The sequence below is a fragment of the Seohaeicola saemankumensis genome (genome assembly GCF_042678485.1).
GTDB lineage: Bacteria > Pseudomonadota > Alphaproteobacteria > Rhodobacterales > Rhodobacteraceae > Seohaeicola > Seohaeicola saemankumensis.
On record NZ_JBHTKR010000002.1, the window covers coordinates 281,819 to 620,400 of the forward strand.

General features: G+C 63.8%; 318 protein-coding genes, 5 tRNA genes, 1 pseudogene and 1 riboswitch (1 of these 325 cut by a window edge). Of the genes and pseudogenes, 180 read left to right on the forward strand and 144 right to left on the reverse strand.

Annotated features, from left to right (window positions below; translation table 11 throughout):
• From ACFQ3C_RS05195 to ACFQ3C_RS05245, 11 genes are all read right to left on the reverse strand, one after another.
• Positions 1 to 1,178, reverse strand: the 5' portion of a protein-coding gene (locus ACFQ3C_RS05195) for a glutamine synthetase family protein (protein WP_380789421.1). It extends 181 nt beyond the left edge of the window; only the first 1,178 of its 1,359 coding nucleotides appear in the window; its start codon is at positions 1,176 to 1,178; the stop codon falls past the left edge of the window.
• A complete protein-coding gene (locus ACFQ3C_RS05200; RefSeq protein WP_380789423.1) occupies positions 1,175 to 1,858 on the reverse strand; it encodes a type 1 glutamine amidotransferase in 684 nt (227 codons plus the stop codon). Before ACFQ3C_RS05200 ends, ACFQ3C_RS05195 begins: the two co-directional genes overlap by 4 nt.
• Positions 1,859 to 1,951: 93 nt before the next feature.
• Positions 1,952 to 3,286 (reverse strand): glutamine synthetase family protein, encoded by a 1,335-nt coding sequence (locus tag ACFQ3C_RS05205; RefSeq protein ID WP_380789424.1) that lies wholly within the window; start codon positions 3,284 to 3,286, stop codon positions 1,952 to 1,954.
• Between the two features lie 191 nt (positions 3,287 to 3,477).
• The gene (locus ACFQ3C_RS05210) at positions 3,478 to 4,284 is read right to left on the reverse strand and encodes an ABC transporter permease (RefSeq protein ID WP_380789425.1); all 807 of its coding nucleotides are present in this window, start codon (positions 4,282 to 4,284) and stop codon (positions 3,478 to 3,480) included.
• On the reverse strand, positions 4,281 to 5,165 hold the full coding sequence (locus ACFQ3C_RS05215) for an ABC transporter permease (protein ID WP_380789426.1): 885 nt from the start codon (positions 5,163 to 5,165) through the stop codon (positions 4,281 to 4,283). Before ACFQ3C_RS05215 ends, ACFQ3C_RS05210 begins: the two co-directional genes overlap by 4 nt.
• 87 nt (positions 5,166 to 5,252) lie before the next feature.
• The gene (locus tag ACFQ3C_RS05220; protein ID WP_380789427.1) at positions 5,253 to 5,975 is read right to left on the reverse strand and encodes a transporter substrate-binding domain-containing protein; all 723 of its coding nucleotides are present in this window, start codon (positions 5,973 to 5,975) and stop codon (positions 5,253 to 5,255) included.
• A gap of 70 nt (positions 5,976 to 6,045) precedes the next feature.
• Positions 6,046 to 6,822, reverse strand: coding sequence for an ABC transporter ATP-binding protein (locus ACFQ3C_RS05225; protein WP_380789810.1), 777 nt, complete (start codon positions 6,820 to 6,822; stop codon positions 6,046 to 6,048).
• A gap of 182 nt (positions 6,823 to 7,004) precedes the next feature.
• Positions 7,005 to 7,748 (reverse strand): phosphate/phosphite/phosphonate ABC transporter substrate-binding protein, encoded by a 744-nt coding sequence (locus ACFQ3C_RS05230; protein WP_380789428.1) that lies wholly within the window; start codon positions 7,746 to 7,748, stop codon positions 7,005 to 7,007.
• Complete coding sequence (locus tag ACFQ3C_RS05235) at positions 7,745 to 8,188, reverse strand: tellurite resistance TerB family protein (protein ID WP_380789429.1); 444 nt, start codon at positions 8,186 to 8,188, stop codon at positions 7,745 to 7,747. The genes ACFQ3C_RS05230 and ACFQ3C_RS05235 overlap by 4 nt, the downstream gene beginning before the upstream one ends.
• A gap of 51 nt (positions 8,189 to 8,239) precedes the next feature.
• Positions 8,240 to 8,683 carry a tellurite resistance TerB family protein gene (locus ACFQ3C_RS05240; RefSeq protein ID WP_380789430.1) on the reverse strand — a complete coding sequence of 148 codons (444 nt, stop codon included), beginning with the start codon at positions 8,681 to 8,683 and terminating at the stop codon, positions 8,240 to 8,242.
• Positions 8,677 to 9,399 carry a hypothetical protein gene (locus ACFQ3C_RS05245; protein ID WP_380789431.1) on the reverse strand — a complete coding sequence of 241 codons (723 nt, stop codon included), beginning with the start codon at positions 9,397 to 9,399 and terminating at the stop codon, positions 8,677 to 8,679. Before ACFQ3C_RS05245 ends, ACFQ3C_RS05240 begins: the two co-directional genes overlap by 7 nt.
• Before the next feature lie 204 nt (positions 9,400 to 9,603).
• On the opposite strand from ACFQ3C_RS05245, the gene ACFQ3C_RS05250 reads away from it, so the two are divergent.
• Positions 9,604 to 10,176 (forward strand): hypothetical protein, encoded by a 573-nt coding sequence (locus tag ACFQ3C_RS05250; protein ID WP_380789432.1) that lies wholly within the window; start codon positions 9,604 to 9,606, stop codon positions 10,174 to 10,176.
• 59 nt (positions 10,177 to 10,235) lie between these two features.
• Here the strand turns inward: ACFQ3C_RS05250 and ACFQ3C_RS05255 are convergent, their stop codons facing one another.
• Entirely contained in the window at positions 10,236 to 11,879 is a 1,644-nt protein-coding gene (locus ACFQ3C_RS05255) for a CTP synthase (protein ID WP_380789433.1), read from the reverse strand.
• A gap of 171 nt (positions 11,880 to 12,050) precedes the next feature.
• Positions 12,051 to 12,407: a preprotein translocase subunit SecG gene (gene secG / locus ACFQ3C_RS05260; protein WP_380789434.1), complete on the reverse strand. Its 357-nt coding sequence runs from the start codon at positions 12,405 to 12,407 to the stop codon at positions 12,051 to 12,053.
• 236 nt (positions 12,408 to 12,643) lie between these two features.
• Between secG and ACFQ3C_RS05265 the strand changes: the two genes are divergently transcribed.
• Together ACFQ3C_RS05265 and ACFQ3C_RS05270 are read left to right on the forward strand one after the other, a co-directional pair.
• Positions 12,644 to 13,936: an adenylosuccinate synthase gene (locus ACFQ3C_RS05265; protein ID WP_380789435.1), complete on the forward strand. Its 1,293-nt coding sequence runs from the start codon at positions 12,644 to 12,646 to the stop codon at positions 13,934 to 13,936.
• A 36-nt stretch (positions 13,937 to 13,972) separates the two neighbouring features.
• Positions 13,973 to 14,215 carry a DUF2842 domain-containing protein gene (locus ACFQ3C_RS05270; RefSeq protein ID WP_380789436.1) on the forward strand — a complete coding sequence of 81 codons (243 nt, stop codon included), beginning with the start codon at positions 13,973 to 13,975 and terminating at the stop codon, positions 14,213 to 14,215.
• Between the two features lie 63 nt (positions 14,216 to 14,278).
• On the opposite strand, the gene ACFQ3C_RS05275 is transcribed toward ACFQ3C_RS05270, so the two are convergent.
• Positions 14,279 to 16,321 carry a hypothetical protein gene (locus ACFQ3C_RS05275; RefSeq protein ID WP_380789438.1) on the reverse strand — a complete coding sequence of 681 codons (2,043 nt, stop codon included), beginning with the start codon at positions 16,319 to 16,321 and terminating at the stop codon, positions 14,279 to 14,281.
• A 223-nt stretch (positions 16,322 to 16,544) separates the two neighbouring features.
• Here ACFQ3C_RS05275 and ACFQ3C_RS05280 point away from each other — a divergent pair, with 223 nt between their 5' ends.
• On the forward strand, positions 16,545 to 17,222 hold the full coding sequence (locus ACFQ3C_RS05280; protein WP_380789439.1) for a thiamine diphosphokinase: 678 nt from the start codon (positions 16,545 to 16,547) through the stop codon (positions 17,220 to 17,222).
• Here the strand turns inward: ACFQ3C_RS05280 and ACFQ3C_RS05285 are convergent.
• The 4 genes from ACFQ3C_RS05285 to ACFQ3C_RS05300 form a co-directional block, all read right to left on the reverse strand.
• Complete coding sequence (locus ACFQ3C_RS05285; RefSeq protein ID WP_380789441.1) at positions 17,207 to 18,154, reverse strand: DMT family transporter; 948 nt, start codon at positions 18,152 to 18,154, stop codon at positions 17,207 to 17,209. The genes ACFQ3C_RS05280 and ACFQ3C_RS05285 overlap by 16 nt on opposite strands.
• 56 nt (positions 18,155 to 18,210) lie before the next feature.
• Positions 18,211 to 19,149, reverse strand: coding sequence for a DMT family transporter (locus ACFQ3C_RS05290; RefSeq protein ID WP_380789442.1), 939 nt, complete (start codon positions 19,147 to 19,149; stop codon positions 18,211 to 18,213).
• Between the two features lie 99 nt (positions 19,150 to 19,248).
• Positions 19,249 to 20,622, reverse strand: coding sequence for an L-serine ammonia-lyase (locus ACFQ3C_RS05295; protein ID WP_380789443.1), 1,374 nt, complete (start codon positions 20,620 to 20,622; stop codon positions 19,249 to 19,251).
• Entirely contained in the window at positions 20,622 to 21,338 is a 717-nt protein-coding gene (locus ACFQ3C_RS05300) for a glutathione S-transferase family protein (RefSeq protein ID WP_380789444.1), read from the reverse strand. Before ACFQ3C_RS05300 ends, ACFQ3C_RS05295 begins: the two co-directional genes overlap by 1 nt.
• A 156-nt stretch (positions 21,339 to 21,494) precedes the next feature.
• Between ACFQ3C_RS05300 and rpiA the strand changes: the two genes are divergently transcribed.
• The 6 genes from rpiA (at position 21,495) to ACFQ3C_RS05330 (ending at position 27,667) form a co-directional block, all read left to right on the forward strand.
• Entirely contained in the window at positions 21,495 to 22,283 is a 789-nt protein-coding gene (gene rpiA, locus ACFQ3C_RS05305; RefSeq protein WP_380789445.1) for a ribose-5-phosphate isomerase RpiA, read from the forward strand.
• 92 nt (positions 22,284 to 22,375) lie between these two features.
• Positions 22,376 to 23,734 carry a glutathione-disulfide reductase gene (gor, locus tag ACFQ3C_RS05310; protein ID WP_380789446.1) on the forward strand — a complete coding sequence of 453 codons (1,359 nt, stop codon included), beginning with the start codon at positions 22,376 to 22,378 and terminating at the stop codon, positions 23,732 to 23,734.
• Positions 23,735 to 23,812: 78 nt separating this feature from the next.
• Positions 23,813 to 24,970: an FtsH protease activity modulator HflK gene (gene hflK / locus ACFQ3C_RS05315; protein ID WP_380789447.1), complete on the forward strand. Its 1,158-nt coding sequence runs from the start codon at positions 23,813 to 23,815 to the stop codon at positions 24,968 to 24,970.
• A 4-nt stretch (positions 24,971 to 24,974) separates the two neighbouring features.
• Positions 24,975 to 25,862, forward strand: coding sequence for a protease modulator HflC (gene hflC / locus ACFQ3C_RS05320; RefSeq protein ID WP_380789448.1), 888 nt, complete (start codon positions 24,975 to 24,977; stop codon positions 25,860 to 25,862).
• The gene (locus ACFQ3C_RS05325; RefSeq protein WP_380789449.1) at positions 25,862 to 26,059 is read left to right on the forward strand and encodes a DUF2065 domain-containing protein; all 198 of its coding nucleotides are present in this window, start codon (positions 25,862 to 25,864) and stop codon (positions 26,057 to 26,059) included. The genes hflC and ACFQ3C_RS05325 overlap by 1 nt, the downstream gene beginning before the upstream one ends.
• 210 nt (positions 26,060 to 26,269) lie before the next feature.
• A complete protein-coding gene (locus ACFQ3C_RS05330; protein ID WP_380789811.1) occupies positions 26,270 to 27,667 on the forward strand; it encodes a Do family serine endopeptidase in 1,398 nt (465 codons plus the stop codon).
• 95 nt (positions 27,668 to 27,762) lie between these two features.
• Here the strand turns inward: ACFQ3C_RS05330 and ACFQ3C_RS05335 are convergent, their stop codons facing one another.
• Both ACFQ3C_RS05335 and ACFQ3C_RS05340 read right to left on the reverse strand, forming a co-directional pair.
• On the reverse strand, positions 27,763 to 28,308 hold the full coding sequence (locus ACFQ3C_RS05335; RefSeq protein ID WP_380789450.1) for a peptidoglycan-binding domain-containing protein: 546 nt from the start codon (positions 28,306 to 28,308) through the stop codon (positions 27,763 to 27,765).
• A 149-nt stretch (positions 28,309 to 28,457) separates the two neighbouring features.
• Positions 28,458 to 28,853 carry an OB-fold nucleic acid binding domain-containing protein gene (locus tag ACFQ3C_RS05340; RefSeq protein ID WP_380789451.1) on the reverse strand — a complete coding sequence of 132 codons (396 nt, stop codon included), beginning with the start codon at positions 28,851 to 28,853 and terminating at the stop codon, positions 28,458 to 28,460.
• Positions 28,854 to 29,015: 162 nt separating this feature from the next.
• Here ACFQ3C_RS05340 and ACFQ3C_RS05345 point away from each other — a divergent pair, with 162 nt between their 5' ends.
• Positions 29,016 to 29,339 carry a 2Fe-2S iron-sulfur cluster-binding protein gene (locus tag ACFQ3C_RS05345; protein ID WP_068290732.1) on the forward strand — a complete coding sequence of 108 codons (324 nt, stop codon included), beginning with the start codon at positions 29,016 to 29,018 and terminating at the stop codon, positions 29,337 to 29,339.
• Positions 29,340 to 29,423: 84 nt separating this feature from the next.
• Here ACFQ3C_RS05345 and ACFQ3C_RS05350 read toward each other — a convergent pair whose 3' ends face one another.
• On the reverse strand, positions 29,424 to 30,014 hold the full coding sequence (locus tag ACFQ3C_RS05350) for a hypothetical protein (protein ID WP_380789452.1): 591 nt from the start codon (positions 30,012 to 30,014) through the stop codon (positions 29,424 to 29,426).
• A complete protein-coding gene (gene purD / locus ACFQ3C_RS05355; protein WP_380789453.1) occupies positions 30,011 to 31,273 on the reverse strand; it encodes a phosphoribosylamine--glycine ligase in 1,263 nt (420 codons plus the stop codon). Before purD ends, ACFQ3C_RS05350 begins: the two co-directional genes overlap by 4 nt.
• Positions 31,274 to 31,379: 106 nt before the next feature.
• On the opposite strand from purD, the gene xseA reads away from it, so the two are divergent.
• Complete coding sequence (xseA, locus tag ACFQ3C_RS05360) at positions 31,380 to 32,879, forward strand: exodeoxyribonuclease VII large subunit (protein WP_380789454.1); 1,500 nt, start codon at positions 31,380 to 31,382, stop codon at positions 32,877 to 32,879.
• Here the strand turns inward: xseA and ACFQ3C_RS05365 are convergent.
• Entirely contained in the window at positions 32,876 to 33,898 is a 1,023-nt protein-coding gene (locus ACFQ3C_RS05365) for an alkane 1-monooxygenase (RefSeq protein ID WP_380789455.1), read from the reverse strand. The two genes, xseA and ACFQ3C_RS05365, sit on opposite strands and share 4 nt — an antisense overlap.
• Positions 33,899 to 33,980: 82 nt before the next feature.
• Positions 33,981 to 34,421: a hypothetical protein gene (locus ACFQ3C_RS05370; RefSeq protein ID WP_380789456.1), complete on the reverse strand. Its 441-nt coding sequence runs from the start codon at positions 34,419 to 34,421 to the stop codon at positions 33,981 to 33,983.
• Between the two features lie 178 nt (positions 34,422 to 34,599).
• Between ACFQ3C_RS05370 and ftsY the strand changes: the two genes are divergently transcribed.
• From ftsY to metZ, 5 genes are all read left to right on the forward strand, one after another.
• Positions 34,600 to 36,096 (forward strand): signal recognition particle-docking protein FtsY, encoded by a 1,497-nt coding sequence (gene ftsY, locus ACFQ3C_RS05375; protein ID WP_380789457.1) that lies wholly within the window; start codon positions 34,600 to 34,602, stop codon positions 36,094 to 36,096.
• Positions 36,097 to 36,108: 12 nt separating this feature from the next.
• Positions 36,109 to 36,525, forward strand: coding sequence for a hypothetical protein (locus tag ACFQ3C_RS05380; protein WP_380789458.1), 417 nt, complete (start codon positions 36,109 to 36,111; stop codon positions 36,523 to 36,525).
• Positions 36,522 to 37,430, forward strand: coding sequence for an EamA family transporter (locus ACFQ3C_RS05385; protein WP_380789459.1), 909 nt, complete (start codon positions 36,522 to 36,524; stop codon positions 37,428 to 37,430). Before ACFQ3C_RS05380 ends, ACFQ3C_RS05385 begins: the two co-directional genes overlap by 4 nt.
• A gap of 11 nt (positions 37,431 to 37,441) precedes the next feature.
• A complete protein-coding gene (locus ACFQ3C_RS05390; RefSeq protein ID WP_380789460.1) occupies positions 37,442 to 38,059 on the forward strand; it encodes an inner membrane-spanning protein YciB in 618 nt (205 codons plus the stop codon).
• 126 nt (positions 38,060 to 38,185) lie between these two features.
• A riboswitch (SAM riboswitch) is annotated at positions 38,186 to 38,263 on the forward strand.
• 63 nt (positions 38,264 to 38,326) lie between these two features.
• Entirely contained in the window at positions 38,327 to 39,508 is a 1,182-nt protein-coding gene (gene metZ / locus ACFQ3C_RS05395; RefSeq protein WP_380789461.1) for an O-succinylhomoserine sulfhydrylase, read from the forward strand.
• 10 nt (positions 39,509 to 39,518) lie between these two features.
• Here the strand turns inward: metZ and ACFQ3C_RS05400 are convergent, their stop codons facing one another.
• Positions 39,519 to 40,073: an NYN domain-containing protein gene (locus ACFQ3C_RS05400; RefSeq protein WP_380789462.1), complete on the reverse strand. Its 555-nt coding sequence runs from the start codon at positions 40,071 to 40,073 to the stop codon at positions 39,519 to 39,521.
• A gap of 223 nt (positions 40,074 to 40,296) precedes the next feature.
• Between ACFQ3C_RS05400 and ACFQ3C_RS05405 the strand changes: the two genes are divergently transcribed.
• The 5 genes from ACFQ3C_RS05405 (at position 40,297) to ACFQ3C_RS05425 (ending at position 44,455) form a co-directional block, all read left to right on the forward strand.
• Entirely contained in the window at positions 40,297 to 40,719 is a 423-nt protein-coding gene (locus ACFQ3C_RS05405; protein WP_380789463.1) for a hypothetical protein, read from the forward strand.
• 185 nt (positions 40,720 to 40,904) lie between these two features.
• On the forward strand, positions 40,905 to 42,005 hold the full coding sequence (gene folE2 / locus ACFQ3C_RS05410) for a GTP cyclohydrolase FolE2 (RefSeq protein WP_380789464.1): 1,101 nt from the start codon (positions 40,905 to 40,907) through the stop codon (positions 42,003 to 42,005).
• 248 nt (positions 42,006 to 42,253) lie between these two features.
• On the forward strand, positions 42,254 to 42,472 hold the full coding sequence (locus ACFQ3C_RS05415; RefSeq protein ID WP_380789465.1) for a hypothetical protein: 219 nt from the start codon (positions 42,254 to 42,256) through the stop codon (positions 42,470 to 42,472).
• A 231-nt stretch (positions 42,473 to 42,703) separates the two neighbouring features.
• Entirely contained in the window at positions 42,704 to 42,931 is a 228-nt protein-coding gene (locus ACFQ3C_RS05420) for a DUF1127 domain-containing protein (protein ID WP_380789466.1), read from the forward strand.
• A 75-nt stretch (positions 42,932 to 43,006) separates the two neighbouring features.
• Entirely contained in the window at positions 43,007 to 44,455 is a 1,449-nt protein-coding gene (locus ACFQ3C_RS05425) for a TrkH family potassium uptake protein (RefSeq protein WP_380789467.1), read from the forward strand.
• 11 nt (positions 44,456 to 44,466) lie between these two features.
• Here ACFQ3C_RS05425 and ACFQ3C_RS05430 read toward each other — a convergent pair whose 3' ends face one another.
• The gene (locus ACFQ3C_RS05430) at positions 44,467 to 46,227 is read right to left on the reverse strand and encodes a serine protease (RefSeq protein ID WP_380789468.1); all 1,761 of its coding nucleotides are present in this window, start codon (positions 46,225 to 46,227) and stop codon (positions 44,467 to 44,469) included.
• Between the two features lie 212 nt (positions 46,228 to 46,439).
• Here ACFQ3C_RS05430 and ACFQ3C_RS05435 point away from each other — a divergent pair, with 212 nt between their 5' ends.
• The 8 genes from ACFQ3C_RS05435 to glmM all read left to right on the forward strand — a co-directional run bounded on the left by ACFQ3C_RS05435 (position 46,440) and on the right by glmM (position 56,917).
• Positions 46,440 to 47,369 (forward strand): glycine--tRNA ligase subunit alpha, encoded by a 930-nt coding sequence (locus ACFQ3C_RS05435; RefSeq protein ID WP_380789813.1) that lies wholly within the window; start codon positions 46,440 to 46,442, stop codon positions 47,367 to 47,369.
• The gene (locus ACFQ3C_RS05440) at positions 47,369 to 47,893 is read left to right on the forward strand and encodes a DUF6446 family protein (protein ID WP_380789469.1); all 525 of its coding nucleotides are present in this window, start codon (positions 47,369 to 47,371) and stop codon (positions 47,891 to 47,893) included. Before ACFQ3C_RS05435 ends, ACFQ3C_RS05440 begins: the two co-directional genes overlap by 1 nt.
• A gap of 72 nt (positions 47,894 to 47,965) precedes the next feature.
• Positions 47,966 to 50,020 (forward strand): glycine--tRNA ligase subunit beta, encoded by a 2,055-nt coding sequence (gene glyS / locus ACFQ3C_RS05445; RefSeq protein ID WP_380789814.1) that lies wholly within the window; start codon positions 47,966 to 47,968, stop codon positions 50,018 to 50,020.
• A 98-nt stretch (positions 50,021 to 50,118) separates the two neighbouring features.
• Entirely contained in the window at positions 50,119 to 52,659 is a 2,541-nt protein-coding gene (gene ppdK, locus ACFQ3C_RS05450) for a pyruvate, phosphate dikinase (protein WP_380789470.1), read from the forward strand.
• Between the two features lie 208 nt (positions 52,660 to 52,867).
• Positions 52,868 to 53,491, forward strand: a complete 624-nt coding sequence (locus ACFQ3C_RS05455) for a cell wall hydrolase (RefSeq protein WP_380789471.1) — start codon at positions 52,868 to 52,870, stop codon at positions 53,489 to 53,491.
• 92 nt (positions 53,492 to 53,583) lie between these two features.
• Entirely contained in the window at positions 53,584 to 54,516 is a 933-nt protein-coding gene (locus ACFQ3C_RS05460) for a dihydroneopterin aldolase (protein ID WP_380789472.1), read from the forward strand.
• Positions 54,517 to 54,558: 42 nt separating this feature from the next.
• Entirely contained in the window at positions 54,559 to 55,581 is a 1,023-nt protein-coding gene (folP, locus tag ACFQ3C_RS05465; RefSeq protein WP_380789473.1) for a dihydropteroate synthase, read from the forward strand.
• Entirely contained in the window at positions 55,571 to 56,917 is a 1,347-nt protein-coding gene (glmM, locus tag ACFQ3C_RS05470; RefSeq protein ID WP_380789474.1) for a phosphoglucosamine mutase, read from the forward strand. Before folP ends, glmM begins: the two co-directional genes overlap by 11 nt.
• A gap of 81 nt (positions 56,918 to 56,998) precedes the next feature.
• Here glmM and ACFQ3C_RS05475 read toward each other — a convergent pair whose 3' ends face one another.
• Both ACFQ3C_RS05475 and ilvC read right to left on the reverse strand, forming a co-directional pair.
• Positions 56,999 to 57,901, reverse strand: coding sequence for a DMT family transporter (locus tag ACFQ3C_RS05475; protein ID WP_380789475.1), 903 nt, complete (start codon positions 57,899 to 57,901; stop codon positions 56,999 to 57,001).
• Positions 57,902 to 58,023: 122 nt separating this feature from the next.
• Entirely contained in the window at positions 58,024 to 59,046 is a 1,023-nt protein-coding gene (gene ilvC / locus ACFQ3C_RS05480) for a ketol-acid reductoisomerase (protein ID WP_068290687.1), read from the reverse strand.
• A 143-nt stretch (positions 59,047 to 59,189) separates the two neighbouring features.
• Here ilvC and ACFQ3C_RS05485 point away from each other — a divergent pair, with 143 nt between their 5' ends.
• From ACFQ3C_RS05485 to ACFQ3C_RS05495, 3 genes are all read left to right on the forward strand, one after another.
• Entirely contained in the window at positions 59,190 to 59,645 is a 456-nt protein-coding gene (locus ACFQ3C_RS05485) for an Lrp/AsnC family transcriptional regulator (protein ID WP_380789476.1), read from the forward strand.
• Entirely contained in the window at positions 59,642 to 60,112 is a 471-nt protein-coding gene (locus tag ACFQ3C_RS05490) for an Lrp/AsnC family transcriptional regulator (protein WP_380789477.1), read from the forward strand. The genes ACFQ3C_RS05485 and ACFQ3C_RS05490 overlap by 4 nt, the downstream gene beginning before the upstream one ends.
• 75 nt (positions 60,113 to 60,187) lie before the next feature.
• On the forward strand, positions 60,188 to 61,315 hold the full coding sequence (locus tag ACFQ3C_RS05495; RefSeq protein ID WP_380789478.1) for an aminotransferase class V-fold PLP-dependent enzyme: 1,128 nt from the start codon (positions 60,188 to 60,190) through the stop codon (positions 61,313 to 61,315).
• A 132-nt stretch (positions 61,316 to 61,447) separates the two neighbouring features.
• On the opposite strand, the gene ACFQ3C_RS05500 is transcribed toward ACFQ3C_RS05495, so the two are convergent.
• From ACFQ3C_RS05500 to ACFQ3C_RS05510, 3 genes are all read right to left on the reverse strand, one after another.
• Positions 61,448 to 62,650: a UbiH/UbiF family hydroxylase gene (locus ACFQ3C_RS05500; protein WP_380789479.1), complete on the reverse strand. Its 1,203-nt coding sequence runs from the start codon at positions 62,648 to 62,650 to the stop codon at positions 61,448 to 61,450.
• 60 nt (positions 62,651 to 62,710) lie between these two features.
• Positions 62,711 to 62,950 carry a hypothetical protein gene (locus tag ACFQ3C_RS05505; RefSeq protein ID WP_380789480.1) on the reverse strand — a complete coding sequence of 80 codons (240 nt, stop codon included), beginning with the start codon at positions 62,948 to 62,950 and terminating at the stop codon, positions 62,711 to 62,713.
• Between the two features lie 123 nt (positions 62,951 to 63,073).
• Positions 63,074 to 63,718, reverse strand: a complete 645-nt coding sequence (locus ACFQ3C_RS05510; protein ID WP_380789481.1) for a pyrimidine 5'-nucleotidase — start codon at positions 63,716 to 63,718, stop codon at positions 63,074 to 63,076.
• An 81-nt stretch (positions 63,719 to 63,799) separates the two neighbouring features.
• On the opposite strand from ACFQ3C_RS05510, the gene ACFQ3C_RS05515 reads away from it, so the two are divergent.
• Positions 63,800 to 64,474: a GntR family transcriptional regulator gene (locus ACFQ3C_RS05515; RefSeq protein WP_380789482.1), complete on the forward strand. Its 675-nt coding sequence runs from the start codon at positions 63,800 to 63,802 to the stop codon at positions 64,472 to 64,474.
• Here ACFQ3C_RS05515 and ACFQ3C_RS05520 read toward each other — a convergent pair.
• Positions 64,458 to 66,470 (reverse strand): glycosyltransferase family 2 protein, encoded by a 2,013-nt coding sequence (locus tag ACFQ3C_RS05520; RefSeq protein ID WP_380789483.1) that lies wholly within the window; start codon positions 66,468 to 66,470, stop codon positions 64,458 to 64,460. The two genes, ACFQ3C_RS05515 and ACFQ3C_RS05520, sit on opposite strands and share 17 nt — an antisense overlap.
• 96 nt (positions 66,471 to 66,566) lie before the next feature.
• Positions 66,567 to 67,736 (reverse strand): glutamine-hydrolyzing carbamoyl-phosphate synthase small subunit, encoded by a 1,170-nt coding sequence (gene carA, locus ACFQ3C_RS05525; protein ID WP_380789484.1) that lies wholly within the window; start codon positions 67,734 to 67,736, stop codon positions 66,567 to 66,569.
• 286 nt (positions 67,737 to 68,022) lie between these two features.
• Between carA and ACFQ3C_RS05530 the strand changes: the two genes are divergently transcribed.
• Complete coding sequence (locus tag ACFQ3C_RS05530; protein ID WP_380789816.1) at positions 68,023 to 68,481, forward strand: GatB/YqeY domain-containing protein; 459 nt, start codon at positions 68,023 to 68,025, stop codon at positions 68,479 to 68,481.
• A gap of 61 nt (positions 68,482 to 68,542) precedes the next feature.
• Here ACFQ3C_RS05530 and ACFQ3C_RS05535 read toward each other — a convergent pair whose 3' ends face one another.
• From ACFQ3C_RS05535 to lipB, 4 genes are all read right to left on the reverse strand, one after another.
• Entirely contained in the window at positions 68,543 to 69,043 is a 501-nt protein-coding gene (locus ACFQ3C_RS05535) for a DUF2244 domain-containing protein (protein ID WP_380789485.1), read from the reverse strand.
• Between the two features lie 154 nt (positions 69,044 to 69,197).
• On the reverse strand, positions 69,198 to 70,868 hold the full coding sequence (gene ctaD, locus ACFQ3C_RS05540; RefSeq protein WP_380789486.1) for a cytochrome c oxidase subunit I: 1,671 nt from the start codon (positions 70,866 to 70,868) through the stop codon (positions 69,198 to 69,200).
• A gap of 243 nt (positions 70,869 to 71,111) precedes the next feature.
• Positions 71,112 to 71,534, reverse strand: a complete 423-nt coding sequence (locus ACFQ3C_RS05545) for a c-type cytochrome (protein ID WP_380789487.1) — start codon at positions 71,532 to 71,534, stop codon at positions 71,112 to 71,114.
• Between the two features lie 108 nt (positions 71,535 to 71,642).
• Entirely contained in the window at positions 71,643 to 72,293 is a 651-nt protein-coding gene (gene lipB, locus ACFQ3C_RS05550; RefSeq protein WP_380789488.1) for a lipoyl(octanoyl) transferase LipB, read from the reverse strand.
• A 254-nt stretch (positions 72,294 to 72,547) separates the two neighbouring features.
• Between lipB and ACFQ3C_RS05555 the strand changes: the two genes are divergently transcribed.
• Both ACFQ3C_RS05555 and ACFQ3C_RS05560 read left to right on the forward strand, forming a co-directional pair.
• A tRNA-Leu gene (locus tag ACFQ3C_RS05555) sits at positions 72,548 to 72,633 on the forward strand.
• Between the two features lie 146 nt (positions 72,634 to 72,779).
• Positions 72,780 to 74,015 carry an acyl-CoA dehydrogenase family protein gene (locus ACFQ3C_RS05560; RefSeq protein WP_380789489.1) on the forward strand — a complete coding sequence of 412 codons (1,236 nt, stop codon included), beginning with the start codon at positions 72,780 to 72,782 and terminating at the stop codon, positions 74,013 to 74,015.
• Positions 74,016 to 74,102: 87 nt separating this feature from the next.
• On the opposite strand, the gene ACFQ3C_RS05565 is transcribed toward ACFQ3C_RS05560, so the two are convergent.
• The 3 genes from ACFQ3C_RS05565 to ACFQ3C_RS05575 form a co-directional block, all read right to left on the reverse strand.
• The gene (locus ACFQ3C_RS05565; protein ID WP_380789492.1) at positions 74,103 to 75,164 is read right to left on the reverse strand and encodes a YeeE/YedE family protein; all 1,062 of its coding nucleotides are present in this window, start codon (positions 75,162 to 75,164) and stop codon (positions 74,103 to 74,105) included.
• A 27-nt stretch (positions 75,165 to 75,191) separates the two neighbouring features.
• A complete protein-coding gene (locus ACFQ3C_RS05570; protein WP_380789817.1) occupies positions 75,192 to 75,500 on the reverse strand; it encodes an ArsR/SmtB family transcription factor in 309 nt (102 codons plus the stop codon).
• A 190-nt stretch (positions 75,501 to 75,690) separates the two neighbouring features.
• Positions 75,691 to 76,083, reverse strand: coding sequence for a thioredoxin family protein (locus ACFQ3C_RS05575; RefSeq protein WP_380789493.1), 393 nt, complete (start codon positions 76,081 to 76,083; stop codon positions 75,691 to 75,693).
• Between the two features lie 117 nt (positions 76,084 to 76,200).
• On the opposite strand from ACFQ3C_RS05575, the gene ACFQ3C_RS05580 reads away from it, so the two are divergent.
• The 11 genes from ACFQ3C_RS05580 (at position 76,201) to ACFQ3C_RS05630 (ending at position 86,715) form a co-directional block, all read left to right on the forward strand.
• The gene (locus ACFQ3C_RS05580) at positions 76,201 to 76,938 is read left to right on the forward strand and encodes a cytochrome c biogenesis CcdA family protein (protein ID WP_380789494.1); all 738 of its coding nucleotides are present in this window, start codon (positions 76,201 to 76,203) and stop codon (positions 76,936 to 76,938) included.
• A 22-nt stretch (positions 76,939 to 76,960) separates the two neighbouring features.
• Complete coding sequence (locus ACFQ3C_RS05585; RefSeq protein WP_380789495.1) at positions 76,961 to 77,527, forward strand: SoxW family protein; 567 nt, start codon at positions 76,961 to 76,963, stop codon at positions 77,525 to 77,527.
• Between the two features lie 169 nt (positions 77,528 to 77,696).
• Positions 77,697 to 78,167 carry a sulfur oxidation c-type cytochrome SoxX gene (gene soxX, locus ACFQ3C_RS05590; RefSeq protein WP_380789496.1) on the forward strand — a complete coding sequence of 157 codons (471 nt, stop codon included), beginning with the start codon at positions 77,697 to 77,699 and terminating at the stop codon, positions 78,165 to 78,167.
• Between the two features lie 33 nt (positions 78,168 to 78,200).
• Positions 78,201 to 78,617 carry a thiosulfate oxidation carrier protein SoxY gene (gene soxY / locus ACFQ3C_RS05595; RefSeq protein ID WP_380789498.1) on the forward strand — a complete coding sequence of 139 codons (417 nt, stop codon included), beginning with the start codon at positions 78,201 to 78,203 and terminating at the stop codon, positions 78,615 to 78,617.
• Between the two features lie 70 nt (positions 78,618 to 78,687).
• Positions 78,688 to 79,017, forward strand: coding sequence for a thiosulfate oxidation carrier complex protein SoxZ (gene soxZ, locus ACFQ3C_RS05600; RefSeq protein ID WP_380789499.1), 330 nt, complete (start codon positions 78,688 to 78,690; stop codon positions 79,015 to 79,017).
• A gap of 78 nt (positions 79,018 to 79,095) precedes the next feature.
• Positions 79,096 to 79,950, forward strand: a complete 855-nt coding sequence (gene soxA / locus ACFQ3C_RS05605; RefSeq protein WP_380789500.1) for a sulfur oxidation c-type cytochrome SoxA — start codon at positions 79,096 to 79,098, stop codon at positions 79,948 to 79,950.
• A 137-nt stretch (positions 79,951 to 80,087) separates the two neighbouring features.
• Positions 80,088 to 81,785: a thiosulfohydrolase SoxB gene (gene soxB / locus ACFQ3C_RS05610; RefSeq protein ID WP_380789502.1), complete on the forward strand. Its 1,698-nt coding sequence runs from the start codon at positions 80,088 to 80,090 to the stop codon at positions 81,783 to 81,785.
• Between the two features lie 109 nt (positions 81,786 to 81,894).
• Positions 81,895 to 83,178, forward strand: coding sequence for a sulfite dehydrogenase (gene soxC, locus ACFQ3C_RS05615; RefSeq protein ID WP_380789503.1), 1,284 nt, complete (start codon positions 81,895 to 81,897; stop codon positions 83,176 to 83,178).
• Complete coding sequence (locus ACFQ3C_RS05620) at positions 83,162 to 84,406, forward strand: c-type cytochrome (RefSeq protein WP_380789504.1); 1,245 nt, start codon at positions 83,162 to 83,164, stop codon at positions 84,404 to 84,406. The genes soxC and ACFQ3C_RS05620 overlap by 17 nt, the downstream gene beginning before the upstream one ends.
• Before the next feature lie 317 nt (positions 84,407 to 84,723).
• Positions 84,724 to 85,422, forward strand: a complete 699-nt coding sequence (locus tag ACFQ3C_RS05625) for a c-type cytochrome (RefSeq protein ID WP_380789505.1) — start codon at positions 84,724 to 84,726, stop codon at positions 85,420 to 85,422.
• A gap of 30 nt (positions 85,423 to 85,452) precedes the next feature.
• Positions 85,453 to 86,715 (forward strand): FCSD flavin-binding domain-containing protein, encoded by a 1,263-nt coding sequence (locus tag ACFQ3C_RS05630; protein ID WP_380789506.1) that lies wholly within the window; start codon positions 85,453 to 85,455, stop codon positions 86,713 to 86,715.
• Between the two features lie 133 nt (positions 86,716 to 86,848).
• On the opposite strand, the gene ACFQ3C_RS05635 is transcribed toward ACFQ3C_RS05630, so the two are convergent.
• Positions 86,849 to 88,078, reverse strand: a complete 1,230-nt coding sequence (locus tag ACFQ3C_RS05635; protein ID WP_380789507.1) for an FAD-binding domain-containing protein — start codon at positions 88,076 to 88,078, stop codon at positions 86,849 to 86,851.
• Between the two features lie 200 nt (positions 88,079 to 88,278).
• Here ACFQ3C_RS05635 and ACFQ3C_RS05640 point away from each other — a divergent pair, with 200 nt between their 5' ends.
• The 5 genes from ACFQ3C_RS05640 (at position 88,279) to ACFQ3C_RS05660 (ending at position 91,705) form a co-directional block, all read left to right on the forward strand.
• Positions 88,279 to 88,911 (forward strand): ATP-dependent Clp protease proteolytic subunit, encoded by a 633-nt coding sequence (locus ACFQ3C_RS05640; RefSeq protein ID WP_380789508.1) that lies wholly within the window; start codon positions 88,279 to 88,281, stop codon positions 88,909 to 88,911.
• Between the two features lie 142 nt (positions 88,912 to 89,053).
• A complete protein-coding gene (gene clpX, locus ACFQ3C_RS05645; RefSeq protein WP_380789509.1) occupies positions 89,054 to 90,319 on the forward strand; it encodes an ATP-dependent Clp protease ATP-binding subunit ClpX in 1,266 nt (421 codons plus the stop codon).
• Between the two features lie 163 nt (positions 90,320 to 90,482).
• Positions 90,483 to 90,866, forward strand: a complete 384-nt coding sequence (locus ACFQ3C_RS05650; RefSeq protein WP_380789510.1) for an NADH:ubiquinone oxidoreductase subunit NDUFA12 — start codon at positions 90,483 to 90,485, stop codon at positions 90,864 to 90,866.
• 21 nt (positions 90,867 to 90,887) lie between these two features.
• Positions 90,888 to 91,334, forward strand: a complete 447-nt coding sequence (gene mlaD / locus ACFQ3C_RS05655) for an outer membrane lipid asymmetry maintenance protein MlaD (RefSeq protein WP_380789511.1) — start codon at positions 90,888 to 90,890, stop codon at positions 91,332 to 91,334.
• A gap of 2 nt (positions 91,335 to 91,336) precedes the next feature.
• Positions 91,337 to 91,705, forward strand: a complete 369-nt coding sequence (locus ACFQ3C_RS05660) for a DUF2155 domain-containing protein (protein WP_380789513.1) — start codon at positions 91,337 to 91,339, stop codon at positions 91,703 to 91,705.
• Here ACFQ3C_RS05660 and aat read toward each other — a convergent pair.
• The 3 genes from aat to accB are packed head-to-tail and all read right to left on the reverse strand — an operon-like array spanning position 91,669 to position 94,202.
• Entirely contained in the window at positions 91,669 to 92,313 is a 645-nt protein-coding gene (aat, locus tag ACFQ3C_RS05665) for a leucyl/phenylalanyl-tRNA--protein transferase (RefSeq protein ID WP_380789514.1), read from the reverse strand. The two genes, ACFQ3C_RS05660 and aat, sit on opposite strands and share 37 nt — an antisense overlap.
• 34 nt (positions 92,314 to 92,347) lie before the next feature.
• Positions 92,348 to 93,697: an acetyl-CoA carboxylase biotin carboxylase subunit gene (gene accC / locus ACFQ3C_RS05670; protein WP_380789515.1), complete on the reverse strand. Its 1,350-nt coding sequence runs from the start codon at positions 93,695 to 93,697 to the stop codon at positions 92,348 to 92,350.
• Positions 93,698 to 93,707: 10 nt separating this feature from the next.
• The gene (gene accB, locus ACFQ3C_RS05675; protein ID WP_380789516.1) at positions 93,708 to 94,202 is read right to left on the reverse strand and encodes an acetyl-CoA carboxylase biotin carboxyl carrier protein; all 495 of its coding nucleotides are present in this window, start codon (positions 94,200 to 94,202) and stop codon (positions 93,708 to 93,710) included.
• Positions 94,203 to 94,422: 220 nt separating this feature from the next.
• Between accB and ACFQ3C_RS05680 the strand changes: the two genes are divergently transcribed.
• The 6 genes from ACFQ3C_RS05680 to ACFQ3C_RS05705 all read left to right on the forward strand — a co-directional run bounded on the left by ACFQ3C_RS05680 (position 94,423) and on the right by ACFQ3C_RS05705 (position 102,183).
• Positions 94,423 to 95,970 carry a class I adenylate-forming enzyme family protein gene (locus ACFQ3C_RS05680; protein ID WP_380789517.1) on the forward strand — a complete coding sequence of 516 codons (1,548 nt, stop codon included), beginning with the start codon at positions 94,423 to 94,425 and terminating at the stop codon, positions 95,968 to 95,970.
• A 130-nt stretch (positions 95,971 to 96,100) separates the two neighbouring features.
• Positions 96,101 to 97,474, forward strand: a complete 1,374-nt coding sequence (locus ACFQ3C_RS05685) for a helix-turn-helix domain-containing protein (RefSeq protein ID WP_380789518.1) — start codon at positions 96,101 to 96,103, stop codon at positions 97,472 to 97,474.
• Positions 97,475 to 97,584: 110 nt separating this feature from the next.
• The gene (locus tag ACFQ3C_RS05690; RefSeq protein WP_380789519.1) at positions 97,585 to 97,953 is read left to right on the forward strand and encodes a response regulator transcription factor; all 369 of its coding nucleotides are present in this window, start codon (positions 97,585 to 97,587) and stop codon (positions 97,951 to 97,953) included.
• Positions 97,950 to 98,234, forward strand: coding sequence for a hypothetical protein (locus tag ACFQ3C_RS05695; RefSeq protein WP_380789521.1), 285 nt, complete (start codon positions 97,950 to 97,952; stop codon positions 98,232 to 98,234). Before ACFQ3C_RS05690 ends, ACFQ3C_RS05695 begins: the two co-directional genes overlap by 4 nt.
• Positions 98,235 to 98,243: 9 nt before the next feature.
• Positions 98,244 to 100,925 (forward strand): ATP-binding protein, encoded by a 2,682-nt coding sequence (locus ACFQ3C_RS05700; RefSeq protein ID WP_380789522.1) that lies wholly within the window; start codon positions 98,244 to 98,246, stop codon positions 100,923 to 100,925.
• A 160-nt stretch (positions 100,926 to 101,085) separates the two neighbouring features.
• A complete protein-coding gene (locus ACFQ3C_RS05705; protein ID WP_380789523.1) occupies positions 101,086 to 102,183 on the forward strand; it encodes a FliM/FliN family flagellar motor switch protein in 1,098 nt (365 codons plus the stop codon).
• A 22-nt stretch (positions 102,184 to 102,205) separates the two neighbouring features.
• On the opposite strand, the gene ACFQ3C_RS05710 is transcribed toward ACFQ3C_RS05705, so the two are convergent.
• From ACFQ3C_RS05710 to ACFQ3C_RS05725, 4 genes are all read right to left on the reverse strand, one after another.
• Positions 102,206 to 102,640, reverse strand: a complete 435-nt coding sequence (locus ACFQ3C_RS05710) for a TIGR01244 family sulfur transferase (protein ID WP_380789524.1) — start codon at positions 102,638 to 102,640, stop codon at positions 102,206 to 102,208.
• 9 nt (positions 102,641 to 102,649) lie between these two features.
• A complete protein-coding gene (locus ACFQ3C_RS05715) occupies positions 102,650 to 103,081 on the reverse strand; it encodes a DUF6691 family protein (protein WP_380789525.1) in 432 nt (143 codons plus the stop codon).
• Entirely contained in the window at positions 103,081 to 103,506 is a 426-nt protein-coding gene (locus ACFQ3C_RS05720) for a YeeE/YedE family protein (protein ID WP_380789526.1), read from the reverse strand. Before ACFQ3C_RS05720 ends, ACFQ3C_RS05715 begins: the two co-directional genes overlap by 1 nt.
• A 70-nt stretch (positions 103,507 to 103,576) precedes the next feature.
• Positions 103,577 to 104,440, reverse strand: a complete 864-nt coding sequence (locus ACFQ3C_RS05725) for an MBL fold metallo-hydrolase (protein ID WP_380789527.1) — start codon at positions 104,438 to 104,440, stop codon at positions 103,577 to 103,579.
• A 199-nt stretch (positions 104,441 to 104,639) separates the two neighbouring features.
• On the opposite strand from ACFQ3C_RS05725, the gene ACFQ3C_RS05730 reads away from it, so the two are divergent.
• The 3 genes from ACFQ3C_RS05730 (at position 104,640) to ACFQ3C_RS05740 (ending at position 107,571) form a co-directional block, all read left to right on the forward strand.
• A complete protein-coding gene (locus ACFQ3C_RS05730; RefSeq protein WP_380789528.1) occupies positions 104,640 to 104,963 on the forward strand; it encodes a TraR/DksA family transcriptional regulator in 324 nt (107 codons plus the stop codon).
• Positions 104,964 to 104,987: 24 nt separating this feature from the next.
• A complete protein-coding gene (locus ACFQ3C_RS05735) occupies positions 104,988 to 105,212 on the forward strand; it encodes a hypothetical protein (protein ID WP_380789529.1) in 225 nt (74 codons plus the stop codon).
• A 166-nt stretch (positions 105,213 to 105,378) separates the two neighbouring features.
• Complete coding sequence (locus ACFQ3C_RS05740; RefSeq protein WP_380789530.1) at positions 105,379 to 107,571, forward strand: 3-hydroxyacyl-CoA dehydrogenase NAD-binding domain-containing protein; 2,193 nt, start codon at positions 105,379 to 105,381, stop codon at positions 107,569 to 107,571.
• 75 nt (positions 107,572 to 107,646) lie between these two features.
• Here the strand turns inward: ACFQ3C_RS05740 and ACFQ3C_RS05745 are convergent, their stop codons facing one another.
• Positions 107,647 to 107,862, reverse strand: coding sequence for a hypothetical protein (locus ACFQ3C_RS05745; RefSeq protein ID WP_380789531.1), 216 nt, complete (start codon positions 107,860 to 107,862; stop codon positions 107,647 to 107,649).
• A 137-nt stretch (positions 107,863 to 107,999) separates the two neighbouring features.
• Between ACFQ3C_RS05745 and ACFQ3C_RS05750 the strand changes: the two genes are divergently transcribed.
• A complete protein-coding gene (locus ACFQ3C_RS05750) occupies positions 108,000 to 108,260 on the forward strand; it encodes a DUF2312 domain-containing protein (protein WP_068291618.1) in 261 nt (86 codons plus the stop codon).
• 180 nt (positions 108,261 to 108,440) lie between these two features.
• On the opposite strand, the gene ACFQ3C_RS05755 is transcribed toward ACFQ3C_RS05750, so the two are convergent.
• Complete coding sequence (locus tag ACFQ3C_RS05755) at positions 108,441 to 109,316, reverse strand: hypothetical protein (RefSeq protein WP_380789532.1); 876 nt, start codon at positions 109,314 to 109,316, stop codon at positions 108,441 to 108,443.
• A 123-nt stretch (positions 109,317 to 109,439) separates the two neighbouring features.
• On the opposite strand from ACFQ3C_RS05755, the gene ACFQ3C_RS05760 reads away from it, so the two are divergent.
• Complete coding sequence (locus tag ACFQ3C_RS05760) at positions 109,440 to 111,110, forward strand: ABC transporter permease (protein WP_380789533.1); 1,671 nt, start codon at positions 109,440 to 109,442, stop codon at positions 111,108 to 111,110.
• Between the two features lie 52 nt (positions 111,111 to 111,162).
• Positions 111,163 to 111,238: transfer RNA gene (locus ACFQ3C_RS05765), tRNA-Thr, on the forward strand.
• A gap of 444 nt (positions 111,239 to 111,682) precedes the next feature.
• Here ACFQ3C_RS05765 and ACFQ3C_RS05770 read toward each other — a convergent pair.
• Both ACFQ3C_RS05770 and ACFQ3C_RS05775 read right to left on the reverse strand, forming a co-directional pair.
• Complete coding sequence (locus tag ACFQ3C_RS05770; protein WP_380789534.1) at positions 111,683 to 112,444, reverse strand: DUF2182 domain-containing protein; 762 nt, start codon at positions 112,442 to 112,444, stop codon at positions 111,683 to 111,685.
• Between the two features lie 10 nt (positions 112,445 to 112,454).
• Positions 112,455 to 113,057, reverse strand: a complete 603-nt coding sequence (locus tag ACFQ3C_RS05775) for a DUF1326 domain-containing protein (protein ID WP_380789535.1) — start codon at positions 113,055 to 113,057, stop codon at positions 112,455 to 112,457.
• 406 nt (positions 113,058 to 113,463) lie between these two features.
• On the opposite strand from ACFQ3C_RS05775, the gene ACFQ3C_RS05780 reads away from it, so the two are divergent.
• The 3 genes from ACFQ3C_RS05780 to ACFQ3C_RS05790 all read left to right on the forward strand — a co-directional run bounded on the left by ACFQ3C_RS05780 (position 113,464) and on the right by ACFQ3C_RS05790 (position 116,443).
• Positions 113,464 to 114,399 carry a homocysteine S-methyltransferase family protein gene (locus tag ACFQ3C_RS05780; RefSeq protein ID WP_380789537.1) on the forward strand — a complete coding sequence of 312 codons (936 nt, stop codon included), beginning with the start codon at positions 113,464 to 113,466 and terminating at the stop codon, positions 114,397 to 114,399.
• Positions 114,400 to 114,914: 515 nt separating this feature from the next.
• A complete protein-coding gene (locus ACFQ3C_RS05785; protein WP_380789818.1) occupies positions 114,915 to 115,826 on the forward strand; it encodes a polysaccharide deacetylase family protein in 912 nt (303 codons plus the stop codon).
• 230 nt (positions 115,827 to 116,056) lie between these two features.
• Complete coding sequence (locus ACFQ3C_RS05790; protein WP_380789538.1) at positions 116,057 to 116,443, forward strand: lysozyme inhibitor LprI family protein; 387 nt, start codon at positions 116,057 to 116,059, stop codon at positions 116,441 to 116,443.
• A gap of 190 nt (positions 116,444 to 116,633) precedes the next feature.
• Here the strand turns inward: ACFQ3C_RS05790 and ACFQ3C_RS05795 are convergent, their stop codons facing one another.
• The gene (locus tag ACFQ3C_RS05795; protein WP_380789539.1) at positions 116,634 to 118,511 is read right to left on the reverse strand and encodes a cation:proton antiporter domain-containing protein; all 1,878 of its coding nucleotides are present in this window, start codon (positions 118,509 to 118,511) and stop codon (positions 116,634 to 116,636) included.
• Positions 118,512 to 118,545: 34 nt separating this feature from the next.
• On the reverse strand, positions 118,546 to 119,424 hold the full coding sequence (locus ACFQ3C_RS05800) for an AraC family transcriptional regulator (protein WP_380789540.1): 879 nt from the start codon (positions 119,422 to 119,424) through the stop codon (positions 118,546 to 118,548).
• A 207-nt stretch (positions 119,425 to 119,631) separates the two neighbouring features.
• Here ACFQ3C_RS05800 and ACFQ3C_RS05805 point away from each other — a divergent pair, with 207 nt between their 5' ends.
• From ACFQ3C_RS05805 to ACFQ3C_RS05820, 4 genes are all read left to right on the forward strand, one after another.
• Positions 119,632 to 120,501: an aldo/keto reductase gene (locus ACFQ3C_RS05805; RefSeq protein WP_380789542.1), complete on the forward strand. Its 870-nt coding sequence runs from the start codon at positions 119,632 to 119,634 to the stop codon at positions 120,499 to 120,501.
• A 155-nt stretch (positions 120,502 to 120,656) separates the two neighbouring features.
• Positions 120,657 to 121,613, forward strand: a complete 957-nt coding sequence (locus tag ACFQ3C_RS05810) for a TAXI family TRAP transporter solute-binding subunit (protein WP_380789543.1) — start codon at positions 120,657 to 120,659, stop codon at positions 121,611 to 121,613.
• 83 nt (positions 121,614 to 121,696) lie between these two features.
• Entirely contained in the window at positions 121,697 to 123,481 is a 1,785-nt protein-coding gene (locus ACFQ3C_RS05815; protein WP_380789545.1) for a TRAP transporter permease, read from the forward strand.
• Positions 123,482 to 123,916: 435 nt separating this feature from the next.
• A complete protein-coding gene (locus ACFQ3C_RS05820) occupies positions 123,917 to 125,188 on the forward strand; it encodes a methyltransferase family protein (protein WP_380789546.1) in 1,272 nt (423 codons plus the stop codon).
• 34 nt (positions 125,189 to 125,222) lie between these two features.
• Here the strand turns inward: ACFQ3C_RS05820 and ACFQ3C_RS05825 are convergent, their stop codons facing one another.
• Positions 125,223 to 125,681, reverse strand: coding sequence for an Lrp/AsnC family transcriptional regulator (locus ACFQ3C_RS05825; protein ID WP_380789547.1), 459 nt, complete (start codon positions 125,679 to 125,681; stop codon positions 125,223 to 125,225).
• A gap of 168 nt (positions 125,682 to 125,849) precedes the next feature.
• Here ACFQ3C_RS05825 and ACFQ3C_RS05830 point away from each other — a divergent pair, with 168 nt between their 5' ends.
• The 4 genes from ACFQ3C_RS05830 (at position 125,850) to ACFQ3C_RS05845 (ending at position 129,820) form a co-directional block, all read left to right on the forward strand.
• Positions 125,850 to 126,908 (forward strand): pyridoxal-phosphate dependent enzyme, encoded by a 1,059-nt coding sequence (locus tag ACFQ3C_RS05830; protein WP_380789548.1) that lies wholly within the window; start codon positions 125,850 to 125,852, stop codon positions 126,906 to 126,908.
• Positions 126,901 to 128,064 carry a M24 family metallopeptidase gene (locus tag ACFQ3C_RS05835; protein WP_380789549.1) on the forward strand — a complete coding sequence of 388 codons (1,164 nt, stop codon included), beginning with the start codon at positions 126,901 to 126,903 and terminating at the stop codon, positions 128,062 to 128,064. The genes ACFQ3C_RS05830 and ACFQ3C_RS05835 overlap by 8 nt, the downstream gene beginning before the upstream one ends.
• A complete protein-coding gene (locus tag ACFQ3C_RS05840) occupies positions 128,064 to 128,810 on the forward strand; it encodes a maleate cis-trans isomerase family protein (RefSeq protein WP_380789550.1) in 747 nt (248 codons plus the stop codon). The genes ACFQ3C_RS05835 and ACFQ3C_RS05840 overlap by 1 nt, the downstream gene beginning before the upstream one ends.
• Positions 128,811 to 129,205: 395 nt before the next feature.
• Positions 129,206 to 129,820, forward strand: coding sequence for a transglutaminase-like cysteine peptidase (locus ACFQ3C_RS05845; protein WP_380789551.1), 615 nt, complete (start codon positions 129,206 to 129,208; stop codon positions 129,818 to 129,820).
• 43 nt (positions 129,821 to 129,863) lie between these two features.
• On the opposite strand, the gene ACFQ3C_RS05850 is transcribed toward ACFQ3C_RS05845, so the two are convergent.
• From ACFQ3C_RS05850 to ACFQ3C_RS05875, 6 genes are all read right to left on the reverse strand, one after another.
• Positions 129,864 to 130,202, reverse strand: coding sequence for a hypothetical protein (locus ACFQ3C_RS05850; protein WP_380789553.1), 339 nt, complete (start codon positions 130,200 to 130,202; stop codon positions 129,864 to 129,866).
• A gap of 154 nt (positions 130,203 to 130,356) precedes the next feature.
• Complete coding sequence (locus tag ACFQ3C_RS05855; RefSeq protein ID WP_380789555.1) at positions 130,357 to 131,247, reverse strand: hypothetical protein; 891 nt, start codon at positions 131,245 to 131,247, stop codon at positions 130,357 to 130,359.
• Positions 131,248 to 131,926: 679 nt separating this feature from the next.
• Positions 131,927 to 132,277 (reverse strand): Hpt domain-containing protein, encoded by a 351-nt coding sequence (locus ACFQ3C_RS05860; RefSeq protein ID WP_380789557.1) that lies wholly within the window; start codon positions 132,275 to 132,277, stop codon positions 131,927 to 131,929.
• Between the two features lie 4 nt (positions 132,278 to 132,281).
• On the reverse strand, positions 132,282 to 133,247 hold the full coding sequence (locus ACFQ3C_RS05865; protein ID WP_380789558.1) for a response regulator: 966 nt from the start codon (positions 133,245 to 133,247) through the stop codon (positions 132,282 to 132,284).
• A gap of 82 nt (positions 133,248 to 133,329) precedes the next feature.
• The gene (locus tag ACFQ3C_RS05870; RefSeq protein ID WP_380789559.1) at positions 133,330 to 133,749 is read right to left on the reverse strand and encodes a response regulator; all 420 of its coding nucleotides are present in this window, start codon (positions 133,747 to 133,749) and stop codon (positions 133,330 to 133,332) included.
• Positions 133,750 to 133,914: 165 nt separating this feature from the next.
• Complete coding sequence (locus ACFQ3C_RS05875) at positions 133,915 to 138,396, reverse strand: PAS domain S-box protein (RefSeq protein WP_380789560.1); 4,482 nt, start codon at positions 138,394 to 138,396, stop codon at positions 133,915 to 133,917.
• 518 nt (positions 138,397 to 138,914) lie between these two features.
• Between ACFQ3C_RS05875 and ACFQ3C_RS05880 the strand changes: the two genes are divergently transcribed.
• Positions 138,915 to 140,042 (forward strand): CaiB/BaiF CoA transferase family protein, encoded by a 1,128-nt coding sequence (locus tag ACFQ3C_RS05880; RefSeq protein WP_380789561.1) that lies wholly within the window; start codon positions 138,915 to 138,917, stop codon positions 140,040 to 140,042.
• A gap of 7 nt (positions 140,043 to 140,049) precedes the next feature.
• On the opposite strand, the gene ACFQ3C_RS05885 is transcribed toward ACFQ3C_RS05880, so the two are convergent.
• Entirely contained in the window at positions 140,050 to 140,520 is a 471-nt protein-coding gene (locus tag ACFQ3C_RS05885; protein ID WP_380789563.1) for an Lrp/AsnC family transcriptional regulator, read from the reverse strand.
• Between the two features lie 132 nt (positions 140,521 to 140,652).
• On the opposite strand from ACFQ3C_RS05885, the gene putA reads away from it, so the two are divergent.
• The 3 genes from putA to mnmH all read left to right on the forward strand — a co-directional run bounded on the left by putA (position 140,653) and on the right by mnmH (position 147,871).
• Positions 140,653 to 144,168: a bifunctional proline dehydrogenase/L-glutamate gamma-semialdehyde dehydrogenase PutA gene (gene putA, locus ACFQ3C_RS05890; RefSeq protein WP_380789565.1), complete on the forward strand. Its 3,516-nt coding sequence runs from the start codon at positions 140,653 to 140,655 to the stop codon at positions 144,166 to 144,168.
• Between the two features lie 89 nt (positions 144,169 to 144,257).
• Complete coding sequence (locus ACFQ3C_RS05895) at positions 144,258 to 146,693, forward strand: heavy metal translocating P-type ATPase (RefSeq protein ID WP_380789566.1); 2,436 nt, start codon at positions 144,258 to 144,260, stop codon at positions 146,691 to 146,693.
• Between the two features lie 128 nt (positions 146,694 to 146,821).
• Positions 146,822 to 147,871, forward strand: coding sequence for a tRNA 2-selenouridine(34) synthase MnmH (mnmH, locus tag ACFQ3C_RS05900; protein WP_380789567.1), 1,050 nt, complete (start codon positions 146,822 to 146,824; stop codon positions 147,869 to 147,871).
• 6 nt (positions 147,872 to 147,877) lie between these two features.
• Here the strand turns inward: mnmH and selD are convergent, their stop codons facing one another.
• The 3 genes from selD to ACFQ3C_RS05915 all read right to left on the reverse strand — a co-directional run bounded on the left by selD (position 147,878) and on the right by ACFQ3C_RS05915 (position 152,212).
• Positions 147,878 to 150,058: a selenide, water dikinase SelD gene (gene selD / locus ACFQ3C_RS05905; RefSeq protein ID WP_380789568.1), complete on the reverse strand. Its 2,181-nt coding sequence runs from the start codon at positions 150,056 to 150,058 to the stop codon at positions 147,878 to 147,880.
• A gap of 88 nt (positions 150,059 to 150,146) precedes the next feature.
• The gene (locus ACFQ3C_RS05910) at positions 150,147 to 150,848 is read right to left on the reverse strand and encodes a GntR family transcriptional regulator (protein WP_380789569.1); all 702 of its coding nucleotides are present in this window, start codon (positions 150,846 to 150,848) and stop codon (positions 150,147 to 150,149) included.
• Positions 150,845 to 152,212 (reverse strand): formimidoylglutamate deiminase, encoded by a 1,368-nt coding sequence (locus tag ACFQ3C_RS05915; protein ID WP_380789570.1) that lies wholly within the window; start codon positions 152,210 to 152,212, stop codon positions 150,845 to 150,847. Before ACFQ3C_RS05915 ends, ACFQ3C_RS05910 begins: the two co-directional genes overlap by 4 nt.
• A gap of 72 nt (positions 152,213 to 152,284) precedes the next feature.
• Here ACFQ3C_RS05915 and hutI point away from each other — a divergent pair, with 72 nt between their 5' ends.
• The 11 genes from hutI (at position 152,285) to ACFQ3C_RS05970 (ending at position 165,046) form a co-directional block, all read left to right on the forward strand.
• The gene (gene hutI / locus ACFQ3C_RS05920; RefSeq protein ID WP_380789572.1) at positions 152,285 to 153,487 is read left to right on the forward strand and encodes an imidazolonepropionase; all 1,203 of its coding nucleotides are present in this window, start codon (positions 152,285 to 152,287) and stop codon (positions 153,485 to 153,487) included.
• A complete protein-coding gene (hutH, locus tag ACFQ3C_RS05925; RefSeq protein WP_380789573.1) occupies positions 153,484 to 155,010 on the forward strand; it encodes a histidine ammonia-lyase in 1,527 nt (508 codons plus the stop codon). Before hutI ends, hutH begins: the two co-directional genes overlap by 4 nt.
• Before the next feature lie 2 nt (positions 155,011 to 155,012).
• Positions 155,013 to 155,795 (forward strand): N-formylglutamate deformylase, encoded by a 783-nt coding sequence (gene hutG, locus ACFQ3C_RS05930; protein ID WP_380789819.1) that lies wholly within the window; start codon positions 155,013 to 155,015, stop codon positions 155,793 to 155,795.
• Positions 155,792 to 157,462, forward strand: a complete 1,671-nt coding sequence (hutU, locus tag ACFQ3C_RS05935) for a urocanate hydratase (protein WP_380789574.1) — start codon at positions 155,792 to 155,794, stop codon at positions 157,460 to 157,462. Before hutG ends, hutU begins: the two co-directional genes overlap by 4 nt.
• Before the next feature lie 70 nt (positions 157,463 to 157,532).
• Positions 157,533 to 158,618 (forward strand): TRAP transporter substrate-binding protein, encoded by a 1,086-nt coding sequence (locus ACFQ3C_RS05940; protein ID WP_380789575.1) that lies wholly within the window; start codon positions 157,533 to 157,535, stop codon positions 158,616 to 158,618.
• A gap of 59 nt (positions 158,619 to 158,677) precedes the next feature.
• On the forward strand, positions 158,678 to 159,175 hold the full coding sequence (locus ACFQ3C_RS05945; RefSeq protein ID WP_380789576.1) for a TRAP transporter small permease subunit: 498 nt from the start codon (positions 158,678 to 158,680) through the stop codon (positions 159,173 to 159,175).
• Entirely contained in the window at positions 159,172 to 160,722 is a 1,551-nt protein-coding gene (locus ACFQ3C_RS05950) for a TRAP transporter large permease (RefSeq protein ID WP_380789577.1), read from the forward strand. Before ACFQ3C_RS05945 ends, ACFQ3C_RS05950 begins: the two co-directional genes overlap by 4 nt.
• Positions 160,723 to 161,188: 466 nt before the next feature.
• Positions 161,189 to 162,187: a tRNA dihydrouridine(20/20a) synthase DusA gene (dusA, locus tag ACFQ3C_RS05955; protein ID WP_380789578.1), complete on the forward strand. Its 999-nt coding sequence runs from the start codon at positions 161,189 to 161,191 to the stop codon at positions 162,185 to 162,187.
• Between the two features lie 83 nt (positions 162,188 to 162,270).
• Positions 162,271 to 163,095: a sulfite exporter TauE/SafE family protein gene (locus ACFQ3C_RS05960; protein ID WP_380789579.1), complete on the forward strand. Its 825-nt coding sequence runs from the start codon at positions 162,271 to 162,273 to the stop codon at positions 163,093 to 163,095.
• A gap of 1 nt (position 163,096) precedes the next feature.
• Complete coding sequence (locus tag ACFQ3C_RS05965) at positions 163,097 to 163,879, forward strand: hypothetical protein (protein WP_380789580.1); 783 nt, start codon at positions 163,097 to 163,099, stop codon at positions 163,877 to 163,879.
• Between the two features lie 138 nt (positions 163,880 to 164,017).
• The gene (locus ACFQ3C_RS05970; protein WP_380789581.1) at positions 164,018 to 165,046 is read left to right on the forward strand and encodes a calcium-binding protein; all 1,029 of its coding nucleotides are present in this window, start codon (positions 164,018 to 164,020) and stop codon (positions 165,044 to 165,046) included.
• Here ACFQ3C_RS05970 and ACFQ3C_RS05975 read toward each other — a convergent pair whose 3' ends face one another.
• From ACFQ3C_RS05975 to ccmI, 3 genes are read right to left on the reverse strand one after another with little or no spacing between them, the layout of a single operon-like run.
• Positions 165,047 to 165,286 (reverse strand): DUF1289 domain-containing protein, encoded by a 240-nt coding sequence (locus tag ACFQ3C_RS05975; protein ID WP_380789582.1) that lies wholly within the window; start codon positions 165,284 to 165,286, stop codon positions 165,047 to 165,049.
• A complete protein-coding gene (gene ruvX, locus ACFQ3C_RS05980; RefSeq protein WP_380789583.1) occupies positions 165,279 to 165,761 on the reverse strand; it encodes a Holliday junction resolvase RuvX in 483 nt (160 codons plus the stop codon). The genes ACFQ3C_RS05975 and ruvX overlap by 8 nt, the downstream gene beginning before the upstream one ends.
• A complete protein-coding gene (gene ccmI, locus ACFQ3C_RS05985; RefSeq protein ID WP_380789584.1) occupies positions 165,758 to 167,002 on the reverse strand; it encodes a c-type cytochrome biogenesis protein CcmI in 1,245 nt (414 codons plus the stop codon). Before ccmI ends, ruvX begins: the two co-directional genes overlap by 4 nt.
• 188 nt (positions 167,003 to 167,190) lie before the next feature.
• Here ccmI and ACFQ3C_RS05990 point away from each other — a divergent pair, with 188 nt between their 5' ends.
• The 6 genes from ACFQ3C_RS05990 (at position 167,191) to ACFQ3C_RS06015 (ending at position 173,700) form a co-directional block, all read left to right on the forward strand.
• Complete coding sequence (locus ACFQ3C_RS05990; protein WP_380789586.1) at positions 167,191 to 168,435, forward strand: sarcosine oxidase subunit beta family protein; 1,245 nt, start codon at positions 167,191 to 167,193, stop codon at positions 168,433 to 168,435.
• A gap of 52 nt (positions 168,436 to 168,487) precedes the next feature.
• Positions 168,488 to 168,817, forward strand: coding sequence for a sarcosine oxidase subunit delta (locus tag ACFQ3C_RS05995; protein ID WP_375570507.1), 330 nt, complete (start codon positions 168,488 to 168,490; stop codon positions 168,815 to 168,817).
• Positions 168,814 to 171,825 (forward strand): sarcosine oxidase subunit alpha family protein, encoded by a 3,012-nt coding sequence (locus ACFQ3C_RS06000; RefSeq protein ID WP_380789587.1) that lies wholly within the window; start codon positions 168,814 to 168,816, stop codon positions 171,823 to 171,825. Before ACFQ3C_RS05995 ends, ACFQ3C_RS06000 begins: the two co-directional genes overlap by 4 nt.
• On the forward strand, positions 171,818 to 172,402 hold the full coding sequence (locus ACFQ3C_RS06005) for a sarcosine oxidase subunit gamma (RefSeq protein WP_380789589.1): 585 nt from the start codon (positions 171,818 to 171,820) through the stop codon (positions 172,400 to 172,402). The genes ACFQ3C_RS06000 and ACFQ3C_RS06005 overlap by 8 nt, the downstream gene beginning before the upstream one ends.
• Positions 172,403 to 172,494: 92 nt before the next feature.
• Complete coding sequence (locus ACFQ3C_RS06010; protein WP_380789590.1) at positions 172,495 to 173,094, forward strand: superoxide dismutase; 600 nt, start codon at positions 172,495 to 172,497, stop codon at positions 173,092 to 173,094.
• Positions 173,095 to 173,244: 150 nt separating this feature from the next.
• The gene (locus tag ACFQ3C_RS06015; RefSeq protein ID WP_380789591.1) at positions 173,245 to 173,700 is read left to right on the forward strand and encodes a host attachment family protein; all 456 of its coding nucleotides are present in this window, start codon (positions 173,245 to 173,247) and stop codon (positions 173,698 to 173,700) included.
• A gap of 227 nt (positions 173,701 to 173,927) precedes the next feature.
• Here the strand turns inward: ACFQ3C_RS06015 and ACFQ3C_RS06020 are convergent, their stop codons facing one another.
• The gene (locus tag ACFQ3C_RS06020) at positions 173,928 to 174,503 is read right to left on the reverse strand and encodes an LOG family protein (protein ID WP_380789593.1); all 576 of its coding nucleotides are present in this window, start codon (positions 174,501 to 174,503) and stop codon (positions 173,928 to 173,930) included.
• A 104-nt stretch (positions 174,504 to 174,607) separates the two neighbouring features.
• Between ACFQ3C_RS06020 and ACFQ3C_RS06025 the strand changes: the two genes are divergently transcribed.
• The 3 genes from ACFQ3C_RS06025 to ACFQ3C_RS06035 all read left to right on the forward strand — a co-directional run bounded on the left by ACFQ3C_RS06025 (position 174,608) and on the right by ACFQ3C_RS06035 (position 179,161).
• Positions 174,608 to 176,104 carry a LysM peptidoglycan-binding domain-containing protein gene (locus ACFQ3C_RS06025; RefSeq protein WP_380789595.1) on the forward strand — a complete coding sequence of 499 codons (1,497 nt, stop codon included), beginning with the start codon at positions 174,608 to 174,610 and terminating at the stop codon, positions 176,102 to 176,104.
• A gap of 92 nt (positions 176,105 to 176,196) precedes the next feature.
• Positions 176,197 to 177,273, forward strand: a complete 1,077-nt coding sequence (locus tag ACFQ3C_RS06030) for a DUF2855 family protein (RefSeq protein ID WP_380789597.1) — start codon at positions 176,197 to 176,199, stop codon at positions 177,271 to 177,273.
• Positions 177,274 to 177,343: 70 nt separating this feature from the next.
• Positions 177,344 to 179,161: an ABCB family ABC transporter ATP-binding protein/permease gene (locus ACFQ3C_RS06035; RefSeq protein ID WP_380789598.1), complete on the forward strand. Its 1,818-nt coding sequence runs from the start codon at positions 177,344 to 177,346 to the stop codon at positions 179,159 to 179,161.
• A 117-nt stretch (positions 179,162 to 179,278) separates the two neighbouring features.
• Here the strand turns inward: ACFQ3C_RS06035 and ACFQ3C_RS06040 are convergent, their stop codons facing one another.
• Both ACFQ3C_RS06040 and ACFQ3C_RS06045 read right to left on the reverse strand, forming a co-directional pair.
• The gene (locus ACFQ3C_RS06040; protein WP_380789599.1) at positions 179,279 to 182,884 is read right to left on the reverse strand and encodes an efflux RND transporter permease subunit; all 3,606 of its coding nucleotides are present in this window, start codon (positions 182,882 to 182,884) and stop codon (positions 179,279 to 179,281) included.
• Positions 182,881 to 183,984, reverse strand: a complete 1,104-nt coding sequence (locus ACFQ3C_RS06045; protein WP_380789600.1) for an efflux RND transporter periplasmic adaptor subunit — start codon at positions 183,982 to 183,984, stop codon at positions 182,881 to 182,883. Before ACFQ3C_RS06045 ends, ACFQ3C_RS06040 begins: the two co-directional genes overlap by 4 nt.
• 218 nt (positions 183,985 to 184,202) lie before the next feature.
• Between ACFQ3C_RS06045 and ACFQ3C_RS06050 the strand changes: the two genes are divergently transcribed.
• Genes ACFQ3C_RS06050 through der form a run of 3 tightly spaced genes read left to right on the forward strand, consistent with a single transcriptional unit; the run spans position 184,203 to position 187,830 of the window.
• Positions 184,203 to 184,874 (forward strand): tetratricopeptide repeat protein, encoded by a 672-nt coding sequence (locus ACFQ3C_RS06050; protein WP_380789601.1) that lies wholly within the window; start codon positions 184,203 to 184,205, stop codon positions 184,872 to 184,874.
• Between the two features lie 49 nt (positions 184,875 to 184,923).
• Positions 184,924 to 186,282, forward strand: a complete 1,359-nt coding sequence (locus ACFQ3C_RS06055; protein WP_380789602.1) for a PQQ-like beta-propeller repeat protein — start codon at positions 184,924 to 184,926, stop codon at positions 186,280 to 186,282.
• A gap of 51 nt (positions 186,283 to 186,333) precedes the next feature.
• Entirely contained in the window at positions 186,334 to 187,830 is a 1,497-nt protein-coding gene (der, locus tag ACFQ3C_RS06060; protein WP_380789604.1) for a ribosome biogenesis GTPase Der, read from the forward strand.
• 10 nt (positions 187,831 to 187,840) lie between these two features.
• Here the strand turns inward: der and ACFQ3C_RS06065 are convergent, their stop codons facing one another.
• Together ACFQ3C_RS06065 and serS are read right to left on the reverse strand one after the other, a co-directional pair.
• Entirely contained in the window at positions 187,841 to 188,545 is a 705-nt protein-coding gene (locus ACFQ3C_RS06065) for a hypothetical protein (protein WP_380789606.1), read from the reverse strand.
• 155 nt (positions 188,546 to 188,700) lie between these two features.
• On the reverse strand, positions 188,701 to 189,993 hold the full coding sequence (gene serS, locus ACFQ3C_RS06070) for a serine--tRNA ligase (protein WP_380789608.1): 1,293 nt from the start codon (positions 189,991 to 189,993) through the stop codon (positions 188,701 to 188,703).
• A gap of 221 nt (positions 189,994 to 190,214) precedes the next feature.
• Here serS and yajC point away from each other — a divergent pair, with 221 nt between their 5' ends.
• The 10 genes from yajC to ACFQ3C_RS06120 all read left to right on the forward strand — a co-directional run bounded on the left by yajC (position 190,215) and on the right by ACFQ3C_RS06120 (position 197,171).
• Complete coding sequence (gene yajC, locus ACFQ3C_RS06075; protein ID WP_068292936.1) at positions 190,215 to 190,496, forward strand: preprotein translocase subunit YajC; 282 nt, start codon at positions 190,215 to 190,217, stop codon at positions 190,494 to 190,496.
• A gap of 114 nt (positions 190,497 to 190,610) precedes the next feature.
• Entirely contained in the window at positions 190,611 to 192,275 is a 1,665-nt protein-coding gene (secD, locus tag ACFQ3C_RS06080) for a protein translocase subunit SecD (protein WP_380789609.1), read from the forward strand.
• Between the two features lies 1 nt (position 192,276).
• Positions 192,277 to 193,245 (forward strand): protein translocase subunit SecF, encoded by a 969-nt coding sequence (gene secF, locus ACFQ3C_RS06085; RefSeq protein WP_380789610.1) that lies wholly within the window; start codon positions 192,277 to 192,279, stop codon positions 193,243 to 193,245.
• A complete protein-coding gene (locus ACFQ3C_RS06090; protein WP_380789612.1) occupies positions 193,238 to 193,990 on the forward strand; it encodes a sulfite exporter TauE/SafE family protein in 753 nt (250 codons plus the stop codon). Before secF ends, ACFQ3C_RS06090 begins: the two co-directional genes overlap by 8 nt.
• A 27-nt stretch (positions 193,991 to 194,017) precedes the next feature.
• A complete protein-coding gene (locus tag ACFQ3C_RS06095; RefSeq protein ID WP_380789613.1) occupies positions 194,018 to 194,386 on the forward strand; it encodes an Mth938-like domain-containing protein in 369 nt (122 codons plus the stop codon).
• Between the two features lie 43 nt (positions 194,387 to 194,429).
• Positions 194,430 to 195,047, forward strand: coding sequence for a heme ABC exporter ATP-binding protein CcmA (gene ccmA, locus ACFQ3C_RS06100; RefSeq protein WP_380789614.1), 618 nt, complete (start codon positions 194,430 to 194,432; stop codon positions 195,045 to 195,047).
• A complete protein-coding gene (gene ccmB / locus ACFQ3C_RS06105) occupies positions 195,044 to 195,700 on the forward strand; it encodes a heme exporter protein CcmB (RefSeq protein ID WP_380789615.1) in 657 nt (218 codons plus the stop codon). The genes ccmA and ccmB overlap by 4 nt, the downstream gene beginning before the upstream one ends.
• A gap of 46 nt (positions 195,701 to 195,746) precedes the next feature.
• Complete coding sequence (locus ACFQ3C_RS06110) at positions 195,747 to 196,478, forward strand: heme ABC transporter permease (protein WP_380789617.1); 732 nt, start codon at positions 195,747 to 195,749, stop codon at positions 196,476 to 196,478.
• The gene (ccmD, locus tag ACFQ3C_RS06115) at positions 196,475 to 196,633 is read left to right on the forward strand and encodes a heme exporter protein CcmD (RefSeq protein WP_380789619.1); all 159 of its coding nucleotides are present in this window, start codon (positions 196,475 to 196,477) and stop codon (positions 196,631 to 196,633) included. The genes ACFQ3C_RS06110 and ccmD overlap by 4 nt, the downstream gene beginning before the upstream one ends.
• A complete protein-coding gene (locus tag ACFQ3C_RS06120; protein ID WP_380789620.1) occupies positions 196,626 to 197,171 on the forward strand; it encodes a DsbE family thiol:disulfide interchange protein in 546 nt (181 codons plus the stop codon). Before ccmD ends, ACFQ3C_RS06120 begins: the two co-directional genes overlap by 8 nt.
• A gap of 70 nt (positions 197,172 to 197,241) precedes the next feature.
• Here the strand turns inward: ACFQ3C_RS06120 and acnA are convergent, their stop codons facing one another.
• Complete coding sequence (acnA, locus tag ACFQ3C_RS06125; protein WP_380789621.1) at positions 197,242 to 200,016, reverse strand: aconitate hydratase AcnA; 2,775 nt, start codon at positions 200,014 to 200,016, stop codon at positions 197,242 to 197,244.
• A gap of 221 nt (positions 200,017 to 200,237) precedes the next feature.
• Here acnA and ACFQ3C_RS06130 point away from each other — a divergent pair, with 221 nt between their 5' ends.
• Positions 200,238 to 200,957 (forward strand): DUF1223 domain-containing protein, encoded by a 720-nt coding sequence (locus ACFQ3C_RS06130; RefSeq protein WP_380789622.1) that lies wholly within the window; start codon positions 200,238 to 200,240, stop codon positions 200,955 to 200,957.
• A 10-nt stretch (positions 200,958 to 200,967) separates the two neighbouring features.
• On the opposite strand, the gene ACFQ3C_RS06135 is transcribed toward ACFQ3C_RS06130, so the two are convergent.
• From ACFQ3C_RS06135 to purB, 7 genes are all read right to left on the reverse strand, one after another.
• A complete protein-coding gene (locus ACFQ3C_RS06135; protein WP_380789623.1) occupies positions 200,968 to 201,846 on the reverse strand; it encodes a DMT family transporter in 879 nt (292 codons plus the stop codon).
• Positions 201,843 to 202,523: a nitrile hydratase subunit alpha gene (gene nthA, locus ACFQ3C_RS06140; RefSeq protein WP_380789624.1), complete on the reverse strand. Its 681-nt coding sequence runs from the start codon at positions 202,521 to 202,523 to the stop codon at positions 201,843 to 201,845. The genes ACFQ3C_RS06135 and nthA overlap by 4 nt, the downstream gene beginning before the upstream one ends.
• Positions 202,513 to 202,791 carry an SH3-like domain-containing protein gene (locus ACFQ3C_RS06145; RefSeq protein ID WP_380789625.1) on the reverse strand — a complete coding sequence of 93 codons (279 nt, stop codon included), beginning with the start codon at positions 202,789 to 202,791 and terminating at the stop codon, positions 202,513 to 202,515. The genes nthA and ACFQ3C_RS06145 overlap by 11 nt, the downstream gene beginning before the upstream one ends.
• The gene (locus ACFQ3C_RS06150) at positions 202,784 to 203,122 is read right to left on the reverse strand and encodes a ScnB-like protein (RefSeq protein WP_380789626.1); all 339 of its coding nucleotides are present in this window, start codon (positions 203,120 to 203,122) and stop codon (positions 202,784 to 202,786) included. The genes ACFQ3C_RS06145 and ACFQ3C_RS06150 overlap by 8 nt, the downstream gene beginning before the upstream one ends.
• A gap of 72 nt (positions 203,123 to 203,194) precedes the next feature.
• Positions 203,195 to 204,298, reverse strand: coding sequence for a flagellar motor switch protein FliG (locus ACFQ3C_RS06155; protein ID WP_380789628.1), 1,104 nt, complete (start codon positions 204,296 to 204,298; stop codon positions 203,195 to 203,197).
• 161 nt (positions 204,299 to 204,459) lie between these two features.
• Positions 204,460 to 204,615, reverse strand: coding sequence for a hypothetical protein (locus ACFQ3C_RS06160; protein ID WP_380789629.1), 156 nt, complete (start codon positions 204,613 to 204,615; stop codon positions 204,460 to 204,462).
• Positions 204,616 to 204,684: 69 nt separating this feature from the next.
• Positions 204,685 to 205,992, reverse strand: a complete 1,308-nt coding sequence (gene purB, locus ACFQ3C_RS06165) for an adenylosuccinate lyase (protein ID WP_380789630.1) — start codon at positions 205,990 to 205,992, stop codon at positions 204,685 to 204,687.
• A 74-nt stretch (positions 205,993 to 206,066) separates the two neighbouring features.
• On the opposite strand from purB, the gene ACFQ3C_RS06170 reads away from it, so the two are divergent.
• The 5 genes from ACFQ3C_RS06170 (at position 206,067) to ACFQ3C_RS06190 (ending at position 210,930) form a co-directional block, all read left to right on the forward strand.
• Positions 206,067 to 206,516, forward strand: coding sequence for a DUF6314 family protein (locus ACFQ3C_RS06170; protein ID WP_380789632.1), 450 nt, complete (start codon positions 206,067 to 206,069; stop codon positions 206,514 to 206,516).
• 74 nt (positions 206,517 to 206,590) lie between these two features.
• Entirely contained in the window at positions 206,591 to 207,190 is a 600-nt protein-coding gene (locus tag ACFQ3C_RS06175) for a biotin transporter BioY (protein WP_380789634.1), read from the forward strand.
• 602 nt (positions 207,191 to 207,792) lie between these two features.
• A complete protein-coding gene (locus tag ACFQ3C_RS06180; protein ID WP_380789635.1) occupies positions 207,793 to 208,467 on the forward strand; it encodes an acyl-homoserine-lactone synthase in 675 nt (224 codons plus the stop codon).
• A 451-nt stretch (positions 208,468 to 208,918) separates the two neighbouring features.
• A complete protein-coding gene (locus ACFQ3C_RS06185; protein WP_380789636.1) occupies positions 208,919 to 210,337 on the forward strand; it encodes a sensor histidine kinase in 1,419 nt (472 codons plus the stop codon).
• 188 nt (positions 210,338 to 210,525) lie between these two features.
• Complete coding sequence (locus tag ACFQ3C_RS06190) at positions 210,526 to 210,930, forward strand: response regulator (protein ID WP_380789637.1); 405 nt, start codon at positions 210,526 to 210,528, stop codon at positions 210,928 to 210,930.
• Between the two features lie 10 nt (positions 210,931 to 210,940).
• Here ACFQ3C_RS06190 and ACFQ3C_RS06195 read toward each other — a convergent pair whose 3' ends face one another.
• Both ACFQ3C_RS06195 and dddP read right to left on the reverse strand, forming a co-directional pair.
• Positions 210,941 to 212,155 carry a bifunctional alpha/beta hydrolase/OsmC family protein gene (locus tag ACFQ3C_RS06195; RefSeq protein WP_380789638.1) on the reverse strand — a complete coding sequence of 405 codons (1,215 nt, stop codon included), beginning with the start codon at positions 212,153 to 212,155 and terminating at the stop codon, positions 210,941 to 210,943.
• A 115-nt stretch (positions 212,156 to 212,270) separates the two neighbouring features.
• Positions 212,271 to 213,611: a dimethylsulfonioproprionate lyase DddP gene (gene dddP, locus ACFQ3C_RS06200; protein WP_380789639.1), complete on the reverse strand. Its 1,341-nt coding sequence runs from the start codon at positions 213,609 to 213,611 to the stop codon at positions 212,271 to 212,273.
• Between the two features lie 101 nt (positions 213,612 to 213,712).
• Between dddP and ACFQ3C_RS06205 the strand changes: the two genes are divergently transcribed.
• Positions 213,713 to 214,474, forward strand: coding sequence for a heme-dependent oxidative N-demethylase family protein (locus ACFQ3C_RS06205; RefSeq protein WP_380789640.1), 762 nt, complete (start codon positions 213,713 to 213,715; stop codon positions 214,472 to 214,474).
• Here ACFQ3C_RS06205 and ACFQ3C_RS06210 read toward each other — a convergent pair whose 3' ends face one another.
• From ACFQ3C_RS06210 to ACFQ3C_RS06225, 4 genes are all read right to left on the reverse strand, one after another.
• Positions 214,475 to 215,242: a lytic murein transglycosylase gene (locus ACFQ3C_RS06210; RefSeq protein ID WP_380789641.1), complete on the reverse strand. Its 768-nt coding sequence runs from the start codon at positions 215,240 to 215,242 to the stop codon at positions 214,475 to 214,477.
• A gap of 142 nt (positions 215,243 to 215,384) precedes the next feature.
• A complete protein-coding gene (locus tag ACFQ3C_RS06215) occupies positions 215,385 to 216,422 on the reverse strand; it encodes a hypothetical protein (RefSeq protein WP_380789643.1) in 1,038 nt (345 codons plus the stop codon).
• 294 nt (positions 216,423 to 216,716) lie between these two features.
• Positions 216,717 to 218,123 carry a type I glutamate--ammonia ligase gene (gene glnA, locus ACFQ3C_RS06220; protein WP_068292864.1) on the reverse strand — a complete coding sequence of 469 codons (1,407 nt, stop codon included), beginning with the start codon at positions 218,121 to 218,123 and terminating at the stop codon, positions 216,717 to 216,719.
• A gap of 30 nt (positions 218,124 to 218,153) precedes the next feature.
• On the reverse strand, positions 218,154 to 218,492 hold the full coding sequence (locus ACFQ3C_RS06225; RefSeq protein ID WP_068292860.1) for a P-II family nitrogen regulator: 339 nt from the start codon (positions 218,490 to 218,492) through the stop codon (positions 218,154 to 218,156).
• 195 nt (positions 218,493 to 218,687) lie between these two features.
• Between ACFQ3C_RS06225 and ACFQ3C_RS06230 the strand changes: the two genes are divergently transcribed.
• Positions 218,688 to 219,338, forward strand: coding sequence for an NAD(P)H-hydrate epimerase (locus tag ACFQ3C_RS06230; RefSeq protein WP_380789644.1), 651 nt, complete (start codon positions 218,688 to 218,690; stop codon positions 219,336 to 219,338).
• Positions 219,339 to 219,380: 42 nt separating this feature from the next.
• Complete coding sequence (locus tag ACFQ3C_RS06235) at positions 219,381 to 220,241, forward strand: NAD(P)H-hydrate dehydratase (RefSeq protein WP_380789646.1); 861 nt, start codon at positions 219,381 to 219,383, stop codon at positions 220,239 to 220,241.
• Between the two features lie 34 nt (positions 220,242 to 220,275).
• Here ACFQ3C_RS06235 and ACFQ3C_RS06240 read toward each other — a convergent pair whose 3' ends face one another.
• Positions 220,276 to 220,749, reverse strand: a complete 474-nt coding sequence (locus ACFQ3C_RS06240) for a Hint domain-containing protein (RefSeq protein ID WP_380789648.1) — start codon at positions 220,747 to 220,749, stop codon at positions 220,276 to 220,278.
• A 351-nt stretch (positions 220,750 to 221,100) separates the two neighbouring features.
• On the opposite strand from ACFQ3C_RS06240, the gene ACFQ3C_RS06245 reads away from it, so the two are divergent.
• The 3 genes from ACFQ3C_RS06245 to ACFQ3C_RS06255 all read left to right on the forward strand — a co-directional run bounded on the left by ACFQ3C_RS06245 (position 221,101) and on the right by ACFQ3C_RS06255 (position 223,122).
• Positions 221,101 to 221,185, forward strand: a tRNA-Leu gene (locus ACFQ3C_RS06245).
• A gap of 24 nt (positions 221,186 to 221,209) precedes the next feature.
• The gene (gene tig / locus ACFQ3C_RS06250; protein ID WP_380789650.1) at positions 221,210 to 222,544 is read left to right on the forward strand and encodes a trigger factor; all 1,335 of its coding nucleotides are present in this window, start codon (positions 221,210 to 221,212) and stop codon (positions 222,542 to 222,544) included.
• A gap of 161 nt (positions 222,545 to 222,705) precedes the next feature.
• Positions 222,706 to 223,122 (forward strand): DUF1330 domain-containing protein, encoded by a 417-nt coding sequence (locus tag ACFQ3C_RS06255; protein ID WP_380789653.1) that lies wholly within the window; start codon positions 222,706 to 222,708, stop codon positions 223,120 to 223,122.
• A gap of 90 nt (positions 223,123 to 223,212) precedes the next feature.
• Here ACFQ3C_RS06255 and rplI read toward each other — a convergent pair whose 3' ends face one another.
• Genes rplI through rpsF form a run of 3 tightly spaced genes read right to left on the reverse strand, consistent with a single transcriptional unit; the run spans position 223,213 to position 224,498 of the window.
• The gene (gene rplI, locus ACFQ3C_RS06260) at positions 223,213 to 223,797 is read right to left on the reverse strand and encodes a 50S ribosomal protein L9 (RefSeq protein WP_380789655.1); all 585 of its coding nucleotides are present in this window, start codon (positions 223,795 to 223,797) and stop codon (positions 223,213 to 223,215) included.
• Between the two features lie 12 nt (positions 223,798 to 223,809).
• A complete protein-coding gene (gene rpsR / locus ACFQ3C_RS06265) occupies positions 223,810 to 224,037 on the reverse strand; it encodes a 30S ribosomal protein S18 (RefSeq protein WP_068292848.1) in 228 nt (75 codons plus the stop codon).
• A gap of 29 nt (positions 224,038 to 224,066) precedes the next feature.
• Positions 224,067 to 224,498, reverse strand: a complete 432-nt coding sequence (gene rpsF, locus ACFQ3C_RS06270) for a 30S ribosomal protein S6 (protein ID WP_380789660.1) — start codon at positions 224,496 to 224,498, stop codon at positions 224,067 to 224,069.
• A 326-nt stretch (positions 224,499 to 224,824) separates the two neighbouring features.
• Between rpsF and ACFQ3C_RS06275 the strand changes: the two genes are divergently transcribed.
• Positions 224,825 to 225,313: a hypothetical protein gene (locus ACFQ3C_RS06275; protein WP_380789663.1), complete on the forward strand. Its 489-nt coding sequence runs from the start codon at positions 224,825 to 224,827 to the stop codon at positions 225,311 to 225,313.
• Between the two features lie 144 nt (positions 225,314 to 225,457).
• Entirely contained in the window at positions 225,458 to 226,039 is a 582-nt protein-coding gene (locus ACFQ3C_RS06280; protein WP_380789666.1) for a YceI family protein, read from the forward strand.
• A gap of 80 nt (positions 226,040 to 226,119) precedes the next feature.
• Here ACFQ3C_RS06280 and ACFQ3C_RS06285 read toward each other — a convergent pair whose 3' ends face one another.
• A complete protein-coding gene (locus ACFQ3C_RS06285; RefSeq protein ID WP_380789669.1) occupies positions 226,120 to 227,340 on the reverse strand; it encodes a cytochrome b/b6 domain-containing protein in 1,221 nt (406 codons plus the stop codon).
• Positions 227,341 to 227,553: 213 nt separating this feature from the next.
• Between ACFQ3C_RS06285 and fabD the strand changes: the two genes are divergently transcribed.
• The 9 genes and pseudogenes from fabD (at position 227,554) to cysE (ending at position 236,476) form a co-directional block, all read left to right on the forward strand.
• The gene (gene fabD / locus ACFQ3C_RS06290; RefSeq protein ID WP_380789673.1) at positions 227,554 to 228,492 is read left to right on the forward strand and encodes an ACP S-malonyltransferase; all 939 of its coding nucleotides are present in this window, start codon (positions 227,554 to 227,556) and stop codon (positions 228,490 to 228,492) included.
• A 9-nt stretch (positions 228,493 to 228,501) separates the two neighbouring features.
• A complete protein-coding gene (fabG, locus tag ACFQ3C_RS06295) occupies positions 228,502 to 229,239 on the forward strand; it encodes a 3-oxoacyl-[acyl-carrier-protein] reductase (protein WP_380789676.1) in 738 nt (245 codons plus the stop codon).
• Between the two features lie 227 nt (positions 229,240 to 229,466).
• Positions 229,467 to 229,700, forward strand: coding sequence for an acyl carrier protein (locus ACFQ3C_RS06300; RefSeq protein ID WP_068293114.1), 234 nt, complete (start codon positions 229,467 to 229,469; stop codon positions 229,698 to 229,700).
• Between the two features lie 219 nt (positions 229,701 to 229,919).
• Entirely contained in the window at positions 229,920 to 231,179 is a 1,260-nt protein-coding gene (gene fabF, locus ACFQ3C_RS06305; RefSeq protein ID WP_380789680.1) for a beta-ketoacyl-ACP synthase II, read from the forward strand.
• Positions 231,179 to 232,345, forward strand: coding sequence for an endolytic transglycosylase MltG (gene mltG / locus ACFQ3C_RS06310; protein ID WP_380789682.1), 1,167 nt, complete (start codon positions 231,179 to 231,181; stop codon positions 232,343 to 232,345). Before fabF ends, mltG begins: the two co-directional genes overlap by 1 nt.
• A gap of 279 nt (positions 232,346 to 232,624) precedes the next feature.
• Positions 232,625 to 232,927 (forward strand): hypothetical protein, encoded by a 303-nt coding sequence (locus tag ACFQ3C_RS06315; protein WP_380789684.1) that lies wholly within the window; start codon positions 232,625 to 232,627, stop codon positions 232,925 to 232,927.
• A complete protein-coding gene (locus ACFQ3C_RS06320; RefSeq protein ID WP_380789686.1) occupies positions 232,833 to 235,298 on the forward strand; it encodes a baseplate megatron protein TIM-barrel domain-containing protein in 2,466 nt (821 codons plus the stop codon). The genes ACFQ3C_RS06315 and ACFQ3C_RS06320 overlap by 95 nt, the downstream gene beginning before the upstream one ends.
• 11 nt (positions 235,299 to 235,309) lie before the next feature.
• Positions 235,310 to 235,546, forward strand: a pseudogene (locus ACFQ3C_RS18900) (DUF7742 family protein); the annotation flags it as partial.
• Between the two features lie 120 nt (positions 235,547 to 235,666).
• Positions 235,667 to 236,476, forward strand: a complete 810-nt coding sequence (gene cysE, locus ACFQ3C_RS06325) for a serine O-acetyltransferase (RefSeq protein ID WP_380789821.1) — start codon at positions 235,667 to 235,669, stop codon at positions 236,474 to 236,476.
• A gap of 76 nt (positions 236,477 to 236,552) precedes the next feature.
• On the opposite strand, the gene ACFQ3C_RS06330 is transcribed toward cysE, so the two are convergent.
• The 5 genes from ACFQ3C_RS06330 to ACFQ3C_RS06350 form a co-directional block, all read right to left on the reverse strand.
• Positions 236,553 to 237,875: a pyruvate dehydrogenase complex dihydrolipoamide acetyltransferase gene (locus ACFQ3C_RS06330; protein ID WP_380789688.1), complete on the reverse strand. Its 1,323-nt coding sequence runs from the start codon at positions 237,873 to 237,875 to the stop codon at positions 236,553 to 236,555.
• An 11-nt stretch (positions 237,876 to 237,886) separates the two neighbouring features.
• Positions 237,887 to 239,257, reverse strand: a complete 1,371-nt coding sequence (locus tag ACFQ3C_RS06335) for a pyruvate dehydrogenase complex E1 component subunit beta (protein ID WP_380789690.1) — start codon at positions 239,255 to 239,257, stop codon at positions 237,887 to 237,889.
• A gap of 14 nt (positions 239,258 to 239,271) precedes the next feature.
• Positions 239,272 to 240,282 (reverse strand): pyruvate dehydrogenase (acetyl-transferring) E1 component subunit alpha, encoded by a 1,011-nt coding sequence (gene pdhA / locus ACFQ3C_RS06340; RefSeq protein ID WP_380789692.1) that lies wholly within the window; start codon positions 240,280 to 240,282, stop codon positions 239,272 to 239,274.
• Positions 240,283 to 240,428: 146 nt separating this feature from the next.
• On the reverse strand, positions 240,429 to 240,728 hold the full coding sequence (locus tag ACFQ3C_RS06345) for an FtsB family cell division protein (protein WP_380789694.1): 300 nt from the start codon (positions 240,726 to 240,728) through the stop codon (positions 240,429 to 240,431).
• A 180-nt stretch (positions 240,729 to 240,908) separates the two neighbouring features.
• Positions 240,909 to 242,093, reverse strand: coding sequence for a phosphoglycerate kinase (locus ACFQ3C_RS06350; protein ID WP_380789696.1), 1,185 nt, complete (start codon positions 242,091 to 242,093; stop codon positions 240,909 to 240,911).
• Between the two features lie 126 nt (positions 242,094 to 242,219).
• Here ACFQ3C_RS06350 and ACFQ3C_RS06355 point away from each other — a divergent pair, with 126 nt between their 5' ends.
• A complete protein-coding gene (locus tag ACFQ3C_RS06355; RefSeq protein WP_380789698.1) occupies positions 242,220 to 242,726 on the forward strand; it encodes a peptidylprolyl isomerase in 507 nt (168 codons plus the stop codon).
• Entirely contained in the window at positions 242,719 to 243,267 is a 549-nt protein-coding gene (locus tag ACFQ3C_RS06360; RefSeq protein WP_380789700.1) for a peptidylprolyl isomerase, read from the forward strand. The genes ACFQ3C_RS06355 and ACFQ3C_RS06360 overlap by 8 nt, the downstream gene beginning before the upstream one ends.
• Before the next feature lie 57 nt (positions 243,268 to 243,324).
• On the opposite strand, the gene ACFQ3C_RS06365 is transcribed toward ACFQ3C_RS06360, so the two are convergent.
• Positions 243,325 to 244,515: a pyridoxal phosphate-dependent aminotransferase gene (locus tag ACFQ3C_RS06365; RefSeq protein ID WP_380789702.1), complete on the reverse strand. Its 1,191-nt coding sequence runs from the start codon at positions 244,513 to 244,515 to the stop codon at positions 243,325 to 243,327.
• Positions 244,516 to 244,740: 225 nt separating this feature from the next.
• Here ACFQ3C_RS06365 and cysS point away from each other — a divergent pair, with 225 nt between their 5' ends.
• The 3 genes from cysS (at position 244,741) to ACFQ3C_RS06380 (ending at position 248,610) form a co-directional block, all read left to right on the forward strand.
• Positions 244,741 to 246,111, forward strand: coding sequence for a cysteine--tRNA ligase (cysS, locus tag ACFQ3C_RS06370; protein WP_380789703.1), 1,371 nt, complete (start codon positions 244,741 to 244,743; stop codon positions 246,109 to 246,111).
• Positions 246,112 to 246,220: 109 nt separating this feature from the next.
• Positions 246,221 to 247,855, forward strand: a complete 1,635-nt coding sequence (cimA, locus tag ACFQ3C_RS06375) for a citramalate synthase (protein ID WP_380789704.1) — start codon at positions 246,221 to 246,223, stop codon at positions 247,853 to 247,855.
• Positions 247,852 to 248,610 carry a squalene/phytoene synthase family protein gene (locus ACFQ3C_RS06380; RefSeq protein WP_380789705.1) on the forward strand — a complete coding sequence of 253 codons (759 nt, stop codon included), beginning with the start codon at positions 247,852 to 247,854 and terminating at the stop codon, positions 248,608 to 248,610. Before cimA ends, ACFQ3C_RS06380 begins: the two co-directional genes overlap by 4 nt.
• 4 nt (positions 248,611 to 248,614) lie before the next feature.
• Here the strand turns inward: ACFQ3C_RS06380 and ACFQ3C_RS06385 are convergent, their stop codons facing one another.
• Both ACFQ3C_RS06385 and cobA read right to left on the reverse strand, forming a co-directional pair.
• Positions 248,615 to 249,832 (reverse strand): MFS transporter, encoded by a 1,218-nt coding sequence (locus tag ACFQ3C_RS06385; protein WP_380789706.1) that lies wholly within the window; start codon positions 249,830 to 249,832, stop codon positions 248,615 to 248,617.
• A 61-nt stretch (positions 249,833 to 249,893) separates the two neighbouring features.
• The gene (gene cobA / locus ACFQ3C_RS06390; RefSeq protein ID WP_380789707.1) at positions 249,894 to 250,727 is read right to left on the reverse strand and encodes a uroporphyrinogen-III C-methyltransferase; all 834 of its coding nucleotides are present in this window, start codon (positions 250,725 to 250,727) and stop codon (positions 249,894 to 249,896) included.
• 308 nt (positions 250,728 to 251,035) lie between these two features.
• Between cobA and ACFQ3C_RS06395 the strand changes: the two genes are divergently transcribed.
• The 3 genes from ACFQ3C_RS06395 (at position 251,036) to ACFQ3C_RS06405 (ending at position 253,090) form a co-directional block, all read left to right on the forward strand.
• Positions 251,036 to 251,665, forward strand: coding sequence for a DNA-3-methyladenine glycosylase family protein (locus ACFQ3C_RS06395; RefSeq protein ID WP_380789708.1), 630 nt, complete (start codon positions 251,036 to 251,038; stop codon positions 251,663 to 251,665).
• Complete coding sequence (locus tag ACFQ3C_RS06400) at positions 251,662 to 252,327, forward strand: alpha/beta hydrolase (RefSeq protein WP_380789709.1); 666 nt, start codon at positions 251,662 to 251,664, stop codon at positions 252,325 to 252,327. Before ACFQ3C_RS06395 ends, ACFQ3C_RS06400 begins: the two co-directional genes overlap by 4 nt.
• A 178-nt stretch (positions 252,328 to 252,505) precedes the next feature.
• Entirely contained in the window at positions 252,506 to 253,090 is a 585-nt protein-coding gene (locus ACFQ3C_RS06405; protein ID WP_380789710.1) for an HNH endonuclease, read from the forward strand.
• A gap of 79 nt (positions 253,091 to 253,169) precedes the next feature.
• Here ACFQ3C_RS06405 and ACFQ3C_RS06410 read toward each other — a convergent pair whose 3' ends face one another.
• The 4 genes from ACFQ3C_RS06410 to ACFQ3C_RS06425 form a co-directional block, all read right to left on the reverse strand.
• Complete coding sequence (locus ACFQ3C_RS06410) at positions 253,170 to 253,664, reverse strand: bactofilin family protein (protein WP_380789712.1); 495 nt, start codon at positions 253,662 to 253,664, stop codon at positions 253,170 to 253,172.
• A complete protein-coding gene (locus tag ACFQ3C_RS06415) occupies positions 253,654 to 254,997 on the reverse strand; it encodes a DUF5930 domain-containing protein (protein ID WP_380789713.1) in 1,344 nt (447 codons plus the stop codon). Before ACFQ3C_RS06415 ends, ACFQ3C_RS06410 begins: the two co-directional genes overlap by 11 nt.
• A 167-nt stretch (positions 254,998 to 255,164) precedes the next feature.
• Positions 255,165 to 255,989: a ferritin-like domain-containing protein gene (locus tag ACFQ3C_RS06420; protein ID WP_380789714.1), complete on the reverse strand. Its 825-nt coding sequence runs from the start codon at positions 255,987 to 255,989 to the stop codon at positions 255,165 to 255,167.
• A gap of 41 nt (positions 255,990 to 256,030) precedes the next feature.
• The gene (locus ACFQ3C_RS06425; RefSeq protein ID WP_380789715.1) at positions 256,031 to 256,492 is read right to left on the reverse strand and encodes a peroxiredoxin; all 462 of its coding nucleotides are present in this window, start codon (positions 256,490 to 256,492) and stop codon (positions 256,031 to 256,033) included.
• A 248-nt stretch (positions 256,493 to 256,740) separates the two neighbouring features.
• Between ACFQ3C_RS06425 and ACFQ3C_RS06430 the strand changes: the two genes are divergently transcribed.
• From ACFQ3C_RS06430 to lpdA, 5 genes are all read left to right on the forward strand, one after another.
• Positions 256,741 to 260,091: a YhdP family protein gene (locus ACFQ3C_RS06430; RefSeq protein ID WP_380789716.1), complete on the forward strand. Its 3,351-nt coding sequence runs from the start codon at positions 256,741 to 256,743 to the stop codon at positions 260,089 to 260,091.
• A 100-nt stretch (positions 260,092 to 260,191) separates the two neighbouring features.
• Positions 260,192 to 261,268, forward strand: a complete 1,077-nt coding sequence (gene queA, locus ACFQ3C_RS06435; RefSeq protein WP_380789717.1) for a tRNA preQ1(34) S-adenosylmethionine ribosyltransferase-isomerase QueA — start codon at positions 260,192 to 260,194, stop codon at positions 261,266 to 261,268.
• Positions 261,269 to 261,385: 117 nt separating this feature from the next.
• A complete protein-coding gene (locus tag ACFQ3C_RS06440) occupies positions 261,386 to 262,651 on the forward strand; it encodes an MFS transporter (RefSeq protein ID WP_380789718.1) in 1,266 nt (421 codons plus the stop codon).
• Positions 262,652 to 262,769: 118 nt separating this feature from the next.
• A complete protein-coding gene (locus ACFQ3C_RS06445) occupies positions 262,770 to 263,345 on the forward strand; it encodes a DUF924 family protein (protein WP_380789719.1) in 576 nt (191 codons plus the stop codon).
• Between the two features lie 147 nt (positions 263,346 to 263,492).
• Positions 263,493 to 264,887, forward strand: coding sequence for a dihydrolipoyl dehydrogenase (gene lpdA / locus ACFQ3C_RS06450; RefSeq protein ID WP_380789720.1), 1,395 nt, complete (start codon positions 263,493 to 263,495; stop codon positions 264,885 to 264,887).
• Between the two features lie 79 nt (positions 264,888 to 264,966).
• On the opposite strand, the gene ACFQ3C_RS06455 is transcribed toward lpdA, so the two are convergent.
• Positions 264,967 to 265,323 (reverse strand): rhodanese-like domain-containing protein, encoded by a 357-nt coding sequence (locus ACFQ3C_RS06455; RefSeq protein WP_380789721.1) that lies wholly within the window; start codon positions 265,321 to 265,323, stop codon positions 264,967 to 264,969.
• A 276-nt stretch (positions 265,324 to 265,599) separates the two neighbouring features.
• Between ACFQ3C_RS06455 and uvrA the strand changes: the two genes are divergently transcribed.
• Together uvrA and ACFQ3C_RS06465 are read left to right on the forward strand one after the other, a co-directional pair.
• Complete coding sequence (gene uvrA / locus ACFQ3C_RS06460) at positions 265,600 to 268,482, forward strand: excinuclease ABC subunit UvrA (RefSeq protein ID WP_380789722.1); 2,883 nt, start codon at positions 265,600 to 265,602, stop codon at positions 268,480 to 268,482.
• Between the two features lie 8 nt (positions 268,483 to 268,490).
• The gene (locus ACFQ3C_RS06465; protein ID WP_380789723.1) at positions 268,491 to 269,396 is read left to right on the forward strand and encodes a patatin-like phospholipase family protein; all 906 of its coding nucleotides are present in this window, start codon (positions 268,491 to 268,493) and stop codon (positions 269,394 to 269,396) included.
• An 8-nt stretch (positions 269,397 to 269,404) separates the two neighbouring features.
• On the opposite strand, the gene ACFQ3C_RS06470 is transcribed toward ACFQ3C_RS06465, so the two are convergent.
• From ACFQ3C_RS06470 to ACFQ3C_RS06500, 7 genes are all read right to left on the reverse strand, one after another.
• Complete coding sequence (locus tag ACFQ3C_RS06470; RefSeq protein WP_380789724.1) at positions 269,405 to 269,770, reverse strand: excinuclease ABC subunit A; 366 nt, start codon at positions 269,768 to 269,770, stop codon at positions 269,405 to 269,407.
• A gap of 104 nt (positions 269,771 to 269,874) precedes the next feature.
• Positions 269,875 to 270,075 carry a YgaP family membrane protein gene (locus ACFQ3C_RS06475; RefSeq protein ID WP_380789725.1) on the reverse strand — a complete coding sequence of 67 codons (201 nt, stop codon included), beginning with the start codon at positions 270,073 to 270,075 and terminating at the stop codon, positions 269,875 to 269,877.
• Between the two features lie 67 nt (positions 270,076 to 270,142).
• Positions 270,143 to 270,796, reverse strand: coding sequence for a Crp/Fnr family transcriptional regulator (locus ACFQ3C_RS06480; RefSeq protein ID WP_380789726.1), 654 nt, complete (start codon positions 270,794 to 270,796; stop codon positions 270,143 to 270,145).
• Entirely contained in the window at positions 270,793 to 271,665 is an 873-nt protein-coding gene (mmsB, locus tag ACFQ3C_RS06485) for a 3-hydroxyisobutyrate dehydrogenase (RefSeq protein ID WP_380789727.1), read from the reverse strand. Before mmsB ends, ACFQ3C_RS06480 begins: the two co-directional genes overlap by 4 nt.
• A 12-nt stretch (positions 271,666 to 271,677) precedes the next feature.
• A complete protein-coding gene (locus tag ACFQ3C_RS06490) occupies positions 271,678 to 272,709 on the reverse strand; it encodes an enoyl-CoA hydratase/isomerase family protein (RefSeq protein WP_380789728.1) in 1,032 nt (343 codons plus the stop codon).
• Positions 272,706 to 273,848, reverse strand: coding sequence for an acyl-CoA dehydrogenase family protein (locus tag ACFQ3C_RS06495; RefSeq protein WP_380789729.1), 1,143 nt, complete (start codon positions 273,846 to 273,848; stop codon positions 272,706 to 272,708). The genes ACFQ3C_RS06490 and ACFQ3C_RS06495 overlap by 4 nt, the downstream gene beginning before the upstream one ends.
• 186 nt (positions 273,849 to 274,034) lie before the next feature.
• Positions 274,035 to 275,534, reverse strand: coding sequence for a CoA-acylating methylmalonate-semialdehyde dehydrogenase (locus tag ACFQ3C_RS06500; protein ID WP_380789730.1), 1,500 nt, complete (start codon positions 275,532 to 275,534; stop codon positions 274,035 to 274,037).
• Positions 275,535 to 275,645: 111 nt separating this feature from the next.
• On the opposite strand from ACFQ3C_RS06500, the gene ACFQ3C_RS06505 reads away from it, so the two are divergent.
• From ACFQ3C_RS06505 to coaD, 3 genes are all read left to right on the forward strand, one after another.
• Positions 275,646 to 276,536, forward strand: coding sequence for a LysR family transcriptional regulator (locus tag ACFQ3C_RS06505; RefSeq protein ID WP_380789822.1), 891 nt, complete (start codon positions 275,646 to 275,648; stop codon positions 276,534 to 276,536).
• A gap of 90 nt (positions 276,537 to 276,626) precedes the next feature.
• A complete protein-coding gene (locus ACFQ3C_RS06510; RefSeq protein WP_380789731.1) occupies positions 276,627 to 277,061 on the forward strand; it encodes a CBS domain-containing protein in 435 nt (144 codons plus the stop codon).
• Between the two features lie 142 nt (positions 277,062 to 277,203).
• Positions 277,204 to 277,713: a pantetheine-phosphate adenylyltransferase gene (gene coaD, locus ACFQ3C_RS06515; RefSeq protein WP_380789732.1), complete on the forward strand. Its 510-nt coding sequence runs from the start codon at positions 277,204 to 277,206 to the stop codon at positions 277,711 to 277,713.
• Between the two features lie 4 nt (positions 277,714 to 277,717).
• On the opposite strand, the gene ACFQ3C_RS06520 is transcribed toward coaD, so the two are convergent.
• The 3 genes from ACFQ3C_RS06520 to gap form a co-directional block, all read right to left on the reverse strand.
• Complete coding sequence (locus tag ACFQ3C_RS06520) at positions 277,718 to 278,677, reverse strand: alpha/beta fold hydrolase (RefSeq protein WP_380789733.1); 960 nt, start codon at positions 278,675 to 278,677, stop codon at positions 277,718 to 277,720.
• Positions 278,678 to 278,749: 72 nt separating this feature from the next.
• Complete coding sequence (locus ACFQ3C_RS06525; RefSeq protein ID WP_380789734.1) at positions 278,750 to 278,893, reverse strand: hypothetical protein; 144 nt, start codon at positions 278,891 to 278,893, stop codon at positions 278,750 to 278,752.
• A 79-nt stretch (positions 278,894 to 278,972) separates the two neighbouring features.
• Positions 278,973 to 279,974 (reverse strand): type I glyceraldehyde-3-phosphate dehydrogenase, encoded by a 1,002-nt coding sequence (gap, locus tag ACFQ3C_RS06530; RefSeq protein ID WP_380789735.1) that lies wholly within the window; start codon positions 279,972 to 279,974, stop codon positions 278,973 to 278,975.
• Between the two features lie 223 nt (positions 279,975 to 280,197).
• Here gap and ACFQ3C_RS06535 point away from each other — a divergent pair, with 223 nt between their 5' ends.
• Positions 280,198 to 281,166 carry a DUF808 domain-containing protein gene (locus tag ACFQ3C_RS06535; RefSeq protein ID WP_380789736.1) on the forward strand — a complete coding sequence of 323 codons (969 nt, stop codon included), beginning with the start codon at positions 280,198 to 280,200 and terminating at the stop codon, positions 281,164 to 281,166.
• A gap of 67 nt (positions 281,167 to 281,233) precedes the next feature.
• Here the strand turns inward: ACFQ3C_RS06535 and tkt are convergent, their stop codons facing one another.
• On the reverse strand, positions 281,234 to 283,252 hold the full coding sequence (gene tkt / locus ACFQ3C_RS06540; RefSeq protein WP_380789737.1) for a transketolase: 2,019 nt from the start codon (positions 283,250 to 283,252) through the stop codon (positions 281,234 to 281,236).
• 213 nt (positions 283,253 to 283,465) lie between these two features.
• Here tkt and ACFQ3C_RS06545 point away from each other — a divergent pair, with 213 nt between their 5' ends.
• Together ACFQ3C_RS06545 and ACFQ3C_RS06550 are read left to right on the forward strand one after the other, a co-directional pair.
• Positions 283,466 to 283,981 carry a hypothetical protein gene (locus tag ACFQ3C_RS06545; RefSeq protein WP_380789738.1) on the forward strand — a complete coding sequence of 172 codons (516 nt, stop codon included), beginning with the start codon at positions 283,466 to 283,468 and terminating at the stop codon, positions 283,979 to 283,981.
• Positions 283,981 to 284,373 carry a cell division protein ZapA gene (locus ACFQ3C_RS06550; RefSeq protein ID WP_380789740.1) on the forward strand — a complete coding sequence of 131 codons (393 nt, stop codon included), beginning with the start codon at positions 283,981 to 283,983 and terminating at the stop codon, positions 284,371 to 284,373. The genes ACFQ3C_RS06545 and ACFQ3C_RS06550 overlap by 1 nt, the downstream gene beginning before the upstream one ends.
• 109 nt (positions 284,374 to 284,482) lie before the next feature.
• Here ACFQ3C_RS06550 and grxD read toward each other — a convergent pair whose 3' ends face one another.
• Entirely contained in the window at positions 284,483 to 284,845 is a 363-nt protein-coding gene (grxD, locus tag ACFQ3C_RS06555; RefSeq protein WP_380789741.1) for a Grx4 family monothiol glutaredoxin, read from the reverse strand.
• Between the two features lie 55 nt (positions 284,846 to 284,900).
• Entirely contained in the window at positions 284,901 to 285,143 is a 243-nt protein-coding gene (locus tag ACFQ3C_RS06560; RefSeq protein ID WP_068292687.1) for a BolA/IbaG family iron-sulfur metabolism protein, read from the reverse strand.
• A gap of 136 nt (positions 285,144 to 285,279) precedes the next feature.
• On the opposite strand from ACFQ3C_RS06560, the gene ACFQ3C_RS06565 reads away from it, so the two are divergent.
• Entirely contained in the window at positions 285,280 to 285,696 is a 417-nt protein-coding gene (locus tag ACFQ3C_RS06565; protein ID WP_380789742.1) for an OsmC family protein, read from the forward strand.
• A gap of 98 nt (positions 285,697 to 285,794) precedes the next feature.
• Here ACFQ3C_RS06565 and purL read toward each other — a convergent pair whose 3' ends face one another.
• Positions 285,795 to 287,954: a phosphoribosylformylglycinamidine synthase subunit PurL gene (purL, locus tag ACFQ3C_RS06570; RefSeq protein ID WP_380789823.1), complete on the reverse strand. Its 2,160-nt coding sequence runs from the start codon at positions 287,952 to 287,954 to the stop codon at positions 285,795 to 285,797.
• Between the two features lie 193 nt (positions 287,955 to 288,147).
• Between purL and ACFQ3C_RS06575 the strand changes: the two genes are divergently transcribed.
• Complete coding sequence (locus ACFQ3C_RS06575) at positions 288,148 to 288,894, forward strand: hypothetical protein (RefSeq protein WP_380789743.1); 747 nt, start codon at positions 288,148 to 288,150, stop codon at positions 288,892 to 288,894.
• A 250-nt stretch (positions 288,895 to 289,144) separates the two neighbouring features.
• On the opposite strand, the gene ACFQ3C_RS06580 is transcribed toward ACFQ3C_RS06575, so the two are convergent.
• On the reverse strand, positions 289,145 to 290,050 hold the full coding sequence (locus ACFQ3C_RS06580; protein WP_380789745.1) for a LysR family transcriptional regulator: 906 nt from the start codon (positions 290,048 to 290,050) through the stop codon (positions 289,145 to 289,147).
• A 180-nt stretch (positions 290,051 to 290,230) separates the two neighbouring features.
• Here ACFQ3C_RS06580 and ACFQ3C_RS06585 point away from each other — a divergent pair, with 180 nt between their 5' ends.
• The 10 genes from ACFQ3C_RS06585 to ACFQ3C_RS06630 all read left to right on the forward strand — a co-directional run bounded on the left by ACFQ3C_RS06585 (position 290,231) and on the right by ACFQ3C_RS06630 (position 301,879).
• Complete coding sequence (locus ACFQ3C_RS06585; protein WP_380789746.1) at positions 290,231 to 293,653, forward strand: indolepyruvate ferredoxin oxidoreductase family protein; 3,423 nt, start codon at positions 290,231 to 290,233, stop codon at positions 293,651 to 293,653.
• 129 nt (positions 293,654 to 293,782) lie between these two features.
• Positions 293,783 to 294,661: a lysophospholipid acyltransferase family protein gene (locus ACFQ3C_RS06590; protein ID WP_380789747.1), complete on the forward strand. Its 879-nt coding sequence runs from the start codon at positions 293,783 to 293,785 to the stop codon at positions 294,659 to 294,661.
• Between the two features lie 28 nt (positions 294,662 to 294,689).
• Complete coding sequence (gene murI / locus ACFQ3C_RS06595; RefSeq protein ID WP_380789748.1) at positions 294,690 to 295,505, forward strand: glutamate racemase; 816 nt, start codon at positions 294,690 to 294,692, stop codon at positions 295,503 to 295,505.
• Positions 295,506 to 295,589: 84 nt separating this feature from the next.
• Complete coding sequence (gene argC, locus ACFQ3C_RS06600) at positions 295,590 to 296,618, forward strand: N-acetyl-gamma-glutamyl-phosphate reductase (protein WP_380789750.1); 1,029 nt, start codon at positions 295,590 to 295,592, stop codon at positions 296,616 to 296,618.
• A 34-nt stretch (positions 296,619 to 296,652) separates the two neighbouring features.
• Positions 296,653 to 297,111, forward strand: a complete 459-nt coding sequence (gene ccmE, locus ACFQ3C_RS06605) for a cytochrome c maturation protein CcmE (protein WP_380789824.1) — start codon at positions 296,653 to 296,655, stop codon at positions 297,109 to 297,111.
• Between the two features lie 88 nt (positions 297,112 to 297,199).
• Positions 297,200 to 297,811: a holin-associated N-acetylmuramidase gene (locus ACFQ3C_RS06610; RefSeq protein WP_380789752.1), complete on the forward strand. Its 612-nt coding sequence runs from the start codon at positions 297,200 to 297,202 to the stop codon at positions 297,809 to 297,811.
• Entirely contained in the window at positions 297,802 to 298,443 is a 642-nt protein-coding gene (locus ACFQ3C_RS06615; RefSeq protein ID WP_380789753.1) for a holin family protein, read from the forward strand. Before ACFQ3C_RS06610 ends, ACFQ3C_RS06615 begins: the two co-directional genes overlap by 10 nt.
• A gap of 122 nt (positions 298,444 to 298,565) precedes the next feature.
• Positions 298,566 to 300,542 carry a heme lyase CcmF/NrfE family subunit gene (locus ACFQ3C_RS06620; protein ID WP_380789755.1) on the forward strand — a complete coding sequence of 659 codons (1,977 nt, stop codon included), beginning with the start codon at positions 298,566 to 298,568 and terminating at the stop codon, positions 300,540 to 300,542.
• Positions 300,539 to 301,024: a cytochrome c-type biogenesis protein gene (locus ACFQ3C_RS06625; RefSeq protein WP_380789756.1), complete on the forward strand. Its 486-nt coding sequence runs from the start codon at positions 300,539 to 300,541 to the stop codon at positions 301,022 to 301,024. Before ACFQ3C_RS06620 ends, ACFQ3C_RS06625 begins: the two co-directional genes overlap by 4 nt.
• A gap of 78 nt (positions 301,025 to 301,102) precedes the next feature.
• Positions 301,103 to 301,879, forward strand: coding sequence for an enoyl-CoA hydratase-related protein (locus ACFQ3C_RS06630; protein WP_380789757.1), 777 nt, complete (start codon positions 301,103 to 301,105; stop codon positions 301,877 to 301,879).
• 76 nt (positions 301,880 to 301,955) lie between these two features.
• On the opposite strand, the gene ACFQ3C_RS06635 is transcribed toward ACFQ3C_RS06630, so the two are convergent.
• Both ACFQ3C_RS06635 and gltX read right to left on the reverse strand, forming a co-directional pair.
• Positions 301,956 to 303,251 (reverse strand): citrate synthase, encoded by a 1,296-nt coding sequence (locus ACFQ3C_RS06635; RefSeq protein WP_380789758.1) that lies wholly within the window; start codon positions 303,249 to 303,251, stop codon positions 301,956 to 301,958.
• A gap of 81 nt (positions 303,252 to 303,332) precedes the next feature.
• Positions 303,333 to 304,736 carry a glutamate--tRNA ligase gene (gene gltX / locus ACFQ3C_RS06640; RefSeq protein ID WP_380789760.1) on the reverse strand — a complete coding sequence of 468 codons (1,404 nt, stop codon included), beginning with the start codon at positions 304,734 to 304,736 and terminating at the stop codon, positions 303,333 to 303,335.
• Between the two features lie 46 nt (positions 304,737 to 304,782).
• On the opposite strand from gltX, the gene ACFQ3C_RS06645 reads away from it, so the two are divergent.
• A complete protein-coding gene (locus tag ACFQ3C_RS06645; protein WP_380789761.1) occupies positions 304,783 to 306,870 on the forward strand; it encodes a ComEC/Rec2 family competence protein in 2,088 nt (695 codons plus the stop codon).
• Here the strand turns inward: ACFQ3C_RS06645 and lexA are convergent.
• The 6 genes from lexA to ACFQ3C_RS06675 form a co-directional block, all read right to left on the reverse strand.
• Complete coding sequence (lexA, locus tag ACFQ3C_RS06650; RefSeq protein ID WP_380789762.1) at positions 306,864 to 307,598, reverse strand: transcriptional repressor LexA; 735 nt, start codon at positions 307,596 to 307,598, stop codon at positions 306,864 to 306,866. The genes ACFQ3C_RS06645 and lexA overlap by 7 nt on opposite strands.
• Positions 307,599 to 307,714: 116 nt before the next feature.
• Entirely contained in the window at positions 307,715 to 308,908 is a 1,194-nt protein-coding gene (locus ACFQ3C_RS06655; protein ID WP_380789763.1) for a molybdopterin molybdotransferase MoeA, read from the reverse strand.
• Complete coding sequence (moaC, locus tag ACFQ3C_RS06660) at positions 308,905 to 309,387, reverse strand: cyclic pyranopterin monophosphate synthase MoaC (protein ID WP_380789764.1); 483 nt, start codon at positions 309,385 to 309,387, stop codon at positions 308,905 to 308,907. The genes ACFQ3C_RS06655 and moaC overlap by 4 nt, the downstream gene beginning before the upstream one ends.
• Positions 309,387 to 310,199, reverse strand: coding sequence for an indole-3-glycerol phosphate synthase TrpC (gene trpC / locus ACFQ3C_RS06665; RefSeq protein ID WP_380789765.1), 813 nt, complete (start codon positions 310,197 to 310,199; stop codon positions 309,387 to 309,389). Before trpC ends, moaC begins: the two co-directional genes overlap by 1 nt.
• Positions 310,199 to 311,218 (reverse strand): anthranilate phosphoribosyltransferase, encoded by a 1,020-nt coding sequence (gene trpD, locus ACFQ3C_RS06670; RefSeq protein ID WP_380789766.1) that lies wholly within the window; start codon positions 311,216 to 311,218, stop codon positions 310,199 to 310,201. Before trpD ends, trpC begins: the two co-directional genes overlap by 1 nt.
• Positions 311,215 to 311,796: an anthranilate synthase component II gene (locus tag ACFQ3C_RS06675; RefSeq protein WP_380789767.1), complete on the reverse strand. Its 582-nt coding sequence runs from the start codon at positions 311,794 to 311,796 to the stop codon at positions 311,215 to 311,217. The genes trpD and ACFQ3C_RS06675 overlap by 4 nt, the downstream gene beginning before the upstream one ends.
• A gap of 281 nt (positions 311,797 to 312,077) precedes the next feature.
• On the opposite strand from ACFQ3C_RS06675, the gene ACFQ3C_RS06680 reads away from it, so the two are divergent.
• A complete protein-coding gene (locus ACFQ3C_RS06680) occupies positions 312,078 to 313,829 on the forward strand; it encodes a divergent polysaccharide deacetylase family protein (protein WP_380789769.1) in 1,752 nt (583 codons plus the stop codon).
• A gap of 20 nt (positions 313,830 to 313,849) precedes the next feature.
• Here ACFQ3C_RS06680 and ACFQ3C_RS06685 read toward each other — a convergent pair whose 3' ends face one another.
• The 6 genes from ACFQ3C_RS06685 to fabI form a co-directional block, all read right to left on the reverse strand.
• Positions 313,850 to 314,407 (reverse strand): rRNA large subunit pseudouridine synthase E, encoded by a 558-nt coding sequence (locus ACFQ3C_RS06685; RefSeq protein WP_380789770.1) that lies wholly within the window; start codon positions 314,405 to 314,407, stop codon positions 313,850 to 313,852.
• Between the two features lie 18 nt (positions 314,408 to 314,425).
• Positions 314,426 to 315,934 carry an anthranilate synthase component I gene (gene trpE, locus ACFQ3C_RS06690; protein ID WP_380789771.1) on the reverse strand — a complete coding sequence of 503 codons (1,509 nt, stop codon included), beginning with the start codon at positions 315,932 to 315,934 and terminating at the stop codon, positions 314,426 to 314,428.
• Between the two features lie 12 nt (positions 315,935 to 315,946).
• Positions 315,947 to 317,803 (reverse strand): peptidylprolyl isomerase, encoded by a 1,857-nt coding sequence (locus ACFQ3C_RS06695; RefSeq protein WP_380789773.1) that lies wholly within the window; start codon positions 317,801 to 317,803, stop codon positions 315,947 to 315,949.
• An 81-nt stretch (positions 317,804 to 317,884) separates the two neighbouring features.
• Positions 317,885 to 319,060: an aminotransferase gene (locus ACFQ3C_RS06700; protein WP_380789775.1), complete on the reverse strand. Its 1,176-nt coding sequence runs from the start codon at positions 319,058 to 319,060 to the stop codon at positions 317,885 to 317,887.
• Between the two features lie 90 nt (positions 319,061 to 319,150).
• Positions 319,151 to 319,654, reverse strand: coding sequence for a xanthine phosphoribosyltransferase (gene gpt, locus ACFQ3C_RS06705; protein ID WP_380789777.1), 504 nt, complete (start codon positions 319,652 to 319,654; stop codon positions 319,151 to 319,153).
• A gap of 42 nt (positions 319,655 to 319,696) precedes the next feature.
• Positions 319,697 to 320,521: an enoyl-ACP reductase FabI gene (fabI, locus tag ACFQ3C_RS06710; RefSeq protein ID WP_380789779.1), complete on the reverse strand. Its 825-nt coding sequence runs from the start codon at positions 320,519 to 320,521 to the stop codon at positions 319,697 to 319,699.
• A gap of 281 nt (positions 320,522 to 320,802) precedes the next feature.
• Here fabI and pdxH point away from each other — a divergent pair, with 281 nt between their 5' ends.
• From pdxH to ACFQ3C_RS06730, 4 genes are all read left to right on the forward strand, one after another.
• Positions 320,803 to 321,408, forward strand: a complete 606-nt coding sequence (gene pdxH, locus ACFQ3C_RS06715) for a pyridoxamine 5'-phosphate oxidase (protein ID WP_380789781.1) — start codon at positions 320,803 to 320,805, stop codon at positions 321,406 to 321,408.
• Between the two features lie 108 nt (positions 321,409 to 321,516).
• The gene (locus ACFQ3C_RS06720; RefSeq protein ID WP_380789783.1) at positions 321,517 to 322,086 is read left to right on the forward strand and encodes a cold-shock protein; all 570 of its coding nucleotides are present in this window, start codon (positions 321,517 to 321,519) and stop codon (positions 322,084 to 322,086) included.
• On the forward strand, positions 322,083 to 322,568 hold the full coding sequence (locus tag ACFQ3C_RS06725) for a DUF192 domain-containing protein (protein WP_380789785.1): 486 nt from the start codon (positions 322,083 to 322,085) through the stop codon (positions 322,566 to 322,568). Before ACFQ3C_RS06720 ends, ACFQ3C_RS06725 begins: the two co-directional genes overlap by 4 nt.
• Before the next feature lie 86 nt (positions 322,569 to 322,654).
• A tRNA-Pro gene (locus tag ACFQ3C_RS06730) sits at positions 322,655 to 322,731 on the forward strand.
• A 57-nt stretch (positions 322,732 to 322,788) separates the two neighbouring features.
• On the opposite strand, the gene ACFQ3C_RS06735 is transcribed toward ACFQ3C_RS06730, so the two are convergent.
• Positions 322,789 to 323,199, reverse strand: coding sequence for a hypothetical protein (locus tag ACFQ3C_RS06735; RefSeq protein WP_380789786.1), 411 nt, complete (start codon positions 323,197 to 323,199; stop codon positions 322,789 to 322,791).
• A 621-nt stretch (positions 323,200 to 323,820) separates the two neighbouring features.
• Between ACFQ3C_RS06735 and ACFQ3C_RS06740 the strand changes: the two genes are divergently transcribed.
• A complete protein-coding gene (locus ACFQ3C_RS06740) occupies positions 323,821 to 327,498 on the forward strand; it encodes a vitamin B12-dependent ribonucleotide reductase (RefSeq protein WP_380789787.1) in 3,678 nt (1,225 codons plus the stop codon).
• 262 nt (positions 327,499 to 327,760) lie between these two features.
• Here ACFQ3C_RS06740 and ACFQ3C_RS06745 read toward each other — a convergent pair whose 3' ends face one another.
• Together ACFQ3C_RS06745 and rocF are read right to left on the reverse strand one after the other, a co-directional pair.
• Positions 327,761 to 328,819 carry an ornithine cyclodeaminase gene (locus ACFQ3C_RS06745; RefSeq protein WP_380789788.1) on the reverse strand — a complete coding sequence of 353 codons (1,059 nt, stop codon included), beginning with the start codon at positions 328,817 to 328,819 and terminating at the stop codon, positions 327,761 to 327,763.
• Between the two features lie 49 nt (positions 328,820 to 328,868).
• The gene (gene rocF / locus ACFQ3C_RS06750) at positions 328,869 to 329,798 is read right to left on the reverse strand and encodes an arginase (protein WP_380789789.1); all 930 of its coding nucleotides are present in this window, start codon (positions 329,796 to 329,798) and stop codon (positions 328,869 to 328,871) included.
• Between the two features lie 112 nt (positions 329,799 to 329,910).
• Between rocF and ACFQ3C_RS06755 the strand changes: the two genes are divergently transcribed.
• A complete protein-coding gene (locus ACFQ3C_RS06755) occupies positions 329,911 to 330,339 on the forward strand; it encodes an Lrp/AsnC family transcriptional regulator (RefSeq protein WP_380789790.1) in 429 nt (142 codons plus the stop codon).
• Positions 330,340 to 330,356: 17 nt separating this feature from the next.
• On the opposite strand, the gene ACFQ3C_RS06760 is transcribed toward ACFQ3C_RS06755, so the two are convergent.
• Entirely contained in the window at positions 330,357 to 330,806 is a 450-nt protein-coding gene (locus ACFQ3C_RS06760; protein ID WP_380789825.1) for a disulfide bond formation protein B, read from the reverse strand.
• Between the two features lie 20 nt (positions 330,807 to 330,826).
• Positions 330,827 to 331,405 carry a YqaA family protein gene (locus tag ACFQ3C_RS06765; protein ID WP_380789791.1) on the reverse strand — a complete coding sequence of 193 codons (579 nt, stop codon included), beginning with the start codon at positions 331,403 to 331,405 and terminating at the stop codon, positions 330,827 to 330,829.
• A 183-nt stretch (positions 331,406 to 331,588) separates the two neighbouring features.
• Between ACFQ3C_RS06765 and ACFQ3C_RS06770 the strand changes: the two genes are divergently transcribed.
• Positions 331,589 to 331,672, forward strand: a tRNA-Leu gene (locus tag ACFQ3C_RS06770).
• A 116-nt stretch (positions 331,673 to 331,788) separates the two neighbouring features.
• On the opposite strand, the gene ACFQ3C_RS06775 is transcribed toward ACFQ3C_RS06770, so the two are convergent.
• From ACFQ3C_RS06775 to ACFQ3C_RS06785, 3 genes are all read right to left on the reverse strand, one after another.
• Positions 331,789 to 332,709 carry a hypothetical protein gene (locus ACFQ3C_RS06775; RefSeq protein ID WP_380789793.1) on the reverse strand — a complete coding sequence of 307 codons (921 nt, stop codon included), beginning with the start codon at positions 332,707 to 332,709 and terminating at the stop codon, positions 331,789 to 331,791.
• Between the two features lie 846 nt (positions 332,710 to 333,555).
• On the reverse strand, positions 333,556 to 334,281 hold the full coding sequence (locus ACFQ3C_RS06780; protein WP_380789794.1) for a hypothetical protein: 726 nt from the start codon (positions 334,279 to 334,281) through the stop codon (positions 333,556 to 333,558).
• 165 nt (positions 334,282 to 334,446) lie between these two features.
• Positions 334,447 to 334,596: a hypothetical protein gene (locus tag ACFQ3C_RS06785; RefSeq protein WP_380789796.1), complete on the reverse strand. Its 150-nt coding sequence runs from the start codon at positions 334,594 to 334,596 to the stop codon at positions 334,447 to 334,449.
• 11 nt (positions 334,597 to 334,607) lie between these two features.
• Between ACFQ3C_RS06785 and ACFQ3C_RS06790 the strand changes: the two genes are divergently transcribed.
• A complete protein-coding gene (locus ACFQ3C_RS06790; RefSeq protein ID WP_380789797.1) occupies positions 334,608 to 334,961 on the forward strand; it encodes a phasin family protein in 354 nt (117 codons plus the stop codon).
• 1,047 nt (positions 334,962 to 336,008) lie between these two features.
• Here ACFQ3C_RS06790 and ACFQ3C_RS06795 read toward each other — a convergent pair.
• Positions 336,009 to 336,725, reverse strand: a complete 717-nt coding sequence (locus ACFQ3C_RS06795; RefSeq protein WP_380789798.1) for a phytochelatin synthase family protein — start codon at positions 336,723 to 336,725, stop codon at positions 336,009 to 336,011.
• 180 nt (positions 336,726 to 336,905) lie between these two features.
• A complete protein-coding gene (locus ACFQ3C_RS06800) occupies positions 336,906 to 337,616 on the reverse strand; it encodes a 2-hydroxychromene-2-carboxylate isomerase (protein WP_380789799.1) in 711 nt (236 codons plus the stop codon).
• Between the two features lie 142 nt (positions 337,617 to 337,758).
• Here ACFQ3C_RS06800 and ACFQ3C_RS06805 point away from each other — a divergent pair, with 142 nt between their 5' ends.
• Positions 337,759 to 338,046: an SH3 domain-containing protein gene (locus ACFQ3C_RS06805; RefSeq protein ID WP_380789801.1), complete on the forward strand. Its 288-nt coding sequence runs from the start codon at positions 337,759 to 337,761 to the stop codon at positions 338,044 to 338,046.
• Positions 338,047 to 338,582 lie beyond the last annotated feature (536 nt).

The following is a 338,582-nucleotide window of genomic DNA, read 5'->3' on the forward strand; positions in this document are numbered from 1 at the left end:
TCGCCCTCGTAGGCATCGCCCTTGAACTGCTTGTCGGGCCAGCATTCCTGCATCATCCCCAGATAGCCACAGGCCAGGCTGACGGCGATCCCCAGATAGGGGTTGCAATCCATGCCCGCCAGCCGGTTCTCGACCCGTCGCGCGGCGGGGCTGGACAGCGGCACCCGGATGCCGGTGGTGCGGTTATCGCGCCCCCAGGCCAGGTTGATCGGGGCCGCGTGATCCTTGACGTAGCGGCGGTAGCTGTTGACGTAGGGCGCCAGCACCGCGATGGCCGAGGGCAGGTGCTTCTGCATGCCGCCGATGAAATGAAAGAACGCATCCGTCTCGCCGCCCTGCGGCCCCGAGAACAGGTTCTGCCCGGTCTCGATATCCAGCACCGAATGATGCACATGCATCGCGCTGCCGGGTTCGTCGGCGATCGGCTTGGCCATGAAGGTGGCAAAGCAGTCATGCCGCAGCGCCGCTTCGCGGATCAGCCGCTTGAAATAGAACACCTCGTCCGCCAGCTTGATCGGATCGCCATGCAGCAGGTTGATTTCCAGCTGACCGGCGCCGCCTTCCTGGGTGATGCCGTCGATTTCGAACCCCTGGGCCTCGGCGAAGTCGTAGATGTCGTCGATCACGGGGCCGAATTCGTCCACGGCCGACATCGAATAGGCCTGGCGCGCGGCCGCCGGCCGACCAGAGCGGCCCATCATCGGCTCGATCCCCTTGGCGGGGTCAAGGTTGCGCGCGACAAGGTAGAATTCCATCTCGGGTGCGACGACAGGCTCCCATCCCTGTTTGCGGTAAAGATCGACCACACGCTTGAGCACGTTGCGCGGAGCGTAGGGAATGGGTTTGCCCTTGCGGTCATAGGCGTCATGGATCACCTGCAACGTCCAGTCGCCGGTCCAGGGCGCGGCAGTCGCCGTCGCCATGTCCGGGCGCAGGATCATGTCACGCTCGATGAAGCCTTCGGCGCCCGCGGCCTCGCCCCAGTCGCCGGTGATTGTCTGGTAGAAGATCGAATCCGGCAGGTGGAAATAATCCTGCCGTGCAAATTTGCTGGCGGGCACGGCCTTGCCGCGCGCAATTCCGGGCAGATCCGAAATGATGCATTCCACCTCGTCCAGACGGCGGTTTTCCAGGAATTGGCGGGCGGCTTCGGGCAGTTCTTCGGTCCAGTCTTTCATCTCATGCGGTCCTTTTTGAGGAAGGCCGCCATGCGGTCAGCAAAGCGGGTGGCGTCAAGCGGCGTGTCCAGATTGTCGCGCGCCTGCGCGATCTGGTCTGCGGGAACAACGCCGGGGGCGCGGTAGGTGATCAGGGCCGAAAGCATCCTGGCGTCATATTCGGGATGGGCTTGCAGGGTCAGGATGGTATCGCCATAAGCGACGGCCGCATTGGCGCAAAAATCATTCGATGCCAGAACCCTGGCGCCTTCGGGCAGGGCTGTGACCTGGTCCTGGTGCCAGGCGTTCAAGATCAGTGTCTCGCCGTCAAAGTCATATGCGGTGGGGCCCACGGCCCAGCCGCCGCTGAATTTTTCCACGCGACCGCCAAGCGCCTGCGCGATGATCTGATGTCCGAAACAGACCCCGATCAGCGGCTTGCCCGCATCGCGAATGGCGCGGATCAGCGCCTCGAGCTTGGGTATCCAGGGGTGATCTTCATACGCGCCATGCCTTGATCCGGTGATCAGCCAGCCATCGGCCGTCTCGGGCCCGTCGGGAAACTCCCCGTCCACCACGTTGAAGGTCACGAAGTCAAAGCCATGACCGCCCAGGATACTGGCGAACATGTCTGAATAATCGCCAAGATCGCCCCTGACCTCGTCAGGGGAATGGCCGGTTTGCAGGATACCGATTTTCATGGATCACCAATGTTTGGATAGCGCGGATGGTAGCCAAGCCCCCACGCAACGGCAAGGGGGGCTTGGCTGGGTCAGGGGGCGCAAGACCCCGGATCAGACCGTGTCGAGATAGATCTCGACACGCTCTTCCGGGGTCAGATCGCCCATGTAATGCAGCTCTTGCCGCTTGGTCAGCACGAAGTTGCGGACCAGCTCGGGCGCAAAGATGCGCGCGATTTCAGGGCAGGCTTCGAAGGCGTCGATCGCGTCTGCCCAGGTGGTGGGCACCTGTGGCAGACCCAGCGCATAGGCGTTGCCGGTGATCGGGGCCGGCGGTTCGGCCTTGTCCTCGATCCCGTTCAGGGCGGCGCCCAGGATCGCGGCCAGCATCAGATAGGGGTTCACGTCACCCCCCGCCACGCGATGTTCGATCCGCCGGGCCGCGTTGCTGCCCGAAGGGATCCGCACCGCCGCCGTGCGGTTCTCATAGCCCCAGCAGATGCCGGTCGGCGCATGCGCGTCGGGCACCAGCCGGTCATAGCTGTTCCAGTGCGGTGCAAAGATCAGCGTTGATCCGGCCATGGCATTCAGACATCCGGCCACGGCTTGACGCAACAAATCTGTGCCCAGAGGCCCGCCATCATCAAAAATATTGCGCCCATCGGCGTCCAGAACCGAGAAATGTGTGTGCAAACCGGATCCGGCGTAATCCTCATAGGGTTTGGCCATGAAGGACGCGGCAAAACCGTGCCGCCGCGCCAGACCCTTGACCAGCATCTTGAACAGCCACGCATCGTCGGCCGCGCGCAAGGCATCGTCGCAATGCATCAGGTTCACTTCGAACTGGCCCAGCCCCGCCTCGGAAATCGCGGTATCTGCGGGAATGTCCATCTCTTCGCAGGCCTCGTAGAGGTCCGTAAAGAAGGTGTCGAAGGCATCCAGGGCGCGAATCGACAGGGTTTCGGCCGCCTTGCGCCGCTTGCCGGAGCGCGGGCTGACCGGCACCTGCAGTTTGCGGCCCGAGTCGTCGATCAGGAAGAACTCCAGCTCGACCGCAACCACAGGGGTCAGGCCCATCGCCTTGTAGCGGTCCACCACCGCGCGCAGCGCATGGCGCGGGTCGCCCTCATAGGGGCGGCCATCCTCGCGGAACATCCAGATCGGCAGCAGGGCGGTGGGCGCTTCCAGCCAGGGCATCGGCATGAAGCCACGTTCCGTGGGCTTCAGCACGCCATCGGCATCGCCCGTCTCGAAGACCAGCGGGCTGTCGTCGATATCTTCGCCCCAGATATCGAGGTTGAGGACCGAGAGAGGAAAGCGGGTGCCATCCTCGACGACCTTGTCCGCATAGCGGGTGGGAACACGTTTGCCGCGTGCCTGGGCATTGAGATCCGCGGCAGCCACGCGGATCGTGCGCACCTCGGGGTGCTTCCTGAGCCAGTTCTTCATCGTCTCACCTGACGGGTTGAGGGCTGGCGCATGCCGCGCAGGCCACGCATCATGCGCGACCGGCGGAGGGTAAGGTCCATGCCCTTGGTCCTTGCTTATGATCAAATCTTGCGAAAAAGGTTGTAGCTGCCCGATACTCTGAAAAAATCAGGAAGGGATCACACCCGAAAAATTTGATCAAAATAGTGATACTACCGGATCAGATTGGGACGCAAGCGAATTTTGCGACGCTGTTCGGGCGGAAGATGCCGGTTCAGGCGACGGTTGATCAGCCCGAAGATGCCGGTGATCGCCAGGGTCAGCAGCACGAAATAGAAGGCCAGGATCGGATAGGGGATGAACGGATTGAAGGTCTTGTCCGCGAAATAGCTGGCATAATAAAGCGCGTCGCCCTTCTGCTGCTGGGCCGGAAAGCCCGAAAAGAACACCAGCGTGGTCGCGTGAAACAGAAAGATCGCCTCGTTCGTGTAGCCGGGCCAGGCCAGGCGCAGCATGGTCGGCCAGATGATCCGGCGAAACCGGGGCCAGCCGGACATGCCATAGGCATCCGCCGCCTCGACATCGCCGCGGGGGATGGATTTCAGCGCGCCATGGAAGATCTCGGCCGAATAGGCGGCGGTGTTGAAGAACAGCACGACCAGCGCCCCCAGCCAGGCAGAGCTGAAGGGATCGAAGATCGGGCTGACCCCCTTGAGGCTGAGAAACAGGAAATAGGCAAAAAAGAACTGGATGAAGAGGGGCGAGCCGCGGAACACGAAGATGAACCATTCCGCAGGCTTGCGGATCCAGGCCGGGCCTGCGCCCTTGCCAAGCGCCAGCGCGGTGGCCAGAAAGAACCCCGCGATCAGCGCAAGCGCGCCGAAATAGATGTTCCAGATCAGCCCTGATCCGATCAGCGTGAATTGCTGGCAAAGGGTGAAATCCGACCGCGGCAGCAGGCGTTCGCCATAGCCCAGGCTACGCAGCCCGTAATCCATGATGGTCTGGGTGCAGCTCATGCCTTGGCCTTTCGCTGCGCGTCGCCGCCGGTGGTGGCCTGGCCCAGGGTCAGCCGGGCCATGACGCGGTCAAGCACCACTTCGGATAGGCGGGTGAAGGCCAGATAGAAGACCAGCAGCACAAGGAAATACCACATGCGCCAGTCGCCATGCGGATAATCGGTGAAGCGCGGTGTCTTGGTGCCGCCCAATTCGCGCGCCCAGTAGACGATATCCTCGACGCCCAGCAGGAACAGCAGGGGGGTGGACTTGATCAGCACCATCCACAGGTTCGACAGGCCAGGCAGGGCATAGACCCACATCTGCGGCACGGTGATGCGCCAGAATGTCTGCCGGTGGGTCATGCCGTAGGCTTCGGCGGTTTCAAGCTGCGCGCGCGGCACGGCGCGCATGGCGCCATAAAGCACATTGGCCGCGAAGGCGCCAAAGACGATGGCGAAAGTGAAGACCGCCACGAAGAAACTGTAGGTCTTGTGCACCCATTGCGGCGAGTTGCCCAAGGGCACCTTGGCCGCCTGGCAGACCAGGAAATCATTGCCCTGCCGGATCGGCTGATCCCAGTCGGGGCAGACCCATTGGTGTTTCAGAAATTCCAGACCCTGGTCGAGCGCGATGACGAAGAACAGGAAAAAGGCGATATCGGGCACGCCGCGCACGATCGCGATATAGCCCTTGCCGATCAGGCTGAGCGGCAGGACGCGCGACCGCGCCGCCGAGGCGCCGGCAAAGCCGAACGCCAGCGCCGTCGGCGCGGTGATCGCCAGCAGCACCAGAACCGTACCGAAGGCATAGTAGAAATTCAGATGTTTGCCGGTCGTCAGATAGCAGGCCATCCAGGCCAGATCGGACAGCGTGTCGGGATCTGTGCAGAAACTGAACATGGCTTTCCCTGACGCAGGCGTGGCGGATGAGTATTTGTGGAACGATGAAGCGGGGGGCCTCGGTGCGAAGCCCCCCGCTGGGGTTTATCAGAAGGTTGCGGCGTCTTCGCCGAACCATTTGGTGATCAGCGTATTCAGCGTGCCGTCATCCTTCATCGACTGGATCGCCGCGTCGAATTTGGTGCGCAGCTCGGTGTCGCTTTCGCGCAGGCCCATGCCGACGCCGCCGCCCAGCTGGACGTCTTCGCCCACGAACATCAGCGCGCCGCCGGATTCCTCGACGATCGGCGCCAGGTAATCCTTGTCGGCGAAGACGGCATCGGCCTCGCCGTTGCGGACGGAGGCGACGGTTTCCTCAGGCGTTGCGAATTCCAGCAGGGTCGCGCCGCTTTCGGCCACATGGCCGGCCTGGATCGTGGCGGCCTGGGCCGACACCACCGCGGTCGCCACGTCGATATCAGCGGAGGCGCCGACATAGGCCGAGGATGCGGGCGGGATGTAGTTCTGGGTGAAATCAATGACTTCGTCACGCTCGGCGGTGATGCTCATGCCGGCGATGATCGTGTCATAGTTGCCCGATACCAGGTTGGGGATGATCCCGTCCCAGTCGGTTGTGACCCATTCGCAGGTCAGTGCGGCGCGCTTGCACAGCTCGTCGCCCAGCTCGCGTTCGAAACCGTCAACCTCGCCCTTGTCATTCAGGAAGTTGTACGGAGGGTAGGCGCCTTCAGTGCCCATGCGCACCGTCTGGGCCATGCCCATGCTGGCGGTCAGTGCGAGTGCGGCGGTCGTCAGGATCAGTCTTTTCATGTCTGTCTGTTTTCCTTGGTTGGAGGATGTGATGCGGGTTGGCCCCGCTGATTTTCGCCCCTCGCAGCCCTCAGGCCGGGACGGAAGCGGAAAGGAATTGTTGCAGGCGTTCGGTCTTGGGCGCGCCGAAAAGGGTCGCGGGCGGGCCCTGTTCCTCGATCCGGCCCAGATGCAGAAAGACCACGTGATCGGACACATCGGCGGCCATCCGCATGTCATGGGTCACGATCATCATCGTGCGCCCCTCGGCGGCCAGGTCCTTGATCACCTTGACGACTTCCTGCTCAAGTTCGGGGTCCAGCGCCGATGTCGGCTCGTCGAACAGCAGCGCCTCGGGCTCCATGCACAGCGCACGTGCGATCGCGGCGCGCTGTTGCTGTCCGCCCGACAACTGGGCGGGGAATACATCGCATTTGTCACCGATGCCCACCTTGTCCAGGTAGCGGCGCGCGGCCTCTTCCACCTCGGCGCGGTCGCGCCTGAGCACGGTGACCGGCGCCTCCATCACGTTTTGCAGGATCGTCATGTGGGACCACAGGTTGAACTGCTGGAACACCATGCTGAGGTTGGTGCGGATCCGCAGCACCTGTTTGGGATCGGCCGGGTGCCGGTTCATGCCGGTGCCACGCCAGCGCACAGGTTCGCCCTTGAACAGGATCTCGCCCTGCTGGCTGTCTTCCAGAAGATTGGCGCAGCGCAGAAGCGTGGACTTGCCCGATCCCGAGGACCCGATGAGCGAGACCACATCGCCGCGACGGGCCGAAATATCGACGCCCTTCAGCACCTCCAGGGCGCCGTAAGCCTTGTGCAGGTTGCGGATCTCGATGACGGGCGGGCTGTCGGTCACGGGGGCGTCCATCTGTCGGGGCGGTTGATCGTCATGTTCGCGACACAATAGGGCGGAAAAAATGGGGCATTGCAACTTCCAAAACGGAGGATTCCCCTGCGTATCAACCGAATTGACCCTTGGTAAACATCGCTTCGGCGCGGGCTTTCACCCAAATGCCGCGCGGTGCGGCCGGCAGCCCGTCAGGCGTCGGGCGCGGCGGGTGTGGGCACCTTCAGATAGGCGTCATCGGTGATCTGGCACAGTCCCCGCAGCATCAGGGCCGCGCGGGTGTCCGCGGGCAGGCTGTCGATGGCGCTGGCGATGGCGCGCACCAGGGGGGCGGGATCGCGACCAAGGGCCGTAATATAGGGCAAGCCCGGTGTCGGATCCGTGCGCGCCAGAACCTTCAACCGTGCGGTGGCGGGTTCGTGGCGCAAGGCCAGTTCCCATGTCACGGCATCAATGGCAGCCAGGGCCGCGGTCCCCTCGGCCACCGCGCGGATCGAGGCGCGATGCGCCCCCGTGGAAAGCAGGCGGTCAAACCGCAGGCCAAGCCGGGCGGCATGAGCCATCGGGGCGGCCCATCCCGACTGTGATCCGCCTTCGTTATAGGCGAAAATTTCGTTCGTAAAATCAGAGAGTTGCGTCCGGCTGTCCTGGGCCTTCACAACCAGCACGCTGCAATAGTGACCCGCAGGGCAATCGGGCAGCCCGTAATCGGGCGTACCGATCCGCGTCACCTTGCCCAGCAGCCGTGTTCTGTAGGGCATCCCGCAGGTCTGCGACAACAGCAGATCGGTGTGCAGCCAATGGGCATGCATGTCATCGTGATTACGCGTCAGATCCGCCGGGCCTGATCCAAGGGCTGTGCGTATCGCCTGCCAATAGCTTTCCGTATGCGCCCGCACCTCGGGCCAGTCATACATCGGCAGGCTGGCGATCATCCGCGCGCCTGCATCCGCTGCCGGGCCATGGCGCTATCCTGATCGCTGATCCCCAGCATGGAGGAGACCATCCGCACCAGCGCGTCCTCGGCCCCGTCACGGGACCCGTCCGCAAGCGCCACCTGCCACAGCGACTCGATCACGCTGACGCGCTCCTCGTAGGGGACGGCGTCCTTGATCGCGCGGGTAAAGCGCACCGTGTCCGGCGCCTCGCTTTCCAGCACTTCTGCCTCTTTTCTCAGCGCAATGACACCGTGGGGCGACAAGCCGTAGCGCGCCATCAGGATGCGGTCGATTCGATGCACCTCTTCGGTGGCGTAATCGCCATCCGCACGCGCGATCCGCACCAGCAGGGCGCTGAGGGCAAGGCGCGCGTCCTCGGCGGGCAGGGTGCTGTCGGGGCCGGGTTGGATCAGGCGTTTCAGAAGGTCAGCAAACATCGGGTTGGGTCTCCGTTCTGGCGGACAAGTGTGGTGCGGAATCGGATGTCATCAACCGATGGCGGTGCGGGCGCGCGCCAGCGCGTCGCGCAGGTCGTCCTCGTCCAGGCCCAGAATCACGCGGGTGGCATGGATTTCTTCGATTTCCTCGACATGGGGCATGCCGTCGATCAGCATCACCTCGCACAGCGCCTCGAGCGCCGACAGGCGGTGTTCGTGGTCCAGTTCGGTCCGGATCAGGGCTGCGAACGTATCCGTGTTAGGCGCGCGGGCATCCAGCTTTTCGCAGGTTGCGCGCATTTTCGCCGCCTCGACCGGGTTCAGGTCGAACAACCGCGCCAGCAGCCGGTCGATCCGCTGGATTTCGGCCAGATGATAGCTGTGATCGGATTTCGCCACGCGCACCATCAGCACGCCCAGCGCCATTTGCGGGTCGGGCTGGGGCAGGGGCGCATCGTGATGGGCGCGAAAGGAACTGAGCAACTTGCCTAACATGCGCCGACATTAGCGCGGGCGCTGCGGACTGCCAAGACGGGCGCGGACGCCCGCCCTGCGGGTGTGGCCGCGCGGCCCATCAGGGCGGCGCGCGCAAACAGGATGTCATCCACCGCGATCCCACCCGGATCGGTGTTCAGGATCACCACCCCGGCGATCATCGGCAGGCCGCTGGTGGTCTGAAAGCCGAGCGGCGTGACGCCTTGGCCCAACGCCGAGACGATCCGCCCCAGAACCTGCCCGTCGCGCGCCAGAAAGATCACCTCGACCGTGCCGCGCGGGGCAGGGCGGCTGCCCAAAGGGTCCGGATAGTCGGAATGGATCAACAGCCCTGTCGCGCGCTGATCCTGATCGAACAGGATGGCCAGCGACCCCTCGCCACGGCCCGAAAGTTGCGCGAACCCGTCCGGCCCGATGGGAAAGGCCGCGTTCGAACCGAAGCCGCGATGCTGCGCCACGGCCAGACCCTGCCCGTCCGGTCCTGCTGCAAGGCGCAGCGGGGGCTCGGCTGTGGTGGTGGTCAGGCTGTCGTGCCGCCCGCCGTCCCGCCGTGTCAGGATCGCGGGCGTCTGGCCTTCGAAATGGCTGGCGATGGCCAGTCCGGGTGCATGATGTGGCGCGCGCAGCAGATGGCCGGGTTCCGGACGCCGGGGCCAGGCCTCAAATCCCTCGCGGCTGTCCAGCTCCTGCAGAAGCGCGGCATAGGGCCGGGTCATGATGCCTTCGGCCCGGGTCGCTGTGGCGAGCACGCAACATATTGAGGCCGATAGCAGTAAAACCACAACAGCTGCACCTGTCCGGCTTGAGAGCCAAGAGGTATAAAACCGCCGATTGCACAGCCTTGTCACATTCGCTCCTCAAAATAACCGCAGTGAACCTCAATCCTGCGTGGATAGTAATCTGCAAGGGAATCATGTGCCATGGTCAGTCTGGACCTGACGGATGTTCAAGCGGCGGAAAGCCGGGAAAGACCTGACGCGGATCACGCGTCATCCGCGTCAGCGATCCATCAAGCCTTGTTCTTTGACTGGGATGGCGATGATCTGGAGCTGCTGCGCCTGATGATGACCCGCAAGGGTGTTGATCTGGAAACCGCGGCGCAGGTCTTTTTCAACGGTACGCCAGAGCGTTTCAACATGATCGCAAAGGCCGATCTGCCGGTTGCGGCGCAGGCACGCTGCAATCTTCTGGATTCGATTCATCGCCGGATCGTCTGTGGCTTCTACCTGCCCGATCCCGAGAGGGGCCTGGGCCTTGCGCGCGCCAGCATGCAGGACTGGATCAATCGACAGGACATGGACGGCGCGGCAGGCCGGTCGGGGCGATGGGTCTTCGACCGCGAGGTGCTGGATCTGCAAATGACCGGGCCGGGCCGGGCGATCATCCGGCCGCGCAGCGAAGACCTGGTCGCCGCCCCCCCGCTGTGGGAGCGGCTGACCCGCATCGTGCGGCGCGACAAACACGCCATGCAGCCGTCCGACCTGCCGGACTGATCCGGCGGGGGAACAATCCCCCGCCTGACATCAGGCGAAAACGGACAAAAGCCCCGAACCTATACCAGGCGCGACGTTTCGACCGCGGCGCGCACGAAATCGGCGAACAGGGGATGCGGCGCAAAGGGCTTCGACTTCAGTTCAGGATGGAACTGCACGCCGATGAACCACGGATGGTCCTTCCATTCCACGATTTCGGGCAGGCGGCCATCGGGCGACATCCCCGAGAACATCAGCCCGCAGCCTTCCAGCTTTTCACGGTAGCGGATATCCACCTCGTAGCGGTGGCGGTGGCGTTCCTCGATGGAGGTCGCGCCATAGACCCGCGACACCAGTGATCCCGGCGCCAGCGTGGCGTCATAGGCGCCAAGCCGCATGGTGCCGCCCTTGTCGTCACCGACCTTGCGTTCGACCTTGTGATTGCCCTGCACCCATTCCTTGAGGTGATAGACCACGGGTTCGAACCGTTTCTTGCCGGCCTCATGGTCGAATTCTTCCGATCCCGCCGTGGTCAGGCCAGCAACATTGCGCGCGGCCTCGATCACGGCCATCTGCATGCCAAGGCAGATGCCCAGATAGGGGATCTTGCGGCTGCGCGCGAAAGCAGCGGCCTTGATCTTGCCTTCGGTGCCACGCTCGCCAAAACCGCCGGGCACCAGGATGGCGTGGAAGCCTTCCAGATAGGGGGCGGGGTCCTCGGTATCGAAGATCTCGGCATCGACCCATTCGACATTGACCTTCACGCGATTGGCCATGCCACCGTGGGTCAGCGCCTCCTTGATCGACTTGTAGGCGTCTTCAAGCTGCGTGTATTTGCCGACGATCGCCACATTGACCGCGCCATCGGTGTTGTGGATGCGGTCCACCACATCTTCCCACACGGTCAGGTCGGGGCGCGGGGCCGGGCTGATCTGGAAGGCGTCGAGCACGGCCTGGTCCAGACCTTCGCGGTGATAGGCCAGCGGCGCCTCGTAGATGGAATTCAGGTCATAAGCGGCCACGACCGCTTCCTTGCGGACATTGCAGAACAGCGCGATCTTCTCGCGTTCCTTTTCCGGGATCGGATGTTCCGACCGGCAGACCAGGATATCGGGCGCAATGCCGATGCTTTGCAATTCCTTGACGCTGTGCTGCGTCGGCTTTGTCTTCAACTCGCCCGATGCCGCCAGATAGGGCAGCAGGGTCAGATGCATGAAGATGCATTGCCCGCGCGGGCGGTCATGGGAAAACTGGCGGATCGCCTCGAAGAAGGGCAGACCTTCGATGTCACCCACCGTGCCGCCGATCTCGCAGAGCATGAAATCGACCTCGTCCGACCCGACGGCCAGGAAATCCTTGATCTCGTTGGTGACGTGCGGGATCACCTGGATCGTCTTGCCCAGGTAGTCGCCGCGCCGTTCCTTTTCCAGCACGTTGGAATAGATGCGCCCCGAGCTGACAGAGTCGGTCTTGCGCGCGGCCACGCCGGTGAAACGCTCGTAATGGCCCAGGTCCAGGTCGGTTTCGGCGCCATCGTCGGTCACGAAGACCTCGCCATGCTCAAAAGGCGACATGGTGCCGGGATCGACGTTCAGATAGGGGTCCAGCTTGCGCAGCCGCACCGAAAATCCGCGTGCCTGCAACAATGCGCCAAGTGCTGCGGACGCCAGGCCCTTGCCCAGCGAGGAGACAACCCCACCCGTGATGAAAATGTAACGTGCCATCGGTTGGCATCCCCCGTCGTTCAGGCTGCGTTTCTCAGCGAATAAGCGCCTTTTGCGGACATAGAAAACCGCAGCACCACGGGATTCGACCCATAGAGGATTCGCGGACAAAAGGCAAGCTGGCCGCAACATGATGTTGCGGCGAAGCGTGGTTTCTCAATCCCTTGTGGATCAGTCGGCGCGCGGAACCAGCGGTGCGTTGTCCCCCGCGGGCGGCGGCAACAGATCGCCCGCCGGTGCCACAGGATCGGCCGCAGGCGCGCGGCGTTCGCCGCCGACGCGGTCAAGCACCGACGATCCTGCGGATTTCTGCGCCGCGATGATGGTCAGCGTGATCGAGGTGCAGATGAAGGCAATCGCCAGCACCCATGTCACCTTGCCCAGGGCCGTCGCCGCGGCCCGACCGCTCATCGCGCCGCCACCGCCGCCGCCCATGCCCAGGCCGCCACCCTCGGACCGCTGCATCAGCACGACGCCGATCAGCGCAAGCGCCAGAAGAAGGTGAATGATGAGGATGACGTTTTCCATGGACGATCGCCTGACTGGTCTGGTTGGGCCGCGTACGTGAGCCGTGTTCTGCCGTGCTATCTAGGCAATTTGATCACGCGGGGCAACCCGCGAAACGGGGGCTTGCCGGGGCCTTTGACGGAAAGCGCGCACAGAAAGCACCATCATTGCATGCGCGCGCTCGAATTTCCGGTTTCATGTGGCCGCATGGGTCGATATGACGGGCGCGGGTTTGATCCAGCAAAGAAGGACAGGCAATGGCGAACGTGGTGGTCGTGGGGGCCCAGTGGGGCGATGAAGGCAAGGGCAAGATCGTCGACTGGCTGTCCGAGCGCGCCGATGTGATCGCGCGCTTCCAGGGCGGGCACAATGCGGGCCATACGCTGGTGATCGACGGCAAGGTGTTCAAGCTGTCGCTGCTGCCCTCCGGGATCGTGCGCGGCGGCAAGCTGAGCGTGATCGGCAATGGCGTGGTGCTGGACCCCTGGCATCTGGTCAAGGAGATCGCGGGCCTGCGCGCCCAGGGCGTGACCATCACACCCGAGACGCTGATGATCGCCGAGAATACCCCGCTGATCCTGCCCTTCCACGGCGAATTGGACCGCGCCCGCGAAGAAGCGGTGGGCGTGGCCAAGATCGGCACGACCGGGCGCGGCATCGGCCCCGCCTATGAGGACAAGGTCGGACGCCGCGCGATCCGTGTCGCCGATCTGGCCGATCCCGAAACGCTGGAGGCGCGGGTCGACCGCGCGCTGGTGCATCATGATGCGTTGCGCCGTGGCCTGGGGATGGACCCGGTGGACCGCGCCGCGCTGATTGCCGCCCTGACCGAGATCGCCCCCGCCGTGCTGGAATATGCCGCCCCCGTCTGGAAGGTGCTGAACGAAAAGCGCAAGGCGGGCAAGCGCATCCTGTTCGAAGGGGCGCAAGGCGCGCTGCTGGATATTGATTTCGGGACCTATCCCTTTGTCACCTCGTCCAATGTGATCGCCGGGCAGGCGGCGACAGGCGTCGGCCTTGGGCCGGGCGCGATTGATTTCGTGCTGGGCATCGTCAAGGCCTATACCACCCGCGTGGGCGAAGGCCCGTTCCCGGCCGAGCTGCATGATGCGGACGGTCAGCGCCTGGGCGAGCGGGGCCATGAGTTCGGCACCGTGACCGGGCGCAAGCGCCGCTGCGGCTGGTTCGATGCCGTTCTGGTGCGCCAGACCTGCGCCACCTCGGGCGTGTCGGGCATCGCACTGACCAAGCTTGACGTGCTGGACGGGTTCGAGACGCTGAAGATCTGCGTCGGCTACGAACTGGACGGAGAGCGGATCGATTACCTGCCCACCGCCGCGAACCATCAGGCGCGCTGCAAGCCGATCTACGAGGAAATGCCGGGCTGGACCGAATCGACCGAAGGCGCGCGCAGCTGGGCCGACCTGCCTGCGGCGGCGATCAAATATGTGCGCCGCGTCGAGGAGTTGATCGATTGCCCTGTCGCACTACTTTCCACATCACCCGAGCGGGAGGACACGATCCTTGTGACCGATCCGTTCGAGGATTGAGGCATAACACGTTGGTCCAAGGAGGGCGCAGCTGTCATGGCGCTGAGTTACAAGGCCCGCAAGCGCTGGTCGCTGGTCATTCTGCTGGTCGGCCTGCCGCTCTATATCATGGCGGCGGTCACGGTGGTCAGCCTGATCGAGCGGCCGACGATCTGGGTCGAATTGCTGGTCTATGTCGGCCTGGGCTTTCTGTGGATCATGCCGTTCAAATTCGTGTTTCGCGGGATCGGTCAGGCCGATCCCGATGCGCCACAGAACGGCGACCGGACCGGCGACTGATCCGGATGTGAAAAGGGGCGGCCAATGGCCGCCCCTTTCCGTATTCGGTGTCGTCGGTGCGGATCAGCCTGCGCGGCGCTCTGCCGGCTTGAAGCCGATGCTGGCCGATGCCGTGAAGCGCCCGGAACGGATCTTTTCGATCTTGCCCTGGCGCAGCAGTTGACCGAAGGCGCGCAAACCATCTTCGCGGCTCAGGGCGTCAGGTGATCCCTGGCGGGCCTTCTTCATCAGCTGCGGCCGCGAAAACGCGTCGCAAGCTTCGACATGCACCAGGTAGGCGGCGGCAGCTTCCAGAAGATCCGGCAGCGAGGTGGCGCCCATCTTGCGGGCGAACTCGGCAAATCCGTCTTCATCGGTCATCGTGCCCGTCACCGGGGCCTCGTCGAGATCAGCCTCCTCGGACAGCGGAGCCAGCGACACGCGGCGCGGACGCACCGGGGCGCTGGCGCGCACATCAGGCAGGTCAACCCGCTGTTCCGCCACCAGTTTCAGCGGGGCCGGGCGCATTTCCGACGGGCGCGGGGTGGCGCTGCTCTGCTCTGCGACGGGGCGGCGCGGGCGCATCACGCTGGCCAGATCCTCGCGAAAGACATTCGCTGCCGGATCCCGGCTGGGCATCACACCGGCCGACTGATCCGCCTTGGTGGCGGCGACGGCTGCGCGCAGATGCGCGATCGCATTGCGGCGGTTCGCGCCTTCCGGTTCGGTCAGTTCATTCTCGGTCTTGGCCATCAGGCGGGACATGTCATCCTCGGCGCTGACCTTTCCCAGGCGGTCGCGCGGATCACGCAGAACTAGGGGCGCGCTGTCTTCAGCCAGATCTTCGTCAAGGTCTTCGTCCGCATCGTCTTCATCGAAGATCGAGGCGATCTCGTCATCCTCGTCGTCATCATCCAGACCGGTCAGGCTGGCGCCCGTGGCGGCGGGTGCGGCGTGGTCATCGGTGTCGCGGTAGAGGTCCATCAGCTCTGCCTCGACGGCTGCCAGTTCGCGGCGCAGCTCTTCTTCTTTCTCGGGGCTCAACGCCGAGAAGGGCGCGCGGGCCGTCCCGGCGGCGGCGTCGTCGGCAAGCGCCGCGGGATCCGCATCGGCGGTCTCGTCCTCATCGTGGTCCTCATCGTCTTCGGCGACCAGTTCGCCACGGGCGATCGCGGCCTCCAGTTCGTCGCGCTTGATCTTCATGACGCGCACAGGGCCGGGGGTATAGGCGGTTGCCGCATCGTCCTCGGCAACGTCGATCTCGACCATCTCGTCTTCGGCGGTTTCGCCGTCCGGGGCAGTGTCTGCCGCCTCGGCGACGTCGACATCCTCGTCTTCCGGGGCTTCAAGGGATTCGGCTGCCTCGATGGCTTCGCCCGTATCGGCCTCGTCATCGTGATGTTCATCCTGATCGGCGAGGGCCGCAGGCTGTGTGCGGGCAGCGTCATCACCGGCCAGGCGGCTCAGAAGCGCGTCGATCTCGTCGGTTTCTGCCGCAGAGGGGGCCTCCATGGCCTGATCGTCCAGGGACAGGGCCGATTCGATATGCGACGTCGCTTCGGCCAGGAACTCCTCGGCGAAGTTCTCGGCATGCTCATCCTCGGAATAGGCATCGGCCACCGGGGCGGACCGCGTCACCACGTCGCGGATGCGCTGCAACTTGGCGGCCACGCTGTCAGGGTCGGGATGGGGCACGGGCGTCGGGCGCTGCTGCGCGGGTGCCATCGGTGCGGCAGGAACCGTTGGCTGCGCTTGCATCGCGGGGGCGGCAGGCGGAAGGTCGGGCGCTTTCGCGACCTCGGGTTGCGGGGCCGGATGTTGAACAGGCGCCGGTGCGGGGGCGGCAGGCTGCGCCGCAGCTGCGGCCGGTGCTATCGGTGCGGCGGCCTCCGGCGCGGCGGGCTGAGGCTGCGGCGCGGCCGGCTGCGGGGTCAGCGGGGCCGCGACAGCACCATAGGGCGTCGCACGCAGAACGATGTTGCCGCGCTCTTCGCGGGCGTCAACCCGGCGGGCAATCTCGCGTTCGGCGATCCGGGCCAGCATCTCGGCATCCGGAACCGGCGGTTCAGCCCCGAAGTAACGATCCTCGGAGGCCAGATCCCGAAAATACTCTGCAATTGCCTTCATGGTTTCGAAGGAATCGTCGAAACCTTCCAAAGTGCATGAAAATGTCCCATAGGAGACCGTGAGAATCTTACTGGTGCTCACCATTGGTCACTCGCTTTCTTTTGCCCGTCGAGATTGTGTTTACCATCGGATAGGCGTCGAAACGGGAACGATTCTTCGATTTTTAACGTATCATTTTGTGTTTACATTGTGATCTGTTTCCTGATTGGACGATAATCAGCCAATGCAAGACGTCATTGTTCATTCCCTGGCGCCTGTCACCCTGATCGGTGGAGGCCAGTCCGATCCGGAAACGCTGCAAGATGCGCTTGCCCTGGGTCCGAAACTCGTGGCCGCCGACGGTGGGGCGGGCATCGCGATGGCGGCGGGGCATCTTCCGGATGCGGTGATCGGCGATATGGACTCGTTGCAGCCCGCAGATCGCGCCCGTCTGCCCGAAAACCGTATCCACCCCGTCAGCGAACAGGATACGACCGATTTCGAGAAATGTCTCCTGGCGATCCGGGCGCCGTTGGTGCTGGGGCTTGGCTTCACCGGGCCGCGTGTCGATCACCAGATGGCCGCGTTCAACACCCTTGTGCGTCATCATGGGCAGCGTTGCATCCTGATCGGCCGCTCCGAACTGGTGATGCTGGCGCCACCCTCGCTGCGCCTGAACCTTCGGGCGGGCGATGTCGTCTCGCTTTTTCCCATGGGCGCGGTCGAGGCGAAATCCGAAGGGCTGCACTGGCCCGTCGGCGGGCTGAGCTTTGCGCCCGATGGCCGGGTCGGCACCTCGAACCGGGCCACGGGCCCGATCTGGTTGGCGGTGACCGCGCCCAAGATGCTGCTGATGCTGCCGCGCACCGCGCTGGGCCACCTGGTCGAGACCATGCTGGCCCGGCCCTATGGCTGGGACTGAGCGGCGCGCGCCCCCCCTGAGCCGGTGCGGCTGAGGGTGCGCTCGCGCAGCACGATGTAAAGGCCCGACGCCACCGTGATCGTGATGCCCAGTGCCGCAAGACCGTCGGGCAGGTCGCGCCAGATCAGCCAGCCGATCAGCGTGGCAAAGGGGATTTCCAGGTATTGCATGGGGGCCAGCGTGGCCGAGGGCGCGAAGCGCAGCGACCACGTCATCAGAAGATGACCCAGCGTGCCCAGCACACCCACCCCGATCAGCAGCGCCCAATCCTGCCCCGATGGCATCACCAAGCGCAGCGCCGCGGGGCCGTCATCGGTCGCGCCGAAGATCAGCAGCACGGGCAACAGCACAGCACTGGCCATGACGCCGCTGACCGCCTGCAATCCGATCGGATCGGTATCGCGCGCCACAAGACGGGTCACCAGGATGAAGGCCGCAAAGACGACAGCCACCCCCAGCGGCAGCAAGGCGGGCCAGCCGACCTCGGCAAAGCTGGGCTGGATCACCAGCAGCGTGCCGATGAAGCCCACGACACAGGCGATCAGGCGGCGCGGGCCGACCTCTTCGCCCAGGATGGTATGACCCAGCAACAGCAGCACGAAAGGCATGACGAAGGCGATGGCGATGGCATCGGCCAGCGGCAGATATTTCAGCGCGCTGAACATCAGCGTGATCCCCGCGATATGCAGCGCGGTGCGCAGGATCACCAGCCGCAGCATGCGCCCGCGCAGGCGCCACAAGCGCCCGGTGGCGGCCACCAGCGGCACCAGCACAAGCGCCTGCACCGCGAAACGGGCAAGCACCGCCATCAGCAGCGGCACGGTCTCGCCCAGGATCTTGGCCAGCGCATCGGCCAGCGGCGCCAGGGCGCAAAAGCCCAGCATCAGCACAATGCCCAGCATGGGCCTGTCGGGGGGGTGGATCACGCTCATGCGCGGCAGGCTAGGAGCGGGCAGAGAGAATGGCAATCGCCCTTGGCGGTGATGGCTCAGCTTCCCGTCCTGGCCTCGCGTTCCAGCACGCGCTCGCGGTGGAATATATAAAGCCCGGATGCGGTGATCACGGCCATGCCCGCGAATGTCAGCGCATTCGGCAGGTCGGAAAAGAACAGCCATCCAAAGACCACGGCGCTGAGGATTTCAAGATAGTGCAGCGGCGCCACCGTGGCCGAGGGCGCATAGCGCAGCGCATAGCTGATCATCAGATGCGCCAGTGCGGATGCCGCCCCGACGCCCGCCAGCCAGGTCCATTCAACGCCTTGCGGCCAGACCGGGCTGATCGTGGGAATCGTGATCCCCGTTCCCAGCAGCATGACGGGCAGGCAGATCGCTGCCGCCACTGTCGAGGTGTGGAACTGCATCGGCACCGGATGCATCTGCCGCGACAGGCTGCGCGTCACCAGCATGTAGAACGCAAAGAACAACGCCGTGCCCAGCGGGAACAGGGCCACAAGCCCGAAAGCCGCAAGGCTGGGCTGGATCACCAGAAGCGCGCCCGCGAAGCCCACGACACTGGCCCAGAGTCGGCGCGGGCCGACCTCTTCGCCGAACAGGTATTTCCCCAGCAACAGCAGGATGAAGGGCTCGACGAAGACGATCACCAGCGCGTCGGCGATGGGCATGACCTTGACGGCGGCGACAAAGAAATAGGTCGACAGGATCAGGAACAGCGCCCTCAGCACCAACCGCGTCAGCACGCCTGGCGGCAGACGCAGACCATGCCCCAGCATCAGGCACAGCGGCAGCATCAGCAGACCCTGCACGATGAAACGCGCGGTGGTGACCTGTCCCACCGGAATCGTCTGCGCCGCCAGTTTCGAGGCCACGTCGATCAGCGGCGCCGTCAGGCAAAATCCCAGCATCAGCACCACGCCCAGCACGATGCGGTCATTCAGATAGGGCAGGGCGGGGCTGCGGACATCACTCATGACACGGCCTTAACCCGCCTTCCGCGCCTCTGCCATTCCAAATGCGACGCGCCTTTCATCGTTCCCCAAATACTCGGGGAACCCGGCCCGCGTCGCGGATCAGCAATTGGGGACATTCACGGCCAACCCGCCAAGCGAGGTTTCCTTGTACTTCTCGCTCATGTCCGCGCCGGTCTGGCGCATGGTCTCGATGCAGACATCCAGCGACACCAGGTGCTGCCCGTCGCCGCGCATCGCCAGCGACGCCGCCGACACCGCCTTGATCGCGCCCAGCCCGTTGCGCTCGATGCAAGGCACCTGGACCAGCCCCTTGACCGGGTCGCAGGTCATGCCCAGGTGATGTTCCAGCGCGATCTCGGCCGCGTTCTCGATCTGCTCGGGGCTGCCGCCCAGCACGGCGCAAAGCCCGGCGGCGGCCATGGCGGCGGCACTGCCGACCTCGGCCTGGCACCCCGCTTCGGCGCCAGAGATCGAAGCGTTGTATTTCACCAGCCCCCCGATGGCGGCGGCGGTCAGCAGGAATTCATCCACCCGCGCGGGGTTCGCCCCCGGCACATGGTCCAGCCAGTAGCGGATCACCGAGGGCATGACCCCCGCCGCGCCATTCGTGGGCGCCGTCACGACCTGCCCGCCGGCCGCGTTTTCCTCGTTCACGGCCATGGCATAGGTGCTCATCCAGTCATTGATGACATGGGGCGCCGTCAGGTTCAGGCCACGTTCGGCCATCAGCGCCTGGTGGATGCCGCGCGCGCGGCGCCGCACTTTCAACCCGCCCGGCAGGATGCCGTCATGTTCCAGCCCGCGGTCGATGCAATCGCTCATCACCTGCCAGATACGGCTGATCCCCTTGTCCAGTGCCGCGCGTGGGCGGCGTGACAGCTCGTTGGCGCGCTTCATCTCGGCGATGCTCAGGCCGGATGCTTTTGCCATCTCCAGCATCTCGGCGGCGGATTTGAACGGATAGGGCACAGGCGGGCCGTCGTCGGTATCCTTGCCCGCGGCCAGTTCGGCTTCCGTCATCACAAAACCGCCGCCGATGGAATAATAGGTCTCGCGCAGGATCACGTCGCCCTGGGCATCGGTGGCCATCAGCTTCATCCCGTTGGCATGGCCGGACAGGGCGGGGCCGAAATCAAAGACCAGATCGGCCAGCGGATCGAAATGCAGCGGCGGCAGGCCCTCGACTTCTATCGTCTTGGTGTCGCGGATGCTGACCATCAGCCTTTCGGCCTGTGCGTGATCATATGTGTCGGGGCGCAGCCCGGCCAGGCCCAGGATCGTCGCGCGGTCCGTCGCATGGCCCACGCCGGTGAAGGCCAGGCTGCCATGCAGCGAGGCGCGCAGGCCATGGGCGGTGAAGGGTTGGCTGCGTAAAAGATCCAGAAACCGCGCAGCGGCGACCATCGGCCCCATGGTATGTGAGGACGAGGGGCCGATGCCGACCTTGAACATCTCGAAGACGGACAGGAACATTACAGGGCACTTCCTTCGGGTGGGGTGGGATAATCGGGTGCGGTAAAGGGATGCAGGCCCAGCCCTTCGGCCTGGGCGCAGGCAAGCGCGGCGGGGCGTGCCTCGATCCGGGCGCAGAGGGCGCGCAGATGTGGCGCGCTGTCGCTGTCCCACCAGCCGGGCATATCCACGGGATAAAGCGCGATCCAGCGCAGGCAGGCGACAAGGTAGAGATCAAGGATGCTGGGGTTTTCCCCGTTCAGCCAGGGATGACCCGCCCCGGCCGCCTCATCCAGCAGGCGCAGATGTCCGGCAAGTGACAGGTGCAGGCCCGCGCGCAGCGCGGCCTGATGCGCGCGATCGGGGCCTGTGTAGTTTTGCGGATAGAACAGCATCCGCATTTCCGCATGCAGCGTGTTGGACAGGAAAAACAGCCATTTCAACGCATCCCCCCGGTCGGGATGGTCGGGGGCGGGCATCAGGCTGCATGCGTCCGTCCTGTGCCGGTCGGCCAGCCACAGCAGGATCGCACCCGTCTCGAAGATCGCGCCATCGGGTGTTTCCAGAACCGGGATGCGCCCATGCGGGTTCAGCGCCAGATAGGCCGCGCCCTTGTGCGCCTGGGTGCCGCGGTCCACCAGAACCGTCTCATGGGGCAGGCGCATCTCTTCCAGCGCCAGCCGGATGATCACCGAGGCGTTGTCGGGCGCGTAATGCAGGCGGTAGCGATGCGTCATGCCCGCAATCTGCCGTCAAAACCCCGCACATGCACCATCGGAAAACGACCCCTGCCGCAGCTTTCGCGCAAATCGGCGCGATTGCCCCCTCGCACCGGGGGCGCAACTTTCCTATAACCGGCCCCAACCGCCATTCAACCAGACGGAGTCGCTGCCATGCCCGGAGAACTGTCACCGATCGACAAGGCCAAGTTTGTCGCCGCCAAGCGCGCGGTCGATTATGTCGAAGACGGGATGCGCGTGGGCCTTGGCACCGGATCGACCGCCGCCTGGATGGTGCGCTGCCTGGGAGAGCTGGTGCGCGACGACGGGCTCAAGATCAAGGGCGTGCCCACATCGACCCGCACGGCGGCGCTGGCGCGCGACGTGGGCATCGAGGTCATCAGCCTGGACGAGGCGAAATGGCTGGATCTGACGATCGACGGGGCGGATGAATTCGATGGTGATCTGAACCTGATCAAGGGCGGAGGTGGCGCGCTGTTGCAGGAAAAGATCGTGGCGACCGCATCGGACCAGATGATCGTGATCGCCGATGTCGGCAAGGAAGTGGAAACGCTTGGCGCCTTCCCGCTGCCCGTCGAGGTGATCCCCTTTGGCTGGCAGACCACCCGCGCCCTGGTGGAAGAGATGCTGATCTCGATGGACGTTCTGGGCCGCGACGTGACGCTGCGGATGAACGGCGACCGCCCCTTCATCACCGACGAGGGCAATCACATCCTGGATCTGCACCTGAACCGCATCGGCAACCCGCGCCAGCTGGCGATGGTGCTGAACCAGGTGCCGGGCGTGGTGGAAAACGGCCTTTTCATCGACATCTGCGATATCGTGATCGTGGGCTATGGCGATGGCCGGGTAGAGACCCGCGACATCAACCAGGGCACGATCGAACAGGACCGGCTGGATTTCGTCGAGAATGACAACCTGTTCACCGATCTGGCGGATTGAGCCGGGCCTGATGCCTCCGCGCCGCCCGCTTTCTCTGGTCCTTGGGCGAGCGATGTGAAATACCTGTGACCGATCAAGGCACGGGGTAGACAATGAGCGCATTCGACTATGATCTTTTCGTCATCGGTGGCGGTTCGGGTGGCGTGCGCGCCGCGCGGGTTGCGGCGCAACGCGGTGTGCGGGTCGGTCTGGCCGAGGAGGATCGCTACGGCGGCACCTGTGTGATCCGTGGGTGCGTGCCCAAGAAACTGATGGTTTTTGCCAGCGAATACGGCGGCATGGCCGAGGAGGCCCGCGCCTATGGCTGGGACATCGCGCTGGGCGATTTCGACTGGTCCGCCTTCCGCACCCGCCTTCATGCCGAACTGGACAGGCTGGAAGGCATTTATCGCAACATCCTGACATCCAACGGGGTCGAGACATTCGACGCCCGCGCCACGCTGGTCGATCCGCATACGGTGGAACTGTCCGACGGCACCCGCAAGAGCGCGAAACACATCCTGCTGGCGATGGGCGGGCGCCCCGTCAAGCCCGACATGCCGGGGGCAGAGCTGGCGATCACCTCGAACGACATCTTCCATCTGGACAAGTTGCCCGGTTCCATCCTCATCATCGGGGGGGGCTATATCGCCTGCGAATTTGCCTGCATCCTCAACGGTCTGGGCGTCAAGGTCACGCAATACTATCGCGGCGCGCAGGTCTTGCGCGGTTTTGACGACGAGGCGCGCGGGCTGGTGGCGGAAGAAATGCGCCAGGACGGGATCGACCTGCACCTGGGCACCAACATCCTGTCGCTGGAGCGTAGCGGCAGCGGCATCCGCGCCAAGGCCACCAATGGCGATGAACGCGTGTTCGATCAGGTCATGTTCGCCACCGGCCGCGCGCCCAATACCGACGGCATGGGCCTCGAGGCGCTGGGCGTGCATCTGGGCCGCGCCGGTCAGGTGATCGTGGATCAGTTTTCGCAATCGGCCATCCCCTCGATCTATGCGGTGGGCGATGTGACCGACAGGGTGAACCTGACCCCGGTGGCCATCCGCGAAGGCATGGCCTTTGTCGAAACGGTCTTTGGCGGCAATCCGACGCCGGTGGATCACGATCTGATCCCGACCGCGATCTTCACCCAGCCCGAGATGGGCACGGTGGGCCTGTCGGAAGAGGCCGCGCGCGAGATCGAGCCGGTCGAGATCTACTGCACCTCGTTCAAGCCAATGCAGAGCGGCTTTGCCGGAAATCCGCGCCGCGTGCTGATGAAACTGGTTGTCAGCAAGGCCACGCGGCGGGTATTGGGCTGTCATATCGTCGCGCCCGGCGCGGGCGAGATGATCCAGCTTGCGGGCATCGCGATCAAGATGGGTGCGACGAAAGAGGATTTTGATCGCACCGTGGCGGTGCATCCAACCATGTCGGAAGAGATCGTGACGATGAAATCGCCGGTCCGTACCGCTTGAAATTTCGCGCCGGCCTCACAGTTTAGGGGCAGGTGGCTAGAACCATTCAAAAGAAGACAACAAGGGGAACTCAGGTCAATGGCTGGAAATTCGGGCGGCCCATGGGGCGGCGGCGGCGGCAACAAGGGCGGTGATGACGACCGCCGCAACAACGGTGGCGGGCGACGTCCCGGTGACGAAAGCGGGCCGCAGATCCCGGAAATCGACGAGCTGATGCGGAAGGGCCAGGAACAGCTGCGCGTGCTGATGGGCGGTCGCGGTGGTCGCGGCGGACAGGGTGGCGGCACCGGTGACGGTGGCCCGCGCGGCCCGATCTTCACCCGCTCCACCGTGGGGCTGGGCGTTCTGGCGGCGGTGGGCCTGTGGGCCTTCAGCAGCTTCTATACAGTGCGGCCCGAAGAACAGTCGGTCGAACTGTTTCTGGGCGAATTCTACAAGATCGGAAATCCCGGTCTGAACTTCGCGCCCTGGCCGCTGGTCACGGCGGAAATCGTCAATGTCACCTCGGAACGGACCGAGGATGTCGGCCAGGCGCGCGGCAATCAGGACATGGGCCTGATGCTGACCACGGATGCTAATATCGTCGATATCGATTTCCAGGTGGTCTGGAACATCAATGATCCGGCCAAGCTGCTGTTCAACCTGCGCGATCCGCGCCAGACCGTGCAGTCGGTGTCGGAATCCGTGATGCGCGAGATCATCGCGGCCTCGAACCTGTCGCCGATCCTCAACCGGGACCGTGGTCTGATCGCCAATACGGCAATGGAAAACATCCAGGCCACGATGGACGAATATGACAGCGGCATCACCATCGTCCGTGTCAACCTCGACAAGGCGGACCCGCCGCGCGAAGTGATCGACAGCTTCCGCGAAGTGCAGGCCGCCGAACAGGAACGTGACCGTCTGCAGCGTCAGGCCGATGCCTATGCCAACCGTGTTCTGGCCGAAGCCCGCGGTGAAGCGGCGCAGATCCTCGAACAAGCCGAAGGTTATCGCGCCCAGGTCGTCAACCAGGCGCTGGGTGAGGCAAGTCGCTTCACCTCGGTTCTGACCGAATATGAAAAAGCCGAGGATGTGACCCGCAACCGTCTCTACCTCGAAACGATGGAGCGTGTTCTGGGACAGATCGACAAGACCATCCTCGACAACTCCCTGGTCGGTGGCGAAGGCGGGCAGGGCGTCGTGCCTTATCTGCCCTTGAACGAATTGCGGCGTCCCGCAGAGCAGGGGAACTGAGATCATGCGCAAGACAACTTATCTTCTCCCGATCCTTGTCGTCGTGGTAGCAACCGCGCTGTCATCGATCTTCGTGGTGGACGAGCGTGAAAAGGCGCTGGTCCTGCAATTCGGCCAGATCAAGGCCGTCAAGGAAGAGCCGGGCCTGGCGTTCAAGATCCCGCTCATCCAGGAGGTCGTGCGCTATGACGACCGTATCCTGTCGCTGGACACCGATACGATCGAAGTCACGCCTTCGGATGATCGCCGTCTGGTGGTCGATGCCTTCGCGCGCTACCGCATCGCAGATGTGGTGCAGTTCCGCCAGGCTGTCGGCGTCGGTGGATTGCGCGCGGCCGAGGATCGTCTGTCCTCGATCCTGAACGCGCAGATCCGCGAGGTTCTGGGTGCGGATCAGGTCACATCCGACACGATCCTGTCGCAGGATCGCCGGGTCCTGATGAACCGTATCCGTGACCAGGCGCAGATCTCTGCGCGTGGTCTGGGTCTGGACGTGGTCGATGTGCGTCTGAAGCAGACGAACCTGCCCGCACAGAACCTTGATGCGACCTTTGCCCGGATGCGCGCCGAACGCGAGCGTGAAGCCGCGGACGAAATCGCACGCGGTAACGAAGCGGCACAGCGCGTCCGCGCCCTTGCAGACCGGACCGTGGTGGAAACGCTGTCGGACTCCGAACGTGAGGCGCAGATCACCCGCGGTGAGGCCGACGCCGAGCGTAACGCGATCCTGGCAGAAGCATTCGGCGCAAACCCCGAGTTCTTCACCTTCTACCGCTCGATGCAGGCCTATGAAAACGCCCTGCAAGGCAGCAACTCTTCGATGGTGTTGACGCCGGACAGCCAGTTCTTCGACTACCTGCGTTCCGACCGTCCGACGAGGGACCAGAACTGATGATCGAAACGGCATTTCTGGCCCTCGGGCTGGTGCTGATCGTGGAGGGGCTGGCCTATGCGCTGGCCCCTTCGCTTGTGGAGACCCTGCTGGCGGCCCTGCGTGAACTGCCCGAACCCGCCCGGCGCACCCTTGGTCTGCTGGCGATTGTCTCGGGGCTGGCCTTTGTCTGGCTGGCCAATGTCCTGGCGGGCTGATCGCGGCGTGATCACACCGTGTTGAGCGAAAGCGACGGCTCTTGGTGTTGCAAGAGGCGCGCACTAGATAAATGATGTACATGCTGCGCCATGTGTCGACGTGATGCCGACCCCGCGGCCGCAGTGATCAAGGACAAAGGAGTTACGGGTGTGAGCAACAAAGCGGTTTCCATCCCCGACCATCAACCCGGCCTGATCCGCGCCTTCTGGATGGGCCTGATTGCCAGCGCGCTGGTTCTGGCCGCGTCGATGCAGGCGCAGGCGCGCCCTGACAGTTTCGCCGATCTGGCTGACAAGATCAGCCCCTCGGTCGTGAACATCACGACATCGACCACTGTGGCGGGCAATGCCGGGCCCAATCCGATCGTGCCCGAAGGCAGCCCGTTCGAGGATTTCTTTCGCGAATTCCAGGACCGCAACCGCACACCGGGTGATCGGCCGCGGCGGTCCTCGGCGCTGGGGTCCGGTTTCGTGATCTCGGAAGATGGCTATATCGTCACGAACAACCACGTGATCGAAAGCGCGGACGAGATCACCATCGAATTCTTCTCGGGCGAGGAACTGGTGGCCAAGGTCATCGGCACCGACCCCAACACCGATATCGCCCTGCTGAAGGTCGAGGCCGACAAGCCCTTGCCCTATGTCAGCTTCGGCGACAGCGACACCGCCCGTGTGGGCGATTGGGTCGTCGCGATGGGCAACCCGCTTGGTCAGGGTTTTTCGGTCAGTGCGGGGATCGTTTCTGCGCGCAACCGGGCCCTGTCGGGCAGCTATGACGATTACATCCAGACCGATGCCGCCATCAACCGGGGCAACTCGGGCGGGCCGCTGTTCAACATGGATGGGCAAGTGATCGGTGTGAACACCGCGATTCTGTCACCCAATGGCGGCTCGATCGGGATCGGCTTTTCCATGGCCTCGAACGTGGTGACCCGCGTTGTCGACCAGCTGCGCCAATTCGGCGAGACGCGGCGCGGCTGGCTGGGCGTGCGTATCCAGGATGTGACCGATGACGTGGCCGAGGCGATGGGTCTGGAAAAGACCGCAGGCGCCCTGGTGACCGACGTGCCCGAAGGCCCCGGCAAGGAAGCGGGCATCCAGCAGGGCGACGTGATCCTGAACTTCGATGGCCGGGACGTGGAAGACACCCGTGGCCTGGTGCGTCAGGTCGGCAATACAGAGGTGGGCAAGGCTGTCCGCGTGATGGTCTGGCGCGACGGCAAGACCCAGACCCTCATGGTGACCCTTGGTCGCCGCGAAGAGGCCGAAAGCGCGGTTCCCGCCGCACAAGAGGCCCCGGCGCCGGATGAACCTGTCGAGATGATGGGCCTGACCCTCAGCCCCGTGACCGAAACGCTGCGTAGCGAGCTTGATCTGGCCGCGGGGGCCGTGGGGCTTGTCGTGGTCGATGTCGATCAGACCAGCGAAGCCTATGAGAAGGGTCTGCGCGCCGGTGATCTGATCACCGAGGCCGGTCAGCAGAAGGTCGAAAAGGTCAGCGACCTGACCGACCGCATCGACGAGGCCCGCGAGGCCGGGCGCAAGTCGCTGCTGCTGCTGGTGCGTCGCGCAGGCGATCCACGGTTCGTGGCGCTGTCGCTGGACTGATCCGCGCGTCACGGAAACGCACAGACCAAAGGGGGCGCCGCAGGGCGCCCCCTTTTGCATGATGCAGGCCGATGGCTGGGGATGGCGTGGGGGCGTCAGCCCTCGTCCAGCCGATCAAGCGGGGTGGCCAACAGGCCCAGCGCACGGGCCGCCGCCAGGGACAGCACCGGGCTGTCCAGCCCGGTCGCGGACTGGTAGCGGCGCACGCCCTGGGCGGTGGGGCCGTCGATCCGCCCTGTCACCGGCCCGGTGTAAAGGCCGCGTACCTGAAGCGCACGCTGCAGCGATGCGATCACATCCGGTGGCAGATCGGCCGGGCAGGGGGTTTCGAACCAGGTCACCTGGCGTTCGGTCACGATGCTCTGGCGGGTTTCCGTGCGAAAGATCGCCGGCGTCTCGACCGCGCCCGAGGCGGTCAGGCGTTCGGGCTGTACCAGAACCTGTTCGGTCACGGTTTCGATCAGGGCGGGGCTGACGATCTTGCTCCAGCAGGTGCCGGGTGGTGCGTCGGCGGGCGTATCCAGCATCGACCCCAGCAACGCCTCGGCAGGATTGTCCGCCACGGGCGGGGTGCAGGCGGACAACGCCGTCAGCGCCACAAGCGGCAGCGCCAGGCATAGGGCGGTTCTGGATCGGATCATGCGCGCGTCATCTGGCCTGCTGGACCCTGGTTATGCCAGGGCTGTCATCCCGGCCTGGCCGGTTCACGGGCAACCTAACGGGTTTTGTGCAGGTCGCAAAGCGTCTTTGCAGGCAGACGGCGCCGTTCTGCGGATCAGTGACCTGCGGATCAGCCCGCAAGCCCGTCCTGCTGCAAGAGCAGGTCCAGCATCGGGGATATGTCCTCGATATGTTCGGCGATCAGATGGGTGACGCCGCCCTCATGCTGCAACCGACCCGTCACGCGCAACAGCCGGCCCGCGATGATCGCGCGGCGGAACTGCTCGTAAAGCTTGCGCCAGACGATCACGTTGATCACCCCGGTTTCATCCTCCAGCGTCAGGAAGATCACGCCCTTGGCGGTGCCTGGCCGCTGGCGCAGGATCACCAGCCCCGCGACCGTGACGCGGTGGCCGGTGCTGACGCGCCCCAGATGCGCCGCCGGGGTGCAGGCGGGTGCGGGCGTGCGGCGTGGCAGGGCAGGGTTGGCGGGTGCGGGCATGAGAACGTTGGCGGGTGCGGGCATGAGAACATTATAGGAACATAGGATGTCTGCCGCAAGCCGGGATCGCCAATCTGCGCTTTCTGCCGCAGAGCCGCGCGGAAAACCGGACAAAAGGGGCTGGAACGCCCTGCGATGCTTGTCTAGGTAGGGGGGAACTGGATACCAACCGGAGTCTGCACAGACATGGCGAAAATCACCTATATCGAGCATAACGGAACCGAACATGTGGTGGACGTGCCCAACGGCCTGACCGTGATGGAAGGCGCGCGCGACAACAACATCCCCGGCATCGAGGCCGATTGCGGCGGTGCCTGCGCCTGCTCGACCTGCCATGTCTACATTCATCCCGACTGGGTCGAAAAGCTGCCCGCCAAGGATGACATGGAAGAAGACATGCTGGACTTCGCCTATCAGCCCGACACCGCCCGTTCGCGCCTGACCTGCCAGATCAAGGTCACCGATGCGCTGGACGGTCTTGTCGTGCAGATGCCGGAAAAGCAGATCTGATCCGACGAAGGCTTGCCTTCCGCCATTCCGCGCCGCCCGCTTTGGGTCCGCGCGGAATTGACGGGGCGATCGTCGCGGACAGGCCTAAACCTGTTCAAGCTCCGCGATCAGTTCCGCCGGGGTGCGCGTTGCCATCCGGCGACCCGCCGCATAGGTTCGCATCAGCGCCAGCCCCAGCAGGCCGATCAGCGTGACGGGAATCGCCCAGTTCACAAAGGCCATCAGGTCCTGCCCGGTCGCCAATGCCAGAAACGGCGCGGCGCAAGCCCCTGCAAGAAGCACCACGCCCAGTACCCGCAGCCCCACCGAGGTGACGGCCGATGGTCCGCTTTGCACATCCAGCCCCGGCTGCGCGGCCATCAATGCGCGCAGCACATCGGTGATGCAGGCGCGAAACGCCATGTCGTCAGGCCCGCCCAGCAGCGCGCGGCGGTAAAGATGCTGCCGGATCGCGCGAGCCTGCGTGCCGTCGTCCAGCCGCAAGATCCGCGTCAGGCTTTGCCCGGCGCGCGACGCGGTCCAATGGGCATGATGCACGGCGGCCATCTCGATCCGCCAGAGCGTGTTACCCGATGCATCCTCGCAGATCACCGCGCCATCTGCCACGACATAGGTCAGCGGCGACTTGATCAGCGCGGGCTTGACCCTGTGGGCGTGACGGCGATGTTTCTTCATAGCGCGCGCCAGCCGATGTCGCGGCGGCAGAACCCGCCGGGCCAGTCGATACGGTCCACCATCGCATAGGCGCGGGCCTGTGCCTCGGCCAGGGTCGTACCGCGCGCGGTCACGTTCAGCACGCGGCCCCCATTGGCCACGATCTGGCCGTCCTTCAGCGCCGTGCCTGCGTGAAAGCACATGTTGAAACTGTCCTCGGGCAGGGCGTCCAGCCCGCTGATCACGCTGCCCTTGGCGTAATCACCCGGATAGCCATTGGCGGCCATCACCACGGTCAGGGCGTGGTCATCGGCCCAATGCACCTGTGCGTCCGCCAGCCGCCCTTCGGCGCAGGCCAGCATCAGGTCCAGCGCCTGCGCGCCCAGCCGCATCATCAGCACCTGGCATTCGGGATCGCCGAAGCGGACGTTGTATTCCACAAGGCGGGGCTGACCGTCCTTGATCATCAGCCCGGCATAAAGCACGCCCTGATAGGGCATGCCGCGCCGCGCCATCTCGGCCATGCAGGGTTTGACGATCTCTTCCATCGCAAGGCGCGCCACCGCATCCGACAGCACGGGCGCGGGGCTGTAGGCCCCCATGCCGCCGGTATTGGGCCCGGTGTCGCCATCGCCGACGCGCTTGTGATCCTGCGCTGTCCCGATCGCCAGCACATCCTTGCCATCGCAGAGCACGAAGAACGACGCCTCCTCGCCCTCCATGAATTCCTCGATCACCACCTCGGCGCCTGCGGCCCCGAACTCGCCGCCGAACATGTCATCGACCGCGGCCAAAGCCTCGGCCTCGGTCATGGCCACGATCACGCCCTTGCCGGCGGCCAGACCATCGGCCTTGACCACGATGGGCGCGCCATGCGCCGTGATATGGGCGCGCGCCGCAGCGGCATCAGTGAAATGGCCGTAGCCAGCCGTGGGCGCGTCGCAGGCGGCGCAGATGTCCTTGGTAAAGGCCTTCGACGCCTCAAGCTGGGCGGCGGCCTTCGACGGGCCGAACACCAGAAAACCCGCTTCGCGCAGGCGGTCGCTGATCCCCGCGGCCAAGGGGGCCTCGGGCCCTACGATGATGAAATCGATCGCGTTCTCGTCGCAGAAATTCACCACGGCCGCGCCGTCCAGAATATCCAGGCTCGCGCATTCCGCGATCTGCGCGATGCCCGCATTGCCCGGCGCCACGATCAGCTTGTCGCATTTGGGGTTTTGCATCACCGCCCAAGCCAGCGCATGTTCGCGCCCGCCGCTGCCGAGGATCAGGATATTCATGGCGCTCTCCCGCTTGGCCTTCGTCGGTCACCGCTTTAAGGTGCCTCAACCGCAGAGACAAGCCTGTGAAAAGCCTGTGATACGCCAGACAGAAGGCCCGCCCCGCATGTCCGATCTTCTTGACGATGACACCCCGGCGCCACAAGGCGGCCAGAACAACCCTGAATATACCGTCTCCGAGATTTCGGGCGCGGTCAAACGGGTGCTGGAGGGTGAATTTTCCCATGTCCGCATCCGGGGCGAGTTGGGCCGTGTGACCATGCCGCGGTCGGGGCATATCTATCTTGACCTCAAGGATGACCGCTCGGTTCTGGCCGCCGTGATCTGGAAAGGTGTCGCCGCCCGGCTGAGCACCCAGCCCGAAGAGGGGATGGAGGTGATCGCCACCGGCCGCATCACCACCTTTGGCGGGCAGTCGAAATACCAGCTGATCATCGAGGATATCGAACCCGCGGGCGCGGGCGCCCTGATGGCGATGCTGGACAAGCGCCGCCGCGCGCTGGCCGCCGAAGGTCTGTTCGACGAGGCGCGCAAGCAGCCGATCCCCTATCTGCCCGAGGTGATCGGCGTCGTCACATCCCCCACCGGGGCCGTGATCCGCGACATCCTGCATCGCCTGCGCGACCGGTTCCCGCGCAAGGTGCTGATCTGGCCCGTCGCCGTGCAGGGCGCCAATTGCGCGCCCGAGGTGGCGCGGGCCATTGCGGGTTTCAACGCCCTGACGCCGGGTGGCGCGCTGCCGCGCCCCGACCTGATCATCGTGGCGCGCGGTGGCGGCAGTCTTGAGGATCTGTGGGGCTTCAATGAAGAAATCGTGGTGCGCGCCGCCGCCGCGTCCCGTATCCCGCTGATTTCAGCCGTGGGGCATGAGACCGACACGACCCTGATCGACTTTGCCGCCGACAAGCGCGCCCCCACGCCCACGGCGGCCGCCGAAATGGCCGTGCCTGTGCGGCTGGACCTGCTGGCCTGGCTTGACGGGCAATCGGGCCGCCTGACCCGCGCCCTGACCGGCGGCGTCAGTCTGCGCGCGCAACGCCTGCGCGACCTGTCGCGCGCGCTGCCACGGGCGGACACGCTGCTGGATGGTCCGCGCCAGCGCCTTGACGTGCTGGCAGACCGTTTGCCGGCCGCCCTGATCCGGTCCGTGCAGTTGCGCCGGGTGGCTTTGTCCGATCACGCGGGCGCGCTGCGCCCCGCGCTTTTGCGCCGCGCGATCCAGGCCGAGCGGCGCAATCTGGCCGTGGCCTCGGACCGGCTCAGCCTTGACCGGTTCCGCGCCGATCTGGAGCGCAAGAACCGCGACCTTGCCAGCCTCTCGCGCCGCCTGTCGGACGCCGGGCAACGCCAGGTCAAGACCTGGCGCCAGCGTATCGAAGAACAGGACCGCCTGCGCCTGACGCTGGGCTATGAGGCGACGTTGCTGCGCGGCTATGCCGTGGTGCGGGGCGAGGGGGGCGAGGTGCTGACGACCAAGGCCCAAGCCGCCAAGGCCCGCGCGCTGGAGATCCAGTTCGCCGACGGGCGGCTGGCCGTGGGGGGCAAGCCCGCGCCGAAAGCCGGCGCAAAGCCCCAGACCCCGCCGGAACAGGGCAGCCTGCTTTAATCCGCCGACCAGGTCTTTGCGCGCCGGTCCATCATCCGCCGCCAGAGCGGCGGGATCAGCGCGGCCACCGCCATCACCGGCACGGCGCGCGGCAGGACGGGCATGTTCTGCTCCAGCCGCAGGGCAGGAAAGGGGCGCGCCGGGTGTGCGTGATGGTCCGAATGGCGCGGCGCGTTCAGCATCATCGCACTCGACCAGGCTTGCGGCGCATTCCACGAATGCTGCGGGCCAACCGGCTCCAGACGCCCATCCGGCCGGCGCGCGCGGCGTAGCCCGTAATGCTGGATATAATCCGACAGCAGGATCTGCACCTGTGCATAGGCGGCGATCCCGATCAGCGCGGCAATCCCGCCCATACCCGCCAGACCAAAAGCGACGACAAGGGCCAGACCCGCGCCAAGGGCATGAGCGATATAGGGATGGCTCCACCAGGACGGGGGCACCGAGGCCCGCGCGCGCAGCGCGCTTTCCGCCCGCAGCCCCGCCATGAACGACCCACCCCAGGCCCGTACCGCGTAGCGCCAGAACCCCATGCCCAGCGGGGCCGAGGCCGGATCGTCGTCGGTGCCCACATGCACATGATGCACCCGCAGATGGCTTGAGCCGTGATGCCCCATCAGCACGGCGGCATAGACCGCGCCTCCCAGCCCGCGCATCCAGACCGGGCGGCGATGGATCAGCTCATGCGCGACCGGATGGCCGATCTGCCCGAAGGCCAGCCCCCAGCCGATCAGCAGGCCCGCACGTTCGGCTGTCGAAAACCCCTCCTGTCCGAAGGCGCGCACCGCCAGCGCCAGACCCGCCAGCAGGATCACCGCAAGGGCAACGGCCAGCGCGTCGCCTGTCGGAAATTCATCCGCGCGGCCTGTCGCTGCGGCTGCCCGGCGCATCAGGTGATCGGCGGCCCAGGTGAACAGCGTGATCATCGCCACCGCCCCCGCGATCCACCACCCGCCCGTCAGACTGCCCGCGATCAGCAGGGCAAGGGGGGCAAGCGTGGCGAACTGGAACAGGAACATGGCACAGGATCCGTTGGCTATCAGCGCGGCACACATAGCGCGCAGGCGCGCGCTGTCACACTTTGCGCGCAGGCGCGCGCTGTCACGTGCCCACCTCCGGGCCAAGGCACATCATCGGTTCCGGGCTGCGGGTGATTTCATATAGCGTGGTCTGGCTTGGGTCGTCCTCGAACCGGGCGACGATGCCGCCGGGGGTGCGGTAGAAGCTCCAGCATTGCGGGTCGGGATTGTCGTCATAGACAAAGCAGATCATGCCATTGTCCTCGTACCATTCCCCCTCCTGGCAGCGGCCGTCCAGAAAGGACCAGCGCACCCGGCGATTGTCCATGTATTCCTCGGCGCCGTAGGGCGCCAGCCCGGTGCCATAGGTAAAGGTTTGCCCGCGCGTGTAGGCGTCGAACGCCGCGCCCGTCATCGGTGGGCCGGATTGGGCCCGCAGCGGCGCAGCCGCGAGTGTCAGGACCAGCATCAGAGCGGCGGCCAGAAGGCCGGACGGGAAACGGGGCATGTGCAATCGTGTCATCGGGGCAGTTTGCCCTGCCGCGCCCTGATTTGGCCAGTGATCAAACCGTCGCGGATGCCCCTGTCAGCGGAAATCCTCCGGTCATGCGCGGCCTTGGGTGAAGGCAGAACTTGCCCCCGGGGGCTTTCAAAACCCTCCAAGAGGGTCTAGGTGAAAGCAAACATCCCCGGAGGCAGAAATGTCATTCTTCGGCAAACTCAAGCAGCGACTGTTCACTTCCTCGTCCCGTCTGGACAAGGGGCTGGATGAGATCGTCTCGCAGGGTGGGGAACCAGAGGCAGAAGACGATCAGCGTCTGGCGGCCCAGACCCTCGCGCCAGAGCCTGCGCCAGAGCCTGCCCCGGAACCGGGGCCTTTGCCCGAACCGGCGCCCGAACCTGAGCCTGTACCGGCGCCCGAACCCGAGGAACCCATCGAGCCTGAGCCCAGGCCTGTCCCGCAACCCGAAGAGCCGGAACAGCCCGAAGACCCCGAGGAACTGCCCGACGAACCCGAGGAGTTGCCCGAGGAGCTTCCGGGCGAACAGCCCGTCGAGATGCCGCGCGACTGGCCGTTGGAAGCGCCGCAGCCGCAGGGCGATAGCCTGCCGGAACCTGCGCCGATGGAAATTCCTGTCGGAAACCCGAGTGAAATCCCGCTTGGGTCTGCCTCTGCCGCCACCTCTGCCGCTGACGCGGCCGGGGTCAGTGTCAGTCAGGGCGCCGCGAAAGTCGGTTTTCTGGGCCGTCTGCTGGGCCGGTCCTCCGCCCCCGCATCGGCCGAGGCGGCTGCCGCGGCAAAGACACCCGCGGCAAGGATACCGGCAGCCAAGACATCGGCAGCACCCGCCGGTCCGGTCATCCGGCGCGCGCTGGATGATGACATGCTGGAGCAGCTGGAAGAGCTGCTGATCGCCTCGGACATGGGGGTGGATACCGCGCTGCGCGTCACCGCCAACCTGGCCGAGGGGCGCTATGGCCGCAAGCTGTCGGTCACGGATATCAAGCGCGCGCTGGCCGACGAGATCGCGCGCATCATGGAACCCGTGGCCCGTCCCATGCCGATCTATACCAGGACCCCGCAGGTCGTGCTTGTGGTGGGGGTCAACGGATCGGGCAAGACCACGACCATCGGCAAGCTGGCCAGCCAGTTCCGCGCCGCGGGCAAGTCGGTGATCATCGCGGCTGGCGACACTTTCCGCGCAGCCGCCGTGGAACAGTTGCAGGTCTGGGGCGAACGCGCGGGCGTGCCCGTGCTGACCGCGCCTGAAGGATCGGACCCCGCCAGCCTGGCCTTCGACGCCATGACGAAAGCCGAGGCAGAGGGCGCCGACCTGCTGCTGATCGACACCGCGGGCCGTTTGCAGAACCGCGCCGACCTGATGGAGGAGCTTGCCAAGATCGTGCGCGTGATCCGCAAGAAAGACCCGACCGCGCCGCATAACACCCTGCTGGTCCTGGATGCGACCACGGGCCAGAACGCGCTGAGCCAGGTCGAGATCTTCCGCAAGCTGGCCGATGTCTCGGGCCTGGTGATGACCAAGCTTGATGGCACCGCCAAGGGCGGCGTGCTGGTGGCGCTGGCCGACAAGTTCGGCCTGCCGATCCATGCCATCGGGGTGGGCGAGCAGATCGACGACCTGGCCCCTTTCGATCCGCAGGAGTTCGCCCGCGCGCTGACGGGGCTGGATGCTTGAGAATTGGCACTGATGCTTGAGATTAGACGTACCACCGATTTCCAGCCGGATATCACCGCCCTCGAGACGGTAATCGACACGGCGCGGCTGCGGGCCGCTGACGAGGTCGAGGATTGGCCCGATGACCGGCTGGTGATGAGCGAATGTGTCGTGCTGGACGCGGGGCGCGTCGTGGGTTTTGGCCGGCTGATCTGGGACGCGCATCTGGATGCGGCGCCGCGCGTCTTCGATCTGTGCCTGCTGGCCGAACACAGGAACAGCTTCGTTCTGGATACGCTGGAGCAGGAGCTGATCGACGAATATGCCTTTGCCGCCGAAGGGGGCGACATCGTGATCGGCCGTGACGGGGCCGAGATCGACATATCGCGCAGGGCCCGCGAACTGCATGACGAAAGCCTTGGGCGCAGCCCCGGACGGCTGCGCGCATGAGCGCCTGGATCGTCTCGCTGGAGGGGACTCCGGCGGGCAGTCAGGCGGCGATGCTGCTGGCGCTGCTGGCGGCGATCCTGCATGCCATTTTCGGCGCGATGCAGAAGGGGCGGCATGATCCCTGGCTGATGCGGGGGGCGATCGACATCAATTATGCCGTGATCGCGGCGCCTTTCGCCCTGTTCGTGGTGCCCTTTCCCGAACCCCACATGTGGCCGATCTTTGCAGGGGCCTTCCTGATCCATACCGCCTACAAGTTTCTGCAGGCGATGGCCTATACGCGTGGCGCCTATACCGTGGTCTATCCTGTGGTGCGCGGCACCGGGCCGCTGTTCGCGGTCATCGGCGCCTGGCTGATCTTCGGCGAGGTGTTCACCCCGACCCAGTGGATGGGCGTGGCCGTGCTGCTGACGGGCATCTTCGGGCTGGCGGTCTATAACCTGATCCACGTCACGCTGAACCGCGACACGCTGAACATGGCGCTGGGCCTGGCTGTGCTGACGGGCCTGTTCGTGGCACTTTACACCACATTTGACGCCTATGGCATTCGCGCGACCGCAGACCCCTTCACCTTTCTGATGTGGTTCTTCATGATCGACGGGCTGGTGATGCCGGTGGTGGCAAGTCTGCGGTGGCGGGCGATGTCGGCGCATCTGCGTCCCCCCGTGACGCCCCTGATGAAACGCGGGCTGGTGGGCGCGGTCATCGCCTTTTTCAGCTTCGGGTCGATCATGATGGCGACGCGGCTGGACAAGGTCGGAGAGGCGGCCGTGCTGCGCGAGACCTCGACGGTCTTTGCCGCGCTGATCGGCTGGCTGGTGCTGAAGGAAACCGTGGGCCCGCGGCGCATCGCGCTGATGTGCCTGATCGCGCTGGGCGCGGTGATTGTGCAATTCGGAAGCTAGGAGGCTCGTCCATGGCAGACAAGGATATCAACCCGATGACCAAGACCGCACTGGAACTGGGGCCGGTGATTGCCTTTTTCGCGGCCTATCTCTGGCTGAAGGACCGGATCTTCACCATCGGCGGCACCGAATACGGCGGCTTCATCCTGGTGACGGCGGGCTTCATCCCGCTGATGATCCTGTCCACGGCCCTGTTGTGGAAACTGACAGGCAAGCTGTCGAAGATGCAGGTCATGACACTGGTGCTGGTGGTGGTGTTCGGCGGCCTGTCGGTCTGGCTGAACGACGACCGCTTCTTCAAGATGAAACCCACGATCATCTACCTGGTCTTCGCGGGTATCCTGGGCTTCGGTCTGATGCGCGGTCAGTCATACCTCAGGCATGTGATGGAGGAGATGATGCCGCTGGCCGAGGAGGGCTGGATGATCCTGACCCGGCGCCTGGCGCTGTTCTTTTTCGCCCTCGCCGTGCTGAACGAGGCGATCTGGCGCAGCATGAGCACCGAGATCTGGGTCTATTTCAAGACCTTCGGCCTGACGGCGGCAATCTTTGCCTTCTTCATCACGCAAGGAAAGCTGTTCGAGACCTATGGCACCAAACCCGATGATGACAGTGGCAGCGAAGGCTGATCGCGCGATGCGTCCGGTCTTGCGGGCGGATGCCTGCGGCGCGGATATTTGCGGCAAGAAGAAACGGCCGCCGGGCCGGAACAGGCGGGCCGTGCTGCCTGTTGACGCTGAAGCATGACAGGCGTATCAGGCGGGCGTGGCGATTTGTTACCGGATTGCGGGCCACGTTAAACACACCGCTAAAGAGGTCAGGATGAGGGAACCCCCTTTCGCTTGACCGCGACGGGGGTTTTTTTATTCGGGCGCACGGGCCCCATGGAGAGCGAGATGAGCAAGGACTGGAACAAGCGGACCACCCTGGTACATGGCGGTATCCGCCGGTCGCAGTATAACGAAGTCTCGGAGGCGATCTTTCTGACGCAGGGCTTCGTCTATGACAGCGCCGAACAGGCCGAGGCGCGATTTCTCAAGGCGGGTCCGGACGAGTTCATCTATGCCCGTTACGGCAACCCCACGGTGGCGATGTTCGAGGATCGGATCGCGGCCTTGGAAGGGGCCGAGGATGCCTTTGCCACAGCCTCCGGCATGGCGGCTGTGTCGGGCGCCCTGACGGCGATGTTGCGCGCGGGCGATCATGTGGTTGCCGCGCGGGCGCTGTTCGGCTCCTGTCTTTATATCCTGGAAGAGATCCTGACCCGCTACGGGGTCGAGGTGACGCTGGTCGATGGGACAGACCTTGACCAGTGGCGCGCGGCGATGCGTCCCGGCACCAGGGTGGCCTTCTTCGAATCGATCTCGAACCCGACGCTGGAGGTGATCGACATCGCCGCCGTGGCCGAGATCGCCCATGCGGTCGGCGCGACCGTCGTGGTCGACAATGTCTTTGCCACGCCCGTCTTCTCGCGGGCCATGGCGCAGGGTGCCGATGTGGTGATCTATTCGGCGACCAAGCATATCGACGGGCAGGGCCGCGCCCTGGGCGGCGTGATCCTGGGCCGCCGCGACTATATCCGCGGTGTGGTCGAGCCCTATATGAAGCACACAGGCGGCGCGATGAGCCCTTTCACCGCCTGGATCATGCTGAAAGGTCTGGAGACGATGGACCTGCGCGTGCGCGCCCAGGCCCAGACGGCCCTGACCGTGGCCGAGGCGCTGCAAGGCCATCCCAAGCTGGCGCGCGTCATCTATCCGGGCCACCCCAGCCATCCCCAGCAGGCGCTGACGCTGGCGCAGATGGACAGCGGCGGCACGGTGATCGCGCTGGATCTGAAAGCCGGGCAGGAAGCCGCGTTCCGGTTTCTGAACGCGCTGGAGATCATCATCATCTCGAACAACCTCGGTGATGCGAAATCCATCGCGACCCATCCTGCCACGACCACGCATCAGCGTCTTCCGGCGGAACAGAAGGTGCATCTTGGCATAACCCCGGGCCTTGTCCGCCTGAGCCTGGGGCTGGAGGATTCGCGCGATTTGGTGGCCGATATCCTGCAGGCGCTGGACAAGGCCTGAGGTTTTCGCGTCACAGCTCCAGCCAGAGCGCCCCGTTCCGGTAGCCGCCCCGGATCAGGGCGCCGGCCTGCGTGATTTCGGGAAATTCCGCGATCCAGTCGCGGAAGCGGTCATTGGTGACGACCCTGGCGCCATGATCGCGTGCCGCACGCAGGATTTTCGGATCGGCCGGTTCGCCCTTGTTCACGATCATCACCCGGCTGCGCGGCAGCCCCAGAACGCGGCTGAGCGTGTCGTCATGCAGAGAGCGGCCTATCAGCTTGTAGCCGGCATTGGCATCGAAGACGACGCCGGGGGCAAACCCCGCGCGTTCCAGTGCGACGATCACCTCGCGCAGGGTTTCGATCTGGGGGGTGTTGTCGCGCCAGTGCATGACGTTCGATCCGTCCAGGATGACCGTTGGCAAGGCCGGCGCCTTCGGCCGGACCATGGCCCGGAGGATCAGGATCCCGCTTGCGATGGCCGCAGGCCCTGTCACCAGCAGCCAGTCCCCCGCGTCAGGCAGGACCAGCGCGCAGAGAATGCCCGCAAGCGACAGAAGGAATAGAACAACCGGAGCGATCATTGCGCCACGCTAGACGATCATGGCGGTTTTGCAATCGGTTGGTGGGTTGCCCTTGCGGCCGTGCTGGTCCGACCCCTCGGCGGGACCCGGGCGGCGCGTTGATTTTCCGGACCTATTTCGATAACATACCAGCGCGCAGTTTGCGTGCCGTCGGTGAACCTGTGTTTCGGAGTGGTGTGGTATGAGTAGACTGGCAAGGCTTGTTGCGGCAATTTTCATGGCAATGTCCGCACCCGTAGTCGCGCAAACAGCAACACCCGAAGTGCCGACCCCCGGTCTGAGCGATATCGCCATGGTCGTGGCAAACCCGAATTCGCCGACTGGCGCGGTCATTCTTTTCAATCCGGCCCTCTGTCAGCAGATCGGATTGGCCTGTCGCTTTTTCGCGGTGCATGAACATTGCCACGTCATGCTTGGCCACCACCTGCAGCCGCGTGGCAACAAGATGATCGCCGAGCGGGACGCCGACAATTGCGCCGCCCGAAGCGCGCCGCAACAAGCGGTCCTTGCGGCATGGTCCCTGTTCATGAGCGGGGCAAGCAGTGCGGACTGGCATACCTATGGCCCGCCGCAGGATCGTGCGCGCAGGCTGTGTCTTTTCGCGGCCCAGTTCGGCAACTGGGGTGGGCCTTATCCCTGTCCATGACGTGACGGACCGCAACGCCGCGCATCAAGAACCAGGACAAAACGCGCGGCGCGGGCGTTTTTCACCGATTTGGCCAAAGTTGCTTTGATCCGATCTGTCGCGTCCGACGTAAATATCTTCGTAAGTGGTAATTAACGAGCAACCGTCCTATTTTAGGATGGCATCATGACGCGAAGGGGCCCCTCATGAACATTCACACGCCCGATCTTGATCGCCAGCCCAGCCGCGAGGACGCGGCGCAGGCGCTGGAGCGTTTGCGCCAATGGGCCGCCCGCGCGTCCGAGGCCGAGATTGCCGATCTCGACCCCTCGCTTGCGCGTCTTTTGCCGGGGCGGGAGCCGTCCAGCTACCCGGTGCTGTCGCGGGCCTATCCCTATGGGTTCGAGGTCGATGCGACCTACAAGGACAGCCTGCCCGACCTGCAGAACGGCCCGTCCAGCCTGATCCGTGGCGCGCGCCAGCAGATCCAGCATGTCGGGATTTCCAATTTCCGCCTGCCGATCCGTTTTCACACGCGTGACAACGGCGATCTGACGCTTGAGACCAGCGTGACAGGCACCGTCAGCCTTGAGGCGGACAAGAAGGGCATCAACATGTCCCGGATCATGCGGTCTTTCTACAAACATTCGGAAAAGACCTTCAGCTTCGAGGTGATCGAGGCCGCGCTTGAGGATTACATGACCGATCTGGACAGCTTCGACGCGCGGATCCAGATGCGGTTTTCCTATCCGGTCAAGATCACGTCGCTGCGTTCGGGACTGGAAGGCTACCAGTATTATGACATCGCACTGGAGCTGATCGAAAAGGCGGGTGCACGCAAGAAGATCATCCATATCGACTATGTCTATTCCTCGACCTGCCCCTGCTCGCTGGAACTCAGCGAACATGCGCGTCAGACGCGCGGGCAGCTGGCCACGCCGCATTCGCAGCGTTCCGTCGCCCGCATCTCTGCCGAGGTTCTGGATGGCGCCTGCCTGTGGTTCGAGGATGTGATCGACATGGCCCGGAATGCCGTGCCGACCGAAACCCAGGTCATGGTCAAGCGCGAGGATGAACAGGCATTTGCCGAATTGAACGCGGCCAACCCGATCTTCGTCGAGGATGCGGCGCGCCTGTTCTGCGAACAGTTGCAGGCCGATGAGCGTGTCGGTGATTTCCGGGTCGTGGCCAGCCATCAGGAAAGCCTGCATAGCCATGATGCGGTCAGCATCCTGACGGATGGGGCCACTTTCGCCAGCGAAAGCGTGGATCCGAAATTGTTCAACACCCTGTTCCACGTCGGCTGAGGCCGCGGGCCGGTACGCCTGCCGGCCTGCGAACCCGCCCGCGTTGCCGCCGCCCGGTCGAGACCCGGCGGCGGCCTTTTCATGTCCGCAGATCGAGCCATGAAATGCTGCATTGCAGAAAGTGCAAGGCGGGGTTGCTGATTTGGCGGTAGTCGCCAGGGCAGGTGGTGCCTATCTGATCCCTGATCCCGGACATGGGCCCCGGAAAAGGGCCCCGGAAAAGGGCGACAATACAAGGACCAAAAGACATGAGCAGCAACACCACGAATACCCCCGTTTTTCACGGCATCGACGCAACAAGCCTGCGCGCATGGTTCGCCCGCAGCTTTGAAGCTTATGCCCGGCGTCGCAGCCGTCTTGACCGTATCGAGGCGCTGCAAGCCATGAGCGACGTGCAACTGGCGGCGATCGGGATCCGGCGCGAACAGATCGTACACTACGTCTTTCGCGATCTCTGCTGGGCGTGACTCCGGGCGGTGCGACAGCACCATGACCCTGGCAATTGAAAAAAGGCTGTCCGACCGGGCAGCCTTTTTGCGTGTCGTCCCCCAGGACCGGGCAGGGAAGGATCGCCTGCCTTGCTGTCAGCGCAATGCCGCATTGCGGCATTGTCGGTGGTAAAGTCATCAATGCTGACCTACTTTGATGGCAAGGGAGACAACGAACCAACGAAATCGAGGTTTATTATGGCTACCCACATGACCAATCTGCACGATACGGCAATCGACACGCGCGCCCGCCTGATGGCGCGGATCGACGCCTTCTTTGCCAGCCTGGGCCAGGGCATCAATGCCTACATGCACCGCAAATCCCGCATGGACCAGATCGAGGCCCTGAATGCCCTGTCCGACAGCGAACTGGCGGATATCGGCATCACGCGTGACGACATCCCGCGCCATGTCTTCCGCGACACCTTCTATATCTGACGGTGACGCGGCGAACCGGCGGCCGTGGCGGTGTGACGCTTGACAGCGTCGCGCGCTACGGCCAAGCCTTGCCCCATGTTGGACCTGCGACCCGTCGGATATGTGATCGGCCTTCTGGTCGCGGCCCTTGGCCTGACCATGATCCCCCCGCTTGCTGTGGACCTTGCCGAGGGCAGGGGCCACTGGCCTGTTTTCTTTGAAAGCGCGGTTCTGACCTTCCTGACCGGCGGGCTGATTTCACTGGCCTGCAGCAATGGCGCGAAAGAAGGGTTGACGCTGCAGCAGACCTTCATCCTGACCAGCGGCGTCTGGCTGGTTCTTCCGTTTTTCGGGTCCTTGCCCTTCATGCTGGGCGCGACCGAGGCACGCTTTGTCGATGCTTTCTTCGAAGCGATGTCGGGCATGACCACGACCGGTTCCACCGTGTTCGTCGGGCTTGACGATCTGCCCAAGGGCCTGCTGCTGTGGCGCGGCATCCTGCAATGGCTGGGCGGAATCGGCATCATCGTTGTCGCCATGGTCTTTCTGCCCGAACTGCGCGTGGGTGGCATGCAGATCTTCAAATCCGAAGCTTTCGAGACGATGGGAAAGATCCTGCCGCGCGCCAGCGCCATCGCATCGCAGATCTCGATCATCTACGTGGGCCTGACCGTGGCCTGCATGTTCACCTATCTGCTGATGGGGATGAATGCCTTTGACGCCACTGTGCATGCGCTGACGACCATTTCGACGGGTGGGTTTTCAACCTATGACGCGTCATTCGGGGCGTTTTCGGGCAATATGGAATATGCCGCGTCGATCTACATGATCCTCGCGGCGCTGCCTTTCGTGCGCTATGTCCAGCTGCTGAACGGCACGGCGCGCCCGCTTTGGCGTGACAGCCAGGTGCGCTGGTTCATCGGCATCATTACGGGTCTGAGCATCGGTACAGCCGCGATTCTGACCACGATCTTCCCGCACCATCCTGAACAGGCCTTCCGCGAGGCGCTGTTCAACATCACCTCGATCATGTCGGGCACGGGCTATGCCAGCGTGGATTACATGGCCTGGGGCAGTCTGCTGGTGGGGATGTTCTTTTTCATCGGCTTGATCGGCGGCTGTGCCGGATCGACGGCCTGTTCTGTCAAGATCTTCCGCTATCAGATCCTGTTTTCGTCGATCCGGGCGCAGATCCGCAAGACGCAGTCACCAAACGGCATCTTCATTCCCCGTTTCGAAGGTGCGCCGATCACCGATGACGTGATGGATTCGGTGATTTCGTTCTTCGGCTTCTTCGTCCTCACGCTGGGGATCGTCGCCGTGGCGCTGTCGCTGACCGGCCTTGATTTCATCACCTCCGTTTCGGGGGCGGCGACGGCCATGGCCAATATCGGCCCCGGCCTGGGTGATCAGATCGGCCCGGCGGGCAATTTCGCCGGGCTGAACGATGCGGCCAAATGGATCCTCAGCTTTGCCATGTTCGTGGGCCGGCTTGAGGTTCTGGTGGTCTTCGCGGTCTTCACGGTCAGTTTCTGGCGCGCCTGACCGGGCTGGTGTCAGTCCCAGCAGCCGACCAGAACCGTCATCGCACTGGCCTGACGGGTCAGGTCCACGGGATGCAGCGCGCTGGTGGCGACCGAGAGTGACGAGGTCACGCCGATACTGTCCAGAAGGGCGCGGATCGCGCTGGCGTCCACGCTGAAGCTGACGTTTTGCGGCAATTGGCGCCCGGCCAGGGTTGGCGCGCTCAACATGCCGACCACGGCGCCGCTGATATCCAGAACGGGACCGCCCACATCACCGGGCAGGGCGTCCATCTCCAACCGCTTCAGGTTCTCTTCCCCGTTCAGACCACGCAGATCGGCCAGGCGACCGAAGGTCAGGGTCGGCGCGCTGAGAATGCCACCATAGGAAAACCCCGCGACCGACACTTCGGACTGCAATCTTGGCGTGACGGTCTGAAAGGCCGCCGTTGTCATTGGCGCCAGCGGCAGATCAGGTCTGAGAACGGCGATGCCCAGGGTTTCATCCGTTCCGATCACGCTGGCCTCGGTGTCGTTGTCCAGCGTCACCCGCGCGCAGCCCGCAACCGCATCGGTCGAGGTCACGACAGTCCCTTGCCCATCGACATAGAAACCTGACCGGGTCAGGCGCGGCTTGCGAATTTCCAGACCGGCCACAAGATCAATGCCCTGCGCGCCCGGTGCATCGGCGATGACATCCAGTACCCCGTCGATCCGGGTGAAGCTTTTCTGCATTTCGCCCAGCAGACGCTGGCGGCGGTCCTCGTCGCCGGCGGGCCAGACAAGGGTAAAGCCCTTGATCCGCCCGTTCGCCAGCGTGACCTCGGTATGTGACACGAAATCGCCGCCCTGGCCGATCAGGACGAACCCGTCCTCGCGCCGTTCGCGCGGGCCCTCGGTGGGTACGATCCGCAGGGTCTGCATGATGTCATAAAGGCCGAACATCGTGGCCCGGTCGCCTTCCTGGCTGATCAGCAGAACCCGCGCATCAATATCGCCGCTGGCCTCGTAATGCACGAAAGGCGGCTCGATCCGGTCGAAACTGACAACCCCCAGCGGCAGCAGCATCTGGATTCCGGCGGTTTCGTCGCGCACCATTTGCAGGTCAAGCCCGGACAGAACGGCGTTATATTGACCCAGCAGCGTCTGGCGCTGAAGCGTTGTCAGAATGCCGGTAGGCTGGAAATTGTTGGCCGATTGCCATGCGGACATGGATGCGCGCGTGCCGCGACCGAAGGCGCCATCAATCGGGCCGTCATAGAAACCGGCCCATTTCAGCGCAACCTGCAAGGCCTCGCGCCCCTCGCGGGACAATTGCGCCTCGCTGCTGCGCGCCTCGTTGGGGGATTCGTCCGGCAGGGGCGGTTGCGGAATGCCGGCCTGGTCGGTGACGACAGGCTGTGCGTCGGGGTCCTGCGCCGGGGCCCCCTCGGGCGGGGTGGTCGCTTGCGGCAGGCTGAGAAGGTTCGCGCCAATCGGCCAGAACTGCTGTCGGAAACTGTTGGTGAAGGCAATGAAACTGTCGTTCGGTATCGTGCCTTCGGCGCGGTAGACGCGCAGGACCTGATCGGCATCGCCCCGTGTGTAGGGGCCAAGCGCCAGCGCATACCAGCCGCTGGGCAGGACAAACCCGTTCACGTCGGGCAGTTCCGCGGCATATGTCCGCGCGCGATCCTGCGCCTCGGCCAGGGTGGGGCGGGCCTCGATCTGGACCCACACGACCTCTTCCTGCGCCCAGGCGCCGCGCACCAGCAACAGACCAATAACGAATACCGCGAAAACCTGCCTCAACATCAAATCAAACGCCTCTGCCTTTGTCATCTGACCCCGTTCGGGCCTTAGCGGCCCTGTTTTAACAAATCCCGACCGGCATGCATCCGAATAATGCATGATCGCGCAATTGACCCCATCCGGTGCGGGCAATAGGTAGAGCGCGCGATCTGTTGCCCGATATCCGGGCGACCAGGGCGCCGGGACAACCGATCAGGAGCGTTGGACGCATGAGCATGGCAGGAACAGGCGGTACGCCGCGCAGTTTCCAGGAAATCATCCTGAGGCTTCAGGCCTATTGGGCCGGCAAGGGCTGCGCCGTGATGCAGCCCTATGACATGGAAGTGGGCGCGGGCACGTTTCACCCGGCCACCACGTTGCGTAGCCTTGGCAGCCGTGCCTGGGCTGCCGCCTATGTGCAGCCCTCGCGCCGCCCGACCGATGGCCGTTACGGCGAAAACCCCAACCGCTTGCAGCATTACTACCAGTACCAGGTGCTGATCAAACCCAGCCCCCCCGATCTTCAGGCGCTGTATCTGGGCAGCCTCGAGGCCATCGGCATCGACATGGCCATGCATGACATCCGCTTTGTCGAGGATGACTGGGAAAGCCCCACGCTGGGCGCCTGGGGCCTGGGCTGGGAGGTCTGGTGCGACGGGATGGAAGTGTCGCAATTCACCTATTTCCAGCAGGTTGGCGGGCATGACTGCCACCCTGTCTCGGGCGAGCTGACCTACGGGCTGGAGCGTCTGGCGATGTATGTGCTGGGCGTCGAACACGTGATGGACATGCCCTATAACGATCCTGATGCGCCGATCCCGCTGACCTATGGCGATGTGTTCCGTCAGACCGAACAGGAATACAGCCGCCACAACTTCGACGCCGCCACCACCGAGATGCTGCTGCGCCATTTCGAGGATGCCGAGGCCGAATGTGCCCGCCTTCTGGCAGAGCCCGCCGAGGACCCCAAGACCGGCAAGCGCATCATCATGGCGCATCCCGCCTATGACCAATGCATCAAGGCCAGCCATCTGTTCAACCTGCTGGACGCGCGCGGCGTGATTTCGGTCACCGAACGCCAGGCCTATATCGGGCGGGTGCGGGCGCTGGCCAAGCAATGCGCCGATGCCTTCGTGCAGACGGACGCTGGCGGGTGGGCCGCGTGATGGGTAAATTCCTGGCGATCCTGATCCTTGTCAGCGCCCTGGTCGGCGGCGTGGCGATGTATTACCTGCAGGTCTACGGCTTCTACGACGAGATCACGGCCTCTGGCCCCGATGATGTGCAGATCGTCGCGCTGGCCACGGGTCAGTCCGAAGCTCTGCCCCATGTCGCGTTCCAGGCGATCGATTCCGACAGCAGCCCGATCCGCTACCGCGCCTGTTTCCGCACCGATCTGTCGCTGGAACAGATGCGCGCGACCTATGAACCCTATGCGCGGGCCGTGCCGTTGGTGGCGCCCAAGTGGTTCGATTGTTTCGATGCCCGCGCGCTGGGCGCCGAGCTGGAACAGGGCACTGCGCTGGCCTTCATGGGCACCGAGAATGTCCACTATGGTATCGACCGCATCGTTGCCGTCACGACCGACGGGCGCGGCTTTGTCTGGCAGCAGATCAACCGCTGCGGCGAGGTGGTCTTTGACGGACAACCCGCCCCCGCAGATTGCCCCACGCCCCCGCTGGAAAACTGATCCCCGCGCCAAGGAAACCGATCCATGCCCGATCTTCTGATTGAACTCTTCTCCGAGGAAATCCCCGCGCGCATGCAGGCGCGGGCGGCGGATGACCTGAAGAAACTGGTCACCAACGGTCTGGTCGAGGCTGGTCTGACCTATGCGGGGGCGGCCGCCTTTTCGACGCCGCGCCGCCTGACGCTGGCCATCGAGGGGCTTCTGGCCAACTCGCCCACCCTGCGCGAGGAACGCAAGGGCCCCCGGGTGGATGCGCCCGAACAGGCGATCGAAGGGTTCCTGCGCGGCGCGGGCCTGACCCGCGACCAGCTAGAGGAACGTGACGCCGGCAAGGTGCGTGTCTTCTTCGCCGTGGTCGAAAAGCCGGGCCGCCCCGCCGCCGATATCGTGGCCGAGGTGCTGGAAGCTGCGATCCGCAACTTCCCCTGGCCCAAGTCGATGCGCTGGGGCGCGGGGTCTTTGCGCTGGGTGCGCCCGCTGCAATCCATCCTGTGCATCCTGACCACCGAAGCCGGGGCCGAGGTGGTGCCGATGTCCGTGGACGGGATCACCGCCGGCAACACCACCGAAGGCCACCGTTTCATGGGCAAGGGGCGGTTTTCGGTCACCTCGTTCGAGGATTACGCCGCAAAGCTCAAGCAGAATCGCGTGATCCTGGACCCGACCGAGCGCGCCGATGCGATTTGGGCCGAGGCAACAAGCCAGGCCTTCGCCAATGGGCTTGAGCTGGTCGCTGACCCCGGCCTGCTGGCCGAGGTGGCGGGGCTGGTGGAATGGCCCGTGGTGCTGATGGGCGCGATTGACCAGGCGTTTCTGGGCCTGCCCCCCGAGGTGCTGCAAACCAGCATGCGCGAACACCAGAAGTTCTTCAGCGTCCGCAATCCCAAGACGGGCCGGATCGAGCGTTTCATCACGGTCGCCAATATCGAAACCCGCGACCATGGCGCGACGATCCTTGCGGGCAACCAGAAGGTGCTGTCGGCCCGCCTGTCGGATGCGCGCTTCTTCTGGGAAAACGACCTGCGTACGGTCAAGACCAAGGGGCTTGAGGGGATGGCCGCAGGCCTCGCCTCGGTCACTTTCCATAACAAGCTGGGCAGTCAGGCCGCCCGCGTCACCCGGATCGAGGCGCTGGCGCGCGAGATCGCGCCCCTGGTGGGTGCCAAACCCGACCTGGCCGGCGAGGCTGCACGCGTCGCCAAGGCCGATCTGCAATCCGAGATGGTCGGCGAATTTCCCGAACTTCAAGGGCTTATGGGCCGCTATTACGCCGCCGCCGCAGGCCATGATGACGGCGTGCCCGAGGCCTGCGAGATGCATTACAAACCGCTGGGCCCATCGGACGAAGTGCCCACGCACCCCGTCTCCGTCGCCGTGGCGCTGGCCGACAAGATCGACACGCTGACAGGTTTCTGGGCGATCGACGAAAAGCCCACCGGCTCCAAGGACCCCTACGCCCTGCGCCGCGCCGCACTGGGTGTGATCCGTCTGGTGCTGGGCAACGGGGTGCGCATGGGACTGAACTCTCCGACTGGCCCATTCGTTGCAGCCTTCACCATGCTGACAACTTCCTTTCAGCTAGGCGGAATGCAAAAGAACCGCACCGACCTTCTGTCCTTCTTCCACGACCGTCTGAAGGTCTACCTCAAGGATCAGGGCATCCGCCACGACGTGATCGACGCCTGTCTTCAGATGCCCGGCAATGACGATCTGACCCTGCTGGTCAAACGGGCCGAAGCCCTCGCCGCATTCCTGAAAACCGATGACGGCGAAAACCTGCTGCAAGGGTTCAAGCGCGCCGCCAATATCCTGTCCCAGGCGGAAGAAAAGGACGGCGTCGAATACTCCTATGGCGCGGATGTGAAATTCGCCGAAACTGATGCCGAACGCGCGCTGTTCGCCGCCCTCGACACAGCCGAGGCCGCGATAGCCCCTGCCATGAAAGCCGAGGATTTCGCGACAGCCATGACCGCCATGGCATCCCTGCGCGCGCCTATCGACGCCTTCTTCGAGGCGGTTCAGGTGAATACCGACAACGCGGTGATCCGGCGCAATCGTCTGAACCTGCTGTCGCGCATCCGCAGCACCTGCCTTGCGGTCGCGGACCTGACCCGGCTGGATGGCTGAACGGCCCAGGTGTCAAATAAATCTGACACTTCCTGAACGCCGCGCTTGCTTTGGGGCTGATCGGGCGTATTCTGCACCTGAATACGAAAGGCGCCGCAGTGCAGCATAACGACCCTGACCTTACTCTCGTCACGCCCACAGCCCCGATCAGCACCGCCACCCATGGCGGGCGGGCGAAATGCCTGCAGCGGCTGGCGCGGCTGGATCTGCCTGTGCCGCTGACTGTCGCGCTCAGCTTCGAGGCGGTGCAGCGGATCGCGGCGGGCGAGATGCCTGACATGCATGCGCTGATGGAGCCCTTTGGCGCGACACCCCTGGTCTGCGTGCGCCCATCCTCGGAAGACCCGGACTGGGGCGGGCCGGGTGCGGTTCTGAACATCGGCATGAACGACGAGGTCTACAAGGGCCTGCGCGAAAAGCTGGGCGAGGATGCGGCCGCCGCGATCTATCTTCGCTTCGTGCAGGCTTATGCGCTGCATGTGGCGCGTCTTGACCCGGACATGTTCGACGACGTGTCGCTGGAGGGGCCCGACGGGCTGGCCGATGTGCTGCGCGCCTATGAGGACGAGACCGAGGAACCCTTTCCCCAGGACCCGGCCGTCCAACTGGCCGAAGTACTGCGGTCCATGGCGCGCGCTTGGAGCGGGACGACCGCGCGGCTGCTGCGGCAGGCCAAGGGCGCGCCCGTTGATGCGGGTCTGGGCCTGGTGGTGCAGGCCATGGCCCTGGGTCTGGGGCAGGGGGAATGCGGATCGGGCGTGATCCAGCTGGTCAATTCCCAGACCGGGCACAAGCAGATCACCGGGCGTTACCTGTCCCAAAGCCAGGGGCGCGACGCGCTGCAACGTGGCACCAACGCCCTCTATCTGGAACGTGACAGCCGCGGCCCCTCGCTTGAGGAACTGGCGCCCGAGGCCTTTGAAGCGCTCAAGGCGCATACCGCGCTGATGCGCCAGCGCCTGCGTGAAGAGATGCAGGCGGAATTCACGATCCAGAATGGCCAGGTGCATATTCTGGATGGCGTGCGCGTGCAGCGCAGCGCGCGTGCCGCCGTGCGTATCGCCGTCGCCCTGGCCGAAGAGGGGATCATTCCGCGCGACGAGGCGCTTCTGCGGATCGAACCGCGCGCGCTGAACGAACTTCTGCATCGCCAGATCGATCCGTCCGCGCCGCGCGACCGTCTGGCACGCGGGATTGCCGCCAGCCCCGGTGCGGCCAGCGGGCGGCTGGTGTTCACCGCCGCCGAGGCCCAGGCCAGCGCCGCAAGGGGCGAGCCCTGCATCCTGGTGCGCCGCGAGACCAGCCCCGAGGATATTCGCGGCATGCATGCCGCCGTTGCAGTGCTGACCGAAAGGGGCGGCATGACCAGCCATGCCGCCGTGATCGGTCGCGGGCTTGGCCTGCCCTGCGTGGTGGGCGCCAGCGATATCAAGTTCAACCTGCGCAAGAATGCCCTGACGGCGCCGGACGGGCGCGAATTCCGTGCGGGCGACATCCTGACCATCGACGGGACCAATGGCGATGTTCTGGTCGGCGAACCTGCCATGCTGGAGGCAACGCAGGACGATGCCTTTCAGACCCTGATGCAATGGGCCGACGATGTGCGCGACATCGGGGTGCGGGCCAATGCCGACACCCCCGCAGACGCCCAGACCGCCCGCAATTTCAAGGCGCAGGGGATCGGCCTGTGCCGCACCGAACACATGTTCTTCGAGGCCGACCGCCTGACCGTGATGCGCGAGATGATCTTTGCCGATGCCAGCAAGGATCGCCGGGCCGCGCTGGATCGGCTTTTGCCGATGCAACGTGCCGATTTCGCGGAACTTTTCCGCATCATGCAGGGCCAGCCCGTGTGCATCCGGCTGTTCGATCCGCCCTTGCACGAATTCCTGCCCCACGACCGCGCCGGCCATCGCGAACTGGCCGAGGCGCTGGATCTGCCGCTGTCGGATGTCACGCGCCGCTGCGAGGCGCTGGCCGAATACAACCCCATGCTGGGGATGCGCGGTGTCCGTTTGGGGATCACCGTGCCCGAAATCTATGACATGCAGGCGCGCGCCATCTTCGAGGCGACGATCCTGGCCAGCCGTGACGGCGACCCGGTGGTGCCCGAGATCATGATCCCGCTGGTCTCGGCCAAGCGCGAGGTGGAGCTGGTCAAGACCCGCGTCGACGCGGTGGCCGCGGCCGTGCGGAACGAATCGGGGGTGAGTTTCACCTATCGTCTGGGGGTCATGGTCGAGACGCCGCGCGCGGCGCTCAGGGCAGGCGAGATCGCGCCATATACCTCGTTTCTCAGCTTCGGGACCAACGACCTGACCCAGATGACCTATGGCCTGTCGCGCGACGATGCGGGTCGCTTCATGTCGACCTATGTGCAGCAGGGCGTCTTTCCCGAGGATCCGTTTCACACGCTGGATCAGGACGGGGTGGGCGAGCTGTTGCAGATTGCGGCAAAAAGGGGGCGCGATGCCAGCCCCAACCTGGTCCTGTCGATCTGCGGCGAACATGGCGGCAGCCCCGAATCAATCGCCTTCTGCAGGGATGCCGGATTCAACTATGTGTCCTGTTCTCCCTTCCGCGTACCCGTCGCAAGACTGGCCGCGGCGCAATTGGCGGTCAGGGACAAGACAGGGTAGGTTTAGGCCAGACTGCCTACCATATTTGCCAAAAATGCATGGGTCCGATGCAAAAATTGATCTTGCGCTTTTGAGCGGTATCCCGCCTGTTCGGCGCTCGAATCGTCCGTGGGTGGACGGCCAGTCGATTTTTGGCTAAGGACACGTCTGATTTTGCAGGATGGGCCGGGATCTGCTCCCCGTGCATTCTGACAAGGAGATGACGAAAATGCGCCTTTTTGCTGCCATTGCACTGGCCACTCTTGTGGCCCTTCCTGCGGTGGGCGAGACGCCCATTCACGATGTTCTCAAGGAAGAGCGTCGCGGTTTGAACCGGATTTCAGCCTCTCATCTGGACGGTTTCCTGCAGAAGTCGGCCCCCGCATCGGGGCAGCTCAGCTACAGCCGGGACTGGCTGGACCAGTTGCCGCGCCCGAAACTGACCGATGAGGAAACGCGCTGTCTGTCCGAGGCGCTGTATTTCGAGGCGCGCGGCGAGACCCTGCGCGGTCAGTTCGCCGTCGCAGAGGTGATCCTGAACCGGGTCGACAGCGTGCTTTATCCCGACACGATCTGTGGTGTGATCCATCAGGGCACGGGCCGGAAATACCAGTGCCAGTTCACCTATACCTGTGACGGTATCCCGGATGTGATCGCCGAAAAGGCCGCCTTCGACATTTCGGCCAAGGTGGCCAGCGTCATGGCCAGCGGGGCCCCCCGCGCCCTTACCGAAGGGGCCACGCATTACCATACGACCGCTGTCGCACCGAACTGGTCGCGCAAATTCCCCCGCACCACCACGATCGGCATGCATCACTTCTATCGCCACCCGATGGAAACAGCGCAGAACTGAACACGCCGTTTCCAGCCGCCGCTGTGCCGCAGCCGGCCTTGCAGCCGGGGCGTGGCGCGTTACTCTGCGCGCGCAAGGCAGGGGGAAACACCATGAGCAGCGAAATCAAATGGGCCTTCGGCCATCCGTCCGAACGTGCGGAAGGCACCGCCAGTCAAGAGATGCTGGATCGCATTTCCCTGCGTGATCACGTGGTCACCGTGGAAATCGGCGCCTTTCAGGCCGAACGCGGCACCACGCAGCGGATCTGCTTCAACGTGGTGGTCGAGGTCGAACCCCAGGACCGGCTGGATGATGATGTCGACCGTATCCTGTCCTATGACAAGGTGACCGAGGCGATTGCCCATGAACTTGGCGCAGAGCGTCTGAACCTGCTGGAAACGCTGGCGCAGCGCGTCGCAGACCGCATCTTGCTGGAGCCGCAGGCGCGGCGCGTCTTCGTGCGGATCGAAAAGCTGGATCGCGGCCCCGGTGCTCTTGGGGTCGAGATCATGCGCGCCCGTTCCACGACCAGCCCCGCCAGCGCCCCCCCCCAGCGCCACGGTGACGACCGTCCCCACCCCGAGGTGATCTATCTGTCCAACGCGGCCATTGCTTCGCCGCATCTGAAGGGCTGGATCGACCAGCTGTCATCCGGGCACCGCCCGACGATCCTGTGCGTGGGCGCGCCGGACCTGCCGGCCCCGGCCGCGGGCCACCCGATGGCACAGCGCCGCATCGACCTGCTGGCGATCGAACAGAACGCCTGGGTTCTGGCGGCCCGCGATCCGCGATGCGTGGTGGTGAATTCCCGCACGGAACTGGACTGGTCCATGCGGCAAGGCCAGATCAGTGTCTGGGCCCCCTCCAAGATCGTGCTGGACGCGGTGGACGGCCCTTCGGCGCAGCCGCGCGATGCCTTGGCTTTGGTGTTGTGGTTCGCCCGGCACATGCAGGCAGCTGATGTCGTGGTCATCGGCGAGACCCCGCCAAAAGACGCGGATCTGCCGATCCGTGCCCTTGGTGCCGATCAACCCGATCTGTGAGGGCGCTTGCCAACGGCCCTGCAATCGCCCATTCACGCAGTCATGACGCCCTATGTTCGCCCTCTTGTCCTGACCGGGCCGGAACGTCCCGCTGATGCCCTGCCGCTGGCCGGGGGGGCGCTGCTGTTCGACCGGGTCGAGATCCTGTCGCGCAACGCAGCCCCGCGGGTGATCCGGGCGCAGGATGCCCCGGCCGAGGTGCTGGCGCGCCTGACCGCACCCCGCGCGCCCGTTGCGGGTCTGGACATGGGGCGCGTGAACATCATGGGCATCCTGAACGTGACGCCCGACAGTTTCACCGATGGCGGACAGCACGACGCGCCAGAGGCAGCACTGGCCCATGCCCGCGTGATGCAGGGGCAGGGGGCCGATATCATCGACGTGGGCGGCGAATCCACCCGCCCCGGCGCCCTGACCGTGGCCCCCGAAGATGAGATCGCGCGCACCGCCCCGGTGATCGCCGCCCTGCGCGCGGCCGGTCTGGGCCTGCCCATCTCGATTGACACGCGCAAGACCGCCGTGGCCCGCGCGGCCATTGCCGCCGGGGCGGATCTGGTCAACGATGTCTCGGGCTTCACCTTTGATCCGGCGCTGGCAGGCTATTGCGCCGCTGATGGCCTGCCCGTCTGCGTCATGCATGCACAGGGCGATCCGCAGACCATGCAAGCCAATCCGCGTTATGATGACGTGCTGCTGGATGTCTATGATTTTCTGGAAGGCCGCATCGCGGCACTTGCGGGGCAGGGCATCCCGCGGGGGTGCATCATCGTCGATCCGGGCATCGGATTTGGCAAGACGCAGGCCCATAACCTTGCCCTGCTGGCGCGGATCGGCCTGTTTCATGCCCTGGGCTGTCCGGTCCTGCTGGGGGCGTCGCGCAAGAAATTCATCGCGACCCTGGGGCAGGCCCCCGATGTGGCGGACCGTGTGCATGGGTCGGTCGCCGTGGCCCTTGCCGCCGCGGCGCAAGGGGTCCAGATTCTGCGCGTGCATGACGTCTTCGCCACGCGATCGGCCCTGACCCTGTGGCAGGCCGCAACAAGAGGAACCACTGATGACGCGTAAGCTGTTCGGGACCGATGGGGTGCGCGGCACCGCCAATGTCCATCCGATGACCGCCGAGATGGCGCTGCGTATCGGGGCCGCCGTGGGCCGGTATTTCCGCCGTGACGGTGGCAGCACCGTGCACCGGGTCGTGATCGGCAAGGATACGCGCCTGTCGGGCTACATGTTCGAGAACGCGCTGACGGCGGGTCTGACCTCGACCGGCATGAACGTGTTGTTGCTGGGGCCGGTGCCGACGCCTGCGGTGGGTCTGCTGACGCCGTCGATGCGCGCGGATCTGGGTGTCATGATTTCGGCCAGCCACAATCCCGCGTCAGACAATGGGATCAAGTTCTTCGGACCCGATGGGTTCAAGCTGTCGGATGAGGCCGAGGCCGAGATCGAGCAACTGATCGAACAGGGGGTGGAACCGGCCAAGGCGCAGAATATCGGGCGCGCCAAGCGGATCGACGATGGCCGGTTTCGCTATGTCGAACGGGTGAAATCCACCTTTCCGGCCGGAATGCGGCTGGATGGGATCAAGGTGGTGATTGACTGCGCCAACGGGGCCGCCTACCGCGCCGCCCCCGAGGTTCTGTGGGAACTGGGCGCCGATGTGATCCCTGTGGGGGTCACCCCTGACGGGCGCAACATCAACCTGGATTGCGGCTCGACCAAGCCGCGTGTGGCGGCTGAAACCGTGGTGGCCCATGGCGCCGATCTGGGCATTTGTCTGGACGGTGATGCCGACCGGGTGATCCTGATCGACGAAAAGGGCCATGTGGCCGATGGCGACCAGATCATGGCGCTGCTGGCGGCCCGCTGGGCCGATGAGGGGCGCCTGAAAGGCAATGCGCTGGTGGCCACCGTGATGTCGAACCTCGGGCTGGAGCGGTTTCTGACGGCGCGTGGCCTGCGGTTGGAACGTACCGGCGTGGGTGACCGCTACGTGGTCGAACGGATGCGCGCGGGCGGCTTCAACCTTGGCGGTGAACAGTCGGGCCATATCGTGATGACGGATTATGCCACCACGGGCGACGGGTTGATGGCGGGCCTGCAGTTTCTGGCCGAAATGGTGCGTACCGGGCAACCGGCCTCTGCCCTGACCGGCAGCTTCGAAAAAGTGCCCCAGCTATTGCAGAATGTCCGTTACGCAGAAGGGCAAACCCCGCTTGAGGCGGCATCCGTGCAAAAGGCCATCGCTGCGGCCGAGGCCGCGCTGATCGGCAAGGGCCGCCTGCTGATCCGCAAATCAGGTACCGAACCCCTGGTGCGCGTCATGGCCGAATGCGAGGATGAAGCGCTTCTTTTGCAGGTGGTCGAAGGGATCGTCGCCGAGGTCAAGGCGGCGGTCTGATCCTGCAAGTTCGGTGAATTGCGGCGCACAAGTCATTGAAAAGGCTTGTGAGTGGCAAGTCACATCGGGGGGCACGCGGCCTCAACCCCGTCCGAACATCCGCATCAGGGCGCCCCATTGGCTCAGCGCCAGGCCCGTCAGGATGAGCGCCAGCGCCACGAAGAAACGCAACGGCAGCGCTTCGGACAAAACCAGCGCGCCGAAGGCCATGGACCATAGCGGCACCTGGTAATTGACCAGCGTCATGAAAACCGGCCCCGCGCTGCGGATCACCTGCACCCGCAGCAGCGCCGCCAGCGCCGTGGGCATCAGCCCCAGGAACAGGATCGCAAGCCCGCTTGTCTGCCCGGCCCAGCCCGGCACGCCCTCGATCGTCAGCATGGCCGGGATCAGCACCACGGCCCCCACGACCAGCGTGATCGTGGATAGCACCACCGGGTCGATCGGGGGGCAACGCCGCGTCAGGATCGCGGCCACCGCATAGGACAGGGCCGCGCCGACGCAGGACAATTGCCCCCATGCGGCCATGTCCCCGTTTTCCGCAAAGACACCCGGACCGATCAGCACCGCAGCCCCGATAAAGCCGACAATGACCCCGGCAGTGCGCCGCAGCGTCAGCGGCTCGTCCGCGAAGACATGCGCCAACGGCAGCACGAACAGGGGCAGGGCCGCCATTGAAATGCCCGCAAAGGCCGAAGGCACATGCTGCTGGCCCCAGCTGAGCAGGAAGAAGGGCAGCGCGGTCGACAACAGGCCGATCGCCGCCAGATACCCCCAGAGCCGCAGATCGCCGGTCGGCCAGCGCCGTCCCATGACCCGCATCAGCAGGATCAGCACCATGGCGCCAAGCGTGGTGCGGGCACAGGCCACCGTCAGCGGGCCATAGTCGCGCAAGGCGACGGAGACCACCATGAAGGTGCCGCCCCAGACAAGGCCCAGAAGGCCGATCGAAGCCCAGTTCGCAGCGGTGGGATGTTGTGCCATGCGGCGGCACTAACCATGCCGCGCGCGCAATGTCCACCGCCCCCATGGAAAAGGGGCGCCCCGTATCGGAACGCCCCTGATTTCAGCGGCTTGCGCCGCGAATCCGATTCTCTGCGTGAGGATCAGTTCTTCGACTTGTCGACCATCTTGCCGGCCGAGATCCAGGGCATCATGGCGCGCAGCTGCTCGCCGACCTTTTCGATCTGGTGCTCGTCGTTCAGGCGGCGTGTCGCTTTGAAGGACGGCTGGCCCACGGCGTTTTCCAGCATGAAGTCACGCACGAACTTGCCGTTCTGGATGTCGGTCAGAACCGCCTTCATCTTTGCCTTGGTCTCGTCATAGGGCAGGATGCGCGGGCCGCTGACATATTCGCCATACTCGGCCGTGTTCGAGATCGAGTAGTTCATGTTGGCGATGCCGCCCTCATAGATCAGGTCGACGATCAGCTTGACCTCGTGCAGACACTCGAAATAGGCCATTTCAGGCGCATAGCCGGCTTCGACCAGGGTCTCGAAGCCCATCCGGATCAGTTCGACCAGGCCACCGCACAGCACGGCCTGTTCGCCGAAGAGGTCGGTTTCGCATTCTTCGCGGAAGTTCGTCTCGATGATGCCGGAGCGGCCGCCACCGATGGCCGAGCAATAGGACAGCCCGATTTCCAGCGCCTTGCCCGATGCGTCATTATGCACCGCGACCAGGCAGGGCACGCCGCCGCCTTTGGTGTATTCGCCGCGCACGGTGTGGCCGGGGCCCTTGGGGGCCATCATGATGACGTCGACGCCGGGCTTCGGCTCGATCAGGCCGAAATGCACGTTCAGGCCATGGGCAAAGGCAATCGCGGCGCCTTCGCGGATATTGTCATGCACATACTGCTTGTAGGTTGCGGCCTGCAGTTCGTCGGGCATGGTGAACATGATCAGGTCAGCCCAGGCGGCGGCTTCGGCGATGCCCATGACCTTCAGGCCCTCGCCTTCGGCTTTCTTGGCCGAGGGCGAGCCCTCGCGCAGGGCGACGACCAGGTTCTTGGCGCCGGAATCGCGCAGGTTCAGCGCATGGGCATGGCCCTGGCTGCCGTAGCCCAGGATGGCCACTTTCTTGTCCTTGATCAGGTTGATGTCGCAATCACGGTCATAATACACGCGCATGAGATGATCCTTTCATATTGATCCGTCGAGTCTTGCTCTGGCCGCGACATTAGCGATCCCTTGCTCATTGTGTTTTCGTTTTTTATGAGTATTTGAAGGAACGGTGAAAGATCATTCGTATTTTGGAAAATGGTGCATAAATCATGCTTGATGACACTGACCGGCGCATCCTGCGCCATTTCCAGGCCGATCCGGAACTGGGTACGGCCGAACTGGCCGAACGGGCCGGGGTCACGCAGGCGACGTGCTGGCGGCGGCTGGAACGGCTGGCCGCGCGCGGCATCCTCAAGGGGCAACAGGCGGTGATCGACTGGCAGGCGCTTGGCTATGCGGTCGAAGTCAGTTTGCGCATCACCCTAGACAAGACGGTGACGCGGGCCTTCGACGACTTCCTTGCCGGCGCGCGCGAGATCCCCGAGGTGCTGGAGATCCAGACCTTTCTGGGCCGCGTCGATCTGCGGCTCTCGGTGATCGCGCGGGACATGCCCCATTATCAGCAGCTCTATCGCAGCCGTATCCTGACCCTGCCGCATATCGCGGATATCGAGGCGCTGATGCATGTCGCGCGCATCAAGTCGGATGAGGTGCTGCCGGTATGACCACCCTGTCCCTCACCGATCTGGACGAGACCGATCGCGCGATCCTGCGGGCGCTGGCGGCGGATGCGACCCTGAGCGCGGGCGCGCTGGGGCGGCGGCTTGGCCTGTCGCAGCCCGCAGCCTGGCGGCGCATCAAGCGCTTGCAGGAGGCGGGCGTGATCAAGGGCCGCCGGCTTGTGCTGGATCATGAACGGCTGGGCTTTGGCGTAACCGTTTTCCTTGGCGTGAAACTGGCCACAAAGGGCCGCGTCAGTCTTGAGGATTTCGAACGCGCCGTGACCGCCATCCCCGAGGTGCAGACGGTCGAACATATCCTGGGGCTTTATGACTACCGCTTGCGAGTCGTGGCGCGCGACATTTCCGACTTTGAACGCGTGCTGCGCCGCAGGATCATGACCCTTCCGGGGGTGGGCGATGTCGAGGCGAATGTGCTTTTGTCCGAGGAACGCCGCCCCGGCCCTCTGTGAGGGCGCGACGAATGGGGCTTTGCCTTTGGCGCCGCGCCGCGCTACCCCTTGGAAAACCTGTCGGAGGAAAGCCCCATGAATGCCCTGTTGAACACCGTGGACCCGGACGGGTTGCTGGAATTCTCGGTCGTCTTCACCGACCGGTCGCTCAACCACATGAGCGCAAGCTTCCAGCAGGTGATGCGCGATATCTCGGGCATGCTGAAAGACGTCTATAACGCCGATGGCGTGGCGCTGGTGCCCGGCGGCGGCACCTACGCGATGGAGGCTGTGGCGCGCCAGTTCGCCCATGACGCCCACGCGCTTGTGGTGAGAAACGGCTGGTTCTCCTACCGCTGGAGCCAGATTTTCGATGCGGGCCGGTTCACGGCACAGACAACCGTGTTCAAGGCGCGCCAGACCGGCAATGGCGTGACCGCCCCCTTCGCGCCCGCCCCCATCGACGAGGTGACGGCCGCCATTCGCGAGGCAAAACCCGATGTGGTCTTTGCGCCCCATGTGGAAACATCCGCGGGTCTGATCCTGCCGGATGATTACATCACCGCGCTGGCCGGCGCCGCGCATGAGGTGGGCGCGCTGATGGTGCTGGATTGCATCGCCAGCGGTTGCGCCTGGGTCGATATGAAGGCAACGGGTGTCGATGTGCTGATCTCGGCCCCGCAAAAGGGATGGTCGGCCTCGCCGTCCGCGGGCCTTGTAATGCTGTCGCAGCGCGCCATCGACCGGTTGGAGCATACGCAAAGCGATAGTTTCGCGGTGGATCTGAAGAAATGGTACACCATCATGCAGACCTACGAGGGTGGCGGTCATGCCTATCACGCCACCATGCCCACGGACGCCCTGCGCGCCTTCCGCGACACGATGCTGGAAACCCGTGACTACGGGTTCGAAAGGCTGCGCCAGGCGCAATGGGACCTGGGCAATGGCGTGCGCAAGATGCTGGCCGACAAGGGCGTGGTTTCCGTGGCCGCCGCAGGTTTCGGCGCGCCCGGCGTCGTGGTCAGCTATACCGATGATCCCGACATCCAGAACGGCAAGAAATTCGCGGCGCTTGGCATGCAGATCGCGGCCGGTGTGCCGCTGCAATGCGACGAGCCTGCAGGCTTCCGCACGTTCCGGCTGGGGCTTTTCGGGTTGGACAAGCTCTACGATGTGCCCGCCACGCTGGCGCGATTGAAGGCCGTGATCGACAAGGTTCTGTAGGCCCCCGGCTTCCGGATGCTCGCAACCGCCGATCGACACAGCCTGGCAGCTTTTGCCGAAATGGATCCGGCGGCTTCTTCTTGCTTAAAATATCCCCGCCGGAGGCATCCGACGGGGCGTCTGGCGCGGATGTCAGACTTTCGCGCCCAGGCCCATCTGCATCATCGTGCGCCGCACCGGGGCCATGGAATAGATCGCGTTCAACCCGGTGGCGCGCAGATCACGCAGGGGCTGTGCGGCCATCATCGAGGCGCGGTTGAGCAGGTCGATTCCCGCAACGCGGGCGCGCACCTCCGCGTGCCGGCGCTTGTGAAACGTCTCCAGCATGGCGGTATCGCCCAGACGTTCGGGGGCCGCCTCGGCCAGTTCCAGCAGCACGCGCATGTCGCCAAGGCTCATGTTCAGACCCTGTGCGCCGATGGGGGGCACCACATGGGCGGCCTCGGCCACAAGGGCCACGCGTTCGGCATACATCCGTTCCGCCAGCTGGCTGATGATCGGCCAGACCGTACGGCGCGAGGCCAGCGTCAGCGGACCATAGAGAAAACACGAGCGGGCGTTCATCTCGGCCTCGAAAGCCTCCTGCGGAAGGGCGGCCAGGCGCAGCACCTCTGGCCCCTGTTCCATCCAGACCACGGCGGACGAGGGCATGCCGTTGTAATCGGGCAGGGGCACCAGCGTGAAAGGTCCGCCTGAACGGTGGATCTCGGTCGAGACATTGTCATGCGGGATGGGATGGGTCACGGCGAAGGCCAATGCCTTCTGCCCGTAGCGGGTCGTTTTCACCGGCACACCCATCGCCTCGCGCACGGGTGAGGTCCGCCCGTCAGCCGCAATGACAAGCCGCACACGTGCGGTCGCGCCATCGCTCAGACCCACGCGCGCTTCGGCTTGGCGGGTGAAAACCGATGCGACCCCGACACCCGGTCTGAACGTGACCCTCGGCAGGTCGGCAAGGCGCGCCACCATTTCGCGGCGCAGCAGCCAGTTCGGCAGATTCCAGCCAAAGGGCTTGTCCGAGATGTCGGCGGCGTTGAAGTCCCGGGTCAGGCGCGGCTCGGCCACGGGTCCGCCCGCATCCACGATCCGCATGATCTGCAGGTCGGTCGCATGCGGGGCAAGCCGCGTCCAAAGCCCCGCGCGGTCCAGCAGCGCCTGTGCCGGTTGCAGAAAGGCGGTCGTCCGCAGATCTGCGCCGGTCGCATCGCGGTCGGTGATCGGCGGCGCGGGATCGACGCAGAGCACCGAGAAACCTGCGCTGCCAAAGACCGCCGCCGCGGTAAGACCGGCGACACCGCCGCCGGACACAAGGATATCGTAGTCGAACTGCCGCATGCTCTGGCCTCCTGCCAATCTATCTAGGCGGGTCGGGGCAAAGGTCCAAGCGGCATTCCGTCATCCCCGGGTGATCAGGATCAAGATCGTCCAGATCACCGGCACAGCGGCCAGCGCCGGGATGTAGAGGCCCGGAATGCCAAAGGCCGCTACGGACAGACCCCACAGGATGACACCGAAAAGCGTGATCATCAGGATCAGCCTGTCCGGGCTTGTCGCGGCTTTGTCCTGATCTGCATGGCCGGGCTGCGCCAGCATGACGCCGGTGTCGGCAACGAGTGTGGGGTCGATCTTGCTCATGAACTGGGGTCCTGTCTTCTCTGCATCATGGGAGGGCGCGGATAGCCGCCTGCTGCACAGATAGGAACGCGGCGAGAGGATCAAAGCTGCCTATTGCCGCAGCGCGGCGAGGTGACGCAGGCTTCAGGTCAGGCGGCCCAGAAAACCGGTCAGATCGTCGGTGTGATGGTGGATGTGGTCGCCCACATGCGGGTCGGGCGCCACATGGACCGTACGCATGCCCATGGCATGCGGGGCGGCCAGGTTGCGCTGATCATCCTCGAACATGGCTGCCCGTCCGGGATCCAGCCCGTCGCGCGAAAAGATGGTGGCAAAGGCCTTGGCTTCCGGTTTGGGCAGGAAATCCGCATGTTCGACCCCGTAGACCGCATCGAACAGCCCCGACAGGCCACGGGCGGCAATCACCCGCTCCGCATAGGGGCCGCAACCATTTGTGTAGACGATCTTGCGCCCCGGAAGGGCGCGGATATGCGCGGCCAGATCGTGATCCACCTCCAGGTGATCCAGCGAGATGTCGTGCACATGGGTCAGGTACGGCCCCGGATCCACGTCATGTTCGCGCATCAAACCCGCCAGCGTGGTGCCATAGGTTTTCCAGTAATGGCTACGCAGGTGGTTGGCGCGGGCCTGGTCCACACCCAGCGCATCCATGACGAATTGGGTCATGCGCACCTCGATCTGGTCGAAAAGGCGCGCCTGCGGCGGGTAGAGCGTGTTGTCCAGGTCGAAGACCCAGGCGGTGACATGGGTGAAATGCTGCTTTGCCATGGCGCGACGCTACCCCTCTGATCAGTCGGCTGCAACAGTTGCGCCTTGCCTGTCGGGGTGGCAGGGCGATAGTCTGGCGCCATGAACAAGGAGACGCCACGGATGAAGGACCTCAAGCCGGTGCAGAAAGACGCCTATACCCTGATCCTGGAAGCGATCGACACCGGTATCTACCGCCCCGGTGACCGCCTTGTGGAAAGCGAACTGGCCGAACGCTTCGGCGTGTCGCGCACACCGATCCGCGAAGCGTTGCAACGGCTGGAAACGCAGTCGCTGCTGACGCGGGACGGGCGCAGCCTGATCGTGGCCTCGCTGGATCACAACCAGCTGAGCGAACTTTACGTGGTGCGCGCCGAACTGGAAGGGCTGGCCGCGCGTCTGGCTGCCCGCCATGCCACCGCCGAGGAGGCCCGCGTGCTGCGCGACATGGTCGAGGCGGATCAGGCCCTGCTGGGCAATCCCAAGGGTCTGGCCCGCGCGAACCGGCGCTTTCACAAGCAGATCCACCTGGCCTCGCATAACCGCTACCTTGTTCAGCAGCTGGACCTTGTCCATCGGTCGATGGCCCTGATGGCCACCACTTCGCTGGCGGCCGAGGGGCGGGGCGAAGTCGCCCTGGCCGAGCACAGCGCCATCGTGACCGCGATCGAGAACCGCGATGAAATGGCGGCCTACCAGGCGCTGAAGGACCATATCTCCAAGGCCTTCGTGACCCGGCTCAAGCTGGATAGCGGCACCCTCAAGAGCGTCGAGTGAACGCCCGCGCCAGCAGGCTGCGACGCGGACGGGCCTGCAACGAATGGCCATGCATGGTCTTGTCCCAGAAAAAGGGCGCAAAGATCAGCTCATAGAGCGCCTTGTAGGCCGCCAGCACGCCCAGCGGAAAATAGAAATGCAGCGTCGGCACCCAGAACAGCAGGTGCCGATGGGCCGGGCCGGACACTGCCAGCAATCCGGTCGCAATGGTCAGAAGCTCGACCATCAGGAAAAGCCGCGCCATCGCGATCAGCGGCCCTTCGGGGATCAGCCCGTCCAGCGGATGCGGCAGGCCCAGCAGCACCAGCCAGAAAGACCACAAGACCGGCGCCAGCAGGAATTGCGAGAGCGCCGTGATGAAATGGGTCTGGTAGCCCAGGAAACGCCAGGCCCCCAGCTGCCGGAAAAGCAACACGGGCCTTCGCATATGCACCAAGTAGGTGACCATATATCCCTTCAGCCAGCGCGAGCGTTGCTTGACCCAGGGCAGGGGGTGGCAATTGGCCTCCTCTCCGGTGGTGGTGGCGATCATTTCGGTCCGGTAGCCGTGTCGCGCCAGACGAAACCCCAGATCGGCATCTTCGGTCACGTTATGGGCGTCCCAGCCCCCCAACCGGTCCAGCGCGTCACGTCGGAAGAACAGGGTTGTCCCGCCCAGCGGTATCGCAAAGCCAAGCCGCGCCATGCCGGGCATCATCACCCGGAACCAGGCCGCGTATTCGATAGTAAAGCAGCGCGCCAGCCAGTTCTGGCGCGGATTATAGTAATCCAGCACGCCCTGCAGGCAGACCAGATCCGGTGGCGCCGATGCAAAGCGAGCGACAACCCGGTCGATCTGGTCGGGATCGGGCGCGTCTTCGGCATCATAGATCCCGATGATCTGGCCGCGCGCAAAATCCAGCGCATAGTTCATCGCACGCGGTTTCGTCCGGGGCTGGCCATCCGGCACGGGGATGACCCGCATCCAATGCGGCAAGGCGACCTGCGCCAGCGCAGTGGATGTCACGTGATCGTTTTCCTCAAGGATCAGAAGAACGTCCAGCAGGGCCTTGGGATATTGCAGCCTTTCCAGCCGCCGGATCAGGATGTCGGCGACTTCGGGTTCACGGTAAAGCGGCACCAGGATCGTGACGACAGGGCGGCTGGCCTGATGGGCGGACAAGGGCTGCATATCCGGCACGGCGGGGCCGGGATGGGGCGCGATGTCCTGCAAGGGGCCGCGCGCGGTCAAAAAGGCCAGCACGGCGGCAGCCTTGTGCAGGGCCGCCACGGCCAGTGTCGCCATCGCCCAGGCTGCAAGCACGGCAAAGACCGCCACAGGATAGACCAGGACCAGCATCAGCAGGCTCAACACGGCGGTCCCCATCGCCAGTTTGCGCCAGGGTGATCGCACCGCCCATCCCCGGCAGCTTTCATCGGCGGGCACCCGCGTCAATGCGGCTTGCCTCATCTCGTCCCGCCACTGCTGGGCGATTGCCGCCTCAAGGTTGGCAGGATCGACCAGAACCGGGCTGGCGCAATGGAAGGGGGCGGGCAGGTCCGGCGCCTGATCGGCAAAATCCTCGGGGCGGGCCGTCGCCATCAGGATGATGCCAGTTTCGGTTTCGCGCCATGGCATCATGCCCAGCCGCAGGCAGGTCGCCGGATCAAGTTCGCGCGCCAGGGCGGGGTCGGGCGGTTGCTGCATCAGGTCCACCTGCCTTAGAGCGAAGCAATCGGCCCGCGCCTGCAGCAGTTGATCAGCCGTCAGCCAGCCCTCGTTCAGCGCGATTGCCGCAAGGCTGCTGTTGTCGCGGCGCATCTGCGCCCTGACGCTTAGCATCTGGCCCACGCTGACCAGTCTGCGGTCCACCAGGTAGCGCCCAAGGTCGGGCCGGACGCGGCCGCGCGGCAAGACGGATGGTCCGGCAGGCCTTGTGGCCGCGCGCAGCATCTCGTCGCGCGGCAGCGCCTCCTGCGCCGTGGCGGGTGGGTCCCCGCTGGTCCAGAACAACATGAGCGTTCCCCAAGCCATCTGTGGCACGGACCAGACATGTCACGTGCTTCTGGCGAAAGGATCGCAAGTATTAGTTAATCCTGCCTTAACAGGCGATTAACCGACGCGGTTTTCCGCTCGCTCTGCCATATGGGCCGCGAAACGCTCGAACAGGTAGAAACTGTCCTGCGGGCCGGGGCTGGCCTCGGGGTGGTATTGCACCGAGAAAACCGGCCGGTCCGCCATGCGAATCCCGCAGTTCGACCCGTCGAACAACGACACATGGGTTTCCAGCACGCCCTTGGGCAGGGTCTGGCTGTCAACGGCGAACCCGTGGTTCATCGAGGTGATCTCCACCTTGCCTGTCTCGAGGTCCTTGACCGGATGGTTGGCGCCGTGATGCCCGTGGTTCATCTTTATGGTCTCTGCCCCCAGCGCCAGTGCCAGCATCTGGTGCCCCAGGCAGATGCCGAAGACCGGCAGATCATGCTGCAATACACCCTGGATCATCGGCACGGCATAGGCCCCTGTCGCGGCCGGATCGCCCGGACCGTTGGACAGGAATACACCATCGGGATTATGGGCCATGACGTCTTCTGCGGTCGCCGTCGCGGGCAGCACGGTCACATCGCAACCGACCGAGGCCAGGCAGCGCAGGATATTGCGCTTGGCGCCGTAATCCACGGCCACGACCTTGAATTTCGGGTCCGCCAGGCGCGTGTAGCCCTGTGGCCAGGCCCAACGCATCTCGTCCCAGCGATAGGATTGCGCGCAGGTCACGTCCTTGGCCAGGTCCAGCCCCTTGAGGCCGGGAAAGGCGCGCGCGCGAGCGACCAGGGCCGCGATGTCGAAGACGCCATCCGGGTTATGGGCCAGCGCCACATGCGGTGCGCCCTGCTGGCGGATCGCGCGGGTCAGGCGGCGCGTATCGACGCCGCCGATCGCGATGCGGCCGCGCTTTTCCAGCCATGTGGTCAGATGTTCGGCCGCGCGCCAGTTGCTGGGTTCGGTCGGGTCCCATTTCACGACCATGCCCGCCGCCACGGGATCGGCGGTTTCGTCATCATCCGGGTTCACGCCGACATTGCCGACATGGGGGAAGGTGAATGTCACGACCTGCCCGGCATAGGACGGGTCTGTCATGATTTCCTGGTAGCCGGTCATGGCGGTGTTGAAGCACAGTTCCGCCTGGGTTTCGCCGGTGGCGCCGAAGCCGCGACCGTAGAACAGCGTCCCGTCTGCAAGCGCAAGGCAGGCCGTGGGGCGGGGGGCGTTGGTGTGGGGCATCTGGCGTCTCCGGTTCGGCTAAACGGCTATGGGCAGCGGTCGCGACATGCGCGGCGGGTCAGGCGGCATCGGATGCGGACAGGCAGCCCCCCGGAACCGCCCGGGCTGGGCACGGGCAAATTGGCGGAGGTGTACGGCCAGCACCCCTGATGGTCAAGGGCCAGCGTGCCGCAAAGTCATCCCCGGCCGCCTGTGAAAACAGACCCGCCCGGAAGGGCAGGACGGTTGCCCCTTTTGGCGGGACATACTATGTGTCTGCTCTGTGACAAAGCTTGGGATGAGCAGAATGGATATGCGCGACAGGGTCAACGCGGCCCTCAAACAAGCCATGAAGGACAAGGCGGTTGACCGTCTGTCCACGCTGCGACTGATCAACGCCGCCATCAAGGACCGCGACATCGCGGTGCGCGGTGACAGTGATTCCGCAGGTGTCGGGGATGCAGAGGTTCTGGCGATCCTTGGCAAGATGTCCAAGCAACGCATGGAAAGCGTGCGCGCCTATGAAGAAGGCGGACGTGTCGACCTGGCAGAGCGCGAGCGCGCCGAGATCGCCGTGATCGAGGAATTCCTGCCGCGGCAGCTGTCCCCCGCCGAGATCGAGGAGGCCGTGTCGGACGCAATCGCCACAACCGGCGCCACGTCGATCCGCGACATGGGCAAGGTCATGGGCGAGCTGAAGGGCAAGTATACGGGCCAGATGGATTTCGGCACCGTTGGCCCGATGATCAAGACACGTCTGAGCTAAGGCACGGTCGGCTGCCTGTGCGCCCGAACCGGGGTCAGGCGCCGGTTTTCCTGTGCCGGTTTCAGGCGGGCGCCTCTGATTTGTAGCGGCGCAACGCCTCGCAGAGTTCGGTGAACAGGTCCTTGCGCTCATCCTCTGACAGGAAGGCGCCGATTTCGACCGTGCGGCCGTTGCCCGTAAGGGTGACGTAATTCGGCACAGGTCCACCCAGCGGATGCAGTTCAGCCCGTGCCCAGTAGCAGTTGCAGTCCCATTCCTGCCGGTCGCCCTTCGGGTTGGTCCGGGTCAGATGGATATGGCCGGGATCCAGCGTCAGCTCCTCGATGATATTGGCGTCGCGATAGCTGCGCTCCAATCCCCACCAGACCGCCCCGACCGCCGCCATCAGGAAGGGCAGCAACCCCCAGAGCACCGCCGTGCCGATCACGGCGAAAAGCGGAAGCAGGATCATGACGAAGGTCGCCAGGATGAAGGCGGCCATCCCGCGCCGGGGCAGGGACCGGTGCGGCCAGAGTGTCAGGGTGCGGTGGCTGTCTTGGGGGTCGGTCCAGGTATAGGGCATTGGTCAGGCGTGTCTTTAAATGCGGTTACCCGAAAGGTAACGCGTTTACCGCCGTCGTAAAGCCCCAGGTCACTGTGCGCCGGTGTCGCAGTGCGACATATGAAAAGGGCCCCCGAAACGGAGGCCCTTTTGCTGTGTCTCGTGGTTCCACGCCTTAGTGGGCGTGGCCCTTGTCCCAGTCTTCGCGCTTGGGCAGCTGCTCGAACGTGTGCTCGGGCGGCGGGCTGGGCAGGGTCCATTCCAGCGTATCGGCATATTCGTTCCAGTAGTTGTTCTGGGTGACGCGTGCGCCACGGAACAGCGAGTAGAAGATGATGCCGAAGAAGAACAGGAACGAGGCGAAGGAGATGAAAGCGCCGACCGACGACCAGTAGTTCCACAGGGCGAATGCCTCGGGGTAGTCGATGTAGCGGCGGGGCATCCCCTGGCGGCCCAGGAAGTGCTGCGGGAAGAAGGTCAGGTTCGAACCGATGAACATCATCCAGAAGTGCAGCTTGCCTGCCCATTCAGGATAGTGACGGCCGGTCATCTTGCCGAAGTAGAAGTACACCCCGGCAAAGATCGCAAAGACCGCCCCCAGCGACATCACGTAGTGGAAGTGCGCCACGACATAGTAGGTGTCATGATAGGCACGGTCCACGCCTGCCTGGCTGAGCACCACGCCGGTCACGCCGCCAACGGTGAACAGGAACAGGAAGCCGAAGGCCCAGAGCATCGGGGTCTCGAAGCTGACGGAACCGCCCCACATGGTGGCGATCCAGCTGAACACTTTCACGCCGGTGGGAACCGCGATGACCATTGTGGCCATCATGAAGTAGGACTGCTGCGTCAGCGACATGCCCACGGTGTACATGTGGTGCGCCCAGACGACGAAGCCCAGTGCGCCGATCGCGATGATCGCCCAGACCATCGGCAGGTAGCCGAAAACGGGCTTGCGCGAGAAGGTCGCGATCACGTGGCTGATGATGCCGAAGCCCGGCAGGATGATGATGTAGACCTCGGGGTGACCGAAGAACCACAGGATGTGCTGATAGAGAATCGGGTCACCACCGCCTGCGGGGTCGAAGAAGGTCGTGCCGAAGTTGCGGTCGGTCAGCAGCATGGTGATGGCGCCAGCAAGAACCGGCAGCGACAGCAGGATCAGCCAGGATGTCACGAAGATCGACCAGGCGAACAGCGGCACCTTGAACAGGGTCATGCCGGGGGCACGCATGTTCAGGAAGGTGGTGATCATGTTGATCGCGCCCAGGATCGACGAGGCACCCGACACGTGGACCGCGAAGATCGCCAGGTCCATCGAGATGCCGCCTTCGTTGGTGGACAGCGGCGGGTAAAGCACCCAGCCCACGCCCGAACCCAGCTGGTCATTGCCGCCCGGCGCCAGCAGCGAGGCGACGCCAAGCGCGGTACCGGCCACATACATCCAGTAGGACAGGTTGTTCATCCGCGGGAAGGCCATGTCCGGCGCACCGATCTGCAGCGGCATAAAATAGTTGCCGAAGCCGCCGAACAGCGCGGGAATCACCACGAAGAACATCATCAGGACGCCGTGATAGGTGATCATCACGTTCCACAGATGTCCGTTGGGCGTGCATTCCGCAGAGGAGGCAATGAACCGTGCGCCTTCAAGGCACATGTACTGCACACCCGGTTCCATCAGCTCCAACCGCATGTAGATGGTGAAGGTGACAGAGATAAACCCGACCAGGGCCGAGGTGATCAGGTAAAGGATACCGATATCCTTGTGGTTCGTGGACATGAACCAACGGGTGAAGAACCCGCGCTGGTCCTCGTGTCCGTGGCTGTGAATGGCTGCGTCGGCCATGCGGTTGCCTCCTGTAGTGATGTTTGACGCGAAGAAGACTCTCCACGCGGTGTTCCGGCCCTGTTTAGAATGGCTTGGCCGCAACGGCAATCCGCGAATTTGATCTGGGTCAATGTATATTGTCGCACCTGTGTCGCTGTAAGCTTGGCGCGACACCTGCTGCAAGTAGTTGTTTAAAATGAAAAAGCCCGGCGAAATGCCGGGCTTTCCAGATCAGGTGGCGCGGCTGGCGCGCCGGGCCGCTTAGTTGCTGGCCGGTGCCACCGACGCCAGGTAGGCGGCCACATCCTCGGCGCCCTTCGCCAGCTTGAAGCTCATCGAGGAGCGCGCCTTGGCGTCGCCGGTGAATTCCACCAGGAAAGCCTTGGGGTCCTGCACATAGGTGGCCAGGTTCTCTTCGTCCCACACCAGGCCGGCTTCGCCCGCAGCGGCAAGGCTGGGGCCGTAGCGGAAACCGTCCTGCGCGCCGGCGGCGCGGCCGATGACGCCGTAAAGGTTCGGGCCGGTCTTGCCGCCCTTCACGATGTCGGTGCCGTCAGCCGCCTGGATCATGTGGCAGGCCTTGCATTTGTTGAACTCGCGCTCGCCTTTGGCAGCGTCGCCCGCGGCAAAGGCAGGAACGGACAGGGCCAGCAGGGCGGCGGAAGCGGTAATCAGGAATTTCATCGTCAGACCTCTTGGGTTTGGTATGTGGTCGGGCAGTCACTGGCCACCAGTGATACGCCTACAGTTAATGCGCGCAACAGTCATTTCAACTTTGCGGTACTTCTGCGGCTATTCGCCGAAGACGGTGCGAAAGCTCCGCGCGAGTGCGGCGTCCAGTTCGGCCATCGTCACCGCATGTCCCAGGTCATGCAGGCTGGTGACGCCGTGCTGGGTTATCCCGCAGGGCACGATTCCGGAAAAATGATCCAGATCGGGGTTCAGATTGATCGAGATGCCGTGAAAGCTGATCCATTTCCGCAGGCGGATGCCAATGGCCGCGATCTTGTCCTCTGCCACCGCGCCGGACGGTGTGCGCGGCTTGTCGGGGCGTTCCACCCAGACGCCCACACGTCCCTCGCGGATATGCCCCGCGACGCCGAAGCCGGCCAGCGTCTCGATCACCCAGGCCTCGAGCTGCTGCACGAAGCGGCGCACGTCATGGCCGCGCTTGCCCACGTCCAGCATGACGTAGACCACGCGCTGTCCGGGCCCGTGATAGGTATATTGGCCGCCGCGCTTACTGGAATAGACCGGAAAGCGATCCGGGTCGGTCAGATCCTCGATCCGCGCGCTGGTACCCGCCGTGTAGAGCGGCGCATGTTCCAGCAGCCATATCGCCTCGGGGGCGGTGCCGGCCGCGATGCCGGCCGCGCGCTGCTCCATCAGGGTTTCGGCCGCGCGATAATCGGTCAGGCCGGGGGTCGTGATCCAGTCCACCATGCGGCAGATGCCTCGTTCGGTTAGGGGGCGGCCGCGCGCCGCACCGCTTTTTCGCGCCATGCCTTTTTCGCGCCATGCCGCTTTCCTCACGTATTTCGCGGAAAAAGGCAAATCCCCATCCTGGAATCACCGATAGCCGCCGGGGCGGTGCAGCCGGGGCAGGGGCTGCCGGCAGGCTTTGCGAAGGGGCGGCATTTATCCCCTTCACAAGGGGGCGGGCTTTGTCTATACGGCCCCTCGTCACCTGATCACGTGCGGTCGTGGCGGAATGGTAGACGCGCAGCGTTGAGGTCGCTGTGGGGTAACTCCCGTGGAAGTTCGAGTCTTCTCGACCGCACCAATCAGGCCGATGGCCTCCTCTCGATCGTCGCAGTCTGACCCGTCGCCCCGGCGACGCCGCGTCTTTTGCGCGTTTCCCGGCTTTCCATCCCGCAAAGGACGTGGTGTTATCTGCGTGGAATTGATTTTCGCAGGGAGGAAATAGGCATGGACATGAACTTCGGGATGCGACCCGAGAATCGGCGCCTGCTGGACCGTGTGGCCGCCATGATCCGCGATGAGGTCATGCCGCTGGAGGACGAATATCACGCCGAGATCGCCAAGGAAGACCGCTGGCAGTTCACCGCGCGCCAGACCGAGATCCTGGAAGGGTTGAAGGCAAAGGCGAAGGCCGAGGGCCTGTGGAACTTCTGGCTGACCGACAGCGAGAAGGGCTTTGGCCTGAGCACGGTGGAATACGCCTATTTCGCCGAAGAGATGGGCAAGACACCCCTGGGCGCCGAGGTTTTCAACTGCTCGGCCCCCGATACCGGCAACATGGAAGTCTTCGAACGCTACGGCACCCCCGCCATGAAAAAGCAGTGGTTGGCCCCGCTGCTGGAAGGGCAGATCCGGTCGGCCTATCTGATGACCGAACCCGATGTCGCAAGTTCGGACGCCACGAATGTGTCGATGTCCTGTGTGCGCGACGGGGATGAATATGTGCTGAACGGGCAGAAATGGTGGGCCTCGGGGGCGGGTGATCCGCGCTGCAAGGTCTATATCGTGATGGTCAAGACCGGCGGCGAGGATCAACCCAAGCACGCGCGCCATTCGATGATCGTGGTGCCCGCCGCAACCAAGGGCATCGAGGTGCTGCGCCCGATGGAAGTCTACGGCAATGACGATGCGCCGCATGGCCACATGCATATCCGCTTTACCGATGTGCGCGTGCCTGCGGAAAACCTGCTGCTAGGCGAGGGGCGCGGTTTCGAGATCAGCCAGGGCCGCCTTGGGCCGGGCCGCATCCATCACTGCATGCGCGCCATCGGCCAGGCCGAATCCGCGCTGGAACTGATGTGCAAGCGGTCGCTGGCGCGCGAGGCTTTCGGCAAGAAGCTGGCGCAGCTGGGTGCGAATTTCGACATCATCGCCGAGTGCCGGATGGAGATCGAGATGGCCCGCCTGCTGTGCCTCAAGGCCGCCTGGTACATGGACCAGGGCGACAAGCGCGCCGCGGCCCCCTGGATCAGCCAGATCAAGGTGATCGCCCCGCGTGTCGCGCTCAAGGTCATCGACGAAGCCGTGCAGATGTTCGGCGGTCAGGGGGTCAGCCAGGATACGCCGCTGGCCCATAAATGGACCCATGTCCGCACCCTGCGGCTGGCCGATGGCCCCGACGCCGTGCATCGCCGCCAGGTGGCCCGCGCCGAGTTGAAGAAATACACGCAGGAAAAGGTCTGACCTTTCCGCACCCGTGCAAAAACAAAGAGGCCCCGGCGGGGCCTCTTTTTTTCATGTCGGACTGTCATCTCGGATGCCTGTCCTGGATCATTCGGCCGGCTGGAAACCTTCGATCAGCTGGCGCAGGCCAAAGGCCGCGCCGGCCAGGATTGCCACGAAAGTCACGGGGGCCGAGAAGGCCAGCACCGAAAACGCCGAGACGCCTTGTCCGATGGTGCACCCCAGGGCCAGGACCGCGCCCACACCCATCAGCGCGGCGCCGGTGATCTGGCGGCGCAATTCGCGCGGATCCTCGCAGGCTTCCCAGCGGAAATGCCCCTTGAACAGGGATCCGATGAAGGCGCCAAGGATGACTCCGGCAACCGATCCCACCGCGAAGGACGGCGCGCGCGCCGATCCGGTCATGGCATAAAGCAAGGTCTCGCCGACGGGGGCGGAAAAGCTGTGCGACACGACCGGCATCTCGGTATAGCCCGTGGTGGCGACCCAATAGCTGCCCGCCCAGCCGGACACGATGCCCAGGGCGACCACCGCTGACCAGAAGATCGCGCGGCCATTGGTCAGGAACCGGCGCGAGGACAATGTCCCCAGCACGATCAGCGCACCGATGGCCATGCCGATGAAGGCCACCGATCCGCCGGTCAAGTCGGACAGCAGATGCGCCAGGCCCGGCGGCATCTCGCCCGGCACCACATCCTGCTGGTTGATCAGCAAGGCGCGCAGGGGGGCAAGCGGGCCGGACATCACGAAATAGGCCGACAGCCCCATCACCAGAACGATGACAAAGGCGCGCATATCGCCGCCGCCCAGTCGCGCGATCGACCCGAAGCCGCAATTGCCGGCCAGCGCCATGCCATAGCCGAACATCAGCCCGCCGATGATCGACACTACGGGCATCCAGCGAATCGACAGGTAGAAAGAGCGTTCAGGCTCCAGCAGGCCCGTCGCCATCAGGCCGAATGTGCCGATCACGGACAGGCCGATCGCCAGCACCCACATCCGCATGCGCGTGTCGTTCTGCCCGTAAAGCATGTCCTCGATCGCGCCCATGGTGCAGAAGCGGCCCAGACGCGCCGCCAGTCCCAGCAGCAGCCCGCTGGCCATGCCGATCAGCGCCACCAGGGCGCTGTCGCTGATCCCCTCGAACATCGCCTGATCCTCCCCGATCCGCTGTGTTCAGATTTTCTTGCCGAACTCGTCCACGCAGAACAGCTCATACACCAGTTCAAGTATACGTTTCGGGCGTTCATCCGCCAAACGATAATAGATGGCCTTGCCGTCGCGGCGCGGGATCACCAGGCCTTCAAGGCGCAGGCGCGACAATTGCTGGCTGACTGCGGCCTGGCGGGCCGACAGAAGCTCTTCCAGTTCGGTCACGGATTTCTCGCCCGAGACCAGGTGACACAGGATCAGCAGCCGGCCCTCATGGCTGAGCGCCTTGAGGAAATTGCTGGCCGTCGTCGCATTGTCGACGAAGCTGTCCATCTCGGCATCCGAGATATTTTCTGTGAAAACTGGAAGCGGCACTTACCCTGTCCCTTGCCTTCTTGCGGTCACGCGCGCCTATTCTGTGCAGGCATTCCCGATCCTTGTCATCATCCGTGTCAGTCGGACGGATTCCTCTGGCCCGCTATCAATGGCCCACCTGCACAAAAGGCAGGCCCTGCATCGGATCTCAGCTTGATCCGATGAAATCCGTCTTCTCCCTTAGCATCTTTTCCAGCAAGCCCCAGAAGAAATCCTCGCCGGGGTAGCCCTCGATCCGGCCCAGTTCCTTGCCGTTGTCGACAAGGATGAATGTCGGTGTGAATACAACGGGGCGATCAAGGCTGAGGCCCGCAGGTGTGCCCTCGCGGACATTCACCACGCGCAGCGGCGCGAACTGGCCCAGGTTGGTGTTCGGGTAGGCCGGGCCGATCTGCTTTTTCCAGGCAATGCAATACCCGCAGCCGTCGCGGTCGATCATCACAAGCTCTGCCGCATGTGAGCCCTGCGGCGTCATCAGCAGGCCGAACAGGACCAGTGCGGCTACCGCAAGCGGGCGACCTATGGCTTTCAGAAGAAACATGGAACAACCCTGTGCTGGACAAAACCCGTTAGAATATCTGTTGACGTGCGAGAAATTTGACGACAACGGTACACAAAATATAATCTGAATATATGAATAATTCAAGGAGTCCCGCGCATGCTGGACATCTCCTATGCGGGGGCCGCGCTGGCGGGGCTGCTGTCCTTTTTCACGCCCTGCATCCTGCCCATGGTGCCGTTCTATCTGTGCTACATGGCGGGTATTTCCATGTCCGAATTGCGCGATGACGGCGGCATCGCACCTGGCGCACAGCGCCGGCTGGTGATCTCGGCCGTCTTCTTTGCGCTGGGGGTCAGCACGATCTTCGTGCTGCTGGGCATGGGGGCCACGGCGCTGGGCCAGACCTTCGTGCAATGGCGCCAGCCGCTGTCCTATGTGGCCGCCGCCATTCTGCTGCTGTTCGGGCTGCATTTCCTGGGCATTCTGCGGATCGGGCTGCTTTACCGGGAGGCGCGGCTTGAAAGCAAGGCAGAGCCGACAACCGTGATCGGCGCCTATGTCATGGGCCTGGCTTTCGGTTTTGGCTGGACACCCTGCGTCGGCCCTGCGCTGGCGGCGATCCTGATGGTCGCCAGCGGCATGGGCGACATATGGCAGGGCGGCAGCCTGCTTCTGGTCTACGGGCTTGCGATGACGGCACCCTTCGTGGTGGCGGCGCTTTTTGCCAGGCCATTCCTGGGCTGGATGCAGCGGAACAGGAAATACCTGGGCCATGTTGAAAAGGTCATGGGCGTCATGCTGATCATCTTTGCGATTCTGATCGCCACCAATGCGGTCAACATGATCGCGGATGCGATGATCCGCTGGTTCCCGGGGTTCATGTCGCTCGGATAGGGCGCAATCAGGGGAGGAAGTCATGAGACGAGTGATGTTCACGGTCGCGGCGGCGGCAACGGCGATGGTGCTTGCCGTCATGCCGCTTGCAGCGGCGGAACTGGGTGATGACGGTCTGCACAAGACCGCATGGATGCGCGATACCTTCAAGGACCTGCGCGAGGATCTGGCCGAGGCCAATGCGGACGGAAAGCGCCTGGCGATCATCTTCGAACAACGCGGCTGCATCTACTGCAAGCAGATGCACGAGGAGGTCTTTCCCGATCTGGAAGTCGATTCGTTCATCCACGAGAATTACTTCGTGCTTCAGATGAACATGTTCGGCGATGTCGAGGTCACGGATTTCGACGGCGAGGTGCTGCCGGAAAAGGAGATGGCGCGCAAATGGGGGCTGATGTTCACCCCCACCATGATGTTCTTCCCCGAGGAGGTGCCCGAGGGCGTCGCGGCCCCCCAGGCGGCGGTTGCCGTCATGCCGGGCGCGTTCAAGAAAGGTACTACTCTGGCGATGTTACGCTGGGTTGTTGAGAAGGGTTACGAGACTGACGAGCCGTTCCAGAAATACCTCGCGCGGCAATTGTCGCAGTAGCGGCGCAGGGCAGGGGCGATCCGGCGGATGCCGTTCAGGGCAGGGGTCTGCGTGCGTTTCAGATAAGCAAATTCGTTTTTATGAATTTGTTGTTGCACAATGCCTAACGCGTGGACTACGGTATACAAAGCTAACTCAGCCAGAAGACCTGGTAGCTAAGGGAGGGAACATGAGGCTTTCAACTTTGACACTGGCGGCGACGCTCGTGGCATCCGGCGCGTTCGCGGCGGAGCCCGTGGCACCGGCCGATGTGGTCTACACCGATGGTGCCATCGAGGCGTCGCTGTCCGGGACACCCGGCAACCCCGAAGAAGGCGCAAAGGCATTTGCCAGCCGCTCGATCGGCAACTGCGTGGCCTGCCACGAGGTGACCGGGCTTGGCGCGGCTTTCCCCGGCAACGTGGGCCCGATGCTGGATGGCGTCGGCAGCCGCTGGAGCGAGGCGGAGCTGCGCGGCATCGTCGCGAATGCAAAGCTGATGTACGAGGGCACGGTGATGCCGTCTTTCTACAAGGTGGACGGGTTCATCCGTCCCGGCAACGGTTACACGGGCAAGGCGGCCGAGACGATCGAGCCGATTCTGTCCGCACAGCAGATCGAAGATGTGGTGGCCTTCCTGATGACTCTGAAAGACGAGTGATCGGGTAGCGCTTGATATAAGGAGACAACAGATATGGATTTCACAAGACGTGATACTCTGGCGCTTGGCATGGGTGCCGTTGCGCTGACCGTACTGCCCTTCCGGGCGAATGCGGCAGCCGATGACGCGATTGCGGCGTTCACGGGTGGGGCCGCGATGGCCGACACCGGTGTGACCCTGACGGCACCGGAAATCGCAGAGAACGGCAACACGGTTCCGATTTCGGTCGAATCCGAAGGTGCGGTGGCGATCATGGTTCTGGCTGCGGGCAACCCGACGCCTGGCGTGGCGACCTTCACCTTTGGTGAACTGGCCGGCGCGCATGCCGCATCGACCCGTATTCGTCTGGCCGGCACCCAGGACGTGATCGCAATCGCTCAGATGGCCGATGGCAGCTTTGCCAAGGCCAGCTCGAACGTGAAGGTCACCATCGGCGGCTGCGGCGGCTGATCCGCGTCATCGCTCGCCGGCCCGAGGGGCCGGCATCCGTTAACGCATAGAGAGACTTAGGAGAGACAAAATGGCAGAAGGCGTAAAACCCCGCGTCAAGGCCCCCAGCAAGGCAGCAGCCGGCGAGGCGGTCGTTCTGAAGACCCTGATCAGCCACCAGATGGAATCGGGCCAGCGCAAGAACGCGGACGGCACCCCGATCCCGCGCTCGATCATCAACCGCTTCACCTGCGAGTTCAACGGCAAGTCCGTGATCGACGTCAAGATGGAGCCGGCGATCTCGACCAACCCGTACTTCGAATTCGAAGCCGTGATTCCCGAAGCAGGCGACCTGAAGTTCACCTGGTACGATGATGACGGCTCGGTCTACGAAGACACCAAATCCGTGGCGATCGGCTAAGCCGCACGGTCCAGCGATATCCCGGGGCGCGGACGATAACGGATCCGCGCCCTGGGCAGCCAAAAGGGAGGGCACTACATGAAATTCAAGGCAATGACGGCAGTAGCCGCACTGCTTCTCTCGGTTCCGGCAGTGACGCTGGCAGATCCCGACGGGGACTCGCTTGTGATCAATGGCGAAATCGAAATGATCACCGAGACCGCCGCACCCGCGCATCTGTCGGATGCGATGGACACGATCTATTCCGGCTGGCGCTTCCGCGAGGATGAGACCCAGGCGTTGCAGCTGGACGACTTCGACAACCCCGGCATGATCTTCGCCGATCTTGGTCTGGATCAGTGGAACAAGGTCGAGGGCGAGGCGGGCAAATCCTGCGCGTCCTGCCATGATGATGTTGCCGAAAGCATGAAGGGTGTGCGCGCCACTTATCCGAAGTGGAACGAGACGGCTGGCGAAGTCCGTACTCTTGCGATGCAGATCAACGGCTGCCGCACAGAGAACATGAAGGCCGAGCCCTACAAGTACACCAGCGGCGAGATGACGAACATGGAAGCGCTGATTTCCGTTCAGTCGCGCGGCATGCCGGTGGATGTGGCGATCGACGGTCCCGTTCAGGCGACCTGGGAAGCGGGCAAGGAAATGTACTATACCCGTTTCGGTCAGCTGGAACTGTCCTGCGCCAACTGCCACGAGCAGAACTATGGCAACATGATCCGCGCGGATCACCTGAGCCAGGGCCAGATCAACGGCTTCCCGACCTATCGTCTGAAGAACGCCAAGCTGAACCAGGTGCATGACCGCTTCAAGGGCTGCATCCGCGACACCCGCGGGCACACCTTCGATCCCGGCAGCCCCGAATTCGTGGCGCTTGAACTCTATGTCGCAAGCCGCGGCAATGGCCTTTCGGTCGAGGGCCCTTCAGTCCGCAACTGAACCATACGTCGGGGGCGGCGTGACCGCCCCCGACCTTTTCATTCGCAAAACTTTCAAACGACAGGCCACCCAGGCCAAACCGCTGGCCTGTACGGACAGCGGTCACGAAACACTCTAACTTATCGGAGCCAGGGCTCATGATCTCTCGCCGTGATTTTCTTCAGGTCGGCATGGCCGCATCCGCGCTGGTCGGCGCCTCGGGTTTCGGCAACTGGGCGCGGCTGGCCGCGCAGCAGAGCCTGACCCAGGATCAGCTGTTGCAGTTCGACACGTTCGGCAACGTGTCGCTGATCCACATCACCGACATTCATGCACAACTGAAGCCGATCTTTTTCCGCGAGCCCGAGATCAACCTGGGCGTCGGTGACAACAAGGGGCATGTGCCGCACATCACGGGCGCCGATTTCCGCAAGCTGTACGGGATCGACGATGGCTCCGCCTCGGCCTATGCGCTGACCTACAACGATTTCACCGCGCTGGCGAAAACCTATGGCCGCATGGGCGGCATGGACCGTGTCGCCACGGTCGTGAATGCGATTCGCGCCGAGCGTCCCGATGCGCTGCTGCTGGATGGTGGCGACACCTGGCATGGTTCCTACACCTGTTATCACACGCAGGGGCAGGACGTGGTCAACGTCATGAACGCGCTGAAGCCCGATGCGATGACCTTCCACTGGGAATTCACCCTTGGCACCGAACGCGTGCGCGAACTGGTCGAGGGCCTGCCCTTTGCCGCCCTGGGCGCGAACATCTTCGACGCCGAATGGGATGAACCGTCCGAGGATTTCAAACCCTATCAGTTCTTCGAACGCGGCGGCGTCAAGATTGCCGTGATCGGCCAGGCATTCCCCTACATGCCGATTGCCAACCCCGGCTGGATGTTCCCCGAATACAGCTTTGGCATCCGCGACCAGCGCATGCAGGAAGTCGTGGATGAAGTGCGCGCGGAAGGGGCTGAACTGGTGGTCTGCCTCAGCCATAACGGCTTTGACGTCGACAAGAAGATGGCGTCCCGCGTCACCGGCATCGACGTGATTCTCACGGGCCACACCCATGACGCGCTGCCCGAACCCGTCCTGGTCGGCGAGACGATCCTGATCGCCTCCGGCTCCAACGGCAAATTCGTCAGCCGCGTCGATCTGGACGTGCGCGAGGGCCGACTGATGGGCTTCCGCCACAAGCTGATCCCGATCTTTTCGGATGTGATCACCCCGGATGCCGAGGTGGCCGCCCTGATCGACGAACAGCGTGCACCCTTCGCCGACAAGCTGTCCGAGGTGATCGGCCAGGCCGATACGCTGCTTTATCGGCGCGGCAACTTCAACGGAACCTGGGATGACCTGATCTGCGACGCGCTGATTTCCGAGCGCGAGGCAGACATCGCCATGTCGCCGGGCGTGCGCTGGGGCCCGTCGATCCTGCCGGGTCAGGACATCACCCGCGAGGATATCCACAACGTCACCTCGATGACCTACGGCAAAGCCTATCGCACCGAAATGACAGGGGAATTCCTGAACGTCATCCTGGAAGACGTAGGCGACAACCTGTTCAACCCCGATCCCTATTACCAACAGGGCGGCGATATGGTGCGCGTGGGTGGCCTGGGCTACCGGATCGACGTGTCCAAGCCGATGGGCCAGCGGATCAGCGACATGACCCTTCTCAAGACGGGCGAGGCGATTGATCCCGCGAAAACCTATGTGGTGGCCGGCTGGGCCTCGGTGAACGAGGGCACGGAAGGACCGCAGATCTGGGATGTGGTCGAGGATTACATCCGCAAGCAGGGCACCGTGAAGGTCGCGCCGAACACAAGTGTGCAGGTGGTGGGGGCATAAGCCCCCATGACGGCAGGGTAGGGGCTTTGGCCCCATTGCCAAGGACATATTTTGACTCTATCAAATTCATAAAAGCGAATTTGATGATCTGAAAAGGAGGCAAGGACAGATGACAGCCAGCTCCAATGACATGAAATCCTCGCGTCGGGCGTTCCTTCGGGGCGCGCTGGCCGCAGGTGGCGCGGTGGCAGGGGCCACGGCAGCCAAGGCAGCGGGTCCCGATCCGCTGATCACCGAGGTTCAGCCCTGGGCCAGCGGCCTGGGCGACGGTGTGGACGCGACGCCCTATGGCATGCCCATCAAGTTTGAATCCGACGTGGTGCGCCGCAATGTCGGATGGCTGACCGCCGACGTGATCAGCTCGATCAACTTCACGCCGATCCATGCGCTGGACGGCACCATCACCCCGCAGGGCTGCGCCTTTGAACGGCACCATTCGGGCGCGATCGAGCTGTCGAAAAAGGACTACCGGCTGATGATCAACGGGCTGGTCGACCGCCCGCTGGTCTTCACCTATGCTGATCTGGAACGGTTCCCGCGCGAGCAGCACGTCTACTTCTGCGAATGCGCGGCCAACACGGGCATGGAATGGGCCGGCGCACAGCTGAACGGCGCGCAATTCACCCATGGCATGATCCACAACATGGAATACACCGGCGTTCCCCTGCGTACCCTTCTGGCCGAGGCCGGGCTGGACATGGCGGGCGATCTGTCGGGCAAGTGGGTTTACGTGGAAGGGGCTGATGCCTCGTCCAACGGGCGTTCGATCCCGATGGAAAAGGCGCTGGACGATGTGCTGGTGGCCTTCAAGGCCAATGGCGAGGCGCTGCGGATGGAACATGGCTACCCTGTGCGCCTGGTCGTGCCGGGCTGGGAAGGCAATATGTGGGTCAAGTGGCTGCGCCGAATCGAGGTGATGGACGGCCCCGTGGAAAGCCGCGAGGAGACCTCGAAATATACCGATACGCTGGCGGATGGCACTTCGCGCAAGTGGACCTGGGTGATGGATGCGAAATCCGTGATCACCAGTCCCAGCCCGCAGTCACCGATCCATCACGGCAAGGGCCCACTGGTGATTACCGGGCTGGCATGGTCCGGTCGCGGGGCAATCACCCGTGTCGATGTGACCACCGATGGCGGCAAGACATGGCAGCAGGCGCGTCTGGCGGCACCCGGCCAGGCCAAGGCGCTGACCCGTTTCTATTTCGATCACAACTGGGACGGCGAGGAGATGCTTCTGCAAGCCCGCGCCCATGACGAGACAGGCTATGTCCAGCCGACCAAGACGCAGCTGCGTGACATTCGCGGCCTGAACTCCGTCTATCACAACAACTGTATCCAGACCTGGTGGGTAAAACCGAACGGGGAGGCTGAAAATGTCGAAATCTCTTAATCTCTACGGCGGTCTTGGCCTGGGCGCTGTCGCCATCCTGACCGGCGCCTACAATTTCGCCGATCGCAACGTGACACCCATGCCGACAGATGTGCGGGTGATGGGCGAGGCGCCGGGCAACCCCGATATCGGCTTCATGCTGCGCCCCGCCGTGGCCAGCACCATGCCCAGCGACGGCCCGATGGGCATTGGCCGCACGGCGCTGCCCGAAGAAATCGCCGCATGGGATATGGACGTGAGCCCCAACGGCACCGGCCTGCCGGTCGGATCCGGCAACGTCGAGGATGGCGATGCCCTGTTCCAGGATTACTGCGCGGTCTGCCATGGCGTCTTCGCCGAAGGCGTTGACAACTGGCCCAAGCTGGCCGGTGGCGCCGATACGCTGGACCGGGAAGATCCGCTCAAGACGGTCGGGTCTTACTGGCCCTATCTGTCGACCGTGTGGGATTACGTTCACCGCTCGATGCCTTTCGGCAACGCGCAAAGCCTGTCTGCGGATGAGGTCTATGCCATCACGGCCTATATCCTTTATTCCAACGATCTGGTTGAGGATGATTTCGTCCTGTCGAACGAGAACTTCACCGAGATCGAATTGCCCAACGCGAACGGTTTCATCATCGACGATCGCGATCAGACCGAACTGCCCGTCTTCTCGCAGGAACCCTGCATGGAGAACTGCAAGGACACGGTCGAGATCACGATGCGGGCCACGGTTCTGGATGTGACGCCGGATCAGACCGCAGCGCGCGAGGCTTTCGAGGCCGAGCAGGCAGCCGCGGCCGCCTCCGAAGCAACCCCGGCGGCACCCGAGACCGCTGCCGCGGCAACCGAAACCGCAGCGGCAACCGAAACCGCAGCAGCCCCTGCAGCAGAAGCCGCCGCACCGGCCGCCGCGGGCGGTCTGAACATGGAACTGGTCGCCGCAGGCGAGAAGGTCTTCAAGAAATGCGCGGCCTGCCACCAGGTGGGCGAGGGCGCGCAGAACAAGGCCGGCCCGATGCTGAATGGCGTGATGGGGCGGCCCCTTGGTGGCCTGGAAGGCTTCGGTTATTCCAAGGCGATGGCCGAGATGGGCGCTGCGGGCACCGTCTGGAACGAGGAAACCATGTCCGAATTCCTGGCCAAGCCGCGCGACTATGTGAAGGGCACCAAGATGTCCTTTGCCGGTCTCAAGAAAGACGACGAGATCGCAGCGATCAACGAATATCTCAAGTCGTTCTCGCAGTAAGTGACACCAACGGGGCAGGCCGGATATCCGGCCTGTCCCGCACCGCGTTCCGGGACGGGGTGCACACTACCAGGCAAGATCTGGACGAGGTTCCGGAAAAGACGGATCCATGCGTTCAGACGGACCTTGCGAGACATCCGTTTCGTATTGCAAGCCGCTGAACATAACCGCGTTCCTGCTTTTCCGGCATATCCTTGTGATCCGTTCTCAAGCGCATCGTGTTGATGTGCCTGACCCAGTTTCCAGTTGTTTTTTTCGGCCCTTTCAGGCTTGCTTGAGGGGTGAAAGAAAGGGGTGTTGCGACGATGTTCCGCAGGATGACGCGCTATATTGTGGTCGGATTTCTGATCGGGGGCGCGGGCGCCGCACAGGCAGAGCTTCTGGGTGACGCCGCGCGCGGCGAGGCGCTGTTTCGCGACTGCGCCGCCTGTCACCAGGTGGGTCCGGGGGCTGAGAACCGCATCGGTCCGCAACTCAACAACATCTTCGGACGCCGGGCCGCCAGTGCGGGCGATGACTATCGCTATTCCAAGGGTCTGACGCGGATGGGGGCGGATGGGCTGGTCTGGACCTTCGACACGCTCAACGCCTATGTCGAAAACCCAAAGGCCCTGGTCAGCGATACACGCATGGCCTATCGCGGCATGAAGGACGAAACCGATCGCGCCGACCTGCTGGCCTATCTGCGCGGCTTTTCCGCAAGCCCCGCAAATATTCCCGAAAGCGAACCGACCGCCCGCCCGCGCGAGGTCGATCTGTCGCCAGAGACGCTGGCCATCGTGGGTGACCGCGCCTACGGCGAATATCTGTCCAGCGAATGCCTGACCTGTCACCAGCGCAGCGGCACGAACGAGGGGATCCCCGGTATCGTGGGCTGGCCGGCCGAGGATTTCGTGATCGCCATGCATGCCTACAAACGCCAGATCCGCCCGCATCCCGTCATGCAGATGATGGCCGGGCGGCTGTCTGACGAAGAGATTGCGGCTTTGGCCGCATATTTTGCGGATCTGGAATGATCCGCGTCTGGTTCTAGGGAGGAACTGTAAATGACTTTGAACAGAAGAGCATTCATCGGCACGGGTGTAGCCGCAGCCGCCGCATTGCGCGCCCCTATGGTCTGGTCGCAGGGGCGTCCGCGTGTCGTGGTCGTGGGCGGCGGCGCAGGCGGCGCCACTGTGGCGCGCTATCTTGCCAAGGACAGCCAGGGGCAGATCGACGTGACCCTGGTGGAACCGACACGGCATTACTACACCTGCTTTTTCTCGAACCTCTATATCGGCGGGTTCCGCGACATCGCCAGCATTGGCCATTCCTATGGCAAGCTGGCGGCCGAATACGGCATCAACGTGGTCCATGACTGGGCCGTTGGCGTGGATCGTGACGCCAAGACCGTGACGCTGGCGGGCGGTGCGGTGCTGCCTTATGACCGGCTGGTCCTCAGCCCCGGTATCGATTTCGTCGACGGATCAGTTCCCGGCTGGGATGTCACCGTGCAGAACAAGATGCCCCATGCCTACAAGGCCGGATCGCAATCCGAGCTGCTGAAGGCGCAGATCGAGGCGATGCCCCAGGGCGGGCGCTTTGCGATGGTTGCGCCGCCAAACCCCTATCGCTGCCCTCCGGGACCCTATGAGCGGATCAGCATGGTCGCCCATCTGCTGACCCAGGTGAACCCGACCGCCAAGATCCTGCTGGTCGATCCGAAGGACAAATACAGCAAGCAGGCCCTGTTCGAAGAAGGCTGGGCCAAGCATTATCCCGGCATGGTCGAACGGATCGGCCCCGATTTCGGCGGCGACAAGGTCGAGGTGCGGGCCGATGCGATGGAAGTCGTGATCGACGGCACGGTCGAGAAGGTCGATGTCTGCAACGTCATTCCCGGCCAGAAGGCAGGCCGCATCTGCGAGATGGCAGGCATCACCGATGGCAATTGGGCCCCGGTCACCGGCTACACGATGCAAAGCCGCATTGATGGCACTATCTACGTGCTGGGCGATGCGACCGCGCAAGGCGACATGCCGAAATCGGGCTATTCGGCCAATAGCCAGGCCAAGGTCGCGGCCATGGCGATCCGGGGCGAATTGCTGGGCAGCTCGGTCTTCCCGGCCAAGTTCTCGAACACCTGCTGGTCGCTGATCGCGCCAGAGGACGGGGTCAAGGTCGGCGCGGCCTATGAGCCGACGGATGAGAAGATCGCAAGCGTGTCCAGCTTCGTCAGCCAGACCGGCGAGGATGCCGCCCTGCGCAAGCAGACCTATGAGGAAAGCCTCGGCTGGTACGCGGGTATCACCAGTGACATGTTCGGCTGATTGCAAAATCTGCTGTTGACAGGCTGCCTCTCTGACTGGCCGCCCCTCGTGTCAGCGGGGGGCGGTTCGCGTTTGGGCGATGTCACGGGCCATGATGGAATGGGCCGCGACCGGATGGGCCACAAGGCAAGGTTTACGCCACCCCGATGCCCTTCAACGCACCCAGAAGGGCCGGTATCTTTTCCTTGAACTTGAAAAACCCATGCGTCGCATGCGGCCAGGCGGCGCTGTCGAAAGCGCGGCGCAGGCGCACCAGGCGGATGCCATCCGGCGCCAGCAGCCCTTCCAGCGCCTGCAGGGCAAGGGCGTTCGGGCCGACCGGGGCATAGGGCGTCACGATCTGTCGCGCCCCTGTCTCGCGCGCCCACAGGGCCAGCGCCTCGACCTCTTGCCGGGGCGGGGACAGATCGCCCAGCCGGTCCTTCCAGCGGGTTGCCACATCCGTCATCGCATCCGATGCGAAACCCTCCGGCAGCGGCGCGACATGCAGGGGGCTGCGATCCTTCACGGTTGACAGGAAACCCGTGCCCAGCGGATTGGCGACATGGTCCAGCAGGTAGGCGGGGCTCAGGTCATCGTCATGCAGCAGCAGGATCGTGGGCAAGGCCGGGTCCATCTGCCCGGCCGGGGGCAGCGGCAGGCGCGGCGCCTCGGGCCCGTCCAGCGGCAGGGCGACGCTGGCCAGACCCCTTGGGCGGAAACGCCCGCCGGTATAGGTTTCGATATTGTCGGGCCGCGCCAGATAGGTCTTGCCGCGCGTCTGCAATCCCGCGACCCAGCGCCAGCCAAGTGTATTTGACGCGGGATCGCCATCAAGCAGGTGCCGCAGGAAGAAATCGGCCCCCAGTTCCCAGGGCAGGCGCAGCGTGAAGACCCAGATCGAGGCGAACCACATCCGTGCGTGATTGTGCAGATATCCCGTCTGCCGCAACTCCCGCGCCCAGTGATCAAAGGCGTCGATCCCGGTCTGCCCGCCGCAGGCATCGGCCCAGGCCTGGCGCAAGCCGGATTGCGTCTGCACCTGGTCCAGCGCCGCGTTCAACCCGCGGCGATACATCTCCCAGACTGCGGGGCGCTGCTCCAGCCAGCCCTTCCAGTAGCTGCGCCAATAGACCTCCTGCACGAATTTCTCGGCGGCCTGGGGCGAATGGCGGCCCAGCACGGCCTGCAGCACCTCGGCCTCGGTCAGCAGGCGGTGCCGGATATAGGGCGACAGGGTCGAGACGTGGCGATGCCCGCCCGCGCCGAAATCATGGTTGCGCATCCGGGCATAATCAGCCCCCGCATGGGGCACGAAACGCGCCAGACGTTCTAGTGCCGCGGTGCGCGTGGCGGGAAAATCGGTGGGGATGCTCTGGGTCATTGTCGGTGGTCCTGTGGCGCCTCGCGCGGATACTTCTGGCGACACCTAGCGCCCGGCCTGCGGGCTTCAACGCCCCGTTACGGGCGGGTGACGGGGCGATAAATCCCCCGCGCCCCTTGCAGCCCGATGGGCGCAAGACTAAGACTCCGGTAACACCTCGGGACTATGGATGAACAACAGCAGCAGCAGGCAGGCGGATTATGAAAGACCCTATTGACGTTTACATGAACACCCTCGTGCCCATGGTGGTCGAACAGACCAGCCGCGGCGAACGTGCCTATGACATCTTTTCGCGCCTGCTGAAGGAACGGATCATCTTTCTGTCGGGGCCGGTACATGACGGCATGTCCAGCCTGATCGTGGCGCAGCTTCTGCATCTTGAGGCGGAAAACCCGTCGAAAGAGATCAGCATGTACATCAACAGCCCCGGTGGCGTGGTGACATCGGGCCTGTCGATCTATGACACGATGCAGTACATCAAGCCGAAAGTCTCGACCCTGGTGGTGGGGCAGGCGGCCTCGATGGGGTCGCTTCTGCTGACCGCGGGCGAAAAGGGGATGCGCTTCTCGCTGCCCAACAGCCGCGTCATGGTGCACCAGCCCTCGGGCGGCTACCAGGGTCAGGCGACGGATATCATGATCCACGCCGCCGAAACCCAGAAGCTGAAGAACCGCCTGAACGAGATTTACGTCAAGCATACCGGCCAGACCCTCAAGAAGGTCGAGGCGGCGCTAGAGCGCGACAATTTCATGTCGGCCGAAGATGCCAAGGAATGGGGCCTGATCGACGAAATCGTCGAAAGCCGCGGCAAGGCGGAAGACGTGAAGGCATAACACGAACTTGTCCCACCCACCTGCGGGTGGGACAATTTTGACATTGTGGTGGCCGGGGGGCTGGCCTAAGCTTGGTCCCAAGCGTGCAAGTCGCGGCAGCGCGGGCTGACAGCACCACAGGACAAGGCCTGAAAGGGACGACATGGCGAGCAATTCCGGCAGCGACAGCAAGAACACCCTTTACTGCAGCTTTTGCGGAAAAAGCCAGCATGAGGTGCGCAAACTGATCGCAGGCCCTACGGTCTTCATCTGCGACGAATGCGTCGAACTGTGCATGGACATCATCCGCGAGGAGACGAAAAGCGCAGGGTTGAAGGCGACCGACGGCGTGCCCACGCCCAAGGACATCTGCGCGGTGCTGGATGATTATGTCATCGGCCAGCAGAAGGCGAAAAAGGTGCTCTCGGTTGCGGTGCACAACCATTACAAGCGCCTGAATCATTCGTCCAAGACCAATGACATCGAACTGTCGAAATCGAACATCCTGCTGATCGGCCCGACCGGGTGCGGCAAGACGCTGCTGGCGCAGACGCTGGCGCGGATCCTTGATGTTCCTTTCACCATGGCCGATGCCACCACCCTGACCGAAGCGGGTTACGTGGGCGAGGATGTCGAGAACATCATCCTCAAGCTGCTGCAGTCCAGCGAATACAATGTGGAACGCGCGCAGCGCGGCATCGTCTATATCGACGAGGTCGACAAGATCACCCGCAAGTCCGAAAACCCGTCGATCACCCGTGACGTGTCGGGCGAGGGCGTGCAGCAGGCGCTGCTGAAGCTGATGGAGGGCACCGTCGCATCCGTGCCGCCGCAGGGCGGGCGCAAGCATCCGCAGCAGGAATTCCTGCAGGTGGACACGACCAACATCCTGTTCATCTGTGGCGGCGCCTTTGCCGGCCTTGACCGGATCATCGCGCAGCGCGGCAAGGGCAGCGCCATGGGCTTTGGTGCCGATGTGAAGGATCCCGACACGCGCCGTGTGGGCGAGACCTTCAAGGATCTGGAGCCGGAAGATCTGCTGAAATTCGGTCTGATCCCGGAATTCGTGGGTCGTCTGCCGGTGATCGCGACGCTGGAAGACCTGGACGAGGACGCGCTGGTCACGATCCTGACGCAGCCCAAGAACGCCCTGGTCAAACAGTATCAGCGTCTGTTCGAGCTGGAAAACGTCAAGCTGACCTTCACCGAGGATGCGCTGACCGCCATCGCCAAACGCGCCATCGAGCGCAAGACCGGCGCACGTGGCCTGCGCTCGATCCTCGAAGATATTCTGCTGAACACCATGTTCGAACTGCCCGGCATGCCCAATGTCGACGAAGTTCTGGTGAACGAGGAAGCGGCGATCTCGGCGGCGCAGCCCCTAATGATCTATGCCGAAGCCAAGAAGGAAGGCGCCTCGGCCAGCTGACCCCCGCGGCCTTGTGCCGGTGGAACGGGCGGAATGGATATTTGAGGCAAGAAGAAACAGGGGCCGTGCCGAAAGGCGCGGCCCTTTGCCATTCGGCGCGCTTGTGACTGGACCTTGGCGCGCGCAGGTGGCATAGCAGGAACGACGAATAGCGGAGGCTTCGATGGGCATTCTGAACACGCTCTTGCGCGCGGTGACCTGGTGGAACGGCCAGACCCTGAACACGCAGATCCATACCTGGCGCAAGGGCGTCAAGGTGGGCGAAGATGCACAGGGCAACGCCTTTTACACCACGCGCGACGGCAAGCGGCGCTGGGTGATCTTCAACGGCGAAGTCGAGGCCAGCAGGGTCAGCCCCGATTGGCACGGATGGCTGCACCATACCTACAAGGAAGCCCCGACGGACCGGCCCCTGGCGCACAAGCCCTGGGAAAAGCCCCATCAGGAAAACCTGTCCGGCACGCCGCTGGCCTATGCGCCGGCCGGGTCGATCCGCCGCGCGGAACCGGCGCCGCGCAAGGATTACGAAGCCTGGACCCCCGAGTGATGCGCGGCTGAGGAGCGACCGATGTCCGAGACAAAGACGGAAGTGGCGGTTGGCGCCGCAGTTCTCGCCGTGGCGGCGGGTTTCCTGATCTATGCGGGTCAGGTGACGGGCCTTTCGGCGCCGACTGCGGGCTATCCGCTGACCGCCTCGTTCCGCTCGCTGGAGGGCGTCAGCGTGGGCACCGATGTGCGCCTTGCCGGCGTCAAGGTGGGCAGCGTCACCGCGGTCAGCCTGAACCCCGATACATTCCGCGCCGACACGACGATCACCGTGCTGGACGGGATCGTCCTGCCTGATGACACGTCAATCCTGATTTCTTCGGAAGGGTTGCTGGGCGGCAATTTCGTGGAACTGATGCCGGGCGGATCGCCCTTCAACCTGAGCCCCGGCGACGAGATCATCGATACGCAGGGCGCGGTCAGCCTTGTGTCCCTGCTGATGAAATTCGTCGGCGGCGAGGGGCAGTGACCATGCGCGCCATCCTCTTGGCCGCGGGGGTGGTGCTGGGCGCCGCCGGACATGGGGTCGCGCAAGACACCCAGACGGCCACCGGGACCGGCGCGGTGCTGCGTGTGCTGGACAAGATCAACGGCGAGGTGCAGGACATCACCTTGGTGAACGGCACGGCTGGCGCTGTCTGGCGGATGCAGGTCGAACTTGGGGAATGCCGTTACCCGGCGGGCAACCCTGCAGGCGACGGAATTGCCTTTGTCACCCTGCGTCAGCAAGGCCAGGCGGATTCGTTGTTTCGCGGCTGGATGTTTGCCTCGGCGCCGGCGCTGAACGCGCTGGATCATCCGCGCTATGATGTCTGGGTGATCCGCTGCACCACGTCCTGAGGGCTGTCGGGCAGGGCAGGTCCGGTGAAATCGCCATGGCCTGCAAGAGCCGTCTCCAATTGACGATGATATTCGCCGCGTGTCACCTCGACCGCCCCCAGTGACGCCAGATGCGGTGTCAGAAACTGTGCGTCGAACAGTGTGAACCCGCCCTGCCGCAGGCGGTCCACAAGATAGGCCAACGCGATCTTGGATGCATCCTTGCGGCGTGAAAACATGCTTTCCCCAAAGAACGCGGCCCCCAAAGTGACCCCGTAGACCCCGCCGACAAGCGCGTCCCCTTCCCAGACTTCAAGGGAATGGGCCTGTCCCATCTTGTGCAGGGCCAGGTAGAGACGGCGGATTTCGTCGTTGATCCATGTCTCGTCGCGGTCGGCGCAGGCGTCGACCACTTCGGCGAAGGCGCTGTCGATCGTGACGCGGTGCTGCCAGCGGCGCATGCGCCGTGCAAGGCTGCGCGAGACATGAAACCCGTCCAGCGGAAAGATGCCGCGACGGCGTGGATCGACCCAGAAAACATCCGGGTCGTCGCGCGTCTCGGCCATCGGAAAAATGCCCGCGGCATAGGCGTTCAACAGCAGTTCGGGCGTGATGACCGGGTCCGTCATGCGCGGACCCGGAGCGTTTCCGGAGGCGGCACCCTCAGGCCGGAAGATGCGTCTTCAGCCAATGTTCCAGCCAGTGGATGTTGTAATTGCCGGTCTGCACATCCTCTTCCTGCAAAAGCGCGTGAAAGAGCGGAATGGTCGTATCGACACCGTCCACGATCAACTCGCCCAGGGCACGCGCCAGGCGGGCCAGCGCCTCGGGGCGGTCACGGCCGTGCACGATCAGCTTGCCGATCAGGCTGTCGTAATAGGGTGGGATCCGATAGCCGTCATAGAGGGCGGAATCGATACGCACGCCAAGCCCGCCGGGGGCGTGATACTGCGTGATCCGTCCGGGGCAGGGCGCGAAATTCGGCAGCTTCTCGGCGTTGATGCGCACTTCGATCGCGTGGCCATTGATCGTCAGATCCTCTTGCGTGAAGGACATCGGCAGCCCTTCGGCCACACGGATCTGTTCGCGCACAAGGTCCACGCCAAAGATCGCCTCGGTCACGGGGTGTTCCACCTGCAACCGCGTGTTCATCTCGATGAAATAGAACTCGCCTTTCTCGTAGAGAAACTCGATCGTGCCTGCGCCGATATAGTTGATCTTTGCCACGGCATCCGCGCAGACCTTGCCGATGCGGGCGCGTTCTTCGGCCGTGATCACAGGGCCGGGGGCTTCTTCGAAGACCTTCTGGTGGCGGCGCTGCAGCGAGCAGTCACGTTCGCCCAGATGCACGGCGCGGCCCTTGCCGTCACCGAAGACCTGGATCTCGATGTGGCGCGGCGTGGTCAGGTATTTTTCGATATAGACCTCGTCATTGCCGAAGGCGGCCTTGGATTCCGACCGTGCGGTCATGAAGGCGCTTTCCATGTCGGCAGCGGTCATCGCCACTTTCATCCCGCGCCCGCCACCGCCGGCCGTCGCCTTGACGATCACCGGATAGCCGATTTCGGCGCCGACGCGCTTGGCATCCGCCAGGGTGGGCACGCCACCATCCGATCCGGGCACGCAAGGCACGCCAAGCGCCTTCATCGTATCCTTCGCGGTGATCTTGTCACCCATGATGCGGATATGTTCGGCCGTGGGGCCGATGAAGGTGATGCCATGGTCCTCGACGATCTGCACGAAATTGGCGTTCTCGGACAGAAAGCCGTAGCCGGGATGGATCGCCTGTGCGCCCGTGATCTCGCAGGCCGAGATGATGGCCGGGATCGACAGATAACTGTCGGTCGACGGGGGCGGCCCGATGCAGATGGCTTCGTCCGCCATGCGGACATGCATCGCGTCGGCATCGGCGGTCGAATGCACGGCCACGGATTTGATGCCCATTTCACGGGCGGCACGGATCACGCGCAAGGCAATCTCGCCGCGGTTCGCAATCAGGATCTTCTCGAACATTGCCAAGGCCTTATTCGATGATCATCAAGGGGGCGCCATATTCCACGGCGGCACCGTCTTCGACAAGGATCCGCTTGACCGTGCCCGACTTGGGGGCCGGGATGTGGTTCATCGTCTTCATCGCCTCGATGATCAGCAGGGTATCACCCTCGTTGACCTGCGCGCCAACGCTGACGAAGGCGGGCGAGCCGGGTTCGGCCTGCATGTAGACGGTCCCGACCATGGGCGAGGTGACAGCGCCCGGCAGCGTCGCGGGGTCCTGCGCGGCAGCGGCGGCGGGGGCGGCTGCGGCGGGGGCCAGGGCGGCGGGGGCGGCCGCATACTGGACCGGTGCGGCCGGCGCGGCATAGGTCACATTCGGCGCGGCGCGGCTGACACGCACGTTCAGGCTGTCATCCTCGCCATATTCGCGCATCACTTCCAGCTCGGTCAGGTCATTCTCGCGCAGCAGTTCCGCAAGGGCCTGAATGAAGGCAACGTCGCTGTCATGGTTCTTCTTCGTCATAGTGTCCTCGACCGGTTTTGACAGGGCTGCAAGGGGTTCGGCCAGCGACCGACCCTGCGCTATTCTGACCCGCTTATAGGTCATCGTGCCGTCAGGGAAAAGCGGCCAATTCACAAGTCGTGCCGCTGACACGACCTTCGTGGGCAAACGGTCTTGCGTTCTGCGCGATTGCACAGGGCGCCAGGTGGTGCTTTTCTGCGACTGTCAGGGGAGGGCGGACATGAATATTTCCAACTGGTTGCTGCGGCAGGCACAGGTGCATGGGGATCGCCCCGCCCTGTTTCTGGGGCGCGAATGCCTGGCTGATTATGGCCAGTTCCATGCCGAGGCGAGCGCCGTGGCAGGCTGGCTGGGGGCGCAGGGCCTTCGGCAGGGTGATCGCGTGGCCCTGTTCATGAAGAACCGGCCGGAATTTCTGGTGCTGCTTTACGGTATCTGGATGGCTGGGGCCGTGGCCGTGCCGATCAACGCCAAGCTGCACGGGCGCGAGGCGGCCTGGATCCTGGGGGATGCCGACGCCGCGCTGGTCTTTGCCTCGCCTGGCCTGGCCGAGGATCTGGGGCAGGCCATCGCGCAGGATGGGCGGGCCGTGCGCGTGATTGCAGCCGATCCCGCAGGGTTGGCGGATGTGCAGGCCCATGCGGGTCGGGCTGCGCCATGCCCGCTGGCGCCACAGGATCTGGCCTGGCTATTCTACACGTCGGGAACGACAGGGCGGCCCAAGGGCGTGATGATCACCCATGGCATGCTGTCTGCGGTGTGCCTGTCCTACCTGGCCGATGTGGACCATGTCAGCGCAGAGGATGGGGCGCTTTATGCCGCCCCCCTCAGCCATGGCGCGGGGCTTTATGCGATGGTGCATGTGCTGATGGGGGCGCGCCACATCTGCCCGGTGTCCGGCGGGTTCGATCCGGCCGAGATTTTCGATCTGGCGGCTTTTCACGGGCGCACCCACATGTTCGCCGCGCCCACGATGATCAAGCGGATGACGGCCCATGCCCAGGCGCATGGCTTGACCGGGCAGGGGCTGCGGACCGTCGTTTATGGCGGCGGGCCGATGTATGTGGCCGATATCGTCGAGGCGGTCGATACCTTCGGCCCGGTCTTCGTGCAGATCTACGGGCAGGGCGAATGCCCCATGAGCATCACGGCCCTGTCCCGCGCAGACGTGACGGATCGCAGCCACAAGGCATGGCGCGCGCGGCTGGGGTCGGTCGGGCGGGCCCAATCCGTGGTCGAGGTGAAGATCGGCGATGACAGCGGCGCGCCCCTTGCACCGGGGCAGATCGGCGAGATCATGGTCCGTGGCGCGACCGTCATGCCCGGCTATTGGCGCAATCCGCAGGCCACGCAGAAAACCCTCCAGGACGGCTGGCTGCGTACCGGCGACATGGGGGTTCTGGACCCCGCGGGATACCTCACGCTGCACGATCGCAGCAAGGACATGATCATCTCGGGGGGCACCAACATCTACCCGCGGGAGGTCGAGGAAGCCTTGCTGACCCATCCCGACCTGCACGAGGTATCCGTCGTGGGCCAGACCGACCCGGAATGGGGCGAGGTTGTCGTGGCTTTCGTGGTGCCTCGCACGGGGGCGGTTCTGACCCATGCCGCGCTGGACGCGCATTGCCTTGCACAGATCGCGCGTTTCAAGCGCCCCAAGCTCTACGCCGTGCTGCCCGAGCTGCCCAAGAACAACTATGGCAAGGTTCTGAAAACCGCGTTGCGGGACCTTCTGGCAGGGAACACGCTGGATATCCTGCACTGACCGACAAGGGGCCGATCCTGTAAATTCTGCTTCGCGGGCTTTGAAAACAGTGTAAAGTTGACGCGTTTGCAGATGCTTGGAAGGTCATTCTTCCACAATCTGCAAGGATCGCAACAAAGGTGCCCAGGTCATGCCGCAGCGACAGTTGACAGGTGGTCGGATCCGCGAGCGGCGGATCGCACTGGGGGTACGGCAGGCGGATCTGGCGCGCGATGTCGGCATCTCGGCCTCTTATCTGAACCTGATCGAACACAACCGTCGCCGGATCGGTGGCAAGCTGCTGCTGGACCTGTCTGCGGCCCTTGGGGTTGAACCTTCGGCGCTGACGGAAGGGGCCGAGGCTGCCCTGACCGCGACGCTGCGCGATGCGGCCAGCGACACTGCCGCGGCACGGCCCGAGATCGCCGCGATCGAAGATTTCGCCGCCCGCTTTCCCGGCTGGGCCGAAGTGCTGGCAGACCGGCACCGCCGTGTCCTGTCGCTGGAGCATACGGTCGAACAGCTGGCGGATCGGCTGACCCATGACCCCTATCTGGCGGCCGCGATGCATGAGGTGCTGTCGACCGTGACCGCCATCCGGTCCACCGCAGCCATCCTGGTGGACCCCCGCGATATCGAACCTGAATGGCGCGACCGCTTCCATCGCAACATCAACGAGGATGCGGCCCGCCTGGCCCAGAGCGCGCAGGCCCTTGTGGGCTATCTGGACGGTGCGGGAAAGGCTGATGCGGCCCTCAGTTCGCCACAGGATGAAATGGAACGTTTCCTGACCGCGCGCGCGCATCATTTCGCAGAGCTGGAGGTCGAAGGCCCCTTGCCCGATGGCGTCATCACCACCCTGATCGACGCGGCCGACGTTTTGCAATCGACGTCGGCAAGGGCCCAGGCGCGCAGCTATCTGGAACGCTACCGCAGCGATGCCGAACGTCTGCCGCTGGCGCGTCTGCGCGCGGCGCTTGCACAGGTCGGATCCGATGATGCGCCTCTGGACCCGCTCTATCTTGCCGCGCGCCTGTCGGTCGATCCGGCCATCGTGATGCGCCGCCTGGCCAGCCTGCCGCAAGACGCCGAGGCCGCCGGCCCGGTCTCGGCGGTCGGGCTGGCCAGCTGCGACGCCTCCGGAACGCTGCTGCTGCGCCGCCCGATCGACGGCTTCGCCCTGCCGCGCTTTGGCTCTGCCTGTCCGCGTTGGCCGCTGTTCGCGGCGCTCAATCGCCCGATGACACCGATTCGCCAGATATTGCGGCAGAGCGGGCAACACAGGCGCCGGTTCCGCGCCTTTGCCATCGCGCAGCCTGTCGGACAGGCCGATTACAACGCCGAGCCGCTGTTCGAGGCGCATATGCTGATCCTGCCACTGGAGCAAAACAGCCTGCCGGTACGCAGCCCAGCCCCTGCCGAAGGGCCGGATGCGCCGCGCGAAGTGGGCGTCAGTTGCCGGATCTGCCCGGCAGAGGCCTGTCCGGGGCGGCGCGAACCCTCGATCCTGACAGATGGGTTTTGACAGGATGTTCCGCAGCGACGATAGTCGACCATGGTGATGCCGCATCACCCTTGTTGATCAAAGGTGACCTGCGTGCCGAACCGCTACATTCCAGGGGAGGGGAAAGTGGCATGTCCAAACGAGTGCTGATCATCGAGGATGAGCCGAACATCATCGAGGCGATAAGTTTCATCCTGGCGCGTGACGGCTGGCATGTGGACAGCCATTCCAACGGGCATGACGCGGTCTCGGTGGTGCAGGCGCGCGCGCCTGATCTGGTGATCCTTGACGTGATGCTGCCGGGGCGAAGCGGCTATGAGATCCTGACTGATCTGCGCGCCCAGCCCGAAACCCGGGATCTGCCGGTTCTGATGCTGACCGCGCGCGGCCAGGCCCGCGACCGGGAACTGGCCGAACGCGCCGGGGCCAGCCGGTTCATGACCAAGCCCTTTTCGAATGCCGACGTGATCGAGGCCCTCAACGCGCTGGTGGTGCGATGAAGGAAAAGTCGACCCCGGTGTTCCTTGAGCGGCGCAGCTATCGGCAGCGCCGTCTGACCGATGCCGCGCGCCTGCTGCCGGTGCTTGGCGCGCTGTTATGGCTGGTGCCGCTGCTATGGCCCAGATCGCAGCCTGCTGCGACGCCGGATGTGGCCGCGGTCTCCACCTCCAGCGCGATTCTTTACATGTTCGGGGTCTGGACCTTTCTGGCCCTGATGGCCTTGTTCCTGTCGGTGATGCTTGATGCCAACGCCGAAGCGCAGGACGTCGGGGACGACTAGGGCAGGCGGATGGCAACGCTCAATACCCTGATCGCAGTCTGCCTTGTCTATGTGGCAATGCTGTTCGCGGTGGCCTTCATGGCCGAACGCGCTGCGCTCAGGGGGCAGGGCAACTGGTTGCGCTCGCCCTGGATCTATACGCTGTCCCTGTCGATCTACTGTACCGCCTGGACCTTTTATGGCGCGGTTGGCTATGCTGCGCGGTCAGGGCTTGAATACCTGACGATCTACATGGGCCCCACGCTTGTCATGGTCGGCTGGTGGTGGGCCCTGCGCAAGATGGTGCGGATCGGTCGCACGCAGCGCATCACCTCGGTCGCGGATCTGATTTCGTCGCGCTATGGCAAGTCCGGCGTGCTGGCGGTCTGTGTGACGCTGTTGGCCGTAGCCGGGATCACGCCCTATATTTCATTGCAACTGCAATCCGTTACGCTGTCCTTCTCAAGCTTTGCGGTAAGTGATGCGGAAGGTGCGGCCTTGTTTGCCACCTATGACACGGCCTTGTGGGTGGCGGTGGGGCTGGCGCTGTTCACCATCCTGTTCGGCACCCGCAACCTTGATGCGAACGAGCGTCATCACGGGGTGGTCATGGCCATCGCCGTCGAGGCGGTGGTCAAGCTGTTCGCGCTGATCGCGGTCGGTGTGTTCGTGGTCTGGGGACTGGCCGGGGGGATCGCCCCGATGATGGAGCGTATCGACGCCTCCGAGATCGGCCAGTGGCAGGTGCATGGCGGGCGCTGGGTGGGGCTGACCCTGCTGTCGGCGGCGGCTTTCCTGACCTTGCCCCGCATGTTCCAGGTTCTGGTCGTCGAGAACGAGGACGAAAGACATCTGTGTACGGCCGCATGGGCCTTTCCGACCTATCTGATGCTGATGAGCCTGTTTGTCGTGCCGATCGCCGTGATGGGGCTGGAACTCATGCCGCCGGGATCGAACCCAGACCAGTTCGTGCTGACGGTGCCGCTGTCACAGGGGCGCGACGGTCTGGCGATGCTGTCTTTCCTTGGCGGGTTTTCCTCGGCCACCTCGATGGTGATCGTGGCGGCCATCGCGCTGGCCACGATGGTATCCAACCATATCGTGATGCCGATCTTCCTGCGCCTGACGCAGGGCGGGGCCAGCGGGCCATCGGATGTGCGCCATGTGGTGATCCTGGCGCGGCGGCTGTCCATCGGGGTCGTGCTGGGGCTGGGCTATCTTTACTACAAGGTATCGGGCGGCGGCACGGCGCTGGCGGCGATCGGCCTTGTGTCCTTCGCCGGGCTGGCGCAGCTTCTGCCGGCAATGATGGGTGGCATCTTCTGGCGGGGGGCCACGCGCAACGGGGCCCTGGCCGGACTGCTGGTAGGGTTCGCGATCTGGGCCTGGTGCCTGCTTTTGCCGCAATTCGGTGGTGGCGCGCTGTCAGCCACGCTGATGGAGCAGGGGCCCTGGGGGCTGGGCTGGCTGCGGCCCGAAGCCTTGTTCGGCATCGAGGGGGTAGACCCGCTGCTGCATGCGGCGATGTGGTCCTTGTCGCTGAACACGGTGGTTTTCGTGGCGGTTTCGCTGATCAGTTTCCCATCGCCGCTGGAACGGCTGCAGGGCGCGCAATTCGTCAATATCTTCGAGCATTCCAGCAATCCGCAAAGCTGGTCCGGCGGCATCGCGCAATCCGAGGATCTGATGATCATGGCGCAGCGAATCCTTGGCCCGGCCGAGGCGCAGACCTTCTTTCAGACCGAAGCCGCGCGACAGGGGCTGGTCGGGTATCTGCCTGAACCCACACCGGATTTTCTGGCGCGGCTGGAGCGTGAACTGTCCGGTGCGGTGGGCGGCGCCACCGCCCATGCGATGGTGGCGCAGATCATGGGGGCCGCGACCGTCTCGGTCGAGGATCTGCTGGCCGTCGCCGATGAGACCGCGCAGATGATGGAATATTCCAGCCAGCTCGAGGCGAAATCCAGCGAACTGACCCGCACCGCGCGGCAATTGCGCGCCGCCAACGAAAAGCTGACCCAGCTTTCGGTGCAAAAGGATGCGTTTCTCAGCCAGATCAGCCATGAATTACGCACGCCCATGACGTCGATCCGGGCCTTTTCCGAAATCCTGCGCGATGCCGAAGGCTTGCAGCCGAAGGATCTGACCCGCTATGCCTCGATCATCCATGCCGAGGCGATCCGCCTCACGCGTCTGCTGGATGACCTGCTCGATCTGAGCGTTCTGGAAAACGGGCAGGTCAATCTGAACATCCGCGACGGAATGCTGTCTGACGTGATCAGCCACTCCATCGCCGCCACCGGGGCGGACATGCATGCGCTGCGCGTGCGGCGGGTCGGTCCCGCCTCGGAGGTGATGCTGAGCACCGATCTGGACCGGCTGGCGCAGGTCTTCATCAACCTGATCGCCAATGCACAGAAATATTGCGACGCGGAGCGGCCCGAACTGACGATCGAGGTCAATCGGCGTGGCGGGCGGATCATCATCGATTTCATCGACAACGGGTCGGGTATTCCACCCGAATCCCAGAGCATGGTGTTCGAAAAATTCTACCGCGTCGCCGATCGGCAAGCCGGAGGGGCAGGGCTGGGGCTGGCCATCTGCCGCGAGATCATGTCGCGCTTGGGGGGCACCCTTGGGTATCTGCCGGGGCAGGGCGGCGGCGCCTTCCGCGTCAGCCTGCCGGCGGGGCAGCGAATGGCCGCCCGATAGGCTGAAAACATGCCGTGGTTCAGCAAATCGTAACCTTCTGACCGCTATGACAGGGCATGGACCCGCAGAAGCGGTGGCGGAGGCGATGATCGGAACAGCAACAAATGCAGGTTTGCGCCGCAAGGCCAGGATCGCCCGGGATGAGCACCAGGCGCGCGCGATGTCACCGCAGCGTGCCCTGCGGCTGGCCCTCGAAAAGACGGCGGATGAAGATCTGTCGCTGGCGCTGACTGTGTCCTCTTCGGAACGGACAAAGGCGGATCATGCCGGGCTGATCGCCTTGATCCCGGATGCGATGATGCTGATCCTGATTGATGGCCCGGATGGCGCGACCGGGATGGTGGCGCTGGACGCGGCGATACTGGCCTCGCTGATCGAGGTGCAGACCATGGGGCAGGTGCTGTCCCGCCCGACCCCGGTGCGGGCGCTGACGCGGACGGATGCGGCGCTTGCCACGCCCCTGGTGGACGGGGTGCTGACACGGGTCACGGGCCACCTGTCGGATCATCCGGATCGCCACTGGGTCTGCGGCTATCGGTTCGGCGCGATGATCGAGGATCGGCGCAGCCTTGGCCTGGCGCTGACGGCCCCGGATTATCACGTGTTCCGCCTGCCGCTGGATATCGGGCCGGGCATACGCATGGGGGAAATGGTTCTGGCGCTTCCCGTACGGCCCGACCCGGCCGTGGTGGCAGGCGTGGCCGAACAGGCCGATCCCTCGCGCCAGCTTCAGGACAGGGTGCTGGCCGCCCCTGCCAGGCTGGACGCGATCCTGTGCCGTTTGCACCTGCCGCTGTCAGAGATCGGCGCGCTGTCCGTGGGCGATGTGCTGGCCGTGCCGCAGGACGCGATTCGCGAGATTTCGATCGAAGTTGCCGGGGCGCGGCGGCTGGCGACGGCGCGGCTGGGAAAACTGGACGGCTTGCGTGCCCTGCGCCTGAACTTGCCCGACACGTTACCCGATCATGGGCTTGGGACAGATGCGGCGGTGCATGGGGAACAATCCGCCCCCCAGGCGCCGCCAATGCCCGCCGCATCGCTTGCGGATGCGGTGCCGGAACCGGCCGCGCCCGGCCCGCGCGCCCGGCCCGCCGACGGGGGCCCCGACGGGGGCGCAGAGGATGCGGAAGGATCGCGCGCCGTGGCCACGGCCACAATGGATGCGTTTCAGGCGGAACTGACAGGCATGGGGCGTCTTGACGGCGACCCGATGGATGATTTTGCCCTGTCGATGGGCACTGGCCCCGCCGCTGCCTGAACGGCGGGACCCGCCGCTGATGTCAAAGACCGCCGCGCTGCGCGATCGCGTCAAGCTGCGGGCGCAGCCCTGCCAGATCATAACCGGCCTGCGCGGTGGCCTGCATGATCTGGTCAACCGGCAGATGCCCGGCCTGGCCCAGCGACCAGACAACGGAACAGCGTGTTCCTGATGCACAATAGGCAAGCACCGGCCCTGATGCCTCCTCGATCAGGCTGCGCTGTTGCGCGACCCGGTCCGGGGTCATGGTCTGATGCGTCAGGGGCAGGGCGTGAAAGGTCAGGCCCGCGGCCTGGGCCGCCTCGGCCATGACCGCCGCCTGATGCGAGGGGGGAACCTCCTCGTCCGGGCGGTTGCAGATGAGGGTGGTGAATCCCGCAGCCTTGATCGCCGCGATATCCTCGGGGTCGATCTGCGGCGAGACGGCGTAGCGGGGTGTGATCTGACGAATATCCATGATCTCGCTTTATTCCGCCGGAACTGCCCTGTCCAGCTTGACGCGCAGCATTGGCGCAAGCGCCATGCCGGCCAGCATTGCCACGGCAAAGACCCAGTGCCAGACCCCGCCATAAGACAGCGACGCGATCGAGGGGCCGGGGCACAGGCCCGCCAGCCCCCAGCCAGCACCGAACATGGTCGATCCCAAGACCAGGTTGCGGCTGACCTTTGGGTCTTGCGGCGCGGGGAACGCCCCGCCCACCAGCGGCCTGCGCCCCGGCACCAGCCGCCAGGCAATCGCCATCGGGATGATCGCGCCGCCCATGACGAAGGCCAGCGTCGGGTCCCAGTCGCCGAAAACATCCAGCCAGCCCTGGACCTTGGCGGTGTCGGTCATGCCCGACACGAACAGACCCGCGCCAAACAGACCGCCCGCGATGAATGCATAAAGCAGGCGCATCAGATCACCCCCAGCAGATGACGGAAAAAGACCACCGTCAGGCCGCCTGCCAGAATATAGAAGACGGTGGCGACGATGCCGCGCAGGCTGAAGCGCGAGATGCCGCAGACCCCGTGCCCCGAGGTGCAGCCATTGGCCAGCCGCGTCCCCGCACCGACCAGCAGACCGGCCGTGACGATCACCAGCGGGTTGGTCGACACATGGGTATCGACATGGCCGTAAAGCGGATAGAGCAGTATCGGCAGCAGGATCACGCCCGCCAGGAACATCAGCCTTTCGGATGCCGTGTCGCGCCCGCTGCCATCGACCAGGCCGCCAATGATGCCGCTGGCCCCCATGATGCGGCCATTGGCCAGCAGATATACGGCCCCTCCGGTCCCGATGAGCAAGCCGCCCACAAGGCCCCAAATCCAATCCTGTTCCATAGTCGTCCTGTCCTGTTGGTTCGCGAAAAAACGCCCGGGCCGCGATCTTGCGCCGCGCCCGGACGGGGGGTCAGAGCTTGTTGACCGGTACTTTCAGAAACACATCGCCCTGTTCATCGGCGGGCGGCATCTGGCCTGCGCGCATGTTGACCTGAAGCGAGGGGATGATCAGCCTGGGCATGGCCAGCTGGGCATCGCGCGCATCGCGCATCTTGACGAAACTGTCGCGGTCCTTGCCGGCGCCGACATGGATATTGCCAGCCTTCTGCGCCGCCACCGTGGTTTCCCAGGCATATTCATCCCGGCCCGGCGCCTTGTAGTCGTGGCACACGAAGATCCGCGTCTCGTCCGGCAGGGCCAGGATCTTCTGGATCGAATTGAACAGCACCTCGGAAGAGCCACCCGGAAAATCGCAACGCGCCGTGCCGAAATCGGGCATGAACAGCGTATCGCCCACGAAGGCCGCATCCCCGATCACATAGGTCAGGCAGGCCGGCGTATGGCCCGGTGTATGCAGCACATCACCGCGCATCTGCCCGATCATGATACTGTCGCCCTCCTCGAAAAGGCGGTCGAACTGGCTGCCGTCGCGCTGGAACTCGGTGCCCTCGTTGAAGACTTTGCCGAACGTGTCCTGCACGATCTTGATGCGGTCGCCGATGCCGATCTTGCCGCCCACGCGTTGCTGGATATAGGGCGCGGCGGACAGGTGGTCGGCATGCACATGGGTTTCCAGCAGCCACTGCACGTCCAGCTTGTTGTCGCGCACATGGTCAATCACCGCATCGGCGGAACGCGTATCGGTCCGCCCTGACGCATAGTCGAAATCCAGAACGGAATCGATGATGGCACAGGCGCTGCCGGACGGGTCCTTGACCACGTAAGAGACGGTATTTGTGGCTTCGTCGAAAAAGGCCGTGACCTCGGGTCTCATGAACATGTCCTCCATTTTCACGAACATATATTGTGATCTGCATGTGTATCAAGGCCTATGTCGGTCGGATCGCCGGTCTTGCCTTGCATGTGTGAACCTTTGCGGTCTTGCCGCCCCCGTGGCGCAAAGGGTTTGACCTGCATCAAGGTTGATGTGGTCGCCGGATGCCACAGTAACAGAGGAAAAGGGAGACTCGCGAATGAAAACAACTCAAGACCGCCGTGCCACGCTGCTCAAGCGCCTGTCCGAACTGGACACCCGCCTTCACGCGATCGAGGCAGAACTGGACCAGCCCCATACCAAGGACTGGGACGACATGGCCATCGAGACCGAGGGTGATCAGGTGCTGGAACGCCTAGGGCGCAGCGGTATGGACGAGATCGGGCGCATCATGGCAGCGCTGCAGCGGATAAAGGCGGGCACTTACGGCGTCTGCACCATCTGCGGCAACCAGATCTCGGAGGAACGGCTGGATGTTCTGCCGGCGACCCCGTTTTGCAAGGCCTGCGCGGCCGATCACTGACCCCATGTCCAACAGGAGGACCCCATGACCGAACAGCTGCCAGAGGAACTGCAACACCCGATCAATGAGCTTGAAGCCCGTGTGCGCGTCACCCCCGAAAAGGACAGGGCGAAGCTGCAGGGCGATCTCCACAGTCTTTGCCAGAAACTGGAACGCGCGGGCTATGCCATCCCGGACCGTCTGCGTGAACTTGACGAGATGCTGACAGATAGCCAGGTCGAGGCGCAGTTTGACAACCTTCCCGTGTGAAAGGGGGGAAATAACTCGCGTCTTTCTGCCCGTCCGCCCGAACAGGTCTTGCCAGACAGGCATCTGATTTTGCACAGTTGGCCAAGGCTTTGCGGGCGGGTATGCCTGCGGGCCGCCCGCCGGGCCATGACCCGGCGGCAGGGCGACATGGAAAGGGGCTGACGGCGTGGGCAGGACGATCCGGCAGGAGCAATGCGACGGGGTTGCAGTTCTCAGGCTGGCAGACGCGCCATCCAACTTGCTGACGCAGGCCCTGCGCGCCGATCTGGACGACGCGTTGTCACAGGCGATCGCGGATCCTGAAACCAGGGCCATCGTGCTGACGGGGCTGGGCGATGACCCGACCCGGGGCCCGACCCGGGGGTTTTCCGCGGGCCTTGATCTGCGCGAAGCCGAAACCGGCTTTGCCGCGCCCGACCCGGCCGCGCTGTGTCGAAAGATCGAAGACAGCCCCAAGCCCGTCGTTGCGCTGCTGCACGGTCTGACCACGGGCGCTGGCGTGGAACTTGCCTTGGCGTGTCATGCAAGGCTGGCCACTGCGGATGCCTCTATCGGATTTCCCGATGTGATGATGGGCCTGTCCCCCTGCGCGGGGGCGACCCAGATCCTGCCCCGCATCCTGGGGGCACAAGGGGCGCTGGACCTGCTGCTGACCCAACAGCCGCGCCGGTTGCGCGCCCGCGCGCTGCGGCCGCTGGTGGAGTGGCTGATCGGTGAAGACGAAGACGCGCTTGCCGCCGCGCTGGGCGTGGCGCGGGAACTGGGCAAAGACCGGGCCGCCGGCGACCCCCTGCGCCGCAGCGGTGAACGCGCCGAGGGGCTTGCCGATTTCGCGGCCAATGCCGCCGCCGTGGCCGCGCGGCGGGAACAGGTGGCGCAAAGCCCCAACATCGCCGGGCGCAGGATTGTGGATTGTGTCGAGGCGGCATGCCTTCTGCCCTATGAGGCGGGCCTGTCCTATGAGGCGGTGGCCTTTCAGGACCTTCTTGAGTCCGATCTGTCAAAGGCGCTGCGACATGCCATATTCGCTGAACGGCGTGCCCCCAACATGCCCGAACTGGCACGTGCGGCATCTGCGGCGGCGGCGGCGCCGCCGCTGCGGCAGGCCGGGATTGTCGGTGGCGGGGCGCAAGCCGCCGGTATGGCCGTGGCCTGTCTGGAAGGCGGCGTGCCGGTGGTGCATTTCGAACGTGACGAGGTCGCTCTGACTGCACTTGAGGGCCGGATGGACGCGATGCTGGCCCAGGCCGCCAAGGCCGGGCGCATCCCCGAGGCTGAACTGCCCCGCCGCCGTGCGCTTTGGCGTGGCACGACCCGGTTGGCGGATATGGCCGGGGCCGATCTTCTGATCGAGGTTGTGGCCGATAACCCGACCACAAAGACGCAGGTCATGGCCGCGCTGGACCGTGTCGCAAGTCAGGGCGCGGTGCTGGTCACGACCTCGACCCGGTACCCGATCGATCAGATGGCGGCCGCAACCACGCGACCCGCGCAGGTGCTTGGGCTGCGCTTGCCCGTGCCGGGGCATCTGACGCGCCTGGCCGAGGTGATCCCCGGACGCGCCACATCCGATCAGACCGTGACGCGCATCGTCACCTTGCTGCGCGACCGGCTGCGGCGCATCGTGGTGCGGTGCGGCACCGGGGTCGGGGGGCTGGGCGAGCCGATCATGGCCGCGTTGCACCAGGCGGGCGCCAGCATGTTGCGCCTTGGCGCCACCCCGGACGAGATCGACAGCGCCCTGATTGACCATGGATTTGCCCAGGGCCTGTTCCGGCAGATGGACATGATGGGCCTTGAGAACTGCCTTGCCCGGGGGCGGGCGCTTGCCGGACAAGGGAGGGCGGCGCAGGATTCGGCGCATGTGCCGGCCTATCTGGACGATCTCGACCGTCTGGTGATGGCAGGCCGGACAGGGCAGGGCGCAGGGCGCGGCTATTTTCTGTGGCAGGACGGTCAGGCCCATGCCGATCCGGCGGTTCTGGCGATCCTTGATCTTGCCGCCGCCCGCCGGGCCGACAATGCGCCCCCCCTGGCCCCCGAGGCCATCGTGTTGCGGGCCGTGGCTGCCATGGCCAATGCTGGCGCGCGGGCCTTGCGGGCGGGCGTCGCCCTCAGGCCGTCGGACATTGATGCGGTAATGATCAACGCCCACGGGTTTCCGCGCTGGCATGGCGGGCCGATGAAGGCCGCCGACCTGGTCGGCCTGTTCGATATCCTGCAAGCGCTGAAACGATTTACCGCCGAGGATCCCGCGCTCTATACACCCGATCCGGGCTTCGCGGCTCTGGTCAAGGAAGGCGAGAGTTTCGACGCGCTCAACCTGATCGGCCGCAAAAGGCGCACCATTCCAGGCTGACGCGCTGTCTTGCCGGAGCACCGTCCCAGACCGCTGCGAACGCGCGGGCCCAGTCGCTGGCCCATTTGCTGGTGATCAGTTCAGGAAGACCCCGATCACGACCATCATCAGGCCGATCACCGACAGGAACAGCGCCCCCAGGTTGATGGGAACAACACCCTGGATCACGGCGCGCAGGTCGTCGTCTGACAACTCGGCGCGTTTCGCGGCAGCAACCTTGAAGATACACCAGACCAACCCGCACAGACCGGCGACGGACACGATCGCACCACCCCAAATCAATCCTTGCATGTTTCCGCTCCTGTTTCGCCCCTGTGCCATAGCGCATCGCATCGAGTGTCGCAACGCGGCGCCTTTTCGCATCATCGGTCTTGCAGGGCGCCGGGGCGGGCGATAGGGAAGGGCATCCAACCGGAGGTCTGATACCCATGAGCGACACCAGCACCGATGCCACCTACAGCGTTGCCGCCGAAGAACTGCGCGCTTTCATCGAACGCTACGAGCGCCTGGAGGCCGAAAAGAAGGATATCGTCGACGCCCAGAAGGAAGTGATGGCCGAGGCCAAGGGCCGTGGCTATGACACCAAGGTGCTGCGCAAGGTCATCTCGCTGCGCAAACGCGACAAGGACGACATCGCCGAGGAAGAAGCGGTCCTGGAAATGTACAAGGCCGCACTCGGGATGATCTGATCCGCGCAAGATCTGATCTGCGGCCCATTTTGCCGCCCATTTTGCCACCCGGTCAGCTGCCGGTCTTCATCGGCTGTTTCCACCGCCGCGGTTCGCGGCGTCGCACGTGCATTCGGGCCGATATTTCGATCCTGCATGACGGACGCCGTTCCTGCATGACGGACGCGCGTCTTGCCCGGATCAGGGGACGATCATCTCAACCCCGGGCATGCGCTGGATCGCAAAGATGTCTTCTTCGTAAAGCTCGGTCATCTGCGTGATCAGCTCTGCGGTCCAGCCCGGCAGGTCGACCTCTTCCACGATTTCCTCGTCGAGGGCGTATTTGTCCAGAAACGCCGCGATCACCCGCCGTTTCTGGATCTCGGTCATGACCGGATGCGTCTTGAGATAGGCGCGAAACCGTTTCATCCCATCGGCGGACATGATCTCGGACAACAGGTCGAAGCCGCCGATGATCTTGGTATTGGGTTCCAGCCCGGCCATCTCGCGGATCAGATAGGCCCAGATCAGCGGCGTATCTTCGTTGCACCAGACCGTGACGTCGACATCCGGTACGGCCTGGCGAATCCGCGTCAGCAATTCCGACCAACGCAGAATCAGCGGCTCGGATCCGTTCATGAATTCCAACAGATCGGTGTCCGGGGCCTGGGCGAAGACGGCGGGCAGAAAGGTCGCGGGATTGCGCAGCGCAAGGCACAGCTGGATCCGGTCACGCGGGAACAGTTCACGCATGCGGGCCAGTTTCACCTCGGCGCCGGGATAGAACACGCCCTTGCCGACGGCCAGTTTCGGCACTGAAAAGAAATTGTCGTTCGACAGGATCATGCGATCGGGAAGATCGCCTTCCAGGATTTCATCAAGCAGCATTTCGCGGGCATGCTGCGCGGGGTCCCCCTGGCTCATCGCATGCAGCGTGTCGCGCAACAGCCGCCGATAGCGCGAGGGGCCGGGCACGGCCACACCCAGCTGGCCGAAAGCCTCCTTGTTCTTGAGCATGCATTTGATCAGCCGATCCTCGTCGGTGGCATGAACGCCCGCGTGCAGAACGATGTGCATCCTGTCTTTCTCTCGCCTTGCTGGACAGTTATCCTGCGGACTATAAGCTCTTTTCTGGACAGTTGAACCGTATTCGGGCATTCAACGCGCTGCAATGCGACGCGCGGGAGACGCGAGACACCCATGAGCGATATCACCCTGACCCACAGGACCCAGCCGGGTTGGCGCCGTCTGATCGCGCCCCTGCTCAGCCCCTGGTCCCTTGGGGCCCTGGTGATCGCGGCCATCGTGGTGCTGCCGATCCTGTCCGTGGTCTGGATTGCATTGACCCCGGGTGAGAACATCTGGCCGCACCTGATCTCGACCACCTTGCCGCGTTATCTGAAGAACACGGCGGTCCTGATGCTGAGCGTGGGTATTCTGGCGGGGCTTGTCGGCACAGGTGCCGCCTGGCTGGTGTCGCGTTACCGCTTTCCGCTGTCGGGCTGGCTGGAATGGCTGCTGTTGCTGCCACTGGCGATCCCGGCCTATGTCGGGGCCTATGCGCTGGTTGACCTTTTCGAATATGCGGGTCCGGTGCAGACATGGTTGCGCCATGTGATGGGCTGGACCACGTCGCGCGATTACTGGTTCCCGCCGATCCGGTCGATGGGCTCTGCCATTTTCGTGCTGACAGCGGCGCTTTATCCTTATGTCTACCTGCTGGCGCGCGCCGCCTTCCGCGAACAATCCGCCGCCGCCGAAGAGGTGGCCCGCTCGCTGGGGGCAGGGCCATGGGGCCGTTTCGTCCGCGTGGGCCTGCCACTGGCGCGCCCCGCGATTGCGGCGGGCATGGCCATCGTGATGATGGAGACAGTCAACGATTTCGGCGCCGTCGATTATTTCGCGGTGCAGACCCTGACGACGGGGATCTTCAGCGTCTGGCTTGAGGCCGGGAATGCGGCCGGGGCCGCACAGATCGCATCTGTGGTGCTGGTGCTGGTGATCCTGCTTGTCGGGCTTGAGAAATCCAGCCGCCGCCGCATCCGTTTCTTCAATCTGTCCACCCGCCACCGCGCGGTCGAACGCGTGGCATTGCACGGTCCGGCCGGCTGGGCCGCCACGCTGCTGTGTCTTGTTCCCTTTGTCGTGGGCTTCGTGCTGCCCGCCGGCGTGATCCTTTACCATGCGCTGAACAATGCGGATCGCTGGGCTGATCCCGCATTGCTGCGCGCGCTGTTCAACACCCTGACCGTCGGCGGGATGGCCGCGGTCGTGACCGTCCTGGCGGGGGTTTTCATGGTCTATGGCGTGCGCCTGTCGGGCCACCGACTGCCTCGTTTGCTGCTGCCACTGACGACGATCGGCTATGCGGCGCCGGGTGCGGTGCTGGGGGTGGGCTTGCTGATCCCGCTGGCGGCGCTGGATCATCGGATCGCCGACACGGTCGAGGCAGTGACGGGCATTGATGTGGGCTTGCTGTTGACCGGATCGGCCACCGCCTTGGTGCTGGCCTATACTGTGCGCTTCTTCGCCATAGCCCAAGGGGCGGCCGATGCGGCGATGGGGCGCGTGTCGCCCAGCCTGCCGATGGCCGCGCGGTCGCTGGGTCGCAGCCAGGGTCAGGTGCTCGGGCAGGTCTATTATCCGCTGATCCGGGGCTCTGTCGCCTCGGCCCTGCTTCTGGTTTTCGTGGATTGCGTCAAGGAACTGCCCGCCACGCTTCTGTTGCGTCCCTTCAACTACAATACGCTGGCGACGCGGGTTCATGATCAGGCCAGCCTTGAAAACCTTGGCGACGCAGCCCCCGCCGCGATCCTGGTGATCCTGGTAGGGTTGGCGGCCGTGGGACTTTTGGCAAGAACCAATCGATAGCGCGCAAACCCACTTGCCACCCGCGACGCGATTGCGTAAATCCCTGCCCAATGCCCCTATAGCTCAGCTGGTAGAGCAACTGATTTGTAATCAGTGGGTCCGCGGTTCGAGTCCGTGTGGGGGCACCAAAAAATCAAATAAAATCAGCGTGATAGTCGTCATTGGGGAAGCTGTTGGGCGACCTCGTTTTGATTTGTCACCGGATTTGTCACCGAATTTTTAACATCGAAACACCCCCGGATTCGTCAATTAAGACAGTCCCAATTTCTGCGAATTTCCTCATTTTCCGAGACCGCTAGCCCCCACCATCAGGATCATGGGACCTGCAACACCAACCTCGCGAGTTGATCCATAGACTGCTGTGGCTTATCCCCTTCCAGGCGCAAGGAGTGTGGGATCCGACATGAAGGGCGGAGAGCGGACTTTCGCTGCGGGGGGGCGTGATGGTCAGCTACCCGGACTTTTCTGCAATTGAGCTCGACAGGCCAGATGGCCGCTTGGCGGCCTTCAGCGGCTACGTAAAGCTGGAAAGGCTTACCGATTAGCCACTTGGAAAAAGCGTGCTGCCAGTCTCAGTGAAAGATCAGCCACAAGCCCCATGCGATCAGCAAGCCTCCACCCAGTCTTGCGACCTGTTCGCCCCGGGGGGCGAGTTTTTCCAGGGCAACGATCCCCGAAAGGATCGCAATCGTCGTCAAGCTCATGACGCCGCCGACGAACAATACCATCATCAGGGACCAACAGCAGCCAATGCAGTAGTATCCGTGCTTGAGCCCCATTTGGAATGCCCCCCTGCGGCCAGCACGCCAGTTCGTCAGCAAGAAGCCGATTGGAGTTCTGCATTTGCGCAGACATACGGCCTTGAGCGGGGTCAGCTGAAAGATGCCTGCTGCAATGAGGATGCCGCCGCCGACCAATGCCCCCTGAACTCTCAGCATATGTGACAGGACATCTGCACGTTGGAAATTCCATTGCAGGGCTGTCGCTGCCAAGCTGAACAGGGCCCAGGTGAGAAGATACGCAGCTAGGAACCAGCGATTTGCATGAGGGGTTTCAGAGTCACGTCTCACCGCGATCCGCCGATGGATCACCAACATTGGAATGGCCGAAGGCAACATCATCGCGCCCATCATCACTGCCCACATCAGCCAGACGGCAACGACCTCCTTTACCGCCCAATTAGACGTCATCGGCATCATCAGGCTGATCAGGGGAGAGGACATGTTGGCCACTGACCAAAGGACAAGAACCCAGCCAGTCATCGACAGGACAACAAGGGCAGCTAGGCCGTTCCGCATGTCAGGGCCATTCGCAGGGTTGGGTCTGATCGCCATTTCTTCCAGATCAGTTCCAGTAGGCGAAATCGGTCGCGAACCCGCAGCGCTCAGAATAGCTGAATGCCAGTGGGGCATCTTCGACTGTCAGGCTCGAGACGGATTCCTGACCCGGGTGATCGTGTCCTGGAATCCCGCAGGATACCAGGCCATCAAATTCAAAGTCTCGCACGACCTGCGCAGATGCTGATGTCCCGACTTTTATAGTTTCGACTCCAGCGGTGTGGTCAAGTCGGATTTCAGCACGCTTGATCCCGAGGATCCTCGAAAAATTTGCTGTCACACCCAGATTTCCGCCGGTCTGGCCACTGAAGATTTGGCTCAGAGCATCGAACTGTGGCTGCGTAGCGGTTTCGTCGATGTAGATAAACACGGACCAGATATCGTCGCCCACATCATCGTTATAGGTCCCTGCGATTGACACACTCAGGCCCGACAGATCGATGCTATCCATGCGTCCCTTGGTGATGCGCCACGACAGAAGGAAATCACAATCCCCGTATGTCGAGCGACCACCGGGAATCTCCCCCTGCCGCCGACAGGGGCAAACAGCTTCACAGTTACACGCCTCATAGTAGCTTCCTGCGATATGATAGGTCCGTGGTTCATCCATGTCCTGCCCCTAAAGCTGAAGTGCACCTCTGGAGGCAGATGAGGCGATGTCATCCTCGGCCAGCAGATACTTTACGTTGGGGCAGGTACGTTTCGATGGCAAGCGAAGACGCTTCAACCAGATCGATCGCGTCCGTTTTCGACGACTGACCGAAAACCGCCATTTGTGCGCCGTGCAGCATCGGTCAGAATGGGCACGGAGCAGACATTCGCTGCATCAACAACGAACGTCCGGTTAGGGCCGATGACGGTCCTTCACTGCGCGAACTGCCAAGTTCTGGTATGCGGGACGAAGTGAGCTTTCGCTGCGGCTGCACCAAGGACCGCTTCTACGAGGTGCCATCAGTGACATATGAGGCACCGCATGTTACGCTGCAACGGCAATTCAAGATGACTGGCCCTATTAGATGACCATTTATCGAGACTCTTTTCCGCCCAGCAATGTCGACCTGTTCTTGGCCTATACCGGGATGGAAACCGACTTGATATTCAATCAGGGCGTAGACCTGCCCGGCTTCGCTTCATACCCTCTTATGAAAAGCACAGAGGGACGAGAGCTTCTCAAAGGGTATCTGAAAGACCTGATCGCTTTAGGCAAGGAAGCGGATGCCGGAGTCATTCTTGAAAGCCCGACATGGGTCGCAAACCGGGATCGGGGGGCTGCAATTGGATACTCCCCCGACGACCTCAAAAAGCTCAATCAGGACGCCATCTCCTTGATGGCGGCTGTCCGGTCGGAGAGCGATTACAGCCCGACGGTCATCAGCGCGAATATCGGACCGCGCGAAGATGCCTATGCCCCGGAAGCTCAAATGACCTCGGATCAGGCAGAGCGCTATCACGCGGAGCAAATATCGATATTGGCAGAAACTGATGTGGATGTGATCAGCGGATACACTCTGGCGTATCCATCCGAAGCGATTGGCATGATCAGGTCGGCCCGCCGGTTTAGGCTCCCGGTGGTCATCGCTTTCACAGTGGAAACTGATGGACGGTTGCCAACCGGAGAGTCACTCGCGCAAGCAATATCGGAAGTCGATGCCGCGACTGACGGTTATGCAGCCTACTTTATGATCAACTGTGCGCATCCTGAACATTTTTCGTCAGTTCTTGAAGGTGCGCCGTGGATGCAGCGCATAAAAGGTATCATTGCCAATGCCTCACGCTGTAGCCATGCCGAACTTGACGAAGCCGAAGAGCTAGACGACGGCAATCCGACCGAGCTGGGCGCACAATTGGCTGATATCAGGCGACGGTTCCCTCACATTCAGGTTTTGGGAGGTTGTTGTGGCACAGACATGCGCCACATGAGCCAGATCGCAACTGCCGCCCGTACAGCTTAAGCCGACAATCGCCGCGCAGTAGCGTCGCGGATCTATGGGCTCAAAGCAGACCTTCACTGCATCAGCCGCGAATTACCGCTATGGGCCGAAAGCGCCACGGTCGATTTGGGCCGAAAGCGGACGTTCGCTGTACTCTGCACGAAGGTCAATTATGCAAACTGTTCTGTTCTTTAACCTGCGCTGCCAGACCATCCCCAAAGCGGGCTATCGCCAGCTGACCTGCCGGTTCCAATCTACAAGATGCGGCTGGGCACGGACCCGGGAAAAGAGAAACCGCTCTGCGTTCTGTCGCAGTTCTTTGTCCGACAGCCTGGAACCTGTGGGCGCAAGGCTTGATGACTGCGGGACAAGGCATGACGGGCTTTTGCCCTGCCGCGCGACATGCCCAATACGCGGAAATAACAGCCGTTGCCCGCGTCACGCTTTCGCCAAAACCCGTGCAGTCCGATATTTCTTGCCAGCCTGCGACCCGCGTGAGACGCTTTGCCTGATCTCAAGGAGCCTGTTTCATGCGTATGGCCTTTACCCTGGATGACCTGCCGGTCTACCCCCATCTTGCGCTGCCGGACGGCCATACGCCCCATAGCGTCGCGGCCCTGATCATGGCTTCTCTTGCCCGGAACGGCGTGTCGGGTGTGTTTGCCCTGGCCAATTCCTGGCCGCTGGATGTTGATCCTCAATATGCGCGCATCCTGGATGATTGGGTCGCGGCTGGCCACCATATCGGCAACCATACCCATACCCACCCTTTGTTGAACGAGACGGCTGCGGCGGCATTCATTCACGACGTTTCCGTTGCTGATGAATTGCTTGCCCCCTGGATCAGCAAAGCCCCGCTGCGCGCTTTCCGGCATCCGCTGGATTTTTGGGGCAATACGGAAGAAAAGCGTGTTCAGGTGAACGCGCATCTTGATCGGCTGGCGTATCGAAGCGCGGATGTCACCAGTTGGTTCTACGAATGGGAATGGGACCGCGCCTGGCAGTATTTGCTGCAAACCGGACGCCTGGAAGAGGCCGAACGCCTGAAGGCAGAGTTTGTTGACTATGCCGCCGCGCAGGTCGCGCATGATGCCAAGACCTGCAGAATGGTCTTTGGGCATGACGTCATCGGTATCGGCCTTATCCACCCGCTGACCTTCTTTACCGAGGTTGCGGATGCGTTCTTTGCCCGGCTGTTCGCCGAAGGTGTCACGTTTGTGCCGCTGTCCGATGCTTTGGATGATCCGGCCTATCTGCGGTCAGGAACGATCGTCACCGACGCTTTTCAGGTCTACCAGATCAAGATCGCTGCTGCCGATGGCCGGGTACTGGATGCGGTTCCGCCAACGCATAAAGCGCTGATGGAAAGGGTGTTCGAACTGGGAACACCGCTGCGACCGCCGCGTCGCGGGATGCTGGTTCAGAACAGGCGTGCGCGGGCGAGCTGATCGGCAAAGGCGGGGATGGCTTGCCGCATCGTCGCGGTGAAAAGCGCCGATGCACCGCGCGGCGACCCCTATGCCGGAACTGCGCGTTGTGCAGAGGCATTGCATGCCTTTGCTTCGGGCTGAATACGGCAAAAGGTTTTGTGTTTCCCGATCAGGTCCAGGTTTGTATGCTTGATGGCAATGAAGGCGGGCTGTGCCGCAGGCCGGCAGCAAGGACGGGGTCAGGTGTCATGAAGAAAATCACGGCGATACTTCTGCTGTCGCTTTTCGTGCCGGGCGTTGTCTTGGCTGACCCGGCAACAGAGTGTGGCGGAAGCAGTCAGGTCGAGATCGGCGCATGCGTTGCACAGACGCTGCAGCGGGTGGACGCGACAATTGATATCTACCTCGGCTTCGCGATCGGCTCGGCGCAAGAACTGGACGAGATAACAGGCCGAACCGTGGCTGTTCCCGCGCTTGAGGCCGCGCAGGCGGCTTGGTCCGCGTATCGCACGGCACAATGCGACTATGTCGGCGCGACCTTTGGCGGCGGATCCGGGGCCGGTATCGCCACCGACGCGTGCAAGATCAAGCTGGGTCGGGACCGCGCGGAAGAGCTGTTGCGCGACCTGCAATAGGGCAGGATGAAACATGCACCGCTGCCTTCACCGCGGACGCGGAACCATCGGGCAGATTCGGAATACTGCATGGCCGCCGCTACCCTGAGGGGTCTTCTCAGGACTGGATAGGTCCGCAGGGCCGCTTCGCGGACCGGCCAGACACCGGAAGCATCGCATCCGCAAATCGCCTTCGCCCGTTTGCCGCCCTTCAGGATGCACGGCCTGCGACGCGCATTTGTTCTTTCAGCTCCGCCTCCCAGGTGTCCATGTTCTCACGCACCAATTTGGAATAGATGCTGTTTTCGCTGTGTGGGTCGTCGCTGTCCAGAAAGGCTTGTGCCGTTTCAAGCATGGTCTTGCGGTCAAAATCCTCGAAAACACCTGTCATGCGTTCGGCCTGCTCGCGCGGGTGGCCTATTGCCTCGAAGACCGATCGCGCGGCGCGGATGGAACTGTCATAGGTCTCGCGGATAATGTCGCGGCAGCCTGCCGCCCAGAGTTCGTAGACATGCCAGCGGTCGATGGCGCGGGCGACGACATGCACCTTGGGGTGGTGTTCATGCATGTATCGCGCCAGTTCGGTGGCGGCATGCCTGTTGTCGATGGCGATGACCAGTACCCTTGCGTTTTCAATGCCCGCCGCCTGCAGCAGATCGGGGCGTGTGGCGTCGCCGAAATAGGCGCTCAGACCGAAGCGGCGCAGCATGGCCAATTGCTCATGGCTGTAGTCGACCACGGTGGTCTGGTAATCGGCTGCCAGCAAGGCGCGATTGACGATGCCGCCGAACCTTCCGTGGCCGGCGATAATGATCCTTGAGGCCGACTCGATCTTGTCCGCTTCGCCGTCCTGCTGGCGTGAATAGCGCGGCGCGATCATCTTGTCGTAAATAATGAACAGTGCGGGCGTCAGCAGCATCGACAGCGCCACGACCAGCAACAGGATGTCAGCCACCGCAGGGGGCACCACGGCACTGGCCACCGTGAATGAGACAAGGACGAAGCCGAACTCGCCGGCTTGGGCAAGGCCCAGTGCAAACAACCACTTGTCGCCCCCGGCCAGACGGAAGACCCGTCCAAGCCCCAGCATGACCGCGCATTTCAGCGCGATCAGGCCAAGGGTCAGCCCGGCGATCAGTGCCAGGTTCTGGCCGAGCAGCGCAAAATCGATACTGGCGCCGACGGTTATGAAGAAAACGCCCAGGAATATCCCCTTGAACGGCGCGATGTCGCTTTCCAACTCGTGTCGGTATTCGCTGTTCGCCATGACCACGCCCGCCAGGAATGTACCCAGCGCGGGTGACAGGCCCACCATTGTCATCAACAGGGCGATGGCCAGGACCATCATCAAGGCCGTGCTGACGAACAACTCGCGCAGGCGCGCCCGCGCCACATAGCGAAAGATCGGCCCGGTCAGGTAGCGCCCCGCCAGGATAACCAGCCCGATTGCCGCAAGCGTCACCAGCGCGGCCTGCCAGCCGGGCAGCCCGTCGACCATGTTGAGGTTCAGCGCGGCCCCCCCATGCCCGCCGCCATGCTGTTCGTCGCCGTGATGCAAAGCCTCGGTCAACGCGGGAAGTGCCAGAAGCGGGATAAAGGCCAGCATCGGGATCACCGCGATGTCCTGGAACAGCAGCACCGAAAAGCTGGCCTGTCCCCCATCGCTGCGCATCAGGCCCTTTTCGTTCAGCGTCTGCGTGACAATCGCGGTCGAGGAGAGTGCAAAGATCAGGCCGATGGCCAGCGCGATGGTCCAGGCCTGCCCGAACAGCAGCGCCACCGCCATGACCGCCAGCGCCGTGATGCCAACCTGCAGGCCGCCCATCACGAAGATCCGCGCCCGCATCGCCCACAACAGTTTGGGCTGCATCTCCAGCCCGATCAGGAACAGCATCATGACCACACCGAATTCGGTGAAATGCTGAAGCGCGACCACATCCACCCCGGCCCCGTGCAGCACCGGCCCGATCGCGATGCCCGCGATCAGGTAGCCAAGCACCGACCCCAGCCCGAACCGCGAGGCCAGCGGCACCGCGATCATTCCGGCCAGGAAAATCGTGAAGGTGATGAACATGAATTCAGCGGTCATTGCGGTGCCTCACATGTGTTTGGGCTTGGGCGCGTCATTGCGCCGGTGCCAGGTGGTGCCGAGGAGAGCAGCCGAATTTGCGTGCATAGTCGCGGCTGAAATGGGTGGGGCTTTCATAGCCCACGTCAAAACTGGTCGCCGAAACCGACCGGCGGCCGTCCCGCAGCAGGGTCTGTGCCTGGATCAGGCGCAAGTCCTTCTGGTATTGCAGGGGCGTGGTGCCTGTGACCGACTTGAAATGCGCGTGAAAGGATGACGGGCTCATGCCGACAAGCTGGGCCAGATCGGCCACGACCAGCGGTTCATTGAAATTGGTCCGGATCCGGGCGATGGCTTTCGCAATCCGGCTGGCGTGACTGTCCACCGCCAAAAGGTTCCGCAACATGCCGCCGATGGGCGACATCAGAAGCCGGTAGTGGATTTCCCGCAGGATCATCGGGCCAAGCACCTGCGCTTCCAGCGCGTTGTCCATCAGGCGCAGATAGCGGGCCAGCGGTTCGATCCATTCCGTCTGTGCGGTGCCAGCCGTCAGCGCGCGTGCGCCCGCAGCGTCCGACACGGCCTCGCCCACCTGTTCGTAAAGGCTGCGGATCGTGCCCAAATCCAATGTCATGACCAGCGCAAGATAGGGCGTCTCAAGGCTGGCCTCGGTGATCCTTGAGGTGACCGGAAGGTCATGGCTGACCAAAAGCGCATCCCCCCGCCGCAGCGAGACGGATTGTGATCCGATATGGGTCTCTTTGCTTCCCCGCAGAATCAGACAGATGACCGGATTGTAGACCACGGCCTCGAACGCGCTGACCCTGTCACGTTGCACGATATGCAGATGAGGTAGCGTTTTCGCTGATTTCCTGCAGCAATCTGCAAGGCTGCGTTTCGCCAAAGCTTCGATCTGTTCAAGCAACATCGCCATCTCCTTGCTTGACAGGTGTAGCAATACCCGAGGTTCAAATCAGCAAGGAATGTGACGGTCTGGAGGAATTGGCAGGTTTTACGGAGGAACGGGCAGGAAGGCCCGAACGCGCGACCCTATGATGGGACCCACCACGACATATCACCATCACATATCAGGAGACGATCCATGAACGCAGCCCAGCCCAGCTTTCCACTCACTGCGGATATGTCGATACCAGCGGTCGGGTTCGGCACATATCTGATTGCCGATGATGCGGCCCCTGCGGCGGTTTCGGCAGCTCTGTCCTGCGGCTATCGCCATATCGACACGGCATCGGGCTATCGCAACGAAGCCGGTGTCGGCGAAGGTATTCGCCTGGGTCTTGCGGCGGCGGGGCTGGCGCGGGACGCCCTGTTCGTCACAACCAAGCTCTGGCCCGGAAACCCGGCCTGGGGCGATGCGCCCAAAACCGGCGCGCAGACCCTTGCCGAATGCGACGCCAGCCTGAAGCGATTGGGGCTTGATCATGTCGATCTCTACCTCATCCATGCGCCCTGTGGCGGCGACCAGCGGCTGGACCAGTGGCGCGCTCTCTTGCAGCTGAGAGATGCCGGAAAGGCGCGGGCCGTCGGGGTGAGCAATTTCAATATCGGTCACCTGCAAGAGATCAAATCCGCCGGCCTGCCCATGCCCGACGCAAACCAGATCGAACTGCACCCCTGGTCGCAAAAGCCAGAGCTTGTTGCCTACATGGCGGATCACGGGATCGCGCCCATCGCCTATAGCAGCCTTGCACCGCTTTCGACCTGGCGGTCAGAGCCGGGCCAGGCCAGCGCCAAGACAGACCAGATGCGGGCCGACGGGATCGTCTTTGCGGAACTGGCCCGCAAATACGGGGTTTCCGAAGCGCGGCTTTTGCTGCGCTGGGGGGTGCAGAACGGATATGCCGTGCTGCCCAAAAGCCTGAACCCCGCCCGCATGGTGCAAAACCTCGACCTGTTCTCCTTTGCCATCGACGATGCGGATTTCGCGCAAATGGCCGCGATGGATCGCGGCGATGGCGTCGCCTGGGCCTCGGGCGATCCGAGCAGGTAAACGCCGCCAGCGTATCTTCGGCCTGATCTTGTCCTGCCGGTCCTGCGCGGGGCCAGGGCCATGTTTTTTCGCGAAGGGTGCATATTTGCGTTCGCGGTATGCCGCGCAATCCATATAACGATCCCCGGAGAGATTTTCTGAGGAGGAGAAAAACCATGACATTTTTCAACACGATCACCACGGCACTGGCCGTCACCGGCCTTTGCGCCGGGATCGCATCAGCCGAAACGCGGATCACCTACAAATCGGCCAAGGCCGGGTCTTCCTACTATCAGATGGGCGTTGAGCTGGCCGAGGCGATGAAGGTCGGGACCGATGGGGCCGTGATCGTCACGATCGAGGAAAGCCAGGGATCGGTGCAGAACGTCATGGAAGCACGCGCACGCGGCGCCGACTATGTGTTCACCACCCCGCCGTCGCTGGTCGGGCTGGCGCAGGCCGGCAAGGCGATGTTCGAGGGCAAGGGCGATCCCAAATTCGACGAGATCCGCGCCCTGTTCCCGATCCCGTCGCTGACCATGCATTTCGTCATGTCCGAAGAGAGCGGCGTGACCGACATCACCGGGCTTGAGGGCAAGACCATCCTGCTGGGCAAAGGGTCTTTCGGTGCCACGGAAGGCGAGAAATACATCGGCCTTTTCGGACTGACCGACAAGGTGACAATTGCCGATGCGGAACTGTCGAATGCGGTCGCCGCGCTGAAGAACGGCCAGATCGACGGTTTCGTGACCGCCGGATCCTGGCCCGCCCCCAACGTGATCGAGGCGGCCGCCTCGACGCCCGTCACGGTCCTGTCGCTGACACCCGAGCAGGTCGCGGCAACCAAGCGCACCAGGCTGACGATCCCGGCCGGCACCTATGCCGGTCAGACCGAAGATATCGTGACAACCTCGCTGCCGGTGGTCGCTTATACCACCACGCAGATGGATGATGACACGGCCTATGCCCTGACCAAGACCTTCTGGGACAGCAAGGCCAGGATGGCCGATACCGCGCCCTGGTGGGCCGGCGTCGATGCGGCGCTGATCGCCACCATCGAAGGCAAGATCCACCCCGGTGCGGTGCGTTACTACAAGGAAGCAGGCATCGCGCTGACCGACGCGCAGATGTAAGCGCCGATTGAGGCGCTTCAGGGCGCAGCCCGTGCATGGCACGGCGCTGCGCCCGAACCGAAACCTGTCCGAAAGCACGCGCGATGGAGATACTTCCCAAGGGTCGTTTTGCGGCTGCCTTCTGGCTTAGCCTTGCGGTGGCGCTTGTCGGCTATCACCTGGCGCTGATTTTTTCCGGGCTCGTGCCCAATCTGGTCAGCAGACCGCTGCACATGGCCTTCATCCTGCCTTTTGCGCTGGTGCTGGGGGCGCGCTCGCGGGCGCATTGGCTGTCGGGTATCGTTCTGGCCGCACTTGGCGTGGCGGCCGCGCTATGGATCGCGCTCAACAATGACCGGCTTGGCGATCAATACGGGTTTCTCGAGGGGAATTTCCAGATCGCTGTCGCCGTGGTGCTGTTGCTGGTCACGCTGGAAACCGCGCGGCGCACGATCGGCTGGCCGCTGCCGCTGGTGGCGCTGGCGGCATTGCTCTACGGGCTTTACGGGCAGCATATTCCGGGCCAGTTCGGCCATTCCGGCACCCCGCTGGAAAGCTACCTTGGCACGCTGACCATTGCCGAGGGCGGGATCTGGGGCAGCCTGACCGGCGTGTCGGTCGGTGTGGTGTCGATCTTCGTGATCTTCGGTGCGGTGCTGAACGCGGGCGAGGCCGGGCAGGGGTTCATGAACGTGGCCACAGCCGCCGCCGGACGGCTGAAGGGCGGCGCGGCCAAGGTCTCGGTCATCTCCTCGGCGCTGTTCGGCTCGATCTCGGGCTCTGCCTCGGCCAATGTCGCCTCGACCGGGGCGATCACCCTGCCGGCCATGACGCGGCTGGGTTACCCCAAACGCCTGTCGGCGGCGGTCGAGGCCGTGGCCTCCTCGGGTGGGCAGATCATGCCGCCGCTGATGGGGGCAGGGGCCTTCGTCATGGTCGAACTGACGGGCGTGCCCTACACGCAGATCATGGCCGCCGCGATCCTGCCGGCATTCTTGTATTTCATGGCCGTCTGGGTGGGCATCAACGCCTATGCACAACGCTACGACCTGAGCGGCGTCGCGGCCGAGGATCATCCCGCCCTGCGCGATGTCATCGTCACATCCATGTTCTTTCTTGTCCCTTTCGCGGTCCTGCTCTGGGGCATGTTCGGCACGCGTTTTACCCCGGAATATTCAGCCGCAATGGCCATCCTGTCGGGTTTCCTGCTGCTGTTCATCAACGGGAATTTCGAAAGTCGCAGCAGCCAGATCATCGAACGGCTGATCATGGCCGTGATGACAGCAGCACGGCAGGTGTCGCTGATCGCGTCAATCATCCTGTGCGCGTCCATCATCATCGGGGTGCTGTCGATCACCGGGCTTGGGGTCAAGATCACCTCGCTGATCCTGGAGGGATCGGGCGGGTTGCTGTGGCCCTCGCTGTTGCTGACGGCGCTGGCCTGTCTGCTGCTGGGGATGGAGGTGCCGACAACGGCGGCCTATGTGATCTGCGTTTCGGTGGCGGGGCCGGCATTGACGCAACTGGGGCTGGAACCGTTGCAGGCCCATCTTTTCGTGTTCTGGTTCGCACTGCTGTCCACGATCACGCCGCCGGTCTGCGGCGCGGTGTTCATCGCCGCCGGCATGATTGGCGAGAACTGGCTGAAAGTGGCGCTGACCGCCATGGCGCTGGGTGTCGGTCTCTACATCATACCGCTGGGCATGATTGCCAACCCGGACCTGCTGCGCCTGGCCGAGAGCCCGCTGGCCGCAATCATTGCCGTGATCCGTGTCGGGATCGGCCTGATCCTGATCTCGAACGCGATTATCGGCACGGCGCATCCGGTGCTGCGCCTGGTCATGGTGGCGGCGGGTCTTCTGCTGGTCTTTTCAGGCATCTGGATCTGACACCTGCGGCGCGGCAGCGGGGACCGAACCACGCGATAAGGCGCGCGGATCGGAAAGGGCCCCCGGCAGTTTCGGGGCCAATTTGCCATGGTCGCGCCTTTCGACACGCGCCCCCCTTTTCTGCCGGTTCGTTTCGGGGCACAAATACCGTGAACGCTGCCCCCTTGCGGCCAAATCGGCCAGGGGGGCAGGTCAGGTCGCGGTATGGTGCTGTGTGATGCCCAGTTGCGGGTGATGTTGCAGGCGTGATCGAGCGTGTTCCATTTACAAGGTGATCCGAGTTAGCCCTTGTGTGCCCCTTCCGGCGAATGCCCGAGGCACGAGAAAGGCCATGATATCGTCTTCCCGGAGGTCCGGTCAGCGACCCATCTTCCGAGGCAGGCCATCGATCGCCAGGAACCTGGGTGTAACGGATAAACGAGCGGGGAAGACAGGATGCCTGACGTGGACGCGGAGCAGATTCCGAAATCGGTAACATCAGCCGGCGTTGCATGGGCCAGTGTGGTGTCTTTCACCACGACCTGCGCCATTGTCTATCTCTACCGACCCTTCGACCATATCGTGCCATCTGCCCTGTTTGTCCTGGGCAGCATGGTCGTCACGATATTCGCGGTGGATGTCCTGGTCTACAAGGTGCATCGGCGCGCTTCGACCGGGATGGATTATGCGCGCCCCGACCTCTCGCTGCGACGCGGATTGACGAAGGTTCTGGGCCTTTACGCGACCTTCGGGATCATCGCGCTGCTTTACGCGATCTTTCCCGTCTATCAGAACGACAATTACCAGCAGTTCATTTCACTGGCGCAAAGGCTGATCTTGCCCGTGGCGATCCTGGCGCTGCCCTATATCCTGATCGTGGACATGTACCAGAAATCTCCGAAGGACGGGTATTGGCACATCGGGCAGATCGTGACGCTGAATTGGGGCCAGGTTGACCGGGCTGTCGCCTGGGGCCACATGCGCGGCTGGATCATCAAGGGGTTCTTCCTGCCGCTGATGTTCGGGTATTTCTGCGGGTCGCTGGACACGTTCATGCGCTACGATTTCAACGCGGTCGAGGATTTCGTGGCGCTTTACGGATGTCTCTATACGCTTGCGTTCTTCTACGACCTCAGCATTGCGACGATCGGATATGCCACGACCTTCCGGCCGCTGGATACCCATATCAGATCGGCTGAACCTACGGCGCTTGGCTGGATCGTCTGCCTGATGTGCTATGCCCCGATCTGGGACTTCGTCTCCGGAAGCTATCTGAACTACGACACGGATTGGCAATGGGGCGCCTGGCTTTGGGACGATCCGGTTCTCTATCGTGTCTGGGGCATGCTGATCCTGATGTGCCTGAGCGTCTATATCTATGCATCAGCGCAATTCGGATGCCGGTTCTCGAACCTGACCCATCGCGGCATCATCACCAGCGGTCCCTACAGATGGACCAAGCACCCCGCCTACGTTTTCAAGAACATATCGTGGTGGCTGATTTCGATCCCCTTCATTCCGGGCGACGGCGCGCCGGAAACCGCGATCAGGAATTGCCTGCTGCTGGCCTGCGTCAGCGGCATCTATTTCCTGCGCGCCAAGACCGAGGAACGGCATCTGTCGCAGGACCCTGACTATGTTGCCTATGCCCGCTGGATCGAAAAATATGGAATCTTCAGCTGGGTACCCCGCATCCCCTATATGGGCTGGGTCGGCTACAAGGTCTGAGCTGGGCGGCTGAGGGCGCGGGACCGGACCGGGATCACGGGCTGACAGGCATGGCAAAGCCCGTCTTGACCCGGTCCATCACGGCACTGGTGCGAAACCGCAGGACATTGTCCTCGGCAAAGAAATAGCGGCGCGTGAAATCCTCGTAATCGGCCATGTCGCGCGCGGAAATGATCAGAAAGAAATCAGCGTTTCCCGTGACATAGTAGCATTGCATGACCTCTGGTGCGGCCTGCATGCGCGCCTTGAAACGGTCAAGATCGGCCATGCGCTCGTTCTGCAAGGTGACCTCGACGATCAGGATCAGCCCGCGACCCACGCGATCTGGCCGCAGGATGGCGATCTCGGCCTCGATCACGCCCGAGGCGCGCAGTTTTGCCAGCCGTTTGCGGCAGGCATCGGGCGAGAGGCCAACCATGGGGGCCAGCGCCTCGGCGGTCAGGCGCGCGTTGTCCTGCAAGGCATCAAGAATAAGGCCATCGAATCTGTCCATGCCCGCAGCATGGCGTAAAATCCGACCACGGCGAAGCCCCGGTCATGCTGTGGGCCGGTTTTTTGCCAATCAGGCCCGCCGCGCGCCGATTTCCGGCCTGCATCGGGGATTAGTTTCCGGGAATGGCCTGCCGCCCTGCGCTAGGCTGGCAGGCAGACAGGCGCAGTGATGAGGGCAACCATGATCGACCGATGCGACAACCCCTGGCGCGGGCAGGGTCTTGCGATCGATGCGCCATGGCCCCACGCCGATGCACGCGCCGTGGCGCGGCTTCTGGCCCTTTGTCCCGCCCATGCCCCGACGCCGCTGCGCGATTGCCCTGCGCTTGCCACGCGCGCGGGTGTCGCAAAGCTGCATGTCAAGGACGAGCGCGGGCGCATGGGGCTTGGCAGTTTCAAGGCCCTCGGGGCCGCACATGCCATCGCGCGGCAGGCCGCCGCCGCGGTGCAGGGCGACCGGTGGGACAGGGCATTGACAGACCGCAGTTATGTCACGGCCAGCGCGGGCAATCATGGGCTGTCCGTCGCGGCCGCCGCCCGTTTGTTCGGTGCCCGCGCGATCATCTACCTGGCCGAAACCGTGCCACAGGCCTTTGCCGCCCGGCTTGAGGCGAAAGGCGCGAAGGTCATGCGCGAAGGCGCCACCTACGAGGACAGCATGGCCGCCGCCGAACGCGCCGCGCGCGCGCAGGGCTGGACCCTGCTGTCTGACAGCTCATGGCCGGGCTATACCGAACTGCCTTTGCTGGTGATGGAAGGCTATCTGCAACTGGCCGATGAGGCTGCGGATCAGATCGACGCGCCGCCCAGCCACATCCTGTTGCAGGCAGGCGTTGGTGGCATGGCCGCCGCGGTGGCCGCACTTGCCCGCGCCAGATGGGGGGATGCACCACAGATCATCGTGGTCGAACCCGCCGCCGCCCCGGCGCTGATCGACAGCATTCGCGCCGGTCATCTGGTGGACAGCACGGGGCCCGTATCCAACATGGGGCGGCTGGATTGCAAGACCGCGTCGATGATCGCGCTGAAGGGGCTGTCGCGCGATGCCGATCTTTTCGTGACCATCAGCGATGACGAGGCCGCCACCGGTGCGGCGATCCTGGCCGACCACGGGCTTGCGACCACACCCTCCGGCGGGGCGGGGTTGTCTGCCTTGCTGGCGGGGCTTGACCTTGGGCGCCGCGCGCGGGTGCTTGCGATCCTCAGCGAGGGGCGCGAGGATGGCTGACCGATCGTTGATCTTCCCCGCGCAAGAATACCGCGACCGCACCGCAAGATTGCAGCAGGAAATTGCGCGAGCGGGCATGGACGCACTGTTTTTGACGGCCCCGGCTGATATCTTCTATGTCACGGGATTTCTGACCCGCTTCTGGGAAAGCCCGGCGCGGCCCTGGTTCGTCGTGATCCCGCGCAGCGGCGATCCGGTTGCCGTGATCCCCGCCATCGGCGAGGCGCTGATGGCGCGCACCTGGATGCCGCAGATCCGGACCTGGGATGCGCCCGATCCGCGCGACGACGGGATCAGTCTGCTGGCGGATGTGCTGGGGGATCTGGTGGCCGAACAGGGCTGCATCGGCCTGCCGATGGGGCTTGAGACGCATCTGCGGATGCCGCTTGGCGATTACGCCGACCTGTGCCGCAGGCTTGCGCCGCGCCGCTTCGCGGATGCCACAGGCGTCGTGCAACATGTGCGCGAGGTCAAATCCGCCGCCGAGATTGCCAAGATCCGGGCCAGTTGCGTGATTGCCGGCCGTGCCTTCGACGCCGTGCCGCAGATCGCGCGGCGGGGGCGCGGCCTTGACGTCGTGTTTCGCGACTTTCAGGTGCTTCTGCTCCGGGAAGGGGCCGATTGGGTCAGCTATGTCGCGGGCGGGGCCGGGCCGGATGGCTATGGCGATGTCATCTCGCCCGCTGGCGCGCAGCCTTTGCAGGACGGGGATGTTCTGATGCTGGACACTGGCGCGGTGCGCGAAGGGTATTTCTGCGATTTCGACCGCAATTTTGCCATTGGCGCCGCCTCGGATCTGGCGCGCCGCACCCATGCCGCGCTCTGGCAGGCGACCGAGGATGTGTTGCAGGCCCTGCGCCCCGGCATGCTGGCCTGTGATGCCCATCGGATGCTGTGCGACGGGCTGACGCGCCGGGGCGCGACACCGGGGGCAGGGCGGCTGGGGCATGGGTTGGGTGTCACGCTGACCGAATGGCCTTCATTCACGCCCCTGGACAGAACCGAACTGCGCGAAGGGATGGTTCTGACGCTGGAACCCGGCGCCGCCACCGCGGATGGACGTATCATGGTGCATGAAGAAAACATCGTCCTGCGGGCCGATGGGTGTGAATTGCTGTCGCCGCGCGCGCCGCATGACCTGCCGGAGATCCTGTGATGTCGGGCTATCCCTATCGGCTGACGACTGGGCACACCCCCACCCTGGGGTTGATCGTGCTGCAGGTCGACGAAACGATTGAACAGGATTTTCGCCGCCTTCTTGCACCGGAACAGGTCAAGTTGCATGTCAGCCGCGTGCCATCGGGCGCGGAATTGACGCCTGATACAATTGCCGGGATGGAGGCTGAACTGGCCCCGGCCGCAGCACTGTTGCCGCCCGCGGCCCATTTCGATGCCGTCGGCTATGCCTGTACATCTGGCACCACGCTGATCGGGGCCGCGCGCGTGCATGCGCTGGTGGCGCAGGCCGTGCAAACCCGCGCCGTCACCGATCCCCTGACCGCCGCCCTTGCCGCGATCGACGCGCTTGGGCTGCGACAGGTCGGCATCGTGTCGCCTTATGTGGCATCCGTTGCAGGGCCGATCCGCCGCGCCTTCGAGACCGGCGGGATAAACGTGCCCGCAACCGTATCCTTCGGCGAAGAGGTCGAGGCGCGCGTCGCCCGGATCGATCCGGTCTCGATCGCGGATGCGGCGCGCGATCTTGCGCGTGATACTGCGCTGGACGGCCTGTTTCTGTCCTGCACCAATCTGCGAACACTGGACATCATACCCACGCTCGAGGCCGAACTGGGCCTGCCGGTCCTGTCATCCAACCAGGTGCTGTGCTGGCACATGGCGAAACTGGCAGGAATCGATGCCGGACGCCAGGCGCCGGGCCGGATATTCGCGCCGGGCCGCTGATCCGCCCAGGCGCCGCCCCTTCCGCAGCAAAGTCCCGAAGTGCAAGCGTCAATTCCGACGGGAATGCGGCGCTTTGGGCGTTGTTTCGCGCAACTGTGGCAGAATTCGGCAGGACACCGCCCGCTTTTTTGCAAGAGGACGGAAAAGACCCAACTCTGGCCTGATCTTTGCCAAGTTCGGTCGGCAGGCTCAGATCAGAGCCTCGGATGATCCGAGCCGTCGAGGAGCAGAGAATGAACGATCGGGCAAGCCGACTTCATGTCAGAGCCAATGGCCGCGCGCGGGGCCCCCTTGCGAAGGCCGGGGCTGCGGCAGCAATGCTGGTGGCCGCATGCACTCTTTTTGCAGGGGCAGGGCCGGCAAAGGCCGCCTCGGATCATTTTCTGACGGCCCGGATGACCGTCTCATCGCCGGCAGGCGCCAAGAACCTGTGCGCGCGTTATGGTTGGGCCTGTTCAAGGTCCAGCGCGCCGACCCCGATCGCGGGACCTGATCTGGATCTGGCGATCCGGATGAACCGGCAGATCAACCGGCAGGTCAGCTCGATCTCGGATCAGGGGCAATACGGACGTGCCGAATATTGGGCCTTGCCGACAGGGCGGGGCGGTGATTGCGAGGATTTCGCCCTGATCAAGAAAAAGCGCTTGATCGAGGCCGGGATCGATCCGCAGATGTTGCTGATCTCGACCGCCCTTGACCGCAACCGCAATGCCCATGCCGTGCTGATCATGCGTACCGTCCATGGCGATTTCGTGCTGGATAACCTGCGCGATGAGGTGCTGCACTGGCGTCAGACCGGATATACCTATTTGCGCATGCAGGATCCGGCCAACCCGTCGCGCTGGACGGCCGTCATTGATGGTGGGATCCTGCGCAACGACACCGCTGTGGCAACACCGCGTCTTGTCCAGCGGGCAACCCCCGTGGCTGCCGCTGTGGCAGCTCCTGCGGCGGTCCTGTCAACGGCGTCATCAGCCCGGTCATCCGTGCCTTTCGAACCGTCCCGCTGAACCGGCTTCCCTGCAGGATGACCCCTGCCGGTCATGTCCGGCGTCAGTCGGCCGTGCCGCGCCCTTCGCAGCCCTCACGCCTATCCGAGGTCTGAACGGCGCGGTCGATCCCGGTTGGCGACGAAAAAAGCGGCTGATCCGCCGCATCGTCAAGCCAGGCCGGGATATCCAGCAGCAGAAGGTCATAGCAATCCAGTCGGGCCCCGGCATCAGGGGCTTCCGCGCATTCCAGATAACGATCCAGGAAGGCACGCTTTATCCCTGTGGGATCGGTCACCTGCGCGCTGGCCTGGGGGGACATCAGTACCACGGTCAGTCCCGCAGCAAGAAACACCTGTTCGACCATCGCGCCGGGCTGTGTGTGGAACCGTCTGGATGTCATTTCACTATCGCTTCTTGCAATTTGTCGGCCTGGTCAGGACAGCCTGGCCGTGAACCCAGCCTTATGTGGCGCGGTTGAGGCCGGATCGGCCGATCATCATGAACAGCCGATCCGGGCAGAGTGTATGAAGTCCCATGCGCCAGGTGATGCGCGATCAGCCAGCAGAACCTTCGTCGTTGTTACCATTTTCGCTGGGGCTGGACCCTTCGGAGCCGTTTCCGCCACCGTTGTTGCTGTCGCTACCCTTGCCGCCGCCGCCACCGTTGCCGCCGCCGCCGTCCTTGCCGCCGCCGCCGCTGTTGCCGCCACCGTTGCCGCCGCTGTTGCTGCCGCCGCCGTCCTTGCCGCCGCCGCCGCTGTTGCTGCCGCCGCTGCTGCCGCTGCTGCTGCCGCTGCTGCCGTTGTTGCCGCTGCTGCTGCCGCTGCTGCCGTTGTTGCCGCTGCTGCTGCCGCTACTGCCGTTGTTGCCGCTGCTGCTGCCGCTGCTGCTACCGCTGCTACCGCTGCTGCTACCGCTGCTACCGCTACCGCTGCTGCTACCGCTGCTACCGCTACCGCTGCTGCTACCGCTGCTGCTGCTACCGCTGCTGCTGCTGCTACCGCCGCTGCTGCTGCTGCTGCCACCGCTGCTGCTACCGCCGCTGCTATCGCCACCGCTGCTGCTGCTACCGCTGCTGCCGTTGATGCCGCCACCGCCGAATTCCGCTTCGCCACCCAAGGCGCTTGCTGCTGCAGGATCCCCGATCGACGCGGTGCCGAAGTCAGCGAAGGCAAGCGCCAATTCCGGGCACTGTTCCAGCCAGATCGCCAGGTTCCGTTCGTAGTTCGGATTGCTGCGGATGCTGGCCACAACCTCCGGCGTGAAGTCTTCAACGGTCAAATCGCAGAATTCGACACCGTTGCGTTCGGCTTGTGCGGCCGAGTACTTGCTATAATACGCATCCGCGACAATCGGCACAGGCTGTGGTTGAGCACAGGCCGCAATGATTGTCAGCAAGCTGCCAGAGCACATGAAACCTATGAAACTTTTTTGTGTCGTGAACATCTGTTTCACTCCTATCAAATATCTGGAGCCAATGCTCCTGAGACGCGCCCCCATCTCTCAAGGCATCAACCTATCAATAAGATTAGGTATTGGAAAATGAAATGTGACTGAAAAAAGGCCGCCGTTGCCGTAATGATACCGTAAATCGAAGGGATTACGACAATAAGTAGACAACCTTATCGTGTTGTTGCGGCCTTGGCCTGAGGCGGGTCGGTCGGGACCTGCCTGAGAATAAAACAAATATATTCAACAGTTTGAGGTCGGGTGTCGCTGATGTGCGAACCTTCGGCCGAGGTTAAGGAGGTCGATTCTGACACTTTAACCGTTAACGCCGCGCCATTTTTATCCCGCTTCTCGCCCCATTTGCGGCTGGTGTCGCAGGGTCTCAATTTACACGTAAAAGACGAATATATTGTTTCGGAAGGGCGTTCAATACGACCAAAACTGCGAAATCATCCCACTGAACGCAGGCTGGTGATAAAGTTGTGTGGTGAATTGAGGGAGAGACTCACTATTCGAAGGCATGGGTCGATGTCAGGATTTTGGCGTTCTGACACCATTGATGATCAAAAATATATATCTTGGGGTAGACATTTTTGACGCCGCGTTGATCCCGTGCTGCGGGCGGTGCCCAGACGGCATGTGGCCGGCGCTTGGCGCCGGCGGTCAGGCAATCAGATCAGATCAGGTCTTCCATCGCATCCAGAAGGTCCTCGATCGCGGGGCCGATCGTGTCCCAGTTCTGCAGCGGCGCCCCGGCGCCGATATCGGCCTTGAGACGCTGCTCGATCGACCGCGCCATGTCGCCGACCTCAGGGTATCCCAGTGTTCCCGCGACGCCTGCGATCTTGTGGGCGATCTGCGCGATCTCGGTCACCGCGGGGCCCGGCTCTTCGCCTTTGCCGATGGCGACGGTCAGCGCCTCGATCTGCAGGATGCGGTCTGTTGTGAGATTGATGAAAACGTCATGCGCCGCACGCAGCACCTCTGGCAAGCCTGCGGGCAGTTGTTTGGAGGCGCTCAGGTTCATCGCATCAGTTCCACTGTTTCTGCGCGTTCTGTCCATCCTCGATCCCGATCTGCGCCGACATGCGGGCGCGGTCGAGAAGCGACGATACTTCGGCCCGCTGGCTGAAGATGCTGGCCGAAACCGGCCGTCCGACCTGGATCAGCGGGGTGGGCAGGCCCAGGCTGTTGTAAAGCTTCTGGTAGCTTGCGACGCCGTCGCGCACCTCGTCTTGCAGGCTTTTGGGGTCGCTGACGGCAGTACGGTTCGTGAGCACGACGAAATCGCCCTGGCCGGCATGGGCCATGCTGAAGGGCGAGGTCTTCAACGCCTCTGCGATCACGGTCGCCACATTTGCGAGGTAGTCGATATAGCCGACGTGATCGGTCAGGCGGAACGCCTCGGATGCGTTGGTCACGGCAAAGCCCATCGCGGCGTGACCGAAAAGCTGCAGGCGGTTCAGGGTCAGCAGGTGGTTCTGCATCGCCAGATATTCGACCATCCAACTGGCGCTGATCACCGACAGGGGGGCGTCGAACTTGATGTTGGATTTCGGCAGGTCGGACCAGGACTTCAGCTCGTCCAGCAGGTCAAGGGCACGTTGGCGTTCATCGACCAGCTGGCGCATGACCTGAAGCCGCGCGCGCAGTTCGATCTCGTCCAGGGGTTTGGTGAAATAGTCGGTGGCGCCCGCGGCAAAGGCGCTATCGACATATTTCTTGTCGGCAAGCGAGGTCACCATGATGATCGGCGTCTTGCGATAGACAGACATGGCACGAATGCGGCGGCAAAGTTCGACACCGTCCACTTCGGGCATTTCGATGTCCAGAAGGAAGCCGTCGAACAATTGCGGGCTGTTGCGGATGACCTTCAATGCCGCAGATGCCGAGGGCACACTTGTCACATCGTTATAGCCCAGCTGCGCCAGGGTGCCCTGAAGCACCATCTGAAACGCGCGATCGTCATCGACGGCGAGTATTCGAAGGTCTTTCATCCTGCCTATCCTCTCAATTCTTTCATCGCAAATTGGCCGTCGAATATGTCGAGAGTAGGGCGAATTCAGTTCATTTTTCAACCTATGCGGTGCTAATTTCGACCTCACGAGGGCGCCCCATGATGCCGCTGATTACGGAAATAAACTCAGCACCGCGGATCGGCTTCGGCATGATGACATCTGCGGTGCTTCCCGTGGCGGGTTGCTTCAGGATTTCCGCCTCGGCGGTGAACCTGATCACCTTGGTGTCGCGATTTGCGGAATTCCCGGCCCTGAGGTGCCGGATCACCCTGTCTCCATTGATGAAAGGCATGTTCTGGTCGAAGATCATCAGGTCGAAATCCTGCATCAGCGCCAGTTCAAGCGCCTGTCGCCCGTTCGCTGCGACAGTCAGGTCGATTTCGACGAAGTCGCTCAGCAATGATCTCACGATCTGCTGGGTCACCTCGTCATCTTCTGCCAAAAGTATCCTGAATTTCATCACAAGCGTATCGACCTTCACAATTGAAGCTCGCCATATTACAGGCACAAAGCGGGTTTTCCGCTCTCGTTCGATAATTTAAACAACTTTATCTGGCAAAAAAAAGAAATTGATAGGGTCTTTGTGAACCCTTTCTTGCCGATGTGGCAAAGATAACCCCTAAGGACGCGAGTCGCAGCCCCTTTTTCAACCTGTGGTCAGGGTCGTTATCGCGTGCAGCAGCTCGGCCCGCTTGAAGGGTTTCGCCAGATGCGTATCGAACCCGGCGATCAGGTAATCGGCGACCTGGTGCGGCATGGCATTGGCGGTCACCGCGATGATCGGGACCGGGTTCGCCCCTGTCGCATCCTCGTGGTCGCGGATTTCGGCCACGGCGCTGACACCGTCCAGAACCGGCATCGAGATATCCATCAGCACGATGTCAAAGGCCTGACCGCGCGCCAGGCTGGCGGTCCAGATGTCCACCGCCTCGCGGCCGTTTTCCACCATCGCGATGCTGATCCCGCTATCTGCCAGCATCTCCTCGATCACCAGGCGGTTGGTCTGGCTGTCATCCGCGACTAGCACGCGCATATGCCCCAGATTGACCGGTTGCTCTTGCGCGATGCTGTTTGCGCCTTCCAGAAGCGGATCCACCGGTTCGGCGGCGGGCAGGGGTAGCAACACCCGGATCGCCGTGCCTTCGCCAGGGGTGCTTTCGACCGAGATATCGCCCTGCATCAGGCCCACCAGTTGCTTGACGATGGACATGCCAAGGCCCGTGCCGCCAAAGCGCCGCGTGATGCTGCCATCGGCCTGTTCGAAACTTTCCAGCATGCGCGCGATCTGCACCTGGGTCATGCCCATGCCTGTATCGCTGACAACAATCTCGAGCGGGCTGCCCGGCTGGCATTGCATCGTCAGCGTGACCCGGCCGCGTTCGGTGAACTTGATCGCGTTATGCAGCAGGTTGTTCAGGATCTGGCTGATCCGGTGCGGATCGCCCAGAAGGGGCAGGGCGCAGCCGCTATTCGTGTGGACGCGGAATTCCAGCCCCTTTTCTTCGGCCCGGATCGCGTTGAGGGCCTGCACGGACTGTGCCACGTCATCAATCACAAAGGGAACCTGCTCAAGCTCCATCTTGCCGGCTTCGATCTTCGACATGTCAAGGATGTCGTTCAGGATGCTCAGCAGCGTTTCGCCCGAATTGCGGATCGTGCCGATCATCCGGCGCTGGCGATCCTCGGTCAGCATGCCTTCCAGCACTTCGGCCATGCCCAGAACACCGTTCAAGGGCGTGCGGATCTCGTGGCTCATGTTGGCAAGGAACATGGACTTGGACCGGCTGGCCCCTTCCGCCTGCGCGCGCGCCTGTTCGAGACGCGTGGTGGCGGCCAGTTCTTCCGTGATGTCATTGAACGATGTGACGACGCGCAATTCGTCATTCTCGCCGCGAATGGCGATGGCATTGACCGAAAGGCAACGCCTTGTGCCGTCATCCCATTGAATGGCAAAGCGGACATCGCGCACCGCGGATCCCTGGGCGACGGCCAGCGAGAATGGCAACTCCTCGTCCGGGATGGGCGAGCCATCCAGGCGGGTCGACCTCCACCTGGGCGCGTTATAGGTCAGGCCGGTGATCTCGTCCCGCGTCAGGCGCAGGATCCGCTCTGCCTCGGAGTTGGCGTAGATGATCTGGCCATCGCCGTCCATGACCACGATTGCGGCGATACTGGCATCCATGACCTGTTCCAGGAAGGTCTTGCCGGCTTCCAGATCCTGTTCCAGCTTCTTGCGGTCCGAGATGTTCAGATGCACGCCCCCGATGATCTCGGGGCTGCCGTCGGCCGCGAACTGGGTGATCTGGCTGCGCGACAGCACCCAGACCCAATGGCCATCCTTGTGCCGCATGCGGAATTCGCTTTCCGACAGGGCGGTGGCGTTATCGTCATGCACCTGGCTGATCGTGTCGAAGACTTTCAGATCGTCCGGGTGCACCAGCTTGCGGAAACTCCACAGATCCAGCGGCGGCATGTCCGCTTCGCCATAGCCCAGGATCTGGCGCCATTGACCGGCGACGGTCAGCCTGTGCAGGGTCTCGTTCCATTCCCAGGTGCCGATCGCGGCGCCTTCCATGACCTTGGTCAGCTGCTTTTCGACGATATCGCGTTCAGCCAGCGCGCTGGTCAGTTCGGCATTGGCGGCATCAAGCGCCTTGATCTCGTTGCGCCGGTCGGTGATGTCGATGGCCACGGTGATGCAGCCCCCGTCCGAGGTGCGTACATTGATCCGCCTGACCCAGCGCCCATCGGGGAGTTGCACCTCATCCGCGAACCGTGGTTGGGCGTAGATCCGCATCCGATCTGCCAGGATCTTTTCGAGATCCGCGCCGGGGCCGCCCCCCGGCAATGTGCCCGTCGTCAATCCGTGACGCAGGATGTCTTCCAGTTTTGCCGCATCGACCAGGGCGGGTTCCATCGGCTTGAACATCTTCCGATAGGCGTCATTGGCGATGACCAGACGATCTTCGGAATCAAAGATGATCACGCTGTCGGGCAGGGCATTCAGCGCGTTCTCAAGTCTCTGGCGCATCGCGTTCGCCTCGGCGGCCAGGCGCGCGACCTCGACGCGCTGGCGCTTATGCTCGGTGATGTCGGTCTCGACCGTCACATAGCCCTGCAAAGTGCCGTCTATGCCGAACAGCGGCTGCACGTTGAAATCAATGACATAGCGGTTGCCGTGGCGGTCCTGGTTGACCGTTTCGCCGCGGAAGGGCTGATTGTTGTCCAGCGCCACGTCAAGGGCGTCAGCCGTTTCGGGATCGCTTTCGGGGCAACGCACCAGATCCCGAAAGCGCATGCCCCGCACTTCGTCCAGCGACCAGCCGCTTTTCTCGGCAAAGGCCCGGTTGAACCAGACGATATGCCGATCGCGGTCCAGCACGACCACGAAATTGGTCATGGCTTCGACGATCTTGCCCATCTTCATCAGTTCTTCGCGCTGCGCGGTGTCATTGGTGACATCGCGGATCAGCAGGATCGCGGTCGGCCGGCCACCGGGCAGCGAGGAATCCTTGCGCGTGGCTGCGACCTCGAAGATGCGGCGCTCGCCGGCGATCTCGAGCGGATAGCGTACACCGTCGATCCGGCCGACCTGCAGCACGCGTTCCAGAATGTCGCGCGCGACCTTTGCCGTGGCGGGCGGCAACACCTCGTCCACCGAGCGGCCTTCCAGCGTGCCCTCGACCGGAACGCGCAGATGCTCGGGCCCGGCGACGAAGCCGGTATAGCAAGCGTTCTCGTCCAGTTCGAGCAGCAGATCGGGCATCGCGGACATGATCGCCTCGAACCTGCCCGCAGCCTCAAGGGCGGCCTCCTCGCGCAGGCGCAGGTCGGTCACATCCGATCCAACCCCGCGATACCCGGTGAACGTGCCATCGGCCGCCCAGACCGGCGAGGCGCTGAAGCGGAAAAAGGCCGGGCTTCCATCGTGATGACGCGCTTTGTAAACCAGGTCGCGAAACGGCTCGCGCGCTTTCATCTTCGCGCTGATCTGCAGATAGCCCGGATCGTCGGGGGCCACGCCGAGGATCTCGAGAAGGTCGTCGCGTTTCCGCCCGATCACCTGTTCGGGCTGCACCCCGTAGCGCGACACGTTTTGCGAGATATAGGTATAGCGGCCATCCTGGTCCTGTTCCCACAGCCAGTCATCGCTGATCCCGGATATGTCACTCAGCCGCGATGCGGCCGTGTCCCTTTCGGCCGAAGTCGCGTCAAGCCGCGCCCGGGCCACGGCCAGCTCTGCTTCGCGCGCCTTGCGCTCGCTGATGTCGCGGATCAGGAAGATGTACCCGCCCTGATCGTCATCCGTCGTCCCTTCGCGGCGCGAGACCGAGACCTCTACCCAGGTGTCCTGGTTGTCCGGTTCCAGCAGTTGCTCGACCCCGGTGATGGCCTTGTCACTGGTGACCTGCGCCATCATGCGGCGGTGTTCGGCGGCGATGTCGGGGCGCAGTACCTCTTCCAGGGTCTTGCCGATCATCGATTGCGGGTCCACGAACCAGCCGGTTGCACGATTGTGCCGCGCCGCGCGATAGACACCGTCCATGTCGACCTCAAGCAGCAGGTCGGGCAGGGCGGCAAGCGTCTGTTCCAGTTTTTGCTTGGTCTGTTCCAGGTCGATGAACGACTGGCGGCGCATCAGCGAGGACTGGATGACATCACCCACGGCGCGCAGCAGCTGGATCTGTTCCTCTTGGAAGGGGGCTTCCTGCTGCGTGCGGTCAAGACCCGCAAAGCCGACAAGTCTGCCGTTGTCCTGGATCGGCACCATCAGTATCGACAGGATGTCCTGCATCTCCAGCTGGGCCTTGCACGGGTCCGTATCGGGCAAATCCCTGGCCGCGGGAATGTGGACGACCTCGTCGCGGTCCAGCGAGTCGCGCCTGGATGACAGAAGCGATGTCGGCTGATTCTGCAGAAGCTGCCGCATGGGAGTCACGCCATCGGCGACCCATTCATGCGTCTTGTCCATGATGTCGTCTGACCGGAACAGGAAGACATAGGCCCGATCCGCCTGGCACATCGCGCCAATGCGACCCAGCATTTTCGTGATCGTATCATCAAGCTCTGATGCGGGGGTCCGCACCAGCTCGCTCAGACACGAGATCAAAAAAGTATCCTGCTTCACGCCTGTTCCTCTTGACCGGACCGGATCAGGCATATGTGGCGGCCAAGATACGTGCCCCGGCCTTGTCCTGCCCGACGATGCGGCAGAGGCCCTATGCCCTGCGCGCCCGGAGGTCTTTTCAACTGCCTGCCCGGCACCTTGAAATGGGCCGGCAACCAAGGATCAATCGTTACAGTCGGCCGCGTTTGACGGCTGAAACCCAGGGCGAAACCGCCCTGCATCGAAGTCTTCTCCGTTTCAATAACGGTATCAGGTTGGCCCTGTCTACAACCATGGAGTGATGCGCGACCCACAGCTGTCCGAATGGCGCAAGGACAACACAATCACAGAGTTGAAAGGTGGTAAAGGGCGGGAACAATTTGATTTCAGGGTTTCTTTTGATGCGCCTTCCGGTCGCTCCGGCCCCGTTGCCGGGTGATGGCGGTGCCGCGTGGCAGGGCGGCGCATGCCTGCGTCGCGCCTTGCCAGTATCGGTGCAACCTGCAACGCTGCGCGGGTCACGCAGGGAGGACACGATCATGGCAGGACCGCTTGCAGGATTGAAACTGGTCGAGATGGCGGGGCTTGGCCCCTGTCCCCTGGCCGGGCAGCTTCTTGCCGATCTGGGCGCGCAGGTCGTCGTGATCGATCGTGCGTCGGCGCCGGGCGATCCAACCGATGTGAACCGGCGCGGCAAGCAGTCGGTGGCGCTGAACCTGAAATCTGCCGAGGGGCTTGAGGCGGCGCGCCGCCTGATCGCGGGCGCCGATGTGCTGATCGAAGGGTTTCGCCCCGGCGTGATGGAAAAGCTGGGTCTTGGGCCGCAGGAGTGCCATGCGCTGAACCCCGGTCTGGTGTTCGGGCGGATGACCGGCTGGGGACAGCAGGGACCGCTGTCCATGACGGCCGGGCATGACATCAACTATCTGGCATTGTCCGGCGCGCTTGGCGCGATCGGCACGGCGGATGGCCCGCCGATACCGCCGCTGAACCTTGTTGCAGACTATGGCGGCGGCGCCATGTTCCTGGTGTTCGGCGTGCTCTCGGCGCTCTATGAGCGTGGACATTCGGGCAAGGGGCAGGTTGTCGATGCCGCCATGGTCGATGGTGTGCCCGCGATGATGGGGCTGATCCATCAATGGCTGGCCAGGGGGCAATGGGGGCAGGGGCGGGGTTCCAACCTGCTTGACGGCGGCGCGCCCTTCTATCGGTGCTATGCCACGCGCGACGGGCGCGCGCTGGCGGTCGGCCCGCTGGAGCCGCAGTTCTTCGCACAGCTTGTCGACCTTGCCGGATTGCCGCCCGAACACCGCGCCGACCAGATGGATCCCGCCACCTGGCCCGATCGCTGCGCGGCCTATGCCCGTGTCTTTGCCAGCAGGACACGCGACGAATGGATGGCCATCTTCGCGGGGTCGGATGCCTGCGTAGCCCCCGTGCTGGATTGGGACGAGGTCGAGGATCACCCCCACAACGCGGCGCGCGGCACCTTCCTGCGGGTGGGCGATGTGATGCAGGCCGCCCCTGCGCCACGGTTCGACCGCACCCCTGCCGCCACGCCCGCCAGCCCGGGCGCGGCCGGGCGCGACACCGACGCTATCCTGTCCGAACTGGGCTATGGCCACGCCGAGATTGCGCGCCTGCGCGCCGCAGGGGTGCTGACGTGACCCGCGCTCAGAACGCGCTGTCCTTGACCGCCTGCATCGAGACATGGGTCGAGGTCGAGCCGACATAGGGCAGGGTCGAAATCACCTCGCCCAGGATCTGGCGGTAGGCCTGGATGTTGTGGCTGCGGATCTTGAGCAGGTAATCGAATGAGCCTGCGATCATGTGGCATTGTTCGATCTCGGGCACGTCCATCACCGCGCGGTTGAAGGCCGCCAGCGCCTTTTCGGTCGTATCCGTCAGCCGCACCTCGGCGAAGGCGACATGATCCAGGCCCAGCTTGGCCGGATTGAGCACCGCACGAAACCCCTGGATATATCCCTGATCCTGAAGCCGCTTCATCCGCACCTGGCATGGGCTTTTCGACAGCCCCACTTTCTTGGCCAGGTCGGTGATGGCGATCCGCCCGTCCGTGCTGAGTTCGCGCAGGATCTTCCTGTCGATCCGGTCAAGTGCGTCTGTTTTCTGCTCGTCCGGCATGCTTTTTCCTTCAAGATCTGACAAATGAAATTCAAACGCCTTGTCGGCGCTTGATCAACAGGAAAATTGGCTGTCACGCATCTGCTATCCTTGAAACAGGTCCAATTCCCGGATTCGTTGATGAGGTTTGCCATGTCCCGCCTTGCTGCCCTGCGCGAAAACATTCGCGCCACCCACCACATTGCCGAAGATGCCGTGCTGGCAGGTCTGCGCGACAAAATGGCCCCGGATGCCGCGATCCGGGCTGCTGCGGGGCGCCGCGCGGTCGGGCTGGTGCAGGCCATCCGTGGGGCCGGGCGCCCGGGCCTGATGGAAGTGTTCCTGTCCGAATATGGCCTGTCCACCAATGAGGGCATTGCCCTGATGTGCCTGGCAGAGGCGCTGCTGCGCGTGCCGGACCGTGAAACCATCGACGACCTGATCGAGGACAAGATCGCCCCCTCCGAATGGGGCGCACATCTGGGGCGGTCCTCTTCCAGCCTTGTGAATGCCTCGACCTGGGCCTTGATGCTGACCGGCAAGGTGCTGAAGGAAGACCAGGCCCCCGGTGTTGCCAATGTGCTGCACGGCGCGGTCAAGCGTCTGGGCGAGCCGGTGATCCGGTCTGCCGTCAGCCGCGCCATGAAGGAACTGGGCCATCAGTTCGTGCTGGGCCGCGATATCGGCGAGGCGATCAAGCGCGGCGGGGCGCGGGCGGCGCAGGGCTATACCTTTTCCTATGACATGCTGGGCGAGGCCGCGCTGACCGCGCGCGACGCGCAGAAATACCACGCCGCCTATGCACAGGCCATCGCCCGGCTGGCGACCGAATGCACCAACAGCGATATCCGCGCCAACCCCGGCATCTCGATCAAGCTCAGCGCGCTGCATCCCCGCTACGAGGTGGGCCAGCGCGACCGCGTGATGGCCGAACTGGTTCCCGCCACGCTGGAACTGGCGCTGGCCGCGCGCAAGGCCGGCATGGGGCTGAACATCGACGCGGAAGAGGCCGACAGGCTGGACCTGTCGCTGGACGTGATCGAGGCCGTGCTGCGCCATCCCGGCCTGGCCGGCTGGGACGGGTTCGGCGTGGTGGTGCAAGCCTATGGCAAGCGCGCCGCCCCGGTGATCGACTGGCTGCATGCCCTGGCCGGTGAACTGGACCGCCGCATCATGGTGCGTCTTGTCAAGGGCGCCTATTGGGATACCGAAATCAAGCGCGCGCAGGTCGAAGGGCTGGATTGCTTCCCGGTCTTCACCCGCAAGGCGGCAACCGACGTGTCCTACCTGTGCTGCGCGCACAAGCTGCTGGGGATGACCGACCGCATCTATCCGCAATTCGCCACCCACAACGCGCAGACCGTGGCCGCGATCCTGGAAATGGCGGGCGACCGCAGCACCTTCGAATTCCAGCGCCTGCATGGCATGGGCGAGGTGCTGCATGACGTGGTGTTGAAAGAGGCGGGCACCCGCTGCCGTATCTACGCCCCTGTCGGTGCGCATCGCGACCTGCTGGCCTATCTGGTGCGCCGCCTGCTGGAAAACGGCGCCAACTCCAGCTTCGTGAACCAGATCGTGGACGAGGATGTGCCCCCCGAAGTGGTGGCCGCCGATCCTTTCGACGCGCTTGAGGGCGCGGCGGGCGTCAGATCCCTGGCCGTCAAGGATCCCGCAGCGCTCTATGCGCCGGAGCGGCCCAATTCGCGCGGCTACGACCTGCACGAGGCGCGTGACCTTGACATGATCGACACCGCCCGCGCGCCTTTTGCGGCCCCGCATCAATGGCAGGCCGGTCCGCTGGCTGCGGTGGACCTGTCCGCCGCCGAAGTGGTCGAGGCGATCAACCCGGCCGATCCCGCCGACATCGTGGGGCGCACCGCCATCTGTTCCGCCGCCGACGCCGAGGCCGCGATTGCTGCGGCCCAGCCCTGGGAGGCTGACGCCCCGACCCGCGCCGCGGTGCTGAACCGTGCCGCCGATCTCTACGAGCAGCACTTCGGCGAGATTTTCGCCGTGCTGTCGCGCGAAGCGGGCAAGACACCAAAGGATGCCATCGCCGAACTGCGCGAGGCGGTCGATTTCCTGCGCTATTACGCGGCGCGGGGCCTTGATGCCCAGGGTCCGGCGCGCGGCCTCTTCACCTGCATTTCGCCGTGGAACTTCCCGCTTGCGATCTTCACCGGCCAGATTGCCGCGGCGCTTGCCGCCGGCAATGCCGTGCTGGCGAAACCGGCGGAAACCACCGCGCTTTGCGCGCATGTGGCGGTCGGACTGCTGCACGAAGCCGGCGTGCCGCGCGCCGCGCTGCAACTGCTGCCCGGCGCGGGGTCCGTGCTGGGGCCGGTGCTGACGGGCGATGCGCGTGTAGGCGGGGTCTGCTTTACTGGCTCGACCGTGACCGCGCAGCGGATCAACCGGACCATGGCCGAAGGCATGGCGCCCGATGCCGCGCTGATCGCGGAAACCGGCGGCCTGAATGCGATGATCGTGGACAGCACCGCGCTGCCCGAACAGGCGGTGCGCGACATCGTCGCCTCGGCCTTCCAGTCGGCCGGACAGCGCTGTTCGGCGCTGCGGGTGCTCTACCTGCAAAAGGACATCGAAAAGCCGTTCCTCGAGATGCTGTTCGGTGCGATGGACGAATTGCGCCTTGGCAATCCCTGGCATCACGATGTTGACGTGGGCCCGGTGATCGACGCCCGGGCACAGGCCGATTTCGCAGGCTATATCGAGGCGGCCCGCAAGGCCGGCACGCTGCTGAAGGCGATGGAGGCGCCCGCGCAGGGCCACTTCATCGGCCCCGCCGTGATCCGCGTCAGCGGTATCGAGGCGCTGGAGCGTGAGGTGTTCGGCCCGATCCTGCATGTCGCCACCTTCCGCGCCGATCAGATCGACGCGGTGGTGGATGCGGTCAACGGGTGCGGTTTCGGGCTGACCTTCGGGATGCATACCCGCATCGACGGGCGGGTCGAACAGGTGACATCGCGGCTCAAGGTCGGCAATGCCTATGTCAACCGCAACCAGATCGGCGCGATCGTCGGCAGCCAGCCTTTCGGCGGCGAGGGCCTGTCAGGCACCGGCCCCAAGGCGGGCGGGCCATCCTATGTGCCGCGTTTCCTGCGCGCAGAGGTCATGGATCATGCAGGTCAGGCCGGCAAACCTGCTGATGTGGGAGCGGTGCAGGCCCGGCTTGACCAGCTCAAGGGGTTGGAGCTGGCGCGTCTTTCGGTGACCGATCTGCCGGGGCCGACGGGGGAATCCAACCGCCTGTCCACCTTTGGCCGGGGCATCGTTCTTTGCCTTGGTCCGACGGCGGCGGATGCGACCGAACAGGTGCGGATCGCGCGGGACAATGGCTGTCACGCGCTGGCCGTGGCGCCGGGCATCTCGGCCGCGCTGGGCGTGGACGGGGTGCTGCCGAGAGGCGCGCTGGAACATATGCGTGGCTTCGATCTGGTGGCGCTCTGGTCCGACATGCGTGACCTGCGCGCGGCGCGGCGTGCGCTGGCGGCTCGCGATGGGGCGTTGATCGGGCTGGCCTGCGGAACGGATCTGGCGGCGCGTTGCCGGATCGAACGGCATATCTGCATCGACACGACAGCAGCGGGCGGCAACGCCGCCCTGCTGGCCGCCGAGGCCGAAGAGGGGGCGATGATCGCATCCATGTGATCGCGCTATCCCTGTTTGATCCGGCGTGGCTCTTGAATTCCGGTCCTTGAAGGCGTCTATCTTGTAAGGCGAAGGATAAGGGCGCCAGGATGGAACAGACGCTACGGCTGGATGTGACGGGCTTGAGTTGCGCGGGCTGCGTGCGCCGCGCCGAGGCGGCGCTGTCCGGTGTCGAGGGCGTGCAAGAGGCGCGCGTGAACCTTGCCACCAGGACGGCAGAGGTGTCGCATGACGGCACCGTGACCCCCTCGGGCGCGGCCGCTGCCCTTGCAAAGGCGGGATATCCCGCCGCCGAAGAAGACCTGCGACTGGCTGTCGACGGGGCGACTTGCGGCTCCTGTGTGGCGCGGATCGAGGCGGCGTTGCAGGGCGTGCCCGGTGTTGTATCCGCCACGTTCAATCTTGCCGATGGGCAGGCGCGGTTGCGCGTCCTGTCAGGTGCGGTGGACCTCTCGGCGCTGATCGCCGCGGTCAAACGCGCCGGATATACGGCCAGCCCCGTGACCGATGACAGGCCCGACGCGGCCGCTGCGCGCGATGCCGCCGATATTGCCCGCCTGCGCCGCGATACGGCTGTCGCCGCCGCGCTGACGCTGCCCGTCATGGTGCTTGCCATGGGCGGTCATGTCTGGCCGCCGTTTCATCACTGGGTGCATGGCACGATCGGAACGGGTGCAAGCTGGGTGATCCAGTTCCTGCTGACGACGCTGGTGCTGTTTGGCCCCGGCCTGCGCTTCTTCAGGTTGGGCCTGCCCGCCTTGCTGCACCGCGCGCCGGACATGAACGCGCTGGTGGCGCTGGGCACGTCGGCCGCCTGGGGCTTTTCCACGGTGGCGACCTTCGCGCCCGGCATCCTGCCCCCCGGCACAGCCGAGGTCTATTTCGAGGCCGCCGCCGTCATCGTCACCCTGATTCTGATGGGCCGCTGGCTGGAGGCCCGCGCGCGTGGGCAGGCAGGTCAGGCGATCCGCAAGCTGGCGGGGCTCCAGGTGCGCGAAGCGCGGGTTCGCCGCGACGGGGTGATGCGGACCGTGGCGCTCGCGGAACTGGTCACCGGCGACGAGATCGAACTGCGGCCCGGTGCGCGCGTGCCGACCGATGGCACGGTGATCGAGGGCCGGTCGGATCTGGACGAATCCATGGTCACGGGCGAACCGCTGCCGGTTATGCGGACGGTCGGTGACCGGGTGATCGGCGGTACGGTCAACGGGGCCGGCGCGCTGATGATCCGTGCGACGGCCACGGGCAAGGATACGGTGCTGTCGCAGATCATGGCCGCCGTGGCCGATGCACAGGGCGCGAAGCTGCCGATCCAGTCGCTGGTGGACCGGGTCACGGCGGTCTTTGTCCCGGTCGTGATCGCCGTGGCGCTGCTGACGCTGGGCCTGTGGCTGGCCTTCGGCCCGACCCCCGCGCTGGGACTGGCCATCGTGGCCGCGGTGTCGGTGCTGGTCGTGGCATGTCCCTGCGCCATGGGGCTGGCCGTGCCCGTGTCGATCATGGTGGGCACGGGGCGCGCGTCCGAACTGGGGGTGCTGTTCCGGCGGGGTGATGCGCTTCAGGCGCTGCAGGGCGTGCAGATCATGGCCTTTGACAAGACCGGCACGCTGACCATCGGCAAGCCGGTTGTCTCGGGCATCTCGGTGCTGGAGGGCGCGCAGGAGGATGCGACGCTGGCGGCAATCGCGGCGCTTGAGGCGACCTCGGATCACCCCATCGCGCGCGCCGTGGTGGCCGAAGCCGAAGCGCGGGGGCTGCAACTGCCCCAGGTGAGCGGGTCAAAGGCAAGTCCGGGCCTGGGTGTGGAGGGTCAGGTTGCCGGTGCCCATCTGAAAGTGGGTGCCGCGCGGTTCTTCGATGCCGTGCCGGCGGCCCTGTCCCGGACAGTGGCCACATGGGAGGCCGAGGGGCGCAGCGTCCTGTTCGCCGCCATGGACAACCGGATCGTCGCGGCGCTGGCCGTATCCGACCAGGTCAAGCCCGAGGCGCGGGCCGTGATCGACGCGCTGACAGCCGCAGGTGTGCGCTCTGCGATGGTCACCGGCGACAGTGCCGCCGCGGCACAGGCAGTGGCGGCGGAACTGGGGATCGCGACGGTGATCGCCGGTGTCATGCCGACCGCCAAGGCCGATGCGCTGGCGGAACTGGCCAGGCAGGGCCGCGTCGGCTTTGTCGGCGACGGGATCAACGATGCGCCCGCGCTGGCGGCGGCGGATGTGGGCATCGCGATGGGGTCGGGCACTGATGTGGCGATCGAGGCTGCCGATATCGTGCTGATGTCCGGTGATCTGCGCGGTGTCGCCACGGCGCATCGGATCAGCCTCGCGACCATGTCGAACATTCGCCAGAACCTGGTCTGGGCCTTTGGCTACAATGTCGCCCTGATCCCGGTGGCGGCGGGTCTGCTGGCGATCTTCGGCGGCCCGATGCTGTCGCCGATGCTGGCCAGCGGGGCGATGGCCGCCTCGTCGGTTCTGGTGATCACCAATGCGCTGCGGCTGCGCAGGCTGCGGGCGGTCGCGTGACCGCAGGCGCTTTCGCCGGCTTGTGCCCTTGTGCTTGAGTATTTGGGGAAAGATGAAGCAGGCGCTGTGGCCTTTGGCAGGACGAACCGTTAGATCAGGCGGTCGGACGCTTGGATATTGATGCTTGCATGGCTCTCAAACTGACCTCACTTGACGCGCTGGCGGCGCTGCCCTTCGATCAGGTGATCGATGTGCGCGCGCCGTCGGAATATGCCGAGGATCACATCCCCGGCGCGATCAATCTGCCGGTCCTGTCGGATGAGGAGCGTGCCATCGTGGGCACGATCTATGTGCAGCAGGATCGGTTCCTGGCGCGCAAGACAGGGGCCGCACTGGTGGCGCGCAATGCCGCGGCGCATCTGGAGGGGCCGCTTGCGGATCGCGACGGCGGTTGGCGGCCTTTGGTCTATTGCTGGCGCGGGGGGCAGCGGTCGGGGTCATTCGCCTCGATTCTGGCGCAGGTCGGCTGGAGGGTGGACCTGATCGAGGGCGGCTATAAAAGCTATCGGCGCCTGGTGGTGACGGCCATGTATGATCAGCCGGTGCCGCATCGGCTGATATTGCTGGATGGTGGCACCGGCACCGCCAAGACGCGGGTGCTGGCGCGATTGGCGCAGGCCGGCGCGCAGGTCATCGACCTTGAGGCGATGGCCGCCCATCGCGGATCGCTTCTGGGGGGACGGCCCGGCGGGCAACCCGCGCAGAAGACCTTTGAAAGTCGCATCGCCATGGCGCTTGCCCGGCTTGATCCGTCTCGGCCAGTGTTCCTTGAGGCCGAAAGCAACAAGATCGGGCGTCTGATCATCCCGCCGTCGCTATGGCAGGCGATGATCGGCGCGGATCATGTGGTGATCGACGCGCCGCTGGCGGCGCGCGCGCGCTACCTGTGTCAGGCCTATGCGGACCTGCTGGCCGATCGCGATCTGTTGGTCGCCAAGCTCGCGCCGCTGCGGACATATCATGGCGCCGAGCGGGTCGAGGCCTGGCAGGCGCAGGCGCGCGCCGGCGCCTTCGAGGGGCTGGCCGCAGAGCTGGTGCAGCATCATTACGACCCGCGTTACATCAAGGCCCAGTCCCGCCAGGGGCGCGCGCCGCTGGTGCGGCTGGTCATGTCAGGGCTGAGCGATGCCGATCTGGACGCGGCAATTCCGTATATCCTTGCCGCGGTCGGGCCCTGAGGCAGGTCAGACGCATCGGATGCCGGGTGCGCCCTGGACCATCGTGCCGATGATCGCCGCCTCATGGCCTAGTGCCCGCACCTGCGCCAGCAGCGCCGACGCCTGATCGGGTGCGACAGCGGCCAGCAACCCGCCTGCCGTCTGCGGATCGTGCAGCAACACACCGCGCGCACCGATGGCGCCTGTCACCGGCGCGGCGGCCAGGTTCGCGGGCCACGCGGTCGAGCGGAGGCCCGCAGCGGCCAGCGCTTCGGCCCCGTGATGGAGCGGAATGTCACCCAGCCTGATCTCTGCCGCGAGGTCAGAAGCGCGGCAAAGCGCCATCAGGTGGCCGGCAAGGCCGAAACCCGTCACATCGGTCATTGCATGCGCCCCGCGCAGCACCTTGGCCGCATCGCCCTGCGGCTGCGCCATCCGTGCCAGAAGCGCCGCGACGTCGCGCCCCTCGGCGCGCATCTGCATCTCGGCGGCAAGGATCGTGCCGGATCCGATGGGGCGCGTCAGGATCAGCCTGTCGCCGGGTCGCGCGCCGGCATGGGTGATCGCGACGCCCTCGCACAGCCCCGTGACGGTGAAACCCAGGGTCAGTTCTGCCCCTGTGGTCGAGTGGCCACCCACGATATCGGCCCCCGCGGCGCGGAAGACATCGGATGCGGCCTGCATCACCTCGGCCATGGTGCGGGCCTGCAGCGTCGGGGACATCGGTGGCAGGATCACCGTGGCCGTGGCGGCCTGCGGTGTGGCGCCCATGGACCAGATATCCCCCAGGGCATGGATGGCGGTGATCCGGGCCATCAGCGCGGGATCCTGCGTGAAGGCGCGCAGGTGATCGGTGGTCATCACCTGGCGCGCGCCGCCCGTGGCCAGAACGGCCGCATCGTCGCCCGGCAGGCTGAGGACATCGGCGCGCTGCGGCGCGGGCAGGCGCGACAGCACCCGGTGCAGGGCATCCGCGCCCAGTTTCGATCCGCATCCGCCGCACAGGGGCTGATCATGGCCTGCGGCCTCGGCGGCCCCAAGGGCCTGCACGGCGGGGCGGGCAGGGGCAGGCATGGCGGGCAAGATGCGGAACTTGTCCATGAAGGACTGGTCGATCCGGTCCTTCCACCGCCAGAGCCAGCGCCCCGAGAAGGCAATCCCGAATTTCTCTGCCACGGCCGATCTGTCGCCAAGCGAGATCAGCTTGAGGTAGTCGCGCTGCGGATGAAACGCCCGCGTCGTCTGCCCGGACAGGACTGCCCGCAGGTTGTCATGCAGGACAGGGGCGGCGCGCACGGCGAAGACCCCGGCCTTGGGGCGTGGTGCATGGGCCATATGCGCGCAATCGCCCGCAGCGAACACTTTCTCATGTCCCCTGACGCGCAGGTCGGGATCCACGATCACGAAACCATCCTCGGTCAGCGGCAGATCGGTGTCGCGCAGCCAGCGATGTGCGAAAGCCCCGGCCGCACCGACGATCAGATCGGCCTCGATCTGCCGGCCATCGGCTAACTGGACCCCGCCCGCCGCGATCCGTGCCACGGAGGCGCCGAAATGCAGGGTGACGTGATGGTCCCGCAACGCGCGCGACAGGCGCGCGCGGGTGGCGGGCGCGGTGCCGGTCAGCCCCGCGGCGGCCTCGACCAGATGCACCTGCGGCGTGGCGCCTGCCTGCGCCAGCGCATGGGACATCGCCATCGCCAGCTCTACCCCGGCCACGCCTGCGCCGATCACGGCGACCTGGGGGTTTGCCTGTCCGGCCTGCACCTTGACCAGAAAGGCGCGCCAGCGGGCGGCGTAGGTATCAAGCGGTTTCGCGCCCAGGGCGTGGTCCGCAAATCCGGGGATCGCGGGCATTTCGGCGGTGATGCCGATATCCAGCGAGGCCAGATCGTAATCCAGAATGCGTCCGGACCCCAGGGTGATCCGCTGCTGAACTGCATCGAGGCCGACGGCCCGGTCAAGGATGATCCGCGCACCCGCAGCGCGGGCCAGCCGCACCAGGTCGATATCAAGATCCTCGCGCGCGTAATGCCCCGCGATATGGCCCGGCAGCATCCCCGAATAGGGGGCCGTCGCGGCCGGGTTGATCACCGTGACGCGTGCGCCGGCCAGCGGGGCCATCGCCCATTTGCGCAGCACCAGCGCATGGGTGTGACCGCCGCCGATCAGCACGAGGTCACGGGTCAGGGGATGGGGCATCTGCATGGTCGGGCCTTAGGCTGTGGCTGAGCTGTCTTAGTCGATCCGCGCGCCGAGGGGAATGCACCCGCGGACAGGCCGCATCGCGGCGGGATCAGCCCTGCGAGGCCAACTGATACCCTGGTGCCGTCGCCGATTGCACGGTCGTGATCGGCCGGTCGCCGATCCAGGTCGTACGCTCGATGATCAGAAGCGCCTCGCCCGATGCAATGGCAAGCTGGCTTGCGATCTCGCCCTCGGCCTTGATCGCGTAAAAGCGCACATCGACGCGGCTGTAGGGTTTGTTGTGTACCAGCCATTCATTGGCGCTTTGCGTGGTCAGGTCGATCTCGAGGATCTCGGGCGCCGACCCGGTGTCGATCCAGCGATCCTCGTAGATATAGGGGCGGTTGTCGGCCAGATGCAGCGCCTTGACATGCAGCATGGGGGCCGATCGGGGGATGCCGAAACGGGCCATGACAGACGGTGGCGGCGCTTCGATCGCGCGGCTGACCAGCTGATAGCCGTAGCGGCTGCCGCGCTGTTCCACCTCGCGCCGGGTGATCGGAATGTCGAAGGTGGCCCGCGTCACCGGATGGGCGCGCACATGGGTGCCACCCTTGCGCTTGCGCTCGACCAGGCCGCTTTGGGCAAGGTCCTGCATGGCGCGGTGCACCGTGGCGCGCGCGCATCCCAGTTCCAGCGCCAGATCCTCGTCGCGGGGCAATCGGTCTCCGGGGGCATAGGTCCGGTTCAGGATGCGGGACTGGATCCGGTTGCGGATATCGGTCCAGGTCAGACGGCCCGGCGCGGTCACAGCCGCGTCTCCAGTTGTCGCATCACGGCGATGAAATCGCGCAGGATCGTGTCGCGTGCCCGGTGGCGGCCCTGTTGGACCACGTGGCGGCCCGCGCTCCAGACATCGGTGATGCAGGCCTGCCCGCCACCCGAAAAGATCAGGCTGTCCAGCAGCGCATCGCCCTGCCGGTTGCACAGCCAGCGATTATCCAGATCCAGCGCGATCAGGTCCGCCCATTGGCCCGCAGCGATCTGCCCGGCCTGCCGTCCGCCCGCCTGCGCGCCGCCCGCGGTTGCCGCGTCGAACAGGACGCGGCCCGTCGAGCGGTCGGGCAGGGCCAGCGCCGCGCGGGACCGATCCCGCAGCCTTTGGGAATATTCCAGCGTCTTGAGTTCCTCGAAAAGCGAGATCTGGATGTTGGAATCCGATCCGAAACCGATCCGCCCGCCAGCGCCAAGATAGGTGGTGCCGTTGAAGATCCCGTCGCCCAGGCTTGATTCCGTCAGCGGGCAAAGCCCCGCCACCGCGCCCGTCACGGCCAGCGCCCGCGTCTCTTGCGGGGTCATCTGCGTGCAATGGATCAGGCACCAGCGGTGATCGACCGCGTGCTGATCCAGCAGCCATTCGACCGGGCGCGCGCCCAGATGGGTCGTGACCTCCTCGACCTCGGCCTGCTGTTCGGCCAGATGCATGTGGATCGGCCCAGAGGGGGTTGCCTCGACAATGGCGCGCAGACCGGATGGCCCGACAGCGCGCAGCGAATGGGGGGCCACGCCGATGGCATAATCGGCCGACGCATGGCCGATCGTCTGCGCGGCCTCTGCGTGCAGGGCCATGAAACGGTCCGGATCGTTGCCGAAACGCTGCTGCCCACCGGCAAGGGCGCGCCCGTCGCAGCCGCCGAACTGGTAATGCACCGGAAGCAGCGTCAGCCCGATACCCGCGCGTGTCGCCGCCGCGACGATCCGACCCGACATTTCCGACAGCCGCGCATGGGGCGTGCCGCCGACATCATGATGCAGGTAATGGAACTCGGCCACCGCGCCATATCCGGCCTCCAGCATCTCCATGAAGACAAGGGCCGCCACGGCCTCGACCTGATCGGGGTTCAGCTGATCAAGGAAGCGATACATCAGGCGGCGCCAACTCCAGAAACTGTCGCTGGCATCGGGGCCGCGCGCTTCGGTCAGCCCGGCCATGGCGCGCTGGAAGGCGTGGCTGTGCAGATTCAGCGGCGCAGGCAGCAGCAGCGCCACGCGTTGCGCGGCTTGCCCGGAACCCGGGCCGACATGGGCGATTCGCCCGCGTTCGTCGATATGCAGGTCGATATCCGCATGCCAGCCATCTGGCAAAAGTGCTTGAGATGCTTGGATGATTTGCACGGGGACATCTCCGTTGACAAAAATAAGTATCTACATATTAATATTATGTATGTCTTAAAGCAAGGTGTTCTGATGCCCACGCGCTATGTTCTGACCGGGGTTGCGGCGGCCACGATGCAGGGGTCGGATGGCGGCTATGGCCTGATTGCGGATGCGGCCGTTGTCGTGCGCGACGGGCTTGTTGACTGGGTCGGACCGGCGCGAGACCTGCCCGCGGATCATGCCGCGCTTGAGCGGCTGGATCAGGGCGGGCGGCTTCTGACCCCGGCCTTGATCGATTGTCATACCCATGTCGTGCATGGCGGCAATCGCGCGCGCGAATTCGAGATGCGCCTGACTGGCGCCAGCTATGCCGAGATTGCCCGCGCCGGTGGCGGGATCGTGTCGACGGTGACGGCGACGCGAGCCGCCTCCGAGGCGCAGTTGCTGCAGGCGGCGCTGCCCCGCGTGGATGCGCTGATCGCGCAGGGCGTCGCCACGGTCGAGATCAAATCCGGCTATGGACTTGATATTGATACCGAACTCAGGATGTTGCGCGTCGCGCGCCAGATCGCCGACATGCGTCCGATCCGGGTGCTGACCAGCTTTCTGGGGGCCCATGCCGTGCCTGCGGGTCAGGATCCCGATACCTATATCGATCAGGTCTGCCTGCCCGCGCTGAGCGCCGCCCATGCCGAAGGGCTGGTCGATGCGGTGGATGGCTTTTGCGAGGGGATCGCCTTCAGCGCCGCCCAGATCGCCCGCGTGTTCGACCGCGCCGCGGCGCTGGGCTTGCCCGTCAAGCTGCATGCCGAACAACTCAGCCATCAGGGTGGGGCGGCGCTGGCGGCGCGCCATGGCGCGCTGTCGGCGGATCACCTGGAATATGCCACTGCCGCGGATGCGGCCGCGCTGGCGGCATCGGGCACCGTGGCGGTCATCCTGCCGGGGGCCTTCTACACGATCCACGAGACACGCCAGCCCCCGGTGCAAGCCTTTCGCGACCACGGCGTGCCGATGGCGGTGGCCACGGACTGGAACCCCGGATCGTCGCCGCTGGGGTCCATCCTGCTGGCGATGAACATGGCCTGCACCCTGTTCCGCCTGACCCCGGCCGAGGCTTTGGCCGGAGCCACGCGTCACGCGGCGCGCGCCCTGGGTCTGAACGATTGCGGACGCATTGCGCCGGGACTGCGGGCTGACCTGGCGATCTGGGATGTCACCGATCCGGCCGAGCTGTCCTATGGCATCGGGATCAACCCGCTGCATCATCGCATTTTCGGAGGTCGCGCATGACTGTCACCCTGGTTCCCGGTGCGGCCACCCTGGCCCAGCTTGAAAACATCTGGCGCGGGCAGGGCGCTGTGGTGCTTGATCCTGCCGCGCGTGCGGGCGTCGAGGTGTCGGCTGCGATCATCGCGGCGGCGGCACAGGCCGATGCGCCGGTTTATGGCGTCAACACAGGTTTTGGCAAACTGGCATCGGTCCGGATCGCGCCGGGCGATACGCAGACGCTGCAACGCAACCTGATCCTGTCGCATTGCTGCGGCGTGGGCGAGGCGCTGGAACCGGCGACGGTGCGCCTGATGATGGCGCTGAAGCTGCTGTCGCTGGGGCGCGGCGCATCGGGCGTGCGCTGGCAGATCTGCGCGCTGATCGAGGCGATGCTGGCGCAAGGCGTGCTGCCGGTGATCCCGGTGCAGGGGTCGGTTGGCGCCTCGGGCGATCTGGCACCGTTGGCGCATATGGCCGCGGTGATGATCGGCGCGGGCGAGGCCAGGCTGCACGGTCAGGTCATGCCAGGTGGCGAGGCCCTGCTCGCGGCGGGCCTGACCCCGGTGGTTCTTGGTCCAAAGGAAGGGCTGGCCCTGATCAACGGCACGCAGTTTTCCACGGCCTGCGCGCTTGCGGGCCTGTTCGAGGGCTGGCGCGCGGCGCGCGCGGCCATCGTGACATCGGCCATGTCCACCGATGCGATCATGGGATCGACCGCGCCCCTGCATCCCGAAATCCACCGCCTGCGCGGCCATCCCGGCCAGATCGACGTGGCCGCCGCCATGACCGCGCTGCTGGACGGCAGCGCCATCCGCGACAGTCACCGCGACGGCGATAGCCGCGTGCAGGACCCCTATTGCATCCGGTGCCAGCCGCAGGTGACGGGTGCGGCCATCGACCTGTTGCGCTTTGCCGGCCGCACGCTGCAAACCGAGGCGAATGCCGTGACGGACAATCCCCTCGTCATCGTCGAGACCGCCGAAATCCTGTCTGGCGGCAATTTCCACGCCGAACCCGTGGCCTTCGCCGCCGACCAGATCGCGCTGGCCCTGGCCGAGATCGGCGCCATCGCGCAGCGTCGCGTGGCCTTGATGGTGGATCCGACCCTGTCCTTCGATCTGCCGCCCTTCCTGACGCCGGAGCCTGGCCTGAACTCGGGTCTGATGATCGCCGAGGTCACGACCGCCGCCCTGATGAGCGAGAACAAGCATCTGGCCAATCCCTGTTCGACCGACAGCACGCCCACCTCCGCCAATCAGGAGGACCACGTGAGCATGGCCGCCCATGGTGCGCGGCGCCTGCGGCGGATGACCGAAAACCTGTCCATGATCCTGGGGATCGAGGCGATCTGTGCCGCGCAAGGCATTGATCAGCGTGCGCCGCTGGCCACTTCGGCGCCGTTGCAGGCCGCGATGAGCTGCCTCAGGGCGCATGTCCCCCCGCTGCGGCAGGACCGTTATCTGGCGCCCGACCTGACGGCGGCGGCGGCCTGTGTCCGGGATGACAGCCTGGCCCTGGCCGCAGGCCTGGAGGTTGCGTTGTGAGCCTGATCGAGATCGCGCGCGGCAACGGCCCGCTGGTGCTGGGCCTGCCTCATACCGGAACCGAGATTCCCGCGGATTGCATGGCGCGGCTCAATGACAGGGGGCGTGCGATCGCTGACACCGACTGGCATATCGACCGGCTTTACGCCGGGCTGATCCCGGATGTCACCACGGTCAGGACAACGGTCCATCGCTATGTCATCGACGTCAATCGCGACCCCTCCGGACACAGCCTTTATCCCGGTCAGAACACCACCGGGCTATGCCCGCTGACCGACTTCGACGGGCATCCGCTGTATCTGGCGGGGCTTGCGCCTGACGCGGCCGAAACCACGCGCCGCCGCGCGCTTTATCATGCACCCTATCACGCGGCACTGGCCGCGGAACTGGACCGGGTGCGGGCGCAACACGGGTTTGCGATCCTTTATGACTGCCATTCGATCCGGTCGCATATCCCGTTCCTGTTCGACGGCACGCTGCCCGATTTCAACATCGGCACCAATGACGGCGCCACCTGCGCGCCGGGGATTGCAGACGCCGTACAGCGCATCTGCGCCGGGGCGGTCGGCTATACCTCGGTGATGAACGGTCGTTTCAAGGGCGGCTGGACCACGCGCCATTACGGCAGACCGACCGAGGGCCTGCATGCCATCCAGATGGAACTGGCCCAATCCACCTACATGCACGAATCCCCGCCGTGGGATTTTGCGGACGCGCGGGCCGGACGCCTGCGGCCGCATCTCAAGACCATTCTCGAAACCCTGTCCGATTGGAGACCCCAATGAGCGACCCCCGCAAGAACACCCGTGACATCTATCCGCCCACCGGCACGACGCTGAACGCGAAAAGCTGGCTGACCGAGGCCCCGCTGCGGATGCTGATGAACAACCTGCACCCGGACGTGGCCGAAAACCCGCATGAGCTGGTTGTCTACGGCGGCATCGGACGCGCCGCACGGACATGGGCCGATTTCGACACGATGGTCGCCAGCCTCAAGGATCTGGAGGCGGACGAGACGCTGGTCGTCCAGTCGGGCAAACCCATCGCCATCGTCAAGACCCATGCCGATGCGCCGCGCGTGCTGATAGCCAATTCAAACCTTGTGCCGCATTGGGCGACCTGGGACCATTTCAACGAATTGGACCGGAAGGGCCTGGCCATGTACGGCCAGATGACCGCGGGATCCTGGATCTACATCGGGTCCCAGGGGATCGTGCAGGGCACCTACGAGACCTTTGCAGAGGCGGGCCGCCAGCATTATGGCGGCTCTTTGAAAGGCAAGTGGATCCTGACCGGCGGTCTGGGCGGCATGGGTGGCGCGCAGCCGCTGGCCGCTGTCATGGCCGGGGCCTGCTGCCTTGCCGTGGAATGCAACCCCGACAGCATCGATTTCCGGCTGCGGACCCGCTATGTCGACGAACGCGCCGACACGCTGGACGAGGCGCTGGCGATGATCGACCGCTGGACCAAGGCGGGCGAGGCCAAGTCCGTGGGCCTTCTTGGCAATGCCGCCGATGTGTTCCCCGAGCTTTTCCGGCGCGGTATCCGCCCCGATATCGTGACCGACCAGACCAGCGCCCATGATCCGATCAATGGCTACCTGCCACAGGGCTGGACCATCGCCGAATGGAAGGCCCGCCGCGAAACCGATCCCAAGGCGGTGGAAAAGGCCGCGCGCGCCAGCATGAAGACGCATGTGGCGGCCATGGTGGATTTCTGGAACGCGGGCGTGCCCACGCTGGATTACGGCAACAACATCCGCCAGGTGGCCCTTGAGGAAGGGCTTGAATGCGCCTTTGCCTTCCCCGGCTTCGTGCCCGCCTATATCCGTCCGCTGTTTTGCCGGGGCATTGGCCCGTTCCGCTGGGTGGCCCTGTCAGGCGATCCGGAAGACATCTACAAGACCGACGCCAAGATGAAAGAGCTGTTCCCCGACAACGCCCATCTGCACACCTGGCTGGACATGGCGCGCGACCGGATCGCATTTCAGGGCCTTCCCGCGCGGATCTGCTGGATCGGCCTTGGCGATCGGCACCGGGCGGGCCTTGCCTTCAACGAGATGGTCGCCAGCGGCGAATTGAAAGCCCCAGTGGTGATCGGGCGCGATCATCTGGACAGCGGATCAGTCGCCAGCCCCAACCGCGAGACCGAGGCGATGCGCGATGGCTCGGACGCGGTGTCGGACTGGCCGCTGCTGAATGCGCTGGTCAACACCGCATCCGGGGCCACCTGGGTCAGCATCCATCACGGCGGCGGCGTGGGCATGGGGTTCAGCCAGCACGCCGGTGTCGTGATCTGCGCCGACGGCACCCCCGAGGCGGCAAAACGGCTGGAGCGTGTGCTGTGGAACGATCCCGCCAGCGGCGTCTGGCGCCACGCCGATGCCGGATACGAGGATGCCATCGCCTGCGCCCGCGAACATGGGCTGCGCCTGCCGCGCATCCTGGGCTGAATAACGCATGAAGGCCGCGTCAGACGGTCGAACCTCCCACCTCAAACCCAACCGACAAGGAGACTTTGACATGGACAGACGGAAATTCCTGACCACAGGCGCCATCGGCGCCGCAGCAACCACGCTTGCCGCCCCGGCCATCGCGCAGGATGTGCGCGAATGGAAACTGGTCTCGGCCTGGCCCAAGAACCTGCCCGGACCGGGCGTGGCCGCACAGACACTGGCGGACCGGATCACGACACTGTCCGGCGGGCGCATCAAGGTGACGCTTTATGCCGCGGGCGAAATCGTGCCCGGCAACGGTGTCTTCGACGCGGTGTCCGAGGGCACGGCAGAACTTTACCATGCGGTTCCGGCCTATTGGGGATCCAAGTCCAAGGGCATCCTTCTATTCGGCTCGCAGCCCTTCGGCCTGCGCGCGGACGAGCAGTTCGGCTGGATGTATCACGGTGGCGGCCAGGCGCTTTATGACGAGATGTATGCCCGCTTCGGCATCAAGCCGTTCCTGTGCGGCAACTCGGGCCCGCAATGGGCGGGCTGGTTCAAAAACGAGATCAACTCGGTCGAGGACCTCAAGGGGCTGAAATTCCGCACGACGGGCATCGCCTCGCAGATGGCGGCGAAACTGGGCATGGCGGCCGAGGCAATGAGTGGCCCGGCGATGTTCCAGGCGCTGCAGACCGGCGCGCTGGATGCGGGTGAATTCATCGGCCCTTGGACGGATTCGGCGCTGGGCTACTACCAGGTTGCGCCGCATTACTACTGGCCCGGCGTGGGCGAGCCGTCCTCGGCCGAGGAATGCGGTGTCAACGCGGCGGTCTTCGCCGAGCTGCCCGACGATCTCAAGGAAGTCGTGACCCAGGCGTGCCACGGTCTCTATAATCCGGTCTGGACCGAATACATGACCAAGCACGCGCAATCGCTCAAGACGCTGGTATCCGAACATGGCGTGCAGGTGCACAAGCTGCCTGACGATGTGATTGCCGCGATGGGCGTCGCCGCAGGCGAGATCATGGAAGAATACCGCGCCGATGATGATGAGCTGGTGCGCCGCATCACCGAAAGCTTCATCGCCTATCGCGATCTGGTCGGCGGATACATGTCCTATGCCGACAACGGCCAGATGAATGCCCGCGCGGGCGTTCTGGGATACTGAAATGACAAGGTGCGCGGCCCTGGCCGCGCACCGTTCGCGAACACGGACGGGGCAAGACAATGCTGGTGCTGGCACATGCAATCGACCAATTGAACCGCGCCGTGGCCCTTGTGGTCAGGTGGCTGGCGCTGGTCATGGTGCTTGTCCAGTTCTGCATCGTCATCGGACGATATGTGTTCGGCTACAATTCGATCGCTGCACAGGAAAGCGTACTTTACATGCATGCGACGCTCTTCATGCTTGGGGCGGGTTTCACGCTGCTGGTCGACAAACATGTCCGCGTGGATGTGTTCTTTGCCAAGCTCAGCGACACGTCAAAACGCCGTGTCGATATCTTCGGCCATCTGTTCTTGCTGATCCCGTCGATGACTGCGCTGCTCTACTGGTCCTGGCCATCGGTACGCAATTCGTGGAAAATCCTCGAGGGTCCGATTTCCGTCGGCGGGATCGAGGCTGTCTTTCTGCTCAAATCCCTGATCCCGGCTTTCTGCATTCTTGTCCTGCTTCAGTCGCTGTCGATTCTGGTGCGCATGTTTCATGAAAGAACGGGCGAATGACCGAATATCTTGATCTGATCATGTTCGCCGCGCTGATGGCGGCGGTCCTGTCGGGTTTTCCCGTATCCTTCAGCATTGCGGGCGTCGCTGTCATCTTTGCCTATCTGGGCTGGGCACTTGGTGTGATGGATGTCTCGCTTCTGGGGGCGCTGGGCCAAAGGGCTTACGGGTTGATCGGCAACACCGTCCTGATCGCCATCCCGGTCTTTGTGCTGATGGGCGCCATCCTCGAAAAGAGCAAGATCGCCGAGGAATTGCTGGACACGATGGGGCGCAGCTTTGGTCAGTTGCGCGGCGGCCTTGGCATCTCGGTGGTTCTGGTCGGCGCGCTGCTGGCCGCCTCGACCGGCATCGTGGGCGCGACGGTGGTGGCTATGGGCATGATCGCGCTGCCCACCATGCTGCGCGCAGGCTACAACCCGGCCGTGGCCTCGGGCATCGTGTGCACGGCCGGCACGCTGGGTCAGATCATCCCGCCCTCGACGCTGCTGATCATTCTGGCCGATGTGATGTCGAACGCCTATCAGCAGGCGCAATACGAACAGGGCAAGTTCGCGGTCGAGGCGCTGTCGGTCGGACAGTTCTTTGCCGCGGCCATTATCCCCGGCCTGATGCTGGTGGTTCTCTATCTTCTTTACATCCTGATCCGGGGGGCCTTGCGCCCGCAGGACATGCCGCCCGCCGATATCGGCCTTGCCAAGCCTGACCGGGCCGAGGTCATGGCCGCGATCGTGCCACCAGTTCTTCTGATCTTCGCCGTGCTGGGCGCCATTCTCGGCGGGGTCGCCACCCCGACCGAAGCGGCGTCGGTCGGCGCCATCGGTGCCTTGCTGATGGCGGGCCGCAAGATCGGCATCAATCCGCGCCTGATCCTGATCGGGGCCGCGGCGCTGATCGTGCTGGGGCTTATGGCCGGGACCTTTCCGGTACGCCTGCAACGCAGCGACAACGGAGCACTGGAATGGATGATCGGCGGCTTCTATGCCCTGCTGGCGATTGTCGGGCTTGTCGCCGTGGGCCTCGCCTTGCGCGCGGCGATCCGTGAAAGGATCATCCATGACGCGTTGAATTCCACATTGACCATGACCGCGATGATCTTTGCCACGATCCTGGCTGCGGGTTTCTTTTCGCTGGTCTTCATCGGCCTTGGCGGGGAAGAACGGGTCGCGCATCTGTTGGAAAACCTGCCCGGTGGTCCGAACGGGGCGCTTTTGTTCGTGATGATCTTCGTCTTCGTCCTGGGCTTCTTTCTCGACTTCGTGGAAATATCGGTGATCGTGCTGCCGCTTGTCGCGCCCACGCTGATCCTGATGGGGCATGACCCGGTCTGGCTGGGGGTGATGCTGGCCATCAACCTGCAAACCAGTTTCCTGACGCCGCCCTTCGGATTTTCGCTGTTCTACCTGCGTGCCGCCGCGCCGCCGGAAATCAGGACCGGCCATATCTATCAAGGCGTCGTGCCTTTCATCGGCTTGCAGGCCGCGGGAATTCTGCTGGTCTGGGCCATGCCCTTCCTGGCCACATGGCTACCGGCGCTTCTGTTCTAGGCGCAGATAGGCGGCAGGGGCCGGTCAACCGCTCACGCAGGGCCAGAGTGATGTCCCGCGCATTGTGTTTGCGGAAAACCCGGCGCGACAACCTGCCGATGCGGCCAGTTCGATCAGCTCTGCCGATCCAGGCGGTCGATCCGTTCTTGGCCCAGATCGCTTGAGCGTGGTCAGGGTTGCAGCCTTGGCTCGCGACGGGGCGGTTTCCCTATCTCGCACATATCAGCTATAGGCAGGTCGAAGATGTCGCCAAAGGTCTGCAGGCGGGACATGGACGGTTGTTCAGCGCCAGCCCTTTCGTCTGATCTGGACCCGGTAGGCAGCAGAGGGAAGCCTGGTGATGGAGGCCGTTTTCATGTGCGGCTCATCTGTGCCATGAGTCGCCATAGAGGGGCAAATCCGGGGATATCGGGGCGTATTCCAGCGTAGCAGCATCCGCCGCCAATAGTTCGAGGGTACATATGAAATGAAGATAAATCAGAACGCTAGACTGTCTGTGGCCCCGATGATGGACTGGACGGACCGGCATTGCCGCTATCTGCATCGGCTGCTGTCGCGGCACGCCCTGCTTTATACCGAGATGGTGACCGCGCCCGCGCTGGTGCGCGGGGGCGCGCTGCATCTGCTGGATCATCACCCGGCCGAACATCCGGTCGCCCTGCAACTGGGTGGGTCGGATCCGGCTGAACTGGCGCAGGCCGCGCGGCTTGGCGCGCAGGCCGGCTATGACGAAATCAACCTGAATGTGGGCTGCCCGTCGGACCGCGTGCAATCGGGAACCTTCGGCGCCGTTCTGATGAAGCAACCCGCGCTTGTGGCCGAATGTGTCACCGCGATGCGCGAGGCCGTGGATGTCGAGGTGACCGTCAAGTGCCGTATCGGCGTGGATGACCAGAACCCCGAGGAGGTTCTGCCCGAATTCCTGTCGCGTGTGGGCGCAGCCGGATGCGGCCGATTCATCATTCATGCGCGCAAGGCCTGGCTTCAGGGTCTCAGCCCCAAGGAAAACCGCGAGATCCCGCCACTGGATCATGACCTTGTCCTGCGGATGAAGGGGATGTTCGGGGGGCTGCATCTTTCGATCAATGGCGGAATCACGGATCTGGACCAGGCCCTGGCATTCCTCGATGCCGGGTTGGACGGGGTGATGGTGGGCCGCGCCGCCTATCACCAGCCCGCCGACATCCTGTGCCAGGCGGACCGCCGGATATGGGGGCAGGGGCAGGACAGCGATCCGGTCGAGGTGGTCGGCCGGATGCGCGATTACATCGAGGATCACATCGCCGGCGGTGGCCGTCTGCACCAGGTGACGCGCCACATGCTGGGCCTGTTCGCAGGCTCACCCGGCGCCCGCCAGTGGCGGCGTATCCTGTCCGAGGGCGCCTCGCGCGAGGGCGCGGATTTCGCGCTGGTTGCCCAGGCGCTGGACGCGGTGCTGGAGGCGCGGGCGCAGGCCGTGGCCTGAGCCTTGCCCGCTTTCGCCATTGTCCACGCGCTGATAACGCTGTCTATCTGGCGCGACTGTGAAAACCGCAAGGAGGCGCGACCGTGCCTGATACGTTCCTGCTGGTAGAGATGCTTGTCATGCTGATGGCGGCGGGGGCCTTTGCGGGGGTGCTGGCCGGACTTCTGGGGGTTGGCGGCGGGATCATCCTGGTCCCTTCCTTTTTCTTCGTCTTCCAGACATTGGGCTATGACAGCCCGCAACTGATGCAGATCTGTCTGGCCACATCGCTGGCCACGATCATTGTGACCTCTGTGAGGTCATTGCTGAGCCACAACAAGAGGGGCGCTGTCGAATGGTCGATCCTGCGGGGTTGGGCGCCCGGCATCGTCGCCGGGGCGCTTCTGGGGGTGCTGGTGGCCACATCGCTGCGGTCGGTCACCTTGCAGGCGGTGTTCGGCACGCTGGCGCTGATCGTGGGGATCTACATGGCCAGCGCGCAGGCGCATTGGCGGCTGGGCAATGAGATGCCCAAGGGGCTGCGCCGGATGCTCATGTCACCGGCGCTTGGGTTCCTGTCCGTGCTCATGGGGATCGGCGGCGGCAGCTTTGGCGTGCCGGTCATGACCCTCTACGGGGTGCCGATCCATCGCGCGGTGGCCACGGCTGCGGGATTTGGCGTGATCATCGCTGTGCCCTCTGTCATCGCCTTCCTGCTGGTCCAGGTCGATCCGGCCACCCGACCGCCCTATACGGTCGGCGCCGTGAATTTCGCGGCCTTCGGCGTGGTGGTTGCGATGACGCTGATGACCGCGCCGCTGGGTGTGAAACTGGCCCATGCGATGGATCCGAAGCCGCTTAAACGGGCCTTTGCGGTCTTCCTGACACTTGTTGCGCTGAACATGCTGCGCAAGACCTTTGGGTGGTGACATGCCGGATCTTGCCACCGATGGCTGGGTCACCTTTGCCGCCGATCCATCTGTTCTGACCTGGGTCGCCGCGGCGCGGCCGCAGGCCCTGGCCGCCGTCAACGATCCGGTACAGCGCGCGCAGGGTCTGGTCTGTGAAGGCACATGGTTCGTCGGTGTCGATGCGCTGGACAACGGGCCCGACGGGGCCGTGGGGGGCGTGCCGCTGACCGGCGCGGCGCGGCGCGCGGCGGACGCGCTGTTCGGGCCCTTGCCGCTGCACCGCGCCCAGGTCTCGGTCATGTGGCCGGGCTATCCGCGTCCGCGCGCCGGTGAAAGCGCCGGGGCTTTCCGGTACCGGCTGCACCGTGACGCGGCCCATCTGGACGGGTTGCTGGCCGAAGGCCCCGAACGTCGCCGCTTCATCCGCGAACCCCATGCCTGGATACTGGGCCTGCCGCTGACGGCCTGTGATCCGGGGGCAAGCCCGCTGGTGGTCTGGCGTGGCAGCCATCATGTCTTGCGGCGCGCCCTGCAACAGGCCTGCGCCGGGCATCCGCCCGCGGCATGGCCCGATCTGGATATCACGCAGGCCTATACACAGGCCCGGTCCGAGGTTTTCGCAACCTGCGAGCGGGTTGAACTTCCTGCCGGTCCGGGACAGGCCTATCTGCTGCACCGCCATCTTCTGCACGGTGTCGCGCCCTGGGCGGAGGCCGCGAAAGCCCCGGCAGAGGGGCGCATGATCGCCTATTTCCGGCCGATCCTGCCAGGTGGCGTTGCACAGTGGTTGCGGGATGATTGATGCGTAATCGGAAGCAAACGCCCCTGCCGACCTTGATTGTCGGGCAATAGCATCATCGTCTTGCCCAACTGTTGCCACGGACCCGTGACTATGATTACCTGACGCGGTAGTCGTTTTCTCGATTCCGAAGGTATGGTCATGATTGAGTTGTTGTTGATTTCCGGCTTGGCGCTGACGGCCGGGCTTTTCGGCTTTTTCGGAAATGACGACGATGATCCCGACACCGAACCCGTGGCCGACACACCGAACGAGACGGGTGTGACCCAGAGGGGCGGGGACGCAGCCGATCTTCTGTTAGGCACGTCAGGGGATGATACCCTTGAGGGTGGCGCGGGCCAGGACACGCTGGATGGCGGCGCGGGCAACGATGTGCTGATTTGTCAGGCCGATGATGTGCTGATTTGTCAGGCCGATGATGACGCCCTGCTGGGCCGGGCCGGCGATGACACCCTGTCGGGCGGGCTGGGGGACGATCTGCTCAAGGGTGGCATTGGCCACGATCTTCTGGATGGCGGTGCCGGTCAGGATGATTTGCGCGGTGGCGACGGAAATGACTCGCTCTATGGCGATCTTGGCGACGATCTGCTGGATGGTGGCGCCGGCGACGACCTGCTGCTCGGAAACGAGGGAAGCGACCTTCTGCAGGGGGGCAGCGGGGACGATGCGATCCTGGCGGGCGATGGCGATGATATTCTCGAAGGCCAGCTTGGGTCCGATATTATGGATGGCGGCGCGGGCAGCGATGTCCTGATCGGCTATACCAGTGCTTCGGGCGACTCTGTCATCCAGCAAGACGGGCGGAACTTCTCGACCACCGACGTAGTCGACCCGGATACGCTGGTCGGCGGTGAGGGCGAGGATCTGCTGATCCTGGGGCGGGGCGACGTGGCTATGGGTGGAGGCGGCGAGGATGTCTTTGCCCTGGGCACATGGATGGCGGGCGAAAACGCCAACGGGCTGATCCTGGATTTCGAACCCACGGGCGAGGAGATCATCATCCTTGTGCCGCAGAACTACACAGGTGCAGCCGCGGTCGAGGTGGTCGCAGAGGGGCGCGATGCCCTGGTGCGGATGGATGGGCAGACCTATGCGCGTGTCAGCGGTGCCGCCACGACGCTGACCCCCGGAATGATCAGCGTGACCTTCACCAACACGCCCGCGACCTGATCAGCCCTGCGGGTCGGTTGCCAGCCGCGCGGCGCGCCCGCCGCGGCGCTGCCGCAGCCGCGGGGCACGGGCGGGCAGGTCTTCCATCACGGCGCGGCGTGCCGCGGGCGTCATGCGCGACCACTGCGTGATCTCGTCGATGCTGCGCAGGCAGCCGGTGCAGATCCGTTCCGCCGGATGTATCACGCAGATCTTGATACAGGGGCTCTCGATCTCGTCGCGTTTCCAGACATCATCCATGGGTCTGCACCTTCAAATGCGCCAGCCGGTCCAGCGCCCCTTGCAGGATATAGGACGCGGCGACATGGTCGATCACCTCGGCGCGACGTTTTCGTGTCGTATCCGCCTCAAGCAGGGCGCGCTCGGCGGCGACGGTCGACAATCGCTCGTCCCAATACCCGATGGGCAGGTCCGTCAGGCGGCTGAGGTTGCGGGCAAAGGCGCGGGTCTTCTGGCAGCGTGGCCCTTCGGACCCATCCATGTTGCGCGGCAGACCCAGGATGATCCCGCCGATCGCGCGCGCGGTCAGCACCTCAAGCAGCAGGCTGGCATCGGTGGTGAACTTGGTCCGCCGTATGGTCTGCAGGGGCGTCGCCACCGACAGCATCAGGTCGGACACGGCAATGCCGATGGTCTTGTCGCCGAAATCCAGCCCCGCCAGCGCACGATTGCGGGGCAGGGCGGCGGCGAAGTCCTCGATGGTGTCGCAGATCATTCGGTCAGACCGGCGCGACGCGCGGCATCATTCACCTCGGCCAGACCCTCGGGACTGTCCCAGAACACGCTTTGCGCTTCCTCCCAGATCACGCGGGCCTGACGCTCGTCGCCCAGCACACCCAGCGCGCCGATCAGCCGCGCCCATTCGCTGGAGTTGCCGCCCTGCAGCGCCAGGCGGTCGGACAGGTTCTGCACCATGGTGCGGATCATCTGCATCCGGTCTTCGCCGCTCATGTTCTGGGCGGCGGCGATATCATCCGCGCTTGGACCGGCCAGGGGCGCCGCGGGGGCGCCGCCCTCGGGCGGCAGGGTGAAATTGTTCTGACCGGCGCGGAACGCCATGTCTTCGATCTGGGCGCGTACGGCGCGGATATGCGGCGCGCCTTCGGGTCCGTCGCGCAACAGCGCCTCCCAGGTACGGAAGGCATTGTCAGGCCGCCCGGTCTGCGCCTGCAGCAGCCCCACGTAATACCGTGCCGGTCCGTTCTGCGGGTCGCGGGTCAGCGCCGCGCGCAGCGCCGCCTCGGCCTCGGGCGAGACATAACCGCCTGCGGCCAGAACCATCATGTCGGCGTAATCCACGTAATCGGCGGCGGTGGCCTGGTCGCCCTTGATCGACAGAACGCGCGCCTGCGCCTTGTAGGCCGCGACGAAATTGCCAAGAACGGCCTCGTTGCGGGCCAGCAGCAGCGCGCCTTGCAGGTCACCGGGGCGTTCCGCCACAGCGGCGCGCAACTGGTCCATCAGGCGGATGAAGTCGGGCGAGGGGGCCTGAACGGTCGCACCTGCGGGCACGCGTTCTTCGGCCTCGGCCTGGCTGATCCGGTTTGCGCGCGCATCCTGCGCGGCCTCGATCCGGCTGGCCAGCGCCATGTCGGGATAGCCCGGCGCCCCGATGCGCGAATAGACCCAGACCGAGCCGCCGACCAGCACAGCAAGCGACACCGCCGCCCCGGTCAGCGCCAGTGTGCGGGGTTGCGATGCGGCGTCGGCACCTTTCTGCAGCAGGGCATCGGCAGCCAGAATGCGGCGCGACACTTCGGCGCGGATACGCTCGGCATCGTCCGGGCCGATCACGCCGCGGGCCAGGTCGCGTTCCACTTCCTTCAGCTGGTCGCGATAGACCCGCAGATCATAGGCGGCGGGGGCTTCGTCCCCGACGCGGCCACGCAGGATCGCCAGGGCCAGCAGCGCCGCCACTGCAAATGCCAGCAGGGATATGATAAGCCAGATCGCCATGCGTCCTCCTTGGTTCTGGGCTTCATGTATATGCGGCAGGGGCGCGAAAAAAGGGCAAACTGCCGCAACGGTCCACCATGTCGCAACCATGCGCCATTGTGACGTTCCCAAACGGGGGTGAAAACCGCCTTGGGTCCAGATATCACCGCAGGACAAGCCGAACCGGATTCGAAGGATCAGTGCCGCCGATGAAACGCTATTCCGTCTTTGCCATCGCCCGTGAAGCGATGCGCCAGCACAGCGGCTGGACCCGCGCCTGGCGCGATGCCGCCCCGAAGAAGAAATACGACGCCATCATCGTGGGTGCGGGCGGGCATGGCCTGGCCACGGCCTATTACCTGGGAAAGAATCACGGCATCACCAATGTCGCGATCCTGGAAAAGGGGTGGCTGGGCGGCGGCAATACCGGGCGCAACACGACGATCATCCGCTCGAACTACCTGCAGGACCCGTCCGCCGCGATCTATGAGAAGTCGCGCAGCCTGTACGAGACGATGTCGCAGGACCTGAACTACAACGTGATGTTCAGCCCGCGCGGCGTGATGATGCTGGCCCAGACCCAGCACGAGGTGCGCGGCTATCAGCGCACGGCCCATGCCAATGCCCTGCAAGGGGTGAAGACCGAATTCATCAGCCCCAAGCGGGTCAAGGAACTGGTGCCGATCATCAATATCGACGGGCCACGCTACCCGGTGCTGGGTGCGCTGTGGCAGGCGCGCGGCGGCACGGCGCGCCATGACGCGGTGGCCTGGGGCTATGCGCGGGCCTGTTCGGACATGGGCATGGACGTGATCCAGCAGTGCGAAGTGACGGCGGTGCGCCGCGAAGGCGGCCGCGTCGTGGGCGTGGATACCACCAAGGGCGCCATTGATTGCGACAAGCTGGGTATCGTGGTCGCGGGCAATTCGTCCGTCGTCGCGGATATGGCGGGCTTCCGTCTGCCGATTGAATCGCTGGCGCTGCAGGCGCTGGTGTCGGAACCGATCAAGCCCTGTATGGATGTGGTCGTGATGGCCAATACCGTGCATGGCTACATGTCGCAGTCCGACAAGGGCGAGATGGTCATCGGTGGCGGCACCGACGGGTACAACAACTACACCCAGCGGGGCAGCTTCCATCATATCGAGGAAACCGTGCGGGCGCTGATCGAAACCTTCCCGATGATTTCCCGCCTCAAGATGCTGCGGCAATGGGGCGGCATCGTGGACATGACCGGCGACCGCTCGCCCATCCTGTCGAAAACGCCGGTCGAGGGCGTGTTCGTCAACTGTGGCTGGGGCACCGGTGGCTTCAAGGCAATCCCCGGATCAGGCTGGGCCATGGCCGAGCTGATGGCCAAGGGCCATTCGCCCCTGACCGAGGAATTCTCGATGTTCCGCTTCCGCGAGGGCAAGTTCATCGACGAAAGCGTGGCCGCGGGGGTGGCGCATTGATGCTGACCCTGATCAAGACCATGACCTTGCGACCCGAAACCGGAGGCGTGACATGCTGACCCTTCAATGCCCCTATTGCGGCGTGCAAGCCGATGAGACGGAACTGAGCGCCGGTGGCGAGGCGCATCTGAAACGCTTCGGGCCGGGCTCGGGCGATGAGGCTTTCGAGAATTATCTCTTCATGCGCGAAAACCCCAAGGGCGTGCATTTCGAACGCTGGCGGCACAGCTATGGCTGCGGCAAGTGGTTCCACGCGGCCCGCTGCACCATGACGCTGGAGGTGTTCGGCACCTACAAGGCCCAGACCACCGAATTGCCCCAGGACATCAAGGACAAGATCAGCGCCAAACGCCCCGGCTGGTCATGGAGAGAGTTTCAATGAGCACGCGTCTTGCAACAGGTGGCCGCCTTCTGAACCGGGGCAAGCAGGTCACATTCCGTTTCAACGGCAAGTATCTCAAGGGGTTCGAGGGCGACACGCTGGCCTCGGCCCTGCTGGCCAATGACCAGATGCTGATGGGCCGGTCGTTCAAGTATCACCGGCCGCGCGGCGTTGTCGCCTCGGGCGCCGAGGAACCCAATGCGCTGGTCGGTCTGGGCAAGGGCGCGCGGTTCGAGCCGAACCAGCGCGTCACCACGACCGAGCTGTTCGACGGGTTGCAGGCCGAAAGCCAGAACCACTGGCCCAGCCTTGATTACGATATCGGTGCGGTGAACACCTATCTCAGCCGGTTCCTGCCGGCGGGTTTCTATTACAAGATGTTCCTTTATCCGCGCGCCTTCTGGAAACATGTCTACGAGCCTTTCATCCGCATGTCGGCAGGCCTGGGCAAGGCGCCGACCCAAGGCGATGCGGACCGCTACGAGCATTTCAACGCGACTGTCGATGTGCTGGTGATCGGCGGCGGTGTCGCGGGGCTTCAGGCGGCCTTGGCCACAGGCCGGTCCGGCGCGCGTGTGCTGCTGCTGGAACAGACCGCCCATTGGGGCGGCCGCGCGCCGGTCGATGGCGGCACCGTGGATGGTCAGCCGATTGATGCCTGGATCGCAACCGCCGTTTCCGAATTGGAAACAATGAGCAATGTGACCCTGCGTCTGCGCTGCATGGGGGCAGGGGTCTATGACCATGGCTATGTGCTGGGTTATGAGCGCCTGGGCGACCATGCGCCCACGCAGGATGGTCCCCGTCACCGGCTGTGGAAGATCCGCACGAAGCAGATCGTGACCGCGACCGGCGCGATCGAGCGTCCGTTGTCCTTTGCGGGCAACGATATTCCCGGCGTCATGCTGGCCTCGGCCCTGCGCGACTATGCGGTGAACTGGGGTGTATCGGTCGGTGACCGTGTGGTGATCGCCACCAATAACGACGATGCCTATCGCACGGCAATCACGCTCAGGGGCCTGGGACTGGCCGTGCCGGTGATCCTGGATGCCCGCGCGTCCGGGGGCGGTGCGCTGGCCGATCAGGCCCGCGCCCTTGGCATCCGTGTCGAGAACGGCAAGGCCATCGCAAAGGTCAAAGGCGGCAAGCGTGTCACGGGCGTCGCAATATGTTCGCAGGCGGGCGAAGGCGGCGTGCTGGACGTGGTGGCCTGCGATGCGGTCGCCATGTCGGGCGGTTGGTCGCCTGTCGTGCACCTGTGGTCCCATTGCGGAGGCAAGCTGATCTGGGATGCGGATCAGGCGATGTTCCGTCCCGATCCCGATCGTGCGCCCACGGGTGCGGATGGACAGCCGATGGTCATCGCGGCAGGTGCCGCAAATGGCGCGCTTGATCTGGCGCTGGCCCTGGCCGATGGCGATCTGGCAGGCCGCGCCGCAGCGCAGGCCGCTGGCCACAAGCCCATGACAGGCAAGGCCCCCGTGGCCGAGCAGCAGATCGAAGCGCCCATCGCGCCGGTCTGGATGATGCCGCAGGGTGCGTCTTATGGGTTGCGGTCCAAGGCCTGGCTGGATTTCCAGAACGATGTGAAAGTCTCTGACGTGCAACTGGCGGCACAGGAAGGCTTCACCTCGGTTGAACACGCAAAGCGCTATACCACGCTGGGCATGGCGACGGATCAGGGCAAGCTGAGCAATATCAACGGCCTGGCGACGCTTGCCAAATCGCTGAACACCGATATCCCCAGCGTTGGCACCACGACCTTCCGCCCGCCCTATACGCCCATCAGCATGGGCGCGATCGCGGGCGAGGCGCGCGGCGATATCTTCCAGCCGCTGCGCTGCACGCCCTTGCATGACTGGCACGCGGCACAGGGCGCCTATTGGGAACCCGTCGGCCACTGGCGCCGCCCCTATTGCTATCCGCGCACCGGCGAAAGCCACTTCGACGCGGTCAGCCGCGAGGTCAAGCAGACGCGCGCCAGCCTTGGGCTGCTGGATGCCTCGACCCTGGGCAAGCTGGTGGTCAAGGGCCCCGATGCGGGCCGTTTCCTGGACATGCTCTATACCAACATGATGAGCACGCTGCCGGTGGGCAAATGCCGCTATGGCCTCATGTGTTCGGAAAACGGGTTCCTGATGGATGATGGCGTTGTGGCGCGCATGTCCGAGGACACCTGGCTGTGCCATACCACCACCGGGGGCGCGGATCGTATCCACGCCCATATGGAGGAATGGCTGCAGACCGAATGGTGGGACTGGAAGGTCTATGTCGCCAACGTGACCGAAGCCTGGGCGCAATTCGCCGTGGTCGGCCCCAATGCCCGCAAGGTGCTGGAAAAGCTGGGCGGGATGGATGTGTCCAAGGACACGCTGCCCTTCATGCAATGGGCCGAGGGCACGCTGGGCGATGTGCCGGCGCGGGTCTTCCGCATCTCCTTCTCGGGCGAGTTGAGCTATGAAATCGCGGTGCCCGCCAGCCATGGCCGGGCGTTCTGGAACCGCCTGATGCAGGAAGGGGCCGAATTCGGCGTCATGCCCTATGGCACCGAGGCGCTGCATGTGATGCGGGCCGAAAAGGGCTTCATCATGATCGGGGACGAAACCGATGGCACCATCATTCCGCAGGACCTGGGGCTGGGTTGGGCGATCTCGAAGAAGAAAGAGGATTATATCGGCAAGCGCGGACAAGAGCGCAGCCATATGGTCAACCCGAACCGCTGGCAACTGGTGGGGCTGGAGACACTGGATGGCAGCACACTGCCTGATGGCGCCTATGCGGTGGCGGATGGCACCAATGCCAACGGTCAGCGCAACACCGAAGGGCGCGTCACCTCGACCTATCATTCGCCGACGCTGGAACGCGGCATCGCCATGGGCCTGGTGCTGAACGGCCCCGCCCGCATGGGCGAGGTGATCACCTTCGGCAAGACCGACGGGACCGAGGTGAAGGCCAGGATCGTCGATCAGGTCTTTTACGACAAGGACGGAGTGAAGCAGAATGTCTGAACCGGTCAGCGCCCTGAACGGGGCCAGTTTCGAAGGTCTGGTGACGCTGCAGGATCGCGGTCCGACCGGCATGATCACGCTGCGCGGCGATCTAGCCGCGCCGGCAATGGCCAAGGCACTGGACAAGGTGTCGGGCCTGACCATTCCCGCCACCCGCCGGGTTCAACCCGCCAAGGGTTCGGGTCAGGCGCAGGCGGCCTGGATGTCACCGGACGAGCTGTTGCTGATCCTGCCCTACGGCCAGGTGGCCACGGTCTGCGCCAGCCTGTCGGCGGCGCTGGAGGGCACGCATCACCTGGTTGCGGATGTGTCCGACGCGCGGGCGCTGATCACGGTCAGCGGCCCGGATGCGCGGGTGCGCGAGGTGCTGGCAAAACTGGCGCCGGTGGATCTGCATCCGGCGCAGTTCGGCCCCGGCGATTTTCGCCGCACGCGGCTGGCGCAGGTCGCGGGCGCCTTCTGGATGCCCGAGGCCGGCCGGATCGACGTGGTCTGTTTCCGCTCGGTCGCGCAATATGTCTTCGACCTGCTGAGCGCCGCCGCCGACCCCGCTGCATCGGTCGATTATTTCGGCTGATAAGGCTGCCGGGGCAGGGCGGGGGTTGACCTTGCCGCCCCAAGCCTACCATCTAGGCCCGAGAGACAACTGCAACAAAGGGGGGCCGACCAATGGCTTTTGAACTTCCTGATCTTCCCTATGCCCATGATGCGCTGGCCGCACATGGCATGTCCGCTGAAACCTTCGAATATCACCACGATATTCACCACAAGGCCTATGTGGATAACGGCAACAAGCTGATCGCCGGCACCGAATGGGAAGGCAAATCGCTGGAAGACATCATCACCGGCACCTATCAGGCAGGCGCCGTGGCCCAAAACGGGATCTTCAACAACGCCTCGCAGCATTGGAACCATGTCCAGTTCTGGGAAATGATGGGCCCCGGCAAGGGGGCGATGCCGTCCGAACTGGAAAAGGCCATCACCGAAAGCTTCGGTTCGGTCGCCAAGTTCAAGGAAGATTTCGCCGCTGCGGGCGCCGGGCAGTTCGGCTCGGGCTGGTGCTGGCTGGTCAAGGACAAGGACGGGTCGCTGAAGGTCACCAAGACCGAAAACGGCGTGAACCCGCTGTGCTTCGGTCAGACAGCACTTCTGGGCTGCGACGTGTGGGAACATTCCTACTACATCGATTTCCGCAACAAGCGTCCGGCCTATCTGACCAATTTCCTGGATAACCTGGTGAACTGGGAAAACGTGGCCTCGCGCCTCTGATCCCGGTCCGGCTGCTGCCGCCAAAACGGAACCCCGCGCTGATCTGCGCGGGGTTTTTTTATTCCGGAAATACTATATGATTCCGGCAACGCGCGTTCAGAACTGCCTGGCCCCCCAAGGGCCGGATCAAGATGATTCTGGAGAACGCAAATGATAAGACTTGAAAAAGACACCTGGGTGCTGGTGGCCGATGGTGAAAAGGCGCTGTTCCTGTGCAACGAAGGTGGCGCGGTTCAACCCAAGCTGTCGGTGATGCGGATCGAGGAACAGGACAACCCGCGTCAGGGCGAACAGGTCTCGGACCGGCCCGGACGTCGCCCTGACGCCAGCCAGGGACAACGTTCCGCGATGGAAGAGGCCGATTGGCACCAACTGGCCAAGGATCGTTTCGCGGCCGAAATGTCGGCCATGCTGTCACGCATGGTCGGGCGCGGGCATATCGGCCGGATGGTGATCGTAGCCCCGCCACGCAGCCTGGGCGAGTTGCGCGAGCATCTGGATGAGGCCGTGCTGAAGACCGTGGTCGCTGAAATCCCCAAGACATTGACGCGCCACCCGCTGCCCGAGCTTCAGAAGATCGTCATCGAGGATCTTGAGGCGATGTAGCCCAGGCATGCCCGCGCCAGGGTGTTGCGCCCCGGGTCGGATTAATCCTGCATGTCAGCGTCGCAGCTTATTGGTCTGTGAACAAACGCTTTTTTGCCTCTGGGGTGCTGGGCTGACAGTGCTGTTCTTCTGTGTCGGTACATGGTGGCATATGGCGGCGCATGGGCAGTACGGGGGTGATTCACCACGTCAGCCCCGCGCTGCAATGCCTTGGTGCTGCTGATACTTCACCCGGTCGCTCTGGACTGGGCGGCCTGCAGGGCGCGGGTCAGCGCGTCCACGTCATCGATGACCGTGATGAACCCGGCCAGCGACGGATCGGCAAAACCCTGGGCGATCACATGCGCGATCAGATCCACCAGGGGCGACCAGTAGCCATTCACGTTCAACAGGAATATCGGCTTGGCGTGCAGACCCAACTGGCGCCATGTCAGCACTTCGAAGAACTCGTCCAGCGATCCTGCCCCGCCGGGCAGCACGACGATCGCATCGGAATTCATGTACATGACCTTCTTGCGCTCATGCATGGTTTCGGTCACGACGAAACGGGTCAGGTCGGTCTTGCCGACCTCCATCTTCAGCAGGTGCACCGGGATCACGCCCAGCGTATCCCCGCCCGCCGCCTGCGCGGCCCGTGCCACGGCCCCCATCAGGCCTACGTCGCCGGCACCATAGACCAGTTGCCAGCCCTCGGCGGCAAGTGTCTGCCCCAGCGCGGTCGCCTGCGCCATGTAAAGCGGGTCATTGCCGGGACGTGCGCCACAATAGACGCAGACGGCGAAACCTTTCGGCTGATGCGACATGAAACTTCCCGTTTTTCTGAAAAGGTGCTTTTGACCCGTGATAGCCTTGTTGATAATCTCGCTCAACTGCCGAGCGTGGAAAACGGCGGACCGGAAGGGAACATATGATTAATCAGTCGTGGATGTCGGGCGGCAAAGGGCGTGCCGTGGCAGGTGGTGTTGTGGCCCTGGTGCTGGTGGTCATGGGTCTTGTGTTCAGCGGAAGCCTTTTCCAGCCAGAGGTGCCGCAGAGCGGGCAAACCGGGCAGAGCGGACAGGACCAGCCAGCGACCGCACCGGTGACCGCGACCGCACCCGAGGCGCCGGCGACCGCGCCGGAACCCGCGCCGGAACCCGTGACAGAGGCCGCCCCGGAAGCTGAACCCGCAACCACCGCAGCGGCGACCACCGAAGCCCCCGCGACCACGCAGGCCCCTGCGGAAGCGCCGGCCGATACGGCCGTTTCGGCGACCACGGCCCCCGAAACGGGGGCTACAGACACCACGGCCAGCGACGCCGCCGCCGCCGACACGACAGACCCCGCAACAACCGCGGCCGAAACAACCGCGTCCGGCACGGCTGCCCTGACGCCCTTGCCCGAAAGCCCCGTGCTGAGGATGCCAAGTTTCGATACCGTGCGCCTTGCCCCGGATGGGGAAGCCCTTGTCGCCGGGCGTGCCGCGCCGGGGGACACCGTGGACATCCTGCTGGATGGCGTTGTCGTGGGCCATGCGATGGTCGGGGGGGATGGCGCCTTTGCGGCCTTTCTCAGCCTGCAAACCTCGGATGCGCCCCGTATCATGACGCTTGCCGTCGGTCAGGGCGCGGACAGGATCCTGTCCGAGCAGCAGGTCATCATCGCGCCCGTCGCGGGCGTTGCATCCACCGCCGTTGCTGCCGCGTCAGGGGCCGCAGGAACCCCAACGGCCGACGCGGGCGCGTCAGCGCCAGCGGCATCATCGGCGCAACCGGGCGCCGCGGCGCCCGCGTTGTTGCTGGCCGATGGCAATGGTGTGCGCGTTCTGCAACCGGCCACACCCGTGGATCCATCGTCGGGCGGCGCCGGTCTTGCCATTGACGTGATCAGCTACACGGCCGCTGGCGATGTGCTGTTGCAAGGGCGTGGCCGCCCCGAGGCGACAATCCTTGTCTATCTGGACAATGCCGTGATCACCTCTGCCCCTGTCACCGCCGACGGTGTCTGGAGCACGGGCCTGCCGGGTGTCGCGCCCGGCATCTACACGCTGCGCCTTGATGAGGTCGACGCCGCTGGTCGTGTGCTGGCGCGGATCGAAACGCCATTCAAGCGCGAGGATCGTGACGAGGTGGCCGCAATCGCCGCCGCCGGAAGCCCCGCAACAGCGGCGGCCGGGTCCGACACCGGCGTGGCCGCCCAGACCGAGACTGCCGCTGTCGCATCCGGGACACCCCAGCCTGCCGACAGCACGACAGCCCCTGCTGTCCGTGTGGTCACCGTGCAGCCGGGCAATACCCTTTGGGCGATCGCGCGCGAAAGCTACGGCGAGGGGCTTCTGTTCGTCCGCCTGTTCGAGGCGAACCGAGAGCGTATCCGCGATCCGGACCTGATCTATCCGGGCCAGGTCTTTACCATTCCCGAATAGGCTGACGTATCGTCATCGCACGGCAGGGCTGTGCAGACGGCGCCCGTCGCGCATACTGGCCCACGTGATCTTGGGCGCGGGGAGGGCGGCAGATGCAGAGGCAACGGATACTGGTCGATCAACAGGACATCACCAAGGCGCGGCTGGCCGAGGATCCGGCCGCCAGCAGGCTGCTGACGCCCGGTGAAGCGCGCTTGCAGATCGAAAGCTTCGCGTTGACCGTGAATAACGTCACCTACGCCGCCACCGGCTTTGCGCTGGATTACTGGCGGTTCTTTCCCAGCGGGCAAGAGGGGCACGGCATCGTGCCGGTCTGGGGCACGGCCCATGTCACCGAAAGCCGGGCCGCAGGGCTGGACGCGGGAACGCGCGTCTATGGCTACCTGCCGATGGCCGAGACGCTGGTGATCCGCCCGGAACAGTCCGGCACGGGCGTTTTCATCGACCAGAGCGCGCATCGCGCCGGTCTTGCCCTGGTCTACAACACCTATGTGGCGGTCAAGCCAGGCACCGCGCATGACGATCACTTGCGCAGCCTGTTGCAGCCCTTGCTGGCCACATCCTATCTGCTGTTCGACTGGCTGGCCGACAACGACTGGTTCGGGGCGGAACAGATCATCGTGGGTAGCGCCTCGTCCAAGACGGGGCTGGGCCTGTGCAAGTTCCTGGCCGAGCCTGCCGACAGGCCCTACCGGATCGTCGGACTGACAGGGGCCGCCAATCGCGGCTTCGTCGAGGGGCTGGGCGCCTGTGACCTGGTTCTGACCTATGATCAGATCGACGCCTTGCCCCAGGTGTCCAGCGTCTACGTCGACATGGCTGGCAATGCCGGGGTGAAGGCGGCGCTGCATGGGCATCTGGCTGACCATCTGCGCCACTCGGCCGCCGTTGGCACCAGCCACTGGGACCGTTTCGCGCCGCCCCGCAATCTTGCGGGCCCAAAGCCGCAATTCTTCTTTGCCCCCGCTCAGATCGCAAAGCGCCGCAGCGAATGGGGCCCCGGCGTGATCGAGGCGCGAATTACCGCCGCATGGAAGCGGATCGCGGCCGATGCGGGCAACTGGCTTGAGGTGGTCGCGCATCGCGGGATCGCATCCGCGCCCGCCCTCTGGGCCGATCTGGCGGCCGGGTGCACCCCCGCGCGTGAAGGGCATGTGCTGGTGTTGTGACGCGGCGCGGTGCTCTGGCCTTCCCCGAAAAAGCGGCCTATCTGTGAAGCCCTGACGAAAGGCCCGACACATGCGACCGACCACACCCACATCTGAAGAGGCAAGCGCCGAACGCCGATCCGGCTGGCGCACGATACGGCGCGTCTCGCCCTATCTGTGGCCCGAGGATCAGCCCTGGGTGAAGCGCCGCGTGGTGCTGGCGCTTCTGGCCCTGGTGGTGGGCAAGATCATCGCCGTGGTCACGCCGATCCTGTACAAGCAGGCGGTGGATGCGCTGGCCGGTGAAGGTGTGTCGCCCCTGATGCTGGGCGCGGTTGGCCTGACCGTGGCCTATGGCATGGCGCGGCTGTTGTCGAACGGGTTCCAGCAGTTGCGCGATGCGGTCTTTGCCGCCGTGGGCCAGCGCGCGCTGCGCGCGCTGGCGCTGGAAACCTTCACCCATATCCACCGCCTGTCCATGCGCTATCACCTGACGCGCAAGACCGGGGGGCTGAGCCGGATCATCGAGCGCGGCGTGAAAGGTGTCGATTTCCTGCTGCGCTTCCTGCTGTTCTCGATCGGGCCGCTGGTTCTGGAACTGCTGATGATCGCCGGTATCCTGTTTTTCCTGTTCGACGTCTGGTACCTGGCGGTGATCGTGCTGACCATCGCGGTCTATGTCTGGTTCACCTTCGCCGTCACCGAATGGCGCGTGAAGCTGCGCCGCGAGATGAATGACCAGGACACCGACGCCAACCAGAAGGCCATCGACAGCCTGCTGAACTTCGAGACGGTCAAGTATTTCGGGGCCGAGGCGCGCGAGGCGCGCCGCTATGACCGCGCGATGGAGCGTTACGAAAGCGCCGCCCTCAAGACAGCCTATTCGCTGGCCTTCCTGAATTTCGGCCAGGCCTTCCTGATCACCGCGGGGCTGGTCGTCGTGATGGTCATGGCCGCGATAGGTGTGGAGCGCGGCCTTCTGACGGTGGGCGATTTCGTCATGGTCAATGCCTACATGATCCAGATCACCATGCCGCTGAACTTCCTGGGCACGGTCTACCGCGAGATCCGTCAATCCCTGGTCGATATGGGTGAAATGTTCGATTTGTTAGAGCAGCCCGCCGAAGTTTCCGACAAACCGGGTGCAAATGTTCTTAATGTGCAAGGCGGCGAGGTCGAGTTGCGGGACGTTCATTTCGGATATGACCCCGAACGCATGATCCTGAAAGGCGTCAGCCTGAAGGTCGCCGCAGGTGAAACCGTGGCGATCGTCGGCTCCTCGGGGTCCGGCAAGTCCACCATCGGGCGGCTGCTGTTCCGCTTTTACGATGTGAACAGTGGCGCGGTTCTGATCGACGGTCAGGACCTGCGCGACGTGACCCAGGTCAGCCTGCATGATGCGATCGGCGTGGTGCCGCAGGATACGGTGCTGTTCAACGATACGATCCGCTACAATATCGCCTATGGCCGCGACGGCGCGACCGAGGCCGAGATCGTGCAGGCCGCGCGGGATGCGCAGATCCATGACTTCATCCAGCGCCTGCCCGATGGCTATGACACGCAGGTGGGCGAACGCGGGCTGAAACTGTCAGGCGGCGAGAAGCAGCGCGTGGGCATTGCCCGCACATTGCTGAAGAACCCGCCGATCCTGCTGCTGGACGAGGCGACATCGGCGCTGGATACCGAAACCGAACAGGAAATCCAGGGTGCATTGGCCCGCGCGGCCGAGGGGCGCACCGTGCTGACCATCGCGCACCGGCTGTCCACCGTGGCGGATGCGGATCGCATCATCGTGCTGGAGGATGGTCACATCGTCGAGGAAGGCACCCATACCGACCTGTTGTCGCGCAAGGGGCGCTACTGGGGCCTGTGGCAGCGCCAGGCCAGCGAGCGCGAAGCGGCAGCGTGACGGGGCTCAATCGCGGCTTTGCCGCGATGCCTCCGGCGGGGATATTGAGAGCAAGAAGAAACGGCGCCGCAGTCTGTTGCGGCGCCGTTTTCATGCAGGATCAGCCCGCATGAACGATCACTCGGCCGCGCGCAGCGGTGAATCGGGTGTGGTCAGCGGATCCGAGGCAGGCCGAGGCAGGATGGTGGCGGCGCTTTCCTGCTCGTCTTCCCAGATGATCTCGGGCGATTTCAATTTGCGCGCCGCCCGGTTCAGCGCCCAGTCACGCGCGGCGCGGCTGCCGCGCCCCATCGACAGGATCGCCAGCATGCGTGACAGGGCCATCGCATAGGTCCCTGTCCAGACCCTCAGCGCCAGCAGCGACGGGGTGAAGACCAGCGTCAGCATGGTCGCAAGCCCCAGACCGAAGACAACCGCCGTGGCCAGTTGCTTCCACCACAGCGCGGTAGGGCTGTCGATCGTGTAGCCGCCATTGATGAAATCAAGGCTGAGGCCGAACATCATCGGCGCAAGGCCCGCCATCGTCGTGATCGTGGTCAGAAGCACGGGACGAATGCGGTCTTCGGCGGTGCGAATGATCGCCTCGATCCGGGGCATGTAGCGGGAATAATCCTGATAGGTGTCGATCAGGATGATGTTGTTGTTCACCACGATCCCCGCCAGCGCCACGATACCCGTGCCGGTCATGATGATCGAGAATGTCTGATCCATCACCAGCATCCCGATCAGAACCCCCGTCGTCGACAACACCACTGCCAGCAGCACCAGCACCGCGTTATAGACCGAGTTGAACTGCGCCAGCAGGATGATGAACATCAGCCCCAGCGCGCCGGCAAAGGCATTGGCCAGGAAGGCGCCGGATTCGGCCTGGTCTTCCTGGTCGCCCGTCCATTCCCATTCCACGCCCGCGGGCAGCGGGTTTGAGTCGAGCCAGGCGGTCAGGGTTTCGATCCGTTCGGTGGCCGTGATGGGAACCTCGGTCACGGTGCCGTCCGGCCCTGTCACGGGCAGGCTGAGACCCTCGGCCACGCCGGCCTTGATGTCGAAATAGCGCTTGCCATCGACACGCTTGATCTGCGCCAGCTTCGGCACCGGCTGGCGGGTGATGAAATTGGCCAGTGGCACAAGCCCGTCGCTGGTGCGGACCTTCAGCGTGTCCAGCGTGGACAGAACGCGATCATCCTCGGGCAGGCGGACGCGGATCTCGATCTCTTCGTCCGAGGTGTCGACACGCATGGTGTCAAGCAGGATGCCGCGCGTGACCAATTGGACCATACCGCCCACGGTGGCCACATCCGCCCCGAAGCGCCCGGCCTTTTCCACGTCGACGTCGATTTGCCAATCGATGCCGGGCAGGGGCAGCGTGTCTTCGATCAGGGTCAGGCCCTCGGTCGTTTCGAACGTCGCGCGGGCCAGGCGCGTGGCCTCCTGCAGCGCGTCCCAATTGTCGCCTTTCAGCCGCAGATGCACGGGCTTGGCAGATGCCGGACCGCGCGCCTGGGCGATGATCTCGACCTGAAGGCCGGGTATGGCCGAGATGTCGCGGGTCAGTTCCGCGATCACCACGTCGCCGTCCAGATCGGGCCGGTCGCGGCGGTCCTCCCAGGGAATGGTTTCAAGCTGGATCTGGCCGATCGTGTCGAGCGGTGGTTGCGCCCCGCCGGTATTGGCATTCAGCCCGCCGTCGCCGGCAAAGGCAAAGGCGTTGTCGACACCCGGATGGGCCAGCACGACCGCCTCGGCCTGGCGCACCAGTACATCCTTTTCGGCCAGCGACAGGTTGCCTCGCGCGCGCACATAGACGATCGCCTGTTCAGGTTCGGAATCCACGAAGAATTCCACCCCTTTGCTGTTCTGCTGAAAGACCGAGAAGACCGTGACGACGAAAAGGCCGACGGCAGCGATGGTGACCAGCGGCATGACGGGGTTGCCCGCGATGATGCGGATGAAATGCCCGAAAAGCGTGCGCCGGTGCCCGGCGACGATGGGGCGCGGCTTGCGTTCGATCCGGGCGGCGCCCAGCGTGATGGTCGCCGCGAAACAGCCCAGAATGAACAGGATCATGCCCGGCAGCGCCGCCATGATGCCGCTGCCGATCGGCTGGCCGCCGAACAGGTAGCCGGGGTTGATCAACTGCATCGCCCCAAGGAACACCATGTAAAGCGCGGGCGGCACAAGGGCCGCGCGCCCCCACCAGGGCAAGCTGCGGCGCAACGCGTCAGATGTGCGGCCGAAAGTGCGGCTCATGCGGCCGGTGACGCCGCCCATGACGGGCAGATAGATCAAGGCCACGATCAGGCTGGCCGACAGCACGAAGATCAGCGTGATCGGCAACATGCCCATGAATTCACCGGGCACGCCGGGCCAGAACAGCATCGGCAGAAAGGCGCAGAGCGTCGTCGCGGTCGAGCTGATGATCGGCCAGAACATGCGCTTGGCCGCCTCGACATAGGCTGACATGGGGCCAGAGCCTTCCTGGATGCGCTTGTCGGCATATTCCACCACCACGATGGCCCCATCCACCAGCATGCCCACGGCAAGGATCAGGCCGAACATCACGATGTTCGAGATCGTCACGCCCATCATGGCCAGCAGAACGAAACACAGCAGGAAAGACGTGGGGATCGCAAAACCCACCAGCAGCGCCGCGCGCGGCCCCAGGCTGGCCAGCACGACGATCATCACAAGGGCAATGGCGGTCAGCACCGAGCCTTCAAGCTGGCTGACCATCGACCCCACGACGCGGCTTTGATCGTTCGAGGTGCCAAGATGGACGGCCGCGCGCATGTCTTCGGGCCAGCCGGCCTGCGCTGCGGCCACCACGCGGCGCACTTCGGCGGCGGTGTCGATCAGATTGAACCCCTTGCGTTTGACGACCTGCAGCGCGACGGTCGGTTCGCCGTTGAAGCGGGCCGTGCCCAGCCGATCCTCGAAGGTCATGCGGATCTCGGCCAGATCGCCAAGGGTCACGACTCGGGTGCCATTGGTCTTGACCGGCAGGTTGTAGATATCGCGCGGCTCGCTGAAGGACGAAGGGATCTTGACGCTGAACGTGCCTTGCGCGGTTTCCACCTCGCCGGCGGCGATCAGCATGTTGTTGTTCTGCACGACGCTGATCAATTCGCCCGCCGTCACGTTATAGGATTCAAGGCGCAGCGGATCGATCACCACTTCGACCATTTCCTCGCGGTTGCCGGCGATACCGGCCTCCATCACCGCGTCAAGCGCCTCGATCTCGTCCTGCAGGTCGCGGGCGATACGGGCCATCGTGCGCTCTGGCACATTGCCGGTCAGGTTGACGATGATGATCGGAAATTCCGAGAAATTGATTTCGTTGATCGAATATTTTTCAAAGCCCGCGGGAAACTTGCTTTCGGCGTTGCTCATGGCTTCGCGGACATCGGCCATGATCTTGGTCTTGTCCCAGCCGAATTCGAATTCCAGTGCGACGCCTGCGTAATTCTCGGCCGCGGTCGAGGTGATCTTCTTCAGCCCGTCAAGATCCGACAGTTCGGTTTCCATCGGCTTGACCAGCAGCGCCTCGCTGTCTTCGGCGGAAATGCCGGGGAAGGGGACAGACACGAACAGCGCAGGTATCTCGATGTCCGGCTCGCCTTCCTTCGGCAGGCTGACATAGGCGAAACCGCCCACGGCCAGCGAAAGCAGGATGAAGGCCATGACCATGCGCGCGCGGGCCGCGGCCCAATCGACCATACCGATCATTGCTGGGCCTCGCGATAGGTTGCGACGACAGGGACGCCATCCGAGACGTATTCCTGACCTGTCACGATGATGTTGGCCTGCTCCGGCAGGTCTTCGACCCAGACGCCATTGACCGTATCGCGCAGCAGGCGGACCGGGGCGAAGCGCGCGGTATTATCGGCATCCACCAGCCGCACGCCAAGCGCACCATCGTCATTCAGCGTCAGGGCCGATTGCGGGACCAGATGGGCCAGCGCGCCGGGGGCCGCGATGGCGATCTGGGCGGTCTGCCCGTCGCGGATCGTCAGATCGGGGTTGGCCACTTCGATATCGACGCGGAAGGTGCGCGTCATCGGATCGGCCGAGCGTGACAGGAACGACACAACGCCGACGACCTCCTGTCCGGTTGCCAGCCGCGCCCCGGCCATGACGCCGGTTTCGATCCTGCCCACCTCGGTTTCGGGGGCAAAGCCGACCACGCGGATCGGATCAAGCTGGATCACCGTGGCGCAAAGCCCGCCCGGCTGCAGAAGGCTGCCCAGTTCGGCGCTGTCGCTTTCCAGGATACCGTCGAACGGGGCGGTGATGGTCAGGCGTTCGATTTCCTTGGCAGCGGCGGCCAGGGCGGCTTCGGCGCTACGCAGATTGGCCTCGGTGGTGGCGACGCGGGTCGATGAGGCAAAACCGTCCTGCGACAGACGGTCGGCCGCCGCGAAGTTGATCTGTGCATCCGAAAGACGCGCCTCTGCCTCGGCCAGCATGGCCTCGCGGGTGCCGATGTCGATCTTGCAGATCACCTGGCCCGCGGTCACGCGGGACCCGCGGCGCAACGGATCCGAGACGACACGCCCCGATGTTTCCGCGCGCAGCTCAACCTCGCGCATGGCCTGGGTTTCGCCGCGCAGGATGACTGCATCCTCGATCTGGCGCGCGGTCGAGGCCAGCGCCACGACGCGCACCGCCTCGGAAAGGGGGGGCGCGGCGGTATCCCGGGTCTGCACGGCGGCAACCTCGGCGGGCGGTTCGTTGCCTGCAATGGACAGCAACACATCGCGATGCATGACAAGAGCATAGAGGAAGGCAGTCACGAGGACGGCGACAATAACCGAAACAATGCGCATCAAGTGTCCTTTTGGTGCAGCGTTAAGCCGGATCGTTCCGGAATTGGCGCAGGCATGGTTGAACTACATGCTGATACGCTGAACTAATCAGTTCAGATTAAACTTTTCCGCGGTGCCGTGCAAGGACCTGCGCGCGGGCTTTCCGCTCAGGGTTGACCGGCCCCTTGGCAGGGCCAAGGCTTCACGTTAAGAGGGGGCGAACGGCAGGAGGGCAGCGCGTGAGCCAGAGCGAAAGTTTCATCGAGGAAGTCACCGAAGAGGTCCGCCGCGACCGCATGTTCGGCCTGATGCGGCGCTATGGCTGGATTGCGGTTCTGCTGGTTCTGGTGCTGGTCGGCAGTGCTGCCTGGAACGAATGGCGCAAGGCTCAGGCCCAGGCGCAGGCGCAGGCGATGGGCGATGCGATGATCGCGGCACTCGAGGCCGATGACAGCGCCGCGCGCGTCGCGGCCCTGCAGGCCATCGCGGCGCCGGACACCGGCATGCGCGTGGTGCGCGATTTCACAGCTGCGGCCGAAATGATCGAAACCGGCGACACCGAGGGCGCCCGCGCCCTGCTGTCCGCGATCGCATCGGATGGGGCGGTCGATCCCGCATATCGGCAAATGGCCGGTTTCAAGGCGCTTTTGCTGCAGTCCGACAGCCTGGACCTGGCCGAGCGGCGCCTTGGCTTTGAAGGGATTGCCCAGACCAGCGCGATGCTGCGTCTGCCGGCCGAGGAACAGCTGGCCCTCATCGAGATCGAGGAAGGTCAGACCGATGCCGCCATCGCGCGGCTTCAACGGCTTCAGGCCGATGCCGAGGCGACAGCGGGCTTGCGTCAACGGGCGTCTCAGTTGATTGTGGCCCTTGGCGGCACGTTGGACGGCACCGGCGCGGCCGGGAACTGACACGGCGCCGTATCCACGCGCCCCTTTGCGGGCGTCGGGCGGGTGCGGCATGGAAGGCGAGGCAAGCGTGAAGGCAGGATCGTTGCAGAATACGGGATGGATCGCAGGGCTGGCCGGGCTTGTCCTGCTGTCGGCCTGCACGGAACCGCAGACATTTCTTCCCGGCCCGCGCGAGGACCTGCGCGCCCCGCTGTCGGCCGGGACCACCGCCCCGGTCGAGGCCATCGCGGAAAACCGCAGCCTGCCGATCGCCTTGTCGGCCCAGACCAACAACGCGGATTGGACCCACAGGCCCAATGCGCCGCGCTACCGGACGGAAAACGCGGCGCTGTCCGCAAGCCCGCAACTTGTCTGGTCCGCCTCGATCGGTGCGGGCGATGGCAAGCGGCAGCGGATCACGGCGGATCCTGTCGTGGGGCAGGGGCGCGTCTTCACGCTGGATGCGGGCGCCACCGTCACCGCGACCGCGACCACGGGCGGCACGCTTTGGTCGCGTGATCTGACCCCCTCGGGGGATCGGTCTGACCAGGCCAGTGGCGGCGGGGTCGCACTGGCAGACGGGGTGCTTTACGTCTCGACCAGCTTCGGGTTGTTGAGCGCCCTTGATGCCGCCACGGGCGAATTGCGCTGGCAGCAGAAACTTGAAGCGACCGGATCGGGAACGCCTGCGTTGCAGGGGGATCTGGTCTATCTCGTGTCGGGCGGCGATACCGCCTGGGCCATCGAAACCGCGACCGGGCGCGTGCGCTGGCAGACATCCACCACGCCGGACCAGTCCAACGTGCTGGGCGGTCCCGCCCCTGTGATCAGCGACCAGCTGGCGATCTTCGCCTTTGGCAATGGCGAGGTGCAGGCCACCTTCCGCCAGGGCGGTCTGCGGGTCTGGAATGCCATCGTGTCGGGGCAGCGGCGCTTCAGCGCGCTGGCGCGCGTGGCCGATATCACTGGCGATCCGGTCCTGTCCGGCGATACGCTTTATGTCGGCACACATTCGGGCCGCATCGTGGCGCTGGACACCGCCAATGGCGAACGCCGCTGGACCGCGCAGGACGGGGCGATCAGCCCGGTCTGGGTTGCCGGCGGATCTGTCTTTGCCGTCAGCGACCGCAACGAGCTGTTGCGGCTGGATGCCCGTGACGGCAGCCGGATCTGGGGCGTGAAACTGCCCAACTTCATCCAGACACGGCCCCGTCGCCAGGTCGAGGTGGTGGCCCATTACGGCCCCATCCTGGCCGGTGGACAGCTTGTTGTCGCCTCGAATGACGGGCAGTTGCGCTTCTTCGATCCGGCCTCGGGGGCGCAGACCCATGCAGTTGCCGTCCCCGGCGGGGCGACATCCTCGCCCGTGGTGGCCGGTGGCACGCTGTTCGTCGTGGGCGCGCGGGGACAATTGCACGCTTTCCGTTAAGCGCGCGATAGTGTATCGCAGCCGCTTGACCGGATCCGGAGCCGCAGAACCATGAGTTTCACCCTGGCCATCGTTGGCCGCCCCAATGTGGGAAAATCCACTCTTTTCAACCGTCTGGTTGGAAAACGCCTGGCCTTGGTCGATGATCAGCCGGGTGTGACGCGCGATCTGCGCGAAGGTGCTGCGCGTCTGGGTGACCTGCGATTCACCGTGATCGACACGGCGGGGCTTGAAGAAGCGACCGATGAATCCCTGCAAGGCCGGATGCGCAAGCTGACCGAACGCGCCGTGGACATGGCCGATATCTGCCTGTTCATGATCGACGCGCGCACAGGCGTGACCCCCACCGACGAAATCTTTGCCGAAATCCTGCGCAAGCGGGCGAAGCATGTGATCCTTGCCGCCAACAAGGGCGAGGGGCGCGCCGCCGATGCCGGTGTGATCGAAGCCTATGGTCTGGGTCTGGGCGAGCCGATCCGCCTGTCGGCCGAACATGGCGAAGGCTTGAACGATCTTTACGCCCAGCTTCAGCCGCTTGCGGACGCGTTCGAGGATCAGGCCAAGGCTGATGGCAGTGACCTGCCCGAGATCGACGTGACCCTCGACGAGGAAGACGGCGACGACGAATCCAAGTTCCACGTGCGATGGCCCACGATCGAAAAGCCGATGCAGATCGCCGTCGTCGGCCGTCCGAATGCCGGAAAATCCACGCTGATCAACAAGATCCTTGGTGATGACCGGCTGTTGACCGGACCCGAGGCCGGGATCACCCGCGACGCGATTTCCCTGACCATCGACTGGGACGGGATGCCGATCCGCATCTGGGATACGGCCGGGATGCGCAAGAAGGCCAAGATCCAGGACAAGCTGGAAAAGCTGTCCGTCTCGGACGGCTTGCGCGCCGTCAAGTTCGCCGAGGTGGTGATCGTTCTGCTGGATGCGGCCATCCCGTTCGAGCAGCAGGATCTGCGGATCGCCGACCTGGCCGAGCGCGAAGGGCGTGCGGTGGTAATCGCCGTCAACAAATGGGATATCGAGGATGACAAGCAGGGCAAGATCAACGCCCTGCGCGAAGCCTTTGAACGTCTGCTGCCGCAACTGCGCGGCGCCCCGCTGGTGACCGTGTCGGCCAAGACCGGCAAGGGTCTGGATCGCCTGCGCGCCGCCGTGGAAAAGGCCTATGACACCTGGAACCGCCGCGTCACGACCGCGCAGCTGAACCGCTGGCTTGCGGGCATGATGGAGGCGCATCCGCCCCCCGCACCGGGCGGCAAGCGGATCAAGCTGCGCTACATGACGCAGGCCAAGACGCGCCCGCCTGGATTCGTGGTCATGTGCTCGAACCCGGAAAACATGCCCGACAGCTATTCGCGCTATCTGGTCAACGGGTTACGCACGGATTTCGACATGCCGGGCACGCCGATCCGCCTGTTCATGCGCGGGCAGGGCGACAAGAACCCCTACAAGGGGCGGCGCGAGCGTAACGCGGGCGCATTGACCAAGCATCTGGGCAAGGCCCCGACTCCGGCCAAGAAGGGGCGGCGCTGACAGGCGCCGCTCAGGCGCGCAGGTTTGCCACCGCGCGCCACCCAAGGGCCGCGATGCCCAGTGCGACCAGCGCCAGAACGCCCCAGTTCGGACCGTCAAGGTTTGACACGCCCACGCCGACAAGCGCCCAGATCAAGGCGGCCGGGTAGGCCAGCGTATCGCTGCGCATGGCCTGGATCGCAAGCGCGACAACCAGCGCCAGCGTGATGCCCGCATAGGCCGCCATCTGCGCCGACAGGATGCCATGCCCCGCCAGCATCAAGCCTGCCGCCACGGATGACGCGGCGGTCAGCCAGCCTGCGTAAAGGGCGATGGGCGCGCGCAGCCATGCGTGATCCGCCTTGCCGGCCCGCATGAGTGCCACGACCGCGCTGATCAGCATCGCCCAGATCAGCACCGTCGCCCAGAGCGGCGACAATTGCGCCACCGGGATCCAGCCCGCACCGATCAGCAGGCTGACGGTCAGGGCAGGGCGCATCGGTTCCCAGTCAGGATCGGTGGCCCGGTCCCAGACGCCGAAGACCGCACCCGCGACCAGCCACAGATAGATCAGGCCCCAGATCGCAAATGCATAGCCCTCGGGCTGCACCGGCGGGTCGATCTGCGGGACGGGAAACTGGTCAGGTGCGAATCCGTTGAAGCCCGTGGACAGCAGCGGGGACAGCGCAAAGGCCAGCGCCGCCAGCAGAACGAGAAGAGAGGTCTTGCGATACATCAGCGGGGACGCCTTTTGCTTTTGATTGGGGCCACGCGTTTGCTGGGCCATGCCGCAGATATAGCCATCGCCGGGCAAAAGCCAAAGACCGACTTGCCCCGAACGCAGCCACCCCGGTGCACTTGCCGACATAGTCAAGGCGCGGGCGCTGATCCTCAGACCAGCGCGCCGGTTGCGTCGATCCGGGTCTTGCCGCCCATATAGGCGTGCAGCGCAGGCGGCAGGTCCACCGACCCATCGGCTTGCTGGCCGTTTTCCATCACCGCGATCAGGCAGCGCCCGACAGCCAGGCCGGATCCGTTCAGCGAATGGACGAATTCGGGCTTGCCACCCCCGGCGGGACGGTAACGCGCATTCATGCGCCGCGCCTGGAAATCGCCGCAGACCGAGACGCTGGAAATCTCGCGATAGGTGTTCTGACCGGGCAGCCAGACCTCGATATCATGGGTCTTCTGCGCGCCGAAGCCCATGTCGCCCGTGCACAGGACGACCGTGCGATAGGGCAGGCCCAGCTTTTGCAGGATCGCCTCGGCGCAGCCGGTCATACGCTCATGTTCGGCCAGGCTGTCTTCGGGGCGGGTGATGCTGACCATTTCGACCTTTTCGAACTGGTGCTGGCGCAACATGCCTGCGGTATCTTTGCCGGCCGACCCGGCCTCGGAACGGAAGCACAGCGTATGGGCGGTCATGCGGATCGGCAGGGCCGATTCCTCCAGCACATCGCCCGCCACCGTGTTGGTCAGCGTCACCTCGGAGGTCGGTATCAGCCACCAGCCATTGGTGGTGCGATAGCTGTCTTCGGCGAATTTCGGCAACTGGTTGGTGCCATACATCGCCTCGTCCTTGACCAGAACGGGGGTGATCGTCTCGGTCAGACCGTGTTCTGTCGTGTGCACATCCAGCATGAACTGCGCCAGTGCACGGTGCAGGCGTGCGATCGCGCCGCGCAGCACGACAAAGCGTGACCCGCTCAGTTTCGCGGCGGTTTCAAAATCCATCCCCGGCTTTGCGGCGGGCAGATCGAAATGCTCCAGCGGCTTGAAATCCAGCGCGCGGGGGCTGCCCCAGCGGCGCAGCTCGACATTGTCGGTCTCGTCGGCGCCTTGCGGCACCTCGGCAAGCGGGCTGTTGGGCAGGGTCAGCAGCAGATCGGTCAGCTTCTGGTCAAGCTCGCGCGCCTCGGCCTGCATGGCGGCGACTTCGGCCTTCTTGTCGGCCACCAGCGCGCGCAACCGTTCGAATTCCGCCTCGTTCCCGCTGGCCTTGGCCGCGCCCACATCCTTGGAGGCGCGGTTCTGTTCGGCCTGCGCGGTCTCGGCCGCGGTGATGCGGGCCCGCCGCGCCTCGTCCAGCGCCAGAACCTGGTCCGACATCGGGGCCGCACCGCGCCGCGAGAGGGCGGCATCGAAGGCGGCGGGGTTTTCGCGGATGGCGCGGATGTCGTGCATGGCTGGCTCCGGTCTGGTTTGGGCGTGTCTCTCATATGCCGCAACTGCCAGCACGATTGAAGGGGCGATTTGCCCCGCAACGCCGGTTGCGCTGTTTCCGCCCCCTCCCGTGTCGCTTTGGCCGTTTCCTGCCTTGCAAAAGGGGGCGTCGGGTCATAGGTTCCCTGCCAATTCGAAGGGGGCCAGCCGGCCCCCTGATGTTTCATGACAAGGACAGACCGATGGAAGCCTTTGCCCAGTTTATCCCGCTTATCCTGATCTTCGCGATCATGTACCTGTTGCTGATCCGCCCGCAGCAGAAAAAGCTCAAGGAGCATCAGGCGATGGTCGCCGCCCTGCGCCGTGGCGATCAGATCATCACCCAGGGCGGGTTGATCGGCAAGGTGTCCAAGGTCAAGGACGACAACGAGATCGAAGTCGAACTGGCAGAGAACGTGAAAGTGCGCGTTGTCAAATCCACCGTGGCGCAGGTCATTTCGAAGACCGAGCCCGCTGCAAGCTGATGACGGCGCGGCCCCGGGATCCCGACATCCCGTGGGCCGCAACTTTTTCGACAGCCCCGGTTTCGACAGGGTCTATGCCCTCGCACGGCGCAATTTCGGTACAAGGCAGGTGACATGCTTCAGATTGATCTCTGGAAACGGCTTCTGATCTGGACAACCGTGGCCCTTGGCCTGGCGCTGGCATTGCCCAACGGGTTCTATTCCCGCGTCGAAGGCGCCAATGACGCACGCGCCGCCCTTGAGATGGGCAGCAGCGATCCAGCGCTTGAGGTGCAGGCCGGGCAATGGCCGTCTTTCCTGCCGTCCGCCCTGGTCAATCTTGGGCTGGACCTGCGCGGTGGCGCGCATCTTCTGGCCGAAGTCAAGGTGGCCGACGTCTATGAGGCGCGGCTGCAGGGCATGTGGCCCGATGTGCGCGACCTGCTGCGCGACCAGCGCGATACGGTCGGCACGATCCGCCTGCAACCTTCCGCCCCGGACGAATTGCGCGTGCGGCTGAACGAACGCCCCGACCAGGCCGAGCAGGCTGCCGGTCTGGTGCGTGGCCTGGCGCGTCCGGTGGTCAGCCTGACGGGCGCGGGCGCCAGCGACATCGACGTCAGCGTGGACGGCGCCGATATCGTGGTTCGCCTGTCCGATGCCGAGCGCCAGGCGACGGACGACCGCACCGTGCAGCAATCGCTGGAAATCATCCGCCGCCGCATCGACGAAGTGGGCACGCGCGAGCCCACGATCCAGCGTCAGGGCGCTGACCGTATCCTGATCCAGGTCCCGGGCGTGGGATCGGCGGCCGAGCTTAAGGAAATCATCGGCACGACCGCGCAGCTGACCTTTCAGCCCGTCGTGACCCGCACAACCAATGCCAACATGCCCGCAGGCGCCGGCAATGAGCTGCTGCCCGCGATGGACGAGGCCGGGACCTTCTACATCCTGGAACAGGCCCCCGTCGTCACCGGCGAGGAACTGGTCGATGCACAGCCTGCCTTTGACCAGAATGGCCGGCCCGCCGTCAATTTCCGCTTCAACCCCACGGGTGCGCGCAAGTTCGGCAACTATACGGCCGAAAACATCGGCAATCCCTTCGCCATCGTGCTTGATAACGAGGTGATCAGCGCCCCCGTGATCCAAAGCCATATTCCCGGCGGATCCGGCATCATCACCGGCAGTTTCACCGTCGAGGAAAGCACGCAACTGGCGGTTCTGCTGCGAGCCGGGGCCTTGCCTGCGGGTCTGACCTTTCTTGAGGAACGCACCATCGGGCCGGAACTGGGCGCGGACAGTATCGAGGCGGGCAAGATCGCCTGTATCGTGGCCGGGATCGCCGTGCTGGTCTTCATGGTGCTGAGTTACGGGCTGTTCGGGGTTTTCGCCAATATCGCGCTGATCATCAACGTGGCGCTGATCTTCGGGCTTCTGTCCCTGATCGGGGCGACCCTGACGCTGCCGGGTATCGCGGGGATCGTGCTGACCATCGGCATGGCCGTAGATGCCAACGTGCTGGTGTTCGAGCGTATCCGCGAAGAACTCAAGACAGCCAAGGGGCCGGCACGCGCCATCGACCTGGGTTATGAAAAAGCGCTGAGCGCGATCATCGATGCCAACATCACGACATTCATGACGGCGCTGATTCTCTATGTCATGGGGTCTGGCCCGGTGCGCGGTTTCGCGATCACTCTGGGCCTTGGCATCCTGACCTCGGTCTTCACGGCCATTTTCGTCACGCGGTTGATCATCGTGATCTGGTTTGAACGCCGCCGCCCCAAGACAATCGAGGTTTGAGATGCGCCTGAGACTTGTTCCCGAGACAACCAATTTCGATTTCTTCGGCCGTCCCACCCTGTGGCTGGGCATATCGGTCTTCATGATGGTGCTCGCGATGGTGTCCTTCTTCGTGCAGGGCCTCAATTACGGGATCGATTTCCGGGGTGGCACCACGATCCGCACCGAAAGCGCGCAGCCGATCGACATCGGCGTCTATCGTGCTGCCGTGGACACGCTGGAACTGGGCGATGTGACCATCACCGAGATCTTCGATCCCAGCTTCGGCCCCGATGAAAACGTGGCCATGGTCCGTATCCAGGCGCAGGACGATCAGGAAGCGGTGTCGCCCGAACTGATCGCCGCCGTTGAAGGCGCCTTGCAGCAGGCCGTGCCGGATATCCGCTTTGTGTCGGTGGAATCCGTGGGGCCGAAAGTGTCGGGCGAATTGATCATGACGGCCGCCATAGCCGTGGTTCTCGCCATCGCGGCGGTGCTTGTCTACATCTGGCTGCGCTTTGAATGGCAATTCGCGGTCGGCGCCGTGGTGGCGCTTGTGCATGACGTGGTCCTGACGATCGGGGTCTTTTCGGAATTGCAGATCAGGTTCGACCTTGCGATCATCGCAGCGCTTCTGACGATCGTGGGCTATTCGCTGAACGATACGGTGGTCGTGTTTGACCGGGTGCGTGAGAACCTGCGGAAATACAAGCAAAAGCCCCTGCGCGAAGTGCTGAACCTGTCGATCAACGAAACGCTCAGCCGGACGATGATGACCTCGCTGACGACGCTGATTGCGCTGATCGCATTGTTTGTGCTGGGCGGTGACGTGATCCGGGGCTTTGTCTTCGCGATGATCTGGGGGATCGTGGTCGGCACCTATTCGTCGATCTTCGTCGCCTCGGTCGTGCTGTTGAAGATGGGCGTCAAACGCGACTGGTCCAAGCCGGATGGCAATGCCGGTACGCAGTTTTCGAACATAGATGCCTGACGCCCTTGGCGCGGCCCTTGCCTTTGACGGTTTGATCTGGCTGATCGCCGGCACCCTTCTGGCAGGCTTCGTGCGTGGCTTTTCAGGCTTTGGCACCGCACTGGTCTTCATGCCCGTGGCGGGACAGTTGATGCCACCGATCTGGGCGCTGACCGTGCTTGTGGTGATGGACGTTTTCGGGCCGATCCCGAACCTGCCGCGCGCGCGGCGCGACGGCAACCTGCGCGAAGTGGCGCTGCTGAGCGGGGCGATGATCCTTGCGCTGCCCTTGGGTCTGATGGTTCTGGCCTCGATCCAGCCCGAGATCTTTCGCTATGCGGTGTCCACGCTGGCCTTGCTGGTGCCGGTGCTGCTGCTGGCCGGTCTGCGCTATCGCGGGGTTTTGACCGCCCCGATCCTGCTGGGCACTGGCGGGCTCAGCGGTTTTCTGGGGGGCATCGTGGGCGTGCCCGGTCCGCCGGTCATCCTGCTCTACCTTGCCTCGACGCGCCTGGCCGCGCAGGTGAGGGCCAATATCCTGATCTACCTGTTCGTCTTCGACATCGCGCTGATCGCGGTGCTGGCGTTTCAAGACCGGCTGGAAGCCGTGCCCGTGATCCTGGGGCTTCTGCTTGCCTTGCCCGTCATGCTGGCCAATATGGCGGGGGCGGCGATCTTTCGCCCGGAACGGGAACGCAGCTATCGTGCGGCGGCCTATGTGATCATCGCCGCCGCAGCGGTCAGCGGACTGCCGATCTGGGATTGAACGACAACAGCGGATGGAGGCAAGGACATGCGCGTGACAGAGGTGAATTTTGACGGGGCGGTTCCGATCGACGGCTATGGCCCCGGATTTTTCCGCGTGGGCAAGCAGATCATCGAAGGCCCCGTTCTTGTGACGGCGGCGCGCGCGACCCAATGGGGCGGGTTTTCCGACCTTGCGCCGCTGATGGCCCTGAAGGGCGAGGTCGACGTGATTTTCCTTGGCATGGGGGCCGAGATCGCCCATGCCCCCGTTGACCTGCGCGACCAGCTTGAGGCGCTGGGTATGGGGGTCGAGGTGATGAATTCACCGGCGGCCTGCAGGACCTACAACGTTCTTGTCTCGGAAGGGCGCCGCGTGGCCGCAGCACTTCTGCCCGTGGGCGAGGGGCTGCGGTGATCTGCGCCTTTCGGAATATGTGAGAATGGGTTAGACGCGGCGCATGGAATTGAACGTCACAGGTCTGAGCGTTGCGCGCGGCGGCATTCCGGTCCTTGAGGGGCTGGACTTCACCCTGCGTGCCGGTGAGGCGTTGATCCTGCGCGGCCCCAATGGCGTGGGCAAGACCACGGTGCTGCGTACCATCGCGGGATTGCAGCCGCCACTTGCGGGCCAAGTCGGACTGGAACGCGAGGCGATGGCCTATGCGGGCCATGCGGACGGAATCAAATCGACCCTGACCGTGCGGGAAAACCTGGGGTTCTGGGCGGATATTTTCGGCACAACCAGTATTGACGCGGCCCTTGTGGCCTTTGATCTGACAGCATTGGCCGACCGCGTGGCCGGGGCCCTGTCTGCCGGGCAGAAACGCCGGTTGGGCCTGGCGCGCATGGTGGTGACGGGCCGGCCCGTCTGGGTGCTGGACGAACCGACCGTGTCCCTGGATGCCGGTGCCGTGGCCCTTTTCGCGCAGGCGGTGCGGACCCATCTGGCCGGGGGCGGCATGGCGCTGATGGCCACCCATATCGACCTTGGGCTGGACGAGGCGCGTGTGCTGGATGTGGCACCTTATCGCGCGAAGGCACCTGCCCATGACGATTTCGACGGATCCTTCCTGTGAGGGCGCTGCTGATCCGCGATATCCGGCTGGCGGTCCGCGCAGGGGGCGGCTTTGGCCTTGGGCTTGCGTTTTTCCTGATCGTGGTGGTTCTTGTGCCTTTCGGGGTCGGGCCCGACAGCGGGCTTCTGGCGCGGATCGCGCCCGGTATCCTGTGGCTGGGAGCGCTGCTGTCCTGCCTTTTGTCGCTGGACCGCATCTTTGCGCTGGATTGGGAAGATGGCTCGCTTGACCTGCTGGCCACCGCACCCCTGCCGATGGAGGCGCTGGTCAGCGTCAAGGCCCTGGCGCATTGGCTGACGACGGGTGTGCCGCTTGTGCTGGCCTCGCCGTTATTTGCCCTGCTGCTGAGTTTGCCGCCCGAGGGATATCTGCCCCTGCTGATATCGCTTGCGCTGGGAACGCCGGCGCTGAGCGTGATCGGCACCTTCGGCGCCGCCCTGACGGTGGGCCTGAAGCGGGGCGGGCTGCTCTTGAGTTTGCTGGTGTTGCCGCTTTACGTGCCGACGCTGATCTTCGGGGCCGAAGTGGCAAGGCGCGGGGCCGAAGGGCTGGAAACGGGCGTGCCATTGGCGATGCTGGCGGGGATCACCTTCGGGGCGATCGCGCTGCTACCCTTTGCCTCGGCGGCGGTTCTGCGGGTAAACCTGCGCTGACGGGGATGTGACTTGCGCCCGAGTGGCGATGGAATAGGAACGGAATATGGCGTCGATCTGGGAATATGCGAACCCCAAGAAGTTCATTCAGACCACGGACAGGCTGCTGCCCTGGCTGTCCGTGCTGGCCGCGATCACGCTTGTGATCGGGTTGATCTGGGGCTTTTTCTTCACGCCTGACGATTTCCGGCAGGGATCAACTGTCAAGATCATCTATCTGCATGTGCCTGCCGCACTGATGGCGATCAACGCCTGGCTGATGATGCTTGTGGCCTCGCTGATCTGGATCGTGCGGCGGCACCATGTCTCGGCGCTGGCCGCGCGGGCGGCGGCCCCCGTGGGGGCCGTGATGACGGTGATTGCCCTTGCGACAGGCGCAATCTGGGGTCAACCGATGTGGGGCACCTGGTGGGCCTGGGACCCGCGCCTGACGTCTTTCCTGATCCTGTTCCTGTTTTATCTGGGCTATATGGCGCTGTGGGCCGCGATCGAGAATGACGACACCGCCGCCGATCTGACATCGGTGCTTTGCCTTGTCGGATCGGTCTTTGCCCTGCTCAGCCGCTACGCGGTCAATTTCTGGAATCAGGGCCTGCACCAGGGCGCGTCCCTCAGCCTCGACAAGGAAAAGAACGTGGCGGATGTTTTCTATCACCCGCTGCTCTTTTGTATCGCGGGCTTCGTTCTTCTGTTCATCGCGCTGGTCTTCCTGCGTACGCAAACCGAAATCCGCGCCCGCCGGATGCGGGCCCTTCTGGCACGGGAGAGACTGGGATGATGCCTGATCTTGGAAAATACGCAGATGCGGTGCTGTCATCCTATGCCGTGTCCATCCTTCTGATCGTGGCGCTGGTGGCCTTCAGCGTGATGCGGGCCCGCAAGGTGCGCGCCCAGCTGGATGAAGTGGAACGCAGGAGCCGCAAACATGGCTAAACTGTCCCCCCTGATGCTGGCCCCGCCGCTGATCTTCGCGGGTCTGGCCGCGATGTTCTGGTTCGGCATGCAGCGCGACGATCCCGATCAGTTGCCTTCGGCGCTGGAAGGGCGGCAGGCCCCGGCCGTCGTGGTCGAGCAGCTTGGCGCGGATGCACCTTTTGCCGATGCCGATCTGCGCGCGGGCGAGGTCACATTGGTCAACTTCTGGGCCAGCTGGTGCGCGCCCTGCCGTGTGGAGCATCCCAACCTCGAGGCGCTGGCGAAATCCGGGCTGACGATCTATGGCGTCAACTACAAGGATCAGCCGGACAACGCGATGGGATTTCTGGAAGAGCTGGGCAACCCTTACGCGGCCATGGGGGCGGATGCATCGGGGCGCATGGGGTTGAACTGGGGTCTTTATGGCGTGCCTGAAACCTATGTGATCGACGGGCAGGGCAATATCGTTCTGCGTCATGCGGGGCCCATTACCCAGCGGGTCATCGACGCCACGATCCTGCCCGCCATTGAAAAGGCGCGCGGCGCGGGATCCTGACCGGTCCCTCGCGCGCATGAAAAAAGCCCCGGTGCATCGCACCGGGGCTTTGTCTTGGGGCCGGCGCCGATCAGGCCGACTTGGCCAGGTTACGCAGCACGTAATGCAGCACGCCGCCGTTTTCGACATATTCCTTTTCCACGGCGGTATCGATCCGGCATTTGACCATGATCTCGCGCGTGGTGCCGTCCGCATAGGTGATCGTGCAGGGAACCTCGGACAGGGGTTTCAAGTCGCCTTCAAGCCCGGTGATCGAGACAGTCTCGTCACCCTTCAGGCCCAGTGACTTGCGGGTGTCGCCGCCGGTGAACTCGAAGGGGATGACGCCCATGCCCACCAGGTTGGACCGGTGGATACGCTCGAACGACTCGGCGATCACGGCCTTGACGCCCAGCAGTGCCGTACCCTTGGCCGCCCAGTCGCGGCTGGAGCCCGCGCCGTATTCGATACCGCCAAAGATCACCAGCGGCGTGCCCTGCTGCTGATAGGCCATCGAGGCGTCAAAGATCGAGGTCTGCGCCCCATCGGGGCCCTTGGTGTAGCCGCCTTCAACCCCGTCCAGCATCTCGTTCTTGATGCGGATATTGGCGAAGGTGCCGCGCATCATGACCTCATGGTTGCCGCGCCGCGATCCGTAGGAGTTGAACTCGCGCACCGGCACCTGACGTTCGATCAGATACTTGCCCGCAGGGGTCGTGTCCTTGAAGGAACCGGCCGGGCTGATGTGGTCGGTGGTGATCATGTCACCCAGAAGCGCCAACACACGCGCGCCCTTGATGTCGTGGATCACGCCGGCCTCGGTGCCCATACCGCGGAAATAGGGCGGGTTCTGGATATAGGTCGAGGATGCGGGCCAGTCATAGGTCTCGCTGTCGGTGGTCTCGACCGCCTGCCACTTTTCGTCGCCCTTGAAGACATCGGCGTATTTCTTCAGGAACGCCTCGCGGGTCACGGTCTTTTCGACCAGGTCCGCGATTTCCTGCGAGGTCGGCCAGATATCCTTGAGATAGACAGGCTTGCCGTCCTTCGAGGTGCCGATCGCATCCTTGGTGATGTCGATGTTCATGTCACCCGCGATGGCATAGGCGACAACCAGCGGGGGGCTTGCCAGGTAGTTGGCGCGCACATCGGGGCTGATGCGGCCCTCGAAGTTGCGGTTGCCCGACAGGACGGACACGGCCACCAGATCGTTCTCGTTGATTGCCTTGGAAATCTCGGGCTGCAACGGGCCCGAGTTGCCGATGCAGGTCGTGCAGCCATAGCCCACAAGGTTGAAGCCGATGGCGTCCAGGTCTTCCTGAAGGTTCGCGGCCTCAAGGTATTCCGACACGACCTGGCTACCGGGGGCCAGCGATGTCTTGACCCAGGGCTTGCGGGTCAGACCCAGCGCGCGCGCCTTGCGGGCGACCAGACCGGCCCCGATCATCACATAGGGGTTCGATGTGTTGGTGCAGGAGGTGATCGAGGCGATCACGACCGATCCGTCATGCAGCTTGTAATCCTCGCCCGCGACAGCGGCGCTGGAAAAGCCGGTGATGTTGCCCGGAACATGGTCGGGGCCGGGCTTGCCGCCCTCTTCGACCATGTCGGATTTTTCCAGCTTGGGGGCGGCCGGCATCTTGCGCAGGCCACGGATATAGTCGCCGAAGACATGCGCCGCATCGGTCAGCGGCACGTGATCCTGCGGACGCTTGGGGCCCGAGATCGCGGGCACCACATCGCCCAGATCCAGATGCAGCGTCGAGGTATAGACCGGCGCGTAATCCGCACCGCGCCAGAAGCCGTTTTCCTTTGCATAGGCTTCGACCAGGGCGATGCGGTCCTCGTCGCGTCCGGTCTGGCGCAGGTAGCGCAGGGTTTCACCGTCGATCGGGAAGAAGCCGCAGGTGGCGCCATATTCGGGGGCCATGTTGGCAATGGTCGAACGGTCTGCCAGCGGCATGTTGTCCAGGCCCTCGCCGTAGAATTCGACGAACTTGCCGACAACGCCATGGGCGCGCAGCATCTGGACGACTTTCAGCACCAGGTCGGTGGCGGTGACACCTTCCATCATCGCGCCGGTGATCTTGAAGCCGACCACTTCGGGGATCAGCATCGACACGGGCTGCCCCAGCATCGCGGCCTCGGCCTCGATCCCGCCGACACCCCAGCCCAGAACGGCCAGGCCGTTGACCATGGTAGTGTGGCTGTCGGTGCCCACAAGCGTGTCAGGGTAGGCGACGGTCGCGCCATGCTGATCGGTATCGGTCCAGACGGTTTGCGCCAGGTATTCCAGGTTCACCTGGTGGCAGATGCCCGTGCCCGGCGGCACGACGCGGAAATTGTTGAACGCCTTCTGGCCCCATTTCAGGAAGGTGTAGCGTTCGATGTTGCGCTCATACTCGCGGTCCACGTTCATCTGGAAGGCACGCGGGTTGCCGAATTCGTCGATCATCACCGAATGGTCGATGACCAGATCGACAGGGTTCAGCGGGTTGATCTTCTGTGCGTCGCCACCCAGGGCCTTGATCCCGTCGCGCATGGCGGCCAGATCGACCACGGCGGGCACGCCGGTGAAATCCTGCATCAGGACGCGGGCCGGGCGATAAGCGATCTCGCGCGGGTTCTGGCCGCCCTTGTCGGCCCATTCCGAAAACGCCTTGATGTCATCGACGGACACGGTAAAGCCGCCATCCTCGAAGCGCAGCATGTTTTCCAGCACCACCTTCAGCGCGGCGGGCAGGCGCGAGAAATCGCCCAGGCCCGCGGCCTGTGCAGCCGGGATCGAGTAATAGGAAACACTCTGTCCGCCGACCGTCAGGGTCTTGCGGGTCTTGGCGCTGTCTTGTCCGACTGTGATGGGCATCTGTGGCCTCCCTCCGATCAGGAAATAAGGGGTATTGCTGCGCTGCTTTTGACCTATAGTCGGCTTCCGATCAAGAGGGGCGAGGCAAAATGTATACCATTGCACACAAAAAAATCGGGCAGAGGGGACACAGTAACCCGTCTCTCTCGATTCCTTGATTGGTCATTTCAATGTCGCGCGCCTAAAACAGGATCACAGACAGCGCAAAGAGATGGATGAACATGGGTCATATCAGGGCTTGGATCACGGGATGCCTGACGGGCGGATTGATCGCGGCGGCCGCGGCGGGCACAGCCATGGCCGAGACGCGCCCCGTCGTGGTCGAGCTGTTCACCTCGCAAGGCTGTTCATCCTGCCCCCCAGCGGATGCATTCCTGCATGAGTTGAGCCAGCGTGAGGACGTGATCGCCCTGGCGTTGCATGTGGATTACTGGGACTACATCGGCTGGAAGGACAGTTTCGCACAGCCGGCTTTCACCCAGCGCCAGAAAGCCTATGCCAAGACGGCCGGTCGCAGGTCAGTCTACACACCGCAGATGATCGTGGCAGGCCAGGATCATGTGGTCGGCACCCATGAGGAAGACGCGAAATCCCTGATTCTGCGCCATGCCGCCGTGCAAACGGGTGTGAGCGTCGCCCTGGAACGCGCGCCGGACGGGCGCCTTGTGATCCGCGGTGTTGCGGGGCAGGGGGCTGTCGGCCCCCTGGCCGTGCATCTGGTCCGCTACGCGCCGTCCCAGCAGGTCGAGATCACGCGCGGCGAGAATGCAGGTCGTCTGATGGATTATGCCAATGTGGTCACCGAGTGGTCCACGATCGGCGAATGGGACCTGTCCGCGCCCCTTCAGATCATGGCGCCGTCCGGCGGCAATCAGCCCGCCGTGGTGATCCTGCAGCGCAAGGGGGCCGGTCCAATCGTTGCAGCCGCGCGTCTGCGCTGAGCATGTCGGCCTAGCCGCGCTTGATCGCTGTCTTCCCGAAGGTTTCCCGATACCAGACATAGACCCCGGCGGCCACGATGATCATGGCCCCGACCACAGTCCAGATGTCGGGATATTCCCCGAAAAACACCACGCCCCAGACCGTGGCAAAGACCAGCCCGGTATAGGCGAAGGGCGCCAGCATGCCCGCCTCGCCGATCGACAGGGCGCGGATCAGCAGCAATTGCGACAAGGTGCCAAAGGCGGCGATCACAAGCATCAGCAGCCCCGACGTCAGATCAAGCGGCTGCCAGTAGAACGGCACCGCAACGGTCATGACCACGGCCCCGAACAGCGCTGTATAGAGCAACGATGTCCAGGGGTCCTCGTTCCGGCCGACAAAGCGGGTCGTGATGTTATAGGCCGAATAGGCAAAGGCCGCGACCAGCGGCAGCACCGCATAGGGTGAAAACACCTCGGACCCCGGCCGGATCACGATCAAGGCGCCGATCATCGCGGCCCCGATCCCCAGCGCGCGGCGCAGGCCGATCTTTTCGCCAAGAAACAGCGCGGCGCCCAGGGTGATGATCACCGGGTTGACGTTCATGATCGCGGTCGCCTCGGTCAGGCCGATATTGGCGACGCTGAAGAAGAAAAAGACCGTCCCGAACATCAGAAAGACCGAACGCGCCAGTTGCAGCCAGGGGAAATTGGTGCGCGCCACGGATCGCAGGCGCGGGGCCACAAGGACCAGCACGACAAGCGCCTGACCGGCATAGCGGGCCCAGACGGCGGGGATCGTGCCGATGCGCGGCGCAAGCGCCTTGGCGGTGGCGTCCATCACGGAAAAACAGAAGATGGCCCCGATCATCAGCAGGATGGCGGTGGCCGTCGGGCTGAGTGTTCTCATCCGGGCGCGGCGCTGCCCTGTGGCATCCTTGGCAGGCCGGTGCCGATAATGCAGTCGCGCGTCACCAGGGCGGCCAGTTGATCCTCGGTCATGGATTCGGTTCCCGCCGGGCGCGCAGGCAGCACGATATAGCGCATGTCCGCAGTGCTGTCGTGAACGCGGATCGTGGTGCTGTCGGGCAGATCGACGCCGAATTCCGCCAGCACGGCGCGCGGTTCACGCACGGCGCGGCTGCGATAGGCGCGGGTCTTGTACCAGTCGGGCGGCAGACCCAGCAGATTGCGCGGATAGCAAGAGCACAATGTGCAGACGATCAGGTTATGGGTGTCGGCGGTGTTTTCGACCGCGATCAGGTGAAGCGGCCCGATGTCGAACCCCATCTCGCGACTGGCATCGCCCGCGTTTTTCAGCAGGCGTGACTTGAACGCAGGGTCGGTCCAGGCGCGCGCCACGACAGCCGCACCATTCGCGGGGCTGCGGCTGTCCATCAGGTCGATCTGTCCTGCGATCTCGGCGGCGGTGGTCACACCCTTTTCGATCAGCAATTCACGCACGGCGATTTCCATGCGCTGCCAGTAGGTCAGGGGCGTGTCATCATCCTGCCGGTAGGGATGGCCCGAAGGGCTGAGGCCGTGGTGATCATGGTCATGGTCATGGTCGTGATGGTCATGGGGCATGGTCGGGCACCTCTTCCAGCCAGTGGCCATAGATTTCCGCGTCCAGCGTATCCTCGGGCCGCTCAGCCTGATCCCCCCAGAGTTCCGCCATGGTGAAACGCACGCGATAGAGGGGCTTTTTCTCGGCCGGCAGTCCATAGGCCAATTGTTCGGGATTGCCGAAAGCGCCAAGGCTGCGTTCGATGATCCCGGTCTTGCCGCGAAGATAGGCGGGGGCGCGCACATGGCCCGGGGGCATCAGGCTGCGGACGCGGACATGCTTAGCCATGGGCGGCTTCGCCATAGGTGGGGCCGCGTTCCGCGATCTCTTCCATGCGGGTGGCGAGTTCCTCCAGCGTGTAGATGCCGCCTTCGATCAGGTTCTGGTTCACGGCCGCGATCCAGCGTTCGTAATAGCTGTGCTTTTCAAAGGCATCCTCGCCCATGTCTTCCAGCGCGCGGCGCAGGCCGTCGACCGTAAAGTGGCCCTTTGACGAGCATAGCACCATCAGCGCATCCACGCGCTTTTCCCAAAGCGCGAAATCATGCCCTTCCATGGGAACGGGTCCAGCCTCGTCCCCGCCCATGTCGTGCCAGCGGCGTCCTGAAATATCGCTCATGACGGCAGGTTAGGACGACATCACGGCCCTGTCCATATCAGACTGTTGCGCTTGCAGGTCTGGAGGGTCGCTTCAGGCGTCGTCTTCCGTGCCGGGCTGGCGCATCACCATTTCGCCACTGGCGACAAGATCGCGGATGGCGGTGATCACGGCTGTCATCGCGTCCTCGCCCGCCTTGGCCTTGACCTTGCCTGTTTGCGCGATCTCGTCCCGCAAGCCGTCGGCCATGCGCTGCGAGATGTTGTCGAGGATGAAGTCAGCCGCTTCCGCCGAGGGGCTGCCCAGGGCGCGGGCATGGGTCAGGGCCAGCACCAGGGTCGCCTGATCGAGGCCCCGGGTGATCTTGGGCGCATCGCGCGCCTCGACCCGGGTCGGGATATCGGCAAAAGTGAAGATGGCGCGCCGGACGCTTTCGGCAAAACCGGCATCGGCCTCTTCCAGACCGGTCAGGACATCGTCGCGCGTGGCTGAACTGGACAGGTTGAGGATGGCGCCCACTCTTTGTTCCGGCTCGTCCGAAAAGGCGCGGTCAGGCACCGCATCCGACTGCATCGCCAGCGACAATCCGATCCGGTACACCGTTTCGGGGGTAACGGCCCCGGTCAGCGACATCGCATAGGTGATCCGCCGCGCATCGGCGCCGGGCAGACGGCTGAGAAGGTCGGCAGATTTCGCAACGTCCAGTTTGGACAGCACCACCGCCGCCACTTCGACAGATTCCGTGGACAGGAACGGCAGAAGCCGTTCGGCCGGAAGCGCGCGCAGACGGTCCCACGGGTCACCCGTCTGACGCACCCCGGCTTCGCGGCGCAGCCTTGCGGCTGTCTGCGGGCTGATCCGCCCGTCAAGCGCGGTCAGCGCCCCCGCGACATCGCGGGGAAACAGCAGCGCGATCTGTTCCAGCTCTTCCGCGAATTCGGCCACGACAGCCGCCAATGTCGCCCGGTCCACATGCCGCATCTGGCCAAACTGTACCGTCAGTGCCGCCTGAAGGTCATCGGGCAGGTCCGCAAGCGTCAGATCCGCCCCTTCCGACAGAAGAAAGCGGACCACGATCGCGGCTTTTTCACGCTGGGACAGCGCGGCTTGTCCCGGTCTGCCGGGGCGGGGAGAGACTGGGCTCAGCTTCAGCATCGCGACCTCATCGAAACAGCGTTCAGATAAGGCGGGAGCCATGAACAAAGGCTGAAGGCGGCGGCCAGTTTGTCGCTAAATTTAAAGATGTCGCATGTCGCGACCGCTGACATGCACCGCCCGACGGGGGAGGGCCGCCCGCAAGGTCCATGCCGGAAAAAACCGCGCCCTGACCGACTGGCGGAAGGGCGCGGGCAGGGTCGTCAGCCGCTGAGTTGCTTGGTGCAGCTGCGGGTTTCGTTGTCCCACACCATTCCGTCGGCGCAGGACATGGCCTGATGGCTTGTCGAACAGGAGGCGCTGACCATCATCGGGGTGAGGGTCAGGGCCAGGGCGGCAAATATGGTCTTGAACTTCATTGCGTGCTCCCTTGAGATGAGAACCCAAGCGTAGCACGCAATGTCATGACGTCAAAACGTCCAGATGCATCACTTTGTTCCGAAAACCCGGGCAAAGATCGTGTCGACATGTTTGGTATGATACCCGAGGTCGAATTTTTCCTCGATCTCGGCAGGGCTCAGGGCAGCAGTCACATCGGGGTCCGCCAGCAGTTCAGTCTTGAAGTCGGCGCCCTTCTCCCAGACTTTCATCGCGTTGCGCTGCACCAGTGTATAGGCGTCCTCGCGGCTGACACCGGCCTGCGTCAGGGCCAGAAGCACCCGCTGCGACATTACCAGACCGCGGAATTTGTTCATGTTGGCCAGCATGTTGTCGGGATAGATCACCAGTTTGTCGATCAACCCGGTCAGCCGCGCCAGCGCGAAATCAAGCGTCACGGTCGTGTCCGGCCCGATCATCCGCTCGACCGAGGAATGCGAGATGTCGCGCTCGTGCCAGAGGGCCACGTTTTCCATCGCGGGCACCACGGACATCCGCACAAGGCGCGCAAGGCCGGTCAGGTTTTCGCTGAGCACGGGATTGCGCTTGTGCGGCATCGCGCTGGACCCTTTTTGGCCCTTGCTGAAAAATTCCTCGGCTTCCAGCACCTCTGTGCGTTGCATGTGCCGAATTTCGATGGCGATATTCTCGATGCTCGAGGCGATCACGCCAAGTGTTGCGAAAAACGCGGCATGACGGTCACGGGGAATCACCTGCGTGCTGATGGGTTCGGGCAGCAGGCCCAGCATCTTGCAGACATGTTCCTCGACCGCCGGGTCGATATTGGCGAAGGTGCCGACAGCGCCACTGATCGCGCCGGTCGCGATTTCCGCGCGCGCGGTATGCAGACGGCGCAGGTTGCGATCCATCTCGGCGTAGAAGCGCGCGAAGGTCAGACCCATGGTTGTCGGTTCTGCATGAATCCCGTGGCTGCGGCCGATCCGCACCGTGTCCTTGTGCTCATAGGCGCGGCGCTTGAGCGCGGCCAGCAGCGCCTCCATATCCGCGATCAGCAGATCGGCGGCGCGGGTCAGCTGCACGTTCAGGCAGGTGTCCAGCACATCCGACGATGTCATGCCCTGGTGCACGAAGCGCGCCGCATCCGATCCGACATGTTCGGCCAGATGGGTCAGGAAGGCGATCACGTCATGCTTTGTCACGGCCTCGATCTCGTCGATGCGGGCCACGTCGAACTCCACATCCTTGGCCTTCCAGACGGCTTGGGCGTTTTCGCGCGGGATCACCCCCAGCTCGGCCATGGCGTCGCAGGCATGGGCTTCGATCTCGAACCAGATGCGGAATTTCGTTTCGGGCGACCAGATCGCGACCATCTCGGGCCGGGAATAACGAGGGATCATTGGATTTCCTTGGTTGGCAGCGGTTGGCGCTGTCTTTAACGGGGGCTAGTCTTGGCGGCAAGTCTTGGTGGCAGATGTTGGCGGGGAAGCGGATGATCGGGCTGATGGATTTCGAAGGACGCTGGCGGCTGGACCGGCAGATCACGGATACCCGGGGGGCGGATGCGTTGTTCACGGGGTGGGCGGTGTTCGCGGCGGATGCAGAGGGTCTTGATCTGCATGAGGCAGGACGGCTGGAGTTGAAGGGGCAGGGCGGTTTTCAGGCGGAACGGCGGTACCTGTGGCGCCAGGATGGGGCGGGCATCGCGGTCCTGTTTGCCGACGGGCGCGCCTTTCACCGCTTCGATCCCGCCGCCAGGACGGCGCTGGCCGATCACTGGTGCGACCCCGACACCTATGAGGTGCGCTATGATTTCAGCGGCTGGCCGGTCTGGCGCGCGGAATGGCGCGTCACGGGACCGCGCAAGGATTACGTCATGACATCGGTCTATACACCGGCTGCGGGAATATCCCCCAAAGAATGATCCTTGCCCCTTGCGGTGTTATGGGGGCTAGGGCAGAAACAGAGACGAAGTAACTCAGGATAGGAGGCTTGCGTATGGCGCTTGCACTGACAAACAAGGTTCTGACCGAGGCGATCGCCCCGCGCGAAGGCACACAGCTGCTGATCAAGCAGGCAGCGCTGGTGGTACTGGGCATCGCAATTCTGGCGGTTGCCGCAAAGATCAAGGTGCCGATGTGGCCGGTGCCGATCACCATGGGTACATTCGCTGTGCTGACGATCGGCGCGGCCTATGGCGCGCGGCTGGGTCTGTTGACGATCCTGGGCTACATGATCATCGGCGCGCTGGGGTTCGACGTTTTCGCGGGATCGTCCGCCGAAGCTTATGGTCTGACCTATATGATGGGTGGCACAGGCGGCTATTTGCTGGGCTACGTGATGGCCACGGTCGCCCTGGGCTGGTTCGCGCAGGCAGGCTGGGACCGGTCGGCCGGCAAGATGGCGCTGGCGATGCTGGCGGGCAACGTGCTGATCTATGTGCCGGGCCTGATCTGGCTGGGCATGCTTTATGGCTGGGACAAGCCCATCCTTCAGTGGGGCTTGACGCCATTCCTGCTGGGTGACGCGCTGAAGCTGGCGTTGGCTGCGGCCCTGCTGCCTGCCCTGTGGGCGCTGGCAGGCCGCGCCCGCGGCTGACCATCCTGCACCAAGACGATGAAGAAAGCGCAACCATGTGTTGCGCTTTTTTCGTTTTTCACCACCGTATCTGGTGTAGCGACGCGATATGTATAGGTGTCACGCCCCTGTCATAAATAAATGATGCGTGATTTTTCGGGGCGCCAGATCCTTTGTTGCGGGCTGTTTCGACACCGAAAGAACGGCCGCGTTCTCAATACAAGATAGTCGAAAGTATGGCGGTCAATATCTTTTGCACCGCAGGCCGCGTTGTGACGGTCTGGGTGAAGATATCCACAGCCAGGGCTTCCTGCCGTTTCGGCCAAAAATCAAGTAAAATCAGAGGGTAAGTCGCAGAAGAGAACAACCCAAAGTGGTTAATGTGGCGGATATTCGCCGATCATTAGTACCGTAAAAGTGTTGCATCTTTTCAAATATGGAAAAAATAAGGCAGAAAAGAGGAGTAAAAATCACTTTGGTCTAGACGGTGATCGGTATTTTTCATCTACTGGCAAAAAAAATGAGAGCAGGCAATGAAACATAGCAGAGCATCCTCCGGGGGCGTACCTTCGCGGTCCGTTTTTCCCGAACTTATGCCTGCTGGCAATAAACAGCCAGAGGTAGTGGGCGTTCGTCTGCGTGACCTGCTGCCAGATCTTCCCGCCGTAAAGCCCAAGATACCCGAGGCCGTTTCCGCGGTCATGGGGCATGTGAAGACCACGACCCTGTCCTTTTCCAACATCCATCTTTACGGCGATTTGTTTGTCAGTCTGCTGAAGGCGCGCAAGAAGACATTTATCGACCAACTGCGCTGGAGCCTGCCCGAGGCAGAGGGGATGGAGTTTGATCAATACGACACACCGCTGAGCCGCTGGATCGTCGTGCATGAGTTCGGCGAGATCCTGGCCGGTATCCGCCTGACACCCACGACCGCGCGCTGCGGGGTGTATTCATATATGCTGCGCGACGCGCAAAAAGGGATGCTGGACAGTATCCCGACGGACGTGCTGTTCTTCGAGGCGCCCGTGAACCCCCAGATCTGGGAGGCATCGCGCCTGTTCGTGTCCAGTGATGTTCCGGCCCACAGACGGCTTGCGGTGCAGGCGGCCCTTATGGGGCAATTGAGCCAGTCCGCGCGCAGCTATGGCGCGACGCATGTGATCGGGATCGTTCCCGCTGTCTGGTCGCGGTGGCTGAGGCGGCTGGATCTGAGCGCGGTCCCCGTTGGGCCGAAATTCTCGATCGACGAGACGGTCAGCCAGGCTGCGCTGTTCACCGTCGCCAAATATGTCAACTAAGGTCATCTTCGGGTTTATTTCTGAAGGCATACAAGGCATCGCGCGTATGTTCCTGCGTGGTGCCTTGATTATTTCGCATTTCCCAATCGCCACTTGCGTATCCAGACTTCAATGCTCGAACTTTACCATGTGGCAGCCTTTTTGTTGTCATATTCCCGAAATATCCATTGTTCTGCGATGTTTGCGTTCTCAGTGGGTTTTCCGGTCTTCTGCCTTTGCGGTTTCTGGGCTGAACAGAAGTTCAACCTGAAGCGTTAGAAAGGGAACCGGGAAGGACATGTCCATTCGGGTGCGATGCAGAGGCACGGTGTATTGACCGTTTAATGGATAATGGTTCGTCGGCCAGGCGCAGAAACCGGGACAGATCCGGAACGCCAGGCAGACATTATGACAGGCAATTGAAGGTTGGGCCGATCCTTGAACGGTCCGAAAAACGGAGATCCTCGAGATCATGGCTATCGTCGATCAATTCCTGACCAATAAGGACGATTGGTATCCAATCGAGCGGCTGGAGCGACAGCTGAAGGATTACATCAACGTTGGCGACAACTTGATCTGGCAGCGCCAGGCAATCTTTCTGGCCGCCACGATGCTTGCGGCCTTCTACTTCAATCCCGTCGTCTCTGTTTCAGCTTATGCAGCGGTGCTTTTCACCGAAGTGCTGGACCTGATCCTTGCGCGCAGGGTGAACCAATGGACCGACCACGATCCTGAACGGGCCCGCTTTTTCCTGATCTGGGTGATGTTCAACACCGTCGCCAGCGCGCTGTCGATCAGCCTGTTCGTGATCATGATCACCTTGCAGCAGACGACCGGGGGGCATTTCACGCCCTTGTTCTTCCTTTTCGCCGCATCCTTGTTCGCGGCGGTGAATAACCATCAACTGCTGCCGGCACTGTTCCTGCGCCTGATCATCTATGGGCTGACCTTCATCTTCATCGGCACCTGGGACATCATCCGGCTGAACCCGCCTCTGCATTCCGAGGTCTGGCTGCAATTCTTCACGGTCGCCTTCGTGATGTATTTCATCGTTGATTGCTCTTTCGTCTTCCTGCGGCTTTATCGTCGTGGCCTGATGCAGATCGAAGAAATCACGCTGGAGCACCAGAAGACGAAAGCGGCGCTGGAGATCAAATCGCAGTTCCTGTCCACGGTCAGCCATGAGCTGCGTACGCCGCTCACGTCGATCAAGGGGACGCTGGACCTGGTCAATAGCGGTGTGCTTGGCCCGCTGCCTGACCAGATGAAACCGGTGCTGGCCGTTGCGGGCAAGAACAGCAAGCGCCTTGCCGACCTGATCAACGATCTTCTGGACCTGCAAAAGATCGAGGTGGGTGAAATGGCATTCCGCTTTGACCTGCTGAATGTGCGTAACCTGGTCGATGACTCGGTCGCGATGAGCGAAGGCTACGCCGAGCAGATGGGCGTGACACTTTCCGTGACCCACGCGGATGAGGATGTGTTCATCAATGGCGATGAGGACAGGCTTTCCCAGGTGATGGCGAACCTGATTTCGAACGCATCGAAGTTTTCGCACAAGGGCGGCACGGTCGACATCCAGGTCAAGCGTCATGACGGAAAGGTCCGCATCTATGTCAAGGACAAGGGTGTCGGCATTCCGGATAACGCCAAGGAGCGGGTCTTTGGCCGCTTCAGCCAGGTGGATTCATCCGATCAGCGCCGCGTCGGCGGCACCGGACTTGGCATGAACATTTCGAAGAAGATCGTGGAACGTCACGATGGTCAGATTGATTACGAAAGCACGCTTGGCAAGGGGACGACCTTCTTCATCGAGTTCGATATCGTACCCCAGGCCAATGTTGCTCCGCATGCGGATGCGATCCCCTTGGGCAATCGCAAGACCGCTTGATCCGTTGCTGGCGGGGGTGGCTGTACTGTCGCACCTCGGCACAACTTTCAGGAGCAGATCGGTGACACGGCTTGATCGTGCGGCTGATCTGACAGAATGTGACCCAAGGGCCGGTCTGGCCCGTTTTGTGCAGTAAATGGTTTCCGGTTCTCGCATTGCCCGACTATGGGGCGTCAAAGGCGGCTGATATGGAAAAACTGCAACGTATCCTGCATGTTGATGATGCCGAAGACATTCGGATGATCATCAAGATATCCCTCGAAATGATCGGGGGCTATCATGTGGATCAATTTGAATCCGGACAAGAGGCCATGGACGGGGCCAAAGGATGCAATCCGCAATTGTTCCTGCTGGATTTCATGATGCCCGACATGGATGGAATGGAAACCTGGAGCGCCCTCAAGACGCTACCGGGCTTTGCTGATATTCCTGCCGTCTTCGTCACGGCCAAGGCGGAAGACAATTTTTCGCAGAACATGCTGAACAAGGGCGCCTTGAGCGTGATCACCAAGCCCTTCGATCCGGCCGAGCTTTGCGCCGAGATCGAAAAGGCATGGTCCGCCCATTTGGAAAAAATCGAAGGATCCGTCTGAGCGCAAGGCGTCAGCGCGCCAGAACCGTATGGATGGTGCTGCTTTGGCTGAGCGTGCGATGGACGGGACATTTGTCCGCAATCGCCAGCAGCCGGGCGCGTTGCTCTTCTGTCAGGTTGCCTTCCAGGTGGATTTCCCGCCGAAAACTGTCGATCTTGTCGCCCATGCCTGACTTGGCATCCTGTGCATGCATCTTGTCATGGCAGACATCCACCCGCACATGATCCAATGGCCAGCCCTTGCGGCGGGCATACATGCGGATCGTCATGGATGTGCAGGCCCCCAGACCCGCCGAGATGAAACCATAGGGGGACATGCCCCGGTTGGTGCCGCCATAGGCGCGGGGTTCATCGGCCAGGGCGTGATGCTGCGGCCCGGCGATCACATCCTGCAGGAAGCCATCCGGGTCGGCCTCGGATACGCGCACGATCCCCTCTGGAACACCGGGGGGTGGTGCGGGAGGGCGCAGGTCAAGGTAACGGCTGGCCCAACTGGCCATGACTTCGGCGGCGTAGTCGGCATCGGTCGCCCGGCTGATCAGGTGATCCGCGTCATCCAGGGTGACAAAGCTTTTCGGGTGACGCGCGGCGGTGAAGATGCGCGTGGCATTGTCGATCCCGACGATGGCATCACGTGGGGCATGCATCACCAGAAGTGCGGCCTTCAGCCGCTGAAGCTCAGGCGCGATCGAGGCGGCCTCGACATCCTCGACGAAGCTGCGGGTGATGCGGAACGGCCGGCCCCCCAGATCAACCTCGGCTTCGCCCCGGGTGCGGATAAGGTCCAGCGCATCGCCGAAGTTATGGGTTACATGGGCGGGATCGAAGGGGGCGCCCAGCGTGACCACGGCCTTGACCCCGGCGATGTCCGGCGCGGCCTTGAGGATGGCCGCACCGCCCAGCGAGTGACCGATCAGCAGACTGGCCGGCATGCCCTGTTCGGTCAGCCAGGACGCGGCGGCCCGGATATCGGCGACATTCGAGGTGAAGCCCGTATTGGCGAATTCACCCCCCGAATGGCCAAGCCCGGTGAAGTCGAACCGCAAGACGGCAATTCCCATCGCCGCAAGCCGCTGCGCGATGCGACGGGCGGCGGCGATATCCTTGGAGCATGTAAAGCAATGCGCCAGCAACGCAGTGGCCAGATGCGGACCCTCGGGCAGGTCAAGCCGCGCGGACAGATCGCTGCCCTCATGCCCGGTAAAAGTGATATGTCTGCTTGCCATGTGCCTGTCCTGACCGTGTCGTTCAAGACTGGGCCCGCAGGGGGCAGGCCGCAACCCATGTGTCAGGGGTCTCACGCCAAGGTGACGCCGCGCGAGGTTTTCGCAGGCCGCGCGGTCACGCGCCGCAAAGCGCCGGGTCGAAAGGATAACGGGTCAGGTTCTCGTGCCCATCCTCGGTGATCAGCACTTGATCTTCCAGTTTGATCGAGAAATCCCCGCCTTCGGGGCTGATCAACGCCTCGACGCAGAGGACCATGCCGGGTTCGAGAACATAGTCATAGGCGCCCTCGACGAAGTTGTCGGGATAGCAGATCAGAGGCCATTCATCGCACAGCCCGACCCCGTGCATCAGGCAGCCGTATTTGCCGCGCTGGTACTGGGGGGCGAGGGTATGGGCCTTGAACGTCAGATCGCGCAGCGGCACCCCCGGTTTCAACAGGGACATGTTGTGGCGGATATGGTCGACCCCGTGCTGCATGGCCGCGATCATGTCCGGCCGGGGCGCGCGGTCGCCGATCCACCATGTTCGGCTGATGTCGATGCAGATCCCGTAGGCGCCGATCAGGTCGGTATCGAAGGCCACGATCTCGTTGTTCTGGATGATGCGCGGGCCGCATTCCTGAAACCAGGGGTTCGTGCGCGGGCCAGAGGCCAGAAGCCGCGTTTCGATCCATTCGCCGCCGCGCCGGATGTTTTCCGCATGTAGCACGGCCCAGACATCATCTTCCGACATGCGGGCCTGCGGGATGCCCTCACGCGCGGCGCGTTCCATGCCGGCCACGGCGGCTTCGCAGGCATGCGAGGCGCAGCGCATCGCAAGGATCTCGTCCGGTCCCTTTACCGAACGGGCCTTTTCGGTCAGCTCCTCGCCCTCCATGATCTGCAAGCCCTGTGCTTCCAGTGCGCGCAGTCCGTGCAGCATGATCTTGTCCACGGCCAGCCGCTTGTTGCTGCCCGCATGGGCCGTCAGAAGGGCGCGGACCTCGTTGGCGAAGACGTCTGCCGCCACATCCACCTTGTCGCCCCGGTCGAAATAGAACAGGTCCGCGCCAGAGCGTTGTTCGCGCACCAGCGGGTTGAACCGGCTAAGGAACATGGCGTTCTTGTAATCCCAGATCACCATGTAGCCATCCGCGCAGATCAGCACGGCGCGGAACGGGTTATGGGTGTTCCACAGTTGCATGTTCGTGCTGTCGGTGGCGTAGCGGATGTTCAGCGGATCGAACAGCAACACCCCCGCATAATCGCGCGCCTGGATAGCCTGGACCAGGCGGTCGAATCGGTACTGTCGCATCTTCGGCAGATCGGGCAGGGTCAGCCCCGCGGCGGCCCATTCCTCGAAGGCAAGAAGGGTTGGCCCGATTTCCACCCGGTCCATGTCGTTCGGGCTGCCGTCGGCCAGGGTGGCGCCGCGCGTGGGGTCGATCTTGCGCCGATCGCTGTAATGCTGGTTCATCGTTGTCTCTCCGCTGCTGGGCCAGCATCTTCTTGCAGGGCGGCGGCTGTCCGTTCCCAAACCGACTTGCACAGTGGTCGTTTTTTGGAACAGATTGCGCCATGACAGCGATCCTTCAGACACGCCTTGGCTATGATCCGACCCGCCGCAATCCGCTGCCGGGCATTGCGCCCATGGACCCTGATGACTGGATCATCGTGGATGATGCCCATGGCCCGCAGATGGCGGAACGGGCGCGCCTGCTGGCGGCGCAGCGCGACAGGGTGCTGGCGCTTGATGAAGGGGCGCGGCCCGCGGCGCTGGAGCTGCTGGACGCGGTCCTTGCGGTTCTGGCCCGCCGCGCGGATCACGCGGTCGGGGCAGGGCGGGTGCGTCGCCCGGATGGTGTGACGGTCACCATCGACCGGGACGATCCGATGGGCACATTGGGGCATCTGGTGCAGCAGGATCTGTGCCTGATGGAAAAGCGCGGGGATGAACATGTTCTGACCGCCGCGGTGCTGTGCTTTCCGGCAAGCTGGACGCTGGACGAAAAGTTCCTGCGCCCCTTGACGGGGATTCATGTGCCGGTCGACAGTTACGACGACACCATGGCACGGCGCGTGCAGCGGTTGTTTGACGGGGTGCAGATTGGCCGCCCCCTGTGGCGGTTCAATGCGCTATGGTATGTCGATCCCGCCTTGCACCAGCCCCGGCGCGAGAACGATCGCAGGCCCGAGCGCGGCGCCCAAAGCGCCGACTACCTGCGGACCGAGCGGCAAAGCCTGGTGCGGCTGCCGCAGACCGGCGCGGTTGTCTTTGGCATTCACACAACTGTGCTGGCCCGCGATGTCGTGCAGATGCTATGGCCGGACGCGGTGTGATCAGCCGTCGATGCGCCGGGCCATGATCGCGATGGCCTTCTGATAGACGCCGGCCGCGTTCCATTCCTGGATGACCCGGAAATTCGGCTCACCCTCCTGGTAGCCCTTGCCGGGTTCCCAGCCTTTCTGGCGCAGGAAATTCGCCGTGGATGCAAGGGCGTCGGTCATGTTGTTCATGTCAACGCGCCCGTCGCCATTGGCATCGACCGCATAGGCCAGGACATTGCCCGGCAGGAATTGCGTGTGCCCCAGCTCGCCATGTTTCGCGCCGACCGACTGCGGCGAGATGCTGCCGCGGTCCACCAGTTGCAGTGCCGCGATCGTGTGGCCTGCAAAGAAGGCGGATCGCCTGCAGTCATAGGCAAGGGTGGCAATCGCGGACAGGACATTGCTGTCGCCCATGAACGTGCCGAAAGCGGTTTCCATGCCATGGATGGCGATGATCACGCCTGCGGGCACGCCATATTGCCGTTCCAGCGCATCGTAGAAAGCGGCATCCCGCGCCTTGCGACGTTTGCCCTGGGCCACGATCGTATCGGCGCCGCGCACCTGCATGAATTTCTCAAGCGTGTAGCCAAAGCTTTTCTGATTGCGGTCTGCCGCGATGGTGCGGGTGGCATAGGTCGTGCCAGCCAGGCCCGCCAGCCCCCGGTCACCCACGCCAGCCTGTGCCGCGACCTTTGCGAAATCCCGCTTCCAGGCATCGAACCCGGCCGCGGTATTGCCGCATTGCGCGGCGAGGACCGGGCTTGCGAACGCCAGGGTCATGGCGGCCAAAAGGCCCTTTGCGGCAAGGCCAAAAGGTATCTGAATGAAATTGCGGAACATATGACACACCCGAACGCTATCGTCACAGCATAGCCGCCCATCTGGCGGCTAGCAATCGGATTGCCGGTCGGATGCGCTGTGGTCAGATGGGCAGATAGGACAGAAGCTGACCGATGACGGGCAGGCTGCCCAGTTTCGAGATCGCGGAGTCGATCAGGCCGAACCGATCCATGCCGGTGAACATCCCGGTCAGGGCCAGGGCCGTGAGGGCCAGACGCAAGTCTTCGCCGCGCAGCAGGTTATAGACCATCAGGGCAATGCCGATCGGCATCGAGATCAGGCTGACAATCAACGAGATCGCCCATGTTGCAACGCGCGCGGTGGTGCTTGGCTCTTCCATCAGGCCATAGGGTTCATAGGCATCATCCGCCGCGGCGGCCTGCGCGGATGGCGCGGACCCTTGCGTGTTGATCACAGAGGCATCGATGTCGCGCGCGAAAACGGCTCGCAGATAGGGCAGGCCAGAGGTGTCTTGCTGTGTGGCTGTGGCTTCGATCGCCTCGTCCGGGCGGGCCTGGTTTTCCAGCCGTTCACAGGTGTCTTCGATATCCGGGAAAAGACGTGACATGGTAGCCCCCCCTTTCTGGTGCAGCGGCAGGATCGGCGTGGGGCGCTTGCGCCTGTCTGCTTCGTCCTCGCTGTTGCGCGCACGATCCGAGGCCGAGACGCGGCGCGGCGTGACCTTTTCAAGCACCGACAGGAAAGAGGATGTCGACAACATCATGTCCGGCTGAAGCCATTGCACATAGTCGGGATCAAGCACCTGCGCCAATTCCAGCGTGGCCAGGGCAAGGGCGGAATGGGCTGTCGCGGTGGAACGTTCCGCCTCGCGCAGGCTGGGCAGGGCGGACGGCAGCTTGACGATGGTCACTGTCAGGGTCTGGGTGACGCAGTCGACCTTCAGATCCGCGTCCTGATCGGGCGCGCTGCCGTCGCTCATGGCCAGTTCCATGGTCTGCACGCCGCCGGACTGTTCAGCGTCCCGGTGGTTTTCCATCATGTTCATATGCAGCTCGAAACCACCCAGCCCCATCTTGAGATGAGTCTGCGACATCATCTCGGACAGGCCGACGCGGAAACCACGCGTGCCAAGCACGCGCTCTAGCCGGGTTGCCAGCAACGGAAGATCCAGGGGTCTCGTACCGAGAAATACCAATCCAGAAGTGCACCGAGTGTTGTCCATACGCATGACAGCCTCCGCGGGGAAATTTTCAACCCCCCATTCATGGTCAATGAAATGGGGCATTTTTTGTTCCAAATCCGGTAAGCTTGCGGCATCGGGCGGAAATCATGGATTTCATCACCCCGGCCTGCCATGATTTTGCCCAGAAACGGCAAAGGGCGCCCCGAAAGGCGCCCTTTTTGTGACCTTGGCGGATTTCTCCGCGACTCGGTGGTCGCGGAGACTCCTTGATCAGCAGCTGTAGTAGTTCTTGAACTCGACCGGGTGCGGAGTCATGTCGTACTCTTCGACTTCTTCCATTTTCAGGCCGATATAGGCCATGATCTGGTCTTTCGTGAACACGTCCCCAGCCAGCAGATAGTCCATGTCCTTCTGCAGCTCCTCCAGCGCCTCGCGGAGCGAACCGCAGACGGTGGGGATGCCGGCCAGCTCTTCTGCGGGCAGGTCATAGAGGTTCTTGTCCATGGCTTCGCCCGGATCGATCTTGTTCTTGATCCCGTCAAGGCCAGCCATCAGCAGGGCCGAGAACGCCAGGTAGGGGTTCGCTGCCGGATCGGGGAAGCGGGCTTCGACGCGCTTTGCCTTCGGGCTTTCCGTCCACGGAATACGAACGCAACCCGAGCGGTTGCGTGCCGAATAGGCGCGCAGAACGGGGGCCTCATAGCCGGGCACCAGGCGCTTGTAGCTGTTGGTGGTCGGGTTGGTGAAGGCGTTCAGCGACTTGGCATGCTTCAGGATGCCGCCGATGAAATACAGCGCTTCCTGGCTCAGGTCGGCATATTTGTCGCCCGCGAACAGCGGCTTGCCGTCTTTCCAGATCGACATGTTCACGTGCATGCCCGAACCGTTGTCGCCCTTGATCGGCTTCGGCATGAAGGTTGCCGAACGGCCATAGGCCAGCGCCACGTTGTGGATGACGTACTTGTACTTCTGGATGTTGTCGGCCTGCTCGGTCAGCGTGCCGAAGATCATGCCCAGCTCGTGCTGCGAGGTCGCAACTTCGTGGTGGTGCTTGTCGACCTTCATGCCCATGCGCTTCATGGTGGACAGCATTTCCGAACGGATGTCCTGACCGTCATCCGCGGGGTTGACCGGGAAATAGCCGCCCTTGTAGCCGGGACGGTGGCCGGTGTTGCCCATTTCGAATTCGGTGTCGGTGTTCCATGCCGCGTGATCCGCATCCACCTGGTAGGAGACCTTGTTCGGGGTGACGGAGTAACGCACGTCGTCGAACAGGAAGAATTCTGCCTCGGGGCCGAAATAGGCGCTGTCGCCGATCCCGCTGGACTTCAGGTAGGCTTCTGCCTTTTCGGCCGTGCCGCGCGGGTCACGGTCATAGGATTCGCCAGTGTCGGGTTCGACGACCGAGCAATGGATGCAGATGGTCTTTTCGGCGTAGAACGGATCGATGTAGACGCTGTCGGTGTCGGGCATGAGTTTCATGTCCGAAGCTTCGATCGACTTCCAGCCAGCGATCGACGAGCCGTCGAACATGAAGCCTTCTTCAAGGAAGTCTTCATCGACCAGATCGGCTACGACAGTCACGTGCTGCAGCTTGCCGCGCGGATCGGTGAAGCGAATGTCGACATATTCGACATCCTCGTCCTTGATCAGTTTGAGAACTGCGTTCTTGCTCATTCCCTAATCCCTTTCGTTTTGTGGGGTAGATTACAGCGCGTCCGAACCGGATTCGCCGGTACGGATGCGGATGGCCTGTTCAACCGGGCTGACAAAAATCTTGCCGTCGCCGATCTTGTCCGTCTTGGCCGCATCGATGATCGCCTCGATCGCGGCATCGACCAGATCGTCATCAAGAACGACCTCGATCTTCACCTTCGGCAGGAAGTCCACGACATATTCGGCACCACGATAAAGTTCCGTGTGACCTTTCTGCCGGCCAAATCCCTTGACCTCGATCACCGAAAGACCCTGGACGCCGGCGTCCTGAAGGGCTTCCTTGACCTCATCCAGCTTGAACGGCTTGATGATCGCTTCGATCTTTTTCATCCAGGGTCTCCTCGCCTTATGCTCCAAAGGCGTCAGACCATTTATGCCGAGGTGCCACAATCGGGCAGCCAGCGCATTCCTGCGGTGTGCTGCGGGATTCCTTTGAGTTGATGAAAAAATATGCAGAATGCTGAAATAAAGGGCAGAAAAAGAACGGTACTGAGCAAAATGCACCAGATAATCACGGCCGATCAAATGAGGTTGCTTGAAAATTCGGCAATGGAGTCGGGCCGCGTGACGGGTCTGACACTGATGCGCCGCGCCGGAGCGGGTGTCATCGCCGCCACCCTGGACGCCTGGCCCGCATTGGCCTCGGGCGTGCATCACGCGCTGATCCTGTGTGGCCCCGGCAATAACGGGGGGGATGGTTATGTCATCGCCTGCGGGTTGCGGCAGCGCGGCTGGCACGTCGGGCTTTGCGCCTCGCGTGCCCCGTCGCCGGGCGGGGATGCGGCCAGGACCGCAGGGGATTGGCTGGCCGACGGGGGTGAGATCCTTCCGCTGGAAGCCTGTACCGACGTGTTGACCGCCCTGGTGCAGTCCGCCGCGGGGCGTCCGGTCCTGGTGGTTGATGCGCTGCTGGGGATCGGGCAGGGCCGCAGCACAGACGCGATCCTGGCCCAGTGGTGGCAGGCACACGACGAGGTCATGCAATCCGCGCCTGCAACACGGCTGCTTGCGGTGGCGGTCGATCTTCCCACGGGGTACGATTGCGATACAGGACAGCCCCTGGGGCAGCGCCCCTTCGCGGCCGACCTTGTCGTGACCTTCCACGCGCGCAAACCCGTGCATGAGGATCTGGACAAGGCGGGCGTGAGGACAGTTGTGGTGCCGATCGGATTGTAACGCCATGATGCGCGCGTGTGATGCGCGACAGAAAGGATGCCCATGGACCGTGCCCCCCGAACCTTTGTCATGACCCATGATCTGCGTGACCGGCTTGGAAAGCCGGTGGCGGGGCACAAGTACATGCATGGGCACGCGCTGATCCTGTCGGGGGGGGCAGGCAAAAGCGGTGCGGCGCGGCTGGCGGCGCGTGGGGCCTTGCGGGTGGGCGCAGGGCTGGTGACGCTGGCCGTGCCCGCCGCGGCGCTGCCCGAAGTGGCCGCACAGATCACGGCGATCATGCTGCGTGGCCTGCACGATGCCGATGATCTGGCCGCGATTCTTGCCGATGCGCGGATCACCGCGCTTTGCCTTGGGCCGGGGCTTGGTGTGGGCGACGCCGAAGCGCGCCATCTTGGCATGGTGCTGTCCGCGGCACGGCCCACGGTTCTGGATGCGGATGCGCTGACGCTGCTGGCCCATGACGCGCAGTTGCGCCGCGCGCTGCATGACGGATGCGTCCTGACCCCGCATGACGGCGAGTTTCTGCGACTGTTTCCAGAGTGCCGGGATGATCTGGGGCATCAGGACGGGCGCGTTGCGGCGCTGCGCATGGCGGCCGCACGGCTGGGTTGCACGGTTGTGCTGAAAGGTCCGGGCACCTTGCTGGCCGGGGTGGATGGACGTCTGTGGCAGCATCCCGTCGCGGCCGACGGGGCGATGGCCTGGCTGGCCACAGCCGGATCCGGTGATGTGCTGGCAGGATTCATGACGGGGCTTCTGGCACGCGGGTTCCCGGCCGAGGCTGCTGCGAACCTCGGCGTGTGGCTGCACGGTCAGGCGGCCCGGCGCTTTGGTCCGGGTCTGATCGCTGAGGATCTGCCCGAAGCGCTGCCAGGCGTCTTCCGCGATCTGGGTCTGTAAGCCGCCGGTCTTGACGCCGCGTGCCGCGCCCGCGTCAGGCGCCTGTCATGGCGGATGTGGTTGACGCGCAGAGCGTTTCCAGCCCGTCTGCATAAACGATCTGGTTCGTCTCGAGGGTCAGATGGACCATCTTCTTTTCGCCCCCCCGCAGCAGCGCAAGTCCCGTCACCTCTGGAAGGACCTGGGCCAGATCAACGGCGGCAACAAGGCAGGATGTCTGGCCTGAGGCGTCCATGGCCAGGCGGCCACGCAACAGGATGGGGTGATCCGCCGCCAGAACCGTATCCCGCTGCGGCATCTGGGGGCCAAGCGAACCTGCGGCAATCGTCACGAAATCGCCGAAGCGCCGAAAAAACGCGATCCCGCCGATTTTCATGATCCCGGTGTTGCGGGTGATGATCCGGTCGCCCGGTCCCAGCAGTTCGACAGGGATCGCGCCTTCGGCGGTCAGAACGATGGTGCCGGCAACAAACGCGGTTTGCGGCGGTGGTGTAAAGGTCGCGTTCATGCGGCGACCGCGCCGCGGGGCATTCTGCGGGTCATGGGGTTTTCAAGGCAAACGCTTTGGCGTCCCTGCATCGGGGAGATGTCCTGTTTCATGGTCGCTGCTCTTTTTCTTTTTTACCGCAACATAGGTGAATGTCGGGTGAATGTCCTGCTGATATTTGGAAGCTCGGACCCCATGCGCCCGCTGAAGGGCAGGTTTGGTCGAACGCCTTGCCTGAACGGTTGCAAGCGCCCTTGCTACCTTGGCGTCGGGGCGATTTTTCCTCTCGCATCCCTTATCAGGGTTTGCTAGACAGCGCCGGAACCGCGGGCAGCCTCCATTTCCGGATGGGGTTGCCTGCGTTTGGTTTTCGCGGGTGTGGCGAAATTGGTAGACGCACCAGATTTAGGTTCTGGCGCCGCAAGGCGTGGGGGTTCAAGTCCCTCCACCCGCACCAGAGATATGGAAAAGGACGAAAAGAATGCAGGTCACCGAGACCCTGAAAGACGGCCTCAAGCGTGAATACGAGATCATCGTGACAGCCGCCGAGCTGGAAGCGAAGGTCAACGAGAAATTGGCCGAGGCCCAGCCCGAAGTGGAAATGAAGGGCTTTCGCAAGGGCAAGGTGCCGATGGCGCTGCTGAAGAAGCAGTTTGGCCCGAAGGTTCTGGGCGAAGCGATGCAGGAAAGCGTCGATGGCGCCATGAGCCAGCATTTCGAAACCACGGGCGACCGTCCCGCGCTGCAGCCGCAGGTCACCATGGTCGATGGCGAAACCTGGAAAGAGGGTGACGACGTCAAGGTCAAGATGGCCTATGAAGCACTGCCCGAGATCCCCGAACTGGACCTGAGCGGCGTCAAGCTGGAGCGTCTGGTGGCCAAGGCCGATAACGCCGCCATCGACGAGGCGCTGGCCTCGCTGGCGGAGACTGTGCAGGATTTCACCGATCGCAAGAAAGGCTCCAAGGCCAAGGACGGCGATCAGGTCGTGATCGATTTCGTCGGCAAGGTCGATGGGGAAGCCTTTGAAGGCGGTTCCGCCGAAGACTACCCGCTGGTTCTGGGCTCGGGCTCGTTCATTCCGGGTTTCGAAGAACAGCTGGTCGGCGTGAAGGCCGGTGAAGAAAAGGCCGTGACGGTCAAGTTCCCCGAGGAATACGGCGCGGCCAACCTGGCGGGCAAGGACGCCGTGTTCGATTGCACCGTGAAAGCGGTGAAGGAACCGAAAGCCGCAGCCATCGATGACGAGCTGGCCAAGAAATTCGGCGCCGATGATCTGGCCGCACTGAAGGGTCAGATCGCAGAGCGTCTGGAAGCCGAATATGCCGGCGCTGCCCGCGCCATCGTCAAGCGCGGCCTGCTGGATGCGCTGGATGGTCTGGTCAAGTTCGACCTGCCCCCCAGCCTGGTCGAGGCCGAGGCGAACCAGATCGCGCATCAGCTGTGGCACGAGGAAAACCCCGATGTCCACGATCATAACCACGACAAGATCGAACCGACCGACGAGCATAACAAGCTGGCCGAGCGTCGCGTGCGCCTGGGCCTGCTTCTGGCCGAAACCGGTCGCAAGGCCGAGATCGAAGTGACCGATGCCGAGATGACCCAGGCGGTGATGGCGCAGGCGCGCCAGTATCCGGGCCAGGAGCGTCAGTTCTTCGAGTTCATCCAGCAGAACGCCCAGATGCAGCAGCAGCTGCGCGCGCCGATCTTCGAGGACAAGGTCGTCGACCATATCCTTGGCATGGCGTCGGTGACCGACAAGGACGTGAGCAAGGAAGACCTTCAGAAAGCCGTCGAGGCGCTGGACGAAGAGTGATCCCATCCGACCCCTGGGGTCGCATGTCACAAAGCCGCATTTGGGGGCCACCTTTTCGGGGTGGCCCCTTTTTCATGGCAATCGCGATCGCCGCCCCTGCTTGACCGCGTGGGACCATCGCGCCCAAGCTGCGGCACGTCAGTCAGACGGAAGGGGGCGCTATGGATTTCACGGGCTTCACCGGCGAGGGTTTTCGCGCGTTTCGGGACAGTGACCGTCCCGGTCCCATTCACATGATCAACCTGGTGCGTCTGCATGAACGTGCGCGTTATGACGATGGGCGGTTGGCGACCGGGGCTGAAGCCTATGCCGCTTATGGGCAGGGAGCGGCCCCCGTATTGGCCCGGTTGGGAGGGCGTATCGTCTGGCGCGGGTCCATGGAGTTGATGCTGATCGGACCGGCATCCGAACAGTGGGATCTGTGCTTCATCGCCGAATACCCGTCGGTGGCGGCTTTTGTCGAGATGATCAAGGACCCGGATTATCGTGCGGCGATGGTGCATCGGCAGGCCGCCGTGGCGGATAGCCGGCTGATCCGCACCGCGCCCTTGCCCTTGGGCGACAATTTCGCGGGCTGATCGGGCGGCTGATCAGCGCAAGCCATGAAAAAACCGCGCAGGGTGGGCCTGCGCGGTTTCCAAGGTAAGGTGTCTTGCGACAGATGGGCCTTAGCGGCCCATGTCCTCACCGTCTTCGTTCGCGGCACCGATCTCATCGAAGAGTTCGGAGATTTCGAATTCCGCTTCGGCTTCGGCTTCGGCGGCCAGTTCCTGGATCGATTTGCCCGCGGCCTGCAGTTCCGCCTCTTCGGCGGAACGGGCAACGTTCAGCTGGATCGTCACTTCGACTTCGGGGTGCAGCGTGACGGACACGTCATGCAGGCCCAGATCCTTGATCGGACGAGTCAGTACGATCTGCTTGCGATCGACGGTAAAGCCACCTGCTTCGGCTGCTTCGGCCGCATCGCGCGGCGTGACCGACCCGTAAAGCGCGCCGCCATCAGAGGCAGAGCGAATCACGATGAAGGTCTGACCGGCCAGGCGTGCGCCCAGTGCTTCGGCTTCCTTGCGGGTTTCCAGGTTGTTTGCTTCCAGCTGCGCCTTGCGGGCTTCGAAATCGGCGATGTTACGCTCGGAGGCGGTCAGCGCCTTGCCCTGGGGCAGCAGGTAGTTGCGTGCGAAACCGGACTTGACGGACACGACATCGCCCATCTGGCCCAGCTTGGCCACGCGCTCAAGAAGGATTACTTGCATCTGCTTTTCTCCTTACTTCACGGCATAGGGCAGCAGGGCGAGGAAGCGGGCGCGCTTGATGGCGCGCGACAGTTCACGCTGCTTCTTTGCCGAAACGGCGGTGATGCGGGACGGTACGATCTTGCCACGCTCGGAAATGTAGCGCTGCAGCAGACGGGTGTCCTTGTAGTCGATCGCGGGAGCATTGTCGCCCGAGAAGGGGCAGACCTTGCGGCGACGGAAAAACGGTTTTGTAGCCATGGTTTAGCGTCCTTTGTTCTGGCGTATGATCAACGGCGTTCGCGGCGTTCGCCGCGGTCACCGCGATCGGGGCGGTCACCACGGTCGCCACGGTCCGGGCGGTCGCCACGGTCGGGCCGGTCGCCACGATCACGATCGTCGCGCTTCTGCATCTGCACCGAGGGGCCTGCGACATGTTCATCGACCTTGATGGTCAGAACGCGCATGACATCGTCATGCAGGCGCATCAGGCGCTCCATCTCCTGCACGGCGGTGGCCGGTGCATCGGTGCGCAGAAGGGCATAGTGACCCTTGCGGTTCTTGTTGATCTTGTAGGCCATCGTCTTGACGCCCCAGTATTCGCTGTCCACGACGGAACCGCCGTTATCAGCAAGAACTGTGCCGAAATGTTCGATGAGACCCTCGGCCTGCGTGTTGGACAGGTCCTGGCGGGAAATGAAGACATGCTCGTAAAGCGGCATGTGCACTCCTTGTTTTTCAAGCGCATTTCATAGGAGGGCCGATCCTTCCGCGACCCATCCACGAGAGACTGCGCGGTTCAACGAAACTGCGGAAGGAACGCGGCCTATACGATGGTTCGCCTTGCATGGCAAGCACCAAGGCCGCTTTTGGGGCCATGTCGCGGCGGGCGCCCGCGGCATGGTGCTTTGGGCTGTCGGAAACCGGCCCGGCAAGCGTCTTGACCCGAGTTCAGCGGATTTGTGCCGCACTGCTGCCTTTATTGCATCGAACAATGCAGCAATAGCACGGAGGATGTGAGATGGTTTCTTTTTCAGACGTTTTGCCAGTGAAGTCTATTCTTTCGCCTGCAACGGCGGGTGCGACCAAGGGACAGGCTGCACCGGAAAGGGCGCCCCGACATGGCTGGCGCGCGGTATCAGGCCTGTCGCGTTTCATCGGTGTCGTTCTGATGCTGGCCGCGGTCGGTGTCTGGCTGATCTCGGCGCCCCTCATGGATGCACAGATGATGCTGCTGCGGCTTGGGGTGTCGGTCTTGTTCATGTGTCTGGGGCTGGTTCTTCTGCACGCGGGTCGCCGGACCGCGCGTGACGAAATCCATCTGGACCGGCGCGCCGGAGAGTTGCGCCACATCCGGCGCGGCCATGACGGCATCGGCCGGGTTCGTCAGAGGATCACCCTGAACAAGCTGACCGAGGTCGTGATCGACGAGGACCGCCTTCTGCTGCGGGGGGATTGCGGCCAGATCCTGCTGGAACTGTCCGGGCTGGAACGCGACCAGTTGCTGTCGCTGCAAAAGCAGGTGCAATCGGTCTGACCCTTCGGCAACCCCGACATCCGCACAACTTCCGGGGTTGTTCATCTTCTCACAGGGTATGTGGTTTCCTGCGGAGTTGCCGTGGCGGCAAAAGGCAGCAACTTGAGGGCTTGTTCAAACCGATCCTCAAGGAGATGATCCCAGATGAAGACCACGCTTGCCGCCCTCGGACTTGCCGCCGCACTGACCGCAGCACCGGCATTTGCCGCGCCTGAAAAGTACATGCTGGATTCCAGCCACAGCCAGATCCTGTTTTCCTACAACCACCTGGGCTACTCCACGACCTGGGGCATGTTCTCGGGCTTTGCCGGCGAGATCATGTTCGACCAGGAAGACCCCGCCAATTCAAGCGTGACCGTGTCCATGCCGGTCATGTCGATGCTGACCGGATGGGAAGAGCGTTTCGCGCATTTCATGTCCGCTGATTTCTTCGGCGCTACCGAGGACGAGATGGTGACCTTCACGTCCACCGGTATCGAAGTGACCGGCGACAACACCGCCCTGATCACCGGCGATCTAACCCTGAACGGTGTGACCAAGGCCGTCGTGCTGGACGCCAAACTGAACCAGGTCGGCGAGCACCCGATGGCGAAGCAGCCCTGGGCCGGTTTCGATGCCACCACGACCGTGCTGCGCAGCGATTTCAACGTCGGCGCTTTCGCACCCTTCGTCAGCGACGAAGTGACGATCCAGATCTCGATCGAGGCCATGAAAGCCGCTGAATAATCGGCTTTCTCCCGACCAATGACAAAAGGCCGCCGGACATCTCCGGCGGCCTTTTTCATGGTTTGCGATACGATGCCGGATCAGTTGGCGGCAGGCATGCGCTGCGCTGTCAGGTTCACCGTGATGTCGACGCCGAAGGCCAGGGTGCTTTCCTCGGTGACGCTGCCGCCGATACCGAAATCGCGGCGGTCCAGTGTCAGTGATCCGGTCATCTGCGCCTGATCGTCCGTCACCACCAGATCAAAGGGCAGGGCGACCGGCACGGCATTATCCTTGATCGTCAAGGTCCCGTCCGCCACGAACCCCTGGTCGCGGCGCAGGATGTCACCTTCGAACACGGCGCGTGGATGTGTCGCCTGATCGAAGAAATCCCCGCCCATCGCCTGTCCGGTCACCGTCCCAAGCGAGAGGGACGCGATCGTGATCTCGACCCTGACGCGGCCGTTCACCTCTTGCGCGGGGTCGTCGGCAAAGCTGATCTGTGCGCTCCAGTCCGTGAACTGTCCGGTGACCGGGCTGCCCATCTGGCGGATCGCCAGGGCCAGCGTGCCCTCCTGGACCTGCCAATCGCCGGGCGCGGCGGTCGTGGCTGCGACAGGCGCCGGCCTGTTGACGTTGATCAGCGCCGGGGCCGCCCCCGCCGTGATGATGCCAAGCCAGATGACCCCCGCGGCCAGCAGCGGCAGCGCATGGCCCGGTTGCGCCGCGCTGGGGCTTTGACGCACGTTTGCGCGCGGCAGCATCCGGCGCAGGGTGTCGTCACGGTCGATCAGATGGTGTTTCAGCGCGCCGCCGACATGCAGCAGAATCGCGACAATCAGCACGCGGGAAGACAGGAAATGGACGGTGGTCGCCGCATCCGCGACGACGGTGCTTTGCGGCACGAAGGGCAGGGTCTGGCCCAGCGGCCACCAGATCGGGGCGAACCCGGTGGTGGCGGCATGATGAACCCAGCCTGAAAGCGGTGTCATCAGCATGGCCCCGTAGAGCAGCCAGTGAACGATGCCGGCCAGCGTCGCCTCGGCCGGGCGGGCGCCGTTCAGCAGGCCGGGACGGGGTTGCCTCAGCGCCCAGAGAATGCGCCCCAGCGCGGTCAGGAAGGCCGCGATGCCGATGGTCTTGTGCAACGAGAACAGCAGCGTGGCCTCTACGATCAGCGCGGTCTCGCCCGCGGCGATCCTGTGCGCCAGATCGGTTGCGATCAGGCCCAGCGGAATCGCGGTCAGGATCAGCAATGCTGTCAGCCAGTGAAATGTCTTGGCGACGCTGCCGTAAGTCTGGACGGTGTTGGTGCGGGGCATGGGGGGCTCCTCTGCGCGGTTACACGAGGAGGAATTTAGGTGACGCAGGCCGCGGGTCCAATCTGCCCGACCGCACAGTCTACGTGCGGCAATGCGCTGGGGCGTTGCGCTGGGGCGTTGCACCGGGGCGCCGGGCGCGTTATTCGGGCCCTATGGGATCAAAATGACCGCGCAGGGCCAGGCGCCAGGACACGGCAGGACGGAGGGGACAGGATGAGCAGAGCCTATGTATTTCCAGGCCAGGGCGCGCAGGCCATCGGCATGGGACGCGACCTGGCACAGGCCTATCCCGCGGCCAATGCCGTGTTCGAAGAGGTGGACGACGCCCTGGGCGAGAAACTGTCCGCCCTGATCTGGGAGGGCGAGCAGGACGCGCTGACCTTGACCCAGAACGCCCAACCCGCGCTGATGGCCACATCCATTGCCGTGATGCGCGCGCTGGAGGCAGAGGGCGTCAAGGTAACGGATGCGGCTTTCGTGGCGGGGCATTCGCTGGGCGAATATTCCGCGCTGGCGGCCGCAGGCGCACTGAGCGTGGCGGATGCCGCGCGTCTGCTGCGGATGCGCGGGCGCGCCATGCAGGAGGCGGTGCCGGTCGGCGTCGGGGCGATGGCGGCGTTGCTGGGTCTGGATTTCGACACTGCGCGCGCGGTCGCGGATGAGGCGGCACAGGGCCAGGTCTGCCAGGCGGCGAATGACAATGATCCGGCGCAGGTCGTGATCTCGGGCCACAAGGCTGCCGTGGAGCGCGCGGTCGAGATCGCGCGCGGCAAGGGCGCCAAGCGCGCCGTGATCCTGCCGGTAAGCGCACCCTTTCATTGCGCCCTGATGCAGCCCGCGGCAGAGGTCATGCGCGCGGCGCTGGCGGAGGTGACGTTGAATGCCCCCGCCGTGCCGCTGGTGGCCAATGTGCGCGCCGAGGCGGTCAGCGACCCCGACCTGATCCGGGCCTTGCTGGTCGAGCAGGTGACAGGCTCGGTCCGCTGGCGCGAAAGCGTGATGTGGATGGCGGCGGAAGGTGTGACCGAAGCGTGGGAAGTGGGGGCAGGCAAGGCGCTGACAGGCATGATCCGCCGGATCGTGCGCGAGATGGAATGCCGCGCCATCGGCACCCCCGAAGACGTGGCCGCAGCGCTTGCTGCCCCCAATTGAGGATAAGACATGTTTGATCTGACAGGAAAATGCGCGCTGATCACCGGCGCATCTGGTGGTATCGGCGGCGCGATTGCCCATGCGCTGCATGGCGCGGGCGCGACCGTGGCGCTGTCCGGCACGCGGGTAGAGCCGCTTGAGGCGCTGGCCGCCGAGCTGGGTAGCCGCGCGCATGTGCTGCCCTGCAACCTGAGCGATGCCGCCGCCGTCGAGGCGCTTCCGAAGCAGGCGATCGAGGCGATGGGTGCTGTGGATATCCTGGTCAACAATGCAGGCATCACCCGCGACCAGATCTTCATGCGCATGTCGGATGACGAATGGCAAAGCGTTCTGGATGTGAACCTGACCTCGACCATGCGTCTGTGCCGTGGCGTGATGCGCCCGATGATGAAGGCACGCTGGGGCCGGATCATCAACATCTCGTCCATCGTCGGCGCGACCGGCAATCCGGGGCAGGCGAATTACGCGGCCTCGAAGGCCGGCATGGTGGGGATGACGAAATCCATCGCCTATGAGGTGGCCAGCCGTGGAATCACCGCCAACGCGGTCGCCCCCGGTTTCATCGCGACGGCCATGACCGACAAGCTGAACGACGATCAGAAGGCCGCGATCAACACCAAGATCCCGGCCGCGCGCATGGGCGCGCCCGAGGAAATCGCGGCGGCCGTGCTTTACCTTGCCAGCCCCGAGGCGGGTTATGTCACTGGTACGACACTGCATGTGAACGGCGGGATGGCGATGATCTGATCCCGCGCTGTCCCCGTCCTGTGCGGGGCGCGGGGAAAGCGTTTGCCAATGGCGCACCATGTGCTATAGGCCACGCAGATTTGCCGGGGGCGCCGTTTCAGGCGCCCTTGGACGTCCTGCCTTGCGGGATGACGAGCCGCCCGATACACAGGGCATCACGAAGTGCCGCGCCTTCGGGCAAGGGCAGATAAATGGGCAAAGCGCCCGAACGGTATGAGGACTTGGACATGAGCGATATCGCAGACCGCGTGAAGAAGATCGTGGTGGAACATCTGGGTGTGGACGAGGACAAGGTTGTCGAGAACGCTTCGTTCATCGACGATCTGGGTGCTGACAGCCTGGATACGGTCGAACTGGTGATGGCCTTCGAAGAGGAATTCGGCATCGAGATTCCCGACGACGCGGCAGAAACCATCCAGTCCTTCGGCGACGCGGTGAAATTCATCACCGAAGCCTCCTGAGGCGCGACGCATCTTAGAAAAATAAAGAACCCCTGTCCGTCGGACGGGGGTTTTTTCATTGGCGCGCCAGAGTATTGTGTCAGTCTGCAGCCATTGCTCAATCTGCGCGCAGGGGGCTGCCGGGTTCCGCATCGTCGCGGGGCGTGCGTTCTCCTGCTCTTGCTCATGGGGGGGAAGGCGCGCTATGAGCACGAAGGAACATGAGGGAAGGGGTTTGTCATGCGTCGAGTGGTTGTCACGGGGCTGGGCCTGGTCACACCTTTGGCATGCGGTGTCGAGGAAACTTGGACACGCCTGCTGGCGGGGGAATCGGGCGCAGGTCCGATCACACGTTTCGATCCGAGCAACGTGCTGACGACCTATGCCTGCGAGATTCCTTTCGGAGACGGCAGCGACGGCACATTCAATCCCGACGACTGGATGGAGCCGAAGGAGCGCCGCAAGGTCGATGATTTCATCCTTTACGGCATGGCCGCCGCGACACAGGCCGTGCAGGATTCGGGCTGGATGCCCGAGGCCGAGGAAGACCGCCTGCGGACCGGCGTGATGCTGGGCTCGGGGATCGGTGGCTTGCAGTCGATCGAACAGACGACACTTCTGATCAAGGAAAAAGGCGCGCGGCGCGTGTCGCCCTTCTTTATTCCCGGCGCGCTGATCAACCTGATCTCGGGCCAGGTCAGCATCCGCTACGGATTCAAGGGGCCGAACCATGCGGTCGTGACAGCCTGTTCCACCGGGGCCCATGCCATCGGCGATGCCGCCCGGTTGATCCAGTGGGGCGATGCCGAGGTGATGGTGGCCGGCGGCGCCGAGGCCGCGATCTGCGAAATCGGCATTGCCGGTTTCAACGCCTGCAAGGCGCTGAGCACCAAGCGTGGCGCCGATCCCAAGGCCGCCAGCCGTCCCTATGACGCGGATCGCGACGGTTTCGTGATGGGCGAAGGCGCGGGCGTTGTCGTGCTTGAGGAATATGAGCATGCAAAGGCGCGCGGCGCCAAGATCTATGCGGAGGTTCTGGGCTATGGCCTGTCGGGTGATGCCTATCACATCACGGCCCCGGCCGAGGATGGCGACGGGGGATACCGCTCGATGAGGGCGGCGCTGGAGCGGGCCGGGCTGAAACCTGCGGATATTGATTACATCAACGCCCATGGCACATCGACCATGGCCGATGTCATCGAACTGGCAGCTGTCGAACGCCTGTTGGGCGATGCGGCCTCGAATGTGACGATGAGTTCGACCAAATCGGCCACGGGCCATCTTCTGGGCGCGGCTGGCGCGATCGAGGCGATCTTTTCGATCCTGGCTATCCGCGATCAGGTGGCGCCACCGACGATCAACCTCGATAATCCGGCAGTGCAGACCACGATTGATCTTGCCCCGAATGCCAAGCGTCCGCGCAAGATCGACGTGGCGCTGTCCAACTCGTTCGGCTTTGGCGGCACAAATGCCAGCGTCATCTTTGGAAAGGTCGGCTGATGTGGCGTCACATCGCCTCGAACGCGGTCACGTTTCTGATCGTGGGTGTCTTTCTGCTGGCGGGGGTCGTTCTCTGGGGGCAGCGTGAATATTCCGCGCAGGGCCCGCTGGACCAGGCGATCTGCCTTCAGGTCGAGCGTGGCTCTTCCATTGCGCGCGTCAGCCGCAACCTGCAGGACCAGGGCGCCATCACCAATGCGCGCGTCTTCCGTCTGGGCGCGGACTATACCGAGAAATCCGATCTGCTGAAGGCTGGCAGCTTCCTGATTCCGCCCGGCACGCCGATGTCCGAGATTGTGGATATCATCACCCGCGGCGGGCCGAGCACCTGCGGCACCGAGGTGGTCTATCGCATCGGGGTCAACAGTGCGTCGGTCGTGGTGCGCGAGCTGGATCCCGTCACCTCGCGCTACGAGGAAAAGGTCAGCTTCAATCCGGCCGAAGACGTGCCGCCCAGCGACTATACCCAGGTCCGCGCGCAATCCGACACCCGCTATCGCGTGGCCCTTGCCGAAGGTGTGACCAGCTGGCAGGTGGTCGACGCCCTGTCGCGTCTGGATGTTCTTGAAGGCGATGTGGCAGAGGTTCCGGCCGAGGGCACGCTGGCGCCTGACAGCTATGAGGTCATCCCCGGTCAGACCCGTGCCGATCTGCTGGCCCGGATGACTGCGGCCCAGCAGTCCATCCTGGCGGAAGCCTGGGCCAACCGGGTTGACGGGCTGCCACTGGCAAGCCCCGAAGAGGCGCTGATCCTGGCCTCGATCATCGAGAAGGAAACCGGCGTTCCAGAGGAGCGACGCCAGGTTTCATCGGTCTTCGTGAACCGTCTGAACCGTGGCATGCGGCTGCAAACCGATCCGACGGTGATCTATGGGATCACCAAGGGGCAGGGTGTGCTGGGGCGCGGCCTGCGCCAGAGCGAGTTGCGCGGGCAGACACCCTGGAACACATATGTGATCGAAGGTCTGCCGCCCACGCCGATCGCCAATCCCGGGCGCGCCAGCATCGAAGCCGCACTTGATCCCGATGACACGCCTTATGTGTTCTTTGTGGCTGACGGCACTGGCGGCCATGCCTTTGCCGTGACGCTGGAAGAACATAACCGCAACGTGGCTGAATGGCGCCGTATCGAAGCCGAGCAGGAAAGCAAAGGCCAGTCTGACTGATCGGTTTCCCATATCGGTGGCGGTGGCTTCTTAAGATTTTCTTAACGATATCGGGCGGTTGTAAGTTTTTCGGTGTCAGGAAAACTTGACATTTCGCACGGTCTAGCGTATAGGTTGTGAAAGCTGGAAGAAATGCGTCAACGGCGCCGGGGTGACCCGGTCGCCGTTTTTTCATGTCTTGCGGTCAGGGATCAACAGCAGCGAGGCAGAGCAAGCATCATGTCAGAGACAGTCCCCCGCGCGGGGCCTGATGACCCGTTGCAAGACAGGTCAGCGGCCTTGCAGGTCACGATCGGGATCATCGACCTCCAGTTGGAGATCATGAAATCGGAACTCATAGATTACCAGACCCGTTTTGCCGACGGCGACCAGGGCGCGATCCGCGAGGGTGCCCGCCTGCTGTCCGACATCAGGTATTGGCTGAAGCAAGCAAACGACGTGGAGACCGAAATTGAAACATATCGCAAGGCAGCTACAGGTATCGCCCATGACTACGCCATCGACTTCGACGCAGCACGATCTCAGCTCCGGTGCCGACTGGATCGCCTGCGAACCTGCCGAGGTCCAAAAATCGTTCCTTGACGAACTGGGCGAGGATGAAATCCTTGCGCTGCCGTTCCTTTTCGATTTCTGGGCCATGCCGCACCAGTTGCCGCCCGCCGGCAACTGGCGTTCCTGGGTGATCATGGGCGGGCGCGGAGCCGGAAAGACGCGGGCCGGTGCGGAATGGGTGCGTGCCTGCGTCGAAGGCTCGCGCCCGCTGGATCCGGGCCGCTGCCACCGCATCGCCCTTGTCGGCGAGACCCTGGACCAGGTGCGCGAGGTCATGGTTTTTGGCGAAAGCGGAATCCTGGCCTGTTCACCGCCTGACCGGCGGCCGGAATGGCACGCCACGCGGCGCATGCTGATCTGGCCGAACGGCGCCACCGCCCAGGCGTTTTCGGCCCATGAGCCGGAATCCCTGCGCGGTCCGCAATTCGATGGGGCCTGGGTGGACGAACTGGGTTGCCCGGCCGTGGACAAGGGCACCAACCAGCCGAACGTTTTCCTTGATCCCAAATCCTCGGAATCCTTCCTGCCCGCCCATTCCAACGGGCAGCGCGACGAGGTGATCCAGATGCAATACCTGCGCGCCATGCTGGGATACTGGCGCGCGGCGGAAAACAACCCGGTCTCGTCGGTCTACGGCGGGCCGATGCTGGATATGGCGCGCGCCTTCGTCTGGGCCTGGGATGCGCGGCCCTATCCGTTCTTTCCGGCCAATGCCGGGCTCTGGGGCGATGCCCCGAACTATGCCAGGGGGCATTGGGTGACGGGGCGGCTGTCGTCACGCTCTCTTGCCTCTGTCGTCAGGGAAATCTGTGCGCGCGCCGGGATCACCTCGCAGGACACCGGTACGCTGCACGGGCTTGTGCGCGGCTATGCGATATCGCAGGTCACCGATGCGCGGGCCGCGCTGCAACCGCTGATGCTGGCCCATGGTTTTGACGCGGTGGAGCGCGACGGCGTGCTGCGCTTCGTGATGCGCCGTGACGGGGTGGCGCATCCGGTGCCGGTATCGGCACTTGTCGATCTGCCCGAAAGCCCGCCACGCCCCCAGCACAGCCGCGCGGCCGAAGCGGCGATGACGGGACGTGTCAGGCTGCGTTTCGTGCAATCCGATACCGATTATCCCGCCATCAGCGAAGAAGCGGTCATGCCGGACGAGGCGACCCATGCGGTCGCCGCCTCGGAACTGCCCTTGCTGCTGACCCGCGCCGAAGGCCGCCAGATCACCGAACGCTGGCTGGCCGAAGCGCGCATCGCGCGGGACGGGGTGCGCCTGGCGCTGCCGCCATCGCTTCTGCATCTTGGTGCGGGCGATCTTCTGCGCCTTGAGGGCGACGCGACCGGGGCGGCCTATCGCATCGACCGTGTCGAACTGGGGGCCGCGCAGCTGATCGAGGCGGTCCGCGCCGATCCCGGCGTCTACCTGCCAGAGGATGAGGGGGCAAGCATCCGCCCGACGCTTGCACCGCTGCCGGTCTTCCCGCTGTTCCTGGATCTGCCGCTGATGACAGGGGACGAGGTTCCCCATGCACCCCATATCGCGGTGACCGCCGAACCCTGGCCCGGTGCGGCGGCAGTCTATGCCTCGGTCACGGGGCAAGGCTTCGCGCTGAACCGAACCGTGGCGCAGGCCGCTGTCATCGGGGTTACGCAGGATGCGCTGCCCGCAGCGCGCCCGGGCCTTTTGCATGCAAGGGACGCCTTTACAGTCAGGCTGACATCCGGGGCGCTGTCGTCGATCGACCTGCCGACGCTGCTGGCGGGTGGCAACCTGGCGGCGCTGGGCGATGGCACACCCGACCGGTGGGAGCTGTTCCAGTTCGCCAGCGCCACCCTTGTCGCCCCGGACACCTGGCGGTTGGAGACCCTCTTGCGCGGACAGCTTGGCAGCGATGCCCTGATCCCTTCGGTCTGGCCCGAAGGCAGCTTTTTCGTGCTGATGGATGGCCGTCCCGAACAGATCGACCTGCCTTTGGGCGCGCGTGGCCTGCTGCGCCACTACCGGATCGGTCCGGCCTGGCGTCCGCTGGACGATCCCTCCTATATCGCGTTGCAGGACAGCTTTGCCGGGATCGGGTTGAAGCCGCTGGCCCCGGTGCATCTGCGCGCTGCGGCACAGGCCGACGGGGCGTTGCGGATCACCTGGGTCAGGCGCGGGCGGATCGATGCGGACGCCTGGGAGGCGCCCGACATTCCCCTGGGCGAGGAAACCGAAAGCTACCAGTTGCGCGTCATGCAGGGCGTCGGGATCCTGCGCGAGCTGACGCTGTCCACCCCCGTGTGGACCTATGCCGCGACAGACCGGATCGCCGATCTTCAGGGCGGGACGGTCCGCATCGATGTGGCGCAGATCTCGGCCCGCTTCGGACCGGGCTTTCGGGCCGTCCTGACCCTGGGCGCCTGATGCGCCCGGTCATGCATGGCGATGTGACGGCCCTGGCGCGGTATCTGCTGATCCTGCCCGCGCCACAGCGCCCGGACACCTGTGCGCGCCTGCTGGCGCAGGCCGATGCGGCCGATCGGTATCGCAAGCGGTTCGGTCGCGCCCATCCGGCCTGGGGCAATGGTACGCTGATGGCGCGGGCGCACACCACCGCCCTGCCACGAGAGCCGGGGTTGCAGTCCCCCGACTATGCCCGCTGTCTTGCGCTTGTCCTGCTTCAGCTTGCCAGCCGTCGCGACCCGCCCGCAGGAATTTTTGCCCGGTCACGGCTTTGCGTTTGGCGTACCCCCCCTATCTGGTTTAACATGGCGCCGAAAAGGACAGGACCCATGCCCAAGACCAAAACCAAAATCGCCCAGATCGACCCGGTCTGGAACCGCATCCTGACCGAGGCCGAAAAGGCCGTGGTCGATGAGCCCATGCTGGGCGGATTGATCCATTCCAGCGTGCTGCATCACGGATCCATCGAATGCGCGCTGGCCTATCGCATCGCGCTGAAACTGGCCTCTGGCGAGATGTCGGAACAGCTGATCCGCGAGATCTGCGACGAAGCCTATGCCGACGATCCCACGCTGGCCCTGGCCGCGCGCGCCGATATCATGGCCGTCTATGATCGCGACCCGGCATGCCATCGGTTCCTGCAACCGCTGTTGTTCTTCAAGGGCTTCCAGGCCGTGCAATCCTACCGTATTGCCCATTGGCTATGGCAGGGCGGACGTCAGGATCTGGCGTATTTCTTCCAGATGCGCGTGTCCGAGACCTTCGGCGTCGATATCCATCCCGCGGCACGGATCGGCAAGGGCATCATGATCGACCATGCCCATTCCATCGTGATCGGCGAAACCGCCGTGGTGGGTGACAACGTGTCGATGCTGCATTCCGTGACCCTGGGCGGCACCGGCAAGGAAGAGGAAGATCGTCACCCCAAGATCGGCGAGGGCGTGCTGATCGGGGCAGGGGCCAAGGTGCTGGGCAATATCCATATCGGCCATTGCTCGCGCATCGCGGCGGGGTCGGTGGTGCTGCATGACGTACCGCCGAAAACCACGGTCGCGGGTGTGCCCGCCAAGGTCGTGGGCGAGGCAGGCTGCGCCACCCCGTCCATCACCATGGACCAGTTGCTGCGCGACAGCCTGTAAGGCACGAATTTTGCGATGAAAAAGGGCCGGATCATTGCGATGATCCGGCCCTTTGCATGTCGTCAGACCCGCCAGGTCAGGCCAGCATGGCCATCGGGTTTTCAAGGTTGTCCTTGATCGCCTGCAGCAGTTCCGCCCCCAGCGCACCGTCGATCACCCGGTGATCCACCGACAGCGTGACCGACATCACGGTGGCCACGGCCAGCGCGCCATCCTTGCCCACGACGGGTTTCTTGACGCCTGCGCCCACGGCCAGGATCGCGCCATGCGGCGGGTTGATCACGGCGTCGAAATTATCGATCCCGAACATGCCCAGGTTGGAAATGGCAAAGCTGCCACCCTGGTATTCATGCGGCGCCAGTTTCTTGGACTTGGCGCGCGCTGCCAGATCCTTCATCTCGGCGCTCAGCGCCGACAGCGACTTCATCTCGGCATCTTTCAGCACGGGCGTGAACAGACCGCCCTCGATCGCAACGGCCACCGCCACATCGGACGGCTTGAGTTGCAGCACCCGGTCGCCCGCCCAGACCGCATTGGCGGCAGGCACCTGTTGCAGCGCAAGGGCACAGGCCTTGATGATGAAGTCATTGACCGACAGCTTCACGCCGCGCCCTTCCAGCTGCGCGTTCAACTGGCCACGGAAGGCCATCAGCGCATCCAGCTGGATATCCCGGCGCAGGTAGAAATGCGGGATGGTCTGCTTGGCCTCGGTCAGGCGGGCGGCGATGGTCTTGCGCATCCCGTCCAGCTTGATCTCGGTATAGGCGCGACCCTCGTACATCTTCAGAACCGTCTCGGTCGCGGGGCCTGTGGGCATCGCGGCGGGTGCCGCTGCCTTGGCTGCCGCCGCAGCCGGGGCAGGGGCTGCGGAGGCTGCCGCCGCGGCCGGTTTCGCCTGCGGGCTTGCGCCTTCCACATCGGCCTTGACGATCCGCCCATGCGGGCCGGACCCGGCGAGGCCGGACAGATCAATCCCCTTGTCAGCCGCGATCCGCCGCGCCAGCGGCGAGGCAAAGACCCGCCCACCATCAGCGGCCTTGGGCGCTGCAGGGGCAGGCGTCGCCGCGGCCGGGGCAGCAGCCGCCTCGGCTTTCGGGGTCTCGGCCTTGGCGGTTTCCGCCTTGGGGGCCGCCGCCTTTGCGTCGGATGCGCTTTCGCCATCCTCCAGCAGCAGCGCGATGGGCGAATTGACCTTTACCCCCTCGGTGCCCTCGGCCACCAGGAGCTTGCCGATGACGCCCTCGTCCACGGCCTCGAACTCCATCGTGGCCTTGTCGGTTTCGATCTCGGCCAGAAGGTCACCCGCTGATACGGTATCACCTTCCTTGACCAGCCATTTCGCCAGCGTGCCCTCTTCCATCGTGGGCGACAGCGCGGGCATCAGAATTTCAACAGGCATCGCGTGTCTCCTTAGCGGTAGGTCACTTTTTTCACGGCCGCGACAACCTCATCGGTCGTCACCAGCGCCAGCTTTTCAAGGTTGGCCGCATAGGGCATGGGCACATCCTTGCCGGTGCAGTTGATCACGGGCGCATCCAGATAATCGAAGGCGTTTTCCATGATATAGGCCGAAAGGTGGTTCCCGATCGAGGCGACGGGGAAGCCCTCCTCGACGGTCACGCAACGGTTGGTCTTCATCACCGATGCGATCAGCGTGTCGTAATCCAGCGGGCGCAGGGTCCGCAGGTCGATCACCTCGGCGCTGATCCCGTCCTTTTCCAGACGCTCCGCCGCTTCCAGCGCATAGGTCATGCCTATGCCGAAGCTGACGATGGTCACATCGGTGCCCTCGCGCCAGATCTTGGCCTTGCCGAAGGGCACGGTGTAATCCTCAAGGACCGGCACATCGAAGCTGCGCCCGTAAAGGATCTCGTTCTCAAGGAAGATGACCGGGTTCGGATCGCGGATCGCCGTCTTCATCAGCCCTTTGTAGTCCGAGGCCGAATAGGGCATCACCACTTTCAGGCCGGGGATCTGTGCATACCATGCCGCATAATCCTGGCTGTGCTGCGCGCCCACGCGCGCCGCCGCCCCGTTGGGGCCACGAAACACCATCGGTGCGCCCATCTGGCCGCCCGACATGTAAAGCGTCTTGGCGGCCGAGTTGATGATCTGGTCGATCGCCTGCATGGCGAAGTTGAAGGTCATGAACTCCACGATGGGCCGCAATCCGCCAAAGGCCGCACCCACGGCGATACCGGTGAACCCGTGCTCGGTGATCGGCGTGTCGATCACCCGCTTGGGGCCGAACTCGTCCAGCATGCCCTGGCTGATCTTGTAGGCGCCCTGATACTCGGCCACTTCCTCGCCCATCAGGAACACCGATGGATCGCGGCGCATTTCCTCTGCCATGCCATCGCGCAATGCCTCGCGCACGGTCTGCTTGCGGGTTTCCGTGCCCTCGGGCCAGTCGGGCTGCATCCTGGCCGCCTTGGGGGCAGCAGGCGCGGGGGCAGGGGCCGCCGCCGCCGGAGCTGGCGCAGGCTCGGCCTTTGGTGCGGCTGCGGTCTTTGCCGGCGCTGCGGCATCGGCGCTTTCACCGTCCTCAAGCAGCAGGGCGATTGCCACGTTGACCTTCACGCCTTCGGTGCCTTCCGCGACCAGCAGCTTGCCGATCACACCCTCGTCCACCGCCTCGAATTCCATCGTGGCCTTGTCGGTCTCGATCTCGGCCAGGATATCGCCTGCCTTGACGGTATCGCCTTTCTTGACCAGCCATTTGGCCAGCGTGCCCTCTTCCATCGTGGGCGACAGGGCGGGCATCAGGATTTCAGTTGCCATTGTTCGTTTCTCCCTTACGCGCTCTGCGGCACTTCATCGGCATAGATATCGGTCCAAAGCTCGCTCAGCGCGGGCTCGGGGCTTTCCTTGGCGAACTCGGCGCTCGCGTTCACGATATCCTTGATCTCCTTGTCGATCGCCTTCAGATCGTCCTCGGTCGCGTGCTTGCCCGATAGCAGCAGGTCGCGCACATGCTCGATCGCATCCTTCTCGTCGCGCATCTTCTGCACTTCCTCGCGGGTCCGGTACTTGGCCGGGTCCGACATGGAATGCCCGCGATAACGATAGGTCTTGATTTCAAGGATATAGGGGCCGTCGCCCGATCGGCAGTGCGCCACGGCCTTCTCGGCGGCCGCCTTGACGGCCAGCACATCCATACCGTCCACCGCTTCGCCGGGGATGCCGAAAGCATGCCCGCGCTCGTAGATTTCCGCAGATGAGGTGGACCGCTGCTGCGAGGTGCCCATGGCGTACTGGTTGTTCTCGATCACGAAGATCACAGGCAGCTTCCACAGCGCCGCCATGTTGAAGGTCTCGTAGACCTGGCCCTGGTTCGCGGCGCCATCGCCGAAATAGGCGAAGGTCACGCGCTTGTTGTCCAGGTACTTGTCGGCAAAGGCCAGCCCCGCACCCAGCGGCACCTGCGCGCCCACGATCCCGTGGCCGCCGTAGAAATGCTTCTCCTTCGAGAACATGTGCATCGAGCCGCCCTTGCCCTTGGAGTATCCCCCTTCGCGGCCCGTCAGCTCGGCCATGACCCCGTTCGGGTCCATGCCGCAGGCCAGCATGTGGCCGTGATCGCGGTAGGACGTGATGCGCTTGTCGCCTTCCTCGGCGGCGGCTTCCAGACCCACCACAACGGCTTCCTGCCCGATGTAGAGGTGGCAGAAACCACCGATCAGGCCCATGCCGTAAAGCTGGCCGGCCTTCTCCTCGAATCGCCGGATCAGCAGCATGTCGCGGTAGAAGCCTTTCAGCTCTTCGGCGGAAACGTTTGAAACCTTTTGGCTTTTTCTGGTGGCCATGCGGCATCCCCCTCCCGGAAGTAAAGATAGTTTAGCGTTAAACTATCTAATACAGGATTCATCCCCGTGATGCGAGTGCAAAGTTGCCCGGCCGCAGGTGGCGGGGCGGACAAGGGCCGCTTCCAGCAATAAAAAGGGGCTGAGGATCAGCGCACCACGATCTCGTCGGCGCGCATCAGGCCCAGCACGTCGCGCGCCTGCTGGTCCAGCAGGTCAAGATCCAGGTATTCATCCGACAGGCGCCGCGTCAGGTTTTCCATACGCGCCACGCGCGTCTGCAGAACATCCAGCTCGGCGCGCAGCTTGGCCGCATCGGCCTGCACCTCGGCGCGCCGGAACAGCCCGTAATTCCCCTGCACGGCGGCAAAGGTGAAATAGGCGCCAAGGCTGAAAGCCACGGCGAAAAAGATCATGACGCCAAAGGCCGGACGGGTGCGGGATGTCATTGCTCTGCCTATCTTCGCGCCTGTATCCGGCGCCTTGTCACACAATGGCACAGGTGATTCGCCGTGTGAATCCCCTTTCGGTTGAAATCACCTGAAAAACGGTGAAAAACAGCATGAATCCGCCGAAAAAATCGGCGCACCCCTTCTTCTTGCTTCAAATATCCAAAGGGCGACGCCGCCTCAGGTGCTGGCCTCAAGTGCCGCGACGCCCGGCAGGGTCTTGCCCTCCATCCATTCCAGGAAAGCGCCACCCGCGGTGCTGATATAGGTAAAGTCATCGGCAGCGCCGGCCATATGCAGCGCGGCCACCGTATCGCCGCCGCCGGCGACGGTGATCAGCTTGCCGGCCTGCGTCAGGGCGGCGGCATGGCGCGCGGTTGCCATCGTGGCCTCGTCGAAGGGGGCGATTTCGAAGGCGCCCAGCGGCCCGTTCCAGATCAGCGTCTCAAGCCCGTCGAAAGCCTGGGTGATCGCGGCGATGGATTGCGGGCCCGCATCCAGCACCATCTGGTCCTCGTCCAGCACCGTGTCGGCGCCCATGGTCACCACGTCATAGGGCACACCCGCGCCAAAGCTGCGCGCCACCTTGCCATCGACAGGCAGGATCACCCGGCAGCCGGTCCGCGCGGCCTTGTCCAGGATCTCGCGCGCGGTCTGCTCGAAATCCGGCTCGCGCAGGGATTTGCCCAGTTGCGCGCCTTGTGCGGCCAGGAAAGTATTGGCCATGCCGCCGCCGATGATCAGCACATCCAGCTTTTCGACAAGGTTTTCCAGAAGTTCGATCTTGGTCGATACCTTGGCCCCGCCCACGACCGCGCCCACCGGGCGTTTGGGCTTGCTCAGCGCCGCCTCCAGCGCGCGCAATTCGGCCTCCATCTGGCGGCCCGCGCAGGACGGCATCAGATGCGCCAGCCCCTCGGTCGAGGCATGGGCGCGGTGCGCGGCCGAAAACGCGTCATTGCAATAGATCTGCGCCAGTTCGGCCAGTTCGGCCGCAAAGGCGGGGTCGTTGGCCTCCTCGCCGGGATGGAAGCGGATGTTTTCCAGCAGCACCACGTCATTGGTCGCGGCCTCGGCCCCGTCGAAGGTCTCGACGAAGGTGACATGGCGCGCCAGCACGTTCTCCAGCGCCGGGATCGTCACGCGCAGCGACATGTCCAGCACGACCTTGCCCTTGGGGCGGCCGAAATGCGCCACCAGCAGCACGCGGCCCCCGCGGCTCAGGATGTCGCGCACGGTGGGGGCGATCTTCTCGATCCGGGTGGCATCCGTCACCTTGCCCTTTTCGACGGGCACGTTGATATCCACGCGCACAAGGACCCTTTTCCCCTCAAGGTCCATGTCATCCAGGGTCTTCCACGTCATGCCCGCTCTCCTCAGGATCAGCCCGCGCACCTCTTGGCGTGAACGCGCGCTTGCGTCAACACCCCGCTTGGCAATCGCGTGCAACGGCCTTAGGTATCTGGCCAGAACACATCAGAGGAGGCCCAGATGCCCGAGATCAAAGACCCCGAGAACACCATCCTCATCGAGCTGAAGGGCGGCACCGTCACGATCGAACTTCTGCCCGACGTGGCCCCCAAGCATTGCGAACGCATGAAGGAACTGGCGCGTTCGGGCCAGTATGACAACGTCTGCTTTCACCGGGTCATCGAAGGTTTCATGGCCCAGACCGGCGACGTGGAACATGGCGACATGGAAGACGGCTTCAACATCCGCCGCGCCGGTACCGGCGGGTCGGACCTGCCGGATGTTCCGGCCGAGTTTTCGCGCCTGCCGCATGACCGCGGCACCCTGGGGGCGGCGCGCAGCCAGAACCCCAATTCCGCCAACAGCCAGTTTTTCATCAACTTCAAGGACAATCATTTCCTGAACGGGCAGTACACCGTCTATGGCCGCGTGATCGACGGAATGGAACATGTCGATGCCATCACCCGGGGCGAGCCGCCCGCGAACCCTGACCGCATGATCAGCGTCAAGGTGGCCGCCGATGCGTAATGCGATCGCAGCCGCGCTGATGGTGCTGGCGGGCCCCGCGCTCGCCACCGGCATCCAGATCCAGGTCGAGGGTCAGGCCAATGGCACCATCACCATTGACCTGCTGGAAGACGTGGCCCCCGAACACGCCGCCCAGATCGCGGCCATCGCCGCCGAGGGCGGATATGACAACGTGGTCTTCCACCGCGTGATCGAAGGCTTCATGGCCCAGACCGGCGATGTCGAATTCGGCAAGCTGGGCGGCAACATGTCCCGCGCGGGCATGGGCGGATCGAACCGTGCCGACCTCAAGGCGGAATTCTCGGATATTCCCTTCGATCGTGGTGTCGTGGGCATGGCGCGCAGCCAGAACCCGAACTCGGCCAACAGCCAGTTCTTCATCATGTTCGATGAGGGGTATTTCCTGAACGGGCAATACACCGTCGTCGGCCGCGTGACCGAAGGGATGGATGTTGTCGATGCGATCAAGCGCGGCAGTGGCCAGAATGGCATGGTCACCGGCCAGCCCGACGTGATGAAGACGGTCACCGTGATCGAGTGATCATTGCGCGATGATGAAGAACGAAACGGGGCCCGCGGGCCCCGTTTTGCATGGCAATCAGGCCGCGCGGGCCGCCTGTTCCGCGGCAAACTCCAGCAGCCGCGCCAGCGCGCCGACAAAGACCTCATCGGCCACGGTCATCGCCACGCGCAGATGTCCCGCTGCCGCCGCGCCAAAGCTTTCGCCCGGCATCACGGCGATTCCATGCGTCTCCAGCAGGGCCAACGCGAAATCCTCGCCCGTCATGCCCGTCGCGCGGATATCCAGCATCAGGTACATCGCGCCCTGTGGCGGCTGCACCCGGACGATGTTCTGCCGCGCCAAGAGATCCAGCGCCAGCGCGCGGCGGCGCAGGAAAGGGGCGGCCACCTGGACCTCCAGCGCATCGCCCTGCGCCAGCGCGAACAACGCCGCCTCCTGCACGAAACCCGGCACGCCATAGGTGGTGTGCGTCGCCAGATCCGCCAGCCGCGCCACCGCCGCTTCGGGGCCGACGACCCAGCCGACACGGCTGCCGGTCATCGCATGGGATTTCGACATCGACCCGATGACCAGCGTCCGCTCGGCCATGCCGGGCAGGGCGCGCGGGCTCAGATGCGCGCCCTCCCAGACCTGCGTGTCATAAACCTCGTCCGAGATCAGCCAAAGGTCATGATCCCTGACCACCCGCGCGATCCCGTCCAGCGTGGCCGCATCATAGACACCGCCCGTCGGGTTGTTCGGACTGTTGATCAGAAGGCTGCGTGGACGATGCGCCGCCCGCACGGCCGCCGCCAGATCGGCGGCGCGCGGCTGGAACCCGTCCTCGGGATCTGCGGCCACGGGGCAGGGCACCAGCCCCAGCGCGCGCAACACACCCGGATAGGTCACATAGGCAGGCTCGACGTAAAGCGCGCTGTCGCCCGGATCGCCGGTGGCATGATGCGCCGCGAAAAGCGCGGCCTGCCCGCCCGGCATGATCTGCACATTGGCGCGCGTCGTGGGCACGCCGCTTTGCGCCTGAACCCGCGCCGCCACCGCATCGCGCAGCGCCGGAATGCCGGGAATGCTGGCATATCCCGTATGACCGGCCCGTGCTGCCGCATGCATCGCCTCAAGGATCACCGGATCGGTGCGGATGTCATGCTCGCCGATGGTCAGCTCGACCACATCGCGCCCTGCCGCCTTCATCGCGCGGGCGCGGTAGAACACGCCCCAGCCATCATCCCCATCCCCCAGAAGATGCGTGATCCGGTGTGACAGCTGCATGGCGATCCTCTTTCCTGTGTCACGGCCAAAGGCCACATGCACCAAGGCCCTGTCAATTCAGCGATTGTGGCGCGTAGGATCAACGGATATGATGACAGGATGAACGCAAGCGCCACCATCCTGATTTGCTGCATTACCGCCTGAACCCTTCCGGCGGCGCGTTCTTCTATTCCCAACCAGAGTTGAAGTTGCTAAGCCCGCCGCGGACCCGCGTGTGAGGACCCGATGACGACCATCAAGCTGCACAACACCAAGACCCGCCGGAAAGAGGTGTTCTCCCCCCTGAACCCCGACAATGTGCGGATGTATGTCTGCGGTCCCACCGTCTATGACCGCGCCCATCTGGGCAATGCCCGCCCCGTGGTGGTCTTCGACGTGCTCTACCGCCTGCTGCGCCATGTCTATGGGCCGGGTCACGTGACCTATGTGCGCAACTTCACCGATGTGGATGACAAGATCAACGCCAAGGCGGCGGACTCCAAGCGCACGATCGGCGAGATTACCGAGGAAACGATCCGCTGGTATCTTGATGACATGGGCGCGCTTGGCGCGCTGGAGCCCACCCATATGCCCCGCGCCACCGCCTATGTCGGCGCGATGATTGCCATGATCGCGGATCTGATCGCAAAGGGCCACGCCTATGCCGCCGAAGGCCATGTGCTTTTCGCCGTGGACAGCTACAGCAACTACGGCGCGCTCTCTGGCCGGACGGTCGAGGACATGATCGCGGGCGCCCGGGTCGAGGTCGCGCCCTACAAGCGCAACCCGATGGATTTCGTGCTCTGGAAACCCTCCAGCGACGATCTGCCCGGATGGGACAGCCCATGGGGCAGGGGCCGCCCCGGCTGGCATATCGAATGCTCGGCCATGGCGCATGAGCTTCTGGGCGCCAGCTTCGACATCCACGGCGGCGGTATCGACCTTCAGTTTCCGCACCATGAGAACGAGATCGCCCAAAGCTGCTGCGCCCATCCCGAGGGGGGCTTTGCCAGCGTCTGGATGCATAACGAGATGCTGCTGGTCGAGGGCAGGAAGATGTCCAAATCTCTGGGCAATTTCTTCACCGTCCGCGACCTGCTGGACCAGGGCGTGCCGGGCGAGGTGATCCGCTACGTCTTCCTGATGACGCATTACCGCAAACCGATGGACTGGACCGCCGAAAAGGCCGCGCAGGCCGAGGCGACGCTTCGCAAATGGTATGCGCTGGCGGCGCAAGCACCCAGCGGCACCGCCCCCAGCCAGACAGCGATTGAGGCGCTTTGCGATGATCTGAACACCCATGCGGTGCTGTCCGAATGCCATCAGCTTGCCTTGGCGGGTGATGTGGCGGCCCTGCGCGGCACGATGCAGCTTGTGGGATTGATGGAGGCTGGGATTCCGGCATGGGCGGCAGCGCCCGTGGTTGACTTGTCGGCGCAGTCCGACCGCCTTGCCGCCGCGCGCGACGCCGCCATGCAGACCAAGGACTTCGCACAGGTGGACCGCCTCAAGTCCGCGCTTCTGGCGGCCGGTGTCGAGGTCCGCATGTCCAAGGCCGGGGTGGAACTTGTGCCCGGCCCCGATTTCGATCCTGCAAAGCTGGAGGGGCTTGAATGATCCTTGCCGCGTTCCCAGCCGTGACGGCAGGGGGGCTGTCTGCCCCCCATGACCCTGCGGGTCATTCCCCCCGAGGATATTTCGGGCAAGAAGAAACCAGGGGCCAGCCATGACCCGCGAACGCCTCTATCTCTATGACACCACGCTGCGCGACGGGCAGCAGACCCAGGGCGTGCAATTCTCGACCGCCGAAAAGGTCACCATCGCGCAGATGCTGGATGCCCTGGGCGTGGATTACATCGAAGGCGGCTGGCCCGGCGCCAACCCCACCGACAGCGCCTTTTTCGACGCGGCCCCCCGGACCACGGCGCGGCTGACTGCCTTCGGCATGACCAAGCGGGCGGGCCGTTCGGCCGCCAATGACGATGTGCTGGCAGCCGTGATGAACGCGGGCACCGGCGCCGTCTGTCTGGTCGGCAAGGCGCATGATTTCCACGTGACCACTGCCCTTGGCGTGACGCTGGACGAGAATGTCGGGAATATCGCCGCCTCCATCGCCCATCTGGTGGAACAGGGCCGTGAGGCGCTGTTCGATGCGGAGCATTTCTTTGACGGCTATCGCGCAAATCCCGCCTACGCGCTGGACGTGCTGCGCGCCGCCCTGGATGCCGGGGCGCGCTGGGTCGTTCTGTGCGATACCAACGGCGGCTGCCTTCCGCATGAGATCGGAAGGATCACCGCCGCAGTGATCGCCGCCGGCATCCCCGGTGATCGTCTGGGCATCCACACCCATAACGATACCGAAACGGCCGTCGCCGGGTCGCTGGCCGCGATCGACGCGGGCGCGCGGCAGGTGCAGGGCACATTGAACGGCCTGGGCGAACGCTGCGGCAATGCCAATCTGACAACGCTGATTCCGACCCTGCTGCTGAAAGAGCCCTATGCCAGCCGTTTCGAGACGGGTGTCACCCTTGAGGCGCTGACGGGGCTGACCCGCGCCAGCCGCCGCCTTGACGAGATCCTGAACCGCGTGCCCTTGCGGCAGGCGCCCTATGTGGGTGCGTCCGCTTTCGCGCATAAGGCCGGGTTGCACGCCAGCGCGATCCTCAAGGATCCGGCGACCTATGAACATGTGGACCCCGCCGTTGTCGGAAATGCGCGGATCGTGCCGATGTCGAACCAGGCGGGGCAGTCGAACCTGCGCCGCCGCCTGGCCGAGGCGGGGCTTGAGGTCGCGCCCGATGATCCGGTGTTGGGGCGCATTCTGGATGTGGTCAAGACGCGCGAGGGGATCGGCTATTCCTACGATACGGCCCAGGCCAGTTTCGAACTGCTCGCGCGCGCCGAGATGGGACGCGCGCCGGATTTCTTCGAGGTCAAGCGCTACCGCGTCACGGTCGAGCGGCGCAAGAACAAGTACAACCGCATGGTCAGCCTGTCCGAAGCGGTGGTCGTGGTGAAGGTCGACGGTGAAAAGAAGCTGTCGGTCAGCGAGTCGATGGATGAGGATGGCGCGGATCGTGGCCCGGTCAATGCGCTGGCCAAGGCGCTGGCCAAGGACCTTGGCCCCTACAGCGATGCAATTGCCGACATGCGGCTGGTCGACTTCAAGGTACGCATTACCCAGGGCGGCACCGAGGCCATGACCCGCGTCATCATCGACAGCGAGGATGCACAGGGGCGGCGCTGGTCCACCGTGGGGGTCAGCCCGAACATCGTGGATGCCAGTTTCGAGGCGCTGCTGGATGCGATCAACTGGAAATTGCTGCGCGACGCGCCCCGCGGCATCCGGGTGCAGGCGTGATTACCCAAGCCATCGCCGCCTGCGCGCAACTGGTGGAAAAGGGCGACCCTGACCGGTTTGCCGCCACGATGGCGGCACCCGTGGCGGCGCGGCGGGTGCTGTTTCCGATCTACGCCTGCAACCTCGAGATCGCGCGCGCCCCATGGATGAGCGCCGAGCCGTTGATTGCGGAAATGCGCCTGCAATGGTGGCATGATGCGCTGGAGGAAATCGCCAGCGGCGGTCCGGTCAGGCGCCATGAAGTGGCAACGCCCTTGGCCGATGTGCTGGATCCCACAGGTGCCCGGCTGCTGATGGGCTGCGTTGCGGCGCGGCGTCGCGAGGCGCAACGCCTGCCCATGGCCGGGGTGGATGATCTGCGCGACTATGTGGCCGACACTGGCGGCACGCTGATGTGGGTGGCCGTGCGGGCGCTTGGCGGCACGGATGAGGTGCGGGCGCGTGATCTGGGCCGGGCCTCAGGGCTTGCGAATTACTTTCTGGGTGTGCCGCGCTTTCTGGCGCATGGGACCAATCCCTTGCCCGAGATGACGACGGATCAGTTCAATGCCCTGGTCTCGGATCATCTGGCGCTGGCACGGCGCGCAGGCGGTGGGCGGCCATCCGCGCCGCAACGCATCGCGCAACTGGCTGGCTGGCGCGCGGCGGGCATCCTGTCACGCGCATTGCGCGACCCGGCCGGGATCCCCGAAGGACGACTGGCCGAGCCAGAGGCGCTGCGCCGTCTGGCGCTGCTGCGGGCGCGCTATTTCTAGGGGATCACGCCTCTTTCGGGCGCATGGCCAGCCAGATCAGCGCGCCGGTTGCCAGAACCAGGAAAGGCAGCATCGCCATGTTGACGGCCATCCAGCCCTCCTGCGCGGTTCCGCCCGAGCAGTTCATCAGGCTGCCCGATGACAGCGAGGCCACGGTGACCCCGCCGAACACGATCAGGTCGTTCATCCCCTGCACCCGTCCGCGTTCATGGGGCGCGTGGTTTGCGGCCAGCATGGTTGTGGCGCCGATGAAGCCGAAGTTCCAGCCGACCCCCAGCAGGATCAGCGCGATGAAGAAATGTTCCAGTTCGACCCCCATCAGCGCGACGGCCCCGGCCCCGGCCAGGATCAGCATGCCAAGGCCCACGATCCGCTGCACCCCGAACCGCGCAATCAGATGCCCGGTGAAGAACGAGGGCGCATACATCGCCAGAACATGGGCGCTCACCACATTGGCCGCGTCATTGGTGGCAAAGCCGCAGCCCACCACCGCCAGCGGCGAAGAGGTCATGACAAGGTTCATCAGCGCATAGGACACTGTCGCACAGATCACCGCCACGGCCACGGCAGGTGTCTTCAGCAATTCCATCCGGCTGCGGCCACGCGGCGCGTCAATGGCGGGTTTTGGCGGCGTGGGTATGTCGAGGAAAAAGAACAGCCCCGATCCCACCACATTGACCGCGATCACCGCCAGATAGGTGCCAAGGAAGGGGATGACCATCGACTCGGCCGTGACCTTGACCAGTTGCGGGCCGATCACGGCACTGAGTAATCCGCCCGCCATCACATAGGAAATCGCCTTGGGCCGGTAGGCGTCCGACGCGGTATCGGCGGCGGCGAAACGGTAGAACCCCTGGCCGGACATGTAGATGCCCGTGATGAAGCTGCCCAGCAGGAAAATCGGGAACGAGGCCACGTAAAGCCCGTAGGCCCCGACAGCCCCGCCGATCGCGCCTGCCGTGGTGCCGATCAGGAACCCGGTGCGACGGCCGTATCTCTGCATGATCGCCGAGACGGGCGTCGCCGCCAGCATGGATCCCAGCACGATCAAGGAGATCGGAAGCGTCGCCCAGCACAGGTTGGTCGCCAGCGACTGACCGGCAAGCCCGCCAATGGTAAAGATCATCGGCATCTGCGATCCCAGAATGGCCTGTGCCATCACAAGGATTGTCACGTTGCGCTTGGCGCGGGCGTCGTCGGGGATGTATGCAGCTTCGCTCATGCGAAAGTGCTAGACCGCGCATCTGCAAGCTGCAAGGGCGATAATGCCGCGACGCGCCCGCCTAGCAGGCCGCCATGGCCGGGCGCGGCACGGGGGCCAACCCGACCGCCAGCGCCTGCCAGTCCAGCCCGTCGCGCAGGCGCACACCTTCGCCGATGCACAGGATGGCGGGCGGCTCCAGCCCGGATGCGGCAATATCCGCCTCCATCCGGCCCAGCGTCGTGTCCAGCACCTGCTGTTTCGGCGTAGTGGCGGAAACCACGACAGCGGCAGGCTCGTCCGGGCTGCGCCCCGCCGCGATCAGGCGGGCGGCGATCTGGCCTACATGTTTGATGCCCATGTAGATCACGATCATCTGGCTGCCCTTGGCGATCCCGTCCCAGTCCAGGCTTGTGGGTGTGTCGCCCGTGGCGTCATGGCCGGTGACGAAGGTCACCGACTGGTTGACCGTGCGATGCGTGACGGGAATGCCCGCATAGGCCAGCCCGCCGATCCCCGCCGTGATGCCGGGAATGATGCGGACCTGAATGCCCGCGCCGATCAGGGTCTGCGCCTCTTCACCGCCCCGGCCAAAGACAAAGGGATCCCCGCCCTTCAGCCGCAGCACCCGCTTGCCCTGTCGCGCCAGTTCGACCAGCCGCCGCGTGATGTCATCCTGCAGGGCCGATGGCTTGCCGCCACGCTTTCCGGCATATTCCAGATGCGCCTGCGGGGCCCAGTCCAGAATCTCCTGGCTGACCAGCGCGTCATAGACCACGACATCGGCCTGCCGCAGCGCGTTCAGCGCATGCAGTGTCAGCAGGCCGGGATCACCGGGACCGGCGCCGCACAGCCAGACAGAACCGGGGTTCATCACCGGCCATTGGGCATTGGGAAGGGGGAACATGTTGCTCATGATCGGAATATCGTCCTTTCATGGCGGCAAATAAAGCCGTTTTTTTGCATAATGGCGGTGTAGCAGGGCATTCAGTGGAAATTTGTTCCATATCCTGCTGCCTGTGGCCCTGTTTGGTTTCTTGCGGGGCGCGCCCGGAACGAAAACATGCCAGCGTGTGCGCCGCTGCGGGATGGGCGGTCTTTTCTGCAACGCGCCCGGAAATGCCGCGCCAAACCGGCCCGGACTGGTCTCGGGCGGCCTTTGGGGTAGTGTTCGGGCATGAGACAGACAGCAACACGGCCTGATTCGCCCCGAAAGGGCGCGCCATGACCGGGCGCATCATCCGCACGGATGCCTGCGTGGCCGAAGGGGTCGGTTGGCTGTGCCGGGCTGATCCCCGGATGGCCCGCGCCTATGAGGCCACGGGGCCGCTGCCCCTGCGCCGCCGCCCCGACGGTTTCGCGCAACTCTTCAGCGCCATCGTCAGCCAGCAGGTCAGCGTCGCCTCAGCCCGTGCGATCTGGGGCCGGCTTGAGGGCGCGGGTCTGACCACGCCCGAAGCCGTCGCCGCGCAATCCGACGATGCGCTGCGCGCCCTTGGCCTCAGCCGGCAGAAGGCGGCCTATGCCCGCGCCTTGGCCGAGGCGGCGATCGACTATGACGCGCTGCGCCACGCCCCGACCGATGACGTGATCCGGACCCTCGTGGCCGTGAAAGGCATCGGTATCTGGACGGCCGAAATCTATGCGATGTTCAGCCTGGGCCGCGCGGATGTCTTCGCGCCCGGCGATCTGGCGCTGCAGGAAGGGGCGCGGATGCTCTATGATCTGCCCGACCGCCCGCGCGAGGCGGCGCTGCGGCAGATGGCAACCCGCTGGAGCCCCTGGCGATCGGTTGCAGCGCGCATGCTTTGGGCCTACTACCATGTGCAAAAGCAGAAGGAAGGCATCGCATGACACGGGGTTTGAACGCAGAGCGCCGCGCGCCGCTATCGGGTGAGACACGTTCCGTCGTGGTGTTCCTGCATGGCTATGGCGCCAACGGGGCCGATCTTCTGGGTCTGGCCGATCCTTTGGGCGAACATCTGCCCGATACGATGTTCATTGCCCCCGATGCGCCCGAAGCCTGTGCCGGTGCGCCCTTCGGGTATCAGTGGTTCCCGATCCCGTGGATCGACGGCTCGTCCGAGGAAGAGGCCGCGCGCGGCATGCAGGCGGCGGTCGAGGATCTGAACGCCTTTCTGGACGGCATCCTCGTGGATGAGGATCTGCTGCCCGAACAGATGGTGTTGCTGGGCTTTTCCCAGGGCTCGATGATGTCGCTGCATGTGGCCCCGCGCCGCGAGGATCCCGTGGCGGGCGTGATCGCCTTTTCGGGCCGTCTGCTGCAACCCGAGGTCCTGCCCGATGAGGTGGTCAGCCGCATGCCGATCCTGCTGGTGCATGGCGACGCCGATGATGTCGTGCCGGTGCAATCGCTGCCGCAGGCCGCGCAGGCGCTGCAGGACGCAGGCTTTACCGAGGTGTTTGCCCATATCATGAAGGGCACCGCCCATGGCATCGCCCCCGATGGGTTGTCCGTGGCCCTGGCCTTCATGCGCGATAAGCTTTCCCTCTGACTGCCTGATCTTTCATCTGTCATCCGCCTGTCGCATGGCCGGTCTACCTGTCGCAGGCAGGTGGCAGGTAATGGGGCTTGCCGGATGCGCGCCACGATATATAGTCACTCTTGACGGGGCGGGTGCACCCGCTCTGGAGGCTGATTGCGGCAGACAGGGCAGGGGAGCTTTGCGCCAGATGAACGGAGACTTCAGAACGGAATTTGTCAGGGAACCCGCGATGCTGCGGCACTACCCGGCCCTGGTGCTGAATGCGGATTACCGGCCCTTGTCATACTATCCGCTGTCGCTATGGCCCTGGCAGGAAGCGGTCAAGGCGGCCTGGCTGGACCGGGTCGATATCGTGGCTGAATACGACCATGTGGTGCGAAGCCCCAGTACCGTGTTCAGGCTGCCCTCGGTCGTGGTGTTGAAAGATTACGTCAAACCCCAGAAGCGCGTGGCCTTCACGCGCTTCAATCTTTTTCTGCGGGACGAATTCAGCTGCCAGTATTGTGGGGCCAAGGGTGATCTGACCTTTGACCATGTGGTGCCGCGCGCGGCGGGCGGGATCACCAGCTGGCAGAACGTGGTTGCCGCCTGCGCGCCCTGCAACCTGCGCAAGGGGGCCAAATCCCTGCGCCATGCCGGGATGCACCTGCGAAAGCCACCGCGCGCGCCGGGGGCCGAGGAGTTGCGCAACATGGGCCGCAAGTTCCCGCCAAACCACCTGCACGAAAGCTGGATGGATTACCTTTATTGGGATGCTGAACTGGAGGCCTGATTTACCCCAATCCCAACACGAAAAAAAGGCGCCGTCTGCATCGCAGCGGCGCCTTGTTCATGTCGCGTTGTCCCAGGGATCAGCTTGCGCTGTCGGTCCCGGCAGCCTTGGCGGCGGGGGCGCTGCCCTTGGGCGTCAGCGGATCGTCCTGACGCTGCACCGAGCCTTCGAAATGCGCGCCGGATTCAATCGCGATGGTCTTGTGGATGATGTCCCCCTCGACCCGTGCGGTCGATGTCAGGCGCACCTTCAGGCCACGTACGCGGCCCACGATGCGGCCGTTGATCACCACGTCATCGGCCACGACTTCGCCCTTGATCGTGGCGCTTTCGCCGATCGTCAGCAGATGCGCGCGGATATCGCCATCAACCGAACCCTCGACCTGGATATCACCCGAGGTCTTGAGGTTGCCGGTAATGTGCAGATCCGAAGACAGAACCGACGCGGGCGGCTTGGGCTTCGGTGCGCTGGCCTTGAACTCGCTGGCCGCAGTGGCCGAAGTTTCCGGCATCGTCGGTTTGGGTGCTTCGGGCGCCTTGGGGCCCGGCTCATTGATTTTGCTCTTAGAAAACATCGTTTGCAGCCTTGATATAGATCATTGGATTGACAGCCTGTCCGCCCACGCGCACTTCGTAATGCAGGTGCGGGCCAGTCACGCGCCCAGACGCTCCCATATCACCGATACGATCCCCGCGCGATACCCTTTGTCCGACGCTCACGTTAATTTTGGACAAATGGGCGAAACGCGTCTCGATCCCGAATTCATGCCGGATCTTGACCAGACGGCCATAACCCGACTGCCAACCGGCATGGATCACGGTACCATCGGCCGTTGCGTAAAGCGGCGTACCCACGGGGCCCGCGAAATCGACACCTTCATGCATGCGCCGACCGCCGGTCTTGGGATCGCGCCGCACACCAAAGCCGCTGGTGAAGCGGAAGCCGGATTTCACCGGGGTGGCAAAGGGCGCTTTCTCGGCCGCAATGCGGTAGATGTTCAACTGGTCCATCTGGTTGAGGATCCGGTTGGCGCGTGCCGCATCGGGCGTTATCGCGTCATCTCCCCGCGTGGAAAAGCTTAAAGGAGTCAACGGACCCCCCTGGCCGGAATAGCCACGGCGCACCTGGCTGATGATGGAATCCGTGTTCAGGCCCGCAGAGCGGAACATCTTGTCCAGCGGCGAGACCGACACGGCCATCGCCTCTTCCAGCTGGCGGAAGATCTGGTCGTTCTGATCCTGCATCAGCCGGATCTCGAAGGCCATTTCATCGGCGCGGGTCAGCGCTTCTTCGGCGTCGGCGCGCACCAGGTCACGCTCGGACGCGGTTTCGGCCAGCGCCATGGACAGAAAATCGATCGCCTCGTCCGCGGCGGGGCTGGAGGCCATGACCGCGCCATTCGCCGCGGCGCCACCCTCCATCCGTTCCTTCAGCGCCGCCAGTTCGACCCGTGCCGCCTCGCGTTCACGCATGGTGCGGCGCAGGGTGGTCTGGATCACCTCGATGCCGGTTTCCATCTCGCGGCGGCGAGTTTCGGATTGCAGAAGCTGCGATTGCATCACCGAGATCTGGCCCAGTGCGGAATTGAACCGTTCCTGCGCGGCCAGCGCCTCGGCGGCGCGCGCGTCGCGTTCGCTTGCCAGAACGTTCAGCCGCATCTCGTAGGTGCGCTGATCCCGCTTGGCCTGTTCGCGGAAATTGCCCGATCCGATGCTGTCCATCAGCAGGATCGCGGTTGCGATGATCGCCCAGGCCACCACGATGGCGCTGCCGGAAAAGGCGATCAGCTGTGTGCCCGGCTTCAACCGGATGAATCGTGTGTCTGTGTCTGATCGCAGAAACAGCCGTCTTTCCGGAAACCAACGCTCTAGCGTGGCATGAACCCGGATTGCCAGTCTTGTCCTCACCAGTCTGTCCCTTGTCCCATCCCACAAGGGCGGCCGCTTTGGTCCCCACCGGGCCACCCCTGTGGAGGTGGTAAACAGACCAGACCGCTGGGGCAAGACGTTTGCGGCAAGAATGCGGACGAGATGGGCAAATGCCTGAAAATGGGCAAAAACCCGCCGACTTGTGATCAGCTTGCTGCGGCGTCCTCGGTCAGGGGCCAGTAGAAATCGGGCGGAAGGCCCGCCTCGGCCCGCTTTTCCTCGTTGAAAGGCGGCTTCAGGAACCCGTGGAAATAGCGCCGGACAAGGTCATGAAACACGTCCTTCGGGTCCAGGTCGTGGCGCCCGCACAGAAAGTGAAACCACTTCGACCCATAGGCCACATGGCTGACTTCCTCGGCATAGATCACGTTCAGCGCATCGACCGTGCGGTTGTCGCCCGCCTTGTCGAAATGCGCGATCATGCCGGGTGTCACATCCAGTCCGCGCGCCTCGAGCACCATCGGCACGACAGCCAGGCGGCCCATGATGTCGCCGGCCGTGTCGGATGCCGCCCGCCACATCCCCGCATGGGCGGCCAAGGCGCCATAATGGCTGCCCTGTGCTTCAAGGCAGTCGCATATCAGATTGAAATGCTTCGATTCTTCATCTGCGGCCTTGACCCAGTCATCATAGAACCCCAGCGGCATCGGGATATCCGTGAAGCGGGCGATGATGTCCCAGTGCAGATCAACGGCGTTCAGTTCGATATGGGCCACCGCATGCAGCATGGCGATGCGGCCCTGCGGGCTGCCGGGGCGGCGGCGGGGTACATCGCGCGGGTCCAGCAGCGCGGGCGTGACGGGGCGTGCGGGATGATCGGGCGGGTTGGCCCGCCCGATCTGAAGCGGTGTGCCGGCCGCGCGCGCCGCGCGCCAGGTGGCGGCATGGGCATGGGACAGGGCGGTTTTCGCGCGCCCGTCCGCAGTTGTCAGAACCTCGACCGCCATCTGGGCCAATGTCTTGCCGTTCATCCGCGCCCGTCCTTTCCCCAACCGGTCCCGTACCGCGCGCCTTACAGCGCCTTGGCCGCCGCAAGCACCTCCTCGGCATGGCCGGGCACCTTGACCTTGGCCCAGACCTTGGCGATACGGCCCTCGCCATCGATCAGGAACGTGCTGCGCTCAATTCCGAAGAACTTTTTGCCATACATGGATTTTTCCTTCCAGACACCGTAATCTTCGCAGACCGAGCTTTCGGCATCCGACAGCAGCGGCGCGCGCAAACCGTGCTTGTCACGAAACTTGTCATGGGTGGCGATGTCTTCCTTGGAAATGCCGAAGACCTGGACGCCGGCGCCGGTGAACTGGTCCAGCAGTTCGGAAAAGGCCTTGTTTTCTGTCGTGCAGCCCGGTGTATCGTCGCGCGGATAGAAAAACAGGACAACCGGGGCCGGGCGCAGGGCCGACAATGTGACAGTGCCGCCGCCGTCACGGGGAAGGGTGAAATCGGGGGCTTGATCCTGCGGTGCGAGCATATGTGCGTCCTCTCGTGAGCGTCATTGGTGAATTTGTGAGTTTCAAATTAGGATGTGACAGGCGACAATAAAGGCAAGTGAACGGAAGTTTCACCACAAATGCAGCGGGCGGCCAAGGCCAGGGCCCGGCAGGCATGTGAAGACCGGGGGAAAAGGGCAAGGTTCGGCCGCAGCTTGCGGCTGGGCCACAAAACACGGACAGGTGTGTCCGGACAAGACGCGCAGGCAAACAGGCAGACCGGAACGGTATGGCATCCCAGGAACAGGACATCGCGGAAGGCGCAGTCACGCCGGACGATCAAGGTGGAAAACCGGCGCGCCGCGCCGGGCGCGGTCTTGCATCCTCCATCATGATGTCGGCCCTGCGTACGGTGATGGTTCTGGCCTTGCTGGCAGGTCTTGCGGGCGTGGCGCTGTCCTGGGTGGTCAGCCGCCCGATCGTCGCGCCGGACTGGCTGCGTGACAGGATAGAAGCGCGCGCCGCCGTAGCCCTGCCGGGCCTGACCCTGGGGTTTTCCGAGCTTCAGATGGTCGTCGATGACGACTGGACGCCCCGGTTCAGGCTGCGGGACGTGTCGCTGACCGCGGCCGACGGGCTGCCCATCGTGACCCTGGGCGAGATCGAGGCGGGCGTCTCCGGCGAGGCGCTGCTGCGCGGGCAGTTGCAGCCGGGGCGCGTGACCCTGTCCGGGCTCAGGATGACATTGCGGCGCATGGCCGATGGCACTTTTGATCTGGCCTTTGGTGATGCGCTGCCCCCGGTGGAACGCGCCCCCAACCCCGCCGCGCTGATCGAAGGGCTGGACAACCTGCTGACACAGCCGCGCTTTGCCGGTCTGCGGGTGATCGACGCCGACAATCTGGGCCTGCGCTACGAGGATGCGCGCACCGGGCGTGCCTGGCAGGTGGATGGCGGCCGGCTGGAACTGCGCCGCGATGGCGATGACCTGCGGCTGCGCGGAGATGTGGCGCTGCTGTCGGGCTATGACTATGCCACATCGCTCAGCATGAACTATACCGGCCGTATCGGCACACCGGCGGCGCAGATCGGTCTGAGCTTCGAAGACATCACCGCAGTCGATCTGGCAGGCCAGTCCAGCGCGCTGGCCTGGCTTGGCGTGTTGCGCGCGCCGATTTCGGGCGCAATGCGGGTCTCGGTGGACGAGACGGGCACGCCCGGGCCGCTCAGCGTGGCCCTCCAGATCGGTCAGGGCGTCGTGCAACCCAGCGACCAGGCCGCACCGATCCCCTTCGATGCCGCGCGCGCCTACATGACATTCACGCCGGAAACCGGACAGCTGGCCTTCGATGACCTGTCGGTACGCAGCAAATGGATCACTGCCCGCGCCGAGGGGCGTGCGAGCATCGCCACGCTCAAGGATGGCTGGCCCGCAAGCCTGCTGGGGCAGTTCCGGATCCTCGACATCATTGCCGACCCCGCGGATCTTTATGAAACGCCCGTGAAACTGGAAGAGGCGCTGCTGGACCTGCGTCTGGACCTGGACCCTTTCCGGCTGTCCCTGGGACAATTGACGCTGTTCGATCAGGGCCAGCGGCTACAGCTGGACGGCCAGGTCGGGATCAGCGCCGATGGCTGGAAAGTGGCGGTCAACGGCAACATGGATGCCGTCCTGCCGCAGCGTGTGCTGGAACTCTGGCCGGAACGCCTGGTGCCGAATACCCGCAGCTGGATTGCCGCAAACCTGCACAGCGCCAGGCTGCATGACATCCAGCTGGGCTGGCGGCGAAATCCGGGTGGCGAGGACAAGCTGCACCTCGGTTTCGGGTTCGACGGGACCAACCTGACCTATGCCCCCGACATGCCCCTGCTGACCGATGCCGCCGGACAGGCCAGCCTGACCGGGCGCCGCTTCGTGGTCAGTGCGACCCGTGGCCGGGTGACCCCGCCCAAAGGCGGCGTGCTGGATATGGCGGGCACCAGTTTCATCATCCCCGACGTGGGCCAGCAGCCCGCAAGGGCCCAGGTGCGACTGGTCGGCCAGGGCAGCATCACGGCGGCCCTGTCGATGCTGGACAGCCCCAACCTGCGCCTGATCGAAAGGGCGGGCCGGCCTGTCGATATTGCCGATGGTCAGGCCGAGGTGACCGCCCTGATCGACATGCCGCTGATCCGCCCGATGGCGCCCTCCGACCTGCGCTTTGCCGTCACGGCCCGGCTGCGCGATGTGCAAAGCACCGGGATCATGCCTGGCCGGGTTCTGCGCGCCGAAACGCTTGAGGTGAAGGCCGATACCACAAGCCTGAGCATCGCGGGGCAGGGGCTTTTGGGCCAGGTGCCCTTTGACGCCACATGGAGCACGACGCTGCGCGACAATACGCGCGGTGAAAGCCAGGTCAGGGGCGCGGTGACCCTGTCGCAAGCCTTTGCGGATGAATTCAGGCTGGACCTGCCGCCCGGAACCTTCAGCGGCGCGGCCCAGGGGCAGATCGTCCTGGACCTGGCGCGCGATCGCGCGCCACGGTTCAACCTGACTTCGGATCTGGCCGGTCTGGGCCTGTCCGTACCCCCTCTGGGCTGGAGCCTGCCGCGCGCCAGCCGTGGCAAGCTTGAGGTGCGCGGCAGCCTTGGCACCCCGGTCGCGGTGGATGGGATCGTGCTGGAGGCGCCCGGACTGAACCTGACCGGATCGCTGGACCTGACACCGCAGGGACAGCTTGCCACCGCGCGGCTGGACCGGGTCCGCGCCGGGGACTGGCTGGATGCGCCGGTAACCCTGACCGGGCGCGGGCCGGGCCGCGTGCCCGAGATCGCCGTGACGGGTGGCACCGCCGACTTGCGGCGCAGCACCCTGGCCGGGTCCGGTTCCGGCGGGGGGCAATCAGGCGGGGCCCAATCAGGCGGGCCGCTGCGCGTGGCGCTGGACCGGCTGGTGATCACCGACACCATCGCACTGACAGGCTTTCGCGGTGATTTCACCACCACGGGCGGGCTGGACGGCAATTTCAGGGGCAGCGTGAATGGCGAGGCCGACGTGATCGGGCGCGTGGTGCCGATGAATGGGCGCAGCGCCGTCCGGATCCAGTCCGAAACGGCAGGTCGCGTGATCGCGGCAGCTGGTCTGTTGCGGCAGGCCCGTGACGGCACGCTCGACATGACCTTGCGCCCGGCCACCGCGCCGGGCAGCTACGATGGCACGCTGCGGGTCAACAACCTGCGCCTGCGCGACGCCCCGGCCATGGCCGCCCTGATCAATGCCGTGAGCGTGGTGGGCCTGCTGGAACAGATGAACGGATCGGGCCTGCATTTTTCCGAGGTCGAGGCGGATTTCCTGCTGACACCAGAGCGGATCATCCTGCGCGCGGGCTCGGCCGTGGGCGCGTCGCTTGGTGTCTCGATGGATGGGGTCTATGATGTCGCCGCCAGGCAGATGGATTTTCAGGGCGTGTTTTCCCCGGTCTACATGATCAACGGCATCGGATCGCTGCTGACCCGCAAGGGCGAGGGGCTGATCGGCTTCACCTACCGTCTGCGCGGCGCGCCCGATGCCCCGCAGGTCCAGTTGAACCCTTTGTCGGCGCTGGCCCCCGGCTTCCTGCGCGAGGTGTTTCGCCGTCCCTCCCCGAACGAGAGCCCCTGATGACAGCCCCTGATCGTGCCTGCACGGTTGCAGGTTCCGGGCACTATGGCTATCTGCGCCCCAGACCTTCGCCGCGCCACGTTCCAGCAAGAGACCACCCATGCAGCTGTCCGATTTCGATTTCGACCTTCCCGATGATCTGATCGCCACTCGCCCGGTCCGGCCGCGCAGTGCCGCGCGGCTGCTGGTGGCCGATGGCGACGCTTTCCACGATGCCCATGTGCGCGACCTGACGGCATGGCTGCGCCCTGGCGACAGGTTGATCCTGAACGATACGCGGGTGATCCCCGCGCGGCTGTCCGGTCTGCGCCATCGCCATGGCGAGGCGGGCGATACCGCCGCCCGGATCGAGGTCACGCTGCTGGAGCCACGCGCCGGCGGGCTTTGGTCTGCGCTGATCAAGCCGTTGAAAAAGCTCCGCGAAGGCGAAAGGATCGTCTTTTCCGATGATCTGTCCGCCATGCTTGAAGCGCGTGAGGACGGGCAGGCGATCCTGTCCTTCAACCTGACCGGCACGGATTTCGATGCAGCCCTGGCGCAGGCCGGGGCGATGCCGCTTCCGCCCTATATCGCGGCGCGTCGCCCGGCCGATGACAAGGACAAGGAAGATTACCAGACCGTCTGGGCCAGGCGCGCAGGTGCCGTCGCCGCGCCGACCGCCTCTTTGCATTTCGACGAAGAGCTGCTGGCGACGCTGGCCGCGATGGGCGTGCAGTTCACCCATGTCACCCTGCATGTAGGGGCGGGCACCTTCCTGCCGGTCAAGGTCGATGACGTGACCACCCACCGGATGCATGCCGAATGGGGTGAGGTCAGCCCGGCCGCCGCCGCCGAGATCGCGGCAACCAGGGCCGCAGGCGGAAGGATCATCCCCGTGGGCACGACGGCCCTGCGCCTGATCGAAACCGCCGCCCGCGCGACCGGCCATATCGCGCCCTTCTCGGGCGATACCGACATCTTCATCTATCCCGGCTTCACCTTCCACGTGACCGACGCGCTGATGACCAATTTCCACCTGCCGAAATCCACGCTGATGATGCTGGTCTCGGCCTTGATGGGGCAGGACAGGATCCGGCGGATCTATGCCCATGCCGTTGCGGAACGTTACAGGTTCTTTTCCTATGGTGACGCATCGCTGTTGATCCCGCCGCACAAGGATGGCAGGCAGGCCCCCTGAACGCGCTTCGCGACGGCAACGAGTCGCTTTTGGTCATGACACGTGCGGACACCCCCCGTTAGCGTGCTGTTACATTCCCGTGGCACGAGTTGCGACGCTGCCAAGAAGGACGACCCGATGCTGAAATTCCTGTCCAGTGCATGGGCGCTTCTTCTGGGGCTGTTGCTTCTGATGATCGGCAACGGGCTGCAGGGCACGTTGCTGGGCGTGCGCGGCGAGATCGAGGGCTTCTCGACCTTCGAGATGTCCATGGTGATGTCAGCCTATTTCGTGGGCTTTCTGGGCGGCTCGAAACTGGCGCCGGAAATGATCCGCCGTGTCGGTCACGTCAGGGTCTTCGCGGCGCTTGCCTCGTTGATCTCGGCCATGCTGATACTTTATCCCAGCTGGCCCAATCCCTGGGTCTGGATGGCCTGCCGGGTGGTCATCGGCTTTTGTTTCTGCGGGGTCTATGTGACCGCCGAAAGCTGGCTGAACAACGCCGCCACCAACGAGACCCGCGGCCAGGCGCTGTCGATGTACATGCTGGTGCAGGTCGGCGGCATCATGATCGCGCAGGGCCTGCTGCTGGTGGCCGATCCCGGCGGTTTCATCCTGTTCGTGATCCCCTCCGTTCTGGTGTCGATCGCCTTCGCGCCCATCCTTCTGTCTGTCACGCCCACGCCGGCCTTTGACACGACAAAGCCGATGACCCTGCGCCAATTGTTCAACGTCTCGCCCCTGGGCTGCATGGGCATGTTCCTGCTGGGCGGGGTCTTTGCCGCGCAATTCGGCATGGCGGCTGTCTATGGCGCGCAGACGGGGTTGAGCATCCCCGAGATTTCGATGTTCGTCACGGCCTTCTACCTGGGGGCCACGGTGCTGCAATTCCCGCTGGGCTGGCTGTCGGACCGCATGGACCGGCGGATGCTGATCCTGCTGGCGGCGGCACTGGGCGGGGCAGGGGCGCTGCTGGGCATGGTGGCGGGAACATCCTTTGTGCTGCTGCTGGCGGCGGCCTTTCTTGTCGGTGGCACCAGCAACCCGCTCTATTCGCTGCTGATCGCCTATACCAACGACTTCCTGGATCGCGATGACATGGCCGCCGCGTCAGGCGGTCTGCTGTTCATCAACGGGCTGGGCGCAATCGCCGGCCCGCTGGTCACCGGCTGGATGATGGGGGTTTTCGGGTCGCCCGGCTATTTCCTCGTGATCGCGGTGCTGCTGATCTCGCTTGCGCTTTATGCGGCGTACCGCATGACCCAGCGCCGCGCGCCGGCCGTTTCGGAAACCGCGACCTATACCCCGATTTCGCCGACAGCGACCTCGGTCGCGCTGGATGTGGCGCGGGAATATGCAATCAGCACCGCCGATGCCGAGCAGGAGCGCGACAAATCGGCCTGATACCGCAACCATCAGATTTTATGTCGAAACTGTCGTAATTATTTACTGGGCATATCGGTTGAAGCTTCTGTAACCTTTTCATGAACCGGGCAATGGGCCGACGGTGAGGAGGATCCTGATGGTAAGTGCGGACGAGGTACTGTCGTTCTGGCTGGATGAACTGACGCCGGCAGACTGGTACGCCACCGACGACGCGCTGGATCAGCTTATCCGCGACAGGTTTCTTGGCGCCTGGGAAGAGGCCACGGAAGGCGCCTATGGCCTGTGGCTGACCTATCCTGCCGGGGCGCTGGCCTATATCATCCTGACCGATCAGTTTCCGCGCAACATGTTCCGCGGTTCGGCCCGCGCGTTCGAGACGGATGGCAGTGCGCTGGCGGCGGCCAAGAATGCCATCGACCATAAATGGGATCTGCGGATCGCGGAACCGGCACGCCAGTTCTTTTACCTGCCCCTGATGCATTCCGAAAATCTCTGCGATCAGGAACGCTGCGTGCGTCTGATGCATGAACGGATGCCAGAGGCCGGTGCATCGAACCTGCTGCACGCCAAGGCCCACCGCGAAGTGATCCGCCTGTTCGGCCGCTTTCCCTATCGCAATGCTGCGCTGGAGCGGCCTTCGACAGCACCCGAACGCGACTATGTCGATCAGGGCGGCTATGGTCAGACTGTCCGGCAGTTGCAGGCGGGCTGACCTGTGCGAAGCGGCGGCCCGTGCCCTTGCCCTTGCCCGTGCCCGTATCCATGCCCGAGGCGGGGGTGAACCTGTCGCGGATATGCTGCGTTGATGCGCTGCTGAAATTAGTTTAACGTCAAACTAATTTTGGAATCGGAGGGGCGCATGTCTGCCAAAGCATTTGATCTGATCGTGATCGGCGCAGGGCCGGGGGGCTATGTCGCGGCAATACGCGCGGCGCAGCTGGGTCTGAAAGTGGTGATCGTCGAGCGCGAGAACCTGGGCGGCATCTGCCTGAACTGGGGCTGTATCCCGACCAAGGCGATGCTGCGATCTTCCGAAGTGTTCCACCTGATGCACCGGGCCAAGGAATTCGGCCTTGGCGCCGAGAATATCACCTATGATCTGGATGCGGTCGTCAAACGCTCGCGCGGGGTGGCCAAGCAGCTGTCCTCGGGGATCGGGCATCTGATGAAGAAAAACAAGATCACCGTGGTGATGGGCGAGGCGACGATCCCCGCCAAGGGTCGCGTCACCGTGAAAACCGACAAGGGTACCGAGGATCTGACCGCCCCCAATATCGTGCTGGCCACGGGCGCGCGTGCGCGCGAATTGCCGGGGCTTGAGGCGGACGGCGATCTGGTCTGGTCCTACCGTCACGCGCTGGTGCCGCCGCATATGCCGAAAAAGCTGCTGGTCATCGGATCGGGTGCCATCGGGATCGAATTCGCCAGCTTCTACAATACGCTGGGCGCGGACACGACCGTGGTCGAGGTGATGGACCGCATCCTGCCGGTCGAGGACGAGGAAATCGCGAGTTTCGCCCGCAAGGCTTTCCAGAAACAGGGCATGAAGATCCTCGAGAAATCCACCGTCAAGCAGCTTGACCGCGCCAAGGGCAGCGTGACCGCCCATATCGAAACCGGCGGAAAGGTCGAGAAAATGACCTTTGACACGGTGATTTCCGCCGTGGGCATCGTTGGCAATACCGAAGGGCTGGGGCTCGAGGGCCTTGGCGTCACTATCGACCGCACGCATGTGGTGACGGACGCCTATTGCCGCACCGGGGTCGAGGGGCTTTATGCCATCGGCGACATCGCCGGCGCGCCCTGGCTGGCACACAAGGCCAGCCATGAAGGCGTGATGGTGGCCGAACTGATCGCGGGCGGCCATCCGCACCCGGTAAAGCCCGAAAGCATCGCGGGCTGCACCTATTGCCATCCGCAGATCGCCAGCGTCGGCCTGACCGAAGCCAAGGCCAAGGCCGCAGGCCATGACATCAAGGTGGGCCGCTTCCCCTTCATCGGAAACGGCAAGGCCATCGCCCTGGGTGAGGCCGAAGGCATGATCAAGACCGTGTTCGACGCCAAGACCGGCGAATTGCTGGGCGCGCATATGGTGGGCGCGGAAGTGACCGAGCTGATCCAGGGCTATGTGATCGGCCGCACGCTGGAAACCACCGAGGAAGACCTGATGAACACGGTTTTCCCGCATCCGACCCTGTCCGAAATGATGCACGAGGCCGTGCTGGACGCCTACGGACGCGCGCTGCATTTCTAGGTGCGCCAAGCGCATTGCGGTGAACGAAAAAGGCACCCTGCGGGGTGCCTTTTGCTGTGGAGACGGAGATGTGACAGCGTCAGCGTTCGATCGCGCCGCCTGCTGCGGCCCAATGGTGCAGACCGCCCAGGTTATGGATCTCGGCATGGCCCAGCTTCTGCAGGATATTCGCGGCCATGCCCGACCGCGCGCCGGATGCACAGTAAAGCCCGATGGGCTTGCCGCCCGCCAGCCGCGCGTCGAAATCGGGATGGCGCGGATCGGCCATCATGGGCAGGCGCATCAGCGGAATATGCAATGCGCCGCGCGCCTTTCCGGTCTGCGCCACCTCGGAATGGTCGCGTACGTCGATCAGGATCATCTGGCCGGATGCGACACGCGCAATCGCGTCCGCAATCGGCAGGGCAGGTGTGGTCTGGCGTTTGAAACCGAACATCTGGCAGGTCCTTTCTGCACGAAAATACACTCTCGCGGTATCTGGGCGGTGGTGGATCCCAGTCAAGGCTTTCTGCCATATAAATTCTAAAAATGGAATATTAAAAGATGCCCGAATGCGCGCTTTGTCGCCAATTGCCTGTGAAACGGGCGGTTCATGCGGGCGCAGCCCCGGTTGACCCCAGAGGTAAAATCGGATGTTCTTGACTTGTTCTTAACTTTGCATTGGAGACTCGGCGCGGCTCCTCTATCTATGCAGGGCTGAACGGGGGCGGATATGGCTGATCTCAAGAAAATCGAAGTGCGCGGCGCGCGGGAACACAACCTCAAGAACATCGACGTGGACATTCCACGCGATCAGCTGGTGGTGATCACGGGCCTGTCGGGCTCGGGCAAATCCAGCCTGGCCTTCGATACGATCTATGCCGAAGGGCAGCGCCGCTATGTCGAAAGCCTGTCGGCCTATGCCCGCCAGTTTCTGGACATGATGCAAAAGCCCGATGTGGATCACATCAGCGGCCTGAGCCCGGCGATTTCCATCGAACAGAAGACAACGTCGAAGAACCCGCGTTCGACCGTCGGCACGGTCACGGAAATCTACGACTACATGCGCCTGCTGTTCGCCCGCGTTGGCACCCCCTACAGCCCTGCAACCGGCCTGCCGATCGAGGCGCAGCAGGTGCAGGACATGGTTGACCGCGTCATGGCCATGCCGGAAGACACCCGCGCCTATCTGCTGGCCCCGATCATCCGCGACCGCAAGGGCGAGTATCGCAAGGAATTCCTAGAACTGCGAAAGCAGGGCTTTCAGCGCGTCAAGGTCGACGGGCAATTCTACGAACTGGACGAGCCGCCCACGCTGGACAAGAAATTCCGCCATGACATTGACGTGGTGGTCGACCGCCTGGTGATCCGACCGGGTCTTGAAACCCGGCTTGCCGACAGTTTCCGCACCGCACTCGATCTGGCTGACGGTATCGCCATCCTGGAAACCGCGCCCAGCGAGGGTGAACCGGAGCGCATGACGTTTTCGGAAAAATTCGCCTGCCCCGTCAGTGGTTTCACCATCCCCGAGATCGAGCCGCGCCTTTTCTCCTTCAATGCGCCTTTCGGGGCATGTCCCGCCTGTGACGGTCTGGGGGTAGAACTGTTCTTCGACGAACGCCTGGTCGTGCCGGATCAGAATCTCAAGATCGTGGACGGCGCGCTGGCCCCCTGGCGCAAGGGAAAAAGCCCCTATTTCACCCAGACGATCGAGGCGATCGCGAAACACTACGAATTCGACAAGAACGCGCGCTGGAAGGAACTGCCGGAACATGTGCAGCAGGTCTTCCTCTATGGCTCGGCCGGCGAAGAGATCGCGTTCCGCTACGATGAAGGCGGCCGCGTCTACCAGGTGTCCCGCGTCTTTGAAGGGGTGATCCCCAACATGGAACGCCGCTACCGCGAAACCGATAGCGCCTGGATCCGCGAGGAATTCGAGAGGTTCCAGAACAACCGCGCCTGTGGCGCCTGCGGCGGTTTCCGCCTGCGCCCCGAGGCGCTGGCCGTACGCATTGGCCCCGCCAAAGGTGCGCCGGACAAGCTTCGGCACGTTGGGCAAGTGGTGCAGATGTCGATCCGCGAGGCGTTTGACTGGTGCCAGACCGTCCCGGACTACCTGACACCCCAAAAGAACGAGATCGCCCGCGCCATCCTGAAAGAGATCCGCGAGCGTCTGGGCTTTCTCAACAACGTGGGTCTGGAATATCTGACCCTCAGCCGTAACGCGGGCACGCTGTCAGGCGGGGAAAGCCAGCGTATTCGCCTGGCCAGCCAGATCGGCAGCGGCCTGACGGGCGTGCTCTATGTGCTCGACGAGCCCTCCATCGGCCTGCACCAGCGCGACAATGACCGCCTGCTTGGCACGCTCAAGAACCTGCGCGATCAGGGCAATACCGTGATCGTCGTGGAACATGACGAAGAGGCGATACGCCTTGCCGATTATGTCTTCGACATCGGCCCCGGCGCCGGTGTGCATGGCGGTCAGGTCGTGGCCCATGGCACGCCGGATCAGATCATCGCCGATCCCGCCAGCCTGACCGGCCAATATCTGTCGGGCGCCCGCCGGATCGAGGTGCCCGTGACACGCCGTCAGGGCAACAAGAAGAAGATCACCGTGGTCAAGGCCAGCGGCAACAACCTGCGCGATGTGACGGTTGATTTTCCGCTGGCGAAATTCGTCTGCGTGACGGGCGTGTCGGGGGGGGGCAAATCCACCCTGACCATCGAGACATTGTTCAAGACAGCCTCGATGAAGCTGAACGGCGCACGTCAGACGCCTGCACCCTGCGAAACGATCAAGGGGCTGGAGCATCTGGACAAGGTCATCGACATCGACCAGCGCCCGATCGGGCGCACGCCGCGCAGTAACCCGGCGACCTACACCGGCGCCTTCACCCCGATCCGCGACTGGTTCGCCGGCCTGCCAGAGGCCAAGGCGCGCGGCTACAAACCCGGCCGCTTCAGCTTCAACGTCAAGGGCGGACGCTGCGAGGCCTGCCAGGGCGATGGCGTCATCAAGATCGAGATGCACTTCCTGCCCGATGTCTATGTGACCTGCGAAACCTGCAAGGGCGCGCGCTATAACCGCGAAACGCTTGAGGTGAAGTTCAAGGGCAAAAGCATCGCCGATGTGCTTGATATGACAGTGGAAGATGCACAGACCTTCTTTCAGGCCGTCCCCTCCATCCGCGAAAAGATGGATGCGCTGATGCGCGTGGGCCTTGGCTATATCAAGGTCGGTCAGCAGGCTACGACCCTCTCGGGTGGCGAGGCGCAGCGCGTGAAACTGTCCAAGGAACTGGCCAGGCGGTCCACGGGGCGCACGCTCTATATCCTGGATGAACCGACCACGGGGCTGCATTTCGAAGATGTACGCAAGCTGCTGGAAGTGCTGCACGAACTGGTCGATCAGGGCAATACGGTGGTGGTGATCGAACATAATCTGGACGTGGTGAAAACCGCCGACTGGATCATCGACATCGGCCCCGAAGGCGGCGATGGCGGCGGCGAACTGGTCGCCACCGGCACGCCCGAACAGGTGGCCGAGGAACCGCGCAGCCACACCGGCCATTACCTCAAACCGATGCTGGCAGGCGCCCGCGTCGCGGCCGAGTAGGGCCGCGCATGCGGTTGGGCCTTGCACTGGGATCGGGTGGGGCACGCGGCTGGGCGCATGTCGGTGTCCTGCTGGCCCTGCGCGACCTGGGCATCCGGCCCGATGTGGTGGCAGGCACGTCGATGGGCGCGCTGATCGGCGCGGTCTGGGCCGCCGGTTGCCTGGACGAGATGGAGGGCTGGGCCCGCAGCCAGACCCGCGCCGATATCTTGGCGAAGATGGATTTCAGCTTTAGCGGGGGCGGGCTGATGCGCGGCAGCGTGGTGATGCAGGTCCTGTCCGATCTGGGCGTCCCCGACACCTTCGAGGAACTGGAGCATCCGCTGATCGTCGTGGCCACCGACATGACATCGGGGCGCGAAGTCTGGCTGCAAAAGGGTTCCTTGCATCACGCGGTGCGCGGATCTGTATCAATTCCGGGCATTCTCAGCCCCTATTGGCACGACGGCAAATGGTTGCTGGACGGGGGGCTGACCAACCCTGTTCCAACCTCGGCATGCCGGGCCCTGGGCGCGGATGTGACCATCGCGGTCAATCCGAATGCAAAGCCGGAAAACGCCCTCTGGCGGCAGCCGCCAACCGGCGAGAGTTTCTGGGAGCAGTTGTCGCAGAAAACCATGCTGTCGCATATCGTGTCGCCACTGCAAGGCATGCTGGGCGAAGAAGAGGCCAGCAAGACCCCCAAGCCGGCCGCGCCGAACTATGCCGAGGTCGTCTCGGTTTCGATCGACATCATGACCGAATTCGTCCGCAAGGCCCGCGCCGCATCGGATCCGCCCCATCTGACGCTGAATATGGAACTGGGAAAGATTTCGCTGCTGGAAATGCACCGCGCCGGCGAGGCGATCGACGCCGGGCGCCGCTTGGTGGCCGATCAGTCACAGGCGATCAAGGCATTGTGCAAGACCGCCTGAGACTCGGGTCATTGCATCAGGTCTGCGATTGCGCCGATCAGGTTCAGGATCTTGCCGGTTTCCCTGTCGACCTGGATGACATAGCCGTTTCGTTCGTAATAGGTGCGGCGCGGGTCCAACCCGTATCGCGACGGTGTGCGTATCACGATGAACCCGTCGGGTAGCGAATCGCCGATCCGATAGGCCTGTTTTGCCTGGCCGGGGGGGATGCAGGGCGGGTTTTTCTTGGCCAGCCCCGGCGGGCAGCCCTTGGCGGACACGGTCGTGACGCTCAGGGTGTCGGATGCAATGACAAAGCCCGGCTGCTCCGCCATGGCGGCAACGGGCAGCATCAGGGCAAGGCCTGCTGAAAACAGGGTCAGGTGTTTGGGCATGACGGCTCTCCTTTAACGGGATAAATAGTCATGTCCGGTTGAATAGACAAACCTGCCCGCGCCAGGCTGCGCGGTTTCCCGCGCAGACCGTCAAAGATGCCGCGTTACCGATTCACCGAACAGGTGTTGATGCCCAGGATCGCATAGGGCGGGCACCAGCCGATCAGCCCTGTTCCCAGCGGGATGATGCCCAGCAGGTACAGCCAGCTATAAGCGCCATCGGAGTTGAAGGCGTAACCGATCAGGAGCGCGAGCCCCAGAACGATCCGGGCGATGCGGTCGATGCCGCCGACATTCTTGGTCATGACGTCCTCCATTGGTTGGTCATGACGGGGATATTACCCCGAGTCGCCCATCCTGTCTGTGACACAGTCACATCTCCGCATGCGCCAGGTCCGACAGGGCGGTACGGTCGATCACCACAACCTGACCGCGCGCGGTGCGGACCCATCCCTTGCGCGCCCAGGCGTCCAGCCTGCGGCTGACCACCTCGCGCGCGGTGCCCGCCTGTGCGGCAAGTTCGCTATGCGTGGCCTGAACCGGACCATCCTCGGACAACGCCAGAAGCCGCGCCGCCAGCCGGCATTCCGCGCGGGTGAAAGCCACCGTTTCAACCAGTTTCAGCATGTCGGCCATCCGGTCCGCGAAGGCGCCAAAGACCAGCGATCTGAACGGGGCGGATTTGTCCAGCAAATCCAGAAACAACGCACGCGGGATCACGACAAGCCGCGTGTCGCGCACGGTCTCGGCCTCGGCCGAATACGCGGCGTCCGACAACAGGCCAAAGGTCGTCTGCACGCAGGCTTGACCCGGCGCCACGGAATAAAGCAGCATCTCGCGCCCCGACGCCCCTGTCAGCGAGACATCGACCTGACCCGACAGGACCACCGCATATCCCTGCGCCGCGTCTCCGGGGCGGAAGATCACCGCGCCGGGCGGCAGGTCGACAGGGTGCAACGCCTCCAGCCGCGACCGATCACGCGGATCAAGGCCCGCAAGGGCAGGGGCCGCGTCCAGCCAGCTCAACCGCGGCCGCGTTTTTCAAACCGGGGCAGCATGGCGCTGAAATCCATGCCGCGGCCACCCTCGGCCTCGACGAATTGCGCGTAGAGGTCAGCGGCGGCCTTGCCCATGGGCGTGTCGGCATCGGCGCTTTCGGCCGCTTGCTGCGACAGGCGCAGATCCTTCAGCATCAGTTCGGCCGCGAACCCGGGCTTGTAGCCATTATCGGCAGGGCTTTGCGGCCCCACGCCCGGCGCCGGGCAATAGGCGTTCATCGACCAGCTATAACCGGACGAGGTTGACACCACATCGAACATCTTCTGCCGGTCCAGCCCCAGCTTGTCGGCCAGCGCGAAAGCCTCGCAGGTGGCGATCATGGTCACGCCCAGGATCATGTTGTTGCAGATCTTGGCGGCCTGTCCCGCACCGGCCGCGCCGCAATGCACGGCCTTCTGGCCCATAATGTCAAAGAGCGGCTTGGCCTTGGCAAAAGCCGCCTCGGACCCGCCCGCCATGAAAGTCAGCGTGCCCGCCGTCGCACCGCCCGTACCACCCGACACGGGCGCATCCACGGCCAGCAACCCTGCCGCCTCGGCATCCGCCGCCACCGCGCGGGCGCTCTCCACATCGACGGTCGAACAATCGACCAGTGCCGCGCCCTTGGTCATGGCCGGGATCACCTCGGCGGCGACAGCGCGCAGGATCGCCCCATTGGGCAGCATGGTGATGACCACATCGGCCCCTTTGGCGGCCTCGGCGGCGGATAGGGCCGTGGTGACACCCTCAACCGTGACACCGGCCGTATCAAAACCCGTCACCTCATGCCCCGCCTTGACCAGGTTGGCCGCCATCGGCGCGCCCATATTGCCAAGCCCGATAAATCCGATCTTCATGTCATGGTCCTTTCAGAGGCTGAGAGCATCCTTGCCCAGCGGTGCCAGCATCTCTGACACGGCCGTGGCAGGCAAGGTTTCGATTGCATGTTTCCAGACCGGCTTGCGGTCCTTGTCGATGATCGCGGCGCGGATCCCTTCCAGGAAATCGCCATGCTCCATCGCGCGGGCGGTAAAGCGATACTCCAGATCCAGCGCATCGCGGATCGTGGTGCCGGGAGCGCGCAGGCGGGTCAGAATCTCCAGCGTGCAGGCCATGGACAGTGGCGAATTGCGCCCCGCCGCCTTCAGCGTATCGGCCGCAAAGGGGCCGTCATCGCGCTGAAGACTGGCAAAAACCGACAGGAGCGTTTCGCCCGCGAACAGCCTGTCGATCTGGTCCTGCACACCGCTCAGCGACCCTTGCGGCGCTGTTGCGCTGGCTGTCGCCACCGCGCCCGCATCGCCGGTTTCACACAGCCTGGCAATCAGCCCGGCCCAACGGTCCTGGGGCACGTAATGATCGGCAAAGCCCGCAAGGATCGCATCGCCGGCCTCCATCCGCGCGGCGGTCAGCCCAAGGTATTCGCCCAGCCGCCCCGGCGCCCGCGCCAGCAGCAGCGAGCCCCCCACATCCGGCACCAGCCCGATGCCGCATTCCGGCATGGCGATGCGGCTCGTCTCGCCCACCACCCGGTGGCTGGCATGGCAACCAAGGCCCACGCCGCCGCCCATGGTAAAGCCCTGCATCAGGCTGACGATGGGTTTGGGGTATTCGGCCAGTTTCGCATTCAGGCGATATTCATCGGCCCAGAACTTCCGACCATAGGCGAAATCCCCGGCCTTGCCCCTGGCGTAAAGATCGGCGATGTCGCCGCCCGCGCAAAACGCTTTCTCGCCCGCCGCATCCAGCACCACCAGCGCCACGCCCGCATCGTCGCGCCACTGATCCAGCGCCGCCTCGACCGCCAGCACCATCTGATAGGTCGCGGCATTCAGCGCCGCAGGCCGGTTCAGCGTAATCCGCCCCGCGCGCCCCTCGATCCTGATGTCGATATCGCTCATCTGTCGGCCAGCATCTGGCGCGCCACGATCACGCGCATGATCTCGTTCGTGCCCTCAAGGATCTCGTGCACGCGCAGGTCGCGCACCAGTTTCTCGATCCCGTAATCGGCCAGATAGCCATAGCCGCCATGCAGTTGCAGGCATTGGTTCACGATGCGCGAACCTGCCTCGGTCACGAATTTCTTGGCCATGGCGCAAAACTTGGTCGCATCCGGCGCGCCCTGGTCCAGCTTCCACGCCGCCTGCCGCAGAAAGGTCCGCGCGGCCTGCAACTCGATCTCCATGTCGGCCAGCCGGAACTGCAGCGCCTGGAACTGGTCGATCGGTTTGCCGAAGGCCTTGCGCTCGCCCATATAGGCCAGCGTCATGTCCAGCGCCTGTTGCGCCGCGCCCAGCGAACAGGCCGCTATGTTTAGCCGCCCGCCGTCCAGACCCTTCATCGCATAGGTGAACCCTTTGCCTTCCTCGCCCACCAGATTGTCGGCAGACACAAGGCAATCGTCGAATTGCACCTGCCGCGTGGGTTGGCTACGCCACCCCATCTTGTCCTCCAGCCCGCCAAAGGTCAGGCCCTTGGCACCGTCCTCGACGATCACCGTGGATACACCCTTGGGCCCGTCCTCGCCGGTACGCACCATCACCACATAGGCGTCGGAATACCCCCCGCCCGAGATGAAGGCCTTGGTCCCGTTCAGCACATAGCCCTCGTTGGTGCGCGCCGCGCGGGTCTTCAGGGCCGCCGCATCCGATCCCGATCCCGGTTCGGTCAGGCAATAGGACAGCACCGTCTCCATGCTCAGCACCTGCGGCATGTAGCGCGCCTTCAGATCGTCCGACCCGAAACTGTCCAGCATCCGCGCGCACATGTTGTGGATCGACAGGAACGCCGCGACCGAAGGGCAGGCCATGCTCAACGCCTCGAAGACCAGCGTGGCATCCAGCCGGCTCAGACCCGCGCCACCTGACTCCTCGGACACGTAAAGCCCGCCGAACCCCAGCGCGCCCACTTCCGGCCACAGCGCCTTGGGGATCGTGCCCGCCGCCTCCCAGGTCCGCGCATGGGGGGCGATATGTTCCTGCCCGAAGGCGCGCGCCATGTCGAAGATGGCGCTTTGTTCCTCGCTCAGTGCGAAATCCATGGTCTCTCCTCCTCAGAAGGCCGAATTGAACGCATGTTTAATTCTGAACTGTTGCAGCAGTTTTGCAAGTGCGACACGACATCCCGCAGGACAGCGCGCCCCGCTTCATCGTTCCTCAAATACTCGAACCCGGCCGCATACAGCAAAACGGCCCCCGATGGATCGCACCGGGGGCCGCGCAGCCGATCAATCCATCGGCTTGAAGTTGAAGGCCGCGCCATCCTTGATGCCGGACGGCCAGCGCGAGGTGATCGTCTTGGTGCGCGTGTAGAACTTGAACGCATCCGGCCCGTGCTGGTTCAGGTCGCCAAAGGCCGATTTCTTCCAGCCGCCGAAAGTGTGATAGGCCAGCGGCACCGGGATCGGCACGTTGACGCCGATCATGCCGACATTGACACGGTTGGCGAAGTCGCGCGCCGCATCACCGTCGCGGGTGAAGATCGCGGTGCCGTTGCCGTACTCATGATCCATCGCCAGACCCAGCGCTTCCTCATAGGATTGCGCGCGCACAACCGACAGGACCGGTCCGAAAATCTCCTTGCGGTAGATGTCCATGTCGCGTGTCACGCGGTCGAACAGATGCGGGCCGACAAAGAACCCGTCCTCATAGCCCTGCAGGTTGAAGTCGCGCCCGTCGATCACCAGCTCCGCGCCCTGCGCCACACCGGATTCCACCAGCTTGAGGATATTGGCCTTGGCAGCCGCCGTGACCACGGGGCCGTAATCCACATCCTTGCCCGCCGTGTAGGGCCCGACCTTCAGCGCCTCGATGCGGGGCACCAGCTTTTCGACCAGGCGGTCGGCGGTCTCATCCCCCACCGGCACCGCGACCGAAATCGCCATGCAGCGTTCGCCGGCCGCACCATAGCCCGCGCCGATCAGCGCGTCGGCGGCCTGATCCATGTCGGCGTCGGGCATGATGATCATGTGGTTCTTGGCGCCGCCGAAGCACTGCACGCGCTTGCCGTTCGAACAGCCGCGACCGTAGATATATTCCGCGATCGGGGTCGATCCGACAAAACCGATCGACTGGATCACCGGATGGTCAAGAATCGCATCCACCGCTTCCTTGTCGCCGTTCACGACCTGCAGGATGCCCTTGGGCAGGCCCGCTTCTTCCATCAGTTCGGCCAGCATCAGCGGCACGGAAGGATCACGCTCCGACGGTTTCAGAATGAACGCGTTCCCGCAGGCAATCGCAGGCGCGAACATCCACATCGGGATCATCGCCGGAAAGTTGAAGGGCGTGATGCCCGCCGTCACACCCAGCGCCTGGCGCATGGAATACATGTCGATGCCGGGGCCGGCGCTGTCGGTGAATTCACCCTTCAGCAGCTGCGGCGCACCGATGCAATATTCCACCACTTCCAGACCGCGCTGCACGTCGCCGGCGGCATCGGGCAGGGTCTTGCCGTGCTCGCGGCTCAGCGCTTCGGCCAGCTTGTCCATGTCGCGGTTCAGCAGGTCCACGAATTTCATCATCACCCGTGCGCGGCGCTGCGGGTTCACGGCGGCCCAGGCGGGCTGCGCCTTGGCGGCAACCTCGACGGCATAGGCCATCTCTGCGGCATTGGCCAGCGGCACGCGTGCCTGCACTTCGCCGGTGGCGGGGTTGTAGACATCGGCAAATCGGCCCGAGGTGCCCTTGACGTGGGCGCCACCGATGTAATGGGTCAGTTCCTGCATTGGAAAACTCCTCCTGAATCTGGGGTGCAGGATAGGCTTGCAAAATTGATCCGGAAAGGGGCAAGTTTCCAAAAAGGTTTTGCATTTTTGCAAAGGAGGTCCCGGATGGAAATGCAGTGGGATGATCTGAAGGTTTTTCTGGCGGTGGCGCGCACCGAAAGCCTGTCCGGGGCAGGCCGCGTGCTCAAGGTGGATCCGGCCACCGTGGGGCGCCGTGTCGCCCGGCTTGAAGAAGGTCTTGGCACGCCCCTCTTTGCCAAGTCGCCGCAGGGCTATGCCATGACGGATGCGGGCCAGCGCCTGCTGGCCCATGCCGAACGGGCCGAGGCGGCGATGGGCGCCGCGGTCGAGGAGCTGGCCGGGCAGGCCGGGGCGCTGTCGGGTCAGATCCGCATCGGCGCGCCGGACGGCTGCGCCAATTTCCTTCTGCCACAGGTCTGTGCCGCGATCATGGCCGACAACCCCGACCTGGAGGTGCAGATCGTGGCCCTGCCGCGTGTCTTCAACCTGTCCAAGCGCGAGGCCGACATGGCCATCGGCGTGAGCCCGCCCGCGGCGGGTCGCCTGACCGTGCAGAAGATCACCGATTACCGCCTGCACCTGGCCGCATCGCGCCGCTATCTGCGCCGCCACCCGCCGATCCTTGGCCTTGACGATCTGAAGGATCATCGGATGGTCGGCTATATCCCGGACATGATCTTCGACAAGGAACTGGACTACCTGACCGGGATCGGGGTCGAACGCGTGGCGCTGGCGTCGAATTCCGTCTCGGTGCAGTTCAACTGGATTCGCCAGGGCGGTGGCGTCGGCATCGTGCATGATTTCGCCATCCCCTCGGCCAAGGGTCTTGTCAGGCTGTTGACCGATCAGGTCAGCCTGACGCGCAGCTTCTACCTGATCCGCCATGCCGATGACCGCCGGATGGACCGGCTGAACCGCTTCGCCACGGCGCTGGCCGACGGCATCCGCCGCGAGGTCGCCCGCCTCGAGGCCGAGGTCTGATGCAACTTTGAAGGCAGTGATTTCTTGACAGGCTCTCGCCACTGATGGACGCTGGACAGATCACGTCCATCCTGAGGAGGAGGAGAGACCATGCTCGTTCATCAGATCCTGAAATCAAAGGGAAACCATGCCGTTTTCACGGTGACGCCCGGTACGCTGGTGTCCGATGCGGTGCAGATCCTTGCCGAAAAGCGTATTGGTGGCCTTGTCGTGTCGCGCGATGGTGTCTCTGTGGACGGGATCATTTCCGAACGTGATATCGTGCGGTCCCTGGCCCTGCGCGGCGCCGTGTGCCTGACCGAGGCCGTCGGGGACATGATGACGCGCAACCCGTCGTGCTGCGGCACCGGGGACAGCGCCGATGATGTGCTGTCGCGCATGACCGATGGACGTTTCCGCCACATGCCCGTGACCGAAGGCAAGGAACTGGTGGGAATCGTCACAATCGGTGACGTGGTCAAGGCGCGTATCGACGAGCTGGCAATGGAAAAGACTGCCCTCGAAGGGATGATCATGGGCCATTGACGGCGGGTCGGCGCGTCACGGGGCCGGCCTGCCTTGTGGCGGCCCTTGCAGAGATTGATGGTTTTTAGGGTTGCAAACCGGTTGGCAATAATATTGCGTGCCCCCCAGAAATAACCAGAAGACCACAGCACGGAGCCTGCCCATGCGTATCGGACTTTACCCCGGCACCTTCGATCCGATCACCTACGGGCATGTCGACATCATCCGCCGTTCGGCCACGCTGGTGGATCGTCTGGTGATCGGTGTCGCGATCAACCGTGACAAGGGCCCGATGTTCTCCCTCGAGGAACGCGTCGCCATGATCGAGGCCGAATGCGTTGCCCTGTCCGCTGAGACGGGAACCGAGATTGTGGCCCATCCTTTCGAGAATCTGCTGATTGACTGCGCCCGCGACGTGGGCGCGCAGATGATCGTGCGCGGCCTGCGCGCCGTGGCGGATTTCGAATATGAATTTCAGATGGTCGGCATGAACCGCGCGCTCGACAGCTCGATCGAGACTGTCTTTCTGATGGCCGAAGCGCGCCACCAGGCGATTGCCAGCAAGCTGGTCAAGGAAATCGCGCGCCTTGGCGGTGACGTGCACAAATTCGTGCCCCCCGCCGTGAATGTCGCGCTGCGGGCCAAGCTGGGCCAGACACCGCGCCCTCTCTGAAGTCTTAGCTGCGGCCCCCGGCGGCGATCACGCCCTCGGTCTCGCGGATGAACCGCGCGCAGGCCGCCGCCTGCGTGATCGGCAGCATATGCCCGCCTTCGATCACCTCAAGCCCGATATGGGGATGATCTGCCACCAGGGCGCGGCCATGCAGTTCGGCCTCAAGGATGCGATCCTCGGCCCCGAAAAGGATGCGGACGGGCACTTTGAGGCTGTCGTATTGCCCCGCCATCCAGCGCAGATCGCGCCCGGACGCCAGATAATCGCGTGACGTGCTGCGAAAGGATGCGGGCCTGAGCCCCAGAAGCGCGCCGCCCTGGATCGCATAGTTGTCCGGCACCTTCTCGGGCCCGAACACCTGATCCAGCACCTGCGGCGCGGTGCGGATCGCCATCGGGATCGCCAGCAGCCACGACATCGCGAACAGCTTGGCCCGCCCCTTGATGTTCAGCCCGGCGAAGGCGTCGATCGCGCCGGATGGCGGTTGCGTCAGCGGTGCCAGCAGCGCCAGACCGCGCGTGCGCGCGGGGTGGTCCATCGCCAGGCACAGTGCAATGGCGCCGCCAAGGGAATGCCCGACAATCAGCGGCCGCTCCAGCCCCAGCGCGTCGATCAGCGCGGCCACAGTGTCCGCCTGCGCGCGGGGATTGGCGGCCGCATCCTCGTCCCGGCTGGACCAGCCCATGCCGGGGCGGTCGATGACGATGACCCGGTGATCGCCCGTCAGCAAAGGCGTCAGGGCCATGTTGAAATTGCCCATCTGCCCGCCCAGCCCGTGGATCATCACGATGGCCGGCCCCGATCCTTCGTCCGTGTAATGCAGCCGCGTGCCGGGCAGGTCGATGAAACGCCCGCGCGGCGGGATCGCCAGTTCGGCCCCGCGTTTGGTGTTCCAGGTGAACCAGGCCAGCCCCGCCATCAGCAACAGCACGATGACGAGCAGGGCAAACAGGAACTGGATCATGGGCATGGCCTTTCAGGTGCCGGGTCAACCCCGAGGAAAAAGCGTGTATCGCAAGGAACAAGCCTGACCGCTCTAGCGCCAGAAGGCCAGCCATTCGATCAGCTCTGCCAGCTTTCGCAGCAGAAACAGCAGGTTTTCCCCGTCATACATCGCGGCATCAAGCCCGAGACCCGTCAGGATCAGCAGCCCAAGGCCGATGGCGATCTGGTTCGTCATTGCGCGTTGCCTGCCAAAAGATAAAGGGCTGCGACAGCTATGCCGCAGCCCCAATGCCCTTGCAAGCCTGTTGACCGGATCAGCCCAGCCGACCCATCAATGCCGCCACATCCGCCATCCGGCACGAGAAGCCCCATTCGTTGTCATACCAGGACAGCACACGCACAAGGCGCTTGCCGATCACCTTGGTCTGGTCCGGCGCGAAGATCGAGCTTTCTTCGGTATGGTTGAAGTCGATCGAGACCTTGGGTTCGGGATCATATCCCAGGATACCCTTCATCGCGCCGGCCGCGGCCTCGGCCACGATGGCGTTCACATCGGCCACGGTCACGTCCTTGCCCGCGACGAATGTCAGGTCCACGGCGCTGACATTGGGGGTCGGCACGCGAATGGCCGATCCGTCCAGCTTGCCATTCAGTTCCGGCAGCACCTCGCCCAGGGCCTTGGCCGCACCGGTCGAGGTGGGAATCATCGACATCGCCGCCGCGCGGGCGCGATAAAGATCCTTGTGGCGGCGGTCCAGCGTGGGCTGATCGCCGGTGTAGCTGTGGATCGTGGTCATGATGCCGCTTTCGATGCCGATGGCATCGTTCAGCACCTTGGCCAGCGGGGCCAGGCAGTTGGTGGTGCAGGACCCGTTCGAAATCATGGTCTCGCCAGCCGCCAGCGCATCGTGGTTCACACCGTAGACAACCGTGCGGTCCACGTTCTTGCCCGGTGCCGACAGCAGCACTTTCTTCGCGCCACGCTCCAGATGTTTCTTGGCCTTGGCGCCATCGTTGAAATTGCCGGTGCATTCCAGCACGACATCGACGCCGGACCAATCCAGCTCGTCCATGTCATAGGTCGACATCATCTCGATCCGGCCGGCGCCCAGATCCATCCAGCCCTCGCCGGTGGTCACCGGGTTGCCGAAACGGCCATGCACGCTGTCATAGCGCACCAGATGTGCGGCCGTATCCAGCGGGCCGGTCGCGTTCAGCTTGACCACGCGCACATCCTGCCGCACGCTTTCCGCGATATGCATAAGGGTGCAACGGCCGATCCGGCCAAATCCGTTGATGCCAAGCGTGATGGTCATGAGGCTCTCCTGCGTCTTGCGTGATTGCGCGGGATATATCCAACTGGCGCGCGCCCCGAAAGGTGAAAAGCGACGCCGCAGCGGCGGATTGACGCCAATCCATGTCTGAAATCAATATGTTAGCGCAAACCGTTTCGCTTCAGGCTATGGTTGCGCTAACGCTTTGGCTTGTCTTGGAAACTGCGCCTGTTACTCTGGCGGTCAAAGCAGGCAGGGGATGGGCATGAGCGGACTTTTGGCGCTACTGGATGATGTGGCGGCGATCGCCAAGGTTGCGGCAGCCTCGGTCGATGATGTGGTGGGGCAGGCCGCAAAGGCGGGGGCCAAGGCCGCGGGTGCCGTCATCGACGATGCGGCCGTGACGCCGAAATATGTGCATGGCTTCGCACCCGCCCGCGAATTGCCCATTGTCTGGCGCATCGCACGTGGATCGTTGCGCAACAAGCTGCTGATCCTGTTGCCGGCTGCCCTGGTTCTGTCGGCCTTCGCACCCATGCTGATCACGCCGCTGCTGATGCTGGGCGGGGCCTATCTGTGTTTCGAAGGTGCGGAAAAGGTGGCCCATGTCCTGTTCCCGCATGCCGATGCCCATGTCGCGGCGGATCTGGACACCGGCGATCCGCTCCACCTCGAAGAGGCACGTGTGGCGGGCGCCATCAAGACCGATTTCATCCTGTCGGCCGAGATCATGACAATCGCGCTGGCCGCGATCCCCGTCAGCACATTCTGGACCGAGGCGGCGACGCTTGCGATCGTGGGCATCGGCATCACCATCGCCGTCTATGGGGGCGTGGCCTTGATCGTGAAGGCCGATGACGCGGGCCTGTTCATGGCAGAGCGGGGCCGCCTTGGCCTGACGCGCAGTCTGGGGCGCGGCATCGTGCGCGGCATGCCGGGGTTTCTGAAAGGGCTGACCACGGTAGGGACGGCGGCGATGCTCTGGGTCGGCGGGTCCATCGTTGTCCATGGGCTGGAAGAGCTGGGCTTTGCCGCGCCCGCCCACCTGATCCATGATGCCGCGGCCGGTCTTGGCGCGATGGTGCCGCAGGCGCAGGGGGCCATCACATGGATCGCCACGGCGGCGATGGATGGCATTCTCGGCCTGGCCTTGGGCCTTGCGCTGATCCCGCTGGTCACGCGCGTCATCGCGCCGCTCTGGTCCGCCCTGACGGGAAAGGGCCGCCCCGCCTGATCGCGGAACGGCCCTTTCATCGTTCTCCAAATACTCGATAACAACGCCCGAAACCGGGCGCGCCGCTTCAGCCCAGCAGCGCCTTGACCTTGTCGGCCACGGCCTGCGGGGTGATGCCGAACTGCTCGTAAAGCACCTCTGCCGGGGCGGATGCGCCGAAGTCATGCATCCCCACAAAACCCGACTTCTCGCGCTTGCCGCCCTGACCGAACAGCCAGCGGTCCCAGCCGAACCGGATCGCGGCCTCGACCGCCACGCGGACGGGGCCTGCGGGCAGAACGCGGCGGCGATATGTCTCGTCCTGTTCCTCGAACAATTCCCAGCAGGGCATGGACACGACGCGGGTGCCGATGCCTTCGGCCTCCAGCAGGTCGCGCGCGGCCATGGCGATCTCCACCTCGGATCCGGTGGCCATCAGGATCGCCTTGCGCTTGCCGGTCGCATCGGCCAGCACATAGGCGCCCTGCGCGGTCAGGTTCTTGGACTTGTGCGCGGTACGCAGCGTCGGCAGGTTCTGGCGCGTCAGCGACAGGACGGATGGCGTTTCCTTCGAGGTCAGCGCCAGTTCCCAGGCCTCGGCGGTTTCCACCGTGTCGCAGGGGCGGAACACCCAGGTGTTGGGGGTGGCGCGGCTGATCGCCAGATGCTCGACCGGCTGGTGGGTCGGGCCATCCTCGCCCAGGCCGATGCTGTCATGGGTCATCACGAACACGGTCGGGATCTTCATCAGGGCCGCCAGGCGCATCGCGGGGCGCGCATAGTCGGTAAAGCACATGAAGGTGCCGCCATAGGGGCGGATGCCGCCATGCAGGGCCATGCCGTTCATCGCGGCCGCCATGCCATGTTCGCGGATACCCCAGTAGACATAGCGCCCCTTGCGGTTGTCGATGTCGAACACGCCCAGATCGCCGGTCTTGGTATTGTTCGACCCCGTCAGGTCGGCAGAGCCGCCGACGGTCTCGCCCAGCACCGGGTTCACGACCTCCAGCACCATTTCACTGGATTTGCGGGTGGCGACCGAGGGCGCGCTTTCGCTGATCTGCTTTTTCAGCGCGCGGATCACGGCGGACAGGCGGGCCGGGACCTCACGCGCATAGGCGCGGGTGAAATCGTCCCGCTTCTTGCCGTTCAGGCCGGCAAGGCGGGTTTCCCAGGCCGTGCGCTCTGCCGCGCCGCGGCGGCCGATCATGTCCCATGCGGTCTTGATGTCGGCAGGCACTTCGAAGGGGCCCGCGCTCCAGCCGTAGGCGGCCTTAGTATCGGCGATCAGCTTGGGATCGGTCAGCGCGCCATGCCCCTTGGAGGTGTCCTGCGCCGAGGATCCCAGCGCGATATGCGTCTTGCAGGCGATCATCGAGGGCTGTGCGGTCTTTTTCGCCGCCGTGATGGCCGCGTCGATGGCCAGCGGATCATGGCCGTCGATCTCCTGCACGTCCCAGCCCGAGGCGCGGAAGCGCGCCACCTGGTCGGTGCGGTCCGACAGCGACACCTTGCCGTCGATGGTGATGTCGTTGTTGTCCCAGAACACGATCAGTTTCGACAGCGCATGCCGTCCGGCGATCCCGATCGCCTCCTGGCTGATGCCTTCCATCAGGCAGCCGTCTCCGGCGATGACATAGGTGTGGTGATCCACGATCTTGGCCCCGAAACGGGCGCGCTGGATTTCCTCGGCCATGGCGAAACCAACGGCATTGGCAATCCCCTGGCCCAGCGGGCCGGTCGTGGTTTCAATGCCCGTGGCATGGCCATATTCGGGATGCCCCGCGGTTTTCGCGCCCCATTGGCGGAAATTGCGGATCTGGTCGATCGTCATGTCGGCATAGCCGGTCAGGTGCAGCAGCGCGTAAAGCAGCATCGAGCCATGGCCCGCCGACAGGATGAACCGGTCGCGGTCCGGCCAGTTGGGCGCGGCGGCATCGAATTTCAGATGCTTTTCGAAAAGCACCGTGGCCACATCGGCCATGCCCATGGGCATTCCCGAATGCCCCGAATTGGCGGCATGGATGGCATCCAGCGTCAGGGTGCGGATGGCGGCGGCTTTCATCCAGTGGTCGGGATGGGCGGTGCGCAGGGCGGTGATGTCCAAGAGGTAGGTCCTTCGTCTGGCGATATGACAGGATGGCTTGGGCGGTGTGATAGCAGCCTGCCGCGCAAGTTCAAGCGAAGGCTGTAACCCATTGTTGGCAAAGGGGGCGCATTTTGCCTATCCAGTTGCTAGAGTTTCCCGAAGCCCGCCGTCCGATGATTCGCGACAGGCTGGCCGAACGGGAAGAGCAGACTTCGGGTGAAAGGTGGGCCAATGAACGACATCGCCGAACTTGAACGCAGGATTGCCTTTGCGATGGAACGCATCGCCAAGGGAATCGAAAACCTGGACAAGGCCGCCGTGGCGTCATTGCCTGACAGTGACGCGCCGCAGGCCGCGACCGAGGATGAGATCGAGACGCTGCGCGCGCAACTGGCCGATGAACAGCTGGCCAATGCCCAGCTGGAAGAACGTGTCCGCGCCCTGCACCAGAAACAGCAGGCGATGGCAAGTCGCGCCGAAAGCGAACTGACCGCGCTGCGCGACGCAATCGGGCAGGTTGACGCCGAACTGGCGCGCCTGCGCAAGGCCAACGCACAGCTGCAGGAAAGCAATGCCGCCCTGCGCGCCGCCAACCAGGCCGGTGTGGGCGAGCCGCATCTGATCAACAAGTCGATGATGGCCGAACTGGAATCCATGCGCGCCGCGCGCCAGGTCGACCTTGCCGAGGTGCAGGCGATCAAGGGCGCGCTGGTGCCCTTGCTGCAAGACGAAGAGGAGGCGCGCTGATGCCCGAAGTTGAAATCAGGATCGGCGGCCGCGCCTTCGAGGTCTTTTGCCAGGATGGGGAGGAACATTATCTGCAAGCCGCAGCAAAAATGCTGGATACCGAAGCCTCGGTGCTTGCCGGTCAGATCGGGCGCCTGCCGGAATCGCGCATGCTGCTGATGGCGGGGCTGATGCTGGCCGACAAGACCGCAGGGCTTGAGGACAAGCTGCGCGAGGTCGAGGCCAGGATTGCCGAAAAGGAAGTCGAGCTTGCCGCCCTTGCCGCCCGCCCGGCACCCGAGCCGCAGAAAATCCAGGTGGCCGTGATCCCGCCCGAGGTCACGGAAACCCTGTCCGAACTGGCGGCACGAGCCGAAGCCCTGGCCGACGCGGTCGAAGACAAGGTCGGCTGATCACACGGCTGACTGATTGTCAGGCTGGCTGATGGGGCGACCGACAGAGGACTGACAAAGAAAAAGGCCCCGTGCGGGGCCTTTTTGCTGTGCTGCCATCTCTGCCGGATCAGGCGTTGGCTTCGCGGATCTTTTCGGCGGCATCCTTGTCGAAGCTGACGCCTTTCGCCTCGAATAGCTGATCCAGTTCGCCCGACAGGGTCATCTCGGTGATGATGTCGCAACCGCCGATGAATTCGCCCTTTACGTAAAGCTGCGGGATTGTGGGCCAGTCCGAGTAATCCTTGATCCCCTGGCGGATATCGGCATCAGCCAGAACGTTCACGTCCTTGAACGTCACGCCCATGTAATTCAGCACCCCTGCCACGCGGCTGGAAAAGCCGCACTGGGGCATTTCCTTGGTGCCTTTCATGAACAGAACCACGTCATTGGCCGTGACGGTTTCCTTGATCTGGGTGGTCGCGTCGGTCATTTGTCTTGTCCTTCGTCAGGCGAGGCGCAGCCTCGGGTGTCTGGTCAGTCCGGGCTTAATCCGGGGCCTTGGTGGTCAGGGCCAGGGCATGAAGCTGGCCGTTGGCCCCGTCCATCTTGCCCTTCAGCGTGGCATAGACCGCGCGCTGCTGCTGCACGCGGTTCATGTCCTTGAAAGAGGCGTCGATCACCTCGGCCGCATAGTGGTTCCCGTCCCCGGCCAGATCGGTGACGGTGATCTTCGCATGCGGAAAACCCGCGCGGATCAGGTCTTCGATTTCCTGTGCTTCGATGGCCATGTGGGATGCTCCTGTTTATTTGCATCAGATTTATGCCTTTGGCGCGCGCGCTGCAAGGGCAGGTCTTGCCCTCGGGCCGCTTTGACAAGCGTCGCGCGATCGGCCAAAGCTGCGCGGAAACCGGATGGAGGATCGGATGAAAGCCAAGGTCAGCTGGATCAACGGACGCGCCTTTCTGGGCGAGACAGGGTCGGGCCACGGTATCGTCATGGATGGCGCGCCAGAAGCGGGCGGCCGCAACATCGGCCCGCGCCCGATGGAGATGATGCTGCTGGGCCTGGGCGGCTGCACCGCCTTCGATATCGTGATGATCCTGGAAAAGGCCCGTGCCCGCGTGACCGGCTGCGAGGTGGAACTGGTCGGCACCCGCGCCGACGAGGAGCCCAAGGTGTTTACCGCCGTCAAGCTGGTCTACACGATCCGCGGTCATGACCTGAAACCCGCGCTGGTCGACCGCGCGGTGACCCTGTCAGCCGAGAAATACTGCTCGGCCTCCAGGATGTTCGAAAAGACCGCAATCCTGACCCACGAATGGAAGATCGAGCCGGCGTGATCTGATCGGGCCGGGCAGGGGGGGCTGTCTGCCCCCCAGGTTCAGCGGGGCTGAACCATCCCCCCGAGGATATTGCGGGCAAGAAGAAGCTGTTGCCGTCAGCCCAAAGCCGCTTCGAAAGCACCGCGATAGAGGGCGGACAGCTCCTCCAGCGGGGCTTCCGCACTGCCGAAGCGCAGGGTTTTGCCGCCGAACTTGCCAACCGTCTGGATCGTGACACCGGCCTTGCCCGCCGCGGTCATCAGCGCCTCGGCCTGGTCGAAGTTGCAGGCGATGAGGTAGCGGGCCTGATCCTCGCCAAAAAGCGCAGGCGTGTCCGACATGTCGATCTGCACGCCGACGCCCGCCGCCTCGGCCATTTCGAAGGCGGCCATGGCAAGGCCGCCGTCCGACAGGTCGGCGCAGGCGCGGATCAATGCGTGATTGGCGCGGATGAAATCGCCATTGCGCCGCTCGGCGTCCAGATCGACATGCGGCGCGTCGCCTTCCTCGCGGTTGAACACCTCGGCCAGAAGGGCCGACTGGCCCAGGTGGCCATGGCTGTCACCGACCAGAAGCGCCAGATGCCCGTCGCGCGCCTGGCCCAGAATGGCCTGGTCGATATGGGGGATGATCCCCACGGCGCAGATTGTCGGCGTCGGCAGGATGCCCTTGCCATCGGTTTCGTTGTAAAGGCTGACGTTGCCCGACACGATCGGCATGTCGAGCGCCGAAACGGCCGCGCCGATGCCTTTGATGGCGCCCACGAATTGCCCCATGATCTGCGGCTTTTCGGGGTTGCCGAAATTCAGGTTGTCGGTCGTGGCCAGCGGCTTGGCGCCCACGGCGGTCAGGTTGCGATATGTCTCGGCCACGGCCTGCTTGCCGCCTTCGAACGGGTTGGCGAAGACATAGCGCGGTGTCACGTCCGAGGTGAAGGCCAGCAGCTTGTCGGTGCCATGCACGCGGATCACGCCCGCGCCCAGACCCGGCGTACGCACGGTATCTGCCATCACCTGGCTGTCATATTGCTCATAGACCCACTGTTTTGCGGCGTAGTTCGGGCTGCCGATCAGCGCCTTGAGCCCGTCGATCGGGTCGATCCCCGGCACATCGCCCAGCGGCGCCGCGGGCGGGGTTTCCACCCAGGGGCGGTCATATTCGGGTGCCGTGCCCGACAGCGCCTTGAGCGGCAGATCCGCCTTGCAAACGTTATTGTGCATGATCAGGAAACGATCTTCTGCGATTGTTTCCCCAACGATGGCGAAATCCAGATCCCATTTGTCGAAGACGGCCTTGGCTTCGGCCTCTTTCTCGGGGCGCAGGACCATCAGCATGCGTTCCTGGCTTTCGGACAGCATCATTTCATAGGCGGTCATGCCGGTTTCGCGGCAGGGGACCTTTTCAAGATCCAGACGCACGCCCAGATCGCCCTTGTCGCCCATTTCCACGGCTGAACAGGTCAGGCCGGCCGCACCCATGTCCTGGATTGAGATCACGGCGCCGGTCTGCATCAGCTCCATGCAAGCTTCCATCAGGCGCTTTTCGGTGAAAGGATCGCCGACCTGAACGGTGGGGCGCTTTTCCTCGATCGTGTCGTCGAATTCGGCCGAGGCCATGGTCGCGCCACCGACACCGTCGCGGCCGGTCTTGGCACCCAGATATACGACGGGCATGCCTACGCCCGAGGCAGCGGAATAGAAGATCTTGTCGGCATCGGCGAGGCCCGCGGCAAAGGCGTTCACAAGGCAGTTGCCGTTATAGGCGGGATGAAAACGCACCTCGCCGCCCACGGTGGGCACGCCGAATGCGTTGCCATAGCCGCCGATCCCTTCGACCACGCCATGCACCAGCTGCCGTGTCTTGGGATGATCGGGCTGCCCGAAGGACAGCGAATTCATCGCGGCGATCGGCCGGGCGCCCATGGTGAAGACATCGCGCAGGATCCCGCCCACGCCGGTCGCGGCACCCTGGTAGGGTTCGATATACGAGGGGTGGTTGTGGCTTTCCATCTTGAAGACCACGGCCTGCCCGTCGCCGATATCCACCACGCCCGCGTTTTCACCGGGGCCGCAGATGACTTGCGGGCCAGTCGTGGGCAGGGTGCGCAGCCATTTCTTGGAGGACTTGTAGGAACAGTGTTCGTTCCACATGGCCGAGAAGATGCCAAGCTCGGTGAAGGTCGGCGCGCGTCCGATGATCTCGAGGATGCGCTGGTATTCGTCGGGCTTCAGCCCGTGTGCCGCGATCAGTTCGGGCGTGATGGCCGGTTCTTGCACCATGTCTTGCATGTCGTTCGTCCCCCTGGGCAGGTCTGCGCCGCCTCTTTACGACAAGGCTTTGCGCGGGGAAAGGGGCAGGGCGCCTTTGAAACAGACGCAAGGTATCGAAAAAACACCTCGCCCGGGGGCGCGGCAGCCCTACCTATGCGTCAGCCGGCGCTCTGCTGGCAGGTAACGGCAGAGGCAGCAGATGGATATCCTGACAATTCTGGGCAGCGGTCCCAATGTGATCCGGGCACAAGCCTGGCCACGCGCGGCCCTCGGGCATGTTCTGGCGATCAACAATGCCTGGCGCGTGCGCCCCGACTGGGATTCGCTGATCCATCCCGAGGATTTTCCACCCGATCGCCGGCCAGCCGCAGTGCAGCGCGGCCAAAGCATCGTGACCGCTGCCGATTACATCCCGGCCAATAACGCCTATGGCGGTGTTGTCTATGCCGGGGGCACCATGGCCTTTACGGCGGCGTATTGGGCGCTGTGGCGGCACCGGCCGCGGGTTCTGGCGGTGATGGGCTGTGACATGGTCTATCCTGTTGCCGTCAATACACATTTCTACGGCACGGGCACAGCCGACCCGCTGCGCCCCGATATGACCCTGCAGAGCCTAGAGGCGAAATCGGCGCGCATCCTGCTGCTGGCGGCGCGGCAAGGCTGCGCGGTCGTGAACCTGTCAGCGGATCAGAGCCGGCTGGTATTTCCCCGTGCCACGATCGGAACGCTGGACAGCCAACGCCCGTTGCAGGTGGCCGAGGCGGCCGTGCGCGCCGCCCTGCGCGCCGAGCAGGACCTTGGCGCGCGCGTGGTGTCGGGGCGTTACTGGCAGGAGGGTGGGCATCTTGATCCCGCGGCGCTTGCGGGTATCGACGCACGGTGGATGGATGCATGGCGTGCAACCGTCGGCCGCGCGCCTGTCGCGGCACTGCGGCGGCAACGCTGACACGGCCCGCACGGAGCTGCATCGCGCCCTGCCTTGCCGGGTATTGCCGGTCCCCGTCTTCCGTCTGGTCAAAAAAAAGGCCGAGCACTAAGCTCGGCCAAAGTCCAACAGGGAGGTATGATGGTGATGCGAACCTAATCAGCATCTCCGTCAAGTGCTGAATTAGGCATCCCTTTATGTACGATCAAGGCAAAATATGCTGCATCACGGCAAGGCGGCTATGCGTTCTGTGCATGGCTTGCTTAACCTGTTAGCTAACTTCCTGATCTTTCATCTGTTTGCGATAACTGACGATCTCGTCCTGCACGAAGTCGCGGAAAGCCGAGACGCGCTTGGACTGACGCAGCTCTTCCGGGTAGGCCAGAAACACCGGCACTTCGACGGATTCGATATCGGGAAGGATTCGCACCAGTTCGGGAAAATCATGGGTCAGGTAGTCGGGAAGCACACCGACCCCAAGGTCATGCAGCACCGCCTGCAGCACGCCGAAATAGTTGTTCACCGTCAGGGTGGACTGGATGTCATGGGTCATCAGGAACTGCACCAGATTGGCCCCGGCGCCGACCTGTGCCGACTGGGGGTTCTGGCAGATCAGGCGATGGCTGGCGATGTCCTCGATCCGTTCGGGGGCGCTGCGTTTGGCCAGATAGCTGGGCGAGGCGTAAAGACGCATCCGGATATGCATCAGCCGCTTGCGGATCAGGTCCGCCTGACTGGGTTCCTTCATGCGGATCGCCACGTCGGCTTCGCGCATGGGCAGGTCAAGAACACGCTCTTCCAGCATGAGGTCGATCTTGAGATCGGGGTATTTCTCATAGAGCCGGGTCAGGCGCGGGGCCAGCCACAGGCTGCCGAAACCCGTGGTCGTCGTGACGCGCAATTCGCCAAAAACCTCTTCCTCGCTATCGCGGATCCGCGCGGCGGCCGTTTCCAGCCGCTTGGCCATCGAGGACGTGGCGTCGAACAGCAATTCACCCTGTTCGGTCAGAATCAGTCCGCGCGCATGTCGGTGGAAAAGCGTGGTGTTCAGGCTGTCTTCCAGGGCGCGGATCTGCCGGCTGACCGCAGATTGAGACAGGTGCAGCGTATCGCCCGCGTGGGTCAGGCTGCCCGCATCGGCCACGGCATGAAATATTCTGAGTTTGTCCCAATCCATCAGCGCAACAATCCATCCCTGATCAATGTCTGTGTGAAACAGACCAAAAGCACCACCGCTCGACCGCCTTTATCGACGTATAACCCAACCACGTGTCAAAAAATAGTTTGGTAGGTCATTATTTGTGACCTAATATCGCGTTATAGTTAAAACAAGATCGCTCAGATGGGGAGATGCGCGATGACCCGGCAGGAAATCACTCTGAACGACAGATTCGACCTCGAGAAATCGCAGGTCCTTCTGAACGGCACGCAGGCCCTTGTGCGCCTCATGCTGATCCAGAAGGCGCGCGACGCGGCAGCGGGGCTGAACACGGCGGGGTTCGTGACGGGCTACCGCGGATCGCCGCTTGGTGCGGTCGACATGCAGATGAACCGCGCGGCAAAGCAGCTTGCGGCAGCGGATGTCACCTTCGAGGAAGGTCTGAACGAGGATCTGGCCGCGACCGCCCTCTGGGGGGCACAGCAGGCCGAATTGCGCGGCGAGGGGAAATTCGACGGGGTGTTCGGCCTGTGGTACGGCAAGGGCCCCGGCGTGGACCGTTCAGGCGATGTGATGCGCCATGCCAACATGGCGGGATCGTCCCGCCATGGCGGTGTGCTGATGGCGATGGGCGATGACCATACCGGCGAATCCTCGACCGTGCTGCACCAGTCCGAATGGGCCATGGTCGATGCCTATATGCCCGTTGTCAGCCCCGCCGGCGTGCAGGAGATCCTGGATTACGGCGTCTACGGCTATGCCTTGTCGCGGTTTTCGGGGCTTTGGGTGGGCCTCAAGACGATGAAGGACACGGTCGAGGCGACAGCCGTCGTCGATGGCCGCCCGGACCGCATGACGCTGGTGATCCCCGAATTCGAGATGCCCGAAGGCGGGCTGAACATCCGCCTGATCGACACGCCGCACGCGCAGGAAGCGCGGATGATCGACTACAAGCGTTTCGCCGCCGAAGCGTTTTCCCATGCCAACAAGATGGACAAGCGCGTCTGGGGCAAACCGGGTGCCAGGATCGGATTCGTGGCGGCGGGCAAGAACTGGCTGGATCTGGTTCATGCGCTGGCCCTTCTGAACATCGACGCGGCCGAGGCCGAGCGTCTGGGCATCACCACCTACAAGATCGGCCAGACCTTTCCGCTGGACATGAAGGGCTTTCACGACTGGGCCGAAGGGCTGGACCTGATCGTCGTGGTCGAGGAAAAGCGCAAGCTGATCGAGGTGCAGATCAAGGAAGCCATCTTTGACGACCGCCACGGTCGCCGTGTCTGGGGCTGGCACAAGGGCGGCGGGGCAGGGTCCATGCATGGCGAGGAGCTGTTCCCCACGCGCGGCGCGCTGGACCCGATCATGATCGCCGAGAAACTGGGCGGCATCCTGATCGACGAAGGCCGCAGCACCGATGGCATCAAGGCGGGCCTGTCCGCGCTGGCCGATGCGCGGCGCAATGACAACGCGCAGGAACTGGCCTCGCGCCTGCCCTATTTCTGTTCGGGCTGCCCGCATAACACCTCGACCAAGGTGCCCGAAGGCAGCCGCGCCTATGCCGGCATCGGCTGTCACTACATGGTGCAATGGATGGACCGATCGACCATCGGCGCCACCCATATGGGCGGCGAAGGGGCCAACTGGATCGGCGAGGCGAAATTCTCGACTCGCGATCACGTGTTCCAGAACCTGGGCGACGGCACCTATAACCATTCGGGCATCCAGGCGATCCGCGCGGCGCTCGCGTCGGATGTGAACATCACCTACAAGATCCTGTTCAACGATGCGGTCGCCATGACCGGCGGCCAGACCAACGAGGGCGGGCTGACCGCGCAGCGGATCGTGGCCGAGTTGAAGGCGATGGGCGTGCCCAATGTTGCCGTGGTCTATGACGAAAAGGAAGAACTGGACCTGTCCACCTTCCCCGCCAATGTCGAAAAGCACGAACGCGCCGAGCTGGAGACCGTTCAGGAACGCTATGCCGCGCTCAAGGGCGTGTCGGCCATCGTCTATGTGCAGACCTGCGCCGCCGAAAAACGCCGCCGCCGCAAGCGCGGCAAGTTCCCCGATCCCGACAAGCGCGTCTTCATCAATACCGATGTCTGCGAAGGCTGCGGCGATTGCGGTGTGCAATCGAACTGCGTGTCGATCGTGCCGGTGGAAACCGAACTGGGCCGCAAGCGGGCGATCGACCAATCCAGCTGCAACAAGGATTTCAGCTGTCTCAAAGGGTTCTGCCCGTCCTTCGTGACGCTGGAAGGGGCGACCCCGAAAAAGGCCGCCACCGCATCCGTGGACCTGCCGGATATGCCCCAGCCCGTGTTGCCCGCCATTGATGGTACCTTCAACGTGGTCATCACCGGCGTGGGCGGCACCGGCGTCGTCACCATCGGCGCCGTGCTGGCACAGGCCGCGCAGATCGACGGCAAGGGTGCGGGCATGATGGAAATGGCCGGCCTCGCGCAGAAAGGCGGCGCGGTGCATATCCACTGCCGTATCGCCGAACAGCCCGATGACATCAGCGCCGTGCGTGTGGCAACGGGCGAGGCTGACGCCCTGATCGGTGGCGATCTGGTCGTGTCCGCCGGGGCCAAGACGCTGGGCCTGACCCGCACGGGCCGCACCGGCGCGGTGGTCAACAGCCATGAGATCATCACCGGCGATTTCACCCGCAACACCGAATTCGCGCTGCCATCCGACCGGCTGGCCCTGGCGCTTGAGGCGCGTTTGCAGGACCGCGTGATGCTGTTCGACGCATCCGAACTGGCGCGCGTGACGCTGGGCGATTCGATCTTTTCGAACATGATGCTGTTCGGCGCCGCATGGCAGCGTGGGTTGATCCCGCTGAGCCATGAGGCGATCATGCATGCGATCAAGCTGAACGGTGCGGCGGTCGACAAGAACCAGCGCGCCTTCGAACTGGGTCGCTGGGCCGCGCTGCATCCCGAACAGGCGGCAGGCATGCTCAAGCCCAAGGTGATCGAACTGCCCAAGTCGCTTGAGGACAAGATCGCCTTCCGGGCGGATCATCTTGTCGCCTATCAGGGCAAGCGGCTGGCGAAACGCTATCGCAAGATGGTCGAGGGCATCACCGATCCGCGCCTGAAGGAAGCGGTCGCCAAGGGCTATCACAAGCTGCTGTCCTACAAGGATGAATACGAGGTCGCGCGGCTCTTGCTGACCTCGCAGGAAAAGGCGGCCGAGCAGTTCGATGGCGATTTCCGCATGACCTTCCACCTGGCGCCGCCGATCATCTCGAAGACCGGTCCCGATGGCCGCCCGATGAAACGAACCTTCGGGCCATGGATGGCGCGGCCGCTGCGTGTTCTGAAATCGCTCAAGGTGCTGCGCGGCACGCCGCTGGACATATTCGGGCGCACCGAGGAACGGCGCATGGAACGCGCGCTGATCAAGCAGTACGAGGCCGATATGGCCGATGTGCTGGCCAAGGTCACGCCTGACCGGATGGACGCCGCCGTGGCGCTGGCCGAACTGCCGCTGTCGATCCGTGGCTTCGGCCCGGTCAAGCAGGCCAACGAGGTCAAGGCCGCGAAACGGCGCGAGGAACTGCTGTCCGCCTTCCGCGATGGTGGCAAGGGCATGGCGCAAGCCGCCGAGTGATCCGCCCCCATCCTGAATCGCCCTGCAACGCCCGCCCCTGGCGGGCGTTGTCATGTCGCCTTCACGTAACCGTCACAGTCCCACGGCAGATTGCGCGCAAGGACCCCGCGCAGCCCGGAGCATCACGGCGTGACGACTCGATCCAGTATTGCCCGCGACATCAGCTATGCCCATTCCGCCAGCACACGTGGCGGCCGGGCACTGATCCGCCTGATGGAAAACGCGACGGGCCGGATCAGCCTGATCCGGCGCGCGGCAGGCTATGAACAGGAGGTGGCGCAAGGCCGCGACTTCTGGCAGGTGATGGTCGACCGCTATGGCCTGAGCCTTGATGTGGTGGCAGGTGGGCTGGACCTGATCCCGCGGACCGGCCCGCTGATCATGATTGCGAACCACCCTTACGGGATTCTCGACGGGTTGATGCTGGGGCATATCCTGGCGCGCACACGGCCTGATTTCCGCATTCTGGCGCATCACGTCTTTTGCAAGGCACCCGATCTGGCCGGGACGATCCTGCCTGTCGCCTTCGACGAGACCAGGACGGCCGTGCAGTTGAACCTTTCGACCCGCAGGACGGCGCTGGACTATCTGGCGCAGGGCGGTGCCATCGGTGTTTTCCCCGGCGGCACGGTTTCCACCGCCGCGACGCCCTTGGCACAGCCCATGGACCCCGGTTGGCGCAGTTTCACCGCGCGTATGGTGGCGAAATCGGGCGCGACGGTCGTGCCCATCTGTTTCGACGGGCATACCAGCCGCATGTTCCAGATTGCCAGCCACCTGCATTACACACTGCGTATGGGCCTGCTGATCAAGGAATTCGCCAAACGGGTGGACACGCCCGTGCGTGTCGCCATCGGCGCGCCGATCCCTGCCGACCAGATCGCAGCACGTGCGGGCGACAGCAAAGCAATGATGGATTTCCTGCGCAAAGCGACGTATGAGCTGTCTCCGACACCGCTTGAACCGGGCATGTACGGGTTCGAGTTCGAACAGAAACACCGGGCGTGATCCGTCGCGCCCTCGTACCAGGCGCAGCATGGCAGTAGGTATTTTCGACAGTGGTCTTGGCGGGTTGACCGTTCTTGAAGCGGTAACAAAACGGCTGCCGGACGTGCATTTCGTCTATTATGGCGACAATGCCCATGCGCCTTATGGCGTGCGCGATGCCGATGACGTCTACAACCTGACCAAAGCGGCGGTGGAATACCTGTGGCTGCATGGCTGCGATCTGGTCATTCTGGCTTGCAACACCGCCAGTGCGGCCGCCCTGCGCCGGATGCAGGAGGCCGGCGTGCCCCCCGGCAAGCGCGTTCTGGGCGTCTTCGTGCCGCTGATCGAGGCGCTGACCGAACGGCAATGGGGCGACAACTCGCCCCCGCGCGAAGTGGCCGTGAAACATGTGGCGCTTTTCGCCACCCCCGCCACCGTGGCCAGCCGCGCCTTCCAACGCGAACTGGCGTTTCGCGCCATCGGCGTCGATGTCGAGGCGCAGGCCTGTGGCGGCGTGGTCGACGCGATCGAGGATGGTGACATGATCCTGGCCGAAGCGCTGGTGCGATCCCATGTGGACGCGCTCAAGCGCAAGATGCCCCGCCCCGAGGCCGCGATTCTGGGCTGCACCCATTACCCGCTGATGCAGCAGGTCTTTCAGGATGCGCTGGGGCCGGAAGTGCAGGTCTACAGCCAGGCAAACCTGGTGGCCGAAAGCCTGGCCGATTACCTGGCGCGCCGCCCCGACATGCTGGGCAGCGGGCAGGAGGATGCGTTTCTAACCACCGGCGATCCGCGCCGTGTGTCGGACCGGGCCACGCAATTTCTACGCCGACAAATCACCTTTCGCTCTGCCGGTTGATCCCGGTCAAGGTTTGAGCTTGAATCCGGACAGATGATGCAAACGGCGCCGGCCTGCATGGCGGCGCAATCAAGGACAGATGACATGGCACATAACATCGCAATTCTCGGGGCTTCGGGCTATACGGGGGCGGAACTTGTCCGCCTGATCGCCACGCATCCGAATATGCGCATCACCGCGATGGGGGCCAATTCCAAGGCCGGGCAGGCCATGGCGGATGTGTTCCCGCATCTGCGCCACCTTGATCTGCCCGTTCTCCAGAAGATCGAGGAGATTGATTTCTCCGGCGTCGATCTGTGTTTTTGCGCGCTGCCGCATGCCACCTCGCAAGAGGTGATCCGCGATCTGCCCAAGACGCTGAAGATCGTCGATCTGTCCGCCGATTTCCGGCTGCGTGATCCTGCGGAATACAAGCGCTGGTATGGCAACGGCCATGCCGCGCTGGAATGCCAGGCCGAGGCCGTCTATGGGCTGACCGAATTCTACCGCGATGAAATCCGCGCCGCGCGCCTTGTGGCGGGCACGGGCTGCAACGCGGCCACCGGCCAATATGCGCTGCGCCCGCTGATCGCCGAGGGTGTGATTGATCTGGATGACATCATCCTTGACCTGAAATGCGCCGTGTCAGGCGCAGGCCGCAGCCTCAAGGAAAACCTGCTCCATGCGGAATTGTCCGAAGGTTATCACGCCTATTCCGTGGGGGGCGTGCACCGCCATCTGGGCGAGTTCGATCAGGAGTTTTCGGCCATCGCCGGCCGGCCCGTGAAGGTGCAGTTCACACCGCATCTGATCCCGGCCAACCGGGGGATCCTGGCAACCGTCTATGTCAAGGGCGATGCCGCGCGCATCCATGAGGTGTTGGCGCGCGCCTATGCGGATGAGCCTTTCCTTCAGGTGCTGCCCTTTGGACAGCATCCCAGCACCCGGCATATCCGGGGCTCGAACTTCTGCCATCTGGGCGTGGTGGCCGACCGGCGCGAAGGCCGCGCCATCGTGATCGCGGCGCTGGACAACCTGACGAAAGGTAGCAGCGGGCAAGCATTGCAAAACGCGAATCTGATGTTAGGTGAAGATGAAACCACGGGGCTGATGCTGGCCCCATGTTTCCCGTAACGCGCGGGACCCGAGGAGGAGACGCACCATGGCCATGAGTGGCTTGAAAAAGAAACGCCGGATCCAGATCGTGGCCCTTGCGGCCGTGGCGTTGCTGATCTCTACCGGTCTGATCGGTTACGCGATGCGCGACGGGATCAACTTTTTCCGGGCGCCCAGCCAGATCATCGCCGAACCGCCCGGCCCGAACGAAGTGTTCCGCATCGGCGGGCTGGTCGAAGAGGGCAGCATCGTGCGTGGCCAGGGCGAGACGGTGCGCTTCAGCGTGACCGATGGCGGCGCCAGCATTCCGGTGGTCTATACCGGCGTTCTGCCTGACCTGTTCAGCGAGAATGAAGGCATGGTCGGCACCGGCAGATTGATCGACGGCGTTTTTGAAGCCTCTGAAATCCTTGCCAAACACGATGAAACCTACATGCCGGCCGAAGTGATCGACGCACTCAAGGAACAGGGGATCTACAAGGATCCCAAGGCCGAAGGCGCCGACAGCTAAGCCAAGCCCGCGCGACCCGCGCGCACCGTTTCACTGCCGTTAACCCTGATGCATCAGCCTGACCCGAACAGTCCGGGGACAAGGCCGCATGCATAACGTCAGACAGATAGCAGAACAGATCGTCGCCCGCGAGGGCGGTTTCGTGAACGATCCCGCCGATCCGGGCGGGGCCACCAAACATGGCGTAACCATCGGCACGTTGCGCCGCCTGGGGCTGGACATCACGGGTGACGGGGCTGTGGCCATCGACGATGTCGAGTCGATGACACCCCCCCGCGCAGCGGATATCTTCGTGGATCACTACTTTCTGCGGCCCGGACTGGACAAGCTGCCAACCGGCATCCAGGCCAGCGTCTTTGACATGTATGTGAATGCGGGCGCCAATGCGGTGAAGATCCTGCAACGCATGCTGCGCCAGATGGGCCAGCCGGTGACGGTCGACGGGATCGTCGGGCCGCAGACCATTGCCGCGGCGCAGGCCGCCCATGCCGCCGCACCGCACCATCTGGCCGATGCCTACGGGATCGCGCGCCGCAACTATTACCTGCGGCTGGCCGATCTGCGCCCCGCCAGCCGGAAATTCGCACGCAGCCGCAGCGGCGGCAAGGGCGGCTGGGTTCTGCGCGCCGAGGAATTCATCCATCCCCGCTATCACCTGAGCGCGGCGGAATTCACAGCGAGGGTTGCACAATGGCAGTGATCGACACGATTCTGGGCGCGGTGTTCGGCGGCGGGCGCAACGTGCTGCGCGAAACCGCCGAGGTGTTCCGCGAGAATGCCGAAGAAGGCGCAGGCCGCGAGATCGCGCTGCGGCAGGCCGCGCTGGCGCAGTTCGGTGCGGAATTCACGCTTGCTCGCCAGGGCTGGTTCGACCGCGCGGTGGACGCGGCCAACCGCCTGCCGCGCCCGCTGATGGCCTTGGGAACGCTGGGGCTGTTCGTTTCGGCCATGGCCGATCCGGTCTGGTTTGCCAGTCGGATGCAGGGGATCGCGCTGGTGCCCGAACCGCTCTGGTGGCTTCTGGGGGCGATCGTGTCCTTCTATTTCGGGGCGCGCCACCAGGCCAAGGGACAGCAGTTCCAGTTGCGTGTGGCCCAAAGCATGGCGCAGGTGCCGCGCGTTGTGGAAAACCTCAAGGCTTTGCAGGGGCTTGACGCGGGCAGGGACGCGGGCAGGGGCACTGGCACTGGCACGGGCACTGGCACGGGCACGGGCGCGGTAAGGGACGCTGGCCCTGACGCCGGCCCTGACGCGGGCGATAACCCGGCCCTGTCGGACTGGCGCGACGCGCGGGGGACAGGGGCCCATGCAGACCCGTTGGGGGGCCGCTGAGGCTGCGGCGGCAAGGCGCGGGCGCCGGTCCGGATCGCGGCAGCGCATGGCCGCGACAATGTGAACACCGTGGAATACCGATTCCGTTTGGCCAGCCCGGAGTGAAGTTCTATAACAAGGCCATGATTACAGAACTCGGACATTTCGCCCTCATCCTTGCCTTCCTCGTCGCCTGCGTGCAGGCGGTGGTGCCCATGATCGGCGCGCACAAGCGCTGGCCGGGATGGATGGCCATGGCAGAACCTGCCGCGAACGCGCAGTTCATGCTGACGGCCGTCGCCTTCGGCGCGCTGACCCATGCCTTCGTGACCTCGGATTTCTCGGTCGCGCTGGTCGTGCAGAACTCGCATTCGCTCAAGCCGATGATCTACAAGATCAGCGGCGTCTGGGGAAACCACGAAGGCTCGATGCTGCTGTGGGTGCTGATCCTGACGCTGTTCGGCGCGATGGCGGCCTGGTTCGGGGGCAACCTGCCGCCCACGCTAAAAGCGCGGGTGCTCGCGGTGCAATCCTCGATCGCCGTGGCCTTCTTCGCCTTCATCATCTTTACCTCCAACCCGTTCCTGCGGATGTCGGTCCCACCCTTCGACGGGCAGGATCTGAACCCGCTGTTGCAGGATCCCGGCCTCGCCTTTCATCCGCCCTTCCTCTATCTCGGCTATGTGGGGCTGAGCCTGGCTTTTTCCTTTGCCGTGGCCGCCCTGATCGAGGGGCGCGTGGACGCCGCCTGGGGCCGCTGGGTGCGTCCCTGGACCTTGCTGGCCTGGGTCAACCTGACCATCGGGATCGGCCTGGGTAGCTGGTGGGCCTATTACGAACTGGGCTGGGGCGGCTTCTGGTTCTGGGACCCGGTCGAGAATGCCAGCTTCATGCCCTGGCTGCTGGCCGCGGCCCTGCTGCATTCCGCCATCGTGGTGGAAAAGCGCGAAAGCCTGAAAAGCTGGACCATCCTGCTGGCGATCATGGCCTTCGGCTTCTCACTGATCGGGACTTTCATCGTCCGTTCCGGCGTGATCACCAGCGTTCATGCCTTCGCCAATGACCCGGAGCGGGGCGTTTTCATCCTGATGATCCTGGGCTTCTTCATGGGCGGTGCGCTGACGCTGTTCGCCGCGCGCGCCAGTTCCATGGAGGCCAAGGGCGTCTTCAGCCTGGTCAGCCGTGAAAGCGCGCTGGTGATGAACAACATCCTGCTGGCAGTGTCCTGTTTCGTGGTCTTCGTCGGCACGATCTGGCCGCTATTCGCGGAGATGCTGTTCGATCGCAAGCTGTCGGTCGGACCGCCTTTCTTCGACATGGCCTTTACCCCTTTCATGGTGCTGCTGGGTGCCATCCTGCCGATCGGTGCCATGATGCCCTGGAAACGCGCCGATCTGGGCCGGACCTTCCGCCCCCTGATCCCGGCCTTCATCCTGGCCGTGTCGGTCGGGCTGCTGGCCTTTGCAATCCAGACGGGCCGTTCGGCGCTGGGGCCTGTCGGCATGTTCCTGGGCACCTGGTTGATCTGCGGCGCGCTGGTCGACATATGGTCGCGCACCGGACGCGGCGAGATGGCAGGCCGCCTGTCGCGGCTGACGCGCCTGCCGCGTGCCGACTGGGGCAAGATGGTCGCCCATTCGGGGCTGGGCATCACGATGCTGGGGATCTCGGGCCTTCTGGCCTGGCAGCAGGAAGACATCCGCGTGGTGCAATTCAACCAACCCTTCGAGGTGGCAGGCTTCAGCCTGACGCTGACCGATGTGCAGCGTGTCGAAGGGCCGAACTATATCTCGACCATGGGATGGGTGGATCTGGCCCGCGACGGCAAGGCGATTGCCACGATGAACCCGGAAAAGCGTTTCTATCCCGTGGCGCAGATGCCCACGACCGAGGCCGCGATCGACATCGGGTTCTGGCGTGATGTCTACGTGGTGATCGGCGATCCCCAGGATAATGGCGGCTGGGCGGTGCGGACCTATTACAAACCCCTGGCCAACTGGATCTGGGGCGGCGCCATCCTGATGGCGCTTGGGGGTATGCTCAGCATCAGCGACCGCCGCTTCCGCGTGGCCGCCGGTGCCGCAAAGCGCACGCCGGTCAGCGGGGTTCCCGCTGAATGAAACGTCTTGCGCTGAGCCTGTGGCTGGCCCTTGCCATCGTCGGGCCGCTGGCGCCTTTGACGGCGCCCCAGGCGCTGGCTGTCCTGCCGGATGAAATCCTGCCGGATCCCGCCCTGGAAGCCCGCGCGCGCGAACTGTCGCGCGGTTTGCGCTGTATGGTCTGCCGCAACGAAAGCATCGACGAATCGAATGCCGAACTGGCCCGCGACATGCGGATCCTTGTGCGTGAGCGTCTGACAGCCGGGGATAGCGATCAGCAGGTGATCGCGTTCATCGTGGACCGCTACGGCGAATATGCCTTGCTGAAACCCACCACGGGCGGGGCGAACTGGCTGCTCTGGGCGGCGGGTCCGCTGATGCTGATGCTGGCGCTGGGTGTCGGCATTGGCTATCTGCGTAGCCGTCAGGCCGCACCCGAGGCCGGCAGCGCGACACTGAGCGATGAGGAAAAAGCCAAGCTCAGCAAGATTCTCGAGGACTGACGCGGGGTTTGACCTTTTCCTTGTGATCCGCTGCGGTAAGGTATCGCCAAGAGGCGGAGACAAGGAAAGGCCGATCCCATGGAGTATCAGACCATCACGCTGGACATCGCCGATGATGTCGCGGTGCTGACCCTTAATCGCGCAGACAAGATGAACGCGCTCAACACCCAGATGCGGGCCGAGATCGCGGATGCCGCGCGAAAGGCGGGCAAGGACGCACGGGTGCTGGTGCTGACCGGATCCGGCCGGGCCTTCTGTTCGGGGCAGGATCTCAGCGACCGGGCCAATGCGGCCAACCTGGACATGGAACGGACGCTGCGGGATGAATACCTGCCCATGCTCAAGGCGATCTACGATTGCCCGATCCCCACGATCAGCGCCGTGAACGGTGCGGCCGCCGGGGCAGGGGCCAACCTTGCGCTGGCCGCAGATGTGGTGATCGCCACCCAAAGCGCCTATTTCCTTCAGGCGTTCACCCGGATCGGCCTGATCCCGGACGCGGGCGGCACCTATTGGATGACGCGCCAGATGGGCACCGCCAAGGCAATGGGCGCGGCGCTGTTTGCCGACAAGATCAGCGCGCAGCAGGCTGACGACTGGGGCCTGATCTGGGAGGCCGTCGCCGATGATGCCTTCGACGCCACATGGCGCGCCCGCGCCGCCCATCTGGCGAAGGGACCGACCCTGGCCTATGCCCATGTGAAACAGGCGATCCGGGGCAGCTGGGACAATAGCCTTGAGGATCAGCTGGCGCTGGAAGGCCGGTATCAGGGCACCTGCGGCAAGACCCGCGACTTCAAGGAAGGCGTGCTGGCCTTCCTGGAAAAGCGCCCCGCCAGTTTCGAAGGGCGCTGAAACCCGTCACCACGCCCTGTCATGCAAAGCAAAACGGCGCCCCTTGGGGCGCCGTTTTCATTCCGGTCCGGCCGCGTCAGCGGTTTTCGATATCGACGTAATCGCGCGCGGTTTCGCCCATGTAAAGCTGGCGCGGACGGCCGATCTTCATCTGCGGATCGGCGATCATCTCTTTCCACTGGCTGACCCAGCCGACGGTGCGCGACAGTGCGAAGATCGGCGTGAACATCGACGTCGGAAAGCCCATCGCCTCAAGGATGATGCCCGAATAGAAATCGACATTCGGGAACAGCTTCTTTTCGATGAAATAGGGATCGTTCAGGGCCACATGCTCAAGCTCTTTGGCCACCTGCAACAGCGGGTTGTCATGCACGCCCAGCAGTTCCAGCACCTCATCGGCGGACTGTTTCAGCACCTTGGCGCGCGGATCGGTGTTCTTGTAGACGCGGTGACCAAAGCCCATCAGGCGGAAAGGATCGTTCTTGTCCTTTGCGCGTGCGATGAATTCGGGGATGCGGTCCACGCTGCCAATCTCGCGCAGCATTTCCAGGCAAGCCTGGTTCGCGCCGCCATGGGCCGGACCCCAGAGGCAGGCAATGCCGGCCGCGATACAGGCAAAGGGGTTCGCCCCCGAGGACGAGGCCAGGCGCACGGTCGATGTGGAGGCGTTCTGCTCGTGATCGGCATGCAGCGTCAGGATACGGTCCATCGCGCGGCTGACGATCGGGTTCACGTGATAGGTTTCGGCCGGAACCGAGAAGCACATGTGCAGGAAGTTCGCCGCGTAATCCAGATCGTTGCGCGGGTAGACGAAGGGCTGGCCAATGGAATATTTATAGGCCATCGCGGCGATCGTCGGCATCTTGGCGATCAGGCGGATCGAGGCAACTTCGCGCTGCCAGGGATCGTTCACATCAAGGCTGTCGTGGTAGAAGGCCGACATCGCGCCGACAACACCCACCATCGTGGCCATCGGATGCGCGTCGCGGCGGAAGCCCCGGAAGAAGTTGTGCATCTGCTCGTGGATCATCGTGTGGCGCGTCACGAGCGTCTCGAAATCCTCAAGCCGCGCGGAGGAGGGCAGCTCGCCGTAGAGCAGCAGGTAGCACACTTCAAGGAAATGCGATTTGGACGCCAGCTGGTCGATCGGATAGCCGCGATGCAGCAGAATGCCCTCGTCGCCATCAATATAGGTGATGGTGCTGTCGCAGCTGGCGGTCGAGGTGAAGCCGGGATCATAGGTGAACACACCGGCCTGGCTGTAGAGCTTGCGGATATCGATCACCTCGGGTCCCGCGGTCGGCGTGAACATCGGCAGTTCGACCGTCTTTCCGTCGAAGCTGAGCGTCGCTGTCTTGCTAGATGTCGTCATGTTGGTCCCTTCCTCACTGGCTGTTCCCGCAGACCGGGTAGGCCTTTTTCGTCTGTCCGCCTGAAGAAGGTATTAACCCTCTCAGGCCGCGGCATCTGCCAGGCGGGCAAGGCTTTCCTCGCGCCCGAGCACAAGCATCATGTCAAACACGCTCGGCGTGGCACTGCGCCCCGATAGCGCCGCCCGCATGGGGCCCGCCAGCTTGCCGAACGTCATTCCCTGAGTCTGTGCAAATTCGTTCAGGACGTGTTCAAGATCGCCCCGCGTCCAGCTAGCATTTTGCAGATGCGGCGTCAATTCTTTCAGTATACCACGGAATACATCGGTCAGATGCTCCGCCGCCTTCGGCTCGGGCGCGATGGGACGCTCGGCCAGGATAAATGCAGCCTTGTCAAGCAGTTCGATATAGGTCTTCGCGCGTTCCTTCAGCTGCGGCATCGCTGCGAACAGCATCGCCTTCTTGTGCGAAGGCAGCGCGGGCCGCCCGGTCGCCGTGATGAAATCCATCAGCTCATGCAGCAGCGCGGCATCGTCGGTCGCGGCGATATGCTGGCCGCAGATATTGTCCATTTTCTTGAAATCCAGCCGCGCGGGGGATTTGCCGATTCCCCCCAGGTCGAACCAGTCGCGCGCCTGCGCGTCGGTAAAGACCTCGTCATCCCCATGGCTCCATCCCAACCGCGCCAGGTAGTTCCGCATCCCTGAGGCGGGATAGCCCATGGCCTGGTATTCCTCGACCCCGAGGGCGCCATGCCGCTTGGACAGTTTCTTGCCGTCGGGCCCATGGATCAGCGGGATATGGGCCCAGACCGGCACGGTCCAGCCCATTGCGTGATAGATCATCATCTGCCGCGCGGCGTTGTTCAGGTGGTCATCGCCCCGGATCACATGGGTGACGCCCATGTCATGGTCATCGACCACCACCGCCAGCATGTAGACCGGCGTACCATCGCCCCGCAGCAGCACCATGTCATCCAGCTGGTCGTTGCGGATCACGACGCGGCCCTGCACCTGATCCTCGATCACGGTCTCGCCCTCTTGCGGGGCCTTGATGCGGATCACGTAAGGCATGTCCGTGGGATGGGTCGCGGGATCGGCATCGCGCCAGGGGCTACGGAACAACGTGGACTGGCCCGCAGCGCGGGCCTCTTCGCGAAAGGCTTCAATTTCGTCCTGGGTGGCGAAACACTTGTAGGCGCGCCCCTCGTCCAGCAATTGCCTGGCCACATCCGCATGGCGGGCGGCGCGGGCAAACTGGCTGATCGCATCCCCGTCATGGTCCAGCCCCAGCCAGGTCAGCCCCTTGAGGATTGCCGCTGTCGCCTCGGGGGTCGAGCGTTCGCGATCCGTATCCTCGATCCGCAGCAGGAATTTCCCGCCACGCCCCCGGGCATAAAGCCAGTTGAACAAAGCCGTGCGCGCCCCGCCAATATGCAGATAGCCGGTGGGAGAGGGCGCAAAACGGGTCACGACAGGGGATGACATCAGCGGACTTAACCTTTCGGTAACCATGGCGGAGTAGCCTTGCCGCATGTCTAGCGATGCGCAAAGCGGGGGGCAAGAGTTGCGGATCACTGCGACGCTTTCCCATGTCCTCGGCTCACAGCGTGGCGCCCTGTTGCCCTGGGCGCCGGTGTTCCTTGCCATCGGGATCGGCGGCTATTTTTCCCTGCGATGGGAGCCGTCGATCATGCTGCTGGTGGCGCTGGCGGGACTGGCCCTGATCGGGGGGTGGGTCGCCGCGCGGGCAGGGCCGGTGGCGGCCCCCTTTCTCTGGGCGCTGGTTCTTGTGGCCGCAGGCGTGGCGGTGGCCGGGGCGCGGGCGCATCAGGTGGCGGGGCCGCAGATCGGCTGGCGCTATTACGGCCCGGTCGAAGGGCGGATCGTCGCGATCGACCGATCCGCCTCGGATGCGGTGCGGATCGTGCTGGACCGGGTCGTGCTCAAGGACATGGCGCCGCAGGACACACCCCGCCGGGTGCGCCTGTCGTTGCATGGGGACCAGGATCATCTGCGGCCCTGGCCGGGGCAGGTGGTCATCACCACCGGGCATCTGTCGGTCTCGAACGGTCCGGTCGAACCGGGCGGCTTCGATTTTCGCCGCCATGCCTGGTTTCTGAAACTCGGGGCGGTCGGCTATGCCCGCAGCCCGGTTCTGCTGCTGCGCCCGCCCGACGGCGGCCAGCCGGTCTTCACCGCCCGGATGTGGCTGTCGGCGCGGGTACAGGCCAGCCTGCCGGGCGAGGTGGGGGCCTTTGCCGCAGCCGTCATGGCCGGGGACCGCTCGGGCATGGGGCAAGACACGCTCGAGGCGCTGCGCGTCTCGAACCTGGCGCATCTTCTGGCCATCTCGGGGCTGCACATGGGGCTTCTGACCGGGTTCGTCTTTGGCCTGTTCCGCCTGATCCTGGCGGCGGTGCCGGTCCTGGGGCTGCGGGTTCCGGCCAAAAAGCTGTCGGCCGTGCTGGCGCTGCTTGTCGCGGCGGGATACCTGGCGCTTTCGGGGGGGAATGTGGCGACGGAACGTGCCTTCGTGATGGTGGCGGTCGTTCTGGTCGCGGTGATCTTCGACCGGCGGGCGCTGACCCTGCGCGCAGTCGCCGTGGCCGCGATGATCATCCTGACCCTGCGCCCCGAGGCGTTGATGGGCCCCGGTTTCCAGATGTCCTTTGCAGCGACGACGGCGCTGGTGGCGGTCTTTGCCTGGATCCGTGATGCGGGCCTGCCGCGTCTGCCAGCATGGCTCAAGCCCGTTGCGGCGGTGGTCGTCTCATCCGGGGTTGCCGGGCTCGCCACTGCGCCGCTGGGGGCCGCACATTTCAACCAGTTCGCCCATTACGGGTTGATCGCCAACCTGCTGAGCGTGCCGCTGATGGGGGCGCTGGTGATGCCGGCCGCCGTGCTGGCCGTCTGCCTGCTGCCCTTCGGACTTGAGGGAGTCGCGCTTTGGATCATGGGGCAGGGTCTGGGCTGGATCCTGGGTGTGGCGCATCTCGTCACCGGGCTGGAGGGGGCGCGGGGCACGGTCGTGACCCCGCCGTCCCTGGTGCTGCCGCTGATGGCCCTGGGCGCGCTTTTCGTCATGCTCTGGCAGGGGTGGGCGCGGCTTCTGGGGGTGCCTGTGGTGCTGGTGGCGCTGTTGATCTGGACCGGTGCCGACCGTCCGACGATCCTGATCGCGGGCGATGGCGCGCTGGTTGGCGCAATGACGGCGCAGGGGCGCGCCCTGAGCCGCGCCAGCGGCGCGGGCTTCGTCGCGCGAAACTGGCTGGACCATGATGCCGACCCGGCGTTGCAACCGGATGCCGCCGCGCGCTGGTCCGGGCCGATGCCGCTGTTCTTCAGCGAAACCGGGCAGTTGATCCATCTGCGTGGCAAGGCCGCCGCTGATCCCGCCTGCGGGCCCGATGACTGGCTGGTATTGGACCGGCGGGCCCCGCCGGGCCTGCCGTGTCGGGTGTTCGACCTTCGCAGTCTGGGCGACACCGGCGCCCTGGCCGTTCATGCCAGTGGCAAGGGCTACCGCATCGTCACGGTCCGCGACCGTACGGGAGAGCGGTTATGGAACCGCCCGCCACGGCCCGGCAGGCCCGTCCGGCGCAGCCCACCGGATCAATAGGTGCGGATCAGCCCGACAAGGCGGCCCTGCACCTTGACCATGTGATCGGGGTAGACGCGTGTCTCGTAAGCCGGGTTCGCGGCCTCCAGCGCGATCGTGCTGCCACGACGCATGAAACGCTTCAGCGTCGCTTCCTGATCCTCGACCAGGGCCACGACGATATCGCCATTATCCGCCACCGATGTTTCGCGGATCACCACCACGTCACCATCGTTGATCCCGGCCTCGATCATGGAATCGCCGCGCACTTCCAGCGCGTAGTGATCGCCGCGACCACTGAGCATCGATGTGGGCACCGTCACGGAATGCGAGACATGGCTGATCGCTTCGATCGGCACACCGGCGGCGATCCGGCCCATCACAGGCAGTTCCATCGCCTCGATCGTCTGCACCGGCATGGCGCGCGCGGGCGGCGGGCTGTCCGGCCGGTCCCCGTCGATGACGCGGGGCGCAAAGCCGCTGCCGGTTGTTGCGGATGCCGCCTGACCGCGTGCGGCATGTTTGTCGGCCAGCGCGTCGGGCAGTTTCACGATTTCGATCGCGCGGGCGCGATGCGCCAGGCGGCGGATGAACCCGCGTTCTTCCAGCGCCGTGATCAGCCGGTGAATCCCCGACTTCGAGCGCAGGTCAAGCGCCTCTTTCATTTCGTCGAAAGAGGGCGGCACGCCATCGCGGTTCAGACGGGTCTGTATGAAATCCAGCAGATCAAGTTGCTTGCGGGTCAGCATCGGGTCGGTCCCTCCGGGTCGGGCACGGGGATCGGCCGGGGCCATGCCGTGCGAAACGCTTCATTTCGCGTTTGTTCTGCCATTGTTCCCGTTTTGTGTCAACACCTCAGGCGTGATCAGGGCAGAAGCGGCAGCACCTCGACCATGTCGCCCGCCGCCCTCGGCCCGTCATGGGGGGGCCTGATCAGCAGGCCGTTCGCCCGCACCAGTACTGTCAGCAGCGCGCTGTCCTGCCGGTCGAAGGCGGTCACGCGGCGGTCGGTTTCATCCTCGGCCAGATGCGCGCGCATGTAATGGGCGCGTGGTCCGTTGCCCGCGACCGGGGCGGCCAGACGGGCGCGCAGCACGGTCGGCAGATGATCCGTCAACCCCAGCATCGCCCGCAGCATCGGCAGCAGGAACAGATGCCCGCAGACAATCGCCGACACCGGGTTGCCCGGCAGGCCCAGATAGGCCGTTCCATCCGCGAAGGCGCCAGCGATCAGCGGCTTTCCCGGGCGCATCGCGATCTTGTAAAAGCTTTGTTGCAACCCGAAACGCGCCGCCACCTGCGCCACCAGATCGTGATCCCCGACCGAGGCGCCGCCGATCGTCACGATCAGATCCGCGCCCATCGCCATGTCGTAGACCGTCATCAAAGAGGCTTCATTGTCCCGCGCGACGGGCAGAAGCCGCGCGCGGCCGCCCGCCGCCTCGATCATGGCTTTCAGCGCAAACAGGTTCGATGCGATGATCTGGTCCGGGTTCGGTCTTTCGCCGGGCATGACCAACTCGTCGCCCGTGGCGATGATTGCGACCTCGGGCTTGCGGGTGACTTGCACATGGCCCGCATTCATCGCCGCCAGCAGCGCCAGATCCGAAGGGGTCAGCATCCTGGGCGCGGAAAGCGTGAAATCGGACGCAAAATCAGCGCCTTCCGGGCGGATATTCGTGCTGTTTTCCAGTGTGTCGCCCAAGGTGATCCGGGGACCCGAGCGGGTCACATCCTCCTGGATGACGACGCGGTCCGCCCCTGCGGGCACCGGGGCGCCGGTAAAGATTCGCACTGCTTCGCCGGGGTTGACCTGACCGGCCCAGCCGTGCCCGGCCGCAGCCTCGCCCACCACTGCAAGCACCGCGCCGGGGTGGCAATCCTCGGCCCGTACCGCATAGCCGTCCATGGCAGAGGCAGCAAAGGGCGGCTGCGCCCGCCCCGCCTTGACCGGTGCCGCCAGCACCCGCCCGGCCGCATCCGTCAGCGGCACGGTCTCAGGGTGCAGCGGACGCACCAGCGCCAGGCAACGCGATTGGGCCTCGGCCACGCTGATCATTCGGCCTGATACCTTCCAGACTTGCCGCCATCCTTCAGGATCACCCGGATGCCGCCGATCTCCATGGCCTTGTCGACCGCCTTTGCCATGTCATAGACGGTCAGGGCCGCCGTGCTGACGGCGGTCAGCGCCTCCATCTCGACGCCGGTCTGGCCGGTGGTCTTTACGGTCGCTTCGATCCTCACGCCGGGCAGGTCGGGGTCCAGCGTCAGTTCGACGGCCACCTTTGTGATCGGCAGCGGGTGGCATAGCGGGATCAGATCGGCGGTCTTCTTGGCGCCCATGATGCCTGCCAGCCGCGCGATCCCCAGCACGTCACCCTTTTTTGCGCGCCCCTCGCCGATGATGTCGAAGGTGGCCCGCGCCATCCTGATCCAGCCCTCGGCCACGGCGACGCGCGATGTCACCGCCTTGTCGGACACATCGACCATATGCGCCTGACCCTGCGCGTCGAAATGCGTCAGATCCTTGCCCTTCATCACATGCTTCCCGGTGTCAGCGGATTGGCCAGCAACGAACGCGTGGCCAGTTCCACATCATCCTGGCGCATCAGGCTTTCCCCGATCAGGAAGCAGCGCGCCCCGTACATCGCCATGTCGGCTAGGTCCTTCGGCGTGGACAGCCCGCTTTCGCAGACCAGCATCCGGTCTTCGGGCACCAGTTTCGACAGGGTGCGCGTGGTATCCAGCGACGTCTCGAATGTATTCAGGTTGCGGTTGTTGATCCCGATCATGCGCGAGGACAGCAGCGCCGCGCGTTCCAGCTCGGGCCGGTCATGCACCTCGATCAGCGCATCCATGCCCCAGTCATGGGCGGCGGATTCAAGCTCCTGCGCCTGGGCGTCACTGACCGAGGCCATGATGATCAGGATGCAATCGGCGCCAAGCGCGCGGGCTTCGGCCACCTGGTAGGGGTCATACATGAAATCCTTGCGCAGCACCGGCAGGTCGCAGGCGGCGCGCGCGGCGACCAGATAGTCCTTTGCGCCCTGGAAGCTGGGCGTATCGGTCAGCACCGACAGACAGGTCGCGCCACCGGCGGCATAGGCCTGCGCCAGCGCGGGCGGGTCGAAATCGGGGCGGATCAACCCCTTTGACGGGCTGGCCTTCTTGATCTCGGCAATCAGCCCGTAGCCGGTACGCGACGCCGCGTGCAGCGCATCCGCGAAGGGGCGTACGGGATCTGCCTCGCGGGCCTCGGCCTCGACGGCCTCAAGCGGCTTTGCGGCCTTGTCCGCGGCCACTTCCGCCAGTTTGTAGGTCTTGATGCGATCCAGGATCGTTTCGGTCATCATGTCTCCGATGTCAGTCTTGCCAGGGCTGCCAGCTTTTCACCGGCGGCCCCGCTGTCGATGCTGTCGCGCGCGCGGTCAACACCGTCGCGCAGATCATCCGCCTTGCCCGCGACAACCAGCGCCGCCGCCGCGTTCAGCAGCACCGCATCGCGATAGGCACCCGGCGCACCCTCCAGCAGCGCGCGCAGGGCGGCGGCGTTTTCCTGTGGTGTGCCGCCGATGATATCCTCGAACGGATGCACGGGCAGGCCGAAATCCTCGGGATGCAGTTCCACCTCGCGGATGGTGCCATCCTGCTCGAGGGCGGCAACCCAGGTCAGGCCGGTGATCGTCATCTCGTCCGTACCGTCCGAGCCATGCACCAGCCAGGCGCGTTCGCTGCCCAATTGGCCCAGCACCTCGGCCATCGGGCGGATCAGGTCACGCCTGTAGGCGCCGGTCAGCTGTCGCTTGACGCCGGCCGGGTTGGTCAGCGGACCCAGGATGTTGAAGATCGTGCGGGTGCCCAACTCGGTGCGCGTCGGGCCGACATGCGCCATCGCGGGGTGATGCATCGGCGCCATCATGAAGGCGATGCCGCAGGCGTTCAAAGCCTTTTCAACGACTTGCGGGCCGACCATCACCTGGATTCCCAGTTGCGTCAGCGCATCCGCCGCACCTGATTTGGAACTCAGGTTGCGATTGCCATGCTTGGCCACGGGCACGCCCGCGCCCGCCACCACAAAGGCCGTCGCGGTCGAGATGTTCAGCGTACCCATCCCGTCGCCGCCGGTGCCCACGATATCCATGGCCCCTTGCGGCGCGCGCACGGCATGGCATTTCGCCCGCATCACGGCGGCGGCGGCGGCATATTCCTCGACCGTTTCACCGCGCGTGCGCAGCGCCATCAGCAAGCCGCCGATCTGGCTCGGGGTGGCCTCGCCCTCGAACAGGATGGTAAAGGCGGCCTCGGCCTCGGCGCGTGTCAGGGCGCGGTCCGCGGCAAGACCCAGAAGCGGTTTCAGCGCATCACTCATGCCGGCACCTTCGTCAGGTTCAGGAAATTGCGCAGCAGGTCATGCCCATGCTGCGAGGCGATGGATTCGGGGTGGAACTGCACGCCGTGGATCGGCAGGTCGCGGTGCTGCAACCCCATGATCGTGCCATCCTCCAGCCAGGCCGTCACCTCGAGGCAATCGGGCAATGACTCGCGTTCGACGACCAGCGAATGATAGCGCGTCGCCTCGAACGGGTTGGGCAGGCCCGCGAACAGGCCCTTGCCGGCATGGTGCATCACGCCCATCTTGCCATGCACGATCTCGTGGCAGCGCACGACGCGGCCGCCGAAAGCCTGCCCGATGGTCTGATGGCCCAGGCACACGCCCAGCAGGGGTGTTCCGGTGTCGGCCGCCGCCGCCGTCAGCGCCAGGCAGATCCCCGCCTGATCGGGGTCGCAGGGACCGGGGGACAGGATGATGCCGGCCGGGTTCATCGCCATCGCCTGTTGCACATCCAGCGCATCATTGCGGCATACGGTGATATCCGCGCCCAGATCGCCAAGATAATGCACAAGGTTATAGGTGAAACTGTCGTAGTTATCGATGAGAAGCAGCATCTGGCCTATCTTTTCCGTTTCGGGGCTGGAGGCCCGCACCTTGGTCGCGGTATACTTGTTCAGGCTTGCGCCGGAGCGTCAAGGGGCGTGACCCATATTGCGGCCCAAACCCCGGGCCCGGCCGGTTTGGGCTTGACCGTTCTGGACCTGTCCGGTTTGGGCATGGCAGCTGCGGGAAGGGCTGATACGGTGACCGCTGCTGCTGCCGGGGCAGATGCGGGCAAGAAGGCGACAAGGACCGCAGAAAGCGGCACAAGCTGCGGGCAGGAAAGGGCAGAACGATGGCAACAGGGTTTATTCGTGGGGTTCTTGCGGGGACGGTGGTGTCGGTGATCGGTGTCTCGGCGCTGTCGATTCTGTCGGGCCTGCCGCAGGACAGATCATCCGGGACCGCTCCGGTCGATCAGGCCGAAACGACGACCGAGCCGGCGCCCGCACCTGCCACCGAAACGACAACTGAAACGACGACAGCACCGGCAACTGAAACGACGACCGCACCGGCAACCGAAACGGCGACCGACGCGGCAATCCCAACCGCCGATGCCAGCCGCGCCGCACCCGAAACCCCGCCCGAAGCACAGGCCGAAACGGCACCCGAAGCGCCGCCCGAAGCGGCGCAGGTCAGCGTTCCGGCAGGCAGCGGCTTCACAGCCGGTCGCGAAGACAGGCAAGCCACGCTTCCGGCACCCGACCGCGCGCCCGATCCCGCACCGGTTCAGGCGCTGGATGCGACAGCGCCCCCCTCCAATCCCGTGTTGCCTCAGGCCGATCGCGATCCGGCGGCCCAGCCGCAGACCGATCAGGCCACGACATCCATGCCGGCCCCCGCCGTTGCAACAGACGCGCCCGTTGTCGCGGCGCTGCCGAGCACGCAAGACAGCGGCACCGCACCCCTCGGCACCGCCGCACCGGTCGTGCCGCAACCGCCCGGCGACCGTGACACCACGGCCACCTTCGGCGCGCCGCAGGTTGCACCCGCACCCGCGCAGCCTGATCAGGCGCAGGCCGCCCCCGACAGCAGCCCGGCCGCCATCTCCGCGCCGCGCGACGATGCCTTGATCGATGTCAGCCCGCGCGCCGAGGCCGGGGCCCCGCCCGCACAATCAGCGGCGCTGGCGCCGCAGGCCGATACACGCCGCCAGCCCCTGCCTGTGATCGAACCAGCAGCGCCCGCCGTGCAACCCGATCAGACCGCACCCGCCGCGCCGGTCGCCGTGGACGATATCACGCCGGTGATCCGCCCTTCGATCGGGACGCCTGCCACCTCGTTGATCGACCGGCCCGCGCCCGATGCCACCGTCACGGCAGATATTTCCACCGGCAGCGAGGCGATCCCGCTGCGCCGCAATGCCGTGCCGTTTGATGACAGCGACACCCGTCCGCGTCTGTCCATCGTGCTGATCGACCGGGGTGACAGCGGGTTGGGACCTGACGCCCTGGCCGCTTTCCCCTATCCGCTGACCATCGCGATCGACGCCACCCGCCCCGATGCGCCCGAAGCCTCGGATCGGTATCGCCGCGCCGGATTCGAGGTCCTGGCGATGGTCGATCTGCTGCCCGGCTCGACGCCCAAGGATGCCGAGATCGCGATGGAAGTGTCCCTGGCCGCCGTGCCCGAAGCCGTCGGCGTGTTGGAAGGGGTCGCAACCGGGCTGCAATCCAGCCGTGCGCTGTCCGATCAGGTATCCGCCATTCTGGGGCAGCGTGGCTATGGTCTGGTCATGTTGCCGAACGGTCTGAACACCGCGCAAAAGATGGCTGCAAAATCGGGTGTGCCTTCAGCCACGGTATTCCGTGATTTCGACGGGGCAGGCCAGGATGCGGCCGCGATTCGCCGTTTCCTTGACCAGGGCGCCTTCAAGGCCGGTCAGCAGGCGGAAGGTCTGCCCGTCGCGGGCGAGGGCGAAGGCGTGATCATGATCGGCCGCCTGCAGCCCGACACGATTTCGGCCCTGCTGCTGTGGGGGCTGCAGGACCGGGCGCAGCGCGTGGCGCTGGCGCCCGTGTCGGCGGTGCTGCAAGCGGGGGAATGACCCGCAGGCCGGAATGACCCTTAGGCCGGTGGCGCGTCGCGCCATTCGCCGGGGCGCAGATCGCCAAGCTGCCAGTCGCCGATGCGGATGCGGATCAGCCGCAGCGTGGGATGGCCCACATGGGCGGTCATGCGCCTGACCTGCCGGTTGCGCCCCTCGCTGATGGTCAGTTCGATCCAGCTGTCAGGCACCGATTTGCGGAACCGTACCGGCGGCCTGCGTGGCCAGAGCCATGCCGGTTCCGGCACCGCGCGCACGCGGGCAGGGCGCGTGGGCCCGTCTTTCAGCGTGACGCCTGTTCGCAACGACGCAAGGGCTGCGGCGTCCGGGATGCCTTCGACCTGTGCCAGATAGGTCTTTTCCAGTTTGTGACGCGGATCGCTGATCCGGGCCTGCAGCTTTCCGTCATCGGTCAGCAGCAGCAGCCCTTCGCTGTCGCGGTCCAGTCGCCCGGCGGGATAGACGCGGGGAATGTCGATGAAATCCGACAGGGTCGCGCGCGGGCTGTCCGCGCTGCCGCGATCGGTGAATTGCGACAGCACGTCGAAGGGCTTGTTGAACAGGATCAGGCGCGTCATGGCGGCGACACCGCCATGTCAGCTGTTGCCGCCCGAAAACCGCGCCGCATCGGCCGCCGCACGGCGGATCGCGTTCGATTTATGCACGGTTTCCTGATATTCGGCCTCGGGGTCGCTGTCATAGACGACGCCGCCGCCCGCCTGGATATAGAGCTTGCGATCCTTGACGATGGCAGTACGCAGAGCAATGCACATGTCCATGTCGCCGCCCGCGCTGAAATAGCCCACGCCGCCCCCGTAGACACCGCGCTTTTCCGGCTCCAGCTCGTCGATGATCTGCATGGCGCGCACCTTGGGCGCACCTGACACGGTGCCTGCGGGCATGCCTGCGAAAAACGCACTCAACGCGTCCTGATCCTCGGCCAGCTCGCCCACCACATTGGAGACGATATGCATCACATGGCTGTAGCGTTCGATGATGAACTGTTCGGTCGGGCGCACCGTGCCGATCTTGGCGACCCGACCCACATCGTTGCGGCCCAGATCCAGCAGCATCAGATGTTCGGCCAGTTCCTTCTTGTCGGCCAGCAGCTCGGCCTCATAGGCGCGATCCTGTTCTGGGGTGGCGCCGCGCGGTCGTGTGCCCGCGATGGGACGGATCGTCACCTCGCGGCCAAAGACCCGCACCAGGATTTCGGGACTTGCCCCGATCACCTGGAAACCGCCGAAGTTGAAATAGAACATGAAGGGCGACGGATTGGTGCGCCGCAACGAGCGGTAGAGCGTGAAGGGTGGCAGGGGAAAATCCTGCGTCCAGCGCTGCGAGGGCACGACCTGGAAAATGTCGCCCGCGCGTATGTAATCCTTGGCCTTTTCGACAGCCGCCAGATAGGCGTCATGCGCGAAATTCGACCGGGGCGGTGCGGCATCGCGCGCCTCGCCCATCTCGCGGGTAGCCTGGGGCAGGGCGCGGTCCAGGTCGCGCAGCGCATCCATCACCCGCTCTGCCGCCTGGGCATAGGCGGCGCGCGCTGACTGGCCATCGCTGACCCATGCGGGCGAGACCACGGTCACGTCGCCCTTGACGCCATCCAGCACCGCCACCACCGTCGGGCGCATCATCACCGCATCGGGCAGGCCCAGCGGATCGGGGTTCACATCGGGCAGATGTTCCACCAGCCGGATCATGTCATAGCCAAGATAGCCGAACAGCCCTGCGCTGGCGGCGGGCAGATCCTCGGGCAGGTCGATGCGGCTTTCCGCGATCAGCGCACGCAGATTGTCCAGCGGATCGCCGGGCTGATCCTCGAATGTATCGGGATCGAACCGGGCCTGGCGGTTCAGGCGGCTTTGCGCGCCATGGCACTGCCAGACAAGGTCGGGTTTCATCCCGATGATCGAATAGCGCCCGCGCACCTCGCCGCCGGTCACTGATTCCAGCATGAAGGCATCCTTAGCCGCGCCCGAAAGCTTGAGCATCAGCGAGACGGGCGTATCCAGATCGGCGGCAAGCCGGGCATAGACCACCTGGTTCTTTCCGGCCTCATAGGCGCGGGCGAAGCTTTCGAAATCGGGTGTCAGCTCCACGGGCGGGTGTCCTTACTGGAAATTGGCGTGAACCGCGTTGATCGCGGCCTGGTCCAGCCTGACGCCAGCCTGGGTCTGCAACTGCCCCACATAGGACTGGAACAGATCCTGTGCCAGGCCACCGCGCCCGCTGTCCGCCAGGCGCGTACGCAGGGCGGCGACACCGGGATTGGCCTCATCCGCCGGCAGAACCGCGTCCAGCTTCACGATCAGCACGGAAGGGCCGCGCCCTTCGTCCGGGCCGTCGATCACGGCCAGATCGCCGGGGGCCATCTGGAAGACCTGCGCCAGGAAACCGGGGGCCGTGCCGGGGATGAACTGGTCGCGCGTGATGTCCACCTCTTGGGTGACGGTCAGGCCAAGGGCTGCCAGATCACCGACAGCGCCATAGTCGATCACCATGGCATCGGCGCGCGCGCGCAGAAGACGGGCGGTTTCCGCCCGCTGCCAGCCCGCGACGGCCGCATCGCGCACCTCGTCCAGCGGTTGCAGGCGCGGCGGCAGTTCCTCGTCCAGCCGCATGGCGACGATACCGCCGTCGTCCAGTTCGATCAGGGCGGGATAATCGTCCATCTGCAGCGCCTGTGCGGCGGCACGGAAGGCGGGATAGGCGGCAACGCCGGCATCCACCTGCGCCGACCAGTCGATGGTCTGCATTTCCATATCCGTATCGCTGGCAAGCTCTTCCAGCGTGGCGCCCCCGGCCAGCATGTCGTCGATCCCGCTGGCTTGCGCCTCGATCACGCGGCGCGCGCGGTCGGGGGCAAGTTCGGCGGCCAGATCGTCACGCACATCTTCGAAGGCCAGGCTTTGCGCGCTCAGAACCCCGTTCACGCGGAACAGCGCAGGACCCAGAGAGCTGGGCAGCGGCCCGGCAATACCGCCGACTTCGGTGGCAAACACGGCCTCGCCCGCGGCCCCCAGTTCGGAGATCGAGACATCGCCAAGATCGACATCCGCCAGCGACAGGCCACGATCCGCGACCAGCGTTTCGAAATCGGTCTCGCCCGAGACAAGGGCCGCCACGGCCGCGTCAACTGCGGCGTCATTGGCGAAGGCCAGACGTTCGACCAGGCGGCGTTCGGGGGTGTTGTATTCCGCGCTGCGGGCGGCGTATTCGGCGCGCAGGGCCTCTTCATCCACGGTGACCTGATCAAGGATCATGTCCGGGGTCAGGGTCACCAGGGTGATCCGCTTGGCCGCCGGGGTGGTGAACAGGGCGGGGTTCGCCTCGTACCAGGCGGTCAGCTGCGCCGCGTCGGGAAGGCCGACAGGCTCTGACAACTGGGACGCATCCACGACAGCCCATGAAAAATTCCGCCGCTCGCCCGCATAGGCGATCAGCGTATCCACATAGGTCGCGGGCATCACGGCGCTTTGCACCATCGCACCCTGCAACAGGCTGCGGGCGGTTTCGCGGCGCAGCTGCTGTTCGAAACGCGCCTCGGTCAGGCCGTTCTGTTGCAGCGTGAAGCGATAGGCCTCGCGGTCGAAGGCGCCGTTCACGGACTGGAAGGACGGGATCGCCAGGATCTGCTCGGCCACGACGTCATCGCCCACGGACAGGCCCAGGCGCGCGGCTTCATTGTCAAGTGCAGCCGCCGTGACCAGCTGCGCCAGCACGTTGCGGTCCAGACCGAAAGCCTGTGCATCCGCGAACCCCAGGGGCTGGCGCGTCTGCGCCTCGATCGCGCGGATCTCCTGCTGCAAGGCGCGGGCATATTCGTCGATGTCGATGTCCTGATCGCCGACCGAGCCGATGGAGCGGACCGATCCGGACAGGTTGACCGCGCCGAATCCGGCAAGCCCCACGATGAGCAGGGCAAGAAGGATCCAGACCAGTGTTTTCGAGATACCGCCGCGTGCCATGAAGCGCCTCTTTCCGGGTGTTTTTCAAAGTTGGAACTGTCTACGCGCTGCGCGACTGCGGGGCAAGGCCGGATCGGGCGATCAGGCGCGAAGCCCGGCCAGCCGGTCAAAGAGGACATTGATCCCCGCACTGTCCACATTGGCAAAGGCGATACGCAGATGCCGCGCGCCATCCGCGTCACCCTTGGGCATGAACATCGTACCGGGCAGGGCCAGAACGCCCGCATCCCGGACCATGCGCTGTGCAAGTCTGTCGGAGGGTTCGTCGAACGGATGGGCGACATAGGCGAAATAGGCGCCCACGCCGCGAAGGTCCCAGCCCTGCGCCGCCAGCCGGGGAAACCCGGCCTCGATCGCGGCCCGGCGGCCCAGGATCTCGTCCCGCTCGCCGGCCAGCCATTGATCCAGGTTCCGCATCCCCCAGAGTGCTGCAATCTGACCCAGCTGGTTGGGGCAGATCGTGACGGTATCGAGGAACTTTTCGACCTCGGCCAGACGGGCAGGGCTGGCCAGCATTGCGCCGACCCGGTGCCCGGTCAGCCGGTAGGCCTTGGAGAAGGAATAAAGCTGGATCAGCGTATCGTCCCAATCGGGATCGGTGAAAAGCGCATGGGCAGGCCCGCTGATCGAATGAAAGTCGCGATAGGTCTCGTCCACGATCAGGGCAATGCCATGCTGGCGCGCCAGATCGGCAAAGGCGCGGATCAGATCGGCGGGATATTCGACGCCTGCGGGATTGTTGGGGCTGACCAGCGTGATCGCGCGGGTGCGCGGAGTGATCAGCGCCGCTGCCTGATCGGGATCAGGCAGCATGCCCGCGCCGGTCGGCAATGGCACAGCCTGCACCCCGGCCATATCGAGCCACATTTTGTGATTGAAATACCAAGGGGTTGGCAGAATGACCTCATCCTCTTCGGTGGTCAGCGCCATGATCGCCGCGTTGAACGCCTGATTGCAACCCGACGTGATGGCGACCTGCGCGGGTGTGACGACGCCGCCATAAAGACGGGCCGTGCGCGCGGCCACTTCGGCGCGCAATTCGGGCGCGCCCAGAACCGGGCCGTAAAGATGCGCCTGCGCCGTGTGCAGCGCCGCTTCGGCCAGCGCCTCGCGCAGGGCCAGGGGGGGCAGATCGACCGGGGCTGCCTGGCTGACGTTGATCAGCGGGCGCGTGGCCGGGAAATCCACCCCGTCCAGCCAGCGCCGCGCCTCCATCACCGGTGGGGCGAAGGTGGATGCGGTGCGGGTCAGGGCCATGGGAGCTTTCCTTTGGCGCCGCGCGGGCGGTGAGCGCGGGATTGGATATTTGCAGCAAGAAGAAACAAGGCGTTGGCGCGGCCCGTGCTGTCAGTCACGACCGCGATAGGGTTCCACATATTGCAAGGCCATGTCCCAGGGAAAGAAGATCCAGGTATCCTGACTGACCTCGGTGATGAAGGTGTCAACCTGGGGGCGGCCCTTGGGTTTGGCATAGACCGTGGCGAAATGCGCGTTGGGATACATCTTGCGCACGATTTCAAGCGTCTTGCCGCTGTCGACCAGGTCATCGACGATCAGGATGCCGGTGCCATCGCCCATCAGGTCGGCATCGGGCGCCTTGAGCACGCGCGCCTCGGACTGGGTCTGATGATCGTAGGACTTGATCGAGATCGTATCGACGGTGCGGATGTCCAGCTCGCGGCTGACGATCATCGCGGGCGCCATTCCGCCACGAGTGATCGCCACGACCGCGCGCCATGCGCCATTATCGGGCCCGTAGCCCTGCAACCGCCAGGCCAGGGCGCGGCTGTCACGGTGGATCTGGTCCCAGCTGATGTGGAAGCCTTTTTCATGGGGCAGGCGGTCGGTCATCGCATCACTCCTTCATGCGGGACGGATCTGGGGCGGAACGGATCAGGCGTCCTTGCGCCCTGTGACGGCATCGATATCCGGGGCGTCCACGGCCTTCATGCCGACGACATGATAACCCGCATCCACATGCAAAGTCTCGCCCGTCACGCCCGATCCCAGATCGGACAGCAGATAAAGCGCGGATTTGCCCACGTCCTCGATGGTCACGTTGCGCCGCAGCGGCGAGTTCAGCTCGTTCCATTTCAGGATATAGCGGAAATCGCCGATGCCGCTGGCCGCCAGCGTCTTGATCGGCCCGGCGGAAATGGCGTTCACGCGAATGCCATCCTTGCCCAGGTCCTCGGCCATGTACTTGACCGAGGCCTCAAGCGCGGCCTTGGCGACGCCCATGACGTTGTAATGCGGCATCACCTGTTCGGCGCCATAATAGGTCAGCGTCAGCGCGCTGCCGCCGTCGGTCATCAGCTTTTCGGCGCGCTGCATCACGGCGGTGAAGCTGTAGCAGCTGACATCCATCGTCATCAGGAAATTGTCGCGGCTGGTATCCACGTAACGGCCACGCAATTCGTTCTTGTCGGAAAAGCCGATCGCATGCACCAGGAAATCCAGCTTGCCCCAGGTCTTCTCGAGCTGGGCGAAGGCGGCATCGACCGAGGCCATGTCCGACACGTCGCAATCGATCAGGGTCGTCACGCCGATGCTTTCGGCCAGCGGGGCCACCCGTTTGCGGAATGCCTCGCCCATATAGCTGAAGGCCATTTCCGCCCCTGCATCGGCGCAGGCTTTGGCAATACCCCATGCGATCGACTTGTCATTGGCAAGACCCATGATGAGGCCGCGTTTGCCGGCCATGAGAGTATGAGACATGTGTTTGTTTCCGCCCGTGTTTGCTGCTGTCTTTCCTTTAGGGGATTGGTGGTGCTGCATCAAGTGCAGCCGGTCCAAACCCGGCGCGGGATGTCTTCCCGCCGGCCACCTGTCGCCAACTGCAACCCGCTTTGTCGCGAACTGCACTTGACGATTCGCGATCCAAGATGTTTTTTCGGCTGTGAGCGTGTCCTACGGCCCCTTGGATTCGGCTGTTTGCGCTGGACCGATCCATGGTGATGTGACAGCCTTGAGCGTTTGGTGAATGAAAGTGACAGATGATGAGTGACCGCAGCGGTATTTTTGCAGGCGACGATCCTTTCGCGATCGCGCGCGCCTGGCTGGCAGAAGCCGAAAATAGCGAAATCAACGATCATAACGCGATCGCCTTGTCGACGGTTGACGCAGACGGTCTGCCCAATGCGCGGATGGTCCTGCTCAAGGAAATCGAGGCGGCGGCCTTCGTGTTCTATACGAATTACGAAAGCGCCAAGGCGCGGGAACTGGACAGCGCGGGCAAGGCAGCCTTTGTGATGCACTGGAAATCGCTGCGGCGGCAGATCCGGGTGCGGGGCCATGTCAGCAAGGAAGAAGGCCCGCAGGCCGACGCCTATTACAAGTCACGTTCTCTCAAAAGCCGTCTTGGCGCCTGGGCGTCGCGGCAGTCGCGCCCGCTGTCATCGCGCACTGCGCTGATGGCCGAGGTTGCCAAGATCACCGCACTGAAGGGAACCAACCCGGACCGCCCGCCTTTCTGGGGGGGCTACCGGATCGACCCTGTCGAGATCGAGTTTTGGGCCGATGGCGACTTTCGGCTGCATGACCGTTTCGTGTGGCGGCGGCAGTTGGGACAGCAGGAATGGGTTGTGGAGCGGTTGAACCCGTGACATTCACGCTACGAGTTCACGACATTCACGCGACGCGAACGGTTGGTCTATCAAGTGAACGGGTTTTTTGTCTTGAATATGTGCAGGCCGATGCGCCATGAAGAAAAAATGAAGACCGTACAATGGATTGTGGGTGATAAAGTGACACATGATGTGACAGCGACCCGCAGAGTGGTTGGATCGGTTAAGTGGTTCGATCCCGTAAAGGGATTTGGGTTTGTGATTTCCGACGGGGGTGGCCCCGACATTCTGCTGCATGCCAATGTTTTGCGAAACTTTGGCCAAAGTTCCGTCGCCGATGGCGCACGGATAGAGATCGATGTGCAGGACACCGCCCGTGGTGTTCAGGCGGTCGAGGTGTTCAAGATCGAACCGCCCGTCGGCACCGAAGCGGCCATGCTGGCCGATTTCGAGGATATCGACCCTGAAGTCATGCGTTCCGCCCCGCTGGAGCCGTCGCGCGTCAAATGGTTCGACAAGGCAAAGGGTTTTGGTTTTGCCAATGTGTTCGGGCGGCATGAAGATGTGTTCATCCACATCGAAGTTCTGCGCCGGTCCGGGCTTGCCGATCTGCAACCCGGCGAGGCGGTCTGCCTGCGGGTGATCGAGGGCAAGCGCGGCCGCATGGCGACCGAGGTTTGCGCCTGGGAGGCGGCCGTGAAGGCCCGTCAGGGATGATCCGTCGCGCGCTGCTTGTTCTGTTGATGGCAGGCGGCGCGGCGCTGGCGCAGGTGGCGCTGGCGCAGGCCTCATCGGACTGCCGCGCGGATACCGTGCTGCTGCGTGGCGATTGGGGGCAGGCCCGTTTCAGCGTTGAAATCGCCGATACCCCCGATACCCGCAGCCGTGGGTTGATGTTTCGCGAAACCATGGCGAAAAGCGCGGGCATGCTGTTCGTCTATGACACGCCGCAGCGCGCGACCTTCTGGATGCGAAACACCCTCATTTCCCTCGACATGATCTTCGCCGATGAACGCGGCGTGGTGCGGCATGTGCATCACAACGCGATTCCCGGCGACGAGACGGTCATTGATGGCGGTCGCGGCATCCTGGCGGTGCTGGAGATCAACGGCGGGCTGGCCCGCGCCATGGGAATCGTGCCGGGCAGCCAGATGCGCCACCCTGCTTTTGCCAGCGAAACCGCCGCCTGGCCCTGCTGAGGCGCGCCGTTCGTTGCCTTGCCAGGATTTTGCACCTGATAGGGGCTTTTCAAATCCGGCCGCGCGGTTTAGATGCAGGGTCGGTTCGGGGCGTAGCGCAGTCTGGTAGCGCATCTGTTTTGGGAACAGAGGGTCGGGAGTTCGAATCTCTCCGCCCCGACCATATCGTGGCACATATCGTGGCAATGGATCTGCAACCGGGCGACAGCAGCGGATCGGGTCACATCGCGGTGCCGCCCAAACGCTCCAAAAGCCTCAGCACCTTTTTGTCCATCCGCGGATCGGGATAGACCACGTGCAGCGTGCCGCCGCCTGCCAGCGGCACCGCCATGAAGCTGGCGGCGCTCAGGATGTGGCGGGTCTGCGCGCCCTCGATCACCCGCTCGCTGCTGAGGCGGATCACGCTTTCGGGCAAATCGTCTATCGTACCGCCATAACGCAGGATCGCGCCGGCCGTGGCCTGGGGCGGCATCAGCATCCGGCACTCGACCACGTTCGCCGCCGGGCGCAGCACCCGCTCGGCCGGCCCGTCGCAGGTGGCGGCCAACGCATCAAAAAGCCCATCGGGGGCCTGCGTGAAACTGGCGCGCAAGCTGGGCAAGGGGCCATCAGTGGCACGCGGCGGGGCCATCGGCGGGGCGCATCCCGCAACGAGGCCCGCGCATAATGCAGCGGCAAGGGTCCGTGACCGGATGAAAAAGAATCGCCTGTCTCGCTGCATGTTGTGTTTGCCCGTGTCCTTTACGCACCATCTTGCGGATTGCCTGCTCTATGGGCACAAGCCCCGCACCCTTGGGACGAACTGAACCCTCTGCGTGAGAGATGGGGGGTAAAGGGTCCGAAATCAACGCGTTTCGATGCATATCCACAAAGCTGTCCCCAACCCCGTCCGGGGGCTTGTCGCCGCTCTGCCGCAAGCGCGACTCGGTCAAATGCGGGTCAAGCTGATTTTATGCCCCGGAAAGCTAAATTCTTCGTTGACGATACCGTTCGATATACGTCAGATTGTGTGAGCCGAGAGAGCAACCCACTAGATGTTGTGTGCAGACAGCGGGTCACGGCGAGGGACAAAACAAAAACCATATCGGGCGGGGGCTGGATCCTATCAGGGCCAGGTCCGACAGATCCGAAGCGTTGGCCGCACTGGAAGCAGGGCGGGCGCTGGGTAGGCTTTGCCTTCGACATCTTTCGGTTTCGCGGTGCCGTGCATGAAGGCGGGATCGAAAATGCAGGTTGATAGACGGGGCAAGCCATGAAGATCGAGAGAAAATTCACCAAAGCCGGACAGGATGCTTACGCGGAACTGGAGTTCCGCACGACGGCTTCGGAGATCCGCAACCCCGACGGGACAGTCGTTTTCCGCCTCGACGCCGTCGAAGTGCCGGAAAGCTGGTCGCAGGTCGCGTCCGATGTCATCGCGCAGAAATACTTCCGCAAGGCCGGCATTCCGCAGAAGCTCAAGAAAGTCGCCGAAAAGGGCGTGCCTGAGTTCCTGTGGCGCTCGGTTCCGGCCGGCGACAAGGTGGAAACCACCGGCGAAACCTCGTCCAAGCAGGTGTTTGATCGTCTGGCCGGCGCCTGGGCCTATTGGGGCTGGAAGGGCGGCTATTTCTCGACCGAGGAAGACGCGCGCGCCTATTTCGACGAGATGCGCTTCATGCTGGCGACCCAGCGCGCCGCGCCCAACAGCCCGCAGTGGTTCAACACCGGTCTGCATTGGGCCTACGGCATCGATGGCCCGTCCCAGGGGCATTACTATGTCGATTACCAGACCAAGGAGCTGACCAAGTCGACCAGCGCCTATGAGCACCCGCAGCCCCATGCCTGCTTTATCCAGTCGGTCAAGGATGACCTGGTGGGTGATGGCGGCATCATGGATCTGTGGGTCCGCGAGGCGCGCCTGTTCAAATACGGCTCGGGCACCGGCACCAACTTCTCGTCCCTGCGCGCCGATGGCGAGCGCCTGTCGGGCGGCGGCAAATCCTCGGGCCTGATGGGCTTCCTGAAGATCGGTGACCGCGCAGCGGGCGCCATCAAGTCGGGCGGCACCACGCGCCGCGCGGCCAAGATGGTCATCGTCGACGCCGATCACCCCGATATCCAGGAATACATCAACTGGAAGGTGAAAGAGGAACAGAAGGTCGCCAGCATCGTCGCCGGCTCGAAGATGCACGAGCAGAAGCTGAACGCGATCTTCGCCGCGATCAAGGCCTGGGACGGCAGCACCGAGGATTCGGTTGATCCCGCCAAGAACCCGCAGCTGAAGGACGCGATCCGCGGCGCTAAAAAGGTGATGATACCCGAGACTTACGTCAAGCGCGTGCTGGATTACGCCAAGCAGGGCTATGGGTCGATCGAATTCCCGACCTATGACACCGATTGGGATAGCGAAGCCTACGCATCCGTGTCGGGCCAGAACTCCAACAACTCGGTCCGCGTTACCGATGCGTTCCTGAAAGCGGTCGAGAACGATGCCGATTGGGAACTGATCCGCCGCACCGACGGGTCGGTCGCCAAGACGATCAAGGCGCGCGATCTGTGGGAAGATATCGGGCACGCCGCATGGGCCTGCGCCGATCCCGGCATCCAGTATCACGATACGGTCAACGATTGGCACACCTGCCCCGAAGACGGGGCGATCCGCGGATCGAACCCCTGCTCGGAATACATGTTCCTTGACGATACGGCCTGCAACCTGGCCTCGATGAACCTGCTGACCTTCTACAAGGACGGCGAATTCCAGGTCGAGGACTACATGCACGCCACCCGTCTGTGGACCGTGACCCTGGAAATCAGCGTGATGATGGCGCAGTTCCCCTCGAAGGAAATCGCGCAGCTGTCCTATGAGTTCCGCACGCTGGGTCTGGGCTATGCCAATATCGGCGGCCTGCTGATGAACATGGGCCTTGGCTATGACAGCGACGAAGGTCGCGCCATGTGCGCCGCGCTGACCGCGATCATGACCGGCGTGTCCTATGCCACATCCGCCGAGATGGCGGGCGAACTGGGCGCCTTCGACGGCTATGCCCGCAACAAGGCCCACATGCTGCGCGTCATCCGCAACCATCGCAACGCCGCCTATGGTGCGACCGATGGCTACGAGGCGCTGGCCACCAAGCCGGTTCCGCTGGACCATGCCAACTGCCCCGATCCACGTCTGGTCGATATCGCCATGTCCGCCTGGGACGAGGCGCTGCGCCTTGGGGAACAGCATGGCTACCGCAACGCCCAGACTTCGGTGATCGCGCCCACCGGCACCATCGGCCTGGTGATGGATTGCGACACCACGGGGATCGAGCCTGACTTCGCCCTGGTGAAGTTCAAGAAGCTGGCCGGTGGCGGTTACTTCAAGATCATCAACCACTCGGTTCCGGCAGCACTGGAAAAGCTGGGTTATGGCTCGGCCCAGATCGAAGAGATCGTGTCCTATGCCGTCGGTCACGGCAGCATCGGCAACGCACCCGGCATCAACACCACCAGCCTGATCGGCCACGGCTTCGGCCCGCGCGAGATCGAGAAGGTGGAAGCTGCGCTGGGTTCCGCCTTCGATATCCGCTTTGTCTTCAACCAGTGGACGCTGGGGACCGAGTTCTGCCAGAACGTGCTGGGCATCCCGGCCGAAAAGCTGAACGATCCCACCTTCGACCTGCTGCGCCACCTGGGCTACAGCAAGGCCGATATCGAGGCGGCGAACGATCACGTCTGCGGCACGATGACCCTGGAAGGTGCACCGCATCTGGACACGGCGCATTACCACGTCTTCGATTGCGCCAACCCCTGCGGCAAGAAGGGCAAGCGTTACCTGAGCGTGAACAGCCATATCTACATGATGGCGGCGGCGCAGTCCTTCATCTCGGGCGCCATTTCCAAGACGATCAACATGCCCAATGATGCAACCATCGAGGATTGCCAGAAAGCCTATGAGCTGAGCTGGAAACTGGGGGTCAAGGCCAACGCGCTCTATCGTGACGGCTCCAAGCTTAGCCAGCCGCTGGCATCGGCCCTGGTCGAGGATGATGACGAGGCGCTGGAGATCCTGGAAAGCGGATCGGCCCAGGAAAAGGCCGCCGTCATCGCCGAGAAGATCGTCGAGAAGATCATCATCAAGGAAATCGCCCGTGGCCGTGAAAAGCTGCCCGAGCGGCGCAAGGGCTATACCCAGAAGGCCATCGTCGGCGGTCACAAGGTCTATCTGCGGACCGGCGAATATGCCGATGGCCAGCTGGGCGAGATCTTCATCGACATGCACAAGGAAGGTGCGGGTTTCCGCGCGATGATGAACAACTTCGCCATCGCCGTGTCCGTGGGTCTTCAGTATGGCGTGCCGCTGGAAGAGTTCGTGGATGCCTTCACCTTTACCAAGTTCGAGCCCGCAGGGCTGGTGCAGGGCAATGACTCGATCAAGAACGCGACCTCGATCCTGGATTACATCTTCCGCGAGCTGGCCGTGTCATACCTGGATCGCACCGATCTGGCCCACGTGAAACCGCAGGGCGCCAGCTTCGATGACCTGGGGCGTGGCGAGGAGGAAGGCGTGTCCAACGTCGCCGAAATCTCCGAGAACGCGGCCTCGCGCAGCCTTGAGGTGCTCAAGCAGATCAGCTCGACCGGCTATCTTCGCAAGCGCCTGCCGCAGGAACTGGTGGTGTTCCAGGGTGGTCAGAACGGCATGAACGAGCTGATGCGTACAGGCACCGATCCGGTCATGGCGCTGCAGACCCTGGTGCCCGAAACCAGCATCCGTGCGTCCGCCAGCGTCACCACGACGACGGCCATGGCCAGCGGCACGGTGACGATGGATGCGCGCACCAAGGCCAAGATGCAGGGCTACGAGGGCGAGGCCTGCGGCGATTGCGGCAACTACACGCTGGTCCGCAACGGCACCTGCATGAAGTGCAACACCTGCGGCGCAACAAGCGGCTGTAGCTGAGGAAGATTGGGGGGGCGCTTTCGGGCGCCCTTCACGTGAACGAGGTGGGACTCCGCCAAAATCCCTTGGATTTTAACTCTGTCCCACTTCGCAGGTTTCCGGTGGAAGCCTGCGTGACACGGGGCAGGTGCGCTTGCCCCGCGCGGATCGGGACGCAGGCGAAACGTTCCGAGCGGTTAACATATTGAGCCCGATCCGTGAAACTGGAGGGATGCTTGCATCCCTCCTTTTCCTTTTATGGCAATGGCTTATGCGGCGATGTTCATGCGGCTTTGCCGGGGGCTGCGCGCATCAGCATCCCGAACAGGTCGCGGGGGTCATCGGGGTCGGCCAGCAGATCCAGCGGCTGGAAGAAGGCGGTGCCTTTGATCCGGTCGCGGATATAGCGCAGGGCGCTGAAATCCTCGATCGCGAAGCCCACGCTGTCAAAGAGCGTGATCTGGCGCGCGTCGCGGCGCCCCTGGGCCTGCCCGGTGATGACCTGCCACAGCTCTGTGACCGGGTGATCGGGGGCAAGCTGCTGGATCTCGCCCTCGATCCGGGTCTGTTCGGGATATTCCACGAAGATCGCGGACCGCCGAAGGATGTCGGGATGCAGTTCGGTCTTGCCCGGACAGTCACCGCCGATCGCGTTGATATGCACGCCCGCGCCCACCATGTTGTCGGTCAGGATCGTTGCATATTGCTTGTCCGCCGTGCAGGTGGTGATGATCTGCGCGCCCAGGATCGCCTCTTGCGGGGTGGTGCAGGCGGTCACTTGCAGGCCCGATCCGGCCAGGTTGCGTTTGGCCTTGGCGGTGGCGGCGGGGTCGATGTCGTAAAGCCGCACATGGCTGATCCCGCAGATTGCCTGCATGGCCAGGCACTGAAATTCCGATTGCGCGCCATTGCCGATCATCGCCATGGTCGTGGCCCCCGCCGGGGCCAGATGCCTTGCGGCCATGGCCGAGGTGGCCGCGGTGCGGATCGCGGTCAGCAGCGTCATCTCGGACAGCAGGACCGGATAGCCATTGTCGACCCGCGCCAGCATCCCGAAGGCGGTCACGGTCTGTAACCCGGTCCGCATGTTGCCGGGATGACCGTTCACGTATTTGAACCCGTAAAGATCGCCGTCCGAGGTGGGCATGAGTTCGATCACGCCCACGTCGGAATGGCTGGCCACGCGGGGCGTCTTGTCGAAATGCGGCCAGCGCCTGAAATCATCCTCGATGCAGGTCGCAAGCTCGGTCAGGACGCGGGGCAGGCCGATGTGATGCACAAGGCCCATCATGTGATCGACCGACACGAAGGGGACCAGCGCCTTGTCGGAGGGGGTCTGCATGGGTGGCTCCTGCTGGATTGAGTATTTGGGGAAAGATGAAACGGACAGGTCAGGCATAGGCGCGGGTCGGGCGATCGAAGACCCGCCGCCCGAGGGCCGAGGCTGCCAGATCGACCATCAACTGCGCCGTGCGCCCGCGATCGTCGAGGAACGGGTTCAATTCGACCAGGTCGAGCGAGGTCATCAAGGCGCTGTCATGCAGCATCTCCATCACCAGATGCGCCTCGCGGACGGTGGCGCCGCCCGGTACGGTCGTCACGACGCCAGGTGCGGCAGCCGGATCAATGAAATCCACATCCAGCGAGACATGCAGCGCGCCACCGGCGGCCGCGACCTTGTCGAGAAACACGCCCAGCGGCCGGGCGATCCCGGTCTCGTCGATTTCGCGCATGTCATGGCGGTGGATCGCGCTGTCCTGCAAGGCGCTGCGTTCCGCCGGATCGACAGAGCGCAGCCCGATGATGCAAATGTTTTCCTGCGGGATCGGCGCGGTCAGCGGCGGAAAGCCGTCAAAGCCGGCGCGCCCGGTGACATAGGCCAGGGGTGTGCCGTGCAGATGGCCCGAGGTGCTGCTGTGCGGCGTATGGTAATCGCTATGCGCATCCAGCCAGAGCACGAATTGCGGGCGTCCCTGGGTATGGGCATGGGCCGCGACACCGGCCACGCTGCCCAGCGACAGGCTGTGATCGCCCCCCATGAAGATCGGCAGGCCTTGCCCCATCGCGGCTTGCGCGGCCGCCGACAGTGTTTGCGTCCAGCCGATGGTCTCGGCCAGGGCATGCAGATGCGGCAGGGCATCGGCGGGGGCTGTGACGGGGGCAGGGGTCAGGTTGCCGCGGTCGGTGACCCGGTGGCCCAGATCGGCCAGCGCATCGGCCAGCCCGGCGGTGCGATAGGCATCGGGGCCCATCAGGCACCCCCGGCTGCGCTTGCCGCTGTCCACGGGGCAGCCGATCAGGATGATGTCTTGCAGGGTCATGGGGCCTCCTGTGATGTTTGCAGGTGTATCATGCCATTTCGGGATGGAATATAGCCGGCAAAATGATCAATATGTGCCAAGGATTGTCAAATCGGACAAAGGAACCGCCAAAATGGATGATACGGATCAGGCCTTGATCCGCGCGTTGCGTCACGATGCCCGCGCCTCGCTTTCGGCGCTGTCGGATCAGCTTGGCGTGTCGCGGACCACGGTCCGGGCGCGGATCGAGCGGCTGCAACGGCAGGGCGACATCATCGGTTTCAGTGTCGTGCTGAAAGGCGATGTGGCGCAGGATCCGGTGCGCGGCCTGATGATGATCGCGGTGGAGGGGCGCGGCGCCGAACGTATTCAGCGCCAGCTGACTGGCCTGACCGAGGTGCGCGCAGTGCATAACACCAATGGCCGCTGGGACATGATCATCGAGATCGGCACCGCCACGCTGGAGGATCTGGATCGCGCACTGGCCGCAATTCGCCGTCTGGAAGGCGTTGTCAGTTCCGAGACGAACCTTCTGCTGAGCACCCGCAAGTCGGGCCGCTGACGCCGGGGGGACGGATGTCAGCGCGCCGCGCGCAGCGCCATCAGCCAGAGGCCCGCAAGCCCCAGCGATACCAGCGCATTCCAGCTTGCCATGGACAGGCCGAACATCTCCCACGGCACCTCATCGCAGCGGATCAGCGGCGCTGCCATGATCTGCGCGAAAAGATCCTGCGCCGATTGACCGGCGACACCGCCACCGCTGCAGGAGGCCGGACCCTCCCACCAGCCGCGCTCGACCCCGGTGTGATAAGCGCCGATACCGGAAGTGGCGAACGCCGCCAGCGCGCCCAGGCCCGCCAGCCATGCGGCCGGTAGAAACGCCAGCATCGCAAGGCCGCCGATCCCGATCGCCGCCACATGTGGCCACCGCTGCCAGATGCACAGTTTGCACGGTGCCATGCCGCCGATATGCTGAAAGGCCAGCGCGCCCAGCATCAGGGCGGCCGATCCGGCAGCGGCAAGGATCATCCAGTGGCGCGCGGTCAGTGTCACAGGAAGCGTACTCCGTAGAACCCGGCCAGCAGGATGATCACGAACAGGGTGAACAGCAAGCCCAGACGCTTTTCGATGAAATCACGAATAGGTGCGCCGAACTTCCACAGCAGCGCCGCCACGATGAAAAAACGCAGGCCGCGCGCGATGATCGAGGTGACGATGAAGGTGCCCAGCGGCAGGCCCGTCCAGCCTGACATGATGGTGATGACCTTGTAGGGAAAGGGCGTGATCCCCGCGATCAGCACCGGCCAGAAGCCGAATTCGTTGAAGCGGGTGTTGAACGCCTCCATCGCGTCGCCCTTGCCGAGCGCCTCGAGGATGGGCTGGCCCAGCGTCTCGTAGAAAAACGCGCCGATCACATAGCCCAGCACGCCCCCCAGGACCGAGGAAACCAGTGCCACACCTGCGATCAGCCAGGCGCGGTTGGGCCGCGCCAGGATCATCGGGATCATCAACACGTCCGGGGGGATCGGAAAGACCGAGGATTCGATGAAGGACACGACAGCCAGAACCCACAGGGCGCGCGGATGCAGCGCCTGTCGCAGGGTCCAGTCGTAAAGTGATCGTATCATGCTGTTGCCCGTCGTTGCGCCCCGAGGGCCATGCCTGCCCCGCACCCCTGTTCTGGCCGGGTGTTTACCTGTCCGCTAAGCTGCCGCAAAGGGAAAACGCGCCGTCCCGGTCTGATACCGCACGTTTTCGACTGGACGCAGCAGCAGACCGGCGATAGATCAGCATGGCGCAAGACAGCCTGTGCGGGTGTGGCGGAATGGTAGACGCGAGGGTCTCAAACACCCTTACCTCACGGTGTGTCGGTTCGAGTCCGACCACCCGCACCATCTTTCCCAAAATGGGATTGATTTTAAAGGAAAAAATAAGACAGTAGCTTGATGGTCCCCCGTCTGGTCCCCCAGTGCATCGATGATGGCCTTGTGGTGGCAAGCTTTGAAGACGGTCATTCTTTCGACGTTGCGTTTGACAAGAGGTGCCATAGACCCTTTGTTGCCGTCGATCTGTCTTGAAGTCGTATGCGATGACGGGTGCGATAGAGTCCTAAATCAGAAAGATTGATCTTCCGGCCTGCTTCTAAGCCGGAGCCTCGGTAATCACCCATCCGGGTGTAGCCTTGCTGGACCAGATAATTGTGGACTGCATCGGCTGCCACGATCAGCGAGACGCCTTCCTTGGTTTCCGCAGGCACATAGCCCTTGTAGCCGTTCAGCTGGGCGATCTTGGTGGTCGCCTTGGCCTGTTCCTTGGACCGCAGATCCCGCAGGTATCCAAGGACGAACTCCACGCCCTTGGGTTCGGTCTCAGCCAGCGTCTTCAGGCCCGTCTTCACAGCCGGATCCAGCATCTCCACTGCATAGAGGCTGACCAGTCGATCGATCGAGGCCACCAGCTCCGGGCTGGGATCCTTGACCATGGCACCATTGTCACCGGCCAGCATGGCAATCGCCATCGCGTTCCGGGCAAAGAAGTGGTTCTCCTTGTCGAGCTTGTAGCTCGTCATGAACTGGGCCAGATCCTTGGCCTTCTCGATGTAGACCTTCTCCAGGTTCTTCTTCGACAGACCCTTGAGCGTCTCTTCTTCCTTGCTGATCGCCAGATCGAGCTTGGAACTGTCGCTCAGCATCTCCCGTATATTCCGGATCCTTATGGTCTCCCCAAGGGCAGCCAGATCAGTCCGGGCCAGGCCCAGATGCAGCTGTCCCCATTCGACATCCGTCAGCTTGCGGGAGAACTGCTCCCCGATGATCTTCGGCATGTCCTGCCGGAAGATCTGACGGATCCGAGACACAGCAGACTTGACTGGGTTCATGAGCTGGAACATGTCCCGGTTCTCATCGGTGATCCCCATGACCTCATCGGCCAACTTACCCTTTAGAAAACCAGCCTACCTAAAAACCAGGTAGAGTCAGACGAAGACCTAAAGTCACCCGAAATCCTATCTGTCTAGAAGTCATTATCTTTGCTGAACCTGCTCTCTTCGAGAGCTCTGTTTTGAGGCATATTAAATGAACTCGGAACAACTTGAGCCCAAGTTTCCATAAGTTTCTACCTAAAACCCAAGCAACCGTTTCTGGGCGAAATCGACTAAGAGCGTCTAAAGGATAAACCCTCAAAAAAGGCTAAAATTGCAGTTTGACTATAACCTAAATTATTGAGCTTCCCGAACCGTTCAAAGAACTGGTTCAACTGGTTCAACCGAGATCGACGGTCTCGAAGGAACCCGAAACGAGTTGTCTGAGGAGGACTGTCAGGGCCCGGTTCTGAGGCGTATTGTAGAGCTAGAAAAATAATCAACAAACGTTCATTTTTTAATTGACGGATCAGAAAACAGGTGTATAACTGGGGTTGCCCCCACCGGGGGCTAATAGCTGCAACCTTTGAGAGGGGGTCTTTTCTCGACCTGGTTTGAGCGGCGATCAAGTGCTTCGAGATCAAGAAGGTTAGGGGCTCTTACATTCCAGAAATCTAGGACGGTCTCTTGCATTTCGGAAATGTAGGATAGGGTCCTACATTCTTGGAATGTAGGACTGGGCGTTCAGGACTGGTAGGAAAGGCTGGCTCTGGGGCAACCGCTCCATGATCACAAATCTTGCACCCGAAGACATGAGTCACTCCCTCACGGCTCGCGTGCCTTTGGTGCTTGATCTGATCCAGTGCAGGAATTTGGCGAACGGCCATGGGGAAGAATGCGGGTCACAGAAGACGACCATCAGTGCATCTGCACTGGTTCCAACATGTCGTCGGTATCCAGCTTGAGAGCACTGCGCCAGAGAGGCGTCTTGAAGACGTGATGTACATTTCGGCTGTCAGCTGTTTTCTCATGTGTTTCCATGATCAGACCTGACCATTCCAAGGGCCGCAGTACGCAGGCTGAGAACGCAGACAGCTGACGCCATCCTGTATTTCCCTGGTCCGCACCATCGACGTAGAAGGCGGCGTAGAGATCACGCTCTGTGCTGCCTTGATCCGCTTCCACATTGATCACGTTCAACCAGACATCCCATGAACCAAAAGGTCTGTCGTCAAATCGCGAATAGGCTGCGTGATCCATTTGGAGAACATAAAAGGGGATCAGTTCATCGAACAGCTTGCCAGGGGTTTTCGCCAGAGCTGCACCTCGTTTGGTGAGGTGGAACTCCCCCTTGAAGTGGCGGCCCAACCTGAGATGGATCAACAGGAAATGCAGCAGTTCCAGTGGAGGGAAATCGTATTCATTGAGCACCTTTTTGTAGCGGAGCAGGTCTTCAGGGCTCCTGTTCGGCCAGTCAAAATTCTCCACAGCCCATTGCACGAAAACACGTTTGAACGCTTTCGTCTTGGTCAGGCCGATCGGTCCGTTGTCCTCAACATAGCGCAGCGTCAATGTGGCGGCTCGCAACAAAGGCGAGTGGATCAAATCAGGATGTTTATCAGAGAGTTTACGGAAGTTGTTCATCCAGAAAGGTTGGCATAGGGTTTGAACCAGCGCCAGTAGTCGCGTTTCGCAACATGATAAAGGATCGTGCAGTAGACGCCGCGCTGGCCTGTAAACTGGATCGTGAGCCTTGTCTTTACACACCCTTGGTGCAAAACCTTGCCTGGCTGGAAGCAAAGTCGGATATCAATAATCCTCGGCGGTTTCCTGTTCGGCATGTCCCCGGGTCGCAGCATGATCCAGTTCCATGCTGAGCTGAATGACAAAGGCTGCCGTGGCAACTAGCCGTTCACGCGCTTCCGGGCGTGGCAGCGGCCCATTACAGAAATCGGTCAAGGATCATAGACATGGCAAAATCAAACCAAACACGAGCCAACACGAGTAGTGGCGCCCCTGCGATGGCTGCAGCCGTGATGGCCCTGAATCCGGCTTTGACCAAGGCTTGGCTGGAGATGATGTCCGACAGCGCACGTTTCCTGGCGGAACGTCTGCAAAAGGATTTGGAGACCCAAAAGGCTATGCTGGCGTGCAAGACACCGGCGGAATTGCTGCAGATTCAGGCAGAGTTTTTCAAGACAGCTATGGAGCAATACTCGGAGCACGCCATGCGTCTGAAGGAGACCATGACCACGGTAACGGAAGAGACAGTCAAAGGCGTGCGATCCGGCCACTCCCGCGGCTATGATGACGTGCCGTTGTGACCGAGACAGTTGCGCGGGATAGAGTTCCTGCGAGCTTGAGCTATGACGATGCTGAATGACCGGGCAGGAGGGTGGTTGTAGCTGAGGGACGACTGCAAACCTCTCTTGCGCGAAATCTGCATGAAGCCCATCCGCCTGCCCTGCGCCAGAAATCTGGTTGCTGCGTTCTCTGGAAGCGGAGGAGGGGATCGTATGCAGGCACTCTCCCGCAATAGCTCATAGAAGAGAGCTCACTCGGACGAGAGGAAGCAGGTTTTCTCCGGAAAGGAAGGCGACGATAAGCACCGACAACTCCCTCTTTTCGATAATTCCCGCTTCCTACATTTCTGAAATGTAGGCGGGTGAGGCTAGGTAGCTGTGGTAGATTGCCTGGGGTCTTCCTTGGTGTGAAGGGCGGTGCGGAAATACTTCTATATTTCCAAAATATAGCGGACGCTGATCTTTTTTCTCGAAAACCCATCGTTTGTACCTGCTTTTCGTGCGTTGAACCTCTCTCTAAGCGGCTTGGGGCCAACTGAAGTCCGGTTCTAGGACAGTCAAAGCTTGACCAGTTCTCGCCAAGTTGAAGAGAAGGGGCGCTCGGTCTGGTTCTACAGCATGAAACTCCAACTGTAGGCATGAACAAGAGGACACAGAGGGGCTTGATTTCGGGGCTTCTCAGTTGCGGCGCAAGTATGCAACGTGCCCTCTATGATCTCTCAGGCTAAGCGGCGTGTCTGACCTGTTTGGTCCACAATAGGAATCTTCCTTGCTCTCGCATTTGCATCGACCCTGAGGTGCTTCAAGCTCGGTGTACGCGCCGTGGTGCTGCTTGCACTGAATGTTCAATTGATGAGGGGTGGGAATGTCCGGATTGGAAGCGTCCACGCTTGATGCCATTGTGCAAGGACCGCAAAGCGGACAAAGCCGCCGCAAGATTTTCATTAGACCGAGAATGATAGACCGAGTACGGAAACCACATAGCGGTGTCCAAATGTCACTGAGGCGGCTCTGCCTGGCGACGCATCAAGGGGAAACATCAAAATCGCAACTTGGACTTTGGTACAGTCAACGGCTGACGCTGACATAACCCCTTGTTTTACCTCCGTTGGCCGAGTCAGTCGTATTCATCGCATCAAAGAGGGCTGCGGCTTCGACCCAAATGGGGGGGTATTTATAGCGTGTCACGTCGAGAATGAGAAACCGGTCGGTATCCTGATCATAGGCGCCCAACGGGGAGATGTGACCTCCGGATTCCTGGCCGATCGATTTCCTCAAGTAGTTCACAAGAATGAAATGATCGTTGTCCTCGAGTTGAGCGATGGCAGTTTTCCGGAAGGTTTCGAGGTCTGAGTCCGCCGCGTGGACCACTTCGACTTCAAGGTTGTGCGCCGCAAGCACGCCGCCAAACTCATCTATTGTCATACCGTAAGGCGGGTTTACGATCGAGGAGGCAGGCTTTACTGCTTCGGCCGCTGTCGTGAAAATGTTGTTTTGGTCAAACATGCCGAGACCAAGCGTCATGTCAGAGGCGGGACGTGGCACATTCAGCGCGTTGAGTACCATAGCAATGGTTGCTGGCCCGCAATATGCAGGGTTGTCCTGCGTCGTGAAGTGGATGCTGAGGGGAAAATAGTCTGTATTCGCCTCGGCACCAAAGAGCATCGCTGCTCCCTGAGGTGTCGCGAGACTTATCACGCCGTCGGGCAGAGGCAGAGTTTCTGCCTGCGCAGACGACAAGCCTGCCGCCATTGTAACTACCGCAACAAAAACCAGCCGTTTCATGCAATTCATTTCTTCCCCCAATTCACAAAATAAGTAAGAAAATTTGACTCGGAGTTTAGCATTCAGGGGACAAGTGCGCTACTTTTGGTTTCCAAGTACGAGATATCCCCAGCCCGGACTTGGAAGCGTTGCGCCTTACGGCAATAACCGCTCTGCGGGACAGAGCGAACCCTTGGTGTTTCAGCTTCCTTTGGCCCAAAGCAACGCGTCATCAAGGCGGTCGTCCCCCCAGAACACCTCCCCATCTACAATGAATGTAGGCGAACCAAATATGCCTAGTTCCATGGCCTCATTTGTGGCTGTTGCAAGTGCACTTGTGATCCGCTCCGATTGAGCAGCAGCCAGTACGCGGCTTGGATCGCAGCCGATTTCCTCCAGGGTTTCAGAGATGTTCGGTTCCTCTCCAGCTGGCTCGCCGCTTTCGAACCAACGCCGATAGGTGGTGCGGGTGTAGGCCGCTACCCAACCCTCCTCGACTCCAAGTGTGGCAATCTGGTTGGCAAGCACAAGGCCTGGAACCGGATAGGGTGCCGGAATAAACGGTGCGAGGCCGTAGCGATCAGCGCGACGTTGGATGTCTCGCCACATGTAAGCTGTCTTCACGGGTTTATCTTTGAACGGGATATTATTTTGTTCAATCATCACGTGCCGAACATTGAACGGACGCCACCGAACTTTTACCCCTGCAGCTCTTTCGACCTCGGGAAGTCGCATAACAGTTAGGTAACTGTAAGTGCTGCCGATTGAATACCAAAAATCGATTTGCGCCACGCCGCGCCCCTCGTTCAGTTGTTTCTTCAGTCCTAGGTTACAGCAAAGATGGCCACCGGACCATCTGCTCTTCTCTAGGTCGTCTAAGGACTCGGAGCAGACCTTCGCTGCATTGGCCACGAACGACTGCCTTGGGCCGCGAGTGACGACGCGCTGTATTAGCTTAGCGTGGCGATGCTGCGGAGCGGAGAAGGTCAGCAAGACCGGACTAGGCATTGGTTTGATGCCGATCTATTGATAAAGAAACAAACGGGGTCAGACCATGCGACTCAGCATCCTTCCGGTTATTTTGGCTTTCACGCTGGCGTCGGGTTGTAGCAACTTTGCCGCTGAAAGTACTTTTGTGGAAGGCACTGGTCCGGACGAATTGCTGAAGTTGCGGGCAGGTCCGGGGCTTGGGTTTCGTGTAATCCTAGGCCTTCCAGAAGGAACCTCGCTCAATCGCCGTGACTGTGTAACCGAAGTAGGTCAGCTGTGGTGCCGCGTCTCTCTCTCGGCCGCACCACAGATCACGGGCTACGTCTCCGCCGATTACCTCTCGGCACGTTAACTTCGGCCTGCTGCCGTTGCCCGCTGTTTTCACCAATCAAAATGCTTCGCATTGCAGGAATGACTTTGACGGGAAGGCTGCCGCGCGGCACCGACAGGGTTGATGAATGGGAGATTTGGGTAGTTCGTGTCATTGCAGCAGAACCTGTCCTCGCTCAAAGACAGGCACCTTGAACGAAGTCTTCGGTACGCAGCGTGGTCTCATGACCCCTAGAACTTGTGGTGATTTCGCGCTGGGGACGACCATGGAAACCCTGCCGCCCCTGTCGACAAGAATTGAACCTCAGGTGGATGCTGGCACTATCCTTTCCTGCCATACTCTTGGTCGTAAAGAATTCGACAACCCTCAAGTCACGGGTATTTCTTGGATGGTATTCGTTTTGGGGATAATAAAGTCGGGCCCCCGCTCAAGGCGATGCGGGAGCCCTGGGAGGTTCGCATCAGTAGCGGTCACCGTCATAAGCCTGTGAATCGCTGATCTTGTAGCTCCAGGCCAGCCCGGCATTGCGCCAGCCATTCATCACACGCTGGCCCTTG

Excerpts from the sequence above, each read along its gene's own strand:
- ACFQ3C_RS05200 (WP_380789423.1), bottom strand. The coding sequence starts at position 1,858 with ATGAAAATCGGTATCCTGCAAACCGGCCATTCCCCTGACGAGGTCAGG.
- ACFQ3C_RS05205 (WP_380789424.1), bottom strand. The coding sequence starts at position 3,286 with ATGAAGAACTGGCTCAGGAAGCACCCCGAGGTGCGCACGATCCGCGTG.
- ACFQ3C_RS05210 (WP_380789425.1), bottom strand. The coding sequence starts at position 4,284 with ATGAGCTGCACCCAGACCATCATGGATTACGGGCTGCGTAGCCTGGGC.
- ACFQ3C_RS05215 (WP_380789426.1), bottom strand. The coding sequence starts at position 5,165 with ATGTTCAGTTTCTGCACAGATCCCGACACGCTGTCCGATCTGGCCTGG.
- ACFQ3C_RS05220 (WP_380789427.1), bottom strand. The coding sequence starts at position 5,975 with ATGAAAAGACTGATCCTGACGACCGCCGCACTCGCACTGACCGCCAGC.
- ACFQ3C_RS05230 (WP_380789428.1), bottom strand. The coding sequence starts at position 7,748 with ATGATCGCCAGCCTGCCGATGTATGACTGGCCCGAGGTGCGGGCGCAT.
- ACFQ3C_RS05235 (WP_380789429.1), bottom strand. The coding sequence starts at position 8,188 with ATGTTTGCTGACCTTCTGAAACGCCTGATCCAACCCGGCCCCGACAGC.
- ACFQ3C_RS05240 (WP_380789430.1), bottom strand. The coding sequence starts at position 8,683 with ATGTTAGGCAAGTTGCTCAGTTCCTTTCGCGCCCATCACGATGCGCCC.
- ACFQ3C_RS05245 (WP_380789431.1), bottom strand. The coding sequence starts at position 9,399 with ATGACCCGGCCCTATGCCGCGCTTCTGCAGGAGCTGGACAGCCGCGAG.
- ACFQ3C_RS05250 (WP_380789432.1), top strand. The coding sequence starts at position 9,604 with ATGGTCAGTCTGGACCTGACGGATGTTCAAGCGGCGGAAAGCCGGGAA.
- ACFQ3C_RS05255 (WP_380789433.1), bottom strand. The coding sequence starts at position 11,879 with ATGGCACGTTACATTTTCATCACGGGTGGGGTTGTCTCCTCGCTGGGC.
- secG (WP_380789434.1), bottom strand. The coding sequence starts at position 12,407 with ATGGAAAACGTCATCCTCATCATTCACCTTCTTCTGGCGCTTGCGCTG.
- ACFQ3C_RS05265 (WP_380789435.1), top strand. The coding sequence starts at position 12,644 with ATGGCGAACGTGGTGGTCGTGGGGGCCCAGTGGGGCGATGAAGGCAAG.
- ACFQ3C_RS05270 (WP_380789436.1), top strand. The coding sequence starts at position 13,973 with ATGGCGCTGAGTTACAAGGCCCGCAAGCGCTGGTCGCTGGTCATTCTG.
- ACFQ3C_RS05275 (WP_380789438.1), bottom strand. The coding sequence starts at position 16,321 with ATGAAGGCAATTGCAGAGTATTTTCGGGATCTGGCCTCCGAGGATCGT.
- ACFQ3C_RS05280 (WP_380789439.1), top strand. The coding sequence starts at position 16,545 with ATGCAAGACGTCATTGTTCATTCCCTGGCGCCTGTCACCCTGATCGGT.
- ACFQ3C_RS05285 (WP_380789441.1), bottom strand. The coding sequence starts at position 18,154 with ATGAGCGTGATCCACCCCCCCGACAGGCCCATGCTGGGCATTGTGCTG.
- ACFQ3C_RS05290 (WP_380789442.1), bottom strand. The coding sequence starts at position 19,149 with ATGAGTGATGTCCGCAGCCCCGCCCTGCCCTATCTGAATGACCGCATC.
- ACFQ3C_RS05295 (WP_380789443.1), bottom strand. The coding sequence starts at position 20,622 with ATGTTCCTGTCCGTCTTCGAGATGTTCAAGGTCGGCATCGGCCCCTCG.
- ACFQ3C_RS05300 (WP_380789444.1), bottom strand. The coding sequence starts at position 21,338 with ATGACGCATCGCTACCGCCTGCATTACGCGCCCGACAACGCCTCGGTG.
- rpiA (WP_380789445.1), top strand. The coding sequence starts at position 21,495 with ATGCCCGGAGAACTGTCACCGATCGACAAGGCCAAGTTTGTCGCCGCC.
- gor (WP_380789446.1), top strand. The coding sequence starts at position 22,376 with ATGAGCGCATTCGACTATGATCTTTTCGTCATCGGTGGCGGTTCGGGT.
- hflK (WP_380789447.1), top strand. The coding sequence starts at position 23,813 with ATGGCTGGAAATTCGGGCGGCCCATGGGGCGGCGGCGGCGGCAACAAG.
- hflC (WP_380789448.1), top strand. The coding sequence starts at position 24,975 with ATGCGCAAGACAACTTATCTTCTCCCGATCCTTGTCGTCGTGGTAGCA.
- ACFQ3C_RS05325 (WP_380789449.1), top strand. The coding sequence starts at position 25,862 with ATGATCGAAACGGCATTTCTGGCCCTCGGGCTGGTGCTGATCGTGGAG.
- ACFQ3C_RS05330 (WP_380789811.1), top strand. The coding sequence starts at position 26,270 with ATGGGCCTGATTGCCAGCGCGCTGGTTCTGGCCGCGTCGATGCAGGCG.
- ACFQ3C_RS05335 (WP_380789450.1), bottom strand. The coding sequence starts at position 28,308 with ATGATCCGATCCAGAACCGCCCTATGCCTGGCGCTGCCGCTTGTGGCG.
- ACFQ3C_RS05340 (WP_380789451.1), bottom strand. The coding sequence starts at position 28,853 with ATGCCCGCACCCGCCAACGTTCTCATGCCCGCACCCGCCAACCCTGCC.
- ACFQ3C_RS05345 (WP_068290732.1), top strand. The coding sequence starts at position 29,016 with ATGGCGAAAATCACCTATATCGAGCATAACGGAACCGAACATGTGGTG.
- ACFQ3C_RS05350 (WP_380789452.1), bottom strand. The coding sequence starts at position 30,014 with ATGAAGAAACATCGCCGTCACGCCCACAGGGTCAAGCCCGCGCTGATC.
- purD (WP_380789453.1), bottom strand. The coding sequence starts at position 31,273 with ATGAATATCCTGATCCTCGGCAGCGGCGGGCGCGAACATGCGCTGGCT.
- xseA (WP_380789454.1), top strand. The coding sequence starts at position 31,380 with ATGTCCGATCTTCTTGACGATGACACCCCGGCGCCACAAGGCGGCCAG.
- ACFQ3C_RS05365 (WP_380789455.1), bottom strand. The coding sequence starts at position 33,898 with ATGTTCCTGTTCCAGTTCGCCACGCTTGCCCCCCTTGCCCTGCTGATC.
- ACFQ3C_RS05370 (WP_380789456.1), bottom strand. The coding sequence starts at position 34,421 with ATGACACGATTGCACATGCCCCGTTTCCCGTCCGGCCTTCTGGCCGCC.
- ftsY (WP_380789457.1), top strand. The coding sequence starts at position 34,600 with ATGTCATTCTTCGGCAAACTCAAGCAGCGACTGTTCACTTCCTCGTCC.
- ACFQ3C_RS05380 (WP_380789458.1), top strand. The coding sequence starts at position 36,109 with ATGCTTGAGATTAGACGTACCACCGATTTCCAGCCGGATATCACCGCC.
- ACFQ3C_RS05385 (WP_380789459.1), top strand. The coding sequence starts at position 36,522 with ATGAGCGCCTGGATCGTCTCGCTGGAGGGGACTCCGGCGGGCAGTCAG.
- ACFQ3C_RS05390 (WP_380789460.1), top strand. The coding sequence starts at position 37,442 with ATGGCAGACAAGGATATCAACCCGATGACCAAGACCGCACTGGAACTG.
- metZ (WP_380789461.1), top strand. The coding sequence starts at position 38,327 with ATGAGCAAGGACTGGAACAAGCGGACCACCCTGGTACATGGCGGTATC.
- ACFQ3C_RS05400 (WP_380789462.1), bottom strand. The coding sequence starts at position 40,073 with ATGATCGCTCCGGTTGTTCTATTCCTTCTGTCGCTTGCGGGCATTCTC.
- ACFQ3C_RS05405 (WP_380789463.1), top strand. The coding sequence starts at position 40,297 with ATGTCCGCACCCGTAGTCGCGCAAACAGCAACACCCGAAGTGCCGACC.
- folE2 (WP_380789464.1), top strand. The coding sequence starts at position 40,905 with ATGAACATTCACACGCCCGATCTTGATCGCCAGCCCAGCCGCGAGGAC.
- ACFQ3C_RS05415 (WP_380789465.1), top strand. The coding sequence starts at position 42,254 with ATGAGCAGCAACACCACGAATACCCCCGTTTTTCACGGCATCGACGCA.
- ACFQ3C_RS05420 (WP_380789466.1), top strand. The coding sequence starts at position 42,704 with ATGACCAATCTGCACGATACGGCAATCGACACGCGCGCCCGCCTGATG.
- ACFQ3C_RS05425 (WP_380789467.1), top strand. The coding sequence starts at position 43,007 with ATGTTGGACCTGCGACCCGTCGGATATGTGATCGGCCTTCTGGTCGCG.
- ACFQ3C_RS05430 (WP_380789468.1), bottom strand. The coding sequence starts at position 46,227 with ATGTTGAGGCAGGTTTTCGCGGTATTCGTTATTGGTCTGTTGCTGGTG.
- ACFQ3C_RS05435 (WP_380789813.1), top strand. The coding sequence starts at position 46,440 with ATGGCAGGAACAGGCGGTACGCCGCGCAGTTTCCAGGAAATCATCCTG.
- ACFQ3C_RS05440 (WP_380789469.1), top strand. The coding sequence starts at position 47,369 with ATGGGTAAATTCCTGGCGATCCTGATCCTTGTCAGCGCCCTGGTCGGC.
- glyS (WP_380789814.1), top strand. The coding sequence starts at position 47,966 with ATGCAGGCGCGGGCGGCGGATGACCTGAAGAAACTGGTCACCAACGGT.
- ACFQ3C_RS05455 (WP_380789471.1), top strand. The coding sequence starts at position 52,868 with ATGCGCCTTTTTGCTGCCATTGCACTGGCCACTCTTGTGGCCCTTCCT.
- ACFQ3C_RS05460 (WP_380789472.1), top strand. The coding sequence starts at position 53,584 with ATGAGCAGCGAAATCAAATGGGCCTTCGGCCATCCGTCCGAACGTGCG.
- folP (WP_380789473.1), top strand. The coding sequence starts at position 54,559 with ATGACGCCCTATGTTCGCCCTCTTGTCCTGACCGGGCCGGAACGTCCC.
- glmM (WP_380789474.1), top strand. The coding sequence starts at position 55,571 with ATGACGCGTAAGCTGTTCGGGACCGATGGGGTGCGCGGCACCGCCAAT.
- ACFQ3C_RS05475 (WP_380789475.1), bottom strand. The coding sequence starts at position 57,901 with ATGGCACAACATCCCACCGCTGCGAACTGGGCTTCGATCGGCCTTCTG.
- ilvC (WP_068290687.1), bottom strand. The coding sequence starts at position 59,046 with ATGCGCGTGTATTATGACCGTGATTGCGACATCAACCTGATCAAGGAC.
- ACFQ3C_RS05485 (WP_380789476.1), top strand. The coding sequence starts at position 59,190 with ATGCTTGATGACACTGACCGGCGCATCCTGCGCCATTTCCAGGCCGAT.
- ACFQ3C_RS05490 (WP_380789477.1), top strand. The coding sequence starts at position 59,642 with ATGACCACCCTGTCCCTCACCGATCTGGACGAGACCGATCGCGCGATC.
- ACFQ3C_RS05495 (WP_380789478.1), top strand. The coding sequence starts at position 60,188 with ATGAATGCCCTGTTGAACACCGTGGACCCGGACGGGTTGCTGGAATTC.
- ACFQ3C_RS05500 (WP_380789479.1), bottom strand. The coding sequence starts at position 62,650 with ATGCGGCAGTTCGACTACGATATCCTTGTGTCCGGCGGCGGTGTCGCC.
- ACFQ3C_RS05505 (WP_380789480.1), bottom strand. The coding sequence starts at position 62,950 with ATGAGCAAGATCGACCCCACACTCGTTGCCGACACCGGCGTCATGCTG.
- ACFQ3C_RS05510 (WP_380789481.1), bottom strand. The coding sequence starts at position 63,718 with ATGGCAAAGCAGCATTTCACCCATGTCACCGCCTGGGTCTTCGACCTG.
- ACFQ3C_RS05515 (WP_380789482.1), top strand. The coding sequence starts at position 63,800 with ATGAACAAGGAGACGCCACGGATGAAGGACCTCAAGCCGGTGCAGAAA.
- ACFQ3C_RS05520 (WP_380789483.1), bottom strand. The coding sequence starts at position 66,470 with ATGTTGTTCTGGACCAGCGGGGACCCACCCGCCACGGCGCAGGAGGCG.
- carA (WP_380789484.1), bottom strand. The coding sequence starts at position 67,736 with ATGCCCCACACCAACGCCCCCCGCCCCACGGCCTGCCTTGCGCTTGCA.
- ACFQ3C_RS05530 (WP_380789816.1), top strand. The coding sequence starts at position 68,023 with ATGGATATGCGCGACAGGGTCAACGCGGCCCTCAAACAAGCCATGAAG.
- ACFQ3C_RS05535 (WP_380789485.1), bottom strand. The coding sequence starts at position 69,043 with ATGCCCTATACCTGGACCGACCCCCAAGACAGCCACCGCACCCTGACA.
- ctaD (WP_380789486.1), bottom strand. The coding sequence starts at position 70,868 with ATGGCCGACGCAGCCATTCACAGCCACGGACACGAGGACCAGCGCGGG.
- ACFQ3C_RS05545 (WP_380789487.1), bottom strand. The coding sequence starts at position 71,534 with ATGAAATTCCTGATTACCGCTTCCGCCGCCCTGCTGGCCCTGTCCGTT.
- lipB (WP_380789488.1), bottom strand. The coding sequence starts at position 72,293 with ATGGTGGACTGGATCACGACCCCCGGCCTGACCGATTATCGCGCGGCC.
- ACFQ3C_RS05560 (WP_380789489.1), top strand. The coding sequence starts at position 72,780 with ATGGACATGAACTTCGGGATGCGACCCGAGAATCGGCGCCTGCTGGAC.
- ACFQ3C_RS05565 (WP_380789492.1), bottom strand. The coding sequence starts at position 75,164 with ATGTTCGAGGGGATCAGCGACAGCGCCCTGGTGGCGCTGATCGGCATG.
- ACFQ3C_RS05570 (WP_380789817.1), bottom strand. The coding sequence starts at position 75,500 with ATGGACAGCTTCGTCGACAATGCGACGACGGCCAGCAATTTCCTCAAG.
- ACFQ3C_RS05575 (WP_380789493.1), bottom strand. The coding sequence starts at position 76,083 with ATGTTTCTTCTGAAAGCCATAGGTCGCCCGCTTGCGGTAGCCGCACTG.
- ACFQ3C_RS05580 (WP_380789494.1), top strand. The coding sequence starts at position 76,201 with ATGCTGGACATCTCCTATGCGGGGGCCGCGCTGGCGGGGCTGCTGTCC.
- ACFQ3C_RS05585 (WP_380789495.1), top strand. The coding sequence starts at position 76,961 with ATGAGACGAGTGATGTTCACGGTCGCGGCGGCGGCAACGGCGATGGTG.
- soxX (WP_380789496.1), top strand. The coding sequence starts at position 77,697 with ATGAGGCTTTCAACTTTGACACTGGCGGCGACGCTCGTGGCATCCGGC.
- soxY (WP_380789498.1), top strand. The coding sequence starts at position 78,201 with ATGGATTTCACAAGACGTGATACTCTGGCGCTTGGCATGGGTGCCGTT.
- soxZ (WP_380789499.1), top strand. The coding sequence starts at position 78,688 with ATGGCAGAAGGCGTAAAACCCCGCGTCAAGGCCCCCAGCAAGGCAGCA.
- soxA (WP_380789500.1), top strand. The coding sequence starts at position 79,096 with ATGAAATTCAAGGCAATGACGGCAGTAGCCGCACTGCTTCTCTCGGTT.
- soxB (WP_380789502.1), top strand. The coding sequence starts at position 80,088 with ATGATCTCTCGCCGTGATTTTCTTCAGGTCGGCATGGCCGCATCCGCG.
- soxC (WP_380789503.1), top strand. The coding sequence starts at position 81,895 with ATGACAGCCAGCTCCAATGACATGAAATCCTCGCGTCGGGCGTTCCTT.
- ACFQ3C_RS05620 (WP_380789504.1), top strand. The coding sequence starts at position 83,162 with ATGTCGAAATCTCTTAATCTCTACGGCGGTCTTGGCCTGGGCGCTGTC.
- ACFQ3C_RS05625 (WP_380789505.1), top strand. The coding sequence starts at position 84,724 with ATGACGCGCTATATTGTGGTCGGATTTCTGATCGGGGGCGCGGGCGCC.
- ACFQ3C_RS05630 (WP_380789506.1), top strand. The coding sequence starts at position 85,453 with ATGACTTTGAACAGAAGAGCATTCATCGGCACGGGTGTAGCCGCAGCC.
- ACFQ3C_RS05635 (WP_380789507.1), bottom strand. The coding sequence starts at position 88,078 with ATGACCCAGAGCATCCCCACCGATTTTCCCGCCACGCGCACCGCGGCA.
- ACFQ3C_RS05640 (WP_380789508.1), top strand. The coding sequence starts at position 88,279 with ATGAAAGACCCTATTGACGTTTACATGAACACCCTCGTGCCCATGGTG.
- clpX (WP_380789509.1), top strand. The coding sequence starts at position 89,054 with ATGGCGAGCAATTCCGGCAGCGACAGCAAGAACACCCTTTACTGCAGC.
- ACFQ3C_RS05650 (WP_380789510.1), top strand. The coding sequence starts at position 90,483 with ATGGGCATTCTGAACACGCTCTTGCGCGCGGTGACCTGGTGGAACGGC.
- mlaD (WP_380789511.1), top strand. The coding sequence starts at position 90,888 with ATGTCCGAGACAAAGACGGAAGTGGCGGTTGGCGCCGCAGTTCTCGCC.
- ACFQ3C_RS05660 (WP_380789513.1), top strand. The coding sequence starts at position 91,337 with ATGCGCGCCATCCTCTTGGCCGCGGGGGTGGTGCTGGGCGCCGCCGGA.
- aat (WP_380789514.1), bottom strand. The coding sequence starts at position 92,313 with ATGACGGACCCGGTCATCACGCCCGAACTGCTGTTGAACGCCTATGCC.
- accC (WP_380789515.1), bottom strand. The coding sequence starts at position 93,697 with ATGTTCGAGAAGATCCTGATTGCGAACCGCGGCGAGATTGCCTTGCGC.
- accB (WP_380789516.1), bottom strand. The coding sequence starts at position 94,202 with ATGACGAAGAAGAACCATGACAGCGACGTTGCCTTCATTCAGGCCCTT.
- ACFQ3C_RS05680 (WP_380789517.1), top strand. The coding sequence starts at position 94,423 with ATGAATATTTCCAACTGGTTGCTGCGGCAGGCACAGGTGCATGGGGAT.
- ACFQ3C_RS05685 (WP_380789518.1), top strand. The coding sequence starts at position 96,101 with ATGCCGCAGCGACAGTTGACAGGTGGTCGGATCCGCGAGCGGCGGATC.
- ACFQ3C_RS05690 (WP_380789519.1), top strand. The coding sequence starts at position 97,585 with ATGTCCAAACGAGTGCTGATCATCGAGGATGAGCCGAACATCATCGAG.
- ACFQ3C_RS05695 (WP_380789521.1), top strand. The coding sequence starts at position 97,950 with ATGAAGGAAAAGTCGACCCCGGTGTTCCTTGAGCGGCGCAGCTATCGG.
- ACFQ3C_RS05700 (WP_380789522.1), top strand. The coding sequence starts at position 98,244 with ATGGCAACGCTCAATACCCTGATCGCAGTCTGCCTTGTCTATGTGGCA.
- ACFQ3C_RS05705 (WP_380789523.1), top strand. The coding sequence starts at position 101,086 with ATGTCACCGCAGCGTGCCCTGCGGCTGGCCCTCGAAAAGACGGCGGAT.
- ACFQ3C_RS05710 (WP_380789524.1), bottom strand. The coding sequence starts at position 102,640 with ATGGATATTCGTCAGATCACACCCCGCTACGCCGTCTCGCCGCAGATC.
- ACFQ3C_RS05715 (WP_380789525.1), bottom strand. The coding sequence starts at position 103,081 with ATGCGCCTGCTTTATGCATTCATCGCGGGCGGTCTGTTTGGCGCGGGT.
- ACFQ3C_RS05720 (WP_380789526.1), bottom strand. The coding sequence starts at position 103,506 with ATGGAACAGGATTGGATTTGGGGCCTTGTGGGCGGCTTGCTCATCGGG.
- ACFQ3C_RS05725 (WP_380789527.1), bottom strand. The coding sequence starts at position 104,440 with ATGAGACCCGAGGTCACGGCCTTTTTCGACGAAGCCACAAATACCGTC.
- ACFQ3C_RS05730 (WP_380789528.1), top strand. The coding sequence starts at position 104,640 with ATGAAAACAACTCAAGACCGCCGTGCCACGCTGCTCAAGCGCCTGTCC.
- ACFQ3C_RS05735 (WP_380789529.1), top strand. The coding sequence starts at position 104,988 with ATGACCGAACAGCTGCCAGAGGAACTGCAACACCCGATCAATGAGCTT.
- ACFQ3C_RS05745 (WP_380789531.1), bottom strand. The coding sequence starts at position 107,862 with ATGCAAGGATTGATTTGGGGTGGTGCGATCGTGTCCGTCGCCGGTCTG.
- ACFQ3C_RS05750 (WP_068291618.1), top strand. The coding sequence starts at position 108,000 with ATGAGCGACACCAGCACCGATGCCACCTACAGCGTTGCCGCCGAAGAA.
- ACFQ3C_RS05755 (WP_380789532.1), bottom strand. The coding sequence starts at position 109,316 with ATGCACATCGTTCTGCACGCGGGCGTTCATGCCACCGACGAGGATCGG.
- ACFQ3C_RS05760 (WP_380789533.1), top strand. The coding sequence starts at position 109,440 with ATGAGCGATATCACCCTGACCCACAGGACCCAGCCGGGTTGGCGCCGT.
- ACFQ3C_RS05770 (WP_380789534.1), bottom strand. The coding sequence starts at position 112,444 with ATGGCGATCAGACCCAACCCTGCGAATGGCCCTGACATGCGGAACGGC.
- ACFQ3C_RS05775 (WP_380789535.1), bottom strand. The coding sequence starts at position 113,057 with ATGGATGAACCACGGACCTATCATATCGCAGGAAGCTACTATGAGGCG.
- ACFQ3C_RS05780 (WP_380789537.1), top strand. The coding sequence starts at position 113,464 with ATGACCATTTATCGAGACTCTTTTCCGCCCAGCAATGTCGACCTGTTC.
- ACFQ3C_RS05785 (WP_380789818.1), top strand. The coding sequence starts at position 114,915 with ATGGCCTTTACCCTGGATGACCTGCCGGTCTACCCCCATCTTGCGCTG.
- ACFQ3C_RS05790 (WP_380789538.1), top strand. The coding sequence starts at position 116,057 with ATGAAGAAAATCACGGCGATACTTCTGCTGTCGCTTTTCGTGCCGGGC.
- ACFQ3C_RS05795 (WP_380789539.1), bottom strand. The coding sequence starts at position 118,511 with ATGACCGCTGAATTCATGTTCATCACCTTCACGATTTTCCTGGCCGGA.
- ACFQ3C_RS05800 (WP_380789540.1), bottom strand. The coding sequence starts at position 119,424 with ATGGCGATGTTGCTTGAACAGATCGAAGCTTTGGCGAAACGCAGCCTT.
- ACFQ3C_RS05805 (WP_380789542.1), top strand. The coding sequence starts at position 119,632 with ATGTCGATACCAGCGGTCGGGTTCGGCACATATCTGATTGCCGATGAT.
- ACFQ3C_RS05810 (WP_380789543.1), top strand. The coding sequence starts at position 120,657 with ATGACATTTTTCAACACGATCACCACGGCACTGGCCGTCACCGGCCTT.
- ACFQ3C_RS05815 (WP_380789545.1), top strand. The coding sequence starts at position 121,697 with ATGGAGATACTTCCCAAGGGTCGTTTTGCGGCTGCCTTCTGGCTTAGC.
- ACFQ3C_RS05820 (WP_380789546.1), top strand. The coding sequence starts at position 123,917 with ATGCCTGACGTGGACGCGGAGCAGATTCCGAAATCGGTAACATCAGCC.
- ACFQ3C_RS05825 (WP_380789547.1), bottom strand. The coding sequence starts at position 125,681 with ATGGACAGATTCGATGGCCTTATTCTTGATGCCTTGCAGGACAACGCG.
- ACFQ3C_RS05830 (WP_380789548.1), top strand. The coding sequence starts at position 125,850 with ATGAGGGCAACCATGATCGACCGATGCGACAACCCCTGGCGCGGGCAG.
- ACFQ3C_RS05835 (WP_380789549.1), top strand. The coding sequence starts at position 126,901 with ATGGCTGACCGATCGTTGATCTTCCCCGCGCAAGAATACCGCGACCGC.
- ACFQ3C_RS05840 (WP_380789550.1), top strand. The coding sequence starts at position 128,064 with ATGTCGGGCTATCCCTATCGGCTGACGACTGGGCACACCCCCACCCTG.
- ACFQ3C_RS05845 (WP_380789551.1), top strand. The coding sequence starts at position 129,206 with ATGACCGTCTCATCGCCGGCAGGCGCCAAGAACCTGTGCGCGCGTTAT.
- ACFQ3C_RS05850 (WP_380789553.1), bottom strand. The coding sequence starts at position 130,202 with ATGACATCCAGACGGTTCCACACACAGCCCGGCGCGATGGTCGAACAG.
- ACFQ3C_RS05855 (WP_380789555.1), bottom strand. The coding sequence starts at position 131,247 with ATGTTCACGACACAAAAAAGTTTCATAGGTTTCATGTGCTCTGGCAGC.
- ACFQ3C_RS05860 (WP_380789557.1), bottom strand. The coding sequence starts at position 132,277 with ATGAACCTGAGCGCCTCCAAACAACTGCCCGCAGGCTTGCCAGAGGTG.
- ACFQ3C_RS05865 (WP_380789558.1), bottom strand. The coding sequence starts at position 133,247 with ATGAAAGACCTTCGAATACTCGCCGTCGATGACGATCGCGCGTTTCAG.
- ACFQ3C_RS05880 (WP_380789561.1), top strand. The coding sequence starts at position 138,915 with ATGGCAGGACCGCTTGCAGGATTGAAACTGGTCGAGATGGCGGGGCTT.
- ACFQ3C_RS05885 (WP_380789563.1), bottom strand. The coding sequence starts at position 140,520 with ATGCCGGACGAGCAGAAAACAGACGCACTTGACCGGATCGACAGGAAG.
- putA (WP_380789565.1), top strand. The coding sequence starts at position 140,653 with ATGTCCCGCCTTGCTGCCCTGCGCGAAAACATTCGCGCCACCCACCAC.
- ACFQ3C_RS05895 (WP_380789566.1), top strand. The coding sequence starts at position 144,258 with ATGGAACAGACGCTACGGCTGGATGTGACGGGCTTGAGTTGCGCGGGC.
- mnmH (WP_380789567.1), top strand. The coding sequence starts at position 146,822 with ATGGCTCTCAAACTGACCTCACTTGACGCGCTGGCGGCGCTGCCCTTC.
- selD (WP_380789568.1), bottom strand. The coding sequence starts at position 150,058 with ATGCAGATGCCCCATCCCCTGACCCGTGACCTCGTGCTGATCGGCGGC.
- hutI (WP_380789572.1), top strand. The coding sequence starts at position 152,285 with ATGCCCACGCGCTATGTTCTGACCGGGGTTGCGGCGGCCACGATGCAG.
- hutH (WP_380789573.1), top strand. The coding sequence starts at position 153,484 with ATGACTGTCACCCTGGTTCCCGGTGCGGCCACCCTGGCCCAGCTTGAA.
- hutU (WP_380789574.1), top strand. The coding sequence starts at position 155,792 with ATGAGCGACCCCCGCAAGAACACCCGTGACATCTATCCGCCCACCGGC.
- ACFQ3C_RS05940 (WP_380789575.1), top strand. The coding sequence starts at position 157,533 with ATGGACAGACGGAAATTCCTGACCACAGGCGCCATCGGCGCCGCAGCA.
- ACFQ3C_RS05945 (WP_380789576.1), top strand. The coding sequence starts at position 158,678 with ATGCTGGTGCTGGCACATGCAATCGACCAATTGAACCGCGCCGTGGCC.
- ACFQ3C_RS05950 (WP_380789577.1), top strand. The coding sequence starts at position 159,172 with ATGACCGAATATCTTGATCTGATCATGTTCGCCGCGCTGATGGCGGCG.
- dusA (WP_380789578.1), top strand. The coding sequence starts at position 161,189 with ATGAAGATAAATCAGAACGCTAGACTGTCTGTGGCCCCGATGATGGAC.
- ACFQ3C_RS05965 (WP_380789580.1), top strand. The coding sequence starts at position 163,097 with ATGCCGGATCTTGCCACCGATGGCTGGGTCACCTTTGCCGCCGATCCA.
- ACFQ3C_RS05970 (WP_380789581.1), top strand. The coding sequence starts at position 164,018 with ATGATTGAGTTGTTGTTGATTTCCGGCTTGGCGCTGACGGCCGGGCTT.
- ACFQ3C_RS05975 (WP_380789582.1), bottom strand. The coding sequence starts at position 165,286 with ATGGATGATGTCTGGAAACGCGACGAGATCGAGAGCCCCTGTATCAAG.
- ruvX (WP_380789583.1), bottom strand. The coding sequence starts at position 165,761 with ATGATCTGCGACACCATCGAGGACTTCGCCGCCGCCCTGCCCCGCAAT.
- ccmI (WP_380789584.1), bottom strand. The coding sequence starts at position 167,002 with ATGGCGATCTGGCTTATCATATCCCTGCTGGCATTTGCAGTGGCGGCG.
- ACFQ3C_RS05990 (WP_380789586.1), top strand. The coding sequence starts at position 167,191 with ATGAAACGCTATTCCGTCTTTGCCATCGCCCGTGAAGCGATGCGCCAG.
- ACFQ3C_RS05995 (WP_375570507.1), top strand. The coding sequence starts at position 168,488 with ATGCTGACCCTTCAATGCCCCTATTGCGGCGTGCAAGCCGATGAGACG.
- ACFQ3C_RS06000 (WP_380789587.1), top strand. The coding sequence starts at position 168,814 with ATGAGCACGCGTCTTGCAACAGGTGGCCGCCTTCTGAACCGGGGCAAG.
- ACFQ3C_RS06005 (WP_380789589.1), top strand. The coding sequence starts at position 171,818 with ATGTCTGAACCGGTCAGCGCCCTGAACGGGGCCAGTTTCGAAGGTCTG.
- ACFQ3C_RS06010 (WP_380789590.1), top strand. The coding sequence starts at position 172,495 with ATGGCTTTTGAACTTCCTGATCTTCCCTATGCCCATGATGCGCTGGCC.
- ACFQ3C_RS06015 (WP_380789591.1), top strand. The coding sequence starts at position 173,245 with ATGATAAGACTTGAAAAAGACACCTGGGTGCTGGTGGCCGATGGTGAA.
- ACFQ3C_RS06020 (WP_380789593.1), bottom strand. The coding sequence starts at position 174,503 with ATGTCGCATCAGCCGAAAGGTTTCGCCGTCTGCGTCTATTGTGGCGCA.
- ACFQ3C_RS06025 (WP_380789595.1), top strand. The coding sequence starts at position 174,608 with ATGATTAATCAGTCGTGGATGTCGGGCGGCAAAGGGCGTGCCGTGGCA.
- ACFQ3C_RS06030 (WP_380789597.1), top strand. The coding sequence starts at position 176,197 with ATGCAGAGGCAACGGATACTGGTCGATCAACAGGACATCACCAAGGCG.
- ACFQ3C_RS06035 (WP_380789598.1), top strand. The coding sequence starts at position 177,344 with ATGCGACCGACCACACCCACATCTGAAGAGGCAAGCGCCGAACGCCGA.
- ACFQ3C_RS06040 (WP_380789599.1), bottom strand. The coding sequence starts at position 182,884 with ATGATCGGTATGGTCGATTGGGCCGCGGCCCGCGCGCGCATGGTCATG.
- ACFQ3C_RS06045 (WP_380789600.1), bottom strand. The coding sequence starts at position 183,984 with ATGCGCATTGTTTCGGTTATTGTCGCCGTCCTCGTGACTGCCTTCCTC.
- ACFQ3C_RS06055 (WP_380789602.1), top strand. The coding sequence starts at position 184,924 with ATGGAAGGCGAGGCAAGCGTGAAGGCAGGATCGTTGCAGAATACGGGA.
- der (WP_380789604.1), top strand. The coding sequence starts at position 186,334 with ATGAGTTTCACCCTGGCCATCGTTGGCCGCCCCAATGTGGGAAAATCC.
- ACFQ3C_RS06065 (WP_380789606.1), bottom strand. The coding sequence starts at position 188,545 with ATGTATCGCAAGACCTCTCTTCTCGTTCTGCTGGCGGCGCTGGCCTTT.
- serS (WP_380789608.1), bottom strand. The coding sequence starts at position 189,993 with ATGCACGACATCCGCGCCATCCGCGAAAACCCCGCCGCCTTCGATGCC.
- yajC (WP_068292936.1), top strand. The coding sequence starts at position 190,215 with ATGGAAGCCTTTGCCCAGTTTATCCCGCTTATCCTGATCTTCGCGATC.
- secD (WP_380789609.1), top strand. The coding sequence starts at position 190,611 with ATGCTTCAGATTGATCTCTGGAAACGGCTTCTGATCTGGACAACCGTG.
- secF (WP_380789610.1), top strand. The coding sequence starts at position 192,277 with ATGCGCCTGAGACTTGTTCCCGAGACAACCAATTTCGATTTCTTCGGC.
- ACFQ3C_RS06090 (WP_380789612.1), top strand. The coding sequence starts at position 193,238 with ATGCCTGACGCCCTTGGCGCGGCCCTTGCCTTTGACGGTTTGATCTGG.
- ACFQ3C_RS06095 (WP_380789613.1), top strand. The coding sequence starts at position 194,018 with ATGCGCGTGACAGAGGTGAATTTTGACGGGGCGGTTCCGATCGACGGC.
- ccmA (WP_380789614.1), top strand. The coding sequence starts at position 194,430 with ATGGAATTGAACGTCACAGGTCTGAGCGTTGCGCGCGGCGGCATTCCG.
- ACFQ3C_RS06110 (WP_380789617.1), top strand. The coding sequence starts at position 195,747 with ATGGCGTCGATCTGGGAATATGCGAACCCCAAGAAGTTCATTCAGACC.
- ccmD (WP_380789619.1), top strand. The coding sequence starts at position 196,475 with ATGATGCCTGATCTTGGAAAATACGCAGATGCGGTGCTGTCATCCTAT.
- ACFQ3C_RS06120 (WP_380789620.1), top strand. The coding sequence starts at position 196,626 with ATGGCTAAACTGTCCCCCCTGATGCTGGCCCCGCCGCTGATCTTCGCG.
- acnA (WP_380789621.1), bottom strand. The coding sequence starts at position 200,016 with ATGCCCATCACAGTCGGACAAGACAGCGCCAAGACCCGCAAGACCCTG.
- ACFQ3C_RS06130 (WP_380789622.1), top strand. The coding sequence starts at position 200,238 with ATGGGTCATATCAGGGCTTGGATCACGGGATGCCTGACGGGCGGATTG.
- ACFQ3C_RS06135 (WP_380789623.1), bottom strand. The coding sequence starts at position 201,846 with ATGAGAACACTCAGCCCGACGGCCACCGCCATCCTGCTGATGATCGGG.
- nthA (WP_380789624.1), bottom strand. The coding sequence starts at position 202,523 with ATGCCCCATGACCATCACGACCATGACCATGACCATGATCACCACGGC.
- ACFQ3C_RS06145 (WP_380789625.1), bottom strand. The coding sequence starts at position 202,791 with ATGGCTAAGCATGTCCGCGTCCGCAGCCTGATGCCCCCGGGCCATGTG.
- ACFQ3C_RS06150 (WP_380789626.1), bottom strand. The coding sequence starts at position 203,122 with ATGAGCGATATTTCAGGACGCCGCTGGCACGACATGGGCGGGGACGAG.
- ACFQ3C_RS06155 (WP_380789628.1), bottom strand. The coding sequence starts at position 204,298 with ATGGCTCCCGCCTTATCTGAACGCTGTTTCGATGAGGTCGCGATGCTG.
- ACFQ3C_RS06160 (WP_380789629.1), bottom strand. The coding sequence starts at position 204,615 with ATGAAGTTCAAGACCATATTTGCCGCCCTGGCCCTGACCCTCACCCCG.
- purB (WP_380789630.1), bottom strand. The coding sequence starts at position 205,992 with ATGATCCCTCGTTATTCCCGGCCCGAGATGGTCGCGATCTGGTCGCCC.
- ACFQ3C_RS06170 (WP_380789632.1), top strand. The coding sequence starts at position 206,067 with ATGTTGGCGGGGAAGCGGATGATCGGGCTGATGGATTTCGAAGGACGC.
- ACFQ3C_RS06175 (WP_380789634.1), top strand. The coding sequence starts at position 206,591 with ATGGCGCTTGCACTGACAAACAAGGTTCTGACCGAGGCGATCGCCCCG.
- ACFQ3C_RS06185 (WP_380789636.1), top strand. The coding sequence starts at position 208,919 with ATGGCTATCGTCGATCAATTCCTGACCAATAAGGACGATTGGTATCCA.
- ACFQ3C_RS06190 (WP_380789637.1), top strand. The coding sequence starts at position 210,526 with ATGGAAAAACTGCAACGTATCCTGCATGTTGATGATGCCGAAGACATT.
- ACFQ3C_RS06195 (WP_380789638.1), bottom strand. The coding sequence starts at position 212,155 with ATGGCAAGCAGACATATCACTTTTACCGGGCATGAGGGCAGCGATCTG.
- dddP (WP_380789639.1), bottom strand. The coding sequence starts at position 213,611 with ATGAACCAGCATTACAGCGATCGGCGCAAGATCGACCCCACGCGCGGC.
- ACFQ3C_RS06205 (WP_380789640.1), top strand. The coding sequence starts at position 213,713 with ATGACAGCGATCCTTCAGACACGCCTTGGCTATGATCCGACCCGCCGC.
- ACFQ3C_RS06210 (WP_380789641.1), bottom strand. The coding sequence starts at position 215,242 with ATGACCCTGGCGTTCGCAAGCCCGGTCCTCGCCGCGCAATGCGGCAAT.
- glnA (WP_068292864.1), bottom strand. The coding sequence starts at position 218,123 with ATGAGCAAGAACGCAGTTCTCAAACTGATCAAGGACGAGGATGTCGAA.
- ACFQ3C_RS06225 (WP_068292860.1), bottom strand. The coding sequence starts at position 218,492 with ATGAAAAAGATCGAAGCGATCATCAAGCCGTTCAAGCTGGATGAGGTC.
- ACFQ3C_RS06230 (WP_380789644.1), top strand. The coding sequence starts at position 218,688 with ATGAGGTTGCTTGAAAATTCGGCAATGGAGTCGGGCCGCGTGACGGGT.
- ACFQ3C_RS06235 (WP_380789646.1), top strand. The coding sequence starts at position 219,381 with ATGGACCGTGCCCCCCGAACCTTTGTCATGACCCATGATCTGCGTGAC.
- ACFQ3C_RS06240 (WP_380789648.1), bottom strand. The coding sequence starts at position 220,749 with ATGAACGCGACCTTTACACCACCGCCGCAAACCGCGTTTGTTGCCGGC.
- tig (WP_380789650.1), top strand. The coding sequence starts at position 221,210 with ATGCAGGTCACCGAGACCCTGAAAGACGGCCTCAAGCGTGAATACGAG.
- ACFQ3C_RS06255 (WP_380789653.1), top strand. The coding sequence starts at position 222,706 with ATGGATTTCACGGGCTTCACCGGCGAGGGTTTTCGCGCGTTTCGGGAC.
- rplI (WP_380789655.1), bottom strand. The coding sequence starts at position 223,797 with ATGCAAGTAATCCTTCTTGAGCGCGTGGCCAAGCTGGGCCAGATGGGC.
- rpsR (WP_068292848.1), bottom strand. The coding sequence starts at position 224,037 with ATGGCTACAAAACCGTTTTTCCGTCGCCGCAAGGTCTGCCCCTTCTCG.
- rpsF (WP_380789660.1), bottom strand. The coding sequence starts at position 224,498 with ATGCCGCTTTACGAGCATGTCTTCATTTCCCGCCAGGACCTGTCCAAC.
- ACFQ3C_RS06280 (WP_380789666.1), top strand. The coding sequence starts at position 225,458 with ATGAAGACCACGCTTGCCGCCCTCGGACTTGCCGCCGCACTGACCGCA.
- ACFQ3C_RS06285 (WP_380789669.1), bottom strand. The coding sequence starts at position 227,340 with ATGCCCCGCACCAACACCGTCCAGACTTACGGCAGCGTCGCCAAGACA.
- fabD (WP_380789673.1), top strand. The coding sequence starts at position 227,554 with ATGAGCAGAGCCTATGTATTTCCAGGCCAGGGCGCGCAGGCCATCGGC.
- fabG (WP_380789676.1), top strand. The coding sequence starts at position 228,502 with ATGTTTGATCTGACAGGAAAATGCGCGCTGATCACCGGCGCATCTGGT.
- ACFQ3C_RS06300 (WP_068293114.1), top strand. The coding sequence starts at position 229,467 with ATGAGCGATATCGCAGACCGCGTGAAGAAGATCGTGGTGGAACATCTG.
- fabF (WP_380789680.1), top strand. The coding sequence starts at position 229,920 with ATGCGTCGAGTGGTTGTCACGGGGCTGGGCCTGGTCACACCTTTGGCA.
- mltG (WP_380789682.1), top strand. The coding sequence starts at position 231,179 with ATGTGGCGTCACATCGCCTCGAACGCGGTCACGTTTCTGATCGTGGGT.
- ACFQ3C_RS06320 (WP_380789686.1), top strand. The coding sequence starts at position 232,833 with ATGACTACGCCATCGACTTCGACGCAGCACGATCTCAGCTCCGGTGCC.
- cysE (WP_380789821.1), top strand. The coding sequence starts at position 235,667 with ATGCCCAAGACCAAAACCAAAATCGCCCAGATCGACCCGGTCTGGAAC.
- ACFQ3C_RS06330 (WP_380789688.1), bottom strand. The coding sequence starts at position 237,875 with ATGCCTGTTGAAATTCTGATGCCCGCGCTGTCGCCCACGATGGAAGAG.
- ACFQ3C_RS06335 (WP_380789690.1), bottom strand. The coding sequence starts at position 239,257 with ATGGCAACTGAAATCCTGATGCCCGCCCTGTCGCCCACGATGGAAGAG.
- pdhA (WP_380789692.1), bottom strand. The coding sequence starts at position 240,282 with ATGGCCACCAGAAAAAGCCAAAAGGTTTCAAACGTTTCCGCCGAAGAG.
- ACFQ3C_RS06345 (WP_380789694.1), bottom strand. The coding sequence starts at position 240,728 with ATGACATCCCGCACCCGTCCGGCCTTTGGCGTCATGATCTTTTTCGCC.
- ACFQ3C_RS06350 (WP_380789696.1), bottom strand. The coding sequence starts at position 242,093 with ATGACGTGGAAGACCCTGGATGACATGGACCTTGAGGGGAAAAGGGTC.
- ACFQ3C_RS06355 (WP_380789698.1), top strand. The coding sequence starts at position 242,220 with ATGCCCGAGATCAAAGACCCCGAGAACACCATCCTCATCGAGCTGAAG.
- ACFQ3C_RS06360 (WP_380789700.1), top strand. The coding sequence starts at position 242,719 with ATGCGTAATGCGATCGCAGCCGCGCTGATGGTGCTGGCGGGCCCCGCG.
- ACFQ3C_RS06365 (WP_380789702.1), bottom strand. The coding sequence starts at position 244,515 with ATGCAGCTGTCACACCGGATCACGCATCTTCTGGGGGATGGGGATGAT.
- cysS (WP_380789703.1), top strand. The coding sequence starts at position 244,741 with ATGACGACCATCAAGCTGCACAACACCAAGACCCGCCGGAAAGAGGTG.
- cimA (WP_380789704.1), top strand. The coding sequence starts at position 246,221 with ATGACCCGCGAACGCCTCTATCTCTATGACACCACGCTGCGCGACGGG.
- ACFQ3C_RS06385 (WP_380789706.1), bottom strand. The coding sequence starts at position 249,832 with ATGAGCGAAGCTGCATACATCCCCGACGACGCCCGCGCCAAGCGCAAC.
- cobA (WP_380789707.1), bottom strand. The coding sequence starts at position 250,727 with ATGAGCAACATGTTCCCCCTTCCCAATGCCCAATGGCCGGTGATGAAC.
- ACFQ3C_RS06395 (WP_380789708.1), top strand. The coding sequence starts at position 251,036 with ATGACCGGGCGCATCATCCGCACGGATGCCTGCGTGGCCGAAGGGGTC.
- ACFQ3C_RS06400 (WP_380789709.1), top strand. The coding sequence starts at position 251,662 with ATGACACGGGGTTTGAACGCAGAGCGCCGCGCGCCGCTATCGGGTGAG.
- ACFQ3C_RS06405 (WP_380789710.1), top strand. The coding sequence starts at position 252,506 with ATGAACGGAGACTTCAGAACGGAATTTGTCAGGGAACCCGCGATGCTG.
- ACFQ3C_RS06410 (WP_380789712.1), bottom strand. The coding sequence starts at position 253,664 with ATGTTTTCTAAGAGCAAAATCAATGAGCCGGGCCCCAAGGCGCCCGAA.
- ACFQ3C_RS06420 (WP_380789714.1), bottom strand. The coding sequence starts at position 255,989 with ATGAACGGCAAGACATTGGCCCAGATGGCGGTCGAGGTTCTGACAACT.
- ACFQ3C_RS06425 (WP_380789715.1), bottom strand. The coding sequence starts at position 256,492 with ATGCTCGCACCGCAGGATCAAGCCCCCGATTTCACCCTTCCCCGTGAC.
- ACFQ3C_RS06430 (WP_380789716.1), top strand. The coding sequence starts at position 256,741 with ATGGCATCCCAGGAACAGGACATCGCGGAAGGCGCAGTCACGCCGGAC.
- queA (WP_380789717.1), top strand. The coding sequence starts at position 260,192 with ATGCAGCTGTCCGATTTCGATTTCGACCTTCCCGATGATCTGATCGCC.
- ACFQ3C_RS06440 (WP_380789718.1), top strand. The coding sequence starts at position 261,386 with ATGCTGAAATTCCTGTCCAGTGCATGGGCGCTTCTTCTGGGGCTGTTG.
- ACFQ3C_RS06445 (WP_380789719.1), top strand. The coding sequence starts at position 262,770 with ATGGTAAGTGCGGACGAGGTACTGTCGTTCTGGCTGGATGAACTGACG.
- lpdA (WP_380789720.1), top strand. The coding sequence starts at position 263,493 with ATGTCTGCCAAAGCATTTGATCTGATCGTGATCGGCGCAGGGCCGGGG.
- ACFQ3C_RS06455 (WP_380789721.1), bottom strand. The coding sequence starts at position 265,323 with ATGTTCGGTTTCAAACGCCAGACCACACCTGCCCTGCCGATTGCGGAC.
- uvrA (WP_380789722.1), top strand. The coding sequence starts at position 265,600 with ATGGCTGATCTCAAGAAAATCGAAGTGCGCGGCGCGCGGGAACACAAC.
- ACFQ3C_RS06465 (WP_380789723.1), top strand. The coding sequence starts at position 268,491 with ATGCGGTTGGGCCTTGCACTGGGATCGGGTGGGGCACGCGGCTGGGCG.
- ACFQ3C_RS06470 (WP_380789724.1), bottom strand. The coding sequence starts at position 269,770 with ATGCCCAAACACCTGACCCTGTTTTCAGCAGGCCTTGCCCTGATGCTG.
- ACFQ3C_RS06475 (WP_380789725.1), bottom strand. The coding sequence starts at position 270,075 with ATGACCAAGAATGTCGGCGGCATCGACCGCATCGCCCGGATCGTTCTG.
- mmsB (WP_380789727.1), bottom strand. The coding sequence starts at position 271,665 with ATGAAGATCGGATTTATCGGGCTTGGCAATATGGGCGCGCCGATGGCG.
- ACFQ3C_RS06490 (WP_380789728.1), bottom strand. The coding sequence starts at position 272,709 with ATGAGCGATATCGACATCAGGATCGAGGGGCGCGCGGGGCGGATTACG.
- ACFQ3C_RS06495 (WP_380789729.1), bottom strand. The coding sequence starts at position 273,848 with ATGGATTTCGCACTGAGCGAGGAACAAAGCGCCATCTTCGACATGGCG.
- ACFQ3C_RS06500 (WP_380789730.1), bottom strand. The coding sequence starts at position 275,534 with ATGCAGGAACTGACCCATTACATCGGTGGCGCCCACGTCAAGGGCACC.
- ACFQ3C_RS06505 (WP_380789822.1), top strand. The coding sequence starts at position 275,646 with ATGCAGTGGGATGATCTGAAGGTTTTTCTGGCGGTGGCGCGCACCGAA.
- ACFQ3C_RS06510 (WP_380789731.1), top strand. The coding sequence starts at position 276,627 with ATGCTCGTTCATCAGATCCTGAAATCAAAGGGAAACCATGCCGTTTTC.
- coaD (WP_380789732.1), top strand. The coding sequence starts at position 277,204 with ATGCGTATCGGACTTTACCCCGGCACCTTCGATCCGATCACCTACGGG.
- ACFQ3C_RS06520 (WP_380789733.1), bottom strand. The coding sequence starts at position 278,677 with ATGATCCAGTTCCTGTTTGCCCTGCTCGTCATCGTGCTGTTGCTGATG.
- ACFQ3C_RS06525 (WP_380789734.1), bottom strand. The coding sequence starts at position 278,893 with ATGACGAACCAGATCGCCATCGGCCTTGGGCTGCTGATCCTGACGGGT.
- gap (WP_380789735.1), bottom strand. The coding sequence starts at position 279,974 with ATGACCATCACGCTTGGCATCAACGGATTTGGCCGGATCGGCCGTTGC.
- ACFQ3C_RS06535 (WP_380789736.1), top strand. The coding sequence starts at position 280,198 with ATGAGCGGACTTTTGGCGCTACTGGATGATGTGGCGGCGATCGCCAAG.
- ACFQ3C_RS06545 (WP_380789738.1), top strand. The coding sequence starts at position 283,466 with ATGAACGACATCGCCGAACTTGAACGCAGGATTGCCTTTGCGATGGAA.
- ACFQ3C_RS06550 (WP_380789740.1), top strand. The coding sequence starts at position 283,981 with ATGCCCGAAGTTGAAATCAGGATCGGCGGCCGCGCCTTCGAGGTCTTT.
- grxD (WP_380789741.1), bottom strand. The coding sequence starts at position 284,845 with ATGACCGACGCGACCACCCAGATCAAGGAAACCGTCACGGCCAATGAC.
- ACFQ3C_RS06560 (WP_068292687.1), bottom strand. The coding sequence starts at position 285,143 with ATGGCCATCGAAGCACAGGAAATCGAAGACCTGATCCGCGCGGGTTTT.
- ACFQ3C_RS06565 (WP_380789742.1), top strand. The coding sequence starts at position 285,280 with ATGAAAGCCAAGGTCAGCTGGATCAACGGACGCGCCTTTCTGGGCGAG.
- ACFQ3C_RS06575 (WP_380789743.1), top strand. The coding sequence starts at position 288,148 with ATGGATATCCTGACAATTCTGGGCAGCGGTCCCAATGTGATCCGGGCA.
- ACFQ3C_RS06580 (WP_380789745.1), bottom strand. The coding sequence starts at position 290,050 with ATGGATTGGGACAAACTCAGAATATTTCATGCCGTGGCCGATGCGGGC.
- ACFQ3C_RS06585 (WP_380789746.1), top strand. The coding sequence starts at position 290,231 with ATGACCCGGCAGGAAATCACTCTGAACGACAGATTCGACCTCGAGAAA.
- murI (WP_380789748.1), top strand. The coding sequence starts at position 294,690 with ATGGCAGTAGGTATTTTCGACAGTGGTCTTGGCGGGTTGACCGTTCTT.
- argC (WP_380789750.1), top strand. The coding sequence starts at position 295,590 with ATGGCACATAACATCGCAATTCTCGGGGCTTCGGGCTATACGGGGGCG.
- ccmE (WP_380789824.1), top strand. The coding sequence starts at position 296,653 with ATGAGTGGCTTGAAAAAGAAACGCCGGATCCAGATCGTGGCCCTTGCG.
- ACFQ3C_RS06610 (WP_380789752.1), top strand. The coding sequence starts at position 297,200 with ATGCATAACGTCAGACAGATAGCAGAACAGATCGTCGCCCGCGAGGGC.
- ACFQ3C_RS06615 (WP_380789753.1), top strand. The coding sequence starts at position 297,802 with ATGGCAGTGATCGACACGATTCTGGGCGCGGTGTTCGGCGGCGGGCGC.
- ACFQ3C_RS06620 (WP_380789755.1), top strand. The coding sequence starts at position 298,566 with ATGATTACAGAACTCGGACATTTCGCCCTCATCCTTGCCTTCCTCGTC.
- ACFQ3C_RS06625 (WP_380789756.1), top strand. The coding sequence starts at position 300,539 with ATGAAACGTCTTGCGCTGAGCCTGTGGCTGGCCCTTGCCATCGTCGGG.
- ACFQ3C_RS06630 (WP_380789757.1), top strand. The coding sequence starts at position 301,103 with ATGGAGTATCAGACCATCACGCTGGACATCGCCGATGATGTCGCGGTG.
- ACFQ3C_RS06635 (WP_380789758.1), bottom strand. The coding sequence starts at position 303,251 with ATGACGACATCTAGCAAGACAGCGACGCTCAGCTTCGACGGAAAGACG.
- gltX (WP_380789760.1), bottom strand. The coding sequence starts at position 304,736 with ATGTCATCCCCTGTCGTGACCCGTTTTGCGCCCTCTCCCACCGGCTAT.
- ACFQ3C_RS06645 (WP_380789761.1), top strand. The coding sequence starts at position 304,783 with ATGTCTAGCGATGCGCAAAGCGGGGGGCAAGAGTTGCGGATCACTGCG.
- lexA (WP_380789762.1), bottom strand. The coding sequence starts at position 307,598 with ATGCTGACCCGCAAGCAACTTGATCTGCTGGATTTCATACAGACCCGT.
- ACFQ3C_RS06655 (WP_380789763.1), bottom strand. The coding sequence starts at position 308,908 with ATGATCAGCGTGGCCGAGGCCCAATCGCGTTGCCTGGCGCTGGTGCGT.
- moaC (WP_380789764.1), bottom strand. The coding sequence starts at position 309,387 with ATGAAGGGCAAGGATCTGACGCATTTCGACGCGCAGGGTCAGGCGCAT.
- trpC (WP_380789765.1), bottom strand. The coding sequence starts at position 310,199 with ATGACCGAAACGATCCTGGATCGCATCAAGACCTACAAACTGGCGGAA.
- trpD (WP_380789766.1), bottom strand. The coding sequence starts at position 311,218 with ATGAGTGATGCGCTGAAACCGCTTCTGGGTCTTGCCGCGGACCGCGCC.
- ACFQ3C_RS06675 (WP_380789767.1), bottom strand. The coding sequence starts at position 311,796 with ATGCTGCTTCTCATCGATAACTACGACAGTTTCACCTATAACCTTGTG.
- ACFQ3C_RS06680 (WP_380789769.1), top strand. The coding sequence starts at position 312,078 with ATGGCAACAGGGTTTATTCGTGGGGTTCTTGCGGGGACGGTGGTGTCG.
- ACFQ3C_RS06685 (WP_380789770.1), bottom strand. The coding sequence starts at position 314,407 with ATGACGCGCCTGATCCTGTTCAACAAGCCCTTCGACGTGCTGTCGCAA.
- ACFQ3C_RS06695 (WP_380789773.1), bottom strand. The coding sequence starts at position 317,803 with ATGGCACGCGGCGGTATCTCGAAAACACTGGTCTGGATCCTTCTTGCC.
- ACFQ3C_RS06700 (WP_380789775.1), bottom strand. The coding sequence starts at position 319,060 with ATGGCCCTGACCCGCACCGCATCCACCTTCGCCCCACCGGTGATGGAG.
- gpt (WP_380789777.1), bottom strand. The coding sequence starts at position 319,654 with ATGACCGACCGCCTGCCCCATGAAAAAGGCTTCCACATCAGCTGGGAC.
- fabI (WP_380789779.1), bottom strand. The coding sequence starts at position 320,521 with ATGTCTCATACTCTCATGGCCGGCAAACGCGGCCTCATCATGGGTCTT.
- pdxH (WP_380789781.1), top strand. The coding sequence starts at position 320,803 with ATGAGTGACCGCAGCGGTATTTTTGCAGGCGACGATCCTTTCGCGATC.
- ACFQ3C_RS06720 (WP_380789783.1), top strand. The coding sequence starts at position 321,517 with ATGAAGACCGTACAATGGATTGTGGGTGATAAAGTGACACATGATGTG.
- ACFQ3C_RS06725 (WP_380789785.1), top strand. The coding sequence starts at position 322,083 with ATGATCCGTCGCGCGCTGCTTGTTCTGTTGATGGCAGGCGGCGCGGCG.
- ACFQ3C_RS06735 (WP_380789786.1), bottom strand. The coding sequence starts at position 323,199 with ATGGCCCCGCCGCGTGCCACTGATGGCCCCTTGCCCAGCTTGCGCGCC.
- ACFQ3C_RS06740 (WP_380789787.1), top strand. The coding sequence starts at position 323,821 with ATGAAGATCGAGAGAAAATTCACCAAAGCCGGACAGGATGCTTACGCG.
- ACFQ3C_RS06745 (WP_380789788.1), bottom strand. The coding sequence starts at position 328,819 with ATGCAGACCCCCTCCGACAAGGCGCTGGTCCCCTTCGTGTCGGTCGAT.
- rocF (WP_380789789.1), bottom strand. The coding sequence starts at position 329,798 with ATGACCCTGCAAGACATCATCCTGATCGGCTGCCCCGTGGACAGCGGC.
- ACFQ3C_RS06755 (WP_380789790.1), top strand. The coding sequence starts at position 329,911 with ATGGATGATACGGATCAGGCCTTGATCCGCGCGTTGCGTCACGATGCC.
- ACFQ3C_RS06760 (WP_380789825.1), bottom strand. The coding sequence starts at position 330,806 with ATGATCCTTGCCGCTGCCGGATCGGCCGCCCTGATGCTGGGCGCGCTG.
- ACFQ3C_RS06765 (WP_380789791.1), bottom strand. The coding sequence starts at position 331,405 with ATGATACGATCACTTTACGACTGGACCCTGCGACAGGCGCTGCATCCG.
- ACFQ3C_RS06780 (WP_380789794.1), bottom strand. The coding sequence starts at position 334,281 with ATGAACAACTTCCGTAAACTCTCTGATAAACATCCTGATTTGATCCAC.
- ACFQ3C_RS06790 (WP_380789797.1), top strand. The coding sequence starts at position 334,608 with ATGGCAAAATCAAACCAAACACGAGCCAACACGAGTAGTGGCGCCCCT.
- ACFQ3C_RS06795 (WP_380789798.1), bottom strand. The coding sequence starts at position 336,725 with ATGAAACGGCTGGTTTTTGTTGCGGTAGTTACAATGGCGGCAGGCTTG.
- ACFQ3C_RS06805 (WP_380789801.1), top strand. The coding sequence starts at position 337,759 with ATGCGACTCAGCATCCTTCCGGTTATTTTGGCTTTCACGCTGGCGTCG.